The sequence below is a fragment of the Glutamicibacter sp. MNS18 genome (assembly GCF_026107515.2).
Taxonomy (GTDB): Bacteria; Actinomycetota; Actinomycetes; order Actinomycetales; family Micrococcaceae; genus Glutamicibacter.
This window is the reverse complement of record NZ_JAPCHW010000004.1, coordinates 1-445,828: the sequence shown is the minus strand read 5'-3', so window position 1 is coordinate 445,828 and position 445,828 is coordinate 1. Positions and strand designations below refer to the sequence as shown.

391 protein-coding genes, 5 tRNA genes, 4 pseudogenes and 3 riboswitches are annotated in these 445,828 nt (G+C 63.8%); of the genes and pseudogenes, 158 read left to right on the top strand and 242 right to left on the bottom strand.

The annotated features are described in order from the left end of the window. Window positions 1–258: hypothetical protein (locus OK351_RS07755; protein ID WP_265157530.1), on the top strand; the 258-nt coding region annotated here is incomplete at its 5' end. 288 nt (window positions 259–546) lie between these two features. Here OK351_RS07755 and tyrS read toward each other — a convergent pair. The 5 genes from tyrS to argH form a co-directional block, all read right to left on the bottom strand. Further along, window positions 547–1,866 (bottom strand): tyrosine--tRNA ligase, encoded by a 1,320-nt coding sequence (tyrS, locus tag OK351_RS07750; RefSeq protein WP_265157528.1) that lies wholly within the window; start codon window positions 1,864–1,866, stop codon window positions 547–549. A 272-nt stretch (window positions 1,867–2,138) separates the two neighbouring features. Further along, the gene (locus OK351_RS07745; protein WP_265157526.1) at window positions 2,139–4,424 is read right to left on the bottom strand and encodes a HelD family protein; all 2,286 of its coding nucleotides are present in this window, start codon (window positions 4,422–4,424) and stop codon (window positions 2,139–2,141) included. 95 nt (window positions 4,425–4,519) lie between these two features. Then, complete coding sequence (locus OK351_RS07740; RefSeq protein ID WP_265157523.1) at window positions 4,520–5,053, bottom strand: adenine phosphoribosyltransferase; 534 nt, start codon at window positions 5,051–5,053, stop codon at window positions 4,520–4,522. A gap of 80 nt (window positions 5,054–5,133) precedes the next feature. Further along, entirely contained in the window at window positions 5,134–5,874 is a 741-nt protein-coding gene (locus tag OK351_RS07735) for a maleylpyruvate isomerase family mycothiol-dependent enzyme (RefSeq protein ID WP_265157520.1), read from the bottom strand. 206 nt (window positions 5,875–6,080) lie between these two features. After that, window positions 6,081–7,499, bottom strand: a complete 1,419-nt coding sequence (gene argH / locus OK351_RS07730) for an argininosuccinate lyase (protein WP_265157518.1) — start codon at window positions 7,497–7,499, stop codon at window positions 6,081–6,083. A 224-nt stretch (window positions 7,500–7,723) separates the two neighbouring features. Between argH and OK351_RS07725 the strand changes: the two genes are divergently transcribed. From OK351_RS07725 to OK351_RS07715, 3 genes are all read left to right on the top strand, one after another. Continuing rightward, entirely contained in the window at window positions 7,724–8,134 is a 411-nt protein-coding gene (locus OK351_RS07725; RefSeq protein WP_265157516.1) for an ankyrin repeat domain-containing protein, read from the top strand. A 170-nt stretch (window positions 8,135–8,304) separates the two neighbouring features. Then, window positions 8,305–8,856, top strand: a complete 552-nt coding sequence (locus tag OK351_RS07720) for an O-acetyl-ADP-ribose deacetylase (RefSeq protein ID WP_265157515.1) — start codon at window positions 8,305–8,307, stop codon at window positions 8,854–8,856. A 48-nt stretch (window positions 8,857–8,904) separates the two neighbouring features. Further along, window positions 8,905–9,801 carry a diacylglycerol/lipid kinase family protein gene (locus OK351_RS07715; RefSeq protein WP_265157514.1) on the top strand — a complete coding sequence of 299 codons (897 nt, stop codon included), beginning with the start codon at window positions 8,905–8,907 and terminating at the stop codon, window positions 9,799–9,801. A 100-nt stretch (window positions 9,802–9,901) separates the two neighbouring features. Here OK351_RS07715 and OK351_RS07710 read toward each other — a convergent pair whose 3' ends face one another. The 6 genes from OK351_RS07710 to argC are packed head-to-tail and all read right to left on the bottom strand — an operon-like array spanning window position 9,902 to window position 15,788. Beyond that, window positions 9,902–10,426 carry an arginine repressor gene (locus tag OK351_RS07710; protein WP_371931397.1) on the bottom strand — a complete coding sequence of 175 codons (525 nt, stop codon included), beginning with the start codon at window positions 10,424–10,426 and terminating at the stop codon, window positions 9,902–9,904. After that, a complete protein-coding gene (argF, locus tag OK351_RS07705; protein WP_265157512.1) occupies window positions 10,407–11,366 on the bottom strand; it encodes an ornithine carbamoyltransferase in 960 nt (319 codons plus the stop codon). The genes OK351_RS07710 and argF overlap by 20 nt, the downstream gene beginning before the upstream one ends. A 3-nt stretch (window positions 11,367–11,369) precedes the next feature. Beyond that, window positions 11,370–12,650 carry an acetylornithine transaminase gene (locus OK351_RS07700; RefSeq protein ID WP_265157510.1) on the bottom strand — a complete coding sequence of 427 codons (1,281 nt, stop codon included), beginning with the start codon at window positions 12,648–12,650 and terminating at the stop codon, window positions 11,370–11,372. Beyond that, window positions 12,650–13,570: an acetylglutamate kinase gene (argB, locus tag OK351_RS07695; protein ID WP_265157508.1), complete on the bottom strand. Its 921-nt coding sequence runs from the start codon at window positions 13,568–13,570 to the stop codon at window positions 12,650–12,652. Before argB ends, OK351_RS07700 begins: the two co-directional genes overlap by 1 nt. A gap of 11 nt (window positions 13,571–13,581) precedes the next feature. Continuing rightward, complete coding sequence (gene argJ / locus OK351_RS07690; protein ID WP_265157506.1) at window positions 13,582–14,760, bottom strand: bifunctional glutamate N-acetyltransferase/amino-acid acetyltransferase ArgJ; 1,179 nt, start codon at window positions 14,758–14,760, stop codon at window positions 13,582–13,584. Next, window positions 14,757–15,788 (bottom strand): N-acetyl-gamma-glutamyl-phosphate reductase, encoded by a 1,032-nt coding sequence (argC, locus tag OK351_RS07685; protein WP_265157504.1) that lies wholly within the window; start codon window positions 15,786–15,788, stop codon window positions 14,757–14,759. The genes argJ and argC overlap by 4 nt, the downstream gene beginning before the upstream one ends. Window positions 15,789–15,972: 184 nt before the next feature. Between argC and OK351_RS07680 the strand changes: the two genes are divergently transcribed. The 4 genes from OK351_RS07680 (at window position 15,973) to ppk2 (ending at window position 23,431) form a co-directional block, all read left to right on the top strand. Further along, the gene (locus OK351_RS07680; RefSeq protein ID WP_265157501.1) at window positions 15,973–16,941 is read left to right on the top strand and encodes a quinone oxidoreductase family protein; all 969 of its coding nucleotides are present in this window, start codon (window positions 15,973–15,975) and stop codon (window positions 16,939–16,941) included. A 218-nt stretch (window positions 16,942–17,159) separates the two neighbouring features. Next, window positions 17,160–21,062: a Pls/PosA family non-ribosomal peptide synthetase gene (locus OK351_RS07675; RefSeq protein ID WP_265157499.1), complete on the top strand. Its 3,903-nt coding sequence runs from the start codon at window positions 17,160–17,162 to the stop codon at window positions 21,060–21,062. Between the two features lie 10 nt (window positions 21,063–21,072). Beyond that, window positions 21,073–22,380: a M1 family metallopeptidase gene (locus OK351_RS07670; protein ID WP_265157496.1), complete on the top strand. Its 1,308-nt coding sequence runs from the start codon at window positions 21,073–21,075 to the stop codon at window positions 22,378–22,380. 154 nt (window positions 22,381–22,534) lie between these two features. Beyond that, on the top strand, window positions 22,535–23,431 hold the full coding sequence (ppk2, locus tag OK351_RS07665; RefSeq protein WP_265157494.1) for a polyphosphate kinase 2: 897 nt from the start codon (window positions 22,535–22,537) through the stop codon (window positions 23,429–23,431). On the opposite strand, the gene OK351_RS07660 is transcribed toward ppk2, so the two are convergent. Both OK351_RS07660 and OK351_RS07655 read right to left on the bottom strand, forming a co-directional pair. Beyond that, window positions 23,428–24,951, bottom strand: a complete 1,524-nt coding sequence (locus OK351_RS07660; RefSeq protein ID WP_265157492.1) for a DUF5129 domain-containing protein — start codon at window positions 24,949–24,951, stop codon at window positions 23,428–23,430. The two genes, ppk2 and OK351_RS07660, sit on opposite strands and share 4 nt — an antisense overlap. 135 nt (window positions 24,952–25,086) lie before the next feature. Further along, entirely contained in the window at window positions 25,087–25,383 is a 297-nt protein-coding gene (locus OK351_RS07655; protein WP_371931396.1) for a hypothetical protein, read from the bottom strand. On the opposite strand from OK351_RS07655, the gene OK351_RS07650 reads away from it, so the two are divergent. Together OK351_RS07650 and OK351_RS07645 are read left to right on the top strand one after the other, a co-directional pair. Continuing rightward, window positions 25,361–25,777 (top strand): MFS transporter, encoded by a 417-nt coding sequence (locus tag OK351_RS07650; protein WP_265157488.1) that lies wholly within the window; start codon window positions 25,361–25,363, stop codon window positions 25,775–25,777. The two genes, OK351_RS07655 and OK351_RS07650, sit on opposite strands and share 23 nt — an antisense overlap. Window positions 25,778–25,794: 17 nt before the next feature. Beyond that, complete coding sequence (locus OK351_RS07645) at window positions 25,795–26,283, top strand: GNAT family N-acetyltransferase (protein ID WP_265157486.1); 489 nt, start codon at window positions 25,795–25,797, stop codon at window positions 26,281–26,283. Window positions 26,284–26,470: 187 nt separating this feature from the next. Here OK351_RS07645 and OK351_RS07640 read toward each other — a convergent pair whose 3' ends face one another. From OK351_RS07640 to infC, 10 genes are all read right to left on the bottom strand, one after another. Further along, window positions 26,471–26,743, bottom strand: a complete 273-nt coding sequence (locus tag OK351_RS07640; RefSeq protein ID WP_265157484.1) for a helix-turn-helix domain-containing protein — start codon at window positions 26,741–26,743, stop codon at window positions 26,471–26,473. Then, window positions 26,743–27,204 carry a DUF2975 domain-containing protein gene (locus OK351_RS07635; protein WP_265157482.1) on the bottom strand — a complete coding sequence of 154 codons (462 nt, stop codon included), beginning with the start codon at window positions 27,202–27,204 and terminating at the stop codon, window positions 26,743–26,745. The genes OK351_RS07640 and OK351_RS07635 overlap by 1 nt, the downstream gene beginning before the upstream one ends. Before the next feature lie 267 nt (window positions 27,205–27,471). Then, entirely contained in the window at window positions 27,472–30,012 is a 2,541-nt protein-coding gene (gene pheT / locus OK351_RS07630; protein WP_265157480.1) for a phenylalanine--tRNA ligase subunit beta, read from the bottom strand. A gap of 4 nt (window positions 30,013–30,016) precedes the next feature. Continuing rightward, window positions 30,017–31,096, bottom strand: a complete 1,080-nt coding sequence (gene pheS / locus OK351_RS07625; protein ID WP_371931395.1) for a phenylalanine--tRNA ligase subunit alpha — start codon at window positions 31,094–31,096, stop codon at window positions 30,017–30,019. A gap of 114 nt (window positions 31,097–31,210) precedes the next feature. After that, entirely contained in the window at window positions 31,211–31,864 is a 654-nt protein-coding gene (locus tag OK351_RS07620) for an LppM family (lipo)protein (RefSeq protein ID WP_265157478.1), read from the bottom strand. Window positions 31,865–31,980: 116 nt separating this feature from the next. Continuing rightward, entirely contained in the window at window positions 31,981–32,424 is a 444-nt protein-coding gene (locus OK351_RS07615) for a (deoxy)nucleoside triphosphate pyrophosphohydrolase (RefSeq protein ID WP_265157476.1), read from the bottom strand. Between the two features lie 26 nt (window positions 32,425–32,450). After that, a complete protein-coding gene (locus OK351_RS07610) occupies window positions 32,451–33,341 on the bottom strand; it encodes a TrmH family RNA methyltransferase (protein WP_265157474.1) in 891 nt (296 codons plus the stop codon). A 252-nt stretch (window positions 33,342–33,593) separates the two neighbouring features. Further along, entirely contained in the window at window positions 33,594–34,289 is a 696-nt protein-coding gene (gene rplT, locus OK351_RS07605) for a 50S ribosomal protein L20, sunset domain variant (protein ID WP_265157472.1), read from the bottom strand. 106 nt (window positions 34,290–34,395) lie between these two features. Beyond that, window positions 34,396–34,590, bottom strand: a complete 195-nt coding sequence (rpmI, locus tag OK351_RS07600) for a 50S ribosomal protein L35 (RefSeq protein WP_265157470.1) — start codon at window positions 34,588–34,590, stop codon at window positions 34,396–34,398. Between the two features lie 180 nt (window positions 34,591–34,770). After that, window positions 34,771–35,499, bottom strand: a complete 729-nt coding sequence (infC, locus tag OK351_RS07595; RefSeq protein WP_265157468.1) for a translation initiation factor IF-3 — start codon at window positions 35,497–35,499, stop codon at window positions 34,771–34,773. Window positions 35,500–35,739: 240 nt separating this feature from the next. Between infC and OK351_RS07590 the strand changes: the two genes are divergently transcribed. Further along, on the top strand, window positions 35,740–36,105 hold the full coding sequence (locus tag OK351_RS07590; RefSeq protein ID WP_265157466.1) for a DUF1844 domain-containing protein: 366 nt from the start codon (window positions 35,740–35,742) through the stop codon (window positions 36,103–36,105). A gap of 82 nt (window positions 36,106–36,187) precedes the next feature. Here the strand turns inward: OK351_RS07590 and OK351_RS07585 are convergent, their stop codons facing one another. The 3 genes from OK351_RS07585 to OK351_RS07575 form a co-directional block, all read right to left on the bottom strand. Beyond that, complete coding sequence (locus OK351_RS07585) at window positions 36,188–37,525, bottom strand: MFS transporter (protein WP_265157464.1); 1,338 nt, start codon at window positions 37,523–37,525, stop codon at window positions 36,188–36,190. 25 nt (window positions 37,526–37,550) lie between these two features. Next, window positions 37,551–38,432 carry an SseB family protein gene (locus OK351_RS07580; protein ID WP_265157462.1) on the bottom strand — a complete coding sequence of 294 codons (882 nt, stop codon included), beginning with the start codon at window positions 38,430–38,432 and terminating at the stop codon, window positions 37,551–37,553. Between the two features lie 109 nt (window positions 38,433–38,541). Further along, window positions 38,542–39,531, bottom strand: a complete 990-nt coding sequence (locus OK351_RS07575) for a LysR family transcriptional regulator (protein ID WP_306349475.1) — start codon at window positions 39,529–39,531, stop codon at window positions 38,542–38,544. Between the two features lie 190 nt (window positions 39,532–39,721). On the opposite strand from OK351_RS07575, the gene OK351_RS07570 reads away from it, so the two are divergent. Genes OK351_RS07570 through OK351_RS07560 form a run of 3 tightly spaced genes read left to right on the top strand, consistent with a single transcriptional unit; the run spans window position 39,722 to window position 44,624 of the window. After that, window positions 39,722–42,043 (top strand): PrpF domain-containing protein, encoded by a 2,322-nt coding sequence (locus OK351_RS07570; RefSeq protein ID WP_265157460.1) that lies wholly within the window; start codon window positions 39,722–39,724, stop codon window positions 42,041–42,043. A 9-nt stretch (window positions 42,044–42,052) separates the two neighbouring features. Next, entirely contained in the window at window positions 42,053–44,215 is a 2,163-nt protein-coding gene (locus tag OK351_RS07565) for a tripartite tricarboxylate transporter permease (RefSeq protein WP_265157458.1), read from the top strand. Window positions 44,216–44,243: 28 nt separating this feature from the next. Beyond that, window positions 44,244–44,624: a universal stress protein gene (locus OK351_RS07560; protein WP_265157456.1), complete on the top strand. Its 381-nt coding sequence runs from the start codon at window positions 44,244–44,246 to the stop codon at window positions 44,622–44,624. 266 nt (window positions 44,625–44,890) lie between these two features. Here the strand turns inward: OK351_RS07560 and priA are convergent, their stop codons facing one another. The 6 genes from priA to OK351_RS07530 form a co-directional block, all read right to left on the bottom strand. Next, window positions 44,891–45,631, bottom strand: coding sequence for a bifunctional 1-(5-phosphoribosyl)-5-((5-phosphoribosylamino)methylideneamino)imidazole-4-carboxamide isomerase/phosphoribosylanthranilate isomerase PriA (gene priA, locus OK351_RS07555; protein ID WP_265157454.1), 741 nt, complete (start codon window positions 45,629–45,631; stop codon window positions 44,891–44,893). Between the two features lie 37 nt (window positions 45,632–45,668). Next, entirely contained in the window at window positions 45,669–45,821 is a 153-nt protein-coding gene (locus tag OK351_RS07550) for a hypothetical protein (protein WP_265157452.1), read from the bottom strand. Further along, complete coding sequence (gene hisH / locus OK351_RS07545) at window positions 45,821–46,456, bottom strand: imidazole glycerol phosphate synthase subunit HisH (RefSeq protein ID WP_265157450.1); 636 nt, start codon at window positions 46,454–46,456, stop codon at window positions 45,821–45,823. Before hisH ends, OK351_RS07550 begins: the two co-directional genes overlap by 1 nt. Then, complete coding sequence (gene hisB / locus OK351_RS07540) at window positions 46,457–47,077, bottom strand: imidazoleglycerol-phosphate dehydratase HisB (protein ID WP_265157448.1); 621 nt, start codon at window positions 47,075–47,077, stop codon at window positions 46,457–46,459. A gap of 30 nt (window positions 47,078–47,107) precedes the next feature. Next, entirely contained in the window at window positions 47,108–48,214 is a 1,107-nt protein-coding gene (locus OK351_RS07535; RefSeq protein WP_265157446.1) for a histidinol-phosphate transaminase, read from the bottom strand. A 72-nt stretch (window positions 48,215–48,286) separates the two neighbouring features. Then, window positions 48,287–48,601, bottom strand: a complete 315-nt coding sequence (locus tag OK351_RS07530) for a LysM peptidoglycan-binding domain-containing protein (protein ID WP_265157445.1) — start codon at window positions 48,599–48,601, stop codon at window positions 48,287–48,289. Window positions 48,602–48,902: 301 nt separating this feature from the next. Here OK351_RS07530 and lexA point away from each other — a divergent pair, with 301 nt between their 5' ends. Then, window positions 48,903–49,622 carry a transcriptional repressor LexA gene (gene lexA, locus OK351_RS07525; protein ID WP_265157443.1) on the top strand — a complete coding sequence of 240 codons (720 nt, stop codon included), beginning with the start codon at window positions 48,903–48,905 and terminating at the stop codon, window positions 49,620–49,622. A gap of 77 nt (window positions 49,623–49,699) precedes the next feature. Here the strand turns inward: lexA and OK351_RS07520 are convergent, their stop codons facing one another. The 3 genes from OK351_RS07520 to hflX are packed head-to-tail and all read right to left on the bottom strand — an operon-like array spanning window position 49,700 to window position 54,347. After that, entirely contained in the window at window positions 49,700–50,752 is a 1,053-nt protein-coding gene (locus OK351_RS07520) for a glycoside hydrolase family 76 protein (RefSeq protein ID WP_265157441.1), read from the bottom strand. A gap of 42 nt (window positions 50,753–50,794) precedes the next feature. Next, a complete protein-coding gene (locus OK351_RS07515) occupies window positions 50,795–52,786 on the bottom strand; it encodes an ATP-dependent DNA helicase (RefSeq protein ID WP_265157439.1) in 1,992 nt (663 codons plus the stop codon). After that, the gene (gene hflX, locus OK351_RS07510) at window positions 52,779–54,347 is read right to left on the bottom strand and encodes a GTPase HflX (protein ID WP_265157435.1); all 1,569 of its coding nucleotides are present in this window, start codon (window positions 54,345–54,347) and stop codon (window positions 52,779–52,781) included. Before hflX ends, OK351_RS07515 begins: the two co-directional genes overlap by 8 nt. Window positions 54,348–54,756: 409 nt before the next feature. Here hflX and OK351_RS07505 point away from each other — a divergent pair, with 409 nt between their 5' ends. Continuing rightward, on the top strand, window positions 54,757–55,365 hold the full coding sequence (locus OK351_RS07505) for a class I SAM-dependent methyltransferase (RefSeq protein WP_265157433.1): 609 nt from the start codon (window positions 54,757–54,759) through the stop codon (window positions 55,363–55,365). A 51-nt stretch (window positions 55,366–55,416) separates the two neighbouring features. Here OK351_RS07505 and dapF read toward each other — a convergent pair whose 3' ends face one another. The 21 genes from dapF to dapA all read right to left on the bottom strand — a co-directional run bounded on the left by dapF (window position 55,417) and on the right by dapA (window position 75,525). Continuing rightward, complete coding sequence (gene dapF / locus OK351_RS07500) at window positions 55,417–56,349, bottom strand: diaminopimelate epimerase (protein ID WP_265157431.1); 933 nt, start codon at window positions 56,347–56,349, stop codon at window positions 55,417–55,419. A gap of 12 nt (window positions 56,350–56,361) precedes the next feature. Continuing rightward, entirely contained in the window at window positions 56,362–57,282 is a 921-nt protein-coding gene (gene miaA / locus OK351_RS07495) for a tRNA (adenosine(37)-N6)-dimethylallyltransferase MiaA (RefSeq protein WP_265157429.1), read from the bottom strand. Between the two features lie 4 nt (window positions 57,283–57,286). Then, window positions 57,287–58,816, bottom strand: coding sequence for a tRNA (N6-isopentenyl adenosine(37)-C2)-methylthiotransferase MiaB (gene miaB, locus OK351_RS07490; RefSeq protein WP_265157427.1), 1,530 nt, complete (start codon window positions 58,814–58,816; stop codon window positions 57,287–57,289). Window positions 58,817–59,030: 214 nt separating this feature from the next. Beyond that, entirely contained in the window at window positions 59,031–59,708 is a 678-nt protein-coding gene (locus OK351_RS07485; RefSeq protein WP_265157425.1) for a regulatory protein RecX, read from the bottom strand. Between the two features lie 182 nt (window positions 59,709–59,890). Next, window positions 59,891–60,943 carry a recombinase RecA gene (recA, locus tag OK351_RS07480; protein ID WP_265157423.1) on the bottom strand — a complete coding sequence of 351 codons (1,053 nt, stop codon included), beginning with the start codon at window positions 60,941–60,943 and terminating at the stop codon, window positions 59,891–59,893. Between the two features lie 205 nt (window positions 60,944–61,148). Then, complete coding sequence (locus OK351_RS07475; RefSeq protein ID WP_265157421.1) at window positions 61,149–61,370, bottom strand: DUF3046 domain-containing protein; 222 nt, start codon at window positions 61,368–61,370, stop codon at window positions 61,149–61,151. Between the two features lie 79 nt (window positions 61,371–61,449). After that, window positions 61,450–61,878 carry a helix-turn-helix domain-containing protein gene (locus OK351_RS07470; RefSeq protein WP_306349474.1) on the bottom strand — a complete coding sequence of 143 codons (429 nt, stop codon included), beginning with the start codon at window positions 61,876–61,878 and terminating at the stop codon, window positions 61,450–61,452. A gap of 209 nt (window positions 61,879–62,087) precedes the next feature. Further along, window positions 62,088–62,573 carry a CinA family protein gene (locus tag OK351_RS07465; RefSeq protein WP_265157419.1) on the bottom strand — a complete coding sequence of 162 codons (486 nt, stop codon included), beginning with the start codon at window positions 62,571–62,573 and terminating at the stop codon, window positions 62,088–62,090. Between the two features lie 4 nt (window positions 62,574–62,577). Beyond that, window positions 62,578–63,180, bottom strand: coding sequence for a CDP-diacylglycerol--glycerol-3-phosphate 3-phosphatidyltransferase (pgsA, locus tag OK351_RS07460; protein WP_265157417.1), 603 nt, complete (start codon window positions 63,178–63,180; stop codon window positions 62,578–62,580). 3 nt (window positions 63,181–63,183) lie between these two features. Next, window positions 63,184–66,084: an FtsK/SpoIIIE family DNA translocase gene (locus OK351_RS07455; RefSeq protein ID WP_265157415.1), complete on the bottom strand. Its 2,901-nt coding sequence runs from the start codon at window positions 66,082–66,084 to the stop codon at window positions 63,184–63,186. Between the two features lie 39 nt (window positions 66,085–66,123). Further along, window positions 66,124–66,843 carry an ABC transporter ATP-binding protein gene (locus tag OK351_RS07450; RefSeq protein ID WP_265157413.1) on the bottom strand — a complete coding sequence of 240 codons (720 nt, stop codon included), beginning with the start codon at window positions 66,841–66,843 and terminating at the stop codon, window positions 66,124–66,126. Continuing rightward, window positions 66,840–67,496 (bottom strand): hypothetical protein, encoded by a 657-nt coding sequence (locus OK351_RS07445; protein WP_265157411.1) that lies wholly within the window; start codon window positions 67,494–67,496, stop codon window positions 66,840–66,842. The genes OK351_RS07450 and OK351_RS07445 overlap by 4 nt, the downstream gene beginning before the upstream one ends. Continuing rightward, entirely contained in the window at window positions 67,493–68,551 is a 1,059-nt protein-coding gene (locus tag OK351_RS07440; RefSeq protein WP_265157409.1) for a hypothetical protein, read from the bottom strand. The genes OK351_RS07445 and OK351_RS07440 overlap by 4 nt, the downstream gene beginning before the upstream one ends. Window positions 68,552–68,563: 12 nt before the next feature. Beyond that, a complete protein-coding gene (locus OK351_RS07435; RefSeq protein ID WP_265157407.1) occupies window positions 68,564–68,701 on the bottom strand; it encodes a hypothetical protein in 138 nt (45 codons plus the stop codon). Between the two features lie 33 nt (window positions 68,702–68,734). Further along, window positions 68,735–68,968, bottom strand: coding sequence for a hypothetical protein (locus tag OK351_RS07430; protein ID WP_265157405.1), 234 nt, complete (start codon window positions 68,966–68,968; stop codon window positions 68,735–68,737). A 240-nt stretch (window positions 68,969–69,208) separates the two neighbouring features. Continuing rightward, window positions 69,209–70,123, bottom strand: coding sequence for an ABC transporter substrate-binding protein (locus OK351_RS07425; RefSeq protein WP_265157403.1), 915 nt, complete (start codon window positions 70,121–70,123; stop codon window positions 69,209–69,211). Continuing rightward, the gene (locus OK351_RS07420; RefSeq protein ID WP_265157401.1) at window positions 70,120–70,884 is read right to left on the bottom strand and encodes an ABC transporter permease; all 765 of its coding nucleotides are present in this window, start codon (window positions 70,882–70,884) and stop codon (window positions 70,120–70,122) included. Before OK351_RS07420 ends, OK351_RS07425 begins: the two co-directional genes overlap by 4 nt. After that, entirely contained in the window at window positions 70,881–71,567 is a 687-nt protein-coding gene (locus tag OK351_RS07415; protein WP_265157399.1) for an ABC transporter permease, read from the bottom strand. Before OK351_RS07415 ends, OK351_RS07420 begins: the two co-directional genes overlap by 4 nt. Continuing rightward, window positions 71,564–72,391, bottom strand: coding sequence for an ABC transporter ATP-binding protein (locus OK351_RS07410; protein WP_265157397.1), 828 nt, complete (start codon window positions 72,389–72,391; stop codon window positions 71,564–71,566). Before OK351_RS07410 ends, OK351_RS07415 begins: the two co-directional genes overlap by 4 nt. Window positions 72,392–72,885: 494 nt before the next feature. Continuing rightward, complete coding sequence (locus OK351_RS07405; RefSeq protein WP_265157395.1) at window positions 72,886–74,592, bottom strand: ribonuclease J; 1,707 nt, start codon at window positions 74,590–74,592, stop codon at window positions 72,886–72,888. Between the two features lie 21 nt (window positions 74,593–74,613). Next, a complete protein-coding gene (dapA, locus tag OK351_RS07400; protein ID WP_265157393.1) occupies window positions 74,614–75,525 on the bottom strand; it encodes a 4-hydroxy-tetrahydrodipicolinate synthase in 912 nt (303 codons plus the stop codon). Window positions 75,526–75,598: 73 nt separating this feature from the next. On the opposite strand from dapA, the gene OK351_RS07395 reads away from it, so the two are divergent. Continuing rightward, complete coding sequence (locus OK351_RS07395) at window positions 75,599–76,747, top strand: DUF1624 domain-containing protein (protein ID WP_265157391.1); 1,149 nt, start codon at window positions 75,599–75,601, stop codon at window positions 76,745–76,747. A gap of 141 nt (window positions 76,748–76,888) precedes the next feature. Beyond that, complete coding sequence (locus tag OK351_RS07390) at window positions 76,889–77,164, top strand: hypothetical protein (RefSeq protein ID WP_265157388.1); 276 nt, start codon at window positions 76,889–76,891, stop codon at window positions 77,162–77,164. Between the two features lie 88 nt (window positions 77,165–77,252). On the opposite strand, the gene OK351_RS07385 is transcribed toward OK351_RS07390, so the two are convergent. Continuing rightward, entirely contained in the window at window positions 77,253–77,705 is a 453-nt protein-coding gene (locus tag OK351_RS07385) for a hypothetical protein (protein ID WP_265157386.1), read from the bottom strand. Then, window positions 77,702–78,460, bottom strand: a complete 759-nt coding sequence (gene dapB, locus OK351_RS07380; protein WP_265157383.1) for a 4-hydroxy-tetrahydrodipicolinate reductase — start codon at window positions 78,458–78,460, stop codon at window positions 77,702–77,704. The genes OK351_RS07385 and dapB overlap by 4 nt, the downstream gene beginning before the upstream one ends. A 209-nt stretch (window positions 78,461–78,669) precedes the next feature. Between dapB and OK351_RS07375 the strand changes: the two genes are divergently transcribed. Further along, entirely contained in the window at window positions 78,670–79,089 is a 420-nt protein-coding gene (locus tag OK351_RS07375; RefSeq protein ID WP_265157381.1) for a hypothetical protein, read from the top strand. A 10-nt stretch (window positions 79,090–79,099) separates the two neighbouring features. Here OK351_RS07375 and OK351_RS07370 read toward each other — a convergent pair whose 3' ends face one another. After that, window positions 79,100–80,470 carry a M16 family metallopeptidase gene (locus OK351_RS07370; protein ID WP_265157379.1) on the bottom strand — a complete coding sequence of 457 codons (1,371 nt, stop codon included), beginning with the start codon at window positions 80,468–80,470 and terminating at the stop codon, window positions 79,100–79,102. Between the two features lie 244 nt (window positions 80,471–80,714). Between OK351_RS07370 and OK351_RS07365 the strand changes: the two genes are divergently transcribed. Then, a complete protein-coding gene (locus tag OK351_RS07365; RefSeq protein WP_265157377.1) occupies window positions 80,715–81,590 on the top strand; it encodes a PaaX family transcriptional regulator in 876 nt (291 codons plus the stop codon). 74 nt (window positions 81,591–81,664) lie between these two features. On the opposite strand, the gene OK351_RS07360 is transcribed toward OK351_RS07365, so the two are convergent. Continuing rightward, window positions 81,665–82,084, bottom strand: a complete 420-nt coding sequence (locus OK351_RS07360; protein WP_265157375.1) for a RidA family protein — start codon at window positions 82,082–82,084, stop codon at window positions 81,665–81,667. Between the two features lie 143 nt (window positions 82,085–82,227). Here OK351_RS07360 and OK351_RS07355 point away from each other — a divergent pair, with 143 nt between their 5' ends. The 5 genes from OK351_RS07355 (at window position 82,228) to OK351_RS07335 (ending at window position 88,661) form a co-directional block, all read left to right on the top strand. After that, window positions 82,228–83,088 carry a fumarylacetoacetate hydrolase family protein gene (locus tag OK351_RS07355; RefSeq protein ID WP_265157373.1) on the top strand — a complete coding sequence of 287 codons (861 nt, stop codon included), beginning with the start codon at window positions 82,228–82,230 and terminating at the stop codon, window positions 83,086–83,088. Window positions 83,089–83,134: 46 nt separating this feature from the next. Then, window positions 83,135–83,617, top strand: a complete 483-nt coding sequence (locus OK351_RS07350; RefSeq protein ID WP_265157370.1) for a cupin domain-containing protein — start codon at window positions 83,135–83,137, stop codon at window positions 83,615–83,617. Further along, complete coding sequence (locus OK351_RS07345; RefSeq protein ID WP_265157368.1) at window positions 83,614–84,498, top strand: acyl-CoA thioesterase; 885 nt, start codon at window positions 83,614–83,616, stop codon at window positions 84,496–84,498. Before OK351_RS07350 ends, OK351_RS07345 begins: the two co-directional genes overlap by 4 nt. Before the next feature lie 63 nt (window positions 84,499–84,561). Further along, the gene (locus tag OK351_RS07340) at window positions 84,562–86,190 is read left to right on the top strand and encodes an AMP-binding protein (RefSeq protein WP_265157366.1); all 1,629 of its coding nucleotides are present in this window, start codon (window positions 84,562–84,564) and stop codon (window positions 86,188–86,190) included. 77 nt (window positions 86,191–86,267) lie between these two features. Then, window positions 86,268–88,661, top strand: coding sequence for a bifunctional salicylyl-CoA 5-hydroxylase/oxidoreductase (locus OK351_RS07335; RefSeq protein ID WP_265157363.1), 2,394 nt, complete (start codon window positions 86,268–86,270; stop codon window positions 88,659–88,661). A gap of 696 nt (window positions 88,662–89,357) precedes the next feature. Here the strand turns inward: OK351_RS07335 and OK351_RS07330 are convergent. From OK351_RS07330 to OK351_RS07290, 9 genes are all read right to left on the bottom strand, one after another. Continuing rightward, on the bottom strand, window positions 89,358–91,010 hold the full coding sequence (locus OK351_RS07330) for a thiamine pyrophosphate-binding protein (RefSeq protein ID WP_265157361.1): 1,653 nt from the start codon (window positions 91,008–91,010) through the stop codon (window positions 89,358–89,360). Further along, a complete protein-coding gene (locus OK351_RS07325) occupies window positions 91,007–92,065 on the bottom strand; it encodes a helix-turn-helix transcriptional regulator (RefSeq protein ID WP_265157359.1) in 1,059 nt (352 codons plus the stop codon). Before OK351_RS07325 ends, OK351_RS07330 begins: the two co-directional genes overlap by 4 nt. Before the next feature lie 73 nt (window positions 92,066–92,138). Next, window positions 92,139–93,242: an LLM class flavin-dependent oxidoreductase gene (locus OK351_RS07320; protein WP_265157356.1), complete on the bottom strand. Its 1,104-nt coding sequence runs from the start codon at window positions 93,240–93,242 to the stop codon at window positions 92,139–92,141. A 32-nt stretch (window positions 93,243–93,274) separates the two neighbouring features. Beyond that, the gene (locus OK351_RS07315) at window positions 93,275–93,733 is read right to left on the bottom strand and encodes a flavin reductase family protein (RefSeq protein ID WP_265157353.1); all 459 of its coding nucleotides are present in this window, start codon (window positions 93,731–93,733) and stop codon (window positions 93,275–93,277) included. A gap of 136 nt (window positions 93,734–93,869) precedes the next feature. Then, window positions 93,870–94,643: a cyclase family protein gene (locus tag OK351_RS07310; protein WP_265157351.1), complete on the bottom strand. Its 774-nt coding sequence runs from the start codon at window positions 94,641–94,643 to the stop codon at window positions 93,870–93,872. Between the two features lie 136 nt (window positions 94,644–94,779). Continuing rightward, entirely contained in the window at window positions 94,780–96,396 is a 1,617-nt protein-coding gene (locus OK351_RS07305; RefSeq protein ID WP_265157349.1) for a phytoene desaturase family protein, read from the bottom strand. 19 nt (window positions 96,397–96,415) lie between these two features. Beyond that, on the bottom strand, window positions 96,416–98,149 hold the full coding sequence (locus OK351_RS07300; protein WP_265157347.1) for a flavin reductase: 1,734 nt from the start codon (window positions 98,147–98,149) through the stop codon (window positions 96,416–96,418). 43 nt (window positions 98,150–98,192) lie between these two features. Beyond that, window positions 98,193–99,428, bottom strand: a complete 1,236-nt coding sequence (locus OK351_RS07295; protein ID WP_265157345.1) for a styrene monooxygenase/indole monooxygenase family protein — start codon at window positions 99,426–99,428, stop codon at window positions 98,193–98,195. A gap of 44 nt (window positions 99,429–99,472) precedes the next feature. Continuing rightward, the gene (locus tag OK351_RS07290) at window positions 99,473–100,261 is read right to left on the bottom strand and encodes an SDR family oxidoreductase (protein WP_265157343.1); all 789 of its coding nucleotides are present in this window, start codon (window positions 100,259–100,261) and stop codon (window positions 99,473–99,475) included. A gap of 142 nt (window positions 100,262–100,403) precedes the next feature. Here OK351_RS07290 and OK351_RS07285 point away from each other — a divergent pair, with 142 nt between their 5' ends. Next, window positions 100,404–101,411: an AraC family transcriptional regulator gene (locus OK351_RS07285; protein ID WP_265157341.1), complete on the top strand. Its 1,008-nt coding sequence runs from the start codon at window positions 100,404–100,406 to the stop codon at window positions 101,409–101,411. Between the two features lie 113 nt (window positions 101,412–101,524). On the opposite strand, the gene OK351_RS07280 is transcribed toward OK351_RS07285, so the two are convergent. After that, window positions 101,525–102,019, bottom strand: a complete 495-nt coding sequence (locus tag OK351_RS07280; RefSeq protein ID WP_265157339.1) for an acyl-CoA thioesterase — start codon at window positions 102,017–102,019, stop codon at window positions 101,525–101,527. A gap of 101 nt (window positions 102,020–102,120) precedes the next feature. On the opposite strand from OK351_RS07280, the gene OK351_RS07275 reads away from it, so the two are divergent. The 3 genes and pseudogenes from OK351_RS07275 to OK351_RS07260 all read left to right on the top strand — a co-directional run bounded on the left by OK351_RS07275 (window position 102,121) and on the right by OK351_RS07260 (window position 106,442). After that, on the top strand, window positions 102,121–103,464 hold the full coding sequence (locus tag OK351_RS07275; protein WP_265157337.1) for an MFS transporter: 1,344 nt from the start codon (window positions 102,121–102,123) through the stop codon (window positions 103,462–103,464). Between the two features lie 250 nt (window positions 103,465–103,714). Continuing rightward, window positions 103,715–105,175: pseudogene (locus OK351_RS17935) on the top strand (basic amino acid/polyamine antiporter). A 28-nt stretch (window positions 105,176–105,203) separates the two neighbouring features. Next, a pseudogene (locus tag OK351_RS07260) lies at window positions 105,204–106,442 on the top strand (arginine deiminase). A 66-nt stretch (window positions 106,443–106,508) separates the two neighbouring features. On the opposite strand, the gene OK351_RS07255 reads toward OK351_RS07260, so the two are convergent. Both OK351_RS07255 and OK351_RS07250 read right to left on the bottom strand, forming a co-directional pair. Beyond that, a complete protein-coding gene (locus OK351_RS07255) occupies window positions 106,509–109,031 on the bottom strand; it encodes a polynucleotide kinase-phosphatase (protein WP_265157335.1) in 2,523 nt (840 codons plus the stop codon). Beyond that, entirely contained in the window at window positions 109,028–110,446 is a 1,419-nt protein-coding gene (locus OK351_RS07250; protein WP_265157331.1) for a 3' terminal RNA ribose 2'-O-methyltransferase Hen1, read from the bottom strand. Before OK351_RS07250 ends, OK351_RS07255 begins: the two co-directional genes overlap by 4 nt. A gap of 285 nt (window positions 110,447–110,731) precedes the next feature. On the opposite strand from OK351_RS07250, the gene OK351_RS07245 reads away from it, so the two are divergent. Next, entirely contained in the window at window positions 110,732–111,289 is a 558-nt protein-coding gene (locus OK351_RS07245; protein WP_265157329.1) for a phosphorylase family protein, read from the top strand. 175 nt (window positions 111,290–111,464) lie between these two features. Here OK351_RS07245 and OK351_RS07240 read toward each other — a convergent pair whose 3' ends face one another. The 3 genes from OK351_RS07240 to OK351_RS07230 all read right to left on the bottom strand — a co-directional run bounded on the left by OK351_RS07240 (window position 111,465) and on the right by OK351_RS07230 (window position 115,603). Beyond that, a complete protein-coding gene (locus OK351_RS07240) occupies window positions 111,465–111,839 on the bottom strand; it encodes a hypothetical protein (protein ID WP_265157327.1) in 375 nt (124 codons plus the stop codon). Further along, complete coding sequence (locus OK351_RS07235) at window positions 111,836–113,236, bottom strand: hypothetical protein (RefSeq protein WP_265157326.1); 1,401 nt, start codon at window positions 113,234–113,236, stop codon at window positions 111,836–111,838. The genes OK351_RS07240 and OK351_RS07235 overlap by 4 nt, the downstream gene beginning before the upstream one ends. 138 nt (window positions 113,237–113,374) lie before the next feature. After that, the gene (locus tag OK351_RS07230; protein WP_265157323.1) at window positions 113,375–115,603 is read right to left on the bottom strand and encodes a polyribonucleotide nucleotidyltransferase; all 2,229 of its coding nucleotides are present in this window, start codon (window positions 115,601–115,603) and stop codon (window positions 113,375–113,377) included. Between the two features lie 717 nt (window positions 115,604–116,320). Here OK351_RS07230 and OK351_RS07225 point away from each other — a divergent pair. Genes OK351_RS07225 through OK351_RS07215 form a run of 3 tightly spaced genes read left to right on the top strand, consistent with a single transcriptional unit; the run spans window position 116,321 to window position 120,965 of the window. Further along, entirely contained in the window at window positions 116,321–117,346 is a 1,026-nt protein-coding gene (locus OK351_RS07225) for a 3-oxoacyl-ACP synthase III (protein ID WP_265157321.1), read from the top strand. Then, entirely contained in the window at window positions 117,343–119,940 is a 2,598-nt protein-coding gene (locus tag OK351_RS07220; protein ID WP_265157319.1) for an alpha/beta fold hydrolase, read from the top strand. The genes OK351_RS07225 and OK351_RS07220 overlap by 4 nt, the downstream gene beginning before the upstream one ends. Next, on the top strand, window positions 119,937–120,965 hold the full coding sequence (locus tag OK351_RS07215; protein WP_265157317.1) for an NAD-dependent epimerase/dehydratase family protein: 1,029 nt from the start codon (window positions 119,937–119,939) through the stop codon (window positions 120,963–120,965). Before OK351_RS07220 ends, OK351_RS07215 begins: the two co-directional genes overlap by 4 nt. 345 nt (window positions 120,966–121,310) lie before the next feature. Here OK351_RS07215 and OK351_RS07210 read toward each other — a convergent pair whose 3' ends face one another. After that, a complete protein-coding gene (locus OK351_RS07210) occupies window positions 121,311–122,288 on the bottom strand; it encodes an Ltp family lipoprotein (RefSeq protein ID WP_265157315.1) in 978 nt (325 codons plus the stop codon). Window positions 122,289–122,683: 395 nt separating this feature from the next. Between OK351_RS07210 and OK351_RS07205 the strand changes: the two genes are divergently transcribed. Then, window positions 122,684–123,412 (top strand): type 1 glutamine amidotransferase domain-containing protein, encoded by a 729-nt coding sequence (locus OK351_RS07205; protein WP_265157313.1) that lies wholly within the window; start codon window positions 122,684–122,686, stop codon window positions 123,410–123,412. 122 nt (window positions 123,413–123,534) lie between these two features. Here OK351_RS07205 and OK351_RS07200 read toward each other — a convergent pair whose 3' ends face one another. The 11 genes from OK351_RS07200 to truB all read right to left on the bottom strand — a co-directional run bounded on the left by OK351_RS07200 (window position 123,535) and on the right by truB (window position 131,494). Beyond that, window positions 123,535–124,632, bottom strand: a complete 1,098-nt coding sequence (locus OK351_RS07200; protein ID WP_265157311.1) for a pyridoxal-phosphate-dependent aminotransferase family protein — start codon at window positions 124,630–124,632, stop codon at window positions 123,535–123,537. 247 nt (window positions 124,633–124,879) lie between these two features. Beyond that, window positions 124,880–125,272, bottom strand: a complete 393-nt coding sequence (locus OK351_RS07195; protein ID WP_265157309.1) for a DUF4282 domain-containing protein — start codon at window positions 125,270–125,272, stop codon at window positions 124,880–124,882. 689 nt (window positions 125,273–125,961) lie between these two features. Then, window positions 125,962–126,255 (bottom strand): VOC family protein, encoded by a 294-nt coding sequence (locus tag OK351_RS07190; RefSeq protein WP_265157307.1) that lies wholly within the window; start codon window positions 126,253–126,255, stop codon window positions 125,962–125,964. A gap of 173 nt (window positions 126,256–126,428) precedes the next feature. Then, the gene (locus tag OK351_RS07185) at window positions 126,429–126,839 is read right to left on the bottom strand and encodes a VOC family protein (protein WP_371931392.1); all 411 of its coding nucleotides are present in this window, start codon (window positions 126,837–126,839) and stop codon (window positions 126,429–126,431) included. A 22-nt stretch (window positions 126,840–126,861) separates the two neighbouring features. Beyond that, on the bottom strand, window positions 126,862–127,293 hold the full coding sequence (locus tag OK351_RS07180; protein ID WP_265157303.1) for a helix-turn-helix transcriptional regulator: 432 nt from the start codon (window positions 127,291–127,293) through the stop codon (window positions 126,862–126,864). Window positions 127,294–127,505: 212 nt separating this feature from the next. After that, window positions 127,506–127,775: a 30S ribosomal protein S15 gene (gene rpsO, locus OK351_RS07175; protein WP_265157301.1), complete on the bottom strand. Its 270-nt coding sequence runs from the start codon at window positions 127,773–127,775 to the stop codon at window positions 127,506–127,508. 107 nt (window positions 127,776–127,882) lie between these two features. Then, complete coding sequence (locus tag OK351_RS07170) at window positions 127,883–128,668, bottom strand: class I SAM-dependent methyltransferase (RefSeq protein ID WP_265157299.1); 786 nt, start codon at window positions 128,666–128,668, stop codon at window positions 127,883–127,885. 5 nt (window positions 128,669–128,673) lie between these two features. Then, the gene (locus OK351_RS07165) at window positions 128,674–129,624 is read right to left on the bottom strand and encodes a bifunctional riboflavin kinase/FAD synthetase (RefSeq protein WP_265157297.1); all 951 of its coding nucleotides are present in this window, start codon (window positions 129,622–129,624) and stop codon (window positions 128,674–128,676) included. Window positions 129,625–129,681: 57 nt separating this feature from the next. After that, entirely contained in the window at window positions 129,682–130,158 is a 477-nt protein-coding gene (locus tag OK351_RS07160; RefSeq protein WP_265157295.1) for a hypothetical protein, read from the bottom strand. Next, entirely contained in the window at window positions 130,155–130,532 is a 378-nt protein-coding gene (locus OK351_RS07155; RefSeq protein WP_265157293.1) for a hypothetical protein, read from the bottom strand. The genes OK351_RS07160 and OK351_RS07155 overlap by 4 nt, the downstream gene beginning before the upstream one ends. A 38-nt stretch (window positions 130,533–130,570) precedes the next feature. Beyond that, entirely contained in the window at window positions 130,571–131,494 is a 924-nt protein-coding gene (gene truB, locus OK351_RS07150; protein ID WP_265157291.1) for a tRNA pseudouridine(55) synthase TruB, read from the bottom strand. A 312-nt stretch (window positions 131,495–131,806) separates the two neighbouring features. Here truB and OK351_RS07145 point away from each other — a divergent pair, with 312 nt between their 5' ends. The 6 genes from OK351_RS07145 (at window position 131,807) to OK351_RS07120 (ending at window position 136,509) form a co-directional block, all read left to right on the top strand. Next, the gene (locus OK351_RS07145; RefSeq protein WP_265157289.1) at window positions 131,807–132,475 is read left to right on the top strand and encodes a fasciclin domain-containing protein; all 669 of its coding nucleotides are present in this window, start codon (window positions 131,807–131,809) and stop codon (window positions 132,473–132,475) included. Between the two features lie 185 nt (window positions 132,476–132,660). After that, window positions 132,661–133,242, top strand: a complete 582-nt coding sequence (gene sigK, locus OK351_RS07140; protein ID WP_265157286.1) for an ECF RNA polymerase sigma factor SigK — start codon at window positions 132,661–132,663, stop codon at window positions 133,240–133,242. Further along, window positions 133,242–133,997: an anti-sigma factor gene (locus OK351_RS07135; protein WP_265157284.1), complete on the top strand. Its 756-nt coding sequence runs from the start codon at window positions 133,242–133,244 to the stop codon at window positions 133,995–133,997. Before sigK ends, OK351_RS07135 begins: the two co-directional genes overlap by 1 nt. A gap of 128 nt (window positions 133,998–134,125) precedes the next feature. Beyond that, the gene (locus OK351_RS07130; protein WP_265157281.1) at window positions 134,126–135,682 is read left to right on the top strand and encodes a molybdopterin-dependent oxidoreductase; all 1,557 of its coding nucleotides are present in this window, start codon (window positions 134,126–134,128) and stop codon (window positions 135,680–135,682) included. A gap of 256 nt (window positions 135,683–135,938) precedes the next feature. After that, entirely contained in the window at window positions 135,939–136,238 is a 300-nt protein-coding gene (locus OK351_RS07125) for a hypothetical protein (RefSeq protein ID WP_265157279.1), read from the top strand. Next, window positions 136,204–136,509, top strand: coding sequence for a hypothetical protein (locus tag OK351_RS07120; RefSeq protein WP_265157277.1), 306 nt, complete (start codon window positions 136,204–136,206; stop codon window positions 136,507–136,509). Before OK351_RS07125 ends, OK351_RS07120 begins: the two co-directional genes overlap by 35 nt. A gap of 507 nt (window positions 136,510–137,016) precedes the next feature. Here OK351_RS07120 and rbfA read toward each other — a convergent pair. From rbfA to rimP, 5 genes are all read right to left on the bottom strand, one after another. Then, on the bottom strand, window positions 137,017–137,448 hold the full coding sequence (gene rbfA / locus OK351_RS07115) for a 30S ribosome-binding factor RbfA (RefSeq protein WP_265157275.1): 432 nt from the start codon (window positions 137,446–137,448) through the stop codon (window positions 137,017–137,019). A 103-nt stretch (window positions 137,449–137,551) separates the two neighbouring features. Next, complete coding sequence (infB, locus tag OK351_RS07110) at window positions 137,552–140,419, bottom strand: translation initiation factor IF-2 (RefSeq protein ID WP_265157273.1); 2,868 nt, start codon at window positions 140,417–140,419, stop codon at window positions 137,552–137,554. Between the two features lie 166 nt (window positions 140,420–140,585). Then, window positions 140,586–140,906: a YlxR family protein gene (locus OK351_RS07105; RefSeq protein WP_265157271.1), complete on the bottom strand. Its 321-nt coding sequence runs from the start codon at window positions 140,904–140,906 to the stop codon at window positions 140,586–140,588. 119 nt (window positions 140,907–141,025) lie between these two features. After that, complete coding sequence (gene nusA, locus OK351_RS07100; RefSeq protein ID WP_265157269.1) at window positions 141,026–142,009, bottom strand: transcription termination factor NusA; 984 nt, start codon at window positions 142,007–142,009, stop codon at window positions 141,026–141,028. A 2-nt stretch (window positions 142,010–142,011) separates the two neighbouring features. Next, the gene (rimP, locus tag OK351_RS07095) at window positions 142,012–142,578 is read right to left on the bottom strand and encodes a ribosome maturation factor RimP (RefSeq protein WP_265157267.1); all 567 of its coding nucleotides are present in this window, start codon (window positions 142,576–142,578) and stop codon (window positions 142,012–142,014) included. Between the two features lie 165 nt (window positions 142,579–142,743). Here rimP and OK351_RS07090 point away from each other — a divergent pair, with 165 nt between their 5' ends. From OK351_RS07090 to OK351_RS07070, 5 genes and pseudogenes are all read left to right on the top strand, one after another. Then, window positions 142,744–143,787 (top strand): hypothetical protein, encoded by a 1,044-nt coding sequence (locus OK351_RS07090; protein ID WP_265157265.1) that lies wholly within the window; start codon window positions 142,744–142,746, stop codon window positions 143,785–143,787. 179 nt (window positions 143,788–143,966) lie between these two features. Further along, a pseudogene (locus OK351_RS07085) lies at window positions 143,967–145,173 on the top strand (IS1249 family transposase). Between the two features lie 228 nt (window positions 145,174–145,401). Next, complete coding sequence (locus OK351_RS07080) at window positions 145,402–145,680, top strand: site-specific integrase (RefSeq protein ID WP_265157263.1); 279 nt, start codon at window positions 145,402–145,404, stop codon at window positions 145,678–145,680. Window positions 145,681–145,964: 284 nt separating this feature from the next. Continuing rightward, a pseudogene (locus tag OK351_RS07075) lies at window positions 145,965–147,243 on the top strand (ISL3 family transposase). 579 nt (window positions 147,244–147,822) lie between these two features. After that, window positions 147,823–148,269, top strand: coding sequence for a hypothetical protein (locus tag OK351_RS07070; protein ID WP_265157261.1), 447 nt, complete (start codon window positions 147,823–147,825; stop codon window positions 148,267–148,269). 320 nt (window positions 148,270–148,589) lie between these two features. Here OK351_RS07070 and OK351_RS07065 read toward each other — a convergent pair whose 3' ends face one another. From OK351_RS07065 to OK351_RS07050, 4 genes are all read right to left on the bottom strand, one after another. Then, a complete protein-coding gene (locus tag OK351_RS07065) occupies window positions 148,590–148,976 on the bottom strand; it encodes a hypothetical protein (RefSeq protein ID WP_265157259.1) in 387 nt (128 codons plus the stop codon). Window positions 148,977–149,189: 213 nt separating this feature from the next. After that, window positions 149,190–150,983 carry an NAD(P)/FAD-dependent oxidoreductase gene (locus tag OK351_RS07060; RefSeq protein WP_265157546.1) on the bottom strand — a complete coding sequence of 598 codons (1,794 nt, stop codon included), beginning with the start codon at window positions 150,981–150,983 and terminating at the stop codon, window positions 149,190–149,192. Between the two features lie 135 nt (window positions 150,984–151,118). After that, window positions 151,119–152,291, bottom strand: a complete 1,173-nt coding sequence (locus OK351_RS07055; RefSeq protein ID WP_265157257.1) for a helix-turn-helix domain-containing protein — start codon at window positions 152,289–152,291, stop codon at window positions 151,119–151,121. 98 nt (window positions 152,292–152,389) lie between these two features. After that, window positions 152,390–153,529 (bottom strand): YihY/virulence factor BrkB family protein, encoded by a 1,140-nt coding sequence (locus tag OK351_RS07050; protein WP_265157255.1) that lies wholly within the window; start codon window positions 153,527–153,529, stop codon window positions 152,390–152,392. A gap of 275 nt (window positions 153,530–153,804) precedes the next feature. Here OK351_RS07050 and OK351_RS07045 point away from each other — a divergent pair, with 275 nt between their 5' ends. The 8 genes from OK351_RS07045 (at window position 153,805) to OK351_RS07010 (ending at window position 160,727) form a co-directional block, all read left to right on the top strand. Next, window positions 153,805–153,972: a hypothetical protein gene (locus OK351_RS07045; RefSeq protein ID WP_265157253.1), complete on the top strand. Its 168-nt coding sequence runs from the start codon at window positions 153,805–153,807 to the stop codon at window positions 153,970–153,972. 291 nt (window positions 153,973–154,263) lie between these two features. Continuing rightward, window positions 154,264–154,440 (top strand): hypothetical protein, encoded by a 177-nt coding sequence (locus OK351_RS07040; RefSeq protein WP_265157251.1) that lies wholly within the window; start codon window positions 154,264–154,266, stop codon window positions 154,438–154,440. Window positions 154,441–154,532: 92 nt separating this feature from the next. Next, window positions 154,533–156,701, top strand: a complete 2,169-nt coding sequence (locus tag OK351_RS07035) for a peptidase domain-containing ABC transporter (protein WP_265157249.1) — start codon at window positions 154,533–154,535, stop codon at window positions 156,699–156,701. Window positions 156,702–156,786: 85 nt separating this feature from the next. Then, on the top strand, window positions 156,787–157,197 hold the full coding sequence (locus OK351_RS07030; protein ID WP_265157247.1) for a hypothetical protein: 411 nt from the start codon (window positions 156,787–156,789) through the stop codon (window positions 157,195–157,197). Between the two features lie 26 nt (window positions 157,198–157,223). Next, complete coding sequence (locus tag OK351_RS07025; RefSeq protein ID WP_265157244.1) at window positions 157,224–158,363, top strand: sensor histidine kinase; 1,140 nt, start codon at window positions 157,224–157,226, stop codon at window positions 158,361–158,363. Between the two features lie 7 nt (window positions 158,364–158,370). After that, window positions 158,371–159,063, top strand: a complete 693-nt coding sequence (locus OK351_RS07020; protein ID WP_265157242.1) for a response regulator — start codon at window positions 158,371–158,373, stop codon at window positions 159,061–159,063. A 477-nt stretch (window positions 159,064–159,540) separates the two neighbouring features. Further along, window positions 159,541–159,924, top strand: a complete 384-nt coding sequence (locus OK351_RS07015; protein ID WP_265157240.1) for a hypothetical protein — start codon at window positions 159,541–159,543, stop codon at window positions 159,922–159,924. Between the two features lie 266 nt (window positions 159,925–160,190). After that, a complete protein-coding gene (locus OK351_RS07010; protein ID WP_265157238.1) occupies window positions 160,191–160,727 on the top strand; it encodes a hypothetical protein in 537 nt (178 codons plus the stop codon). A gap of 97 nt (window positions 160,728–160,824) precedes the next feature. On the opposite strand, the gene OK351_RS07005 is transcribed toward OK351_RS07010, so the two are convergent. From OK351_RS07005 to dxr, 10 genes are all read right to left on the bottom strand, one after another. Beyond that, window positions 160,825–161,613 (bottom strand): TSUP family transporter, encoded by a 789-nt coding sequence (locus OK351_RS07005; RefSeq protein WP_265157544.1) that lies wholly within the window; start codon window positions 161,611–161,613, stop codon window positions 160,825–160,827. 60 nt (window positions 161,614–161,673) lie between these two features. Continuing rightward, entirely contained in the window at window positions 161,674–163,461 is a 1,788-nt protein-coding gene (locus OK351_RS07000; protein ID WP_265157236.1) for a proline--tRNA ligase, read from the bottom strand. A gap of 224 nt (window positions 163,462–163,685) precedes the next feature. After that, complete coding sequence (locus OK351_RS06995; protein WP_265157235.1) at window positions 163,686–164,450, bottom strand: hypothetical protein; 765 nt, start codon at window positions 164,448–164,450, stop codon at window positions 163,686–163,688. 121 nt (window positions 164,451–164,571) lie between these two features. Then, window positions 164,572–165,258, bottom strand: a complete 687-nt coding sequence (locus OK351_RS06990; protein WP_265157233.1) for a hypothetical protein — start codon at window positions 165,256–165,258, stop codon at window positions 164,572–164,574. 55 nt (window positions 165,259–165,313) lie between these two features. Next, window positions 165,314–166,201 carry a GNAT family N-acetyltransferase gene (locus OK351_RS06985; protein ID WP_265157231.1) on the bottom strand — a complete coding sequence of 296 codons (888 nt, stop codon included), beginning with the start codon at window positions 166,199–166,201 and terminating at the stop codon, window positions 165,314–165,316. Continuing rightward, window positions 166,155–167,321 (bottom strand): flavodoxin-dependent (E)-4-hydroxy-3-methylbut-2-enyl-diphosphate synthase, encoded by a 1,167-nt coding sequence (gene ispG / locus OK351_RS06980; RefSeq protein WP_265157229.1) that lies wholly within the window; start codon window positions 167,319–167,321, stop codon window positions 166,155–166,157. The genes OK351_RS06985 and ispG overlap by 47 nt, the downstream gene beginning before the upstream one ends. A gap of 539 nt (window positions 167,322–167,860) precedes the next feature. Beyond that, a complete protein-coding gene (locus OK351_RS06975; protein ID WP_265157227.1) occupies window positions 167,861–168,415 on the bottom strand; it encodes an NAD(P)H-dependent oxidoreductase in 555 nt (184 codons plus the stop codon). 226 nt (window positions 168,416–168,641) lie between these two features. Continuing rightward, a complete protein-coding gene (locus OK351_RS06970; RefSeq protein ID WP_265157224.1) occupies window positions 168,642–168,944 on the bottom strand; it encodes a YciI family protein in 303 nt (100 codons plus the stop codon). Between the two features lie 25 nt (window positions 168,945–168,969). Then, entirely contained in the window at window positions 168,970–170,313 is a 1,344-nt protein-coding gene (locus tag OK351_RS06965; protein WP_265157222.1) for a M50 family metallopeptidase, read from the bottom strand. After that, on the bottom strand, window positions 170,310–171,527 hold the full coding sequence (dxr, locus tag OK351_RS06960; protein WP_265157220.1) for a 1-deoxy-D-xylulose-5-phosphate reductoisomerase: 1,218 nt from the start codon (window positions 171,525–171,527) through the stop codon (window positions 170,310–170,312). Before dxr ends, OK351_RS06965 begins: the two co-directional genes overlap by 4 nt. A 196-nt stretch (window positions 171,528–171,723) precedes the next feature. Between dxr and OK351_RS06955 the strand changes: the two genes are divergently transcribed. Together OK351_RS06955 and OK351_RS06950 are read left to right on the top strand one after the other, a co-directional pair. Then, entirely contained in the window at window positions 171,724–172,026 is a 303-nt protein-coding gene (locus OK351_RS06955; protein ID WP_265157218.1) for a class I SAM-dependent methyltransferase, read from the top strand. A 19-nt stretch (window positions 172,027–172,045) separates the two neighbouring features. Further along, the gene (locus OK351_RS06950; protein WP_265157216.1) at window positions 172,046–172,390 is read left to right on the top strand and encodes a class I SAM-dependent methyltransferase; all 345 of its coding nucleotides are present in this window, start codon (window positions 172,046–172,048) and stop codon (window positions 172,388–172,390) included. An 87-nt stretch (window positions 172,391–172,477) separates the two neighbouring features. Here the strand turns inward: OK351_RS06950 and OK351_RS06945 are convergent, their stop codons facing one another. The 4 genes from OK351_RS06945 to OK351_RS06930 are packed head-to-tail and all read right to left on the bottom strand — an operon-like array spanning window position 172,478 to window position 175,887. After that, window positions 172,478–172,867 (bottom strand): universal stress protein, encoded by a 390-nt coding sequence (locus OK351_RS06945; protein WP_265157214.1) that lies wholly within the window; start codon window positions 172,865–172,867, stop codon window positions 172,478–172,480. Continuing rightward, a complete protein-coding gene (locus OK351_RS06940; RefSeq protein WP_265157212.1) occupies window positions 172,864–174,381 on the bottom strand; it encodes a tripartite tricarboxylate transporter permease in 1,518 nt (505 codons plus the stop codon). Before OK351_RS06940 ends, OK351_RS06945 begins: the two co-directional genes overlap by 4 nt. Continuing rightward, on the bottom strand, window positions 174,374–174,880 hold the full coding sequence (locus tag OK351_RS06935; protein ID WP_265157210.1) for a tripartite tricarboxylate transporter TctB family protein: 507 nt from the start codon (window positions 174,878–174,880) through the stop codon (window positions 174,374–174,376). The genes OK351_RS06940 and OK351_RS06935 overlap by 8 nt, the downstream gene beginning before the upstream one ends. Window positions 174,881–174,882: 2 nt before the next feature. Beyond that, window positions 174,883–175,887, bottom strand: coding sequence for a Bug family tripartite tricarboxylate transporter substrate binding protein (locus tag OK351_RS06930; protein WP_265157208.1), 1,005 nt, complete (start codon window positions 175,885–175,887; stop codon window positions 174,883–174,885). A gap of 161 nt (window positions 175,888–176,048) precedes the next feature. Here OK351_RS06930 and OK351_RS06925 point away from each other — a divergent pair, with 161 nt between their 5' ends. Together OK351_RS06925 and OK351_RS06920 are read left to right on the top strand one after the other, a co-directional pair. Then, the gene (locus OK351_RS06925; protein ID WP_265157206.1) at window positions 176,049–177,638 is read left to right on the top strand and encodes an ATP-binding protein; all 1,590 of its coding nucleotides are present in this window, start codon (window positions 176,049–176,051) and stop codon (window positions 177,636–177,638) included. Continuing rightward, window positions 177,635–178,351 (top strand): response regulator, encoded by a 717-nt coding sequence (locus OK351_RS06920; RefSeq protein WP_265157204.1) that lies wholly within the window; start codon window positions 177,635–177,637, stop codon window positions 178,349–178,351. The genes OK351_RS06925 and OK351_RS06920 overlap by 4 nt, the downstream gene beginning before the upstream one ends. Here the strand turns inward: OK351_RS06920 and OK351_RS06915 are convergent. Then, the gene (locus OK351_RS06915; RefSeq protein ID WP_265157202.1) at window positions 178,348–178,980 is read right to left on the bottom strand and encodes a YajG family lipoprotein; all 633 of its coding nucleotides are present in this window, start codon (window positions 178,978–178,980) and stop codon (window positions 178,348–178,350) included. The two genes, OK351_RS06920 and OK351_RS06915, sit on opposite strands and share 4 nt — an antisense overlap. A gap of 152 nt (window positions 178,981–179,132) precedes the next feature. Continuing rightward, window positions 179,133–180,287 (bottom strand): acyl-CoA dehydrogenase family protein, encoded by a 1,155-nt coding sequence (locus OK351_RS06910; RefSeq protein ID WP_265157542.1) that lies wholly within the window; start codon window positions 180,285–180,287, stop codon window positions 179,133–179,135. 212 nt (window positions 180,288–180,499) lie between these two features. On the opposite strand from OK351_RS06910, the gene OK351_RS06905 reads away from it, so the two are divergent. Beyond that, window positions 180,500–181,117: a TetR/AcrR family transcriptional regulator gene (locus OK351_RS06905; protein ID WP_265157200.1), complete on the top strand. Its 618-nt coding sequence runs from the start codon at window positions 180,500–180,502 to the stop codon at window positions 181,115–181,117. Between the two features lie 66 nt (window positions 181,118–181,183). Then, on the top strand, window positions 181,184–181,648 hold the full coding sequence (locus OK351_RS06900) for a GNAT family N-acetyltransferase (RefSeq protein ID WP_265157199.1): 465 nt from the start codon (window positions 181,184–181,186) through the stop codon (window positions 181,646–181,648). Between the two features lie 150 nt (window positions 181,649–181,798). On the opposite strand, the gene OK351_RS06895 is transcribed toward OK351_RS06900, so the two are convergent. From OK351_RS06895 to pdhA, 7 genes are all read right to left on the bottom strand, one after another. Continuing rightward, window positions 181,799–183,478, bottom strand: coding sequence for an ABC transporter ATP-binding protein (locus OK351_RS06895; protein ID WP_265157197.1), 1,680 nt, complete (start codon window positions 183,476–183,478; stop codon window positions 181,799–181,801). 3 nt (window positions 183,479–183,481) lie between these two features. Then, window positions 183,482–184,525: an ABC transporter permease gene (locus OK351_RS06890; protein ID WP_265157195.1), complete on the bottom strand. Its 1,044-nt coding sequence runs from the start codon at window positions 184,523–184,525 to the stop codon at window positions 183,482–183,484. 53 nt (window positions 184,526–184,578) lie between these two features. After that, the gene (locus tag OK351_RS06885; protein ID WP_265157193.1) at window positions 184,579–186,096 is read right to left on the bottom strand and encodes an ABC transporter permease; all 1,518 of its coding nucleotides are present in this window, start codon (window positions 186,094–186,096) and stop codon (window positions 184,579–184,581) included. 142 nt (window positions 186,097–186,238) lie between these two features. After that, window positions 186,239–188,035 (bottom strand): ABC transporter substrate-binding protein, encoded by a 1,797-nt coding sequence (locus OK351_RS06880; RefSeq protein ID WP_265157191.1) that lies wholly within the window; start codon window positions 188,033–188,035, stop codon window positions 186,239–186,241. 523 nt (window positions 188,036–188,558) lie between these two features. After that, window positions 188,559–189,911 (bottom strand): dihydrolipoamide acetyltransferase family protein, encoded by a 1,353-nt coding sequence (locus OK351_RS06875; protein WP_265157187.1) that lies wholly within the window; start codon window positions 189,909–189,911, stop codon window positions 188,559–188,561. After that, window positions 189,908–190,912, bottom strand: a complete 1,005-nt coding sequence (locus OK351_RS06870; RefSeq protein ID WP_265157184.1) for an alpha-ketoacid dehydrogenase subunit beta — start codon at window positions 190,910–190,912, stop codon at window positions 189,908–189,910. Before OK351_RS06870 ends, OK351_RS06875 begins: the two co-directional genes overlap by 4 nt. Further along, entirely contained in the window at window positions 190,909–192,030 is a 1,122-nt protein-coding gene (pdhA, locus tag OK351_RS06865) for a pyruvate dehydrogenase (acetyl-transferring) E1 component subunit alpha (protein WP_265157182.1), read from the bottom strand. The genes OK351_RS06870 and pdhA overlap by 4 nt, the downstream gene beginning before the upstream one ends. Before the next feature lie 148 nt (window positions 192,031–192,178). Between pdhA and OK351_RS06860 the strand changes: the two genes are divergently transcribed. After that, window positions 192,179–192,661, top strand: a complete 483-nt coding sequence (locus OK351_RS06860; protein ID WP_265157180.1) for an Lrp/AsnC family transcriptional regulator — start codon at window positions 192,179–192,181, stop codon at window positions 192,659–192,661. A 129-nt stretch (window positions 192,662–192,790) separates the two neighbouring features. Here OK351_RS06860 and OK351_RS06855 read toward each other — a convergent pair whose 3' ends face one another. Together OK351_RS06855 and OK351_RS06850 are read right to left on the bottom strand one after the other, a co-directional pair. Then, window positions 192,791–194,413, bottom strand: coding sequence for a solute symporter family protein (locus OK351_RS06855; RefSeq protein ID WP_265157178.1), 1,623 nt, complete (start codon window positions 194,411–194,413; stop codon window positions 192,791–192,793). Window positions 194,414–194,416: 3 nt separating this feature from the next. After that, window positions 194,417–194,758 (bottom strand): DUF485 domain-containing protein, encoded by a 342-nt coding sequence (locus OK351_RS06850; protein ID WP_265157176.1) that lies wholly within the window; start codon window positions 194,756–194,758, stop codon window positions 194,417–194,419. Between the two features lie 196 nt (window positions 194,759–194,954). Here OK351_RS06850 and OK351_RS06845 point away from each other — a divergent pair, with 196 nt between their 5' ends. From OK351_RS06845 to OK351_RS06830, 4 genes are read left to right on the top strand one after another with little or no spacing between them, the layout of a single operon-like run. After that, a complete protein-coding gene (locus OK351_RS06845; protein WP_265157174.1) occupies window positions 194,955–196,136 on the top strand; it encodes a sensor histidine kinase in 1,182 nt (393 codons plus the stop codon). Window positions 196,137–196,162: 26 nt separating this feature from the next. Beyond that, window positions 196,163–196,879 (top strand): LytR/AlgR family response regulator transcription factor, encoded by a 717-nt coding sequence (locus OK351_RS06840; RefSeq protein WP_265157172.1) that lies wholly within the window; start codon window positions 196,163–196,165, stop codon window positions 196,877–196,879. Then, entirely contained in the window at window positions 196,876–197,250 is a 375-nt protein-coding gene (locus tag OK351_RS06835; protein WP_265157170.1) for a hypothetical protein, read from the top strand. The genes OK351_RS06840 and OK351_RS06835 overlap by 4 nt, the downstream gene beginning before the upstream one ends. Further along, a complete protein-coding gene (locus OK351_RS06830) occupies window positions 197,247–198,722 on the top strand; it encodes a sodium/solute symporter (protein ID WP_265157168.1) in 1,476 nt (491 codons plus the stop codon). Before OK351_RS06835 ends, OK351_RS06830 begins: the two co-directional genes overlap by 4 nt. A gap of 138 nt (window positions 198,723–198,860) precedes the next feature. Here the strand turns inward: OK351_RS06830 and OK351_RS06825 are convergent, their stop codons facing one another. From OK351_RS06825 to rpsB, 6 genes are all read right to left on the bottom strand, one after another. Continuing rightward, the gene (locus OK351_RS06825) at window positions 198,861–199,433 is read right to left on the bottom strand and encodes a DivIVA domain-containing protein (RefSeq protein ID WP_265157166.1); all 573 of its coding nucleotides are present in this window, start codon (window positions 199,431–199,433) and stop codon (window positions 198,861–198,863) included. A 116-nt stretch (window positions 199,434–199,549) separates the two neighbouring features. Then, window positions 199,550–200,497, bottom strand: coding sequence for a phosphatidate cytidylyltransferase (locus OK351_RS06820; protein WP_265157164.1), 948 nt, complete (start codon window positions 200,495–200,497; stop codon window positions 199,550–199,552). Further along, window positions 200,497–201,054 (bottom strand): ribosome recycling factor, encoded by a 558-nt coding sequence (frr, locus tag OK351_RS06815; RefSeq protein WP_265157162.1) that lies wholly within the window; start codon window positions 201,052–201,054, stop codon window positions 200,497–200,499. The genes OK351_RS06820 and frr overlap by 1 nt, the downstream gene beginning before the upstream one ends. A gap of 103 nt (window positions 201,055–201,157) precedes the next feature. Continuing rightward, window positions 201,158–201,880 carry a UMP kinase gene (gene pyrH, locus OK351_RS06810; RefSeq protein ID WP_265157160.1) on the bottom strand — a complete coding sequence of 241 codons (723 nt, stop codon included), beginning with the start codon at window positions 201,878–201,880 and terminating at the stop codon, window positions 201,158–201,160. Window positions 201,881–202,046: 166 nt separating this feature from the next. Then, window positions 202,047–202,883: a translation elongation factor Ts gene (tsf, locus tag OK351_RS06805; protein ID WP_265157158.1), complete on the bottom strand. Its 837-nt coding sequence runs from the start codon at window positions 202,881–202,883 to the stop codon at window positions 202,047–202,049. A 145-nt stretch (window positions 202,884–203,028) separates the two neighbouring features. After that, window positions 203,029–203,862, bottom strand: coding sequence for a 30S ribosomal protein S2 (gene rpsB / locus OK351_RS06800; RefSeq protein WP_265157156.1), 834 nt, complete (start codon window positions 203,860–203,862; stop codon window positions 203,029–203,031). Window positions 203,863–204,250: 388 nt separating this feature from the next. Here rpsB and OK351_RS06795 point away from each other — a divergent pair, with 388 nt between their 5' ends. After that, window positions 204,251–204,775, top strand: a complete 525-nt coding sequence (locus OK351_RS06795; RefSeq protein ID WP_265157154.1) for a M23 family metallopeptidase — start codon at window positions 204,251–204,253, stop codon at window positions 204,773–204,775. A 19-nt stretch (window positions 204,776–204,794) separates the two neighbouring features. Here OK351_RS06795 and OK351_RS06790 read toward each other — a convergent pair whose 3' ends face one another. From OK351_RS06790 to OK351_RS06755, 8 genes are all read right to left on the bottom strand, one after another. Then, on the bottom strand, window positions 204,795–205,628 hold the full coding sequence (locus tag OK351_RS06790; protein WP_265157152.1) for an SGNH/GDSL hydrolase family protein: 834 nt from the start codon (window positions 205,626–205,628) through the stop codon (window positions 204,795–204,797). Window positions 205,629–205,757: 129 nt separating this feature from the next. Then, a tRNA-Ile gene (locus OK351_RS06785) sits at window positions 205,758–205,834 on the bottom strand. A gap of 105 nt (window positions 205,835–205,939) precedes the next feature. Continuing rightward, window positions 205,940–207,127, bottom strand: coding sequence for a glycosyltransferase (locus OK351_RS06780; RefSeq protein WP_265157150.1), 1,188 nt, complete (start codon window positions 207,125–207,127; stop codon window positions 205,940–205,942). A 41-nt stretch (window positions 207,128–207,168) separates the two neighbouring features. Then, window positions 207,169–208,083: a DMT family transporter gene (locus tag OK351_RS06775; RefSeq protein WP_265157148.1), complete on the bottom strand. Its 915-nt coding sequence runs from the start codon at window positions 208,081–208,083 to the stop codon at window positions 207,169–207,171. Window positions 208,084–208,227: 144 nt separating this feature from the next. Further along, window positions 208,228–209,070 carry a phage holin family protein gene (locus OK351_RS06770; protein WP_265157146.1) on the bottom strand — a complete coding sequence of 281 codons (843 nt, stop codon included), beginning with the start codon at window positions 209,068–209,070 and terminating at the stop codon, window positions 208,228–208,230. 607 nt (window positions 209,071–209,677) lie between these two features. Then, window positions 209,678–210,562, bottom strand: coding sequence for a DUF4190 domain-containing protein (locus OK351_RS06765; RefSeq protein ID WP_265157144.1), 885 nt, complete (start codon window positions 210,560–210,562; stop codon window positions 209,678–209,680). Between the two features lie 192 nt (window positions 210,563–210,754). Then, a tRNA-Asn gene (locus tag OK351_RS06760) sits at window positions 210,755–210,827 on the bottom strand. Window positions 210,828–210,962: 135 nt separating this feature from the next. Next, on the bottom strand, window positions 210,963–212,039 hold the full coding sequence (locus tag OK351_RS06755; protein ID WP_265157142.1) for a glycosyltransferase family 4 protein: 1,077 nt from the start codon (window positions 212,037–212,039) through the stop codon (window positions 210,963–210,965). Window positions 212,040–212,232: 193 nt separating this feature from the next. Between OK351_RS06755 and OK351_RS06750 the strand changes: the two genes are divergently transcribed. After that, on the top strand, window positions 212,233–213,489 hold the full coding sequence (locus OK351_RS06750) for an MFS transporter (RefSeq protein ID WP_265157140.1): 1,257 nt from the start codon (window positions 212,233–212,235) through the stop codon (window positions 213,487–213,489). A gap of 260 nt (window positions 213,490–213,749) precedes the next feature. Here OK351_RS06750 and OK351_RS06745 read toward each other — a convergent pair. From OK351_RS06745 to dusB, 4 genes are all read right to left on the bottom strand, one after another. Beyond that, window positions 213,750–213,822: transfer RNA gene (locus OK351_RS06745), tRNA-Asn, on the bottom strand. A 54-nt stretch (window positions 213,823–213,876) separates the two neighbouring features. After that, window positions 213,877–215,757 carry a DNA primase gene (gene dnaG, locus OK351_RS06740; RefSeq protein ID WP_265157138.1) on the bottom strand — a complete coding sequence of 627 codons (1,881 nt, stop codon included), beginning with the start codon at window positions 215,755–215,757 and terminating at the stop codon, window positions 213,877–213,879. Window positions 215,758–215,856: 99 nt separating this feature from the next. Then, a complete protein-coding gene (locus OK351_RS06735; protein WP_265157136.1) occupies window positions 215,857–217,140 on the bottom strand; it encodes a deoxyguanosinetriphosphate triphosphohydrolase in 1,284 nt (427 codons plus the stop codon). Between the two features lie 40 nt (window positions 217,141–217,180). Next, on the bottom strand, window positions 217,181–218,374 hold the full coding sequence (dusB, locus tag OK351_RS06730) for a tRNA dihydrouridine synthase DusB (RefSeq protein ID WP_265157134.1): 1,194 nt from the start codon (window positions 218,372–218,374) through the stop codon (window positions 217,181–217,183). Between the two features lie 102 nt (window positions 218,375–218,476). Between dusB and OK351_RS06725 the strand changes: the two genes are divergently transcribed. From OK351_RS06725 to OK351_RS06710, 4 genes are all read left to right on the top strand, one after another. Continuing rightward, entirely contained in the window at window positions 218,477–218,935 is a 459-nt protein-coding gene (locus OK351_RS06725; RefSeq protein WP_265157132.1) for a hypothetical protein, read from the top strand. 2 nt (window positions 218,936–218,937) lie between these two features. Beyond that, on the top strand, window positions 218,938–220,662 hold the full coding sequence (locus OK351_RS06720; protein ID WP_265157129.1) for a DUF5671 domain-containing protein: 1,725 nt from the start codon (window positions 218,938–218,940) through the stop codon (window positions 220,660–220,662). Between the two features lie 96 nt (window positions 220,663–220,758). After that, window positions 220,759–221,757 carry an LLM class flavin-dependent oxidoreductase gene (locus tag OK351_RS06715; RefSeq protein WP_265157127.1) on the top strand — a complete coding sequence of 333 codons (999 nt, stop codon included), beginning with the start codon at window positions 220,759–220,761 and terminating at the stop codon, window positions 221,755–221,757. 90 nt (window positions 221,758–221,847) lie between these two features. Next, window positions 221,848–222,291, top strand: a complete 444-nt coding sequence (locus OK351_RS06710; protein ID WP_265157125.1) for a MepB family protein — start codon at window positions 221,848–221,850, stop codon at window positions 222,289–222,291. Between the two features lie 9 nt (window positions 222,292–222,300). On the opposite strand, the gene OK351_RS06705 is transcribed toward OK351_RS06710, so the two are convergent. From OK351_RS06705 to OK351_RS06695, 3 genes are all read right to left on the bottom strand, one after another. Further along, on the bottom strand, window positions 222,301–223,293 hold the full coding sequence (locus tag OK351_RS06705; RefSeq protein WP_265157123.1) for a DMT family transporter: 993 nt from the start codon (window positions 223,291–223,293) through the stop codon (window positions 222,301–222,303). A gap of 275 nt (window positions 223,294–223,568) precedes the next feature. Further along, window positions 223,569–224,489: a GNAT family N-acetyltransferase gene (locus OK351_RS06700; RefSeq protein ID WP_265157121.1), complete on the bottom strand. Its 921-nt coding sequence runs from the start codon at window positions 224,487–224,489 to the stop codon at window positions 223,569–223,571. Window positions 224,490–224,493: 4 nt separating this feature from the next. Then, the gene (locus OK351_RS06695; RefSeq protein ID WP_265157119.1) at window positions 224,494–225,879 is read right to left on the bottom strand and encodes a glycine--tRNA ligase; all 1,386 of its coding nucleotides are present in this window, start codon (window positions 225,877–225,879) and stop codon (window positions 224,494–224,496) included. 174 nt (window positions 225,880–226,053) lie between these two features. Between OK351_RS06695 and OK351_RS06690 the strand changes: the two genes are divergently transcribed. Beyond that, window positions 226,054–226,284, top strand: a complete 231-nt coding sequence (locus tag OK351_RS06690; protein WP_265157117.1) for an RNA-binding S4 domain-containing protein — start codon at window positions 226,054–226,056, stop codon at window positions 226,282–226,284. A gap of 1 nt (window position 226,285) precedes the next feature. Here OK351_RS06690 and OK351_RS06685 read toward each other — a convergent pair whose 3' ends face one another. Continuing rightward, window positions 226,286–226,939: an alpha/beta hydrolase gene (locus tag OK351_RS06685; RefSeq protein ID WP_265157115.1), complete on the bottom strand. Its 654-nt coding sequence runs from the start codon at window positions 226,937–226,939 to the stop codon at window positions 226,286–226,288. Between the two features lie 79 nt (window positions 226,940–227,018). Between OK351_RS06685 and OK351_RS06680 the strand changes: the two genes are divergently transcribed. Then, window positions 227,019–227,876 carry an SGNH/GDSL hydrolase family protein gene (locus OK351_RS06680; protein ID WP_371931398.1) on the top strand — a complete coding sequence of 286 codons (858 nt, stop codon included), beginning with the start codon at window positions 227,019–227,021 and terminating at the stop codon, window positions 227,874–227,876. A gap of 134 nt (window positions 227,877–228,010) precedes the next feature. On the opposite strand, the gene OK351_RS06675 is transcribed toward OK351_RS06680, so the two are convergent. Together OK351_RS06675 and OK351_RS06670 are read right to left on the bottom strand one after the other, a co-directional pair. Further along, window positions 228,011–229,150 (bottom strand): homoserine O-acetyltransferase MetX, encoded by a 1,140-nt coding sequence (locus OK351_RS06675; RefSeq protein ID WP_371931390.1) that lies wholly within the window; start codon window positions 229,148–229,150, stop codon window positions 228,011–228,013. A gap of 3 nt (window positions 229,151–229,153) precedes the next feature. Continuing rightward, window positions 229,154–230,497 (bottom strand): bifunctional o-acetylhomoserine/o-acetylserine sulfhydrylase, encoded by a 1,344-nt coding sequence (locus tag OK351_RS06670; protein ID WP_265157108.1) that lies wholly within the window; start codon window positions 230,495–230,497, stop codon window positions 229,154–229,156. A gap of 95 nt (window positions 230,498–230,592) precedes the next feature. Beyond that, window positions 230,593–230,713, bottom strand: a riboswitch (SAM riboswitch). A 178-nt stretch (window positions 230,714–230,891) separates the two neighbouring features. On the opposite strand from OK351_RS06670, the gene OK351_RS06665 reads away from it, so the two are divergent. After that, window positions 230,892–231,536 carry a VOC family protein gene (locus OK351_RS06665; RefSeq protein WP_265157106.1) on the top strand — a complete coding sequence of 215 codons (645 nt, stop codon included), beginning with the start codon at window positions 230,892–230,894 and terminating at the stop codon, window positions 231,534–231,536. Between the two features lie 155 nt (window positions 231,537–231,691). On the opposite strand, the gene OK351_RS06660 is transcribed toward OK351_RS06665, so the two are convergent. Continuing rightward, window positions 231,692–232,477, bottom strand: a complete 786-nt coding sequence (locus OK351_RS06660; RefSeq protein ID WP_265157104.1) for a CPBP family intramembrane glutamic endopeptidase — start codon at window positions 232,475–232,477, stop codon at window positions 231,692–231,694. Between the two features lie 103 nt (window positions 232,478–232,580). Between OK351_RS06660 and OK351_RS06655 the strand changes: the two genes are divergently transcribed. Further along, a complete protein-coding gene (locus tag OK351_RS06655) occupies window positions 232,581–233,450 on the top strand; it encodes a phosphotransferase family protein (protein WP_265157102.1) in 870 nt (289 codons plus the stop codon). Between the two features lie 4 nt (window positions 233,451–233,454). Next, window positions 233,455–234,705, top strand: a complete 1,251-nt coding sequence (locus OK351_RS06650) for an N-acetylglucosamine-6-phosphate deacetylase (protein ID WP_265157100.1) — start codon at window positions 233,455–233,457, stop codon at window positions 234,703–234,705. 108 nt (window positions 234,706–234,813) lie between these two features. Here the strand turns inward: OK351_RS06650 and tpx are convergent, their stop codons facing one another. Further along, entirely contained in the window at window positions 234,814–235,311 is a 498-nt protein-coding gene (gene tpx, locus OK351_RS06645; RefSeq protein ID WP_265157098.1) for a thiol peroxidase, read from the bottom strand. Between the two features lie 195 nt (window positions 235,312–235,506). Here tpx and OK351_RS06640 point away from each other — a divergent pair, with 195 nt between their 5' ends. Then, complete coding sequence (locus OK351_RS06640) at window positions 235,507–237,249, top strand: HNH endonuclease signature motif containing protein (RefSeq protein ID WP_265157096.1); 1,743 nt, start codon at window positions 235,507–235,509, stop codon at window positions 237,247–237,249. Window positions 237,250–237,692: 443 nt separating this feature from the next. Here OK351_RS06640 and OK351_RS06635 read toward each other — a convergent pair whose 3' ends face one another. Both OK351_RS06635 and tdh read right to left on the bottom strand, forming a co-directional pair. Continuing rightward, a complete protein-coding gene (locus OK351_RS06635) occupies window positions 237,693–238,913 on the bottom strand; it encodes a glycine C-acetyltransferase (protein WP_265157094.1) in 1,221 nt (406 codons plus the stop codon). Window positions 238,914–238,923: 10 nt separating this feature from the next. Continuing rightward, the gene (tdh, locus tag OK351_RS06630; protein WP_265157092.1) at window positions 238,924–239,970 is read right to left on the bottom strand and encodes an L-threonine 3-dehydrogenase; all 1,047 of its coding nucleotides are present in this window, start codon (window positions 239,968–239,970) and stop codon (window positions 238,924–238,926) included. A gap of 135 nt (window positions 239,971–240,105) precedes the next feature. On the opposite strand from tdh, the gene OK351_RS06625 reads away from it, so the two are divergent. Then, entirely contained in the window at window positions 240,106–241,011 is a 906-nt protein-coding gene (locus OK351_RS06625; protein WP_265157089.1) for a LysR family transcriptional regulator, read from the top strand. Window positions 241,012–241,336: 325 nt separating this feature from the next. Here the strand turns inward: OK351_RS06625 and OK351_RS06620 are convergent, their stop codons facing one another. The 7 genes from OK351_RS06620 to OK351_RS06590 all read right to left on the bottom strand — a co-directional run bounded on the left by OK351_RS06620 (window position 241,337) and on the right by OK351_RS06590 (window position 247,080). Beyond that, window positions 241,337–241,558, bottom strand: coding sequence for a protein kinase family protein (locus tag OK351_RS06620; RefSeq protein WP_265157087.1), 222 nt, complete (start codon window positions 241,556–241,558; stop codon window positions 241,337–241,339). A gap of 212 nt (window positions 241,559–241,770) precedes the next feature. Next, a complete protein-coding gene (locus OK351_RS06615; RefSeq protein ID WP_265157085.1) occupies window positions 241,771–242,289 on the bottom strand; it encodes a GNAT family N-acetyltransferase in 519 nt (172 codons plus the stop codon). A gap of 190 nt (window positions 242,290–242,479) precedes the next feature. Further along, window positions 242,480–243,982 carry an Asp-tRNA(Asn)/Glu-tRNA(Gln) amidotransferase subunit GatB gene (gene gatB, locus OK351_RS06610; protein ID WP_265157083.1) on the bottom strand — a complete coding sequence of 501 codons (1,503 nt, stop codon included), beginning with the start codon at window positions 243,980–243,982 and terminating at the stop codon, window positions 242,480–242,482. A gap of 11 nt (window positions 243,983–243,993) precedes the next feature. Further along, window positions 243,994–245,532, bottom strand: a complete 1,539-nt coding sequence (gatA, locus tag OK351_RS06605; protein WP_265157081.1) for an Asp-tRNA(Asn)/Glu-tRNA(Gln) amidotransferase subunit GatA — start codon at window positions 245,530–245,532, stop codon at window positions 243,994–243,996. Between the two features lie 4 nt (window positions 245,533–245,536). Further along, window positions 245,537–245,833 (bottom strand): Asp-tRNA(Asn)/Glu-tRNA(Gln) amidotransferase subunit GatC, encoded by a 297-nt coding sequence (gatC, locus tag OK351_RS06600; protein ID WP_265157078.1) that lies wholly within the window; start codon window positions 245,831–245,833, stop codon window positions 245,537–245,539. Window positions 245,834–245,919: 86 nt separating this feature from the next. After that, window positions 245,920–246,474 (bottom strand): maltokinase N-terminal cap-like domain-containing protein, encoded by a 555-nt coding sequence (locus tag OK351_RS06595; protein ID WP_265157076.1) that lies wholly within the window; start codon window positions 246,472–246,474, stop codon window positions 245,920–245,922. A gap of 75 nt (window positions 246,475–246,549) precedes the next feature. Further along, complete coding sequence (locus OK351_RS06590; RefSeq protein WP_265157074.1) at window positions 246,550–247,080, bottom strand: GNAT family N-acetyltransferase; 531 nt, start codon at window positions 247,078–247,080, stop codon at window positions 246,550–246,552. Window positions 247,081–247,517: 437 nt separating this feature from the next. Here OK351_RS06590 and nagB point away from each other — a divergent pair, with 437 nt between their 5' ends. Beyond that, on the top strand, window positions 247,518–248,306 hold the full coding sequence (gene nagB, locus OK351_RS06585; protein WP_265157072.1) for a glucosamine-6-phosphate deaminase: 789 nt from the start codon (window positions 247,518–247,520) through the stop codon (window positions 248,304–248,306). 140 nt (window positions 248,307–248,446) lie between these two features. Here nagB and OK351_RS06580 read toward each other — a convergent pair whose 3' ends face one another. The 7 genes from OK351_RS06580 to OK351_RS06550 form a co-directional block, all read right to left on the bottom strand. Then, window positions 248,447–249,340, bottom strand: coding sequence for an inositol monophosphatase family protein (locus OK351_RS06580; protein WP_265157070.1), 894 nt, complete (start codon window positions 249,338–249,340; stop codon window positions 248,447–248,449). Beyond that, a complete protein-coding gene (gene ligA, locus OK351_RS06575; protein ID WP_265157068.1) occupies window positions 249,340–251,619 on the bottom strand; it encodes an NAD-dependent DNA ligase LigA in 2,280 nt (759 codons plus the stop codon). The genes OK351_RS06580 and ligA overlap by 1 nt, the downstream gene beginning before the upstream one ends. Before the next feature lie 102 nt (window positions 251,620–251,721). Continuing rightward, complete coding sequence (locus tag OK351_RS06570; RefSeq protein WP_265157066.1) at window positions 251,722–252,717, bottom strand: PP2C family protein-serine/threonine phosphatase; 996 nt, start codon at window positions 252,715–252,717, stop codon at window positions 251,722–251,724. Next, window positions 252,717–253,931, bottom strand: a complete 1,215-nt coding sequence (locus OK351_RS06565) for an adenylate/guanylate cyclase domain-containing protein (RefSeq protein WP_265157064.1) — start codon at window positions 253,929–253,931, stop codon at window positions 252,717–252,719. Before OK351_RS06565 ends, OK351_RS06570 begins: the two co-directional genes overlap by 1 nt. Further along, window positions 253,928–254,479, bottom strand: a complete 552-nt coding sequence (locus OK351_RS06560) for a hypothetical protein (protein WP_265157062.1) — start codon at window positions 254,477–254,479, stop codon at window positions 253,928–253,930. Before OK351_RS06560 ends, OK351_RS06565 begins: the two co-directional genes overlap by 4 nt. Window positions 254,480–254,619: 140 nt before the next feature. Further along, entirely contained in the window at window positions 254,620–255,486 is an 867-nt protein-coding gene (locus tag OK351_RS06555; protein ID WP_265157060.1) for a biotin--[acetyl-CoA-carboxylase] ligase, read from the bottom strand. 102 nt (window positions 255,487–255,588) lie between these two features. Further along, entirely contained in the window at window positions 255,589–256,446 is an 858-nt protein-coding gene (locus OK351_RS06550) for an SDR family oxidoreductase (RefSeq protein ID WP_265157058.1), read from the bottom strand. 224 nt (window positions 256,447–256,670) lie between these two features. On the opposite strand from OK351_RS06550, the gene OK351_RS06545 reads away from it, so the two are divergent. From OK351_RS06545 to OK351_RS06510, 8 genes are all read left to right on the top strand, one after another. Then, window positions 256,671–258,281: an acyl-CoA carboxylase subunit beta gene (locus tag OK351_RS06545; protein WP_265157056.1), complete on the top strand. Its 1,611-nt coding sequence runs from the start codon at window positions 256,671–256,673 to the stop codon at window positions 258,279–258,281. A gap of 76 nt (window positions 258,282–258,357) precedes the next feature. Then, window positions 258,358–258,576: an acyl-CoA carboxylase subunit epsilon gene (locus OK351_RS06540; RefSeq protein ID WP_265157054.1), complete on the top strand. Its 219-nt coding sequence runs from the start codon at window positions 258,358–258,360 to the stop codon at window positions 258,574–258,576. Window positions 258,577–258,723: 147 nt separating this feature from the next. Next, a complete protein-coding gene (locus OK351_RS06535; RefSeq protein ID WP_265157052.1) occupies window positions 258,724–259,854 on the top strand; it encodes a hypothetical protein in 1,131 nt (376 codons plus the stop codon). Window positions 259,855–259,918: 64 nt separating this feature from the next. Next, complete coding sequence (locus tag OK351_RS06530) at window positions 259,919–260,686, top strand: class I SAM-dependent methyltransferase (protein WP_265157050.1); 768 nt, start codon at window positions 259,919–259,921, stop codon at window positions 260,684–260,686. Between the two features lie 67 nt (window positions 260,687–260,753). Continuing rightward, window positions 260,754–261,209 carry a hypothetical protein gene (locus tag OK351_RS06525; protein ID WP_265157048.1) on the top strand — a complete coding sequence of 152 codons (456 nt, stop codon included), beginning with the start codon at window positions 260,754–260,756 and terminating at the stop codon, window positions 261,207–261,209. 145 nt (window positions 261,210–261,354) lie between these two features. After that, the gene (locus OK351_RS06520) at window positions 261,355–261,822 is read left to right on the top strand and encodes a hypothetical protein (protein WP_265157046.1); all 468 of its coding nucleotides are present in this window, start codon (window positions 261,355–261,357) and stop codon (window positions 261,820–261,822) included. A 105-nt stretch (window positions 261,823–261,927) separates the two neighbouring features. Further along, complete coding sequence (locus tag OK351_RS06515; protein ID WP_265157044.1) at window positions 261,928–262,374, top strand: hypothetical protein; 447 nt, start codon at window positions 261,928–261,930, stop codon at window positions 262,372–262,374. A 125-nt stretch (window positions 262,375–262,499) separates the two neighbouring features. Beyond that, a complete protein-coding gene (locus tag OK351_RS06510; protein ID WP_265157042.1) occupies window positions 262,500–264,167 on the top strand; it encodes a DUF885 domain-containing protein in 1,668 nt (555 codons plus the stop codon). A 226-nt stretch (window positions 264,168–264,393) separates the two neighbouring features. On the opposite strand, the gene OK351_RS06505 is transcribed toward OK351_RS06510, so the two are convergent. Beyond that, entirely contained in the window at window positions 264,394–265,458 is a 1,065-nt protein-coding gene (locus OK351_RS06505) for a glycosyltransferase (RefSeq protein ID WP_265157040.1), read from the bottom strand. Window positions 265,459–265,858: 400 nt separating this feature from the next. On the opposite strand from OK351_RS06505, the gene OK351_RS06500 reads away from it, so the two are divergent. From OK351_RS06500 to OK351_RS06480, 5 genes are all read left to right on the top strand, one after another. After that, entirely contained in the window at window positions 265,859–266,530 is a 672-nt protein-coding gene (locus OK351_RS06500; protein ID WP_265157038.1) for a cyclase family protein, read from the top strand. A gap of 100 nt (window positions 266,531–266,630) precedes the next feature. After that, a complete protein-coding gene (locus OK351_RS06495) occupies window positions 266,631–267,995 on the top strand; it encodes a dicarboxylate/amino acid:cation symporter (RefSeq protein WP_265157036.1) in 1,365 nt (454 codons plus the stop codon). Between the two features lie 144 nt (window positions 267,996–268,139). Beyond that, a complete protein-coding gene (locus OK351_RS06490) occupies window positions 268,140–268,820 on the top strand; it encodes a TetR/AcrR family transcriptional regulator (protein WP_265157034.1) in 681 nt (226 codons plus the stop codon). Window positions 268,821–268,825: 5 nt separating this feature from the next. Further along, window positions 268,826–272,263, top strand: coding sequence for an MMPL family transporter (locus OK351_RS06485; protein WP_265157032.1), 3,438 nt, complete (start codon window positions 268,826–268,828; stop codon window positions 272,261–272,263). Beyond that, window positions 272,260–272,889, top strand: coding sequence for a Maf family protein (locus OK351_RS06480; RefSeq protein WP_265157030.1), 630 nt, complete (start codon window positions 272,260–272,262; stop codon window positions 272,887–272,889). The genes OK351_RS06485 and OK351_RS06480 overlap by 4 nt, the downstream gene beginning before the upstream one ends. A gap of 113 nt (window positions 272,890–273,002) precedes the next feature. Here OK351_RS06480 and OK351_RS06475 read toward each other — a convergent pair whose 3' ends face one another. Together OK351_RS06475 and OK351_RS06470 are read right to left on the bottom strand one after the other, a co-directional pair. Further along, window positions 273,003–274,754 carry a CocE/NonD family hydrolase gene (locus tag OK351_RS06475; protein WP_265157028.1) on the bottom strand — a complete coding sequence of 584 codons (1,752 nt, stop codon included), beginning with the start codon at window positions 274,752–274,754 and terminating at the stop codon, window positions 273,003–273,005. A 50-nt stretch (window positions 274,755–274,804) separates the two neighbouring features. After that, window positions 274,805–276,175 carry an MFS transporter gene (locus tag OK351_RS06470; protein WP_265157025.1) on the bottom strand — a complete coding sequence of 457 codons (1,371 nt, stop codon included), beginning with the start codon at window positions 276,173–276,175 and terminating at the stop codon, window positions 274,805–274,807. Window positions 276,176–276,353: 178 nt separating this feature from the next. On the opposite strand from OK351_RS06470, the gene OK351_RS06465 reads away from it, so the two are divergent. Beyond that, window positions 276,354–277,256 carry a PaaX family transcriptional regulator gene (locus OK351_RS06465; protein ID WP_265157022.1) on the top strand — a complete coding sequence of 301 codons (903 nt, stop codon included), beginning with the start codon at window positions 276,354–276,356 and terminating at the stop codon, window positions 277,254–277,256. Window positions 277,257–277,323: 67 nt separating this feature from the next. Here the strand turns inward: OK351_RS06465 and OK351_RS06460 are convergent, their stop codons facing one another. Next, entirely contained in the window at window positions 277,324–277,548 is a 225-nt protein-coding gene (locus tag OK351_RS06460) for a hypothetical protein (protein WP_265157020.1), read from the bottom strand. 25 nt (window positions 277,549–277,573) lie between these two features. On the opposite strand from OK351_RS06460, the gene OK351_RS06455 reads away from it, so the two are divergent. Further along, on the top strand, window positions 277,574–278,092 hold the full coding sequence (locus OK351_RS06455; protein ID WP_265157018.1) for a CGNR zinc finger domain-containing protein: 519 nt from the start codon (window positions 277,574–277,576) through the stop codon (window positions 278,090–278,092). Here OK351_RS06455 and OK351_RS06450 read toward each other — a convergent pair. Continuing rightward, complete coding sequence (locus OK351_RS06450; RefSeq protein WP_265157016.1) at window positions 278,084–278,569, bottom strand: hypothetical protein; 486 nt, start codon at window positions 278,567–278,569, stop codon at window positions 278,084–278,086. The two genes, OK351_RS06455 and OK351_RS06450, sit on opposite strands and share 9 nt — an antisense overlap. A 227-nt stretch (window positions 278,570–278,796) precedes the next feature. On the opposite strand from OK351_RS06450, the gene OK351_RS06445 reads away from it, so the two are divergent. Continuing rightward, window positions 278,797–280,584: an acetyl/propionyl/methylcrotonyl-CoA carboxylase subunit alpha gene (locus OK351_RS06445; protein WP_265157014.1), complete on the top strand. Its 1,788-nt coding sequence runs from the start codon at window positions 278,797–278,799 to the stop codon at window positions 280,582–280,584. 119 nt (window positions 280,585–280,703) lie between these two features. On the opposite strand, the gene OK351_RS06440 is transcribed toward OK351_RS06445, so the two are convergent. Next, window positions 280,704–281,450 carry an SDR family oxidoreductase gene (locus tag OK351_RS06440; protein WP_265157012.1) on the bottom strand — a complete coding sequence of 249 codons (747 nt, stop codon included), beginning with the start codon at window positions 281,448–281,450 and terminating at the stop codon, window positions 280,704–280,706. Window positions 281,451–281,904: 454 nt separating this feature from the next. On the opposite strand from OK351_RS06440, the gene OK351_RS06435 reads away from it, so the two are divergent. Then, window positions 281,905–282,288, top strand: coding sequence for a hypothetical protein (locus tag OK351_RS06435; RefSeq protein ID WP_265157010.1), 384 nt, complete (start codon window positions 281,905–281,907; stop codon window positions 282,286–282,288). 913 nt (window positions 282,289–283,201) lie between these two features. Here the strand turns inward: OK351_RS06435 and OK351_RS06430 are convergent. Continuing rightward, window positions 283,202–284,590, bottom strand: a complete 1,389-nt coding sequence (locus OK351_RS06430; RefSeq protein ID WP_265157008.1) for an MFS transporter — start codon at window positions 284,588–284,590, stop codon at window positions 283,202–283,204. Window positions 284,591–284,812: 222 nt separating this feature from the next. On the opposite strand from OK351_RS06430, the gene OK351_RS06425 reads away from it, so the two are divergent. Beyond that, the gene (locus OK351_RS06425) at window positions 284,813–285,250 is read left to right on the top strand and encodes an SRPBCC domain-containing protein (RefSeq protein WP_265157006.1); all 438 of its coding nucleotides are present in this window, start codon (window positions 284,813–284,815) and stop codon (window positions 285,248–285,250) included. Between the two features lie 64 nt (window positions 285,251–285,314). Here the strand turns inward: OK351_RS06425 and OK351_RS06420 are convergent, their stop codons facing one another. Then, window positions 285,315–286,727, bottom strand: a complete 1,413-nt coding sequence (locus tag OK351_RS06420) for an NAD(P)H-quinone dehydrogenase (RefSeq protein ID WP_265157003.1) — start codon at window positions 286,725–286,727, stop codon at window positions 285,315–285,317. A 100-nt stretch (window positions 286,728–286,827) separates the two neighbouring features. Here OK351_RS06420 and OK351_RS06415 point away from each other — a divergent pair, with 100 nt between their 5' ends. The 4 genes from OK351_RS06415 to OK351_RS06400 are packed head-to-tail and all read left to right on the top strand — an operon-like array spanning window position 286,828 to window position 290,436. Then, window positions 286,828–287,637, top strand: a complete 810-nt coding sequence (locus OK351_RS06415) for a purine-nucleoside phosphorylase (RefSeq protein ID WP_265157001.1) — start codon at window positions 286,828–286,830, stop codon at window positions 287,635–287,637. Between the two features lie 57 nt (window positions 287,638–287,694). Then, window positions 287,695–289,458: a phospho-sugar mutase gene (locus tag OK351_RS06410; RefSeq protein WP_265156999.1), complete on the top strand. Its 1,764-nt coding sequence runs from the start codon at window positions 287,695–287,697 to the stop codon at window positions 289,456–289,458. Between the two features lie 11 nt (window positions 289,459–289,469). After that, a complete protein-coding gene (gene deoC, locus OK351_RS06405; RefSeq protein WP_265156997.1) occupies window positions 289,470–290,156 on the top strand; it encodes a deoxyribose-phosphate aldolase in 687 nt (228 codons plus the stop codon). 34 nt (window positions 290,157–290,190) lie between these two features. Next, a complete protein-coding gene (locus OK351_RS06400; RefSeq protein WP_265156995.1) occupies window positions 290,191–290,436 on the top strand; it encodes a hypothetical protein in 246 nt (81 codons plus the stop codon). Window positions 290,437–290,630: 194 nt separating this feature from the next. On the opposite strand, the gene mfd is transcribed toward OK351_RS06400, so the two are convergent. Continuing rightward, window positions 290,631–294,239, bottom strand: coding sequence for a transcription-repair coupling factor (gene mfd / locus OK351_RS06395; RefSeq protein ID WP_265156993.1), 3,609 nt, complete (start codon window positions 294,237–294,239; stop codon window positions 290,631–290,633). Between the two features lie 224 nt (window positions 294,240–294,463). On the opposite strand from mfd, the gene OK351_RS06390 reads away from it, so the two are divergent. Then, window positions 294,464–294,958, top strand: a complete 495-nt coding sequence (locus OK351_RS06390; RefSeq protein WP_265156991.1) for a DUF2505 domain-containing protein — start codon at window positions 294,464–294,466, stop codon at window positions 294,956–294,958. Window positions 294,959–295,119: 161 nt separating this feature from the next. After that, window positions 295,120–296,451 carry a Na+/H+ antiporter NhaA gene (nhaA, locus tag OK351_RS06385; RefSeq protein ID WP_265156989.1) on the top strand — a complete coding sequence of 444 codons (1,332 nt, stop codon included), beginning with the start codon at window positions 295,120–295,122 and terminating at the stop codon, window positions 296,449–296,451. Between the two features lie 336 nt (window positions 296,452–296,787). On the opposite strand, the gene sufU is transcribed toward nhaA, so the two are convergent. From sufU to OK351_RS06350, 7 genes are all read right to left on the bottom strand, one after another. Next, a complete protein-coding gene (sufU, locus tag OK351_RS06380) occupies window positions 296,788–297,237 on the bottom strand; it encodes a Fe-S cluster assembly sulfur transfer protein SufU (RefSeq protein WP_265156987.1) in 450 nt (149 codons plus the stop codon). After that, on the bottom strand, window positions 297,238–298,536 hold the full coding sequence (locus tag OK351_RS06375) for an aminotransferase class V-fold PLP-dependent enzyme (RefSeq protein WP_265157540.1): 1,299 nt from the start codon (window positions 298,534–298,536) through the stop codon (window positions 297,238–297,240). A 333-nt stretch (window positions 298,537–298,869) separates the two neighbouring features. Continuing rightward, the gene (gene pth / locus OK351_RS06370; protein ID WP_265156985.1) at window positions 298,870–299,454 is read right to left on the bottom strand and encodes an aminoacyl-tRNA hydrolase; all 585 of its coding nucleotides are present in this window, start codon (window positions 299,452–299,454) and stop codon (window positions 298,870–298,872) included. A 29-nt stretch (window positions 299,455–299,483) separates the two neighbouring features. Next, window positions 299,484–299,768, bottom strand: a complete 285-nt coding sequence (locus OK351_RS06365) for a 50S ribosomal protein L25 (protein WP_265156983.1) — start codon at window positions 299,766–299,768, stop codon at window positions 299,484–299,486. A 268-nt stretch (window positions 299,769–300,036) separates the two neighbouring features. Further along, window positions 300,037–301,017, bottom strand: coding sequence for a ribose-phosphate diphosphokinase (locus OK351_RS06360; protein WP_265156981.1), 981 nt, complete (start codon window positions 301,015–301,017; stop codon window positions 300,037–300,039). A gap of 72 nt (window positions 301,018–301,089) precedes the next feature. Beyond that, complete coding sequence (gene glmU / locus OK351_RS06355) at window positions 301,090–302,541, bottom strand: bifunctional UDP-N-acetylglucosamine diphosphorylase/glucosamine-1-phosphate N-acetyltransferase GlmU (RefSeq protein WP_265156979.1); 1,452 nt, start codon at window positions 302,539–302,541, stop codon at window positions 301,090–301,092. A gap of 124 nt (window positions 302,542–302,665) precedes the next feature. Then, window positions 302,666–302,737 (bottom strand) — tRNA-Gln (locus tag OK351_RS06350). Window positions 302,738–303,031: 294 nt separating this feature from the next. Here OK351_RS06350 and OK351_RS06345 point away from each other — a divergent pair. From OK351_RS06345 to OK351_RS06330, 4 genes are all read left to right on the top strand, one after another. Beyond that, on the top strand, window positions 303,032–304,819 hold the full coding sequence (locus OK351_RS06345; RefSeq protein WP_265156977.1) for an ABC-F family ATP-binding cassette domain-containing protein: 1,788 nt from the start codon (window positions 303,032–303,034) through the stop codon (window positions 304,817–304,819). Window positions 304,820–304,984: 165 nt separating this feature from the next. Then, entirely contained in the window at window positions 304,985–305,245 is a 261-nt protein-coding gene (locus tag OK351_RS06340) for a hypothetical protein (protein ID WP_265156975.1), read from the top strand. Window positions 305,246–305,474: 229 nt separating this feature from the next. Continuing rightward, complete coding sequence (locus OK351_RS06335) at window positions 305,475–306,185, top strand: PIG-L deacetylase family protein (protein WP_265156973.1); 711 nt, start codon at window positions 305,475–305,477, stop codon at window positions 306,183–306,185. A 13-nt stretch (window positions 306,186–306,198) separates the two neighbouring features. After that, window positions 306,199–307,383, top strand: a complete 1,185-nt coding sequence (locus OK351_RS06330) for a MalY/PatB family protein (RefSeq protein ID WP_265156971.1) — start codon at window positions 306,199–306,201, stop codon at window positions 307,381–307,383. On the opposite strand, the gene OK351_RS06325 is transcribed toward OK351_RS06330, so the two are convergent. The 6 genes from OK351_RS06325 to OK351_RS06300 form a co-directional block, all read right to left on the bottom strand. Beyond that, window positions 307,370–307,648, bottom strand: coding sequence for a hypothetical protein (locus tag OK351_RS06325; RefSeq protein ID WP_265156969.1), 279 nt, complete (start codon window positions 307,646–307,648; stop codon window positions 307,370–307,372). The two genes, OK351_RS06330 and OK351_RS06325, sit on opposite strands and share 14 nt — an antisense overlap. A gap of 185 nt (window positions 307,649–307,833) precedes the next feature. Further along, complete coding sequence (locus tag OK351_RS06320) at window positions 307,834–309,204, bottom strand: NAD(P)/FAD-dependent oxidoreductase (protein ID WP_265156967.1); 1,371 nt, start codon at window positions 309,202–309,204, stop codon at window positions 307,834–307,836. 471 nt (window positions 309,205–309,675) lie between these two features. Then, entirely contained in the window at window positions 309,676–310,608 is a 933-nt protein-coding gene (locus tag OK351_RS06315; RefSeq protein WP_265156964.1) for a 4-(cytidine 5'-diphospho)-2-C-methyl-D-erythritol kinase, read from the bottom strand. Then, complete coding sequence (gene rsmA / locus OK351_RS06310; RefSeq protein WP_265157538.1) at window positions 310,605–311,492, bottom strand: 16S rRNA (adenine(1518)-N(6)/adenine(1519)-N(6))-dimethyltransferase RsmA; 888 nt, start codon at window positions 311,490–311,492, stop codon at window positions 310,605–310,607. The genes OK351_RS06315 and rsmA overlap by 4 nt, the downstream gene beginning before the upstream one ends. 98 nt (window positions 311,493–311,590) lie before the next feature. Next, window positions 311,591–312,787, bottom strand: coding sequence for a resuscitation-promoting factor (locus OK351_RS06305; RefSeq protein WP_306349471.1), 1,197 nt, complete (start codon window positions 312,785–312,787; stop codon window positions 311,591–311,593). A gap of 265 nt (window positions 312,788–313,052) precedes the next feature. Further along, window positions 313,053–314,006, bottom strand: a complete 954-nt coding sequence (locus OK351_RS06300) for a TatD family hydrolase (RefSeq protein WP_371931387.1) — start codon at window positions 314,004–314,006, stop codon at window positions 313,053–313,055. Between the two features lie 230 nt (window positions 314,007–314,236). Between OK351_RS06300 and OK351_RS06295 the strand changes: the two genes are divergently transcribed. From OK351_RS06295 to OK351_RS06285, 3 genes are read left to right on the top strand one after another with little or no spacing between them, the layout of a single operon-like run. Beyond that, window positions 314,237–315,208, top strand: coding sequence for an AAA family ATPase (locus tag OK351_RS06295; RefSeq protein WP_265156962.1), 972 nt, complete (start codon window positions 314,237–314,239; stop codon window positions 315,206–315,208). Window positions 315,209–315,210: 2 nt separating this feature from the next. Then, window positions 315,211–316,530, top strand: a complete 1,320-nt coding sequence (locus OK351_RS06290) for a DUF58 domain-containing protein (protein ID WP_265156960.1) — start codon at window positions 315,211–315,213, stop codon at window positions 316,528–316,530. Continuing rightward, complete coding sequence (locus OK351_RS06285) at window positions 316,527–318,926, top strand: transglutaminase TgpA family protein (RefSeq protein WP_265156958.1); 2,400 nt, start codon at window positions 316,527–316,529, stop codon at window positions 318,924–318,926. Before OK351_RS06290 ends, OK351_RS06285 begins: the two co-directional genes overlap by 4 nt. Before the next feature lie 256 nt (window positions 318,927–319,182). Here OK351_RS06285 and OK351_RS06280 read toward each other — a convergent pair whose 3' ends face one another. Then, window positions 319,183–320,667 (bottom strand): NAD-dependent succinate-semialdehyde dehydrogenase, encoded by a 1,485-nt coding sequence (locus tag OK351_RS06280; RefSeq protein ID WP_265156956.1) that lies wholly within the window; start codon window positions 320,665–320,667, stop codon window positions 319,183–319,185. Window positions 320,668–320,786: 119 nt separating this feature from the next. Next, window positions 320,787–321,662 carry a 16S rRNA (cytidine(1402)-2'-O)-methyltransferase gene (gene rsmI / locus OK351_RS06275; RefSeq protein ID WP_265156954.1) on the bottom strand — a complete coding sequence of 292 codons (876 nt, stop codon included), beginning with the start codon at window positions 321,660–321,662 and terminating at the stop codon, window positions 320,787–320,789. A gap of 67 nt (window positions 321,663–321,729) precedes the next feature. Between rsmI and OK351_RS06270 the strand changes: the two genes are divergently transcribed. Both OK351_RS06270 and OK351_RS06265 read left to right on the top strand, forming a co-directional pair. Then, complete coding sequence (locus OK351_RS06270) at window positions 321,730–323,340, top strand: dolichyl-phosphate-mannose--protein mannosyltransferase (protein ID WP_265156952.1); 1,611 nt, start codon at window positions 321,730–321,732, stop codon at window positions 323,338–323,340. A 67-nt stretch (window positions 323,341–323,407) separates the two neighbouring features. Beyond that, complete coding sequence (locus tag OK351_RS06265; protein WP_265156950.1) at window positions 323,408–325,249, top strand: AMP-dependent synthetase/ligase; 1,842 nt, start codon at window positions 323,408–323,410, stop codon at window positions 325,247–325,249. A gap of 734 nt (window positions 325,250–325,983) precedes the next feature. On the opposite strand, the gene OK351_RS06260 is transcribed toward OK351_RS06265, so the two are convergent. The 3 genes from OK351_RS06260 to OK351_RS06250 all read right to left on the bottom strand — a co-directional run bounded on the left by OK351_RS06260 (window position 325,984) and on the right by OK351_RS06250 (window position 329,528). Further along, a complete protein-coding gene (locus OK351_RS06260; protein WP_265156948.1) occupies window positions 325,984–327,351 on the bottom strand; it encodes a TIGR01906 family membrane protein in 1,368 nt (455 codons plus the stop codon). Between the two features lie 197 nt (window positions 327,352–327,548). After that, window positions 327,549–329,015, bottom strand: coding sequence for an adenosylhomocysteinase (gene ahcY / locus OK351_RS06255; protein WP_265156946.1), 1,467 nt, complete (start codon window positions 329,013–329,015; stop codon window positions 327,549–327,551). A 129-nt stretch (window positions 329,016–329,144) separates the two neighbouring features. Further along, window positions 329,145–329,528: a DUF3499 domain-containing protein gene (locus OK351_RS06250; RefSeq protein ID WP_265156944.1), complete on the bottom strand. Its 384-nt coding sequence runs from the start codon at window positions 329,526–329,528 to the stop codon at window positions 329,145–329,147. A gap of 88 nt (window positions 329,529–329,616) precedes the next feature. Here OK351_RS06250 and OK351_RS06245 point away from each other — a divergent pair, with 88 nt between their 5' ends. Then, the gene (locus OK351_RS06245) at window positions 329,617–330,081 is read left to right on the top strand and encodes a metallopeptidase family protein (RefSeq protein WP_265156942.1); all 465 of its coding nucleotides are present in this window, start codon (window positions 329,617–329,619) and stop codon (window positions 330,079–330,081) included. Here OK351_RS06245 and OK351_RS06240 read toward each other — a convergent pair. The 3 genes from OK351_RS06240 to OK351_RS06230 are packed head-to-tail and all read right to left on the bottom strand — an operon-like array spanning window position 330,078 to window position 336,147. Next, complete coding sequence (locus OK351_RS06240; protein ID WP_265156939.1) at window positions 330,078–332,138, bottom strand: DUF5719 family protein; 2,061 nt, start codon at window positions 332,136–332,138, stop codon at window positions 330,078–330,080. The two genes, OK351_RS06245 and OK351_RS06240, sit on opposite strands and share 4 nt — an antisense overlap. Further along, entirely contained in the window at window positions 332,138–335,680 is a 3,543-nt protein-coding gene (locus OK351_RS06235; protein ID WP_265156933.1) for a glycosyltransferase family 2 protein, read from the bottom strand. Before OK351_RS06235 ends, OK351_RS06240 begins: the two co-directional genes overlap by 1 nt. Further along, a complete protein-coding gene (locus OK351_RS06230; RefSeq protein ID WP_306349470.1) occupies window positions 335,626–336,147 on the bottom strand; it encodes a WhiB family transcriptional regulator in 522 nt (173 codons plus the stop codon). The genes OK351_RS06235 and OK351_RS06230 overlap by 55 nt, the downstream gene beginning before the upstream one ends. A gap of 283 nt (window positions 336,148–336,430) precedes the next feature. On the opposite strand from OK351_RS06230, the gene OK351_RS06225 reads away from it, so the two are divergent. Next, complete coding sequence (locus OK351_RS06225; protein WP_265156931.1) at window positions 336,431–337,153, top strand: TIGR03089 family protein; 723 nt, start codon at window positions 336,431–336,433, stop codon at window positions 337,151–337,153. Between the two features lie 88 nt (window positions 337,154–337,241). On the opposite strand, the gene OK351_RS06220 is transcribed toward OK351_RS06225, so the two are convergent. Further along, the gene (locus OK351_RS06220; RefSeq protein WP_265156929.1) at window positions 337,242–337,820 is read right to left on the bottom strand and encodes a GtrA family protein; all 579 of its coding nucleotides are present in this window, start codon (window positions 337,818–337,820) and stop codon (window positions 337,242–337,244) included. A gap of 240 nt (window positions 337,821–338,060) precedes the next feature. Between OK351_RS06220 and OK351_RS06215 the strand changes: the two genes are divergently transcribed. From OK351_RS06215 to manA, 4 genes are all read left to right on the top strand, one after another. Then, entirely contained in the window at window positions 338,061–339,221 is a 1,161-nt protein-coding gene (locus OK351_RS06215) for a 5-(carboxyamino)imidazole ribonucleotide synthase (protein WP_265156927.1), read from the top strand. 58 nt (window positions 339,222–339,279) lie between these two features. Continuing rightward, window positions 339,280–339,813, top strand: coding sequence for a 5-(carboxyamino)imidazole ribonucleotide mutase (purE, locus tag OK351_RS06210; RefSeq protein ID WP_265156924.1), 534 nt, complete (start codon window positions 339,280–339,282; stop codon window positions 339,811–339,813). Between the two features lie 29 nt (window positions 339,814–339,842). Beyond that, on the top strand, window positions 339,843–341,462 hold the full coding sequence (locus tag OK351_RS06205) for an LCP family glycopolymer transferase (protein WP_265156922.1): 1,620 nt from the start codon (window positions 339,843–339,845) through the stop codon (window positions 341,460–341,462). Window positions 341,463–341,532: 70 nt separating this feature from the next. After that, window positions 341,533–342,771 carry a mannose-6-phosphate isomerase, class I gene (gene manA, locus OK351_RS06200; protein WP_265156920.1) on the top strand — a complete coding sequence of 413 codons (1,239 nt, stop codon included), beginning with the start codon at window positions 341,533–341,535 and terminating at the stop codon, window positions 342,769–342,771. A gap of 85 nt (window positions 342,772–342,856) precedes the next feature. Here manA and glpX read toward each other — a convergent pair whose 3' ends face one another. Further along, on the bottom strand, window positions 342,857–343,891 hold the full coding sequence (glpX, locus tag OK351_RS06195; RefSeq protein WP_265156918.1) for a class II fructose-bisphosphatase: 1,035 nt from the start codon (window positions 343,889–343,891) through the stop codon (window positions 342,857–342,859). A gap of 160 nt (window positions 343,892–344,051) precedes the next feature. On the opposite strand from glpX, the gene OK351_RS06190 reads away from it, so the two are divergent. The 5 genes from OK351_RS06190 to OK351_RS06170 all read left to right on the top strand — a co-directional run bounded on the left by OK351_RS06190 (window position 344,052) and on the right by OK351_RS06170 (window position 349,511). Next, the gene (locus tag OK351_RS06190) at window positions 344,052–344,708 is read left to right on the top strand and encodes a DUF4245 domain-containing protein (RefSeq protein WP_265156915.1); all 657 of its coding nucleotides are present in this window, start codon (window positions 344,052–344,054) and stop codon (window positions 344,706–344,708) included. Window positions 344,709–344,776: 68 nt separating this feature from the next. Next, a complete protein-coding gene (locus tag OK351_RS06185; protein ID WP_265156913.1) occupies window positions 344,777–345,406 on the top strand; it encodes a carbonic anhydrase in 630 nt (209 codons plus the stop codon). Between the two features lie 104 nt (window positions 345,407–345,510). Continuing rightward, the gene (locus OK351_RS06180) at window positions 345,511–346,923 is read left to right on the top strand and encodes a class II fumarate hydratase (RefSeq protein ID WP_265156911.1); all 1,413 of its coding nucleotides are present in this window, start codon (window positions 345,511–345,513) and stop codon (window positions 346,921–346,923) included. 205 nt (window positions 346,924–347,128) lie between these two features. Beyond that, window positions 347,129–347,725: a TetR/AcrR family transcriptional regulator gene (locus OK351_RS06175; protein WP_265156909.1), complete on the top strand. Its 597-nt coding sequence runs from the start codon at window positions 347,129–347,131 to the stop codon at window positions 347,723–347,725. Window positions 347,726–347,819: 94 nt separating this feature from the next. Further along, window positions 347,820–349,511, top strand: a complete 1,692-nt coding sequence (locus OK351_RS06170; protein WP_265156907.1) for an MDR family MFS transporter — start codon at window positions 347,820–347,822, stop codon at window positions 349,509–349,511. Window positions 349,512–349,660: 149 nt separating this feature from the next. On the opposite strand, the gene OK351_RS06165 is transcribed toward OK351_RS06170, so the two are convergent. Further along, complete coding sequence (locus OK351_RS06165; RefSeq protein ID WP_265156905.1) at window positions 349,661–350,131, bottom strand: NUDIX hydrolase; 471 nt, start codon at window positions 350,129–350,131, stop codon at window positions 349,661–349,663. Between the two features lie 4 nt (window positions 350,132–350,135). Then, window positions 350,136–350,630 (bottom strand): prepilin peptidase, encoded by a 495-nt coding sequence (locus tag OK351_RS06160; protein ID WP_265156903.1) that lies wholly within the window; start codon window positions 350,628–350,630, stop codon window positions 350,136–350,138. Window positions 350,631–350,714: 84 nt separating this feature from the next. On the opposite strand from OK351_RS06160, the gene OK351_RS06155 reads away from it, so the two are divergent. Beyond that, on the top strand, window positions 350,715–351,542 hold the full coding sequence (locus tag OK351_RS06155; protein WP_265156901.1) for a hypothetical protein: 828 nt from the start codon (window positions 350,715–350,717) through the stop codon (window positions 351,540–351,542). On the opposite strand, the gene OK351_RS06150 is transcribed toward OK351_RS06155, so the two are convergent. From OK351_RS06150 to mca, 5 genes are all read right to left on the bottom strand, one after another. Continuing rightward, on the bottom strand, window positions 351,539–352,852 hold the full coding sequence (locus OK351_RS06150; protein ID WP_265156899.1) for a PhoH family protein: 1,314 nt from the start codon (window positions 352,850–352,852) through the stop codon (window positions 351,539–351,541). The two genes, OK351_RS06155 and OK351_RS06150, sit on opposite strands and share 4 nt — an antisense overlap. A gap of 342 nt (window positions 352,853–353,194) precedes the next feature. Then, window positions 353,195–353,956: an isoprenyl transferase gene (locus OK351_RS06145; RefSeq protein ID WP_265156897.1), complete on the bottom strand. Its 762-nt coding sequence runs from the start codon at window positions 353,954–353,956 to the stop codon at window positions 353,195–353,197. A gap of 113 nt (window positions 353,957–354,069) precedes the next feature. Next, complete coding sequence (locus OK351_RS06140) at window positions 354,070–356,193, bottom strand: thioredoxin domain-containing protein (RefSeq protein ID WP_265156894.1); 2,124 nt, start codon at window positions 356,191–356,193, stop codon at window positions 354,070–354,072. Window positions 356,194–356,330: 137 nt separating this feature from the next. Next, a complete protein-coding gene (locus tag OK351_RS06135; protein ID WP_265156892.1) occupies window positions 356,331–356,618 on the bottom strand; it encodes a hypothetical protein in 288 nt (95 codons plus the stop codon). Window positions 356,619–356,659: 41 nt separating this feature from the next. Then, a complete protein-coding gene (gene mca, locus OK351_RS06130) occupies window positions 356,660–357,553 on the bottom strand; it encodes a mycothiol conjugate amidase Mca (RefSeq protein ID WP_265157532.1) in 894 nt (297 codons plus the stop codon). A gap of 207 nt (window positions 357,554–357,760) precedes the next feature. Here mca and OK351_RS06125 point away from each other — a divergent pair, with 207 nt between their 5' ends. Both OK351_RS06125 and greA read left to right on the top strand, forming a co-directional pair. Beyond that, window positions 357,761–358,153: a DUF4307 domain-containing protein gene (locus tag OK351_RS06125; RefSeq protein ID WP_265156890.1), complete on the top strand. Its 393-nt coding sequence runs from the start codon at window positions 357,761–357,763 to the stop codon at window positions 358,151–358,153. A gap of 312 nt (window positions 358,154–358,465) precedes the next feature. Continuing rightward, a complete protein-coding gene (gene greA / locus OK351_RS06120; RefSeq protein ID WP_265156888.1) occupies window positions 358,466–358,960 on the top strand; it encodes a transcription elongation factor GreA in 495 nt (164 codons plus the stop codon). A gap of 75 nt (window positions 358,961–359,035) precedes the next feature. Here greA and ilvA read toward each other — a convergent pair whose 3' ends face one another. The 5 genes from ilvA to OK351_RS06095 all read right to left on the bottom strand — a co-directional run bounded on the left by ilvA (window position 359,036) and on the right by OK351_RS06095 (window position 364,610). Further along, window positions 359,036–360,307: a threonine ammonia-lyase gene (gene ilvA / locus OK351_RS06115; protein ID WP_265156886.1), complete on the bottom strand. Its 1,272-nt coding sequence runs from the start codon at window positions 360,305–360,307 to the stop codon at window positions 359,036–359,038. After that, window positions 360,304–361,611 (bottom strand): AI-2E family transporter, encoded by a 1,308-nt coding sequence (locus OK351_RS06110; RefSeq protein ID WP_265156884.1) that lies wholly within the window; start codon window positions 361,609–361,611, stop codon window positions 360,304–360,306. The genes ilvA and OK351_RS06110 overlap by 4 nt, the downstream gene beginning before the upstream one ends. 142 nt (window positions 361,612–361,753) lie before the next feature. Beyond that, on the bottom strand, window positions 361,754–362,566 hold the full coding sequence (locus tag OK351_RS06105; protein ID WP_265156882.1) for a Bax inhibitor-1/YccA family protein: 813 nt from the start codon (window positions 362,564–362,566) through the stop codon (window positions 361,754–361,756). 471 nt (window positions 362,567–363,037) lie between these two features. Further along, window positions 363,038–363,119, bottom strand: a tRNA-Leu gene (locus OK351_RS06100). 123 nt (window positions 363,120–363,242) lie between these two features. After that, on the bottom strand, window positions 363,243–364,610 hold the full coding sequence (locus OK351_RS06095; RefSeq protein ID WP_265156880.1) for an NAD(P)/FAD-dependent oxidoreductase: 1,368 nt from the start codon (window positions 364,608–364,610) through the stop codon (window positions 363,243–363,245). A gap of 279 nt (window positions 364,611–364,889) precedes the next feature. Here OK351_RS06095 and OK351_RS06090 point away from each other — a divergent pair, with 279 nt between their 5' ends. The 4 genes from OK351_RS06090 (at window position 364,890) to OK351_RS06075 (ending at window position 369,689) form a co-directional block, all read left to right on the top strand. Beyond that, window positions 364,890–365,786 carry a LysR family transcriptional regulator gene (locus OK351_RS06090; protein WP_265156878.1) on the top strand — a complete coding sequence of 299 codons (897 nt, stop codon included), beginning with the start codon at window positions 364,890–364,892 and terminating at the stop codon, window positions 365,784–365,786. Between the two features lie 114 nt (window positions 365,787–365,900). After that, on the top strand, window positions 365,901–366,998 hold the full coding sequence (locus OK351_RS06085) for a tartrate dehydrogenase (RefSeq protein ID WP_265156876.1): 1,098 nt from the start codon (window positions 365,901–365,903) through the stop codon (window positions 366,996–366,998). A gap of 82 nt (window positions 366,999–367,080) precedes the next feature. Then, window positions 367,081–368,520: a C4-dicarboxylate transporter DctA gene (gene dctA / locus OK351_RS06080; protein WP_265156874.1), complete on the top strand. Its 1,440-nt coding sequence runs from the start codon at window positions 367,081–367,083 to the stop codon at window positions 368,518–368,520. Next, window positions 368,517–369,689 carry a glycerate kinase gene (locus OK351_RS06075; RefSeq protein WP_265156872.1) on the top strand — a complete coding sequence of 391 codons (1,173 nt, stop codon included), beginning with the start codon at window positions 368,517–368,519 and terminating at the stop codon, window positions 369,687–369,689. The genes dctA and OK351_RS06075 overlap by 4 nt, the downstream gene beginning before the upstream one ends. Window positions 369,690–369,777: 88 nt before the next feature. Here OK351_RS06075 and OK351_RS06070 read toward each other — a convergent pair whose 3' ends face one another. The 6 genes from OK351_RS06070 to OK351_RS06045 form a co-directional block, all read right to left on the bottom strand. Beyond that, the gene (locus tag OK351_RS06070; RefSeq protein WP_265156870.1) at window positions 369,778–371,280 is read right to left on the bottom strand and encodes a S8 family serine peptidase; all 1,503 of its coding nucleotides are present in this window, start codon (window positions 371,278–371,280) and stop codon (window positions 369,778–369,780) included. A gap of 40 nt (window positions 371,281–371,320) precedes the next feature. After that, a complete protein-coding gene (locus tag OK351_RS06065) occupies window positions 371,321–372,277 on the bottom strand; it encodes a Ppx/GppA phosphatase family protein (RefSeq protein ID WP_265156867.1) in 957 nt (318 codons plus the stop codon). Further along, a complete protein-coding gene (locus tag OK351_RS06060) occupies window positions 372,274–372,966 on the bottom strand; it encodes a DUF501 domain-containing protein (RefSeq protein WP_265156865.1) in 693 nt (230 codons plus the stop codon). The genes OK351_RS06065 and OK351_RS06060 overlap by 4 nt, the downstream gene beginning before the upstream one ends. A gap of 41 nt (window positions 372,967–373,007) precedes the next feature. Beyond that, a complete protein-coding gene (locus OK351_RS06055; protein ID WP_265156863.1) occupies window positions 373,008–373,796 on the bottom strand; it encodes an FtsB family cell division protein in 789 nt (262 codons plus the stop codon). Between the two features lie 117 nt (window positions 373,797–373,913). Beyond that, window positions 373,914–375,194 (bottom strand): phosphopyruvate hydratase, encoded by a 1,281-nt coding sequence (gene eno, locus OK351_RS06050; protein ID WP_265156861.1) that lies wholly within the window; start codon window positions 375,192–375,194, stop codon window positions 373,914–373,916. A 105-nt stretch (window positions 375,195–375,299) separates the two neighbouring features. Then, the gene (locus tag OK351_RS06045; RefSeq protein WP_265156859.1) at window positions 375,300–375,974 is read right to left on the bottom strand and encodes a MazG nucleotide pyrophosphohydrolase domain-containing protein; all 675 of its coding nucleotides are present in this window, start codon (window positions 375,972–375,974) and stop codon (window positions 375,300–375,302) included. A 215-nt stretch (window positions 375,975–376,189) separates the two neighbouring features. Here OK351_RS06045 and OK351_RS06040 point away from each other — a divergent pair, with 215 nt between their 5' ends. Continuing rightward, on the top strand, window positions 376,190–377,683 hold the full coding sequence (locus OK351_RS06040) for an aldehyde dehydrogenase family protein (protein WP_265156857.1): 1,494 nt from the start codon (window positions 376,190–376,192) through the stop codon (window positions 377,681–377,683). A gap of 239 nt (window positions 377,684–377,922) precedes the next feature. On the opposite strand, the gene OK351_RS06035 is transcribed toward OK351_RS06040, so the two are convergent. The 12 genes from OK351_RS06035 to betT all read right to left on the bottom strand — a co-directional run bounded on the left by OK351_RS06035 (window position 377,923) and on the right by betT (window position 393,983). Beyond that, entirely contained in the window at window positions 377,923–379,116 is a 1,194-nt protein-coding gene (locus OK351_RS06035; protein WP_265156855.1) for an adenosine deaminase, read from the bottom strand. A gap of 100 nt (window positions 379,117–379,216) precedes the next feature. Next, entirely contained in the window at window positions 379,217–379,897 is a 681-nt protein-coding gene (locus OK351_RS06030; protein WP_265156853.1) for a DedA family protein, read from the bottom strand. Between the two features lie 289 nt (window positions 379,898–380,186). Continuing rightward, window positions 380,187–381,500: a thymidine phosphorylase gene (locus OK351_RS06025; RefSeq protein ID WP_265156851.1), complete on the bottom strand. Its 1,314-nt coding sequence runs from the start codon at window positions 381,498–381,500 to the stop codon at window positions 380,187–380,189. Window positions 381,501–381,511: 11 nt separating this feature from the next. Beyond that, window positions 381,512–381,925, bottom strand: coding sequence for a cytidine deaminase (locus OK351_RS06020; RefSeq protein WP_265156849.1), 414 nt, complete (start codon window positions 381,923–381,925; stop codon window positions 381,512–381,514). Between the two features lie 2 nt (window positions 381,926–381,927). Then, the gene (locus tag OK351_RS06015) at window positions 381,928–383,208 is read right to left on the bottom strand and encodes an ABC transporter permease (RefSeq protein ID WP_265156847.1); all 1,281 of its coding nucleotides are present in this window, start codon (window positions 383,206–383,208) and stop codon (window positions 381,928–381,930) included. Further along, a complete protein-coding gene (locus OK351_RS06010; RefSeq protein ID WP_265156845.1) occupies window positions 383,208–384,401 on the bottom strand; it encodes an ABC transporter permease in 1,194 nt (397 codons plus the stop codon). Before OK351_RS06010 ends, OK351_RS06015 begins: the two co-directional genes overlap by 1 nt. Next, window positions 384,398–385,939, bottom strand: coding sequence for an ABC transporter ATP-binding protein (locus OK351_RS06005; protein WP_265156843.1), 1,542 nt, complete (start codon window positions 385,937–385,939; stop codon window positions 384,398–384,400). Before OK351_RS06005 ends, OK351_RS06010 begins: the two co-directional genes overlap by 4 nt. A 120-nt stretch (window positions 385,940–386,059) precedes the next feature. Further along, the gene (locus tag OK351_RS06000; protein ID WP_265156841.1) at window positions 386,060–387,148 is read right to left on the bottom strand and encodes a BMP family lipoprotein; all 1,089 of its coding nucleotides are present in this window, start codon (window positions 387,146–387,148) and stop codon (window positions 386,060–386,062) included. Between the two features lie 276 nt (window positions 387,149–387,424). Continuing rightward, the gene (locus tag OK351_RS05995; protein ID WP_371931385.1) at window positions 387,425–388,627 is read right to left on the bottom strand and encodes an amidohydrolase; all 1,203 of its coding nucleotides are present in this window, start codon (window positions 388,625–388,627) and stop codon (window positions 387,425–387,427) included. Between the two features lie 120 nt (window positions 388,628–388,747). Then, on the bottom strand, window positions 388,748–390,325 hold the full coding sequence (locus OK351_RS05990) for a GMC family oxidoreductase (protein WP_265156837.1): 1,578 nt from the start codon (window positions 390,323–390,325) through the stop codon (window positions 388,748–388,750). Between the two features lie 17 nt (window positions 390,326–390,342). Beyond that, window positions 390,343–391,863 carry an aldehyde dehydrogenase family protein gene (locus tag OK351_RS05985; protein WP_265156835.1) on the bottom strand — a complete coding sequence of 507 codons (1,521 nt, stop codon included), beginning with the start codon at window positions 391,861–391,863 and terminating at the stop codon, window positions 390,343–390,345. Then, on the bottom strand, window positions 391,860–393,983 hold the full coding sequence (betT, locus tag OK351_RS05980) for a choline BCCT transporter BetT (RefSeq protein ID WP_265156833.1): 2,124 nt from the start codon (window positions 393,981–393,983) through the stop codon (window positions 391,860–391,862). Before betT ends, OK351_RS05985 begins: the two co-directional genes overlap by 4 nt. A 334-nt stretch (window positions 393,984–394,317) precedes the next feature. Between betT and OK351_RS05975 the strand changes: the two genes are divergently transcribed. Continuing rightward, window positions 394,318–396,261 carry a penicillin-binding transpeptidase domain-containing protein gene (locus OK351_RS05975; RefSeq protein WP_265156831.1) on the top strand — a complete coding sequence of 648 codons (1,944 nt, stop codon included), beginning with the start codon at window positions 394,318–394,320 and terminating at the stop codon, window positions 396,259–396,261. A 104-nt stretch (window positions 396,262–396,365) separates the two neighbouring features. Here OK351_RS05975 and OK351_RS05970 read toward each other — a convergent pair whose 3' ends face one another. Then, complete coding sequence (locus OK351_RS05970; protein WP_265156829.1) at window positions 396,366–397,475, bottom strand: mannose-1-phosphate guanylyltransferase; 1,110 nt, start codon at window positions 397,473–397,475, stop codon at window positions 396,366–396,368. Between the two features lie 301 nt (window positions 397,476–397,776). Here OK351_RS05970 and sdhC point away from each other — a divergent pair, with 301 nt between their 5' ends. From sdhC to OK351_RS05940, 6 genes are all read left to right on the top strand, one after another. After that, window positions 397,777–398,157: a succinate dehydrogenase, cytochrome b556 subunit gene (sdhC, locus tag OK351_RS05965; protein ID WP_265156827.1), complete on the top strand. Its 381-nt coding sequence runs from the start codon at window positions 397,777–397,779 to the stop codon at window positions 398,155–398,157. A 3-nt stretch (window positions 398,158–398,160) separates the two neighbouring features. Then, window positions 398,161–398,607 carry a succinate dehydrogenase hydrophobic membrane anchor subunit gene (locus OK351_RS05960; protein ID WP_265156825.1) on the top strand — a complete coding sequence of 149 codons (447 nt, stop codon included), beginning with the start codon at window positions 398,161–398,163 and terminating at the stop codon, window positions 398,605–398,607. A 44-nt stretch (window positions 398,608–398,651) separates the two neighbouring features. Further along, the gene (gene sdhA / locus OK351_RS05955) at window positions 398,652–400,439 is read left to right on the top strand and encodes a succinate dehydrogenase flavoprotein subunit (protein ID WP_265156823.1); all 1,788 of its coding nucleotides are present in this window, start codon (window positions 398,652–398,654) and stop codon (window positions 400,437–400,439) included. Then, window positions 400,439–401,221 carry a succinate dehydrogenase iron-sulfur subunit gene (locus OK351_RS05950; protein ID WP_265156821.1) on the top strand — a complete coding sequence of 261 codons (783 nt, stop codon included), beginning with the start codon at window positions 400,439–400,441 and terminating at the stop codon, window positions 401,219–401,221. Before sdhA ends, OK351_RS05950 begins: the two co-directional genes overlap by 1 nt. A gap of 156 nt (window positions 401,222–401,377) precedes the next feature. Further along, window positions 401,378–401,818: a Fur family transcriptional regulator gene (locus OK351_RS05945; protein ID WP_265156819.1), complete on the top strand. Its 441-nt coding sequence runs from the start codon at window positions 401,378–401,380 to the stop codon at window positions 401,816–401,818. 42 nt (window positions 401,819–401,860) lie between these two features. Continuing rightward, window positions 401,861–403,324, top strand: a complete 1,464-nt coding sequence (locus tag OK351_RS05940) for a catalase (protein ID WP_265156817.1) — start codon at window positions 401,861–401,863, stop codon at window positions 403,322–403,324. Window positions 403,325–403,488: 164 nt separating this feature from the next. Here the strand turns inward: OK351_RS05940 and OK351_RS05935 are convergent, their stop codons facing one another. The 5 genes from OK351_RS05935 to OK351_RS05915 form a co-directional block, all read right to left on the bottom strand. Further along, a complete protein-coding gene (locus OK351_RS05935) occupies window positions 403,489–404,022 on the bottom strand; it encodes a 2'-5' RNA ligase family protein (protein ID WP_265156815.1) in 534 nt (177 codons plus the stop codon). Window positions 404,023–404,024: 2 nt separating this feature from the next. Continuing rightward, window positions 404,025–405,041 carry a tryptophan--tRNA ligase gene (trpS, locus tag OK351_RS05930; RefSeq protein WP_265156813.1) on the bottom strand — a complete coding sequence of 339 codons (1,017 nt, stop codon included), beginning with the start codon at window positions 405,039–405,041 and terminating at the stop codon, window positions 404,025–404,027. A 16-nt stretch (window positions 405,042–405,057) separates the two neighbouring features. After that, complete coding sequence (locus tag OK351_RS05925) at window positions 405,058–405,897, bottom strand: exodeoxyribonuclease III (RefSeq protein ID WP_265156811.1); 840 nt, start codon at window positions 405,895–405,897, stop codon at window positions 405,058–405,060. A gap of 65 nt (window positions 405,898–405,962) precedes the next feature. After that, a complete protein-coding gene (locus OK351_RS05920; RefSeq protein WP_265156809.1) occupies window positions 405,963–406,466 on the bottom strand; it encodes a hypothetical protein in 504 nt (167 codons plus the stop codon). 126 nt (window positions 406,467–406,592) lie between these two features. Further along, complete coding sequence (locus OK351_RS05915; protein WP_265156807.1) at window positions 406,593–407,420, bottom strand: GAP family protein; 828 nt, start codon at window positions 407,418–407,420, stop codon at window positions 406,593–406,595. A 109-nt stretch (window positions 407,421–407,529) separates the two neighbouring features. On the opposite strand from OK351_RS05915, the gene OK351_RS05910 reads away from it, so the two are divergent. Further along, window positions 407,530–408,834: a sensor histidine kinase gene (locus OK351_RS05910; RefSeq protein WP_265156805.1), complete on the top strand. Its 1,305-nt coding sequence runs from the start codon at window positions 407,530–407,532 to the stop codon at window positions 408,832–408,834. Beyond that, on the top strand, window positions 408,831–409,475 hold the full coding sequence (locus OK351_RS05905) for a response regulator (RefSeq protein ID WP_265156803.1): 645 nt from the start codon (window positions 408,831–408,833) through the stop codon (window positions 409,473–409,475). The genes OK351_RS05910 and OK351_RS05905 overlap by 4 nt, the downstream gene beginning before the upstream one ends. Here the strand turns inward: OK351_RS05905 and OK351_RS05900 are convergent, their stop codons facing one another. Next, the gene (locus tag OK351_RS05900) at window positions 409,476–409,811 is read right to left on the bottom strand and encodes a VOC family protein (protein WP_306349469.1); all 336 of its coding nucleotides are present in this window, start codon (window positions 409,809–409,811) and stop codon (window positions 409,476–409,478) included. Window positions 409,812–409,969: 158 nt separating this feature from the next. Beyond that, on the bottom strand, window positions 409,970–410,920 hold the full coding sequence (locus OK351_RS05895) for a LysR family transcriptional regulator (RefSeq protein ID WP_265156799.1): 951 nt from the start codon (window positions 410,918–410,920) through the stop codon (window positions 409,970–409,972). 129 nt (window positions 410,921–411,049) lie between these two features. On the opposite strand from OK351_RS05895, the gene OK351_RS05890 reads away from it, so the two are divergent. Continuing rightward, window positions 411,050–412,450: an MFS transporter gene (locus OK351_RS05890; protein WP_265156797.1), complete on the top strand. Its 1,401-nt coding sequence runs from the start codon at window positions 411,050–411,052 to the stop codon at window positions 412,448–412,450. A 79-nt stretch (window positions 412,451–412,529) separates the two neighbouring features. Here the strand turns inward: OK351_RS05890 and OK351_RS05885 are convergent, their stop codons facing one another. Further along, window positions 412,530–413,453, bottom strand: a complete 924-nt coding sequence (locus tag OK351_RS05885; RefSeq protein ID WP_265156795.1) for a LysR substrate-binding domain-containing protein — start codon at window positions 413,451–413,453, stop codon at window positions 412,530–412,532. 111 nt (window positions 413,454–413,564) lie between these two features. On the opposite strand from OK351_RS05885, the gene OK351_RS05880 reads away from it, so the two are divergent. The 4 genes from OK351_RS05880 (at window position 413,565) to OK351_RS05865 (ending at window position 418,011) form a co-directional block, all read left to right on the top strand. After that, a complete protein-coding gene (locus OK351_RS05880) occupies window positions 413,565–414,839 on the top strand; it encodes a cytochrome P450 (RefSeq protein WP_265156793.1) in 1,275 nt (424 codons plus the stop codon). Window positions 414,840–414,912: 73 nt separating this feature from the next. Further along, the gene (locus OK351_RS05875) at window positions 414,913–415,236 is read left to right on the top strand and encodes a 2Fe-2S iron-sulfur cluster-binding protein (protein ID WP_265156791.1); all 324 of its coding nucleotides are present in this window, start codon (window positions 414,913–414,915) and stop codon (window positions 415,234–415,236) included. Between the two features lie 2 nt (window positions 415,237–415,238). Further along, window positions 415,239–416,471: an NAD(P)/FAD-dependent oxidoreductase gene (locus tag OK351_RS05870; protein ID WP_265156789.1), complete on the top strand. Its 1,233-nt coding sequence runs from the start codon at window positions 415,239–415,241 to the stop codon at window positions 416,469–416,471. A gap of 145 nt (window positions 416,472–416,616) precedes the next feature. After that, the gene (locus OK351_RS05865) at window positions 416,617–418,011 is read left to right on the top strand and encodes an MFS transporter (protein WP_265156787.1); all 1,395 of its coding nucleotides are present in this window, start codon (window positions 416,617–416,619) and stop codon (window positions 418,009–418,011) included. A gap of 90 nt (window positions 418,012–418,101) precedes the next feature. Here OK351_RS05865 and OK351_RS05860 read toward each other — a convergent pair whose 3' ends face one another. Next, window positions 418,102–418,971: a bifunctional methylenetetrahydrofolate dehydrogenase/methenyltetrahydrofolate cyclohydrolase gene (locus OK351_RS05860; protein WP_265156785.1), complete on the bottom strand. Its 870-nt coding sequence runs from the start codon at window positions 418,969–418,971 to the stop codon at window positions 418,102–418,104. 55 nt (window positions 418,972–419,026) lie between these two features. Then, a riboswitch (ZMP/ZTP riboswitch) is annotated at window positions 419,027–419,114 on the bottom strand. A 95-nt stretch (window positions 419,115–419,209) separates the two neighbouring features. Between OK351_RS05860 and OK351_RS05855 the strand changes: the two genes are divergently transcribed. The 3 genes from OK351_RS05855 to OK351_RS05845 are packed head-to-tail and all read left to right on the top strand — an operon-like array spanning window position 419,210 to window position 421,804. Next, window positions 419,210–420,328, top strand: a complete 1,119-nt coding sequence (locus tag OK351_RS05855; protein ID WP_265156783.1) for an NAD(P)/FAD-dependent oxidoreductase — start codon at window positions 419,210–419,212, stop codon at window positions 420,326–420,328. A 52-nt stretch (window positions 420,329–420,380) separates the two neighbouring features. Continuing rightward, on the top strand, window positions 420,381–421,226 hold the full coding sequence (gene purU / locus OK351_RS05850; RefSeq protein WP_265156781.1) for a formyltetrahydrofolate deformylase: 846 nt from the start codon (window positions 420,381–420,383) through the stop codon (window positions 421,224–421,226). Between the two features lie 59 nt (window positions 421,227–421,285). Next, the gene (locus tag OK351_RS05845; protein WP_265156779.1) at window positions 421,286–421,804 is read left to right on the top strand and encodes a gamma carbonic anhydrase family protein; all 519 of its coding nucleotides are present in this window, start codon (window positions 421,286–421,288) and stop codon (window positions 421,802–421,804) included. Between the two features lie 42 nt (window positions 421,805–421,846). Here OK351_RS05845 and OK351_RS05840 read toward each other — a convergent pair whose 3' ends face one another. Beyond that, window positions 421,847–423,766 (bottom strand): HNH endonuclease signature motif containing protein, encoded by a 1,920-nt coding sequence (locus OK351_RS05840; protein ID WP_265156777.1) that lies wholly within the window; start codon window positions 423,764–423,766, stop codon window positions 421,847–421,849. A 176-nt stretch (window positions 423,767–423,942) separates the two neighbouring features. On the opposite strand from OK351_RS05840, the gene OK351_RS05835 reads away from it, so the two are divergent. Then, window positions 423,943–424,350: a hypothetical protein gene (locus OK351_RS05835; protein ID WP_265156775.1), complete on the top strand. Its 408-nt coding sequence runs from the start codon at window positions 423,943–423,945 to the stop codon at window positions 424,348–424,350. Between the two features lie 71 nt (window positions 424,351–424,421). On the opposite strand, the gene OK351_RS05830 is transcribed toward OK351_RS05835, so the two are convergent. After that, window positions 424,422–425,606 carry a TerC family protein gene (locus OK351_RS05830; RefSeq protein ID WP_265156772.1) on the bottom strand — a complete coding sequence of 395 codons (1,185 nt, stop codon included), beginning with the start codon at window positions 425,604–425,606 and terminating at the stop codon, window positions 424,422–424,424. Window positions 425,607–425,867: 261 nt separating this feature from the next. Between OK351_RS05830 and OK351_RS05825 the strand changes: the two genes are divergently transcribed. After that, a complete protein-coding gene (locus OK351_RS05825; protein WP_265156770.1) occupies window positions 425,868–427,397 on the top strand; it encodes a deoxyguanosinetriphosphate triphosphohydrolase family protein in 1,530 nt (509 codons plus the stop codon). 154 nt (window positions 427,398–427,551) lie between these two features. After that, window positions 427,552–428,481 carry an NAD(P)-dependent oxidoreductase gene (locus OK351_RS05820; protein WP_265156768.1) on the top strand — a complete coding sequence of 310 codons (930 nt, stop codon included), beginning with the start codon at window positions 427,552–427,554 and terminating at the stop codon, window positions 428,479–428,481. Window positions 428,482–428,509: 28 nt separating this feature from the next. Here OK351_RS05820 and OK351_RS05815 read toward each other — a convergent pair whose 3' ends face one another. The 3 genes from OK351_RS05815 to OK351_RS05805 form a co-directional block, all read right to left on the bottom strand. Then, window positions 428,510–429,730, bottom strand: a complete 1,221-nt coding sequence (locus OK351_RS05815; protein ID WP_265156766.1) for a cystathionine gamma-synthase — start codon at window positions 429,728–429,730, stop codon at window positions 428,510–428,512. After that, complete coding sequence (locus tag OK351_RS05810; protein ID WP_265156764.1) at window positions 429,727–431,046, bottom strand: O-acetylhomoserine aminocarboxypropyltransferase/cysteine synthase family protein; 1,320 nt, start codon at window positions 431,044–431,046, stop codon at window positions 429,727–429,729. Before OK351_RS05810 ends, OK351_RS05815 begins: the two co-directional genes overlap by 4 nt. An 81-nt stretch (window positions 431,047–431,127) precedes the next feature. After that, window positions 431,128–431,218: riboswitch (SAM riboswitch) on the bottom strand. 242 nt (window positions 431,219–431,460) lie between these two features. After that, a complete protein-coding gene (locus OK351_RS05805; protein WP_265156762.1) occupies window positions 431,461–432,402 on the bottom strand; it encodes a LysR family transcriptional regulator in 942 nt (313 codons plus the stop codon). 122 nt (window positions 432,403–432,524) lie between these two features. Between OK351_RS05805 and OK351_RS05800 the strand changes: the two genes are divergently transcribed. From OK351_RS05800 to OK351_RS05790, 3 genes are all read left to right on the top strand, one after another. Continuing rightward, window positions 432,525–433,517: a DUF1852 domain-containing protein gene (locus tag OK351_RS05800; RefSeq protein WP_265156759.1), complete on the top strand. Its 993-nt coding sequence runs from the start codon at window positions 432,525–432,527 to the stop codon at window positions 433,515–433,517. Between the two features lie 31 nt (window positions 433,518–433,548). Beyond that, entirely contained in the window at window positions 433,549–434,589 is a 1,041-nt protein-coding gene (locus OK351_RS05795) for a methionine synthase (protein WP_265156757.1), read from the top strand. Window positions 434,590–434,878: 289 nt separating this feature from the next. Next, complete coding sequence (locus OK351_RS05790) at window positions 434,879–435,454, top strand: YdeI/OmpD-associated family protein (RefSeq protein ID WP_265156755.1); 576 nt, start codon at window positions 434,879–434,881, stop codon at window positions 435,452–435,454. A gap of 170 nt (window positions 435,455–435,624) precedes the next feature. Here OK351_RS05790 and OK351_RS05785 read toward each other — a convergent pair whose 3' ends face one another. After that, window positions 435,625–437,847 carry an NADP-dependent isocitrate dehydrogenase gene (locus tag OK351_RS05785; protein ID WP_265156753.1) on the bottom strand — a complete coding sequence of 741 codons (2,223 nt, stop codon included), beginning with the start codon at window positions 437,845–437,847 and terminating at the stop codon, window positions 435,625–435,627. 342 nt (window positions 437,848–438,189) lie between these two features. Beyond that, the gene (locus tag OK351_RS05780; protein WP_265156751.1) at window positions 438,190–438,762 is read right to left on the bottom strand and encodes a TetR/AcrR family transcriptional regulator; all 573 of its coding nucleotides are present in this window, start codon (window positions 438,760–438,762) and stop codon (window positions 438,190–438,192) included. 145 nt (window positions 438,763–438,907) lie between these two features. On the opposite strand from OK351_RS05780, the gene OK351_RS05775 reads away from it, so the two are divergent. The 5 genes from OK351_RS05775 to OK351_RS05755 all read left to right on the top strand — a co-directional run bounded on the left by OK351_RS05775 (window position 438,908) and on the right by OK351_RS05755 (window position 445,390). Next, a complete protein-coding gene (locus OK351_RS05775) occupies window positions 438,908–440,374 on the top strand; it encodes an MDR family MFS transporter (RefSeq protein WP_265156749.1) in 1,467 nt (488 codons plus the stop codon). Between the two features lie 188 nt (window positions 440,375–440,562). Continuing rightward, window positions 440,563–441,321 carry a LamB/YcsF family protein gene (locus OK351_RS05770; RefSeq protein WP_265156747.1) on the top strand — a complete coding sequence of 253 codons (759 nt, stop codon included), beginning with the start codon at window positions 440,563–440,565 and terminating at the stop codon, window positions 441,319–441,321. Further along, entirely contained in the window at window positions 441,318–442,931 is a 1,614-nt protein-coding gene (locus OK351_RS05765) for a 5-oxoprolinase subunit B/C family protein (protein ID WP_265156744.1), read from the top strand. The genes OK351_RS05770 and OK351_RS05765 overlap by 4 nt, the downstream gene beginning before the upstream one ends. Then, complete coding sequence (locus OK351_RS05760; protein ID WP_265156742.1) at window positions 442,928–444,661, top strand: acetyl/propionyl/methylcrotonyl-CoA carboxylase subunit alpha; 1,734 nt, start codon at window positions 442,928–442,930, stop codon at window positions 444,659–444,661. Before OK351_RS05765 ends, OK351_RS05760 begins: the two co-directional genes overlap by 4 nt. Window positions 444,662–444,703: 42 nt before the next feature. Next, on the top strand, window positions 444,704–445,390 hold the full coding sequence (locus OK351_RS05755; protein WP_371931384.1) for a GntR family transcriptional regulator: 687 nt from the start codon (window positions 444,704–444,706) through the stop codon (window positions 445,388–445,390). Window positions 445,391–445,828 lie beyond the last annotated feature (438 nt).

Sequence of the window (445,828 nt, the reverse complement as noted above, 5' to 3'; positions counted from 1 at the left end):
AAAGCCATCGGCAACCCCTCGGAAAATAAGGGCGAAACCAATGAAGTCCCGGCAAATAATAATCAAACACTCGGAACAACACACGGGGGTGCATCATCCCAAGCAAAATGTTATGTATTCACCAAATATAAAACATTCGGTATCAACAAACTTGGCACACTATTGAGTTCTCAAACAACAAACACTTCCGACACCACGCACCACCACCAGGGCGGCCGCTTCGCTTCGGAGCAACTTTCCAACCCTACCACACCGTGAACCCGAATCAAATTCGATCCGAACCCTTGGTGACCTGCAAGGAAAGAGGTCTTGGCTACCAGGTGAACATCCCGCTTCCGCGGCGTGTTCCTCGCTGGCAACAAAGAAAAACTATACGCAGGTTCCGGCCCGCACGCAAATCGGTGCCTTGCTCCCAAGAATCCCGTAATTCCGGGAAAAATCAGCCCATCCGGCCGTTGAAAGACGAAAAACCGCCGAAAAAGTGCTGTGCTTCACAGACTTTTCGACGGTTTTCCGTTTCGGCCCGCTTCACGGGCCCTTCTATACCTACCGGGCCAGTTCCAGGACGGCCATGTTCTTTTTGCCGCGGCGGATGATCGCATAGCGCTGGTGCAGGAAGTCCGCCACTGTCAGTTCGCTATCGACACCAGCCACCTTGGCGTTGTTCACGTACGCGCCTCCTTCGGAGACGGTGCGCCGTGCCTCGGACTGGGACTTGCTCAGGCCACTGGCCTGCAAGACGTTCAGGATTCCCAATTCGTCCGCGGCGATCGTTGCCGTTGGCAGTTCGGCGATGACAGCCTGCAGTGTTGGCAGATCGATGTCGCCCAGTTCCCCATTGCCGAAGACGGCAGCCGAGGCGGCAATGACCTTCTGCGTGGCTTCCACTCCATGGACCAGGGAGGTCACTTCCCAGGCGAGGGCTCGCTGGGCCTCGCGCTTGAATGGGCGCTCGGCCACTTCAATTGCCAGTTCCTCGATCCGTTCGCGACTGAGGAAGGTGAAAACCTTCAGCCGGTTGATGACATCGGCATCGGCGGTGTTCAGCCAGAACTGGTAGAAGGTGTACGGGCTGCACATCTCGGCATCCAGCCAAATGGCGTTACCTTCTGACTTGCCGAACTTGGTGCCGTCGGAGTTCGTGATCAGCGGGGTGCCGTAGGCGTGCACGTGCTTGCCCTCGACCTTGCGGATCAAATCCGTGCCACTGGTGAGATTGCCCCACTGGTCCGAACCACCTGTCTGCAAGGTGCAGTCGTACTGGCGGTTCAGCTCCAGGTAGTCGTAACCCTGCAACACCTGGTAGGAGAACTCGGTGTAGCTGATTCCCTCCTCGGAGTTCAGACGAGCTGCGACGATGTCCTTCTTGATCATGGTGCCTACACGGAAGTACTTGCCCACATCACGCAGGAAGTCCAGTGCGGAGAGCGGTGCGGTCCAGTCAAGGTTGTTGACCAGGCGTACGGCGTTTTCACCGTCAAAAGAGAGGAAGCGCGAGACCTGGGCCTGGAGTTTAGCGACCCAATCGGTCACGGTTTCCTTGGTGTTCAGGGTGCGTTCGGCGGTTTGACGTGGGTCGCCGATCAATCCAGTGGATCCGCCGACCAGGGCCAATGGCTTGTGTCCTGCCAGCTGGAGGCGCCGCATGTTCAGAAGCTGGACCAGATTGCCCAGGTGAAGCGACGGGGCCGTCGGGTCAAAGCCGCAATAGTAGGTGATGCTTTCCTCGGAAAGTACTCGTTCCAGCTCGGTTTCGTCCGTGGACACGTGCACCAGGCCGCGCCACTTCAGTTCCTGCCAGATGTTCTCGAAGGAAGAATCATTGCTCTGTCCCGCAATCACGGGATTCTGCTGTAGTTCAGACATGCTAACTTTGGCCATTTTTCTGTCTTGGTTCTGCCCCAGGTCCCGTAGAAGCTGCCATGCCGGGCAGCTGTTCGTCCCGGCCTTGCAGGTGGCCTTCCGCGGAGAGTCAATCAGTGCCTGCCCGGGAGGGGGTTGCCCGGATGCGGCACGCGTTAAGCGTAGCCCCAGCTACCGGGAATTCGCCAATTCACGCGTCCTGCCCCGATATGGGTGCAGGACGCTTGAATCGGCGGGATGTTCACCGTCTGGAGTGCCTCGGGGCGGTGTGGCTGCTAGCCGGCGTCCGGTTCTTTCCTGAATCCGGCGGGCAGTTCCTTGGCGTGGACCACATGCAACCGCTGGGTGGTACGGGTCATTGCCACGTACAGGTCGCCCACACCGCCATCGATCTCGCTGACCAGGTCCGCCGGTTCCACGATGATGACCCCGTCGAACTCCAGGCCCTTGGATTCCCGGGCCGAGATCACCACGATGTTCTGCACCATGCCCCCGGAACCGGTCCCCACCCGTTCGCCGTAGATTCCGGTCAGCGCGGCGCGATAGGACTCCAGTTTTTGTTGGGGCACGATCACGGCCTGCAACCCGCCCTCGGCGAATTCCAGTTCCCCGGGGAGAATACGCAACAGTTCGTCGAGCAGGCCCTGCTCGCTGGATTCGGTGAACAGCGGCGGCCAATCACCCTCACGCACCGCTTGCGGTGTGGTGATGCGCAATCCGGCGGCCTGGGCGACCGCGGTGGCCGCTTCGGCGATCTGCGCCGGGGTGCGGTAGTTGACGGTCAGCTCGTCCAGCCGGAAACGCTCGCCCAGGAAGGGTTCGAGCGCTTCACCCCAGCTCAAGGCGCCGGAGGCGGCCGAGGTCTGGGCGATATCCCCCACGATGGTGAAGGACTTCATCGGGCAGCGACGCATCAGCAGCCGCCACTGCATGGGCGAGAGCTCCTGGGCCTCGTCGACCACGATGTGGCCGTAGGCCCAGGTGCGGTCCGCGGACGCCCGTTCGGCTGCGGTTCGGCGAACGGCGGTTTCCTGGTTCACCGCTGCCACCTGCTCGGCGGAAACCACCCCGTCAATCCCGGCGTTCTTCAGCATGGTGTCCATGTTCACCAGTGCCGCCTGGGCGTTTTCGACATCCCGGTCGTATTGCGCGGTGTTGCGCGCATCGCGCGGGTCGATGAACTCGCCAAGCAGTTCCGCGGCCTCGTCCAGCAACGGGACATCTGCCTCGGTGAACGGTGAACCGGCCGGACGGTAGAGGGCGGCGCGTTGGCTGGCGTTCAGCTGCGGCGCCGCGGCCTCCAGCAGATACGGCTTGGCGTACAGTTCCTCAAGCAACCGTTGCGGGGTCATCGGCATCCAGCACAGGTTCAACGCGATCCGCACGTCCTCGGAATCGCGGACCTCCTGCGGAAGGTAGCTGCGATCCGCGGCGCTGATCTGTCCGGCCGATTCCTCCAGCTGCTGTTTCATCTGCTCGGCCAGTTCGCCCACCAGGGTTTTCACGAAGGTCTCGCGGGCCTGGTTGTACGGCTTGCGGGTATGCCTCGCCCGTTCTCGGGCATGACGCACCATCTGCCGGGTCAGCGTCAGGCGGGTACCCTCGACCACCACGGTACGGTCGGCGGCCAGCAGCCGTTGGCGGTTGCGCACAGCCTGGGAGATCACCCGGGCCATCGACAGCTGCCCCTTGATGGCGGCGGTGGTTCGGTGCATCTCCGGGATGGCATGCAGACCGGGATACAGCTCGCCGACCGAGCTCATGACCACGCCGGTTTCGCCCAGCGAGGGCAGGACACGTTCGATGTAGCGCATGAAGGAGGTCGATGGCCCCACGATCAGCACGCCGGCGTTCTTCAGCCGTTCGCGGTATTCATAGAGCAGGTAGGCCGCCCGGTGGAGTGCGACCGCGGTCTTGCCGGTTCCCGGTCCGCCCTGCACCACGATGGTTCCGGCCAGTTCCGAACGAATGATCGCATCCTGCTCGGACTGGATGGTACCCACGATGTCGCCCATCCGCCCGGTGCGCTTTTCCCGCAGGGCAGCCATCAGGGCTCCTTCACCGTGATGGGTGTGCCCCTCGTCCAACCAAGACGGGTCAAGGACATCATCCTCGACGCCGGCGACCTTTCGTCCCTTCAGGATCAGGTGGCGCCGGCGACGCACGCCCAAGGGTTGTAGTGCCGTGGCCTGGTAGAACGGTGCGGCTTCGGAGGCGCGCCAGTCCACCATCAGCCGGTTCAGGTCCTCGTCGCTGATCCCGATCCGTCCGATATAACGCGGGGTTCCGGCCGATTCCGGGTCGCTGTGCGTTTCCCCGTTCATATCCAGCCGACCGAAAACCAGTCGGTCCTCCACGGCCTCAAGCTGCGCGATCCGGTCCTCATACAAGGTGGCAAAGGAATCACGTTCGGATTGGTTCTGGAAGGAACCCACCGCACCGGTGGCCCGGGTGCGGTTCAGCTGCTCGATTTTTTCGGCCCGGAGTTCATCCAGACGCTGGTACAGCTTGCCGACATACGCCGACTCATCCAACAGATCCTGCTCGATCGTGCCCGACACCTAGTTCCCCTCACCCTGCCGAATACAAGACAGACCATTCTACTCAGTTTCACCGGTTATAGTGGCAAAGATGTGACGTAACCGGCTTGCGTGAATCAGACGATCTGCAGGCTTTCGATCTTCCGGCCGGACAATTGCGCCCTGCCGTCGAATTCCCCGAGTTCGAGCACCACGCCCACCCCGATCACCACGCCGCCGGCGCGTTCGATCAAGCGCGCGGCCGAACCGACGGTGCCGCCGGTGGCCAGCACGTCATCGAGGATCAGCACCCGGGTACCGGGCGCGATTTCATCCTTGTGGATCTCCAGCGATGCCGACCCATATTCCAGGGTGTAGTCATCGCGGTAGACGTCGCGCGGCAGTTTCCCGGCCTTGCGGATGGTCAGCATTCCCGTGCCCGAGGCGTAGGCGGCCGCTGCGGCCAGTACGAAACCGCGGGCTTCCAGGCCGGCGACTATGTCGAACTGTCCGGCGAAGCATTCAACCAGTTCATCGACAATGCGGCGCAGCCCGACGGGATCAGCGAAGACCGGTGTCAGGTCCTTGAAGGACACCCCGGGTTGCGGGTAGTCCGGCACGATGGCGCACAGCCTGTCCAGCAGGTCGCAGATGCTTTCATTTTGAGTCACCCGATAATTTTAGTGCCTGTCCGGGAAGGTTCCGGACAGGTGTGCGCTGCACCTCAGCCCTGCCTGGCGACCTCTACCGCCTAGCGAGGCAGCAATTGTGCCGAGGGCCAGGGTTTCAGGGTCGGGAAATCGGAGAGTTCGGCATCGGAGGATGCCTGGACCACTCCCCCGGTGGGTCGTCCGGCCAGCCATGCCGCCAGGTCGAAATCGGTACCGGTGAGCACATAGGAATGCTGTCCCCGGCCGAGGATAATCGGTTCCTTGCCGTGCGGTTGCAGGACGATCCGGTCGGTGTCGGCCACGCGTGGTTCCAGCGCCCGGATCAGGTGCTCGCTAAACGGCTGGGGCCAACTGGCGGCCGGGCGACGGATTTCATCCAGGTCGGTGGCGTGGATGAGCATCTCCCGCCAGGTGGCGTAGACCATGTCCGCGACGGCGGCACCGGGACGGTACCCGACCTTCGACTCCCATTGGCCCTCGGTGGCCGGCAACGCGGCACGTAGTTCATCCAGTGAAGCCAACGCCAGCTCACGCAGGGATTCCGGACGCATCAGCGCGGTCATGTTGATCGATTCGATCCGCCCGGCCATGCCACCGTCATACATTTCCGGAGGGTTCTCGCTCCCGGCGTGCTTGAACTGGCGGATTACCGCACGGGCCAGGGAATGCACATGCGCAACCAGTTGCGAAATCGACCAATCCGGCAACGAACTGGGTTTGCCGAAATCCTCATCCGGTAAGGACCGCAGCTGCTCTTTCAGCTCATCCAAGGCCTTGATGACTTCGGTAATCAGTGCGGTGCGGGGCAGTTCCTGTGTCATGATTCACACTGTAGCCGAGTCCGGTTGGATTTTTCATCTGCCCGAAGCCTGTGGGTTTCGGACATCCAGGAATTCCACTGGAAATCATGGTTCCCCACCAGGCAACAACGCCCGAACCATCGAGGCCACACGGCTTCAAACGGTTCGGGCATCGGGTACACCGGGTCGGGCAATCCGGGAGCCACTACTACTGAGTGACTACTCTCCTAGCTCTTGATCCAGCTGCGCACCTCGTCCAGCTGGCGTTCGAATTCGGCCAGTTGCGCTTCCACGGCACTGGGCGCGGTTCCACCCTGGCCATTGCGGGCATTGAGCGACCCCTCGGTGGACAGCACTTCGCGCACTGCTGGGGTGAGATGTTCGGAGATCTGCGCGTAGTCCTCATCACCCAGGTCCCACAGCTCCACTCCCCGGGATTCGGCGAGTTTCACCGCGGCCCCGGACAGTTCGTGGGCATCGCGGAACGGGACACCCTGCCGGACCAGCCACTCGGCGATGTCGGTGGCCAGCGCAAACCCCTGGGGTGCCAGCTCGGCCATGCGATCGGTATTGAAGGTGAGGGTGGCGATCATCCCGGATACGGCGGGCAACAGGATTTCCAAGGTATCGGCGGCGTCGAACACCGGCTCCTTGTCTTCCTGCAGGTCGCGGTTGTAGGCCAGCGGGAGTGCCTTGAGGGTGGCCAGCAAGCCGGTCAAATCGCCGATCAGCCGCCCGGACTTGCCACGGGCCAGTTCAGCGATATCGGGATTCTTCTTTTGCGGCATGATCGACGATCCGGTGGAGAACGCATCATGCAGGGTCACAAACGAGAATTCCTTGGTGGCCCAGAGGATGACCTCCTCGCTGATTCGTGACAGGTCCACACCGATCATGGCGGTAATCCAGGAGAACTCGGCGAAGACGTCGCGGGCCGCGGTGCCGTCGATGGAGTTGTGCACGGCAGAATCGAATCCCAGTTCGGCGGCCACGAAATTCGGATCCAGCCCCAGGGTCTGGCCTGCCAGGGCACCCGAGCCATAAGGTGAGACGGCCGCACGCTTATCCCAGTCCACGAAACGCTGCACGTCACGCAGCATCGGCCAGGCATAGGCGAGCAACAGGTGCGAGAGCAGGATCGGCTGGGCGTGCTGCAGGTGGGTACGTCCGGGCATCGGCGCATAGGGGTGGGCCTTGGCCTGGGCAACCAGCGCTTCCATGGTCTCGACCAGGCCCTGGGAGATGATGCGCGCATGATCCCGCAGGAACATGCGGCCCAGGGTGGCGATCTGGTCATTGCGCGAGCGTCCGGCGCGCAACTTGCCCCCGAGCTGCACCCCGGCACGCTCGAGCAGGCCGCGTTCCAACGAACCGTGGACATCCTCGTCGGATTCCGCGGCAACGTAACGCCCGGCCTTCACGTCCTGCTCCAGCTGGTCCAGGGCCGCCAGCATGCCGGAGAGCTCATCATCACTGAGCAGCTTCGAGCGGTGCAGCACCTTGGCGTGGGCCCGTGATCCGGCGATATCGTAGCTGGCCAGGCGCCAATCGAAATGAGTGGACTTGCTTAATGCCGCCATGGCATCTGCCGGACCGCCGGAAAAGCGGCCACCCCATAGCGAACCTTCATTGGTTGAAGAGGTCATGACCTGTTCCTTTCAGCTGATACCGCACAGTCGACTTAGACGATTCCTTCACTGCAGACCACTCTAACAAAGTTTATGCATAGACGCTTATAAATATTCAAACATGTTCGACCGAATATCTGTGATGTCCAATGGTTACCTCACCCACGGGAAGCGGAGCGCCGTTCGAGGCGGAAGTCCGGGCCGGCTTCGAACCTCGGGGGTCGCGTCGTTACACTGTTGGCATGACTGAAACCCCACACCAGCCGGAGTTGTCCGACGAGCAGATCGAATTCCTGAACCAGGTCCTGGACATGGCCCGCCAGGGCAAGGTCCAGATGCTCAGCTCGGTTATCGACCAGGGCATCCCGGTGGACCTGACCGATGGCAAGGGCGATTCCCTGCTGATCCTGGCCTCCTACAATTCGCAGCCAGAGGTCGTCAAGGCGCTGATCGAGCGCGGCGCGAACCTGAACCAGCTCAACGCCCGCGGGCAGAGCGCATTGACCTGTGCCGTTTTCAAGCAGGACGAGGAAACCACCAAGATGTTGCTGGAAGCCGGAGCCGATCCACGGCTCGGCCCGCAGAATGCCTTGGCGGTCACCGAAATGTTCGAGCTGCCGCACTTCCGTGAACTGATTGAGCAGTACCTCTAACTCCGCCTGCCGGGCCTACCTGGCCGTCCCGACCAGCCCCCGCCATGGTTCCCTGTGGTGGGGGCATCGTTTTCCTGTTGGTTCGCAGAAAACCCCTTCCACTGTCACGCACCGCCGCGTAAGGTGAGCTTACACAGAGGAACACGGATGCTTCTTTGGAGGTATGACCAATGGAAATCCAACTCGTCCGAGGCGACATCACCCAGGTTGGCGCCGAGGCCATCGTGAATGCCGCGAACCCTTCCCTGTTGGGTGGAGGCGGGGTGGACGGTGCCATCCACGAAGCGGCCGGTCCCGAACTGCTTGCGGCCTGCCGCGCGGTACGCAACAACCAGTACCCGAACGGGATTCCCTCGGGGATCGCGGTGGCTACCAAGGCCGGAAAATTGGCTGCACGCTGGGTGATCCACACGGCGGCTCCCAATCTGCGGCTGGGCAAGGCCAATCCCAAGATCCTGGCTGACTGCTTCACCAATTCGCTCTACGTGGCCTCGCGCCATGATGCACATTCCATCGCCTTCCCGGCCATCGGCGCCGGGGCCTTCGGCTGGCCGGCCGACCAGGTGGCAGAGATCGCGGTGGGCGCGATCAACGACTGGGTGGCTACCAACAAGCACATCACCTCGATCCACAAGATCATCCTGGTCTCACACACCGATGAGGTGCAACGTGCCTTCGAGACCGCGTTCGGCATGGAAAGCATCGAGGAGCTCGCTGCCTAGGAACAACAACCGTGCGGTTCAGCGACCGGCGGTGAAGAGGCTGGGGAGATGACCGGATCGGAGACCGAACGGTTCGACAGGGTTGTACTGATCTTCAATCCGGATCCGGACAAGGCACCCCGGCGACTGGCTCGTGCGCTGCATGCGGCCGTGCGGCAACGGATGCCCGGGACGCCCGTGCATGAACGGCCCACCCACTGGGCCGGTCACGGCCGGGAACTGGCACGCGCTGAGGCCGGTCACGGCCGTCCCCTGCTGGTCTCGGTCAGCGGCGACGGAGGCTTCAACGACGTGGTCAATGGGATCATGGACGTACCGGGCAACACGGCCGTCGCCGCCGTGATGGCCGGGGGAAACGCCAACGACCACCACCGCAGTACGCACCGGCAGCCCCTGCTCGAAGCCATTGTCGACAGCGAGGTCCGGCACATCGACCTGTTGCGCCTGTCCGTGGGCGAGGGCAGCGAATGCTGGACACGCCTGGCCCACTCCTATATCGGTTTCGGCCTCACCCCGTTGATGGCCGTTGGGATGAATGCCGGGCGCAAGGGCGTGCTGCGCGAACTGGCGGCGGTGATGCGCACCCTGGGCGGGTTGGAGCCCTTCGAACTGGTCCGTTCCGACGGGGCCCGGGCGGTACTGGACAGCCTAGTCCTGGCGAATATCGCGCATATGGCGAAGTACGGGCGGATCAGCGACTCCGGATACCCGGCAGACGGAAAATTCGAGGTGGTGATGCTGCCGCATGCCGGGCGCTGGTGGCTGGCGCTGATGACCTTGCGGGCGGTCACCATCGGTCTGGGCAGGCAGCCCCGGGTTGGCCGCTACGCCTTCCGAACCACCCGGGGCATCCCGGTGCAGACCGATGGGGAATTGCTCACCGTGCCGGCGGATACCGCCGTGGTCATCGAATCGGTCCCCGGGGCGCTGCCGGTTATCGGCTGATCCCCCGGCCGCGATCGGCGTGGCGCCGGTCCGCTGCCGTTGCCGGCGGTGGGGCCGCGGCAGGGAACCGGCCTGGGGGCACGGTACCGGTCCCGGCCTGCTAGTTGGTATCGGCCAGCTGCAGGAAGCGGCTGGCGACATCCGCCCCGCCCTCGGCATTGCGGGTGATCACCATGATGGTGTCGTCCCCGGCGATACAGCCCAGGATCGCGGGGATCTGCGAGTGGTCGATCGCCAGTGCGAGCAGGTTCGCCGCTCCCGGCGGGGTGCGCAGCACCACGATATTTCCCGACGCCTCGGCGGTGACCAGTTGCTCCTGGCAGATCTTGGCCAATCGCGCGTCCAGCACCTCCTGGGTGAGCGCGGACTGCGGGGAACGGTCCCCGCCTTCCTGGCGTACCGCGTAGATCAGCTGCCCGGAGGCATCGCGGATGCGTACCGCCCCGATTTCCACCAGATCCCGGGACAAGGTGGCCTGGGTGACCTCCAGCCCGTCGTCCTTGAGCAGCGCCAGCAACTCGGCCTGGGACTTGACCGAGTGGTTGCCCAGGAAGGTGCGGATCCGCGCCTGCCGGGCCGTCTTGGTGCTGGGTTGGGCAGCCACGCTACTTCGCTTCCCGGACACTGGCGGCCAACCCGGAGGCGGCCATCAGCCAGGCCATGATGGCCTTCTGCGCGTGCACCCGGTTTTCGGCCTCGTCGAAAACCACCGACTGGGGTCCGTCGATGACCGCCGCCTCGATCTCGTAGCCGCGGTAGGCCGGCAGGCAGTGCAGCACGATCGCATCGTCCTTGGCCCGGGCCAGTGCCGCGCTGGTGACCGCGTAGTCGGTGAACAGCTTCAGCCGGGCCTCCTTCTCCTCCTCCTGGCCCATGGAGACCCAGGTGTCGGTGGCGATGACGTCGGCATCGGCCAACGCGGCGGCCGCATCGGTGGTGATGGTCACCGACCCGCCGGTCAGTGCGGCGCGTTCCTGCGCGGCGACGACGATCGATTCGGCGGGCAGGTAGCCTTCGGGCCCGGCGATGCGCACGTGCATTCCGGCATTGACACCGGCCAGCAGGTAGGAGTTGGCCATATTGTTCGCCGCATCCCCCAGGTAGCTCATGGTCAGTCCCGCCAGCTCGCCCTTGTGCTCGCGCACGGTGAGCAGGTCGGCCAGCAGCTGGCAGGGATGGTAGTCGTCCGACAGGGCGTTGATCACCGGCACCGAGGAGTTCGCGGCCATCTCCTCCAGCCCCGACTGGGCATAGGTGCGCCACACGATGGTGGAGACCATGCGTTCGAGCACCTTGGCCGAATCGGGGATCGATTCCTTGTGCCCCAGCTGGGATTCGCCGGAGTTGATAATCAGCGGCGAGCCGCCCAGTTCGGCGATCCCGGCGTGGAAGGACACCCGGGTGCGGGTGCTGGTCTTGTCGAAGAACACTGCCACGGTCTGCGGGCCGGCATACGGGGTGAAGCCGTACTTCTCTGCCTTCATCTCCAGGGCCAGGTCCAGCACCTCACGCTGTTCGGCCGGGGACAGGTCCAGGTCGGTCAAAAAGTGGCGGGTGGTAGCCATGGGCTAGTTCTCCTTGTGGGTCAGCAGCCCCTGGCCGATCAGGGCAGGCAGCTTGTCGATGAAGGTGGTCAGCTGGTCACGCGTGATGACCAGTGGCGGGGCCAGCCGGATGGTGGCCGGCCCGGTGGTGTTGATGATGAATCCGGCATCCAGTCCCGCGCTGACCACCTGGGCGGCGATCGGCTTGTCGAGGTCGAAGGCGATGAGCAGGCCCCGTCCACGCACCTGGCTGATCCCGGTGATCGCGGACAGCTCCTCACGCAGCCACTGGCCGGTCTCGGCCACGTGGGAGAGCAGCTGCTCCTTGTCGATCACGTGGATGGTGGCCAGTGCCGCGGCGGTGGCCACCGGGTTGCCGCCGAAGGTGGTGCCGTGGTCCCCGGGATTCAACAGGTCGCTGGTGCGGTGCCCGAAGGTGAGCATCGCGCCGATCGGGAACCCGCCGCCCAGACCCTTGGCCAGGGTCATCACATCCGGCAGTACCGGGGCGGAGGCGAAGTACTGTCCGGTGCGTCCCATACCGGTCTGCACCTCGTCGAAGATGAGCAGGGCACCGGCCTGGTGGGTGATGGCCCGGGCGGCACGCAGGTAGTCGACATCCAGTTCCCGCACCCCGGCCTCACCCTGGATGGGCTCGATGAACACCGCCTGGACACTCTCGTCCACGGCCGCGCGCAGCGCCTCGATATCCCCGGCCGGCACCCATTCCACGTTGCCGGGCAACGGCTCGAACGGCTCGCGGTAGGCCTTCTTCCAGGTCAGCGACAGCGCCCCGAGGCTGCGCCCGTGGAACGCGTTCTCCAGGGCGATGACCTTGGTGCGCGGCTTGTCCGCGGTCCCGGCATTGCGCCGGGCCAGTTTCAACGCGGCCTCGTTGGCCTCGGTGCCGGAGTTGGTGAAGAACACCTTCGAGCCCCCGGGGGCCGCGGAGATCTCCAGCAGGCGCTCGGCCAGCGAGATCTGGGCCGGCGAGGTGAAGAAGTTGGACACATGGCCCAAGGTGGCCAGCTGGGAGGAGATCACGCTGGTCAGCAACGGGTGGGCGTGGCCCAGGGTGTTGACCGCGATCCCGCCGAGCAGATCCAGGTACTGGCGGCCATCGGCATCCCAGACATGGCAGCCCGAGCCGCGCACCAGCACCCGCTGCGGGGTGCCGAAGACACCCAGCAGCGCCGAGGCGTAGCGTTCGGTCAGCGCGGTGGAAGTCACCGCCGCCGAGGGCAGCGCACCCAATGCCGCCAAGGCATCGGTGGAGGACTGGGGGTGGTTGCTGGTCGTGGGCATTATCCGTCCTTTCCGGGCACCACCTGGGTACCAACCCCGGCAGTGGTGAAAACTTCAAGCAACATGGAATGTGGTTGACGTCCGTCGACGATATGTGCGCGGGCCACCCCGGCGTCCACCGCGGCCAGGCAGGCGGCCATCTTCGGGATCATCCCGGATTGCAGGTCCGGCAGCATCCGGCGCAGCTCCTCGGCGGTGAGCGAGGTGATCAGCGAGGACTTGTCCGGCCAGGCGGCATAGAGCCCCTCCACGTCGGTGAGGATCACCAGCTTGGAGGCACCCAACGCCGCGGCCAGGGCGGCAGCGGCGGTATCGGCGTTGACGTTGAGCACCGCACCGGTCGGTTCCCCGGCCGCGTCGAATTCCGGGGCCACGGTGGAAATCACCGGGATCATCGTGGCGGCCAGCAGGTTGTCCACCTGGTCGGTACGGACCCCGGTGACCTCCCCGACCAGTCCCAGATCCACTTCCACCCCGTCCACGGTGGTTCCGGTACGCACCGCCTGCAAGGTGGCGCCGTCCTCTCCGGAGAGCCCCACGGCGTACGGTCCGTGCGAGTTGATCAGCCCGATCAAATCGCGCTGCACCTGTCCGGTAAGCACCATCCGCACCACGTCCATCGCCTCGGGGGTGGTGACCCGCAGCCCGCCACGGAACTCTGATTCGATGCCCAGTTTCCGCAGCATCTTGTTGATTTGCGGTCCGCCACCGTGCACCACCACCGGGTTGATGCCCACGTGTCGCAGGAACACGATGTCCTCGGCGAAGGCGCGGCGCAGCTCCTCGTTGACCATGGCGTTGCCACCGTACTTGATGACCATGGTGGATCCGGCGAAACGCTGGATCCACGGCAGCGCCTCGATCAGGGCCTCGGACTTGCGTTGGGCCTCGTCCATGGCGGTGGGTTGGGTTTCACTCATCTGGCTGGTTCCTAGCTGGAGTAGGCGGAGTTCTCGTGCACGTAGTCGTGGGTCAGGTCGTTGGTCAGGATGGTGGCTTCCTCGGTTCCGGCGTTCAGGTCGATCTCGATCGACACCTCGCGCTCCTGCAGGTCAACCAGGTCGCGGTCCTCACCCACTGCCCCGGCACGGCAGACCATGATGCCGTTGATCGACACGTTCAGCTCGTCGGGTTCGAATGCCGCCTGGGTGGTGCCGACCTCGGAGAGCACCCGGCCCCAGTTCGGGTCCTTGCCGAAGATCGCGGTCTTGACCAGGTTGGAGCGGGACACCGCCCGGGAGACCTCCAGGGCGTCGGCCTCGGTGGCGGCGTTGAAGGTTCGCACCGCGATGGTGTGATCCGCGCCCTCGGCGTCATCGATCAGCGCCTTGGCCAGTTCCCGGCACAGCTCGGTCAGCAGCACGGTGAATTCCCCCGGTTCCGGGCTGGTCCCGGAGGCACCGGAGGCCAGCAGGGCCACGGTGTCGTTGGTGGACATGCAGCCATCGGAGTCGGCACGGTCGAAGCTCAGCGCGGTCGCACTGCGCAGCGCCGCATCCAGGCCGGCCGCCTGGAGCTTGGCATCGGTGGTGAGCACCACCAGCATGGTGGCCAGCCCCGGGGCCAGCATGCCCGCGCCCTTGGCGATGCCCCCGATGGTGTACCCGGTGCCGCGGCGGACCGCCTGCTTGGGCACGGTGTCGGTGGTCATGATGCCCTGCGCCGCCTGCAGCCCGGCCTGCTCGGAAGACTCCAGCGCCCCGATCGCCTGGCTGACCCCGGGCAGCAGCTTGTCCATGGGTAGCTGCATGCCGATCAGCCCGGTGGAGGCCACCAGCACGTCAGACGCCGAAATGCCGAGCAGCTCGGCCGCGTATTCGGCGGTGCGGTGGGTGTTGGCGAATCCCTCGGGTCCGGTACAGGCATTGGCCCCGCCGGAATTCAGCACAATCGCCTCGGCTCGGCCGTCGGACACGGCCTGCCGGGACCAGTGCACCGGGGCCGCGGCCACCCTGTTGGAGGTGAACACCGCGGCGGCGGAGAACTCGGGTCCCAGGTTGCGCACCACCACGACGTCGTTGGCGCCGGTGGATTTCAAGCCGGCCGCAACCCCTGCGGCGGTGAAGCCGGCCGGTGCGGTAATTCCGGTGCTGGCGGTTGGTTGGCTCACGGTGCGACTCCCTGCATTCTCAATCCGGTGGTTTCCTCAAGGCCCAGGGCGATATTCATCGACTGCACGGCGCCGCCGGCAGTGCCCTTGGTGAGGTTGTCGATCACCGCGGTGACGATCACCCTCGAGGCGTGCTCGTCCAGGGCCAGCTGCAGCTGCACCTGGTTGGTTCCCAGCACATTGCCGGTGCCCGGCCACTGCCCCTCGGGCAGCAGGGTCACGAAGGGCTCCTCGGCATAGGCACGCTGCCAGGCCGAGCGCAGCTGGTCCGCGGTGGTGCCGGGTTTGACCCGTGCGGTGGCGGTGGTCAGGATACCGCGGGGCATCGGGGCCAGGGTCGGGGTGAAGGAGACCTGGACCGGCTCGCCGGCCACCAAGGACAGGCCCTGCTCGATCTCCGGGGTGTGGCGGTGCGAGCCACCCACGCCATAGGGGCTCATCGATCCCATGGTCTCGCTGCCCAGCAGGTGCGGTTTGGCGCTCTTCCCGGCGCCCGAGGTGCCGGAGGCCGAGACGATGACCACGTCGGAGGGCTCAAGCAGACCGGCCCCGTACCCGGGGGCCAGGGCCAGCTGCGCTCCGGTCGGGTAGCAGCCGGGCACGGCGATGCGTTTGGCCCCGCGCAGCGCCTCGCGGTGCCCGGGCAGTTCGGGCAGGCCGTAGGGCCAGTGCCCGGCATAGCCTTCGCCGTAGAACTTGGCCCAGGCCTTGGCCGAGGTCAGCCGGTGGTCGGCCCCCGCATCGATGACCAGGGTGTCGGCGGGCAGTTGGGCGGCAATCTCGGCACTGGCGCCGTGGGGCAGGGCCAGGAATACGACATCGTGTCCGGCCAGGTTTTCCACGGTGGTTTCAACCAACACCTTCTCGGCGAGCGCGTGCAGGTGCGGGGCGATGGCCCCCAATCGGGTTCCGGCTTGGGAGTGCGCGGTAATGGCACCGATTTCCACCTGCGGGTGGTTGGCCAGGATTCGCAGGACTTCGCCACCGGCATAGCCGCTGGCGCCAGAGACAGCTACTGAAATCGTCATGGATTAACCCTACCGCTGAATATGCATGAAACCTAATAAATATTCATACTTTGCGTCCGGGTTCGCCATCCGCGCCGACCCTTCCGGGTTCTGTCCGGCCTACGGCCCTAGACTGGCAGGGGGAATAATTCGCACCGTGCGCGACTTACAGCCGATGACGCTGATTGAAGGGATGGAACCGAGGATGACACAGTACACGATTGTGGCCAACCAGGCCGGCGGGCCCGAAGTCTTGGAGTACGTCGAGACACAAATCCCCACGCCAGGTGAGGGTCAGGTGCAGGTGGAGGTGGCTGCCGCAGGACTGAACTTCATCGAGACCTACCAGCGCTCGGGCACCTACCCGGTGGACTACCCCTTCACGCCGGGTTCGGAGTTCGCCGGCACGGTCACCGAGGTGGGGCCGGGGGTGCGAAACCTGAAAGTCGGTGACCGGGTAGCGACGTCCGAGGGGGTTAACGGATATGCACAGTTCGTGGTGGTTGATGCCGCGGTGCTGGGCAAGGTGCCGGATGCGGTGGACCTGCGCCTTGCCGCGGCCTTGCCACTGCAGGGCTGCACCGCCCATTACCTGATCCATTCCAGTTACATGGTGCGTTCCGGGGACGTGGTGCTGACCTATGCCGGGGCCGGCGGGGTGGGGTTGCTGCTGACCCAGATGCTCAAGCTCAAGGGGGCGACCGTGATCACCACCGCCTCCACCCAGCAGAAGAAGGACCTGGCCAAGGCCGCCGGTGCGGACTATGTGGTGGATTACGACCAGGTGCCGCAGACCGTGGCCAAGGTGACTGGCGGGAGCGGTGTGCATGCGGTCTATGACGGGATCGGCAAGGATACCTTCGAGATGTCGCTGGAGGCGCTCAGGCGCCGCGGCACACTGGTGCTCTTCGGCGGGGCCAGCGGGCAGGTTCCGCCGCTGGACCTGCAGCGCCTGAACGCCGGCGGGTCGCTGACCGTCACCCGTCCGAAGCTCGCGGATTTCCTGACCACCCCCGAGGAACGGGCCTGGCGGTTCGGTGACGTGCTGGGCTGGGTAGCCGAGGGCAAGATCGATGTGCGCATCGGTGCCGAGTTCCCGATGGCCAGGGCCGCCGATGCCCACCGTGCACTGGAGGGGCGCCAGACCACCGGGAAGGTGCTGCTGCTGCCGTAGGCCAACGGACGGCAGCACCTCCGGCCGTCCACCAGCTGTCCCGGGGTGCGGAATTTCACTGGTCACACTGTGCAGGTAGCGGTGCATCGGTGGTTTACTTGAACCGGAAATCACCACGCTTTCCGCCCCTCCCAGGATCCATTCCACAGGCACCGTCCCCCTCCGGTGCACCGCGTGCCTGCCTTGCAGGCCAGTGAAGGAACGGATCGATTCTGATCATGGATCAGCCCACCACCGTGCGCCATGCCGCGCAATTCCCGGGCAGCTCGCTGGCGCCCGCCGCGCGTACCCTGGTCGAACTCCTGCAAGCCACCGCCGAGGCGTATCCGGATGCCGCGGCCATCGATGACGGCGGGAGGATCCTGGGGTACGCCGAGCTGGTTGCGGAGGTCAAGGCGTACGCGCTGCAACTGCACCAGGCCGGGCTGGGTGCCGGGGACAAGGTCGGAGTGCGGATCCCCTCGGGCACCGCCGAGCTGTACCTGTGGATCCTGGCCATTCTCTGGGTCGGGGCCGCCTACGTCCCGGTGGATGCCGATGACCCCGATGAGCGTGCCCGGGTGGTCTTCGAGGAAGCGGCGGTCGCCGGGCACGTCACGGGCACCGGTCGGATCACCGTCATCGGCCAGCGTCCGGCCCCGTTCCGCTCCCCCCGCGCCCCGCAGGCGGAGGACGATGCCTGGGTGATCTTCACTTCCGGTTCCACCGGCAAACCCAAGGGCGTGGCCGTCACCCACCGTTCGGCCGCAGCTTTCGTGGATGCCGAGGCGCGCATCTTCCTACCCGACGAACCGCTGGGTCCCGAGGACCGTGTCCTGGCCGGGCTGTCGGTGGCCTTCGACGCCTCCTGCGAGGAAATGTGGCTGGCCTGGCGCCATGGGGCCTGCCTGGTGCCGGCTCCGCGTGCCCTGGTCCGTAGCGGCATGGACCTGGGGCCGTGGCTGATTTCCCGGTCGATCACCGCGGTTTCCACGGTCCCCACGCTGGCTGCCCTGTGGCCGGCCCAGGCCCTGGCCCAGGTCCGCCTGCTGATTTTCGGCGGCGAGGCCTGCCCGCCGGAGCTGGCCGCGCGGCTGGCCACCGGCGGCCGCGAGGTGTGGAACACCTACGGACCCACCGAGGCCACAGTGGTCGCCTGCGCGGCCCTCATGGACGGTTCCGCCCCGGTACGTATCGGGCTTCCCCTGGATGGTTGGGACCTGGCCGTGGTGGATCCCGATGGTCGACCGGTAGCCGAGGGCGAATCCGGGGAATTGATCATCGGCGGGGTCGGCCTGGCCCGTTACCTGGATCCGCAGAAGGATGCCGAGAAGTACGCGCCGATGCCCACCCTGGGCTGGGAGCGTGCCTACCGTTCGGGTGATATGGTCCTCAACGACCCCGCCGGGCTGGTCTTCATCGGGCGGGTGGATGACCAGGTGAAGGTCGGCGGCCGGCGGATCGAGCTGGGTGAAATCGACGCAGCGCTCAATGCGCTGGAGGGTGTCTCCAGTGCGGCCGTCGCGGTACGCGAAACCGGAGGGGGCAACAAGATCCTGGTCGGCTACCTGAATGCCGCGGCCGATTACGATCTGGACACCGCCCGCACCGAGCTGCTCGGGGAACTGCCCGCGCCCATGGTCCCGCTACTCGCCGTGGTGGAGACCATGCCGATGAAAACCAGCGGCAAGGTCGATCGCAACGCCCTGCCCTGGCCGCTGCCCGGGACCGGGGACCGGGACACACCGGCCATGGACGGCCTGGATGCCCTCGGCCAACTGATCTCCGATGCCTGGCAGGCCAGCCTCGGGTTGGCCCCGCAGGATCCCGATGCGGACTTCTTCGCCGCCGGCGGCGGATCGCTCAGCGCCGCCCAACTGGTTTCCGCGCTGCGCGTGCGCTACCCGGATGTGACGGTGGCCGACCTCTACGACTACCCCCGTTTCGGGGCCCTGCATGAATTCCTGGCCGCCCAGGATCCGCAGACCGAAGCAAACGAACCGCGCGAGGTGGTGCGCACCGCCCGCGGCACGCAGTGGCTGCAGACCCTGGCCTCGGTCCCGCTGTTCATCCTGGCCGGGCTGCGCTGGTTCACCTACCTGCAGATCGGGCACTGGGTGCTGGCAGTGGCCGGCATCATCGGCACCGGGCCGGCACTGCATGGGGGTGTCCTGGCCGCACTGTGGCTGGTTTTCGTCTCCTCCCCGGGCCGCATGGCCCTGTCAGTGGCGGCATCCCGGCTGCTGCTGCGCGGCCTGGTACCGGGCACCTACCGGCGGTCGGGATCGATGCACCACCGGCTCTGGCTGGCCCAGCACATTGCGGACCTGGTGGACCCGGTCTCGCTCTCCAGCGCCTGGTTGCTGCCGGTCTACGCCCGCGCGCTGGGGGCGCGGATCGATCCCGGCGCCACCATGCACACCCTGCCGCCGGTCACCGGGATGCTCAGCGTGGGGCCCGGCGCCACGCTGGAACCGGAGGTGGACGTCTCGGGCTACTGGATCGACGGTGACCAGCTGCACGTCGGGGCGATCGAGGTGGGGGCCCGCGCCTCCGTCGGGGCCCGCTCCACGCTGGCCCCGGGCTGCGTGCTCGCAGCGGACACCGTGGTGGAGGCCGGGTCCTGCGTCTACGGCCACACCCGCGCGGCCTCGCGCTATGCCGGGTCACCGGCCGTGCGCGAGGCCAGGGCCAAGCCGAAGTGGCCCAGCGACGTGGCCCCGGTGCGCTCGTTGAACAAGCTGGCCGGCGGGCTGGGGTCCATCCTGCTGAACCTGTGGCAGTGGCTGCCGGTGGCCCTGGCCGTCATCGCTACCAGCCCGCTGCTGCGTGGCCTGGAGTCCTTCGCCGAGGTGGGGTGGCGGCTGGTTCCGGCGGTGCTGTTGGCTGCCGGGATCTGGTTCCTGGGCAATATGCTGGCCACCATCATCGTCGTCCGTCTGCTGTCCATCGGCCTGACCGAGGGCTGGCATCCGGTCACCAGCCGGATCGGCTGGCAGGCCTGGGCCACCGAACGGGTGCTGGATACCGCCCGTGACACCCTCTTCCCGCTTTACGCCTCCCAATTCACCCCGGTCTGGTTGCGCCTGCTGGGCGCCAAGGTGGGCCGCGACGTGGAAATCTCCACGGTGCTGCTGATCCCGAAGATGACCACCATCGGCTCCGGGGCCTTCCTGGCCGATGACACCATGGTCGCCTCCTACGAGCTTGGCGGCGGGTGGATGCACATCGCCCCGGTACGCATCGGCAAACGTGCCTTCCTGGGCAATTCCGGCATCCTGAACGCCGGGCGCCGGGTGCCCAAACGCTCGCTGATCGCGGTGCTGTCGGCCACCCCGCGCAAGGCGAAGGCCGGCACCTCGTGGATCGGTTCCCCTCCCACCAAGCTGCGTCGCACCACCGTGGATGCCGAGTCGGAGCTGACCTACCGGCCGCCGTTGAAACTGAAGATCGCCCGCGGCCTGTGGGAGGCCATGCGTGCCGTGCCGGTGCTGTGCACGGTGGCGATCGCCGTCGGCGTGCTGTGGGTGCTGGACTGGCTGACCGTGCAGTACGGGCCCTGGCTGGCAATGCTCGCCTCCGGCGCGGTACTGGTGGCCGCCGGTGCGGTGGCCGGGTTGCTGGCCGTGGCCGCCAAATGGCTGGTGGTCGGGGTCATCCGCCCGGGCGAGCATGCCCTGTGGAGCTCGTTCATCTGGCGCAATGAGGTGGTTGACAGCTTCATCGAGCTGGTGGCCGCTCCCTGGTTCGCCCGTCTGGCTTCCGGGACTCCGGCCCTGGTCTGGTTCCTGCGTGCGTTGGGGGCCAGGATCGGCCACGGGGTCTGGTGCGAAAGCTACTGGCTTCCCGAGGCCGATCTGGTGACACTGGGCGATCATTCCACGGTCAACCGCGGGTGCGTGGTGCAGACCCACCTGTTCCACGACAGGGTGATGTCCATTGACAAAGTCCATCTGGATGCCGGTTCCACCCTGGGACCGCACAGCGTGATCCTGCCGGCGGCCCGGATCGGGGCGGGCACCACCGCCGGACCGGCCAGCCTGGTCCTGCGTGGCGAACAGCTGCCGCCCAACACCTACTGGCGCGGAAATCCTGCGGCACGCTGGGCCGATGCGCAGGACGAGTTGTCTCACAGTGTGTAAGGTGCTTGTCATGCCCCATCACCATGTTGATTCCTACACCCGGAATTACGGTTCGGACGCCTATACCGTGGAGCGGTACGAGCTCGAGCTGAAGATCAAGTTGTCCAGTAACCTGCTCGAGGGCACCGCGGTGCTCAGCATCCGGGCGCTGGAACCCTTGGCGACCGTGGCGCTGAACCTGACCGGGCTGCGCATCGCCAAGGCGCTGTGCCAGGGGCGTCGGTTGGCTACCCGCCGGCGCGGGCCGCAACAGCTCATTCGGCTGGCCACCAAGCTGGCTCCCGGCGAGCGCACCGAGCTGGTGATCCGCTACACCGGTAACCCGCGGACCCACGACGGGATCTGGGGCGAGATCGGGTGGGAGGAACTGACCGACGGGGTGCTGGTGGCCGGACAGCCCACCGGGGCGAGCACCTGGTTCCCGTGTAACGACCATCCCCGCCACAAGTCCACCTACCGGTTCGAGATCACCACCGATGCCGGGTACACGGCCGTGTGCAACGGCCGGTTCATCGAACAGCGCCGTGCGGCCAGCCGGCACACCTGGATCTACGAGCAAAGCGAGCCGATGGCCAGCTACCTGGCCACGGTGCAGATCGGGCTCTACCAGCAGCTGCCGTTGGATTCGACCGGGAGGCTGCTGGCCTATGCCCCGCCGGCCGCGGCCCAGCGGGTGCGCGGTGCCTTCAGCCGGCAGCCGGAGATGGCCGAGCTCTTCGAGCGCTGTTTCGGCCCCTACCCGTTTGAGCAGTACAAGGTCGTGGTGGCAGACGATGAGCTGGAGATCCCGCTCGAGGCCCAGGGGTTGAGCATCTTCGGGGTGAACCACCTGTCGATGGACTGGGAAGCCCAGCGGCTGATCGCCCACGAGTTCTCCCACCAGTGGTTCGGCAACTCGCTGACCCTGGACAGCTGGAAGCATATCTGGTTGCACGAGGGCTTCGCCTGCTTTGCCGAATGGCTGTATTCGGAGGCCAGTGGCGACCTGGATCTGGCCACCCGGGCCGCCCAGGCGTGGGAGCTGCTGGATGCGCAGGCCAAGGACATTATCGTGGCCGATCCCGGGGCGCCGGACATGTTCGACGACCGGGTGTACAAGCGCGGGGCATTGGCACTATATGTGCTGTGTCGGACGTTGGGGCGGGATCCTTTCTTTGCCATGCTGCGCAGCTGGACCGAGACCAACCGGCACGCGCATGTCGATACCGACCGGTTCCTCGCCCACGCCCAGGATCATGCGCCCGATGGCGTGAACGTGCACGCACTGCTGGACCCCTGGCTGTTCGCCAAGCCCCTGCCGTTGCTTCCCGCCGGCTGAGTCCCGGGGTGGGGCCAACACGTGGAGCTGCACGTGCCACCGATGAGGAACACGCGGTGAACCTCACCACAATACCGCCGGAGAGTACCGTTTTTCCGGCACGGGTTTGCCCGCTATTCACTGGCCGTTAACCCCGGAAATCTACCTTTGCCTCATGACCATCGAACTTCCCCTGCTTGAAGAGGCCTTCCGCGGCTACACCGTGTTGGACAACGACGATGACGACCCGGTGCTGGTGCGCGCCGACGGAAGCATTGTCGATACCTGGCGTGAGGACTACCCCTATGGCCTGCGGCTGGACCGCGAGACCTATGAGCGGGAGAAACGTGCCCTGCAGATCGAGCTGCTGAAGCTGCAGAAATGGTTCAAGGCCACCGATCGTCGGCTGATGATCGTGTTCGAGGGCCGGGACGCCGCAGGCAAGGGTGGGACCATTAAACGCTTCACCGAACACCTGAATCCCCGTGGCGCCCGCGTGGTTGCCCTGGAGAAGCCCAGCGAACGCGAATCCACCCAGTGGTACTACCAGCGTTATATCCAGCACTTCCCGGCCGCCGGGGAAATGGTGCTCTTCGACCGTTCCTGGTACAACCGGGCCGGGGTGGAGCGGGTTATGGGCTTCTGCACCGACGAGCAGCACACACATTTCCTCCGGCAGACGCCCCAGTTCGAGAAGTTGTTGGTGGATGAGGGGATCGATTTGGTGAAGTTCTGGTTCTCGGTCTCCTCCGGGGAACAGCTCACCCGTTTCACCATTAGGCGGATCGATCCGGTACGCCAATGGAAGCTGTCCCCCATGGACTTGGCGTCACTGGATAAATGGGATGACTACACCATGGCCAAGAAGGAGATGTTCCTGGCCACGGATACCGACTTCGCCCCCTGGATCGTGGTGAAGTCCAATGACAAGAAGCGTGCTCGGCTACAGGCCATGCGCCACGTGCTGAACCTCTTCGAGTACACCGGCAAGGACCATGAGCTGGTCGGCATCCCGGATCCCCGCATCGTGGGCCGGGCCGCCAACGTGATCGACCACGGCGAGGAGTTCTAGAACCGGGAGGACCCTCCGGCACCGGAGAAACTGCCGCCACCGGAATAGCCCTGGGACACGCCACCGGAGGATGAGCTGGCGGCCTCACGCGAGGACGTCACCGCGCTCACCCCGGAGCTGTAGCCCACGTTGTAGGCCTGGACCCGCCAGAACCACTCCCCGGGGCTGGTTACATCCAGGATGGAACCGCCACCGCGGGGATTGTTCTTGGAGTATGAGTAGCGCGAACGAGACATGGCCTTGCGCATTTCCTCCTTCTCCTCCTCGGTCTGGGCATAGGCCTCGATCTGGGCGGTAGAAAACTCCTCCAGCTTCGCGGTCAGTTCCTTGCGCACCTCGGCCAGCCGGTCCAGGGCGGTGTCCACATCGATCCGCTCCGCTTTCAGGTCGGATCCTGCCTTGTCCACTTCGGACTGGGCGGTGTGGCTGAAGGATTCCAAGGCGGCGGCAACTGCTTTCAGCTCCTTGCTTGGGCCCTTGACCAGTTCGGCAAGCTGATCGAGGTCCTCCAACACCGGCGCGGTTTGGGCCCGCCATGCGTCCTGCCAGGTGGCTGAGCGGGTGTAGAGCGCCGACGCGGCGATGATTGCGTCATCGGTCATATCCAGGTCCTCTGCGGCGATGCGGAACTTCCTTACCCGCACCACCCCTTCGGCCGAGGACCGTTCCTTTTTGCCTGCCGCCTCCAGCTCCTTCTGTTCGGTGAAGTTGGTGCGGTAGCTGGCCACGAAATCGGCGAAACGCCGCTCGAGGTCCGCCGCATGGTAGGAACCGGTGGGTAGTGTCCGGGCAGCCAGCTCGGTGGTATCCAGGTCCATGGTCACGTTGGACAGGTGGGATTTGCCCGCCTGCAGCTCCGTCGCGAACTTCTTGCGTCGCGATGAGCGCACGCCCAGGACAGCACCCCAACCTGCGACACCGATACCCCCGCCCAGACCCACGGTCCACCACAGGGCGGGCTGCTTGTACCAGGGCCGGTTCATGATGGTTGCCCCCTTGGTGGCGACGGCGACTACCCCGTCGGACCAGCGGCCTTGCTTGAAGTCGCCGTAGCCGGCTTCATGGATGGTTTCCATCTGCGAACTGCTGACCTTGCGATCCTCACCGTAGTAGGTGCCGATCTGCCCGGAATCGGCTCCCTCGACGGACAGGGTGATGATGAAGTATCCATCGGCCCAGTAATCCCCGTAGTCTTCGGGATCCTGTGAAATCCATTCCGGATGCGATTGCTGGGCGTAATGCAAGGTCCTGGTGTTGATGTCATCCGAATACTCACCCTCGCGGGTGTAGATGGCAAGATTGGTCGGCTCGTTGAAGTCGATGTCCTCAAGCGCTGCACGCAGCCGTTGCTCGTTGAGCACTCCGGCGGTGTCCTCAACGGTGATGGAGTCCAGGTTCTGCCCGGTGGTGATGTGCACCCCGGTTCCCACCGCACTCGCCGCAGGCAGGACGCCCACTAGTCCCAGCACGGCAGCTGCCGACGCTGCCGCACTTCGAATCGGAAGACTGAGATGACGCATGGGTAATATCCCTCCAAGGATGTCTATCGATTTCATCCGGTCGATGGCTTATCTCCATACTACCCATTGTGCGACCGGCTGCCACGGTGCCACGTGCCCCAGGATGGTGAGCAACAGCGGGAATGACCCTCGGTCTCAGGCCAGATGCCGAAAACGTTCCCAAGCGGACTGGCGTGTCATTCCCAACGCCCGCCCGATTCTCTCCCAGCTGATTTTCCGCTCCCGGGCGATCCCCACCCACGCCGCCAGCGACTTTTCCACCTGCAGTTGCACCGAGGCGACCTGCGGCAGGTGTTCGAGTAGCTGGTCGTTATCCATGGCATCCCACGGACCAGCCTCGGGTACCGGCAGGGCCCCGGGATCCCGGGTCGCCAGAAGCCTGGCCGCGGAACCCACGCAGTGGGAACAGATGGCCACGCCGGGCCCTCCCACGAACCGCCGTTCCGCGGTTTTCGGGATCCCGCAGAAGCTGCAGAATTCCGAAGTCCGATTGGCCGGCGCGCTGCCACTCTCCCCGCTGGTATGGCCCGGTATCTCAGGGTTCGGCTGGTCGCTGCTGGTCGTGATCCATACCGTTGCCGGGGCGGATGTCATTCCGAAGTTGACCGAAGCGCGAATGCTCGGCCGGGTCATTGCCAGCAACCGGTTTTTCATTCTCGGAACGATGCCCCTGGCCAGCCTGGCTGGTGGACTGGTGGCAGCCGGATCCGGTCCCGCGACGGCGCTGTGGATCTGGGCGGTGCTGGCTGCACTGTCGGCCCTGCCGATCGTGTTCTCGCCGATACGCCACTGGCGGCAGGTCCCTGTTTCCCCTGTTGCCAGCTGAACCGGTACGGTGAATTCATGACTGATCCGCCGCCGATAGAACTCAGGGGTTTCACCTCACAGGACATCGGCTTCGTCACGCAGTTGGCTACCGACGAGCGGGTTGTCCGGTTCGTCGGGTCGGGGCAACCCTGGTCGGCCGGGTATATCAGCGAACGCGCCGACGCCGCCCTGGCTGAGGATCCGCTGGATCGTGTCGGTTCCTGCCGCTGGTTCATTGCCACCCGGCGAGGGGAACCGGTGGGGCTTCTGGTGGCAGCTCGACGTACCGGATCCGTGGAGATCGGATACTGGGTGGCTCCCGCATCATGGGGACAAGGCGTTGCCGGTTCCATCCTCGCCCAGGCCGTGGGCTTGGCTTCCGGGATCTTCGGTTGCAGCGTGTTGAGCGCCCGGGTTATGCCCGGTAACGAGGCATCTATCCGGCTCTTGCAGCGCAATGGTTTCCAGCCCCAGCCAGCCGATACGGATATCGTCCGGTTCCTGCTTGATACGACTCGTCACTAGCTCCCGGTTCAAACCTGGAAGTCCGGGTTTACCTGTATACCGGGTCCCGCCGAGCGCAGTGGATCGGGGACGTCATCCTCGATCGTCCATGTCGGACCCGGTCGGGTTCCAGATGGGTTCGGGCACAGCGTTGGATCAAGCAGACCAGCCCCAGGCATGCGGCGAATAGCGCCAATGTTCCGGGACTTCACCGCGACTCACCCCGCCCCGATGATGAGGGTCCACCATCGATGGTATTGTCCTCGGCATCTGCTGCGGCAGGTTCCCAGCGCAGGATATCTCCCGGCTGGCATTCCAGTACGCGGCACATCGAGTCCAGGGTCGTGAACCGGATCGCCTTGGCCCTGCCGTTCTTGAGTACCGCGACATCGGCCGGTGAAATCCCCACGGCTGCCGCGAAATTGCCCACCGACATCTTGCGGCGGGCCAGCATGATATCGATGTCCACAACGACCGGCATCACACCACCATATCCAGTTCATTCCTGTCTCTGGTCGCGGCGATCAGCAGCCCGCGCATGACCAGCATCAAGAGCAGCATTCCCCACCCGATCGCACGGACTGCCGCCAGCGACAAGACAATTCCGGGACCACCCACCTTGACAACAAACAACAAGTGGATGGGTGCCAGCGCGGCCAGGAAAGCGGCCAGCGGCAGTCTGGTCGTCAATGCGCTGACCCGGCGCACGGCGCGATTCGAAAAAACGGAATCCTGCTCAACCATCGACAGCAGCCGCCAGATGATCACCAAGGCCGCCTGAAGGCGGGCGATGGAAAGGATGGCAATCACGGAGTATGGGATGGCCAGGTGGGCGGTTTCCCGGTAGCGCCCTCCCTGCTCTTCTGCCGGTGTGGGAACCAGGACCTGTCCAAGCACGCAGCCCAGGAACATCGTCACCAGGACCACTCGTAAGGCAACCACCACAAGAATCTTCACACATTGCTTATCAGTGTAAATCTATCGAAATTCAAGGGATGAGGGAATGCACCTGTCCGTGGGCCCGGTCCGTGGCCTAACAGTGGGCGGCTCCACATCGGTTTCGGAAGGCTCCCGTGGCAGCGGCCTGTCCACCAGGGCACGTTCACCGGTCGGTGACGTGAGCTCCTGGGCCCGGGCGTGGCGGGATAGCGCAAAGGCCCTGTCGCTTCCGTAGCGGAAACGACAGGGCCTTTGCCCTTGTTTCTGGTTCTAGCGCTGGACGGCACCGAAACGCTCGGCGGCCACAGCCACGGCCGCGGCGCGTGCCTCGGAGGCCTCATCCGCGGTCAGCGTACGGTCCATGGCCCGGAAACGCAGTCCGAAGGCCAGCGACTTCTTGCCGTCCTCGATGCCCTTGCCCGAGTAGACATCGAATAGCGTGATGTCCTCCAGCAGCTCACCGGCCCCTTCACGCAGGGCTGCCAGCACCTGCCCGGCCACCACTTCCTGGTCAACAACCAGGGCCACATCCTGGGTGGCCAGCGGCTGGGTGGTCAGCGGTTCGGCAACGACCACGGCAGGGGCCGCGGCCATCAGGGCCTCGGCATCGATTTCCATGGCCACGGTACGGGCCGGCAAGTCCAGCTCCTTGAGCAGCTGCGGGTGCAGTTCACCGGCGTAGCCGATGATCTCGCCGTCCACACCCAGTGCCGCGGTGCGGCCCGGGTGGAAGGCCTGGTGGCTGCCCTGGCTGACCTCGAGCTGGACGCCCAGGATGCCGGACACGGTCCTGGCGGTATCCAGTGCATCCGCCCAGTCCCAGGCGCGCGGGGTGTAGTTGACCCCGGCCCGGGCCTCGTGACCGCTCAGGACCGCGGCCACATGCCATGGCTGCCGGGGGATCCCGGCGTCCAGGTCGGCAAGCACCTCGTCGCTGGGCTTGATGCCCAGCGGCGGCAGGTAGGAGGATCCGACCTGTTCGCGGGGCAGGAACACCAGACCGCCCTCGTACAGGGCCAGGTCACGGAAGCCGCGACCGTGGTTGCGCCGGGCGATCTCCAGCAGGCCGGGCAGCAGGCTGGTGCGCAGCAACCCGTATTCGGAGGAAATCGGATTGGCCAGCTTCACCGAGTCGACCCCGGTTCCCGCCACGGGAGAGCCGAAGGTCTCGTTCTGCGCTGCCGAGACGAACGGGTAGGCCAGCACCTCGGTCAATCCGGCATCGGCCAGACCCTGCAGTACCCGGCGGCGCTGCGCCTGGGTGCGGGTCAGGCCACGGCCCGGAGGAGCTACCGGCAGGGTGGCCGGGATCTTGTCGTACCCGACAATGCGGGCCACTTCCTCAACCAGGTCCTCCTTGGACCCCAGGTCCGGACGCCAGGTCGGGGCGATGACCTCGAAGCCCCCGGTAACGGCGGTGACGGTGCCGCCGATACCTTCCAGGGCCGAGATGATCTGCTCGTCGGTGTAGTCCACGCCGATCAGGGCGCTGGCGTATCCGGCAGGCAGGGTGATGAGCGCGGGGTCCGCCGGGGTGCCGGCGTCGGTGATCTTGCCGGTGTCGGTGCCCCCGGCCAGTTCCACCAGCAGGTCCACCGCACGCTGGGCGGCGATATCGGCCACCAGCGGATCCACGCCGCGTTCAAAGCGCTTGGAGGCTTCGGAGGGCAGCTTGTGGCGGCGGCGGGAACGGGCAATGGAGACCGGCTCGAAGTTCGCGGCCTCGACCAGCACCCGGGTAGTGGAACCGGAGACCTCGGTGGACGCTCCCCCCATGACACCGGCGATGCCGATGGCCCCGGTGTCGTCGGTGATCAGCAGGTCCTCAACGTGCAGGGCACGTTCCTTCTCATCCAGGGTCGTCAGCTTCTCCCCCGGGGTGGCGCGGCGCACCACGATCGGGCCGGAGACCTTGTCCGCGTCGTAGAAGTGCAGCGGCTGGCCGAGTTCGAGCATCACGTAGTTGGAGATGTCCACCACCAGCGAGATCGAACGCATGCCCGCCAACTGCAGTCGGGAGGCCATCCAGCGTGGGGTCGGACGGTCCTGGTCGATCCCGGTGACCTCGCGGGCCACAAAGCGCGAGCAGCCGGTAACCCCGTAGATCGGTGCGCTGTCTTCCACCCGCACCGGGTGCCCCTCGGCGGCGGCCGATGCCAGCTCGATGGTCCCGGCCGGGTCGGTGAAGGAGGTGCCGGTGGTCAGCGCGTATTCGCGGGCCACTCCGCGGATCGAGAAGCAGTAGCCGCGGTCCGGTGTCACGTTGATCTCGGCGGCCTGGTCGTACAGGCCGAACAGCTCCATGACGTCGCTGCCCAGCTCCGGGTCCAGGCCCAGGGTCGAAAGCACGATGATGCCGTCGTGGTCTTCGCCGATGCCCAGTTCGCGGCTGGAGGCGATCATGCCGGCCGAAATGTGGCCGTAGGTCTTGCGTGGAGTGATGCGGAAGTCCCCGGGCAGCACGGCACCGGGCAGGGTGACAACCACCTTGTCGCCTTCCACGAAGTTGTGGGCGCCGCAGATGATGCCCTGCACCCCGGACGGGTCGATCCCCTCACCGGTCAGGGTTTGCTCGGTCCCTTCGGGAACCACGCGCACCTGGCACCAGTTGATGGTCTTGCCGTTGCTCTGTTCTTCCTTCTCGATGGACAGCACCTGGCCGACCACGATCGGGCCCGAGAGCTCATCGCCGGGGCGGTGCACGTCTTCCTCTTCGAGGCCGACCTTGACCAGGTCGGCCATGACGTCCTCGGCCGTGGCGTTGGCTGGTACCTGCGCGTACTCGCGCAGCCAAGACAGTGGTACTCGCATTGGGTTAGATCTCCATCCCGAAGTGCTGGCTGAAACGGATGTCGCCTTCGATCATGTCGTGCATATCCGGCACGTCATTACGGAACATCAGTGTGCGTTCGATACCCATGCCGAAGGCGAAACCGGAATACTCTTCCGGATCCAGTCCTGCGGCACGCAGCAGGTTCGGGTGGACCATGCCGCAGCCGCCCCACTCGATCCAGCGGGGACCGCCCTTGGCGCCGGGGTGCCAGATATCCAGCTCGGCCGAGGGTTCGGTGAACGGGAAGTAGGCCGGGCGCAGGCGGATCTGGGCTTCGGCGCCGAACATCTGCCGGGCGAAGTGCTCCAGGGTACCGCGTAGGTCGGCCATGGTCAGGCCCTTGTCCACGGCCAGGCCCTCGAACTGGTGGAATACCGGGGTGTGTGTGGCATCCAGTTCATCGGTGCGGAAGGTCCGCCCCGGACAGAGCACGTAGACCGGGACGTCGCGTTCGAGCATCGAGCGCATCTGCACCGGTGAGGTGTGGGTGCGCAGCACCAGGTGCGCGTCGGCAGGCTCAACGAAGAACGTGTCCTGCATTTCACGGGCCGGGTGGTCCGGCTTGAAGTTCAGCGCGTCGAAGTTGAACCATTCGGATTCCACCTCGGGGCCTTCGGCGATTTCCCAGCCCATGCCCACGAAGATGTCCGAGACCCGGTCCTGCAGCACCGAGAGCGGGTGGCGGGCTCCGAGCGGGCGGCGTACCGGGGCGGCGGTGACATCCACAGTCTCCTCCACCAGGATGCGCGCGGCCTCCTCTTCCTCAAGAACTGAGGTCCGCGACGCCAGGGCCTTGTTGACCCGGCCGCGGGCCGAGCCAACGAGCTTGCCGGCCACGGCCTTTTCGCTCTTGTCCAGTTTGCCGATCTGGCGGTTGGCCAGCGACAGCGGGGACTTGTCCCCGGTATGCGCCAGCCGTGCGTCCTTGAGCTCCTCCAGGTTACCGGAGGCCTCGAAGGCGGCCAGGGCCGCCTGGATGGCGGCGTTGATGGCCGCTTCATCCGTGGGATGTGGTGGGGCAGCCGCGTCCGGCTGGGTTTCTTGAATTGTCTGATCAGACATGGGGATCTGGTGATCCTTCTCTTCGCTGGTAATTCTCTTGGTACCCATTCTATTGGCAAGGCCCGCCAACGATTGATTCGATGACGGGCCGGGAGCCAAGACCTGGGTCGGGTTCTAGTGTTGCGCGTCGTCCTTCACGCGCTTGGGTGCCATGGCAATGGCGATCACCAGGGTCAGCACCAGCAGGGCGCCACCGAAGACGATCGAGTAGAACAGGGCGTTGTTGGTGGTGCCGGTAGCCTCGTAGACCTCGGCCCCCTGGATCATGTCGAAGGTCACGGTGGATCCCTCGATCACCCCGGTTTCCGAGGCGCCGGTGACATGGCCCGGGAAGGTCACCGACATCGAGGCGGTGCCCGCACCCGGTTCGGTGGAGCCTGGCGCGTTACCCGGCATGGAGAAGGCGAACCCCTCGGCCGTATTGGCCAGGCTGATCGGCAGCTCGAAGCTCTGGAAGGCATCCTGCAGCTGGATGAAGTTCATCGCCTGGACGGTCTCGAAACGCAGGCCGGCTTTCACTCCGTCGTTGATCTGGGTGTAGGTCCAGTTCTCACCGGTGATCTGCTCCAGCTGCGCGGTATCGACCTGCGAGCCCAGGGCTTCGTCCAGGGTCGCCCCCTGCAACAGTGAGGCGTCCATGGTGACTTCCACGGCTCCGCGTGCCTTGTCTTCACCCTCGATGGTGACATGGGCGCTCAAGTCCACGCAGCCGGCCAACGCCAACATGGCGGTGAACATCATCGCCAGTACACCTACAAGTTTCTTCACGCGGTAACTCCTCAAATAAGGTTCAGTGTGCTCGTCCGGGGATTGCGTTGGCACACAAACCCCCTGATCCAGCTTACGCGGGTTGGATGGCGCGCGCCCACTTGCAGGCCCGTGATTCAGTTCGCGTCCAGACCCACCGGTGCCTTCGCGTCGGCCACGCAGGCGGCCACGATCGGCGCATCGGCGGGAATCCACGGTACCTGTTCGCCTGGTTCATCGTCCAGGGCCAGCCAGCGCAATTCATCATGGCCGTCGAGGGGTTCAGGCGTTCCGTTGCTGATCACCGCGAACCAGACCCGCATCGCCGCCTTGTCGTTCAGCTGCCAGCCCTGGTCCAGCGGACCGTAGATCTCCTCGCCGACGGTAATCCCGATTCCCAGTTCCTCACGGATTTCGCGGTGCAGGGCGTCGAGCACCTCTTCTCCGGCCTCCACCTTGCCACCGGGGAATTCCCATTGCCCGGCCAACTCGGCCGGACGGTTGCGGCGGGCGGCGAGCAGCATGGTGGGGTTTAGCAGGGAATCCACCAGCGCAACGGCGACGATCTGTTTCAGGCTCATGGCAGTATCCCTCCCGGAAGCGGACATCAATGGGCGTGGTTGCGCTGGGCGCGGGCCGAGGCATACAGGCACAGGGTGGCGGCGGTACTGACGTTCAGGGATTCGGCCACCCCGTAGAGCGGTACGGCCACCTTGTAGTGGGCGGCGGCCTTCTCGGCCTCGTCCAGTCCCTGGCCTTCATTGCCGAAGAGCCATGCGGTGGGTCGGGTCAGTTCCGGGGCCTGCGCGGACTGCGCGGGGCCGGTGCCGTTGTGGTGGAGCACCGCCGCGTCCTGGAGCGCATCCAGGTCGTGTTCGGCATACCCGTCGGCGGCCAGCAGCTGGATCCCCTGCCCGGCTGCGAGACGGAGCAGCTGGTCGAAGTCGACATTTCCCAGCACCGGCAGGTGGAATAGCGATCCCACCGTGGAACGCACGGTTTTGGGGTTGTAGATGTCCACGCTGCCCTTGGTGAAGATCACCGCGTCGGCGCCTGCGGCATCCGCCGCGCGCAGGATCGTTCCGGCGTTCCCTGGATCCTGCACCCGGCAGAGCACGGCGATCAGTTGCGGTTTTCCTTCAAGGATTTCTTCCAGACCTGATTCGATCACCCGGGCCACGGCGATAATCCCCTGCGGGGTGATGGTGTCCGCCATGGCGGCCAGCACCTCGTCGGTGACCGCACGGGCCTGTACCCGCGCATCCTGCAACAATTCACTGAATTCCGCGGAGGATCCAAGGAAAGTCTCCGTGGCGTAAACGGAGACGATCACTCCCCCGGTGGCGGCTTCGGCTTTCAATGCCTCGCGCACGGCCTGGGGCCCTTCGACCAGGTAGTGACCGGTGGCTTTGCGTCCGGAGCGGGTGGCCAGGCGGGCGACCGCTTTGACCTTGTCGGCCCGAGGGTTGGACATCACCGTTTCGTTATAGCTGGTCATGCTTCGAGAATACCGGTCTTGGATGCGGCTGATCGAATCGGTGCTGCCCCTTATGCACCGTAGCCGCCCGCCGTACCCCGGCGATCAGCACCCGGCTTCTCGATCCGGCATGGCAATAAGCGATGCCATGAGCCAAGAGACGGGTTTAAAGCACCATCGGGTGGTATCCACTTCCGTGGATACCACCCGATGGTGTCTTGCCGCCTGGTCACGATGCCCGAGGGCACAACGCGAAGGCCAGCAATAAGTTTTCTACTTCATCTTCTGACGGGCTTCGCCGCCGGCAGGCTCGAAGCCTGCGGCCTTGGCCGACTCGATGGAGTTGAACCAGTACTCGGCAACAGTCTGGTCGTACCAGGTCGAGCCCGGCACGTGGTACTTGTTCGAACCGGCGTTGCCCTTGATGACGAAACCTTCCGGAGCGTCTTCGCCTTCAACGGCCTTGACTGCACCGGCTGCTTCGGCCTTCGCGGCCGGGGTGGCGTCGGAAGCGGCGGCAGGAGCCTTCTCGGCCTTGGGGGCGGCTGCCTTCTTGGCTGCGGCCTTCGGGGCCTTGGCTACTGCCTCAGTTGCTTTTGGGGCGTTGACGTCAGCCGGCAGGGCACCCTTTGCTACCTGAACCAGTGCGGCGAATGCGTTGGCGTCCGAAACGGCCAGCTCGGCCAGCATACGACGGTCAACCTCGACCTCAGCGGCCTTCAGGCCCTGGATCAGGCGGTTGTAGGTCATGCCGTTGGCGCGCGATGCGGCGTTGATACGCTGGATCCACAGGCGACGGAAGTCACCCTTGCGCTTGCGGCGGTCGTTGTAGCTGTAGACGAACGAATGGAGCAGCTGCTCCTTGGCCTTGCGGTAGAGACGCGAACGCTGTCCGCGGTAACCCTTGGCGCGTTCCATTACGACGCGACGCTTCTTATGGGCGTTGACTGCCCGCTTCACACGTGCCACGTGTGTACTCCTTCAAGTCTGTCCCCGTCACGAAGCAACTTCGGCGACGGTGAAATCTAGTGGTTGTTTGGGGTAAAGCTCCCCGGTGTTCCTGCGAAGGGGAGGCTTAGAGGCCCAGCATCCGCTTGATGGTCTTCACATCGGCCTTGGCAACGAGCTGGTCGGAAGCCAGGCGACGGGTGATGCGGGAAGACTTGTGCTCCAGGTAGTGGCGGCGGTTTGCCTGCTGGCGCTGCAGCTTTCCGCTGCCGGTCACCTTGAAGCGCTTCTTGGCGCCACTATGAGTCTTGAACTTCGGCATAGCTGCCGTTCTCCTTACGTGCTCCCGGCCAGATCCGTGTGGATCTGCCAGGGAATCATCCGAGCGGGCCCCTCAGGGGTGAGGTGACCGCTATGTTCTTTACAGGTCCGATCCTTCCAAAGGAAGGATCTTCCGCCCTACTAGAGCGGTGCGGGTTCGGTTGAACCCGCGCGGCGTCGCTTACGCTTCGCCTTCGGCCTGAGCCCGTGCCTGCTCAAGCTTTGCGCGAGCCTCGTCGTCCATGGAAGAGGCAACGTTCTGTCCCGAAGTCTCCTCAGGAGCATCGGTCGGTACGCGGCGCTTCGAGCCACGGCCGCCGGACTTCTGCTGCTGTTGCTGTTCGCGACGGGCCTCGGCCTTGTTCTTCAGCGGACCAACAACCATGACCATGTTTCGGCCATCGATGCGCGGTGTGGACTCAACAACTCCGACTTCCGCAACGTCCTCTGCAAACTTCTCCAACAGGCGGATACCCATCTCTGGGCGCTGCTGTTCACGTCCACGGAACTGGATCATGGCCTTGACCTTGTCACCTGCGCCCAGGAAACGCAGCGCATGGCCAACCTTGGTTTCATAGTCGTGCGTGTCGATCTTCAGGCGGAAGCGAACTTCCTTCAGAACCGTATTGGTCTGGTTCTTACGCGCTTCGCGGGCCTTGACGGCCGCTTCGTACTTGTACTTGCCGAAGTCCATCAGCTTGCACACTGGAGGCTTGGCGTTCGGGGCCACCTCGACCAAGTCCAGATCGGACTCGTGAGCCAGGCGCAGGGCATCCTCGATACGGACGATTCCCACCTGTTCACCGTTCGGGCCAACGAGACGTACCTCTGGTACGCGAATGCGCTCGTTAATGCGTGGATCGCTGATGTGTAACTCCTGTAAGTAGAAAACAAAAACTTGTCCCAGCAAACGAAAAAGCCTCCGTCTGCTGATGCAGGCGAAGGCCAAAAAGTCGACGTGGCAACCCCAAGGGATTGTCTCGGGTACGCGGAACGTACCCGGCCGATTAACCCGGACGCCTAGGCGGCGACTGCGGGTGGGAGATGGCCTCCACTTGCATGTCTCGATCCACATCACATTGGTCACAAAACCCTCATCGGGCCATCACCAAGTAACCGGTTCGAGTCGGTCTATGACAAGCTTAGCAGTATGAGTACCGAAGATTCCAATTCACAGCAGCAGGCCGTCGATCAGCAGGTGCGCGATATCGCCGAGGTTCCCGCCGTTGAAATCATCACCACCGCCGCCGTCCACCTGATGAGCGCCGCCGCCGTGAAATGCGGTTTGGCTGAGGGCGATGACGCCAATGAACTCAAGGATCTGGATGAGGCCCGCAAGCTGATTACCGCTCTGGCAGGGCTGGTTACCGCAGGCGCACCGGAGATTGGTTCGCAGCACGCAGCCCCCTTGCGTGATGGGCTGCGCAGCCTGCAGTTGGCATTCCGCGAGGAGTCCATCATCCCTGACGCCCCAGGCAAGGGGCCCGGCGAGAAGTTCACCGGACCGGTCAACTAGGGCCTGGGCCTGCGATTAAAATTACAAACTTTCTTGAAGGTGCCATCGGTTTCCGGTGGCACCTTCGCCGTTAAACCGGGGTTCATTCCACGATGGTCAATCGCTGGAGGGTCCTGCGCCGCCGGCGCCGGCGAATCTGCTGCGCGATGAGCGCGGCGAACACCACCAGCATGGCGATCATTCCGACCCCGGCGAAGGCGACGGCCGGGCCGGCCAGATCAACCATGGCTCCGGTCACCGGGGATCCCAGGGAGGTGCCCGCGGTCATTGCCGAACCATACCAACCCATGGCCTCCCCGCGCCGATGCTCGGCCACCAGATCGGTGAGCCATTCAGAGGCCGCAGACAGGGTGGGAGCCACCAGCAGTCCCGGCAGCGCGGAGAGGATGGCCAGGGACCAGGTGTCATGGGCAAAGTACATCGGAATCGTCAACACGGCCATTGCCAGTAACAGCAGCAGTGGCGAAATACGCCGATCCAGCATGCCGTAGGCCAACCCGCCGATCAGGGAGAAGCCGCACCAGAACAGGAAGACGATACCCAGGTCCCCGGGGTTGCCCTGCTGTTCCAGTTCGGCCACGATCCCCACTTCGGTACCTGTCAGTAGTGCCCCTGCCCCACCGGCCACAATGAACACGGCAAGCACCGATGCGCTCATCCAGGTGAAATTGCTCTTCACCCGGCGGCTGCGTTCTGCCAGTCGGGCCCGGGTCGATTTGGCGCCGGCCAGGATCAGCTCGCCCTCCACTTCATGAACCCCTGCTGGCGCGGCCGCCAACAGGCTTGCCTCGGCTCCCAGCCGTTCCTCATGCACATTGGCCTTGGATGCCACCGCTTTGGGCTGGTCCGAGCGGGTCGGCGGGTTGAGGATGAACAGTCCCACCCCGCCCAGGGATCCGAGGATTCCCACTGCCGTCAGCCCGATCGTGGTGTCGAGCTGGGTGGCGATGATCCCTGCGGAGGCCGGGCCGACAATGAAGACCAGTTCGGTGGCCATGGCGTCCAGCGCGAAGGCAGAGCGGCGTTGCTCACCGGTGGTCATCACTCCCAGCGCGGTACGCACCACCGAGAACACCGGCAAGGCGAAGAGCCCGCCAATGAACGCCAGCGGGTAGATCCACACCAACGGTACATGCGGGACGGTGGCCCAGATGGCGACTTCCAAAAGGATCGAGGGGATCAGGGCCCGGCGCAGACCCCAGGAATCGACCCTGTTGCCCCGCCAGGGTGCGCCGATGGCAATGCCTACGGTCATCAGGGCCACAACCAGCCCGGCCGAGGTCCAGGACTGGTCCAAGTTCAGCACCAGGTGAAGCAGCAACAGCATGCTCAATGCGGAGTGCGGAAGACGGGCAACCATTCCCAGTAACAGCAGTCCGCTGATCGCCGGTTGACGCAGGATCTGCCCGTACCTTTTCATGCCGCGTTGTTGTCCTTCTGTTGTATTAGCTTGGTGCGCTGAGTAGGCCGATTTCCAATGAGTCTACTGCTTCAGCGAATTCTGGCGTATTCGCCAATGTCTGGTGGATCTGGTTGGTGATTTCACGGGCCCGATCCCCACTGGTCCCGTGGGAGAAAGTGAACTGCAATTTGAGTTCCGGCCCCACACCGCCACCGGGCACGGGATTGTTCTGCGCATCACGTGAACCCACCCCCCGGCCCGGACCGAGACGGACCTGCAGCAACTCGCTGTGCCCTTCTGTTGCCCGGGATACCAGACTGGCCAGTGATTCGTCTTGGTAGCTGGGAATCCAGGGGATCTGCTTCGCCAGATTCCAGACCCCCGGTCGGCGCAGGACGAAAGTGAACTCGCTGCCCGGGTCCAGTACCAGCAGTTCCGCCTCTTCACTGACCGCGGATAGGGCGGCCCGGGGTGCGTACACCGCCACCGGCCGCGCTTCGGAATGCCAGGCCTGGAGTCGTTCAACGGTGCTGAACACCGGCAAGGCCATGCGGCCATCTGGCGCCTTGATCTTTATCAAGGCCATATCCGCCTCCTTGTCGGAGGCGAATCCGTGCTCGGTCAGGGCCTCTTCTCCCAGCTGGGCAACCACCGCCACGAACACACGGGCGTTGGCCAAGGCCCGGTGGACCGCGGATTCATCGGCAGACCCGGCGCGCAGCGACGTCAGTGCTTCGAGCACTGCGGCATCGGCCTTGCCGTCATCCTTGTCGAAGTTGTGTAGCGGGTTGCCTTCGCCGCTCAGATCCCGGCCCTCCCACGACTGTCCTGCCGAGTCTGCTAGGGCTCCTGATTGAGCCAGCGCGGCAACAATATGGCCGGGCAGATGGCGTTTGGGTTCGGGTTGGGAAGACTCGGTGCTCATACACCCATGCTATAAGCTCGATCGTCCGTTACCCGCCGGATTTCCAGTGGTTCGGAACACTTACAGGGCAGGAAGCGATGCACCTTGCAGCGCATTCGAATGCCGCACCTCAATCCATCCACGTGCCACCCATCTCAACTAGCAACGATTGGAAGGCGGTTTCAGCGGGTGCACGTACCCGGTCTCGACGTTGGGCCAGGACTACGCTTCGTGCGGCCGCGGCTTTACCCAGGGAGAGGATCTTGACTCCCGGATGGTGATTGACCACCGCGGACTTGGGAGCCAAGGCAATACCTAATCCAACGGAGACCATGGCCTGCGCTTCCTGGTAGTCGTTAGCTTGAAATGAGATATTCGGCGAGAACCCCGCAGCGTTACAGGTGCGCTGCAAAAGTTCCGCCACCGGATGCTCATTGGCCCTGACAATCCATGGCTCCTTCGCCGCCTCAGCGATATCGATTTCCGTCTGCTGGGCAAAGTGATGCTCAGCACCGACAACAAGCACCGTGGGCTCGGTAAACAAGGTCGTCAATTCGAAATCGGCGCGATCCAGCCTGAGCCATTCGTATTCCCACAGCAATCCCAAGGAGATCTCCCCGCGGGAGAGCAAGCCGACAAGCTCTTGCAATCTCGTACTGCGCACGTCGAGTTTGATCGACGGATACATCTTCCTGAAACGACTGATCACCAAGGGCATGAAGGAACTACCCAGGGTGGGAAAGGTACCGAGACTCAAACTTCCACTTTTCAGTCCAGCTAGTTGATCCAGGTCTGAAACCGCCGCATCCATTTGACGAAGGATCGTGCGGGCATGTGTAGCCAGGACATGTCCGGCATCCGTGGGCATCATTCCACGTGCATGCCGCTGCAATAGGGGCTGTCCGACTTCCTCCTCAAGTTTTCGAAGCTGTTGCGAGACACCAGAGGGCGTGTAGAACAGCTCATCGGCCGCAGCAGTGACGGAGCCCCCTTCAACTACAGCCAGCAATATTTGCAATCTCTTGATATCGAGCACGAGAGCACCTTTCAGCAGAACTTCAATATACTTCAGAATCGCAATAGATACTGGATTTACAATGAATTTTTCATGCGAGAACACGGATCATCCGCCCTTGTCTCAGAAGAGCACGACGATACTCAACAGTAAACACATGATATTGAAGCAAAACTATAGGTAGCTGAATTACTTGTAACTACCAATAAAGTCCCGTATGCCGGATCATCGAACTATTAGCAGGAGTGCTCGGCGTCACAATTGACACGTTGCACCAAGAACCCGGCAAAATTAGGTGAGTTCCATCAAACGACAAGTTAAGGCCACGTGGATGCGTGGAGGTACCAGCAAATGCTGGGTATTTGAGCGACGTGAGCTGCAGATACCCGGTTTCACCTTGGACGAAGTGCTCCTTCGTCTTTTTGGATCACCCGACCCGCGACAAATCGATGGAGTTGGCGGTGGCAGTTCAACCACCAGCAAGGCCGTGATCCTCAGCCCGAGCAGCGAACCCGGCATCGACGTCGACTACACGTTCGCTCAAGTCGGGATCGAGCAAGCAGTTGTCGATTGGGGTAGCAACTGCGGAAACTGTTCGGCAGTGATAGCACCCTATGCCCTGGAACAGGGGTGGGTCACCCCCGTGGACGGGGTGACGACTGTTCGCATCCGCAATACGAACACCTCACAGATCCTGGTCGAGCGGATGTCCTCCCCTGCGGATGCAGAGCCTTTGGCCGACACCTACATCCCCGGGGTGCCGTTTCCCGGGACAGCGGTGGAAATCGGGTTCGAAAACCCGGCAGGCGGCACCACCGGGGCATTGCTGCCCAGTGGTGAGCCGCTCACCACACTGGCTATTCCCGGGGAAGAGCATGCCGCACCCGAGGAAATCCAGGCATCGCTGATCGACGCAGGCGCCCCGGTAGTCGTGGTCTCCGCGGCCACCGCACGCTTGGACCGCTTCTCCTTCGAGAACTGGTCCGTTCAATGCCACGCCGAACTCGATCGCCTCGACGCCATCCGCCGTGCAGGCGCGGTGGCGATGGGATTGGCTGACAGAGCCGAATCGGCCCAGCGGGCGATTCCGAAGCTCGCCATCGTCACCTCACCGGAGCCTGGAAGCACAGCAGACATCAACGTCATGATGCTTTCCATGGGTTCCCCTCATCCTGCATTGGCCATTACCGGTAGCATCGCCCTGACCCTGGCGGCAGCTGTTCCGGGATCCGTGGTGGCCGAGGCCGCCGCAGGCGAAACCGGTGCCACGCTGAAGCTGCGAACCCCCGCTGGTGACATCCAGACTTGGTCGCGTGACATCAACGATGCCCAGGTGGTCGGGACCACCCGTACGGCCAGGCTACTGGCCGCGGCAACCCTGAGCTTCGATCCGGTCACTGTCTCCTCCGATTCCACGGCAACGCAATTGCGGGTCCTGCAAGCCGTCCACGACGAGCCGGCGATCCAAGAAGAGATCGCGGACCTGCTGCCCGATCCGGCACCCCACAAGCGCCGTACCGTCGCAGCCTCGGTATCGATTTTCGCGGTCTTGGGTCTGGGCGCCACGCTGATTGGCGGCGGGCTGCTCAACCCACCGGCAACCACCACAGACGGCGACTACGCCGGCGAGACCCTGCAAGTTGTCATCCCGTTGGCCGAAGGCGGCGGCACCGATACCTGGGCACGATTCATCGGCCAGGAATTGATACATCAAATTCCTGGTGTTCCGGGCTTTGCGCCGATCAACGAAGCTGGCGGCGAGGGGATTACCGGTAGCAACCGCTTCGCCGCGACCGCCAACGACGATGGCACGGAGCTGCTTGTCAGCACGGCAACAACGGTAGTACCTTGGGTGCTGGATCGTGACGTCGTGCGCTACTCCTTCGACCAGCTCGAGCCGATCATGGTCAACGGGACCGGGGCAGTCATCTACGGCCGGACCGCCGCTGGTATCGAGGAACCCGCAGACCTGGTGGATCGGGACAAGCCCTTGGTCTTTGGCGGCATCAGTGCTACTGGGCTCGATCTAACCACGCTGGTAGCCTTCGACTTGTTGGAAGCCGACATCTCCTCGACCTTCGGATTCGAGGGGCGCGGACCGGTCAACCTCGCTCTCCAGCGCGGCGAGGTCGACATCGACTACACCACGACTGCCTCCTACGATTCGGCCGTTCGACCGATAGTCGAGGAAGGTTCGGCCACCGTGCTGATGTCCTTCGGACAGCTGGACGAGAACGGCGAAATTGTCAGGGATCCGAACTTCCCCGACGTTCCCACCGTCGTGGAAGCCTATGAACAAATCCACGGACAACCTGCCGAAGGCCCCAAACTGGAGGCCTACCGCACCCTGCTCGGCTTGACCTACACATACCAGAAGGGGTTGTGGGCGCCAAAGGATGCACCGCCGGAGGCGATCGAGTTGCTGCGGCACTCCTCGCATGACCTTTCAGAAAACCAGGACTTCAACGATAAGGCAAAGGACATCCTCGGCGGATATCCCATAGTTGCCGACCAGCAACTAGCCGAGCGCGTCAGAGAAGCCTACACCGTCACTGAGGAAACCAAGAGCTACGTCGTGGACTTGCTCAAGGATTCCTACGGAATCGAAGTCCGCTAGGGGAATACCATGATGGATTCAGCAATGGCCGCATTGGCCTCATTGACAGACCCCGGGCTGCTGCTCATGCTACTCGTCGGCGTTGTTGCCGGCTTGGTGATGGGACTCATCCCGGGATTGGGGGGAACCGCTGCGGTGGCAATCCTGTTGCCGGTAACTTTCGGCATGGAACCCGCCTCCGCACTTGCCATGCTCATTGGGGCACTGGCGGTAGTTCACACCTCCGACACGGTATCGGCAGTGCTTCTCGGGGCACCCGGATCAGCCTCAGCATCTGTCACCATGCTGGACGGCTACTCGATGGCCAGAAAGGGGCAAGCCAAACGCGCGCTTAGTCTGGCGTTCTTGTCTTCCATGGCAGGCGGCATCATCGGCGCTATCGGCCTGACACTCGCCATTCCGCTAGCCCGCCCATTGGTTCTTTCGTTCGCAAGTCCCGAATTGTTCATGCTGACCGTACTCGGCGTGGCATTGGCCGCGGTACTTTCCCGTGGAAATGTGATCAAGGGGCTGTCCGCTGGCCTCATGGGCCTGCTGGTCGGGATGATTGGTACGGCCCCGACTACTGCCGAAGAACGCTTTACCTTTGGTTCGTTGTTCCTGGGCGATGGTCTTTCCTTGGTTGCCGTCGCCTTGGGCGTCTTCGGTCTGGCGGAAATCGCCTCACGAGCCAGCCAGCGTCGTGGTGATAGCCAGACAGTGGAAGTCACTGGCGGCTGGGGTTCGGGAATCCGCGAATGGCTCTCGCATTGGAGCCAGGTCATCCGCGGTGGGTTAATCGGCATTTGGGCCGGAATCCTGCCCGGGGTCGGCGCTACGGCTGGAACCTGGCTGGCTTACGGGCAGGCAGTGGCCACGGCCAAGGACAAGACCCAGTTCGGCAAAGGTGATCCCCGGGGTATCGTCGGGCCGGAAAGCGCGAACAACTCGGTTGAGGCCGGGGACCTGATTCCAACCTTCCTATTCGGCATTCCCGGCGGTGTGCCTTCGGCCATGTTGCTTGGCATGTTACTGACCTACGGCATCCAGCCCGGTCCAAGCATCATCAACGAACACCTGGACCTGATGTACCTAATCATCTGGTCCTTCGCAATCGCGTCCGTCCTCGGTGCGCTGTTCTGCTTTATGACTGTGCGACCACTGTCCTCGTTGACCAAGGTGCCTTTCGCCGTTCTCGCAGCCGGCCTGGTCGTCGTGATGCTGCTCGGCTCGTTCCAGGACGGTGGCCAGCTCGGAGACCTGTGGGTCATGTTGCTGCTCGGTGTCGGTGGCTGGCTGTTGAAGTCGACAGGATTCCCGCGGGCACCGTTCCTGATCGGTTTCGTCTTGGCGATCCCCATGGAACGCTACTACTTCCTGACCGACAGCCTCTACGAAGGTTTCGACTGGATGTTGCGCCCAGGGACCATGGTCTTCATCGCGATCCTGGTCCTGCCGATCCTCTGGAACGTCTTCAAGTGGGTTCGGACTCGCCGAAAGGCAAACTCGGACGATGAACCCCAGTCTGCTGCAGCCCCAGATGCCGAAGCTCCCCTGAAAAACTCGATTTGGTCCCTGACCACGGCGGGTGTGCTATTGGTGATGTTCATCGGTTCGCTGGTGCTCTCCTCGGCTTACTCACCTGAGGCAAAACTCGTTCCGCAACTGGTCGGATGGGTGGGTGTCATCATGGCAACCGTGCTCCTGTTCCAGGAACTTCGTGCCAGGAAGATGTCGTTGAAGAGCTTGCAAAGAGTCACGGTTAATACGTCGGTCTACTCCACTGCTCCGGCCGAACCGTTACTGCTGGCCACCGGTGGGACTGGCGCAGCTGGTGGAACACCAACTGCAGCGGAAAATTTCGTCACCGTCGGGTCAACTGCTGGGGGGTCAACCGAAACGACACCTCCTGCCGACGAACCGAGCAAGTTCGGGTGGGGTGCCAAGTGGACCTTGGATGCAGCCTTTGCGTTCCGCACCTTCGTGTGGATGGCCGGATTCCTACTGCTCACCGCCCTCGTCGGATATCTGGCAGCGATCTCGATTTTCATCCCGGCTTTCTTGCTGATCGTGGCTCGGGCCCGGCTGCGGACCACCATTATCTACACAGTGGTGTTCTTCATCCTGATGCTCGTTCTACCGTCACTCTTGCCGATCGACCTGCCTCAAGGATTATTGACCTCGTGGCTGTAGTAACCCCCACCAAGACAGGAGAGTAGAAATGTCGATCATGGTTTGCTATAGCAACACCGATGCAGGCCGGGCTGCTGTACGAAGGGCGTTTGCCGAAGCCACGAAAACCCGGGAATCTCTGCTGGTGGTCAACCTTGACAAGGCCCCGATCCAGGAGGGCCAGCTTGGAATCGACCTTAATTCCTTGGTGGATTCGGACACAGCGGTTCAGCTTCTTCCACGGCCGGAAACCGTCCACGACGCTGCCGATATCGTCCTCCAGGCAGAACAGGAACATCATGTTTCACTGATCGTCCTCGGACTTCGTCGACGATCACGGGTCGGGAAACTGATCATGGGGAGTATCGCACAACGGATTCTCATTGAAGCCGACTGTCCAGTGCTTGCCGTCAAGGCAGAGACCACCTAAGTGGTTTGTTCCACGCGATTGCTGTCCTATACGGAATCAGGGTGTCGCTTGATACGGACGGCCCCGGGGGAAGCATGACTCCCCCTTGGCCGTTGTTCCCCTCTGGTGGCACTTGCATTCGGATCATGCCGACGAACTGAGGCCCGGGTGGATCCCGGATGAGAGGTGACAGTGTATTGAGTTAGCCATTGATGACAGGGAACAACACCGCTTGGCTAGCAAAAAATCCCCGAGGAACCATGGTTCCTCGGGGATTGACTTTATTTCTAGGCTTCACCTGCGGCGACAGCCAGCGCTTCGGCCAGGGTGAAACGGCCCGCGTACAGGGCCTTGCCCATAATTGCGCCCTCCACACCGACCGGTACCAGCTCGCGCAATACGCGCAGGTCCTCCAAGGATGAGATACCACCGGAGGCGACAATTGGCTTCTCCGTCTTGGAGCACATTTCCCGTAGCAACTCGACGTTCGGTCCGCGCAGGGTGCCATCCTTGGTCACGTCGGTGACCACGTAGCGGGCGCATCCGGCATCTTCCAGGCGCGCAAGCACATCCCAGAGGTCGCCGCCTTCCTTGGTCCAGCCGCGACCCGAAAGGGTGGTGCCACGCACGTCCAGGCCCACGGCGATCTTGTCCCCGAAGCGGTCAATCGCCCGCGCGGTCCACTCAGGATTCTCCAATGCGGCCGTCCCCAGGTTAACCCGGGTGGCACCGAACTCCAGGGCACGTTCCAGTGACATGTCATCGCGGATGCCACCGGAGAGCTCGACCTTGATCTTCAGTTCCTCGGCAATACGCTGGACGATATCCGTATTGTGGCCGCGGTCAAAGGCAGCATCCAAGTCAACCAGATGCAGCCACTCGGCCCCCTGGGACTGCCAGGACAGTGCCGCGTCCAACGGATCGCCGTAGCCGGTCTCCGAACCGGCTTCGCCCTGCACCAGGCGGACTGCCTGGCCCCCGGCAATGTCGACGGCCGGCAATAATTCAAGTTTCGCTTGCTCGCTCATGTTTTCCTTTGACGTGTAGTGAAATGGCTGTGCGTGGCTACAAGGTCAGAACCCAACCAGCCACGATACACATGGCGGCCAAAGCCCAGCAGGTGATGATCCAGGAAATATGGGCTTCCTGGCGGCGCAGCGAAATTGCTCCCCCGGCCAAGAAGGCCCCGACTCCCAGCAGGACAATAGTCCAAATCATTAAAGCGTCTCCAGCCAATTGCGCAGCAACCGGTTTCCTGCCGCACCGGACTTTTCCGGGTGGAACTGCACGGCGGAGAGCGGACCGTTTTCAACGGCCGCGATGAACGGTTTTCCGTGGGTGGACCAGGTCACCTTCGGTGCGGTCATGGCCGGCTGGGTGATATCGAACTCCCACTGTTGCACTGCGTAGGAATGCACAAAGTAGAACCGTTCGTTCTCGATCCCGGCAAACAGTTTGCTGCCTTCCGGTGAGGCGATCGTATTCCAGCCCATATGCGGAATGACATCGGCTTCCAAACGTTCCACGACGCCGGGCCATTCGGCCAACCCTGCGGTCCGCACCCCGTGTTCCACGCCTTCGTCGAAAAAGACCTGGTGCCCAACGCAGATACCCAGGACCGGACGGCCTCCGGCAACCCGACGGCCGATCCAGCGAGGAGCGTCGATGGCCTGGAGCTGTTCCATGACCGAAGCATAGGCCCCAACACCTGGAACAACTAGTCCATCCGCTTCCAGTATGGACGTGGAGTTGGCGGTCAGTTCAACGTTGGCACCGGCTGCTTCAAGTGCGCGCACTGCGGACCGGACATTGCCCGAACCGTAGTCAAGGACGACTACGTTCTTCCTTTCCACCTACAGCGCACCTTTCGTGGACGGGATCTGGTCACCCATGCGTGGATCGATTTCCACCGCTTCGCGCAGGGCACGCGCCAGGGCCTTGAACTGGGCCTCGACGATGTGGTGCGGATCGCGACCGGAGAGCACCTCGATATGGGCGCAAATCTGCGCGTGGAAGGTCAGCGATTCAAAAACGTGGCGGGTCATCGAACCGGTGAAGTGCCCACCGATCAGGTGGTATTCCTGTCCGTCCGGCTCCCCACCGTGCACCAGGTACGGGCGACCGGAGATGTCCACCACGGCCCGGGCCAGGGCCTCGTCCAGGGGCGCGTAGGCGGTGCCGAAGCGCCGGATGCCGGCCTTGTTTCCCAGGGCAGTGCGTAGGACCTCGCCGAGGGTGATGGCGGTGTCTTCCACGGTGTGGTGCACGTCAATATGGACGTCGCCCGTGGCGCGCACGGTCAGGTCAATCAGCGAGTGCTTGGACAGTGCGGTGAGCATGTGGTCGAAGAACGGCACCTGGGTACTGATCTCCGACTGGCCGGTGCCGTCCAGATCCAATTCAACGAACACCGACGATTCGCTCGTCACGCGTTCCATGCGGGCACGGCGGGCACCCAATGATTCGGCAGACATGTCATTCCTTCGCTAGCTTCTGGCAGTTGGCTATTTCGCGGACTCAAGCAGCTCGGTGAGCCGATCAAGGAAGGCGGTGGTTTCCGACTCGGTTCCGGCGGTCACGCGCAGGGTGCCAGGAATCCCGTTGTTACGCACAATGATCCCCGCCTCAAGCAGTCCCTGCCAAATCGCCTCGGGATCCTCCAGTCCCCCGAAGAAGACGAAGTTGGAATCACTGACCGATGGGTTGAGACCCAGATCCTTCAGCCGGGTCACAATCCGGTCGCGTTGGGTCTTGATCTGTTCCACCTCGGCCAATAACGCATCAACGTTCTTCAACGCCGCAATCGCGGTGGCCTGGGTGACAGCCGAGAGGTGATAGGGCAGGCGGACGAGTCGAATCGCGTCACTGACTTCCGGTGCGGCGGCCAGGTATCCCAGACGTGCGCCGGCCAGAGCGAAGGCCTTGGACATGGTCCGGGTGACGATCAGGCGCTGGCGTCCGGGCAACAGCCCCAACGCCGATTTGGTTCCAGCCAGGGAGAACTCGGCGTAGGCTTCGTCCACGATCACCATGGCCCCGTGTTCACTGGCGGCTTCATAGACCGCCTCGATGACGTCCAGGCCCAAAGCGGTACCCGTGGGGTTGTTCGGCGAACAGAGGATCACGAGATTCGGTCGGTGGTCCCGCACCTGCGCGGCAGCTGATTCAGCGCTGAGGGAGAAGTCCTCGGCTCGGGTGCCGGCGATGAATGCGGTATCGGTGCCACTGGCCAGCAGCGGATACATGGAGTAGGTCGGCACGAAGCTCATCACGCTACGGCCAGGTCCCCCGAAGGCCTGCAGAATTTGTTGCAGGATTTCATTCGAGCCATTGGCGGCCCAGATGTGTTCTGCGCTCAATCCATGTCCGAGGTACTCTGCAAGCAGTTCGCGCAATTGCGTGAACTCACGGTCTGGATAGCGATTCAGTGTTGCCGCTGCCTTCGCCACTTCCTGGGCGATCGCATCTACCACGCTTGGTGGCAGCGGATGGGTGTTCTCATTGACATTCAGCTGGATCGGTACGTCAATTTGGGGAGCACCATAAGGGGAGAGCCCGCGGAGATTCTCACGCAAGGGCAGCTGACTTAACAGTTCACTGCGGTCTTTCACGTAGCAATTCTATGCTGGAGCCGTCGCTGGCAGTGAATCAGTGACGCTCCTACCGGTAATAAAGTACCGGGACTACGGCTGGTCGAGCACGGGAATCTGCAGGGTCTGGCCCGCTTGCAGGGTAGCCCCTTCCAGGGAATTCATTTCGCCGATGTAGCGCACCGCCGAGTCCACGTCGTACCCTTCGGCGAATTCACTGGCCAACCCCCAGAGCGTATCGCCAGGCAACACGGTGACTTCAACAGTCTGCACACCCACCGGCTCATAGGCCGAGGCCATTACCGAATTGCTGAACATGGTGACGAGCAAGGTTCCGGCCAAGGCCAGCAGGAATACCGGCACCCCCACCAGGACCACCCAACCCCGGCGATTGAGCCGGATTCGCATAGGCGCACTGTTCTGATCTTTATCCAAGGACGTTGTGGCCATGGTCGATCTCCTCTCAAGTCGGACATGCTGTGAGTTTCTAACATTCGAACAGTTCATTCGAACAGATGTTCGGATCTAGTACATCTTTTCTAACAGAGCCCGGCGACACTTGTCCAGACAATTCGAACAAATCTTTGAAAGATCACTCGAAATCTACTAAGATTTCGAAGTAAACCGAGCATGGGAACATCACAACACCCGGCACCGACAGTTTGAGCGCTCAGTTGGAAAGACGAACGCTAGGGAAGGCAGAAATCACATGTCAGCATCACAACGCACACCGCGTGCCAATGCTCGGTCGCTGACCATCCGGCAGAAGAAGATCCTGGAGACCATCCAGCGGGCGATCGGCAAGAACGGCTATCCGCCCTCGATGCGTGAGATTGGCGACTCCGTCGGCTTGGCCAGCCTTTCCTCGGTCACCCACCAGTTGGGCCAGCTGGAGAAGCTGGGGTACATCCGAAAGGATCCCCGCCGGCCACGCGCCATGGAGATCCTGCTGCCTCTTCAGCTGAATGACGATGGTGAAGCAACCGAGAAGGTGATCGAGGATAGCGCCAAGCCGGTTGATGACAGCAAGGTCATTGAGCTGAGCTCCTCAGCAGACACCACCATGGTGCCACTTGTCGGACGCATCGCGGCCGGTGGACCGATCCTCGCGGAACAAAGCGTCGAAGACGTCTTCTCCTTGCCACGCCAGCTGGTGGGCCATGGGGAATTGTTCATGTTGCGGGTTTCTGGAGACTCAATGGTTGATGCAGCGATCTGCGATGGCGACTGGGTAGTGGTGCGCCGGCAGCAGACCGCGGAGAACGGCGATATCGTCGCCGCGCTGCTGGATGAGGAAGCCACGGTCAAGACCTTCCGCCAACGTGATGGCCACACCTGGCTCCTACCGCAGAACTCGCGCTACGAACCCATCCTGGGCGATAGCGCCACCATCATGGGCAAAGTGGTTTCGGTCATGCGTTCGCTCTAGACCCGATCGGGCGCCGGGCGGCCGGCAAAGGACGCTCTGGGCGCGTCCCGTTGTCTGCCACCCTGCCCGGGGCGGGCTTACACGCGGGGCAACGATGCGGCGGCGTTGAACAGACTCCACCGCTGGATTGCGGCGGATAGCAGCGAAGGGACCTGCCCCGCTATTCGTTCCGCGGTTTCCCTGACCATGGTTCCGGACAGTGTGCGCGCCGGCGGAGGCAGCCGCCGGTCATTGGCCGCCAGGACAAGGTAACGGCACAGGATTCCGGTGAAGAGGTTTCCATCTCCGCCGTATTCCAATCTGAGCCCCTGTCCACCGGTGTACATGTGCTGCGCCACCGCCTCGATCAGATCGGCGACCTGTTCCAGGTCCTCTGGTGAGCCCAGCTCCAGCAGCGCACCGATGATCGGCCCCTGGTTGTAGGTGAAAAGCCTGTGATCCAGTCGAGGACCATTGGTCTCCAGGTGGATTCCGTCCAGATACAGGCCCAGATCACTGTCGAAAAGCCGTCCCCGTAGCCAGTCGACCAGTTCCCTGGCCCGGTCGTGTTCGCCGATCCTGGCAAAATGCAGGGCCGCTGGGGCGTTGACCGGGGTGTTCTTGAAGGCACGCTGGCGTGACCAGTACAGCCCTCCCCCAAGCACCTGGTCACCAGCGCGATGAAGTTGCCGTGTCAGTGTTTTTTGTGCGGTGCCGGCCAAACGAGACGGTCGCCCGCGCACCTGGGCGGACAACCGGTTAAGGCGGAAGCTGGACAGCGCGAGCCAGGCCATGTCGTCATAGAAGTAGTTGGGGAACCGTCCCAGGTTCCGCAGCCGGATTCCCCGCAGCAGCTGTTCCCCAAGCATCGCCTCGTGACGCGCTGCTGCAGGCTCGCCACGGTGGAGCTTTCGGAATCCGGTATCGCAGATCGCATCAAGATAGTGGGCCTGCCACCAGTAATGCCATTCCGCGATGGGAGCCTTCAGCTTTGCCCGAAGCCGTGCGGGTGGGGTCTGTTCCGCGCTCTCACTGTCCCGCGGGTGCAGCGCACCGATCCAGGTTCCTGGCAGGCCCGGCAACCGGTGGCCGAATTGGCTATGGACCTCATCCGCGGCGGCTGCGGCCCGCGTTTCCCAGGAACCTGTCATCGGCTGTTCCTTCCGCTACCGGCGGGTCTTACCGTGGACCGGCTACTTATTGGGGTTCATCCGTTTCAGTACCCCGGTGATGACCTTCTTGTCCGGGGTCGGCCACATCGGCGGCAACGAGGCCTTCAGGTAGCTGCCGTACCGGGCGGTGGCCATCCTCGAGTCGAGGACCGCCACCACGCCCTTGTCGTTGACCGAACGGATCAGGCGACCGGCGCCCTGGGCCAAGCGTACCGCCGCATGAGATGCCGAAACCTGCATGAAGCCGTTGCCGCCGTGACGGGCGATATCCTGGGTACGCGCCTTGGCGATCGGGTCGTCGGGTCGAGGGAACGGGATCTTGTCGATGATGACCAGGCGGCAGGAGTCCCCCGGCACATCCACCCCCTGCCAGAGGGTCATGGTGCCGAAGAGGCAGGAATCCCTGTCGGCACTGAAGTCGGCAACCAGCGACTTCATGCTGGCTTCTCCCTGGCACAGGATCGGTACGTCGAGCTTGGGTCTCAGGATTGCCGCGGCTTCCTCGGCCGAACGCCGGGAAGTGAACAACACCAGCGCACCACCCCCGGATGCCTCGATCAGGTCCTCGATCTCGTCCAGTGTTTCGGCGCTCAGTTGGCGGCCGGGCTTGGGCAGGTGCTTGGCCACGTAGAGGATCCCCTGCTTTGGGTAATCGAACGGGCTGCCCACGTCGATACCCTGCCAGGAAGGTGCCCCCTGCCCGATCAGTCCCAGCGAACCGGCCACGGAATCGAATTGGGCACCGATAGCCAACGTGGCACTGGTCAGGATCACCGTGCGCCCGTCGAAGAGCCCTTCACGAAGTTTCCCCGCCACGGACAGCGGGGCGACATTCAAGGTGGCGGGCTGGGACTCATCGGCTTCCACATATCCGCGGCCCTCGACGAATTCGCGAGGCCGTGAGGTCCAGATGACCTCTCGGCGTTCTTCGTGTTCCAGCATCCGCAAAGAATCGTCCAGGACCGCCTGCATCTGGGAACGTGCGGTCTGCCGTCCGCCGTCGACTGGGTCCCCGGATTCCGGTTTGGACAGGGACAGGGCCAGCCGCGCCTGCTCGGCGATATCGTTCAACGCGATTCCCGTTGCCTCATCCAGGCCGCGCTCCAACAGCCCCGTGGCCTGGCCAGACAGCGATTTGTCCAGCCGGTTGGCGGCGTTGACCAGTTCATCCACGTTCATCGCGCAGTGCCGTTTCATGGATCCGGCCGCGGTCAGCACGGTGCGTGGGGACAGTGCGCTGGCGACCGAGGAGGTCACCCGATCCTGCAATTCGTGTGCCTCATCGATGATAGCCACGTCGAAATCGGGGAGTACCGACAATCCCTCGAAGGCGGAGACCGCCAACAGCGCATGGTTGGTGATCACCACATCGGCCTCGGCGGCATGGGCACGCGCCATCTCGGAGAAGCACTCGTCAGCCATCGGGCATTTCTGGGATCCCAGGCATTCCATGGCGGAGACCGAAACCTGGCGCCAGGCCTTGTCCGAGACCCCGGGGACCAGCTCATCACGATCCCCGGATTCGGTTTCCTCGGCCCATTCGCGCAGCTTCATGACTTCGGTGGCCAGTGGCGAAAACATCTGGCCGGGGGCCGGGGCGTCGTCCATGGAGAACAAGGTGCCTTCATCGTCCGGGTACCCGCCGCCAAGCTTGTATTGGCAGAGGTAATTGGAACGCCCTTTCAGCAGGGACACGTCCATGGGGCGTGCCAACTTGCCTTTCAGGGCCGCGAGCAGGCGCGGGACATCCCGGCCCACAATCTGCGATTGCAGGGCGAGGGTCGCGGTGGAGACTATCACCGGTTTGGCCGACGTCTGTGCGTGGGCCAGCGCCGGAATGAGGTAGCCCATGGACTTGCCGGTACCGGTGCCAGCCTGCACCAGCAAGTGCTCCTCTTCCTCCAGCGAGCGGACCACCTGACGAACCATTTCCTGTTGACCAGTTCGGCTTTGGCCACCCATTGCGGTGACCGCCGCTTCCAGGAGGTCCAGCGCCTGCTGCTGCTTATCCATGAATGTTGTATTGCTCCAACTCCGCAGCCAACGACTTGCGGACCTTGACGATCATGCGGGTTCCGTTTTCCAGGTGTTCACTATCCAGGATCTCGGCTTCGGCCTGGTGCAGTTTGGCCACCAGGTCTCCGCGCCCATACGGGATGAGGACTTCGAGCTGGATGTCCGGGCGCGGGATCGAGGCACTGATCCTCCCGAGCAGCTCCTCGATGCCCTGACCCGTATAGGCCGAAACCACCACGCAATTCGACTCCCGGTTGCGGATCCGCTCAATCACGAACTGATCGGCCACATCGGCCTTGTTCAATACGATGATTTCCGGGATGTGCATGGCATCCACCTCGGTCAGGACCTTGCGCACAGCAGCGATCTGTCCTTCCGGATCCGGGTGCGAGGCATCCACGACGTGCAGGATCAGGTCAGAGTCGGCGATTTCCTCCAGCGTGGAGCGGAAGGCCTCCACCAGCTGGGTAGGCAGGTTCGACACGAACCCGACGGTGTCGGCCAGCGTATAGGTCAACCCGTCGGTGGTCTCGGACTGGCGAACCGTGGGATCCAGGGTGGCGAAGAGCGCGTTCTCAACCAGCACCCCGGCGTTGGTCAGGCGGTTGAGCAACGAGGACTTGCCCGCGTTGGTATATCCGGCGATCGCCACCGACGGGACCTCGTTGCGCTTGCGGTTGGCACGCTTGGCTTCACGGGCCGGCTTCATGCCCTTGATCTGGCGACGTAGCTTGGCCATCCGGTCGCGAATGCGCCGCCGGTCCATTTCGATCTTGGTTTCACCCGGGCCGCGCGATCCGATACCTCCACCGGCGGCGCCTACACGGCCACCTGCCTGCCGGGACATCGAGTCACCCCAACCACGCAGGCGGGGCAGGAGGTATTCCAGCTGGGCCAGTTCCACCTGCGCCTTGCCCTCACGCGACTGGGCATGCTGGGCGAAGATGTCAAGGATCAGTGCGGTCCGGTCGATGACCTTGACCTTGACGATGTCTTCCAGGGCACGACGTTGCGACGGGGAGATCTCATCGTCAACGATGACGGTGTCGGCCCCGGTTTCGGCAACAATACCGCGTAGTTCCTCGGCCTTCCCCGACCCCAGGTATGTGCTGGGGTCAGCCTTCAGGCGGCGCTGGACCAATCCATCAAGCACCTCCGAGCCAGCGGTTTCGGCCAAAGCAGCCAACTCGCGAAGGGAGTTTTCCGCATCGATGGCGGACCCGTCGGTCCAGATCCCGGCCAGTACCACACGCTCCAGGCGCAGTTGGCGGTTTTCGACCTCGGTGACGTCCTCGAGCTCGGTCGATAGACCAGCTACACGACGCAGCGCCCGACGATCGGCCAGATCTTCCTGGAAGCCATCGAATTCGGTGTGCTCCTGTACGAAGTTGTCCAGTGCGGTCGCACGGTTGGTGAAGATGTGGTCATCCTCCTCGCCAACGAATCGATGCGTGGCCGGTGCCTGCTGGCTGTCTGCGGCCAGGATGCGTTCGATGGCGGACTGGATCTGCTGCTCATCCAGTGGCAGGTCGTTCTCGTTCGGCTCGGTGTTGGTCATGTTCCCCTTTGAAGTGCTGTATATTCCAGAATAGTGCTCGGCACCCCCGGTTGGCGATGTGCCACGGGAATGATGTGTGTGTTTTGGCATGGAAGTCCTCTCATGCTGTTGGCCTGCTGGAGATGGATACGGCAACACACTGGGAACGAGCGGGTAGCGGGGCCCTGTCAGCGAGAGCCCTGGCCGGGTTCTCAAGGATAAAGACCTGTTTTCGCCCGAGGATCATCCAGGCCGTTGGCGCGTGAAACAGCGCCCGAAGATGCGGCGGGATCCGTGGGTTACCGTGCTGGACGGGATTAGGCGAAAATCAGAGTCATAGGGAAAACTCTATCAGTCATCGGGGACCCTGCATATATCGCGTACACCACAACGTTTGTTGCCGGTCGGGCGCACGGGATAACCTTCCCTTATGAGTTCGGATCACTATTTCAGCGCCACCCCAGCCTCCGCCGATGAACGGCGCACCATTTCGGTGGAGCTCAATGGCCGATCCCTCGATGTCCAGACCGCCTCGGGGATTTTCTCCCCTACCGGTTTGGATAAAGGTACGGCGGTCCTTCTGGAACATGTTCCAGCGCCGCGTGGCACTGTTCTGGATATCGGGTGCGGTTGGGGGCCCATTGCCATGACCGCTGCCCTGCAGAATCCAGAAGGTACCGTGTACGGTGTTGAGGTCAATGAGCGTTCGATCGAATTGGCGCGCCTGAATGCCCAGTCCCTTGGATTGGGCAACCTGCGGGTGGCTCGTCCGCAGGAGATCGACCCGGACGTGCAGTTCGATACCATTTGGTCCAATCCGCCCATCAGGGTGGGCAAGGATGCACTGCATGAGCTGCTGTTGCTGTGGTTGCCACGACTGGCACCGGGCGGCGAAGCCTGGATGGTCGTGCAGAAGAACCTGGGTAGTGACTCCTTGCAGAAGTGGCTCGTTGGCCAATTGCCTGCGAGCTGGAGCGTCACCCGTGAGACCAGCTCCAAGGGGTTCCGCATCCTCAAGGTCTCCCGGCCCGGGCATTAGGCCCGCGCGCAATCCGGATATCCTACATTGATATCTTGAACGTACACGCGCCTACTCCGGGGACAGGGTCCCTCGTGCCACTAGTTGCGCCGGCCCGGACAGCACCACGTCCTCGGTCCCATCCGCGTTTTTTCGGAAGGCAACCCCGACCTGCCCGCCGGGGATATTGACCACCCAGTCATCGATCACAGCGGTGGTCCGCGCCCAGTAGCGCACAGCGGCCGCAGCGGCGCAGGCTCCGGTACCGCAGGAGAGGGTCTCCCCCACGCCGCGCTCATGCACCCGCATTCTCACGTGTCCGGTCCCCTCGCTGACCAGAGGTTCGGCGGGAACAACGAATTCGACATTTGTCCCGTTCTCCGGCACCGGACTGACCTCTGGTAGGTGCACCAGATCCAGGTCATCCAACTCGGCCAGCTCGGCCAAGGCAACGACGGTGTGCGGGTTGCCCATGGTGATCGACAGTGCAGGGCGGGCCTGCTCCCAGCCCGCAACCTTCACCGTACTGTCCAACGAGGTGGCTGCGGCCTGCTCGGCGTGGACCAATCCCCACGGCCCGAGGTTGACGGCGTAGCCGTTCTCCAGACGGGTCACTTCCTTGATTCCGGCACGGCTTCCCATCCGCAGGGAGCCACCCACCGGGAGCTCCACCAGCTGCTCCTTGACCAGGAAGTGCACAAAGAGGCGCACCCCGTTACCGCACATCTCCGCAATGGAACCGTCGGCGTTGCGGTAGTCCATGAACCAGTAGGCTTCCGGATCATGGTCGAGCTGGTAGGCATAATCCGGGACCCTGCCGGTGGGTACGGCACGGATCACCCCATCGGCGCCCAAGCCGAAATGCCGATCCGCCAGGGCGGCAACGTGCACGGATTGCAGGTCCAAGTTCCCTTCCGGGTCCGCGAGCATCACGAAGTCGTTGCCTGTGGCGTGGCCTTTGGCATAGGACAATCCGGTGAGCTGATCAAGCGGTTCAAGGGCCATGCGGTTCTGTCCTTAGCTGTGGATGGTTCCCTGCTGGATATGTTCCAGCGCGCGGTCAATGATTCCATCTTCGGTGGGGTCCAGCCAAGTGACTCTGTCATCTGCGGTGAACCACGTAATCTGGCGTCGGGCGAACTTGCGGGTGGCGATGACCGTGGCTTCAATAGCCGATTCCCGGGTCAGTTTCCCGTCGATGAAATCCAGGTATTGCTGGTAGCCGATGGCCCTTGATGAGGTCCTGCCGGTACGCAGTCCTGCGGGGATCAGTCCCCGCACCTCGGTTTCCAGGCCCTGTTCATCCATCCGGTGCACCCGGGCCGCCAAGCGCCCGTGCAATAACGTGCGGTCCAGGTTCAATCCGATTTGGATGGCCGGCTGGAAGTACCGGCGTTCGGGCATGAAGGAGCTGAAGGCCCTGCCGGAGATCTCGTACACTTCCACTGCACGAATGGTCCGGCGCAAATCCAGTTTCCGGCCCGCGGAGATGGGGTCGACTGCGGCCAGCCGCGACCGTAGCGGCGCTTCGCCATGCCGTTCAACCTCGGCTTCGAGCCGTTGCCGTACGGCCGGGTCGGTGGGCGGGAAGTCGATGATGTCCAGGGCGGCACGCACATACAGTCCGGACCCTCCCACCAGCACCGGTACCCTGCCGCGGGACCTGATCTGTTCGAAGCAGGTCCGCGCCTGGGTCTGGAACTGCGCGACCGAGGCCTCCTCGGTCACCTCCATGATGTCCAGCAAGTGGTGGTCGATGCCGCCGCGTTCTTCCGGCGCAAGTTTGGCGGTGCCGATGTCCATGCCCCGATAGAACTGCAACGCGTCGGAGTTAACGATTTCCCCGTCCAGCGTCCGGGCCAGGGCGATCGCCAGGTCGGATTTTCCGGTGCCGGTGGGCCCAACCACTGCGATCAGCGGCAGTTTCGAGGGCTCCATGGACTTAGCTGCGCACCTTCAGCGTCGGCATACCCAGGTTGGTCTTGCCCACGGCGCTGCTGTTACCGGTGCTCGGCACCCCACAGCTTTCGGCCTGGGACCGGTCCCAGGCGTCCCCGGCCCGTGAGCGGCGCAGCGCATACTGCTGCGCACTGGGATCGGAAACCAGATGGAAGGCTGCCACTTCGGTGATCGGCAGGGTGACCAAGTCACCGGGTCGAGGGGTTTCGGCGCCCTCGGGAACCGAGAAATGCACCAGCCGCTGGTCCCGGGCCCGACCGGCCAGACGGTGGGTCTCTTCCGCCTTGCGGCCGGACTGCTCGGTGACCATGACCTCTACGGTGCGCCCCAGCTGCTTGGCGTTCTCCTCCTTGGCGATCCGGTCCTGCAAGGCGGTCAGGCGCTCATAGCGTTCCTGCACCACGGCCTTGGGCAACTGGTTCTCCATGGTGGCCGCCGGGGTCCCCGGGCGTTTGGAGTACTGGAAGGTGTAGGCCGAGGAGAAACGGGAAACTTCCACGACATCAAGGGTCGCCTGGAAGTCCTCTTCGGTTTCCCCGGGGAAGCCTACGATGATGTCGGTGGTGATGGCTGCATGGGGGATGCGCTCACGTACCTTGTCCAGGATGCCCAGGAACTTCTTGGACCGGTAGGAACGCCGCATGTCCTTGAGCATCTTGTCCGAGCCGGACTGCAGCGGCATATGCAGCTGCGGCATGACGTTCGGTGTTTCGGCCATGGCGTCGATGACATCATCGGTAAAGGCGGCCGGGTGGGGGCTGGTGAACCGAACGCGTTCCAGTCCCTCGATGTCCCCGCAGGCCCGCAACAACTTGCCGAAGGCCAGCCGATCACCGAACTCCACCCCGTAGGAGTTCACGTTTTGTCCCAGTAAGGTGACCTCGATTGCCCCATCATCAACCAGCGCCTGGATCTCGGCCAGGATCTCCCCGGGACGACGGTCCCGTTCCTTGCCCCGCAACGACGGAACAATGCAGAACGTACAGGTGTTGTTGCAACCCACCGAAATCGACACCCACCCGGCGTATACGGATTCGCGACGGGTAGGCAAGGTTGATGGAAAGACATCCAGTGATTCAAGGATCTCCAGCTCGGCTTGCTGGTTGTGGGCCGAGCGGGCCAGCAAGGTCGGCAGCGAACCGATATTGTGGGTTCCGAACACCACATCCACCCAGGGCGCCTTCTTGATGATGGTGTCTCGGTCCTTCTGGGCCAGGCACCCGCCCACGGCGATCTGCATCCCGGGACGTTCGGCTTTCACCGCCTTGAGGATGCCAAGATTCCCGTAAAGCTTGTTATCCGCGTTTTCGCGCACTGCGCAGGTATTGAAGACCACCACATCGGCCACTTCACTGCCAGCCTGCTCCGCTTTGCGGCTCAGTCCGGCATCCTCCAGCAAACCGGATAGACGTTCGGAATCATGCACGTTCATCTGGCACCCGAAGGTGCGTACCTCGTAGGTACGCTGCACGTTTTCGGGATCGGTTGGGGTCTTCGACGCTAGCTCAGTCACCCCTCCAGATTACCGAAAATTCGGGGTTGCCGAAACGAAGGCATGCCTAGGACGGGAAGGACTAGCCGCTTCCTGCGTTCGCTTTTGCATATGGTGAGGAAAAAGCTCCAGGCGCCCGTTTATGGTCATCGCCCATGGTGGCAATGGCACTGAGCTCCTACCCGCCAGGACACCTGCGCTGGCCGCTCTCTCCGGGTATTTGCTGCTGGGGACGTCATTCCCGGAACCGGGCGTCCCATTCCTCGCGGGCAACCTTAAAGGCCAGTGATCCGTTATAGCCCTTGCGTCCGAGCATGCCGACCAGCCGGCGTAGCGCCTTGTCACGATCCAGCCCCATGGATTCCGGGCGTAGCTTAGCCCGGACCAGTTCACGGGCGCGTTCTTCCTCGTCCTGGTCATCGACCTGATCCAGGGCCATTTGGGCGATCTCATCGTCGATGCCCTTGGATCGCAGTTCGTGCTTCAGCGCTCCCCGGGCTAAACCGCGGGTGCGGGTACGGGCACGCACCCAGGCATTGGCGAACTTCTCATCATCGACCAGATCCACGTCGATGAATCGTTGAATGACTTCCTCGGCAATGTCTTCCGGGCATTCCTTCTCAAGCAACTTGTCCTTGAGCTGCTTGGCGGATTTGTCGCTCGCGGTCAACTGGCGAAGCAGGATTCCACGGGCCTTTTCACGCCACTGGTCTTCATCCAGCTCTTCAGTCTCGGCCGCAACCCGTTCGGCCTTGCTCGGCCGTTTCGCCGCACGTTTCCTCTCGGGTTTGCGTTTCGTCGCGGGGGTTTCAAGGATCTGCTGCATGGAGGCGCGCAGGTCCTCGACCGTTGGCGGTGCAGTATCCTGCGCGGTCGCCGGCTCGGGGGCGGATAGCGTACCTCGATGTTGCACTGACGGGCTTCTCCGCGCTCGGTGCGGTTCGGCGGTCGCTGTCCCTTCGCGGTCCTCCGACTCCGGTTTCGCCCAGTCCGGCATTTCATCCGGATCACCGTAGAACTCTGCGGATACGCGCTCGGCGCCGGGTCCGGAATTCCTTCCGGACCTGGCGCCGTGTGGACTGCGTGGGGGCACTGTTACTCGCCTTCGACGACGCGCAGACCCTCGGTGTCGTCCGCCTCAACCTCGGGCATTTCAACGATGCCCAGCTTCTGCTTGATCTGCAGCTCCAGCTCATTGGCCAGATCCGGGTTGTCCTTCAGGAAACGACGGGCATTCTCCTTGCCCTGGCCCAACTGGTCGCCGTCATAGGTGAACCAGGCCCCGGACTTCTTGACCAGTCCGTGCTCGACACCCATGTCGATCAGGCTGCCCTCGCGGGAAATACCCACCCCATAGAGGATGTCGAATTCCGCCTGCTTGAAAGGCGGAGCCATCTTGTTCTTGACAACCTTCACGCGGGTGCGGTTACCCACCGGGTTGGCGCCCTCCTTCAGAGTTTCGATACGCCGGATATCCAAGCGCACCGAGGCATAGAACTTCAGCGCCTTACCACCGGTGGTGGTTTCCGGGCTGCCGAAGAACACGCCGATCTTTTCACGCAACTGGTTGATGAAGATGGCGGTGGTCTTCGACGCCGAGAGCCGGCCGGTGATCTTACGCAGTGCCTGGGACATGAGTCGGGCCTGCAGGCCCACGTGGCTATCGCCCATTTCGCCTTCGATTTCGGCGCGTGGGACCAACGCCGCCACCGAGTCGATGACAATGATGTCCAGGGCGCCGGAACCAACCAGCATGTCCATGATTTCCAGCGCCTGCTCACCGGTGTCCGGCTGGGAAACCAGCAGTGCATCGGTATCCACGCCGAGCTTCTTGGCGTATTCCGGATCCAGTGCGTGCTCCGCGTCGATGAAGGCCGCAATGCCACCGGCGCGCTGCGCGCTGGCAACAGCGTGCAGGGCCACGGTGGTCTTACCCGAGGATTCCGGACCATAGATCTCCACCACGCGGCCACGCGGCAGTCCACCAATGCCCAGCGCCACGTCCAAGGCGACCGAACCGGTGGGGATGGCTTCAATAGGCGCACGGGTGTCATCACCCAAACGCATAACCGAACCCTTGCCGAATTGCTTGTCAATCTGGCCTAGGACGGATTCGAGCGCCTTTTCGCGATCATTCTTTGCTGCCATGGTTCACCTTTAGTCGTCGTGGCTACGTGGTGTATGCCTATCGATATTCGTCTTACTGCCCTCGACAGTACGACGGCACTCCGACATTTTGGATTCGATGGATCCAAAAGTGGAAAACTTCGCGTGCCTCGCTATGTGCACGAGAACTACGCTATCCGAACAGGTATTCGAATGCAATGTCATTGGCTTCGAACACGCCGGGAACTTATTCCTTGATTTCGATATCCGGTCCCAGCCACCGCTCCGGCGGCACATCCTGCGCCCTGCAGACTGCCTGCCAGACATCACGGGGCGGCACTCCTCGATCCAGTGCTTCGGTGGCATTCAGGGAGTTGAATTCGGACAGCGCCAGCGTATCGGCCAGCACCCGTGAATACCGTGGGCCGAATTCATGATCCATGTTCCGCCAAAAATCGCTCAATCGCACCTTGCCATTCTCCCATTAAACACCGCAGAACCCCCGCCTTGTGGCGGGAGTCCTGGGATGATTCGAAGTAGTTGGGGTCCTAGCTGGATGCCGAAGCCAAAGGCTTGTTGAAGCGCTCGGGCAACTCGGTACCGAACTCGCTGGACAGCTCGGATGGAATGGTGTCCGGGATGGCGATTCCCTCAGCCAGGGCGATGCGATCGGAAACCTCACGCAACATCAATGACAGCGGGACCTCCAAAGCCACGCAGATCGAAGAGAGCAACTCGCTGGATGCTTCCTTCTGGCCGCGTTCGACTTCCGAGAGATAGCCAAGGGAGACACGGGCGCTGTGCGAAACCTCGCGTAGGGTGCGGCCCTGGCGCTGGCGGATATCACGGAGGACATCGCCGATTTCGTGACGGAGTACTACCATTTTGTGCTCCTCCTTCTCGCGCTGGACTTCGGCTGGTTGGCCCATGTCGCGCCAACGGACAACTCCATTGACCGTTACGGGTTGCTTAACCATGTGTGTAGCCTCTGCTCCTGGGGTCCTCATAATTGGTCTTTTCCAGACCCGGGTCAAGTTGTTGACCCGACATCTTGTTCAACGGTGCCGGTCGGGATTTTGTTCCCGGTACCTTTACCCTAATCAATCGAATGCGACGAAAGCCACATCATCAGGCAATTAATCGGAACTGTTGCGTTATGTGTTCCGATAACCAAGTATGACGGGCCTTACTGTGAATTTTCTTGGTCCAGAATGACAAGCAGCTGTTGAAGAGCCGCCTGAGTGGACCGTGCCCGGATCTTGTCCCGGTCCCCCACGAAGTGGTGTTCCACCGCCCCGGACCCGGCCGCGCTGGCCCAGCCGATGAAAACGGTGCCCACCGATTTGCCATCATGGGCCGCAGGTCCGGCCACCCCGGTAGCCGAGACCGCGATATCCGCCCCGCAGGCCCGGCGCGCACCGGTGGCCATGAGTCGGGCGACTTCGGGGTCCACGGAGCCTTTGGATTCCAGCAGCCCGCGGGGAACCCCGAGCAGGGAGACCTTGACCTCCGAGGAGTAGCTCACCACTGCCCCGCGCAGGACCGCAGAAGCCCCGGGAACGGTGGCCAGCGTCGCACTGATCTGTCCGGCGGTCAACGATTCGGCGGTTGCCAGTTGCCGACCTGCGGCCACTGCGCGCTGGACTACCTCGGCGGCGAGATCTCGGGGCATCGGGTTACTCCTTTGCGGTGCGGCCTGCGGCAAGTACCAGCTTGGCGGCCTTGAAGATGTAGTCCAGTCCGGTCAGCACCGTCACCGCGACCGTCAGCAGCATCAGGTACCAGGCCACGGTATGCAGCCAGTCGATGGTGTGCGTGAACGGAAGCAGGTAGAGGATGATGACCGCGGCCTGCAACACGGTCTTGATCTTTCCGCCCATATCCGCGGCAATCACACCGTAGCGGATTACCGCGAAGCGCAACAGGGTGATGCCCCATTCGCGGACAAGGATGGTGATGGTCACCCACCAGGGCAGTTCGGCGATAATCGAGAAGACCACCAGGGCCGAGCCGGTGAGTAACTTGTCGGCGATCGGGTCGGCGATCTTGCCGAAGTTGGTGATCAACCCGCGGTTGCGGGCCAGGTCGCCGTCGAGCTTGTCGGTATACATGGCCACGGCGAAGATCGCCACGGCCACCCAACGCCACAGGCCTTGCTCGGAGTTGTCCGCCAGCAGTGCCCAGACGAAGAAGGGCACCATGATGATGCGCAGCGTGGTCAGCACATTGGCGATATTCAGGGTCGGGACCGGTTGCTCGCCGCTGGCGGGATGTGTCATCAACTATCTTCCTGTCAGGTTCCAGGCGTCTTCGCCCGCGTCATCATCGTCGCCGTCGAAGTAGTCGACGGCCTGGGCGCGTGATTCAAGGTCCTCGGCCACCAGGTCAACCGGTGCCGCATGGGTGTGGTTGGCTTCATCAACCAATGCCTGTTCAGCGGCGCTGGCCTGGTGCCTGGTCGCGTCGTCCCCGCGCATGGCGGCCAGCACGGCCGGCAGGTCATCGGGTTTGACCAGCACATCGCGGGCCTTGGAGCCCTCGGAAGGACCCACGACACCGCGCGATTCCATCAGGTCCATCAGGCGCCCGGCCTTGGCGAAACCCACCCGGAGCTTGCGCTGCAGCATCGAGGTGGAGCCGAACTGGCTGGTGACAACCAGTTCGGTGGCCTGTAGCAGCAGGTCCAGATCGTCGCCGATGTCCTCGTCGATCTTCTTCTTTTCCGCCACCGGCACCACGTCATCGCGGTACTCGGGCTGCAGTTGCTCCTTGACGTGCTTGACCACCCGTTGGATCTCGGATTCGGTGACCCAGGCTCCCTGGACACGCATTGGCTTGGAGGAACCCATCGGCAGGAAGAGCGCGTCGCCCTGGCCCAGCAGCTTCTCTGCGCCGGGCTGGTCCAGCACCACGCGGGAGTCGGTCACCGAGGAGGTGGCGAAGGCCATCCGCGAGGGCACGTTGGCCTTGATCAGGCCGGTGACCACGTCCACCGATGGGCGCTGGGTGGCCAGCACCAGGTGGATACCGGCCGCACGGGCCAGCTGGGTGATGCGTACGATCGCATCTTCCACATCGCGAGGGGCCACCATCATCAGGTCGGCCAGCTCATCCACGATCACCAGCAGGTACGGGTAGGGGCGCAAGACGCGTTCGGAGCCGGCCGGCACCTGCACCTTGCCTGCCTTGACCGCCTTGTTGAAGTCGTCCACGTGCTTGAACCCGAAGTTCGCCAGGTCGTCGTAACGCGTGTCCATTTCGCGCACCACCCAAGCCAGGGCCTCGGCGGCCTTCTTCGGGTTGGTGATGATCGGGGTGATCAGGTGCGGCACGCCCTCGTAGGCGGTCAGTTCCACACGCTTGGGGTCGACCATCACCATACGCACCTCGTCCGGGGTGGAGCGCATCAGGATCGAGGTGATCATCGAGTTCACGAACGAGGACTTACCGGCACCGGTGGCACCGGCCACCAGCAGGTGCGGCATCTTGGCCAGGTTCGCCACGACGAACCCGCCTTCCACGTCCTTGCCGACCCCCATGACCATCGGGTGCTGGGTCTTCTTGGCATTATGGCTACGCAGCACGTCACCGAGCGCCACGATTTCCTTGTCCGTATTGGGGATCTCGATGCCGATGGCGCTCTTGCCCGGAATCGGCGAGAGGATCCGCACATCCGAGGAGGCCACGGCGTAGGAGATGTTCTTGGATAGCGCGGTGACCTTTTCCACCTTGGTCCCCGGGGACAGCTCGATCTCGTAGCGGGTCACGGTCGGTCCGCGGGAGAACCCGGTGACCTGGGCGTCGACCTTGAACTGGGTGAGCGTGTTGGTCAGCGCGGCGACCACCGCGTCATTGGCTTCGGAATGTTCCTTGGCCGGCGGTCCGGAGGGCAGGAAGTCATCGGTGGGCAGGGTGTAGGTGATGTCCCCGGATAACTGCAGCTGTTCGGTGCGGGCTGGGATCGGGGTCAGCGGTGCCGCCGGCTTGGTGCGGTCCATGGCGACCGTGCTCATCGCATCGGTGGCGGCCTCGGGTTCGTTCTTTCCCAGGCCGATTTCGTCCATGATCGCGGCCATCTCGGTTTCGGCCTTGGTCGGGCGTTTCACCCCCGGCGGCGGGACGTTCGGGTCGGCGGCCGGCCGGGCCATGGCCTGGGTGGCCGGCTCCGCCTCCATGGCCAGGGCCGTATCCGCATCGATCTGGTCCAGGGAAACGGTGGCATCATTATCGGCAATCACCGGGGTGTCATAGGCGACATCCCCCACATGACCGGTCTCCGCGTCCCCGTCCACGTCGTACACCTCGGTGGCCTTCTTGTTCCGCGGCTTGAAGAATGAGGAACGCTTCTTCTTGGCTGCCGGTGCCGGGGCGGGTTCTTCCTCACCGTACAGGTAGGACTGGTCGTGCTCCTCGGAGTTCGGGTCCAGTTCCCGGGTTTCGGGCACCCGGTGCGGGCGCGGGGCGGCGGGGTCCTGCCCCAGCAGTTTGTTGTAGCCGGCCCGCACGCGCGCCGGGATCTGCAGGATCGGGGTGGCGGTGATGATCAGCAGGGACATGAACAGCAGGAAAATGAACACGGCCATGGCTCCGGGGACCGAGATCAATGCCGCCATCGGGGTACCCAGGATGGCTCCGGCCATCCCCCCGGCGCTCCACAGGGTGTCGAAGTCCGCCGCGACGCTCGGGGCACCGGCCACCAGGTTCGCGGTGGAGGCCCCGGCCAGGGTCATGACCAGCAGGCCGATGCCGATACGGTTGTTCGCCGCATCGTTCTCCGGGTAGCGGAAGAGCCGGGCGGCGCCGATCAGCAGGATCGGCGGCAACAGGACGGCCATGAACCCGAGCGATCCACCGGCCACCGCATGCACCCCGCGGCCGAACCAGCCCACATCACGCAGGCCCCACCATTCGACAACCGCCACGATCACGGCGATCAGGGTCAGGAACAGCCCGGTGCCGTCGCGACGAACCTCGTAGTCCGGGCGCACATTGCGGCCGATCTTGCGGAAGGCGCCACCGATCACCCGGGCAATGCCCATCCAGAATCCGAGGATGAGGCGCAGCGGCAGCGCCAGCTCGTGCTCTGGATTCTGGGAAGTCTTTTTCTTGGTCGCGGAACCAGAACCGCGCGGTTTACGCGCAGCCGAAGTCTTCGCGCCCTTGGATTGGGTACGTGGAGCCATGTATCTAGGGTATCTCCCCGGTTAGTCTGGCCATTGAATTTACACGGTCTGGTCCGGGGTTGCCCGGCGACCGGTACCTGAGCATCGTGATGCCCCGTGCGTGGCCCTGGTGCCGGCGTCCGGGAGCTGTACCAGCTGATCCGGTTGCAGAGCGCCGGGCAATTCGTGGGCCACGACCACCACCTGGCTTCCCTGCTCGGTCCATTGCAGGATTTCACGGCTCAGCAGTTCCACGCTGCCGGTATCCAGCCCGTTAAACGGCTCGTCCAGGATCATGAGAGGCCGTCGTTCCGCCGTGCCGAGTACGAACCAGAGCTTCTTGAGGTTGCCAGTGGACAGTTCTCCTGCCGGGGTATCCAGCCACGGTTCCAACCCGTAAGAGTCCAGCCGTTCCCGTAGCCAATCCGCTGGGATGCCCAGTCCCCGGCTGATCAGCTCGACTTGCAGGTATACGGGCAACACCGGCACCAAGGCCGGTTCGGCGCGACAGATGCACCGCAGACTACGCGCCCGTTGCGTTGTGGGGTGCTCACCCAGCAGCTCAACGCTTCCGATCCACGGTTCCAAGATGCCGGCAATGACCTCGATGAGCGTGGACTTACCGCTGCCGTTGCGGCCCTGCAAGTGCGCCAGAGGCCCGGAAATACACAGATTCAGGTCCTTGAACACCGGTGCACCGCGGTGGTATCCGGCAGTGAGATTCCGCACGTTGAGAACCGGGCGCGCCACGGCCTGCAGGGAAGTCGAGTTCTGATTCATGTCCGCTTCTTGGTAGACGGGGTGGAAAATTCGAAAGCTGTCCGTGACCGGTCTTGCGGCATCGAAGGCCGTGGACCGGTGCGCCGTTGGATCAGCCGCCAACTGGTGGCCAGCAGGCCCAGCATCAGCATCAGCGCAAGGACCGGTGACAGCGGCCACGGCAGGATCCACACCGTCGTGGCCAACACCATGGCCAAGAGCATCAGCAAGGCACCGCCTAATCCCCCATCGGCCGAGCCGTCCGGGTTTTGTTGACGGTACCCATCCAAGAGGTCGCTGGCCACAGCAGCAGCGGCCACCGTGGGGACCAGAACCAGCGCTTCGAGCAGCGGCATCCAGCTTCCACGGATCAGGGCGAAGCCGAGCACCGGAAAGACCAGGGGCAGCGAGCACAACGCCAGCACTTGCCCAAGGTAGCCGGAGGCCAGTGCCGGCAGGCTGTACCCGTTGTCTACCAGCAAGTGGAATCGGGGAATCCACCAGATCGGTCCCGCAGCGCTGGTCAGTGTCATGGCCAGCAGGGCGGCCAAGGTGGCCAGCGTGCCGACACCGGCTATCTGCAACCAGTCGATCCCTGCGGTGGTCCGGGCCAGCCACGCGCCGAGGCCGAAGCCGCACAGCCCCGCGCCGAGCACCGGAAAAACCAGGCTCATCTGGCGGAAGACCGTCGCCGCTTGACGTGTGTCGTGGCGCACTTGCAGGAGAAGCAGCCGACGTTCCGGGTGCAGGCCGATGCCGCCACGGACCAGTGCAGCCGCGGCGTCCGGGCGCCGAGCGATCCTCCCGCTGCCGGGAATCCGGTAACCGGGCCCCCGCCTCCTGCCCTGCGTCGGGCGAGCACCGTGGCGACCACCCCGGTGAGCACACTGAGCACGGCGAACGACAGGATCACTCCGCTGGCAGCGCTGCCCAGATCCGCGGTCCAGCCGATCCAGCCCAGCACCGCCGCTTCCCCGGGCATGGCCAGTTGGCCCTCCGATGCCAGGGAATACGTCGCTGCGGCCACCAGACTGATGAGGCATGCGGAGAACAGTGCCGCGAACCAGGCCGGGTGCAGCTGCCACCGTCGCTCGCGGTAGGCCAGTAGCAGCTGCAGGACGGTGCCCCATGCGGCCGGGACCAGTACTCCCAGGGCAGCGGCCCACCCATGGCTTGCCAACGCTGTCGGTTCGGCGGTCGCAGGCCGGATCAGCCCGATCCCCGCGATCGCGAACACACCGAATAACATCCAGGTCAGCGTGCGCAGGGCCCGCGGTAGCAGCTGGTGGGCCGCTGCTGCCGCCCAGGGATGCAGATCCAATCCCAGATAGTGCGGCAGCTGCACCGGTTGGCGTAGCTCAATGACCGATTGCCTAGTCAGGTTGCCCAGCGCGGAGGCAAGGGCCACGACCGTGCAGACAACGACCAACAGCCCCGCGACCCGCGTTCCCGATAGACCCAGTTCCCGGCCCAGCAGATGTGCCAGGGCTCCGGTGGCAAGAAATGCCCCGGGAACCAACACCAGGTAGAGGACCGCTGCAATGGCGGCCAGCGGGACGAGGTACGCCGGCCGTGCCGGCAGTGAATTACGCAGCGCACGGCTCACCAGTTCGAGCATCAGCACATAGCGCACCGAAACGAGCAGCGATGAACTGCCCGAATGACGAACCGGCCGGTCGGCCACGACCGACTCCGTCACGTCGTTGCCCGGTTCCCTGGGGATCTGCACTGGGTCCTCCGGCTAGTTACGGGGCAGGCGGAACGCCAGCTGTGCCAGGGCACACACCGCCAGGATGATGGACGCGGCAATGAGCACCCCGGTCAGCTGGGTCGCACGGAAGAACGGGATGGCGAAGACCGCCAGAAGCGCCCCGGCCACGCAAATCCCGGTGGCGACGGCGGGCAGGCTTCGTCAGCTGAGCGCGAAGGGCAGCCAGAGCACCAGCAACACGCAGGCGGCACCGCCCAGGATCCGCCACATCAATTGCATGCCGTCCACTGCGGCGGCAGGTTGGATGAACTCCGCTGCCTCCAGGCGCAGTCCGTTCAGGCCGATCACCCCCAGCGCTGCCGCAACCAGCAGCCAGCTGGCCAGAGACGCGATGCGCAGCGTAGCACCGTTCGAGCGGGTGCTGATGGTGTCCATGGGTCACCTTCCGGTTTGGTCTGGGACATTGATTCGTCGGGAGTCGACGCGGCACCGAGCACCGCGCCCATTGCCGCAATCGAGGCAGTGAGTGCGGTGCGCATGTTCTTCAGCGGTGTTTGCGTAGGTGCCCTGTTCGCCGGGTCCGCGCCGTTCCCTGGGCAGCCCACCGGCCGACGGGTAGCTCAGCCCGGTTCCCCCTGCTGTGGTTATCGTCCGGGGCTCGATGGCGTGCTTCGGCTATCCGGTGATGCCCACCGAATCGAGCCATTGCCCGGCGATGGTGGCCGCCGATTGCTGGTCCACGGTGCTCTGCACGTTCAGTTCCACCAGGGTGTCTGCCGAAAGCCGCGCGCTGACCCGGTTGATGGCGTCGGCCACCTGGCCGGCGACCGCCTCGCCCACCACCGGCACCACATTCGAGGCCAGGAACAGCGACTCGGGATCTTCAAGCACCACCAGGTTCTCGGTGTGGATGCGCGGGTCGGCCGTGAACACGTTGGCCACGTTCACGGTACCGGCCACCAGATCCTCCACGGTGGTATCCCCCGTGGCCGAGAAGTCGACCTCGACGCCGTAGGTCCCGGCCAGCCCGGAGGGGCCGTAGGGACGCTCGGCGAGCTCCGGTGGCCCACCCAGGGTGAGCGGTTCATCGACGTCGGCCAGGTCGGCGATCGAAACCAGGCCATGTTCCTGGGCGAAGTCCGCGGTCACGGTGTAGGAATCCTGGTCGGAGGCCTCGGCCATCTCCAGCACCGTCAGCCCCTCGGGCAGGGCGTCATCCAACGCCGCGTACACCTCATCGGCGGCCCGCACGGTGGTCTCCGGTTCGAAGAACTGCAGCAGGTTGCCCGTGTACTCCGGCATTACATCGATGCTGCCGTTTTCCAGCTGCGGCATGTAGGCATCACGTTGGCCGATGTTGAATTGGCGTTCCACCTGCAGCCCGGCCCGTTCCAGGGCCTGGGCATAGATCTCGGCGATGATCTCATTGGAGTAGTAGGCCTGCGATCCGACGACGATGGCCTGTGATGCGCCCGTGGTGTCACCGGTGTCCTCCGCCAGCGGATCGCCGGTGGAACAACCGGCCAGGGCCAGGCTGCCGACGGCCAATGTTGCCAGCCCCAGCAGTACTCGGCGGGATGGGGTTTTCATGATCGTGCCCTCTCTGTGGGTGGTGCGGTCATTTCGGTGTCCGGGGTGGGGCCGTCATTGGTGGGCACCACCGGTCGAGCGGTCCGTTGCCGGCTCGGCGCGAGTCCGCGCGGGACCGCGAGCTTCTGCGCCCCGGCCAGCAGCATGTCCAGCAGCAATGCCAGCACGGCGACCATGATGGCCCCGCCCAGCACCATGTCGTATCGGCGCAGGTTCAGCCCGGTGATGATCGGCAGCCCCAGTCCCCCGAGGTTGACGTACGCGGCAATGGTGACGGTGGCGACCACCTGCAGGATCGCCGAACGCAGTCCTCCGACCAGCAATGGCAGCCCCAGCGGGATCTCGACCTTGGCCAGGATCTGCCATTCGGTCATCCCCGCCGCCCGGGCCGCGTCCACCGTCTTGCGGTCAATGGCCTCGAAGCCGGTGTAGGCCCCGGCCAGGATGGAGGGAATGGCCAACAGCACGAAGGTGAGCACCGCGGCTTCCGGCTTGTGCAACACCCCGAAGAGCAGGACCAGAAGGATCAGCAGGCCGAAAGACGGAACCGCCCGGGCGATCCCGGACACGGCCACGGCCAGTTCCCGGCCCCGCCCGGTATGCCCGATGCCCCACCCCACGGGGATGGCGACCAGGGCGGCCACAAGCACCGCCATGGCGGTGTACGCCAGGTGCTGGGCCAGCAGGAGCAGCAGCGAGTTGTTCCCCTGCCATTGGGCAGGGTCGGTCATCCAGTCGAGGGCTTCGGCCATCAGGTTCATGGGCCCACCGCCGCGCCCGCGGACTGTGTGGCGGGTTTATCCTGCCCGGCTCCCCGGGTACCCCATGGCATCAGCAGTCTTCCGGCCAGCACCAGCAGCAGGTCGATAACCAGCGCGATCAGCGCCACCGCCACGATCCCTGCCAGCACCTCGGCGATGATCCGGCGTTGCAGGCCGTTGGTGAACAGGTAGCCGAGGTTGGTGACGCCCACCAGGATGCCCACTGTGGCCAGCGAGATCGTGCTGACCGCGGTCACCCGCAGCGAGGCCAGGATGACCGGGCCGGCCAGGGGCATATCCACCGCGATGAAGCGGCGCCCGGCCCCGTATCCCAGCGCGGTGGCGGCCGAACGGGTGGCGGGGTCCACCGAATCCAGGCCGTCCACCACCCCACGGACCATGATCGCAATGGCGTAGATCGCCAGGGACAGCACCAGGTTCGCCTCGCTGATCGCGCTCATCCCGGTGACCACCGGCAGGATCATCAGCAATGCCAGGGAGGGAATCGTGTACAGCAACCCGGTACCGGTCACCAGCGCCCCGCGCAGCAGCCGGTAGCGCCAGGCGACCCATCCCAGCGGAATGGAGAGCAGGAATCCGGCCACGATCGCGATCGAGCTTTGCCTCAGGTGTTCAAGGGATAACGAGGCGATCAGTCCCAAGTTCTCCAGGATCCAGTTCATCGACCGCTGCCGTCCTGGATCAGCCGGCCCTGGGTGCGCCCCTGCCCGTCGATGAGCACCGGACCATTCTCGGTGTGTTTCACCGACAGGGCCCGTGCCCCGCGTTCGGCGCCGATGAAGCTGGACACGAAGTCGTTGGCCGGTGCCTCGATGATCTGGCTGGGGCTGCCGACCTGCAGCTTCTGGGCCCCGGCGGCCAGGATCACCACCTGGTCCCCCAGCAGGAAGGCCTCGTCGATGTCATGGGTGACGAAGATGATGGTCTTGTCCAGTTCGCGCTGCAGGCGGATCAGTTCCTGCTGCAATTCGGCCCGCACGATCGGGTCCACCGCCCCGAAGGGCTCGTCCATGAGCAGGATATTCGGGTCGGAGGCCAACCCGCGGGCCACCCCGACCCGCTGCTGCTGTCCTCCGGAGAGCTGGTGCGGGTAGCGGTCGGCCATCGCGGTATCCAGCCCCACGGTCTGCATCAGTTCCAGTGAACGTGTCCGGGCCTCGCGGCGGGTGCGGCCCTGGAGCCGGGGAACCGTGGAGATGTTCTGTTCCACGGTGAAGTGCGGCAGCAGGCCGGCATTCTGCATGACATAGCCGATGCTGCGGCGAAGCTGCACCACGTCCTGCCCGGAGATGTCCGTCCCGTCGATGCTGATGCGGCCCCGGCTCGGGTCCACCATGCGGTTGACCATCCGCAGCAAGGTGGTTTTCCCGCAGCCGGATGACCCCACAAAAACGGTGGTGCGATGCGCGGGAATCTGCAGGCTGAAATCCGACACCGCCGTGGTGCCGTCGGGATAGTGCTTGGAGACCGAGTGGAACTCGATCATATGCGTTCTCCGGGGAAGGGCTCGGTTCGCTCCATGGTGTCGAGTCTATACATGCGATCCCTCCAACTGGCAACGTTGGGCACCATTCTTCCCTCGTCGGGGGCGCAATCGATACATCCCGAGGAAACTGCCAGCAAGCGCGGCCGTGCTCGGGGCCCGGAGGAGCTTGACCGGGTGTCAGTTGCCCGTGGAAAGACGCCGGCAACACAAAAAAGAAGAGCCTCAGGGGCATCGTTGAGAGGCGATCCTGAGGCGTACACAGGGAATTCTACACTTCGGTTCACGAACCCGCGCACCGGGTTCCCACGTCGTCGGCCACGCCGAAAGCCCAGAGCAGCTTTATCCGGTCCGTAATTCCTGGTTCCGGCCCGGGGTAGCCCTCCCGAGGCCGGGGTTGAAGCCGCCCGCCAGTTGTCCGCTCCGCTGCCCGGAGACGGGCAAGGACCCCGGGATGTGTCCCGGGGTCCTTGCCCGTTGATTGCGGAAGCCGGAGCCTAGGCTTCGAGCACCACCGGCACGATCATCGGGCGACGGCGCAGCTTGCGCGAGACCCACGAGCCGATCACGCGGCGCACGATCTGCTGCAACTGGTGGGTGGTGTGCGACGGGTTGTTGGCCACCGCTTCCAGGATCGCGGCCTCGATCTTCGGCTTGATCTCGTCGAAGACCGAGTCGTCCTCGGCCACACCGCGGGCGTTGATCTCCGGTCCGGTGATCACGGTGCCGTTCTGGCGGTTGATCACGGTGATCACCGAGATGAACCCTTCCTCGCCCAGGGTGACCCGGTCCTTGAGGTCCTCGTCGGTGATGGTCCCGACCTTGGAGCCGTCGACGTAGACGTAGCCGCAGTCGACCTGGCCCACCAGCTGGGCCACCCCGTCCTTCAGGTCGATGACCGAACCGTCCTCGGCCAGGATCACGTTTTCCGCGGGCACCCCGGACTGGGCGGCCAACCGGCCATTGGCGATCAGGTGGCGGGTTTCCCCGTGCACCGGCAGCACGTTCTTCGGGCGCAGGATGTTGTAGCAGTACAGCAGCTCACCGGCCGAGGCGTGCCCCGAGACATGAACCTTGGCCATGCCCTTGTGGATCACCTCGGCGCCCAGGCGCATCAGGCCGTTGATCACGCGGAAGACCGCATTCTCGTTGCCCGGGATCAGGCTGGAGGCCAGGATGACGGTATCCCCGGCACCGACCTCCACCTTGTGGCTGCCATTGGCCATGCGGGACAGTGCAGCCATCGGCTCACCCTGCGAGCCAGTGGACATCAGCACGATCTTGTTTTCCGGAAGCTGCTCGACCTGCTTGAGGTCGACCACCACCCCGGCGGGCACGTGCAGGTAGCCCAGGCGCTCGGCGATGCCCATATTGCGCACCATCGAACGGCCGATGAAGGCGACCTTGCGGCCGTGGACCGCGGCGGCATCCAGCACCTGCTGCACGCGGTGCACGTGCGAGGAGAAGGAGGCCACGATGATCCGGCGGCGTGCCTTGGCGAACTGCGCCTCCAGCACCGGGCCGATGTCCTTCTCGGCCACGGTGAACCCGGGCACCTCGGCGTTGGTGGAGTCCGGCAGGAACAAGTCCACGCCTTCCTCGCCCAGCCGGGCGAAGTGACGCAGGTCGGTGATGCGGCCATCGAGCGGCAACTGGTCCATCTTGAAGTCGCCGGTGTGCAGCACGGTGCCGGCCGCGGTACGGATGAAGACCGCCAACGCGTCCGGGATGGAGTGGTTCACGGCCACGTATTCGCATTCGAACGGGCCGATCTGGCTGAGCTCGCCCTCCATCACGATGGTGGAGTTGGCCTTGATCCGGTGCTCGGCCAGTTTCGCTTCCACAAATGCCAGGGTCAGTTTCGATCCGTAGATCGGGATGTCCTCGCGCAGTCGCAGCAGGTAGGGAACCGCGCCGATATGGTCCTCGTGACCGTGGGTCAGCACCAGGCCCACCACGTCGTCAAGGCGGTCCTTGATGTAGGAGAAGTCCGGCAGGATCAGGTCCACGCCGGGCTGGTGCTCCTCCGGGAAGAGCACACCGCAATCGACGATCAGCAGCTTCGAATCGATCTCGAAGACCGCCATATTACGGCCTACCTCGCCCAGACCACCGAGCGGGACAACACGCAGGGTTCCCGGCTTGAGCTTGGCGGGCAACTGCAGCCGCGCAGTGTCGGCCTTGTCTACGGATGTTTCGGTCATGAACGATAACGCCCTTTCTGGTTACAGATCCCAGCCTGCCTCACGAAGGTCGGCACGGATGGCATCGAGTTCCTCGTCCGACGGCGCGCACAGCGGCAACCGGACGATGTTGTTCGGCAGGACACCCTGCCAATGAAGTATGTGTTTTGCCGCGACGGCGCCCTGGATGTGGCCCATCACGGCCCGCTGGACCGGGTCCAGCTCGAAGTGGGTGGCCCGTGCGGTGGCCAGGTCCCCGGCCAGCATCGCGTCCACCAGTTTGCGGTACTGTGCGGTGGCCACGTGGGCCGAGACCGAGACCACGCCGACGGCGCCGGCGGCCATCAGCGGCAGGGTCAACCCGTCATCACCGGAGTACACGTGCAGGTCGGTATTGGCCAGCACGGTGGTGGTGGACTGGTAGTCGGCCTTGGCGTCCTTCAAGGCGATCACCTGCGGGATATCGGCCAGCCGGATCAGGGTCTCGGCGGAGATGGCGATCCCGGCACGCCCCGGGATGTCGTACATCATGATCGGCAGGTCCACCGCATCGGCGATGGCCTGGGTGTGGGCGATAACCCCCGCCTGGCTCGGCTTGTTGTAGTACGGGGCGGTAACCAGGATGCCATCCACGCCCGCATCCTTGGCTGCCAGGCTCAACTTGATCGAATGCCGTGTGTCATTGGTGGTGGACCCGGCCAGTACCGCTGCGCGGTCCCCGACGGTTTCCACCACGGTACGGAACATTCCGATGTTTTCCTCATCGGTCAGCGTGGAGGTCTCACCGGTGGTCCCGGTGACAACCAGCCCGTCGCAGCCGTCGTCAACCAGCTTCGTGGCGAGTTTCGCCGCCGCTTCGTAGTCGACTTCGCCTTCTGCGGTGAAGGGGGTGACCATCGCGGTCAGCACGGTGCCAAACGGGTACGCGGTATTTTCAGAAGCATTCGAAGCCATGACTCAAATCTACACGTCAACGACTGCCGATAGCATCTTCTTGGCGATCTGTGATGCCATTGTGGCTATGCGAATGAGCACAACCCGACGCCTGCCGGGACTGGACGCGGCGCGGACCGTGGCCATCCTCGGGATGTTTGCCGCCCACATTTTCCCGCTGTACCGGATTGGCCCAGAGGGAGAACTGCAGGCCACGGCCACCGGGCTGCTGGCCTCGGGGCGGGCCTCGGTGCTCTTCATGGTGCTGGCCGGGGTGTCGCTGGGGTTGTTCACCCGAAGCCTGGCACGGCGGGGTATGGGGCCCGGGCGCCGGGTGCTGGTCATCCTGCGCCGGGCAGCGGTGATCACCGTGCTGGGCATGGTGATCGGGCCGATTAATGAGGGCATCGCCAACATCCTGGTGCACTATGGCCTGCTGTTCGCGGTGCTCAGTGTGGCGCATTTCCTCCCGGGGCGGGTGCTGGCGCCCTTGGCGGGCCTCTGGCTGTTGCTGGCCCCGGTACTCTGGCGGCCGCTGGCCTACCGCTGGCAGCAGGACCCCCTGGGCCACAACCCCGGTTTCCTGGATCTGTCCTCCCCGAGGCTGCTCCTGACGGATCTGGCCGTCACCGGCTACTACCCCTTGCTGGTCTGGTGCGGGTTCGGCCTTCTGGGTCTGGCGCTGAGCCGATTGGACCTGGGCAGGACCTCGGTCGCCGGGTGGTTGTTCGGGGCCGGCACCCTGCTGGCCGCCGGCTCGCAACTGCTCGGGTGGGCGTTGACCGGACCGCTGGCCAACCAGATCTCCCGGGCCACCGGATGGCCCAGCGAGTCGGTCACCGTGGCCATGCAAGTGGGCCGCGCTCCCGGGGGCCGGATCGATTCCTTCCTCTCCAGCGGCCACTACCTGTGGCTTCCGTCCCCGCATTCGACCTCCCTGGTGAACACCGTGCACGCCGCCGCCTGCGCCGTGGCCCTGCTCGGGTTGTTGCTGCTGTTGACCGATCGACTCGGCTACCTGGGCAAGCTCATCTCCGCGGCGGGCCGCGCCCCGTTGACCCTGTATGCCGGGCACCTGCTACTGCTACCGATCCTGCAAGAGGTGGCCGAACCGGTCACCATCTGGTGGATCCTATGCGCCATCGTGCTGGTCACGGCCCTCATCCTGGAACGCACCGGGCGCTCGGCCCCGCTGGAGGCCGGGGTCGCCTATCTCAGTGGTGCCCGACCCACACCGGGCTAGCTAACGGGATTCCGGTTCTTCCGGCAGGCTGCCAATTCCACGCGAATCGACTTGGTGGATGGCTCGGCGGAGATCGACCTGGCCAGCTGCGCCCGGGATATTGGATGCCTCCGGTGAGTTGACTCGGCTGGAGGGCACGCAGTGGAGGGGAAGTCCTACCTGTGGATCACCGCGGCCGACGAGCCGATCAGGGTGCCCCTGCCGATCACCGCAATGGCCGTTGAAACAGGGAATACAGCTGAGTGCTGGCCGGAACAGATTCTTCCGGGCAAGGATGCGGCACCGGATTCCCGAACTGCCGAAACCACCGGCGGCCGGCAGGTCCGTGTCTTCGACATGGACGGGTTTCCGGTATTCGGGGAGGACTTCCCCGAATGTGTTCTCTTTGGCGTGGCCAACGAGAAGGGGCTGCGCTGATCCTGGGCGCAAACGTCGTGATCCGGATATGGCAAGGCCCGTGGTCCCCCGGATATTCTCGCGGAGCCACGGGCCTGGTAGCTATCGGTCAGCTGACGGCTTTGTGCGCCTGGACCCAGTAGTTGATCGAGGTGCGCATGGATGAACGCGCACGCTTCCGATCCCCGCACGCGTCATAGGCCAGGGCCAACCGGTACCAGGATTTCCACGATTCGGGGTTCTCTTCCACATCCCGCTTATGGTTGGGGAAGTCCGCGTCCGCGGCCTCACGTACAAAACGCCCCGACGGCATCCGTGGCAGGTCTTCTGGCAGTTCACCGCTCTCGGCCAGTTCCTTGCCCATTTTCTGGGTGCGTAGCCCAAAGAGGATTTCGCGGATCAGGATCCAGACACCCAACGCCGGGATGACCATGACGGCCACGCCCATCACCTGGGCGATCGGTTCACCACTATTGATGAAGCGGTAGGACTGGTTGAAGGTCATCGCCAGGTACAGCACAAAGAGTGCGAGGATGCCTCCAACCCACAGCTTCGTTTTCATGCACCAAGCTCCAGGTATCCGTCCAACCCGTAGGTCAGCCCCTCGCGGGAGGCCACGGTACGCAGACCCAGCAGGACGCCGGGCATGAAGGAAGCGCGGTCATAGGAATCATGGCGCAACGTCAGCTGCTCCCCTTCCCCACCCAGCAGGACCTCCTGGTGGGCCACCAGTCCACGCAGCCGAACCGAGTGCACATGCACACCATCAACCACCGAGCCGCGGGCCCCCTCCAGCTGAGATTCGGTCGCATCGGGGCTCGGTCCCACACCGGCCTTGTCACGGGAGGCGGCGATCAGTTCGGCGGTGCGTACGGCCGTTCCGCTCGGTGCATCGACCTTGTCCGGGTGGTGCAGTTCGATGATCTCCACGGATTCGAAGTACTTGGCCGCAGTGGCCGCAAAGGCACTGGCCAGCACCGATCCAACGGCGAAATTCGGTGCAATGAGCACACCTACTCCGCGATGGGCTGCCAAGAGGTCTCCCAGCCGCGCACGCTTCTCGTCATCCCACCCGGTAGTTCCAACCACCGCATGCAATCCGTTTTCCACGGCAAAGCGGACATTGGCTTCGGTCGCGGTCGGAACCGAAAGGTCCACCACGTGGGTTGCTCCCGCGGCCAGGATGCTCGGGAGTTCATCGCCACGCCCCAGCGCGGCAACCAATTCCATATCCGCCGCAGCCTCCACCGCCTTGACCGCTTCGGCTCCCATACGACCATTGGCGCCGATGACAGCGACCCTAATCTGTGCACTCATGGTGTCTAGAATATCCTCTCCACAGGCTTGCCCCCGTTTTGGGTTAAGTGACCTCTGCCCGGGATTACGCCCCACGTCCACCGCGGCCCGGATTTCGGAGCTCCCCGGCCCGGGAATACCAATCTGCGGCAGATCACCGCGGCTGCTTGCAGTGTCCGCCTCCGGGATGAAATGCTGTGGGAAGAAACGGATCTAGGAACGGAATTCCCGTGAGAAGCACGAACTCAGGGTTGGTTGTCGGCGCGGCGACGCTGATTTTGGCGGCGGCACTGGCCGGTTGCAGTGAGGTCGCCGAACCACCTGCCATCAGCGACCAGAAACGTGAACGACTCACCGAAGTCGTGGAGAATGCCAGCTGGATCGAGGACGCCGTGTGCAGCGTGGAAGTCTTCCGGCAGGACGGTCCTGTCACCTACGGCTGGTCAGAATGCACCAATGCGTTGAGCGCGGGAGAAGACCAGATCGAGCAATCGGACAGCTCACCGTTCCGGGCGGAAGGCGGCACCGTGCAGGTGCCCGCCGGCGGTTCGCAATATGCCGAGGACATCCGCAGCCTTTTCCCCGAGGATCTGGTCTCCACCATCGAGCAGTACTCGGGGATCAATTCCGCTCCGGTGACCGGCGAATAGGGCCCGCGGCTCAGAGCCCCAGCTCGGCCTCGGTCTCGAAAGGACCCACCACGGTGATGGTGCGCGGCCTTCCAACCAGCTCACGGGCCAGGTCCTGCACGTCTTCACGGGTCACCGCGGCCACCCGGGCCAGTGCCTCGTCAAGATCCTGGAATTCACCGGTGATCATTTCGGCACGTCCCAGCCGGGACATCCGGCTGCCCGGATCCTCCAGGGCCAGCACGGTGCCTCCGGACAGCTGCCCCTTGGCCTTGCGCAACTCTTCCTCGGTGATACCGTCCCCGGCCAGCTTCTCCAGCTCGGCGACCAGCAGCTTGACCACTTCGCCCGTCTTGGAGGGGGTGCAACCGGCGTACATGCCGAAGTATCCGGCATCCGAATAGGCGGCGGAGAACGAATAGGTCGAATAGACCAACCCGCGCTTTTCACGGATCTCCTGGAACAGCCGCGAGCTCATGCCCCCGCCCAGGACCGAGTTCAGCACGGCCAGGGTGTGGCGGCGTGGGTCGTGCCCGGTGATGCCGGTGCATCCGACGATGATATTGGCCTGCTCCACCGGGCGTTTGATCAGTTCAAGACCCGGCCGGCTGGTAATCTGGGCCGGCTCGGCATTGCGTCGGGGTTCCGGGCTGGCCAGTGGATCCAGCTCCCAGCCGGCCTCGGTGAGCGCTTCGAGTACCATCCGGCAAACCTCGTCATGTTGCAGGGATCCGGCTGCGGTGATGATCAGTTCGCTGGGACGGTAGTGCTCGTGGTAGTGCTCCAGCACCGCTTCACGGGAGGTACTCATGATTTCCTCTGGGGTGCCGCCGATGGGACGCCCGAGCGGATGCTCGCCGAGTACGGCCTGGACGAACTTCTCATGGGCCACATCCGTGGCGTCGTCCGCGTCCATGGCGATCTCTTCGATAATGACCCCGCGTTCCTGCTCCAGCTCCTGCGGGTCCAGGACCGCGGAGGTGACCATATCGGCGATCACCTCCATGGCCAACGGCAGATCCGCATCCAGCACCCGGGCGTAGTAGCAGGTGGATTCCTTGGCGGTTGCGGCATTGGCTTCACCACCCACCTCGTCGAAGGCCTGGGCGATGTCCAACGCCGAGCGCTTCTTGGTGCCCTTGAACAGCAGGTGCTCCAGGAAGTGGGTTGACCCGTGGTGCCCCTCGGTCTCGTCCCGGGACCCGACCGGAACCCAGAACCCAACGGTGGTTGAGCGCTGTCCGGGCATCGCCTCGGTCAATACACGCACACCACCGGGAAGGATGCTGCGCCGGACCTCCGAGCCCCCATCCCCACGGTGGACCAGGGTTGGGTCCGCCGGATCAACCGATGAGAACTCACTGGTTGACAGCGAATGCAACGGCAGGGGAATCATGACCACGGATTGACGTCCTTTTCTGGGAGGAAACCTTCTTGGCGCAGCGGATCACCGCAGCGGATTAACTTGAACCATTCTCCCATAGCGGTCTGGGAACTCACTTGGCATGGGAGCAAGCTCTCACGGCTATGGTCGGGCCGACAGGCTGTGGTTCCGGCGCACACCAGCAGCATGCAGGCTCACCTGCCGGTTTCCGGTAGACCGGGAGTCTAGACTTGAGACAAACCGATCGATCGGAGGTTGGCCCATGACGACCCAGACCGGCGCGCGCCTTGGTGCGGGCGAGTCTTCGATGCCGCGTCATCACCAGTTGATTGTTTCCCTGTTCGGTCTTTATGCCCGCAATCACGGCGGTGCGCTCCCTGTGGCAACAATTATTTCGCTAATGCAGGATGTTGGTGTCGAACCGGCGGGAACGCGTTCCTCGATCTCCCGGCTGAAGAAGCGGGGAATCATCGACAGCGTCCAGGTCCATGGACGCAACGGCTACACGCTGGCCGAGTCAGTACTGACCACCTTTGCCGAGGGTGACGAACGGATTTTCCACCCGCGACGGGCCACTCCACAGGACCGCTGGCTCCTGGCCACCTTCACCGTGCCGGAAACGAAGCGCAATATCCGGCACAAGATCCGTTCCGCGCTGATCCGCATGGGATTCGGTTCGGTGGTTCCCGGATTGTGGATCGCCCCGGAGCATGCACGGGATGCGGCCCTGGCCTATTTCACCCGCCACGGACTGAACGAGTACTTCGAGTTCTTCCTGGCCGAGCATATCGGCGGGGCCGAGATACAGCGGAACATCGGCTCCTGGTGGGATCTGGCATCCTTGGATGAACTGTACTCCGAGTTCCTCGCGGAGAACCTCGGAAGGCTGGAAACCTGGACCTCGCGGCTTACCGACGAACCGGATGCGCGACTGGACGCCCAGGCCTTTGCCGAATACCTGATCCTGATAACCCAGTGGCGCCGACTGCCGTACTCCGACCCGGGGTTGCCGGCCGAATACCTGCCCGAAAACTGGAACGCGCTCAAGGCGGAGCAGCTTTTCAAGGACCTACATTCGCTGCTGGCCCCCCTGGCCTCGCGGCATGCGGACAGTGTCATCCAGGCGCAAGCGGGGTAGACCACCTGGCAAAATGAAACCGGCCGGTCAGGACAGCGAGAGATGCTGTTCCGACCGGCCGGTTTTTTATCGATCTAGTCGCGATCCTGAATCACGGCAACACCTTGGATCTCGATCAGGGCTTCCTTCTGCCACAACCGGCTCACCCCGATGCCCGCCATGGCCGGATACTCGGTCCCGGCCATCTCGCGCCAGAGCCGACCGATTTCCCTGCCATTGGCCATGTAATCGTCCACATCAGTCAGGTAGATAGTCACCGACACCAGGTCCTCGGGTTGTCCGCCGGCTTCGACCAGGGTCGTAAGCACATTGGAGAACGCCTGTTTGAACTGCTCCACGATCCCACCGGGAACAATATTCATCTCCTTGTCCAGGGCAGTCTGCCCGCCGAGGTAGACGGTATCCCCGGCCTTCACCCCATGGGCATACCCGGATGGTTTGGCCATCGACGTGGGGTTAATCGTCTGGTTGCGGTGCAGCTTGGTCTGGGTCATTTCGTACTCCTCTGCCGGGCCCTAAAAATTCGCCCTGATTGACTCTGGCGCTGTCATTGTGACACGTGCTACATTGAGCTTACGTGACGGCGGTAAAAAAGTCGACACATCAAGAATTTCGTCGAACCAGCAAGGACAGCCCCATGAAACTCGCCACGATCCAGCAGGGAGCCAGGACCACGGCCGCCATCCAGGTCGCAACCGGCTATCTCCCGCTGGCAGCTCGCGACCTGAACGAATTGCTGGCTGCCCCCGACTGGAAGGCCCAGGCCGAGAATGCGCTGCGCGAGCACCAGGACAGCATGGTCCTGCCCGCGCACGAGGTCACCGTCCTGAACCCGGTACCCCGCCCGGCCAAGGTCATCTGCTGTGGCCTGAACTATTCGGATCACATCCTGGAGATGGGCCGTGACCTGCCGCAGTACCCCACGCTGTTCGCCAAGTATGCCGACACGCTGGCCAATCCGGACGACGAGATCACCAGTACCGCATCGCAGGCCGTGGACTGGGAAGCGGAGCTGGCCGTGGTCATCGGACAACAGGTATCCCAGGCCACCGAAACCGACGCCCTGCACGCCATCGCCGGATACACGGTGGCCAACGACGTTTCCATGCGCGACTGGCAGCGCCGGACGCTGCAGTGGTTCCAGGGCAAGGCCTTCGACCGGACCACTCCCCTGGGCCCCGTACTGGTCACCGCCGACGAGATCGATCCGGCTGCTGGTGTCCAGGTGACCTGCCGGGTCAATGGCGAAGTGGTGCAGTCCGGCAATACCAGCACCCTGGTCTTCTCGGCCGCCCGCCTGGTTTCCTACATCTCGGAATTCACCACCCTGCGGCCCGGGGACATCGTGCTGACCGGCACCCCGGGAGGAGTGGGCATGGGGATGGAGCCGCCACGTTTCCTATCCGACGGCGACCAGATGGAAACCGAGATCCCTGGGATAGGGACCTTGCGGAACACCTTCCGGCTTCGAGTCGGCTCCACTGCCCACACCCGTTGAACCCACCGAAACCCCAAAACGACCAAGGAATCGAAGGAGAACCATCATGACTGATGCACCAGTGATCTACCGCACCGAGGGTGACAACTCGATGTATGCCAGTGACAACGGACAGGTTGTCCCCGTGGTCACCCGCGCCGGCGAGGAGGACACCAACACCGCACAGTCCGGGGACTGTGTCCGCGTGTCAGGCGTGAGCATCCAACACACCCCGGCCACCAAGATCTGGTTCGGCCAGGTCTCCAATGTCCCCGGATACCGCTCCCTGCCGCATCACCACGGAGAAGCCGAAACCGGCGGTTACGTGTTGCGTGGTCATGGGCGGATCTATTACGGGGAAAACTACGAACAGTATGCGGATATGAAGGCCGGCGACTGGGTGTTTGTCCCACCGTTCATGCCGCATGTGGAAGCGAACATGTCGGTGACCGAGGAACTGGTCTGGCTCACCGCCCGGACCCCGGAGAACATCGTGGTGAATCTGCCTGATGTGGCAGACGAGTCGTTGGAAGGATACCGCCGGGCATGAACTCCACCGTTCTCTCCTCACAGGTTTTCCTCGACGCCATCGAGCTGACCGAATGCGAACCCGAGGTCTTCGACCAGGCATTCACGGCGGTCCCCCAGTATGTGCCGTGGCCCAAGGCCTACGGCGGGGACATGGTCGCCCAGGGCGCCTTGTCAATGATGAAATCGGTGGGCACCGACCGCCAGCTGCACTCGATGCACTCCTACTTCCTGCGCCCGGTCGACATGCACCAGGCCGTACGTTACGAAATCGAGCACCTGCGTGATGGCCGTGGTTATTCGACACGGCAGGTGCGGGCCTTCCAGAACGGCAAGCCGGTGTACTCGTCGCTCGGTTCCTTCCATGTCCCCGAGGACGGTGCCGAGGTTGCGCTTCCGGCCCCGGAGGCGTCCTTGGACCTGGACCCGGAAACCCTGGCCAGCGCGGCCGAGGCGCTGACCGGTGTGGACGGTCCGGCGGCCGAGTATTGGTCCCATGGTCGCAGTTTCGATATGCGCCATGTTCCCGGCGACCTCTACCTCCCGGGAGAGCGTGAAGCGAGCAGCTGTCAGGCGGTCTGGCTCAAGGCCTTCTCCCCGCTGCCGGATGACGAGCTGGTCCAGAAGGCTGCGCTGGCCTATGTCTGCGACTACACCATCCTGGAACCGATCCTGCGCAGCCAGTCCCTGGCCTGGGGCGATCGCGGCTTGGTGACAGCGAGCCTGGACCATTCCATGTGGTTCCACCGCCCCGGGCGGATGGATGACTGGGTGCTGTATACCCAGGAAGCGGTATCGAGCCAGAACAGCCGAGGTCTGGCTGTTGGCCGGTTCTACACCCGCGCTGGCGAGTTGTTGGCCACCGTCGCCCAAGAAGGAATGATCCGCGCACCGCGCAGCTAGAGACCGAAAACATCCACCGATATAGGACACCCATCGTAGAGATCCACCTAACGGAGAAACGTTATGGAACTATCACCCTCGGCGCACCACGACACGTTCGCCCGCGACCACCTTCCACCGCAGGAATTGTGGCCGACCTTCGAATTCACCCTTCCCGAACTGCACTACCCCGAACGGCTCAATGCCGCCGAGGTGCTGCTCGACCAGACCATCACCCTGCACGGCGCGGACCGGACGGCGCTCAAGGCCCCGGACGGCGAGCAATTGAGCTACGGCCAGTTGCAGACCCGCGCCAACCAGATCGCCCAGGTCCTGGTTGAGGACCTGGGACTGGTCCCGGGCAACCGGGTCATGCTCCGCGGACCGAACAACGCATGGTTGGTCGCCTGCTGGCTGGGTGTCCTCAAGGCCGGTGGCATCGTGGTCACCACCATGGCCGCACTGCGCGCCCAGGAAATCTCCAAGCTGGCCACGCTGACCCGTCCCTCGGTCCTGCTCAGTGATCACCGGTTCCTTGAAGATGCGCTCACGGCGGGCGCCGGCGATTATCCCGTGGTGGGTTTCGGCGGCGAGGGTGCACAGGATCTTGCGGCCCTGGTGAAGACCAAGTCCGGGGAATTCACCGCAGTGGACACGGCCGCCGACGATGTGGCCTTGCTGGGTCCCACCTCGGGAACCACCGGCGTCCCGAAGATCACCATGCACTTCCACCGGGATATCCTGGCCAACGCGGACACCTTTGCGCGCCATATCCTCCAGCCCACCAAGGACGACGTGTTCGCGGGTTCTCCGCCGCTGGCTTTCACCTTCGGGCTGGGTGGACTGGTCGTTTTCCCGTTCCGCTTCGGTGCCAGCTCGCTGCTGACCGAACGGGCCACCCCGGTCGAGCTGGCCGAACAGTCCCATGCGGCCGGGGCCACGATATTGTTCACCGCACCCACCGCGTACCGGGCGATCCTGAAAAACGGGAAGGGCGATCTGCTCAAGTCCTTGCGGGTCGCCGTCTCCGCAGGCGAACACCTGCCCGCCGAGACCTGGCACCAGGTCAAGGACGCCACCGGGCTGGAACTGGTCAACGGTATCGGTTCCACGGAACTGCTGCATGTGTTCATCTCCGCGGCCGGGAAGGACATCAAGCCGGGAACGACCGGCAAGGCCATTCCTGGATTCCGGGCTACGGTGCTCGACGACCAGGGCCAGGAGACCGCCGTCAACGAACCCGGACGGCTTGCGGTCATCGGGCCCACCGGCTGCCGCTACCTGGATGATGAACGCCAGCACAACTACATCTGCAACGGCTGGAACATCACCGGGGATGTCTTCTACAAGGACGAGGACGGGTACTTCGTTTACCAAGCCCGCAGCGACAACATGATCGTCTCCTCCGGTTACAACATCGGTGGCCCGGAGGTCGAGGCCGCGCTGGACCAGCACCCTGAGGTCCTGGAGAACGCCGTGGTCGCACGCCCCGATGCCAACCGGGGCTCGATTGTCTGCGCCTTCGTGGTTCTGGTTGACGGCGTGGAGGGCAACGACACAAAGGCCAAGGAGCTGCAGGACTTCGTCAAGTCCACCATTGCCCCGTACAAGTACCCGCGTGAGATCCGTTTCGTCACCGAACTGCCACGCAATCCCAGCGGAAAACTGCAGCATTTCAAGCTGCGGGAACAATTCGCCAGATCCACGGTCTGAGACAGGCCACAACAATTCCCCGCAGGGCCCTCGTGGCTCGCGCACCCCTGGTACAGGGGTTGATGAAAGGACCAACCATGAAAATCGCAGTCATCGGCGGAGGCCCCGGCGGCCTGTATTTCGCGGCACTGATGAAGCAGCTGGACACCAACCATGATGTCACCGTGTGGGAACGCAACGCCGCCTCGGACACCTTCGGGTTCGGAGTGGTGTTCTCGGACGAGACCCTGGGCGGAATCGGGAATGCCGATCCGGTGGTCGCCGAGTACATGTCCCGCCGTTTCGCGCGCTGGAGTGATATCGACATCCACTTCCGCGGCCAGATGCATACTGTCGGCGGTCAGGGTTTCGCTGCCATGAGCCGCAAGGAACTGCTGGAACTGTTGCAGCGACGCTGTCTTGAACTCGGTGTTGATGTCCGGTTCTCCACCGTCGCCCCGGATGTCGAGCAGCTGGCCGCCGAGTACGACCTGGTGTTGGCCGCCGACGGGCTGAACTCGGCGGTGCGCACCAAGTTCGCCGGTTCCTTCAAGCCGTCGTTGGACCCGCGGGTCTCCAAGTACATGTGGCTGGGAACCAACCAGGTCTTCGAGGCCTTCAAGTTCTTCGTCAAGGAGACCGATGCGGGTACCATGCAGATCCACGGCTACCCGTACTCGGATGAGGGCTCGACCTTCATCGTGGAGATGCACGAGGACGTCTGGCGGGCCGCCGGATTCGACGAAACCGAAAACGAGGTCCTCCCTCCGGGGGTCAGCGATGAGACGTCTGTGGCCAAGGTCGCCGAGATCTTCGCGGAGGAACTTGCCGGTTACGAGGTGCTGACCAACAACTCGAAGTGGATCAACTTCACCACCGTGCGCAACGAGTCCTGGCGCCACGAGAACATCGTGCTGCTCGGCGATGCCGCGCACACCGCACACTTCTCCATCGGTTCGGGCACCAAACTGGCCATGGAAGACTCCCTGGCCCTAGCAGCCTGCCTGCATGAGCACCCGGACGTCAATACGGCGCTTGAAGCCTACGAGACTGAACGTCGTCCGGTGGTCGAGTCCACCCAGCGTGCCGCTCAGGCCTCACTGGAGTGGTTTGAGAACATCGGCCAGTATAAGGATCAGGATCCGGTCCAGTTCTGTTTCAACCTGCTCACCCGTTCGCGCCGTATCACCTACGAAAACCTGAAGCTGCGGGACACCGGGTTCGCTGCGCAGGTTGACGAGAATTTCGCCCGTCTTTCCGGGCAGCAGCACAGCGCGCCGGCCATGTTCCAGCCCTACACCCTGGGCAATACCGAGCTGGTGAACCGGATCGTGGTTTCCTCCATGGACATGTACTCGGCCAGCGACGGGGTTCCCGGGGACTTCCATCTGGTGCATCTGGGGTCCAAGGCCATGGGAGGTGCCGGCCTGGTGATGACCGAGATGGTCTGTGTCTCGGATACCGGTCGGATCACCCCGGGCTGCACCGGTTTGTACACCGATGAGCAGGCCACGGCATGGAAACGAGTCACCGACTATGTCCACGTGAACTCGAAGGCGAAGATCGGTGCGCAGATCGGCCATTCGGGGCGCAAGGGGTCCACCAAACTGATGTGGGAAGGTATCGATCAGCCACTGGACGAGGGGAACTGGGATGTCCTGGCTCCCAGCGCCATCCCCTATGGCGAAGGATGCCACACCCCGATCGAGATGAACCGGGAGCAGATGGACCAGGTACGCGAGCAGTTCGTGGCCGCCGCCCACCGTGCCGATGCCGCCGGGTTCGATGTACTTGAAGTACACAACGCCCACGGTTACCTGCTCTCCTCCTTCCTCTCCCCTCTGTCCAACCAGCGCACCGACGAGTACGGCGGTTCACTGGAGAACCGCTTGCGCTACCCGCTGGAGGTATTTGACGCGGTTCGCCAGGTCTGGCCTGCAGGCAAGGCCATCGGCGTGCGCATTTCGGCGACCGACTGGTCCGAAGGCGGCAACACCGATGAGGATGCGGTAGCCATTGCCGAGGCCTTCATCAAGCACGGCGCCCAGTTCATCGACGTCTCCTCCGGGCAGATCGTCAAGGATGAGAAGCCGGCCTTCGGCCGCAGCTACCAGACCCCGTTCGCGGACAAGATCCGCAACAAGATCGCAGCCCAGGCCGGGGTGGGAGTCATCGCGGTGGGAGCGATCTCCTCCTACGACGATGTGAACTCGATCCTGCTGGCCGGCCGCGCCGATCTGGTCGCCCTGGGTCGTACCCACCTGTACAACCCGCAGTGGACCCTGCAGGCAGCCGCCGAGCAGGACTATGTGGGAGACGGGGCCACCTGGCCCACGCAGTTCAAGGCCGGGCGGCGCAAGCCACCAAGTGCCCGCACCGATGCGGTCCGTCCGCGGCTGTCGTTGCTGGCCGAGGAGGCGGAGAAGGATTCCACGCACCTTCGCTGGACACCTGCCAAGGACGCGCAACAACTGGCCACCAGCCACAACTAGCCACCCGGTTGTCGAAGTACCACGGACCATGTCCGGTCCGCAGGACGTACCCACGTTCCGCGGATCGGACATGGTCCGTGGTCTTGCCCTTCGCTGGTCGCTTCTTCACTTGTGCTCACGCTGCGTCGGGCACCATAGGGTGAGGTCACCCGTTGCGCAACCTTCCACGGTGGATGCCCCAGCACCCCACCGGGTTGCGGGTCTGCGAACTGCTCATCCTGCCGTCGTAACGCGGACCCCGCACGAGGACGTTCGACCAGCTCGGCATGGCATGGCAATGCTGTTGTACAGGTTATGTCGGCGCGCGCCACTCACTTGGCGATGCGGCGTTGGCCTTGGCTCGCTTCGAAGTCGGCACCAGGACACGAGCGAATCCGGAGCAGCCCGGGAAAACTATCGTCCACCTCCGTACTGATATCGAGGTCTGGCATGGCACAGAAGCCGAATTTAGCCGGACGTGACGAGGCAGTCCAGCAATCCCGCAACTTCCGGCTCACCGCAGACGTTATGAAGGGTCCTCGGCAATTCGGGATGATGGATGCCGAACAAGTACACGATTATCCCAAACCCCATCAAGTCGGTCCCATAACGGAACGCCGCGTGGGCAGTTATCCCGATTCCCGCCGACAAAAACGAGACGATGGCTACCCCGACAACCACCTCGGGATATCCACCGTCTGGCAGGTGCAGTCCGCGCTAATGCCCCTTGAAGGCCTCCGCCAGCCACCAGGCTCCCCCATCGGATGCGATCTTGGCATCGATAACCAGCGGCTTCGTGGGGTTGGATTCCAGCCAGGCCCTGACCGCTTCCAAATCCTGCACCGTGCGTACGGTGATCCCGTCGGCTCCGAACCCACGGCCAATGGCCGCGAAGTCGGTGTCGGGGAAAACCACCGAACCCAAATCCGGTTGCGCACCGCCTTCAGCGAAGTGGTGGACCTCAGCCCCGTAGGCGGCGTCGTTGTACACGATGCACACCAGCGGCAGGTTAAGCCGTACGGCGGTGTCCAATTCGGCCATGGCCATGTGGAATCCGCCATCACCGGTTCCCAGCACCGGCAGGCGTCCCGGTTGCGCCAAAGCCGCACCAATCGCCGTATACAGCCCCAGCCCGATGGCCTGGAAGGCCTGGGTGAAGCAAAAACCGTTCTCATCGGGAACCGAGAGGAACTGGCTTGGATAGCCCATGAAGTTTCCTGAATCGACGCTCACGATCCGTTCGGCCGGGAGCAACTCATCCAGCCGCGTGGTCAGGGTACGGGCATCGATCAAGTTCTCGTCGGACAGGTCCGCGTAGCCGACCTGCTGCCAGTTGATCTCCGAGCTGATCCGCTGGCGAACCGCTTCACTGCGGTACCCTTCGCGTTCCTTGAACTCTTGCAGTCGTAGGAGTTCCAGTACGTCCCTGGCGCATTGCGCTGAGTCACCCACCACACCGAGATCAATGGGGCGGTTGGCACCCAAGGCTGGTTCGTCCAAATCCACCTGGACCACCTTGGTTCCGCTGCCGATCAGATGGCCGTGACGCATGGTCCACATGTTCAATGCGCAACCGAAACCGACGATCAGGTCGGCATCGGTAATCAGCTCGGCGGCCAACGGCGAGGAGAAGCCCCCCGAGATCCCGAGGTTGAAGTCATCTTCATTAAAAAGTCCCTTGGCCACGGCCGAGGTGGCAACCAACGCACCGGTGTGCCGGGCCAGGGCCAGGATCTCGTTCTTGGCCTCGCGTCCACCACGGCCGGCAACAAAGACCGGCCGTTTGGCACTGGCGATCAGGACCGCCAAGGCTTCCACCGAGGCCCGTGAGGGACGGATCGGCTCAGTGGGGACGATCTGCGGAATCGCGTTCGTTTCGACGGCCGGAAGGGACTGGATATTCAATGGCAAATTCAGCACCACCGTCCTGCGGTCGTTGACCGCCGTACGGTAGGCGCGCACGGTATCGGCCACTGCGCTTTGCGCACTGTGCACCCGCTCCGAGACCGCGTAGACCGAGGTGGTGAAGGAGTCCTGGTCCATGGCGAAGTTCGAGTACACCGCGCTGGGAGCTGCTTCCGCGGCCAGGACAAGTAGTGGGGTGCGCGATTTGGCAGCCTCGCCGATACCGGTGGCGGCATTGGTCAATCCGCACCCTTGATGCACTGAAACCACGGCCAGTTGGCCGCTGGTACGTGAAAAGGCATCCGCCATCGTGGCGGCCCCGCCCTCATGGCGTGCTGCGGTATACGGCACCCCATGTTCGACCAGGGCGTTGGTCACGGTGAAGTTTCCGCTACCCACCACCCCAAAGGCGTGTCCTACCCCGAGCTGTGCGAGGGTCTTTCCGACCAATTCGGCGACGTTCATGCTGTTAGTGTCCTTTCCACGTTGTTCAGGTCTGTCTCCGGATTGCGGTGCGCTCCGGCAAGTGTCTCTGAAGGGGGCTGCCCGAAGCGTTGGCAATAGTAGGAGGAGAATCTCCCCAAGTGGTCGATTCCCACACTCGCGGCAATCGAGCTCACACTCGGGTGGCCTCCCGGATTTCCGGTTCGCAGCAGGGTATGGGCAGCATCCAACCGGACGTTGCGAAGGTACTGGTTTGGGGTGCAGCCCAAATACTTGGTGAAGGAGCTTTGCAGTTGGCGTGGGCTGATCCCCACTGCCTGGGCAACCATGGACACCCCGGTGACCAGCGGGTAGTTGCGTTCGATAAAGGCCTTGGCTGCCTGCAGGTATCCCGGATATGAGCTGGCAGGCAAGATCCCGGGTTCAAAACAGGAAAGGTGGGGGCTCAGTCCCAGCAAGAGCGTGGAAAAAAGGGTGTTGAGCAGCAACAGCGCGGTAAGCGGGTCCTGTTGGCCGGCAATCTCGTCAAGGGCCGCGCAGCCTTCCATCCAGGTCCGGGCGACGAGTTCGGAAGTAGCCAGTTGCAGCGGCCGTTCGGAATCCAGGGTCAACGGCTGGTGCAGGGTGCGTCCGGAAATCCTGGCGAACTGCGAGGCGGCGACGTTCGTGTCGACTCCGGCGATCAGTGCGCCGTTGAGCGGATCAGGGACCATGAGCGTGTGCCGGGTGGTGCTGAGGGCGAAGGGAGTGCTCGCCAGCCATTGATGCGAAGCGGACTCCACGTGCATGGGACCGCGCGGGAACACCACAAGGATCCGGTCCCGGGTTGGTGGTGAACTAATGGTCACCGCGGCTCCATAGCTGACGTGGACGAAGGCCAGCGGGCCGAGGTGGGTGCCGTTGACGTTGCCATTGATCCGTGAGCCCTCGTGCAGTTTCAGCGCGTGCTCGTCCCGGGTCAAGTCATTGACTGCATCGCGAATCACCACCGGGTTGCTACTGGCTGCCACGGGGTGTCGGCGCAGGGCCCCGGAACGATGTTCAGCTGCCCGGTGCGTGGACTGGCTCGCAATCACGTGGTGTCTCCATTCGGTCGTCAAGGGCTGCGGCGCCCGGGCTACGCGGTGCCCGCGAAGTCCGGGCACCGGGTCATCGTGGCAGGCGTACCCCGCGGGCTTCAAGACGAGGTAGCACCTCGTCACCGAAGTACTCCAACTCGCTGACATAGTCCACGAAGGCCAAGGTCATCCCGGCAAAGCCAGCCTCGTGCAATGCTGCGATCTGGTCTGCTACGTCGTCCGGGGAACCTACCAGCGGCAGTGAGCCGTGCCCGGAGGCGAAACGGTCACGCATGGTCTGCAGCATTTGAGGAGTGAAAGACTGCGCGTGCATCCCCTGCAGACCCATCAGGTAGTCCACCGCTCCCCAGTCCGCATTCTCCTTGGCGTAGTACTCCAGATACTGCTCGGCCTCCTTGCGGGTAGGCCGGCACACAACGTGTCCGAGCGTGAGGACCCCCACCTCGCGATTGTATTCGCTTCGGGCCTGTTCCTTGACCGCAGAGACGATCCCGGCACCGGTCTGGATATCGGGGATGATGGTGAACACGAAGTCCGAGTTCCTGGCGGCATAGGCGCGTCCTTGTCCGGAGGAGCCGGCATTGAGGATCGGGACCTTGTTGCCTCGCGGCTTTGGTTCGGATTCGGCACCACGCAGGGTGAAGTGCTCGGTTTCCATGTTGAAGATCGCCGGTTCCTGCCACGCGGCCAGCACGATATCGTGCCACTCCTGGGCGAAGGCGTAACGGTCATCGTGATCGTGGGGAAGCAGTGAGCCCATGGCCTCATATTCCGGTTGGTTCCATCCAGCCACGATATTCAGCCCCGCCCGCCCGCCGCCGCCGAGCTGGTCCAGGGTAGCCATTTGCTTGGCGGTCACCATGGGATGGTTGAACGCGGTGTGGATGGTGGAGAATACGTTGATCCTCTCGGTACTGCTCAATAACGCAGCAGCCCAGACAACGGGGTCCAGGACGCTGCCATGGAAGTTGGTCTCCCCCTTGTAACCGATCCACCGGGCAATTGGCAGCAGGAAATCGAAGCCGATCCTGTCCGCAAGCCGGGCCATGGCCAGGTTCTCTTCCCAGGTCGCTGCCCAGCGTTCATCGATCTTGGTCACCGCCAGGCCGCCGGAACAATTGGCGGAGAAGAGGCCGAGCTTGAAGTCCTTGTTGTCAAGAATCTGTCGGGTCATTTGGCTGTCCGTTCCATGTGGGGTTTTCATGGTCATCTCATCTCGATCCGGTGCACTTGGCCCACGAGGATCAGGTGGTCCCCGGCCTCGTGGCGTTGAGCGAGGGTGCAATCCATACGTGTCCCCCGGATATCCAGCACCGGAGTGCCCACCAGGCTTCGCTCCACATCCAATCTGTGGAACTTCCGGGTACCACGTGCCGCAAACCGGCTAATCCACTCCTCCTGACCGTCAGCCAGGATATGCACGGAGTATGCACCGGTGGTGCTCCAGGTATCGATGGACGAGGAATTCAGATCCACGCACCAGGACACCAGTGGCGGGTTCAGGGAAACGGAGGTGAAGGAATTGCTCACCAGTCCCACCGGCATCCCCTGGGTTCCCGAGGTGGTGATGATGGTGATTCCGGACTTCCAGGCCCGCATGGCCTCTTTGAGGTCCTGCCCTGTTACCGCTGCGGTGTCTGGCCGATCCATGGTCGAATGCGTCATGATCCGTTCCTCGCTTTGACGATGACCCAACGCTGATGCGTTGTTGAATCAATGGTGGCAAGGACAGTGATCTTGATCTATCCGTTCGGCGCGGTGCGTTATCCGCTTTGCGCCGAGTCGGATTCGTGATGGCCTGCTACTCCTGGACCAGCGCCAACACGCGGGTTGGGGCACCGGTACCGCCGACGATCGGCAGCGGGCAGACAACGATCATGGCACCATTCGACGGCAGCTTGTCCAGGTTCTTCAACGACGTTATACCGTATTTGTCGGCCCCCAGCAGGTAGTAGTGCATCGGGAAGGGAGGTTCCAATGCCCCGGCATTTCCCGCATCAATCCCCACGGTTTCCACACCGATCCCGGAGATCTCCAGTTCATCGGCGATATAACGAGCGCATTCGACCGTGAACCCCGGGGTGTGCGAACCGGTGTCATCAAGGTTCAGGAACGCCTGCTTGTCGTGTCCGTACTGATCCCATCCGGTCCGGAAGAGTAGCCAGGCGTTCGCGGGGAACGGTCCCTTGGCTTCCGCCCTTTCACGCAGATGGTGCACATCAATCAGGAAATCCGGATCCGCTGCCGCTTCCGCGCTGAAGTCCAGCACCACGGCGGGCCCCACCAGGCGTGCCGGGTCCAATTGCGAGACATCCTTTCCATCCCTCCCCGAGATCCAGTGGATCGGGGCATCGATATGGGTACCGATATGCTCACCCGTATGGATGTTGTGGTGCTTCCAGAATGGGCCCGGTTCGTTGTAGGCCGAAACCTCATCGAGACTGAAATCCACGAGGTTCGCGAATGGCTCGGGCAGGACCAACGTCGGGGTATCGGCGGATAACGGCGCGGTGAGATCCACGACTTTCACCGACCCGGATGCCAGTGAGGACAGCACGTTGTTCAAGGGGCTCATGGGTACTCCAATGCCTAGTTGGTTGACGCCGGATGGCGCCGGCCAGGAAATATTGATAGTTTGTGACGATCGTCATACTTTTTCTATTGAATGACAGCTTAGCAGCGCTTGCAGTTCATGGACAGAGGTCTCACGGTTACGGTTCCCACCCTTTCCGGTGCAGCCCACGCCGGATCAATTGTTGGGCCACCAGGTGCCCCGACCCGCCGCCCAGTCCCGGGCCAGGATGCGTGGCCGCACCGATATGCCACAGTCCCTTGACCGGGGAACGACCGGTAGCCAGTCGCGGCGCGGGCCTCCAGAACAGGTTCTGGTACAGGTCCGTGGCACCCCCATAGGGATCTCCGGCCACGGCATTGCGGTTCTGCCGCTCAAGCTCGCGCGGGTTGATCGATGCGCTTGCCAGGACCACCCCACGCAGTCCCGGTGCATGAGTTTCGATCACCGACAGGACACGTTCCAGGTATCCGCGGCTGAGCTCTTCCGTCCATTCGCCGTGGCATTCCAACTCGCCGGCGGCGTCGGCCAGGGGCCGGAATGGAACCTCCTGGAGCTGGATCCACAATGTGGCCTTCCCCTGCGGGGCGCGCGTTGGATCCAACAACGACTGCTGTCCGACCACAATGGTCGGCTCGGCCGGCAACAGTCCGGCCTCGGCTTGGGCGCAGGCGATGGCCGTGGAGTCCGACCCCGTGCTGATGTGGATCAGCGGGGTTCGCCGCAAACGCTGATCCGTCCACGGGACCGGTCCGTTCAATGCCAGATGTACTTGCATGGCCGCCCGCCCCGGCAGGTAACCCTCGGCTTCTGCACGCCGCTTGGCACTGAGCTCCGGCTGCTTGAGCAGGCCGGAGTACAGCTGCGGAACCGAGACCGAAGCAAGTACGCCATACCCGGTTTCAAGGGTGCCCGCAGTGGTGCGCACCGCGGAGGCACGGCCATTGAGGACCTCGATGCCTTCGGCGCGGGTTCCGGTCAGGATCTGTACCCCGTTGTCCAGCAGAAGCGATTCGAACGCCCGGACGAAGTTCGCGGCGCCTCCCTCGACGACCGGCAATCCGAATTGATGCATACTCGCGGCCATCACCGGCAACATGATGCCACCACTGGCTTGGTCCGGGCCCAGCCCTGCATGCAGTAACCACGGTGCCCACAGCTGGTCGGTCTCATTTCCCTTGAACCGACTGCGCGTCAGGTTCCGCCCGCTCATCAGCGCCTGGCGGACCAGTGACTGGGCGCCGTTGTATCCAAGCCGGGCAATGCCCCGGATTGTCTTGGCCAGGCCCGGCCAGTTCGCTTCGTTTCCCAGCGCCGCGAAGACGACCGGCGCCTGCTTGCCGAACTCCTCCATCAGCCGCCGGTAGGCGTCACGATCCTCGGCGAACTCGAAAAGCTCTGCCGTCCGCGCCGGATCCCGGTGCGCGAGTACCGTAGTCGTTCTCCCCCGGGAGTCTGTCCCGGTACTTGCGCAGACCCACGGGGTGTCGGCGTCCTGGAGGTTCCGGTATCGAAGTCCCCGCCGATGGAGCTCTTCACCCAGTTCGGCATAGGCGGCACCGGCCACGAACAGCGGGTGCCATGAGGAGTAGGTGTCGTGGATGAAACCGGGTTTCGTCAGCTCACCCGAATCGATGAAGCCACCGATGCGCTGACGCTCCTCGACCATCGTGACACTGGCCCCGGCACGCGAGAGTTCCGCAGCGGCAACCAATGCATTGATTCCCGAACCGATGATCACATAATCAGCAGTCATGCCCTTCCCTTTCCGCTGCCTAGCTGAAGTCCGGGTGCAGCGCGGTCCGGTGGTAGGCACCGGCATGGAACACCAGGGGATCACCTTCGGCCCGTAGATACTGTTCCACCTCTCCCACATAGATGAAATGGTCCCCCGCATCATGTCTCGCGACCGTTCGGCATTGGAAGGTGGCAACGGCACCATCAAGTACCGGCACCCCGGCAACGCCTTCGGTGTAGTCGACACCCGCGAACTTGTCATCCGAAGGTGTGGCGAATTGCCTGGAAATCATGTGCTGCGAGGATTCCAGGACGTTGATGGCGAAGTGCGTGGAGGATTCGAAATCCGCGAGGCTTGGAGCGAACTTGCTCGGGCACCATAGGACAAGCGGCGGATCCATGGATACCGACGTAAACGAGTTGGCGGTCATGCCGGCCTTGGCCCCTTGCGGGGTACGGGTGGTGACCACGGTGACTCCGGTGGCGAATTGCCCCAGGGTCGAACGGAAGTCTCGCAAGTCCAGCCGGGCACCTTCCTCAGCGACAATCCGGTCCGTGAACTCCTTGGCTTCTTCCTCGTCGAACCACCAGGGAAAGAGGGTTCGCGGGTCGTCGAAGGCGTTGACCAGTGCCGTTGCCAGCGAGTCGTGCTGCTGCGCATTGGCAAGGACCTCGTGTTGCCACGGCTTGCGCTGACGCAGCATCGCATTGGTCCAGGTCGTGGAAAACTGCCCCCAACCTCTCCAGAACTCGTCGAAGGTCCGGGCCATCCAATCTTCATGGAATTCGGCATCCCCATGGACGTTGATCGCCCGGGCATAGTGGTCGGCTGCGATCGTGGCGTTGTTCGACCCCTGGCCGGTCAAAGGATCGTTGAGCATGACCGCATCACCCAGCCCCAGGACATTCCTACCGCTGGGGAGTTTTCCGACCGCCGAACGCACCACCGGGGTAATTCTTCCGCGGAGGCAAGCACCGGGATCATTCAGGACAGCCGCGCGGAACCGCGGATACTCGTGCGGGAAGTACTCCCGCAGCAGTTCCAGGGAGGTTTCCAGATGCTCGGCTGCAGATTGCACGCGATCCCATCGATCCATTGGCCCGCCGGGCACCGCCTCGAAAACCATCATCTGGCACGGCCCGTTGACGCTCAGACCGGGGAAGGTAAAGAACTCACCGACGCCGGGAACCATGTTCATGCGGATCATGGAAGCATCCGTCTCCTCGCGCCTCCCGTGTTCGGGTTTGACGTAGGTTACCGCCACGGCACGCTGCGGGCGGTCGAAAGGCGTCTTGGCGCGATCGGTGGTGAAGACCTGTCCCAGCTCGCCCTTGCCGCTGCAGACGACAACCAGGTCCTGTGTCGCGGTCAGCTCCTCCAATCGCTGCACCCCGACCTTCTCGACACGGAAATCGCCTCCCCGTTCAATGAAGGCCTCAATCCAATGGGCGCACTTGACGCGTTGGTCAACCGACAAAGCGGGCCGGTCCAGGGTGCCTTGCCAATCGACGGCTGGATGTGTTTCGGTTCCCTCGACGTGCAGGTGCATTCCGGTAATTCCCAGATCACCGGTGCTGGCCTGAGCCAGCGACATCGGTTGCTGGACTTGCAACGCTGAGGAAAAAACGCATTGGCTGGAGGTGATGGCTCCGCTTCGGATCTGTTCAGGGTCCCGGTCCGAGTAAAGGGCGACCCGGTGCCCGGCATGCTGCAGGGCAAGGGCAAGTTGGGCACCGGATTCCCCGGCTCCGACGATGGCGATGGTACGCATTGGTTTCTCCTATGGATTATGGATGTTCGGATCCAGGCGACGGCTAGCGAACGGCCGTAAACGATTCCAGATAGGACTTGGCGGCTTCAGGGCTCATGAACCACGAAGCGAAATCAGGCGGGTAATCGAATCCGTTGGCGAAGCGCCGAGCCACCTGCGGGTTTTCCTGTGCGGTACCCAGCAGCTGCAGGGCGTGCGGTGCCGGTGGGGCCAACATGGCATTGGTCCAGGCCGCCACGTGTTTGGCGTAGGCCCAGTAGTCCTCGAAAAGTCCCTGTTTGAAGTCATCGGTGTACGGTGCGTCTTCGTGGGCGAGGATTCCACGCAGGTATGCCGCAGCACATTTGGCGGCATTGTTCGAGCCCTGCCCGGTGATCGGGTCGTTGAGTACCACAACGTCGGCCATGCCCAGCACGGTCCGCCCGGAAGGCAGTGTAGCCAACGGGTGACGTACGGTGGGTGGGAACCGGCCCTGGAGCACACCGCTGGCATCGGTCAGTTCCACCTCGGTGCATCGTTCAGCCTCCCAAGGCAGGTAACGCTTCAGGATGCGTAACGAGTTCTCCAGATGCTCCGCGGGGGCCAGCCCCTTCCAGGAATCCATCTCGGATCCGGGAATTCCCTCGAAGACCATGATTTCGCAGGGGCCCGTGACGGTGAGGGCCGGGAAGACGAAGTACTCCCCCACCCCGGGGATGAGATTGAAGTTCACGGCCGAGTACTCCTCGCGTGGCCTCATTCCATTGACATAGGTCAAGGCCAGTGCCCGCTGTGGAGATGAATAGTGGCTACGCTGGTCATCACGCTGGAACAGCTGGGCGATCTCTCCCTTGCCAGCCGCCACGATGACCAGGTCGCTGTCGCGGGAGTAACGCTCAAGTTCAGCAATCCCTGCATCCTCGAAAACCAGATTCCCGCCCCGCGCCGAAAACACCTCCATGAACGCCGGGAATTTCACTCGCTGGTCAATGGACTGGGCCGGCGCATCCAGCCGGTGCGCCCAGCTGACGGCTTTCACGCCTGGGGCGTCCGGGGGAGCCACGGTGAACGAGATGCCTTCAACCGGTGGCGCGTCCGGCCACAGATCCAGGCCCAACGCACGTTCATGCCCCAGGGCCTGATCGAACATGCATTGGCTTGAGGCGATTGCCCCGTTGCGGATTTGATCCGGGGTGCGGTTCGAAATGAGGTTGACCTCGTAGCCTGCCCCCAGCAGGCCGATGCCCAGCTGTAGTCCGGACTGTCCCGCACCGACGATGGTGATGGTACGTGTTGCCATGCTCGTGTCCTCGTTCCTTTGAGTTATGGGATTTTCCAGTGGTTCTAGGGGGCCGCCAACAGTGGAATGGCCGGCACATTTTGTTCCGGGCCTAGCGCCGAATACCCACCGTCTACCGCCCAGTCGGCCCCGGTGACGAATGAAGCTTCATCGGATAACAGGAAGGCCACCACGTTCCCGATTTCCTCGGGCCTGCCCACCCGGCCGAGCATGTGGAACGGCGCAGCCACGGCATCGGTCTTTTCCAGGTTCCCGCCCGATAACTGATCCATGATCTTCGACCATGTCCACCCCGGACTCACCGAATTGACCCTGATCCCCTCCGCCGCAAGATCCGCGGCCAAGGACCTGGTCACCTGGACGATGGCCGCTTTACTGGCCGGGTAGAGCCAGCGCCCGGTCTGCGCCACAGTGCTTGAAATCGAGGAAAAGTTCACTATGGCCCCGTTCCCCGAGGCTGCCAGCAGGGGCCTGGCGAGCTTACAGAGCATAACGCCGGAAACGACGTTGACATCCAATGCGGTCAACCAGTCACTTCGGGTTGATTCAATGCCCTCGTCAAGATAGCTGCAAGCCAGATTCACCAGGCCGTCCAAGCGGCCGTAGTCTGCCTCGATCCGAGCGACCAGGTCCCTCAAGGCGCTGTCATCGGTGATATCGGTTTCCCGGAAATCCACAGCAGGTTGCAGTTTCACCAGTTCGGCACCGCCCGAGGCATTGATGTCGGCGACCACCACGCGGGCTCCGGCTTCAATCAGGGTTGCCGCTACTCCAACGCCGATTTTGGTCGCACCTCCGGTGACGAGCACGACACGCTCTGCCAGCTTTTTCATCGACATCCCCTCCAGGACATAGTGTGATTCGTGTCATAATTGATGACCTGAATCAAAAGTAGTTCCGCCCGCGAAATGGCACTAGCCAGAATGCGCACCCGACATCCGATTCGCGCACTGCAGTGCACACAGGAGTCCACCGATGCTGAGCCCGCAATATGTTGCACCGTCTCCGCGCCGTGTCTTGAACAGCCTGCCCACACTGGCAACCCCCGATCCGCAAGAGGCCCGTGAGAGAGTCAGCGCCCTGTTCTGTCCGCACGATCTGAAAGCGCTTGGCCCCCGCGGTAGCGTCAAGATGAGCCTGCGCACCACAGGAGCGGGATTCGGCATTCACATCCTGGACTACGGGGCAGCGGTACGCATCAGCCCGCAGGCATTGGAGACCTTCTTCATGGTCCAGGTCCCCTTGGCCGGCAGGGCGGAACTCACCGTGGGGTCCACGGTCTTCGATTCGGATCCGCAGACTGCATCGGTTCCCCCGATTGATCGGGACTTCTCCATGACATGGCAGTCCGGTACGCCGCAGCTGATCATTACGGCACCCCGCCAATCCTTGACCCACGCGGCGGAGTCGCTCTACGGGGCAGGCCTTCAGGCCCTTCTTCACTTGGCACCAACCATGGATACCTCCACCGCCGCCGGACAGTCTTTCATCCGGGCGGTCTACGACTATCACGACCTGCTCAACGAGTCCCCTGCCCCTGCGAACTCCTACACACGGCGCCTTCACGAGGAAATGGTGCTGGCACGGTGGCTACTGGCCACGCAATCGAACTATTCCTCGAGCTTGGCCCAGTGGGAGCAGGCGCGCCCCTCAGCCGGCACATCGGATCTGGTCGCAGATTTTCTCGCAGTGCTGGAGGCACACAGCAACGAGGACCTGACGATGGGCGACCTCGCCGAAGCGCTGGGGGTATCGGTCCGGACCCTGCAAATCGCGGTATCCCGGGAAACGGGCTCGACCCCGTCGCAAATGTTGCGCGACGCCCGGCTACGCCATGCCCATCAGCTACTGCTGGAGGCCACCCCGGGAAGCGTGAGCGTCACCGATATCGCCGAGCGGTGCGGTTTTGGCCACCTGGGACGTTTCGCCCGGGAATACCGGCGCTATTTCGGCTTCCTGCCGTCACAGACCTTGCGCCGGTGAAATCGAGGTTGCGCTGGATGGCGGGCCATCCAGCGCGCCACCGGCGGAGACCCCGAAAGGGCGAAGGGGCTGGGTCAGTGTCCCTTTGCTGGCCCCGGGGAACCTGGTGTCCGCTAGGTGGCAGCCGTCGATGCGAGGTGGGAGCGTATCTCCTCGGGCCACGGGGCCGACGACTCCGCGCCATGCGGCACGCAAACCGTCACGAATTTTCCTTCGGCCGCGAGCACTACACCACGTTCCTTGAATGGATGCCCCCAGACCCTGAAGGAGAAGGACATGGAGCTGCTGCCGACAGCATCCACCCTCACCGCAGTGGTGACATCCTGGCCGAAGTAGAGTTTGGCACGGAAGTCCGCCTCATGGCGCACCCGCGGCGCGATCGCGAAATACGAGTTGAGTCCCGCCTTTCGAAAGAGCCTGGCCTCGGCCGCTTCGACGAACCGCATGATCACCGAATTGTGCTGGTGCCCGGCGGCATCTGTATCCACCCATTCGATGGTTCGCTCGACCTGCGTCCCGGCCGTCCCGCCAGCCAGGAATTCTGCCACCAGTTCGGCAATTTCAGCAGGTTCGGCGGTTGTCTCATTGGATCCCGGTTCGGCCATCATCAAATAATCTCCATGGTGCTATTGTAACGAGCGTCACTTTAACGACATAATACAAGCTATCGTCCATCGACGTTCAAACTACCCCACCCAAGGAGAACGGTATGGCTTCTTCCACAGCGGTTACGGAATGGAACATCCCCAAACGCACCACTGGCATGGTCTTGTTTGCCTGTTGGCTGGCAATTCTGGCCGAAGGCTACGATGTCGGCGTGCTCGGCGCTGTCCTGCCGGCATTGGCCGAATACAAGGAATGGTCGCTATCGCCCATGGAACTGGGCGGACTGGGCGCCTACGCCTTGGTCGGTATGCTGCTCGGTGCCTTGTTTATCGGCACCCTCAGCGACATCATAGGTCGCAAGCGCATGATCCTGCTGTCCATGGCGATCTTTACCGTCACCCAGGCAGGTGCCGCAATGGCCCCGACCCCCGAGCTTTTCGGGCTCTTCCGCTTCCTGGGTGGACTTGGCATGGGCGGCATCATCCCGGTTGCCGCGGCCATGACCATCGAATACTCGGCACCAAAGAAACGATCCCTGAACTACGGGATCATGTATTCGGGCTATTCGCTGGGCATTGTCGCCGCGGCCTTGGTCGCCATGGCCCTGTTGCCCGTGCTCGGCTGGCGCTGGGTGGTTGCGGTCGGCTCCTTGCCGGTGTTGATCCTGCCGGTGATCGCCTGGATGCTTCCCGAATCATTGGAATACCTGGTCTCCAAGGGCAGGATCAAGGAGGCCAAGGCCTTGGCAGCCAAACTGAATGTCCGCAACTACCAGCCGGTCGCACCGGCGAAACCGGCTTCCACCATCCCCTGGCGCGAGGTAGTGTCCTCGATGTTCTCCGGAAAGTACCTGCGCTCGACGATCTTCTTCTGGATCTCGCTGTTCTGCGGCATGGTGCTGGTCTACGGTTTGAACACCTGGCTACCGCAAATCATGCGTGGTGCAGGATACGATCTGGGCTCGTCGCTGACGTTCCTGTTGGTGTTCTCGCTGGCTTCGGCGGCTGGTGGGCTGGCCTTGGGCTTCCTGGCGGACAAGTACGGACAGAAGCCGATCCTGGTTCTCTTCTACCTGCTCGGTGCCGGTGGCATCCTGCTATTGATGTTCCCGAATACCATGTTCATCAACCTGTGCTTTGTCGCCTTTGCCGGTATCGGCTCGATTTCCACTTCGCTGGTCCTCACCGGCTACATTGCCGACTACTATCCGGCCACGCAGCGCGGTACGGCCACCGGCTGGGCCCTGTCCTTCGCCCGCATTGGCGCGATCTCGGGCCCCATCATCGGCGGGTGGATCGCCGCAACGGGTGTGAGTTTCGAGTTCAACTTCATCTTCTTCGCCATCGTCGGCGTGGTGGCCGCCATCGCGGTGGCGCTGATCCCGCCGCGGATCAAGCACACCCCCGTCGTTGATCCGGTCACCGAACGGGAACTGGTGACCGACTGACCACACCCGTGCCGCGGGAGCCATCGTCCGCACTTTCCGATTGCCGTTGTCCCACCGGAACTCGCCGGTAGGACAACGGCTTTCCCGATTGGTCTCGGATTACCCGAAACCTTCCGCGGCCGAACCGGGTGCACCGCTGGCAAGAGATTTATCGCAAATGGCCTGTTGACAGCGGCCTTCAAAGGAGTAGCCTAATCCTTCTGGCCCCGCTGTGAGGGGCGCGACCCTTACTGCTGTAGCGAGGCACCCCATGGCTAGTGGTTCCACCAAGGCAAGCACCATCAAGAAACTCAGCCTACCGGCACTGACCGCAATGGTGGTCGGATCCATGGTCGGTGCCGGCGTCTTCCAGTTACCCGCACGGTTCGCAACCCAAACCGGCGTCTACGGTGCACTGATCGCCTGGAGTGTTGCCGGAGCCGGCATGCTGATGCTGGCCTTTGTCTTCCAGAACCTTGCCAACCGCAAGCCCAAGCTGGACAACGGGGTCTATGTCTATGCGCGGGAAGGATTCGGGGTCTACCCCGGTTTCCTCTCGGCCATCGGTTTCTGGGCCAGTGCCTGCGCGGGCAATGCCTTCTACTGGGTGCTGATCATGACCACCCTGTCCCAGCTGTTCCCGGGTCTGGACCCCGTGGTCGGGCAGGGAGACACCTGGCCGGCCTTCTTCCTCTCCGCGCTGGCGGTGTGGGGGTTCTTCTTCCTCATCCGCCGGGGAACCAAGGAGGCCGCCGGCATCAACCTGATCGTGACCATCGCCAAGCTGGTCCCGTTGGCCCTGTTCCTGCTGCTGGTGATCCTCTACTTCGACCTGGACGTCTTTATCGGAAACCTCACCGGCGGATATGATCTGCCCGGTGGCGACTCCCTCTTCCTGCAGGTCCAGGGCACCATGCTCGTCACGGTCTTCGTCTTCCTCGGAATCGAGGGCGCGAGCGTCTATTCACGCTACGCCAAGAAACGCGCCGATGTCGGCAAGGCCACGGTCCTGGGTTTCCTCTCCGTCCTGGCCCTCTTCGCTTCGATCTCCATCCTGGCCTACGGCATCCTTCCCAAGACCGAAATCGCCCAGCTTCCGCAACCCTCGGTGGGTGGCGTGCTGGAGTACGCGGTGGGTGACTGGGGCGGCGTGGTGATCCGTGTCGGCCTGATCATCTCGGTTCTCGGTGCCTACCTGGCCTGGTAGCTGTTGGCCGCCGACGTGGTGTTCGCCGCAGCCAAGGACGATGACTTGCCCAAGTATTTCAGCCGGCTCAACGATCGCGGGGTTCCGCAGAACGCCGTGTTGTGGACCTCGATCTTCGTCACCGCCATCCTGTTCGCCGTGCAGTTCGTCTCCGATGCCCTGGATTTCACGCTGGACCTGACCGCAGCGCTGGCCCTGTTGCCGTTCGCGTTGGCCTCCGGCTATGCAGTCAAGATCGCCTTGCGCCATGACGGGTACCGGCCCGGTGACCCCAAACGCACCACCGAGCTGGTCATTGCGGTGCTTTCGCTGGTCTACACGGTATTCCTGCTTTGGGCTGCAGGCTACGTTTTCCTCTTCCTTTCTGGGATCCTGCTGGCCCCGGCCAGCATCCTCTATTGGAGGGCGCGACGCGAACAGGGCGTGAAGATCTTCACCGGTTCCGGACTTGTGGTTTTCGCTCTGGTGGTCATCTGCGCGGTCATCGGAGTCATACTGCTCAGCACCGGATTTGTCCAAATCTAACTCGCCTTCACCTACCGAAAGGCCTGGCATGCCAACGCATCAGCATGGAGTGTAGTCAGAAGTCGGCAAGCTCAACAAAGTCCTGGTCTGCCGCCCCGGTCTCGGCCATGAAAGGCTGACCCCAAGCAACAATGACGACCTGCTTTTCGACGACCTGCTCTGGGTCCACAATGCCAAACGCGACCACCACGATTTCGTGTTGAAGCTGCAAAGCCGCGGCGTGGAAGTCGTCGAACTGCACGATCGTCTGGCCGAGACACTGGCCCAGCCGGGGGCCAAAGCCTGGCTACTGGACCGGAAGATCATCGCCAACGAGGTCGGTCTGGGACTCATGAACGAAACCCGGGCCTTCCTGGAAACCCTGGAAAACTCACTGCTGGCCGAATACCTGATCGGTGGCCTGTCCACCCGCGAGCTGCCGGCAGAATTCCGCAACGGCTACATCGCGTTAGCCAGGGAATCTCTGGGTATCAACGAATACCTGATGCCACCGTTGCCCAATACCCTCTATACCCGGGATACCACCAGCTGGATCTACGGCGGGGTGACCCTGAACCCGCTGTACTGGCCGGCCCGCCACGACGAGACCCTGATCATGAAGGCGATCTACCGGTTCCATCCCGACTACAGTGACAGCACCATCTGGTGGGGTGATCCCGAGCAGGACTGGGGTCAGGCCACCCTGGAAGGCGGTGACATCATGCCCGTGGGCAACGGTGCGGTACTGGTCGGAATGAGTGAACGCACCAGCCGGCAGGCCATCACCCAGCTGGCCACGAGCCTCTTCGATGCAGGCGCCGCGCAGCGCGTGGTCATCGCCGGGATGCCGAAGCTGCGCGCGGCCATGCACCTGGATACCGTATTCACCTTTGCCGACCGTGACCTGGTGACCTACTACCCCGACATAGTTGACGGGATCCACACCTTTTCGCTACGTCCTTCCGACAACGGTCCAGTCGAGGTGACCGAGGAGAAGTCCTCCTTCATCGATGTCGTGGCCGATGCCCTGGGCCTGAAGCAATTGCGTGCCATCGAACCCGGCGGCGGCTGGTATGCCGGCGAGCGCCAGCAGTGGGACAGCGGCAACAACGTGGTCGCCGCCGAGCCGGGGGTGGTCTTCGCCTACGACCGTAATACGAATACCAATACCCTGTTGCGCAAGGCCGGGGTGGAAGTCATCACGATCGTCGGGGCCGAGCTGGGCCGGGGGCGCGGTGGCGGGCACTGCATGACCGGGCCGATTTCCCGCGACGCGGTCCAGTACTAGCAGCCGGTCTGCCCGGTCGGTTGCCTCGAACCGGCCGGAGAAGGGACCGGCGCCGAAGTCACGCCGTCACAGGCGTGGATCGATCGGTTCGGATTCAAGGGCCAGGACACCGAACACCATCTGATGCACCTTCCACAGCGGTTCGCCTGCTACGGTCAAGCGCAGGGCTTCCAACCCGAGACGGTATTCCTGCAGTGCCCGGGAACGCTTGCGGTCGGTTGCCCGATGCCGCAGGCGTTCGAGGTTTCCCTCATCCAGGTAATCCGCCCCGTAGATCAGCCGCAGGTACTCGCGGCCGCGCACCTTGATGCCCGGCTGGACCACACCTTTGCCACCACGGGTGAGGTTCTGCCACGGCTTGACAACCATGCCTTCACCGCCGGCTGCCGTCAGCTCTTCCCACCACTGCACGGCCGCAGCGATCGATCCGGCATCATCCAGCTGGACACGTAGCCAGTTGGTCGGCGCAAAGAGGTCTGCCCCGGCTGCGACCAGCCGTTGCCCGATCCCCAAATGCCACCCATGCTCCCGGGTTTCGAAACTCCCACTTTCCGCGGCCAGCACCTGGAAGGAGGCGAACCGCAGGTCCCCGGGATCACCGACATAGCGCCGGTAGGACTCCCGGAAGGCCAACGCATTCCCATGGCGGGTCCCTGTTCGTTCCAGCAATCCACCAACGTCCAGCCCCTGCGCCGCGGCACGTTCAAGTACCCGGACTGCGGCGCCGGTTGCTTTGATCCCGGCAGCACCAACCGAGGCATAGGTGTCCTTAATCAGGGACTCGGCCTTCAACGACCAGGGCAGCAGTTCTCCGTCGAGGATCACCCAATCGCTGTCCAGCTCGTCCCACAACCCGATCGAGTCGCAGATTTCATGGGCTCGCTGCAGCAGCAGACGTTCAGTCATCTCGTCCACGAACTGCCGGCCGGTGCGGGTGTGCACGGTGCCCAGCCAACCAACCGGTGCGTCAAAACGTGCCGGGTCACGGCTGAGCAGCATGACCGCTCGGGATCCCATATGCTTTTCCTCGCAGACCAGCTCGTTAATGCCCTGTTTGCGGTAGTAGGCAAATGCCTCGTCCGGGTGCTCCAGGTATCCGGTTCGGGTCGAGGAATCGGCCGGTGACATGGTAGGCGGCAGGTAGCGTAGCCATCGCGGGTCGATAGCGTAGCGGCTCATGGTTTCCAACGCCCCGGCGGCCTGCTGAGCGCTGATCCGTACCGTCCCCAGATCGCCCGTCTCCAGGTGCAGCGGCCCGGTGACATCACCCATGGTCAGCAATCCGGGCTCCCGCTGTGGCCCGTGCGGGGACTGCAGCGGCCTGATGGGATCGCTCCAGGTTCGCAGGGCGTCAACCGCCACCACTTCGCGTTCGGGATATCGCATGGCAGTCAGCTGCCCGCCGAAAACACAGCCGGTGTCCAAGCAGGCGGTGTTGTTGATCCAGGCGACCTCGGTGACCGGGGTATGGCCGTAGAGCACGGCTGCCGCACCCCGGTAGTCCTTGGCCCACGGGTAGCGCACCGGCAGCCCGTATTCGTCCTTCTCCCCATCGACCTGACCGTAGAGGGCAAAGGCCCGCACCCGCCGGGACGCGCGCCCCTGGTACTTTTCGATCAGCCCGGCATGGGCGATGACCAGGTTGCCGTCATCCAGCACCAGATGCGAGGTCAGCGCTGCGCAGAAGTCCTTGGCTGCCCGGGTGAATTCCGGCCCCTCGGCCTCGAGCTCTTGAAGGGTTCGTTCCAGCCCATGGCCAAGGGATACCTTGGTACCGCGCAGGGCACGTACCAGCTTGTCCTCGTGGTTTCCCGGGACGGCCATGGCGTTACCGGAATTGACCATGCCCATGGCCAGACGCAACACGCCGACCGATTCCGGGCCCCGGTCCACCAGATCACCAACGAAGATTGCCCGACGGCCTGCGGGATGGCTGGCATCCACGGCCCGGTCCGCCTTGTCCCGGGACACGGAATAGCCCAGACGTTCCAACAACATCAGCAACTCGTCAAGGCAACCATGCACATCGCCGATCACATCGAATGGGCCGTGCTCGTCCTTGAAGTCGTTCAGCAACCTGTGACGGCGAATCGATGCCGCATCCATGCCCGCGATTCCGGAAAGGACATGGACCCGCGCGAAACCTTCCTTGCGGATGCCGCGCAGGGACTTGCGCAGCTGTTGCTGTTGGCGTTCGATCGCACCGCGTGGCACGGTCTTCTCGCCACGTCCCTCGTTGCGTTCCAGGCATACGGAGATGGGAAGGTCCAGCACTATGGCCGAGACCAGCACGTCGTGTTCCCGGGCCAGCTCGATCAGGCCCCGCCGGGCCGATCGTTGGACGTTGGTGGCATCGATGACCGTGAGCAGGCCGGCTTCCAAGCGTTTGCCGGCCACGAAATGCAGGGCCTCGAACGCAGGAGTCGTGACGGCCTGGTTCGTCTCGTCATTGCCAACCAGCCCTCGGAAATAGTCGCTGGAGAGCACCTCGAACTTGTCGAAATGCCTGGCGGCGAAACTGGACTTCCCGGATCCGGATACACCGATGAGCAGCACCAGCCCGCTTTCCGGGATCAATAGTTCGCTCATGCCGTTTCCTTTCGGAAGATTGCCATCTGGGTGGAGGTCCCGTGGTGTTTCGATTCGCCACCGATCCCCCGGTATTCGACCTGGTAGTTGAAGTCCGCGGCCACGGATTCGGCCCACTGCCTGAATTCGGACCTGGTCCATTCAAAGCGGTGGTCATCATGGCGCATGGTACCGGCAGCCAGATCCGGGTAGAGGGCGTTGAACTCTGCGTTGGGCGTGGTGACAATGACCGAGTGCGGGGCCACGGAACCGAAAATGGATCGTACAAGAGCACCGAGCCGTGAAGGCTCAATGTGCTCGATCACCTCCATCAGGACCACCGCGTCGAACCCGACCAACCGGTCGTCGCTGTAGAGGGCCGAACTGTGCAACAGTTCGATTCGCGCGCGTTCAGCATCGGAGGACTCCTCCAGGTGCAAGGATCTTGCGGCCTGCTCCAGTGAGCGGGCTGACACGTCCGTCCCCATGATTTTGGTGAAGAACCGGTCCGCTTGCAGCCTGCGCAGCAGTGCACCGGGCCCACAACCTACATCCACCACGCGTTGTGCTCCGCAGTCCTTGAGTGCCGTCAGTACCGCCTCGGCGCGCTGGACACGCAACGGTGCCCGAGCGCTGCTGTGTTCGCCCTCCCAGGCGCTTCCGGTGGAGTCGTCGGACTGCGGTGTTGCCTTCATTCCGCTGGTGGCCAGGGCCACCAGGTCTTTTTGATGTGCCAGGTAACGGTAACTAATCACGTCCCGTTCCGGATGGTTTTCAAGCCACCCTTCTCCCTGTCGCGCCAATTTCGCCGCTTCGTCGTCATTGACCCAATAGTGTTTGGAATCGTCGAGCACCGGGAGCAGCACGTAGAGCTGACGCAGGGCATGGTCCAGTCGAACCTGACCGCTCAGCACAAGACTGCTGTACCGCGATGGGCCCCACTGCGGGTATTGCCCGTCCAGGGCAATGGGCTCCTGTTCGACGGACCACCCCAGGGGAGCGAAAAGCCTGCTCGCCAGGTCTTGTCCATCTCGGCCCCGTGTGGAGATCACCTGAAGCCCGATGCGCAGCGGCAATTCGGCCGCCGCCAGTTCGGGGTAGCTTTCGCTGGTGCCGGTCATGGCGCTGCGCAACACCTTGCCGATGGCCACGGACATCAGGCTGGAGGCCACAAAGGGACGGTCGTTGATGTAGTAGTCAAGCATGCCGCTGTCGCCGCGGAACCGCTTGTTGCGCACCAACCCGATTGGGTCCACTTCCACCATAAGTGCCGCAGTGGTGCGTTCTGCGGAAACCTCGGGATAGAACACGTGTGCTTGGCCGATGGGTAGTGAAAAGGCCTGCACTTTCCCGGGATGTTTGCGCAACAGGTGTGAGAGCGCGGTGGCATCGATGTCCATTCCACCCGCTGCTTCCAAAGTGATTGTCAGTAGCACGAGCCTTCTTCCTGCCGGGCCCAGCAGTCCCCTGTTGGACGGTTGTTGACAATATTACGCATGAACTCGAATAAAAACCCCTAATCGGAAGCATGTTGTTGCTGTGGTTACGTTGGGAGGGGGCGCATGTGCGCGGCTGACACCGTGGTTTTGACAAGCCGGTTTGGTCCGGCCACTGGCGGGCGTGCAGTCCCGTCTAGCGCACACCGAGGGCCAGCCGTGAAGCTAAAATTGAGGGGGACTTCAAACCGTTCCGTTTGGAGCCAACTGCGCGAAGGGAAATCAATGCCGGGTCCGAACACCCTCTACGTTTTCGCCCACGAGGGCGAAGCCACCGCTTTTTCCGATGTGGAACATCTGGTGACCGGCATCGGGAAAATCAACGGTGCCGTAGCCTTGGCAGGAGCACTGGCCCAGGGCGGGATCGACAACGTCGTGGTCATGGGTACCGCCGGAGTCGTTGCCGACGGAGAGATGCGCCCGGATATGGATACCGTCTACCAAGTCACGAAGGTCATCCAGCATGACTTCCCGCTGGAATCAGAACAGCTGGTTCCTGCCGGAGACGTGATACTTCCACAACAACAGCTGGTCATGGCCACCGGGGACGTGTTCGTCAGCGATGATGAGCAACGTGCCAGAATCGCCAGTCTGCAAGCCTCCCTGGTGGATATGGAAGGCTACGCCTACGCCAGCGTCTGTGCCCGGTTCGCGGTGCCCCTGCAGATTTTCAAGGTCCCCTCGGACTTTGCCGATAGCAGTACCACCATTGATGATTGGTTCGCGGTGGTCGCCCGCAAGAGTGCCCAGCTGCGCTCATTCTGGGAACAACATCTCAACTAATCCGAGAAGGTGGATCACCTCTCGAATATGGCGAAAGCTGGCACTCAACGACAGGGAACGGAATTCATTGGTCCCCCACGCGATAGCCGCCGTTTCGACCCTCCACATGAATTGCCGCACCCACCACCGGTGTTCCCAGTCCGGGTGCCTTCAAGCACTTCATGGATGATACCGGCTAGCCGAATGGACTCGCACCGCTCTCCGGCGTAGCCGGGGGCTCGATCCGCTGATCCGGAGTGGTTGCATTCCCGTACCTGGGTTTGGAAACGTCAACGACCTGAACTTTCACCGGGGAAGAAAAAGCCCGGATCTTTTCCGGTGATTGCCCCTTCAACACCCAGGCGTTGGCCTTGGGAACCAACATTTCACGGGCGATGATTTTCTGGGCACTGGCCTCCGAGTACAGACTTGGCGATATGCCGAAGCGGGTGGCAACCTCTACCGGCGGCCCACCTTGGATCTGTACGTTATCCGCCAGACCGTAACGTGGTGAAGGCCTGAACGTAATCTTGCCTGCCTTTTTCCCGGATGGTCCGATTACCGGATTCATTGCGACAGCCTCCAATCTCGTTCAAAACTTGCAGCTGGCGGATTGTTCCCAAAGAACAGCGTGTATCCCAGTCTATGCCAAAATCCTGCATAGAGTCTGAGCAGCATGATCACCCAAACGAGCACGACAAGCACGGTACCGGCGATCCACACGTCGCGAACCACGAGGTTGTCATCCACCAAGATCGGTGCGGCAGCCATGCCCAGCAGCGCCACGGCATAGGCGAGCAAGGCGATCCGATGAACCAATGTCATGGGCTGTCCGAGGCTGTGGTCGGCCTTGGTCGATACGTAGCCCAGAACGACGGCGGGAATCGATAGCAGCAGCGTGATCGCTCCGCTATCGGCACCCAGAACGATGTTGCCCCTGACGGCGGAGCTCAGTATGGCCACACACAGCAGGGAAACGAGTAATCCGCCGACCATGGAAGCCCAAAAGGCATCATTGCGTGCCCCTTCTAGCTCGACCCAGGCGTCTGGTCGATAGGGAGGCATCAGGTACGACCCATTCAGGTGAAGTGTGGTATCCGTCGGCGTTGCCACCTCATGATCCGGCTCGATCGCGAATGCCTGCCTCCCCTGCTCATCTATACCCAGGCCGATCGACCCGGGAATACTCATCCCCAGGCATCGCACATTCGATGGCAGTCGAAGCTCGATGTGGTACGACTGGGTATCACTGGCAGCGGTCATCGGAAGCCGCAGGGAACGGCGCCCCTTGATGAATGATCCAAACCGGTTACCCACGATCCTGAATTCCCACAGATACGAAACCTTGATGATGATCCGGCGTCCGAGGTCGCGGAACGGGATCAATACGCATAGGAGGAATCCCGTGGAAAGATTGCGGATCAATTCCGGAAGCTGTCCCTGCATGATGAGCAACTCGGGGTCAAGGACGCGTACTCCGTCATATGTTCCCTGTTCGATCAATTGACCGGCGATGAGACCTGCGTCATCCGAACTGCCGACGATCTCAGTGATCGCTGCCATCATGCCACGGGCATCCTGGACCAAGTTCTCAACACTGAGCAGGCAATACGCCAGGATCCCTGCGGAAAGCTCGGTACTCTGGCGATGCGTCAGGATGGTTAACGCGGTAGCACTGGCCGAACGGGCATCAAACTCCTGGAGACTGGACTTCTGGACGATGGCAACTGGCAGCAGTGCCTGGTCCTCCTGATCGATGTACCCGGAGCCACGCAATCCGGGATCCACTGCAAACCGTGTATCCAGCACTGGCGTGCAGTCCATCGAGTGGTGGACCCGTCCGCGATCTTCATCGATCGGGATATAGCTGTCCTTCCTTCGGTGACACCACGAATTCCAGGACAGGATCGCATCGGCCATGGCCGCAACCAAGGCCTGTTCCGGATCAATGTCGTTTTCGCCCGTCATCGAGTCCCCTATTCGCGAAGAACGCCTTGCACCTTATGCTAGATGATTGCGCGAATCCTGGCCGCGGATTTCCTTAAAGACGACATCCCGCCCGGCCGAATACGGCCAGGCGGGATGTCTTTGCGCAATTGCCGAAGACTACTCGGCCGCTACGGCCACAGCCTCTTCCTCAACCACCGGAGCAAGCGACAGCTTGCCACGGTCATCGATCTTGGTGATCTCGACCTGGATCTTCTGACCCACCGAGACGACATCCTCGACATCATCCACGCGCTTGCCGTCGTTGATCTTACGCAGCTCGGAGATGTGCAGCAGGCCGTCCTTGCCCGGGGTCAACGAAACGAACGCACCAAAGGTGGTCAGCTTCACGACGGTACCCAGGTAACGTTCGCCGATCTCAGGAACCTGGGGGTTGGCGATGGCGTTGATGGCCGAACGGGCGGCTTCGGCGGCAGTGCCGTCGGTGGCGCCAATCAGCACGGTGCCGTCGTCCTCGATCGAGATATCGGCGCCGGTGTCTTCCTGGATCTGGTTGATCATCTTGCCCTTCGGACCGATGACCTCGCCGATCTTGTCAACCGGGATCTTCACCGAGATGATGCGAGGAGCGTTGACGCTCAGCTCATCAGGGGTGTCGATGGCCTGGTTGATGACGTTCAGGATATGCAGACGGGCTTCGCGGGCCTGGGTCAACGCGGCACCGAGCACCGAGGCCGGCAGGCCATCGAGCTTGGTGTCCAGCTGGATCGCGGTGATGAACTCGGAAGTTCCTGCCACCTTGAAGTCCATGTCGCCCATGGCGTCTTCGGCGCCCAGGATGTCGGTCAGGGCGGCGTAACGGGTTTCCCCGTCCACGGTGTCCGAAACCAGGCCCATGGCGATACCGGCGACGGCTGCCTTCAAAGGCACACCGGCGTTCAGCAGCGACAGGGTCGAGGCGCAGACCGAACCCATTGAGGTCGAGCCGTTGGAGCCCAGCGCCTCGGAAACCTGGCGGATGGCGTACGGGAAGTCTTCACGCGAGGGCAGAACGGGCACGATCGCACGCTCGGCCAGGGCGCCGTGACCGATTTCGCGGCGCTTCGGCGAACCAACGCGGCCGGTTTCGCCGGTCGAGTAAGGCGGGAAGTTGTAGTTGTGCATGTAGCGCTTGGAGGTGACCGGGCTCAGCGAGTCGATCTGCTGCTCCATCTTGAGCATGTTCAAGGTGGTCACGCCCATGATCTGGGTCTCGCCGCGCTCGAAGATCGCCGAACCGTGCACGCGAGGCAGGACCTCGACCTCGGCGGAGAGCTGGCGGATGTCCGCCAGGCCACGGCCGTCGATGCGGACCTGCTCGGTCAGGATGCGCTGGCGCACTACCTGCTTGGTCACGGCGCCGAAGGCCTTGGAGATCTCACCGGCGCGCTCGGCGAAGTCCTTGCCCTCGCCAGCCAGCTGCTCAACGATTTCTTCCTTGTACGCGCTGGCGGTGTTGTCGCGGTCCTGCTTGTCGGCGATCTGGTAGATCTCGGTCAGGCGGGCGGCTGCGGCAGCCTCCACGGCGGCGTAGGCGTCTTCCTCGTAGTCGCGGAAGACAGGGAATTCAACGGTTTCCTTGGCGGCGCGGGAAGCCAGGTCGGCCTGGGCCTCGCACAGGACCTTGATGAATGGCTTGGCGGCGTCCAGGCCTTCGGCCACAACCTCTTCGGTCGGTGCCTGGATCCCGCGTTCCTTGATCAGTTCCCAGGCGTTGTCGGTGGCCTCGGCCTCAACCATCATGATGGCCACGTCGTCACCGGCAACACGTCCGGCTACCACCATGTTGAACACGGCGTTCTTCAGTTCGGAGTGGCGCGGGAAGGCTACCCACTGGGCACCGTTGCCATCGTCGACCAGGGCGACACGCACGCCGCCGATCGGGCCGGAGAACGGCAGGCCCGAGAGCTGGGTCGACATCGAGGAGGCGTTGATGGCCACCACGTCGTACAGTTCATCCGGGTCGATAGCCAGAACGGTGACGACCACCTGGACCTCGTTACGCAGGCCCTTGACGAAAGCCGGGCGCAGCGGGCGGTCCATCAGGCGGCAGGCCAGGATGGCTTCGGTCGACGGGCGACCTTCGCGGCGGAAGAAGCTGCCCGGGATACGGCCGGCAGCGTACATGCGCTCCTCGACGTCCACGGTCAGCGGGAAGAAGTCGAAGCCCTCGCGTGGGTGCTTGCCGGCGGTGGTGGCCGAGAGCAGCGCGGTCTCTTCGTCGATGTAGACCATGGCCGCACCTGCGGCCTGCTTGGCCAGGCGGCCGGTCTCGAAGCGGATGGTGCGCTGGCCGAATCGGCCGTTGTCGATGACTGCTTCAGCGAATTGGATTTCTGGACCCTCCATTAAGGGGGTGCTCCTTTCGATCGCTCCCGGAAAGATCACGGCGAACCGTTGCGGTCCCACCCAGATCTGGTCTTCGATCGAGACTCGCGCTTAGACACCAATGCGCGTAAGCGAAAGCCACTACCGAGGACCGCGATGCTGGCGGTACAGGACCAACGGTCACGTGGTCATGGGAGATATTTGTCTTGGGGCTATCCGCAAGATACGGTAGCCCACCTACAAGCCTACCGGGAATTGGCAAAAGGTGCAGTTCCGGTGTTCCGCGACAAGTGGCGCGCCGGGTGTTTTCGGTTCCTGCTGACATCGGAATTGGTGGGCCGGCTCCACGACCGGGTTCGAACAATTCCCTGCAACGCACGGCCGCATGACTCGTGCAACTTCCCGTTGTGCCGCATTGGTCCGGCCAGGGATCAGTCCAGCATCGATGCTTCCCAACGGGCGGAACCACACCCGGCCCAACCACAGGGCAATACCGGATGCCACGATTTGGAAGGTCCCGGGAGACCGATATTCCGGCCCGATGGCCGGTGCGCACATACCTGAGAATCCCCTGAATTTCGCGCTAATGGCTGAAACGGGTGTGGCAGTTTAGCGCCCGAAGTGCTGCAGGGAATACGGTAGAGGCAAGAAGATACCCTTGTTGGTTATTTCACACACCAACGACCTCTTTTCGTCGCGACTCATCCGGCACGACTGCTACGACACGAAGGCTCCATTTTGAACGGTAACGCTACCTTTAGGCACAACAACGTGGCACTTCTGGCCGTCGACAGCGTACTGGCGCCCGAAGTCATGAGTTCTGCCGAGTTCGACGAACGCCTCGCACCGAGCCTCAAGCGCCTGCGGTTGTCCAAGAAGCTGCTTGAGCGGGTATCGGGGGTCAGGGAACGACGTTGGTGGTCCCGCGATGTCGGCTTCGATGACGCCGCCATCCAGGCCGGGAAAAAGGCCCTGGCCCAGTCACGGGTGGAACCCGGGCAGATCGGCCTGTTGATCAATACCTCGGTGACCCGTCGCAACCTGGAACCATCAGTGGCCTCAAAGGTCCACAATGGCTTGGGGCTGCCGTCCTCGGCACTGAATTTCGATGTGGCCAATGCGTGCCTTGGATTTGTCAACGGCATGACCCTTGCCGCGAACATGATCGATTCTGGCCAGATCAAGTACGCCCTGATCGTGGCCGGTGAAGACGCCCGACCGACCCAGGAAATCACCTTCGAGCGGCTGAACAATCCGAGTTCAACCCGTGAGGACTACATGCGTGAATTCGCGACGTTGACACTCGGATCCGGTGCCGCGGCAGCGGTGATCGGCCCCGCCGATGCCCACCCCGGTAGCCACCAGATCCTGGGCGGGGTCTCCCGTGCCGGTACCGAGCACCATGAATTGTGTGTCGGTGGGCCGGCAGGCATGTACACCGATACGAAGGGGTTGTTGGACAACGGCCTGGACTTGGTCGTCAACGCCTGGGACGAAGCCCATCGGGAAGGCTGGGATTGGAGGTCCATGGACCGCTATGTGACCCACCAGGTCTCCAAGTCCTATACCAACGCCATCATCAAGGCCGTCGGATTGGTGCGCGATCGGGTTCCGGTAACCTTCTCCAAATGGGGCAACGTAGGCCCGGCATCCCTCCCCATGACCCTCTCCCAGGAAGCCGGCACCTTGAAGTCCGGCGATCGCGTGCTGTGCATGGGCGTTGGTTCCGGCCTGAACACCACCATGATGGAGATCGCTTGGTGAACGAGATCTTCCCCGGAGTCAAGGAAGAATACTCGCGATACGTCGACGTTCCTTCCACTTCCCCAATCGATTCGCCCGGGACCCGCCATCGATGGCACATCCTGGATAACCTCACCGAACTCAATGAACGCGGGATCGTGCCCCGGGGAACTTTGCTATGCATCCACGGCAATCCGACGTGGTCCTTCCTCTGGCGCAGCCTGTTGACACATGTAGCCGATCACGGCCTTCCCTGGCGGGTGGTTGCCGTTGACCAGTTGGACATGGGCTACTCGGCCCGGACAGCCACCTTCCGACGGCTCGCGGACCGTGTCATCGACCTCGGCGATTTGACCACGGCCCTGGAGATCAGCGGGCCGGTCACCACGGTAGGACATGACTGGGGTGGCATCATCTCCCTGGGGTGGGCTTTGGCGCACCAGGAGCAGCTAGCCAACCTGGTCTTGACCAACACCGCGGTCCACCCCGCAGGTTTCGACCTGCCTGCCGCCCTGCGCCTTGCCTCGAACCCGGCCGTACACGGCTGGGGCACCAAGACCACGGACGCGTTCCTTCGTGTCACCCACTCATTGGCCCGGCCCGCATTGAAACCCGAGATCCGCCAGGCGTTCATGGCTCCATACACCGCTGCCGACCGGCGTACGGGTGTCGCCAATTTCGTGGCGGATATCCCCTTCGCACCAGATCATCCAAGCCGGCCTGCCCTGGATGGGATCTCCGAAGGGATCCGTTCCCTGGATGCCCCCGCGCTGCTGCTGTGGGGTCCCAAGGACCCGGTTTTTTCCGACCGTTACCTCCGTGATCTTCTCTCCAGGCTGCCTCAGGCAGAAGTCCACCGCTTCGAAGGTGCCGGTCACCTGGTCCAGGAAGACCGCGATATAGCCACCCCGGTTTTTGAATGGCTTACCGCTGGGAACTCAACATCCCGCAAGGCGAAAAACGCGGCACGGGCCACCGGCGGCGAGTACCGGCCCATGCTGGCCCAACTTGATGCGCGCACCGAGGACCCCTCAGTGGCCGTGGTGGATATCCACCCCCCACGATCGCTCTCATGGGCCGAGCTTGGACGGCAGGTCAACGCCCTGGCAACCGGCCTGCAACAGATCGGTGTCACCGCAGGGACCCGGGTAAACCTGCTGGTTCCCCCGGGCATTGAGCTGACATCATTGATCTATGCCTGCCTGAGGCTGGGGGCAGTCATTGTCGTCGCCGATGCCGGGCTCGGCACCAAGGGCATGGGACGGGCCATTCGCGGCGCGGGACCCGATTACCTGATCGGTATCGACCGAGCCCTGGCCGGGGCTAAACTGTTCGGCTGGCCGGGCATCCGGATCGCTGTCACCGACCTTTCCATGGCCAAGCGCAAGATGCTGGGTGTCCGGTACACGGTGAACGAACTGTTGGACCTGGGCGTAAACGCCAAGGCAGGGTCCGACGGCTTCACCTCGGTCGATCCCGATACGGATGCTGCCGTCCTTTTCACCTCCGGTTCGACCGGACCGGCCAAGGGGGTGGTGTACACGCACCGTCAATTGGCCGCCATGAGGGACACACTGCACCAGACCTATGGCTTGCAGGCAGGTTCCGCGCTGGTGGCAGGCTTTGCACCTTTCGCCCTGCTCGGACCGGCACTCGGTGCCACTTCGGTCACCCCCAACATGGATGTGACCGCACCGCGGACCTTGACGGCCAGCGCACTGGCCGAGGCCGCCGAAGCGGTCAAGGCCACCGCCATATTCGCTTCGCCGGCTGCCTTGGCCAATGTCCTGGCAACCCAATCCGAACTCAGCCCTGGTCAGCGGGATTCGTTGGAAGCCGTGTCACTGATGCTCTCGGCCGGTGCTCCCATCCCGGAGCCCTTGCTGGCCAAGGTCCAAGCGCTGGTTCCCAATGCGCGGGTTCACACCCCCTATGGGATGACCGAGGCCCTTCCCGTTACCGATATCACGCTGGACGGAATCCAGCGGGCCGGCTCCGGCAACGGAGTCTGTGTCGGGACAGCCGTCTGCGGCGCACAGGTCGCCATTGCGCCATTGGACCCCCAGGGATGTCCCGCGAACGAGCCGTGCACTTCCGTGCATGCGACCGGGGAGATCCTGGTACGTGCACCGCATGTCAAGGACCGCTACGACAGGCTGTGGTTCACCGAGGAGCAGAGCACCTCGGTTCCCGGCTGGCACCGTACCGGCGATGTCGGCCATTTCGACGACGCGGGCTGCCTTTGGGTCGAAGGCCGGTTGGGGCATGTGCTGCACACCGCGAAAGGCCCTGTCACGCCGGTAGCCGCTGAACATGCTGCCGAGTCTGTGGCAGGTGCCGGCCGGGCCGCACTGGTGGGCGTTGGCCCCAAAGGAACCCAAGCCGCGGTGATCGTCATGGAGTCCGTTCCCGCGGTGAAGAAGGCCGGACCGGCATCGGCCGCCGTGTCCCAGGCCGTCCGTTCCGCGGTATCCGCCATCGGGGTTGATGTTGCTGCAGTGCTGCTGGTTCCCGCCTTGCCGACCGATATCCGGCACAATTCAAAAATTGACCGCACGGCGCTGGCGGCCTGGGCCACCAAAGCCGTATCGGGTGGAAGGATCGGCAACCCATGAGCACCGGGCAGGTACGGACGGTTCGGAAACGGATTCTGGTAACCGGCGCCAGTGGAATGCTCGGTGGCGCCGTCGCACAGGTACTGCGTGTTCAGGGCCATCACGTGCGCACCTTCCAGCGCCGCCCCTCAGCCGGGGCCACCGACGAAATCCTGGGTTCCCTTACGGACACCGCGGCAGTGGAACGTGCCGTTGATTCCATGGATGCGGTCGTCCATCTGGCGGCCAAGGTCTCCTTCACCGGGCGTTGGAAGGAATTCGTTGATACCAATATCGTCGGCACGCGTACTCTACTCGAGGCCTCCAAGACAGCAGGGGTCACGGATTTCGTTAATGTATCCTCGCCTTCAGTCGCCCATTTCGGCAGTTCCCTGGCTGGGGCAGCGGCGGGTGAAGCTGATCCCGAACGAGCCCGCGGAAACTACGCTCGTTCCAAGGCAGTTGCCGAGCTGGAGGCCCTCGCAGAGGACTCAGGGAACTTCCGGGTGGCTTCCATGAGACCACATGTGGTTTGGGGGCCCGGGGATACCCAGTTGGTGGAACGGGTGATTCAACGAGCAAAGTCCGGACGATTGCCCTTACTGGACCATGGCGCCGCGTTGATCGATACCATCTATATCGACAACGCCGCGGCGGCAATAGCCCGGAGCCTGGAACGGATGGCGGACGCCCGTGGAAAGGCCGTGGTCATCACCAACGCGGAACCTCGTCCCGTGGGAGAATTGATCGCGGGAATCTGTCGTGCGGGCGGTGCCCCCATTCCGCGCCTGCATGTCCCCGGCTGGATGGCCCGCGGTGCTGGTTCGGTCATTGAACGCGCATGGCTTGCTGCTGGATCACGAAACCTGGTACAAGACGAACCGCCAATGACCCGATTCCTGGCCGAGCAACTTTCCACAGCCCACTGGTTCGACCAACGCGATACCCAGAAGATCCTTGACTGGAAGCCAACAGTCAGCATCGACGAGGGACTTCGTAAATTGGCGGCGCATTACGGGGGTATCGGACCGCGGATAGCTATGTGAACTTCGTGTGACCAGGTCTCGACTACGCTTTCGAATTCCCGGCCCACCGGAAACAGAACACGATTTCTAAGGATGTATGCTACTGCGCCAGTGATCGGCAAGACAGGCTCTGGGCGTTGCCCATTGCCGCGTTGAACGCTCCGAACCGATCTGACGGGCCAAGAAGCACTACTGGTTGAAATCAGCGCAGTCACCGCTGGCGAGCCTGCTCAGGATTCACCGGTGGCCAGGTAGGCCAGTTCTTTGACAAGCCTCCATTGCAGGTGGCTTGCGGAAAACACCGTTATTCGCCTCGCGTTATCGGACGAGGTGAACAACGGTGTTTGGCACTGGTCGTGATCTGATCTACAGCCCGGTTTGGGCGACCCCGTATTCGGCTTGCTTGCGTGTAAACCCTTCAAAAATCAACTGGTCCACCAGCCCTGCCTTGGAAAAGGAAGTGAAGCTCAGGTAGTTTTCAGCAGATTTGGCTGCCTGCTCGTTCCAATCGACCTCAACGCGATCAACAGCCCACGTAGCGTCATCCTTGGCAAACTGCTCAAATTCCAGTTGCTCAATCAGGCTTTTGCGTGAGAAAGCCATAAACGACAGGTAGTTCTCCGCCGATCGTAGGGCGTTCTGTTGGCTACGTGTGCCTGTTTCAGCCTCAGCCTTTGCGCTGGCTTCGGCCTCTCGTTGGGCTTCTTCCTCGGCCTTCGCACTCGCTTCGGCTTCATCCTTGGCTTGTTGTTCAGCCTTGGCACGGGCTTCTTCTTCGGCCTGCCGGCTGGCTTCCGCTTCTTCCTCGGCCTTGCTACTTGCCGCAGCTTCGGATTCAGCCGCGGCCAGGGCCCGCGCACTATTATCCGGTTGTGGGGACTCAACGGTAGCCGGACTGGCACTCAGCTCAGCTTGCGCCGTACTGCTAGCTGATGAAGCAGCCCCGGTTGGAGCACTACCGCCGCCGGAGCTCAACGCCCCGATGATGCCGACAACCACAACGAAGCCGGCCACACCCAGACCGATTTTTGCCCCCTTGCCCAGCTTCTTTTTGCTCCCAGGGCTCGCGTTCAGGGCTTGGGAGTCAGACCCTGCTGTCTGCGGCAGCACTGTCGTAGGCACTGTTGGTTGACCCGCTGAGGGCATCACGTACATGTACAGGTAGGGGTTCTCCGCATACTCCGGAGGTGGCATGACTGGACTTCCATCCTGCGTATTGACCCACATATACCACCCTGCGGGAGGTGCGCCCCATTCGGGCTCAGGTGTCCATGTCGTCTCCGGCTGGAAGGCATCGGGAAGATACTGCCGCCAGTTCGGCGGTACATTGAAACGAACAGTCATTTTTCCCCCTTGAAACAAGACTGCGGTAGGTGGCGAGTGGCACAAGCCAGCTCATAGTCAGAGTATATGGATCGTGACCGACAAATTGTGCAGTTACTTCACGTTTTGCTTGAAGTGCGGTCCCACTTGGCGACCTCCGTGATGCCACGCCCGTCGTACGACCGAGAGCCAAGACAGCATTCACGGTGCGGCTGGCCGCCAAAAGCACTTCAGGATCAAGGGTCACTCAGACCCCTGCGCAGTCGGCACAGTTGGCAGGCGACACAATAACCGCCGGGGATTCTTGTCCACGTTTTCCGGCAATCCTCAGGGAACTTCCTGAAAGGAGGGCCCCTGTTCTTGCGGAGAGCGCCCGGGTTTGTAGGGTGGGGACCAGTAAACGAAAGGAGTAACCCATGAAGAAAATCCTCATGGTACTGACCAGCGTTTCCGAGCTTGGCGATAGTGGAGAGCCTACCGGCTACAACGTCGCCGAAGCCGCCCACCCCTGGAAGGTTTTCCGGGACTCGGGCCATTTTGTTGACTTCGCTTCAATCAAGGGCGGCCAGCCCCCTCGTGACGAGGTGGACAGGGATGACCCCATCCAGGTGCTCTTCACCGAGGATGAGACCGCACGTGCGGGGCTGTACAACACAGCACGGGTAGCAGTGGTTGACCCCGAACAATATGACGCCGTGTATCTTGTGGGAGGTCACGGCACGATGTGGGACTTTCCCGGCAACGAGGGCCTCCAGAACCTGCTGGCCAAGATCTACAACACCGGAGGGATTGTGGGTGCCGTCTGCCACGGGCCGGCCGGACTACTGGATGTCGAGTTGGGGCACGGTCTGAAGATCCTCACGAACAAGAAAGTCGCCGCCTTCACCAATGACGAGGAAGCCGCCGTGGGCAAGGAGAAGGTTGTCCCGTTCCTGCTGGCCGACCGGCTGGAGGAGAACGGCGCCACCCACGTGCCGGCCGAGAACTTCACCGAGAACGTCATCGTGGATGGCCGACTGGTCACCGGGCAGAATCCGGCTTCAGCCGCCGGCGTCGCCAAGGAAATGGAAAAGCTGCTGGCCGAGATCATCCACCAGGAGAAAGCCAAGGCAGCAGCCCTCTTGGAGGAAACCGAGACCAAGTAGTCCTCCGAACTGCCGCCATTCGCGTGGTAGTGGCCGTTGGCCAGAAACTGCGCAACCGGATCGGCCCAGCACATTTCACTCCCCGGGGAAACGTGCTGGGCTGATGGTTCATCAATGATTGCTTACGCCTTGTCGATGGCTTCCTTCAGGGAGGAGAGGATCAACGCCACGGAACCCGGGTTCGCGTTCGGTCCCATCAAACCGATCCGCCAGACAGTATTGGCATATTGGCCCACACCGCCACCGATTTCGATATTGAAGCGCTCAAGCAGGTAACCGCGGACCTTGGCCGAGTCCACGTTCTCCGGGACCTTGACCGTGGTCAGCTGCGGCAGGCGCGAGCCTTCCTGGGCAAATAGCTCCAGACCCATGGTCTGGATGCCGTCCTGCAGCGCCTTGCCGGCCGCTTGGTGGCGTTCGGTGACAGCATCCAACCCCTCGGCCAGAATACGGTTGATTCCCGCTTCAAGTGAGGCCACCATGGCCACCGGAGCGGTGTGGTGGTAGGTGCGGCCGCCACCCGTTGCACCAGTTGTATATCCGCCGAGCAATCCAAGGTCAAGGTACCAGGACGAGGGCTTCTCGATCCTTCGTTCAAAGGCTCGATCGGAGATCGTGAACGGGGCCAGGCCCGGGGCTACACCGATGCACTTTTGGGTTCCCGCATATCCGATGTCGATTCCCCAATCATCGGCGTGTACCGGCATGCCACCGATGGAGGTCACGGCGTCGGTAATCAGCAGGGCCTCCCCCTTGATCGCGCCCAAGGCGGCAATATCGGAGACCACACCCGTGCTGGTTTCCGCATGGACACCGGCAATCACTGTGGGGTTCGGGTGCGCAGCGGCCACACGCTCCGCGTCGATCGGTGTTCCGTACTCATGGTCAACACGGACCACCTCTGCACCGACCCGCGAAGCAACTTCGCACATGCGCTCACCAAATAGTCCGTTGACGGCAATGACGGCGACATCACCATCCGTGACAGTGTTGACGAAGGCTGCCTCCATTCCGGCCGAACCCGTGGCACTCAGGGGCAGTGTGCGTGCATTCCGTGTCCCCCACAGCACGCGCAGACCGTCAGCGACACGATCCATGCGGGCAATGAATTCGGGATCCAGATGGCCCAGCAGCGGCAGTCCCAAAGCTGAGGTTGCCTCCGGATAAGGATTGCACGGACCCGGGCCGAACAGGTGACGTGTGGGAACTATCGAGGTCATGATTGCTCACTCTCATGAAACGGTGTGATGAGTACTCTTTCCACCCTAACCCCATAACCAAACGAAAACGAGAGCATATTTCCGCATTACAGAAACCGTGATGCTCAAATGAGCCGCGCCCTTCGCCGCTCCGTCGCTGGGCTCGGTACCCGACGAGCCGCCGTGGCCCAATTCATGCGCGTAAACCACCCGCTTCATGAGCAAAGCACCGGCCTTCCCGAGGGAAGTCCGGTGCTTTGCGGCGATCTTACTGCTGGTATGGATTAGCCGGCGGGGTTGGACCGTTGGGAGCCTGTGGTGCGGCTCCTGGAGCGTTACCGCCTGCCAGGCGAACCAGCTCGGCAGTGTTCTCAGCGGTGCGGATTTGAGCGATCAGCGATTCAAGGCCTGCGCGGGCCAAGGCCAGGTAGATCAGCACGAACAATGGACCAAGGATCAGCAGGGTGAAGATACCAAAGCCTGCGCTAGCCTGGAATGCGGCAACAACCGCAATGATGTAACCGACACCCAGCATGGCCATGATCAGGATGTAGAGGATCTTGATGATGGTCGGGGTGACGAACTTGCGGAATTCGAGATCGAAGAGCGCCTTCATTTTTGCTCTCACTTTCTGGATAGATGCTAGTGATGTTGAAAACATTACCCGAATCTATGGATAAAATCAGTTAAATGTGGCTCTATGTCTGATTCTAGCTTCCCGATTCATCAGGCTATCTGTACCAGGCAGCTTTCCTGTACCCTTCGGCTAATTGCGCTCCCCTATGGGCGCTTGAGAATTCCCTTGCGGGTGATCCGCGCGTGGCCAGCAAGCAGAGAGCCTCCATCACGCCGTATCCGGACGACGATTTCCTGGCCTGCGGCCGAACCTCTGGTCCGGGCAAGAAAAGTCCCGGTCTCTTACTGGCGTACTGTGGGTACGCCCTGCCGATCGACCTCGGCTGGGCGATAGCGGTGGCACCGTACTAGTTCGCTTGTCCAGGTGTGGCCGTCGGGATCGAAGAACCTTCCCCACGAGCTTTCGCCATCGCTGCCACCGTCGCAGACTGCGACCCTTGCTCCCGCTTCGCCCACCGTTCAAAACAGGACATCGGCCTCTTCACGACCGGCAATGAGGTGCACCAAAGCCAACTCACCGTTTCCCTGTCCGCTGTCCTGGATTCCCAGGTCCTTCGCCAATCCATGACATGGAAGTAGGCCAAGCCGGAAAGTGCCCGCAGCCATTTCGAAGTCCACGAACTTGTCTGCGTCATCGTGACGAAGGGTCATTCCCCGCGCCCCGCAGAAGGCCTTGGAGTTCGTCGGCTTCTCAACACTCAGAAATTTCCCCACTTAACGGATACCGGCCGCTGTTGCGGGTGATCCGGAGTTCTTCTCTTTCTGGGCGGAGATCTTCCATGGTGTGCCTCCCGGAGCAATGCAGGAACCGCAAAAACCGCCGAAGAACTGCTTTCCTGCCGGTTCCGCAGTACGACCGCCACCCTCACCGACCAACGCAGCCAGGCGCTCAACATCACTGGGTTGTTCGACGATAATCGCGAGCGCGGCCCCGGGGAAGTCCTGCCTCGCGTCATCCGAGACGAGCACAGGGGTGGTCAACCGCAGCGTTCCAGCATCCTCGAGCATTACGATGTCTGCAACGGCCAGAGCGGATTAAGCAAGAATCCGCGAATAGCTGTTGACAACGAGCCGGGGATTCGGTGACCCCAGGTCGTCAGCGTCGGGGCCGGCCCCATTTTGCCGGTTATTTGTCCGGGCCAGTGGCCGACGGGACCAGGCTGAGGATCGTCATGGCATTCTCATCCGACCTGGTTCATGCGGATCAGATTACCGGCAGGATCCCTGAAGGCGCAATCCCGAACGCCGTAGTCCTGATCCATCGGTTCCTGGACAACATCCGCGCCGATTGCTTCAAGCCGTTCGAAGAGCCCATCCAAGTCATCACACGACAAGGTAATGGCCGTATAGGAGCCCTTGGCGATCAATTCAAGGATGGTCTTGCGCTCATCATCGGTGATCCCGGGGTCAACGGCAGGCGGATGCAACAGGATCGATGTCTCAGGTTGCCCTACCGGCCCAACCGTGATCCAACGCATGTCCTGATAGCCGACATCTTTGCGCACTTCGAACCCCAGGGCATCGCGGTAGAATCCGAGCGCGGCTTCGGCATCGGTGTGGGGCAGGAAGGCGCAGTGAATCTTGATTTCCATGGAATTCAAACTACCAGCGCGATTAGCCTCGTGCTTCTTGATTCCTGATCGGTCTGGTGACCTGTTGCGTATGGCACGACGGCATCCCTATGGTGTAAACGGTTTCCGCCCTGCGGTACACGCTCGGTGGTACGCCAACCAGCTCCGTGAAGCGGGTGCTGAAGGTTCCCAGCGACGAGAAACCGACCTTAAAACAGGCATCGGTGACACTCACGTCTCCTTGGCGCAACAAGGCCATCGCGCGTTCGATCCTGCGCGTCATCAAGTACGAGTACGGCGACTCACCGTATATCCGGCGAAATTCCCGGCTCAGGTGCCCGCTGGAAATATGTATGCCACGGGCCAATTCCTCGATATTCAGCGGTTGCGCATACTCGCGGTCGATCCGGTCACGCACACGCCGAATCTGCACGATATCCCGTAGTTTCTGCAGTTCCGCATTGTCGCTGGCCATACCCAGATTATTTCACGACACCAGCTTGCCGAAGTGTCGTTGGCTCAACTGGCACCTCCTTGACCCTGGGGAAGTTTCGGGACAACCTGCGGACACGGTTACCGGGAGGAAGTTGGTATGGGCAGCAGAAAACCCCGACACCGCAATAGGCTCGTGCAACTTTCGTTGACTCGCCCACGGCAGCGCCGGGGTTTTCCAAATACGAGAGGGAACTACTTGCGCAGGCCCAGACGTTCGATCAGCGAACGGTAACGCTCGATGTCGGTGTTCTTGAGGTAGCCGAGCATACGACGACGACGACCAACCAGGGCCATCAGGCCACGGCGGGTGTGGTGGTCATGCTTGTGCTGCTTCAGGTGCTCAGTCAGGTCCGAGATACGGCGGGACATGACGGCAATCTGAACCTCAGGCGAACCGGTGTCACCCTCATGGGTGGCGTAAGCCTTGATGATTTCATTCTTGATAGTGGCATCCAGTGCCATAACAAACTCCTAGAGTTGGACCGCGCTTACAATTCATGTTCCGGGAATCACCCTGCAACGTGGCCCCACGCAACCGCGGACTGCAGCGTAGGCCAGCGTTAATGTTATCACCTGCGAGTGCGTTTGCGCGCCCTCCAGGCATGGGTGAGATACGGCACTGCCACACTCTCCGTGGTCGAATACCCAAGGTGTTCACACCAGTACCATTCCAGGTTGCCTTCCACCTTGGCGCGGGTATTTTCACTGGATTTGCGGTAGTAACTGCGGCTTTTGGTCAGTTCGACCAGCTCTGCGAAGTCCAAGCCCATGGACCAATGCCACAGACCGTGCTCCGGTGCGGCGAACTGCCTGCCCACGGGAGGTTGAAGATCCGGGCGATGAACATCACCTGCATGCATGATCCGCGCCAGCCTGTGAACCCACGGAATCGAGACGTCCAGCTGGTTCCAGAGCAATACCAGCCATCCACCCTCGGTCAGCAACCGGGCGGCTTCCGCGCTGGCCGCCTGGTGTTCCACCCAGTGCCACGCCTGGGCGTAGGTGACCAGTTGTGCGCTCCCTGCAGCAAGCCCGGTGTCCTCTCCCCCGGCGCAGACCGTCCGGACATCCGGCAACCTGCGGGACAACACATCGAGCATGTCCCTGGATGGGTCGACCGCGGTGACCTCCAGCCCCCGCGCCACCAGTTGTTCGGTGAAGATCCCCGAGCCGCAACCAATGTCCACTGCCCTGGCAGGGTCCCCATGCAGTGTGAAGTCCAAGGCGGCTTCCGGGTAGGATGGCCGGATCTTGTCATAGCTGTCGGCACCTGTTTGAAAGGCCGAGGCGAGCTCGGCACGCCGTTGCGCATCTACCGTGAAGGCACGTTGCGGAAGGGAAGGGATCTCGGACACGGTTTTCAGACCTGCGTGGAGAGCACGCTGCGGGTCTGTTCCACGTCCTCGTTCATCTGCTCGATCAACGCCTCGATCCCCCGATATGCCACCATGGGACGCAGATGCTTGACGAATTCGACTACCACCTGCTGGCCGTAGAGATCGAAGTCCCCGAAATCCTCGGTAGGGCGGTCGATGACGTGGGCTTCAACCACACGTGAGACTCCCTCGAAAGTGGGGTTGGAGCCAACCGAGATAGCGGCCGGCCAACGCATGTCCGCTTCGTCAACCAGCCAGCCGGCATAGACGCCGTCGGCCGGGATGATACCGGTGGCATCGGCCGCCAGATTGGCGGTGGGAAACCCCAATTCACGGCCACGGGCTGCCCCGTGGACCACTTCGCCGCGCATCCGGTGCGGGCGGCCCAGGATCTCGGCTGCTCCTTCGACGTTGCCGGCGGACAGCTCTTCACGCACCCAGGTGGATGACAAACGGCGCTTGTCCCCCACATCCTCAACACCGATAACGTCGAATCCGTACTTGATTCCCAGCTGCTGCATGAACTCGAAGTCGCCGGCATTGTCCTTGCCGAAACGCACGTCATGGCCGACCACCACCGCCACGGCGCCAAGTTTCTCCACAAAGACCTCACGGACGAAGTCATCAGCCGAGTTCTCCGCGAAGTCAAGGGTGTAGTGGATCATCAAGACCGCATCGAGTCCGACGGCATCCAGCAAATCGATCCGATCGGCCAGTCCCATGATCAGTTCGGGGGCCTGATCCGGACGGTGCACCAGGGCGGGGTGGGGGTCGAAGGTGATGGCCACGGACTTGGCCGCCAGCTCCCTGGCCCGGTAGACGGCCTGTTCAAGGACTTCGCAGTGTCCCCGGTGGACTCCGTCGAAGTTACCAATGGTCACCACGGTGGGCCCAGCAGCTGCCGGGACCGCCTCAAGGCCCTTCCAATAGTGCACGATGCTCCTTTTGTGTGATCTGAGGCAACTATAGCTGCCCCAGCAATTCTTACACGACTAGACCGACAGACGTTCATCACGGTTACGGTACAGCCACCACAGGCCCACCACCGGGAGAACCAATGGGATGTACCCGTACCCCTTGCCGAAGAAACTCCACACCGAGTCATGGGCGAAAAGTTCCGGATGGGTAAAGGACAGGGTTCCCACGACCAGCACACCGACGAGTTCGAATGATACGGCGCACAGGGAAAGGAACCAGGCCCTGGGCTTGGCCGAGGCCAGGGTGAACGTGGCCAGGATGTAGACCAGTCCGGCAAGTAGCGACAGGGTGTAGGCTACCGGGGCCTCTGAAAAATCACGGAAGATCATCTGGTACAGCGCCCGGATGGTTGCCGATAAAGCGAGCACGCCGTAGACGGCGATGATGATCCGTCCCAGTCCCGTGGAGCGTCCCGGTTTGCTTTCCGGTCGGGCACCCTTGCGAGCGGCCGCGGCGTCGACGATGCGCGAAGTGCGCTGCTTTTCACTCATACCAATGCTCCTGCATCCCAAATCTGTTCCATGCGGAACACCATCACGAAAACTATTAGCGCGCTGGCCGTCAACACGGCGTTGGCCCATCGGCTCTTGTCGCTGATCGCCCAGAAGAAGGCAATCGGCGGGATGATCAGCGCGGTGATCAAGTAGCCCCAGAATTCCCAGAGCTCCCCGGTCACCGTTTCCCCACCGGCCTGGCGGATACCCGCAGCGATTCCGTACACGACCAGGTACACCTCGGTCAGTGCCGTGGCGATCAGCGCATAGTCATCCGGGTGCCTGCGGATCACCGTGGCTACCAGACCGAGCAACGCCGCAACACCACAGATGATGGCCCCGGCGATGAAGAAGCCGTCAACAATGATCACAGGCTAGTGCCCTTTCGGTACGAATGTGCGTGTCATGGCTACTTGGCAGTGAAGACCAGCTGGGTACGGGCCTTCTCGCCCTGGTCCTTGAGCAGGGCCACCAAGGTGCCGTTCGGGGAGAAAGCCGCAACCAGATCACCCTGGCTGACCTCCATGACCGTGCTGGAGGCGGCGATGGCACGTCCGAACGACAGTTCGACGGCTTCGTCCACGCTCACCGTGCGGTTGGGGAACAACGCAGCCGCGGCCTGGTCCAAGGGCAGCATGCCGAATTCGTCAGCCAACTCGGCCAGACGTTTCGCCTGTGAAATCTGGTAGGGGCCGACCTCCGTGCGGCGCAGGGCCGTAAGGTGTCCCCCGACGTTCAGGGCCTCACCCAGGTCACGGGCCAATGCCCGGATATAGGTTCCGGAGGAGCAGGCGACCGTCACGTCCACGTCCAGGACCTTGCCAGCGGCCTCACGGCGCACCTGGTGGATCTCGAAGCGGCTAATGGTCACCGGGCGGGCCTTGAGCTCCACCTGTTCACCGGCACGAACGCGTGCATAGGACCGTTTGCCATCCACCTTGATGGCAGAAACCTGGCTGGGAACCTGCTCGATCTCGCCGCGCAGCTTGGCCACTTCACGCTCGATGTCCTCATCGGTGATGGCGGCCGCGATCCGCTCGGAAATAATCTCACCCTCGGCATCATCGGTGACAGTGTTCTGTCCCAGGCGGATGGTGGCGGTGTAGGTCTTGTCGTGGCCCACGATGTAGGTCAGCAACCGGGTGGCCTTGTTGACGCCGATCACCAGCACGCCCGTGGCCATGGGATCCAGGGTGCCCGCGTGGCCCACCTTTCGGGTGCCCGCAAGACGGCGGATGCGGCCCACCACGTCATGGGAGGTCATTCCCTGATCCTTGTCGACCAATACGAGGCCCGAGGCCTGCTCTTCAGTGTTCTGCCCGGCTTTACTCACGCCTTCCAGTATATGGGTTGGCGCATAATTTATGCCTGCCCTAAGACCGAAGCGTGGCAGATGACACCCGTACCCGTCTCCCGTCCCGTGGGCAAGGCCCCATGGAGCACGGTTGTTCCCGGCCGGTCTTCCGGTACGGACCAGCCAGCACTTCGGGGCGCGGCAACCAGGACCTGCGCAGCGGTCCGTTGCGGAAAACTTGGAAGGATTCCAATCCATTCTCCAACCGGCACCGAATGACTTAGGACAACCCGCACCAAGAAGGTCGGGAGCACATGACGATGTTCATCGTCACCAGGCAAGGAGTACGACATGAAGCGCACGTCAAGCAAGTTCGCTGGAGCACTCGGCCTGATCGCGGTGGCAGCGTTGGGGCTCAGCGCCTGTTCCACCGACACCGGTATGGAGGTTTCCGAGACGCCGACCAGCTCCGAAGCGGCCTCCACCAGTCCGGGCATGGAAAGCGAAGCCGCCATGGATCCGGCCGCACACCTCGTTGGGCCGGGTTGCGCCGCCTACGCCGAGACGGTGCCAAGCGGTGAGGGTTCGGTCGAGGGCATGGCCCAGGATCCGGTGGCGGTGGCCGCTTCGAACAACCCGCTGCTCACGACCCTGGCCAAGGCCGTCTCCGGGGAGCTGAATCCGGAAGTCGATCTGGTCGACACACTCAACGGCGATGAGTTCACCGTCTTCGCACCGGTGGATGACGCATTCGGCGCCATTCCCGAGGATGACCTGAACGCCGTGGTCGAGGATTCGGCGATGCTCTCCAGCGTGCTGACCTACCACGTGGTTCCCGGCCAGATCTTGCCCGCCGACCTGCCCGGCATGCATACCACCGTCGAAGGGCAGGATGTCGAGGTCACCGGCAGCGGCGATGCGCTGATGGTCAACGGTGCACAGGTCATCTGTGGCGGGGTGCAGACCGCCAATGCGGTGGTCTACCTGGTTGACACCGTCCTGATGCCACCGGCAAAGTAGCCGGCCCCAAGACAAGTCAACGGATGTAAACCGGCCAGGGGGTCGGTGCTCAGGGAGACCCGGACCCGAGCACCGCACCCTGGTTTCATGTTCCCTAGAAGCCCTCCCGAGCATTGGACTCCCGCCAGCGCATCCAACCAGAAAACAGTACGAAAGTTCAGAGAATGCATGAGACGCTTAGCTCTATGAGTTCGAACCGACCAGGTGAAACACCCGAGGGGTCCGGCTGCTCACCGGAAGACCTGATGCTTCAGATCGCTGCGGGAAACGAGGCTTCCTTCGAGCAGCTCTACGACATGCTCTCGGCCCGGGTCTTCGGGCTGGTCCGCCGCATCCTGCGCGACGGGGCGCAAAGCGAGGAAGTTCTCCAGGAGGTTTTCGTCGAGGCCTGGCAGTATGCGACCCGCTTCGACCCGGCCCGTGGCACCGTGACCACGTGGCTGCTGACCTTGGCGCACCGCCGGGCCGTGGACCGGGTCCGTTCCAGCCAATCCAGCCGGGAGCGGGACCTGCGCGTCGGGATCAAGGACTACCAGGCCAGCTACGACAATGTCGAGGAAAACGCGATCCTGCACGACGAGAGCCTGCGGGTGGCGCAGGCGCTGCAGCGGCTGAGCGAGGGCCAACGCGAGGCCATCGAGCTGGCCTACTTTGGCGGGTACACCCACCACGAGGTAGCCGACAGGTTGAAGATCCCGGTGGGAACGGCCAAGACACGGATACGCGATGGAATGATCAGACTTCGAGACCTGATGGGGGTGGCGTAATGGAGAACAAGCACAACGACAACGAGCTGGCCGGCAGCTTCTCCCTGAACGCGCTGGGTGATACCGAGCGCGAGGACCTCCTGCGCCAGGCCGGGGAATCGGCCACGGTGAGGGACGAAATCGACGAACTGCAACAGACCGCGGCACTGCTGGGATTGAGCACCGATCCGGTCGATCCACCACCCCGGGTCAAGGCCCGGCTCATGGACACCATCCGCACCACCGAACAGCTGCCCCCGGTACCGCCGCCGGAAACGCCGGCAGCACCGGGGACGGGTAGGACCGTGCAACGGTTCTTCGCCCTGGCTGCCGGCGTGCTGTTGCTCGCCGCCGGAGGGTTGGGCGCGGTGGTACTGAACCAGAACACGCAGCAGCGCGAACTGGAGCAGCGACTGGATGCCCTGTCTTCGCGCCAGGACGAACTCATCCAGATCCTTGCGTCGGCAGATGTGCAGTCCAAGTCGCAGACCATGGACAACGGGGCCACGGTCACCCTGTCCTACTCGGCGACCGCGGGAATGATGGCGGTGGCAACCGCCGGAATGCCCGAGCTGCCCAGCAACATGGGCTATGAGCTGTGGCTGATCTCCGCCGACGGCGCAGCGTCGGCAGGGATGCTCGGTGGCACCGAGGCGGACGGCGTGAAAATGATCTCCGGCTCCATGGAGGGTGTCACGCACTTCGGGATCACCGTGGAGCCTTCCACCGGATCGGATTCGCCCACCACCGAGCCCATCATGGTGCAGGAGCTCTGAAGCCAGGGAACCGGATGCCTCCGGTTCCAATCCGTTCGTGCCGGTGCTCCGAAGAAGCAGTGAGAGGTTATCCCCCGCCCCGGCTGGACGGGGGACAATGATGGCAACAACCTACGGGGTGAACGGCAATGGAACGAACAGCACCAAGCGGGCGGTGGAATTCAATCACTGCCGCGCTATCCGGGATCTGTGCCGGCGCAATGCTGTTCGGTACCGCCCAGCTGGTGTCGGTATTCTTTTCCGTCTCCTCCTCGCCAATGGTTGCCCTGGGCTCCACCACCATCGACTTCACCCCGCCCTGGTTGAAGGATCTCGCCATTTCCCTGTTCGGTATGAACGACAAACTGGTGCTGTTCATCTGTATTGGCGTGGTGGGCGCCGTGGTATCCGCCCTGCTGGGCCTGCTGGCCCGGCGCAGCTACCGGTTGTCCGCCGCCGCGATCATCCTGCTGGCTGCCGTGGTAGCCGTGGCCATGATCTCCCGGGCGTCCACCGGGGCAGGTGACCTGGTGCCCATCCTCCTGGGGACCGCATGCGGCCTGGCAGTCCTGAAGTGGCTGACGGTCCTGGCGTCCCGCATCCCCGGTGGGATCCACGCTCCGGGCAGGGCAGGTTCCAGCCGACGGGACTTCCTGCTCGCTTCGTCGGTGTCACTGGCGGCAGCGGTGCTGGCGGCGGGGGTTGCGAAGTCCCTGACAGCGGCCAGGAATGCGGCGGAAGCGGCGCGGGCCGCGCTGGGCTTGCCGGAGGCCAGCCGCAAGGCCGCTCCCCTGCCCGCAGCCGTACAGTTCCCGATGGCGCAGATGCCCCCGTTCATAACCCCCAACCAGGATTTCTACCGGATCGATACCGCCTTGTCGGTACCGGTGATCGACCCGGCCCAATGGTCCCTGCGGGTTCACGGCATGGTGGAGAACGAATTCACGCTCAGCTTCGAGCAACTGCTGGCCGAAGACCTGGTCGAGACGTACCTGACCCTGACCTGTGTCTCAAATCCAGTAGGCGGGGATTTGGTGGGCAACGCCAAGTGGCTGGGCTATCCGCTGCGCAAACTGCTGGAACGGGCCGTGCCCACCACCGGCGCCGATATGGTCTTGTCGACCTCGGTTGACGGTTTCAGCGCCTCGACACCGCTGACAGTACTCACCGACGACCGGATGGCGTTGCTGGCCATCGGGATGAACGACGAGCCGTTGCCGCTGGAACACGGGTTTCCGGTTCGCATGGTGGTTCCGGGTCTCTACGGCTATGTCTCAGCCACCAAGTGGCTGGTGGACCTGGAGGTGACCCGGTTCCAGGACAAGACGGCGTATTGGACCACTCGCGGCTGGTCCGCGAAGGGGCCGATCAAGATGTCCTCCCGTGTCGATACCCCTCGACCATTCGCCCGGCTTCCGGTTGGTGAAGTGGTGATGGGTGGTAGCGCCTGGGCACAGACCAGCGGCATCTCCCGTATCGAGGTACAGGTGGATGACGGCGACTGGCAGGAGGCCGAACTGGCGTCCGAGGCTAGCGTGGATACCTGGCGGCAATGGCGGTTTGTGTGGCCCGGTGGCCAGCCGGGTACGCACACCGTAACGGTGCGCGCCTACGACGGGGACGGGCAGTTGCAGAGCGGGCAGAAGGCGGATCCCGCTCCCGATGGTTCATCCGGATGGCATCGGCTGCAGTTCTCCGTCGAGTAACGCCGCTATCCCCGGACGAACCACCAGCCAGGTGCCCGGGCACCTGGCTGGGACCCATGGCGGACAGCACGCGGAAAACCGTTGACGACCACCCGCAAACCCCGATTTTGCTAGCGGATACCCCCGAATGTCGTTGACTGCACGACCGTCGCTCCTACAGTCGCTGCGAGTGAAGCCACTACGCTTGACCGCTGTTGGGTAGGCTCCGGCGGGGAACCGCCCACGTTTCGTTTACACGGGTTCACCAGTCGAGATCGTGATCGACCGGGATCCCGGTCCGGATCGACGTTCCGGGAGTAGGGGATGTGCAGCGGCGGCCGCCACCTCGGTCCTGGCCGCCGTGCCCAGCAACTCTCCGGCACAGGCCCAACCGAAGAACCAGCAGGCCGGATCGGGCATTTTCAATGCCAAGGTGCTCACCCGGGATCTGGCCGGTTCGTTGCCGGTGGTTTTCGCGTTTAAGGACAACGTCCAGGTCGCCAAGTCCATCTCCAGGCAGATCACCTTCGGCACCCCCAAAGATGCGAAGCGCACTGGTCAGTGCCCCAGGCAATGAACTGGCCGGGGTTTCCTGCCGCAGTGGAACCACCGCGTACTATTCCCAGAATCCCGCAGCTGCGGACGCGCCGCCCAGCGCCGGTGCGCCGGCCTTGCTTGAATGGCTGGACAAGCGCGGCAAGTCCCGCGCCATCGCGGATCTGGCCGCATTCGAACGGAAGTGTGCCCTCATTGGCGCCACGGTCTACGGCGTGTGGGATGTCTCGATGGATTACCTGGCCCAGACGCCCGACAAGCAATCCAAGGGAAAGCCCTACTCCCATCCGTAGCCGTCCGTTCCAACCAGGAGCGGGGTCTACGGGATGCTGCGGCCAATGCGATACTGCGTGTGCCCCAGGAGGGCACGGTCTACACGATGAAATCTCCAGACCAGGACGAACTAACTACCAGCTGGCTAACGGGTTGAACGCTCCGACCGGTGTCACAGTGGATCGGAAAGGACAGGCAGCAGGTCGACGAGTGCGTGGGCGGTGGCGTGACGAAGCTCGTTACGGGAAAGACAGTGATCGTGCTTCCGGCTGGCATGGCTACGATTATGGAACCCAGGGCCAAGAGATTGGCGGCCACGATGGGCGCAGTCGAGGCAGGAAAGCCATTGTCAGCCAAGGACAGGGAAGGTGGTCACGGAACCTGCTTGTCCACGGCGCGTCGCTGCCCGGTGAGCCAAGGCCGGGGGTTGCGTTTCCCGGGGTGGTCCAGCGTGGTAGGGAACACCGCCGTGGCAGCCTTTCGGGGCTGCCACGGCGGTGTTGTCAATCCGGTGAGACGTTCGAGGATCAGTCCTCGTCGGGCTCGTCCTTCTTGTACGGGTCCTGGTCGCCGGCGTGCACCTTGCCCTCACGCAGTGCGGCGACCTCGGCATCCTTTTCGCGGGCCTTGGCCAGCAGCTCGTCGAGGTGCGAGGCGTTCTCCGGGATCTCGTCCGCAACGAATTCCAGGGTCGGGGTCAACCGGATGGTCAGGTTCCGCCCCAATTCCTTGCGCAGCGCACCGGTGCGCTTGGCCAGGATCTGCGCGATCTCGGCCTTCAGCTCGGCCTCGCCGAATACCGTGTAGTAGACGGTGGCGTGCTGCAGGTCATTGGTGACCCGGGCATCGGTGACGGTCACGTTGTCGATGCGCTCGTCCTTGATCACGGTGCGCAGCGACTGGGCCATCAGGACCTTGACGCGCTGGGCCAGTCGGGCGGCGCGGGCTGAGTCAGCCATGTTCCTACTCCTTGAATGTCTTGTGTTTTCAAAGGCGCGTGGGCGCACACCGGGATGGTTATCTCCCGGGGCGCGCCCACGCGGTTGCTACCTGTTCGGTACCTTAGTCGCGCGGCTTTTCGCGCATCTCGAAGGTCTCGATGAGGTCGCCTTCCTTGATGTCGTTGAACGAGCCCAGTCCGACACCACATTCGAAGCCTTCGCGGACCTCGGTGACGTCGTCCTTCTCGCGGCGCAGCGAGTCGATCGCCAGGTTGTCGGCCACCACGTTGCCGTCGCGGACCAGGCGTGCCTTGGCATTGCGCTTGACCGAGCCGTTGCGGATGATCGAACCGGCGATGTTGCCGAACTTCGAGGAGCGGAAGACCTGGCGGACTTCTGCGGTGCCCAGGGCAACCTCTTCGTAGATCGGCTTGAGCATGCCCTTCAGGGCCGACTCGATGTCATCGATCGCACCGTAGATGACCGAGTAGAAGCGCATGTCCACGCCTTCCTTGTCGGCCATTTCGGCAACGCGCTCCGCAGGTCGGACGTTGAAGCCGATGATGATCGCGTTGTCCACGGTCGCCAGGTTCACGTCGTTCTGCGTAATGGCACCCACACCGCGGTGGATCACGCGCAGCTGGACCTCGTCGCCCACGTCGATCTTCATCAGCGAGTCTTCCAGGGCCTCCACGGCACCGGAGACGTCACCCTTGAGGATCAGGTTCAGGGTATCGATCTTGCCCTCGGCCACAGCCTGGTCGAAGTCTTCCAGGGTGATGCGCTTGCGACGCTTGGCCAGCTGGGCGTTGCGCTCGGCGGTCTCGCGCTTGTCGGCGATCTGACGGGCGGTACGCTCGTCGGCGGTCGCCAGGAAGCTGTCACCGGCGCGGGGCACCGAGGACAGGCCCAGGACCTGTACCGGACGTGACGGCAGGGCCACGTCCAGGTTCTCGCCGTTCTCGTTGAACATGGCACGCACACGACCGTGGGCGGTACCGGCCACGATGGTGTCGCCGACGCACAGGGTACCGGACTGCACCAGCACGGTGGCCACGGCGCCGCGACCCTTGTCCAGGTTCGCTTCGATGGCCACGCCACGGGCGGACTTGTCCGGGTTGGCGGTCAGTTCCATGCCGGCGTCCGCGGTCAGCAGCAGCGCGTCCAGCAGGTCGTCGATACCCTCCTTCTGCAGGGCCGAGACATGCACGAACATGGTGTCGCCACCGTATTCCTCGGGGACCAGACCGTATTCGGCCAGCTGGCCCTTGACCTTGTCCGGGTTGGCGGCAGGCTTGTCGACCTTGTTCACTGCCACGATGATCGGCACACCGGCCGACTGGGCGTGGTTCAGGGCTTCCACGGTCTGCGGCATGACACCGTCATCCGCGGCAACCACCAGCACGGCCAGGTCGGTGACCTTGGCACCACGGGCACGCATGGCGGTGAACGCCTCGTGGCCCGGGGTATCGATGAAGGTCATCGCGCGTTCGCGGCCCTCATGCTCGTGGACGATCTGGTAGGCACCGATGTGCTGGGTGATGCCGCCGTGCTCGCCCTCGATGACGTTGGACTTGCGGATGGCATCCAGCAACCGGGTCTTACCGTGGTCAACGTGGCCCATGATGGTGATGACCGGGGCGCGCTCTTCGAGCTCGTCCTCGGTTTCGGCCTCAAGCTCGGCGTCCAGGTCGAGGCCGAAGCCTTCGAGCAGTTCGCGGTCCTCGTCCTCCGGGGACACGACGGCTACCTTGTAGCCCAGCTCCTCGCCGAGTACCTCGAAGGTGGCCTCGTCCAGCGACTGGGTGGCGGTGGCCATTTCACCGAGGTGGAACAGCACCGTCACCAGCGCAGCCGGGTTTGCGCCGATCTTATCGGCGAAATCGGTGATGGTTGCGCCGCGGCGCAGACGGATCTCGGTGTCACCGTTGCCGCGTGGTACGTTCACGCCGCCCAATGACGGAGCACTCATCTGCTCCAATTCCTGGCGCTTCGCGCGCTTGGACTTGCGCTGCTTGCCGCGTCCGCCGCCACCGCGACCGAAGGCACCGCCGACGCCACCGCGACCGCGCGGTGCACCCGGGCGGAAACCGCCGCCGGTGCCGCCACCGGCACCCGGGCCGCTGCCGCCACCTGGACGACCACGGCCTGCGCCACCGCCGCCGGGACGACCTGCACCGGCCGGAGCCGGACGGTCAGTGCGGTTGGGCATCATGCCCGGAGTTGCCTTGGCACCGGAGGGGGTGCGTGGTGTGGCTGGGCGTGGACCGCCCTGACCGGCTGCCGGGCGTGGACCGCCCTGGCCTGCTGGACGTGGGGTGCGTGGAGCGCCACCGGCCTGGCCGTCACGGCCCGGACGCGGAGCGCCGCCTGGGCGCGGACCACGGCCGCCACCCTCTGGGCGGGGACCACGGCCTTCGCCGGTGCGCATACCCTGCTGCGAGGAGAAGGGGTTATTACCTGGACGTGGACCGCCCGGGCGTGGGCCACGCTGGCCGCCACCGGGGCGTGGAGCCGGGGAATCACCCGAGCGCATGCCCTGCTGGGAAGCGAACGGGTTGTTTCCCGGACGCGGGCCGGCGGCCGGCTTCGGCGCAGGCTTTGGACCTGGCTTCGGGCCACCGGGAGTTGGCGCGGCAGGAGCCTCGGCTGCCGGCTGGGCCGGTGCCTGCGGGGCTGCGGGTGCAGCTGGCGAAGGCTTCTGTGCGGCCTTGGGAGCCACATTCGGCTTGGGAGCCGCGGTTCCCGGCTTCGGCGCAGTGCCGGTTTTCGGGGTTGCCGGGGCGGCCTTGGGCGCAGCCGGACGGGATGCCGCCGGCTTGGACTGGGCGGAACCGCCAAAGGCATCGCGCAGCTTGCGCACTACCGGAGGTTCCACGGTGGAGGAAGCGGAACGAACGAATTCGCCCATTTCCTGCAATTTGTTCAATGCATCTTTAGAGGTGATTCCGAGCTCTTTTGCGAGCTCGTGAACGCGGAGTTTAGCCACATCTCTCCTGTGTCAGTGTGATCGACCGACACCTCACATCACAGGGGAAATGGGGTTTCGGCAGATCAGGATAATTGTTCGTCTTTGTTTTCCGCCGCAAGGTGGAATACGCAAAACTGATTGCTCATCGTTTGGCGCTCATCGTTGCGGACTCATCGGGTAGCCATCAGATTTCTGACCCGCTTTCCTTATCTCTGCCAGTTCGCCGGTCTGGTGCCGTGCGATCTTCGTATGCCTCAAAGTCCTGCAGCACCGCGCTGGCATCCACCTGCGCGCGGAAGGCGCGGGCGAATCCCTTGCGGTGCACGGCTTGTTGCACACACTTTGGTACCGGGTGGGTCCAGGCGCCACGACCGTGTGCCTGTCCGGTTGCATCCAGACGAACCTGCAATTGCGGCTGTCCGGGCTGCACAACCCAGCGAATGAGCTCGTTCTTGGACGTGGTGATGCGGCATCCCATACATGTGCGTTGCTGGTGCAGCTTCATGCGCCGGGACGTCCCACTTTCACTTGATCCTCAAAAGAGCCAACTACCAGTCTAGCGCGTTTATGCCCCGACGTTGCTGTGAGCTAACTATCACGTACGCCGGGGCACCAGAAACGCAACTAGAAACGTGGTTCCTTGCCGCCTGATTCGGCGATGATGTCAATGCGCCAGCCGGTGAGCTTCGCGGCAAGGCGGGCGTTCTGTCCTTCCTTGCCGATGGCCAGCGAGAGCTGGGAGTCCGGAACCACGACGCGGGCCCGGCGGTCATCCACGTCAAGGATGTCCACCGAAACCACCTTGGACGGTGACAGGGCCGAGGCGATGAACTTCGCCGGATCCTCGTCGTAGTCCACGATGTCGATCTTTTCGTCGTTGAGTTCGTTCATCACGGCCCGCACACGCGTGCCCATTTCACCGATGCAGGCGCCCTTGGCGTTCACCCCGGCCTCGGTGGCGTGCACCGCGATCTTGGTGCGGTGCCCTGCTTCACGGGCCAGGGCCTCGATGACCACTACCCCGTCGGCGATTTCCGGAACTTCCATTTCGAACAGCTTGCGGACCAAGGAGGGGTGCGAGCGCGAGATCGTGATGGCAGGGCCCTTCGGGCCGCGTTCGGCCGAAACCACGAAGGCGCGCAGCCGTTCACCGTGCTTGTACTTCTCGCCGGGAACCTGTTCCGGCGGCGGAAGCAGGGCTTCGACATCACCGATGTTCACCTGGATCATGTGGGCGCTGTTGCCCTGCTGGATGGTACCGGAGATCAGTCCGCCTACACGGTCGCGGTATTCGCCGACCACCTGGTCGTCCTCGGCCTCACGCAGTCGCTGCATGATGACCTGGCGGGCGGTGGAGGCGGCAATGCGGCCGAAGCCCAGCGGGGTGTCGTCGAACTCGCCCAACAGCACGCCGTGCTCGTCAAAGTCCTTGACCATGATGCTCACGTGCCCGTTGCGCTGCTCGATATGCGCCCTGGCGTTGGGCATGGCACCCTCGGTCTTGTTGTAGGCCAGCAGCAGGGCCGACTCGATGGTGGTGATCAGGACATCCATGGGGATGTCACGGGTCTTTTCCAAGGTGCGCAGTGCATCCATATCGATGTCCATGCTCAGGCCTCCGGGTCTTCTAGGTCGATGATGTCCAGGTCTTCGTCGTTGCGGTTGAATTCGATGTCAACGACGGCTTTACGAATATCGGCCAAGGCGAAGTTGCGTGCCGTGTCGATCTTTTCCTTCATGCCCTTCTTGGCCGGTTCGTGGTGCACTTCGATCGACACCTCGTCGTCGCCCACCTCGGTGATCCGGCCACGAAGTTTGGTTCCGTCGGTCAGCTGGAACTTCACCAGCCGCGAAAGCGCGCGAACCCAGTGGCGGGTTTCGGTCAGTGGACGGGACAGTCCCGGAGAGCTGACTTCCAGGTCATAGGGAGCCGCGTTGGCGTATACGGAGTCGGAGTCCAGCACCTTCGAGATGGTTTCGGTCACTTCGCCCAGCTGGTCCAGGTTGACGCTGGCCGTGCCCGTTGGCAGGTCGACGGTGATCTGCAGGATGAGCTGTTTACCCGCTGGCCGAAGAGTAATGTCTTCGAGAACCAGCCCGTGGGATTCAACGTCCTTTTGCAGTACGGCCATGAGCCGTGATGCCTCTTGTTCGGTATCGGCCGGCTTCCCGGTCATGGATATCCTCCCACGTTATTCGTTGTTGTACTTCTAAGCGTAGCGCCATCGGGCTGGGGCTGGATACGAGTTTAGCCCTCGAGGTGAAGGAACTCACGAAGATCTGTGCCACAGCCACCGGGCTGGCCCACCCTGATGCCGAATCATGGAATGATCGATGGTGTCATGAACAATTCTTCGTCCGCACCGCGTCCCAAATGGCCCGGCTGGTTGACCCCAGTGATGGCCGCTGCCCTGATCCTGGCCGTCGTCTGGGGCCTGGGTGTCACAGTGTTCCGAGGCGTCCTGGAAAACCGCGGATTGCCCGAAGAGGTGCGCGGGTCCACCCAGGAGCAATTCGCTTTCTGGCACTACGGAACCAAACTGGACAACTGGGCGACCCGGGCCGGGGCGTTGGCGCAGTTGGCCGAGGACGAAGCGTCGACGCAGGCCCTGACCGCATTGCGCGAGTCCCTGGAACGTGGTGCTGCCCTGCACGGTGCGATCCGCTATGCCGATGACGAAGAGCCGGTCATACCCACCGACTACTCCGTGGAGATGGCCATCGCCTTGGCCCAGGAGATCCTGGAGCCCGGCGACCGGCCCACCGGGGATCCGACTTCGGACCCGGAAGCCGCGTCCCTGCTTGTTCGCACCGTTTTTGAGGCCAGTCTCGATGCGCGTAGTCTCCTGGCAGCGGTGGACCCCGAATCTGCACCGGATCGGGTCGCAGTACCGCTGGGAGAAATAGCCGGGAACAAGGATGACGCAGGCATCGTGACCTGTGTGCTCGACCCGGGCCTGCTGAATCCCGACTCCGAGATCTCCGAAGGTGAGGATTCTGCCTCCATCCGTGTCGCGCGCACGCTGGATCGTGGCTACGCACTGGATTATGTCTTGCAACTCCAGGCTGCCCGCTCCTCCGCCGAAACAGCGGCCACCATCGAGGCGGTACGCAATGGATTAAACGACCAGTTAGGTGAAATCCGGACCGTCGTGGACAGCGAATGCGCCGACCTTCGACTGCCGGCCTACGATCTTCCAGAGAAGTCACTGGATGCTTTGGCAGAGCTGGCAGCCCATCTGGAAACTGACTTCGAGAACGAGCTGTTGTTGGCCACCACCCTTTCCTCGGGTGAAGCACAGCGGGTTCTGGCGGATGCCCTCTGGCAGAACCTGACCATCAGGCAGGATGCAGGAAGACCCCCACAGTTGTTGTCGGCTAATTAGGCTGTGGCAAGCCGACGTGCGCATTGCCGTCCCGAGAAAATCCTTGATTGGCTTATCAGGGCCGTTACGTTCTAGCCTGGGGGTTTCATCGTTTGAGGTGTCATAACGGCTTCTAGGCCAAAAAGTGTGTCCCGAAACTTGATCCTGCCCCAGATTTCAGGGCCAGGATCAAGTGTCACATGGGTATTCAATCCATAAGTGTGAACCTTATTGGACAAACCCACCTATGTATTATCTGCCATTCACCGATGAAAATAGAATGGCACCACCTCGAAAGGAACTCAACGCTGGCGCTGCACCCACTGCAATGCCAGCGCCACCTTCAAACGCCCCGACACCACTGCACGCATCGAACTAACCGCTTTCGTCAACTGGCTGACCAGCAAGCAAAACCAAACCGAACACGCCACCACCAGCGCCCGCAGCTTCCGCCACCACACCGCCTGGCGCTGGAACGTGCGCCCCTACCTGAACACCACCGGTGAAGTCTTCTACCAGATCCAAGTCCACGGGATCTACCTACGCCCTTCGCTGGTGCTGCCTGATCGCGATCGCCCACGGCCAGATCCTGGCATGGCATGGCAATGGTGCGATACGGAAAAAGCCGTCGCTTGGAGAGCGCTACTAGGACACCTGCCTGAACCCAAGGCCGTGGTCACGGACGGCGGGTCCTGGCTGCTCAAAGCCCTCCAAGAGTTGTGGCCCACCGTGAAGATCCAATGATGCCTGGTCCACATCCAACGCAACGTGCGCACCTACCTGACCCTGAACCCCATAACTCTTGCTGGTAAGGCGCTACGCGCCTTGAGCCTGAAACTCACCGGGATCCACACCCAGGAACACGCCACCGACTGGATCCAACTGTTCACCGACTGGCACACCCAGTACCGGCAGTTCCTCAACGAACGTACCTACGCGAACCAGTGGTCAGGGTAGCTACCGGCCGGGATCCGGCCCGGCCGCTCCTGGTGGTACACCCATGAACGACTGCGCAGCGCCTACTCTACGATCAACACCGTCGTCCGCCGTGGCCACCTGTTCACTTTTCTGGCCACCGACCTAATCGGTCTGGGGATCTACGCCGACACGAACATAATCGAAGGAGCGATCAATTCCGGGATCCGCGCCATGATTTTCCACCACCGCGCAATGCCCGCCGAGCACCGAAGAAGAGCGGTGGATTGGTTCTGCTGGATCCACGCCGACATGGCCTCACGTCCAGCCCCGGATATCCTGGCAGCATCCGGATACTACACCACTGCCCCGAAGAACAAGACCCAACCTGAATTGGAAGAAGCACCCCTGGGTCCCGAACTCTTCGGCACCGTCGCAGTGGCCGAGAAAGGGTTCTACAACCGCCAAGGATGGGCCGGCCTCAACCAGTAAACCCGACTAAATCCAGTGTCTGGTCCGGATAACATGCCCGGGCCAGTCACACATTTTGGCCTGTAGCCTTTTCCGGCAGTTGGAGAAGCTTTTTGTCTTGAAATGAGACATAAAAGGATCTCTAACCCTGTGTCCACCATGGGCACAACGAGCCCGATGTTGCGTGTTTCTGTGTCGAGGATGCGATTACCTTGAGTTGCCCACCACGTCAACGGAAGGCTGCACCCCATGAAGGTTCAACACGTGATCATGCCCAGTTCCCGGGCCGAATCCTGGACGGTGCTCGGCGACGGCCTGATGCCGATCGAACCCGTCGAACGGTTCTTAGCCTATCTTGCCGCGATCGAACGATCGCCCAACACAGTCAAGGCCTACGCCCATGATCTGAAGGACTGGTTCGCTTTCCTGGCCGGTCGGCAGCTGGACTGGCAGAGGGTCACGGTGGAGGACGTGGCAGCGTTAGTTGCCTGGCTTCGCCTGCCGCCCGGACGGTCCAGATGCTGGTAGTGCCGAGCACCATTGCAGCGAGTCAAGCGTGAACCGGAAACTTGCGGCGCTGAGCACTTTTTGCGAGTTCCATGCCCGGCACGGCGCCCCGCTCTCAGGGCTGCTGACCACGATGATGCCCGGCGGCAGGGGCGGGGCACAGCAGCCGTCGTTCAAGCCTTTCCTGCATCACATGACCAAGAGCATCGACCAGCGCCGCCGGGTGATCAAGCTGCGCTCCACCGCGCCACAGGCCCGGGTCCTGACCGCGGGCGAGGCCCAATCCTACCTTCACCGCACCCGATCTGACGAGCTTCACCCGTCTGGATCAGCTGCAACTGACCGCAACAGGCCAGCACCTCACAGCAGTGAAAGCAGAGATCCTCTGCGAGGTCACGACCCCTGATCCGTGGTGCCGTACCTGCGGTGCGGTCGGGGTTCCTCACGATACCGTGACCCGCAGAATCGCTCATGAGCCCTTCGGTTGGCGGCCGACCGTTCTGGTGATCAGGCACCGCCGCTACCGGTGCCAGCACTGCCACCGGGTGTGGCGTGATGACCTGGGCAAGGCGGTGGCGCCACGACAGAAAATCTCCCGCACCGGGTTGCGGTGGGCACTGAACGGGCTGGTTTGCCAGCACCTCTCGGTCGCCAGGATCGCAGAAGGGCTCGGCGTCACCTGGAACACCGCGAACGAGGCCGTATTGGCCGAAAGCCAACGCGTACTGATCAACGATGCAACCCGGTTTGACGAGGTGAAGGTACTGGGAGTGGATGAGCAACCTCTGGCGGCACACCAAGAGCGGGGACAAGTACGTGACGGTCATCGTGGACCTCACCGGTGTGCGCGACTGCACCGGGCCCTCACGCTTACTGGACATGGTCCCCGGACGTTCCACAGCGGTATTCAAAACCTGGCTGGCTGCACGGGAGGAAGAGTGGAAGAGCGGGACCGAAGTCGTCGCCATGGATGGGTTCACCGGCTTCAAGACCGCTGCCGCCGAGGAACTGGAGCACGCGGTGGAAGTACTGGACCCTTTTCATGTCGTGAAGCTGGCCTCCGAAGCGTTGGATACGACCAGGCAGCGGGTTCAGCGTGAACAGCACGGGCGGCGGGGCCGGAAACATGACCCGCTCTACAAGTGCCGGCGGACCTTGACCGTGGGCTTATCGCTGGCCAGCGAGAAGCAAAAGGAACGGATCACCCAGTTATTCGTGAACAAGGCCTATGAACAGGTGGAGCTGGTTTGGAGCGTCTACCAGCGGATGGTGGACGCCTACCGGCAACCGAAAGCGGAGATCGGCCGGTGGGCCATGGAACAGCTGATCAGCAAGATCGGGGCCAAGACCCCCAAGGGGCTGCCAGAGTTGAAGAAACTCGGGCAAACCATGAAACGCAGGAAGACCGATATCCTCGCGTACTTCGACCACCGGGGAAGTTCGAATGGGCCCACTGAAGCGATCAACGGCAGGCTGGAACACCTACGCGGTATCGCGTTGGGGTTCAAGAATCTGACGCACTATATCGCACGCTCGTTGTTGGAAGCCGGTGGCTTCAGACCTCGTTTACACCCTAGATCCTGAAGAGCCGGTTTAGTCACTTTCATGATCAACAGGAATTTCCTTGATTAACAACCCGGCGTAATATGCGGGTTTACCCTAGTGGGAGCTTTATTTGCCTTAAAACGCAACAGCCTCGAATGGCTTATAAATATCTGCCACCGGATTTCCTTATAACGGTGCAATCACAATGCGAATCAATCCGGGATATTGGCGGCAAGTATTAGTGGCGCACCACCCTGGGCCACACCAATTCACAGCATCTTTCCGGACTTGCCATCAGCAAGCAACATTTCCACCCGTGAACGTGCCATATGAAGACGTATTTCCGGTTCATCGTCCGCGACCCAACCATACAGGCCACACCGAGATCAAACGGGAAAACCGGCATGTAGTCAGGTTTTATTTTCCGCCTCAAGATTTCCCCAGCAAATATTCGGCTATCGATTTATCTTCAATTTATAGCTAAGGTAATTAGACGCGTTACTTCTGGAACCGGTGTCAGGAGAACCATGGTTTTCTGATTTTTTCTTCTCCGGTCCCAGGGTCAGCTCATGGGGATCACTCGCTCGCAACCCACGATCGAATATGGAGGTACAGAAAATGCCAGGTCGCTTCGTTCGCTCCAAGATTGCCGAGCAAGTCGCCGAGGCCGTCGGCTCCCGCCAGGGTCGACAGGTGCTGCAAGAACACGGTTGGAGGCAGGGGATGCCGATAGTGATGGCCCAACCGACCGAACCGCTCAGCGATGCCATGGCGTTGGTGTGCGTACACGAACCTCCGGTGCTGCTGGCCACGCTGGATCCAAAGTCGGAGCGTTTGTGCTTTACCTACATCGCCGCGGGATGCGAGGTGCTTGAGGTGGTTGAGTCTCGCGACCCGGACAGCACCGTCCTTGATCTGTATACCGATGCACTCCAGCGCGTCACGTTCATGACATTCCGCATGATCGGACATGCCCACAGTTCATTGGCACACGCGTTGCCGCAACTGACAACACCTGAGAAGCACTTCCGTTCGTACGGGATGCCGGTGTCCGGAGCCGTGTAACCCTCCCATTCCGTGTTCCTGGTGGGCGAGGCCGGCTCTTCTATGGGCTGGCCTGGCCCACACAAGGAATCCGGGTTCGCGGGCTAGGCGAGCGATGTTGTGATTCTTGGGAGCCACGGCGTGCTTGCGCCCGGTGCGGCCCGCAAGGCACCTGCACAGCGGCATGCTACCGCCCAGATACGGCAGGCAGTCTTCCGATGCAATATTGGACTTTCCCCGAAGATCCCTGGGGTTCACGTCCGTGACTCCCCACCGGGGTCCAGTCAAAACTGTCGGGTGGTGGTTCGATCCACAGCGGCATCTGTCCCGGCGGGAGAGGGCTATTGGGCGGGTTGGGCGGTGACGTGTGCCCGGCACTCCATCTCGGGAGAGGTGTTGGTGGCGATATCGGCGAAGGCCACATCGGTGGACTCCCCGGCCTGCAAGGTGAAATCCTCCTCGTGCATGCCGGCGGCCGAGGTATTCGTGCTGGTACCCACCGAGAAGCGCACGGTATAGGTGTTCGCCGCGGTTCCGACATTGGTCAAGGTCGCCTTGCCACGCCAGACCCCGTCGTCATCTGCCGAACACAGGAAATCGCTGAGCACCTCCGCTTCGATTCCGGGTTCCGGGGTTCCGGCCTCGGGCGTTTGCTCCGGATCGGCCGAGCAGCCCGCCATGGAACCAACAAGCAAAACGAGTGCACTAACACCAAGTAGCCGTTTCACGGCTCAAGAATAGTCGAAGTGCGTGGTTCTGCCTATGCCTTGGGAAGACATTCGACCCGTCGTTGGGGGCTGTGCACCGGGTATGCTGCACCCCACCGGATCTCCTGGCCGGGCGCCGTCGCGCAGGTTGCCGAAAGGCGGTACCGTCAGCAAGTCCGTGGCCTCCGCCATGGTCGGGTGGCGGAGGCCACGGACTTGTCATTACCGGCTTGGCTATGCCCGGTGGTGGGTTTCGGCGAGCGCGTAGACCGGGGTGTCGATCCCTTCGTAGCGGGCCTTGAGCTGCAGGCCCAGGTATTTCGAATAGTGCCGGGACTGGTGCAGGTTGCCGCCGTGGAACCAGAGGTTCTTCACCCGGGTCGGCTTCCACATGTTGCGCAGCTCCCCCTGCCAGGGTCCGGGGTCCTTGGTGGTGTCCGATCCCAGTCCCCAGCACTTGCCCACTTCGTCGGCGACCTCCTGGGAGATCAGCCGGGCGGCCCAACCGTTCATGGATCCGTACCCGGTGGCGTAGACCACGGCGTCCGCTGGTAATTCGGTACCGTCGGCGAGGACCACCGAGTCCCTGGTCAGGTGCGACACCTCCCCCTTGGCCAGGGCGATGGAGCCGTCGGCGACCAGCTCCGATGCGCCGATGTTGATGTAGTACCCCGAGCCGCGTCGCAGGTACTTGAGAAACAGTCCGGAGTCGTCATCACCGAAATCCAGGTCGAAGCCGGCGTCGGTGAGCGACTGGTAGAACTCCTTGTCCTGCTCACGGATCAGGTCGAACCCCGGACGCTGGAAGTCGGGCAGGACCTTGTAGGGGATGGAGGCGAAGATCAGGTCCGCCTTGTGGTGGTCGATTCCCGCGGCGAGGGCCTCTTCGGAATACAGCGGTCCCAGGATGGTCTTCATCAGGGATTCGGATCTGACGATGTGCGTGCTGGAGCGTTGCACCATGGTCGGTTTGGCACCGTTTTGCACCAGATCGGCACAGATGTCGTGGGCGGAGTTGTTCGATCCGATCACCACGACATTCCGTCCCCGGTACCGTTGCCCACCCGGGTGGGTGGAGGAGTGGTTCTGTTCCCCGGCGAAGGTGTCATGGCCCGGATACCGGGGCATGTTGGGGATCCCGGACATGCCGGTAGCCAGGACCAGGTGGGTGGGGCGCAGGGTCAGCGGTTTGCCTTCACGTTCCACCTGGACGATCCACCCTTCACCCTCCGGGTCCTTGGTGGCGCTGGTTGCCTCGGTCAGGGACCAGTAGTCCAGTTCCATGATCTTGGTGTAGCACTCCAGCCAGTCCCCCATCTTGTCCTTGGGGGTGAACACCGGCCAATGGTCCGGGAAATCGATATAGGGCATGTGGTCGTACCAGACGGGATCATGCAAGGCCAGCGAATGGTAACGCGAACGCCATTGGTCACCCGGCTTGGGCAACTTGTCGACGATCAGCGCCGGGACCCCCATCCGCTTGAGCCGGGCACCGAGTCCGATGCCGCCTTGTCCCCCACCGATGATCAGCACATAGGGCTGTTCGCTGTCGCCGAACGCCTCCTGCTGGGCTGTGCGCCGGTCCAGCCAGTTCTCGGAACTCATGGCCGAGCCGTGCTCGGCGCCCGGTTCACGGCGGGTTCCGGCCGGTTCTGGATACTGCCGCAGCGATTGCGCGGTGCTCAGCAGTGTCCAGCATTGACCATCCCGCAGCCTGAACAGGCCGACACCGTCGAAGTCCTGGTTCTCGAAGGTGTACCAGGCCTCGATCACGCCGTCGGCGGTTTCGCTGGCCCCGGTGACCACCAGGTTCCGCGGCCAGGCTTCGCGTTGGATACCCAGCAGCATCCTCTCGATCCCGTCCCGGCCTTCGCTGGTGTGGATATTCCAGGACAGCGCGCACAGGTCCCGCCAGTAGGATTCCTCACCAAACAGTTCGGAGGCGGCGTGCGCGTCCCCGTCAGCCAACGCCTGCTGCAGGGCCTGCATCCAGGATGCTGCTTCGAGTTCGGGGTTGCTGGCATTCATGATGATCACTTCGCTTCCTCTGGGCTATCGCGTGTTGCTGGTCGGTACTGGGTGGCTGACCACCTGACGCCAGACTATGACGCGAATCACAAAAGGGAAGGGTTGCACAAGGTTGCACGGTCCGCCAGCGCGTAGCTAACCGGTGTGTTGGGCCGGCACCAGCAACCTGTAGGGTCGAGCCGCAATCAGACCGCCGAGCTTGCCGCGCAACCGGGAAATCTCAGCCCGGATGGTGACCGCGGACCCGCCCTGGGGCCACAGCTGGCGCAGGGTCGCCGCATCCACCCCGGCGGGATGGGCGGCGAACAGTTGCATGATCTGCCAATGCCGTGGCCCCAGCGGAACCTCGGTACAGGTCTGCCCGTGGCGGATCACTGCCCGCGGGTAGGGAGCGCTACTGAGTTCGAGCTGGATCTCGTTCTCGCTGCGTTGCAGGATCCAGCCGCCGTCCACCGGCTCGGCCCGCATGGGGCCAAGTCCCGGAATCCAGACGTTCCCCGGATCCATGTGGGCCGGCAGGGCGATACGCGGCCCAGGAGTATAGCCACGACTGGAAGCCACCATGCCATGGCTGTCCACCAGCAGGAAATCCTCCTCGGGTAGTACTGTCGCCGCTTCCAGCCTGTACATGTCCCTGGTGTGTTCCTGATACAGGGCGGCACCTGCCATAGCGGCCACCGAGGAGACCAGTGACAGGGTATGGGGGTGGGCGGTGCGGTAGGAACCGGCCAGGGTAATCGCCCCGAGCAACTTGCCGCTGGCCGGATGGATCACCGGAGCGCTGGTGCAGACCCACGAGTGCTGTTCCTCCCGCGCATGCTCGGGGCCGAAGATCTGCACCGGGGCACGCTCGGCCATGGCCGCCCCGATCCCGTTGGTACCCACGTCCGTTTCGCGCCATCGCGCACCATGGACGAAGCCGATCCCGTCGCTTTGCCGGCGGATCTGCGACGGGCCCATCACCCAGAGCACATAGCCTTGGGCATCGGAAACCACCAGCTGGTTGCCGGCCTGGGCCGCCAGGGACAGCAGGCTCTGCTTGAACAGCGGCAGCAGCCGATCCAGCTGCCCGTTCTCCCGGCGGCGTTCACGCACGGTGGAGGCATCCACTGGGGCGATCTCCCCCGCAACGGTGCCGGCCCGCGCCCAGGAACGGGCAACCACGGGGCGCACGCCCTGCGGGATCCGGGTATCCTGCGCCCAGTTGCGGTGCAGCGGCAGCAGCCCGCGGGCCTTGTGCAACGGATCGTCCCCGGCGTGCAGGGCTGCTTCGGTTGGCGCGGCGGTGCGCGGAAGATCCAGCGTCATCTACCGAATGATGCCATGGGCCGGGCTTTCAGGGAAGGGGTAAGGCCAGGAGCTACCCGCAGGAAGGGGGCGGCTTCTTCGCCCGCCGGCGATCGCCGTTACGTCCCGTCACGCTCCTGGGCGGCTTTGGCCTCGGCTTCGGCGGCTTCCTCGGCAGCCAACTCGCTGGCGTAGCGTAGCGCCTCACCCTGGCGGATATCGGCAGCTTCCTTTTCCGCCAGTTTCTCGCTGGCGCTGATGTCCCGCGGCGGCAACTGGATGGACTCTTCGGCCTCGATACCGGCCTGCAACTCACGCCCGCGTTCCAGCTCGGCGTCGAAGACCGCCCCGAACAGCAGCGACAGGTTCGCGATCCAGATCCACAGCAGCAGCACGATCACGCCACCAATGGCCCCGTAGGTGGCGTTGTAGTTCCCGAAGTTCGAAACGTAGAAGAAGAACCCCCAGGTGGCCACGGCCAGCACCACCAAAGCCAGGAAGGATCCGACACTGATCCAGCGGAATTTGGGTTGCTGCACGTTCGGGGTGCCGTAGTACAACACCGCCACCAACATCACCGCGAAGATCACCAATACCGGCCACTTGGCGATGTTCCAGACCAGTAGGGCCTGGTCCCCTAGACCCACAACCTGGCCGATGCCCCGCGCCACGGGGCCGGAGACCACCAGCAAGATGGCCATGACCACCGCGATCACCAGCATCGCCAGGGTGATCAGCAATAGTACGGGTTTCAACTTGATGAACGGCCGGCCTTCTTGCACCTCGTAGATCTGGTTCATGGCCCGGCCGAAGGCACCGACGTAACCCGAGGCGCTCCACAACGCACCGAGAATACCGGCGGCCAGGGCGAATCCGGCCGACGGGGCGGAAGTCAGTTGCTGGATCGGTTGTTCCAGGGTGTCCACGACCTGCTCGCTGGCCACGTCCTTGAGCATGTCCAGCAACGTGCGCGTGGTGTTCTCGGCCTGTCCGACCACTCCCAACAACGAGACCAGGGCCAACAGCGCCGGGAAAATCGAGAGCATCGTGAAGTAGGTCAGCCCCGCTGCGAGGTCGGTGCACTTCTTCCGGGAAAATTCGTTGACCGAACGCTTGAAAACGTAGCGCCAGGAGCGCATCTTCAAATCCGTGGGCATTTTCGGTTTGGATTGATGGTCCGGGCCCGGCGCCCGGACATCCTTGAGGGCCGTATCCGCAGCGCTGCCCGGATCCTGCCTGTCTTCCCGATCGCTTGCCATGTCCCACCTCTGCTGGGTATCGCTAAGGAGCATCCGTCCACTTGCCCTTATTCAAGCAGGTCACCTAACTCCCTTCAACAGCGCACCCGGTTTGCCAGCAAGCTATCGGTCTTCCGGAATACGGTAATCGGCCTGGGAGGTGATCGACACTACAACACGTTCGGTCTGCCAGGGCCCGTGCCGGACTGACGCTTCAACCGGCGGTGACCGGAAGCATGGAAAGTAGCCGGCCGGCCATCGGGGCGGGCCAACAGGCACGAGGTAAGGAGAAGATCATGACCACCACCCTGGCACCCATCGGACGCGAGCTGGATGACTCCGAACTGGAGGTTTTCAATGGTTCCGAAGGCTGTACCGTCTACATCATCCTCGACGGAAATACCGGTCAGATCCTGGGAGTCGTGGCCGTCGGCGACTGCAATGTGGTGCACAAGACCACCTAGCTGAACCGCGTTTCCGGCACACCGCCGCCGACCCACTGCCGAGCGGGGACCGGCGGCGGCGCTGGGCCCCGGGGACCAGAACCACTGCTGAGTCCGAGCCGCGGCTACACCATCCGGTCGTTGCCTCATCCTCACGGCCCATGGCGCATACCCGCAGCCGCTGATCCCGCATACCAAGATCTACCCCCGGTTGGCGATGCCACGGCATGACGCATGGTTCCGGTGGTGGCGAAAGCATTGAAGCAGTCAGGCGGCAACCGGCCGCCGCATCCATGAAAAGGAGAAATAGCCATGTCACCCACTTCCCACCTCGGACGCGAACTGGACGCCACCGAACTGGCCGAATTCATCGGCGGCCAGGAATGCCAGGTAACGATCACCTACAACCCGCACGGTCAGGTCAACGGGGTCAAGACCTCGGGCGACTGCCAGAACGTGACAATCAACGTCTCCGTGGCCCAGCAGTAGTCCCTGCCCCGGGTGGCCCGGCACCTGCACCGGCGCCGGGCACCGGGGTCTTCCCCACACCACGATCCGCCTCCCAAGGAAAGAGCATGGCCATGGCCCGAACACCTGTGATCCTGCAAACCGCTGAAACCGATTGTGCCCCGGCATGCCTGGCCTCGCTGCTTCGTTTCCATGGCCGGCAGGTCTCGCTGTCTGGAGTCCGCCAGGAGATGGATCCGGGCCGGGATGGTTCATCCGGGCTGGTCATCCGCGACACCGCAGCCACCTGGGGGATCAAGCTCAAGGCCTTCTTGGCCGACCCACGCGAATTGGTGGAAAACCTCGGGCAGCTGCCGCTTCCCGCCATGGTGCATTTTTCACGTCAGCATTACGTTCTGGTCGAGAAGGTCCAGTCCCGGCACCTGGTGATCATGGACCCGGCGATCGGGCGACGCAAGATCGGGCCCGAACAACTCATCGCCGAATGCAGCGGCATGGTCATGGTGGTGTCCGAGACCGATACCATACCGCCGGAACAGTACCCGCCTTCGTCGGCTCAGCACCCCTATCGTTTGCTGGCCGGTATCATCACCAGCGTGCGCGGGAACTTGGGCCACGCGGCACTGTTATCCGGGTTGCTGGCGGTCTTCGGACTCGCGCTGCCGTTGGCCACGGCCCTGATCGTTGATGCCATGGTGGCCAGCGAGTTGGAACAACAACGTTGGCTGCTCTTCGGTATCGGGTTGGCCCTGGCCATGGGCTTGTTGACCCTGGCCCGAAACTGGGTCCTGTCCACCTTGCAGTTCCGGCTGGCTGGTTCGCTGAGCCACCGGGTGGCCGGCACACTGTACAGCCGCAGCCTGCGCTTCTTTGACCGGCGGTCGGTCGGCGACCTGGTAGGACGGGTGGAGTCGGCCCACGCCATCCATGCGCTGTTATCCATCACCCTGCTCGGGGCGGCCCTGGACGGAATCCTGACCCTGGGGTATGTCATGGCATTGCTGGTCATCGCCCCCAGTCTGGCCCTGACCACCACCCTGGTCATCGGTACCGCGCTGGGCACGTCCTGGTGGGTGGCCACCCGCTGCGCGGCCTTGCGGCGCGAGGAAATCCTGGTCCATGCCGATTCCTCCACCTTGCTGGTCGACGGCATCACCGGCATGGGCACATTGCGTGCCTACGGCTCCGAACAGCCAAGCCTGCATGGCTGGCAGCAATTGCTGACCCGGAGACTGACGCTGACCCGGTCACGGACCCGGCTCAACGCCGTGTCCCTGGCGCTGCTGGCGGCCCTGGCGATCGCCACGCCGCTGGCCATCCTGTTGCAGGCCAGCACCATCACCGGAAACGGTTTCTTCTCCGCCATCACCCCGGGTACCGCGCTGGGTCTCATGGGGCTGGCGGCCGCAACACTGACCCCAGTGGTTTCGTTGGCCACCCAGCTGATCACCGCCGCCGATCTGCGTCCGCTGCTGGATCGAGTCGAAGACCTGGAAACCGCCCCAGCCGAACGCACCGGTGGACAGAACCCGGGAGAACTGTCCGGGGCAATCCGGTTGGAATCGGTGGGATTCCGCCACGACCGGCATGGCCGGAACGTCCTTACCGGGATCAGCGGCTCCGTGCCTGCCGGATCCAAGCTCTGCATCCTGGGCCCCACCGGATGCGGCAAGACCACGCTGGCGCAACTGTTGGCGGGTTTGCACGACCCGACAGCCGGCAGGATCCTCATCGACGGCCAGGACCTGCAACAACTGGATCCGCAACTGGTGCGTCCGCATATCGGCGTGGTATTCCAGGAGAACTGGTTGGCGCGCGGCACGATCCGCGACGCGGTAGTGGCCGGACGGGAAGGATACGAGGACCAACAGGTCTGGCAGGCACTGGCAAAGGCCCAACTGGCCCCCGAGATCGCGGCCCTTCCGTTGGGTATCGACACCAGGCTGGGTTCGACCGGAAGCGGGCTGTCCGGCGGCCAACGCCAACGATTGGCTTTGGCCCGGGCGCTGCTGGCCAACCCCAGGATCCTGATCCTGGATGAGCCCACCAGTGCCTTGGACGGCGGGACCGAACGCCGGATCGAACAGGTGCTCAGGGAGCTGTCCATCACCAGGATCATCATCACCCACCGGTTGGATGTGGCCGCCGATGCAGACCAGATCTGGGTCATGGACGAAGGGCGGATTACCGAGCAGGGCTCCCCCGCGGACCTCTCGGAGGGCACCGGCTGGTACGCCGGGCTGGTGCGGCAACGGATGGGTGCCGGTAGCACCACGGATTGAGTCAACGTACTGTCAACGGATGATGCCCTGAACAGCGCCGATGTGTCAGGATACTGTCACTTGCACTTTCATCCCAGGAGTAACCATGTGTCCGACACCCGAACACCCGCCGGAGCAGAATAACGAGTCCTCCCCGGATTCACCGGCCGGGTCCACATACCCGGCCCCGAATGCCGCAACCATCCCGGTCCACCACGGGGATCTGCTGCTGACCGGCTGGGTGATCAAAACCGACACCGTTCTGGTCAGGGCGGGTGGCCTGAACGGCCAGACCGAGGTGAGCGTGGGCGACCGGCGTGTCAAGGTGGAAGACATCTTCGAAATGACAAGGGGGATTGACGGATGGGAGCCGCTGAGCGCCTTGCAGCTGCCACAAGGCACCCTCCAGATCAAGGGCGAAGCCTTCCCGCCGGGGATCGAGCCGCCCGGAGCGCCTGGCATGCCCGCCACTTACGCTTTCTGGTGCCGTTTGTTCCCACGGGTCCGCGGGTGCTGAAACGCCAACGAACCGTTCGCACGGTCATGACGGTGGCCGTATTCGGGATCGATTTGCTCATCTGGGGCGGCGATACCCACACACTGGGCGGTACCGAGCTGCCGTTCTGGCTGATCCTGGCCATCGGCATGGCCGGCTACAGTTGGCTGGCCATCGTGCGTTCTCCGCTGCCCGGGTATATCGCCTTGATGGTCCTAGCCGTCGGTTCCCTGTTGCTGCCCTCGGTCGAGTGCATGGCCGGGTTCATGATGGCACTATTCCTCGTAGCCCGGCACGGGACGCAACGCGCCGCATGGTGGGCGTTGGCCGGTGCCGTGATACCGGTTGCCGTCACCACCTACAACGGGGTCTCCTACTACGATTCGGTGACCGCATTATTCGTGATCATCAACGCCGGGCTGTGGACCGCGATGGTAGGCGCCGCCTGGATCGCCGGTCGTGCCCTGGCTCGCAACGCCCACCGTTTGACCACCGAGCGACGCTGGGCAGAGGAAGCCCGTGACGAGGCCACTGCCGTCGAGCGCCTGCGCATCAGCCGGGATCTGCACGACTCGGTGGCCCATTCGATGACCGCGATCGTCCTGCAGGTCGCCGGGGTGCGCACCGTCATCAAACGCGGTTCCACCGGCGTTGACGTGGACCGGGTACTGGCCGATGTGCAATCCACCGCCGAACAGAGCATACGTGAACTGCACCGGCTGCTGGGGATGCTGCGCAGCGAATCCGAATCGGGGACCATTCGTGTCCACACCCTGGAGGATGTCAACACACTGGTGTCCTCGGCCCGCGACTCCGGGCTGGATGTGGTCTCCACGGTGCACGGTGCTGAGCAGCCGCTGGACCCGAGTATCAGCCATGCCGCCTTCCGGGTGGTCCAGGAGGGCCTGGCCAACGCGATGAAACATGCGGGAGAAGGCGCGCGGGTGGAGCTGATCCACGAATGGACCCCGGGGCAGCTGGTCATTACGGTGCGCTCCATCTCCGGCGTGGAGGTCCGCCAGGCGGTCTCCGGAGGATACGGCTTGTTGGGCCTGCGCGAACGCATCAGTGTCTCGGGAGGGACCCTGCACAGCGGTCCCACCCGGGACGGCTACCTGCTCAAGGCCACCCTTCCGGTCACCGGGCAATCCGCTCCGCGTGCCAGCGGGTCATTTAACGAGGAATAGAGGGATCATGACTGCCGTATTGATCGTTGACGACCAGCCGCTGGTCCGGGCCGGGATCACCATGCTGCTCTCGGCCGAACCGGACCTGGAGGTGGTCGGCGAGGCCAGTTCCGGGCAGGAAGCCCTGCAGTTGGCTCGCAGCACCCGTCCGGAAGTGGTGCTCATGGATGTGCGTATGCCCGGCATGGATGGGGTGAGCGCCACCCGCGAATTGGTGCGTGAATCACGCAGTCACCCCGACCGCCTGGTCCGGGTGCTGATCATGACCACCTTTGACGACGAGGACATCGTGGTGGAGGCCTTGCAGGCCGGGGCCAGCGGCTACCTGCTGAAGCATGCCTCACCCACCGAGATCGCCGATGCCATCCGCCGGGTGGCCGCTGGCGACACCTGGCTGGATGCCACCGCGGCCACCCGGCTGGTGCAGCGGCTGCGCTCCAAAAGCACCGACCATCCCGATGTGACCGAATTACTCACCCCGCGCGAACAGGAAGTGCTGCGGTTCGTGGCCGCCGGCCTATCGAACCAGGACATCAGGGACACCCTGGTCCTCAGCGAGGCCACGGTGAAAACCCATGTGGCCAGGATCCTGTTCAAGACCGGTTCCCGGGACCGTGCCGCCGCCGTGGCGTTGGCCTACCGTTCCGGATTCGTGCACCCGGACGATCCGGTACCCACCGGGGAAATCTCAACCAGATGAAGCCAAACATACCGTCCTGGTATGACGCGTATTCATTTTCCATGCAGCAGACTAAAGGGGAAATGTTAAAAAGTCCGTCTCGGCTTCGGCCGGAGTGGATGCACCATTTCCTGGTTTGGGCCGTGACCCTGGTCCGAATCCGTGATGACAGGGATCAGGTTCCGCCCGTTTGGTCTTCACCGTTGCCCGCCGCCACTTGTGAGGGTGGGCGGTAAGCGAACGGAACCCGATATGGCGTCCTTGGGGGAGGAAGCCAAAGCCCATTGCCTGACCGCCGCTTCATCGGTTGGGCAATGGGCTACCTTTATGCCCTCACGGCACCTGCCCTGCACCGTTGGCGGTTCAGCCTCATCCGGTTCCGGTATACGCGCTACCACCCCTCGCCGATGCCCGGCATCCGGGTCGAGTCCAGACTGGAGGGGCACATGTGGCCCGCCTTTCGGCTGGCCATGCCCTTCCAAGCCTTCTGGAGTCATCATGAACATCCCGCGCAGTGCCCTGAAGAACATTGGTACCGCTATTGTGGCTGGTGCCCTGCTGCTACCCGGATTGCCTGCCGGCGCCGTCGATCCCGGGGCCACCACCCGTCCGGGGATCACCGTGCCGGTACCGGACACCGACAGGGTTCCGCGCCCCGATCCGCGCCCGCTACCCTGTGCCATCATCAAGAAGTCGCCAGTGATCTGCGATATTGCCCCGGTTGATCCACCGGTGCCGGTGCCGGTGCCGTCCCCCGTCCCGGCTCAGGCACGGGCGATGGTCTCCAGCACCGATGCGCTGCCGCCAATGGTTCCCGGTCCCTACAATCCGATACCGGGCCCGGGAGACACACCGCTGCCCCACGACTGGCTGGCGGCCTGACCTCACACAGCCGACGTTGCCAACGACACCCGGTATCCACTGGAAATCCAGGTGGAGGCCGGGTGCCACACTGTCCTGGGGTGGCCGCGTGTAACAGCTCATCGCGGTATCCTGCGGCCGGGTCTGGTAGCCCCCGGGATCATTCCGGGCCGGTAGTGCGGTTACCGCCGCTTGCTGATTACCGGATCACCCGGGTGCGGAAAGCTGGAGTCATCTCCCACCACGGCGTCACCGGCGCCGGGTCACTGCAACCCTCAGGAGTCATCATGTTCACCACTTCGAAGGTCCTGGGCCGGACCACCGCCATCCTCGCCTCTGCGGTCCTGCTCCTCGGCAGCGCGCCGGCATTGGCCGATACCACCATGACCGGCAGCCCGGCGCCGCATGAACGGATTGTGCCCATCAAGCCACCGCGGGACCTGTGCCCCGGTCCGGTCCCTCCTCCGGGATGGGCCGTCCCGCTGCACTGCCAGATCATCAACCCCCCGCGGGTTCCGTTGCTCCCCCATCCCATCCAGCCCCCTCTGCAGGAGGCTGCGGGGCACACCGCCAGCTCCGTCTCCTACCAGGTTCGCACGGTGCCCGATCCGTGGCCGTCTCCGACCCCCTGGCCAATCCCTGAGCCCTGGCCTGTCCCGGGCCCGTGGCCGCACCCGTGGCCTCACCCGCTGCCGGGTCCGACCTTCCCGGTGGATATCGTCCAGGCCGGTTACGATCTGGACAACCCGGAACCGGGCATGCCCGTCCCCGAGGGGATCGGCGGTTATCCGCGCAGCGGGCTCTCCGGCATCCTGGGCGTGTAGCTCCGGGGCCCGTGGGCAGCGAGCCAGGGGCCCGGTATCCTTCCAACGCGGGAATGGATACCGGGCCCCCTTGGCCCTGCACGGGATGTACCGGTAGTCAGGATCCGAAGACCATGTCGGAACCGAGTTTGAGAATCAGCGCGGAGACCACGATAACGAAGATGATCCGGATAAACCTGCTGCCCTTGGAGATCGCCATGCGCGCGCCCAGATACCCACCGAGCATGTTCATCACGCCCATGGCCAGCCCCAACCCGATCAGCACGTGCCCGCCGGGCAGGAAGAGCAGCAACGCGCCCAAGTTGGTGGCCAGGTTCACGATCTTGGCCTTGGCGGAGGCCTGCAGGAAACTGTAGCCCAGCACGGTTACCATGGCGATGATCAAGAATGAGCCGGTCCCGGGCCCGATCATCCCGTCGTAGCCGCCGATAACCACCCCGATCAGGATCGCCCGCAGGTAGTGGCTTTGGCCGGTGTACTTCAATCTGGACAGTTCCCCGGCCTTGGGTTTGGCGATCGTGAAGAGCAGCACTGCCACCAACGCGGCCACGATGATCGGCTCGATCAGCTCGGTCGGCAGGATCACCGCGATCCCGGCCCCGCCGAAGGCACCGGCCAGGGCACACAGCGCCATCGGGATCGCGGTTCGCAGATCAGGGCTGGTCCGCCGGTAGTAGGTGATCGCGCTGGTGGTGGTCCCGAAAATGGACCCCAGCTTGTTGGTCGCCAAGGCCTGGACCGGGGTCATCCCCGGGAAAAGCAGTAGCGCGGGCAATTGGATCAGTCCCCCACCGCCGACCACCGCATCGATCCACCCGGCCGCGAACCCTGCCAACAGCAGCAGGGCCAATGGCCAGGCGGCGACCGGTTCGCCATTTACCGACAGGAAATCCAGAACCTCTTGCACCGCGCTACACCCTTATCCAGTTTTCGCCGCTGACGGCGGTTAGGCGCTGAGTTCAGCCACCACGTTCTCGAGATTCACATCCCGGCGCTCGCCGGTCACGCGGTCCTTGACTTCAACCACGCCGTCGGCCAGGCCGCGGCCGACCACCACAATGGTGGGAACGCCGATCAACTCGGCATCGGAGAACTTCACTCCTGCCGATAGTTTCGGACGGTCATCCAGGATGACCTCCAGCCCGGCTGCCTCCAGGTCCTTGGCCAGCTTCTCCCCGGCTTCCAGCAGTTCGGCGCCCTTGCCGGTGACCACCACGTGGATGTCGGCCGGGGCGATCTGCTGGGGCCAAGTCAGACCGTTCTCGTCATGGTACGCCTCGGCCAGGGCGGCCACGGCACGGGTGACACCTACGCCGTAGGAGCCCATGGTGACCACTTGCAGCTTGCCGTTTGAATCCAGGACCTTCAGGTCCAGGGCTTCGGCGTACTTGCGTCCCAGCTGGAAGATGTGGCCCATCTCGATGCCGCGTTCGGTGCTCAGCGGGCCGGAACCGTCCGGGGCCGGGTCACCATCCAGTACGTTGACCGCTTCAATGGTGCCGTCCCAGGTGAAATCGCGTTCGGCCACCAGGTTGAACACATGCTTGCCGTGCTCGTTGGCACCGGTAATCCAGGAGGTTCCGGCCACTACCCGAGGATCGACCAGGTAGGTGATCGTATGCTCGGTGTCCTTGCCCAGCAGCTGGTTCTCGCGGCCCAGGCCCGGGCCGAGGTATCCGGTGACAATTTCCGGGTGGTTCTTCAGGTCTTCGGCGGTGGCCTGCTCCACCTGGACTTCGCCGCTGATGCCCAGGGCAGTGCCCACCGTGGCTTCCAGCCGCTTTTCATCAACCTGCCGATCACCCGGCACGCCGAGCACCACCAGGTGGCGTTCCCCTTCGGGGTCGACAATCGCCAGCACGACGTTCTTCAAGGTGTCCTTGGCTTCCCAGGAGCGATCCGCGCGCGGACGTAGTTCGTTGGCGGCAGCCACCAGGGTCTCGATCGTCGGGGTGTCCGGGGTATCCAGGACCTCGAATGGCGCGGCAGCGGAATAGTCGATGGCTTCCGGGACCACGGTGGTCACCGCCTCCACATTGGCGGCGTAGCCGCCCGGGGAGCGAACGAAGGTATCCTCGCCGATCGCCGTGGGGTGCAGGAATTCCTCCGACTTCGAGCCGCCCATGGCACCGGCCTGGGCGAATACCGGAACCACTTCCAAACCAAGGCGTTCAAAGATCTTGATGTATGCCGCGCGGTGCGCCGCATAGGCCTCGTCCAGGCCCGCATCGTCGATATTGAAGGAGTACGAGTCCTTCATGATGAACTCGCGGCCGCGTAGCAGCCCGGCCCGGGGGCGGGCCTCGTCGCGGTACTTGTTCTGGATCTGGTAGAGGTAGACCGGCAGGTCCTTGTACGAGGAGTACAGGTCCTTGACCAGCAAGGTGAACATTTCCTCGTGGGTCGGTGCCAGCAGGTAGTCGGCTTCCTTGCGGTCCTGCAACCGGAACAGGCCCTCACCGTATTCGGTCCAGCGGCCGGTCTGCTCGTAGGGTTCGCGTGGTAGCAGGGCCGGGAACTGGACCTCCTGGGCGCCGATGGCGTTCATTTCCTCGCGCACGATGTTTTCCACCTTGCCCAGCACCTTCAGGCCCAACGGCAGCCAGGTGTAGATGCCCGGAGCGGCGCGGCGGATGTAGCCGGCGCGCACCAGTAGCTTGTGGCTGGCGACCTCGGCATCGACCGGGTCTTCACGCAGGGTGCGCAGGAACATGGTGGAGAGTTTCAAGACCACGCGTCGTATCCTTTTCCGTAAGTTGCACGCCGCCACCGGGTGATGGACGGACCATGAACTTAGCAATGCAAAATCTTGTGGGTTGAGCCGATTTGACGGCCACGAACAATCTTAGCCGCTTCGATCACTGCCGTGCGCCGGACTGTGTGCACGGCGTTAATAAAACACCGTCCTGCTCGCCGGCCAAGGGCCCACGAGCAGGACGGTTTCAAGCCGTTTACGGGTTACTGGACCTTGGCGACCTCGGCCAGGGCCTTGTTGACCTCGGCGATCAGCGAATCGATCAGTTCCTGCTCGGCGGAGACATCACCGGAGGCGCTGACCGACACCGCGGTACGTCCGTCAATGGCCTGGATGCTGATCGAGTTCATCGGAACATCAACACCGTCCATGGAGATATTCGTCTTGGTCAGCAAGGTGATCTCGGCATCGGAGGAGGCATCCAGCAGCTCGGCGGAAGCTTCCAGCTTCTGGCCTTGGGCCTCCATGGAGAAGCTGTCACAGCCCTGCATGTCCTTGCTTTCAGCGGCCGTACGGGCTTCGGCCAGCTTGGCGTCGTCCTCGTAGGAGGCGACCGAATAGCTGGTGGCGTCGGTGCCATCGACCACGGTGGCCACGGCCATGTTGATGCCTTCGACATCCCACGAACCCTGCTGCGAGATCAGTTCGGCGCATTGCGCCGGTTCGATGTTCATCGCCTCGATGGCGGCTTGGGCCTGCGGCAGCGAGGCGGCGATGGTGTCGCCATCGAGCACCTGGGCCCCGTCCTTGCCCTCGACCAGGGCTTCGACAACGGCCTTGACCTGTGCGCCGTCAAGGGTTTCCCCCGAGCCGCTTCCACCCTGGGTGGTTTCCTCGGTCTGCGTGTCCTGTTCTGCCTGCGTGCCTTCCGGCGCACTATCGGTTGACCCGCCGTCCCCGGCGTTGGAACATCCTGCCAGGGCGAATGCTGCTGCCAGGGGCAGGATCATCAAGGAGCGCTTCTTCATTCTCAGGTCCTCACGTTGGGAGCGTTATGGCTTCCTCCATTTGACCACATGTTGGAGAAAACAAGGTCATCCCTAAGGCTGAACCGGTGCGTCACATTCGCTCCCAGCCTGCTCCAGCACCCTACCCAAGTACCTCGAGAAGGTCGTTGACCTGCTCCGATAGACTCGCGAACTGCTCGGACCGGGATTCTTTGTCCAGTGGCTGGTTAATCGTGATCATCACGTTTCCATTGGCCGCCTTCACCATGACCTGCTGGCTGGCGGCCGAACCATCGCTGCTGGTTAGCACATGGGCGGCGGATTTCCGGGCCTCGGTTTGCAGTCCCTGCGCCGCCAAATGGAAGGCGACATGTTGCCCATCCCGGAGCACCGTGTAGCGCGCGCAGCGTTCACTCCGTTGCTCTTCGGCCTCAAAACTGGCCGCCAATTGGCCGGCATCCGGGTAGGAAGCCAGGGTGATGAAGCTGTCACCCAGCTGCAATGCCGCCATGGAAGCGTGTTCCAGTTGTTGGCCCAGGGACGAGGTCAGGCTCAGTCCGCATTCCTCGGGGTTGACTTCCAGTTCACTGAGCCAGGCTTCCGCGGCGGGAATCGAATCCCGCAGCTGGTGGTCACTCAGGATCCTGGCCCCTGATCGGCCTTCGGCGAACTCCTCCAGTGCCTGCTGCAGTTCCTCGGGACTGTGGGCCTGGCCCGGTTCCGTGCCTTGCACCTCGGGGATGTCGGTGGCGGGGCTGCAGCCCACCAGTAGTAAGCCGATCGACACGAAGAAGGCAACCAGCGTGGTGCACCGGGTTGTATTCATCATGCACCCTTCCCCTGCTTGCCGGTCCGCGCCGCCATGTGACGACCCTGAGATCAGGTTAGAACAGAATCGTCGCGAACGTGCCTATTTGCCTGAAACCCACGCGCTCGTAGGTGCGGATGGCCGGTTCGTTGTAGTCGTTGACGTAGAGGCTGACCAGCGGCGCAAAGGTCAGGGCATGGTTGACCACCGCGGCCATGTAGCCGGCGGCCAGTCCCCGTCCCCGGTATCGGGGATTGATCCAGACGCCCTGGATCTGGGTGGCCTTTGCGGTGACTGTGCCCAGATCGGCCTTGAAGATGATCTCCCCGTAGTGGTCCACATCGATGAAGGTATGACCGTGACGGAGCATGGCGCGCACCCGGCTGCGGTAGTGCCCTCCCCCGTTATCCAGCGGTGAGTAACCCAGCTCCTCCTCGAACATCGCGGCACTGGCCGGCAGGACCAGGTCGAAGTCCTTCGAGGTGGCCGGACGCAGGCTTGGTGCCGGTTCGATATCCGAGAGGTCCTCGATGCTCATCAACGGCTGGTTCGGCCTGACATCGAAGATCTGTTGCGGTCCGCATCCGAGGATCGGTTCCATGGCCATGACCGCGTCCCGTGGCCCGAACACCGAAGCGAATCGCTGGCGTGTGGCCAGCGCGCGCCGGGCATAGGCTTGGGCGTACTGGCAATCCATGGCCGTGGGCACGATATTCGCACCCACCCAACAGGCATTATCCAGGCCTTCCCGGTCAACGGGGGCGAGGATCTGCGCAAAGCTGTCGGGCGCGGCGGTCCGGTGCTGGTCCAGTTGCGCCCGCAGGAAAATATTCGTTACCGGGTCCCGATCCAGCATGGTGAGCAGGGCCAGGGTGTCTTCCCGGCCCAGCACACGGGTCAGCTGGTCGGTTTCATCCTTAGCTGACGGTAACCACGGGAGTACCCGCGGCAGGATTTTCGCCATCGTTTAGTTCCATCTGGCTGGCAATGCGGTTGGCTTCCTCGATCAGCGTTTCGACAATCTGGTCTTCGGGCACGGTCTTGATGACCTCACCCTTGACGAAAATCTGTCCCTTACCGTTGCCCGAGGCAACCCCCAAGTCGGCATCGCGGGCTTCGCCCGGTCCGTTGACCACGCAGCCCATGACCGCCACGCGCAGCGGGGCTTCCATACCTTCCAGGCCTTCGGTCACCTTCTCGGCCAGGGTGTAGACATCCACCTGGGCGCGGCCGCAGGAGGGGCAGGAGACGATATCGAGCTTGCGCGGGCGCAGGTTCAGCGATTCCAGGATCTGGTTGCCCACCTTGACCTCTTCCACCGGCGGGGCGGAGAGCGAGACACGAATAGTGTCGCCGATGCCCTGCGAGAGCAGGGCGCCGAAGGCGGTCGCCGACTTGATGGTCCCCTGGAAAGTCGGACCGGCTTCGGTCACACCCAGGTGCAGCGGCCAGTCACCGGATTCGGCCAACAGCTGGTAGGCACGCACCATGATCACCGGGTCGCTGTGCTTCACCGAGATCTTGAAGTCATTGAATCCGTGTTCCTCGAACAGGGAAGCTTCCCAGATCGCCGACTCGACCAGTGCCTCGGGGGTGGCCTTGCCGTATTTCTTCAACAACTTGGGATGCAGCGAGCCGCCGTTGACGCCGATACGGATCGAGGTGCCGTGGTCCTTGGCGGCCTGTGCGATCTCCTTGACCTGGTCGTCGAACTTGCGGATATTACCGGGGTTCACGCGCACCGCGCCACACCCGGCTTCGATGGCCGCGAAGACGTACTTGGGCTGGAAGTGGATATCGGCAATCACCGGGATCTGCGATTTCATCGCAATGATCGGCAGCGCCTCGGCGTCCTTGTCGGTGGGACAGGCCACACGGACGATGTCGCATCCTGCCGCCGTGAGCTCCGCGATCTGTTGCAGGGTGGCGTTGATGTCATGGGTTTTGGTGGTGGTCATCGTCTGCACGCTGATGGGCGAGTTCGACCCGATACCCACCCGGCCAACGTTGAACTGGCGGGTCTTACGACGTGGCGCGATGACCGGCGGTGGTGCTGCCGGCATGCCGAGTTTGACCGAAGTCAATGGATGCCTCCAAAAGTATTTGGGTATTTCTCAAAAACAAGTATGTCACCCTCTGCGCGCTTAGGGGTAAGGATGCGAGGTAAGCCACCCGCGGGGACGGCTGATCGCCAGCGGATCCCGGCGCGGCTGTCTCTCGTACTTGCGGACGATGGACCCTGCCGAGGTGTTTTAGTAGTGAATTTTGAGTAAATACCATCAGCATTTGGCGGGCCAGGGAACCTTGTTACGGAATTACGTGGGACTGCACGCCCCCGCGGGAGGCGTACGCAAGCACCGCGGCACGCCGACCGTGCGGCTCGGCGCCCTGGCGGTGGGCCTGCTGATGGCCGCTGCCGCATTCGCCCTCTTTCACCGATTTGCTGGCCGACACGACCGGTTTCGTCCTTCATGTTCCCCAGCTGGCGTCTTCCAGCACCCTGCTGACCACCCAACTGCTGATCCAGCGCGTCCGTGCGGAAGCCAAGGCTCCCTGCGAAGGGCACAAAGCCGATGGGCCACTATCCTGGGATGGCGGCTCATCGGCCCGAGATCAGGAGAAACTAGTTGGCTTCGGCGACCTTGCGGATGTCCTTGAGCATGGTTGCCACCTGCTCGGCGACTTCGGCGTCATCCTTCGGGTGGGTTTCGGCAAAGCGGACCACCGAGTTCGGGATGGCGATCTTGATTTCCTCGATCACCTTGGCTCCGGCGATGCCCAGGGCCTTGCGGGCTTCATCCTGGGCCCAGACGCCACCATACTGGCCAAATGCGGTACCGATCACGGCTGCCGGCAGGTCCTTGGTCACCGAGGCGCCGAACGGGCGGGAGAGCCAGTCGATGGCGTTCTTCAGTACGGCCGGCATGGTGCCGTTGTATTCCGGCGAGACCAGCAGCAGTGCATCCGCATCGGCAACCGCCGCACGCAGCTGGGCTGCGGCCTCGGGGACCTGCCCCTCGACATCGTTGTCTTCGTTGTAGAACGGGATGTTCTCCAGACCCGCGTAGACGCTGATCTCCACACCCTCGGGGGCATTTTCCACGGTGGCTTCGGCCAACTGGCGGTTGGTTGAACCGTTACGCAGCGAACCGACCAGGGTCAGGACTTTGGTAGCCATATAGGGCATCTCCTCGATAGTTCATGTACGTGCAGCACAATCGCTGACGTGTCAACCGGTTCAACGATTTGTTCCCGACCACCATTCCTGAACCCGCCGTGAACATGCTCACATCAACCCCTCGGGGCCGGTCCGTGAATCATCCGAAGATGCGGTTTAACCACGACAGCTCCCGTGCCCACGGACGATAGGTCCGTGGGCACGGGAGCTGTGGCGGGTTGCGGTGCTAGGAAGCGAAGGCGCTCAGCAGGCCGGTGACCGGGTTCCATTCGGTGACCACGGTCTTGTCCAAGGCGCCGACCTTGTTGAACGGGTCGCCATCCAGCACCTCGCGCAAGGCCTGCTCGGTTTCGGCGCTGAAGATCAGCAATGCACCGTCGGTGATCGGGCATGGTCCCGAGGCCAGGACCTGGACCGAACCGCCGTCCTGCAGGAATCCACCCAGGTAGGCGCGGTGCGCGGGACGGTGTTCGTTGCGCAGTTCATCGGAGTTTTCGGCGTACACGTATTCAACAGCAAAAACAGTCATGAGATCAGCGTATAACCCCGCGGTCCTAGAAGATCTGGATGGGCTTGAATATGTCGGCATATATCAACAGCCCACCCATCACCATCATGGCAACCACCACCACATAGGTCAGCGGCAGCAGCTTGAGCGTGTCCACCGGGGCCACATCCTTCCTGCCGGTCAGGCGGGCGAAGAACCGCTTGATGCCTTCGAAGAGGGCCCCGGCCACGTGGCCGCCATCCAACGGCAGCAACGGGATCAGGTTAAAGGCGAACAAGGCCAGATTCAGTCCGCCGATCAGCGAGATCAGCGAGGCGACCTTGTCGGTCATGCCCAATTGGTCGGAGGCGTTGATTTCACCTGCGATGCGCCCCACACCGACCACGGATACCGGGCCGTTGGGGTCCCTTTCCTCGGTGCCGAATGCCGCCCTGGCCACGTCGGCCATGCGCTGGGGAAGGTGCAGGATCACATTGCCGATGCGCACCAGCTGGTCCCCCACCACCCCGGGCACCGCGCTGACCGGTTGCTGCAGGTTCTGCAGTTCGGAGGCCATCCCCACGAAGCCGACGTTTTCCATCAGGGCCTGGCCGTTTTCCCCGGTCACCACATACCCCTGGTCATCCAGTACGGGACGTTCGGTGAGGTAGGGGGTGAGTGTGGTGGAGTGGCTGGTGCCGTCGCGGTTGTATTCCAGGGCCACGCTCTGCCCCGGGTTCTCCCGGATGACGCCGGTCAATTCGTACCAGGCGTCGTTGGCCACGGCCTGGCCGTTGACCGCGGTGATGGTATCCCCCGGGCGCAATCCGGCCGCGTAGGCCGGGGCCGGCTGATCCCCGGGCGTGCATTCGGTGACATCGGAACGTTCGGCGGTGGCCATGCACCGATAGACCTCGCTGACCGTGGTGGTTGCGGTGGACACCCCGAAACCAGTTACGACGATGCCGATCATCACGAAGGCGATCAGCAGGTTCATCAACGGCCCGCCAAGCATGATGATGATCCGCTTGTAGATCGGCAGCTGGTAGAACATCCGCCCTTCGTCCTGGACCTTCACCTGCTCATTGGCCTGCGAACGGGCATCATCGATCAGCTGGCCGAAGGTCCGGTTCAGGAAGCTCGGTTTGCCCTCCTTCTGTCGCCGGGCGGCCTGTGGCGGGTACATGCCCACCATCGAGACATAGCCGCCCAACGGGATGGCCTTGACCCCGTACTCGGTCTCCCCACGACGGAAGGAAAACAGGGTCTTGCCGAAACCGATCATGTACTGGGGAACACGCAGTCCGAATTTCTTGGCCGGTAACAGGTGCCCGATTTCATGCAGGGCGATCGAGGCGGCGACTGCCACGATCATGACCAGCACGCCGCCGATGAAGAGCAGGGTACTCATGATGCCAGCTCCTTGATGAACTCTCCGGCGTAGCTGCGGGCCCATTGATCGGTTTCCAGCACCAGCCCGGCGCTCAGCTCCCCGGTGGGGGCCTGGTAGGCGTCCAGGGCCCGGTGGATGGAATCGACAATGTCGGTGAAACGGATTTTGCCGTCATGGAAGGCGTCCACCGCCACCTCGTTGACCGCGTTGTACACGGCCATGTGGGTGCCGGAGGCCGCGGCGGCCTGCTTGGCCAGTTCCACCGCGCCGAACACCTGCTGATCCAGCGGCTCGAAGGTCCAGCTGGCGGCGCTGGAGAAGTCGCAGGGGGTTGCCGCGCCCGGGACCCGGTGCGGCCAGTTCATGCCCAGGGCGATCGGCAGGCGCATATCCGGCGGTGAGGCCTGGGCGATGACCGAACCGTCGATGAACTCGACCATGGAATGCACGATCGACTGGCGGTGCACCACCGGTTCGATCTTCTCCAGCGGGATATCGAAAAGCAGGTGGGCCTCGATGACCTCCAGGGCCTTGTTGACCATCGTCGCCGAATTAGTGGTGACCACCCGGCCCATGTCCCAGGTCGGGTGGGCCAAGGCCTGCGCCGGGGTGACCCCGCGCAGCTGTTCACGGGTGAACCCGAAGAACGGGCCGCCGGAGGCGGTGACGATCAGCTTGGCGACTTCTTCCGGGGTGCCCGAGCGCAACGCCTGGGCCAAGGCCGAGTGTTCGGAGTCCACCGGGGCGATCTGCCCGGGGGCCGCTGCGGCCATGACCACCTGTCCCCCGATAATCAACGATTCCTTGTTGGCCAGGGCCAGCAGGTGCCCCGCCGTAAGTGCGGCCAGTGTGGGTTCCAGGCCGATGGCCCCGGTGATCCCGTTGAGCACCACCTCGGCGTGCCCATAGGCGGCGACCTCGGTGGCCGCGTGCTGCCCGGCCACCAGTTCGGGCCGGTATCCCCGCACCCCTGCGGCCTCGGCGGCCCGGCTGATCGCCTGGGCCAATGCCGAGGCATCCGGGGTCGCGCAACCCACCAGTTCGGCCCGGAAGGCCACGGCCTGCTCGGCCAGCAGCCTGAGGTTGTGTCCACCGGCGAGCGCCGCGACGCTGAACAGCCCGGAGGCCTGGGCGATGACGTCCAGCCCCTGGGTGCCAATAGATCCGGTGGATCCCAGCACTGTGACACGGCGCGGATGGGCCGGGGAACAAAAGGATGATTGGGTGCTCACCTTGTCAATTATGGACGCTTTAACTGTGAGCTCCCAAAGAGCCGGACCAAGGTCACATCCGGTCGGCCGGCCCCCTGCCCGAACTGCCGGGGATCTGCCAGCTACGAGTCTCCGCCGTGTCCCCGATAGCCGCGGGCCCGGCTGGTAGTCTCCATGACGCTAACGACCAATGGACGGCCGACAAAGGATTCTAACCATGCCACGGGATACCAACTACGACACCCTTGCCGCCGCCTATTCGCGGGAGAACGAGGCCAGTTACCTGAACGCCTACTACGAAAGGCTTGCCATGCTGGAGCCCGCCGGCGAGGTGGCTGGCCGCAGGATCCTTGATATCGGATGCGGATCCGGGCCGCTGAAGAAGGGGCTGCTCGGCCGCGGCGCAGCCGTGACCGGTTTCGATGCGAGCCGGGACATGCTTTCGCTGGCACGCGACCGGCTGGGGCTGGATGCCGATTTGCACCTCGCCGATCTCGCACAGCCGTTGCCCTTTCGCTGACAGGTTATTCGATGACGGGGTGGCTTCGCTGATTCTGCATTACCTGGAGGACTGGGTGGAGCCGTTGTTGGAGATCCGTCGGGTCCTGCGTTCCGGCGGCCTCCTGGTGCTATCGGTGAACCACCCGATCCTCTATCCGTGGAACCACCCGGGACCGGACTATTTCCGGGTCACCAGGTATACCGATGAGATGGATTCCGGTGGGGTGCCGGCGTCCCTGACCTACTGGCGTCGGCCCCTGCATGACATGTCCGCGGCATTCGGGATGGCGGAATTCCGGATCGAGTCGATCGTCAAACCCCCGTACTCCAAGGGAGCGCCCGAGCGGATCATTCCCGAGAACCTGAAGGACAGCGACGCCTGAGCCGTGGTTTCCTTCCGCATTGGAGGGCCGCGGAGGCCAGAGGAAGGCGGGTGCAAGGCACCCGCCTTCCCTTGGGGCGTGGCCGTATTATGCCCGTACAGCCAATACCGGGCAGGGGGACTGCAACAGGATCCGTTGGGTGTCGGATCCCATCAGCGCTTTGCCCATCGGGGTGCGTTTGCGCATACCGATCACGATCAGTTCGGCCTCCAGTTCTTCGGCGGCCAGTACGATGTCGTCACTGGCCAGGTTCTGCGACGTGAAGGACCGCACCTCGTACCGCACCCCGGATTCCTCCAGGGTCGCTTCCAGTGTCGCCAGCGCCGGTTCGTGGGCGTAGTTCACGTCCACCGTGCGATCGGCGCGGGTGGAGTTGATGACCAGCAGCGGTCCTCCGCGGAATCTGGTTTCGACAATGGCCTGTTCCAGCGCGCGCTGCCCCACCTCGGTGGGTACGTAACCGCACACGATGCTCATACCGGGACCTCCTCCATCTTCTTCTGCGCCTTCTTGATGACAAACGACAGGGCGAACAACACGATGATCGCCCCGTAGACCACCCAGGTGAACGGGGTGGAAAACAGCGTGGACAATTCGTTCTGCGAGATCTGCAGGGACCGGCGCAACTGAACTTCGAACATGGGCCCGAGGATCATGGCCACCACCAGGGGTGCCACCGGATAACCGTACTGCCGCATGAAGAACCCGAGCAGGCCGATGATCAGCAGGATCACCACATCCATGATGTTGAAGTTCAACGAATAGGCGCCCATGACCCCGAAGACCAGGATGCCCGCGTACAGGTAGTGCCGCGGGATCTGCAAGATCTTGACCCACAGACCCACCAGCGGCAGGTTCAGTACCAGCAGCATCACGTTGCCGATGTAGAGGCTGGCGATCAACGCCCACACCAAGGTGGCATTGGTTTCCATCAGCAGCGGCCCGGGTTGGATCTGGTAGCGCTGGAAGGCGGTGAGCATCATCGCCGCGGTCGCGGTGGTCGGAATGCCCAAGGTCAGCAGCGGGACCAGCACCCCGGCGGCCGCCGCGTTGTTCGCCGACTCCGGTCCGGCCACCCCTTCGATGGCACCATGGCCGAATTCCTTCTTGTTCTCCCCCTTGGCCAGCTTCTTCTCCGCCGCATAGGACAGGAAGGTGGACACGTCGGCCCCGCCAGCGGGAATAGTGCCGATCGGGAACCCGATGAAGGTGCCGCGCAGCCATGGTTTCCAGGAGCGTTTCCAGTCGCTGCGGCTCATCCAGCGCTGCCCTCGGGATCGGCCCATGCCCATGACCTGGATCGGCCCCCTGCGCAACCGGGCGGCCACGTGCAAGGCCTCCCCCAGGGCGAACAGGCCCACGGCCACCAGCACCACATCGATGCCGTCGGCCAGCCAGGGCAGGCCGAAGGTATAGCGCTGGGCCGCGGAGGTGTCATCCACGCCGATAAAGGCGATGACCAGCCCCAGCAGTAGCGAGGCCATGCCGCGCAGCGGACTGCCGCCGAGTAGTGCCCCGATGGTCAGGAAAGCCAGGACCATCAGCGCCACGTAGTCCACCGGTCCCAGCGAGATCGCGAAATCCACGATGATCGGGGCGAGGAAGGAGAGCAGCACGGTGGCCACGGTGCCGGCGATAAACGAGCCGATCGCCGCGGTGGCCAGCGCAGCGGCCCCGCGCCCGGCCTTGGCCATCTTGTTGCCCTCAAGCGCCGTGACAATGGAGGCGGATTCACCCGGGGTGTTCAGCAGGATCGAGGTGGTCGAACCGCCGTACATGCCGCCGTAGTAGATCCCGGCGAACACTATCATCGCCGCGGTGGGCTCCAGAGTATAGGTGATCGGCATCAGCAGGGCCACGGTCATGGCCGGGCCGATCCCGGGCAATACCCCGACCGCGGTACCGATGAAGACACCGAACAACGCGTAGAGCAGGTAGATGGGCTGTGCCGCAGTGGCAAAGCCTTCCAACAACAGCATCAGGTTATCCATTGAGCCACCTCACATTCTCCAGCACCGGTCCGGCCGGCAGTGACACGCCCAGCAGTCCGCCGAAGAGGAACTGGATAACCAGGCCCACAATGAATCCGATCAGCACCCCGCGCCACCAGGGTTTGGCGCCCAACGCCCACGCGCACCCGCCGAAGAGCAGGGTGGAAGCCAAAGGCCAGCCGATGGTTTCAAGCAGCAGGACGAACAGGACCACGAAGCCCACGATCTTGCCGATGGTGACCCAATCGGGTTTGGCGCCGGCATCCACATCTTCGCCTTCTTCAACCTCGCCGCCCTGGCCACGCAGGGCCTGGATCACCAGCCCGATCCCCACCAGCAGCAACGCGGCGGAGATCAAGTAGGGGAAGGCCCGCGGGCCGATCCCGGTTTCCAGTTCGGAAACCCGGATGGACCTGGCCCCGACGATTCCGCCGAGGCCGATGAGGATGAAGAGGAACGCGAAGGCCGTTTCACCGGGTTTTTTCCGCGTTCCGAGCATGGCTACTTCACCAGGCCGATATCGCTCAGGACCTGCTTGGTCGCGGCAATGTCCTCGGTGAGGAAGTTCCCGAACTCGTCACCGGAGAGGTAGGCGTCCTCCCAGTTGTTGTCGGCGAGCACCTGCTTCCATGAGTCGCTGGCCGCCATCGTATCGATCAGCTCGATAAGCTGTTCGGCCTTCTCCTCCTCGATGGAGCCCGGGGCCACCACACCGCGCCAATTGGTCAACACCACGTCCACGTCCTGCTCGCTCAGGGTCTGGACCCCGGGCAGTGCCGGGGACTCGACTTCACCGGAGACGGCCAGCGCCCGTAGCTTGCCGGCCTTGACCTGCTCGGCGTATTCACCCACTCCGGACACCCCTGCCTGGACCTTGTTGCCCAACAAGGCGGCCAGGGACTCGCCGCCTCCGGAGTAGCCCACATAGTTCAGATTCTCCGCCCCGATGCCGGCCGCGGAGAGTACCTCACCCATCAGGATGTGGTCCGCTCCGCCGGCTGAACCGCCGGTGATCGCCACACCCTTGCCCTCGGTGCGGATCGCCTCGACGAGGTCCCCGATATTCTGGTAGGGGGATTCGGCCGGGACCACGATGACCAGCGGCTCATCGGTCAGCCGGGCGATCGGTGTGGTGTCCTCGATCCGCGACTGCGACTCGTTCATCTCCACCGAACCGACCATGACATAGCCCATGACCATCAGGGTGTTCGGGTCCTTTTCCGTGGCCAGTTTGGCCAACCCGTTGGTACCACCGGCACCGCCGACGTTGACCACCTGGGCGGAGGAGACCAGGTCATTGGCCTGCAACTCCGATTGGATGGCGCGTCCGGTCTGGTCCCAGCCACCGCCGGGGTTTGCCGGGACGATGATGTTCAGCTTGCTGATGGCCTCGGGGCCCTCCGCCGGGCCGCTGGAAGTCGAACCGCAGGCGCTCAGCGCCAATACGGCGGAGGCGAAGACCGCGGAGGCCAGCAGTGTACGGCGCTTGAAGGGGTGGGTATTCATGATTCTCGTCCTTGCTTGGGTGTGGTGCCGGTGACATCCGGCCGAGTGACATCCCTGAGCCTAGGAGTGGCGCAGGTCACCGTGAAAGTATTTGGTGGTACTGGTGATATTGGTCTTTTTGGTCACGCCCACCGGGGGCCGCACCGTGAGAAGATCATCGGATGAGATTCCCCGTGACCCTGCGCGCCCAGCTGCTGATCCTGCAGGCGCTGATCATCACCGTGGTGGTGTTGATTACCGGGGTCACAGCCACGGTCATCCAGTCGCAGGCGATCCGCGAGGCGCATAAGGTGCGTATGGTCGGGGTGGCCTCTTCGATCGCCAACCTGCCCGCCGTCACCGATGCCTTCGGCACCGCACACCCGGAACAGGCCATCCAGCCGATCGCCGAACTGATCCGTTCAGCCAGCGATGTCACCTATGTGGTGGTCACCGACGCCGAAGGAATCCGCTACTCGCACCCCAACCCGGAACGCATCGGCGAACGGGTCTCCACCGACCCGTCCATCCCGCTCTCCGGGGAACGCTTCGTCGGCACCGAGGAAGGCACCCTCGGGGTCTCCTGGCGGGTCAAGGTGCCGATCTACGACGGGGACCGGATCATCGGCACCACCAGCGTCGGGGTACTGGAAACCGAATTACGTGAGGACCTCTACGATTCGATGCCCGCCTTGCTGGCCTGGCTCATCGGTGCCGGACTGGTCGGAACCGTCGGTGCCTACATCACCTCGCAACTGATCTGGCGGCGGATCCACCACCAGGAACCCGAGCAGATCGCCGCGCTGCTCACCCAACGCGATGCCCTGCTGCACAATATCGGGGAGGGCCTGATCGCCGTGGACACCCATGGCACCGTCACCCTGGTCAACGACGAGGCCATCCGGCTGCTGGAGCTCGACGAACAGGTTCTGGGCCAGCCTGCCCGGCAGGTCCTGGCCGAACAGGTATGCCGGTTGCTGGATGCGGGGAACACCGCCGAGGGACTGATCCTGGTCGGCGAGCGCGTGCTGCTGGCCAAGGCCAGCGATGGCATCGTCGATGGGCGGCGTATCGGCTCGATCCTGGTGCTACGCGACCGCACCGAACTACGCAGGATCCTGCGCGACCTGTCCGGGGCCAAGGACCTCACCGAGGCGCTGCGCGCCCAGGCCCATGAATTCTCCAACCGCCTGCACGTGCTCTCCGGGATGCTGCACCTGGGCCAGGTGGACGCCGCCAAGCAGCAACTGCAGCGCTTCACGGCCAGCACCTCGCACGGCACCGAAACTCTGCCCAGCCTGGTAGCCCATCCCGGGGTGCAGGCCCTGTTGCTGGCCAAGGGTGCGATCTGTCGCGAACAGGACATCACCCTGGTGATGGATATCCAACTCATCTCGCCCCTGGGTGGAGCGCTGGCCGATGACGTGGTCACCGTGCTGGGCAACCTTTTGGACAACGCCATGGAATCCACCGGGTTCCATGGACGGATCGAGGTGCTCATCTCGCAGGACCACACGCAGTTGCATCTTGAGGTCCACGACGACGGCCCGGGGTTCGCCGGTCAGATTGCCGCGCGAGCCACCCAACTCGGGGTCAGCACCAAGACCGCCGACGGAAAACAGGCCCGTGGGATCGGACTGGCCCTGGTGACACGGATCGTGCAGCGCCATGGCGGGGCGCTGGATATTTCCACGTCCGAGCTGGGCGGGGCCGCCGTCAGCGTCGACCTACCACACCCCCAGGCAACACAAGGCAAGGACGAAGCACAATGAGCGACAAATCGGTCTCCACCCTGATCATCGACGACGATCCCCAGGTCGCCGGAATCCACCAGGGCTTCCTGCTGGCCCACAGCGGCTTTTCCGTTCTCGGTGTGGCCCATACCGGCACCGAGGGACTGGAAAAGATCGAGGAGCTGGACCCGCAACTTGTCCTGCTGGACATCCACCTGCCGGATATAAACGGGTTACAGGTACTCCAGGCCCTGCGCCAACGCCCGGGCGGGGAACTACGGGACGTTTTCGCCATCACCGCCGACGCGGAGCTATCCACGGTCCGCTCCGCGTTAGCTGGCGGCGTCACCCAGTACCTGGTCAAGCCCTTTTCCCCGGTGGAATTCAAACGCCGGCTGGACGAGTACCTGGCGACCCGGCAGGAGATGGCACGGCACGAATCCACCGGTACTCCCTTGCCCCAGCAGATCATTGACAAGTTCGTGGCCAACGTCCCCGAAGTACGTGATCGGCGTCCGGTCGAGACGAACCTGCCCAAGGGACTGTCCCACCCCACCTTGGACCTGGTCTGTGGCTACCTGCGCGAACACCCGGATGACCATGCGACCATCGACGTGGCCGAGGCGCTGGGACTGGCGCGGGTGTCGGTGCGCCGCTACCTTGAATTCCTGGTCACCGAGGGCCTGGCATCCAGGATCGCCAGGTACGGTTCGGCCGGAAGGCCGCAGCACCGATACCGCTGGAACAGCTAGCCTTCGAAAGGCAGGCTGTCCCGATCGATGATCTCGTAGAACTCCTCCTCAGTCAGTTCGAGCTGTTCAAGCAGCTCGATGAAACCCTGCTCGCGTTGCTCATCGGCGGCCTGTTCCTCGGCCACCGGGGGAACACCGGCTTCCTCCGGGGTCCGCTCGAAGACCGAGGCAGCCCAGCGGATCCCCTGCTCCGCCTCCACCTCAACGGTGTTCTCACCCCACGCGGCCGCTTGGAAACCCGTGTCGTAGTAGTCCCGCTCCCTGTGATCAGCGCATTCCCACTCGCTGCTGGTCATGATTCCGTTGCTCGCGGTATTGCTCACACGCACCGTACCGTGCCCCTCGCAGCGCACCCGGACAGTCACCACTTCGCGGGACGGAGTGAACACCGCAACTTCTTCGCGCCCGGATTGACCGTCACGGTAGGCCACCAACGTCCCGCGCTCGCCGTCGGCAAGCACCGGATGCCTGGGCTGGGCCAGCTCCTGGTTCCCGCCAGAGGCGGCCGGCGGCTCCTGTGTGGGGGCCGCTGTCACCGGCGCGGGGTTGCTCGACGTTGAGCAGCCGGTCAACATGGTCAATGCCGCCAGGACCGTGGCCAGGCGGGAGAAGCCGGGAGGGTTTCGCATGGAATCCATACTGGCAGGCGCACCCTGGATAGACAATATGTTTGATAAACAATTTTCTAGTCGCTGCCCTTTAAATACACCCAGGAGCTATTCTGGAATAGATGCGACAAGCGTGGCCCGGTTCAGCGGTCACCGCCCACTCCCCCTGGACCCTACAGACCCAGGCTGCGGGCAATCAGCATCAATTGCACTTCGGTAGTGCCTTCCCCGATTTCCAGGATCTTCGAATCCCGGTAGTGTCGCGCCACCAATGACTCGTTGATGAATCCGTATCCGCCAAAGATCTGCGTGGCGTCCCGGGCATTGTCCATGGCCGCTTCCGAGGCGATGAGCTTGGCCTGGGCGGCCTCCACCTTGAAGTCCTTGCCGGCCAGCATCCTGGCTGCGGCGGCATAGTAGGCCAGTCGGGCCGAATGCACCCGGGAGGCCATCCGGGCAATCGTGAAGGACACGGCCTGGTTCTTGCCGATGGGCGTACCAAAGGTGGTTCGGTTCTTCGCATACTCCACCGCCTCGTCCAGGCAGCCCTGGGCCGCACCGGTGGCCAGTGCTGCGATCGCGATACGCCCCTCGTCCAGGATCTCCAGGAAGTAGGCATACCCCCGGCCGCGCTGTCCCAGCAGGTTTTCCTCGGGAATCACCGCGTCATTAAACGACAAGGGGTGGGTGTCACTGGCCCGCCAGCCGACCTTGTCGTAGGCGGGCTCGACCGTGAATCCCCCGGTCCCCCGGGGAAGGATGAGCGCGGAGATCTCCTTGGCCCCGGTAGCTTCATCGCGGCCGGTCACCGCGGTGATTGTGACATGTGAGGTGATGTCGGTGCCCGAATTGGTGATGAATTCCTTGGAGCCGTTGATCGTCCACTGGCCATCGGCCAACTCGGCCCGGGTCTTGGTCGCCGAGGCGTCGGAGCCCGCACCGGGTTCGGTCAGCCCGAATCCACCCAGCTTGAGCCCAGCGGCCAGGTCCGGAAGCCAGCGTTGCTTCTGCTCCTCGGAGCCGAACCGGTAGATCGGCATGGCCCCGAGCGATACCCCCGCTTCCAGGGTGATCGCTACCGACTGGTCCACCCGCCCCAGTTCCTCCAGTGCCAGGGACAGCGCAAAGTAGTCGCCGCCCATCCCGCCGTACTCTTCGCTGATCGGCAGGCCAAACAACCCCAACTCCGCCATTTGGGCCACCACCTCGTAGGGGAAGGTGTGGGTTGCGTCGTGATGGGCGCTGACCGGCGCCACTACTTCCTGCGCGAATTCCCGTACTACCGCGATCAGGTCCTGGTAGTGCTCGTCCAGTTCATGGTCCAGCATCTTGCCCTCCTCATCTGCCTGCCACTGCCACCGGCGGCTCATGGGTGGGACCACCGGCGCGGACAGACCTCGAAATACCGGCGCGTAACGCGTTGAGACACCCCGGCACAGCCAGTATGGTTAATAATGATTAACTAGTTCGAGACTAGTGGCGCAATTCACACTTGTCTAGGTTTCGGTTTCGGTACTACTACAGCAAAGGGGGCGTTCACGTGGCCAGGAACTACCAGTCACTTAATGAGCCCACCGACCGCGAGCGCGCCAAGGCCGAACGCCGTGATTCGCTGCTGCGCGAGGCAACCCGACTCTTTGCACTTCACGGGTATGCCGGAGTCTCGCTGGAGGACCTCGGCGCCGCCTGCGGGATTTCCGGGCCCGCCGTCTACCGCCACTTCTCCGGCAAGCAGGCCGTGCTCATCGCCCTGATGGTGGACATGTCCAAGGACATCCTCGAAGGCGGCCAGCAGGCCGTGGGTGCCGGCGGTGAACCACTGGAGGTCCTGCAGCGCCTGGTGGATTACCACACGGACTTCTCCTTCTCCCGACCCGACATCATCCAGGTCCAGGATCGTGACTTGAAGTCGCTGCCCAAGGCGGAGTTGCAACTAGTCCGCAAATTGCAGAACTCCTATATCGCGTTGTGGACCGACCAGTTGGGCAAGTTGCATCCCGGCTCCACCGCGCAAACCAATCGCTTCCGGGCCCACGCGGTCTTCGGGTTGCTGAATTCGACATCGCATTCGGTGCACAATCCGCGAACCAAAAAGTCCGGTTTAAAAGTTGTACTGGCACGGATGGCCCTCGCGGCCCTCACATCCCCGGTAGGCTAGTGCCAAACGCCCCTTTTCAACTGCATCGACCGATGCAGCCACACTCCAAGACGAAAGGCCTTTCCCGTGCAGCTACGTGAAGTTCGCCCTTCTGACCTCGACGTTTTCTTCGCCCAGCAGCAGGAACCAGAGGCTAATCTGATGGCCGCCTACCAGGCGCGCAATCCTTCTGACCGGTCGGTATTCGATCACCATTGGTCCTCGATCCTCGGCGACCCGAAGGTCATTGTGCGCACCATTGAGCATGAAGGCGAAGTCGCCGGCTCGATCCTGGTTTTCGAGCACGAGAAGACTCCGGAAATCACCTTCTGGACCTCGTCGAAGTACTGGGGCAAGGGCATTACCACCAGCGCCGTGGACGCATTCCTGGCTGAATACACCAAACGCCCTCTGGTTGCGCACGTCGTCCATGACAACGTCGGTTCGCTGAAGGTCCTGGAACGCCGTGGTTTCAAGCTGTTGGGTACCGAAGACGTCTTCTCCAACTCGCGCGCCCAGGTTGTCACCGAAAACATCATGCAGTTGGACTAGCCTTCCGCCACACCGAAATGGGGTGCCTCCTTGATCCATGGATCAAGGAGGCACCCCATTCGTGGCTCAGGTACCGATTCGTACCTCGGCCGCTACCTGCGGTGTCCCGTCCCCCCAGGGCCAGGACACCGCAGGAGTCTATCCGCCTGGCTACTTCTGGCTGTTCAGGATTCGCCAGGCATCACGGCGCACGGCCTGCTGATGCGGGTCGGGAACCGGCGCTGCGGCAAGCAGACGACGCGTGTAGTCGTGCTGCGGGGCATGCAATACGTCCTTGACCCGCCCCTGTTCCACGGACTTGCCGTTTTGCATCACAACCACCGAATCAGCCAGCATGTCCACCACAGCCAGATCGTGGCTGACAAACAGGCACGCGAAGTTGAAATCACGCTGCAGGTCCTGGAGCATCTCCAGCACCACGGCCTGCACCGACACGTCCAGGGCACTGGTCGGCTCATCGGCGATCAGCAACTCGGGGCTGAGGGTCAGCGCCCGGGCAATACAGATACGCTGGCGCTGGCCACCCGACAGTTCGTGCGGGTAGCGGTTGATCACATTCCGTGGAAGCTTGACCGCATCGAGCAGCTCCTGGGCACGCTTGGTCCGTGAGGCCTTGTTGCCTACCTTATGCACCACCATGGGCTCGGTAATGCAGTCACCGATGGGGAACCGCGGGTTCAGCGAGGCGGCCGGGTCCTGGAAGATCACCCCGATGGTTTTGCGTACCTCGCGTGCCTCACGCGGAGAGAGCTTGGGCAAGTTGTTGCCCTTGACCAGCAGGCTGCCTTCGGCCACCGGCAGCAGGCCGAGGACGGCCTTGGCCACGGTGGATTTGCCGGAACCGGATTCACCCACGATACCCAGCACCTCGCCCTTGGCGATATCGAAGGACACGCCTTCCACCGCCCGGTATTTGGTGCCGCGCATGTCGTACTCCAGGACCAGGTCCTTGGCAGTGAGTACCAGCTCGCGATCCTTGGCAGCGGTCATCGAGTCATGGGCCAGACCGGTCGTGGTCAACGCGACTTGTTCAAGTTTCGGCACCGCGGCCAGCAGGCGTTGGGTGTATTCGTGTTCCGGTTTCAGCAGCACCTGTTCCACGGTGCCTGTCTCCACCAGATTGCCCTGGAACATCACGGCCACCCTGTCGGCCATATCGGCCACAACACCCATATTGTGGGTGATCAGCAGGATACCGGTGTTCAGCCGGTCCTTCAGCTCGCGCATCAGGTCCAGGATCTCGGCCTGCACCGTGACATCCAGTGCCGTAGTCGGTTCGTCGGCGATGATCACCTTCGGGTCGCAGGAGATCGCCATGGCGATCACGATACGCTGGCGCTGGCCACCGGAGAACTGGTGCGGATACTGCTTGATCCGCTTCTCCGGTTGCGGGATACCCACCATGGTCAACAGTTCCACCGCGCGGGCGGTGGCTTCCTTGCCATAGGCGATACCGTGCAGCTCCAGGGCCTCGGTGAGCTGGCGTTCCACCGTGAGCACAGGGTTCAGTGCGGTCATCGGTTCCTGGAACACCATGGCGATATCGGTGGCACGCATCTTGCGCATCTTGCCCTTGTCCAGGCCCACCACATTGACATTGCCCACGCGGGCCTCGCCGGTGATATTCGCGTTGCCTGGCAGCAGGCCCATGGCCGCGGTGGAGGTCACCGATTTGCCGGACCCGGACTCGCCGACCAGCGCCACCACTTCACCGGGGCGTACCTGCAGGCTCAGTCCCTTCACCGCTTGCACATCTCGTGCCTCGGTTTCGAATGTGACCTTCAGGTCCTGGAAGCTCAGTGCAAAATTCTCGGTTGCTTCGGTGCTCATGACCTAGCCCTTTCGATTCAACAGCGACAGCTTGCGGCGGCGTGGCCGGGAGGACTGGCGCGGATCAAACGCATCACGCAAACCGTCGCCCAGGAAGTTCACGCTCAAGGCGATCGCCACGATGATCATGCCCGGCCACCAGAAGAGCCATGGTCGCGAGGTAAACGCGTTCTGGTACTGGCTGATCAGCAGGCCCAGCGAGGATTCCGGTGGTTGCACGCCGAAGCCCAGGAAGGACAGCGAGGATTCCAGCAGGATCGCGCCGGCGATCGCGAAGGTGGCGTTGACCACGATCACGCCGATGGTGTTCGGCAGCAGGTGCTTGAAGATCACCCGTCCGGTGCGCGAGCCCATGGCCTGGGCTGCCGCCACGTACTCCCGTTCGCGCAGGGACAGCACCTCGCCTCGTACCAGGCGGGCCAGCCCGGTCCAGGTCACCAGCCCCAGGACCAAGGCCAAGGTGATGATCGATCCCGAGGAGGCACCGGCCATCTGGCCAAGTACGGCAGCCAGCACCAGCAGCGGGATCACGATGAACAGGTCCGTCATGCGCATCAGGATCTCGTCGACCCACCCGCGGAAGTAGCCGGCCACCGCGCCGATGACCGCACCGATGAAGGTGGCCACCAGACCGACGACCACACCGATGATGATGGACTTCTGGGTTCCGTTCATGACCAGGGCGAAGTAGTCCTTGCCGATGGAATCCTGGCCGAAGGGGTGCTCACCGATCGCGAATCCGCTGCCGCCAAGCCACGTGGGCCACAGGCTCATGGTCGGCCTGCCGCCATCAACCACTTGGCCGGCGGCCAGGTAGGACTTATCCCACCATCCCGGTAGCGGGCCGTATCCGATGGAGGTGAAAGCCACCACGGTAATGATCACCAGCACGGCCGAGGAGATCATCGCCGGCTTGTGCTTGATGAAGCGTTCAAAGACGATTCGTCCCTGGCTCTTGGACTTTTCTTCCTGCCGCGCAAGCCTGGCATCCTCGACCTCCGCGATCGAGGTGAGCTGCTCGGGCATCTTATCGTTGGTATTACTCATCGTGTGTCCTTAGTGTCCCACGCGGAATTCTTGTGTTTCGCCATGATTCATCACTAGACCCTGATCCGCGGGTCGAGCAGCGCGTACACAATGTCGGCCAACAGGTTGAACAGGATCGCGGCACTACCGGTCACCAGGAAGAAGGCCATCACCGGGTTCGGGTCAACATTGTTCAGACCAGTGGTGAACATTTCACCCATGCCCTTCCAACCGAAGACCGTCTCGGTAATCACCGCTCCACCGATCAGGCCGGCGAAGTCGAAGGCGGCAATGGTGGCGATCGGGATCAGCGCATTGCGGAAGGCGTGGCGGAAGATCACGGTGCGCTCGGCCAGGCCCTTGGAGCGAGCGGTGCGGATGTAGTCCTGCTGCTGCACTTCCAGCATCGAGGAGCGGGTGTACCGCGAGTAGCTGGCCAGCGAGATGATCGCCAGCAGGATGGTGGGCAACAGCAACTGGGTGGCGTTATCCAGGAAATGGTCCCAGAATCCGCCCTGCAGGTTGGGTGTGGAGGAGCCGATGGTGGAGATCGGTCGCGACTTGATCTGCAGGAAACCCGGCCAGGCGCGGAACAGGTGATCGATCAGGGTCAGGCTGGCACCGGTGAATCCGACTACGGCAGCCAAGCCCATGGCCATCTTGCTTAGTCGGCCACCCATCAGCTTGCCGATGACAGCGGGAATCCCCACCGCCAGGATCAGGCCGACAACCAGGATCCAGGCATTCGGATCAAGCATCAGGTTGAAGGTCGCGTAGTACATGCCAAGCACCAGGACCACGGTGATCAATGCCGGGACAAGCACCCGGCGTTCCTTGAGCCCCACACTCATGGCAGTGACGCTCAACGCCAGCAGCGCGGTGAGCACAACGATCACGGCCGGCCCCATTTGCGGGTACCGGTAGAAATTCAGCCAGAGGGAGTACTGCAGCATCAAGGGCACGAAGGCGGCGGTGACCACGAACGTCAAAGCGCGTCGCTTAAGGGATCCGGCCAGCAGCATCTGCATAACCAGGCCGGCCACTACACCGATAACTATCGATGTGGTCAGGGATATGTCGGGTGCGACGAGCCAGTCGTTGAACTCGATCGCCATGTAGTTCTTCAGCAACACCGCGGCCCAGAAGACCGGCAGCGAGAAGAACAGGAAGGTCAGGAAGGTGACGATGTAATCCAAGCCGGAGTACTGGCGCACCGCGGTGAGCACGCCGATGGCGATACCCAGGATCGCGGCGATGATGGTGGCCAGGAGCACCAGCCTCAAGGTGGAGGCGGCCGCATTGGCCAACAGGCCGGAGACCTCGATGCCGTTGATGTTCCGGCCCAGATCGCACTGTCCGATCAGGCATTTGGACGCTCCGCTGAGCCATCCCCAGTACCTGGCGTACCAGGGCTGGTCCAGTTCCATGTACCCGATGCGTTGCTCCATCAGGTATTCGCGGTTATCGGCATTCGATTCTCGCAGATCCGCCAGCGGATCCCCCGAGTTGATGACCAGGACATACAGCAGCAGCGAGGCCGCCAACAGGACGCCCAAGGCGGAGCCCAGTCGTTTGAGGATGAATTTCAGCACGGTGTGTTTACCTACTCTCTACGTCACCGTCAACGCGCCACAACCCGGATGTGCGCGGGCTCTGGACATGCTGTGGGGCCCGACCGATGGATCGGGCCCCACAGGCGTTCACCGGTTGGAGTCAGTTAGTTTCTTGCGGAAACTACTCTGCTCGCAGCCACTGCTCGGCATTCCATACGATGCCGTTCTGGGTCGCGGTGAAGCGGACATTTTCGATGTCGGAGCTCGAGGCGTCCAGACCTGGGTGGGCGAAGACCGGGATGCCGTACAGCTCATCCCACAGCAACTTCTCGATCTTCTTGATCTGCTCCAGGTGCACCGCTGGATCCAGCGAGGCAGCCAGGGTGGCCCATTCGGCATCTACGGCTTCGTTGGAGAACTGACCGTAGTTCTGCGGCTTGCCGGTCGAGTAGATGTTCTGACCCGAGGCGATCTGGCCCGAACCTGCCCAAGCGAACAGTGCTACTTCGTAGTCACCGCGTTCCTGGGTGCCACCTGGTGCGAAGAACTGCGGGTCACCAGCATCGACAATGTTGAAGCCGGCTTCGTCACAGGACGACTTGATCTGTGCCACCTGGTTGGTGCGGCGTTCGTTCGGTGCCGAGTAGCCGATGCGAACCTCGGTGCCCACTGCATCCTGTTCCTCCAGGATGGTCTTGGCGCCCTCGATGTCCACCTCGTCGAAGCGGCCGTCATAGGCTGCCGCGACAACTTCCTCGTAGTTCTCCTGGAAGGGGAAGACTTCGCGGGCATTCATGACCTGTGCATCCGGGTTCAGCGGCTTGATCAGGTTGTCCACAATGTCCTGGCGTGGAACGCACTTGGCGAAAGCCGTACGCAGTTCCAGGCTGTTCATCACGTTGCCGTCAACGAAGTTGAAGTCCAGGTGCTCCCAGGTCAGGGTGTCACCCTGGTGGATCACTACCGCGTCACCCAGGGCCTCAAGCTGCGTCAGCGTGTCCACAGTTGGCTGCGGGGCAATGACGTTCAGGTCCTGGTTCTGCAGCGACTGCACCATGGTGTTGTCGGCCGAGAAGCGGAAGGTGATGTTCTTGGTGGCTGCCGGTGTACCGTAGTACGCCTCATTGGCCTCAATGGTCACCGATTCGCCAGCCTGCCAGCTGGAGAGCTTATACGGACCGGAAACCGGCATCAGCTCTTCATCCGGCAAGGTTCCCGGGTCGGTAACCCAGCCGGTGTTCCAGAACTCCGCGGCGTCCTTCAGCGCGTCCGAGTCGCCACTGCGAGCGGCTTCAACGAACTCGTCCAGCGACAGGCCGCCCTGTTCGGCGACCACATGGGCCGGGTGCAGCATCCAGGTCTGGATCTGCCAGTCCGGATCCGGATCGGTGAAGACCACGGAGAAGGTCTTGCCCGAGGCATCTCCTTCAGGACCGTTGGGAACAGTGTCACCCAGATCCTGCGAGACCGAGTTGAACAGCGGTGAATCGCCATCGGAGAGATTGGTGTTCTGCACCGCCCAGGCCAATACGGCGTCAGCCACGGTGATCGGGGTGCCATCCGACCAGACAGCGTCCTCGTTGATGGTGTATTCCACCGTCAGCGGATCATCGCTGACCTTCTCGAAGGTTCCCAACTCCTCGTTCGGGTAGACCTGGCCGTCGGTGCCGAAGTAGGAGAACCCAACGAACATCCGGTCGGTGATTGCCGAGTTGTAGGTCGAATAGGTCTGCGGAGTGAAGCCGTTGTAGCTGATGAACTCCGGCGCACCCACCGAGACACTGATGGTGTCGTCCTTGGTGGTGATGTCGCCGAGGTCTGCCAGGCCGGTGGTGGTGGCCTCGGTACCGCCGCCATTCTGGGTTTCGGTGGCTTCGCCGGGCTCCGGGGCGTCAGTGCCGCCCGGGGAGCAAGCAGTGATGGACAGGGCCAAAACAGCGCCAAGCGCTACGGCCTTCGAAACGCGCTGAAACCGCATTTCGCCTCCTTGAGTGTTCGGTCATATGGGTTGAGAACCGGGGTTCCTTGTGGAATACATCACATGAAGTATCCCGTTGGGCACTAGACTAGCGGTTTTTTGGAGCCTTGGATATAAAGAATGCGTTTCAGATTCGCTGAGTCGGGGCACTGATAACGAAGTGTCACATCGATAAGTTACTCCCCGGTTTCGTGGCGCAGGTCTCGCATCCCCGGAAACTCAAGGATCTCTTTCACATTGGGAAAAATCAATGGGAAACCGTCGATCGCATCTAGACGTCAAACATTCGCTTTATAACATTTCTGCAACACTTATTTCACGGGGTCAAAATGCGAAGCATTTCTTGAATTTTGCCGTGGTTAACGACCAAGACACCGGTCCCAGTGGGATTTCCGGTGTCTTGGTGGCAATTCATCACTGGCCTGTCAGTGGATTTCCGGGTGGTTACACTCCGGTTGCGGACATGTTTGTGTCCACTCACCCACCCAAACGGCAGGATCACGTGATATACGGTCACGATTCGCTACAGGAAGAGATTGACCATCCCCGGGTTCTCCAGGACATGTCCCAGATCAGCCAGGAACTCGCTGCCTTCCTTCCCGTCGATCAGCCGGTGGTCAAAGGACAAGGCCAGGGTCGCGGTATGGCGCAGGGCCAGTTCCCCCTGGTATTCCCAGGGACGGCGCTTGATCTGGCCCACTGCCAGGATCGCAGACTGTCCCGGGGGCAGGATCGGGGTTCCCGCGTCGATGCCGAAGACCCCCACATTAGTGATCGAGAATGTGCCACCACCGAGCTGTTGCGGGCTCAGTGTTCCGGCGCGTCCGTGTTCGATGATGTTGGACAGTTCCTGGGCCAATTGCCCCAAACCCATTCTGTGGGCTCCTGCTACCACGGGGACCAGCAGGCCACGCTCGGTGGAGACCGCCATGCCCAGGTTTACCGAACCGTGTTCGATGATCTGGTCGTTGGCGCCGTCCCAGCTGGAGTTCAGGGCCCGATGCGTTCCCAGGAGCCTGGTCACCACCAGCGCCAGCAGTGTCGTGAAGTTCACGTGCTGTCCGCGCAGGCTGCGGTGGTCGCGAAGGCGTTCCAGCAGGTCCAGGGACGCGGTGACATCCACCGTCAGGAACTCGGTGGCGTGCGGTGCGGTGAAGGCCGATTCGACCATGGCCTTGGCGGTGGCGCGGCGCACCGCGCTGAGCTTGACCACCCGGTCCCCGTCCCCCGACACCGGCGACGGCGGTGTGGACTCCTGAGACCGGCCGGTGGTTCCGCTTGTCGCGGCATCCAGGGCCGCCTGGACATCTGCACGGACGATGAGCCCGTCACGTCCGGTGCCGCGAATGGTGGCCAGGTCAACGCCGTGGTCCCGGGCGAACTTCCGCACCGGCGGCGTGCTACGCGGCACGGTACTTCGTCTCGGCGAATCCGGAGCCTGCGCTCGGCCCCGGTCCGCGGGTCCGGGTAGCACCGGCTCGGCGCCTGACCGCGAGCTCGTGGGCGCCGCGGCACCGCGACGGGCCCTGCGTACCGGTCGCTGGCCGGTGGACGGTTCGGCCCCGTAACCCACCAGGGTTGGTGTGCGTTTGGCCGGGGCCGGCCCGGAGCCAGCGGGTTGGCCAGGATCTTGCCTGTCGGCAAAGGTCACCAAGGGACTTCCCACCGGAACCACCTCACCGGCCTCGGCATGAAGCTGTTCCACCACGCCGGCATAGGGTGATGGCAGTTCCACCACCGCCTTGGCGGTTTCCACTTCGGCGATCACCTGGTTCAGCTCGACCCGTTGGCCGACCCTGATTTTCCAGTTCAGGACCTCGGATTCGGTCAACCCCTCCCCCAGATCGGGGAGCTTGAATATCTGGGCCGCGTTCATCGGGCACCTACCTGATGGGCTGATTCGCTGCGCCGCAGCACGACATCCACACCGGTCAGGATCCGGTCCAGATCCGGCAGATGGAATTTTTCCAGCCGGGATGGCGGATAGGGGATGTCGAATCCGGTGACGCGCACCGGGGCATGTTCCAGGTAGTCGAAGCAGTGCTCGGTGATCTGGGTGGCGATCTCGGCCCCCAACCCGGCGGTGGGTCCGGCCTCGTGGACGATGACCACCTTGCCTGTGTGCTTCACCGAGTCCGCCAGGGTCTCGATATCCAGCGGGTCCAGGCTCCTCAGGTCGATGATTTCCAAACTGATTCCTTCATCCTCGGCCGCCAGGGCCGCTTCATTCAAGGTGTAGACCGTCGGCCCGTACCCGATCACCGTGACATCGTCCCCGCTGCGGATGACCTGCGCTTTGACGACTCCCTCGGGCACCTGCCCCGTGGTGATCTCGGCGGACTCGTGGTAACGGCGCTTGGGTTCGAAGAAGATCACCGGGTCGTCGCAGGCAATGGCCTGACGCAGCATGGTGTACGAGTCCTGGACGCTGCTGGGGGCGAAAACCCGTAATCCGGCCGTATGGGCGAAGTACGCTTCGGGGGACTCCGAATGGTGCTCCGGCGAGCCGATGCCGCCACCGTATGGAATCCGGACAGTGATCGGCATCTTGACCCTGCCCCTCGATCGGTAGTGCAACTTGGCGACCTGGGACACCAGCTGGTCGAAGGCAGGGTAGGTGAATCCGTCGAATTGGATCTCCACCACGGGCCGGAAGCCCCGGTAGGCCAGGCCAACAGCTGTGCCCACGATCCCGGATTCGGCCAGCGGGGTGTCAACGACCCGTTGGGCGCCGAATTCCTTCTTCAACTCGGAGGTCACCCGGAACACCCCGCCAAGGGTTCCGATATCCTCGCCGAGCAGTACGACCTTCTCATCGTGCACCATGGCATCACGCAGGGCCGTGTTCAGTGCCTTGATCATCGTGGTGCGGCTCATTTTGACTCCCCGGTATCGAAGCCTTCAAGGTATTGCAGGTAATCGTGTTCGGCCTGGGCCAAGGCCTCATGTGGTTCGGCGTACACGTGGGCGAACAGTGCAGTCGGTTGCGGGTCGGGCATGGTGGTGATGGCCTGGCGCAACGCCGCGGCCAATTCATCCGCTGCCGTTTCGCCGCGGCTGAGGTATTTCTGCACATCGGCGCCCAGGGATTCAAGGTGCTTTGTCAGGCGGTCGATGGGATCCTTGGCCCGCCAGCTTTCCAGTTCCTGTTCACTGCGGTACCGGGTGGGGTCATCGGCGGTGGTATGGGGTCCCATCCGGTAGGTCACCGCCTCAACGAAGGCCGGCCCCTGGCCCGCTCTGACATGTTCCAAGGCGGCGCGGGTGACAGCATGGACTGCCAGGACATCATTGCCATCCACCCGCCAGGCCTTGAGTCCGAATCCCGCGGCGCGGTCCGCCAATTGCGTACGCGCCTGCAGGGAAACCGGTTCCGAAATAGCCCATTGGTTGTTCTGGCAGAAGAACAGTACCGGGGCCTGGTAACTGGCAGCGAAGACCATGGCCTCATTCACATCGCCTTGGCTCGTTGCCCCATCACCGAAGTAGCCCAGCGAGATCTGGGTACCTCCGTCGAATTTGATGCCCATGGCGTAACCGGCTGCATGTAGCGCCTGGGAGCCGATCACGATCTGCTGGCAGGCGATATTCACCTCGTTCGGGTCCCACCCGCTGGGTGTGACCCCGCGCCAGACACTGAGCAGGTCCTCGGCCTTGACACCTCGGGCCCAGGCCACCCCGTGCTCACGGTACGAGGGAAAGATGAAGTCATCCTCGCGGGTTGCCCGCACGGAGCCGATCTGGGCCGCCTCCTGTCCCAGCAATGGTGCCCAGAGCCCCAATTCGCCCTGGCGTTGCAGCGCGGTCGCCTCGGTATCCATTCGGCGAAGAACCATCATGTCGCGCAGGAAATCTGCGAGCTTGGCCTCGTCAACATCGGTGATATAGGGGTCGAGTTCTTCGCTGGGTTCACGTTCTCCGTTGACCGTGAGAAGCCGGTGCGTGGGTAGGCTCCCGGCTTCCAGGTCCATGCGTTGTGTGGACACGATCGGCATCCTTAATCTCGCGTGGTCTGTATTCGGGGTTGAGTGACAACCCCCTTACTGTGATGCTACTCACAAGACGCAGGTTGCACAATGGCTTACGCCCGGATGGGGCACTATGCCCTATTCCCAATCAAAATTCGGTGCTAGTCTGCACTTTATGCAGCCCCTCGACAGTACCGATCGCCGGATCCTCCTGGCCCTGTCCTCGGCTGTGCGCAGGAGTGCTTCATCGATTGCCGGTCTGCTGGGCCTGGGGCGGAATACCGTGCAAACCCGCCTGAGCCGCCTGGAAAGCGAGGTGCTGGATGGGATGGACCGACGCATTCCGCCCGCGGCGTTGGGTTTCGGGTTGTTATCGTTTGTGGAACTGCACGTGGATCAACGCCATCTGGAGACCATCACCCAATCCCTGGCGGAGATCCCCGAAGTTCTGGAAGCGCATGGGCTGACCGGTTCGGCAGACATCCTTGTTCGAGTGGCGGCCGCCAATGCCGAGGAACTTTTCCGGGTACATGGCCGGCTCCTGCATATCCACGGGGTACAGAGGGCCGATTCGGCGTTGTCCATGGCCGAACTCATCCCGTACCGGACGACCAGGTTGATCGAGATGAGCTTGGGTAGCAAAAGTCCTGGAGACTAACCCCGAAATCCGCAAGTGCCATGAGCCCTGCAACGGTCCTCCACACCGTCGCGCAGCGCGCGAAAGCCGCCGACCCAGTGGGTTCCACTGGGTCGGCGGCTTGATCGCGTTGGTTCACCTGTATTCGTTCTAGTGGTCGACCGCCTTCTCGGCACCGACACCGGTCAGCGAACGGACCTCCATTTCGGCACTCTTGGACACGTCTTCGGTGCGCTTATCCAGCACCGAGCCGAGCCAGCCGAGGAAGAAGGCCAGCGGAATCGAGACGATACCGGGGTTGGCCAACGGGAAGAGGGCGAAATCCGCGGTTGGGATCATCGAGGTTTCCCGCCCGGAGAAGACCGGGGAGAAGACGATCAGCAGGATCGCGGATCCCAGGCCACCGATCATGGACCAGACCGCGCCCTGGGTGGTGAACTTCTTCCAGAACAGCGAGTACAGGATGGTCGGCAGGTTGGCGCTGGCTGCCACGGCGAATGCCAGGGCCACCAGGAATGCCACGTTCTGCCCCTGGGCACCGATTCCGCCGGCGATCGAGAGGATGCCGATCACGATCACGGTACGACGGGCAACCTTCATTTCCTGGGCCGGGGTGGTCTTGCCCTTGGCCAGGACCGAGGCGTACACATCGTGGGCGAAGGAGGCTGCCGCGGTGATGGTCAGGCCGGCCACCACAGCCAGGATGGTGGCAAAGGCCACCGCCGAGATCAGACCCAGCAGCAAGGTACCGCCCAGCTCGTAGGCCAACAGCGGCGCAGCCGAGTTCACCCCACCCGGGGCCGCCTTGATCCGCTCCGGGCCGATCAGCGCACCGGCACCGTAACCCAGCACCAAGGTGAACAGGTAGAAGGCACCGATCAGCCAGATGGCCCAGACCACGGACTTGCGGGCTTCCTTCGCGGTGGGCACCGTGTAGAAGCGCATCAGCACATGTGGCAGACCCGCCGTACCCAGCACCAGGGCCAGGGCCAGGGAAATGAAGTCGAACTTCGAGGCGCTGGAGGCACCGTATTGCAAGCCCGGGTTGAGTACCGCATCGGTGCCGGCGACATTCGCGGCGGCTCCCAGCAGCTCGGAGAAGTTGAAACCGAACAGCGCCAGGGTCCACACGGTCATCACCGCGGTACCGGCAATCAGCAGGCAGGCCTTGATGATCTGCACCCAGGTGGTGCCCTTCATGCCGCCGACCAGTACGTAGAGGATCATCAGCGCGCCGACAACCACGATCACCAGAGACTGGCCCAGCTTCTCGTCAATGCCCAGCAGCAAGGAGACCAGCGCACCTGCACCGGCCATCTGTGCCAGCAGGTAGAAGAGGCAGACCGCCAGGGTGGAGATCGCCGCGGCGATCCGCACCGGCTTCTGGCGCAACCGGAAGGAGAGCACATCGGCCATGGTGAACTTGCCGGTGTTGCGCAGCAGTTCGGCGACCAGCAGCAGGGCCACCAGCCAGGCAACCAGGAAGCCGATGGAGTACAGGAAACCGTCATAGCCGTTGATGGCGATGGCCCCGACGATGCCGAGGAAGGAAGCCGCCGAGAGGTAGTCACCGGCGATGGCGGTACCGTTCTGGGTTCCCGTGAAGGAACGACCACCGGCATAGTAATCCGCCGCGGTCTTGTTATTCTTGCTGGCTCGCAACACGATGACCAGGGTCACCCCTACGAAACCGGCAAAGATGGCAATGTTCACCCAGGGATTTCCTACCGAGGTGGCACCTGCGGCCTGGGCCAGGATCAGCGAAGTCGTCATTGGCTATGCCCCCTTCTTTTCCAGGCGTTCACGGATCTTCTTCGCCTTCGGGTCGAGCTTGTTATTGGAGAACCGCACATATGCGGCGGTGATCGCGAAGGTGGAGACGAACTGCAACAGGCCCAGAAGGATGCCCATGTTGATGTTGCCCCAGACCTTGATGGACATGAAATCGTGGAAGTAGTCGGCCATGATCACGTAAGCGAAGTACCAGAGCAGAAAGAAGATCGCCATTGGGAACACGAAACTGCGGTGGGTCTTGCGCAGTTCCTTGAACTCTTCCGAGTTCTGTTCCGCAATGAAGTCGACCTCTGCTTCGACTTCGTGCTGCGGGTTGGAGCTCATTGCTCTCCTCCTTGAATACCGATGATGGTGTGATTAGGCGCACACCCTAAAGTGACTGATTTCACTATGGAGGATCGGTTCGGCGATCGATAGGGGTTATCGGGGCGCTCATGGTCAACGGGTCGATTCTTGCGCCCAACGGCATTCCGTCGCACGACGAACGGTTGGACACCGGGCTGTTGCTTAGGATGGGATCATGTCAATTGCCCTGGAGATCACCCTCATCGTCACCGTGGTGACCGTCGGCATCGCCATCGTCGGGTTCCTGGGGTTCAAGATCTCACGCTCCACCCGGGAGATGGGTACCGATGCCGAGCAAGCCACCTTTCAGGCCCTGCATCACATGTCGGCTGCGGTCCCCCATGTGGCCGAAGGCCTCAACGAGTCCAGCGCCGGCAAGGCGGCCAAGGCCCTACGCCGGTTGTTGAGCTGCCAGGTACTGGTGATCTCGGATCTGTCCGCAATACTGGGCAGCGACTCCAACCAGAGCCTGGGTCCCGGGCTGCTCGCCGAATTGCAGGCCAGCGCCATGGATGCGATTGCCGCGACCAAGACCCAGGTGAACAAGCTGCCCGGCACCACCTTGGTCAGTTCGCCCCTGATCGTCGGAGGGCAGCCGGTCGGCGCGGTCAGCGCCGTGCATGCACGGGCCGGTGCAGGATTCGTGCGTGCGGTCAGCGAGGTGGCGACCTTTGTCTCGGCGCAACTGTCCCTGGCCGAACTCGATGTCTCTCGCGCCCAGTTGCTCGAAGCACAGGTAAGGGCATTACGTGCCCAGATTTCACCGCACTTCATCTACAACTCGCTGAACGCGATCGCCTCCTTCATCAACACGGACCCGGCCCGTGCCCGGGAACTGGTAATCGAGTTCGCGGACTTCACCCGGTATTCCTTCCGACGCCGGGGGGACTTCACCACGTTGGCCGAGGAGCTGGAAGCCATCGACCGCTACCTGCTCTTGGAAAAGGCCCGGTTCGGGGACCGGATTCGCGTCTCCTTGCAGATCGCTCCGGAGGTACTGAATATCCAGATCCCCTTCCTCGCCCTCCAACCCCTGGTGGAGAACGCCGTCCGCCATGGCCTGGAAGCCAAACCCGGTGGTGGGCTGATCAGCATCACCGCCACCGACGAGGGCCAGCATGCCTCCATCCAGGTCGAGGATGACGGGGCCGGAATGGATCCGGAAAAGCTCGCCCGGGTGTTGGCGGGAACCACCACCAACCTGCATGTGGGATTGCGCAATGTGGACGTGCGACTGCGTCAGATCTACGGGCCCGGCCACGGATTGCTCATTGACACGGCCGAGGGCGCAGGAACACTGATCACCTTGCGCATTCCCAAGTTCGTCCCTTCCCCAGAGATGTCCCCCACCCCCTAGATTGCACGAAAAGGTAGACTCTGAGAATGATTAATGTCGTAGTTGCCGACGACGAATTACCGGCTGTCGAGGAATTGGCCTACCTGCTCAGCCAGGACGCTCGGGTGGGACAGATCCACCGTGCCACCTCCGGCGCCGCAGCCCTGAAGGTCTTGGAAGAACACGAGGTGGACGCCCTGTTCCTGGATATCCACATGCCCGCGCTTTCGGGACTGGACATCGCCCGGGTCATCTCACGTTTCACCAATCCCCCGCATATCGTCTTTGTCACCGCCGATGAGGACCAGGCGCTGGAGGCCTTTGACCTGGCCGCCGTGGACTACGTGCTCAAGCCCATCCGGCCGCAGCGACTGGCCGAATCGGTTCGCCGGGTCTGCGACCTTGTGGAAGACACCCAGAGCAAGCCGGAAATGGTCACCGTCGACCAAGGTGGCATCACCAAGCTGATCGAACGCGACTCGATCGCCTATGTCCAGGCCGCCGGCGACTATGCCAGGTTGCATACCCGCGAGTCCAGCTACCTGATCCGTGTCCCGCTCAACGATTTGGAAGCCCAGTGGGGACCGGCCGGCTACGTGCGTATCCACCGTTCCTACCTGGTGAACATGGAAATGATCGACACCGTGAAGCTGGCGACCGGCAAGGCCGCGGTGGTGCTCAACGGAATCCAGCTGCCGGTATCCCGCCGAGCGCTGCCCTACCTGCGGGAGAAGCTGGCGGCCAACCGGGTGCGGCCCCTGTGAGCCGGCAACCCACCGATCCCTTCGCCATCCAGCGTCCGCGCCGGGTGCGGGTCCAGGCTCCGGATGATGCCACGTTCCCGATCCCCTCGGGCTCACCGGAACACAGCGCGGATGCCTTTTACGTACGCCAGCTGATCCGGTCGCAGCTTCGTCTGGCGGTGTCGGTGGCCTCCGGCATCATTGTGCTGCTGGTGGGCATCACGGTGCTGCTCTCCTTCTGGCCGGCGATCACCGAGATGGCTTTGTTTTCCATCCCGCTACCGTGGTGGATCCTGGGAGTCGGGGTGTATCCGCTGATCATCATGGCCGGGGTGTTGTACAACCTGTCCGCGGTGCGCAACGAACGGCGCTACCGGAGTATCGCCCGATGACCCAGCCGTTCTCGGTCATTGCACTGCTGGTGGTATGCCTGGCCACGGTGCTGGTTGCCGTACACGGGCTGCGGCTTTCCCGCACCACCAGCGACTTCTATGTGGCCAGCCGTACGGTTCGTCCATGGTGGAATGCCTCGGCGATCGGCGGTGAATACCTGTCGGCTGCCTCGTTCCTGGGAGTGGCCGGGCTGATCGTGGTCTCGGGCCAGTCCGGTCTCTGGTTCCCCATCGGCTACACGGCCGGATACCTGATGTTGTTGTTGTTCGTTGCAGCGCCCCTGCGCCGGTCTCAGGCGTACACCTTGCCGGACTTCGCGCAGATCCGTTTCGCCTCGGTGCCGCTGCGCAAGATCACCACCTACCTGGTTGTGCTGATCTGCCTGCTGTATATCGTCCCGCAGATGCACGGGGCGTCATTGACCCTGACCGTGGCCACTGGGTTGCCCGACTGGGCCGGCCCACTGCTGGTGGCCACGGTGGTCTGCCTGACGGTGGTTTCCGGTGGCATGCGTTCGGTGACCTTTGTCCAGGCGTTCCAGTACTGGCTGAAACTGGCCGCGCTAGTGGTTCCCACGATTTTCCTGCTCACCCGCCTGATTCCCGGCAATGATCCGGCGCTGCGGGTCCAGCAGCTGGGCGAGCGGCTCGGTGGTGGCGGGAGCATGGGACTGTACGAGACGATCTCGATCATCATCGCACTGCTTTTCGGCACCTTGGGGCTTCCGCACGTCCTGGTGCGTTTCTACACCAACCCCACCGGCCAGGCGGCCCGGTCCACCACGGTGATCGTGCTGGGGCTGCTGTCCTTCTTCTACATCTGGCCCGTGGCCCTGGGCATCCTGGGCCGGCTTTTCACCCCGGATCTGGGACAGACGGGCAATGCCGATGCAACGGTACTGTTGTTGCCCGGGACAATCCTCGAGGGGCTGGCCGCCGATCTACTCACCTCGGTCGTGGTCGGTGGGGCGTTCGCCGCGTTCCTGTCCACCACCTCCGGGTTGGTTGTTTCGCTGGCGGGGGCGGTGTCCCAGGAGTTCTTCGCCGGTACGGTACGCGGTTTCAAGATCTCCACGGTGCTGGCCACCACCGCACCGCTGCTGGTGGCGGGGCTGACCAGTTCGCTGGCTCTGGCCGGGGCCATCGGCAACGTGTTCGCCTTCACCGCCTCGACCATCTGCCCGCTGCTGCTGCTGGGTATCTGGTGGCGCCAGTTGACCAGTATCGGGGCCATCGCCGGAATGCTCACCGGCGCCATCAGCTGCGCCCTGTCCTTGCTGGTCAGCGGGTTGCTGACAGGTAGCGACTCATTCTGGGTGGCGCTGATCCGGCAGCCGGCCGCGTGGAGTGTTCCGCTGGCATTCCTGGTCACCATCCTGGTGTCGCTGGCGACTGCCAAACGGGTTCCGCGCAATGTCGAGCGCATCCTTGCTCGTCTGCATGTCCCGGAACGCAGCGACCTGCACGATTGAGCCGCTGCCGGGAGTACGGGTAGCGGCAGGCATGGACGCGGTCCGGCAGCTGGCCGTCCCCTATTCGGTTCGTGGAACACCAATGGCCGTGAAGGGCCTCCCCTGCGGGGGCTCCTCACGGCCATTGGCCTACGGATATCAGTCGATGGAGGCCATCAATTCGACCACCCGGTCCAGGAAGGCATCCACCTGGGATTCCTCGTAGCCGTCGGTGCCCACGGCGGTGCGGAACTCGACACGGCGCACCGAATCCACGCTCATCGGCACATCCTTCTCGAAGTAGTCGATCAGTTGGTCGCAGAGCCGGTCCACGTCCTCGACGTTGTAGCTGGCCGCATTGCTGCGCGAAGGCCGGCGGAAACGCTCCCCATGGGCACGGTGCAGGCGGCCACGCAGGATGGCGGCCAACCGGCCCACCTGTTGCAGCCAGACTTCTTCCCCCTGGTGGGCGATCAAGTCGTCACGCTCTCGCTTCGCGAAGACGTCCTCCAACCGGTCCAGGGCGCCGTCGACCTCGCGGGCGGCATAGCCGCCCTTCTGCGGTGCGAAGGTGGTGCGCCGCACCAGGTGGCTGGTGACCAGCGCCTCGTCCGAACCCGCGCCGTTGAAGGTCTCCCGCGCACGGTTCAAGAAGGCGTCAACCTGCTTCATGTTGTACCCGAACTCCTGATCGGAGACCCGGGAAAACGGGGCATCTGGTTGCTGCGACACGTCTCATCCTTCGTTGTACTGCAATGGGGGGGGTGGCCTGCGCGGCACACTGGCCACCGGCAATATTCTACGTTCTCTGGCGCTATTCTCCGGGATGCGCCCCACCCGTGGGCCGATCAGCCCAGTGTGGTGCTCCAACTGATCAGGTGGCTGATCAGGTACACCAGCGGCATCGCGAACAGCACCGAATCCAGCCGGTCCATCACCCCGCCGTGGCCGGGCAAGAGGTTGCTCATGTCCTTGATGCCCAGCTCGCGTTTGACCATTGATTCTGACAGGTCCCCGGTGGTGGCTGCGATGACGGTGAAGAAAGCCAGGATCGCCCCGGCCCACCATGGCATATCCAGCAGGTAGTGGGCGGCGAGCACGCCGATGATGATCGCCCCGATGACCGAACCGGCGAACCCTTCCCAGGACTTCTTCGGTGAGATCTTCGGCGCCATCGGATGCTTGCCGAACAAAACCCCGACGATATACCCGAAGGTATCGTTGGCGACCACCAGCAACAGTGCGGTGGCGATCAGCCATTTACCGTTGTCATCGGCCAGCAGCAGCACCGCGAAGCTCAGCAGCAGCGGGACCCAGCTGATGATGAACACCGAGGCCATCACGGAGGCCGCGGCGTTCTTCAGGCCGTCCAGGATCCGGCTGAGCACGATGATCAGCAAAGCCCCCATATAGGCGAAACCCAGGGCTTCGAGACCGCCGAAGTAGGCTGCCGCCGGCAACAGGGCGGAGGCGAAAAACAACGGGATCACCGGGACATCCACCCGGGCCTGGCTGGTGGCCCTGGCCACTTCCCAGCAGCCCGCTGCCGCCAGGATCGCCACCATGATCAGCAGCGCAAGCGGGAACCAGAACAGTCCCACCAGTACCGTGCCGAGCATGAGCACCCCGACGGTGATTGCCGCGGGCAGGTTGCGTCCGGCCTTGGAGGGCTTGGCCGCTGCCGCGGCCTGCGCGGCTTGGCGCAGCTGTCGTCGGGTCAGCGGTGGCGTGCTGGCCGGTGCGGCGGCTGCCGTGGGTTGCCCCGCGTCAGCCGCCGGCTCGGGCAAGTCAGACATTAGACTTCCAGCAGCTCGGCTTCTTTGCGCTTGACCAGCTCATCGACCGAATCGGTGAACTTCTTGGTCAGGGCGTCCAGGTCCTTCTCGCCGCGGTTGCCCTCGTCCTCGCCCACTTCGCCGTCCTTGACCAGCTTGTCGATGCTCTCCTTGGCCTTGCGGCGGTGGTTGCGGATGGCCACCTTGGAATCCTCGCCCTTGGTGCGGGTCAGTTTCACGTATTCCTTGCGGCGTTCCTCGGTCAGTACCGGAAGGGTCACCCGGATGGTCTTGCCGTCGTTGGACGGGTTGGCGCCGACTTCCGAATCGCCCAGGGCCTTTTCGATTTCGCGCAGGGCGCTGACATCGTAGGGGCTGATCAGGATGGTGCGTGCCTCGGGCACCGCGAAGGATGCCAGCTGCTGCAGCGGGGTCAACGAACCGTAGTAGTCAACCATGACCTTGGAATACATTCCAGGGTGGGCACGGCCGGTGCGGATGTTCGCGAAATCTTCCTTGGCGGCCTCGATGGTGCGTTCCATTTTATCGGCGGCTTCCGCCAGAATTTCGTCAATCACCGGTACTCCTTTGGGTATTTTTCTGTGCCACAGCCCGGGTGGGATGACCGCGAACCGGGCTGTGGGCAGTTCAAACTAGTTCAATCCTATGCCACGATGCGCCCTATGGTGTGACAGTGGTGCCGATCCGCTCGCCGCGAATTGCGCGGGCCACGTTGCCATCGCCTTCCATCCCGAAGACCAGCATGTTCAGGTTGTTGTCCTGGCACATGGTCATCGCGGTCTGGTCCATGACCCGGATATTGCGTACCAGTGCGTCGTTGTAGGTCAGGGTCTGGAGTTTTTGCGCGGTCGGGTCCTTCTTCGGATCCGCGGTGTATACCCCGTCCACGCCGCTCTTGGCCATCAGCACCTCGTCCGCATCGACTTCCAGCGCACGCTGGGCGGCGACGGTGTCGGTGGAGAAATACGGCAGGCCGGCGCCGGCACCGAAGATCACCACCCGGTCCTTTTCCATATGGCGGATGGCGCGGCGCGGAATGTAGTTCTCGGCCACCTGGGCCATGGAGATCGCGGACTGCACGCGGGTCTCCACCCCGCACTGCTCCAGGAAATCCTGCAGGGCCAGGCAGTTCATCACGGTGCCCAGCATCCCCATGTAGTCGGCGCGTGAGCGATCCATACCGGCTGCGGAGAGCTCGGCGCCACGGAAGAAGTTGCCGCCGCCGACGACGATGGCGGTTTCCACTTCACCGACGGTCGCGGCGATCTGCTCTGCCACACCACGCACGGTGGTGGGGTCCACGCCGACATTGCCGCCGCCGAAAACCTCCCCGGAGAGTTTGAGAAGTACGCGACGACGCTTGGGGGTTTCGCTGTTGACCATCGGTGTCTGGCTCCTGAACTAAAAAATTTCTTGCGACTGGTCTAAAAAATACCCTGCACACAGGGCGTAGGAAAAGGGAGGCGAGACACCGAGTATGCTCGGTGCTCACCTCCCTCCTGTTCTGCAACCGCCATCAGGCGGCATGTTCTAGCTGCGGGTCGATGCCTTAGGCGCCAACGCGGAAGCGTGCGAAGGCAACCGGCTTGGTGGCAGCCTCTTCGAAGACCTTGCCCACGGACTTCTTGGCATCCTTGGCGAATGCCTGGTCGACCAGCACGATCTCCTTGAAGAAGCCGGTCAGGCGGCCTTCAACGATCTTGGTCAGGGCGGCTTCCGGCTTGCCTTCGGCGCGTGCGGTCTCATCGGCGATGCGACGCTCGTCCTCGACCTTTTCCGCCGGGACATCCTCGCGGGTCAGGTAGGTCGGGGCCATGGCGGCGGTGTGCACTGCCACGTCATGGGCGGCGGTGGCCGCGGCTTCGGTCTCGGCGTCAACAGCCAACAGGACACCAACCTGTGCCGGCAGGTCCTTGCTGGTCTTGTGCAGGTACGAGGCGACCTTGGCACCCTCGACTCGGGCTACCCGGCGGACAACAACCTTCTCGCCCAGGATCGCGCCTTCTTCGACAACCAGGTCGGCGACGGTCTTGCCGTCAACGACGTAGGCCAGCAGGGCCTCGGCGTCGGCTGCACCGGAAGCCACAGCGGCATCCAGGACCTTGTTGGCCAGCTCGATGAACTTCTCGTTCTTGGCCACGAAGTCGGTCTCGCAGTTGATCTCGATCATGACGCCGACGGTGCCCTCGACCTTGGCCGCGATCAGGCCTTCGGCGGTCGAACGGCCTTCGCGCTTGGTAGCGCCCTTCAGGCCCTTGATTCGGATGATCTCGATGGCCTTCTCGGCGTCGCCGTTGGCTTCGTCGAGGGCCTTCTTCACGTCCATCATGCCGGCGCCGGTGCGCTCGCGCAGTGCCTTGATGTCAGCAGCGGTGTAGTTTGCCACGTGCGTTCCCCATTCACTAGGAGGTTTCAAGTTTATTTCGCTCGTGGGACGGGTCGGAAATCCGGCCCGTCCCACGAGAGGGTCTGGAGTTACGCCCTACGGCACCGTAGCACCGTGAGGCGAACTCCATAAGTCATTTTGGTGACTACTCGGCAGCTGGCTTCTCAGCAGCTTCCTCGGTTGCGGCTTCAGCCTTGGCGGCTTCTTCCTGCGCACCCTTTTCCAGCAGTTCGCGCTCCCACTCGGCCATTGGCTCTGTGGCACCCTCAGCCTTGCCGGCAGCCTTGTTGTTCTTGGCGATGAGGCCTTCGGCCACAGCGTCGGCAACAACACGGGTCAGCAGGTTGACGGAGCGGATGGCGTCGTCGTTGCCCGGGATCGGGTAGGTGACTTCGTCCGGATCGCAGTTGGTATCCAGGATGGCGACAACCGGGATGCCCAGCTTCTGGGCTTCGTCGATTGCCAGGTGTTCCTTCTTGGTATCAACGATCCAGATGGCCGACGGGGTGCGGGTCAGGTTGCGGATGCCACCGAGGTTGTTCTGCAGCTTGGTCAGCTCGCGCTTGAGCAGCAGCAGTTCCTTCTTGGTGTGGCCCGAACCGGCAACATCGTCGAAGTTGATCTCTTCCAGTTCCTTCATGCGCGAAACGCGCTTGGAGACGGTCTGGAAGTTGGTCAGCATACCGCCGAGCCAGCGGTGGTTCACGTATGGCTGGCCAACGCGGGTAGCCTGCTCGGCAATGGATTCCTGAGCCTGCTTCTTGGTGCCGACAAACAGGATCGAGCCACCATGGGCCACGGTCTGCTTGACGAAGTCGTAGGCACGGTCAATGAACGACAGCGACTGCTGCAGGTCAATGATGTAGATGCCGTTGCGCTCGGTCAGGATGAAACGCTTCATCTTCGGGTTCCAACGACGGGTCTGGTGGCCGAAGTGGACGCCGCTGTTCAGCAGCTCTCGCATGGTTACGACTGGCATGTCGCAACTCCTTTCAGCAGTGGCGGACCGGACGCCTACGCGCCCGCGGTAACTGCCCTGGTTGTTTTGGTTGAACGCAGAAAACCCTGGTGGTTATCTGCCCTGGTGTGAAGCGCCTTTCCTGCACGCAGGAACGGCTGGACCCCACCGATGACTCGGACCATTGGGGCCGGAACACAAAATGAATCGTGATACTCCACACGCGAAGTCAATTCCGCGCCTTAACAGGTATTTTGGGCACACCTGTCACGCGAAACCGCAATCCCCAGTGTACTACACCGCTTCGAAGCTGATCGACGTGGGGAAGCAGGCCATGACGTGTTTCCGGTTACCCACAGTTCGCTCCCTTGGCACCTGGCCAGCCGGACGGTCGCGGCAACGTGGACCCATGAACAGACGACAAATTCCACGTTTGCTGGCATTGCTGCCCCTGCTCGGGGTCCTGCTGGCGTTGTCCCCGCAGCCGCCGGAGCCCGCCCCGGCCAGGTTGGTTCCGGGATTCAGCAAACCCTGGCATTGGCCGTTGGCCGGTGATGTACAGGTACTGCGTCCCTTTGAAGGGCCTGCGCAGAACTGGCTGCCCGGACACCGCGGAGTGGATTTGGCCGCCCGGCCCGGTCTGAGTGTGCTGGCCCCGCAGGACGGGGTGGTCAGCTTTCGTGGACATGTGGTGGATCGTCCGGTGCTGGTGATCGACCACGGGCAGGGCTTCAAGTCCAGTTTCGAACCGGTGAGCAGCGACTTGTCAGTGGGTGACAGGGTCCTGTCACGGCAGCTTGTCGCGGAGCTTGCCAACGGCGCGCACTGTTCGGACCGCTGCCTGCATTGGGGTGTCCGGTTGCATGGCGACTACATCGACCCGGCACTGCTGATTGAGGACTTGCGCCCATCGGTCCTGCTGCCGCTGGACTAAAGGGGCCGGATGACCCCGCTCAGTTTGCGGCTCCGGAACCCAGGGCACCTTGATCACGTCGCACGCGCTTGGTGAGCTTCTTCATCCCATCCGCCGGATAGATCGGCTCCGGCCAGCGCGGCGCCAACGTGTCCCCGAGGGTAACCCCGCGGATCCTCCGGCCGAACATCGGCAAAACCCATTGACGCATCCATTCCGCGTCACGGCGCAGCGCCTGGACCGTTCCCACACGCAGCGGATCGCCAAAGGGTTCAAAGGAGAGCTGGTGACGCGCACCGAGAATCTCCAGGATCTGGATGGCCATGTAGCGGTGTCCGGCACGGTTCATGTGCAGCTTGTCGATATCCCACATCCGCCGGTCGGCGTAGACATCCCAGGCCCAGTAATCGACCAGTGTAACCGTGTCGCGATATCGCTGCGCCAGTTGCCGCGCGCACGCATTGAATCGCCAGTTCCGTCGCTTGAGCGGGGTGAGCAGCGGATGCACGGGAATATCGAATCCGGTAAACAGCAGGATCTGCGCCCCGGATCCGGCAAGCCGCTCCACGGCCGCCGTGTAGTTGGCCAAGACCTGGTCCATGTCCTTGCGGAATTCCATGATGTCGTTGCCACCGGCATAGAAGGAGATCACATCCGGTTTCATGGCAAGCGCAGGCTCGATCTGTTCGGAGATGATCCTCTCCAACCGGCGGCTGCGAACGGCCAGGTTGGCGTATCGCCACCCCGGGTCTTCCTTGGACAGTTGTTTGGCGACCCTGTCGGCCCAGCCTCGCACCCCATTGGGCAGTCGCGGTTCCCAGTCCCCCACACCTTCGGTAAAGGAATCACCGATTGCAACAAATAGCCGATCCATGCGCCCACGCTATGGCCTGCCGGTAACGCTCTGCCTACACGGCGGCCAAATTTATGTGAACCTCAGGTGTCCGCAATACTGGACAAGGCCGGTCGACTTGTCCTGACAAGTCAACCGGCCTTGTTGTGCTGGTAGGGCGAGCGGGACTTGAACCCGCGACCAAGGGATTATGAGTCCCCTGCTCTAACCAACTGAGCTATCGCCCCACATGGGCAACGGAACCGCTTGGCGGATCCGAGCACACTCGAAATATTCTAGAGCATCAGCACCGCGAACCAAGAAACGGAGCGATGCATGTCGCGGCGCAGCCCCTAGTAGGCCGGGGGTATTTGGCCCCGGTAGATGTCCTCGAAGGCCTTCATCGTCTTTTCCTGGGCGTGGTTGAGCACCTTGTGGTGTCCCGCCTTCCCCATGCGTTCCCGCTCGGCCTGCGACAGCGATAGCACCCGGTCCAGCTTATCGGCCAGATCCTGGCGGTTGCCGGGCTGGAACATGTATCCGTTGACGCCCTCGTCCACCAGGTGCGGCAGGGCCAGGGCATTGGCCAGCACCACCGGTTTCGACGCCGAGAGCGCCTCCAAGGTCACCAGCGATTGCAGCTCGGCCGTTCCCGGTTGGCAGAACAGGTCGCATCGCAAGTAGGCTTCACGCAGCTCCTCGTCACTAATGTGTCCGAAGAACTTCACCCTATCGGCTAGCCCGCGCTCGCGGGCCAATTGCTCCAGCTTGGATCGTTGCTCGCCCCCGCCGACGATTTCCAGGACCGCGTTGGGCACCTTCTTCATGATCCCCACGGCCTCGATCAGCTCGTTGACGTTCTTTTCCACGGCCAGACGGCCAACAAAGAGAATCGTCGGTTCCGGATTGCGGGTGATGCTCTCGTCTTCGGCCAGCTCGTAATTCCCCACTTCGATTCCGTTGGACAGCGGCCGCACATTGGTCAACCCGGCCCGTTCCCGCATCGCTTTGGCAGCCAAGGGGGTGGGTGTGGTGATCAGTTCGGCCCGGTTGAATACCCGGCCCATATCCCGCCATGAGAACCGGAAGTACAGGTTGTTGAACCACTGCGGGAACGGCAGGAATGGGTTCAGGTTCTCAGGCATCAGGTGGTTGGTGGCCACGGTGCGGATCTTGTGGCGTTTGCCGTAGGTCAGTGCGGCCCGACCGATCATGTAATGGCTCTGGGCGTGGATCGCATCGGGTTGGATTTCCTTGAGCAGACGGTAGATCTGCTGGTTAATCTGCAGCGGCAGGGTCAGCCGGAAATATTCATGGGTCGGTACCGCAAAGGACTGCAACCGATGCACGATGGCCTCGGGGCGTACCTCGGTATACGTCTTACCCTTGTTCCCGCGGGTCGCCAGCACATGGACTCGATGCCCCCGGGCGTGCATGGCGGTAGCCAAACGGTAGCAGAAGGTCGCTGCCCCGTTCACGTCCGGCGGATAGGTATCAGCCGCAATGACGATGGTCAGTGCTTGCTCCTTGGCCACGCTCATATCCTTGTTCTCTAAATGAAAATTGTCCAACGGGTCTGGCGCTATGGTTGCCATGAGCCGCTCCCGTTCGCTTTCCTCTTGGCCTGACGATCGAGCACATCAGGATGGTGCTTCGACAAGGCCACCACACCCACGATCGCCAGCAGTCCGGCGATGCCCATCAACAAGCCCATCGATGCCGGTACCTGCGGTCGAAGTTCGTTCAGTATGCCGATGCCGATCGCGATGCCGATGATCGGATCAATGACCGTCAAACCGGCAATCACCAAGTCCGGCGGCCCCTTGGCATAGGCATTCTGGACAAAGTAGGAACCCAGCAAACCGGCAATGATCACGAAGACCACTGCCAGCCACGGCAAATCACGCAGTCCCGCCGTATTCTCCAGGTTCATCAATGCTATGGCAATGGTCCGCACCAGTACGGCCACGAACCCGAAGAGCACCCCGGCCCCCACGATGTAGAAGAACGCACCCAGCCGATGCCGCCCCAGTAAACCGACCAGCGCGAACAGTACGACAACGACCGTGAGGATCAGTTCGATCACCATGGTCTGATGCGGTGTGGCCTCGTTATTGGGGTTGGTCACGTTAATGGCCATCAGAACGAAAGCGACCGATCCGACCATGCAGCTGATGATCGCCAGCACCGTAGGCATGTTCATCTTCAGATGGTTTGTGCGTGCGGTGACCACGGTGGTGATGACCAGTGCAATCGCACCGATAGGCTGCACCACAGTCAGTGGTGCACTCGCCAAGGCGAACACATTGAGCACCGTACCGGTTGCGAGCATCAACAGTCCGATGACCCAGCGCCGGCTGCGCAGCAGCTTCTTTAGACTGCCGATGGTGAGGTTGGTGTCGTGCCCCTGTTGGCGTACCGCAGCAGACTGCCAATGTGCGCCGAAGGCCAACCCCACGGCACCACATAAGGCGGCGGCAACGGCAATCCAGACCAAAACTAGTATTTCTCCTCAGTTTGCGACCGGTTCTGCGGATGACGCGCTGATTCCCACCGGTCGGGCAATCAAGAACTACGAACTACTAATACGCCCTGGGCTACCCTGTGCCTGATGGACACACCGGTGTGCCACCACGGTCTGTTAGGACTTGCGGAAGAGTTTCCGCAGGACGCCGATCAGAACCAGTGCACCGGCAGACATCAGGGCGATGGGCCTGATCTTCTCGATGCGTTCCTGGGTCGCACGTTCGGCATCGCTCTGGTCTTCCGATGCCACGGAGGATGGGACCACGAAGCTGCGGGCCTTGGCCGCCACATCGGTCACGGTTGATCCCGCCTGGTCCATGAAATGTCGGGCACGATCAACCTTGTCTTTTGGGCCGCGTACGCTCGCCTCTAGGTTGTCGCGCAATGCCTGGATCTGGCGACGGCGACGCTTGGTGCGCAGGATCAGCTCGTCGGCACTAGGAGCTGGCGGCTTGGGCTCCTTCTCCTTGCTTTCGGACTCTTCTCCATCCTTGTCCTTGGACTTGCGAGGCTCATCCAGACTCGACTCGTCGAAGCGGCTTCCCTCTTTCAGGACACCGATATCGTGGCGGATTCCACGGATCGCCGCGTCCGGAGTCAACGGCAACGCCTTCTTGACCTTGCGGTAGCCGATCAGTCCCAGCAGTAGTGCAATGAACAGGAAGAATCCGGCCACCACCAGTCCTGCAGCCCAACCGGGCATCCACAGGGCGAGAACGTTAACCAGGGTCACGACAACCGCGATTACGAAGAGCAGGATCAGCAGCACCGCGGCCACCGCCAGGCCGGCAGCCACTCCGAGGCGGATACCCTTGGCCTTGAGCAGTGTGGTCGCCAGCTTGACCTCATCGGAAAGCTGTTGCGGAACTAGTTCCTTGAGCCCTTCCACCTGTGCCTTGGCGTTTTTGAGACTCGATTTCAGGCTCTCGTCCGTCTGCCTCGACTCGTCTTCAGACATGGTTTCTCCAGTTTTCTCGATCGCTCAGCGTCCGGTGATTCAAAACTAACACCTCGGATGCCATTACCAACTCAGCCTCAAGAGGTAAACCCACGGTATGAGACCCCTTTGAAGTACCTGTATATATCATCGATTCGCCAGTCTATCCTCTTATGAACGCGCCTTTTGAGTCTTGTGGCGCACGGCCCGCACCATAGTTACCCCACAGTAGGTAATTCCGGGGCGCCGCGCAGCCATTTCAGGGTCTGCTCAGGGCACTCCCTTATTTGCCGGAGAAACCGACTGCAACCCGGAGTTGCTGGGGCGTGAAGGTCGCCTCGCATGCTTCACTATCCACCACGAAAGCCCTCCCTTTCGGTTTCCTACCTGATTTCCCCTGGACCGGAGAACGGATCCCGCCTTCGCGGGAACCATCTGGCAGCCAGGCGAGAGGACTCATAGGGCTACCGGGGTAGGCGTCCGCGCCCATGAAGGGTGGGCACGCCGTGGTTGGCAGCATGCAGTCTCCTGCCCACGAAAGGAAATGAGCTGCGGTTCCGGGTCGCAACCCGGAACCGCAGCTCATTTCCTTATCCCCGGGACATCACCATCCGGAGCTGGCTACCACCTACTTGGCAGTCCAGATTCCTGCATCATCGCCGAACGAGAAGGTCTCCGTTACCCTGACCTTGGCGTTCTCGACTGCCTCGGCCGGCACATCGAAGACCACTTGGTAGCTTCCCGAACCACCGCTGGTCAACGTCGGAAGATCGAAGCCCGAGCGCTCAACCACCGCATCACTACTGGAGGTGCTATAGATACGCGCATCCGCGCCCATCAATTCCACGTTCAGGTCGATCCATGGGTCCGCTTCTTCACTCCCGGTGTAGGTGACCTCGACATCAACTAGCACATATTGTCCGGCGGCGGAGTCATTGAACGGGTTGGCCGCCGCGATTTGCTCTGCGGCGTTCAGGTTCACTGCGGCAACAGTAACCGAATAGTCCCCGAGATCGCGTTCCTGGCCCAAGCCCAGTACCTGCGAGTCATCGTTGGCCTGTTCCAGCTCCTTGTCAGAAGCCGCACTTTCCCCATCATCGGAGTCCTCAATGGCGGCAACCACTTCGTCAATCGCAGCGACATAGGCCGCCTGGGTGACGAACACCAGGCTGACGGCCACTACGGCAATGATTCCGGAGGCGATACCCAACCCCTTACTGCCATTACGCTTGGTGGCAACAACGAGGGAAACAATACCCAGTATCAATGCCACAATCGCCAATACCGCGGCGAGATTGTTGATGATCGGAACCCAACACAGGGTTAGAGCCACGATGGCGATCACCAGGGCGGCAATGCCAATCCCCTTGCCTGCACCGGTTTTCGCCGGTGGCGCTGCTGGTGGTGTTATCGGATCGACAGGACTTTGGACGGTCATTGGAAGTTCCTCGAGTGAAGGTGATGCCGTGCGGGCATCGGAGCGATTTCCAATATTCGACAGGTTGTCGGACATTGAAAGGTCAAGTTCTGACCTGTCTCCGATGATGCCAGCCGCCCCCGACAGTTTCGGTGCGCAAGCCCGTTTACCCGCGCCGCTATGGCACGGACCCTTCCCGGGATTGAAGCAAAAGCTTTTCTACGACACCTCAGGTGAGGAAAAGGAAAGGGCCCCGACCCGCACACTGCGGATCAGGACCCTTGAAAGCTCCTCCAACTGGACTTGAACCAGTAACCCTTCGATTAACAGTCGAATGCTCTGCCAATTGAGCTATGGAGGATTGCAACGAGTAATACCTTAGCACTGGCCAACAGCGGTTTACAAATCGGCGAAACACCCGGCGAGGACCCCGTCTCCCCGCTGCCGAACCAGGGGATTTTCCTGGTGGACCGACACTTCCAGTGAGCTGTTCCGGCTATGTGTTCGCGTGATCTATCGCATACTGCGCCAACTCGATGAGCTGTCCTGCGGACTTTTCCCAGGAATACTCGGCCGACCGGCTTAAGACCCTACTTGAATAGTCACGCCAGCAGTCGGGATCAGACAGCTTGTCCACTTGGCTGGCAAAACCACGCGCGTCATCCGGGTCCGCATAGAGCGCTGCATCCTGGGCGACTTCACGGAATATCGGCATGTCGGTGACGATCACCGGGGTGCCAACACTCATGGACTCCACCAACGGCAATCCGTAGCCTTCCTCACGCGACAGGGTGACCAAAGCTGTGCAACGATTGAGCAACTGCTGGTACTCCCGGTCACCGACACCCCCATGGAATACCACGTGGGCATGTCCCGGAATCAACGATTCAAGTTGCTTGCGACGCTGATCGCTGATCGAGCTGAGCAGGTGCAGCTCGTAATCCGGCAGGTAGTCCATGGCTCGGATCAACGTTTCCACGTTCTTGTATTCCATGAATGAACCCATGTAAAGCAGGGTTTTTTTCGGAAGCACCCTAACATCGCGTGGTTGCGTAGCACCCGAGGGGGCATTGGAGACCACACCGATATGTTTGCGGGTCAGCTTGTGCCGATGCATGAGTTCCGCGGTGGTCTGCGAAACAGTGGCCACTGCATCAGCCCGATTCAGCAACATCCGTTGCGGCCAATACACCTGGTGGAAGAGATACCATCCCCAACGAATCGGGGCGGGAAGGAACTTCGGCGCACGCGGGTGGGCGTAGTAGATCAGGTCATGGAGGGTCAGGATCACCGGGAACTTACGCCCCCAGGTGCCCATGGTCTGCATCGGCGAAAACACCACATCTGGGTTCAGCTTATTGATTTGCAGGGCCACCAGCGGTTCGAGGACCGACGTGGGTGAACTGACTTTCAGCCATGGCAGGTCCGGAAGCATTGCCAGTTGTCGTTCATCACTAATCAGCATGGTGACATCCGCTTTTCGTGCCACGGCTTCGATGATGCCTGCGGTGAACCGGCTGATCCCGTCATGGTGGGCCACACGGGTATACCGGGCATCAACCACTAGCTTCACTCTGATTTTCGCCTTACGCTCGTTTGACCCAACGCATTCAACCTTACTGGTTCCGGACCCCGAACGTCGGTCATTCGTTTCCCAAAGGACACGTGCCACGGAGTTGGCGCCGGTCGCCCGTAGCCCACCACACACATTGGATTTGCTACGCTCACCTGAAGAAACCACGAGATGCCCCAAGAAGGTGACCCGGATGGGCGATACTCCACTTCAGGCCCAACGCCGTCTTCTCATGTCGAACTCCAGTGACGCGGCAGGTCGCGCGTTGGCCGACTTCGTACTCGACGTGGTGCTGGTGGTCGTGCTCGGTGCCAGTGCCGCGCAGATGGGATTGCTCAACGCCTTGGGCTCTGCGGCGTTTATGATTGCGGCTATCCCCGTGGGGTATCTGGTGGACCGCCATGGCCCGCTACGCCTGCTGGGTGTCGGACTGGCCGGCAAGCTGCTTTGTCTGATCACGCTGTTGGCTCTGGTGACAGAAGATTCCCTGACAATTCCCCTGGCCCTGGTGTTGGTCACGACCCTCGGCATGTTTAATCTTATCGGTGAAACCTCCCAGGTCTCTGCCGTTCCGGCTCTGAGCGATCGGGACGACCAGGCCAGTAGTGCTACCCGGCTCATTGCCCGCTTGACCGCCGCGGACCAGGCCCTGGGGATCGTCATCCCGGCCGCTGCGGGATTGGTGTTCGCCTTGGCTGGCGCACCAGTGCTGTTATCGGTTGCCGCCGCGCTGGCGGCCTGTGCACTGGTCATGGCCCAGCGCATCGGCCATCGATCGGCTCGCAAACCAGTGCCTGCCACGAAGAAATCCCCAGCTCAGGGAACGAGTGGGAACTTGTTGAGCGGCTTTTCGATGCTCTTTTCCGATCGCAGGTTGGTCGCGTTGACCTGGTTCAGCTCACTGTGCAATTCGGGATTGGCCATCGGCGCTGCAGTAGAAGGCATCCTGATCCTGCGGCACCTGGATCTGGGTAGCGGGTGGTTTGGGATCATCAGTGCCGCCGGAGCCGCAGGTGGCTTGCTGGGCGCAGCATTGGGACCGCGGATTGCAGAGCGTGTTCCGTTGTCGAGAATCACGCTTCTCACTGGAAGTCTGCAGATCCTGCTGGCTGCGATGGTGTTGGCCGCCTACTTCTCCGACACCATGCTGGCTTTGGTTCTGCTACTGACCCAAGCCGTAGCCTGGGGTGTGGTCCTGGTGCTCTTCAACATCGCCAACATGTCATGGGTAACGAGTCTGGTTCCCGCTCAATATCTGGGACGAGTCACCAGCGTGCGGCGAATGCTGACATTCGGAGTGGTTCCGCTCGGTTCGCTGTGTGGTGGGTTCCTGGGTTCCGGGGTCGGCCTTTGGGCCGCGTTATTAGCATGGTGTCTGCTGTGTCTGCTCGGCACCACCGGCTATCTCTTCTTCCTTGCCCGGGCTCACACCCAACCCTTACCCCGGTAGATACCACTCCACCACGTCCCGGGTAGCACAAAAACCCCTGCGCGGCCCCGGTCTGTTCTGGTCTGGTCTGGTCTGGTCTGGTCTGGTCGTTCATGTTGACACGGAGTTCCGGACATCGCTAACGTCTTGCCGGACTTCGATGGCCGCCCCGGCGTTTGTCGTTGCCGCCGACGTGTACCTCCGGGGCGCAGCGGCACATTGATCGGCAGGGAAAATGGAAAGGTCCTGATCCGCTGAGTGCGGATCAGGACCTCGGTAAGCTCCTCCAACTGGACTTGAACCAGTAACCCTTCGATTAACAGTCGAATGCTCTGCCAATTGAGCTATGGAGGATTGCAACGAGATATAACTTTACCCGAGTCGCGGGCAAAATCCAAAACCCCGCCACTAGTTGCCGCGCAGGATCCGCCGGCGCATCTCCAGCTCCATCAATTCCCTGTTGATCTGGGAATATTCCTCGCCTTCGGGTTCCATTTCGGCGCGCTGCAACCGTCCAATCAACTCCGCCTTACGGTGTGTGATTTGAAGCTCAATCAGCCCGTTGATGATGTCCGTGCAATAGCGGGCCAGGCTGTTTTCATCCGATGCCGGAATCGCGGTGACGGCGATTTCCGAGACCAGCGAGCGCAGCTGTTCGGGAACCTCATCACGAATCACCTCGACCCACGCGGTGGCCGAGGCGCCTGCGGCACTGGCCGCCACGATCCCCGAGTGCACCGCGGCATGGGCCGGGGCCATGAACCGTGCCTCGTAGAAGGCCTGCCATTGTTCGCTGCCCAGACGCTGCGGCTGCTGGATTACCACTTCCAGGGCCTGGCGTTCCAACCTGACCACCGGATCGCGGTGGTCGGGGCGTTCGAAGGCCGGGGCCGGGGCCGGTACGCCGTCCACCGGTTGGGTGACCGGCACCGTGTCGGTATGGGACGAACGCGGTAGCCGGGCCCGCCGGATGGCACCGCCCACCGCCCGGTTCACGTCGTCATTGTCCATGCCCAGCCATCCGGCCAGTTCCCGGGCATAGCCCGGGCGGATCGCCGAGTCACGGATCTGCCCGACGATCGGCGCGGTCTTGCGCAGCGCCTGGACCCGGCCTTCCACGGTATTCAGGTTGAACTTCTTCAGCTCGGCGCGGATCGCGAATTCGAACAGCGGGCGCTTGAGCTCGATCAGTTCACGGACCGCCTCGTCCCCACGGGACAAACGCAGGTCACAGGGGTCCGCACCGGTCGGCTCGACACAGACATAGGTCTGGGCGATGAACCGCTGGTCTTCCTCGAAGGCCCGCAGGGCGGCCTTTTGTCCTGCCTCGTCACCATCAAAGGTGAAGATGACCTCGCCACCGCTTCCGTCGTCCTGCAGCAGGCGGCGGGCGATCTTGATGTGGTCGGTGCCAAAAGCCGTACCGCAGGTGGCCACCGCGGTGGTGATCCCGGCCAGATGGCAGGCCATCACATCGGTGTAGCCTTCCACCACGACGATCTGCCGGTTCTTCGAGATCTGCTTCTTGGCCAGGTCGATACCGTAGAGCACCTGGGATTTCTTGTACAACTGGGTTTCGGGGGTATTCAGGTACTTCGGCCCCTGGTCGTCCTCATGGAGCTTGCGGGCGCCGAAACCGATGGTCGCCCCGGCCAGATCGCGGATCGGCCAGACCAGCCGGCCACGGAAGCGGTCATAGATCCCCCGGTTGCCCTCGGAGAACATGCCGGTGAGCTTCAGTTCCTCGTCGACAAACCCCTTGGAACGCAGGTGCTTGAGCAGCCCGTCCCATCCCTTGGGAGCATACCCTACGGAAAACCGGGTCGCCGCCTCCGGGTCGAACCCGCGATCGTTCAGGAATCCGCGGGCGATCTCCGCTTCCTGGCTGCCCAGTTGGGTGCGGAAATACTCCTCGGCGACCTTGTGGGCATCGACCAGACGTTGCCGTTTACCGTATTCCTCCTTGCGCGGACCGGTCCCGCCGTCCTCGTAGCGCAGTTCGTAGCCGATGCGTGCGGCCAGGGTTTCCACGGTCTCGCTGAAGGAGGAGTGGTCCATCTTCTGAATGAAGGCGATCACGTCGCCTGATTCACCACAGCCAAAGCAGTGGAAGGTGCCCAGCTGGGGTCGGATGTGGAAGGAAGGGCTGCGCTCATCGTGGAACGGGCACAACCCCTTGTAGGACCCCACGCCCGCGGATTTCAGCGTCACGTAGGAATCGACGATCTCCTTCAGGTCGATGCGGTTGCGCACCTCGTCGATGTCTTCGCGTCTAATCAGCCCTGCCATGACCCTCACTCTAGAAGCGGTTGCCCGCTTCCGTTCCCCGCCGCCCACCGGCTGTGGACGGACAAACCCACCGGTGCGTCGCCCCGGCGACGCCCCCGCCTAGAACAGGCGTTCGTTGAAGCTCTCGCCCCTGACCAGGGTGGCATGCCATTCCTTGGCCGAGGCATCGGTCAGCGAAGCCACCTGGTCCACCACCACCCGCAACCGGGCCGCATCATCGGCGGTATCGCGCCAATCCGCGGCGAAGATCGGCTCCAGGTACTTGTCCTCGGTTTCCATCAACAGGCTGACCAGGTCGGTGAGCAACGCCCGCTGCTCCACATACAGCGGCTGGCGGTCCTCGTCGGTCATCACATAGGTTGCGGCGATGCCCTTCATCACCGCAATCTCGTGATCGGTCTGCTCGGGGACGATCAGCTGCGCGTTGTACCGGGTCAACGCCCCGTTGCCGTACTCGGCCCGGGTGGCATCCATGGCCGCCTGGCAGAACCGACCGATGAACTGGCTGGTCATATCCTTCAGCGCGGCCATCGAACGGCGCGAACCATCGGCGTGCGGCACCCATTCGGCGGTGTTCTCCAGCCGGGCCAGGGCCGCTTCGATATCGCTTTCCTCGGTGCCCGGCAGGTACCACTGGCGGGTGACCTCCAGGGCCCGGTCGCGTTGCATGCTATCGCGCAGCCAGCGCAGCTGCAGGTTCCCGGCCACGATCGCGTCCTCCACATCGTGCACCGAGTAGGAGATATCGTCGGCCAGGTCCATGACCTGGCCTTCCATGCACACCTGTTCAGGCACGGTGCCCGGGCCTTCGCGTAACCAGTTGAACACCGGCAGGTCATCCACGTAGGCGCCGAACTTCGCTGTCTTCTTCCCATGCCGGATCGGGGCCCCTTCACGGGTCCACGGGTACTTGCAGGAGGCATCCAGGGAGGCCCTGGACAGGTTCAGTCCGGCGGAGGCACCGTTGTGCCGGAAGGTCTTGGTCTCCAGCCGGGTCAGCAGCCGCAGGGTCTGCGCGTTGCCCTCGAAACCGCCGATCTGACCGCACAGTTCGTCCAGCGCCTTCTCCCCGTTGTGGCCGAAGGGCGGGTGGCCCAGGTCATGGGCCAGGCAGGCGGTGTCCACCACATTGGGATCGCACCCCAAGGCGGCACCCAGCTCGCGTCCCACCTGCGCCACTTCCAGCGAGTGGGTCAGCCGGGTCCGCACGAAGTCATCGGAGTACGGGGCCACCACCTGGGTTTTGGCCCCGAGCCGGCGCAATGCCGAGGAATGCAGCACGCGGGCACGATCACGTTCGAACGCGGTCCGGTAGGCCTTCTTGGCCGGTTCGGTAACCCAGCGTTCCTGATCAGCTTCGGTATACCCGTGTAGTTCGGTCATACATCCCAGTCTAGTGACTATTTATCCGGTGGCTTGCCGGTTATCCACCGGAGATGTCCAGCTCGGCGGCCGCGATCATCGCCTTGTGCTTCTCGTCCATGTCCCGGCTGTCCAACCAGCCGTCGGGCAGGTGGGTCTTCTTCGGGTGCCCGGCCCGCCCGCGTGTGCCCTCGGCGTCCGCCCCCGGGTAGGGCATGTCCAGATCCAGCGAGTCCAGCAATCCGCGCAGTGCCTCAAGGGTAGGCACCTTGGCCAGTTCCGAACGGATTTCCCCGCCCACCGGGTAGCCCTTGAAATACCAGGCCATGTGTTTGCGGATATCGCGCATGCCCTTGGACTCGTCTTCGAAGAACTCGGTGAGCAGTTCGCCGTGGCGGTACACGGTATCGGCCACCTTGCGCAGCCCCGGACGGAACCGCTCGGCACGCCCTTCGAAGGCGGCCTGCAAATCACCGAAAAGCCAGGGCCGTCCCTGGCAACCGCGGCCCACGACGATCCCGTCGATGCCGGTCTGCTGGACCATGCGCACCGCATCCTCTGCGGAGAAGATATCCCCGTTGCCCAGCACCGGCACATCGGGCAGGGCTTCGCGCAGGGTGGCGATGGCATCCCAGTCCGCCTGGCCGGCGTAGTGCTGGCGCGCGGTGCGTCCGTGCAGGGCAACTGCGGCGACCCCGTGGTCGCGGGCGATCTTGGCCGAGTCCAGGTAGGTCAGGTGGTCCTCGTCGATGCCCTTGCGCATCTTGATGGTCAGCGGGATATCCCCCTTGGCCGCCTCGCTGGTGGCGGCCTCGATGATCGAGGTGAACAGGCCGGTTTTCCACGGCAGGGCGGCACCGCCGCCCTTGCGGGTCACCTTGGGTACCGGGCAGCCGAAGTTCAGATCCACGTGGTCGGCCAGTCCCTCGTCCACCACCATCCGCACCGCGGCGCGCACCGTCTTGGGATCCACCCCGTAGATCTGGATGGAGCGAAGTTCCTCGTCGGCGTCGTGCGAGATGATCCGCATGGATTCCTGGTTGCGTTCCACCAGGGCGCGGGCGGTGACCATTTCGGTCACGTAAACGCCGCCGCCGTACTCGCGGCAGAGCCGACGGAAGGCCCGGTTGGTGATCCCGGCCATGGGTGCGAGCACCACCGGGGTCTCGATGCGGTGCTTGCCCAATTGCAGGGGCGGCAGCTCGAGTTTCGTTGGTGTCCGGGTGGTGGCGGGGGTATCAGTCAGCAGGGTCACCGACCCATTATCTCAAAGACTGGCGGATTGCAGGTGAGATCTTGATCAAACCGATACCGCCGGAAGCTGGCGTGGGTCCCGGAAGCAGTCGACAATTGAGCCATGACTAGTATCGCTTCCCCGGCGCGCCGGGCCCTGTGGGTTTTGGCCACAGTGTGCGCGGTGGTGATCGTCACGGCGTTCGTGATGGTCCTCTCCCGTCCCTCCCCGGCCTCGTTGCCGGCCGGCTCGCCGCAGGCCGCCGTCCAGGCCTACACCGTGGCCTATCTCAATGGCGACTGGGACGAGGTCCGGGCCCATTCGTCGCAACCGGGCGACCGGGCCTGCAACGATTTCGGCGTGGATGGCCAGCCGGGGGTGGATCTGCTCTCGGTCACCGAAAACGGGGACCGGGCCACCGTGCATATCCGGTTGACCGACACCTACCTGGGCGGCCCCTTCTCCATCGCCCAGGGCGCGTACGACGACCTGTTCGAACTGGAACGGGTCGACGGACACTGGAAGGTGACCACGGCCCCGTGGTCGTTCTCGTTGTGCACCGCCGAGGAACTGGGGTACTAGCCATGACCACCACCGGTACTTCGCCGTCCTCCCTGGCCACCACGGTGCGCCAACTGGTGCTGCACGGGTTGCTGTTCATCCTGCTCATGGTCTTCACCACCGGGTTATCCAGCCTCATCACCTCCGCCCTCCAGGGGTTCGCGGTGGACGACTTCGGGTCCAGTCCACTGCCGATGGCGCTGGCCTCGCTCATCATCGCCGGCCCACTGGCCTGGCTGCTCTGGCGGCGGATCAAGGTGTTCCTCACCGGGCAGGGTGAGAACGCCTCGGTCATCTGGTCCCTGCAGGCCGCGGCAGTCTACGCGATCGCCACCATGGTCTGCGCCCACTACTCCAGCGCGGTCCTGGGCCAATGGGCCGGGTTGCGCCCCACGATCTGGGAGGACCAGCTCGGGTCGGCGTTGGCCTGGGGGCTGCTGGCCCTTTGGCAGTACCGGATCCTGGCTGATGGCCGGCTCGCTCCGCGGCTGCTGCGCAACCTTGGCTGGCTGGTGGCCGGCTACTACTGCCTGCTGGTGGCCGCGCTGAGTTTCGCGGCCCTGCTGGCCATCGCGGTCCGCGTGCTGCTACCCGAAGGAAGCCAGATCCAGCTCTCGGGGGCGGCCAGCCTGCCCGCGATGGCCAATATCGGTGTCTGGGTAGTGGTCAATTTCCTGGTCTGGGCCTGGCATTGGTTCCGCATCCCGTTGTCTGCCGCACGCGATTTCTTGGCCCAGCTCATGCTGGTACTGGCCGTCGCCGCCTCCGCGGTGGCCGCCCTGCTCGGAACCGTCTTTTCGCTGGCAAGCGTGTTGCCGGTCCCCGTCGACCCGGCGGCGCTGTCGACGCGGATGGCCGAAGGACTGCCGGTGGCCGCGGGCTTCGCCCTGGCCGGCGCGCTGTCCTGGGTCTATTTCGCCGCCGTGCTGGCCGGCGGCGACCGTTGGCTGCGTGAGGCCGGACGGCAGGTGGTCAGTGGGATCTCGCTGGCCATTGCCGCCACCGGTTTCGGGATGATCATCAACGCCCTGTTGGCCACCTTCTCCCCCTCCCTCGTCGGCAACACCCCCGGCGACCTGCTGCGCATCGGGATCTGCCTGTTTGCCATCGGCATGGTGGCCTGGATGGTCTTCTGGCGTCCGGCGGTCCATGCCCCTGCCGAGTTCCGTCGGATCTACCTGGTGCTGGTCTTCGGTGTGAGCGCCGTTGTGGCATTGGTGGCCCTGCTGGTGGTCGGCTACCGCATCTTCTCCCACTTCCTCACACCGGATGTGGCCGGCCCGACCCTGATCGGGGAAGTCCGCGCGGCCCTGGGCCTGCTGGTGGCCACCGCCGCGGTCTTCGCCTACCACTTCGCCATCTGGCGTGCCGACCGGGAGCAGCTGGCCGGCGGCCCGGCCGGGGACCGGGCCCAGGAGGACGATGTGCCCGCAGCGGCAACCCCGGTGACCCGGGTCCCCGCCACCCGGGCGGCCCACCGTGCCGCACCGGCCTCGATCCTGTTGGTCACCGACACCGCCAACGCCTACCTGGCCGCCGAGCTGCAGAGGGCCACCGGCATTCCGGTGCAGCACCTGATCCGTACCGACATGAGTTCCAAGCCGATCCCCGACGTGGGCACGCTCGCCTCCGGGATCGCGACGCTGCCTGCGGGCACCGAGCAGGCGATGGTGATCCTCAACGGGGAATACACCATGTTCCTGCCGCTGCAACCGGGCACCGCAGGGGACGGGAGCGGGTCCGGGTAGGCCCGCCCGTCGCGCGGCACGGGAATGATTCCGGCATCGGCATCGCTGTAGCTGGATGAGGTCAACGCCTTGTCCCCTGCCTGAACGGATGCACAGATGCCCAAGAAGATCGGTTTCCTCACCTTCGGCCACTGGGGTGGCTCACCAACCTCTCCGGTACCCGATGGCCCTGCGGCGATCCGCCAGGTGATCGCCCTGGCCGAGGCGGCCGAACGAGCCGGGTTCGACGGAGCCTGGGTGCGCGTGCACCACTTCGCCGATTCGCTGTCCGCTCCCTTCCCGTTGCTGGCCGCCATGGCCGCTCGGACCACCACCCTTGAGGTCGGTACCGGAGTCGTTGACCTGCGCTATGAAAACCCCTTGTACATGGCCGAGGAGGCCGCCATCACGGACGCGGTCGCCGGCGGACGCCTGCAACTGGGCATCAGCCGCGGTGCCCCGTCCCCGGTGTCCGACGGTCCGGGACAATTCGGCTATCCGCTGCCCGAGGGATCGAACTGGTCTGCCGAGACACGCCAACGCGCCGCCCGCTTCCGTTCGGCCATTGCCGGGGAGGGCATCGCACAGGCCGCCGACGGTTCCGGGCCCATCCCCATCTCCCCTGTCTCCGCCGGGTTATCCGAGCGCATCTGGTGGGGCGCCGGATCCATCGCCTCGGGCATCTGGGCTGGTGAGGTCGGGATGAACCTGCTCTCCTCCACGCTGTTGCTGGAGGACGACGGGCGCAGCTTCCACCTGGCCCAGGCCGACCAGATCAGGCGCTACCGCGAGGCCCATGCCGCCAGCGCCCACCCCACCGGTGGGCTCAGCGCCGTCACCCGCAGCGCCTTCCCGGTGCTCACCGACCTCGATGAGCTGTACTTCGGCCGGCGAGAGGCCGGCGACGCCGTTGGAATACTCGATGGGCGCCAGGCCCGTTCCGGTCCCACCTATGCCGGCTCGCTGGACGAACTGGCGGAGAAGTTCAACCGCGACGCGGCCATGAACGAAGCCGACTACCTGCTCTTCGCCCTGCCCAACCAGCTGGGCGTCGAGTACAACGAAGAGGTCATGGTCAACCTCGGCGAGGTGGTGAACCGGCTGGGTTGGCGGTAGCCGCGCTGTCCTTCGGCTGCTACCAGTGGGGACACATGGCCGTCGAGGAGCTGAACCGCATCCCGCGGCTCCCATTGGTAGGCTTGGCGCATGATGTTCCCCGCCTACGACCGGTACTGCCGCGAGTCGCGATTGGCGCCATTGCCGGTCATCGCCGAGGAACAAGGCAGCGACTACGAATCCGGGCTGGTGCGATCCGGGGCCGGCCTGTGGCGCATCCGCACGGCGCGCATCACTCCCGGCAAACCCGGCGCGTTCGTCGCGGTGTGGCGACGCGGTCCGGACGGGGCCACCAAGCCTTTCGGGGAAGCCGACAAGTGCGACATCCTCATGGTGTTCGTGCAGGAGGATTCCCGCTTCGGCGTGTTCACCTTCACCCGTGACCAGCTCGTCTCACTTGGTGTGCTGCAATCGGCCCGGACACCGGGCAAGAGGGGATTTCGGGTGTACCCTTCCTGGTGCACCGATCTGAACGAACGGGCCGCCCGAACCCAGCGCGCCCAGGCACCGGCATTCACCGACCTGTCCGGGTAGGCGCGGCAGCTAACGCCTGCGCCCTCGGCTCGGGCCTGAACCCGACACCGAGGCCAGCGCGATGGCCAACAGGGTCAGCACGGTACCTGCCACCGTGAAGGGGTGCAGCAAGGCGCCGGGGGAAGGGAAGAAGATGTCCAGCAGCAGCGATCCGGCCAGCTGCCCGCCGATCATCCCCAGGCCGGTCAGCAGCACCCCCAGGTAGCGCACCAGCAGCGAGGATATCACCACGAACAACACCCCGAAGATCCCGCCGATGTAGTACCACCACTGGCCCGGCAGGTCCGCCCAGCCCAGCTCCGCGGGGCGCAGGAGCGCGAAACCGATGGACAACAGCACCGTGCCCACGGTGAAGTTCACCAAGGTGGCGGCCACCGGGGAGCCGAATTCACGGGCCTGCACCCCGTTGGCCGCGGCCTGGAATCCCATGGCCACACCAATCGCGACGGCAAAGGCCAGCGGAAGCAGCAGCCCCAGCATCCCGCTGCCCGGCTCCAGCCGGGGGCTGGCCGCCCAGAGCACACCGGCGACCGTCAGCACGGCCCCGATCAGGCGCATCGGGCTGACCCGGCGTCGTACCCCGAGCGCGAAACCCACCCGGTCCACCAGCAGGGAGCCGAAGGTCTGCCCGGTGACCAGGCACACCGTGAACAGGGCGACACCGGCCAGCGGTACGACAATGGCCTGGGAAATGATGGTGCTCGCCCCCACCGCGCCAGCCGCCAGGTACCACAAGGGAAAGCGTCCTTCGCGCAGTACCGGGACAATGCCCAGCACGGAGCGGCGGTACTGCGGTACCACCGCGCACAACAGCAGCAGGGCCAGCAATCCGCCAACAAAGCTGATCAGTGCCGCCCCGACCGGGGAGGCGATCTCCAGCCCCAGGGCGCCGTTGATCCGGCTCTGCACCGGCATGCTCGCTCCCCCACCGAGAGCCAGCAGGATCCCCAGCAGCAGGCGCCGCCTGGTGGGACCAGCGGCCGGAGTGCTGCTCGTGCTCACGGATTCGTCTCCTGGAAAACTTGGGGTGTGGTGTTTCGTTCTTACCACCATCCCAACGGCGGCAGCGAATTGGTGTCATCCTTGGGCAGGGTGCGGCACCCGGCATGCCCAGTGATGGCAGACCACCAGGGTATGGCGGCGGGGTGCGTTTCCACCTTTGAATGCCCGAGCCGGAAATACCGCGTCGGTGAAGCCGCGGCACAGCTCGCCACATGGACAAAGCGGGGCCCGCGGGCCCCGCTTCGGTCCTGCTTCGGTCCTGCTTCAGCTTGCTGCTAGGCGTCGGACGCCAGGATCTGCGTGGTGGAGATCACCGTGGCCTGCTCCAGGCCGACCAGTGCATCAACCAGCGATGAGAGCACGAACATCGAGGAATCGACCTCGAGCTTGATCGGGTACTGGTGGATCAGCATCGCGACCATATCGCGCACCGCCTCGGCCACCTCGTCGTCGCTGAACGCCGGATTGTGCCCCACCAGCACGTCGGTCGGGGCCTCGGCCCGGGCCGGGACGTAGCTGACCGCGAAGGCCAGGATCCTCCCGCCCTCGGCCTTGGGCCGCTCACGCAACACCAGCGCCCCCTGGGCTCCGGTGTTCTCGTCCAACAGCATCCGCTGGGCGGAGCCGACGGTCATCCGTGCCGGGTCCCAATCATGGGTGGCATTGTAGAAGTCCATGACCAGTGTGGTCAGCTCCACGCTGCCGGTGGACAGGTCCTCGATCACCCGCGGGTTGGACTCGAAGTCGGGTTCGGCCAGGGCGCCGGGCTCGAGCACCACGTCGCGGGAGACCTGGATGCCCCTCAAGCCCAGGGCTGCGCAGAACCCCGCGGCGGCCTCGGCCGGATCGCCGACGGTCACCGTGTAGCGAGCCTTCAGGGCGGTGGGTTGCCCGGCCGGGATCAGCGCGCGCAGTTGCCCAACCAGTGCACGTCCGATGCCCTGCCGCCGGTTGTCCGGGGCCACCTCGACGTAGAGCCACAGCCGCTGCGGGTGCAGCGAGGAAGCGAACACCACCCCGGCACCCACCGCGACGTCCTCGACGGTCGCCACCAGGGCGCGGGAGAACGGTGCGTCGGAATCGGCGCGCAGCATCGTCCGGTCCTGGTGGGCCTGCGGGGACCGCGGGTCGCCGAAGACCTGGAGCAGCTCCAGGTCGTCACCCGAACGCCAGGGGCGGAAATCCACGTCTGCCATGCGCCTAGGCTCCGTTCAACCGCTCGGAGAGGTAGGCGGTGACCTGGTCCAGGGAAATGCGCTCCTGGCCCATGGTGTCGCGCTCGCGGATGGTCACCGCGTTGTCCTCCAGGGTATCGAAGTCCACGGTGATGCAGAACGGTGTTCCGATCTCGTCCTGGCGGCGGTAGCGGCGGCCGATGGCCCCGGCGTCGTCGAAGTCGATATTCCAGCGCTTGCGCAACTCGTTGGCCAGGTCCTTGGCCTTCGGCGACAGGTCGGTATTGCGGCTCAGCGGCAGCACCGCGGCCTTGACCGGGGCCAGGCGCGGATCCAGCTTCAGCACGGTGCGCTTATCCACCCCGCCCTTGGTGTTCGGGGCCTCGTCCTCGGTGTAGGCGTCTACCAGGAAGGCCATCATCGAACGGGTCAGCCCGAAGGACGGCTCGATCACGTAGGGGGTGTAGCGTTCCCCGGTGGCCTGGTTGAAGTAGCTCAGTTCGGTGCCCGAGGCCTTGGTGTGGCTGGACAGGTCGTAGTCGGTGCGGTTGGCCACACCCATCAGTTCGCCCCATTCCGAGCCCTGGAAACCGAAACGGTACTCGAAGTCGATGGTCCCGGCCGAGTAGTGGGCGCGTTCCTCATCCGGCACGTCGAAGCGGCGCAGGTTCTCCTCCTTGATGCCCAGGTCCAGGAACCAGGCCCAGCAGTCCTCGACCCACTGGGTGAAGAAGCCGTCGGCATCCTCGGGAGCGGTGAAGAACTCGATTTCCATCTGCTCGAACTCGCGGGTGCGGAAGATGAAGTTGCCCGGGGTGATCTCGTTGCGGAAGGCCTTGCCGATCTGGCCGATGCCGAACGGCGGCTTCTTGCGGCTGGCGGTGAGCACGTTCGCGAAGTTCACGAAGATGCCCTGGGCGGTCTCCGGACGCATGTAGTGCAGCCCGGCCTCGTTGTCCACCGGGCCCAGGTAGGTCTTGACCAGGCCGGAGAACAGCTGCGGTTCGGTGAACTGGCCCTTGGTACCGCAATCGGGGCAGGCGATCTCGCTCATGCCGTCCTGCGGGGCACGGCCCTTCTTGGCTTCGAAGGCCTCGAGCAGATGGTCCTGGCGGTGGCGCTTGTGGCACTGGGTGCACTCGACCAACGGGTCGGTGAAGGTGGCCACGTGTCCCGAGGCCTCCCAGACGGCCTTGGGCAGGATGATGGAGGAATCCAGGCCCACCATGTCCTCGCGCCCGCGCACGAAGTTCTGCCACCATTCACGCTTGATGTTTTCCTTCAGCTCGGTCCCCAGCGGACCATAGTCCCATGCGGAGCGGGAACCGCCGTAGATCTCACCGGCCTGGAAGACGAACCCGCGACGCTTCGCGAGGGAAATGACCTGATCAAGCTTGGACTGTGGCGCCATATCAACTCCATGGGTATCACGAGGCCGCTGGTTGCGGTCCGTAGGGGGAAACATACCGTTCAAGCCTAGCGCGCCGGACCCCGCCGCGCGGCATCCTGCCTGGAAGGTGAGACGTGCAACTCATTCCCCGCCCGTTACCCGGCGAGCGCCGGGCCCATGGTGAACAATGGTTCCATGAGCTCCAAGGACATCTTCCCCATTGAAATCCGCGACGAATCCATCCGCCTGGGCCAGCTGCTGAAACTGGCCAACCTGGCCGAGGACGGCCTGCACGCCAAGGAACTGATTGCCCAGGGCCTGGTCACGGTCAACGGCGAGGTCGAGACCCGCCGCGGTGCACAGTTGCGCGGTGGCGAGAGCGTGTGCGTGCACGGCGAATGCGTCGTGGTGCAGCGCGCGAACTAGCCTACGTGGCCGAATCCAGTACGTACCTGCGCAGGAAGGCGCTGACGTCCTCAAGTTCCTCGGCCGATACCGAGTGCCCGATCTGCGGGTAGGTTTCATGGGTCAGCTCGGTATGCCCGGGCACCCATCCCATGGTGTATTCGATCTTGTCGCGGGTGATCACCGGATCGGCCAGGTCACGGCCCCAGAACAGCGGCAGCGGATTGGCTTCAAGCGCGGCATCGTCAAGGACCGCTGAGTCCGGGGCCTCGACGGTGAACCCGGAGAGCCCCACCACCGCGGTGATCGCCTCGCGTCGGTAACGGGCCAGCGAGGTGGCCATGGCCATTCCCTGGGAGAATCCGAGCAGCGTCACCGAGGAGAACTCGCCGATGACCTGGGAGAGGAATTCCCACAGGGCCAGCACACTGGTTTCCACCGACTCGATGGAGAAGTCGATATCCTGGCTCAGCGGGAACCAGGAGTAACCGGGGCCGGCCTGCAACGGTGCCCGCACGGACAGGTAGGTGAACTCCTCGGGCAGCATCCGCATCAGGCCCATCAGGTCCTGCTCGTTGGAGCCGTAGCCGTGCAGCAGCACCAGCAACGGGGTGCCGGCACGTTCGGTTTCGGAGCGGGAAATCAGGGCAACCGGGGTAGCAGAAGTTTGGTCCATAGTGCCTCCCAGCCTACTGGCTACGCCGGAAGGATGATATTTCACGACCGCTCTTGAACTCGGCGTACTTACGAGTAACATTCTGGGTGTGGAACAGAAACCCAGTGAAGAAGCAGTGTCCCCCGACAACGCCGGCACCCACCCATGGCGACGCTACATCGCCCTGGGTGATTCCTTCACCGAAGGGATCGGGGATCCGGATGAGAACAATCCCGGCCGCCACCGCGGCTGGGCCGACCGGGTGGCCGAGCAGCTCAGTTCCACGGTCGATGGATTCTCCTACGCGAACCTGGCCATCCGCGGCCGGCTGATCAAGCAGATCATCGACGAACAGCTTGAACCGGCGATTGCCCTGAACCCGGACCTGATCAGCATCTGCGCCGGCGGCAACGACGTCCTGCGGCCGGGCGGCGATCCGGACAAGATCGCCGACCAGTTAGAGGCCGCGGTGGCCCGGCTGGCCAGCACCGGGGCCACCTTGTTGATCTTCAACGGCCCGGACATCCGTGATACCCCGGTGCTGGGCGGTATCCGCGGCAAGGTCGCCATCTACAACGAGAACATCCGCACCGTGGCGGCACGTCATGACGCGGTGGTGGCCGATCTGTGGGCCCTGCGCGAATTGCATCATCCTTCCATGTGGTCCGAGGACCGCCTGCACTTCTCCCCGCTGGGCCACCAGACCATTGCCGCGATGGTACTCGATGCCCTGAACGTCCCGCATCCGCTGGTGCCGGAAATGGATTTCGAGCCGGATACCCGCACCTGGCGTACCGCCCGGCTGGAGGACCTGCAGTGGGCGAGGGAACACCTGGCTCCATGGGTCCTTCGCCGTCTGCGCCACCAGTCCTCCGGGGACGGGATTACCCCCAAGCGCCCGGAACCCACCCCGTTCGTCACCCCGGCACCCAACGATTCGCTGGGCGCCGGACAGTAGCGCCACCCGGCGGGTTCCACCCGTTGCCGGCTGCACGGCGTTCCATGCGGCTGGCCGGTTCTGCACAAGGCAGCGGCCCCTGTCACCGCTAACTGGTGACAGGGGCCGCTGGTAGTTGTTCTGCGATTGCGACGCTAGTCGGTGAAGACGCGCTGGGACAGTACGCCAGCGAGCTGGTTCGCGTCGGTCAGGAATCCGTCGTGCCCGATCGGCGAGTCGATGTAGCACACCGGCCCGGCTCCCGGGATGAGGGCCGCGAGCTGTTCGGACTGCTCCGGGAAGTACAGCCGGTCGCTGCTCACCGCGGCGATCACGGTGTTCACGTTGGCCAGCCGGCCCAGCGCGTGCTCCAGCGACTCGAAGCCGCGGGCCACATCGTGGCTCATCAGCGCCTCGGTGAGCACCAGGTAGCTGTTCGCGTCGAACCGCCGGGTGAGCTTGGCCGCCTGGTGGTCCAGGTAGCTTTCAACCATGTAGCGTCCACGCGGCCAGCTGGCCGCACCCAACGGGTCCTCGGTCCGCTGTCCCGCACGGCCGAAGCGGGCCTGCAGTTCGGCCTCGGACCGGTAGGTGAGGTGCGCCAACCGACGGGCAACGCCCAGCCCCGCGTCCGGGGCGTGGCCGGTGCCGTAGTAGTCACCGCCGGCGAAATGCGGATCCAGTCGGATGGACTGGCTCTGCACCTGCGCGAAGCCGATCTGTTCGGCGGTGGCCTGCGCGCACGCGGCCATCACCACCAGGTTGCGCACCCGCTGCGGGTAGAGCACGGCCCATTCCAGGGCGCGTGCCCCACCCATGGAGCCGCCGATCACGGTATGCCAGGCCTCGATACCCAGGGCGTCGGCCAATCGGGTTTCCAGGTGGACCGAGTCCTTGATGGTGGTGAACGGGAAGCGCGAACCCCAGGCCACCCCGTTGGCATCGGCCGAGCCGGGACCGGTACTGCCATTGCAGCCACCGATGATATTCACCGCGACCACGAAGTACTTCTCGGTGTCGATCGCCTTGCCCGGACCGACAAAGTCCTCCCACCAGCCGTCGTAATCCGAATCCCCCCGGCTCACATGGGCATCGCCGGTGAGCGCATGGGTGACCAGCACGGCATTGGATGCGCCGGAGTCCAACCGTCCCCAGGTCTCGTAGGCCAATTCCACCTCGGGCAGGAAGCCACCGGTTTCGAAGGCGTACTCCCCGACCACCAGTTGGCGCCTCGTGCCAGAGCCGGTGTCCAGGGTGCTTTCCAGGGATTCTTCAGTAGTCACAATCGCAGTCATTTACTAGTGGGTTTCCGCCAGGTTCTTGTTCGTGTCCGCGGCCACGGCCGCAAAGCCCAGTTCCAGGTCGGCCAGGATGTCCTTGATGTTCTCCAGTCCGACGCTCAGCCGGACCAGCCCGGGACGGACCCCCGCCGCGGCGCGTTCCTCCTCGGTCAGCTGCGCATGGGTGGTGGATGCCGGGTGCACCACCAGCGACCGCACATCACCCAGATTCGCCACATTGGAGTGCAGTTGCAGGGCGTCCACGAACCCCTGGCCGGCCTCGGCCCCGCCGGCCAGGTCGAAGGAGACGATCGCCCCGGTGCCGTTCGGCCCGTACTTGCGTCCACGTTCGAACCACGGCGAGGATTCCAGTCCGGCGTAGGCCACCTGTTCCACCTGCGGGTGTTCCTCCAGCCAGCGGGCCACCGCCACCGCATTGGACACGTGGCGTTCGATGCGCAGCGAGAGGGTTTCCAGTCCCTGGGCAATCAGGAACGCGTTGAACGGGGAGAGCGCGGAGCCCAGGTCGCGCAGCAACTGCACACGCGCCTTGAGGATATAGGCCAGGTTCGCGCCCAGGATCCCGTTGACCCCCAGGTCGCGGGCGAACACCAGGTTGTTGTAGGACTCGTCCGGGGTGTTGAAGCCCGGGAACTTCTCCGGGTCGGCCGCGAAATCGAAGTTCCCCGAGTCCACGATCACCCCGGCGATGGCGGTGCCATGGCCGCCGAGGTACTTGGTGGCCGAGTGGATCACGATGTCCGCCCCGAACTCGATCGGGCGGATCAGGTACGGGGTGGACAGGGTGTTGTCCACCAGCAGCGGCACCCCGGCCGCGTGGGCTACCCCGGCGACGCCTTCGATATCCAGCACATCCTGGCGGGGGTTGGAGACCACCTCGGCGAACAACGCCTTGGTGTTCGGCCGGATCGCCGAACGCCAGGCTTCCAGGTCGTCGGGGTCGGTCACGAAGCTGACCTGGATCCCCAGTTTCTTCAGGGTGTGCTTGAACAGGTTCTGCGTGCCGCCGTACAGGCTCGGGCTGGCCACGATGTGGTCCCCGCTTTCGGCCAGGTTCAGGATGGCGAAGGTGGTCGCCGCCTGCCCCGAGGACAGCAGCAGGGCCCCGACGCCGCCTTCCAGGCTGGCGATGCGGTTCTCCACCGCCTCCTGGGTGGGGTTGCCGATGCGGGTGTAGATCGGCCCGAGGTCCTGCAACGCGAACCGGTCGGCCGCGGTCTGGGCATCGGGGAACACGAAGGACGTGCTCTGGTAGATCGGCAGGGCCCGGGCGCCGGTGTGCGCATCCGGGGTCTGTCCGGCATGGATCTGGCGTGTCTCGAACGACCAGTTTTCGCTCATTGGTATTCCTCCCATAGTTCATCAACTACTTCCGGGGGTACACCACTGAAGAACACCCCTGAGGGGTGTACAGAATCTGCCAACTCCCAGGGTGTAACCCGCGCTTGTCCTTAGCACGCATGTTGCGCACAGGGCCAGGTCTTCACCCGGGGCACCCCACCGCGGTTGGAGGGTTGCCGCCCAGCAAGCCGGGGCTTGTTGCTGGGACTCATGACCTAGCATCCAGTGTGACGCACGGCCGCCGGACAACGCAATCCCACCCCCGGGCAAACTGTCGCATTCGGTCATAAAACCACCGGGACCACGGCGCTTCCCGCCGAAGCGTCAACACCCGGAGACGCGCTTAGGTGAACCTAAGTCGAGACGGGGATCACATTGGTGGCATGATGGGCGCATGATGAGGCTAGATCACGTTTCGTACGCATGTGGCCCGGAGGGCCTACTGGAAACCGCCGAACGGATCTCCGGGGCCCTGGGCCTGGAATTCGTCAAGGGCGGCGTCCACCCGCGATTCGGAACGCGCAATGTAATTTTCCCGCTGAAGCATAACCAGTACCTCGAAGTGGTGGAGGTGCTGAACCACCCCGCCAGCCTCAAGGCCCCCTTCGGCCAGGCCGTCCGCGCCCGGTCCGAGCTGGGTGGAGGTTGGATGGGCTGGTGCGTGTCACTCGACGACCTCACGGACGCCGAGCAGCGCCTGGGCCGCCAGTCGGTCCCGGGCAACCGCAAGTTCCCCGATGGCCGGGAACTGACCTGGCAGCAGATCGGCATCAAGGGCCTGATCGCCGACCCGCAGGTGCCCTACCTGCTGCGTTGGGACGACGGCACCGAGGACCTGCACCCGTCCCGGGCGCTGGAGCCCACCGGCTACATCGACGAGATCACCATCGCCGGTTCACGCGACCGGGTCCTGGACTGGCTCGGACACCCCGACCAGGTCCAGCTGGGCGAAGTGACCATGAACTACCTGGCGCCCAACGGGACCCCGGGTATCCTCTCGGTCACCTTCCAGACAGCCAAGGGCGAGGTCGTGCTCTAGGCAAACGCAGCGTGCTTCGGCCACGGTGCCCCGAAGGCAGGGGGCGGAACCCGGTTCCGCCCCCTGCCTTCGTCCTCTGCCGGCCCTGGTTCGGGCGAATAGCCTACGGGCTTCACCGGCCGGTGTTCGCAGCCGCACCGGCTGCCCTTGCTGTCCTAGCTGCCGATGCCGATGGCCGGGCCGATCAGCGCAAAGCCCACGAATCCCACCGCGTCAAGCAGGAAGTGCGCGATCACCAACGGCATCACCCTGCCGTATTTGAGGTAGAACCACCCGAAGACCACACCCATCAGCGCATTGCCGATGAACGGGCCGAAACCCTGGTAGAGGTGGTAGCTGCCGCGCAACAGCGCCGAGGCGATGATCATGAGCCACGGCGACAGCCGCAGCGCCTTGCCGTAGGCGAAAAGGAAGGCCAGCATGATCACCTCCTCCAGCACCGCATGGCGCGCCGCGGACAGCAGCAGCACCGGCACCGTCCACCAGTAATCGGCCAGGTTCGCCACCGACAACGCCGTGGTCACCCCCAGCATCCGGCCGGCGGCATAGACCCCGAGCGTCCCCAGTCCCATGGCCACGAACAGTCCGGCACCCCAGGCCGCATCCCGTCCGGGCCGGGCGAAGTCGAATCCCAGATGCCGGGCACCGAGCCCCAGCGACCTGGACAGCAGGTACAGGGCCAGCACCACCGGAACCAGCGCGAAGAAGATATCCAGCAGCTGGTAGGCCAGGTCGAACCACGGCCGCACGCTCAATGGGTTGTTCATGGAGGTGGTCTGCTCGCGCAACGGCGCACGGGTGACCTTGTCCAGGAAGCTGATGACCGAATAGACCGCGCTCTGGCCCAGGCACAGGGCCAATACCAGCACGACCTCGAATTTGAGCACGCCGGGCCCCGGGACCCTGCCGGTCGGGTTGTTATCCACCAGATTGCTTTGCACGTTTCCGATCCTAGGCCCGAGGGCTGTGCCGCAGCTGATTTTCCGCCCACGTTTCGTGCATTAGCGTAGTAGCCAGACCCGTTCCCGATCCCGAAGGGCCCCGATGAGCCGCGCCGCCACCCCCGATGAACTCCAGCTGGCCTCCCGGCTATTGCCCGGCCTGGATACGGCAGGTGCCCGGGTGGAGGAGGGCGGGCAGTTCCACCGGGTGCTGGTCCTGGCCCCGCACGCGGCCATCCGGATGGCGCGCACCGCGCAGGTGAGCGCCGACATGCCGCGCAACGTGGCGCTGCACCAGGCGGTGGCGGACCTGTTGCCCATCGATACCCCGCGGCCGCTGGGCCCGATCACCGAGGCCGGGGGCCTGGGCAATGTTGCAATGAGCTTCATTCCGGGCAGCGCCCACCCGCCGCACAGCGGAGATCCTCTCATCCTGCGCCGCATCGTGCGCGAGCTGGCCGCGGTGGACATCGGAACGCTGGAACCGTTGCTTGCCGCGCCCTTCGCCTTCCGCGGCGAATGGACCGAAGAACGCATCGCCGCCACCCATGACGCGCTGCCCGGGCAGCTGCGCGGCCCGGCGCGCACCCTCTGGGACCAGTTGCCGATGCTGGCCGGTGCCCCGCGCTCGCTGGTGCACGGGGACCTGGCCGGGCACAACATGCACTGGGTCGACGGGCAGCTGGCCGGGATCCTGGACTGGGACCTGGCCGCCGCCTGGGATCCGGCGCTGAACACCGCCTATCTGGCCCTCTGGCACGGGCAGGAGATGATCGAGCAGATCGCCCCCGATACCGACCAGGCGCACCGGGCCCGGATCTGGCTGGGGTTGATGAGCCTGGAACGGTTTTCGGACACCATTTCGCGCACCGACTCCCCCAACCTGGGCAAGTTATTGCGCAAGATCGGTCCGCGGATCCTGCGTGCTGCGGCGGACTGCAGTGCCAGCGCCAGCTCCCGAAAGCTACACTAAACCCATGTCCAGCCCCAGTTTCGTGATTTTCGCCCCATTGCATACTGATGGTGCCACCGTGCCCGACGGCGCGCTGGCGGTCACCGGCGAGCGCATCGTCTTCGCCGGAACGCGTATCGCTTTCCTCACCCGGCCCGATGCCGCACAATTCAGTGAGCATCCGGTGCCGCCCGGCGCCCTGCTGGCCCCTGGACTGGTCGACCTGCACTGCCACGGGGCGGTCGGCGCCGATTTCCCCAACCCGATGCCCGGCCCGGTGACCGAGGCCATCGGTTTCCTGCACCGCGCCGGAACCACGACGCTGCTGGCCTCGTTGGTCACCGCCGGGCGTCCTGCGATGCTGCAGGCAGCCGCCGTCCTAGCCGGATTCGTCGAGGCGGGGTTGTTGGCCGGTATCCATGCCGAGGGTCCGTTCCTCTCCGCGGTCCGCTGCGGGGCGCAGGATCCACGCCACCTCTCGGCGCCGCAGCCGGAGTTCGTCCGCGAGCTGGCCGCGGCCAGCCGGGGGTCGTTGCGCACGATGACTTACGCCCCGGAATTGGCCGGAAGCACGGAACTGGTCAGCTTGCTGGTACATCTGGGGGTGGTGCCCTCGCTGGGGCACACCGATGCCGACACCGGCCAGGCGTCCGCTTCGCTGGAGCACGCCCACGCTCGGCTGGCGCAGCATCCGTTGCTGCCGTCCACCCCGACGGTCACTCACCTGTTCAACGGGATGCCGCCATTGCATCATCGTGTCCCCGGACCGCTGGCCGCCTGTCTGGAACAGGCTCGTCGCGGCCGGGCGGTGGTGGAGCTGATTGCTGACGGAGTTCACCTGGTCCCGGACACCGTGCGGATGGTGTTCGCCCTCGTCGGTGCCGGGAACATCGCCTTGGTCACCGATTCCATGGCCGCCACCGGACTGCCCGATGGGCGGTACACCCTGGGCCCGCAGGAGGTCACCGTCGACGGCGGGGAAGCCCGGCTGGCCAGCGATGGCTCGCTGGCGGGGGGCACCGCAACATTGCTTCAGGTGTTGCGCCGCACCGTGGCGGCCGGGGTGGGGCTGGATCAGGCGCTGGCTTCGGCCACCGGTGTCCCGGCGCGGGTGCTGGGTCTGTCCGACTCGATCGGCAGCCTGCGTGCGGGATTGTACGCCGATGTGCTGGTCCTTGATGCCCGGCTGTCCTTGCTCCGGGTGTTCCGCCGCGGCCGGTTGCTGGAGCCGCAGCCCGCCGCCACAACACCGGCCCGTACAGACCTCGGAACCTGAGACGGGACTTGGAGCCTGCCGCTCCCACAGCAGGCGGGGCATGAAGAACCGGCCGTGCGCCACCCCGGGAGGTGGGCACCCGGCCGGTTCAGGTCGGTGTCGCGGAGCCTAGCCCAGCGCGGCGATCGCGGCGTCGTAGTCGGGTTCGGTCTTGATCTCCGGAACCAGCTGCGAGTAGATGACCTTGCCGTCCTCGTCGAGCACGATGACGGTGCGGGCCAGCAGCCCACGCAGCGGACCGTCGGCCTGGGTCAGTCCGTAATCCGCGCCGAAGCTGGAACGGAAGGCCGAGGCGGCCACCACGTTCTCCAGGCCTTCGGCACCGCAGAAGCGGCCCAGGGCGAAGGGCAGGTCCTGCGAGGCACACACCACGGTGGTGTTCTCCAGTTTCGAGGCCAGCTCGTTGAACTGGCGCACGCTCGCGGCGCAAACACCGGTGTCCACCGATGGGAAGATGTTGAGCACGACGCGGCGGCCGGCCAGCGAGGCGCTGGTGACATCGCCCAGGTCGGTGCCGGTCAGGGTGAATTCGGGAGCCTTGGTGCCAACGGCTGGCAGCTCGCCTACGGTCTGGATCGGGTTTCCATCAATTGCAGTAGTAGCCATAGTCCTTGTCTATCACGACCCCACCTGCCCAAACCATGATTGGGACGAACAAGTCGTGAATTTAGCTCTGAGCGTGTGCGGCACGGCCACACCATACCAAGATTGAAGTTGGTGCCGCGGTCCGGTGGCACCGTGGTTATCCACAATCTGGCGATGCCTCCACCATCTTGTTGCGCTCCGGACCATGATGGGGCCATGAACCAGATTTCATTGTCCTCCGCCATGGAGGCACTGCACCGGGCGGTCGACGCCGAGGGCGAGCGGCTCTCACCGCAGGTACTGACCCACACTGTCGGGTTGGCCCTGCGAATGCTGCAGCATGCCATTGACGCCGGCACCGGGCGTGATGACCCCCGCCTGGCCGCGGCGCTGGCCAGCCATGTGGAACAGCTCTACCATCTGGCCGGACGCGCCCGGATCGTGCTGGCTATGCACAGCGCGGCCACCGGGGCACACACCCTGGCTGTGGAGGAGTACGACGCGCTACGCGAGAACCGCACCGACTACTCGCGCCCCGCCAGATATGCCACCGGCCGCCCCTGCCACAAGACCCCGGCCGATTTCCTGGCCGCCTGGCTGCATATCGACTACCACGAGGCCGCCGGCATGCTCCAGGACGCGCAACTGGTCATCGGCCGGATCACCGTCGCCGGTACCCTCACCTCCCCACGCTATGAGCGGCTTGCCGAAAGCTATCGGAACCCCTCCGTGGACCCACGCGCCGTGATCCGCACCGCGCGGGCACTGAACCGACTGGAACCGAAGGACACCATCGCCGCCGGCGTCCCGCTGCCACCGTCGGCACGGCACTCCGACGGGCAACCGCTGGAACAGCACGCGGCCCGGGTGTTGGAAACCCGCGACCCGGTCACCGCCCGCAAACACATTGATTCGATGGTCTCCGGCTACACGCAGGAACATACCGAGACCAAGACCCCCGCGGAAGGCTTGTTCAAGGTCCGCACCGTCAACGGGGTGGACGAATACCGGTTACGGGTGCGCGGTGCCAACGCCGGACTGCTGCGTTCACTGATCGCCCAGGCGGACAACCCCAAGACCCAGGCCGGGACCGCCGCCAGGCTATCCACCTCAGACGCCCCCGCCCATGATGGGGTCCCCGAACCGGAAGCCGGAGACTGGCTGCGGTCCACCGACCCGGTCCCGGAATGGGCCAGGGACCCACAAGCGCAGGACCTTCCCGATCAGAAGGCCGATCCGGAGTCGGCTACGGCTGCGGCTGCAACCGAGCCGTCTCCGCGGCCCGGGACTGATCCGGGCACGATGGCGGAGGAAGTCAGCATCGCCGACCGGCTCATCGAACAACTACCGCCACCCATCCGCCGGATGAACGCGTTGATGGCGCTGGTTGAGCAACGCCAGTCCAGCCGCAGCAGGTCCGCCAAGAAGGGCAAGGGCAAATGCCGATGTGGAGACAAGCAAACGGTCAAGACCGTTGAACCTGAACTCCTGGTTTTCCTCAAACTCGATGACCTGCAGGATCTGGCCACCGCCCACGGGTTGACGTCCCACGGGGTGAGGCTCTCACCTGCCGAACTTCGCAAGCTGCTCTGCAAGGCCAAGATCATCCCCGTCGTTTTCGGCGGTGACGGGCAGATCCTGGATCTGGGGCGGTTCAGCCGCCTCTACCCGGACTACATGAAAAAAGGCATCATTGCCCGGGACCGGGGCTGCATTGTTCCCGGATGCAGCCACCCGCCCGAATCCTGCGATGTCCACCATGCCGGGGACGGTGGTTGGCAGGGCGGATGCCCCACGGACATCGGCCAGGGCACCCTGTTATGCAGGTTGCACCACACCGCTGAGCAGGCCGGGATCATTAGGGTGATCATGTACCGTGGACTTCCCCACGTGTTATTGCCCCGGTATATGGATCCCACCCAGACCCCGCAGCGCAACACCTACTGGGAAACCGTGTAGCTGGCTGGCGGCTTCCCTCCGACGTGCCCGGTTGAAAGGCCGGGAGCACGGCGAACAGGACCTCCGGCAACCGGGCGTCGGCCCGATTGCCACCCTGCGGGGACCCCGTCCGCTCCTGCACACCCGCGACCAGCACTGCCGAACCTCACGGGGTCATCCGGACAACGAACCCAGCGCCCGGTTCCCCAATATTGACCTGGGTCAGGCTTGTACATCGCGCTTATTCGTCCTGCTCCAGACGGGTACCGGGTCACCGCGTCCGGCGCGGTTCCTTCGAAACCAGCCGAGACCTGCCGTGCGGCCACCCGTTGCCGCCTGCACGTCCGGGATTCAGGATAGTCCGCGGAATCGACCCTAAGGAGCCAGGATTCGGAAAGAAAACAGGTCAGGGCCCGTGCCCGGGAATCCATTCCCGGGCACGGGCCCTGACGTGCGGTCTGTTACTACCGGGCGTCGGCTACCGCTGCGCGGCTGTCGATGAACGCCTGGACACAGCGTTCGATGTCCTCGGAGCTGTGCGCGGCCGAAAGCTGCACGCGGATGCGCGCCTGGCCCTGGGGCACCACCGGGTAGCTGAACGCGGTGACGAAGACCCCGCGCTCAAGCATCTGCTCGGCGACCTTGCCGGCCAACACCGCGTCGCCGAACATCACGGGGATGATCGCGTGTTCGCCGTCCAGCAACTCGAAACCGGCTTCGCTCATGCGGGTGCGGAACAGTGCCGCGTTGACCTCCAGCTGGTTGCGCAGTTCCGCGCTACCGGCAACCAGTTCCAGGGCGGTGAGCGTCGCGGCCACGATCGAGGGGGCCAGCGAGTTGGAGAACAGGTAGGGCCTGGCCTTCTGGCGCAGCATGTCCACGATCTCGGCGCGGCCTGAGACGTAGCCTCCCGAGGCCCCGCCCAATGCCTTGCCGAAGGTGCCGGTGTAGATGTCCACCCGGTCCGAAACCCCGGCGTGTTCCGGTGTTCCGGCCCCGGTCGGCCCCATGAATCCCACCGCGTGGGAGTCATCCACCATCACCAGCGCACCGTACCTGTCGGCCAGGTCGCAGATCTCGGCCAACGGGGCCAGGTAACCGTCCATCGAGAACACCCCGTCGGTGACGATGATGGTGCGTCGTGCCCCTGCCCCGTCGTTCAGGGCCGCCGCGGCCTGCAGCTGGGTTTCCAGATCCGCCATGTCGCGGTTGGCGTAGCGGAACCGGGCGGCCTTGGACAGCCGGATCCCGTCGATGATCGAGGCATGGTTCAGCGCATCGGAGATGATCGCGTCCTGCGCACCGAACAGCGACTCGAACACCCCGCCGTTAGCATCGAAGCAGCTGGAGAACAGGATGGTGTCCGCGGTACCCAAGAAGCGGGAGATCTGCCGTTCCAGTTCCAGGTGGATGTCCTGGGTGCCGCAGATGAAACGCACCGAGGCCATGCCGAAGCCGCGCTCGTCCAATGCGGCCTTCGCGGCCGCGATGATCCGCGGGTCGTCGGCCAGCCCCAGGTAGTTGTTCGCGCAGAAGTTCAGCACCTCGCGGGCTTCGGCGCCCAAGGCCCCGGCCTGGATGCGGGCCGACTGTGGCGAATCGATGTGGCGTTCGGCCTTGTAGAGCCCCGCCTCGCGCAGCGCCGCCAGTTCCTCGGCCAGCTGGTTTTTCATATCCGTGTACATTCCACTACTCCTAGAAAACTGTCCAGTCGAGAACGACCTTGCCGCCCTGCCCGCCGCGGGCCGCGGCGAATCCCTGCTCCCATTCGGTGGCCGGCAGGTAGTCGGTCACCACCGAGGAAATCCGTTCACGCATCACATCCGAGCTGGTGAGCATGGCGCTCATCGCATACCAGGTCTCGTACATTTCCCGGCCGTAGATGCCCTTCAGGGTGAGCATGTGGGTAACCACCTTGCCCCAGTCGATATCGATCGAACTGGTGGGCAGCCCCAGCATGCAGATCTTGCCGCCGTGGTTCATGTTGTTGATCATTTCGGGCAGGGCCGCGGCATGACCGGACATTTCCATACCGAAATCGAAGCCCTCCACCAGGCCCAGCTGTTCCTGGGCCTGGGCGATCCGGGATTCACCGACATTAACCGCCAGATCCGCGCCCATGTCCAGGGCCAGGGCCAGGCGCCGTTCGGAGACGTCGGTGATGGCGATGCGCCGTGCCCCGGCATGGCGGGCCACGGCCACGGCCATCAGGCCGATGGGCCCGGCCCCGGTGACCAGCACGTCATCGCCGATGATCGGGAACTGCAGGGCGGTGTGCACCGCATTGCCGAAGGGGTCGAAAATCGCCCCCAACAACGGGGTGATCTTCTCATCGGTATGCACCCACACGTTGGATTCCGGGATCACGACGTATTCGGCAAAGGCCCCGTCGCGCTGCACCCCCACGGAATTCACGTTGATGCACATCTGGCGGCGTCCGGCACGGCAGTTGCGGCACAGTCCGCAGACGATGTGTCCTTCGCCGGAGACCCGGTCCCCCACCTTGACTCCGGTGACGAAGGACCCGACCTCGACGACCTCGCCATAGAATTCGTGCCCCGGGACCAGCGGGGTGTTGATCATCGATTGCGCGGCTTCGTCATAGGCCTCGATATGCAGGTCGGTGCCGCAGATGCCGGTAGTCATGACCCGGATCTTCACATCGTGGACGCCGGGTTCCGGTTCCGGTCGATCCACCAGTTCCAGTCCGGCGTGTGGACCGGACTTGTATAGAGCTTTCATCAGTGTTTCCTTCATGTCGAGCACCTGTGGCGTGCGCACAGAAAGCGGGATTTATTCAAGTGTCGCACCGACCGGCCACGGAAGACACCTTAGTTGATCTGCGAAATCCTGATCTGACGATTTAGTATTTACTTCATGGAATTGCATCAGCTGAAGATCCTGCGGGAGTTGGCGGACCTGGGTAGTGTCAACGCGGTCTCCAAATCCCTGTATGTCTCACCGTCGGCTATATCCCAGCATCTGGCCCAGCTGCAAAGGGGGTTTTCCGTTCCGTTGACGGAGAAGAACGGCCGCAGACTGGTACTGACCAGCGAGGGCAAACTCCTCGCCGCGGCCGCCGCTTCGGTTGTTTCGACACTGGCCGAGGCCAGCGCAAAAATCCAGGCACAAGACCAGGACCGGCAGACTCCAATCCGGGTATCGGGGTTCCACTCGATAGGTCAGAAGATCTTCGCTCCGCTCCTGGCCTGGCCATCCGGTAACCTTCCGCCGCTGCGGTTCTACGACGAGGACGTGTCGCAACAGGATTTTCCCGGGTTGACCTCAAGGTACGACCTGGTACTCGCCCACCGGATGCCGCACACCGCACCGTGGCCCGAAAACCACGTCACGGTCATTCCCTTGGCATTTGAACCATTGGACATCGCGGTGCATATCAACCATCCGCTAGCCCCTTTCGAGGAGCTCTCCCCCGAACAGGTGATCGGGGAGCCTTGGGTGGTTTCCCGGACGGGCTATTCGCCGGCCGATGTACTGGAAACAATTGCCGCACTGGCCGGTCGCGCCCCAACGGTCGAACACCGGGTCAATGACTATGCCACGGCCAGCGCACTGGTTAGAACTAGTGGTTGCTTGGGTATCCTACCCAGATATACGGCCCGCGAGTCTCTGGGCAAAGAGGTGATTTTACGTCCGATTAAGGGGCTCAACTCAGGACGACAAATCGACTTGTTAGTTCGAGCCGAGCACCTGCACCGGGCACCAGTTAATGATGTCATCGAGGCAATCCGCAGTACGGTGCAGCACTTGGTAGTCACCTGATCGCAGGACTCCGAGCCCCACACCCGCCCACCGGATCGGGCTCCCGGCAGGAAGCTTATGGAAAAGGCAGGCACCGCCTGCCAACACCCAGGAACAGCGTCATGAAGGAAGGGTGCGCCAGCTTCGATACGTCATCACCACACCCCCGGCGGCAAAGGGGGACGTGGTTCACCGCTGGAGAGCAGAGCCCACCGCTGGACCCCGCTGAGTCTTCGGGAACACCGGGTCAAGGCATTCCACCCGTTACTGTTTTAGCATCCCTGGGTCCGAGGCCGAGTCCCCGGCGCACAGGTCCCCGCAATCCACCAGGGTGCCCAGTCGGCTCTCATCGGCCTTGGTACCACTGCCCACGGTATTGTGTGGGTGCAGGGGAATCCAGCCGTCGCCGGGTGCCCGCATCGATCGCCGCCAGCGGCCTGCCCTGGAAGGCATTGCCCGGTGTCCCGGCGAGTTCCGGGACATGTAACGCGGCGAGGTACCCGGTGTCCTGCCCCGCAGAGGCCTCGCGCCGCTCACGCACCAGCCCCGGAGTGCTGCCACCGGGCAAGTAGCGGCCGGCGCTCAGCTTGGGACGGGTAGGAGCCCGGTATCCTCAGCCTGCACCGGGTGCCACCGTTGCTCATTGGCTGCCAGTTGCTCGCCCAGGCGGAAGACGGTATTGCCCCAGTTCGTGGCGAGGTAGCGTATCGGTACGGCGGCCTGCTCAGAAGCCCCGCGACGTCCGTAGCGAAACCCGGAGCGGGTTCAGCGGTGCCCACGTCAGTCGGTCCCGGCGATCCGGGGCAGGCAGGGCCCGCTGGGTCGGCGCATCCACACGGTGATGGTCCCGTCTCCGGGATCCTCGTCGCAATCGTGCCTGAACCCGTGACGCTCGTAGAAGCCCCGGGCATGCTCGTTGCCTTGGACGTATTCCAGTCGCAGCGCACGGTCGTTGCCCGCCACCTCGATGGCATGGCGCATTAATGCGGATCCGATCCCCCGGCCCTGGGCTGCGGGTACCACGTAGATCTTCCAGATCACCGAGTCCCCCTCACATTCCCCCAGGCTCAGCGTGCCGATGACCTCGTTGTCGTCGACCGCGATCACGGTCCTGTCGATACGTACCGAGTGCTCCACCGCCTCGCGGGTCCACCAGGTGTTCAGGTTCGCCAGGACGTACTCCGGTGAGGTGAAGGGCAGGTAGGTGGCCGGCCAGGTGAGCAGGCCGACGGATTGGATGGCGGGAACGTGTTCCAGGGTGGCGGGCTTGATCACTACCCGGTGTCGGTCGGTGCTCATGTGCGCCATTGTGATGCGGCCGCGCCGGGGACGGCGCCGCCCTTCCCCCCTCGGATCCGTGTGGAGTCTTCGGATGCCAGGCTAGCGGCCCTGTCCGACCCCCGCTCGCGGGTCCGCGGGGAACCAAAAGGCCCATGCCTTCCCCGGTGGGGAGGAAGGCATGGGCCTTGTCAGGTATGGGATCCCGGGATCAGAGCCCCAGTTTCTCCATGACCAGTTCGCGAACGCGGCCGGCGTCGGCCTGCCCGCGGGTGGCCTTCATGACCGGTCCCATCAGCGCGCCGATGGCCTGCATCTTCCCGCCCTTGATCTTCTCGACCACATCCGGCATGGCGGCCATGGCCTCGTCCACGGCCTTGCCCAGCGCGGCGTCGTCGTTGACCACGGCCAGCGAACGCTTTTCGACGATCTGCGCCGGGGTGCCCTCGCCGGCCACCACGTATTCCAGGACCTGGCGGGCGATCTTGTCGTTGATCTTCTTGCCCTGGATCAGCGCATCGAGTTCGACGATGGTTTCCGGGCTGACGCCCAGATCGGCGATCTCCTTGTCGGCAGCCTTGGCCAGGCGCGCGATCTCGCCCATCCACCACTTACGGGCCACCGCTGCGGTGGTCCCGGCGGCGATGGTCGCCTCGATCTCGTCCAGCACCCCGGCGTTGACCACGTCACGGAATTCCTTGTCCGCATAGCCCCAGTCGGCCTTCAGCCGCTTGCGGCGTTCGGCCGGCGGTTCGGGTAGCCGGGAGCGAAGTTCCTCGATCCAGTCCGCGGTGGTCACAATCGGAACCAGGTCCGGTTCCGGGAAGTAGCGGTAGTCATCGGCATCCGACTTCGGTCGGCCCGAGGTGGTGGAACGGGTGTCCTCATGCCAGTGGCGGGTTTCCTGAACGATCTTTTCCCCGGAGTCCAGCACCGCCGCGTGGCGCTCGATCTCGAAACGCACCGCATGCTCCACGGCACGCAAGCTGTTCACGTTCTTGGTCTCGGTGCGGGTGCCGAACTTCTCCGCCCCCTTGGGCATCAGCGAGACGTTGGCATCGCAACGCACATTACCGCGTTCCATCTTCGCATCCGAGACGCCCAGGTTCTTCACGATCTCGCGGATCGCACCCACATAGGCGCGGGCCAGCTCGGGTGCGCGCTTGCCGGCACCGGTGATCGGCTTGGTGACGATCTCCACCAGCGGCACCCCGGCACGGTTGTAGTCCACCAGCGAGTAATCCGCGCCCTGGATACGGCCCGCGGCACCACCCAGATGGGTCAGCTTGCCGGCGTCCTCCTCCATGTGGGCGCGTTCGATTTCAACCCGGAAGACCTCCCCGTCCTCCAGTTCGATGTCGATCCATCCGTCATGGGCGATCGGGTCGTCGTACTGCGAGGTCTGGAAGTTCTTCGGGGTGTCCGGGTAGAAGTAGTTCTTCCGGGCGAAACCGCATTTCTCGGCGATCTGGCAGTTCAATGCCAGACCAATCAGGATGGAGTACTCCACAGCGGTCTTGTTCACCACCGGCAGCACCCCGGGCAATCCCAGGTCAACCGGGGTGACGTTGGTGTTCGGCTCATCGCCAAAGGCGTTGGGCGCGTCGGAGAACATCTTGGTCTTGGTGTTCAGCTCGACGTGGACCTCGAAGCCCAGCACCGGATCGTACTTTTCCAGTGCAACGTCAAAATCTACAAGTTCTTCGGTGCTCATCTGCTCCCCCTCTAGGCCTTCTGCGCGATCGAGTCAGCGGTGATGGCCGGTGCCTGCGAAATCAGGCTGTGCCCCCACTGCTTTTCCAGCAGGGTTTCCAGTGCGGCTCCGGCGCGGTAGACGCGGGCGTCCTCGAAGGCCGGAGCCAGGAACTGGATGCCCACCGGCAGGCCATCGCTCAGGCCACCGGGCACGGTGATGCCCGGAATGCCGGCAAGGTTCGCCGGGATGGTGGCCACGTCGTTGAGGTACATGGCCAGCGGGTCATCGTCATTTGAACCCAATTCGAAGGCGACGGTCGGCGCGGTCGGCGAGACCAGCACATCGGCCTGCTCGAAGGCGGCGTCGAAGTCGCGCTGGATCAGCGTGCGCACCTTCTGCGCCGAACCGTAGTAGGCGTCGTAGTAGCCGGCGGACAGCGCATAGGTGCCCAGCACGATACGGCGTTTGACCTCGTCGCCGAAACCGGCGGCACGGGTCGCCCCCATGACGCGTTCGATGGTCAACGGGCCATCCTCGGGCAGCACCCGGTGGCCGTAGCGCACGCCGTCGAACTTGGCCAGGTTGGAGGAGACCTCCGAGGGCATGATCAGGTAGTAGGCGCCCAGCGCGTACTTCAGGTTCGGGCAGGAGACCTCGACGATCTGCGCCCCGGCGGTTTTGAGCAGTTCCAGGGATTCCTCGAAGCGTGCCTGCACGCCGTCCTGGTAGCCCTCGCCCTGCAGCTCGGTGATGACCCCGACACGCAGCCCGGACAGGTCCCCGGCGGCGCCGGATTCGGCGGCGGCCACCAGGCCCTCAAGCGGGTTGGCCAGCGAGGTGGAGTCCTTCGGGTCGTGTCCGCCAATCAGTTCCTGCAGGTGGGCCGAGTCCAGCACGGTGCGGGAGACCGGGCCGATCTGGTCCAACGAGGAGGCCATGGCGATCGCACCGTAGCGCGAGACCGCACCGTAGGTGGGCTTCACGCCCACGGTGCCGGTGACCGCACCGGGCTGGCGGATCGAACCGCCGGTATCGGTCCCCAGGGCCAGCGGGGCCTCGAAGGCGGCGACGGCCGCGGCCGAACCGCCGCCGGATCCACCGGGAATACGGTTCAGGTCCCATGGGTTGCGGGTGACCCCGTAGGCCGAGTGCTCGGTGGAGGAACCCATCGCGAACTCGTCCAGGTTGGTCTTGCCCAGCATCGGCAGCTTGGCGTCACGGATCTTCTCGATCACGGTCGCATCGTACGGGCTCATCCAGCCTTCGAGCATCTTCGATGCGGCGGTGGTGGGCTGGCCCTTGGTCACGATCAGGTCCTTGATCGCGATCGGCACCCCGGCCAGCGGATGCAGGGCCTGGGCCTGGGCACCGCCGGCGGCACGGATCGCGTCGACCTCGGCCGCCACGGCCAGGGCTTCCTCGGCGTTCACGTGCAGGAAGGCGTTCAGCGCCGTGTCGACCTCGGTGATCCGGTCCAGGTGCGCCTGCACGGCCTGCACGCTGGTGACCTCCCCGGCACGCAGCTTGGCGGCCAGTTCGGTGGCCGATAGCTTGATCAGTTCATTCATGGAGCTATTCACCATCCAGGATTGCCGGGACCTTGAATCGGCCCGAGTCGGAGTCCGGTGCATTGGCCAGCACCTCGTCATTGGACAGGGTCTGTCCCACGATGTCCTCACGCAACACATTGGTCAGCGGGATCGGGTGGCTGGTGGCCGGGATGTCGGAGGATGCGACTTCGCTGACTGATGCGATGGCATCGACGATTACGCCGAGTTCACCGGTCATCTTGTCCAGCTCTGCGTCGCTCATCTCGATGTGGGCCAGGCGTGCCAAATGCACGACGTCCTCACGGCTGATGGCAGACATATATCTCCCTAGGATGGGCGGTTGGATTTCTCATCCAATTCTAGCCCCTGCGCCGCCGCGGCACGGCATGGACGTCGTGGGGTGCGTTACGCCATGCGCAATACCGGACCACTCTGTCCGATGCCGTCGGTGTCCTGCCAGACTCCGATGACCACACGCCCCTGCCCGGTGCCGGCCACCGGGCGGCGGATGATCTCGATACGCCCCTGCGAGGAGCCCGGCTCGTTCACCACCACCCGGGGCTCGCTGGTGTCCGAGTCGTTCTGGTGTTGCGGCACACTGCGTCCGGCGAAGAGTTCGCGTACGCACTGCTGCCAGACCGGGTCCCCGGCAGCGTCGTAGATGTACCGCAGTCCCAGCACCCCGTGTTCGCTGGTGCCCAACAGGTGCTCTTCCGCTGCCTCGATAGGCGCACCGCGGTAGCTCAAGGGCAGGTGGTAGAGCACGTTCTCGGCGTCCTGGCGGTCGACGGCGAGGATGAACTCCATGCCCACCTCACCGGCAGGATCCTCCAGCCGGAAGCCTCCCAGGGTCTCCAGCTGCGGGATGCCGGTGCCGACGAAAAAATCCTGCCCGGGCAGCCATGCGGTGAGCAGTTCGGTCTTGGTCGGGTCCATAGTGGTGGCGTAGATGATTCCCATGGCCACAGTGTTCCAAGAAAACCCTCGCCCGGCAAGGGAGGATCCGTGGCCGGCGGGGTGCGCCGCGGCCCGGGACTACAACGCGTGGGTGTAGACCACCAGGCGGATGTCGGTGTCCGGGACGAACCAGTCGCGGTCGGACTGGTGGGTGAACCCGAGTTTCTCGTACAGGGCACGTGCGCCTTCCCAGTGCCCGCCGGTGGTCAGCGAGACGGTGTGCACCCCGTCCAGCGACCGGGCCCGGTCCATGGCCGCGGCCACCATGGCCCGTCCGGCACCGGAACGCTGCGTGGCCGGATCCACGCTGAGCATCCGGATCTCCAATTCCCCGGGCCGGGCGATATCCGCGTACTTGGTGCCGTGCCGCATCAACGACATGCTGGCAATAACCCGCCCCTCGCGTTTGGCGACCAGGATCGTGCAATGCTCATGACGCGCCGCGACCTGGCGCACGAAGTGCATGTATTCGTGGTTGGGATCCTCGAAGTGCCCGGCGGCCACATAGGCGTCGACGGTGATATCGCCGATCCGCTCGTAGTCGGCCGCGGTGGCCTCCTCGATGGTCAGCTGGCCGGGGGATGCGGTGGTTGGTGCTGTAACAGTCATGATCCATCCAGTGTTTCATTTTTCCGGCCGACGCACAGGCACAGGGTGAGACTCCCTACAAAACCGGATTGTCATTTTCCTTCATCTCCGGGCTGGCCGCGGCCCCGGCATCTACCCGCAGCGCCACCTAAAACCCCTAGTCCCCAAATGGTTGGTGGTTTTCCAGGGATTCCCTGCGCTGCCCACCACCGGACCACGGCACCACCGGCCAGTGCCGGAAATCACGCGGCGGGCTTCCTGCACGGGCCCGGCCCGTGAAGTGTCCAACGGTGAAATCGCACCCCACCACGGGGCGAAAACGCGTAATATCGAAAATAATGGGTTCAGCGCGTGCTTCGGCAGGCAAGGTGTGGGAGACGAGGACGTCACCGGACTGTGGACACAGACCCCGCCGGTTCCGGCGGCCACGTCATCATGATTCTCTAAGGAAGATCGTATTGAAGGTACTCATCGGTTCCACCCCCGAGGATGTCGCAGCACTGGCGGCCGACAGCGTCCTTGAGGGTTTCGAACGCTATGTCGACAACCGTCCTCCGGTCATCGGCCTGGCCACCGGCTCTTCCCCGCTGGGCCTCTACGGCCAGCTGGCCGAGCTGGTCAAGGCCGGGAAACTCGACTTCTCCCAGGCCACCGGCTTCGCGCTGGACGAATACGTGGGGCTGCCGGCAACGCATGAGCAGTCCTACCGCCAGACGCTGATCCGCGAGGTCTGCCAGGTGCTGGGCCTGCCGGAGGAGAACCTGCACGTACCGTTGGGCGCCGCCGATAAGCTGCGCACCCTGGAAACCGCCGCCGGGCACTACGACGAGGCCATCGCCGCCGCCGGGGGTGTCGACGTCCAGATCCTGGGTATCGGGTCCAACGGGCACATCGGTTTCAACGAACCGGGAACCTCGCTGCGCAGCCGCACCCACCTGACCCGGTTGACGGCCCGGACCCGCAACGACAACGCCCGCTTCTTCGGCTCCCCGGACCAGGTGCCCACCCATTCGGTCACCCAGGGGCTGGGCACCATGCTCGAGGCCAGGCGCCTGGTGCTGGTGGCCACCGGGCGGGTGAAGGCCGAGGCGATCGCCGCGGCGATCGAAGGTCCGCTGGCTGCATCCTGCCCGGCCTCGGTCCTGCAGCTGCACCAGGACGCGGTCCTGGTGGTGGATGAGGCCGCCGCAACCAACCTGCAGCACCGCGAGTACTACGACGCCTCGGCCCAGGCGCTGACCTTCTAACCCGGCCCGGTTCCCGGACGGGATCCGTGTGCCTGCACCGCCTGGTGTGCCGGACCCCCGGTTCGGGGCCCGCCCACCAGGCGGATTTGTCTACCGGGCGGGCACAGCTGCCCGGACCGGTGACCGGGATGGGGCCCTGACTATGTCCCGGAGGTGCTCCCGCCGGCGGGCGCCGGGCTGGTTGCGCTGTTGTCCTCTTGGGCATCCGTTTCCGGTTGTGTGTCCGGGGCGCTGTCCGGGAAACGCAGCTTGGCCGGGTCGATAAGTCCGGCATACTGCCAGCCGGGATAGCCCACCGGTCGACCCACCGGGGCCCCGGCTTCCTCGGCGATCAGGGCTCCTGCGGCCCAGTCCCATTCCTGGGTACCGAATTCCGCGTAGGCCTCCAGCGCCCCCTCGGCGACCAGGCACAGGTCCAGGGCCGCCGAACCGATACGCCGGATGTTGACGTAGTCCACCAGCAGCTCGGAGAGCATCCGCGCCTGGAACTGGCGGCGGGCCACGTCGTAGCCGAATCCGGTGGAGAGCACCTTCGCGTCGGAGTCCATCGGGCCCTGCAGCCTCGTGACCGTGTGGCTTTTCAGGTCGTGTTTCCAGGCGCCCAGGCCGCGGCCGGCGTAGTACTCCACGCCCAGGGCCGGTGCGGAGATCGCCCCGGCCAGCCATTGCTCGCCACCATCGGCGGTTGTCCGGCAGACCGCCACCGAGGAGGCGTAGTAGTGGATGCCACGTACGAAATTCGCGGTGCCATCCAGCGGGTCGATGCTCCAGCGGTAGCCGCTGGGCTTACCCGGGGTGTGGTGCCCGAATTCCTCGCCGGTCAGCTCGTCATTGGGGCGGGTGGTGATGATCGTGTTGCGGATCGCTTCCTCGGCGTTCCGGTCGTAATCGGTCACCCAGTCCCCGGCCTCGGTCTTGTTCGCCAATCCCAGCGGGCCGGTGGTGCGCCCGGCCAGCACCCGGGCCCCGGCGGCTGCGGCCTGCCGGGACAACAGCACCAGTGGATCGTGGTCGATGGGTTGCTTCGGTACCATTATTCTCCTTCGGTTTGCCCCAGGGCGGCGGCCCGGGCGGCATCTGGTCCTTGGTCGAGCAGGATGCTGAATCCGTGTTCATCCAGCACCGGGACTCCCAGCGAGTGGGCCTTGTCCAGCTTGGAACCTGCAGCCTCGCCGGCCACCAGGAAATCGGTTTTCTTCGAGACGCTGCCGGTGGCCTTGCCACCGCGCACGATGATCGCCTCCTTGGCGGTGTCCCTGCTGAATCCCTGCAGGGTGCCGGTGACCACGATCGCCAGTCCCTGCAGGTGCTTGACCACACTGTCATCGACCTCGTCGCGCATCTTCACCCCCGCCGCGGCCCAGGATTCGACGATCTGCCGGTGCCAGTGAACCGCGAACCAGTCCACGACCGCGTCGGCGATAATCGAGCCGACCGAGTCGATCTGTGCCAGTTCCTGGCTGGCGCCGGGAGCGTCGACCACTTCCAGCAGCGCCTGCATTGACCCGTAGCGGGTGGCCAGGGCGCGGGAGGCGTTGGGGCCGACGTGCCGGATGGACAGGGCCACCAACACCCGCCAGAGCGGCTGTTCCTTGGCCTTTTCCAGCTCGTCGAACAGCTTCAGGGTCATCTTGGTGGGCGCCGGGGGCTTGGCCGCGGTGCCGCGGGTGAAGAAGTACGGGACCAGCTCGAACTTCCCGGTGCCTTCGCCCTTGGAACGCTTCTCCCGCCAGACCCGCACCTTGGCCAGGTCCTCCAGCCGGTCCTTGAGTCCGAAGAGCTCGGCCTCGTTGCGTAGCGGGCCGGGACCGGCCGGCAGGACCAGCCCGCCCTGGCCGGCCGGGTCCTCGCCCGGTCCGCTGGTCAGCGCGGCTGCCGCCTCGTAGCCCAGCGCCTCGATATCCAGGGCGTTGCGGCTGCCCAGGTAGGCGATCCGTTCGGTCAGCTGCACCGGGCAGTTCTGCGCGTTCAGGCAGCGGATGTCAACGTCGCCCTCCTTGGCCGGGGCCAACGGCTGGCCGCAGCTGGGGCAGTGGGTGGGCATGGTGAATTCGCGCAGGTTCTCCTCGTTGCCCTCGCGCAGCGCCAGCACCGGGCCGACGATCTCCGGGATCACGTCCCCGGCCTTGCGCAGGATCACGGTGTCCCCGATCATGACGTTCTTCGCCTTGACCACTTCCTGGTTGTGCAAGGTGGCCCGGGCCACGGTGGAACCGGCCACCAGCACCGGTTCCATGATCCCGAAGGGGGTGACCCGCCCGGTGCGCCCGACCTGGACGGCGATGTCCAGCAGCCTGGTCTGCACTTCCTCCGGCGGGTACTTGTAGGCCACCGCCCAGCGCGGCACCCGGGAGGTGTACCCCAGCTGCTCCTGGGTGGCCAGGTCATCGACCTTGATCACGATGCCGTCGATATCGTGCACCAGTTCGTGGCGTTTGGCGCCGTGCTCGGTGATGAAGTCGTTGACCTCGTCGATGGAGGTGACCACCCGGCTGTATGGGGAGACCGGAAGCCCCCAGCTGGCCATCAGCTCATAGCCCTGGGACTGGTTGGCGATACCCAGCCCGGCATTGCGTCCCAAACCGTGCACGAACATGCGCAACGGGCGCTTGGCGGTTTGTTCCGGGTCCTTCTGGCGCAGCGAACCGGCCGCGGCGTTGCGCGGATTGGCCAGCGGGGCCTTGCCCTGGGCGATGAGCGCCGCGTTGTAGGCGTTGAAGTCCTCGGTGCCGATGAACACCTCGCCGCGCACCTCGAATTCCTCGGGCCAGCCGGTGCCCGACAGTTCGTGCGGGATCTCGGCGATGGTCAGGGCGTTGTGGGTCACGTCCTCGCCGGTGGTACCGTCCCCGCGGGTGGCCGCGCGCACCAGTTTGCCGCCGCGGTAGGTCAGGTTCAGTGCCAGGCCGTCGATCTTCACCTCGCATAGCCAGCCGACCGGGGTGTCCGGATGCAGGCGCAGCGCATTGGCCTGCGCGCGGGTGAGCCAGGCGCCCAGTTCCTCCAGCGAGAACACGTCTTCCAGCGAGTACATCCGGCTGGCGTGGACCACCGGGGAGAAGGCCGCGGAGACCTCGCCGCCGACCTCCGCGGTCGGCGAGTCCTGGCCGGCCAGGATCGGGTACTGTCCCTCGATACGTTGCAGTTCGCGGAACAGCGCGTCGTAGTCGGCATCGGAGATCAGCGGGGCGTCCTGCTGGTAGTAGGCGTCGCGGTGGGTGCGGATCTGCTCGACGAGCGCATCGTATTTTTCGCGCACCTCACTCGGCGGGGTGGCGGGGGAATTCACGGGGGCAACAGGGTTTTGACTCACACCCCTTATTCTGCCTCAGCACGGCGCCCAGTTCACCTATGACGGCGCCGGTATCGGGGTTACCCGTGTGCGGCGGCCCGCGACGGGACCGGGGCCCGGTGCCTAGCCGGTTCGCGGATCCAGGGCCAGGTCCGCGGTGGCGCCCTGCGCCAGGCCGGTGTCCAGGGGTTGCACATCGATCACGATCACCGCGATATTATCCCGGCCCCCGGCTTCCAGCGCCGCCTGGGTCAGCGCGGCCGCCGCGGCCTGCGGGTCCTTGTAGGCGGCCAGCAGCGCCTGCAGGTGTTCGCCGGTCAGCTCACCGCTGAGCCCGTCGCTGCACAGCAGGTAGCGGTCCCCCGGCCGGGCCTTGAGCATCATGGTGTCCGGCTGGCTGTCCGCCCCGGCGCCCAGCGCCCGGGTGATCAGGTTGCGGTGCGGATGGTTGCGGGCTTCGAGTTCGGTGATCTGCCCGGCGTCGACCATTTCCTGGACCGCCGAGTGGTCGCGGGTCAGTTGCTGCAGCACCCCGTCGCGCATCCGGTAGCCGCGGGAGTCCCCGACGTTGACCAGCAGCAGGCTCGGCTGCGGGCGGGAGCCGGTCGCGGTTCCGGCCTGCGCCCGGTGGTTGCCGATCATCTGCGCGGTGACCTGCGGCAGCACATCGGTGCGGGTCTGCTCGCGGCGGAATCCCGCGGTCCAGGGTGGAACCGAGATCGGTGCGGTGACGGTATCCCTGGCGGCCTCGGTCCCGCGCACCTGCAACAGGGCGCAGAGCGTGGTGCCGCCGCGGGCGTCCAGCGCCTCGCGGATCCGGTCATCGGCCAGCTGGATCTGCTTGCGCACCTGCTCCTGGGTGGGTAGCGGTTTGGCCGGGGTGCGGTCGGTACGGAAGGTCAGTTCCTCCATGGTCTCCACGGCCAGGGCGCTGGCCAGTTCGCCCGCCTCGTGCCCGCCCATCCCGTCGGCCACCGCGAACACGGTGGGGGTGATCAGGATGGCGTCCTGGTTTTCGGTGCGCCGCAACCCCACATCGGTGGTACCCGCGGCCGCCAGCTGGAAGCCGGCCTGCGCGGTGTCCTGGCCATTGGGGGTTTGATTGGTCTCGTCCGGCATCAGTCAAGCACCAGCCTTCCGCCTTCTCCGTCGGATAGTTCGTAGGGCTGGATGTCGCCGAACCCGCGCACCGAGGTGATTTCCTGGGCGGTGAGGATGAACCGCTGGTCATTGCGCAGGGTGTTGGCGGTGTTCGCGTCGGTGAGCACCGTACCCGGCTCGGCCAGCGAGGTCAGCCGGGCGGCCAGGTTCACCGTCGGACCGTAGATATCCCCCAGCCGCGAGAGCAGCCGGCCCCAGACCACCGCACCGCGGGTCTCGGGCAGCAGTTCATCGGCACCCAGTTCCCGGCAGAGCGAGAGCGCGATCTGCGCCCCGGCCTGCGGGGTTTCGGCCACGTAGAGCACCTCGTCGCCGATGGTCTTGACCAGCCGGCCCCCGCCGATGGAGATGATCTCGGCGCTTTTCGCCTCGAAACGCTGCACCAGCTGGGCCAGGGTACGTTCGTTCATGCGCCGTGAGAGCGAGGTGTAGGAGACCAGATCGGCGAACCCGACGGCTCGGGCCAGCGGCAGCGGGGTATCGTCATCCACTTCCCCGGTGTGTTGGTTGTAGGCCGCGATCCCGGTTTCGGCGCGCAGCGACAGCCGGTGGATGGCCGAGTTCATCTGGCGGCGCCACGAGTAGAGCAGCAGCTCCTCGATGGGTTCGATGATCTGCGGCAGGATGTTGATCAGTTCGCGCCGGGCCTGGCGGTCGCTCATCGACTGGTTGGTGACCATGTCCTCGATCAGGGCCTCCACCTGCCAGACCACCATCCGGTCGGTCATCTGGCCTACCGATCGCATCAAGGAGATGGCGGTCTCCTCGGTGAGCTTGCCCTCGCGGACCAGCCCCACCATGGTGCGCAACGCCTCCTCGTCGCGGCCGGTGAAGAAGACCTCGTCATCCCCCAGTTCCGGGAACCCCATGGCACGCCAGAGCTTGCGTGCCGACAGCAGGGAGATGCCGGCCTCGGCGGCGACCTCGCGGCGCCGGTACTCGCGTTTGCCGCCGATCAGCCGGCGTTCGAGCTTGGCGACGGATTCCTTCACGTTGTCCGGGGTCTCCGAGGGGACCTGCAACGGGTTCTCCATGGCCTGGGCCAGCTCCTGGATCGGGTCCAGGGCGGCACGGATCTTGGGCAGCGCATGGGTCCGCGCCTCCAGCGCGGCCTCGCTGGCGGCCTGCGGGGCCTTGTCCGGGCGGGTCGGGGATGTGTGATCGAAGCTCATCGGTTGTTCCCCTCACCGCTCGGGTGTCCATCGCGATTGACCAGTGGACGGTTGGCCCCGGCATCGCGCATCACGTCTATGGCCAGTTCACGGAAGTAGGCCACTGCCGGAACGTGCGAGATCCGCACGAAGCCGTTGTGCAGCAGCACATCCAAGGTGCCGGGCAGTTGCGGTGCCCCTTTCTTTCGGGTGTGGGCCACCAGGTCGCGCACCGAATACAAGCCGATGGCCTGCAGGTCCCCGTGGGCGACGGCGGAACGGAAAAGGATGCGCTCGGTGGTCAGCACGATCCAACCGCGGGCCCAGCGCCACAGCGGGGCGGCGCACCAGATCATCAGCAGCAGGAACCAGAGCAGCAGGCACATCCAGGACAGCACCCCGGTGTTCGATTCAAGCCAGTCGGGCAGGGTTTCGCGGGAGAGGAATCCCAGCGCGAAGGCGCAGCCACCGGTCAGGAGCAACAGCATGATCAACGGTTGGCGCAGCACCCGGGCGTGTGCGCGGGTCTTGATCACCACACGCTCGTTCTCATGTAACGGTAGCTTCATGGTTGCCGTGCCGGCCCCTTCCTTTCCCTGTTCGCGGACCTGGTCCGTATCCCATACTAGTCCCGACACTGGCCACACCCCGTAGCGGCTACGCCCGGAAGTACCCGGCGCCCCGTCTCCGGCGCCACGCCGGGCGGCTCCTAGGCGTAGTGCCCGTCACTGCGCCGCACATGGTGCACATCCCCGGCCAGCACCCGGTGGATGGTGCCGGTGTCGTCGCGTACTTCCAGTGCCCCGTCGGCCGCCAGGTCCAGTGCCCGGGCCTCGAGGCTGCTTCCGTCCGGGTAGTCGATGCGGACCAGCTGGCCCAGGGTAGCCAGTTTCCCGGACACCAGGTCGCGCAGGCTGCTCCCCCCGGCCCCGGCCAGCGGGGCCGAGGCATCGCCGGATACGGCCCGGAAGGAGGCATCAAGCCGGTGGAAGGCCGCCACATAGCCGGCGAGCAGTTCGCTGCGGTCCACCGGCATTCCGCCGGCCAGGCGCAGCGAGGTGGCGGTGGCCACCGGCAGTTCCGTCCGATCCTGGTCCACATTCAGCCCCGTGCCCACCACCACGGCTGCTCCCCTGGGACCGGTGGCCAACTGGGCCAGGATCCCGCAGACCTTGTGCGAGCCGATCAGCACGTCATTGGGCCACTTGATACGCCCGCTCAGCGCCGTGTGGTTCCCTATGGCCCGGCACCAGGCCAGTGCGGCGAGCATGGTGTACCAGGACAGCGCCGGAACCGGCAGGGCCGGGTCAGGATTCACCGCGATGCTCACGGTCAGCGCCGCGCCTTCGGGGACCTGCCAGCCACGCCCCAGCCGGCCCTTGCCCCCGGTCTGGTGTTCACAGGTCAGCACGCTCAGATGGGCGGCGCTGCCGCTGGCCACCTGGTGCACGAGGTCCTCGTTTGTCGAAGCGGTGGAATGCAGCACACGCACCGGGTCGATGCCCAGCGCATCGGTGGTGGCGGCCAGCACTCTCGGATCCAGGGCGGCACGCGGGGCGGCAGGTGTTGCGTTCATGGCTTCCAGCCTAGGCCACCTCGGGCTCGCGACGCGGTAGCACGACATGTTTTCTACGTGATGTAGCAAGAACCTGCCGGCGGGTGCCACCGGCGCGTCGCCCTACAGGAAGATGTCCGGTACCAGTTCGTGGGCCGGATCCAGGGCGTACTTGTCCAGGTCCTTCTCCCCGGCCCGGGTGAGCACCTGCTCGTCGGTGAAGAAGTTGCCGCTGCAGCCGGCAGGATCACTGGCCAGGATCGCCGCGGCCGCATCGGCCACGATGGCCGCGTCCCGCGCCCCGGCGATCATCCGCGATCCGCCGGGCAGGTTGCGGATCGCGGCGGTGTCGATCAGCGTGGCCGGCCATAGCGAATTGACCCCGATTCCCGTGTCCTTCAGTTCCTCGGCCAGCCCCAGGGTGGTCATGCTCATCCCGTACTTGCTCATGGTGTAGGCCAGGTGCGCCCCGGCCCAGCGCGGTTCCAGGTTCAACGGCGGGGAGAGGGTCAGGATGTGGCCGTGCCCGGAGTGGCGCAGGTGCGGCAGGGCGGCCCGGCAGAGTGCGAAGGTGCCGCGCACGTTGATATCCATCATCAGGTCGTAGCGTTTCATGTCCACGGCCTCGGTCTTGGCCAGGTTGATGGCACTGGCGTTGTTGATGACGATGTCGATGCCGCCGAAGCGCTCGATGGCCGCGGAAACCAGCCGGTCCACATCCTCGTCGTTACGCACATCGCCCACAACCGCCAGGCCCCGGCCGCCGGCCTGGTTGATCTGTTCCACCGCGGTGTGGATGGTGCCTTCCAGGCTGGGGTGCGGGGTGTCGGTCTTGGATAGCAGCACGATATTGGCGCCGGCCGCGGCGGCCTTGAGGGCGATGGCCAGCCCGATGCCGCGGCTGCCCCCGCTCATCACGATGGTCTTGCCGGCCAGGACCTCGGGGCGGGGATCGATGGTGGAGCGCAGTATGTCAGTCATGTGATCCAGATTACGGCAATTCGCCACAGCTTGCTACTGAACGGTAACTTATTCTGGTGCAGTCCGCGTCCGCAATGGACACCTTTTGTAGGCTTCCTACAAAGGAACCCGGGAAATTCCCGGATACACTGACCTAGGTGGCATTTTTCTTGTGCCATTCCTACACAATGACCCGGATCAACGGATCCGGCCACGAGTTTTCACAAACTAAGGGAGTTCAAGGCATGACGCAGGGGCGCACCGAGGCGGAAGCAGCGATTGATCTGTCCACCACTGCCGGCAAACTTGCCGAGTTCCGTCGCCGCGAGGCCCTGGCACAGCTGCCCTCCGGCCCGGAGGCCGTCGAAAAGCAGCATGCCCGCGGCAAGCATACGGCCCGTGAACGCATCGACATGCTGCTGGACGAGGACTCCTTCATCGAGTTCGATGCGCTGGCCGTGCACCGCTCGACCGCCTTCGGCATGGAGAAGAAGAAGCCCCTGGGTGACGGGGTGGTCAGCGGCTACGGCACCGTGGACGGTCGCCTGGTGGCCGTCTACTCCCAGGACTTCTCCGTCTACGGCGGCTCGCTGAGCCAGGTCAACGGCGAGAAGATCGTCAAGGTCCAGGAATTCGCCGTGCGCAACGGTTGCCCGGTCATCGGCATCAACGACGGCGGTGGGGCGCGCATCCAGGAGGGTGTGGCCTCGTTGGCGATGTTCGCCGATATCTTCCGCAACAACGTGCACGCCTCGGGTGTGGTCCCGCAGATTTCGCTGATCATGGGGCCCTGTGCCGGCGGAGCGGCGTACTCCCCGGCACTGACCGACTACGTGATCATGGTGGACAAGACCAGCCACATGTTCATCACCGGCCCCGACGTGATCAAGACCGTCACCGGCGAGGACGTGGATATGGAAACCCTGGGTGGTGCGCGCCAGCACAACGCCACCACCGGCACCGCCACCTACCTGGCCGACGATGAGGAGGATGCCATCGAGTTCTGCAGGGAACTGCTGGATTTCCTGCCCTCCTCGAACCTCACCGACGCCCCGGTGGCCGACTTCCTTGAGGACCTGGAACCCACCGAGCTGGATGCGGAACTGGACACGCTGATCCCGGATTCGGCCAACCAGCCCTATGACATGCGCACCGTGATCGAGTCCGTGGTCGATGACGGGCACTTCTTCGAGATGCAGGCGCTCTACGCCCCGAACGTGCTCATCGGCTACGCCCGGGTGGAGGGGCATACCGTGGGGATCGTGGCGAACCAGCCGATGCAATTCGCCGGCACCCTGGATATCGCCGCCAGCGAGAAGGCCGCGCGCTTCGTGCGCAACTGCGATGCCTTCAACATCCCGATCCTGACCCTGGTGGATGTGCCCGGCTTCCTGCCCGGCAAGGACCAGGAGTTCCAGGGCATCATCCGCCGCGGTGCCAAGCTGCTCTACGCCTACGCCGAGGCCACCGTGCCGAAGCTGACCGTGATCACCCGCAAGGCCTACGGCGGCGCATACATCGTGATGGGCTCCAAGAAGCTGGGCGCGGACCTGAATCTGGCCTGGCCCACCGCACAGATCGGCGTCATGGGTGCCCAGGGCGCGGTCAACATCCTCTACCGCCGCGATCTGGCCGCGGTGGAAGCCAACGGCGGGGATGTGGAGGAGCGCCGCAAGGAAATCATCGACGGCTACGAGGCCGAACTGCTCAACCCGTACCAGGCGGCGGAACTGGGCTATATCGACGCGGTGATCGCCCCGAGCGACACCCGGTTGCAGGTGGTGCGCGGGCTGCGCGCACTGCGCCAGAAGCACGCCACCCTGCCTCCGAAGAAGCACGGCAACATCCCGCTGTAGGACACCATCACCCGGGGCCACCATGTGCGGCGCCCGGGTGTACAGAATCGCCGGCCATCTTCACGAGGAGCAGAGTTTGGATAACGAACAGCAGAACCCCGCGGTGACGCTGACCGTCACCCGTGGCAACCCCACGCCCGAGGAGCTGGCGGCGGTCACCGCCCTGCTCACTTCCATGGCCGGCACCCGGTCCGCCGACACCGGTTCGGCGGTCCCGGTACAGCGGGTCGAACGCATCCGCAAGCGCCGGGCGCTCAGTGCCCCGCGCCTGCCGTGGATCATCGGACGACGCTAGTCCCCACGCATCAGGAAAACACCGCACCCCGTTCCCGGGGTGCGGTGTTTTCCTGAGGGGAGGACCGCCCGGAATCTGAATTGTGCCGACGTCGGCTTAATCCGTCTGGCGAAGGCGGAACCCGGGCCCGGTTGCTAGGCTCGGCACATGAGCGACCTGATGAAACCGCTGCCACGTGTGGCCATCGGCCTGACAACGTTCTTCGTCGATGCCGAACGCCCGGTGGCCATGGTGCGCCGTCCCGGGGTTTCGGACCGGTTCATCACCTGGCCCGATCTGCCCACCGGGATCCACAGCCCCGAGGTACGCATCCACCCTGCGGCAGACGCCTTATGGGTGTGCTACACCTCCCACGACGAGGGCGGGGATGAACGATACCCGGCGCTGGGCAGCCCGCCGCAACTGGCCGCCGTGCGCATCGGCATCGACGGCAGCACCGGTTACATCCACGCCGAACACGTCACGTTCCTCGGGGTCGATGCCCAGGGCCTGTGGACCGGCACTTCCCTGCACCAGCCCACCGACGACAACTACACCGGTGGCCCGCTGCCCGAATCCCATGCACACCCAGAGACCCTGCAACGGCACCAACCGGGGCACCCGCCGCTGCGCATCGAGTTCGACCGGCATGTGGATCTGGTGCGGCAGACCGGCCAGGGCACCGAACTGTGGCTGAACCCCTCTCCCCCGATCACCCACCCCGATGGTGCGGGCGGCGCCGGCTACGAGTACCGGTGCACGAAGGTGCTGCTGCCACCGGTGCACACGCCGGGCGGCCGGCTGCGTTTCCGCGATCTGGTCCCCGAAGGATGGGGGCAGGCCGTGGGCGCCGATGAGTTCGAGGCCCTCGAGGAGCAGTACCCGGACGCATCGGAGCGGGACCCCGAACGGATCGACCTGACCGGGGTGCCGGGCACCGGGTGGGACCTGGTCGCCCTGACCAATGAGCAGCGCGAGCAGGCGATCGCCGCCATGGCCGGCCAGTTCGCCCATCTCGAGGCCTACTGGCACGGCGGAACCGACGGCCCGCAGCCCCTGGCCCGGGGCCTGGGGCACGCCGCCGTGCAGGTGACCGGAGACTGGCCGCTGAGCCGGATCGAGATCACCTTCACGCATCCCCATTACCTGCGTGGCCGGATGCGCCGGACCATCCAGGTGTTCGACACCGCCGGCAGGATCCGTTTCAATCCCTACGCCGATATCCATCTGATGGAGGACCTGGACACCTGTTCGCTTCCCGATCCCGACCAGGCACGGGACGGGATCCTGCAGATCTAGCCATTGGCCTTCGGACCCGCCGGTGGCACACCGGCGGTCGCCACCACACATGGAACGAGGAGATATGAGTGACCCCACCCCCAATTGGTTCCGCTCCGGTGGCGACGACTATGCCAGGTACCGCCCGCGGTACCCCGAACGCCTGGTTGGCCAGCTGGTCTCATTGGCCCCGGGTCGCTCCGTTGCGGTGGACGTGGGGTGCGGCAACGGGCAGCTGACCACCATGTTGGCCGAACATTTCGACGAGGTCATCGGCGTCGATCCGAGCCGGGACCAGATCGCCCATGCGGTGGCCCATGAGCGGGCGCGATACCTTGTCGCACCGGCCGAGGACTTGCCGGTTTCCGATGCCTGTGCCGACCTGGTGACGGTGGCCCAGGCGGCGCATTGGTTCGACCTGCCACGGTTCTACACCGAGGCCCGGCGGATAGCGGTCCCGGGGGCAATCATCGCGTTGCTCACCTATGGCGAGCCGATCCTGCCGTCCGGACTGAATCCGCGGTTCCTGCGTTTTGCCCGTGATGAGGTCGGCGGCTACTGGCCTGCGGAAATCCGCCACGTCCAGCAGGCCTACCGGAGCCTGCATTTCCCCTTTGACGAGGTGGAGATGGAACCGGTGGATATCGAACTCCAGCTGGACCTGCCACAGTTCCTCGGGTATCTCTCGACCTGGTCGGCGGTGCGCGCCGCGGCCGCCGCGGGGCAGGGCCACCTGCTGGAGGGTTTCGCGAGCGAGCTCGGCCAGCTATGGGAGGACCCGCAGCGGGTCCGCTCGGTGCTGATGCCCCTGCACCTGCGTGTCGGGCATCTCGACGGGATCCCGAACCCCTAGCTGACAGGTGCTTTCCCAGATCCTGCCGGTCCCGTTCGGTGGTAGGGTCAAGCAGGAGGTCATCACCATGCGTTTCAGATTCCCGCTTGTCCCGGCCGTGGGCCTGGCCTCGTTGCTGGCCCTGTCCGGTTGCAGCAGCGGCACCGACATTGGCTTGTTCGAGCGCGAGCAGGTGGCCGCAGACCGGCTTCCGGAGAGCATCGACGACCTCGGTGACCTCGATCCGGGCAGCGTGCGGCTGGCGGTCGCCCACGAGCGGGTCCAGTACTTCATTGCCAGATCCACCGATCCGCTGCTGGGGTGTGTTTACGCCGTGCCCCAGGATGGGCCCGATCGGTTCCTGGGCACCTGCGGCCGGTTCGGCTCCGACGTCACGGTGGCCAAGGCCTCGTTCACTCCCGGCTACGGTAACGTGCGATCCTTCGCGCTGGTGCCAGACGGTACCGACCCCACGGACCTGGAGGAACCGGGATGGGTCCAGATCCACCCGAATATCCTGATCAGCGACCGGATGATGGGCTAGCCCGCGACCTGCGCCGCTACCGGGGCCGGGGCACCCGCAGCTGCGAATCGGGCGCCTAGGAGATGCAGGAATATCTTGGCTGACAAGTGATTTTCCGCTCGCGTGCGGGTACGCTCGGGGCAAGAGTGAACCGGAGGTTGTCATCGTGCGTCGCAAATTCATGGTGGTCCCCGCGCTGGGTGCGGCCACGCTGCTGGCCCTTGGTGCCTGCGGCAGTTATACCGCGATCGACCTGTTCGAACGCGAACAGGTCGCCGAGGACAGGCTGCCGGATTCCATCCCCGTTCCGGAAGATCAGGAGACGGAGCTGGATCCTGCCAGCGCGCGCCTGGCGATCACCCACGACGGGATCGAGTACTACCTCGCCAAGGACCGCAATTCACAACTGGGCTGCATCTATGCGGTGGCCGAGCGGGATCCCGATCAGTTCGTCGGCGGATGCGGCGGGCTTGGGCAACGAGGGGAAATAGTGACCATCACCGGTACGCCTCCGGTCGGCTCCACGGGAGCATTCACGATGGTGACCGATGATTCGGACAACCAGCAGCTGATCAACGACGGATGGGAGCAGATCCATCCGAATATCCTGGTCAGGGACCGGAGGAAGCACTAAACCCCGGAGCCAGGGATTTGCCGGCTGAGAGGTGATTTACCGGATATCTCGGGGTACGCTCGGCACAAGAGTGAACCGGAGGTTCCCCTCATACATCGCATAGCCTTGGCAGTTCTCGCACTGGTTGCAACCGCGATATTGACCCTGTCCTCCTGCAGCACCAGCGCCGGTACCAGCTCCAGGATCGACTTGCTCGAGCGCGAGCAGACTTCCGAAGACCGGTTGCCCCAGTCCGTCCCGACTCCCGAGTATATGGAATTGGATCCGGGAAGCACCCGTTTGGCGGTGACCCATGACGGAATCGCGTACTATCTTGCATCGGCGCAGGAATCCCAGTCGGCCTGTCTCTATGCGGTAGCCCAGACCGATCCCGAGCAGTTCATCGGTGCCTGTGGCGGGCTGGGATTCAGCGACGAGATCATGCACGGCACCGGTATACCGCTGGTAGGTGCCGCGGACTCCTACACATTGGTGGCCGATAATGCCGATGTCCGCTATCTGGTCGCGGACGGTTGGGAGCAGATCCATCCGAACATCCTGATCAAGGGTTAACCGGACTTTATGCGGCAGGCCCGCGCCTCCCCAGCGTCCAGACTCGGAGCGTTGCGGCACCGGTTGGTTGGATAAATTGACCGAAAACTATTCAATATTTATTTCACATCAACTAGGCTTGGGGCATGACTAGCAACACATCCCCTCGTACCGCATCCGCCATCGATGCCGCCGCCAACGAGTACTTCGAGAAGGTGCTGGAGCTCTTCCCGGAAATCGGCACCGAAATGGGGCTAGCCGGGTACGAAAGCCGCTACGGGGACTACTCCCCGGCCGGTACCGCGGCCTACGCCGCAGCCACCCGCGAGACACTGGATAAGTTGGCGAAGCTGGACCCGGCGGATGAGGTGGATGCGGTCACCCTGGATGCCATGCGCGAACGCCTGGGATTGGATCTGGAAGTCATCGCCACCGGCCGCACCGAGCTGAACAACATCGCCAGTCCCGCCCAGGAGATCCGGGCGATCTTCGACCTGATGCCGCAGGACACCCCCGAGGACTTCGGGCATATCGCCGCACGTCTGGCCAATGTGCCGGCGGCCCTGGACGGGTATATCGCCTCACTGCGCGACTCGGCCAGCAAGGGGCTCGTCGCCGCACGCCGCCAGGTGGAAACCGTGATCGAACAGGTCACCGGCTATGCCAAGGACGGCGGATTCTTCAACGAGCTGGCCGCGGCGGGTGAGAAAATTGCCCCCGATTTGGCAACCACGCTCTTCGACGGGGCCGCCGCCGCCAAGGGTGCCTACCGCAAGCTGGCCGGCGTGCTGCGTGAGGAGCTGCTGCCGCAGGCACCGGCCAAGGATGCGGTCGGACGCGAATTCTACGCCCTGGCCTCACGCAACTTCCTGGGTGCCGAGGTGGACCTGGATGAGACCTACGCCTGGGGCGTGGCCGAGCTGGACCGCATCATCGCCGAACAGCAACGGGTGGCCGAGTTGATCAGCCCCGGGGCCAGCATCGAACAGGCCAAGCAGATCCTGAACTCCGACCCGGCACGCAAGTTGCACGGCACCGACGCGTTGCGCGAATGGATGCAGGACAAGGCCGACGCGGCGATGAACGAACTGGCCGGAGTCCACTTCGAGATCCCCGCGCCGATGAACCGGATCGAATGCATGATCGCCCCGACCCAGGACGGAGGCATCTACTACACCGGCCCTTCCGAGGACTTCGCACGCCCCGGTCGCATGTGGTGGTCGATCCCGCCAGGCGAGGAGGAATTCTCCACCTGGTCGGAGCTGACCACCGTCTACCATGAGGGCGTGCCGGGGCACCACCTGCAGATCGGCACCGCGCAGCTGCAGGCCGACACCCTGAACCAATGGCGTCGCAACCTGTGCTGGGTCTCCGGACACGGCGAAGGCTGGGCGCTGTACGCCGAGCGGCTGATGCAGCAGCTGGGCTATCTCGACGATCCGGGTGACTACATGGGTATGCTCGGGGCGCAGCGGATGCGCGCGGCCCGGGTGGTCTTCGACATCGGAGTGCACCTGGAACTGGAGGTTCCCGAGGCCTGGGGTGAGGGGACCTGGACCAGCGAGAAGGGTTTCGAGTTCCTCAAGGCCAACTTCGACGACTCGCCAGGCCAGTTGGAATTCGAATTCACGCGGTACCTTGGCTGGCCGGGACAGGCGCCGAGCTACAAGGTCGGCCAGCGGCTCTGGGAACAGATCCGCGACGAGCTGGCCGCGCGCGAGGGTTCGGAATTCGACGTGAAGGCCTTCCACACCCGGGCGTTGAAGATCGGCTCGGTGGGGCTCGATACGCTCAAGCGTGCGCTGCTGGGCTGATCCCCACCACCCGTGCACCTGGGATGGAGCTTCGCGCACAGCCCCATCCCAGGTTCATTTTCACCTCGTACCCGCTTCCGGAGCCCAGGGCCCCTCCGAGTGCAGGCCTGCGAAACACAGGATTGGCGGTTCCGGGAGCAGTCGCCGGTGTGCCGCTACAAATTCAATCATCCGTGTACCGCGGAGCCGCGGCCCTGGTCCTCCAGCCCACCTCGCGTGGAGCATGTCAGTTGTGCTCGGCGGCCCGGATCAGCAGCTCGGCACCGGTCCGGCGACCTCCGTAGCTGCGGATACGCTCACCGAGTTCGCGCGCCCGTTGCCGTAGCCCTTCATCGTGCAGCAGGCGTTCGACAGCAGCCTGCAGCCGTTCGGCGGACGCGCCGGGCGGCAGCGCGATGCCGACACCCGCTTGCGCGACGATGCGGCCGATCCCCGGCTGGTCGGAACCGGTATCAAGCGGGAGAACCAGCACCGGAACCCCATGGGCGAGGGCGGCGATCGTCGTTCCGTGCCCACCATGGGTGACCACCGCCGTGGCTTGAACCATCAGCTCGGCATGATCCGCCCAGCCATGTAGTTCCACATTCGGCGGCGCATCAAGCTCGGCAGGATCAAGGGAGGGGCCAGTCGTGGCTATTACCCTGGCGGAGACACCATCCACGGCGTTCAGGAGGCGCTGCCAGGAATCCTTGAGGCGCGGGAATGGAAAGGTGCTCAGACTCATAAGCAGCGTCGGCCGAACCGACCGGGCTTCAACCGCCGCCACCATCGGCCCGACGTGTTCGGCGTCGGCTTCGGCTTTCGGGTCGAGTTCCGCCACTGACGCGACAACCACGGTGTCGGCGCCGTCGAGGATCTTCCGTACGGGCAGGCCAAGGAACCAAAGCACCCTTCCGAACCGTCGGAGCCTGACGCGCATGAGGGTGTCTGTCGTCGATTCAAGCAAGGCGTACCGCTGACCGCGGCGGTAGAGCGTTTTCAGCGTCGAGAGCAGCAGCACATCACCGACAACGAGGTCGACCGGGCGCTCACTGAGCTCGTCATCGACATCCCGCGCCGCCCGGCGATCCAGGGTAAGGGTCAGCAGGTTCAGGGGCGTGGCTTTCACCTCGAACCCACCGGCCCGCGGGTAGGCGGCAAAGGGAATACCGGCCTCGGCGAATTGTGGTTCCTGGACGCTGTGCCCCAGAACCCGGACGTGGTGGCCACGACGCAGCAGCTCCCCGGCGATTGCAGTAACCGGCACGGTCGCACCGCCGCCATTCCACGTGAGGAAGAGGAAGCTGGCCATATCGGCGAGCCTACCGACCCGGCGACGCCCGGACAACCGTGCCCGGCCTCGGCACCGTGATGACCGGCGGTTGGGTGAAGTGAACCCCGTTGTCGCGCAGGCGCTTCCCCGCTGCACGCACATTATGCACCCCGAACGAGGTGCAGTGGATCACTGCGCACACCGGGGCCCGCCTGGTCCGGGCACCACACCGGGATTCGAGGATCCCGGAGTTGGCCGGGTCGCACGAAAAATCCAGGTGATGCAAATCCTCAGATCTGCCTCCTCTCATGCGGGCGTAGGTCCATGGAACACACTGAGAGGCCCCTGCCAAACAACAACCGGGCCCAACGGTCTATCACTATTCCCGGAGCAGGTCCTAGGCTTGGAGCTCTAGTCGGATTTCCGGGAAGGATCAGCAATGCAGATGATCGACCTCAGCCATCCGCTTCACAGTGGCATGCAGGTCTACCCCGGGGATCCCGGGGTGCACCTGAGCACCGTACTGAGCCGCGACGCCGACGGGGCGGACGTCACCGCGGTGGAACTGGGATCGCATTCGGGAACCCATGTGGATGCCCCGAGCCACACGGTTCCGGGTGGGCGGACCGTCAGCCAGCTGGCCTTATCCGAACTGACCGGCCAGGCGCTGGTGATCGGGCTGCACGGTGTCCGCGCCGGGGAGTTGATCGACTGGCCGCGGATCTCCGACCAGGCCGGTCACGCAGTTCCGCGGCTCGTGGTGCTGGCCACCGGCTGGGACCGGCACTTCGGAACGCAGACCTACCTGGACCACCCGGTCATCTCACTGGATGCGGTTACCGGACTTTGGAACCGCGGGATGCGGCTGCTGGCGCTGGACACCCCCAGCCCCGATGCCACGATGCGCACCGACAGCCCGGCCGCTTTCGCGGTACACGAGTTCCTGCTGGGACACGACGGGCTGATCGTGGAGAACCTGCGCGGGGCCAGCACGCTGCCGGCCAGCTGCACCATCGGGTTCTTCCCGCTGCCGCTGGCCGGGGCCGATGGGGCACCGGTACGGGCCGTTGCATGGCTGGGACAACCCCCAGTATTCCCGCCTGCCCAATGAGACCGCACACCCTACAGCGTGAGCATCCCGACAAAAAGCTGCATGACGTAACCTGAGGTCATCCCCGTTCTGCGTTGTGAGGCCCCGGCGCCTACCGTTGGTGACCGTGTCTACCTCAACTGCACCCTCGAAACTTCCCGGCTGGGTGACCGGCTTCGGCCCGCAAATCATCGCGGCCCTCGTTCTCGGCCTGGCCCTGGGCCTGGTCGCCAAGTACACCGGCAGTACCGCCCAGGAGCCCACCGCCTTGGGCCAGGGGCTGCAGATCGTCGGCTCCAGCTACGTCTCGCTGTTGCGCACCGCGGTCATCCCGCTGATCTTCTTCGCCGTGGTGGCCTCGATCGCCAACCTGGCCCAGGTCACCAACGCCGCCCGGCTGGCCTGGCAGACCCTGCTCTGGTTCGCGATCACCTCGCTGATCTCGGTGGTCATCGGCATCGCGCTGGGACTGGCCTTCAAGCCCGGCGCAAACACCGGACAGGGCATGCCCGAGGACTACGACGGCCGCACCGGCAGCTGGCTGGGTTTCCTGACCGGCCTGGTCCCGAACAACTTCCTGGGGCTGGGAGCCAGCACCAGCCTCGCCGAGGACGGCGCCAGTACCTCGCTGAGCTTCAATGTGCTGCAGATCCTGGTCATCGCCATCGCCGTGGGCGTGGCGGCCCTGAAGGTCGGCGAGCCCGCGAAGCCGTTCCTGGACTTCTCCGCCTCCATCCTGGCCGTGATCCAGAAGGTGTTGTGGTGGATCATCCGCATCGCCCCGATCGGCACCGTCGGGCTGATCGGCAACGCGGTGGCCGTCTACGGCTGGGACACCATCGGGGCGCTGGGCAAGTTCACCGCCGCCATCTACGTGGGCCTGGCCCTGGTGCTCTTCGTCCTCTACCCGGTATTGGTGCGCGTGCACGGGCTGGGTGTCAGACAGTACTTCTCCGGGGTCTGGCCGGCGGTGCAGCTGGGCTTCGTCTCCCGCTCCTCGATCGGCACGCTGCCGTTGACCCAGCGGGTGACCGAACGCAACCTGGGAGTGCCCTCCGGCTACGCCTCCTTCGCCGTACCGCTGGGCGCCACCACCAAGATGGATGGCTGCGCGGCCATCTACCCGGCCATTTCCGCGATCTTCGTCGCCCAGTTCTTCGGCATCGAGCTGGGCCTGACCGACTACCTGCTGATCGCCCTGGTCTCGGTATTGGGTTCGGCGGCCACCGCGGGCACCACCGGCGCCATCGTCATGCTGACGCTGACCCTGTCCACCCTGGGCCTACCGCTGGCTGGCGTGGGCCTGCTGCTGGCCGTGGACCCGATCGTGGACATGGGCCGCACCGCGGTCAACGTGGCAGGCCAGGCACTGGTTCCGGCGATCGTTGCGAAGCGCGAGGGCATCCTGGACGAGGGCCTGTACAACGCGCCACGCAACGGCAATCCGTTCGCCGATGACTCGGCGCAGCCGCTCACGGTGCGCTAACACCGGCGCATATCCGGCCCCACGGCCCTCCGGCAAGGTTTCCCTGCCGGAGGGCCGTGGTGGCTTAACCGGTCGGGACACTGAGACCCGAATCACCAAAAAACGGTTTGCACGGAGTGCAAAATTGCACGTAGTGTAAAACGTGTGAATGCTGAACCCACCGGTACACGCCGTGAGATGAACAAGCAGGCCACCAGGCAGGCCATTGTTGATGCCACCCTGGATTTGCTGCGCACCGGAGGCCGCGAGGCCATGACCGCCACCGCGATCGCGGACGTCGCCGGGATCTCGCGGCGTACCCTGTTCAACTACTTCCCCACAGTGGATGCCATCCTGGCCGAGCCGGTACGCCGCCTGCTGGATCGGGTGGTGGAGTTGCTCGGCGAATCCGATGCGGACCTTCCCTTGCTGACCGCCGCCATCCAGGCGCTGCGCGGCGCCGGAGTGCCGGAGTTGCTGGCTCCTGTCGCACAATTGAGCCTCAACGCGCAGGCCTGCGGGTTGCTTTCGGCCGATGGGCAACCCAATGAATGGCAGAGCGCCTCCTCCGACGTGGTGAACGCCATCGAACGCCATTCCCCCACGGCTGATCCCTTTGAGGTGCGTATTTTCGCCCACTCGGTACTGGGCGCCGGCCAGGCGGCATTCGAGGAATGGACCTCGCGCCTCTCCGACCTGGCCAGTGGCCGGGCAGGTATGCAACTGGAACTGACCACTGCGCACATCCAGTTGCTGCATTCGCTGTTGACCCATGCACTTGAACAACTCAGTAACGGCTTTCCCGCCTTGCTGACCTCCACCGAATCCACGGACAAGGACCTGTAGTACCCATGGCCACTTTCCTCTACCGCCTCGCTTCGTGGGCGCACCGCCACCGCATGCGCATGATCTCCATCTGGCTGGCGGTATTCATCGCCATCGGCACCAGCGCCACGCTGTTCATGGGCCAGCTGTCGAACACCTTTACCCTGCCCGGGACCGAAACCCAGCGCACCATGGACCGGATGAAGGACGAGTTGCCGGATCTGGCCGGTGGATCCGGCGCGATCGTCTTCCGCGAATCGAGCAACCGCGAACTGAGCAAGGACCAGGGTGCTGCCATCGAGTCCGCGCTGGACCAGCTGGAGCACCACCCCGAAGTGGTATCCGTGGCACGACCCTTCGAACTGCAGGAGCAGTTGGACGCGGCCGAACCCGAACTGGCCAAGGCACAGCGGGAATTGGAGGACGGCCAGCGCCAGCTGGAGGAGGGCCGCGAGCAAATCGCCGACGGCAAGCTCCAGCTGGAGGACGCGCGCAAGGAACTCACCGAAGGCTGGGCCCAGCTCTTCGACGGCCAGAAGGAGATCGCCGAGGCCGAACCGCAGATATCCGCGGCCGAGGTCAAATTGGCCACCGGCTGGCGAGAGCTGCGCGCAGGTGAAGCCGAGCTGCGCGACGGGCAATCCCAGCTGGATGCCGGAACCCGCCAATGGGAGGCGGGACTGGCCGAATACAACACCGGATACGCCCAATACCGTGAAGGGCGCACGGCATTCGAAGCCGGGGAAAAGAAGGTCGCGGCGGCGGCCAGGGAAATCGCTGCGGGAGAAAAACAGTACCAAGACGGGATGAAGCGGATCCTGGGCGATTCAACCCGTGCCGAATTCGACGAGGAGCTGGCCACCGGCAAGACCCAGGCCCAGCAGGGCCTGGAACAGGCCGAGGAAGGCATCACCCAGCTGGATGCCGGGATCAGCGAAGCCGAAGCCGGCTTGACCGAACTGCAGCAGGCATTGGCCGCAGCGCAGGAGGCCGGGGACACCGAGCAGGTAGCCGAACTGGAGCAGCAGATCAATGCCGTGCAGGAACAACTTGAGCAGCTGGCCGCCCAGCGCGCGCAGGCGGTCGCCGGCAAGCAGCAGGCCACCGAGGCCTTGGAGAAGATCGCCCAGGCCGAATCCGGTCTGGGGCAGCTGGACGCGGCCCGAAAGGAACTGGATGCCGGCCAGTCCCAACTGGATTACGCACGCCAGGAACTGGAAGCGAACCGGGGCCAGCTGGACGCTGCCAGCAGCCAATTGGCGACGGCCAAGTCGCAGTTGGATGCCGGTAAGCGCGAGTTGACGTCCAACCAGGCCAAACTGGATGCCGGACAGCGCGAACTGGCGGCCGGACGGGCCGAGCTGAACGCAGGGCAGGCCGAATTCAACGAGCAGAAGGCCCAGTTTGAGGCCGGCAAGGCCGAGCTGGCTGCCGCAGAACAGGAACTGAAGGCCGGCGAAGCCACCATCACGGAGAAGACCCGCGAGCTGGAGGAAGCCGAAGCCAAGCTGCCCGAAGCCGAACGCGAACTGGAACGCGGCCGCGCCGAACTGGATTTCGCAGCCCGCCAGGTCGGTGCCTCTTCCGGTATGCGGTTCATCTCCGAGGACGGTTCCACCGCGGTGGCCCAGGTCAGCTTCCGCGGCCAGACAGATGCGCTGACCGCTGCCGACCGCGAGGCCATTACCGCGATCGCCATCGGCCCGCAGGCGGTCGGGGTGGAAGTACTGTTCTCCCAGGAAATCCTGCAGGACATCTCCGAGGTGTTCGGTGCCGCCGAGGTCATCGGCATCATCGTGGCGGCGATCGTGCTGCTGGTGATGCTGGGCACCCTGGTGGCAGCCGGCCTGCCGCTGCTGTTGGCCCTTCTCGGGGTGGGCGCCGGCGTGGGAACCACGCTGGCCTTCTCCTCTCTGGTGGACATGGCCTCGATTACCCCGGCCCTGGCACTGATGCTGGGTCTGGCCGTGGGAATCGACTACGCGCTGTTCATCATCCACCGCCACCGCACCCAGCTGCTTGGCGGGATGGACGTCGGCGAGTCGATCGCCCGCGCGGTGGGCACCAGCGGCAACGCGGTGGTCTTCGCCGGGTTGACCGTGATCATCGCACTGGCCGCCCTGGTGGTCCCTGGCCTGCCGTTCCTGAGCATCCTGGGCCTGTCTGCGGCATTCACCGTATTGATGGCCGTATTGCTGGCCATCACCCTGCTGCCGGCACTGTTGTCCCTGGTGGGCGGGAAGATCGTCTCGAAGAAGGCGCGGGCCAAGGCCGCAGCCGGGCAAGCGCGCGAGGCCAAGGCGGGCCGTTGGGTCGCAATGCTGACCAAGGCCGCGGTCCCGGTCACCCTGATCGTGGTGGCGCTGCTGGGCACCATCGCGTTGCCGGCCACGCAGATGCGCACCGCCCTGCCCGACGGCAGCGCCGAGGCCGAGGACTCCATGGCCTTCCAGGCCTATGAACAGACAGCCGACAAATTCGGTGCCGGCTACAACGGCCCGTTGCTGGTACTGGCGGATCTGCCGCAGGGTCTGACCGAGCGCCAAGCGGACACCCTGGCCCTGGACGTGGCCGACGAGCTGCGCACCCATGAGCAGGTGGTGGCCGCGATCCCGGTAACGATGACCGAGGACCGCACGCTGGCCGCCATCCAGGTGGTCCCGGGCGACGGACCCGCCTCCGAGGCCACCGAGAACCTGGTGCACGACCTGCGCGACGATGCCCAGCGCATCCAGGACGCCACCGGAATCACCGACTTCGCCGTGACCGGCCAGGTGGCCGCACAGATCGACGTGTCCGAAGTGGTGACCGCCGCCTTGGCCCCGTACCTGGCGATCGTGGTCGGCCTGTCGCTGATCCTGTTGCTGCTGGTCTTCCGTTCCCTGGTGGTCCCCATCCTGGCCACCGGCGGGTTCCTGCTGTCGCTGGCGGCCGCCTTCGGCGCAAGCACCGCGGTCTACCAGTTCGGCTGGTTATCCGAGGTCTTCGGCGTCAATGTTCCCGGCCCGTTGCTCAGCTTCCTGCCGATCCTGCTCACCGGTATCCTCTTCGGCTTGGCGATGGACTACCAGGTCTTCCTGGTCTCGGCGATGCGTGAACGTTTCGTCCATGGTGAATCCGCCCGGGACGCGGTTCGCAGCGGTTTCTCCATGACCGCTCCGGTAGTGACCGCCGCGGCGCTGATCATGATCTCGGTATTTGCCGGGTTCATCTTCTCGCACCTGTCCATGATCCGCCCACTGGGCTTCGCCCTGGCCTTCGGTGTCCTGTTCGATGCTTTCGTGGTGCGCATGACCCTGATCCCGGCGGTGATGCACTTGCTTGGTGACAAGGCCTGGTACCTGCCCAAGTGGCTGGACCGGATCCTGCCCAATGTGGACGTCGAGGGTGAGGCACTGACCGCGATGCTCGACCGGCGCCAAGTCGAAGCGACCGCCGATAACCGTGAAAGGGTCAACGCATGAGCCCGGAACCGAAATATGCACTGCTTCTGGCCTCGGCCTCTCCGGGCCGGCGCAGGGTGCTGACCGATGCCGGGCTGCACTTCGACACCCGGGTATCCCAGGTGGACGAGGATGCGGTGCTGGCCGCCGCCGTAGCCGCTGACGGGCCGCAGGATGCCGATGCCACCGCGTTGCTTCTGGCTCGGGCCAAGGCCGAGAACGTGGCGGCCACTGCCGGAACCCACACGCTGGTTCTTGGGTGCGATTCGGTCTTCGAGATCGATGGGGTCGCCTACGGCAAACCGCACACCGCACCGGTGGCCACCGAACGGTGGCAGCAGATGCGCGGGCGGTCCGGGGTGCTGCATTCGGGGCATTGGCTGATCGATGCCGGAACCGGAACCGGGCACGGCACGGTGACTTCCACCGTGGTGCATTTCGCTCACGTGAGCGACGCCGAGATTCATGCCTACGTGGCCAGCGGTGAACCGTTGCCCTGCGCCGGGGGATTCACCATCGACGGTTTGGGAGCCGCCTTCATCGAATCCATCGAAGGCAACTACCAGAATGTCATCGGCCTGAATGTCAGCATGTTGCGCGAGTTGCTGGCCCGGCACCAGGTGCCGATCACCAGTCTGTGGAGGTAAAGCCAGCTCAGGGTCGAAAAACACCCGCGGATGACCGGCTGGTTCAGCTCTACTAGTTCCGGCCCATGGCGAAACCCGCCCCGAAGCATTCGGGGCGGGTTTCCTCGTCTTGCCTACAGGATTCCCAGGGTGACCCGGCTGGGGAACCGTTCACCCGTGAAGATCTGTTGGTGGGCCACCACCGACTCGGCCGAATCGTAGGCCAACCTTCCGGTGTTCAGGTTGCGGTCCCAACGTGGATGGCAGCTGGAGGTGACCTGCACCCGGATCCGCTCCCCGGCCGCGAAGGTGTAGGCGGTCGCCCACAGCGAGATGCTGAACCGGTAGACGGATCCCGGTTCCAGCGGGCTCGGATCGATGTCAGGGCGGAACTTCCCATCACCTTCGCAGGCCTCACGCCAGCTCCCGCGGACGATGCCGTCGGCGATGCCGGTGGAAGTGCCATCGGCGGCGACCTTGCACAGGCGCACCACGAAGTCGGTGTCCACCGCCGAGGATGAGGCAAACAGCTGTGCGCTGATCTCGCCGAATACGGTCAGCTCCTGCTCCAGCGGTGCGCTGGTGAACACCAGCACGTCGCCGCGTTCCTCGATGTGGTTCTGCCGGGCCGGACCGGCAGGAATAGCGCCCGGGATCATCGTCGCACCGCCAGCGGTCGGCACCGGGTCCTGCGGATCATAGTCGAAGCACAGGCTGCCGCCCCTGCCCGGACTGCTCCGAAGGGATCCGTCGGCCCCAAGGAACAACTCCTGAACCTTTGCCGGTTGTGGCAGCTGTTCGAATCCGCGCCATCGGTTCTCACCCATGAAGAAGATCAACACCTCCGGGATTTTCTCCAAGGCCTCCGGTTCCTGTTTGAGGGTCGCATCGAACCACGCCCGGTGGATGGCCGACAGGTCCCCGTGGCCGGCGACCGCATTGGCCGAGGCGCCCAGGCCGAAGCTGGTTTCCGGGAAGGTACCGGACAGGTTCGTGTGGCTCCACGGCCCGAGGATCAGCCGCGGCCGAAGCCATGGCCGCCCGTTGCTGGCCGCGAGCTGGCGGTAGTACTGGTCCAGGGTGTTCGGTGCGAAGATATCGAACCACCCGCCGATGTGCAGCGTGGGCAGCTCCACCGGCTGCGCGGCCGCGCTGTCCCACAACCGGCAGAATTCATTGTCCGGCCCCTGCCCGGCGCTGGGCAGGATATGGGTGTTCATGAAACTGTTCATTCGTGGGGCAAGGCTGTCCAATGGCAACGTGTCGAAGACACTGCCATCGGTGAACGCCGCATCCAGCTCCCGCCAGGTGGCCAGTTCCCGCTGCAGCCCGTGCCGGTTCCCGGCATGCTCGCGCACCATGGAATTCATGGAGGCCGAGGCATGGCCCCAACCGAAACGCGACCCCAGTTCGAACGCGCCCCCGCGGTACAGCGCCCCGTTGTTCGCGTTGGAACCGGCCGATACACCCAGGGCCAGGGACGTAAGCGCGCGCGGCCCGGCCTGGGCAGCCCGCCACTGGGTTTCGGAGAAGTAGGAACGCCCGAACATTCCTACCCGTCCATCGCTGCAGGCCAGCTGCGCGGCCCACGCGACGCTTTGGGCTCCGTCCTGTTCCTCGTGGACGGAGGGCACAAACTGCCCGTCCGAGCCGAAACGACCCCGGCAGTCCTGGAGGATCACCACATAGCCGCCGGCGGCGATGGTGGCCGGGTTCAGGTAGGCGCTGTTCGCCCCGAGGTCCCGGCCGTAGGGGGTGCGGGAGAGCAGCACCGGATATTTCGCCCCGTCGATGGCTGGGCGATACACCGTGGAGCGCAGGATCGCGCCATCGGCCATGGTGGCTTCCACATCGGTTTCGATCAATACGGGCAGGGGATTATCCACGGTCAGTCCTCTTCCAGGGGGTGGTGTTTCGGGTTGTGCGCATCCTCGGGTTAAACCAACTCGGGTTTCTTGCCCAGGTCCTCGGTGCGGGTCATGTACGTTTCCTTCACCCAGACCAGGGTCACCAGGGCCGAGACCAGGCAGCAGGCCGCGGTGAAGATCGCCACGGGAACCCAACCGGTCGGGCCGGGGCGTACGATGATCGCGGCGATGGTCGGCGCGAAGCCGGTGACCACCAGGCCCAGCTGGGATGCAGTCGCCGCACCGGAGTAGCGGATGCTGGTCGGGAACATTTCGGCGGTCATGGCCGGACCCAGCGGGTTGACCATGCCGTAGCCCACCGACATCACGATAATGCCGCTGATGAAGATCAGCGGGGTGTTCGCCGCGCTGATGGCGCCGAAGTAGACGAAGATCATGACCGCGCAGATGATGTTTCCGGTGATGAAGACCGGTTTGCGGCCGATCCTGTCGGCCAGCATGCCGAACAGTGGCTGCGTGATGATGCCGCACACGGCCGTCACGATGACCACCGAGAGCATCATGCTGCCCGAGATCCCCGGTTCGCCGGTGGCGTAGGCCAAGGCGAACGCCGAGACGATGGAGGAGACGACCGCCCACAATCCGAAGGCAACGACCTTGACCACGGTGCGCCAGTGATCGCGGAAGACGACCTTCAGCGGCAGTTCGTTCCGCGTGTCCTGCTCCTTAGTCTGTTCGAAGACCTCGGAGTCCGGCAGGGTTGCCCGGATGTAGAGTCCCACGGCCGCGACGACGATGCTGGCCAGGAACGGGATGCGCCAACCCCAGGACAGCAGGTGCTCGTCGGGCAGCAGGGCCACCAGCATGAAGGCCAGCGAAGCGAGCAGGATCCCGGCGACCGCCCCGGTATTGACCCAACTGGCATAGAAGGCACGCTTGTTGCTTGGGGCATGCTCCAGGGACATGGTGACTGCCCCAATGGACTCGCCGGCAGCCGAGATGCCCTGGACGATGCGCAATGTCACCAGCAGCACCGGAGCCAGGGTACCAATCATGGCGGTTGGCGGCAGGCACCCGATCAGGAAGGTCGACACACCCATCATGACCAGGGTGAGCACCAGCATCTGCTTACGCCCCACTCGATCACCGAAGTGGCCGATGACCGCTGCGGCAACGGGCCGCACCACGTAGCCGATGCCGATGGTGGCCATGGACAGGATGGTGCCGATGAACGGATCGATATCGGGGAAAAAGATCCGGTTGAAGACCAGCGCCGAGGCCGAACCGTAGATGAAGAAGTCGTAGTATTCCAGCGTGCTTCCGATGAAAGAGGCGGTAGCGGTCTTGCGGGCATGGGTACCTTCGGTTGCTCCGGGTGTGTCGCTGCCGGTGGGCTGCGGGGCAGGATCCGCACCGGGTGCGGTTGAGTGCAAGGACATCGATGTTCTCCTGGGCGTGTAGAGGGGCTGAGGCGATTGTGTGATGCGAACCATAAAGTGGTGTGCTGTCGATCACTTACAAGCAATGATCCTACGAAGACTTTTCGACGTACGTCAAGATAACTGCAAAGATATTTCTGGGTTTGCCCGGACTCTCCGCTTCCGGGGATAATGCAGCATGCCTTCGAGTACACGTTCGGCCGATGAACACGTCGTCGATTTCCCCCGTCCCCAGAAGGGCGGAAACACGCAACACCTGCTGGTCACCATGCTTGGCGAGTTCTGGCGGCATACGGAGATGTGGCTCCCGGCACGAGCCGTCAAGCAACTGGCAGCGGATCTGGACATCAGTCAATCGGCGGTCGCCGCAGCACTAAGCAGACTGACCGGCCGCGGCGTACTGGAGCAATCAGGGGGCGGGCGCAGTTCGAAGTACCGTTTCACCCCCGACGCGCTGGCTCGACTGGAAGCGGGGTTCGAGCAGTTCTCCAGCTTCGGCGACCCGACGCGACACTGGGACAGGAAATGGACCGCCACGGCTTTCACAATTCCCGAAACCTCCCGGGATCTGCGCGAGTCCTTTCGCTCACGCCTACGTTGGCTGGGATTCGCCCCGCTCTACGGCGCCCTCTGGGTCAGTCCGCATGATCGCACCGCCGATGTCGTGGCAGCCTGCCGCGGCTTTGGGTTGGACGATTACTTGGTTTTCCGAATGAATGAGGACGAACTGCACGGAAGGTACCCCGGTGAAGCATGGAACCTGGATCAAGCCCCCGAGCGCTACCTTGATTTCATCGAAACGTATAAGCCGCTGCTCCCACAGGCGGACCAACCAGGATTCACCGACGTCGAGGCCTTCAGGATTAGGGTTCAGGTCATGGACCTTTGGCGCGCCTTTCCCTGGGATGACCCGGACCTGCCCATTGAAATACTCCCAGCACAGTGGCCGCTCGCTCCGGCCCGTGAGATCTTCGTGGGCCTGCACACACAGCTAGCCAAGTCAGCACAAGCCCACCTGGAAACAGTTCTTGGGCTACTTTGCCCCGAAGCCGTACCCGGAATCACACTTGATTCACTCTGACCCAACATGAGCCAGTCGATGCCGCCGCTACACCCCTGCTCCATCCAGCACGGCACGAGCCCGGGAATCACCCACCCAATCCCTCGTCCCGGCCACCGAAGGCCCGGCTCTGGGGTACGGCTTGCTCCCCCTGCGGGTGCAGGTCGATGCGCCGCGAATCGCACTTCGGGCACCACAGGTAGAGCACCTGCCCCTCCGAGCTGTAATGCCGCGATTCAAGCATCCACGGATGCTCCACATGAGGCCGGGATACGGTGGATGTCTTCTGGACTGTGCGGGTATTGATCATCATGGATCCAGCATGATGTAATGCCCTTATGCAACTCAACCCTTACGGAGAATATGCGGTGCTGCTCGCCGCGTCGCTGGCCAACGACTGGCCGGCCGACCGTGACGGCATCGAAGCCAGGACCCGTGAGTCCGGGATGACCATGCCCTTTCCCTCGCACCCTGCGGACCACCGGGAAACCCGTCTGGTGATCGATGACTGGCTCCGGATCGTTGATGCCGACAACGATCCGGCACGCGCCGGGCTACTCAACACCCAGATGGCACAGGCTGCCGCCTACCCGCGCCTGGTGGACCATGACGACGAAGGCTGGCATCTGCATTACCGGGACGATGGCCAGCGCATGCCACAGGTTTTGCGCTCGGTGATCTGCGTGGGAACCGCACTGCACCTGACCACCCGGGGCATGCACCGGCTTCGACGCTGCGGGGCCGAACCCTGCACCCGGGTAGTGGTGGACGTGACCCGAAACGGGAGGCAGCGCTACTGCTCGGTGCGTTGCGCCAACCGGGCCGCCGTGCGGCGGCACCGTGGCCGCTCACTCTAGGCCCGTCCGCCCCCTCTCCCTTTCACGTTCCCCGGCCACCTCCAGCGCCTGTTCCGCGGAAGCCAGCAGGGCAGGATCCCCGTCATGCCGGAGCCGTACACTGCGTTGGAAGTCAGTCCTGGCAGCGGGGATATCCCCCAACTCCAGGTGGACTTTCCCGCGATGCTGTAGCATAACCGCCTCGTAGCCCGTACCGCCGGTCTCGGTAATCAGCGCATCATAGATTTCCAGGGCACTTTGCCCGTGCCCCAGGTCCCGGAGGCAGTCGGCTGTCAGCGCGCGCACGCGGACGGACTGGTCCTGCGCCGGCAGCAACACCAGCGCCCGGGCGGCACGGCCGATCCACAACAACTCCAGCACCTGGGCCAGGGGGTCATCCGCGACCCCGGCGCGGAACAACTCCAGGTCGGTGATACGCGGTCGCAGATCCGTCCCGCTAATGATCCATCCCGGTCCCGCTTCCACATCCTCGGCCATATGTCAGGATCCTACCCAAGCCCTTCCGAGGGAATCGATCTGAGGGGAGGCACTACACCGGCCCCGGGGCTGTGACACCGGTCTCCCCCGGACCGCGCCTCTTGTAGGGTTCCTACAAAAATCTACGCGGCTCACCCGCCCTAGGGCGGGTTTGTACATATAGTTCCCACAAAACAGATAGGCTCCCATACGGAAGTGAACTGTAACTTTGAAGACAAGGCTCACCAATGAACCCATTGACGAAGGTGTTGATCGCCAATCGTGGCGAGATTGCGGTGCGCATCATCCGTGCCGCCCGAGATGAGGGCATCGAATCGGTTGCCGTCTACGCCGATTCGGATCGCGATGCACTGCATGTCCGGCTGGCCGACGAGGCCTACTCGCTGGGCGGCACGACCGCAGCCGACTCGTACCTTCGCATTGAGAAGATCCTGGATGTCGCCGAACGTTCCGGCGCCGATGCCGTCCACCCGGGCTACGGATTCCTCGCCGAAAACGCCGAGTTCGCCCAGGCGGTCATCAACGCGGGGTTGACCTGGATCGGCCCCCCTCCCTCAGCCATCGAGCAACTCGGTGACAAGGTGCAGGCCCGACACATCGCCGAGAAGGTCGGCGCACCGTTGGTGCCTGGCACCAAGAACCCGGTGGCTTCAGCCGATGAGGTCTACGCCTTCGCCGACGAACACGGCCTGCCGCTGGCCATCAAGGCCGCCTACGGTGGCGGCGGCCGCGGCATCAAGGTGGTACGTGAACGCGAAAGCATCGGCGAGCTCTACGAATCTGCCGTACGTGAGGCGACCGCGGCCTTCGGGCGTGGTGAGTGCTTTATCGAACGGTTCCTCGATGCCCCACGTCACGTGGAAACCCAGTGCCTGGCCGATTCCAGCGGCCACGTTGTGGTCATTTCCACTCGTGACTGCTCGCTGCAACGCCGTAACCAGAAGCTGGTGGAAGAGGCCCCGGCCCCCTTCCTGAGCGAGGAACAGGTCACACGCCTGTACGAGGCCTCGAAGGATATCTTGAAGGAGGCCGGTTACGTTGGGGCCGGAACCTGCGAATTCCTGGTTGGCCAGGACGGGGTGATCTCTTTCCTGGAGGTCAACACCCGGTTGCAGGTTGAGCACCCGGTTTCCGAGGAGGTCACCGGGATCGATCTGGTGCGCGAGCAGTTCCGATTGGCCCGTGGCGAGGAGCTTGGCTACGACGACCCTGAAATCCGCGGGCACTCCTTCGAATTCCGCATCAATGGCGAGGATGCCGGTCGGGGTTTCCTGCCCACCCCGGGGACCATCACCGCCATGAGTGTGCCCTCCGGTCCGGGTGTACGCATCGACTCCGGTATCGAATCCGGGGAGAGCGTCTCGGGGAACTTCGACTCGATGATTTCCAAGCTGATCGTCACCGGCTCCACCCGCGAGGTGGCCGCGGCCCGTGCCCGTCGTGCCCTTGAGGAATTCCGTATCGAGGGTATGGCGACCGTCCTGCCGTTCCACCGCGCAGTGATGAGCGATCCGGCCTTTGTCCCGGAAACCGGGTCCTTCACCGTCCATACCCGCTGGATCGAGACCGAGTTCGAGGCACATATCGAACCGTTCACTGCCGGCGTGGTTGATACCGAGGAAGCCGCTGAGCGCACCACGCTGACCGTCGAGGTCAGCGGAAAGCGTCTGGAAGTGACCCTGCCCGCGTCAATTGGGGCCATCGCCGACGGCACGGCAGCGAAGAACGGTGCGGCAAAGAAGAAGGCCCGCAGCAAGGGAGCCCGCAAGGGCGCTGCCGGGGCCGCCGCGAACAGTGCCGAGTTGCTCTCCCCCATGCAGGGCACCATCGTGAAGGTCGCCGTTGAGGACGGGGACCCGGTGACCCAGGGTGACTTGATTGTGGTGCTGGAAGCCATGAAGATGGAACAGCCGATCACCGCCCACCGTGACGGAATCGTCTCCGGGTTGAAGGTGACGCCGGGCGAGACCCTGTCAGCCGGGGCCATGATCGCCACGATTAACGACGACAAGTAATCGCCTTAGTCAAGGGCCGGGTTCGTGCAGATTGCGCGGACCCGGCCCTTGCAACTTCCGGAACGTGATCGGCGGTGCGGGAACCTGGCGCAGCCGACCGAGGCCACCCGTTGCGACGGCTAGTGTTGTTGACCCGCCAGCCAGTCGTCGAATGTCAGGGTCCTCAGCCGGGCACCCTGCCCGGCCAGGAGGCTGCCATCGCGCATGGCCTTGCCCATTGCGCCGGGCACGGGAACAGCCAACACCCGGGCCGGGGATCCCGAGGCTTCCCGGTAGGCCTTGACCATCCGGGGCATCTTCTCCTCCCGAGGTCCTGCCAGGTCGGCGACTTCCCCCTCTGGTCCGGATTCCGCCAGGCGGATCAGCTCATCGGCAACCTCGGTCCCGGCAATGGGTTGGGAAAGCATGATTGGTGCCAGTTGCACCGGCCCACGCCCCATGCGTTGGACCATCTGGGCCGCGAACTCGTGGAATTGGGTAGTGCGCAGCAGCGAGTAGCCTCCGGGTTGGCTGAGCAGCATCCGCTCCTGGGCGGCCTTTCCTGCATAGTAGCTCGCGTTCACTTCCAGGGCACCGACGATCGACAAGGCCACATGGTGGCCTACTCCCGCTGCACGCCCTGCCCTGAGCAGGTTGGAGGTGACGGTGCCGAAAAATTCCACCGCCCGGGCGGTGGACATGGTTCCCGTACTAGTCACATCGATGACCGTGTCCACACCGCGTAGCTTTGGCTCCAGCTCCCTGGCATCGCGCAGATCCGTCCCGGTACTTCGTGCCAGGACGACAGTTTCATGCCCGGCCTCGTCTGCGGCTGCAACAACCAGCTGCCCAATGGTTCCGGTTCCCCCGGCAACGGCAATCTTCATCGGCCTACCTCCCTCTTATCCTGCCCATACCAGAACACAGCACCCGGCGTCGTATCACGTGGTGCGACCATTCTAGGGCCCAATAGGCCTGAGCTTGCCGGTACACCGACGTCTCCAGTCGGCAAATGGCACCCCATAGCGCCGGAGCACGCTGGGCGGCCATTATCCTGTGCCTTATGGTTCCCTTGCCGCGCGCGAGACGAGGGAACAGGATCCGTGAGACCTTTGGTTCCGTGGGTGCCTACAGGCCTACGGGCTGCCACCGCGCAAAACCGCGGGGTGAACGAACCGGACAGGGCAGCTGGTACTTCGTGGTCCCGCGGACCGTGTAAATCGGCGGGAGCCGGTTTCTCGGCGATATCGTGTTCAATGTTTCGGGGGCCGAGTCGCCAGGACCTGGTGACTTCGTGATGTACTGTTTTCGGTTGCCCAATGGAAAGGCCACGGTGCCCAAGTGTACGTTCGATTCCAATCGCCTGTTCCGAATAAACGAGGCCTGCACATTGGCGTCTTCGGGCTGGCCAACGGCCTGGCGCATAGCGGGAGCCTGAGCAAGGAAGAGTGGACCCTATGGCGTCGTCACAATGACTGGTTCAATGACGCCTATCCGGATCCGGCCCAAACCAGTCCCCAGGTGTACGATACCGGCCTGAACCCGGTAACCAGCGCCTGGTTCAAGGAATCGGCCACGCATTTAATCGAGCGGGTTGTTCCCTATCTGGGCCTCTTGCGGGCCCACGGCGTCGGCTGTGTCCGGGTAGAGAGCGCTGATCCCGGGCAGGTCATCTACGAGGATGGGGTCCAAGTCGTGGTCATTCCCTACAGCGAATCCATGTAGATCCCCGGTGTAGAACTGCCGGGTAGCTGGCGATACCCGGGCACGGGACGGCAAAGCTCAGCGAAGTGCTTCCGGCTCAGCCAGACTGGCGGGGAAAATCGGGCGACGCCGTGCCCACGCTGGGGTGGGGTTCATTCCTGCACGGGGACATTCGGGAACTGTGACTCACTGGTCTGCTTCTCGGGGCGTGAGCTCCGCTTGCCACGCCATGCCCCGTGCGGACGCCGAAGGGGCTTGGATCGCTTGTAGACTGCCTTGGCCGATCCTTTGGCCACCGTCAACAGATTTTTTGGGTCCAGTCCAGGTATTCGGTACCACATGGATGCCGGAACGACATGTTCAATGGCCGCATTGGTTCGCAACGTCAACACCGGATCGATATCGAGCCAATGATCTTCGGAATCACGACCGGAAGACCGTGCCGGAGCCGCTCCGGCGTTATTCCCATCCACCTGTGCACGGGTCACCGGTTCCCCTTGAAGATCGTCTCCCTGCGCGAAAGAAGAGCATCTCCATTCGGGCGGGACCCGGCCCATTCAGTCCCTGCTTCCCACCACATGAATTCAACGCACATCATCCTTTGGTTGGTGAACCGCCGAATCCCTCCTCAACCGACGAACTGTGTGCATGACATGGAAATGAGAGATCGGACAGACCTGGCGGATTCCCCGAGGCCAAAGACTGGTGTTGCATCTAGACGTGTCGTACTCCCGGCGGGCATTCCTCTCAGGGCAACCATCGCCGGTGGTACGGGCCGGCTCCGACAGAACCGGCTTGGCTCGGGCAGTGCGCCGTGCGTACGCGCCCAGCACCACGTCCCGGAATGCTGGTGCCGGTTCAGGAAAATGGGTGCGGCCGGTAGTTCGCAGGGGAACCACCGGCCGCACTTTCAGCACGAGAAACCTCGTCAGGGTTAGTCGACGTAATTCTCGATATCGATGTCCTTGGTATCGCGGGTCATGAACAGCGCGATCAGTGTCGCGACGGCCCCGGCAGCCAGGTAGATTCCGACCCCGAGGGTGCTTCCACTGCCGGCACTCCAGAGGGCGATCGCCACGAAGGAAGCCGGTGCGGCGCCAAGGACCGAAGACAGGTTGTAGGCCACGGCCGAACCGGTGTAGCGGACGTTGGAGGGGAACAGCTCAGGCAGGTAGGCGGCCATTGGACCGAAAGTCAGGCCCATCAGCGTGAAGCCCACAATCAAACCGGCCATGGCGGCGCCCTTGCCCGGTCCGAAGAACAGGGTCCAGGCCAAACCAAACACCAGGATGGCCAGAGAGACGTAGATCAGGAACTTGCGGCGGCCGTATTTTTCGGCCAAGGGGCCGGAGACCATCGTGAAGATACCGAAGAAAACCACACCGATGATCAGCATTGTCAGGAACTCCGGCCGGTCGATGCCAAGGCCGGGGACGAAGCCGGCCGGATCGAAGGTCTTTCCCGAAGCCTCGGCCGCGGCGCGCGCCTGCTCCTCGGTTGCCGGAGCCGTGCCGTAGGTCAAGGTGAAGGAGGTCATCAGGTAGAAGAGCACATAGGTGGCAAACATGATGAAGGTGCCGGCAATCACCGGGCGCCAATGTTTCCTCATGGTCACGCTGATCGGTGACTTGACGACCTTCTTCTGCTCGACGACCTTCTGGAAGGAGTTGGATTCAACCAGCTTCAGGCGGACCCACAAACCGATGATCACCATGACCAGGGAGAACCAGAACGGCACGCGCCAGCCCCAGGCCAGGAATGCTTCGGGCGACAGCTGGGTCTGCAGGACCACGAACATCAGGTTCGCGATGATGAACCCAACCGGAGCGCCGAGTTGCGGGAAGGTACCGTAGACGGCCCGACGGTTCTTCGGGGCGTTCTCGGTGGCCAGCAATGCGGCACCGGACCATTCGCCACCCAGTGCCAGGCCCTGGGCGAAGCGCAACAGCACCAGCAGGGTCGGTGCCAGGATAACCCAGTTGCCCTGTGCCGGTGGCAGGAAGCCGATCAGGAAGGTGGCGATGCCCATGGTCAGCAGGGAAGCAACCAGGGTGCCCTTGCGCCCCAGCTTGTCACCGTAGTGCCCGAAGACGATCGAGCCCAGTGGACGTGCCAGGAAGGCAACACCAAAGATCGCGAAGGAGGAAAGGATCGCATTGATGGTCGTGGCGTTCGGGAAGAACAAGGCTGGAAAGACCAGAACCGATGCGGTGGCGTAGGCATAGAAGTCGAAGAACTCGACAGTCGTGCCGATCATTGAAGCGAAAAGCACGCGGCCACGCGTGTTCTCCTTCGGTGGTGCCTGGTTACTGACCTGAGACATGGGTGCGTCTCCTCTGAGGTGCGTGAAGAATCATAAATCGTACTTATTCAGGCTACTCGCACTTGTCCAGATATTGGATTCGGGTGTCCAAAATGTGGACCTGTGGATCGTGGTGCTGCCCAAACAGGCGGAAATCCCGGGATTCGTTAAATTCGATAAACACGTTGGCCGGTTCATTGCCCGTTATCCCGCTAGGCTGTGCCCACGACACGCATCGACAGAGTGTCGCGGGCATTTCCCGACCCGCCACACACGGTCTTCAATGCATTGACCGAAGGGTCGGCGGTGGCCACCTGGCTGCCACCGAAGGGGATGACAGGCAAGGTTGCCGCCTTCGAACCCTGGATCGGAGGCCGCGTGGAGATCATCCTGACCTATCTGGATGCAGGCTCCGCCGTGGGTAGGACCGGCGCCGATCACGATCGCATCCCGGGCAAGGTCACCGAGATGCTTCCTGAACGCTGCTTCGGATTCGCGGTTCGATTCGTATCCGGGGACCCGGCCTACTCCGGGAGGATGACCATTGCCTGGCGGATCGAGCCGACGGTGGAGGGCCGCCTGCTGGGCATGACAGCCGAGAATGTCCCCAGGGGAATCCCGCCGGCAGATCACCAGCAGGGCATGTCCTCACTCCCTGGCCAACCTTCAGCGTTATCTTGAAGACCATGTCGGCGGATCGGTACGGTAGCTGGTATCCAGTCCACCGGACCGTCCGCGAACGGGTCTACATGTGGCGGTGCAGGCGTCGCGCAGCCTCGGCCAGCGAACCCGCCAGCGACGGGTAGACGGTGAAGGTTTCGGCCACGTCATCCACATGCAGGTTGTTCTGCACGGCCAGCGCCAGGGAATAGATCAACTCGCTGGCGCGCGGGGCGACCACCACGCCGCCGATCACGGTCCCCGAGCCTTTGCGGGAGACGATCTTGACGAATCCCTCTTCCATATTCATCATCTTGGCCCGGGCATTGGTGGCCAGGTCGACCTTGACGATATTCGCCTGGTACTTGCCCTCGGCCACGGCCCGTTGGGAGACTCCCACTGTGGCGATCTCCGGGGAGGTGAAGATGTTCGAGGACACCAGGTTGAGGTTGATCGGCTTGACCGAGTCCCCCAGCAGGTGGGCCACGGCGATGCGCCCCTGCATGGCCGCAACCGAAGCCAGCGCGAAGATGCCGGTGCAGTCCCCGGCCGCGTAGACGTTGTTCGCGGTAGTGCGTGAAACGCCATCGACCTTGATATGGCCGGACTCGGTCAGCTGCACGCCGGCTTCCTCCAGCCCCAGCCCCTTGGTATTCGGGATGGAACCCACCGCAACCAGGCAATGGCTGCCTTCCAATATGCGCCCGTCGGCCAGGGTGACCAGCACCTTGTCCCCGTCACGGGTGACCGCCTCGGCGCGGGCCTGGGAGACCACGTTCAGGCCATTGCGCTTGAAGACATCCTCCAGCACCCCGGCCGCATCGGCGTCCTCGCCGGGTAGCACCCGGTCACGGGAGGAAACCAGGGTGACCTTGGCACCGAGCAGGTTGTAAGCCGAGGCGAATTCGGCTCCGGTGACACCGGAACCGATGACGATCAGGTGCTCGGGCACCTCGTTCATGTTGTAGATCTGGGTCCAGTTGAAGATCCGCTCGCCATCCGGCTTGGCGGTGGGAAGCTCGCGGGGGTGGGCGCCGGTGGCCAGCAGGACCGCGTCGGCGTCCAGGGTTTCGGTACTCCCGTCGGGGCGATTGACCTCTACCGTGTGGGCATCGAGCAGGCGACCCTCACCGATAATGATGCGCACCCCGGCGCGTTCCAACCCGTTACGGATATCCGCGGACTGCTCCTTGGCCAGGTCCAACAGGCGGTGGTTGACCACGGCAAAGTCGGTTTCCGCGTTGTCCAGGCCCTCGATCATCACCCCGAAACTCGATGAATGCTTGGCCCGGCGCACCACATCGGCCGTGGCGATCAGGGTCTTCGAGGGGACCACGTCGGTCAAGACCGCCGAACCGCCCATCCCGGCCCGTTCGACAATGGTGACGTTGGCACCCAGCTGGGCGGCCCCGATGGCGGCTTCATAGCCGCCGGGTCCGCCGCCGATAATGACAAGTCTGGTTGCTTCAATCCTGCGTTGTGTGCTCACGTACTCCATTGTCTCTCATTTGGCCGCTTCGGCGCACCTTCGTCCAGTTCCGCCGATATCAGCCGATGGACAACTGACAAAATCGCATACCGGACGGTAGCGTAATACAGTGACTACTTTCGACATTGATCCCATTGCCCTGGCCAGCGAAGCCGCGGCCGCCATCGCCCAGGCCACCGGGGTGGCGCAGCACGACACCGCGGTGGTGCTCGGCTCCGGTTGGGGCCAGGCCGCCGAGCTGATTGGTGAAACCACCCACACCCTGGATGCCGCCCAGATTCCCGGCTTCCATGCCCCGGCCGTGCCGGGACACAAGGGCCATATCGCCTCCATCCTGACCCCCACCGGAAAGCGGGTACTGGTACTGGGGGCGCGTACGCACTTCTACGAGGGACGCGGGGTACGCTCGGTGGTTCACCCGATCCGCACCGCCGCGGCGGCCGGCTGCTCGCAACTGGTGCTCACCAACGGGTGCGGCGGGCTGAATCCTGCATGGACCCCGGGCACCCCGGTACTGATCTCCGACCACATCAACCTGACCGCCACTTCCCCGCTGGAAGGTGCCACTTTCGTGGACCTGACAGATTTGTATTCCTCACGGTTGCGTGCCATTGCCCGTGAAGTGGATCCGAGTCTGAATGAGGGTGTGTACGCCCAGTTCACCGGACCTCACTATGAAACCCCAGCCGAGGTGCGGTACGCGAAGGTGATCGGTGCCGACCTGGTGGGCATGTCCACCGCCTTGGAAGCCATTGCCGCCCGCCACGCCGGGATGGAGGTCTTCGGGATCTCACTGGTGACCAACCTGGCCGCCGGAATCAGCGAGGTGCCGCTGAGCCATGAGGAGGTCATCGAGGCCGGACAGGCTGCCGGCCCACACATCTCCAGGCTGCTGGCGGAGATCATCGCCCGTTTCTAGCCCCGACGTGTTTGCACGTCACCAACTCCCGCACCCCATAAAGGCAGGCATTTTCCGATGCAAACCCCCGAGACCAACCGGCTACTGACCGTGGCCAGCGCCTGGGCGTCCGACGACCCGGATCCGCAGACCCGCCGTGAGCTGAACGCGCTTCTCACGCGGGCTCGATCCGCCGACGCGGCGGCCCTGGCCGAGCTCGCCGATCGTTTCTGCGGAAACCTGGCCTTCGGAACCGCTGGGTTGCGTGCGGCCCTGGGTGCCGGGCCGATGCGGATGAACCGCATGGTGGTCCGGCGCACCGCCTCCGGAATCGTTCGGTTCCTGGCCAACCGGGCTGCCGGGAGCTACCGCCCCAAGGTGGTGGTGGGATTCGATGCCCGGTACAACTCCCGCGAGTTCGCCGAGGACTCTGCCGCGATCTTCACCGCTGCCGGATTCGAGGTGTACCTGATGCCTTCGGCCCTGCCGACCCCGGTACTGGCCTGGGCCGTACGCACTCTGGATGCCGAGGCCGGGGTGATGGTCACCGCCAGCCACAACCCTCCCGAGGATAACGGGTACAAGGTCTACGTGGGCGGCAGGGTCACCGATGAGGAAGGACGTGGGGCCCAGATCGTTGCTCCGATCGATTCGGAGATCGCCTCGCTGATCCTCCACGATGAGCCGATCCACGAGATTCCCCTGGCCACGACGGGGTGGACCGTACTTCCGGGTGCCGGGGAACCGGGTGATATCGAGGCTGCCTACCTGGCCGCCATCGCCTCGGTGATACCTTCCCCCGGCGAGGATAACGCCCGGACCCGGTCCCAGCTGCGCATCGTGCTCAGTGCCATGCACGGGGTCGGCGGGCATGCCATGGCCCAGGCACTGGCCAACGCCGGGTTCAGTGATACCCACCAGGTGGCCGAACAGGCCGCACCTGACCCGGACTTCCCCACCGTGCAGTTTCCCAACCCCGAGGAACCCGGTGCCATCGACCTGTCCCTGGCCCTGGCTGCGAAGCTCGACGCCGATCTGGTGATCGCCAATGACCCGGACGCCGATCGCTGCGCCGCGGCCGTGGCCACCGCCCACGGGTGGCGGATGTTGCGCGGGGATGAAGTGGGGTGGCTGCTTGGCGACTACCTGTCGATCCGGTTGGAACCCGAGAAGGTGCTGGCCAACTCCATCGTCTCTTCCCGGATGCTGGCTTCCATCGCCGCGGCCGCGAACCGCGCACATAGCGAGACGTTGACCGGCTTCAAGTGGATCTCCCGGGTTCGCCAGCTGGGATTCGGTTACGAGGAGGCGCTGGGCTACTGCGTAGCCCCGGAACTGGTCCGCGACAAGGACGGGATCTCCGCGGGCCTGGTGCTGGCCGAACTAGCCAGCCTGCTCAAGGAAGCCGGTTCCTCGTTGTTGCAACGGCTGGACGAGCTGGCAGTAGCCCATGGGGTACACATCACCGACCAGCTGTCCCTGCGCTTTACCGACCTGTCGCGCATAGGCGTATTGATGCAACGGGTACGCACCAGTGCCCCGTTGGAACTGGCAGGGTCCAGGATTACCGAGGTCGTGGACCTGACCCGGGCCAGTGCCGACCTTCCGGCTACCGATGCCGTGGTGCTGCACACCGCCAACCGTGCCCGGGTGATCGTGCGCCCCTCGGGCACCGAACCGAAGCTCAAATGCTATATCGAAACGGTGGCACCGGTGGGCCCCGGGGATTCGTTGGCTACACTACGCGAGCACGCCCAGAATGAATGTGCGCTGATCAAAACCGAGTTGGCAACCTTCTTCGCTGATCTGCCAGAGATGAATACCGAAACTCCAACAATTTAACGAGGATGAACATGTCTGAACTGACGCTCCAGGAAATCGCCGGTTACATCGATCACACCCTGCTGGCCCAAAACGCCTCACGGGAGCAGATCGTGCAGATCTGCTCCGAAGCCAAGCAGTACAACTTCAAATCCGTGTGCGTGAACCCGCTCTGGGTTTCCACGGTGGCCCATGAACTGGAGGACAGCACCGTACTGACCTGTTCGGTGATCGGTTTCCCATTGGGCGCTACCACCACTGCGGCCAAGGTTTTCGAAACGAAACAGGCCGTAGCCGATGGAGCCAACGAGATCGACATGGTCATCGATGTCGCCGCAGCCCTTCGCGGTGACAGGGACGCCCTGGTCAACGACATTTTCGCTGTTGCCCAGGCGGCGCACGAAGGCGGCGCGATCTTGAAGGTCATCATCGAAACCTGCTTGCTTGACGAGACCGCCAAGGTCCTGGCCTGCGAGTCAGCCAAGGCCGCCGGTGCGGATTTCGTGAAGACCTCCACCGGCTTTTCCAGCGGTGGTGCCACCGTGGAGGATGTGGATCTGATGCGCCGCACCGTCGGCCCGGATCTGGGTGTCAAGGCCTCCGGAGGAGTCCGCAGCGCCGAAACCGCTCGGGCCATGATTGCCGCCGGCGCAACACGTCTGGGTTCCAGCTCAGGAGTTGCTATCCTAGAGGGAGGACAAAGCGGTTCCGGCTACTAACCGGACGCGACCACTCGTTCCACAAGGAGAAAAAGTGTACTCGAACGGCAAGAACGTCGCCCATTCCGGCGAGGGGCGCCTGGCTGGCAACATCGTCAACTTCGTGATTTTCCTCGTCTTGTTCGGGGCCGGCATCTACTCACTGTCGTTCTGGACGCTGGAACAGGCTTGGATTCCATCGATCGCTTGTTTCCTGCTGGTGTCTTTGGCATTCGCCATCCCGATGCACTTCATGGGCCGTGCCGATTCCTCGGAGCCTGCCTTCAAGGAAAGCAAGTAGCACCTGGCCGGCACGCGAATCGTGGGGTAGCAAGCCCCACCTAGCACCGACATGCCGATGGCGGGTAGTTCCTCAGGGAACTACCCGCCATCGGCATGCTACGGGAGGAGCATCCGTGATCCTTCCATCACCTGCGGTGAAGGGTGCCGCGCCGGTAGACGCGGTACCCGGATCCCCCAACCGTGGACGCGGTTCTATGCCGTGGGGGCCGCGACGGGCTCAAACAGGTTGTAGAGCAGTTTCTCCGCCCAGTCCAGGATCTCCTCGTCGGCCAGCGGCCTGCCTCCGATAGGTGAGGTCCGCGGCTTGTCGAAGAAGATCGCCTGCAACGCGGGCTTGTTCGTTGCCCCGGGGTACAACCGTTCCAGGCGGACCTGGCGGGAGGCCGGCAGGTCCTCGATCTTGGCCGGGGCCACCTTGATGTTGTTGCCGATCTGCTGGATATCTGTCAGCCCCACGGCGCGGGCCCTGATCCGCAAGGCCGCGACACGCAACAGGTTCTGTACCGGCACCGGCAGTTTCCCGTACCGGTCCACGAGTTCCTCGCTGACCCCGGCCAAGGCCTCGGGGGTTTCGGCCGAGGCGATATTCCGGTATGCCTCCAGGCGCAGCCTTTCGCCCGGTACGTAGTCGTGCGGCAGGTGCGCATTGACCGGCAGCTCGATCTTCATTTCGGTGCTCTCGGTTTCCCCTTCGCCCTTGAAATCGGCGACGGCTTCGCCGACCAGGCGCAGGTACAGGTCGAAACCGACCCCGGCGATATGACCGGATTGTTCCCCACCCAACAGGTTGCCGGCACCACGCAGTTCCAGGTCCTTCATAGCCAGCTGGTAGCCCGACCCCAATTCGTTGTGGGCGGCCACTGCCTTGAGCCGTTCCAGTGCAACCTCCCCGAGCGGCTTTTCGGCATCCCAGAGGAAATAGGCGTAGGCGCGCTCGCGGGCACGTCCCACACGACCGCGCAACTGGTGCAACTGGGACAGGCCGTAGTTGTTCGCACGATCCACGATCAAGGTATTCGCGTTGGCGATATCCAGCCCGGTCTCGATAATGGTGGTGGAAACCAGCACATCGAACTTGCGCTCCCAGAAATCCTGGATGATCTTCTCCAGCCTGGCCTCGCTCATCTTGCCGTGGGCAACCTCCACCCGGGCCTCGGGAACCACTTCGCGTAGCTCCGCGGCGACCCGCTCGATCGAGGAGACCCGGTTATGGACGAAGAACACCTGGCCGTCACGCATCAGCTCGCGGCGGATTGCCGCGGAAATCTGCTTGTCGGACCGTGGACCCACATAGGTGAGCACCGGATGGCGTTCCTCCGGCGGGGTCGCCAGGGTTGAGGTCTCACGGATACCGGTCAAGCTCATTTCCAGGGTGCGCGGAATCGGTGTGGCGCTCATTGCCAGGACATCGACATTGGTGCGCATCTTCTTCAGTTCTTCCTTGTGCTCGACGCCAAAGCGCTGCTCCTCGTCGATGACCACCAGCCCGAGGTTCTTGAACTCCACGGTCTTCGACAGCAACCGGTGGGTGCCGATGACGATGTCGATACTGCCGTCCTTGAGCCCGGCCAACACTTCCTTGGCTTCCTTTGGAGTCTGGAACCGCGAGAGAGCCTTGACCCGGATCGGGAACCCGGAATAGCGCTCGGTGAAGGTCTGGTAGTGCTGTGATGCCAGCAGGGTGGTGGGGACCAGCATGGCCACCTGCTTGGAGTCCTGCACCGCCTTGAAGGCCGCGCGCACCGCGATCTCGGTCTTGCCGAATCCCACATCACCGGAAATCAACCGGTCCATCGGGATTTCCTTTTCCATATCCGCCTTGACCTCGTTGATGGCCGTGAGCTGGTCCGGGGTTTCCACGTAGGCGAAGGCCTCTTCCAATTCCCCCTGCCACGGGGTATCGGGCCCGAAGGCGTGACCACGGCTGGCCATCCGGGCCGAATACAGCTTGATCAGGTCCCCGGCAATCTCCTTGACCGCCTTGCGTGCCTTGGACTTTGTGCTGGCCCAGTCCGAACCGCCCATCTTCGACAGGCTCGGGGCTTCACCGCCCACATAGCGGGTAATGGTATCCAGCTGGTCCATGGGGACAAACAGCCGATCCCCCGGCGCGCCACGCTTGGACGGGGCGTACTCCACCACCAGGTATTCGCGTTTGGCGTCCTGGGAGGAGCCGGCGACCTTCCGGGCCACCAGTTCGACGAACTTCCCGATCCCGTGCTGCTCGTGAACGATGAAGTCCCCGGCTACCAGCGACAGCGGATCGACCGCATTGCGTTTGCGTTTGGCACCCATCTTCGCGCCGCCGCGCGGGGCATACGCGCTGGATCGGCCCAACAGGTCGGCTTCGGTCAGCAATCCGAATTTCAGTTCATCGAAGACGAACCCGCGCCCGGCCTGTGCCTGGGTGATTTCGATCAGGCCCTCGGTAGGGGCGTGGCTGATGGCCGGTACCCGGTGCGCCGGGATGCCGTATTCGGCGAAAAGCTCCGAGAGCCGGGCCGCCGGACCGGCGCCTTCGGTCGCCACCGCGATCCGCCACTTCTCACGGATTCGACCGGAAATGAACTGCATCATTTCCTCGACATCGCCCTGGTAACCGCGTGGTTCACGGGCGTGCATCCTGATGGTCTCGGCACCCAGGCCCAGTTCCTCGTCCCCTCCCAGGGAGGTCACCGCCCACCAGGACACCTCGGCCTTCTCCGCATTGGCCACGGTGTCGGTCAACGACGAAAAATCGCCTTCACTGAGTTGCCGGCCCACAGCGGCCGTGGATAAATCCAGCGGGGCGCTCGCCCCGTCAGATGCAGAGGCCCAGGCCGCGGCCAGGAATTCGGCATTCGTTTCGTTCAGGTCATGGGCGCGTGTTCGAACCCGTTCCGGTTCCATAACCAGCGCAATGGAGGATGCGGGCAGCAATGATGTCAGCGGTACCATGTTGTCCACCAGCAACGGGGCCAGCGACTCCATGCCCTCGACCGCAATGCCACCGGCGATCTTGGTCAGCATGTCCGTTGCGGCGGGGAACGTGGGCGCCAGCTTGGCTGCCCGGCTCATCACGCCGGGGGTGATCAGCAGTTCACGGCACGGAGTGGCGGTCACGGAGGTGGGCGCTTCGTCGCTGGTGGAACGCTGGTCGGCGATGGAGAAGTACCTGATGGAATCGATTTCCTCACCGAAGAAGTCGATACGTACTGGATGGTCCAGGGTCGGCGGGAAAACATCGATGATTCCGCCACGGACCGCGAACTCGCCACGGTGGGTGACCATATCGACCCGTGCGTAGGCGGCCGCCGCCAGATCCCTGATGACATTTTCGAACCCGGGCTCACTGCCAAGGTCCAGGTTCACCGGACGCAATGCGCCAAGCCCGGCAACCAGTGGCTGCAGCACCGCCCGAATCGGCGCGATCACCACCTTCAGCGTCGGGTCGCGGTCCTCCAACCGCCGCAGCACTTCCAATCGACGACCGACGGTATCGCTGCGTGGGGACAACCGCTCATGGGGTAGCGTTTCCCAGGACGGGAATTCCGCTACGGAACGTGGATCCATATAGGCGCCAAGCGACGTGGCGACGTCTTCGGCTTCGCGTCCGGTCGCCGTGACCACCAATACCAGTCCGTCGTGCTTTCCTGCCAGCAGCGCGTCGCTGACCTGCGCGGCGATGATCGCGCGCATCCCCGCCGGCGCGGCGATTTCAATCTGGTTGCTGCGTGTGGAATACGGGCGGGCCGCGTTCTCATGAATTCTCTTAAAAGACGTTTCACTGCGCAGGAAGTCATGTAGTCCGTGCAGGTTCATTTAAGTTGGCGGTCCTCTCGCAACAGGTCTCTCATACCCGGCCATCCAACTCCAGTAGCGACCGCAATAGGAATGGCGGTCGCTCTTCGGGACAAATGGCGTTTCATCATGCCCTCCTAGCCTACCTAACCATTCATGGCCGGTAGGCTGGAGTCTGTTCGATTCACCGGCTTCGCAGGCCGGTGGTTACCCGCTGCGACTTATGAAGGATTGGCAACACATCCATGGCACTGAACGCAAGCACGCAAATGCCCCATTCGACCCAGGACGTCATCACCACGCTCACCGACCGCGGGTTCGCCGAGCACCTGACTTCGCTGGCCAAGGGCACCTTGACCGATTTCTCGGTCTCCGGGGACACCGCCGGGTCCTTCACCCTGGTGTCAGTGCGCGCCCTGCCCACTGACCGGGTGCCAGATATGGCGAAGAAGTTTGTGGGTTCCTCGGTCGAGGTGACCCAGACGGAAAAATGGAGCGCCCCGGATAGCGCCGGAAACCGCACCGCCGCGGTCAGCATCGCGGTCGCAGGGGTTCCGGTCAGCGTCAGCGGGTCGGAGAGCTTGAGCGCAACAGCCGATGGCAGCACCTTCTCCATCGACGCGAAGGTTTCCTCCTCCATCCCGTTCATCGGTGGAAAGATCGCCTCGGCCGCCGAACCGTATTTGGGCAAGGCCTTGAACATGCAGGCCGCGCAGGTAAACGCCTGGCTGGCCAAATAGGTCTCGCCTCGCAGAAGTATTCCCGGTCCGGAGCCCTTCACTGGAAGGCCTCCGGACTCTTTCTTGTGGCCTGCGCCGCATGTCGCTACTGTAGACCTTGGTGTGCCGGGAAGTCTGGTCGGCGGCAATAGTTCATTTAACGTAGTAAGTGAGACCCTTTAATGGCAAAACCACAGACACCGGGGCAACAGCCCCTGTTTTCCCGGCCGAGTTACTCCGAGTTCATCCGCATCGGCAAAATCCTGCGCAAGGAAACCGTGGGCGGTATGCTGCTCATCGCCGGAGCGATCCTCGCCCTGCTGTGGGCGAACTCACCCTGGCACGAATCCTACTTTGCCTTGCGTGACTTCAAGTTCGGGCCCGAACTGTTCGGGGTGAACCTTGAATTGTCCATCGGGCACTGGGCTGCCGACGCCTTGCTGGCGATCTTCTTCTTCCTGGTTGGGCTGGAGCTGAAGAAGGAGTTCGCCATTGGCGATCTGAAGAACTTCAAAACGGCCGTGGTACCCGTCGCCGCCGCCTTCGGTGGCGTGCTGGTACCAGCGCTAATCTACGTCGCGATCAACTTCAGCGCCGGGGAGGAAACCCTACGCGGTTGGGCCATTCCCACGGCTACCGATATCGCCTTTGCGGTGGCGGTGCTGGCCGTGATCGGCTCCTCGCTGCCCACACCCCTGCGGATCTTCCTGTTGACCCTGGCCGTCGTAGACGATCTGATTGCCATCGTGATCATCGCCTTCGTCTTCACCGACGACCTGCAAATTAACTACCTGGGTCTGGCTTTGGTCCCGATCGCCGTCTTCACAATCCTGGCTTATTCCTTCGGCAAGCTGTTCGCCAACCATGCCTGGGCGGCCTGGTTGCTACTGCTGCCCCTGGGAATGATCACCTGGATCTTCATTTTCGGGTCCGGGATCCACGCCACTATTGCCGGTGTGGTGCTCGGCTTCTGTGTTCCGGTCAAACGCCGGCACCCGGGCCGTGGGCGCGGTTTGGCCGAGGAGTTCGAACACCGGTTCCGGCCGCTGTCCTCGGGTTTCGCTATCCCATTGTTCGCTTTCTTCGCCGCCGGCGTCTCCGTGATCTCCATGGATTCGGCCGCGGAACTGTTTACCGACCCGGTCTTCTGGGGCATCGTCTTGGGCCTGATTCTAGGCAAACCGATCGGAATCATGGGCGCAACGTGGATCGTCACCAAATTCACCAAAGCTTCCTTGGACAAGGACACCAAGTGGGGCGACCTGCTGGGCGTGACGCTGCTGGCCGCTATCGGATTCACCGTTTCGCTGTTGGTCTCCGAATTGTCCTTCGGGCTGCAGTCCGAGCACTACGAACACGCCAAGGTGGCGATCCTTGCCGGTTCGCTGGTGGCCGCGATTCTCGGTGCCTTGTGGCTGGTACCGCGCAATCGCCGGTACCGCGAGATCGCTGAACGTGAGCGCGTGGACGCGAACAAGGACGGCATCCCGGACGTCTACCAGCAGGATGACTGATCCCCTCCCCTACTGAGCCGACTGTGCTCCGGTGAATCCCCGGATTCGCCGGAGCACAGCCATATCCCGGGTGGTTTGCCCTGGCGTGGGTGGGGGCCACCGCGGCCCTGGTTCAGGGCTGGTGTCCACTACGGATGGACCTGGCGACCCGCACACCGGTAGCCGGGTCAACGGTCACTGGACTGCTATCCGCGGGAACAACGATGCCCCGCCCATGTGGGCGGGGCATCAGAATGTTCATGTGCTGATCGTGTAGAAACCCATCATTGCCGCTTGCCGGGATTCGGGCCCGTTCCTGTGCAACATACCACTCGCTCGGTAGACCAGATACTGTTCCTACTGTGCCGCCAGCAGGGCGGCTTCGGCGGCAACCCAGGACAACATGGCGCATTTGACGCGTGCCGGGAACTTTGAGACGCCAACAAAGGCCGCTGCATCCTCCAGGATGTCCTCATCCGGGACCATTGTCCCCCGTGAACGCATCATTTCGCGGAAGACGTTGAGCTTGTCCAGAAAGTCCTCACGGCTGAGCCCGGTGGCCAGATCGGCGAGTACCGAGGCAGAAGCCATGGAGATCGAGCAGCCTTCACCTTCCCAACTGATCGTATCCAGGTTGCCGTTCTCGCCCAATTCAACACGGACTTTGATCTGGTCCCCGCAGATCGGATTGTGCTGGTGGGATTCACCATGGCGGTGTCCGGGTGCGGCTTCCTGCAGCGGGCTTCCGTTCCGTGCCTTGGCATGGTCCAGGATCACCTGCTGGTACAGCTGGTCGAGATCGTTCACTTAGACTCCAAAATACTCGCGGACAGACCCGACGGCTTCAAGCAGCCGCGAGATGTCCTCCTCGGTGTTGTACAAGTAGGTGCTCGCGCGTGTGGTGGCGGTGACTCCCAGGGCCCGGTGCAGTGGCTGGGCGCAGTGATGGCCCACTCGCACGGCAATTCCCCTGGAGTCCAGGTATTGGCCCACATCATGCGGGTGGACACCGATGACTTCGAAGGGGACCGTGCCGATTCGCGTAGCGTCCTTCGGCCCGAAGACCCGTACCCCTTCCAAGGTCGACAGGCCCTGGTACAGCAGGTGGCCCAGGTGCTCTTCCCACTGGGCAATACGCTGCATCCCGGTTTCCTCCAGATAACTCGCAGCGGTGGCCAGGCCATGGACCTGCGCGATGCGCTGGGTCCCGGCTTCAAAACGCTGCGGGGCCGGCAGGTATTCGGCTCGTTCCATATCCACATGGGTAATCATGGACCCTCCGGTCAAGAAGGGAGGCATGGCGTCAAGCAATTCGGCCTTGCCATACAAACCACCGATACCGGTTGGACCGAGCATCTTGTGCCCGGAAAAGGCCATGAAGTCCACGTCCAGTTGCTTCACATCCACGGGAAGGTGCGGCACCGACTGGCAACCGTCCAAAACGGTCAATGCGCCCACGCGGCGGGCGGCCTGCACGAATCGCTGGACCTCGGTGATCGTCCCCAGGACGTTGGAGACGTGCGTGAAGGCGACGAGCTTGGTGCGCTCGTTCACCAGGTCGTCAAGCAACTCATAACGAAGCGCGCCATCCTGGTCCACCGGAACATAACGCAACGTGGCGCCGGTTCTAAATGCCAGTTCCTGCCATGGGATCAAGTTGGCGTGGTGCTCCAATTCGGTCACCAGGATTTCATCCCCCGGACCGAAAGCGAACCGCTGGGCCGCTTCGCCCCCACGACCCATGCTCGCATTGGAGAAGGAATAGGTCAGCAGGTTCAGGGCCTCAGTGGCATTAGAGGTCCACACCAGTTCATTGGGTGCGGCGCCGATGAATGCGGAAACAGTGGCACGGGCATTTTCGAAGATATCCGTGGCTTCCACCGCCAAGGTGTGTGCACCACGGTGGACCGCGGCATTGGCGGTCTCATAGTAGTGTTGCTCCGCCTCATACACGCAGCGTGGCTTCTGGCTGGTGGCACCCGAATCCAGGTACACCAACTCGTTGCCGGCGACCGGATGTTCCAGGATTTCGAAGTCCGCCTTGATTCGTGCGACTTCCACGCTGGTCAACGGCTTCTGCAGGGTTGGATCGGTGATGCTTGCCAATTGCACGGGCCCTCCGGTAGATCGAGGATGATGGCACGTCCCAAAAAGAAGTGAATAGGAGATGCCCAAGTATTCTAATTATTCCATCACGGACGCGAACTGACATCTAAGTGACACCTTAGTTAGGACTCCCAGCCTTAAAGGTGGAACGCCGGCAACAGACTACTTGGGGGTTGGCCAAATTTGGGGGATGGCCTGTCTGTTCCCGGCGTTCATGAGGCTTCGCGAGCGTCGCCACCCAGCCACCCTATAGGCCGTTATTTAGGCGCACAACTGGACATTTACCGTTCAGTAAATATTTGATGTAAAACCTAGTCAGTATCGATTCTGAGGTTACGGAGCGGTATGGAATTTCATCTGCCCCTGCTCCAACCCATGGCTGATCAGCAGCTCCACCGCATCCGCTGCACGGTCGATATGCAACGGCAAGGTGGCCCGTTCGGCCTTGGAGAAATCACGCAGAACCCAATCAGCGGTCTCCATACGTCCTGGTGGCCGCCCGACACCAACACGCACGCGCAGGTAGTCCTTGGTGCCCAGCGCCTTGGAAATATCGCGTAACCCGTTATGGCCCCCCTCTCCCCCGCCAAGCTTGAGCTTGATCTGGTCGAAGGGAATGTCAACCTCGTCGTGCACAACGATCACGTGGGACGGCTCGATACCGAAGAACTTGGCCAGCTTCCCTACCGGTCCCCCCGATAGGTTCATGTAGGTCCCAGGCTTGGCCAAAACCAACCGTGGTCCGCCGATTCCCATGCGCCCCTGGATGACCTGGGCACGTGAGGGGTGGGACTTGTATTTTCCACCCACCCTGGCGGCCAACTCATCAAGCACCATCTGCCCAACATTATGCCTATTACCGGCGTAGCCGGGCCCGGGATTCCCGAGCCCGGCTACCAGCCAGGTTTCATCGCTCATGACGACCAGCTATTTTGCCTGGATGATACTTAGGCGGCAACCATCAGGTCGATGTGGTCGATGTTGCGGCTCAAGGCGTTGACCTGCAGTTCCTTGATGGTGGTCTTGATTTCCTTGCCGTCGACGTTCAGCACCAGCACGACCGAGCGGTCACGTGCGGCCAGAGTGGTCTCGTGGAATGGCAGCAGCACATGCAGTGGCTCGGAGCCCGCGCCGTAGACAACGGCAGGGATCTGGGCGTTGCGACGGGCCTGGCGGGAAGCGCCCTTGCCGAAATCGCTGCGGACTACTGCATCAAGATTGATCGAGCTCATTGTGTTCTCCTTAGATTCAGGTTGCTTCTTTGTCGCCCTCGCGTGGACCAAGGAAGCACCTGGCGGAGTCCGAAAGAAGAGGAACCACCGAGCGTTTCCGGCCTTGTCGATAACGGTCCAGGCTCCGAAGAGCCTTTTCCCTCGCCTGGGCACAGTCATATATCCTACCAGCCACGACGCGCTGCACCGAACCCGGGGCACGTGTTAAAGCACACCGCAGGTGCACCCCGCGGTCCTGCGGGTTGCACCTGCGCTGTGGCGGGTACTTCTAGGCTCGTCCGTCGAACAGATTGGTCACCGAACCGTCGGTGAACACCTCGCTGATGGCGCGGGCCAGTAGCGGGGCGATGGACAGAACGGTCAGGTTCTCGAAATGCTTCTCGGCAGGGATCGGCAGGGTGTTGGTCACGACAACCTCGCGGGCGCCGCACTCGGCCAGGCGTTGCGCAGCAGGATCCGAGAACACGGCGTGGGTCGCGGCAATAATCACGTCCTTGGCGCCGGCCTCCTTCAATACGCGCACCGCACCGGCGATGGTTCCTCCGGTATCGATCATGTCATCGATCAGGATCGCGGTACGTCCAGCAACCTGACCCACCACGGTCTTGGACTCGGCCTGGTTCGGCACGGTCAGATCCCGGGACTTGTGCACGAAGGCCAACGGGGCACCACCGAGGCGTTCGGCCCACTGTTCGGCGACACGTACGCGTCCGGTATCCGGGGACACCACGGTAATCTCATCGGCGCCGACCTTGTCGCGGATGTAGTCAGCCAGCAGCGGGAAAGCGAAGAGGTGATCCACCGGGCCATCGAAGAAGCCCTGGATCTGGGCGGTGTGCAGGTCGCAGGAGATCACGCGGTCGGCACCGGCGGCCTTGAACAGGTCCGCCACCAGACGGGCCGAGATCGGCTCGCGGCCGCGGCCCTTCTTGTCTTGGCGGGCGTACGGGTAGAACGGTGCCACGACGGTGATGCGCTGGGCGCTGGCGCGCTTCATCGAATCGATCATGATCAGCTGTTCCATCAGCCAATTGTTCAGTGGTGCCGGGTAGGACTGGATCAGGAAGACGTCCTTGCCACGCACCGACTCGTCCGAGCGAACGTAGATCTCGCCATTGGCGAAGTCATAGGTGTTGATCGGCAGCAGCTCGGTGTCCAGCGCCTTCGCCACTTCCTTGGCCAGTTCAGGGTGTGCACGACCGGTCGCCAACACCAGTTTCTTGTCGACGTTATGGCTAATTTCACTCATGGGTTTGCTTTCTCGCTCGCTTCGCTATCACGTAAAGAGGTGGGTTCCGAGGAAACTTGTGGTGGTATCCGGCTACTCGGCGTCCGAGTGGTCCAGTGCCGCCTTGAAAGCAGCGTCGGCCGAAGGGCTTCCCGGGCGCTTGGCCAGGGTCCATCCCTCGGAGTTCCGCTGCGGAGCCACGGACAGTGCCAAGGCACCGGCCGGAACATTTTTGCGTACGACGGCACCGGCGCCGGTGTAGGCGCCATCCCCGATTTCCACCGGGGCCACGAAAACGGTATTCGAACTGGTGCGCACATGGGACCCGATCTTGGTCCTGTGCTTCTTTTCGCCGTCGTAGTTGGCGGTGATATTGCCACACCCAATATTGGTGAAATCACCGATTTCAGCGTCCCCGGCGTAGCCGAGATGCGAGAGCTTCGAGCCACGGCCAATCGTGACATTCTTGGTTTCGTAGAAGGCGCCGATCTTGCCATCGGCCCCCAGGTCGGTGCCCGGGCGCAAGTATGAGAACGGTCCGACGGTGGCACCTTCGGCTATCCGGGAATCGGTGGCGTCACTGCGCTTGACGGTGGCGTTCTGCCCTACCACCACGTTGGTCAACGTGGTATCGGGGCCGATCACCGCGCCGGTGCCGATCATGGTGTCGCCATGCAGCTGGGTCCCCGGCTTAATGGTGACGTCCTGGCTGAGGATCGCCGTCACATCGATCCAGGTGCTGGCCGGGTCGATGATGGTCACACCCTGTCGCATCCAGTGTTCGCACAGCCGTCCGTTGAGGACCTGGGCCAGTCGCTGCACCTGAACCCGGTCATTCGCGCCTTCGATCTGCCAGCGATCCGAGATCTGCGAGGTGGCCACGCGTCCACCGCGTTGGCGGGCGATGGCCAGCACGTCGGTCAGGTACATTTCGCCCTGGGCGTTGTCGGTGGTGACTTCGTCCAGCGCACTGCTGAGCATTTCCGCATCAAATGCGTAGATGCCCGAGTTGATCTCCTTGACGGCCAGTTCCTCGGCCGAAGCATCCTTCTGCTCGCGGATCGCGGTCACATCACCGTTCGCGTCCCGCAGGATCCGCCCGTATCCGGTCGGATCCTCGAGTTCGGTGGTCAACACGGTCACCGCATTGCCGTTGGTTTCATGGGTGGCGACCAAATCGCTGAGGACCACGCTGGTCAACAGCGGCACGTCACCGTAGGTCACCACGATGGTGCCTTCCAGACCACTGGGCAGCGCCTGCAAACCTTGCTGCACGGCGCGGCCGGTACCGGGAATTTCGTCCTGGTCGGCGATCGTGAGACCCGGGAAATGGTCCAGGATGTGCGCAGCCACCAGATCACGCTGGTGACGTACTACGGCCACCAGATTCCTGGGTTCCAGTGCGGCAACGGCATGCAACGCGTGAACCACCATGGAACGCCCAGCGATTTCGTGCAAGATCTTCGGTTTGGCGGATTTCATCCGGGTACCGGCGCCTGCGGCAAGGACGATGACAGCTACTGGTGCGTTGACCTGATCGCTCAAGTTGTGTTCTCCTGCGATGTCGATTCAAGGATCTCGTGACTGTTTTGAGAAACCCTTGGGATAGTCTAGCGCGCGAAATGAACATGGCATGAACGAAGTGGGGCAGGCCGGGAAAGGCAAAGAGTTCCGCCCCTAGGATTCGAACCTAGAATGCACAGCTCCAAAGGCTGGCGTGTTGCCATTACACCAGGGCGGATCGTGCTGGCTGGACAGGATTGCCGCCAAGCACAGTACATTATTCTGCCACGATTAGCGCGTTGTGCGAAATCGCAAATCGCCGGGACAGCCACGGTTTCCCGAAGATCTTCACCCCCGAAGTGGCCAAGCTCGGGGCACTGTACGTAGGCCGGGATCCCGTACCCACGCCGCTAACCCGTGCCTTGAATCCTTGGGTCACTGAACCCTGTGGGGTTGTGAGTAGATCCACACGAATCACCCGGTGGTTTCGTCCTTGGCCGCCGGATTCGGGTGGGGCCGTAAACTGGTAGGCGTGGCACATCTACTCGGGGGCGAAGCCCTGCATCTGGAATATCCGACTCACACCGTTTTCGACTCGGTCACCCTTGGGATCTCCGACGGGGACCGCATAGGGGTGGTCGGACGCAATGGCGATGGCAAGTCCTCGCTGCTGGGCTTGCTCAGCGGAAAGCTTGAGCCGAACTCCGGGCGCGTCACGCAACGCAATGGCCTGCGCGTCGGTGTACTCGACCAGGCCGACACCTTGGAGGATCGCATGACTGTGCGCCAAGCCGTAGTGGGAGACATGGCCGATCACGAATGGGCCTCCGATCCCAAGGTCCGTGACATCATTTCCGGGCTGGTCACCGACTTGGATTGGGACGCAACGATCTCCACGCTCTCCGGTGGGCAGCGCCGCCGCGTCGCGCTGGCGGCCTTGCTGGTCGGCGACTGGGACGTAATCATCCTTGATGAGCCAACCAACCACCTCGATGTGGAGGGGATCTCATGGCTGGCCGACCACATCAACAACCGTTGGGCGAGAAATACCGGCGGGTTAATGGTCGTAACCCACGATCGTTGGTTCCTGGATGCGGTCTGCACCAACACCTGGGAAGTGCACGACCGGATCGTTGAACCCTTCGAGGGAGGCTATGCCGCCTACGTGCTGCAACGGGTGGAACGTGACCGGATCGCGGCGGTCACCGAAAACAAACGGCAGAACATGATGAAAAAGGAGCTGGCCTGGCTGCGCCGCGGTGCCCCGGCCCGAACCGCCAAGCCGAAATTCCGCATCGAGGCGGCGAACCAGCTGATTGCGGACGTACCCGAGGTACGTAACCCGATCGAACTGAAGAAAATGGCCACGGCCCGGCTGGGTAAGGATGTGGTGGACCTGCTTGACACCGAGGTGAGCTTCGGAGACAAGCGCATCCTCAAGCCGTTCACCTGGCGGATCGGGCCCGGCGAGCGCACCGGCATCCTCGGTGCCAACGGCGCGGGCAAATCCACGTTGCTGGGTTTGGTGGCAGGAACCGTCGAACCGACCGGAGGGAAGATCAAGCGGGGCCAGACGGTGAAACTCGCCGTACTCGACCAGCAGTTCCGTGAGCTGGAGAAAATCGGCCAGGACCGGGTGCGCGAGGTACTCGCACGCTTCAGCACCACCTTTAATGTGGATGGCAAGGATCTGACTCCGTCCCAGTTGCTTGAGCGTCTGGGCTTTTCGCGGGCACACCTGTCCACCAAGGTGATCGAGCTGTCCGGTGGACAGCGCCGCCGCCTGCAGCTGCTGATGATCCTCATGAACGAACCGAACGTGATGATCCTGGACGAGCCGACCAATGACGTGGACACCGACATGTTGGCAGCGTTGGAGGACCTGCTTGATTCCTGGCCGGGAACCCTCATCGTCGTATCCCACGACCGTTATCTTCTTGAGCGTGTCACCGACCAGCAGTACGCCATCCTGGACGGCCACTTCCGCCATGTGCCCGGTGGAGTGGACGATTATCTGAAGCTGCGAGCGGCCCAGGAATCGGCACCGCTGACCAAGCCGAACGCGTCGACCGGCTCGGATACCAAGGCCGATGGCCCCTCGGGCGCCGAAATCCGTGCGGCTCAAAAGAAAATGAACACCAATGAGCGCAAGGTGCAGGCGCTGACCAAGCAAATCGATCAACTGCACAAGAAGATGGCCGATCACGACCAGTCCGACTACGAGGGGCTGGGAAAGTTCACCGCGCAACTACAGGATCTCGAGAGCCAGGTCGGCGAACTTGAGGAGCGGTGGCTGGAACTCAGCGAGATCACCGGCTGAACCAGCCGGTGGTACCCGGCCCGGGCGGGTCCCGCTCCCAAGACCGGGCTCCGTTTGCCCTGACGTGTCGTCACAGGAGACGGGCTGGAGGTCGCAGTCCCGTTCCCGAGGCATTGTGCAATTCCCAGAGGTGACGGCTTGGACTGCGAACTATAGAATCGGTGTATGCAGATACGGGTTCGAGCAATCGATCTGGTCGATATCTTCGCTTTCCTGGTGGTGCTCGGCGCCTTTGTCCAACTCTTGCCCGGGGTGATCTCCGAATCGTTTCTGCTGTCCTTCTTGACTGCGCTCCTGCTCAAGGTTGTCCTCGAATTGGTGATGCTGGTGAAGAAACCGGTGCTTGCACGGCTCAAGGTGGCACGTAGCCCCGCCGGACGGATCATCGCTTCACTCTGTCTGATGGTCGTGAGGGCCGGCAGCTAGTTCCTGGTTCTTGAGCTGACCGCTTTCGTCTTTGGAGACGCCGTGCAACTTGGCGGGTTCTTTCCCGTAACAGGACTGATCGTCACGCTGATGCTCGCCCGGGCAGGGATCCGGTATGTGCTGGAACGCCCCACCCCGACTCGGTGAAGCGGACGATCATGTTCCGCCGGCGCACGCATATGGCCCAGCACCTCTTGGAAAGTGATGGCAAATCGGGCAGACTCTCTGCATGGGCCTTGAACTCTTGGATGAAGACTGGGATCGAGCACTTGTACTGATGGCTCATCCCGATGACCCCGAATACGGTACCGCCCTGGCGGTCAACCGCTGGACATCCCAGGGCAAGGAAGTCAGTTATGTCCTGGCGACCTCCGGGGAAGCCGGCATCGAGGGGTTGGCACCGGATGAATCCGGTCCATTGCGCGAAGTCGAGCAACAGCGGGCCGTGGGGCATGTGGGCGTGAAGAACCTGGAATTCCTGGGGCTGCCCGATGGCCGCATCGAGTACGGGCTGCCGTTGCGTCGCGAATTCGCCCGCGTGATCCGCACGTACCGTCCACAAGTGGTCATCACCCTGAATTTCGATCGGGCGTTCGGCGGTGTCTACCGTAATTCCGCCGACCACCAGGCGGTGGGGCGAGCAGTACTCGATGCCGTCTCGGATGCCGCGAATTCATGGATCTTCGACGACTTGAGCGAATCGGTGTGGTCCGGGGTGGAGCTGATCGCCGTCTTTGCCGACGAAAATCCCACGCATTATGTGCCGGTGGATACCGATGATATTGCCGCAGCCACCTCCGCACTCAGCGAGCACCGCGAATACCTGACCCGACTCAGCCCGGTTCCCATTGCGGAACAAGCACGCAACCAGGTCGAATCCGTCATCAACCACGATGACCAATCCACCGGCCCGCGAGTGGCATTCCGGGTATACCGGTAGAACGGGTCCGGTGATGGAGGACTTTACGGAGCGTATCAACCGGAGAACCATCCCGGAGCTCAAGGCCGCCGGATCACTCAAATGGACCGGTTACCGGGACGCCCTGGGAGCATGGGTTGCGGAGATGGACTTCGGAGTGGCTGAGCCCATCCGTGAGGCTCTGCACGAGTACACCGATTCCGAACTCTTCGGCTACGCTCCGTACGCGCTGGAGCTGGAACTGTGTCGAGCGACGGACCAATACTATTCCCGGAATTTCGGATGGTCCCCTGGACAGGACAATGTCGTGCCCACCGGGGATGTCCTCTCCGGCCTTGGGGCGGTGATCGATTTCTACACACCTTCGGGTTCACCGGTCGTGCTGCCGACACCGGCGTACATGCCGTTCCGCGATTTTCCCCGCACCAAAGGTCGTGAAGTCATCGAGGTGCCAATGATCCAGGACGCCGACGGCTGGCATATGGACCTTGCCGCAATAGCCTGCGCGTTGGCCGACAACGGCGGGTTGGTGATCCTGTGCAATCCGCACAACCCGGTTGGCAAGATGTATACCCGCAGCGAGTTGCGGGCCCTGGAGGGCATCGTTGCTCGGAAGCAGGCCACGGTTTTTGCCGACGAAATCCATGCGTCGATCACTCTTGCCGGCCGGAAACACATTCCCTATGCATCAATCGGTCCCGTGGCCGCGGCCCACACCGTCACGGCGACCTCAGCGTCCAAGACCTTTAACATCCCGGGTCTCAAATGTGCCCAGCTGCTCTTCTCCAACCCGCAACACCGGCAGATCTGGCGGGAGCGTGGATTCCATATTTCCCACGGAGCGTCGAATCCCGGACGGATAGCCACCATCGCCGCCTACGATCGGGGACAGCAATGGTGTGACCAGGTGGTCTCCTACCTCGAGCAGAGCCGCCAGCTGCTCGGAGAGCTCTTGGCTGACCGTGTGCCCGCCGTTTCCTGGAATCGCCCCGATGGAAGTTACCTGGCGTGGCTGGATGTCTCAGCCCTGGACTTGGGGCGGAATCCGCAGAAGTTCATGTTGGAGAACGCCGGTGTGGCATTGGTCGACGGCGCGCAGTGCGGCGCGGGATTCGAGAATTTTCTGCGGCTGAATTTCGCGGTTCCCCAACCAGTATTGGTGCAGATGATCGAACGGATCGCCCGCGCTGTGGCCACGAATTCACTCAGGGACCGCTGATGAGCGTGGTCAGGATAATCAGGACCGGCAAGAGACTCAGACCCAGGACGGCGGAAGCCGTCGCCCACCCATAGGCTCCCTTGGCCAGCGCGAGCAGGGAACCGGCCGCCCCGCAAAGAATAGGCACGGCGAACATCCAGATCGGCTTGGCAACACCGTTGCCGGTCCAATCCACCAAACCCAAAGCGAATACCAGAGCCAGTCCCATCATGACGGTTGTCGGGATGGGATACAGTCGCTGGCGTTGCTCAACGCGGGGTTCCATATTTGCTCCTGGGGATCTCTGGCCAATGGGCGTTCTGTGAATGCTGCGACGACGCTCGGGGTACCTCCACGGCCCTGATGGTTTCTATATTTCAGTTCAATAAATTTCCTGTGGTCACGTTACCGGTGAATTAGCGAGAATTCCATAGTCCTTTTGGATGAGGTCGGATTTCCGGGGTTTCCCACCTAGGATTTTCCGGTAAGCAGATCCGCTACCCGGGCCAATGGGGAGGTGGTCGAGCGCCCGGAAGACTCGGCACGATCGGCTGCGCGGTAGGCCGCATACAATCCGGTCGTGGCGATCCAGCGCAGGGGTTCAGGTTCCCACCGTCGGGCCCGACGATTAACCCACGGTAACCCCACTATTTCGCTATCCTGGCCAAGGACCAAATCCGCCAGCGTGCGTCCGGCCAGATTTGTGGCGGTGACCCCTGTGCCCACATATCCGCCGGCCCACCCGATTCCCGTGTTCCTCTCGTAGCCGACCGTCGCGGCCCAATCGCGCGGTACTCCAAGCACTCCGGACCAGGTGTGTTCGATCGATGCCCCGGTTGTGACGGGGAAGAGCCTATGCAACACAGCGGTCAGTTCGCGGACGGTTTTCAGGGGTGTCTGGCCGTCATGATCGGTACGCGAGCCGAACTTGTACGGAACGCCACGCCCTCCTAGGGCGATGCGGTCATCGGCGGTGCGCTGGGCGTACATGTACACGTGGGCATAATCGCCCAGGACTTCGCCCTGGGCCCAGTTCAATTCCTCCCAAACCTCCCCGCCCAACGGTTCGGTGACGATCATCGAGGAGTTCATCGGGAGCCATAATCGCCTCGAACCGGACAGTGAAGCGGTGAAACCTTCGGTAGCCCGGATGATGTGCTCGGCGGCGATGGTCCCGTGTGTCGTTTCCATGATGTGGGGTCGGATTTCCGTGACTCGGGTGTTCTCATAGATCTCCACGCCAAGACGCTCCGCGGCTTCCGCTAGCCCGGTAACCAGCTTGGCCGGGTGGATACGTGCCGCGTGGGGATGCCACAATGCCGCCCGGGTTCCCGCCACGTTGATTCGCGCTGTGGCTTCAGGTGCTTGCAGCAACTGGATGTCGGTATATGGCCAACGGCTCTCGGATTCATATTGGGCTCGAAGCCGGCTTTCCTGGGCCTCGGTATAGGCCACCTCGAATTCGCCGCCACGCTGGATATCGGCGTCGATCCCCTCTGTACGGCACACCGAAATCACTTCATCAACACTCTGGTTCATCAGGCGTTGGAAATTTTCGGCCGGTAACCGTCCGTGGCTGGCCACGTACCGGTCCCGCCCTCCGGTGATGGAATTGGTCAGCCACCCGCCATTGCGTCCCGAAGCGCCGTAGCCGGCATGGCGTTGCTCAACAAGAACCACCCGAAGCCGAGGTCGTTGTTTTTTCAGATAGTAGGCCGTCCATAATCCCGTATACCCCGCGCCGACAATAGCCACATCGCTGGAGAGGTAACCGGGCACAACGGGCCGCGGTTCGGGAACTCCGAGATCTTCAAACCAATGGGAGATCCGTCCGTTGCGCATCCGCTGACCCGTCCATTCCTCTGCCCTCCACGACGGCAGGCACCGCCGATGTGCAGATAACTGTAGGGTCAGGATGGTGTTCTGGCAATGGCTACGGCCGATACCTCCGCGAACTCTAATGGTGCCGCGGTGGGCGGGCATCGGCCTGGTACGTAGGCTTGTGCGCCGTTTGGTTCCAGATCAGCAAGGCACCGGTGCCAGGAAGCAACCATAGGGCCGGTAACCACTGGAAAAAGATCAGAAGTGCCATGGCAAGGAGCAACATCGCCAGGGCGGTTATCCGTGGCCAATTTCTCATGTCGCGCTCCCCCTTAACGAACTGAACGTTCCCTGAAGCAATCGGATTTCATTCAGTCTATCGATGAATTCCTCGATGGCAAGGGTTGGGCCATCGTGAGCCGTTTCGCCTCCACAGGGGAAATGCAGCGCGCTGAGGATGGTGCGAGACGGGGATCAGGGTAGGGATAAACCCTATTCGCTGTGCACCACCCGCGCGCCGGGCGCCGGAGCGGTGACAGCGAGGGTGGCGACCCCCACTTCGTCACCCAGTTGCGCCATAACCTCGGTTCCGTGATCGGCATCGCGAACAAGCAGGGCCAGGGTCGGGCCCGAACCCGAAACCATGGCACGCAATGCACCGGCGCCCTCGGCCAAGTCGCGCACGGTCCCCAGCTCCGGGGCCAGCGCCAATGAAGCCTGGGTCAGGTCATTGACCAGCACACTGGCCAACATCTCCGCATCCGAGGACATCAGCGCCTTGATGACCTGCGGGTCCACTTCCTGCGGCACATCGACCGGCTGTCCGGCACGCAGCCGGTCAAGCATGGCGTAGACCCGTGGGGTGGACAAGCCGTAGCTGGCAGGGATCAGCACCCAGTCGGTTTGGGCGCGGGTCAGCAACGGGGCCAACTTGTCCCCCACCCCCAGACCAATGGCTGCCCCGCCCATCAAGGCGAACGGGACATCGGCACCCAATCTGGAGCCCAGCCGTCCTAGTTCCTCACGGTCCAGTCCCGTTTGCCACAGTTCATTGCAGGCCACGAGCGTGGCGGCCGCATCGGCGGACCCCCCGCCCATGCCCCCGGCAATCGGCACCCGTTTGATGATGTTCAGATCGGCACCTAGGGTGGTTCCGGTGTGTTCACGCAGCAGATCGGCGGCCTGGTAGACGAGGTTGCTCGGTCCCAGGGGAAAGGTCTCGGGCTCGCCCACGACAGTGGATGACTCGTCCAGGCGCAACTGCAGTTCCCCGTCGCCACGCAAGGTCGCTTCCACCTCTTCGAAGAGCGAGACGGCTACGTAGAGGCTGGCCACATCGTGGTAGCCGTCCGCGCGTGGTGGGCCGACCCGGAAGTAGCAGTTGATTTTGCCCGGCGCCTGGGCGGTGACGTGCTGCCTGGTCACGCCGGCGCCCCTTCCGGCGCGTCGGCCGGGATCTGCTCCGCTGCCCGGGCAATGGCGATGAACCCGTCGATATCCAGCTTCTCCCCACGTTCCTTGGGGTCGATTCCGGCGGCAACAAGGATCTGCTCGGCACGTGCCCCTGATCCAGCCCAACCGGACAAGGCTGCCCGTAGGGTCTTGCGGCGTTGGGCGAAGGCCGCGTCGATGATCTGGAAAACCAGTTTGCGATCCGGCGCATCGGTGCGGTCCGCGTCGCGAGTGAAGGAGACCAGCCCGGATTGGATCTTGGGGGCAGGCCAGAAGACGTTCATGCCAATGACCCCGGCCTTGCGCATGGTGCCGTACCAGGCCCCCTTCACCGAGGGAACGCCGTAGATCTTGCTTCCGGGCCGGGCGCTCATCCTGTCGGCTACCTCGTCCTGGACCATCACCAGGCCGTGGCGGATCGAGGGAAAGTGCTCCAGCAGATGAAGGACCACGGGTACGGCCACGTTGTAGGGCAGGTTGGCCACCAGTGCGGTCGGGTTGCCCGGCAGCTCGCTCACCTTCATGGCGTCGTTGAGGATGACGGTCAGGTCCTGTTCCCGCCCAGGCCGGAATTCGGACATGGTCTGCGGCAGCCGATCGGCCAACGGAGGATCGATTTCCACCGCCACCACCTTGGCTGCTGCATCCATGATGCCCAGGGTCAGGGATCCCAGGCCCGGACCGACTTCCAGCACGGTTTCGCCCGGGTCCACGTTGGCCGCGGCCACGATCCGGCGGATGGTGTTTCCGTCGATCACGAAGTTCTGTCCCAGGGTCTTGGTGGGACGGATGGAAAGTTCCGCGGCAAGGCGTCGGATCTCGGTGGCTCCGAGCAGCGGCAAGGGTTCCTGTGACATCACGATTCCAATTCTAGTTCAGTGCCCGCCCACCGGTATGACGCAGCGACGCGACCACCAGGAATTGGTGATCGCGTCGCTGTCATTGAGTCTTGGGTTTAGCGCAGGCCCAGCTTCCGGGAGCAGGAGGGCCAGTGTCCCCAGCCACCGTTGGCACGCAGCTTCTCGGCCGCGGCGATCTGCTGCTGCGGGGTGGCCTGGTGTGGCAGTGGAGCATACTGGGTTCCCCCAACGGCCCGCCAGGACGAGGCCGAGAACTGCAGGCCACCATAGTACCCGTTACCGGTGTTGATCGACCAGTTTCCACCGGACTCGCACTTGGCCAGCGCGGCCCAGGTCGAGGAGATGTTCTTCGGGGTGGACGTCGACTTGGTCTTATTGCTGTTGTTATTGCCGCTGTTGTTGTTGGTGGTGGTGGATTCCACCTTCTTGGTTCCGACCTTGACGACCTGGGCCACCGGCTCAGTGGTGACCTTGGATTTCAGGACCTCTTCCTCGCCCTTTTCACCATTGCGGGTTTCCTGACGCAAGGTCAACTCGCGTTCGCCTTTCTTGCCCTTGGTTTCAACCTTGGTCTTGCCCTTGTCGAGCTTGGCGTCCTTGACTTCCTTCGTTTCGAAGGAAATGGCGCGGTTTTCGTCCCAGGTCTTGATTTCCACGCGGATCACGTCGAGGTTCATCTTGTTCGAGACCTCGAAGTTGTCCTTGACGTCTTTGGTCAGTTCTCCATCGACCTTGACGTTGAGCTCGTCATCGCTACCCAGGGTGATGTCTTCGGCGGCCAGGACATCGGCCACGGTCAGCGCAGTCGTCTTGACCTGCTTCTTGTCCTCGGTGCCGACCTTCAGGTTCACGGTCTTCGGGGTGACGATTTCGATGCTCTCGCTCAGCGCGGCCAGCTCGATGTCATCTGCGACCGAGATCTCGGCGCCGTTCTCCAGGTCCAGTTGCTGGACCACGTCGGCCACCGTCATCCCGGTGGTATGCACCACACGGTCGGTGCCATCCACCGAAACCTCGATGGACTTGTTGCGCTTGATGTCGATGACCTGATCGTCGCTCAGCTCGACATCCAGGGCCAGGGAAATCTCATCGCGTTCATCCAGCGTGATCTCCTGCTGGGCCAACAAGTCCCCAACGGTGGCTGCCCGGGTGGTCACCACTTCACCATTGCCGTCAACCGCGATCGTGACAGATTTTTGACCGGCAATGTAGAACACGGCGCCGGCGATAATTACGGCGACCGCGACGGCCTGGGCCAAAAACTTGACCGAGCGTTTCTTGAGCAAATGCATCACAGTGTGTGGTTCCCCATCGATTGGTGACCGGTGGTGCCTGCCCGCCTGGTGGCGGGATCCGATCTGGCGGCCCCTGACCACCAATTAGTACTAACGGTTTGCAATCGATCTGCCATCTTCGGATTTTACCCGAGGCAGCTCGATTTGGACATCACCCCGGACGCGGGGAGAAACCCGCGTCCAGCGCTAGACACCTTTAGTACCGTAACCGAATTGTAATAATGGCGCAACCAAGAATGGCGCAAAACACACCGGGCAGGGGCTAGAATGCGCCGTACACTTCCAGCGAATTCGCCATGATCTGCTCACAAGTTTCCAGCAGCCCATTTCGGCGGTGATCTGCAATGAAACGCACCGTGTAGGGAATCATGTAACTGGCGTTGGGTCGGCCACGGAAGGGATGCGGGGTCAGGAACGGGGCATCGGTTTCCACCAGAATCAGCTCGGGCTTGGCCAAGGCCAACGCCTGCTGGATCCCGGTGGAGTTCTTGAAGGTCGCGGTCCCGGCAAAGGACATGTACCAGCCGTTCTCGTTGCAGATCCGCGCCAGTTCCCCATCACCGGAAAAACAGTGGAACACCACCTTGTCCGGCAGTTCGCTGTCGAGCAGTACCCGCACCACATCCTCGTGGGCATCGCGGTCATGGATCTGCAGGGCCTTGCCATGCCGTGTGGCGATCTCGATATGACGGCGGAAGGATTCTTCCTGGGCCGGGCGCCCTTCATCACCGGTGCGGTAATAGTCCAGCCCGGTCTCCCCGATGGCCCGCACCCGGGGTTCGGAAGCGAGCTCTTCGATGACCTCGATGGCTTGTTCCAGTTCCCCGACCTCCGCCAACCGGGCGGCGTCATTGGGGTGGATGGCCACGGCGGCAAGGACCTGCGGGTGTTCATTCGCGGCCTTGAGCGCAAACCTGGACGATGGCACGTCGCACCCCACCTGGATCAGCCCACTGACCCCTACCGCCGCAGCGGCATCCACGGCCTGTTGCACGCTGACATTGACTTTCCCGTCCCGGAAATCCAGGTGGGTGTGGTTGTCGATCACCGGGGACGGTAGGGCCTCCGGTGCATCGGGATACAGCAGGTTGCGCTTGTTGCCGCCTTTTTCAACAGTGGTGGTGCGGTGGCGTCCCCCGGCTGCGGCCACCGGTTCAACCGGCGGCCGGTAGGCTTCTGGAATTCCCTGATACTGCATCTGTTCAAGCTGTGACACCTGGCTTCCTTCCCAACCGTGGCTCATTCCCCTTAGATTCTGCCACTTTCCGGACACATGCCGGGGGCACGCTGCGGCGCCCGGTCCAGAGGCAGGCAGGTGGCGCCTCACCCGGATACCCCAAGGGTGATACATGACACTGCATGTTGGTAGGGTTAAGGCTGATGGCACACCACGCCATGATGCTGGACTGAGCTGGACCTTTCACCGACCTCACCGGGAGGGTTTGAATGAGCGTTCACCGGACGCTGCCTTCAGTGGATGCTGACTTCGGCGCGCATTGCCAACGCATCATGGATTCAATGGCCCAAGTGGTCGACGGTAAACCCGAGGCGATCCAGACCGCCCTAGTGGTATTGCTGGCCGGTGGGCACCTGCTGGTCGAGGATGTTCCCGGTGTGGGCAAGACCATGCTGGCCAAGGCTCTCGGCCGCAGTGTGGATTGCACGGTCACCCGCATCCAGTTCACTCCGGACCTGCTACCCAGCGATGTCACCGGTGTGTCCGTATTCTCCCCGCAGGCCCAGGACTTCTCCTTCCATCCCGGGCCCGTCTTCGCCAATATCGTGATCGCCGACGAAATCAACCGGGCCAACGCCAAGACCCAAGCCGCATTGCTCGAATGCATGGAAGAGCAGCAGGTGACCGTGGATTCGGTCACCCACCGCCTGCAGCAACCCTTCATGGTGATGGCCACCCAGAATCCGATCGATGCCGAGGGCACATTCGCGCTGCCCGAAGCCCAACGTGACCGCTTCATGGCCCGGATATCCATGGGCTATCCCGCAAGAGATGCCGAAGTGCAGATGTTGCGCAGCCACCACGGGCACAGCCCATTGGAGGACCTGTCGGCCTGTCTGACCCTGGACCAGCTGCAACAGATGATTACCCAGGTACAGCAGGTGGAAGTCAGCGCACGCCTGGCAGGCTACGTGGTGGACCTGGGCCGGGCAACCCGCGAACACCAGCAGGTGACAGTCGGCGCCTCGCCGCGTGCACTCCTGCAATGGGTGCGGGCCGCCAAATCCCACGCGGCCGTATCGGGCCGCGACCACGTGCTACCCGAGGATGTCAGGCAGGTGGCCCCGATGCTGCTGGGACACCGCCTGATCCTGTCTCGTCGGGCCCTAGCCGAGGGAACAGACGCCGCTGCGGTCATCAACGAGGTGTTGAACCGGACCATGGTGGGCGGCGTGCGCTGAACATGTCCCGGCCACCACGCTTCGATCCCCACCAGGTGCTTCCCGGCGCTTCGGATCCCGAGCGCTCGGCCGTGTTGCGGCGTTGGTCACTGGATCTGCTTTCCACCCGTGGATGGCTGGTCACCGGTTTCTCAACCTTGTGCGTGCTGTTGGCCTATCTGCTCGGACGCCATGAACTGATGGCGCTTGGATGCGCCTTGTTGGCTCTGGTGCTGGCTGCCTGGCTCATTGTGCGCTTCGGGTCGACAACCTCCCATGTGCACCGTACGCTGCCACAGGAACCGATCAGTGTGGGTCAGCTGGTGGATGTGGGACTGCACTGCCCGGAAGCGGCCACTATCCGTGAAGTCCTGCCCGAGGAGTATCCCGCCGCCCCGGTTTTCCAGGCACCGGGACGATTCGACTACGAGATCATCTTCCGGCGTCGCGGCATCCACCGGCTGGGTCCTGCCCAACAGCTGGTCGGCGATCCGTGCGGCCTGGTCGATGGAATGGTGGACACCGCCGCGTCCGACAACGTCGCGGTACGTGCCCAATGCCAGGCGTTGGGCAGTTCCTCCGCCCTGGGCGAGCGAATGCTGACCGGGGAGGCGCGCCACACCCAAAGCGCCGAGGTGGATTACTACGATGTGGGGATCCGAGATCACCAGCAAGGCGACTCGATGCGGCAAGTGCACTGGAAGGCAACCGCCCGCCACGGCAAGCTCATGGTCCGTCAGGAAAACTATGTGGCCACCGCGCACAGCCTGATCGTCCTTGACCGGCGGCAGAGCGCCTGGCATACCCCGGCCGAGCAGGTCTTCGAGATCCCGCACGCCGATGCTCCCGCGGTCCGCAGCACGCAACGATTCGAAAAAGCGCTGTCACTCTCCTGCAGTATCGCCTCGCTCTATGCCGCTCGCGGATACCAGCTGATGGTCCAGGACACGGCCGGCCAGGGGTTGAGTTCCGAGCATCTGCCGGGCTTTTCGGCGAGCGCCGCACTGGATCGCTTCGAGGACTTCCACGCTGCCACAGCCACTGTGGGGCTGGTCCAGGACCAGGCCCAGCCGGTCCGGACCGAAATGTTCAGCGGTTCATTGAACAAGACCCTCTTGGGATTCGCCGATGAACCCGTGTTCCTCGTGCTCGGAGAGCTCAACGATGTTCAGGCCCGATGGCTGGCCAGCCTCGCTTCCACGGTACGGAACGTCGACCTGTTCCTGCTGTCCGCGCATCCCGGGCGCCAGCGCGAGTTGGCCAGCCATTTCGCCTCCACCTCGTGGCGTTTCCACCTTCCTGCGGCATCGTGGGGCGTCCGGGACATCTGGGGCAACTCATGAGCACCCTGCTTACTTCCCCTCCCCCGGCCCCAACGGCTGACCAGGACACCGACCCACCACAGGAAGCCCGCGCCCACCCTTTGGCGCTGCTGGCCACCGGGGCCAGTTTGTTGACAGCGATGCTGGCCGGGATGGCGAGCCTGAACGGTGTTGTTGAAGGGTTCGGCTGGCTGTTCTCAGTGTGGTTTCCATTGTTGTTGATCCACGCCTCTGCCGCGCTGGTTCGCGGCAGCCGGTTGCCTTCCTGGTTGGCACCGGTTGCCAGCACCCTGGTGGCCCTGGCCGTCCTGTGGTTTCATCCCGCCGTGCAGGATCCCACCCTGGGCGCCGGACGGCTTCAACGCTTCGGACAAGTGCTCGAGGATGCATCCCTGGAGTTCGCTACCCAGGTCCCGGAGGTGGCTTTCACCCGGGCAGTGGATTTCGCGTTCCTGCTTATGGCATTGGTGCTGGCGCTGCTCGTGGAGACCCTGGCCAGCTTCCGCCGGCTGGCCGGGCTGGTGGTCTTGCCGTTGTCCTTCACCCCGGTGCTGGCCTCCCTGTTCAAGCTCAGCGGGGCCGGTACCGGGTATCTGGTGGTATTGCTGGTCGCGCTGGTCTGCTACTTCACGTTCCTACCCTATGCCTGGCCGAGTCGGCGCCTCGCCCCACTGCCGAGCACCCGGCAGCTGCAGGTGGCTTCGGTGCTGGCGTTGCTGACCAGCGTGGTTCTGGTGGCCGCCAGCACCTGGATGCCGGGTTTCCGGCAGGGCATGCTGCCCGAAGGAAGCCGCCCGTCCGGGCAACTCTTCGCCAGCAACCTGGATCCACTGTTGAACCTGGGCCGCGACCTGCGCAGCAACAACTCGGCCACGGCTTTTACCTATTTCACCTCTGCGGAGCGGGCGCCCTACCTGCGCACCCACGTGATCACCAACCTCGACTCCGAACGCTGGGAACCCGACACTGATCTCCAACAACGCAGTTTCTCCGGGACCACGGCCCTGCGTGATGAATTCATGTCCTTTGGAGCGACCTCCCAATATACCGAACTGCTGTGGGAGGATCCCCCGCGTGACCGGCAGTTGCCGTTGCCGGCGCACAGCTACCTGATCGAGGGGATCGCCGGCTCCTGGCAGTGGCAGCCGCAGACCTCGATTGCCCAATTCACCACCGCATCCCGCGAAGCCACCCGCCAGGTGCGCATCTCACATAGCGAGCCGCAACTGGATGCCAACCTGGCACGGAATTTCGCCTACTTCCAACAGCTCAGTCCCCCCGTGGACCGCAGCCTGAGCCGGCTACCCCAGGATAACGATGGCGTCTTGGGGCAGGTCCTTACGGAGAATCTTCAGCTGGCCTACGGACAGGACGGTGCGCCCGAAGGCGACTTTGACCGTGCGGTGGCGATCCAGGACTACCTTCGATCGAGCCGCTTCAGCTATTCCGAGCAAACCCCGCTGCGTGAAGGATACGACGGTGCGAACTTGAAGGTGATCACCGCGTTCCTGGATCGCCGTGCTGGATATTGCGTGCACTTTGCCACCACCATGGCAGTCATGGCCCGCGCCGAGGGCATCCCCAGCCGTGTGGTGATCGGCTATGCACCGGGTGAAGCCATCGAAGAAACCCGCACCCGTCAAGGCGGTGCCGGTACACCAAATCGGTCCTCGGCCGATCCCATGGACACCGAACTGGCCGGATACCGCGTCAGCGGACAACAGGCCCATGCGTGGCCCGAACTGTACCTGCCCGGGCTGGGATGGACCCCCTTCGAGCCCACTCCCGGTCGGGGCGTGGCACCGGACTACGCGCCGGCACAGGATTCGGAAACAGTGACCGACCCGGATCCCGGCGACGTGCCGTTGCCACCCGAGGAGCTGGTCCCCAGTGCCCCGGCCCCCTCCGCCGACCCCGACCCGGCGCCGCCGGGCGCAACGGAGGATACAGGCCCGGCCATTCCCTGGCTGGCGGTGTGGATTCTCCTGCCGTTGACGGTGCTGCTCGGTGTCTTGCCCGCCTGGCGCCGAGGCCGCGAGCGCCGCCGCAGGTTGCTGGCCCTCAAGCCCGGCGGTGAGCAGGCCGCCCAGGCGCTATGGGAGGAACTGCAACATCTTGGTACCGCTTACGGCTATCCGCTCCACCCCGGCCAGTCGGAATCCGACTACTGCGCCATGCTGGCCACGGGAATACCCCAATGTCGGGACCAGCTGGCCCGCCTTGAACGGATCGTTGAGGAGTCCTTTTATGCCCTGAGGCATCCCGATCGCAACCAGGGCGTGTCCATTGGACAGGATCTGGCGCTGGTCCATGACGCCCTTCGGCGGCAGGCCACGCTCCCCCAGCGCATCCGTGCCGTGCTATGGCCGGCATCCGTGGAACCATTCCGGCGTCATGCACAGCGCAGGGGACATTGATCCCGCGGACACGGGCTCTTTCCGTGAGCTCCGAACAGGGCCTGCGATCCGGCGATCCAGGTAGCCAGCACCGGTAGCGTGGCCTGAAGAGCAGGATCGATAATGCAGATTCCCGGGGCCGGTTCGGGTCGTGGCTGGGCCTACGTCGCACAGCTCGCGCTACACCGATCCGGTCATCGGACACTGCGGGTTAACGTCCGACACCTCCTGGCCGGTTCATGGTGAATCAGCCGGGAGGTGTCAGCCAGGACGAGGACTACTTCGTTGCGTACGGATCGGCGATGCCGATGTACTGCACGGTGGTGTATTCCGCCAGGCCTTCGGCGCCGCCTTCACGGCCCAGGCCCGACTGCTTCACGCCACCGAATGGTGCCGCCGCATTGGAGATGACACCGGCGTTGAAACCAACCAGGCCGAATTCGATCTGCTCCGAGACACGGAACATCCGGTTGAAGTCGGTGGTATAGATGTAGGAAGCCAACCCGTATTCGGTCGAGTTCGCCAATTCAATGGCGTGCGCCTCGTCCCGGAACGTGGTGACCGGGGCCACCGGACCGAAGATCTCCTGGTTCAGGATCGTCGCGTCATTGGCCACATTGGCCAGCACGGTCGGCTGGTAGAAATAACCCGGCCCGTCAACCGGTGCACCACCCACCACCGCTGTTGCGCCTTCGCCAACGGCGGCCTCAACCAGGGCGTGGACTTCGTCGCGGGCCTTCTCCTCCACCAACGGCCCAACGGTCGAATCGGCCTCGGTACCGCGTCCGGGCTTCAGTGCCTTCATCGCCGCGGCGAACTTCTCGGTAAATTCCTTGGCGACCGATTCGTGGACCAGAAAACGGTTCGCGGCAGTACAGGCCTCGCCCATATTGCGCATCTTCGCTGCCATGGCGCCTTCCACGGCGGCGTCCAGGTCGGCATCCTCGAAAACGATGAACGGCGCGTTGCCACCCAGCTCCATCGACGTGCGCAGGACCTTGTCCGCGGCATCCTTCATCAGCTGCTTGCCCACCGGGGTGGAACCGGTAAAGGAAACCTTGCGCAGGCGGTCGTCCTGCATCAGCGGTCCGGAGATCTTCGAGGCCGAGGAGCCCGAGACGACGTTGAGCACGCCGGCCGGTACACCGGCTTCGATCATGGTGGCGGCAAAAAGCTGGCTAGTCAGCGGGGTGAGTTTGGCCGGCTTGAGCACCATGGTGCAGCCAGCGGCAATCGCCGGGGCGATCTTCCGCGTGGCCATCGCCAGCGGGAAGTTCCAGGGAGTGATCAGCAGGCAGGGACCGACCGGCTTGTGCTGGACCAGGACCTTGTTCTTGCCTTCCGGAGTAGTCACGTAGCGACCGTAGTGACGCACGGTTTCCTCGGAGAACCAGCGCAGGAACTCGGCACCGTAGGTGACCTCGCCACGGGCCTCGGCCAGCGGCTTGCCCATTTCCAAGCTCATCAGCAGGGCGAAATCCTCGGCGCGCTCGGTGACCAGGTCGAAGCCGCGGCGCAGGATCTCGGCACGCTCGCGCGGTGCGGTGCGTGCCCAGGAAGCCTGGACGGCGTCCGCCGCATCCAGGGCCGCCATGGCGTCCTCGGAGGTAGCGCTGGCCAGGGTGGCAAGTTTTTCGCCCGTGGCAGGATCAAGTACGTCAAAGGTGCCACCATCGGAGGCATCGCGCCATTCACCGTTGATTAACAGGCCGGTAGGAACCTTCGCTAGCAGCTGCGCTTCGCGTTCGGCGGTAATGCTCATAGAGGCTTCTCCTGTACTGATGTTGGAACACTGTGTCTGACTCCAACGATAATGGGGCGTGATTCCTGGTGTAAACCACGAAATGCACGAATGATATACGATCCTGTTGTGCAAATAGCCTAAGGGGTTCGCCCCTGACTTTCACTATTTTGACGGAGTGCTAAGACCGCTTCATAGAGTTCCCGTTTTTTCAGTCCGAAGCGTTGGGCGACCTCGGCGACGGCCTCCTTCATTCGGGTTCCCGCTGCCACCAGCTCTTCGACCTGGTCAACGTGGTCCCCGGCCTCCGCGGGTTCCGGGGCCGAGGTGCCGGCAATGACCACCGCGATTTCCCCGCGCACCCCGGCCTCGGCCCATTCCAGCAGCTCGCCCACCGGGCCCCTCCTGACTTCCTCGAATTTCTTGGTCAGTTCGCGGGCCACGGCCACCTGCCGGTCCCCGCCGAAGGCCTCGGCGACCGAAGCGAGGAATGCGGCCAGTCGATGCGGTGATTCGAAAAAGACCATGGTGCGTTCTTCCCCGGCCAAGGCGTTCAGGCGTTTGCGCCGCTCCCCCGCCTTGCGTGGCAGGAAGCCTTCGAAGGTGAATCGTCCGGTCGGCAGGCCCGATAGCGCCAGCGCGGTCAGCACGGCGGAAGGCCCGGGAACCGCGGTGACCAACAGCCCCTCGTCCAGGGCCGCGGCAACCAGGGGGAAGCCCGGATCCGATACCGCGGGCATACCCGCATCGGACACCACCAGCACCGTGGAACCGGAACGCACCGCGTCGAGCACCTCGGCGATCTTGTGCTGTTCGTTGTGCTCGTGCAGGCTCATCACCCGACCTGTCGGGCGAATGCCCAACGCCTGGGCCAGGTGGTGGAAGTTGCGGGTGTCCTCCGCCGCAACCAGATCGGCGCTGGCCATGATTTCGCGCAACCGCGGGGAGGCATCCGAAAGATTGCCGATGGGTGTTGCCCCGAGGACGATTTGTCCATAGTTTTCAGTGTTCTGCACAGTCTTTAGCCTACGCCAGGTGTGTGGCTTCCGGGATTCCTTTTGTCCACCGGTAGCATTTAGAGCGATGAGCCAAAGTGTTACCACGCCCCCGTCCACTGCTCCGGTCACCTCCCCGTACCAGGCGTTCAGTGCAGCAGCCCTGCATGCCCGCCTGCTGCCGGGTCTTGCGGTGAGCGGAAAGTTGTTGTGGATCGTTCCGCTGGTGGTCACGGTCCTGGGTGGTTTGCTGCGTTTCATCAATCTCAGTCACCCGCACATGCTGATCTTCGACGAGACCTACTACGTCAAGGATGCCTACGCCCTGCTGCACTACGGGCATGAGATGGAATGGGTGGAAGACAGCAATGCGCAGTTCATCGCCGGCAGCCCGCAACTGGAGGGCGGCCCCTCCTATGTGGTGCACCCGCCGTTGGGCAAATGGCTGATCGCCGGGGGCATGTTCCTCTTCGGTGAGTTCGATGGCTTCGGCTGGCGATTCGCCACCGCATTGTTCGGCACGCTGTCGGTTTTGCTGGTGACACTCTGTGCCCAACGGCTGTTCAATTCCCACGCATTGGCGGCCATCGCGGGCCTGCTGCTGGCCATCGACGGGCACTCCATCGTCATGTCCCGTACCGCCCTGCTGGACATCTTCCTGATGTTCTTCGTCCTGGCCGCGTTTTATGCGCTGCTTCTGGACCGGACTGACGGGCGCCGGCGCTTGATAAGGAAACTGGCGGTCCCCGCCGGGAACCGGGTGGACTACTGGACGCTGCGTTACGGACCGATGATCTGGTTCCGCCCCTGGCGATTGGTCGCCGCGCTGATGCTCGGTTCCGCGGTGGGCGTGAAGTGGTCCGCACTGTCCTTCGTGGCCGTTTTCGGCATCCTGACTGTCCTGTGGGATATGTCGGCCCGTCGAACCGCGGGTATCCGGAATTGGGTGGTGTCCGGGCTCTGGCGGGACGGGGCCCTCGCCTTCTTCACCATCATCCCGCTGGCGGCGGCAACGTATCTGGCCACCTGGAGCGGGTGGCTGGCCGGGACCGACGGCCGCTACCGCAACTGGGCCGGTGAAAACCCTGGCGAAGGGGTGATGTGGCTGCCTGAGACCCTGCGCTCGCTGTGGCAGTACCATGTGTCTGCCTACGGTTTCCACACCGGGCTCGACTCGCCCCATAGCTGGCAATCCCCGCCCTGGACCTGGGTTTTTGCCGGCCGTCCGGTACTGTTCTACTTCGAGGGCTACGACGAGGGCGTCAACGAATGCACGGTCTCTCGTTGCACCGAGGTCATCACCGACCTGCCCAACCCGCTGATGTGGTGGGCCGCGGCCATTTCGATGTTCCTGCTGGTCTTCTGGTGGATTGGTGCGCGCGATTGGCGGGCCGGAGCGATCCTGTCCAGTGTGGCGGCGGGATTCATCCCCTGGTTGTTCTACCCGGAACGCACCATGTTCTTCTTCTATACGCTGCCCCTGACCCCCTTCATGATGCTGGCCTTGACCTTCATGATCGGCAAGTTCCTGCCCAGCTCCGTCGGCAAACCCCGGATGTACCAGCGCCGGCTGGTGTTCGTGGCCGTATTCCTGGCCCTGCTCCTGCTGGTTTCGGCCTATTTCTGGCCGCTGTGGAGCGGTGAGCAGATCCCGGACACCGCCTGGCGTTCCCGGGTGTGGATTCCAAGTTGGAGTTAACCGGCTATATTACTGTGAAGTATTCATTGGACAAGGCCGGTGGCACGCTGGCGAGGAGACGTGGCTGATGCGTGAACAAACCGTCGAGTTGCTGCACGACCTGGATGCGGGCTACAACACCACCGACCTGCTGCTCGAACGGGTCCGGGCCGCAGCGGACAAACCGCTGTTCTCCGTACAGCGCGCCGGCACCTGGCAGGATGTGACCGCCGGGCAGTTCCTGGACCAAGTCAAGAGGCTGGCCACTACCTTGCTGGCCAACGGGCTCGCGCCCGGGGACACGGTCGCCATCCTCTCCAGGACGAGATACGAATGGGCACTGGTCGAAGAGGCGATCTGGTTCGCCGGAGGGATCTCGGTGCCCGTCTACGAAACCAGCAGTGCCTTCCAGATCGAATGGATTCTCCGCGATTCCGGGGCACGCATGGTCTTTGCCGAAAACGCCGACCAGCAGGCCACCATCCGGCAGGCCGCTGCCCATCTGGGCGAGACGGTCGAGGTGTACTTGTTCGACGGAGCGAACCCCCAGACGGAGCGGGCGATCCCCGCGGCCAAGCTCGGGGAACTATTGGCCCACCCCGACGATGTGAATGAGCGGATGGTCAATGAGGCCCGGCGCAGTGCCGGCAGTCAGGATGTCGCCACCCTGGTCTATACCTCGGGTACCACTGGACGGCCCAAGGGCTGCATGATGACCCACGCGAACTTCTGCTTGGTGGCCTACAACCTCTCCGAGCACATGCAAACCCTGCTCGGCGAGGCGCAGCGCACACTGATGTTCCTGCCGCTGGCCCACGTCCTGGCCCGTGCGGTGCAGCAGGTCTGCATCTACGGCGGGGCCGTTCTGGCCCACGCTCCCAGCACCGCAAACCTGGTCGGGGATCTGGAAGCAGTCAAGCCGGGATTCCTGCTGGCAGTGCCCCGGGTCTTCGAGAAAATCCGCAACACGGCGCTGGCGAAAGCCGAACAGTCGGGCAAAGCCGGATTGTTCCTCAAGGCCGAGCAGGTGGCCATCGCCTATTCCAAGGCATTGCAAGCCAAGCAGCACGGCACCGGGCGTGGCCCATCACCCATCCTGCGCGCCCGGCACAAGTTGTTCGACCTGCTGCTCTATCCGAAACTGCGTGCGGTCTTCGGCGGCGGGTGCGGCTATGCGATTTCCGGGGCCAGTGCCCTGAATGAGGACCTGGCACACTTCTTCCGCGGGGCCGGGGTGCAGCTGGTTGAGGGCTACGGACTGACCGAAACCACCGCACCGGCCACAGTGAACCAGCCGGAACACACCAAGGTCGGTACCGTGGGCCGTCCGATGCCCGGAACCAGCATACGCATCGCCGATGACGGGGAAATCCTGATCAAGGGCATCGGGGTGTTCGCCGGGTACCACAACCACCCCTCGGCTACCGCCGAAATGTTCAACCCGGACGGCTACTTCCTCTCCGGGGACACCGGCCATCTGGATGACACGGGCTACCTGAAGGTCACCGGACGCAAGAAGGAACTGATCGTCACCGCGGGCGGCAAGAACGTGGCCCCGGGGCCACTGGAGGAAACCGTCCGTTCCTCACGTATCGTCGCCCACACGGTACTGGTCGGGGACAACCGTCCGTTCATCTCCGCACTGGTCGCCCTGGACCCCGAGGAACTGCTCCTGTGGGCCCGGGCGCAGGACCTGGGAGAGCTCAGCCTGTCCGCAGCAGCGGCCCACCCACAGGTGATCGCCGAGGTGCAGGCCGCAGTGGATATCGCCAACCGGACCGTGTCGCAAGCCGAGTCCATCCGCAAATTCGTGATCCTGCCCGACGAGCTCACCGAGGACTCCGGGCACCTGACCAGTTCGCTTAAGCTCAAACGCCAGGCCGTGCTGGACAGCTACGCGCCCCTCGTCCAAGACCTCTACCGGCGTTAACCACGTGCCAAGCCCGGCCACGATGCCGGTTTCCATCCCTGCCGTCAGGTGCTACCGGCCGAGCTGCCGGGCCCACCCGGACAGCGGGTGCTGGCTGGACAGCACCCGGGCGTTCGGTCAGCGCCGATCCAGCAACCAGGTGGAGCTGGTCGCCGCAACTCCCCTTCGATCAGCTCGGTGGCCACCTCCATCACGTGCTGCACGAACGCCAGTTGGGCCAGGCTGACCAGCAGGTTCGATTCCACCGGCGCCGAGGGCCACAACTAGCCTTACGTTTCACGTTCCAATTTGGAGGACAGTGGCCGGCCACGCGGCTAGGCACTCGAAATGACGGGTGGACAAGGTGTTCGCCCTTGCGGAGGGCAGCGCAGGGGCCACGACCCTGTACGCTGTTCAACGCAACCGTCGACGGGGTATCGTCAGCAGCTGTCCCCTCGCGGCCGAATCCAGCTGCCTCCACCGGGGAGCGGTCCACCTGGCGTCATGGCCCGCCGTACTGGTGTCGGGGACGTAGGGACAGGATGGCGGCTTCCTTGAGGTCAATATTTCGGTGGCGACAACCGGTCTTGACCTGTGTATTCAACAAGAGTGACGCATGCAGTGGTGCACTGGAGGAGGCGGATCCCACCCTTCCACAGGGCGGCATGGGATCAGAATCGCTTTTGCCGGAACATCCGGGCATGGAAAAGCCGTGCAACGTTAAACGCGTTGCACGGCTTGCAGGGAGGCGGGACCTAGTTGTTGCCCAGTCCGAAGACCCGGGCGTCCTGGCGCAGCCGCGAGGCCTCACGGCGTCGCCCGGTGGGCCAGCAGGCAATCAGCACCACGGTGACCGTGAGCAGTACCAGTGCCGCGACGGCGATGGCCGAGTCGATCCAGAACTGCTCCGGGTAGAGGCGGATCAGCGTGTCAGACACCGCGAAGGTCCACGTCCCATCGCTGAAGAACAACCGGTGGAATGCGGTGAAGAAGTTCTGCCACCCCAGGATCGCGCTGACCGCCAGGGCCGCAATCAGCCCCAGGGTCACGATGGCGCCGGCGAACAGGCCACGGCGCACGCCGCCGGCGTAACGCCGGGACAGGTAGGTGATCAGGACGATCGCCACCACTGCCAGGATCGCCCCGGCCACATAGGTGATGCCCACCAGGTTCTTCACGTCAACCATGTGCTGTACTTCGCTGGCGTTGAACAGGGCTGCCCCGTTCTCCAGGCGTAACCCCGAGAGGTACTCGGGGCCTGCGAAGTTATTCAGGTAATCCACCCCGTAGCTGGCGAAGGTCAAGCGCTCGGGCCAGTCGAAACCGAATCCGTCGGCCGGGAAGCCCGGGCGCCCGTAGGCCAGTGCCAGGAAGCCGGGAGTGGCCACCAGCCGAACCGCGGCAATCAGGGTGAGGAACGGAAACAAGACCGCCAGGATCACCTGCGCGCTGCGACCCAGCGGGGGCTTGGAATTCAGTGCCCGTTCACGGGCAACCCTGCGTTTCACCGCAGCCGCCGAACGCTCGGGTTCAGGGGTGTAGTTCCCGAAGACCCGGTTGCGGGCTTCGGCAACCGCCGCGGCCGAGGCGGTGCTCTTCTCCTGCGGGGATGGTGCGGCCACATTCACCGGCGGCACCACCGCCGTGGCCGGCATCTGCGCGCTTCCGGTCGGTGCCTTCTCGCCAGCCGGAGCCGACTTGTCCTTGTCGATTTCGTGCGGCAACTTGATCGCCCGGATCACATCCTCCACCTGTTCGGTGACCGGTTCGATCCGGCTGACCGGTTTGGTGGCCGCTGCCGCAGGCTTCTTGGCCACTGCCGGTTTGGTATTGGCAGGCTTCGTCGCCGGCTCACCCGTGCCGGGGACGGCCGCGCCTGGTGCGGTCCCAGCGGTTTTGGCCACCGGGGTCCTGCCTGCGACGGGCTTGTCCGCTACCGGCGTGTCGGAGGCGGGCGGGGTCTCGGTGGGCTTCGGCTGCTGCTTCTTGTGTTCTTCCAAGCGGGCAGCGAGTTTCTCGGCCTTTTCGCTCAGCGACGCCTTTTGGGCAGCGGTGGGAGTCGACGGGTTCGGCTTGGCGGCCGCACCGTCGTCCTGTTTGTTGTTCTCCGGCGTTTCAGCCATGAGATGTCCTCCCCGGGTGTGCGCAATAGGTGATGATCTTTTGCCATGTACAGCGCAGGCTGCTGGCCAAATCAGCATATCCAGTGACCAGCGCACTTTCGCGGATTACCACACCCGTTGCCGATCCCGAACTGGTTAAAGCGGCGAGCCGCCGCAATCCCGGTATCGGGTGCGGCGGCTTACCGGAAACCGGTGGCCTAGTAGCGGTAGGTGTCCGGCTTGTACGGACCCTGGATGTCAACACCCAGGTAGTCGGCTTGGGACTGGGTCAGCGTGGTCAGCTCCACCCCCAGCGCATCCAGGTGCAGTCGGGCCACCTTTTCATCCAGGGCCTTGGGCAGGACGTAGACCAGTTTCGCGTATTCACCGGTGTTCGCCTTGGTGAACAGTTCAATCTGGGCCATCACCTGGTTGGTGAACGAGTTGGACATCACGAAGGACGGGTGGCCGGTGGCATTGCCCAGGTTCAGCAGGCGTCCCTCGGACAGCACGATGATCGAACGTTCGGTATCGCTGCCGGCGTCCAGGACCCACTCGTGGACCTGTGGCTTGATCTCGATCTTCTGTACGCTGGCAACCGCGGCCAGCTCGGCCATCTGGATTTCGTTGTCGAAGTGGCCCACATTGCCCACGATGGCCTTGTCCTTCATCGCCAGCATGTGCTCCAGGCGGATGATGTCCTTACCGCCCGTGGTGGTGATGAAGATGTCTCCCTGCCCGACCACGGATTCCAGGCGTGCCACCTGGTAGCCGTCCATGGCCGCCTGCAGCGCGCAAATCGGGTCGATTTCGGTGATGATGACCCGTGCCCCCTGGCCGCGCAGCGCCTCCGCGGCGCCCTTGCCCACGTCCCCGTAACCGCACACCACGACGACCTTGCCGCCGATCAACACATCCGTGGCACGCATGATGCCGTCGGGCAGCGAGTGGCGGATGCCGTACTTGTTGTCGAACTTGGACTTGGTGACCGCGTCATTGACGTTGATCGCCGGGAAGAGCAGCTGTCCGCGCTCGGCCAACTGGTTCAGGCGCAGCACACCGGTGGTCGTTTCCTCGGAGACGCCCTGGATCTGGCTGGCGATCCGGGTGAACTTGCCCGGGTCCTTGGCCAGGGCTTCGCGCAGCACCGAGAGGATGATGCCGTGTTCGTGGTTCTCGGCCGCTTCCTGCGCCGGGACCGCGCCGGCGGCCTCGTATTCCACGCCCAGGTGCAGCAGCAAGGTGGCATCCCCACCGTCATCCAGGATCAGGTTCGGCCCCAGGGCGGGGTCCTGCTCGGCGCCGGGCCAGGTAAGGATCTGCTCGGCGGTCCACCAGTACTCTTCCAGGGACTCGTTCTTCCAGGCGAAGACCGGGACACCGGCCGGTGCCTGGGCGGTGCCGTTCCCCACGACCACGGCCGCCGCGGCCTCGTCCTGGGTGGAGAAGATGTTGCAGCTGGCCCAGCGGACCTCGGCCCCCAGTGCAACCAGGGTTTCGATCAGCACCGCGGTCTGCACCGTCATGTGCAGCGAACCGGCGATACGGGCACCGGCCAGCGGCTTGGACTCGCCGAATTCCGCACGCAGCGACATCAGCCCGGGCATTTCCTGCTCGGCCAGACGGATCTGGTGGCGCCCTTCCTCATGGCGGGTGATATCGGCGATCTTGTAGTCAATACTCATGTGTTTCCAGACTTTCGCGACGGATGGGCGACTATAGGTGATGATGCCTGGGCAAGCGGGCTGTCCGGGCATCGGCTGCTGGTTGAATGCTAGCCAACCCGGTGCCCCGGGTGGCAATCAGGTGACGATTTATCGCCCGGGCAGTTCGTCTTCGCTCGGCAGAACCGACAGCCTCGGACGGGTGTCCAGCCGTGGGCCCCTGGAGGAGCGCTGGGTGGAACCGGGCTCCGGGACGGGGTCGCGTTGTTCCTTCACCGCGTGGGCCAGTGCGTACAGTTCATCGGTGGCTTCACCGGCCTGTTCCAGGGATTTGGGCAGTTGCTGCCGGATCAGGCTCCATCCGCTGGGGACGGTCAGCCCGTCGGCGTGCCGGGCGCACAGGTCGTAGCAGTGCGGTTCCGGATAGGTGGCCAGCGGACCGAGTACCGCGGTGGAGTCCGCATAGACATAGGTCAAGGTGGCACGGGCCTGTTCGCGGCACGCGGGGCGAGAGCATAAACGAAGGGCTTCCACGTTTTCCAGTCTACTCGTCGGCACCGGGCAAACAGGTCAGCGACGGGCGGCGCTGGTACACGGATGCTTTCCTTGTATGCTGTCGAACATGGAGCAGCATTCACTTGGTTCGCCCCGCCCCGGGACCCCGGCCCGGCGGCGTCGGCATGGCCGTTCCCGGCGCGGCCCGGTACTGCCCATGCACCTCCCCGGGTTCCGCAGCCGTCCCGAACGCTTTGACGATGCGGTGATTGCCAGTGCCCAGCGGCTCAGCGAGCGGTGGGGCACGACCCTGGAGAGCATCGATTTCAGGATCCGGCCAGTGCCGGGCAGCAAGCTGCTTGACCAGGCCGAGGCGGCCGGGGACCGGGTACCGCTGGCCTCCTCGCGTTCGGCCACACGCAACTCCGCGGCCCGTATCACCGTGTACCGGTTGCCCATCGAACAGATCGCCGAGTCCTACCCGGAGGTGGTGGACATCGTGCACCAGTGTGTGGTGCATGAATTGTCGCAGTTGTGGATGAAGTCCATGCAGGAGATCGACCCGGAGTATTTCCCCGACGAGCCGGACTAACCGGCCACGTTCACCACGATACCCTCACGGCTGCCGGTGGCCGGGGGCATCGGTACCCAGCTGACCGAACGGTTCGAACCCAACAGCGTCTGGCCGATATAGGCATTCGAATCGCCTTGGAACAACACCGCGGCCGCGTCCTCGGACACATCCGAGGGCTTGAAGGTACGCGAAGTCCCGGCGGGAACCTCAATGGTCTGGGACTGGGCCATACTGCCGTCCCGGGAGATCACGATGGCATCCACGCTCGCTGCGTCCTGCGGCGCGGCCAGGGTGAAGGTGGCGTTGCCGTGGGCCGACAGCGGCACCACCTGGTTGCCGTTGAGCACCCGGGAACTGGCGGCCCAGGCGGTATCCGAGGAATCCTCCGGGTTCTGCCCGCGCACCATCCGCACGGCGGCGGTCACCGGGTTATCGGCCTCAACCACCACGGTGTAGTACCCGCTGGCCAGCTGGCGCAGGTCCACCACGGAGGTGGCGTCCGAGGACACCGCCTGGTGCTCCGCGAGGTCCAGGGCCACCTCGCCGTTGGAATCCAGCACCTTCACTTCGATGCCGGCACCCTGGCTCCCGGTGGCCGAGATGTGCAGTTGCGGCACCAGGGATTCGGCGCCCTCTCCGGCGGTCAGTTCGTCGATATTCGACTTCTCGTCGATCCACACCCCGGGAATCACCTGCATGGTGGCGGCCGGGGCGTTCGCGGCCACGAAATCCACGCCCGACGGGGTCAGTCCGCGCAGCGCCGACTGCTGGACGGTGGCGGTGATCTTTCCACCCAGCGAACGGACGTTGGCCGAGACCGATTCCTGGCCCTGGGCGTAACCGCCGAGCACGATGGCCCGGGTGGTTCCCGGGGCGACCACGATCTCCTGCAGGGTGGAGGTGTCGATCAGCCCGTCCGCGCCCCGCAGTTCGATTGATACCTGGGCGGTGGTTGAGGTGGGGTTGGCCAGATGCAGCACCGAAGAGGCCCCGGTGGTGGTCTGCAGCCCGGTGAATCGCCAGTTGCTTTCGGCCGCCAGGCAGGTGCTGGCCGCCAGTCCGGCCAGATCACCGTCCTGGGCTTGGTAGCTGCGCAGCCCGGATCCCATGGAGGGAAGACCGCCCAATGGCTGGATTCGCAGCACCTGCAACGGATCCAGGTTCGCGGTGTCCTGCACCGCCGCGGTGCGTCCGGTCAGCCCCTCGGCGTCCGACCCCCGCCCCTGGCTGGCCTCGGCCTCCTCCACCCGTTCGGTCAGACGGCGTGATTCCTCCTGGCCGATCTCTCCCAACCCGGAGCCGGGGATCCGCTTGGCCAGGTCGGAGACCACCGCGGTGCGTATGGTCGTGGACACGTCTTCGGCCCCCGGCGCGAACTGGGGATCGGTTCCCTCCACTCCCTTGAGCAGCTGCGGGACGGTGGCGCAGGTGTAGACACTGTCCCCGGCCGGCAGGCTGGTCACGGCACTGGGCAGGGGCGTGTTCTGCGGTTGCGGCGCATAGAGCGAGCCGGCGGTGACCGCGGCGGCACTGGCCAGGACGATCAGGCTGCTGCCGGTGATCGCTGCGAACTTTCGTCGCGGACCATGCTGGCTCCCACGCTCGGCGGCTGCCTGCGCCTTACCCCGTTTGGCACGGCGTTTGGCGGCTTTCGTCTCGGATGCGGTGGCGGATTCCGGCGCCGGCTCGAGTGCCGTGGCCCCGTCTGCCGGTTCGCGCCCGGTGTCCGGCACCTGGGTGGAGCCTGCCGCAGTGCCCCGTTCTGCACGCAGACGGGCTTTCTCACGTTTGGCCCGCCGCTTGGCGGCCTTGGGGTCCTGCGATTGTTCGGGTTCCGACCCATGGGCTGGCGTGGCCGCGGATTCCGGTTGGTTACCGGACGGGCCCGGGTCCCGGGCTTCCTGGTTGCCGGTTACCGGTGCAGTCGACTTGACGGGCGGGGTCGCCGCTTCCGGGGTTCGCTCCGGTTCCGTTCCGGCGCCCGGGGCCTTCGAATCGTCATCGTGGGCGGGTTTGGGTGCCGGCACTGCTGCGTCCTCGAAGCCGTCCGCAGGCTTGCTTGAATCGTCGGCCACTAGTTCTTCTCCTGCTCGCCACTGGAATCCGATAACCGCTCGCTGGCCCGCGGGGCCAGGTGTTCACGCAGTTCACGCTGCCGTTCACGGGCCTCGCGACGACTCAGCGGCACCTGCACCGCTGTGCCTGCCGGTTCGACCGATCCGTGGTGGGTCTCATCTGTCGGTTCGGTGGGTTCATCCATGGCCGGTTCACCCACGGCCAGCGGAGGCTGACCGTCACGGAAGCGGTACTCCGTTTGCCGGTATCCGGCCAGGTTGCGGGTGCTCGGTACCGGTACCGCCAACAAGGCGGTAAGCAGCAGCATCAAGGACCCGAGAACCAGCAGCGGAACGGCCAACAATTGCTGGTGGCGCACCGTGAGCTCACCGCCGGATACCGGTATCTCGAAGCCTTGCGCCCAGCGGCTGTCCCCTTCCAGCGGGAAGGCCACCGGACGCAGCGGCTCGCCGTCGAGGGTGGCCTTGATCCGGTTGTCGTAGCCGGTGGCCAGGACCAGGGTGCGCGATTGTTGTGCGGCAGGGATGTCGATCGGGCGTAGCGCGGCATGCCTGGACTCCAGCACTTGGACGCTGCCGTCCTCCGCAACCAGTCGGGCGAACCCCGTACCGGCACTGGAGCCGTCCTCGTAGCTGACCCGCCACAGCCAACCGCTGTCGGTCTGACCGATCGCTGCCAGGCCGGTGGCCGAATCCAGGGTGCGCACCGTCGCGGAGGCATCCCCGCTCTGATCCAGCACCACATAGCCCACACCCAGTTCACGCAGGTTTTCCCGGGCGTCAACGGCGGAATCAGCGAGCAGCATCGCCACCGACTCGCGTTGCAGCTGCTGGGCCACGGAATCCATCTGGCGCTCTGGCGCCAGCAACGGTCCGGTGAGCTGGGCAACCTGTGAACTGCGGCTCAGTGAATCCAATGTGGTGCCGGCCCCGGAGACCAGTTCGCTGTCAAAGCTCCCACCGGGCAGCTGGCGCAGAAGCAGTGTGCGTTCTTGCAATGGTCCGCGCCCCGCGTCGGCGGCAGTAGCCGGAATCGTGCGTTCGTTACTTGCACGCACCTGCGTGTTGGCGTTCAACGTGGTCAGCTCGCCGTCGGGATTGTCCGCATCCAGCTGCGGGGCCAGCGCAATGGCCGAGCTGGCCAGCAGGCTCACTCCTGCGAGCACGCTGAGTGTTCCGAGCACACCGCGCGATGCCCCGGTACGCTGTGCCACCGGAAGGTGCTCACGTCGCAAGGCCGAAACCGACTGGGTGGCGGCGGCTAATAGAGCGAAGGCGACGAAGGAGACGAACGGCCCGGTGTAGGCGCTGACCGGGGTCTCCGAATCCAGGCTGACCGGGACGAACCCCACGGCCCAGCCGGCGGCCAGGGAGAGCAGGGCGCCAAAAACCATTAGGCGCACATTCGAGCGCAGGTTCAGGTTCCCGGCCGAAGCGGTACCGATGCATCCGATGAGGGCAAGCACCACCAACGGCGCGCCGACCGCCAGGGCCAGCACCAGGGCCCAGGGACCGTCGGGTAGGAACCCGAAGCCCACCGGGGTGGCCATCGGGCTGAACGCCTCGGGGAATCCCAGCAGTTGCTGCCATGGGACAGCGGGGGTGAAAGCGGCCGATGCACCTGGTTCGGTGAACAGCAGGCGCGGGTTGCCCAACGCCTCCAGCAGCAACGGCAGGTTCCAGACCAGGGCCGGGATCGGGATCCACCACAGGGTCTTCACCCGGCGGATGCGGGTCAGCGCCAACAGGTACAGCAGCACGGTCAGCAACAGGAAAAAGGGGAAAGAGCCGGCGGACACCACGAACAGCAACAGCGCGGCACAGGCCGAGGCCGTCCAGGCCGAGGCGCCGGAGACCGCTCCGGGCTGGCCCACCGGGGCATCATTGCCCAGCCCGCTCCGCATCGCCCGTAGCACCGCCATGAACAGCAATGGCAACAGCACGTGGATCAGCACACTGCCCAGGCGGCCGCTGGCCAGGGCAGAGACCAGTGCCGGCTGCACACCCCAGAACACTGCCAGCACAAAGCGCAGGGCCCGGGATCGGGTCAACGCGCTGGAGCCGATCCAGGCGAACAGCGCGGCCAACGGCATGGCCAGCAGCATCAGGACCGCACTGGCCTGGTTGGCATGGTCGAAGGTCACGGCCGAGAGCAGCCAATACAGCACATCGGTGTTATCCGGTGCGGCACTCAGACCGGTACCTGCCGGTTGCCACCAGGAACCGGCGTTGCGGGCGATCTCCGCCAAGGTGAGAGAGAACGGTTTCAACGCCCCACCGGTCAGGGCCTGGGCGCCGATGACCGAACGCCAGGCAATCAGTGAAAGGCCCGCTGTGGCCAGCAACGCCAGGATCAGCGAGAAGACCGCCGTGGTCTTGGGTGGCCCGGCGATACGGACGAAGTCCGAGAAGTTGTCGCCGCTGGGTTCCACCGCCGATTCGGCTCCGCTGCCGTCCCCGAAGACCTGTTGCTCTTCGGTCTTGGCAGCCAGGTTACGGCGGTACTCGCGGACTTCGGCCCTGCCCAGCATCATCCGGGCAACCTGGCGGCGGGACACCTTGCGGGTCCGATTGGCCTGGCGGCGTGATGTGGCGAGTTTCACCGGGCTGAACAGTCCTCGCAAGGTGGCCCCCAGGTGGCTGAAGGCGTGACCCGGGTCCTTGGCCAGCAGGGAGGCCAGGAAGTGGCCGATTCCGGCCATCAGGATTCCCAGCCAGAGCAACGGCAGTGCCGGGCCCGAGGCGTGCTTCAGCCGCAGGTATACCTCCGAACGCCTGGCCTCGCGTGGCCCGGCGAGCGATTCGCGCACATCGGTGTGGTGGTACATCCTCGCCGCGGGAACCACCACGACCCGGTGTCCGGCCAGGCGGTTGCGCCAGCACAGATCCAGGTCGTCACCGCGCCCGGGAAGGGCACGGTCGAAACCGTCAAGTTCCTCGAACACGTCGCGCCGGATGAACATGCCGGCAGAGGAGACCGCGAAATAGTCGTTGCGCGCATCATATTGTCCCTGGTCGACTTCATCAATGTCGATCATGGTCAGGCGTTGGGCCTTGCGGTCGGTGCTCAGGCCCACATCGATCAACCGACGCGGCGAATCGATGTCCAACAGCTTGCAACCGGCAATGGTCACCGATTCGCTGGCCTCGACCACGGCGGTCAGGGCTTCCAACGCGTCGGGCGCCGGCATCGAATCGTCATGGATGATCCACAGCCACTCGTCACGGTCGGTGCGCGCGTCTGGCAGGCTGGCGACGGCTTCGGCCACCGAGAGGCCCAACGAGTGCTTGTCGGCCTTGACCAGCAGGGCGTTGGAGGGCAGATTCGCGCTCAGCACCTGTGACGAGGCATCGGTGGAACTGGCATCCACCCCGATGAACCGTTCCACCGGCCGACTCTGGTTGCGCAGCGCGGCTAAAGTTCGTGGTAAAAAGTCAGCGCCATCGTGCGTAGCAACGATGGCGGTGACATGTACTTGCGGGCGAATTAGATTGCTCGTTTCCGTAGACGGCGGCGTTCGCGCTCTGACAGGCCTCCCCAAATTCCGAAGCGCTCGTCATTGCTCAACGCATATTCAAGGCATTCGGAGCGTACAACACACGCGCCGCAAACGCGCTTGGCATCGCGGGTTGAGCCCCCCTTTTCCGGAAAAAAGGCCTCCGGGTCGGTTTGCGCGCAAAGGGCACGTGACTGCCAACCGAGTTCGCCTTCGTCGACTTCGCCGCCCACACCGAGCCAAACGGCCTTGATGCTCTCGCGTACCTCGTCGTCTTCATCCAGCTGTGGTGCCCACGAGCCGGCGGTATCCTCTTCGACTTCCAACGGAGCCGCATGTTCACGCAGGAAGGCATCGGCGGCGTTCTCCAGGTCAGCCGCGACCGAAGTCTGCGACACGCCATCGGCTTGCGGATCGATAAACCAATCGGACGGAGCGCCCTGCACCCCATATTGGGCGGACGCAACAGCCGATGTCGAATACTCGGAGTACCCCTGCTCCATCTTCGCCATGGTGATGATGTCCCTTTCGCTACACGTCTAGATGCAAGCGCCGTGTCGGCGCCACATGCCCCGGTCAATTAGTCCATCGAAATATCGAAAAAGCTGAACCGACCTCGGTGCACCATCTAATTACAGCCGTGTAACTCGGCGCGAGTCAAGCGGGGAGGTTATTCTATGGACAGCTCTTGGCAATAACTGATCACAACACGCCGGGAAAATTCCCCGTCAAACCGGGCGAGTCGCCACTTCCGCGCATTCCCGGTGAATTCACAGCAAATAAATGAGGCCCCATATGACGCTCGATACCAATTCGTTACCATTCGCCGAAAAGCTGTTGGCAAGCCGTCGGAACGAGGCAACCCCGTGGCTGGTATGGCACTCGGCGCAGGGCGAACGCATCGAGCTCAGCGGACGGGTATTCGACAACTGGGTGGCGAAATCGGCGCACCTGCTGGTCGACCTGTTCGACATCGACGCCGGCAGCGAGGTGGTAATCGACCTGCCGGCGCATTGGAAGTCCCTGGTGATCGCGTTGGCCGCCTTCCATGCCGGTGCCACGGTGCTGACGGTCGACCATCCGCAGGCCGCGACAGCTGAACTGTGGGTAAGTAATGAGCCCAACAGCGATCGCATTCCGGGCCGCGCCCAGGTGCTCGGCGTGGATCTGGCCGCCCTGGCCCTGCAGTTCTCCGGGGACCTGGGCCCGGCCGAGGACTACAATGCCACCGTGCGCACCTTTGCCGACGATTTTTTCCCGGGCCCCGTCCCCGGTTCGGCCACGGCCCTGGCCACCGCGCAGACAGCGCTGAGCTACGCAGAGCTCTTCGGCCGCGTTGGCACCGCACAGGGCACGGTTCTGGTTCCTGCGGAGCTGGGCTGGGAGCGGATCCTTCCCTATGCCATCACCCAATGGTTTGCCGGTGACGCGTTGGTGCTGATCGGCCCCGGAGTCGAGACCAGTGAACAATTGCTGAATGGGGAACGTATCACGGCCCGGTACCCGGTACAGCAGTAGCGGGAAACCACAACGTCCCTGGGCACCGGGGTTATCCGGCGTCCAGGGACGTTTCACTTCGTGCTCGGGCCCGCCAGGACCTCGGCCCCTATACGCGGGGCATGCTGTCGGTATCCGGACGGCGCGAGCCCGCATCGAATATGTCGCCCGCGTCACCGGAAACCTGGGTCAATGAGCCGGTTGCCAGTACCAGCTCGGGCTCCGGGCGCAGCTGGGGTGCAATGTTCCTGTCGCCAAAGACCCAGAAACGGTAGGCGAAGAAACGGAAGATGGTGCCGAGCACCAGTCCGACCACGGAGCCGGCGATGAACACGCTGGTGGTATCGGTCAGCAGCAGGATGTACTTGGTCACCCAGACACAGGCCGCGGCGATCCCCAAGCCGATGGCGTTCATGACCAGGAACATCACCAGTTCGCGGGCCACATTGGCCTGGCGACGGTGGCGGAAGGTCCAATAACGGTTGGCGACCCAGGAGAAGAGTGTCGCCACCACACCAGCAACGATCTTGGCCTTGACCGGCGAATCACTCATCGGCCCGGAAAGCATCCAGAGGTAGATCGCCGAGTCGACCACAAAGGCCGCACCACCAACCACCCCGAATTTCGCGACTTCCCGCCAGACCAGGGACACCAGTCCCTGGATCTTGGTGCTGATGCGTTCAAACATAATCCTCCAGACGTGCCTAGACCCCGCGCGGCAGCCACCGGCCATCGGGTGCCACCGGCGCTGCTCAGTGCCGCGGGTCAGAACGTGGTTACACTGCTGCCAAGTATGGCGATGAATCCTGTTATACCCCTAGGTATAAGCAGTTCATGATATCTGTTTTTCCTGTTAATCCTCCGTGTGTTCCACACCACCGGACACGGCCGAAACGGCACCTGGCAATAGTTTCGCTACCCTAGAGAGGTGAGCTTTCCAAAAATTGGTGTAATTGGTGGCGGGCAATTGGCCCGCATGATGGCCCCCGAGGCCCTGAATCTCGGATTCGAACTGCACGTGCTGGCAGAAGCCGCCGATGTCTCGGCGGCCCGATGCGTACCGGATGCCCCGGTGGGAGACTACAAGGACCTGGCCACGCTGCGTGAATTCGCCAAGGGCAAGGACGTGGTGACCTTCGACCACGAGCATGTGCCCAATGCGCACCTGACCGCCCTGATCGAGGAGGGCGTGAACATCCAACCACGCCCGGCAGCGCTGATCCACGCCCAGGACAAGCTCGTGATGCGCGAGGCCATCGACAGGCTCGGGTTGCCCAATCCCGACTGGGCCAAGGTCGAATCGGTGCAGGAACTGGTCGACTTCGGCGATCGCATCGGTTGGCCCATCGTGCTCAAGACTCCGCGCGGCGGGTACGACGGCAAGGGTGTGCGCGTCCTGGACGATGCCGAGCAGGCCCGCCAGTCCGCCGACTGGTTCGAGCACGGTGCACTGCTGGCCGAGGACAAGATCGATTTTTCGCGTGAACTCTCCGCGTTGGTTGCCCGCACCCCTTCCGGGGAGGTCAAGGCCTGGCCTGTGGTGCACACCATCCAGGTCGACGGTGTCTGCGACGAGGTGATTGCCCCGGCCCAGGACATCAGTCCTGCCGTGGCCCAGGCCGCAGCGGCTGCCGCGGTGAAAATCGCCACCGAGTTCTCGGTCACCGGGGTGATGGCCGCGGAACTATTCGAAACGCCCGGGGTCGGAACCGGCTTCGTCATCAACGAGTTGGCCATGCGCCCGCACAATACCGGGCACTGGACCATGAACGGTTCGGTCACCAGCCAGTTCGAGCAGCACCTGCGCGCCGTACTGGACCTGCCCCTGGGTGAAACCAGTCCCCTGGGCGTGACCGTGATGAAGAACTACCTGGGCGGCGCCAACCAGGATCTGTACTCCGCGTTCCAGGCCGCATTGGCCGCCGCGCCGGAGGTCAAGGTCCATGCTTACGGCAAATCGGTCCGTCCGGGACGCAAGATCGGCCACGTGAACGTGGTGGCCAACAACGGGCAAACTGTGGATGAACTTCGCCAACAGGCCGACCTGGTGGCAAGGTTGATCCGTGACGGCGTAGGCCAAACAGCATAATCTAGGGCTAGCGCCGGTCGCCCGGGCTACCCGTTGGACAACTTCAAGGAAATACCCAATGACTTCTTCAGCACCAGTGGTCGGGCTCGTCATGGGCTCGGACTCGGACTGGCCGGTTATGCGTCTGGCCGCGCAGGCCTTGACCGAATTCGGCATCCCGTTCGAAGCCGATGTCGTTTCGGCCCACCGCATGCCCACTGAAATGATCGAGTACGGCAAGAAGGCCCACGAGCGCGGTCTGCGGGTGATCATCGCTGGTGCCGGCGGTGCCGCCCACCTGCCCGGCATGCTCGCCTCGGTCACTCCATTACCGGTGATCGGTGTTCCCGTGCCCCTGGCCAAGCTCGATGGAATGGATTCCCTGTTGTCCATCGTGCAGATGCCCGCCGGGGTCCCGGTGGCCACCGTGTCGATCGGCGGCGCCCGTAACGCCGGCCTGCTGGCGGTGCGCATGCTCGCTGCGGGAACCGACGAGCAGGCCCGTTCGTTACAAGGGAAGCTGCTTGAATTCGCGGATTCGTTGCGCGAGTCGGCCTACGCCAAGGGTGCTTCCCTGCGTGCCGAGGTCGCCAGCGATAATTTCGCGTCCTAAAGTCCCCGTCTAGGAAAGTCTCTAACTTTATGGGTTCTCCCAGCCACCGCGCACCGAGCCCGCTGCGCCATCCGGAAACACTGACCAGTCCGGCACGGTCCAAGCGTGCCCTGATCCTGGTCTTCCTCACGATCGTGTTCCCCGGAAGCGCGCAGCTGATCGCAGGCAACCGCAGGCTCGGCCGATTCGTGGTGAGCATCACGATGCTGTGCTGGCTGGCGATCCTGGCGCTGGTCGCCATCTACTTCGTGAACTACTCGATCCTGCTCTCCTGGGCGGGTCACCCGAATTTCCAGCTGTTCCTGATCATCGCGCTCTCGGTGTTCGCGGTGGGCTGGCTGCTCATGTTCCTGAATACCCTGGTGATCATCAAGCCCAGCCTGCTGGCCCCGGGAATGATCGGCATCGTGACGGTATTCACGCTCCTGGCTGTCCTGGGAACCAGCGGCATCTTCGTCTACGGGGCCAAGACGCTGAACACCGGACGTGAGACCATCGTGAAGGTCTTCGATGAGGGCCCGGCCTTCGACCCGGTTGAGGGACGTTACAACATTGCCATCTTCGGGGCTGACTCCGGTTCGAACCGCGATGGGATCCGCACCGACTCGATCGCGCTGCTCTCGGTGGATGCCAAGACGGGCAAGTCGATCATGATCTCGGTTCCGCGTAATTTCCAGAACGCCCGCTTCAGCGATGGTTCACCGATGAAGGAAGTCTTCCCCGCAGGCTATAACTGCGGCAACGAGTGCCTGTTCAACGCGATCTACCGTGAAGCCGAGGACAACTATGCCGACCGTTTCCCGGCTTCGGTGAAGAACGTCGGCGCGCAGGCCACCATGGACGCCTTGGAAGGCAGTACCGGCCTGGACGTCCAGGGTTACGTGATGGTCGACATGGCCGGCTTCGAGTCGTTCGTGAACGCCGTGGGCGGAGTGGATATCATCTCCGGCGGATGGGTACCCTACAACGCCAAGAAGTGGGAAGGGACCAATATCAACACCCACTGGTTCGCCCCCGGCCTGCAGCACTTCGATGGCAAACAGGCACTGTGGTTCGCCCGCTCCCGCGACTTCACCAGCGACTACCACCGCATCAAGCGCCAGCAGTGCCTGCAGCAGGCGCTGATCGCCCAGATCACCCCGCAGAACGTGCTGAACAACTTCACCAGCATCATGGATGCCGGCGAGCAGCTGGTGGAAACCGATATCCCGGCCAACCAGCTCGGTTCCTTCGTCTCCTTGGCCGAGAAGGCCCGCAAGTACCCGTTCGAGCGCCTGACCCTGGGCGCGCCGGACTTCGGTACCGCCGCGGACCGTTTCTCCACCTACCCGCAGTTCGACCAGATCGAGGAACGCATCAATGGCCTGATCGCCAAGCAGAACGAGCCGGAGAAGCCCAAGGAAACCAAGAGCGAAGCCCCGGCCGAACCCACCGAATCCGAAGAGCAGACCGAGACCGCCGAGGAACCCCAGGCCCCGGAAAGCACCCCCAGCGATGACCGCGCCCTGTCGAACACCGGCGATGAGGAATTCCTCCAGCCAGACGGCAGCGCGATCACCGAGAAGTACCTGGTAGAGCTCGAGCGCTACGGTGCCACCAACCGCATCAGCCAGATCGCCGCCAACAACGACGAATGCTCGGTGCCCTAAATCCCTCCCCTCCTATCCCAGTTCCGGACCCCGAACATGTTCCCTCATGATGAAAGGTCAGCAGACGTACATGTTTCACCTGCATAACGGCATCCGTGCCTACCACTGGGGTTCCACGGACGCTATTTCCCGGTTGCTCGGATACGGCACCGACATCAGTCCCCAGGCCGAACTCTGGTTGGGAGCCCATCCCGGCAACCCCAGCCGGGTCGAATCCACCGGGCAGGCACTGGACGAGCTGATCAGTTCGGACCCCGAGCGGTTCCTGGGATCCCCGGTCAGCGACCGGTTCGGGCAGCTTCCCTTCCTGATGAAGGTCCTGGCTGCCGCTCGGCCGCTATCCATCCAGGTCCACCCGTCCCTCACCGAAGCCCGGGAAGGCTTCGAACGCGAGGACGATGCGGGCATCGCCCATGATGCCGCCCACCGCAACTACAAGGACGCCAACCACAAGCCGGAGATGCTCTACGCCCTGGGTGACTTCGTGGCGCTCAGCGGCTTCCGCGAGCCCCTTCGAATCCTGGAGGACCTGCAGGCCGTGCGCCCGCAGCTGACCGGGCAGGCCGCCGCTACCTGCGATGAGCTGGTCTCGGTGCTGGAGAGCGGGCAGGATCCGCTGGGTCAGGCGCTGCGCCTGGTTCTCACCGGGGGTGAACCGGTCAGGCTGCTGGCCCAACAGCTCGCCGACCGGATCCACGCCGATCCCGAGCTGTCACGGCAGCCGCAACTGGCCGAGGTTCGCTGGGCCGCCGGGTACTATCCTGCGGATCCCGGGGTCCTGGTGGCGTTGTTGATGAATGTGGTGACCCTGGAAGCCGGTGAGGCCATTGCCCTGGGTTCCGGGAACATCCACGCCTACCTGCGCGGGCTGGGTATCGAGGTCATGGCGAATTCGGACAATGTGTTGCGCGGCGGGTTGACCAGCAAGCACATCGACGTTCCGGAGCTGCTGGCCATCACCCGAACCGAACCGGGTCAACCGTGCCGGTTGCCGGCGCAACCGTTGGGTGCGGACAACAACCTGTTCACCCCGGACTTCGAGGAGTTCCGCTTACAGGTGATCGACACACCGGATGGTTCCAGTGGCGACACGCATTCCCTGGTCGCCGATGGCGGGGCTATCGCGCTGTGCACCGCCGGAAGCTTCACGCTCAAGGGCGATGGCCAGCAGCTGCTGGTGCAGCGCGGCGAATCGGTGTTCCTTCCTGCCGGAGTCGATTACCAGGTCACTTCCGGGGGCACCGGGCCTGCCACCTTGTTCGTGGCCAGCACCCGACCGGTCACCAACCGGTTGCCGGCCACCGGGTAACCTGGCGACAGCAGATCCAAAAAACCGCAGGCCGTGGCCCTCCCCCAGGGAAGGCCACGGCCTGCGGATCATGCCGCTTCTCTGTCTAGCGGGTATAGGCTTCCCACTTGTCCTGCTGGTGCTCACCTTCCACAAAGCGGATGGTGCCGGACTTCGAACGCATCACGATCGACTGGGTGTGGATCCGGTTGTTCTTGTAGCGCACCCCGCGTAGCAGGTCGCCGTCGGTGATGCCGGTGGCGGCGAAGTAGCAGTTGTCGGAGGTGACCAGGTCGCTGGTGGTCAGGACGCGGTCAAGGTCGTGGCCGGCGGCCAGGGCCTGATCGCGCTCGGCCTCGTCGGTCGGCCACAGGCGTCCCTGGATCACGCCGCCCAGCGCCTTGATGGCGCAGGCGGTGACGATACCTTCGGGGGTGCCGCCGATACCCATCAGCGCATCCACACCCGTACCCTCGCGGGTCGCCGCGATGGCCGCGGCAACATCGCCGTCCATGATCAGCTTTACCCGGGCGCCGGCGTCACGGATTTCGGAAATCAGCTTCTCGTGGCGTGGACGGTCCAGGACCGTGACGGTGATCTGGCTGGTCTTCTTCCCCTTGGCCTTGGCCATCAGGTGCAGGTTCTGTTTCACCGGCAACCGCAGGTCCACGAGCTCGGCGGCTTCCGGGCCGGTGACCAGCTTCTCCATGTAGAACACGGCCGAAGGGTCAAACATCGAACCGCGGTCGGCCACGGCCAGCACCGACAGTGCGTTATTCAGACCCAGCGCCGTCAACCGGGTGCCGTCGATCGGGTCGACGGCCACATCGCACTCGGCGCCGTTGCCGGTACCCAGCTTCTCGCCATTGAACAGCATCGGGGCTTCGTCTTTTTCGCCTTCGCCGATGACCACGACGCCGTTGAAGTTCACGGTGGACAGCAATCCGCGCATGGCATCCACTGCGGCACCGTCTGCTGCGTTCTTGTCGCCGAAACCTACCCACGGGGAAGAGGCGATGGCTGCCGCTTCGGTCGCACGCACCAACTCCAGTGCCAGGTTACGATCCGGTTCCGCTTCGGAAACCGACAGTCGCGGAGAAAGGTGGGCAAAGTTGTTGTTTTCGGTCACGAAAGATCCCATCGCTACAGTCGTCTGTTCTTGCGTCTCTGCAAACAGCTTCATCATATCGCTTGTACCTGCTGCGGTTGAATCCCCGCCCATTATCAACGTCACGTCGCCCAAGGTGTGCCTCGAAGCACCTTGGTTCGATTTGTTCCGGTGTATCGGGGAGAATGTAGGGGTGCAGCCACGAGAGAACCAGCAGTCCGAGCCCGAATCGATCGCCACCGCGTCCGGGCGTCGTGACCTGAATGACCCCGACGCGACCTTCGAAGACCTGCCCTACAAGCCGCAGCTGACCAAGAGCCAGGCCAAGCGCGCCAATCAGACATTCAAGGGCATGGTGCTTTCGCTGTTGTTCACCCTGGCTGCGGTGATTCCGATCCTGCTGTTGAACCCGATCAACAGCGGTGGGAATGCCGACCGGTCCGTCGACTTGCAGGAAGTGGCCGAGCAGGCCGCACCTGCCGCCGATTTCGTTCCCTGGGCCCCGTACCTGGGCGAAGGCGAGTACGCGAATTTCGCCCGCTGGCAGACTTCCCGGGTACAGGAGGTCTCCTACTGGGAATTCGGGCTGGTCATGCACGAGCGTGATTTCGTGTGGGTCCGGCAGATCTCCAATGACGAATTCAACCCCAGCTGGCTGGCCGCACTGACCGATAACGCTGTTCCCACCGACACCCTGGTCCTAGATGGTTCAGAATGGGAACAACGTGAAAAGGACGGCCAGGTGTACCTGATCTCCGAACGCGAGGACTCGACCCTGGTGCTATCCAGCGATACCTCCGAGGAACAATTGCTCGCGATCGCCCAAGTCGCACAGCAACAGGTCAGATAACGTCACGTTGCCGGACGGCCCCGCAACAAGACCGGTCCACCGGGTGCCGGCGGCATAGAATTCAGATCATGCTCGAGAACAACACCACACGCCCGGCCACTCCCCGGGAAGCCTGGCAGCGGTTGCGCGAAGGAAACTTCCGTTTCATCAACGGCCAGACCCAGCACCCCAACCAGGACGGCGCGCGCCGCCAATCGCTGGTTGAAACCCAGGAACCGTTCGCCGTGATCTTCGGTTGTTCGGACTCGCGACTGGCTGCGGAGATCATCTTCGACGTCGGGCTGGGCGACGTGTTCGTGGTCCGTACCGCCGGGCATGTCATCGATACGGCCAGCCTCGGCTCGCTGGAGTACGCGATCGATCTCCTGAACATCCCGTTGATCATCATCCTGGGACACGACAATTGTGGTGCCGTGACCAGCGCCATCAAGGCCAAGGAATCCGGGCGGATGCCCAAGGGCTTCATTCGCGACCTGGTTGAGCACATCACCCCTTCGGTGTTCGCCGCTGAAAGCCACGGGCTTTTCGACGTGAATTCCACGGTGGTCGAGCATGTCGCGCAAACCACCGAAAGACTGCTGGAACGCTCGCGGATCATTTCCGACGCCGTGGACGAGGGGCGTACCGCCGTCGTGGGAATCACCTACCGCCTGGCCGAGGGCAAGGCCCAGTTGGTCTCCGGGTTCGGCGTGTCCTGAACCTGCCTGCCATAGGAGCCGCACTATGTTCCGGCTCACGGTGCAGGGTGATTTTTAGGTCATAGTATTGTTCTCTAATCCCGACTGCGCGTAGCGTTGGCTTCATGACTACCAGTGATGATTTCCGCATTGAACATGACACCATGGGTGAGGTCCGCGTTCCCAAGGACGCACTGTACCGGGCACAAACCCAACGCGCCGTGGAGAACTTCCCGATCTCCGGCAAGCGCCTGGAATCCGAGCACATCAAGGCCCTGGCGCAGGTCAAGAAGGCCGCCGCGCGCGCCAACCTGGCACTGGGTGTCCTGGATGAGGAACGCTCCCGAGCCATTGTTGCCGCCGCGGACCAGGTCGCGACCGGGCAGTTCGACGGCCACTTCCCCATCGACGTGTTCCAGACCGGTTCGGGTACCAGCTCGAACATGAACACCAACGAGGTCATCGCCGAGCTGGCGACCCGCCAGCTGGCCGCATCCGGTTCACATACCGAAGTCCACCCCAACGACCATGTCAACGCCTCGCAGTCATCCAATGACGTCTTCCCGACCTCGGTGCACGTGGCCGCCACCGCGGCACTGCTGGGCAACCTGGTTCCCGCATTGGACACGCTGGCCGTTTCACTGGAAGCCAAGGCGACCGAGTTCAAGGACATCGTGAAGTCCGGCCGGACCCACCTGATGGATGCCACCCCGGTGACCCTGGGCCAGGAATTCGGCGGGTACGCCGCACAGGTCCGCTACGGCATCGAGCGGGTGGAGGCCGCCCTGCCCCGCGTCGCGGAAGTCCCGCTGGGCGGCACCGCGGTGGGCACCGGGATCAACACCCCACCGGGGTTTCCGCAGCAGGTGCTCGAATTCCTGCGCGAGGACACAGGACTACCCATCACCGAGGCCCGCAATCACTTCGAGGCCCAGGCCAACCGCGACGGCCTGGTCGAGGCCTCGGCGGCCTTGCGGACCATCGCCATCTCCTTCATGAAGATCAACAACGACCTGCGCTGGATGGGTTCGGGACCGAATACCGGCCTGGGTGAAATCGCCATCCCCGACCTGCAGCCCGGCTCATCGATCATGCCAGGCAAGGTCAACCCGGTGATCTCCGAAGCCGCCATCCAGGCCGCGGCACAGGTGATCGGCAACGACACCACCATCGCCTGGTCCGGCACCAACGGGGCCTTCGAACTGAATGTGGGCATCCCGGTAATCGCGGCAAACCTGCTCGAGTCCATCCGCCTGCTAGCCAATATCAGCAGGGTCATGGCCAGCAAGATGGTGGACGGGATTACCGCCAACGAGGAGCGCGCACGGTTCCTGGCCGAGGCCTCCCCCTCGATCGTCACCCCGCTGAATAAGCTGATCGGCTATGAGAACGCGGCGAAGATCGCCAAGAAGGCCGTGGCCGACAAGCTCACCGTTCGCGAAGCCACCCTTGCCCTGGGGTTCGTGGAACGCGGCGAGATCTCCGAGGAGCAGCTTGATGCGCTGTTGGACGTCTCCACGATGACGGGCAACCACTAGTTCCGAGATCACGTCCCAGACATGATCGGCATTGACCGCAGCGGGCCACCGGATTCTTCCGGTGGCCCGCTGCTGTCTATGGCCGCGGTGTCAGGTATCACATAAGTTGCACTCTGTATCCATAAGTGCAAAACTGCACTTTATGGAAAACAGTGCATCCAATTCTCCGGTGGCGTCAACCTCACCGACCGGACGTGGTGCTCGCATGCAGAAAACCCGGCTGTCGCTCACCCGCACCGCCCGGCAGCTCACCGCCGAACACGGGTTCTCCGGATTCACCATCGAGGAGTTGTGTGCCCGGGTGGGAATTTCCCGCCGGACCTTCTTCAATTACTTCCCCACCAAGATGGACGCGGTTTTCGGCCATGATTCCGATGCCCTTCCCGACGGAGCGATCGAGCGTTTCATGGCCGCGCGCCCCGCGGGGATCACCGGGCTATCGCCCACCCTCCTGGCCGATCTGGTGACCCTGGTTCTGGAACAACTGGATATGGACGAACAGGCCATCCTGAGCACCCATGGTTTTTTCCAGGCCGTCCACCGGGATCCGGAACTGCTCAAACGCATGATGGAACTGGTGCCGCAACGTGAAGCCGAATTCCGCAAGCTCGTGGCCACCCGCGAGCAGGTGGCAGAGGATCATCCGGGACTGGCCATGATGGGCCACACCATCCATTTCGCCACCATAACGGCCGTTGACCGCTATCTGGCCAACCCCGACAAGTGCTCACTGGGCGAGGAATTCCTCAACGTCATGGAGCAGGCCCAACAACTACTCGCGCAGCCCCTGCGACGGCACTAGCTCCTGCCGCATGTTGCGGAACACCAGCAGCCACCGGCCGGATTGTCCCGGCCAACCACACCACGCCACACCCAGATTTCGTGAAGGAACCCTCATGTCCACCACCACCAGCCGGAATTCACCGGCACCGGCCCCGCTGCTGCTGACACAACGGCGGATCTGGATCATCTTCTCCGCGCTGATCGCCGGGATGATGCTCTCCTCGCTTGACCAAACCATCGTGTCCACCGCCATGCCCACCATTGTGGGGCAACTCGGTGGCGTGGAACACCAGGCCTGGATCACCACCGCCTACCTGTTGGCCACCACCATCGTGATGCCGATCTACGGCAAGTTCGGCGATGTGCTGGGTCGGCGCAACCTGTTCCTGGTGGCCATCGCCCTGTTCACCCTGGCCTCAGTTGGTGCGGCCTTCGCCGGTTCCTTCTGGGTGTTCGTGTTCTTCCGCGCCATGCAGGGGCTGGGCGGTGGCGGCCTGATGATCCTGTCGCAGGCCATCATCGCCGACATCGTTCCGGCATCCGAGCGCGGCAAGTACATGGGTCCGCTGGGTGCCATTTTCGGTATCTCCGCGGTGGCCGGACCGCTCCTGGGCGGCTTTTTCGTTGACCACCTCACCTGGCAGTGGGCGTTCTACATCAACATCCCGATCGGTATCGCCGCGTTCCTGATCGCCTGGTTCGCCCTGACCCTGCCGAGCAAGAGGGCCACCAAGAAAATCGATGTACCCGGTGTGGTGCTGCTGTCGATCGCCACCGCCTGCCTGATCTTCTTCACCGACTTCGGCGGCTCAAAAGACCATGGCTGGGCCGCATTGGAAACATGGGCCTGGGGTGCTGGCATGATCGCAGCCGTCGTGCTGTTCATCCTGGTCGAGTCCCGTGCCCAGGACCCGATCATTCCGCTGTCGTTGTTCCGCAACAGGATTTTCATCAATGCCACCGCCATCGGCTTCACACTCGGGCTGGGCATGTTCGCGGCGATCGCGTTCGTTCCCACCTTCCTGCAGATGTCCTCGGGCACCTCTGCAGCAGTTTCCGGGCTGTTAATGGTTCCGATGATGATCGGCTTGATGGGCACCAGCATCTACTCGGGGATCGCGATCACCAAGTCCGGCAGGTACAAGGGCTACCCGATCGCCGGCACCCTGGTCACCGCCGCGGCCATGCTGGCATTCACCACCTTGTCTTCCGCCACCCCCCTGTGGTTGATCTGCGTGTACCTGTTCGTGTTCGGTGCCGGGCTCGGCCTGATCATGCAGGTCGTGGTGCTGGTGGTGCAGAATGCGGTGGCTCCGGACATGGTCGGCACCGCCACCTCGACCAACAACTACTTCCGCGAGGTCGGGGCATCACTGGGTGTGGCCATCTTCGGTGCCATGTTCACCAACCGGCTTTCCGAAAACCTCATGGACGTCTTCAGCGCAGCCGGTGCCAGTCCGGAGGACGCCGGCACCGCAACCGCGACCCTGGATCCACAGACCATGGAAGCGTTGCCCGAACCGGTCAGGGAGGGGATCGTCACCGCCTACGCCGATTCCCTGGCTCCGGTGTTCTGGTACCTGATTCCGTTCATTCTCATCGCGTTCCTGCTCGCCTTGCTGCTCAAGCAGGTGCCGCTATCGGATACCGCAGGCATGGTGGCCCGGGGTGAAGCCGTGGGCGGGGCCGAGGCCCAGGCCCTGGAAGATGCGCAGCGCCTAGGGCTGCAGTCCGAGCTGTCCCCCCACGCTGGTGAACCGGGGAATTCCGGGAACGCTGCATCGGGGGCCCGCAACGACCAGTAGGTCAATGCCTACCAGGTCAGCCTGCCCCGTCCCATCCCAGTCCCGTTCCGGGCTGGCTCGGGGCGGGGTTTCGCAGGTCGGGTGATCCGGCAGCCAACAACCACACCGGTTGGTGGCGTGTCTCCCCAAAGGTAACCCGGAGGCACATCCTATTTTCCGAAGTACCCACCGATCCGCGGCGCCAGGGCCCAACGCAGCGCCCGTTCGTGCAGTGGCGGAAGGTCCGGGTAGTCATCCAGCCGGAAGTAGCCGACCTCCAGGTTCTCCTCGTCGCCGACCTCGGGACGCCGGGGATCCACCGCTTGGGCGCGGAAGACCACATCCAGGTACTGCGCTTCATCCCCGTTCGGGTACCGCGTCGGGGCGGTCACGCCCACACCAACAAGGTGGGTGACCTCGCATTCAATGCCGGTCTCCTCACGGACCTCGCGTACGGCTGTGTGCGCCGGCTCCTCCCCGGGGTCGATGATCCCCGCCGGCAAGGTCCACAACCCGTTGTCCGCACGACGCACCAGCAATACCTGATTATCGTGCAATACCACGACCTTCACGCCCGATAGCCACAGCGGTTCGGTACCAATGTGGTGACGTAGTTTCGTGATGAATTCCGGTGTAGCCATGGGATCATGGTGTCACACCCAGCGCCAGCACCGCGCCCAGGATCATGAACGGCCCGAAGGGCACCCGGGATCTGAGGGTCAGGCGGCCCAGTAGCACCCCGGCCAGAACCACCAGGCTGGCGGAGACGAAAGCCAGCACGGTGGCCAACGCCAGTGCGGCCAGGGAGAAGTACCCCAGGTTCAGGCCCAGAACGGTGGCCAGTTTAACATCCCCCATCCCCATCGCACCGCGTCCCAGCAGCGACAGCAGCAGGTAGGCCCCGCCCAACAGCAGTGCGCCCAGCAACGCGAAAAGCCATGCCTGGTAGTTCCCGGTCAGGAAACCGAAGGCGAGCAGGAACGGGACGCTGCTCAGCACCCACGCCAGGACCTGGCGGTTGGGCAACCGGTGCTGGCGGATGTCTGACAGCGACAAGCGCACCGAAAAGTACACGAAGCATCCCAGGTAGGCCACCGTCACGATCTGCAGCAGGGTACCGCCCTGCATCAATGCCATCATGTACCGAGCATAGGCACCGGCGGGCAATTACGGCAGGTGCGGGCTGCCCCTTGTGCATAGCGTGCTGCCTTCTACACTGGAGGTATGCACCAGCCAGCCGCCGCACCACAGTTCCCCGGGACCACGCCCCCGGTTTCCGAGGACCGTCGGCGTTTTCGCGCCCTGGCCCGTTCGGCTCCGTGGCTCAGTACCAGCCTGCGGGTCACCGTACAGGTCCCCACCGAGTTCGCCCGAGCGGAGCTCGGGCTCGAAGGGGAAGTGACCGTACTGCTGCGGGGCCGGGAGGCCATCGCGATTTCCGGAGCCGAGGAGCAGCTGCTCTACCAGCGTGAGCGGTTCACCACCGATCGGGGCCTGGACTACGTGGCGGCGAGCGCTTCCTCCTGGGCCCTGCCCGCTTCCCTGGTGGCTCCGGTTTTCAGCGATGACCACCTGGTCCAACGACGTCCGGCGATCCAGGGCTTCGGGGACCTGTTGCCGCTTCCCTTCCTGGAGTCCTTGCTGGATCCCTTCGAACTAGCCGGGGAGGAACCAGCGTCGCTGGAGTTGGCTTTCGATCATCCGACATTCATACATGAATTACGCGATTCCAGGGATGACCAGGGCCGGGAAGTGGTCCAGGCGGTGCTCAGCGCCGGGCACAGCTACCGTCCTACGGTGCCCGAGTCACCGTTGGTTCCGCCCGGCACCCGCGTATTGGTGGTACTGGACCGGCGCACCGGTGTGCTTATCCAGCGCACCGTGCTCAGTGGCGGCGCGCATCCGGATTTCCGTGCACGCATCCTGGCCCGGAACGAGTACTACATCGATTCGCTGTTTACCGCGCCGGTCCCGACCCTGGTCGACGTGCGCAAACCCCGCCCGTGGACGCTGCGTGCCGAGCGTGGCACGCAGCGCAAGGCGCAGAGCTAGCCCATCCGCGAGTCGAGCATCTCGGTGACCAGGGCGGCGATTGCCGACCGTTCGGAGCGGGTCAGTGTCACGTGCGCGAACAGCTCATGGCCCTTGAGCTGTTCGACCACCGCGGCGATCCCGTCATGCCGGCCCACATGCAGGTTATCCCGCTGCGCGACATCGTGGGTGAGCACCACCTTGGAGTGCTGCCCGATACGCGAGAGCACGGTCAGCAGCACATTGCGTTCCAGCGACTGGGCCTCGTCGACGATCACGAAGGAATCGTGCAGCGACCGGCCGCGGATGTGTGTCAGCGGCAGCACCTCAAGCATCCCGCGTTCGACCACCTCGTCGATGGCGTTCTTGGAGACCACCGATCCCAGGGTGTCGAAGACGGCCTGGGCCCACGGGTTCATTTTCTCCCCCTCGGAGCCGGGCAGGTAGCCCAGCTCCTGGCCCCCGACCGCGTACAGCGGACGGAATACGGTGATCTTTCGGTGCTCGCGACGTTCAAGCACCGCCTCCATTCCGGCGCATAGGGCCAGCGCCGACTTGCCGGTGCCCGCCCGTCCCCCGAGCGACACGATCCCGACCGACGGGTCCAGCAGCAAGTCCAGGGCGATACGTTGTTCGGCACTGCGCCCATGCAGTCCGAAGGCCTCCTTGTCCCCGCGCACCAACCGGATCGACCCGTCCTGGACCTTGCGGCCCAGGGCCGATCCACGCGGCGAGGTGATGACGAATCCGGTGTTGACCGGACTGTCGGCAACCTGTTCGGGTCCCGTGATCCTCTCGGATTCATAGAGCTCGGCCATGGTCTGGGCATCCAGGTCCAGTTCCTCGATCCCGCTCCACCCGGAACCGGCGATCAGCTCGTTGCGGTACACCTCGGCGTGCACCCCCATCGCCGCGGCCTTGATGCGCATCGGCAGGTCCTTGGTCACCAGCGCCACTTCCAGCCCTTCGTCGAGCATCGACTTGGCGACGGCCAGGATCCGGCTGTCGTTCTCGGAACTGCGCATGCCCACCGGGAGCACTTCCTGGGCGATGTTGTTCAGTTCGATACGCAATGTTCCACCGGTGCTCCCGACGGGGACCGCGGTACCCAGGCCACCGTGTTCCTGGATCAGGTCATCGAGATTCCGCAGGGCCTGGCGGGCGAAGAACCCCAATTCCAGGTCCTTGCGCTTGTGTTCCAGTTCGGTGACCACGGTCAGCGGGATGACGACCGGGTGTTCGGCAAAGTGGAACATCGCATGCGGGTCGGAGAGCAAAACCGAGGTGTCCAGTACGTAGGTCCGAGGAGTCATTTCGGTCTGTTGGGCCATGACGATCCACCCGTTCTCGATTTCCGCGTGGGGGCTTTCCCCACGCGCATGTGGGAAAAGCACTCACCAGAAATCCGCTGCAGTCGCCGGTTCGGCGACCCCGTACTGCGTGCGGGCAACCATCCAGTGTCGAACCTTTCGGTGAGGTGGAACCAGGCCGGTTCCTCCTGTGTGCCCACCATAACCCCACCATGGGGGTCCGAAGCTGAATCAAAGGTTTCTATTTGGTAAACAAGATCCGCCGGCCGTATCCCACCGTGGCCTCGGGGTGCTTCCGGGGCGTCCGGAACCGTGCGATTCCGGAGTATTGCGCCAGGTTGCCGGCGCGCCGGCATACTCCTGCTAGGTACCGAAGCGGCGTTGCCGGTCCGCGAAGTCGCGCAGTGCTCGCAGGAAGTCAACACGCCGGAAATCCGGCCACAGGGCCTCGCAGAAGTAGAACTCGGAATACGCGCTTTGCCAGGTCAGGAATCCGGAGAGGCGTTGCTCGCCGCTGGTACGGATCACCAGGTCGGGGTCCGGCTGCCCCTTGGTGTACAGGTACGATCCCAGGGCATCGATATCCAGGTCCCCGGCCACCTCTTCAAGGCTGCGACCCTGCGCGGCCGCGTCGCACAACAGGGACTTGACCGCATCGACGATCTCGCGGCGACCTCCATAGCCGATGGCCACATTCACATGCACGCCCTGGCGCTCGGCGGTGCTGGCCTCCAACTCGGTGAGTTTCTGGCTCAGGTCCGCCGGCAGCAGGTCGCGGGCACCAACCTGCTGGACCTTTACCCGGTTGGTATGGCCCAGTTCATCAAGCAGGTTGCCGATGATGGTCAGCAGGTCGCGTAGTTCGGAAGCCTCGCGGTTCAGGTTGTCGGTGGAGAGCATGTACAAGGTGACCACCTTGACCCCCAGCTCCTCACACCAGTCGAGGAATTCCAGGATCTTCTGGGCGCCGGCCCGGTGTCCGTCCGCCGTGGGGCTGCCGGCCAGTTTGGCCCATCGCCGGTTGCCGTCGACCATGACGCCGATGTGATGCGGCAACTTGTCCGCGGGCAGGGACCGGGCCAGTCGACGTTCGTAGAGTCGGTAGGCAAGGGAAGGTAAACCCACCTGCTCCTCCTCTGTTTGGTCATGGCCGAATCGCACTATCTCCCAATTTACCGCCTGCAACCTGACCTGCCGCGCACATCCGGAGCATGGCCCGCTATGTCGTGGTCACCGGGCTATGCCAAGCGCAGGACGCCCAGCAGCTGGCCGGGCTCCGCGACCGGGGCCTGGCAGCTGGTGAACCGGCAGGGATAGACACGCAGGCTGCCGTCGGGACCGGCCGGCAGCTCCCCTGCGGCAGGTGCCAGCCCCATCCCCAGCACTGCGGCCACCGTTCGCCAACGCGCCAGCTCCCGCGCCGTTCCCCCGCTGCTACGCAGGTATTGGACCGGTCGGTCCAGGACGGCCTGCACTTCCAGGGCTCCGGCCACGGCGCTGGGAAACTTGCCGGCCACCAGTCCGGTGTGGGTTACCAATGCGGAGGCCCGCTCGAGCTGTCGGTGCAGTTCTTCCCCCTGGATGCCGGCGGCCATTTGCGCGACGGCGTGCGCGCACAGCGCCCTGGCCAGTAGCGAGGCCGCGGACGGGATCGCGTCATCCAATACCGTGGCCGCCGGCTGTTGGCCGCGTTGCGCGCTGAGCACCTGGTCCAGCTCCACCGTGTCGCGGGCCAAACCCCGCTCGTCGACAAAGTCCAGTGCACGATCCAGCAGCAGCCGGGAGCGTTGGCCCCAGATGCCGTGCGGTTCACCGGCGGCCACCGCCCCGAAGCCCAGGGCCAGCGCCGCGTAGTCTTCCAGGGTTCCTTCATTGTGGTGATCGGCCACCGCACCGAAACCGGTGCGGGCCAGCCGGCCGGTAATCCGGTCGACCTGCTGCTCCCAGAGGGTTTCGGCCACCTGGACCGCCAGGTCACGGTACCCCGGTTCTTCCAGGATGTCGGCGGCAACACACAGGGCTTCGATGGCCAGCCCGTTCCACCCGGCGATCACCTTGTCATCGCGTTGCGGTACGCTGCGCTCGGACCGCAGTTCGCGGGCCAGGCCCAGTAGCTGGTCCCACACCTCCCATTCCTCCGGTTGCGGCATCCGGGCCAGGGACAGGCAGAAGTATCCCGGGTCCTCGGACACCTCGCCCCACCGGATGAGTCCCTCGGGCAACGGCTGCGGCAGCTGCGAGAGCAATTGCCGTACCTGCTGCCTGTCGAAGGTGTAGTAGGCACCCTCCACCCCCTGCCCATTGCGTAGCGAATCGGCATCGAGTGAGGCGGCCAACGCTCCCCCGACCCCATCGGCACCCTGGGTCAGCATCGTGTGGCCCATCCAGCGCATGATGCCGCGCACGGCCCGTTCGCTGGCACGGGCCAGGTTCGCGGCACGCTGTTGCCGCTGCAGGTCGGAGAATTCGCCGCTGAGCACAGTGCAGACGGCCCGGCAGATAGCCAGCATACGCAGCAGTTGGGCGTTGTCGTACAGCATCTTCTCGAAGTGGGGAACCTGCCACTGTTCGTCCACGCAATAGCGTGCGAATCCGCCGGAGACGTGGTCCTGCAAGCCCCCGAGCAGCAGGGCCTCGGTGGTCGTACTGGCGGCGTCGAACAGCTCCTGCGGGGCAGGGCTGGTCAGCAGCTGTTGCCAGATGACGATCAGTGATTGGGTCGGCGGGAATTTCGGGGCCGGGCCGAAGCCACCGGCTGGCCGGGTGGACTCGATCCAGCTGGCTATCGCATCGTGCAGACCCGTCGTGGCCTTTCCTCCGGCACCGTCGCCGACGACGCCCAGCATCCGGTGGTGCCCGCTGCCCATTTCGGCTAAATGCCCGGCAAGTGCGGCGGCTTGCTGCTCCACCGAGTCGCGCCGTTCATTGTAGGCCTCATGTACCGCCGAAAGCACCTGGGTGAAGGAGGGAACCCTGCCACGCGGGGCAGGCGGGTAGTAGGTTCCGGCATGGAAGGCCCTGCCGTCGGGCAGGGTGAACACGGTCATTGGCCAGCCTCCGGCCCCGGTCAGCGCCTGCGTGGCCATCATGTAGGTGTCGTCGACCAGCGGGTGCTGCTCCCGGTCCACCTTGATGGCGATGAAGTGCTCGTTGATGAAGTCTGCGACACCCTTGTCGTCGAAGGACTCGCGGCTCATGACATGGCACCAGTGGCAGGCGGCATAGCCGATGGAAAGCATCACCGGCCTATCCAGGCGCTGCGCCTGGGCAAACGGCAGCAGTGAGTATGGCCACCAGTCGATATCCTGGTGTGCGTGCTGCCGCAGGTACAGGCTGGATGCGTTTGCTAGTCGTTGGGCCACAAGGCCATGCTAGCGCCTCGGCTCCCACCCGCGTCGGGATTTTGCCGACCCAGGTGGGCCGGATAGCGCAAAGCCTCCCGTTCCCGCGTGACGGCGGGATGCGGAAGGCTTCGGAACGGTTGCGGGGTGAGCCCGCCCTACGGCCGGTCTTCCCTGGTCTTGGGGTCGATCTCGTCCTCGGATTCCTGCAACGGGCGCGACTGTCCACGGGTGACCAGGCGTTCCTGCCGGGATTCGGCCTCCGAGGTGTAGCGGACCCGGCGGACCCGGCGCACCATGTCGCGAATCAGGAAGATCGCGGTAGCGGCCAGCAGCGCGGTGAACACGAAACCCAGGAAACCGGGGCCCGACTGGCTGACCGGGTTGTAGCTGGAGGTTGACTCGTTGGCCGGAACCGAAGCCACGAGCAGGTAAAGGTAGTTCACGGTGTAGTACAACTCATTTCTGGAACGTGTATGCCTAGGCTCTATCTTAGTCCGGCGAACAGGTCCGATTCGGGCAGCTCGGTGGAAACCTTGGAGGTGATCAAGGTGTAGTCCTCCCACGGCCAGTGCTCGGCATAGATGTGCTCGGGCACCGCGAAGAAGAAGCCTTCCGGGTCGATCTGCGTTCGGTGCGCCAAAAGCGCCTGATCACGCTTGGAAAAGTAGTCGGCGCAATGCACCTGTGTTGTGGTGGTGTGCGGTGAAACCCAGCTGAACATCTGGTCTTGCTGGTCCTCTTCCCAACGTTTGACCCGCTCGGTGTAAGGAGACTCATACCCGGCATCGATCATGGCGTAATGCAGGGCGCGGAAACGGTCCGGGGCAAAGGCCCGGTCGTAGTAGAGCTTGCGCACCTCCCATGCATCACCCAGATGCGGGTACATTCTCGGGTTCGCGGCATGTTCGAAGGAAAAAAGGGCCAACTTGTGAGCATGGATGTGGTCCGGGTGCGGATAACCGCCGTTCTCGTCATAGGTCGTGATGACGTGGGGACGGAATTCGCGGATCAATTTGATCAATCCGGCCGAGGCGATCTCCACCGGTTGCGAGGCGAACGCACCGAAGGGAAGGTCCGGCAGCGGATCACCCTGCGGAAGGCCCGAGTCCACGTAGCCCAGCCAACGGTGTTCGATCCCCAGCACCCTGGCTGCTTCGGCCATCTCGCCGCGGCGGACGCCGGGAAGGTCGCGGTGGGCGTGGGCCAGTTCCCCGGCCGCCGCATTGAGGATGTCACCACGTTCGCCACCGGTGCAAGTCACCACCATGACCTCGGCTCCGGCATCCACATAGGCGGCCATGGTCGCCGCCCCCTTGGAGGATTCGTCATCCGGGTGCGCATGGATCGCCATCAGGCGTAGCCCCTGGGACGGCGGCATCTTCTTCACGTCGTGAATCTCCACTAAGCTCTTCCTTCTTGCATTCGCTGAGGCCGGTTCGGGCTCTGCTGCGCACGGCACCGTCAATGACAACTCTCACCCGGGATCAAATATTCCTTTGGCTCCTCGGGCACTAGACTGGGAGAGGCTCCCATCCGGATTCGTTCAGAGAGTATCAAGAGGCACCGCATGTCTGATCCCAGCTTAATGGGTCGTTACCATACACCCAAGAAACGCCTGAACCGCAAGTCACGCAACTGGTTGATTGCCGGTGCGCTGGCGGTGGGGGTTGCCGGGGCAGGCTACATCGGTTTGAACAGCTTTTCCCAGATTTCCGCGAACGACCTGGGCTTCAGGATCACCTCGGAGACCGAGGCCGTCGCCAGCATCGAGGTTTCCTACAACACCAGGGACCGCATCCAGTGCGATATCCGGGCGATGAACGACAGCTACGCCATCGTCGGCTTCAAGTCCCTGGTCCTCGAGTCCGAACCGACACCGCGCCATGTCCGGGTGAACCTGGACGTTCCGCTACGAACGGAGAATCTGGCCACCACGGCCGGAATCGAGGAATGCTACACGGTGCCGCAGGATTTCTAGACGGTAACATTTCCGGGGCATTTCGCCCAGAGCGATCAGGTTATTGGGTAAATCCCCGGATCCCGACTATTATCGATGAAAGTACGTTTCGCCCCGCAACGGCTCAGTGATTGAATCAGCGCGATTCATCCATTGCACCTGCGGGGTCTTTTGCTTGTTAGATGCCGATGGTGTCCAACCCGGCAGAATCGTAACAAAACTGACTTCGTCGCTCGGGCACCATCTTGATGTCCGTTTCCGCCGATGCCCCCGACCAGGGGGCAAGGGCCGGTGGTGCGGCGAAGTCTTTCAATTACCGTAAGGGAGTACAACGTGAGCACCAACAGCAACGAACCTGCAGTGTGGCTGACTCAGGAAGCCTATGATCGGCTGAAAGAGGAACTGACTTTCCTCTCCGGCCCGGGACGTGCTGAAATCGTCGCCCGCATCGAGCAGGCACGGTCCGAAGGCGACCTGAAGGAAAACGGCGGCTACCATGCGGCGCGTGAAGAGCAGGGCAAGGCCGAGGGGCGCATTGTCTACCTGACCGATCTGCTGCGCCGTGCGCATGTCGGCGAGGCCCCGGCCGACGATGGCGTGGTGGAGCCCGGCATGCTGGTCGTGGCAAAGATCGCCGGCGACGAGACCACTTTCCTGTTCGGCAGCCGCGAGGTGGCCGGGGATTCGGACCTTGAGGTCTACTCCGAGCAGTCCCCCATCGGCAACGCCGTGCACGGTGCCAAGGTGGGCGACAAGCTCAGCTACCTGGCCCCCAACGGCCGAGACATCACCGTGGAGATCCTCTCCGCCAAGCCGTACAAGATCTAGTTACGGCCCACCGGCACGGCCCCGGAACCCGCATCCATCGGCGGGCTCCGGGGCCGTGTGGCTTAAGCCGGGGATTCAGGCGACCGAACCGCCGGCGGCATTGGTGACAACCGGTTCGAACCCCTCGGCCCGCAGGTTGTTCAGCACGGTTTCCGAATGCTGGTGGCCCCGGGTTTCCATATCCACGGTGATCGCCACATCCCCCATCGACAGCGAGCCGCCGATCCGGGTATGGTCCAGCCGGGTGACGTTCGCATCGGATTCGGCGATGATCCGCGAGATGCTGGCCAGCGCTCCGGGGCGGTCCGGCAGCATCATCCGGAAGGTCAGGTAGCGGCCGGCCGCGGCCAAGCCGCGTTGGATCACCTTGAGCATCAGCAGCGGGTCGATGTTGCCGCCCGAGAGGATCACTGCACAGGTACGGGATTCGATGCCGTGCTTTTCCAGCAGGTTCTCCATCAACGCCGCCACCCCGACCGCGCCGGCGGGTTCGACCACCAGCTTATTGCGTTCCAGCAGGACCACCAGCGCCTGGGCCAGTGCATCCTCGGAGACGGTGACCACGTCGTCCACCAGTGCCTTGACGATCTGGAAGGGCAATTGGCCCGGCCGGCCCACGGCAATACCGTCGGCAATGGTGTTCACGGTATCCAACGGAACCAGCGCGTCGGCGGCCAATGACGGCGGGTAGGCAGCCGCGTTTTCCGCCTGCACACCGATCACCTTGATTTCGCGTCCCAGTTCCCGGGCCTTTTCCTTCAACGCCACGGCCACCCCGGCCAGCAGGCCACCACCGCCCACGCCCATCAGCACGGTATCCACCTCAGGCAGTTGTTCCAGCAGTTCCAGCCCGATGGTCCCCTGCCCGGCGATGATATCCGGGTGGTCGAAGGGGTGCACGAAAACGGCGCCGGATTCATCGGCGTAGCGTTGTGCCTCGGCCAGGGCTTCATCCACCGTCGCCCCGTGCAGCACCACTTCGGCCCCGTGGTCGCGGGTGGCGGTCAATTTGGGTAGCGCCACACCAACCGGCATGTAGATCCGCGCCCTGATGCCCAGGTGGGCTGCGGCCTGGGCAACACCCTGGGCATGATTACCTGCCGAGGCGGCGACCACGCCGCGGGCCTTTTCCTCGGCGCTGAGCTTGCTCATGCGCACGTAGGCGCCGCGCACCTTGAAGGACCCGGCGCGTTGCATATTCTCGCACTTGAGGAACACCTCGGAACCGACCTGGCGGGATAGCACCCGTGAATGTTCCACCGGGGTCAGCGAAATGACCGGCGCCAACACTTTACGGGCCGCTTCGATGTCCGCCAGGGTCACGGGTAGGTGTTCTGCAGTACTCACGGTTTTTCCTCGTTCGATTCGGATTCGTCCCTGCCCGCTGGCTGCACGGTCGCCAGGCTGGCAGGTTCTGCGGTGGGTGAAGGGCGCGGGGTTGCCGCCTGCGGATTTCGGGCCGCTTCGGTGAACCGCGGACCACGGTCCTGGGACCCGTAGTGTTCCAGGACGAACGGGTCGTGCTCCCAGGCCCGGTGCGCAATATACTTGACCACCGAGTTCAGCACCGCCAGGATCGGCACGGCGAATAGTGCCCCAGCGATCCCGGCCACCATGGTGCCCCCGGCCACGGCCATCACCACGGCCAGCGGGTGCAGGCTCACGGCCTTGCCCATGATCAGTGGTTGCAGCAGATTCGATTCGGCCTGCTGCACCACCAGCACCACGGCCAGCATGATCAGCGCATTGACCCAGCCATTGGCCACCAGTGCCAACAGCACCGCCAAGGCCCCGGTCACCAGGGCACCAAGGATCGGGATAAACGAGCCCAGGAACACCAGCACCCCCAGGGGCAGGACCAACGGCACGCCCAGGAAGTAGGCGCCCAGGCCGATGCCGACCGCGTCGATGAAGGCCACCAACACCTGGACCCGCACATAACGGACCATGGAGTTCCAGCCGCGGGTTGCCGCCCCGTCCATGGCCGGACGGGCCCGGCGTGGCAACAGGTTCACCAGGAAGGTGCCGATCCTGCGTCCATCCAGCAGCAGGAAAACCAGGGCGAAGATCGCCAGCAGTATTCCGGTGAGGAACTGTCCCAGGTAGGACCCCCAGCTCAGCGCCTCACCCAGGATGTTCGAGGCGTTGGACCGCACCTGCAGCAGGGTGTCGTTGATGACTCCGGCCACATCGTCATTGCTCAGTTGCAGCGGGCCGTTGAACAGCCAGTCCTGCACCTGGTAGATGCCGATGACCACTTGGTTCCACAAGGCGCTGAACCCCGCCCCGAGGCGTTGGCCGACCATGGTCAGCCCGCTGACCACCATGGCCAGGAAGCCGATCACGGTGATCCCCACGGCCAGGCCGCGCGGAACGTTCAGTTTCCTGTTCAGCAGCTCGACCAGGGGGCCGAGCAAACCGGTCAACAGTGCGGCGATCATCAACGGGATCAGCAACAGCGAGATCTTGGACAACAGCCAGATCGCCACGCCCGCGGCGATCACCACGACCAGGAACCGCCACGCCCACGAGGCGGCGATACGCATCGCGTACGGCAGGTCCTCGCTTTGGTCAAAGGGCACGGGATTCAGTTCGATGTCCTCGACCTGCGGGTCGGGTTTCACCGGTGGGACCACCTTGAGGCGGCGCACCCACGAAAACCTCCTGCTCTTCATGGCTCTAAGCTACCCTTTCGTTTCACGGGACCCTCGTTCTATGAACTGATTGTGACAAAAAACCGGAAGCGGTATCCATATTAGATACCGCTTCCGGTTTGAACGTTCAATATGATTATCAGTCGCCGCGCAGGATGGACAGAATGCGCAGGATCTCGACGTACATCCAGACCAGGGTCATCGTCAGGCCGAAGGCTCCGCGCCAGGCCATGATGGCCGGGGCACCACGATTGGACAGGTCCTCGATCATGGTGAAATCGGAAACCAGCGCGTAGGTCGCCAGCAGCACGGCCAGCACACCGATGACCAGGCCCAGCATACCGCCACCGGCGCTGCGAAGACCGAACATGCCCTCGATGGCACCGGTCATCATCAGCACGAAGTTCAGCAGCGAGAAGACGATCATGCCGATCATGGCAATGAAGAACATCTTGTTCAGCTTCGGGCTCATCCGGTACTTGCCCGAGCGGTAGAGTGCCAAGGTGGTTCCGGCGACGGCCAGCGAAGCCACCAACGCCTGGATGGCCACACCCGGGTACAACGAGTTCAGGAACATCGACAGGCCGCCGAGGAAAGCCCCCTGGGCCAACGCGTAGGCGAGGATCAGTGGCGGGGAAGGCTGCTTCTTGAAGGCGTTGACCAAGCCGAGCACCAGGCCGACGATAGCGCCCGGAAGCATCAGCATCGGCATGATCCACCCCAGACCGGCACCAACGGCCACCAGGGCCAGGGTGATGATGGTCTTGTTGATGGTGTCACCGATGGTCATCCGACCGGTATCCGCACCAGTTGCCGCCGGCTGCTGGTACATGTCCTCCAGCTGGCTGGCGCTCATCTGCGGTGCGTTATGGAAGCCCACAGGATTCTGGGACTTCTTTGTGCCCCAGGTCTGGGCCTGGTTCTTGGAGTCGAAGATCGGGTTTCCGTTCAAGGTCTTTTCCCCTCATATGGTCAAGGTATGAACCACGTACGCGGTGTGGCCTCAGATACTTAACTTAAATCCTACGGTAATTCTTCCTCAGGGAACTCATCAGATGTGATGAGTTCCCTCCCCCAGCAGCTTAAACAGAGAATCCGGGTCGAAAACTCAGGTATTTCACAGCATTGGGCGCGATCCGGCTTGGCGCCGGCTGCCCCGGTGCCGCTTCACGACCGGCCCGTCCATCGATGCCAGACCCACGCCAAAACGCCCCACAGGAAGGTTGAAACCGCAACGCGGCCGAGGCCATGGACACCCACCCGGAACTGTTCGATGACGATCTGGACAATGTGGCGGCGCGAAGCATCTGATGCCGTTTCAGACAGGATTGTGCCCAAAAAGTGCTCAAAAACGGCGTGACGGCAAAGTGAAAGGCCGCTACTGCCCCGTGTTTGCAGGGAAGTAGCGGCCTCACATTGTTAGTACCCCCAGTGGGACTCGAACCCACAAGCCTTGCGGCAGCTGATTTTAAGTCAGCCGTGTATGCCAATTCCACCATGGGGGCCAGCATCAAAAATCCTACGCGATAATTTGCCGATTTCAGAAATTCGGGAACCCGAAACGAAGAAGTGCGGGCCGGCACCGGGAGGCGCCGGCCCGCAGCCGGTCAATCATCGCGAGGATGCGGCTACTTCTTCGGCGCGGCCGATTCCTCGAAGGCCTTGCGGGGGTTGTCCAGGTTGTTCAGCTGCAACGAGTCGCGGGTGAAGAACCAGGCCACCATCCAGTCGCCCAGGACACGGAACTTGCGTTCAAAGGTCGGCATGGCCATACCGTGGTAGCCACGGTGCGCCATCCAGGCCCACCAGCCCTTGAGCTTGATGGCCTTGATGCGGGCCACGCCCTTGTTGCGTCCGAATCCGGCCACGGCACCGATGTTCTTGTGCTTGTATTCCTTGACGCGGCCCACACCGTAACGGTTGGCGTAGAGGTTCTTGGCCAGCAACTTGGCCTGGCGCACGGCGTGCTGGGCGTTGGGCACGCAGGTGCCGTCCGGCAGGCCACCGGTGACGTCCGGAACGGCCGAGATATCGCCAGCGGCCCAGGCGCCGTCCAGGGCCTCGCCATTCGCGTCCTTGATGCGCAGGTCGGTGCGGGTTTCAATACGACCGCGCTGTTCGATCTGGAAATCGGTGGAGCGGACCATCGGGTTGGCCATGACACCGGCACACCAGATCAGGGTGTCGGATTCGAAGGTACCCGCCGGGGACTTGTCGGCCATGTTGATTAGCTGCAGGGTCCCGTCGGTGGCGTCGGCCAACGAGGTGTTCAGCAGCACCTCGATACCGCGGCTGCGCAGGTGGTCGACAACCCACAGGGCCTGATCCTCGGTGACTTCCGGCATGATGCGACCCATGGCCTCCACCAGAACGAAACGTGCCTCGTCATCAGCGATCCGGTCGTTCAATGCGATGGCGTGGCGGGCCATGTCCTCGATCTCGGTGATGGTTTCGATACCGGCGAAGCCGCCACCGACCACTACGAAGGTCAGCGCGCGCTTGCGTGCCGCGGCATCGGTCATATTCGAAGCCGACTCGATGCGCTCGGCCACCTGGTTACGCAGCGCAGTGGCTTCCTCAATGGTCTTCAATCCGATACCGGCCTCGGCCAGCCCCGGGATGGGGAAGGTGCGGGTCACCGATCCGGCACTCATCACCACGTCGGTGTACTCCAGCTCGAAGCTTTCGCCGTTCACCGGAGCGATCACGGCTTTCTTGTTCGCATGGTCGATGTTGGTGACGTGCCCGTTGATCAGCTCGGAGTGCTTCAGGTGCTGACGGTGCGAAACCACGATATGCCGTGGTTCGATCTGGCCGCCTGCCACCTCGGGCAGGAACGGCAGGTAGGTCATGTAGGGGTTCGGATCCACCACGGTGACGATACCGCCGTGGGCCTTGACCTTCTTCTGGAGATTCATTGCGACGTAGAGGCCGACGTAGCCACCGCCGACAACGAGGATGCGGGGGCGCTTTTGCGCGCTTTCGATGATTGACATACGCCCGATTCTACGCGGAAAACCCGAGTTAGTGAAAACATTCACTAAGTTTGCGGCAAGCCCGTACACACACCCCCAGTCGTGGACACCAGAAGAGCGGGAAGTTCGCAATTCCGCACCCGGAACTGGTGGTAAATTTCGTCCTGGCCGGTGCACTGCTTCATGCAATGCATACAGGCCTTCAGTCGCTCCAGGCTAGACAACATCCCTGTCTACTTCATTGCCGCGTCGGGCTATCGTGGAACAAAACCAGACCGCACCCCCGCGAAAGGCACGGAGATGGACACCAGAAAGCTAAAGTACTTCTTGGCCGTCGTGGATTACGGGGGCTTCAGCCGGGCGGCCGAGCAATTGTTTATTGCCCAACCTTCACTAAGCCAAAGCGTCTCTTCGCTGGAACGTGACCTGGGTGTCTCGCTCTTCCACCGCATCGGCCGCACCGCTGTGCTCAGCAATGCCGGACGTGAGCTACTCGGTCCTGCTCGTCAGGTCATGCGCGACTTGGAATCCGCTGTCGCTGCAGTACAGTCCGTGAAATCCCTGACTTCGGGCCGGCTTGAATTGATCACCATGCCATCACCGGGAATCGAACCAATGGCAACCCTGAGCTCCGCTTACAGCGCTAGTTTTCCGGGAGTGCAGCTTGATATCCGGGCAGCATTCACCCCCGAAGAAGTCATCGACTCGGTGCGCAGCGGGCAAACCGAAATAGGTTTGGCCGGAACACCTTCCACGATTCAGGTTGCCGGAATGAACGTGCTGCAACTGAAGCCCCAGCCATTCATCCTGATCGTCAATCCGCATGCCGATGTTTTCGAACCGGATCAGACGGACATTGAATTGCACACCCTGGCCGGTCACCGCATGATTGCCAGCCAACGGGGCTCGCAAATGCGCCGCCTGATCGACGAGGCGGTATCCGCCGGGGCCGCGATCCATATTGCGGCCCAGGTTGCCCACCGCACCTCCATCCTGCCCCTGGTTTCCGCGGGCATCGGCCATGCGGTGATGCCCGCAGCTTGGAAATCCACAGCCCGCCGGTCGGGGCTGCGCACCTTGATGATCACCCCACGCGAGTACCTCCATGTCGCATTACTCAGCCGCACCGAACATTTGACTCCCGCAGCCCAGGGCTTCCTACAAGTCGCCGAAACCATTGGCGACCTGTATGCATAGGAGATATCTATACACTTCATCGGAATCAGGTCTTGGACGAATAGTGTGATGCCAGTCTCCAATGGATAGTGACAGACGGCGTGATGCCGCTAACACTGATCCAAGGAGATTCCATTGAGCACCAACCAGACTTTCAAGATCGCCGCCATTCCCGGTGATGGGGTCGGCCAGGAAGTTGTCACCGCCGGGCGTACCGTGCTTGACGCGCTGGCCGCCAACTCCGGAGGCCGCTTCGCGTTTGAGTGGTCCGAATTCGATTGGGGTTCGGAATACTACGAGCGCACCGGGAAGATGATGGCCGAGGACGGGCTGGAAACCTTGAAGGACTACGACGCCATCTATTTCGGTGCCGTCGGATGGCGCAATGTGGCCGACCACGTCAGCCTGTGGGGCCTACGGCTGAACATCACCCAGAACTTCGACCAGTGGGCGAACATCCGTCCGGTAAAGTTCCTGCCGGGCGTCACCTCGCCGTTGCGCAAGGCCGATGACACCGAGCTGGACTGGATTGTGGTGCGCGAGAACAGCGAAGGCGAATATGCCGGGGTTGGTGGACGAAATCTCTCGGGCCGCGGCCAGGGAAACGAGGTAGCCGTCCAGTCTTCCCTGTTCACCGAAAAGGGTTGTGAACGCATCATCCGTTTCGCTTTCGACCTGGCCCGCACCCGCAGTGTGAAGAAGGTTTCCTCGGTCACCAAGTCCAATGCCCAGCAATACGGCATGGTGCTGTGGGACGAGGTCTTCGCCCGAGTGGCCAAGGACTACCCGGATGTGGCCACCGAGAGCGTGCTGGTCGACGCCATGAGTGCCAAATTCATCCTCAACCCGGAACAGCTTTCGGTTGTCGTCGCGTCGAACTTGAACGCCGACATCCTCTCGGACTTGGGTTCGGCCCTGGCCGGCAGCCTCGGACTGGCCGCAAGCGCCAATCTGAACCCGGAGCGCCGCTTCCCCTCGATGTTTGAACCGGTCCACGGCTCGGCACCGGATATTGCCGGACAGGGAATCAGCAATCCCATTGGCGCCATCGCCAGCGCCGCCCTGATGCTTGAGCACTTCGGGTTGCACGCCGAGGCCCGTGCCGTGGAAGCCGCCATTGAGCAGGCCACGGCTTCCGGAGCACTGACCCGCGACGTGGGTGGTACCGCAAGCACCGGCGACGTCACCGACGCGGTAGTCACCGCGCTGACCCGTACCCTAGCCGCCATCTAATTCGGCCGAACGGGCTATGGCGGCGGCCTCGAACCGCCGCCTTAGTCCCCCCCGTACCTCAGGATCTCACCAGGCAGGAATCATGGACCACTCTCAAAGCTCATCATCGACACGTCGCCGCCCCAAGACCCGCTGGTACCGGCAGTTGTACGCCTGGGTGCTGATGGCGATTATCGCCGGCATCCTGCTTGGCTGGCTCGCCCCGGAGGTGGGGGCGGCCATGGAACCGATCGGGAGCACCTTCATCAACGCAATGAAAATGCTCATCGGGCCCATCGTGTTCCTCACCATCGTCGGAGGTATCGCCAGCGTTGCCGATCTGAAGAAAGTGGGCATGACTGGCTTGAAGGCGCTGACCTACTTCCAGGTCGGCACGATCGTGGCCATGCTTTTCGGGTTGGTTGCCATCAATGTTTTCCGTCTCGGCGAAGGTGTCAACGCCGATCCCGCCATGCTGCAGGCCACCGGTTCCGCTGCCGACCTAATCAAGGCCGGTGAGGAACAACAGTGGTGGGAAATCCTGATGAACGTCATTCCCACGAGTACCGTCGGGCCTTTTGTCCACGGCGACATCCTGCAGGTCATCTTCATTGCGGTGATCTTCGGCATCGCGGTCAATGCCTTGGGAAAGGTGGGGGCACCGGTGCTCGAGGCTGTACGCCGATTGACCGACGTCATGTTCAAGATCCTGGGATTCATCATGAAGGCGGCTCCTTTGGGCGCCTTCGGGGCCATGGCCTACGCCGTGGGGGCCTTCGGCGTATCCTCATTGACCAGTATGGGAGGTCTGATCATCCTGTTCTACACGACCTCGATCCTGTTCGTTGTCATCGCCCTGGGCTCGGTCATGGCCTTCCTGAGACTAAACCTGTTCAAGATGATGCGGATGTTCAAGGAAGAGTACATCCTGATCATCGGTACCTCCACCGCCGAACCAGCGCTACCTGGATTGATGCGAAAACTGGAACATGCCGGGGTCAAGCGTGAGACCGTGGGCCTGGTGGTCCCCACAGGATACAGCTTCAACCTCGACGGGGCCGCGATCTACCTTTCGCTTGCGGGTCTCTACATCGCCCAAGCAACCAGCAGCAACTTGAGCATCACCCAGCAGCTGGGTCTGCTGGCTCTGATGTTGTTGACCTCCAAGGGTGCCGCCGGGGTGGCAGGCGGTGGATTCATTGCCCTGACGGCAACTCTGAGCACCTTGGGAACGGTTCCTGCTGCGGGCATCATGCTGGTCTTCGGCATCGACAAGTTCATGAGCGAATGCAGGGCCCTAGTTAACTTTACCGGTAATGCGGTCGCCGCCCTTTTTGTCGCCCGCTGGGATCGGACCCTTGATGTGGAGCGTGCCCGCGCGGTTTTCAACGGTGAGATCCCTGAACCGGAGACCCTGGCCGATTCTTTGACCGAGGAGCCGCCGGCGCTCCAGGCTGGTTCCAGGCTACACGATTCGGCCCCTGCCGCCGAGCACCAGCACTGCCCGCAGCATCCCCAGCTGCAACAGGTGACAGGCAAATGACCGAACATAAGCCCCGGATCCTCATCGCACCGAACAAGTTCAGTGGGTCACTGACCGCCGGTGAAGTGTGCGCGGCACTTGCCAACGGACTGCGGCGCGGTGGCGTGCCGGCCGGTTCCATCACCGAACTTCCCTTGGCCGATGGCGGGGCAGGCAGCGTCCAGGCGGCCATTGCGGCAGGCTTCTTCGCCCAGCCGGTGACTGTCACCAAAGCCTCCGGCCAGATGGTCCGCAGCGAATTCGCGTTCGACGGGTATACGGCCGTGGTGGAGATGGACAACAGCTGCGGCGCCACCCTACGGCAAGGTGCTCGTCAGCAACCACTGCGATCCGGCAGCCACGGAATCGGCCAGTTGATCCGGGCCGCCCTTCAGGTCGGGGCGCGGCGCATCGTGGTGGCTCTGGGCGACAGCGCGGGCACCGATGGCGCAATGGGGATGCTCAGCGCCCTGGGCCTGCACTTCTCCGATGCCCACGGCCAGCGGCTGCATGGCAGCGGCGGCGAGCTGCACAGGATCGCCCGGATTACCGGCCGGCCTGATCCGCGGCTGGCGAACGTCGAGTTGGTGGCGGCAACCGATGTCCGCAACCCGCTGACCGGCCCCGCCGGTGCCGCGCACCAGTTCGGTCCACACACGGGCGCGGATCCCGCCATGATCCGCCAGCTGGAAAGCGGCCTGGTGAACCTGGTCCGGGTCATGGACAGGCAGAGCCACTGGCAGTTGCCCGGCTGGATGGCTCCGGCACAAGCCGCTGGGCAACCGCGCGCAGGCAGTGCAGGCGGACTGGGCTTCGGCTGCCTGGTCCTGGGCGCCAGAGCCACCAGCGGCGCACAGTACTTCATGGACCTGCTGGACTTCAAGGGGCATGCGACACACTGCGATCTGGTGATCACCGGCGAAGAATGTCTCGATGCGCAGACGCTGGCAGGCAGTTTGCCGGGACTGATTGCCGCGAACGCGGCGCACACCGAGGTGGTGGCGGTGGGCGCGCGAAGCGCACTCGATGAGTTCACCGCCACCCAAGCGGGTTTCTCCAAGGTTTTCACACTCGCCGAGCTGACCGGGGAGAACCCACGCAGCGAGGCACGTCCCACCGCCCAACTGCTGGAGCAACTCGGTCGGCAGCTGGCCCAGCAAGTGCTGGCAAGGGTTCCGGCCGGTGGATGAGACGCCCACCGGGCAGGGTCGGAAAACACGGTAGGGCCGATATCCGTGAATTTCACGGATACCGGCCCTACTGCCGCGTGCCTCCGGCCTACTCCGGGACGTCGTCGAACAGGTCCCGGTCCCCCGGGCGTTTGGAGACCTTCAAGTCGCTCAGGGCCGCGACATTATTCTGCCGGGAGAGCTGGTATTTGCGGTTGGCCCGGCTCACCTGCCAGCTACCCAGCCCAAACAACAGCAATAGCAACACTCCGCCACCGATAACCAGGGCCGGTTGCATCGGAGGGGTGCTGCCATCCGGGGCGATGGCCTGCGGTGCGGCAACCTGCTCGAGGTCCGACTTTTCCATCGATATCCCCGGATCCTTGACCGCATCGTCCGTCTCATCGGTGCTGCGCCGATGGATACGGATCCATTCGGTAATGGTGTCCAGGGGGTTGGTTTCGGCCAGTGGGACCTCGGCGTTGAGCGCGGCCTCGGCATCCAGGATCCCGTAGCCGTACAGGTTGTCCACTCCGGGGCTGCCGGCGTCGCGGGCCGTTTGCAGGATCCGGTTGATCACCTGCGGGGCCTTCATTTGCGGGTACTTGGAGCGGATCATCGCCACCACACCGGAAACGAGGGGTGCCGCTCCCGAGGTACCGGACCAGCGGGCGTAGTCGCCACCGGGCATGCCGCCGACCAGGGGTTCGGCCGGAGCCGCGACACCGATGGAGATTCCCTCGGTGGACGAGTCCTTCGAGGCCTGCCCCGATTCGTCGACTCCGGCCACGGTCAGCACCCCGGGAATCGTGGCCGGCGCGCCGACCTGGCTCATGCCGCCCGATCGGTTTCCGGCGGCGGCGACGATCACCACATCATTGTCCTCGGCGTACTTGAAGGCCTTATCCCAGCTTTCGGGCCACGCCGGACTGGTGGATCCCAGTGACATGTTGATGACCTTGGCCCCGTTATCCACGGCCCAGCGCACCGCTTGCGGTATCTGTTCCTCGACCGGGATCCCGGCCGGGTTTTGTCCGCCCATCCACAGGGAGACCGACAGGATCTCAGCTTCCGGGGCCACCCCCAGTACGCCATTGGGTCCCGCGGCTGGCCGCGGCACGGTTTCGTACTCGGGTTCCTCGGGGATGTCCTCGTCGTCTTCTTCCGCCTGCTTCTTGGCCTTCTCCCAGGCGTTTTTCAGCTTCTCGTTTTCCGCCTTGATGCGGTCGATCTCCTGGCCGTTGTTGCCTCGTCCGGCGAGCAGGGTGGCCACCAGGGTACCGTGTTCGCTAGCCGCCCCGATCGGCTTGTCGCCCAGCGCCTGGCCGGCACCGGAGACATCGGTGCCACCGGTCACGACCCCTTTCAGGTCCGGGTGGGAGGTATCGATCCCGGTATCGATCACCGCGACCTTCACTCCCTTGCCCTTGCTGCTCCGCTGGGCTTCGGTGATGCCCAGAGAGTCCAGCCAGTACTGTGCATCACGGATCGTGTCGGCGCGGGCGGTGGGGGCGAACACCAGGTTGCCGCCCACCGCGAGCACCAGACTCAGGCCCATGGCCAGTGCCAGCAGCAGGGTGCGCGGTCGTCCCGCGGTGCTGCGTGGAGTCATCTGCTCCTCCTCAAACCCGAATCCGTTGGCAATGGGGTCGCTAGGCGCGCTGCCCGGCGGCCACCGAGAGCGCGATTCCATCGAGAATATCCTGCTCAGACGCAATGAGCCTATTCACCCGGTGTTCTGTGACCCGCTGCAGGTAGTGTGTGATGCGTTCGACGATCAGCGCACCGGCGGCGATCACATCCACCCGGCCAGGGTGCATGAATCCCAGGGCTGCACGTTGGGCGCGGTCCATGTCGATGATCTGCGTACAAGCCCGGCGCAGCTTGGAGAAGTCCAGTTCGGCGGCGTGGATCGCAGCCGATTCGTAGGAGGACAATTCCAGGGCCTGGGCGGTCAACGTGGTGATGGTCCCGGCCACCCCCACCACATCGTGCAATGCGGAAAAATCTAGCTCGTCAAGCTGCTGCAGCTGCCCGTCAATGAAGTCCGCCGCGCGCTGGAGCATGGCGGCATCCGGCGCCCCGGAGGTGAAGAAGCGTTCGGTGACACGTACGCACCCCATGTCGATGCTGATGGCTGCGCGCGGGGTGTTGCCGGCGCCGATGACGAATTCGGTGGATCCACCGCCCAGGTCGATGACCAGCCGTTCGGTGCCCGGATGGGCCTGGAGCACACCGGTGGCCCCGGCAAAGGAGAGCTGGGCTTCCTCCTGCCCGCTGATCACCTCGGGGCGGACCCCCAGCAGACCGGTGACGGTGTCCAGGAATTCTTCGCGATTCTCGGCATCGCGGGTGGCCGAGGTGGCCACGAAGCGGGTGGCGGCCACCTGGTTCCCGGCAAGCAGCTGCGCGTAGTCCCGTACCGCGGCATAGGTGCGCTCCAGCGCCTCCTGGGCGAAGCGGCCTGTGGCGTCAACCCCCTGGCCGAGCCGGACGATCCGCATCTGCCGCTGGACATCACGTAGCTGCACCCCCTGCCCATTGGGTTCCACCTCGGCAATCAGCAGGCGGATGGAGTTCGTCCCGCAGTCGATGGCGCCGACCCTCACTGGTTGCCCTCCGTGGCCTGCTGCTGCGCCTCGGCCCGCTTGCGGGCCCGCTCGGCGCGTTTGGCCTCCGGATCCACGCCCTGGGTCTTCACATGCCGGGAACGGTCCCGTTTCGGTGCCTCACCCTCGGTATCCCAGGCGCCGCTGCAGTAGCATTTGTCCTTGCTCCACCATTGGGCGATGCCGGTCAGGGCCTCGTCGCCCAGCGGGTTGACCCCGGGTCCGGCGGCCAGCGAATGGCCCACCAGCACATGCAGGCACTTGACACGGGTAGGCATCCCGCCGGCCGATACCCCGTCGATCTCCGGCACTGCCCCGGTTCCGGAGCGTTCCCCGATCGCCTGGCGATTGGCCAGGTAGGATTCGTGGGCCTCGCGGTAGGCCGCGGCCAGCCCGGTGTCCGTGGCCAGCCGTTCGTTCATCTGGTTCATCTCGCCGGCGGCTTCCATCCGGGAGACCGCTGCAGTGATCACCGGGTGGGTCAGGTAGTAGGTGGTGGGGAACGGGATCCCGGAGGACAACCGTGGCGCGGTGGTGGCCACCAGCGGGTTGCCGCACACGCAGCGGGCACCGATCTCCACCACATCGCGGACCGGTCGGTTCAGCTGCCGGGAGAGGGTGTCCAGGTCCTGGTCGCTGGGGGTACGCCCGGTTGCGTCCAGGGCCTCATGAATTCGCTGGTTAGTCACGTTGCTTCTTGTTCTCCGCTGGGTTCAGTGGGTGGAATTTGTCAGTCGGTGCCGGCGCGGCGCATGGAGTCCAGCAGTGCGTCGACCCAGGGCAATTCCTGCCGCACCTCGTAGGTGCTGGCATTGGGCGGCACGTCCTCATCCGCGGCCGGCTGCTCTCCGACCACCATGTACACCCGTTCGCCGGGCATCACCAAGTTTATCCGGTCGCGGGCCTGCTGCTTGATGTACAGCGGATCGTCCCAGCGGGCGATCTCTTCCTTCAGCTCATGCTGTTCGGTTTCCAGTTGCGCGATCGACGCCCTTAGCTCGTTGATCTCATGCATCTGGTTGCGGTAGTGGTTCACCGTGGGCACCAGCATCACCGCGAAAAATGCCAGGACCACCAGCAAGGCGGCCACCCGTCCGGAGAAACGGTGGGCGGCGACCGGCTGCTGGTCCGGTTCGCTCGGCTTGGGTGGGGACGGTTCCCCGGGCTTGCGGCGGACCGCGGCGGAGAACTTCACCCGGTCGACCCTGCGCCGTTGGGATTGCTTCTGCTTGGCCTTCTCCAGCCGGGGTGCACGCTCACGCCCCGGCTTGCCCGTGGTCGTCGTTTCATCCAGGGGATCGGCTGCGGGTTTCCGTGCCCGGCGTCCGGCCGTAGGTTTCGGGGCCGGGGCCGGGAGGACCTTGATGGTGTCGGTGGGTAGTTCGGTAGCTGGTTCAGTGGCCCGCTCATCGGGTAGCCGGATGACCTTGGGTGCCGGCTGTTCGGGTTGCTCCTGCTGCGGGGTGTGCGGGTGTGGCCCGGTAGGGCGACGTGGCATGCGTGGTGGTCGTTGTGCCATGCTCCCCCAATTCCTTCTCGGCGCACCGGCGTTGTCCGTGACGGGTCGATAACCCCATTAAAAGATCAAGCCCGGCGGTAGTCTCCTACCGTCGAGCTTAATCGTCTTTTCTGAAAATTAGCTGTTGAAACGCGGGAACGCGTTGGCACCAGCATAGAGGGCTGCCTCACCCAGGTCCTCTTCGATGCGCAGCAGCTGGTTGTACTTCGCGACGCGTTCGCTTCGGGCCGGGGCACCGGTCTTGATCTGCCCGGCGTTGGTGGCCACGCAGATTTCGGCGATGGTGACATCCTCGGTTTCACCCGAACGGTGCGAGGTGATGGTGGTGTAGCCGGCACGCTGGGCCATGGTGATGGCGTCCAGGGTTTCGGTGAGCGTACCGATCTGGTTGACCTTGACCAGCAGCGAGTTGGCGATGTCCTTCTCGATGCCTTCGGCCAGGCGCTCCGGGTTGGTGACGAACAGGTCATCGCCCACCAGCTGCACCTTGTCGCCGATGGCGTCGGTCAGGGTCTTCCAGCCGTCCCAGTCGTTTTCATCCAGCGGGTCCTCGATGGACACCAGCGGGAAGTCGGCAACCAGTTCGGCGTAGTAGTCGCTCATGTCCTTGGCCGAACGTGCCTGGCCCTCGAACTGGTAGCTGCCGTTCTCGAAGAACTCGGAGGAGGCCACGTCCAGGGCCAGGGCGATGTCCTCGCCCGGGGTGTAGCCGGCACGCTTGATGGCCTCGGTGATCAGTTCCAGTGCGGCACGGTTGCTGGGCAGGTTCGGTGCGAAGCCACCCTCGTCGCCCAGGCCGGTGGACAGGCCCTTTTCCTGCAGGACGGCCTTGAGGTTGTGGTACACCTCAACACCCCAGCGCAGTGCCTCGGAGAAGGTCTCGGCACCGACCGGTGCGATCATGAATTCCTGGATGTCCACGTCCGAATCGGCGTGCGAGCCGCCGTTGAGGATGTTCATCAGTGGCACCGGCAGCACATGGGCGTTTGGTCCGCCCAGGTACTTGAACAGCGGCAGGTTGGCGCTGGTCGCTGCGGCGACCGCCACCGCCAGGGAGACACCCAGGATCGCGTTGGCACCCAGCTTCGACTTGTTGCTGGTGCCGTCCAGGTCCAGCATGGCCTGGTCGATGGCGCGCTGATCGGTGGCATCCATGCCCTCGAGCTCGTCGGCGATTTCCTCGATGACGGATTCAACGGCGCCGAGCACCCCCTTGCCCAGGTAGCGCTTCTTGTCGCCGTCGCGGCGCTCGGCCGCTTCGAAGGCGCCGGTGGAAGCGCCGGAGGGGACCGCGGCGCGGCCGTGCGAACCGTCGGTGAGCAGGACCTCGACCTCAACGGTCGGGTTGCCGCGGGAATCAAGGATTTCGCGCGCGTGAATGGCGTCAATCAATGCCATGAGTAAGGACTCCTTGTATAAAGGGGTGGTCTAGGGGCAAGTCAATCCAGCGGTCGGATTGACCGTTGGCACCATTGCCTGTCTCCTAGCCTAGCGCTTTGTGACCTATTCGGGCGACGATGTTTCGTCGTGCCCCGCCAGTGCGGACCGTAGCAGCGCATCGCGCAGCACCGATTCGGCATCCAGTCCGAGCTCATCGGCCCTGGCCGAGAGTCCCATCAGGGCCCGGGCCAGCGAGGCCTCGTCGTTGACTTCTGCGCGCCAGGGCACGGCGCTGCCCTGTTCGGAGACCATCGGCACCCCGGCACGACGCTGCCGGGAGAGCATCTTCTGGGACAGGCTCAGCGCCGGCATTCCGGCCGGCAATCCGGCCCGTGGCCGTTGACCGCGTTTCTCCTCGGCCTTGGCCGCATCCCAGATACCGATGATTTCCGCTACGTCCTGGGTGATATCCTCCCGCAGCCGGCCGTCGGCCTCGAAGATGTGCCGGTTGCGGCGCAACATCTTCTCGCTGAGCCCCCGCGCCACCTCGTCGAAGCTGAAATGCCCGGACTCCCGGGCGATCTGCGAATGCAGCACGATCTGCAGCAGCAGATCACCCAGTTCCTCACGCAGCGCGGCCTTGTCCCCCGTCCCGATGGCATCGATGACCTCGTAGCTTTCCTCCACCAGGTAACTGCGCAAGGATTCGTGGCTCAGCGCCCTGGTCCAGGCGCAATGGGTGCGCAGGATCTCGATGATCCGTAGCAGACGGTCGGTTTCTGACTGGGTGTGCCTCATGGGTTCATGCTATCGCCGCCGGGTAGCCCACGGTGCCCGGTGGCGGTTGCGTCGTTGCGTCGCGGTGCATTGGCGCCCCGGGGTCACCATATCCATCGGCCCCACACAGCGTCTTCGCCTAGGCTGGAGCCGGCGGGCCCTGTCGCAGGTTCCGCGGTTGACCTCCGACCGGCCACGGCCGCTGCCCGGCAACCGCTTTGTGGAAAGGATCAACGATGACCGAACAGAAGACCATGACCAGCCCCGCATTCCTGGAGCAGCTGCCCGCGAGGCAGTTCATCGCCGGGCAATGGCGCGAAGGCCGCTCATCCAGCAAGCTGGCGACCCGCAACCCGTTCAACGACGAGTTGCTGGCCGAGATCCGTCAGGCTTCCACGGATGACGTGGATGCCGCGTACCAGTCAGCCGCCGAGGCCCAGTCCGGCTGGGCCGCCCTGGCCCCGGCCGCCCGGTCCAAGGTGCTGTCCCGGGCCGCGGACTACCTGCAGGCCAACTACGATGCGCTCATCTCCCTGCTCGTCGCCGAATCCGGGTCCAGCCACCTGAAGTCCACCATCGAGCTATCGGGGACCATCGCCGCGATCCGGGAAGCATCCACCTTCCCCACCCGGGTGCATGGCCAGATCCTGCCCTCCAACTTCCCCGGCAAGGAAAACCGGGTCTACCGTGAGCCCATCGGCGTCGTTTCGGTCATCAGCCCCTGGAACTTCCCGCTGCTGCTCTCGGCGCGCTCCGTCGCCCCGGCCCTGGCCCTGGGCAATACGGTGGTGCTCAAACCCGCCTCCGATACCCCGTTGACCGGAGCACTGGTGTTGGCCAAGGCGTTCGAAACCGCCGGCTTGCCTGCGGGCGCGCTGAATGCCGTGATCGGTTCGGGATCGGAGATCGGGGACCACTTGATCGCCCACCGGACCCCGTCGCTGGTTTCCTTCACCGGTTCCACCCCGGTAGGCCAGAACGTCGGCAGGATCGCCGTGTCCGGGCGACATATGAAACGCGTATCCCTGGAGCTGGGCGGCAACGCCCCGTTCGTGGTGTTGGCCGATGCCGACATCGACGAGGCGGTCAAGGCCGCCGCGCTGGGCAAGTTCCTGCACCAGGGGCAGATCTGCATGGCCATCAACCGGATCATTGTCGAGGCCCCGGTCTACGACGAGTTCGTGGACAAGTTCGCCGCGCAGGCCAAGGCACTGGCCTACGGGGATGCGGCGAATCCCAAGACCCTGGTTGGCCCGATCATCAACGATGCGCAGCTGGCCTCGGTGACAGCCAAGATCGAACGTGCCCGCGCCGAGGGCGCCCGAGAGGTCCTCTCCGGGCAGATCGTCGGCCGGGTGGTGCCCCCTCATGTGTTCGCCGAGGTCACCGACCGGATGGAGCTGTTCCGTGAGGAGATCTTCGGCCCGGTGGTCGGGATCAGCAGGGCCGCCGACGAGGAGCACGCCCTGGCACTGGCCAATGACACCGAGTTCGGACTGTCCTCGGCGGTCTTCACCTCCGACCTGGACAAGGGGGTACGTTTCGCACGCGGAATCAAGGCCGGCATGACGCATGTCAACGACATCACCGTGAACGACGAACCGCACGTGATGTTCGGCGGGGAGAAGAACTCCGGGCTCGGGCGTTTCAACGGCGAATGGGCCATCGAGGAGTTCACCACCGACCATTGGGTGGGGATCCAGACGACCAGGAAGCAGTACCCGTTCTAGACCCGTTCTAGACATCAGTGGGCCCCGGACCGGCTGCGTCCGGTGCCCGGATGCCCCTACCGGCACCGTCCCGGCAAGGCCGTGCGTCTCCAGGACCGGTGCGGTGACGTCCCTTGGCACAATACGTGAAAGCCGTCCCCGGAGCCTTCAAAACCCAAGCCGGTGCCCGGTAACGAAAGTCGTTACCGGGCACCGGCTTGGGTTTTCTAAAGGTGGTCGCGGGGAACCGGACGGGAAGCCTAGTCCTCGTCTTCCTCGTCGTACTCCTCGTAGTCCTCGTCATCGTCCATCAGGTCGGCATACGAGTCGTTGATGTACTCGACCATCATTTCGCGCACTTCCAGCGGCACGAAGGCGGCCTCGGCGGCGTTCAAGGTCAGATCCAGCAGGTCTTCCAGGTCGTAGTCGAAGGCTTCGACCAGCAACTCGTACTCATCGGACAGGGTGGTGCCGCTCATCAGGCGGTTGTCCGGGGAGATCGTGACGTTGAACCCGGTCTGCACCAGCAGGTCGATCGGGTGGGACTCGATGCCCTCGCCGAACCCGGCGGTGGCGCCGGTCTGCAGGTTTGACGACGGGCAGATCTCCAGCGGGATTCCGCGTTCGCGGACCCAGTTGGCGACCGTGCCCAGGGAAACCAGGCCGGTATCCTCGTCCACTTCCTCGCCATCGTCATCCACGCCACCGAAGTCGATGGTGATGTCCTCGGCGATACGCACGCCGTGCCCCAGCCGTTGGGCCCGTCCGATCAGGATCGCTTCCTTGATGGATTCGATTCCTGCGGCCTCCCCCGCGTGCACGGTGGTCGGGAAGAAGTTCTCGGCCAGCAGGTCGAAGGCGTCGGCCATCCGCGAGGGAGGGAACCCGTCCTCGGCACCGGCAATGTCGAAACCGACCACGCCCTTGCCGCGATGGCGCAAGGCCAGTTCGGCGATCTCCTTACCACGGTCGGCATGGCGCATGGCGGTCACCAGCTGGCCAACCTGGATCAGGTGACCGTCCTCGGTCAACCGTTCGGTGGCCTCGTCCAGCCCCTCCTGGACCGCTTCCACGGCCTCGTCCAGGCTCAGGCCCTTGGCCAGGTGCTGTTCCGGCGCCCAACGCACCTCGCCGTAGATGACCCCGTCGGCCACCAGGTCCTCGACGAATTCGCTGGCCACGCGCTTGAGCCCCTCGCGGGTCTGCATGACGGCGATGGTGTGGTCAAAGGTTTCCAGATAGCGTGGCAGCGAGCCGGAGTCCGCGGACTCGCGGAACCATTGGCCCAACGATTCCGCATCGGCGGCCGGCAGTTCATGCCCGACCTCGGCAGCTAGCTCGATGATGGTCTGCGGGCGCAGTCCGCCATCCAGGTGGTCGTGGAGGGAAATTTTGGGCAGATCGCGGAAGTCGAATTCGGGATCATAGGCAAGATGAATCAGTTCTTCAGTCACACTGTTGAGCCTAGTCGCAAAACAGGCTGACAGATAGCCACCACGGCTGAAGTTCTGGACACATCTTCTCGACGTCTACCGATGCCGGAGGTTAATTCTCTCAGAGATCACCCGGCGGCACGGTTTCCGGTACTTTTCCCGGCCCCTCACCGCGCTCGGCGGCCAATTGGCGCAGTTTTCGGCGGTGGACGGCGTCGAGCACCTTGCTCACGATCCGGTCGATGATGAAACCGAGCACCACCGCGATCACCACGGAGACCAACACGCCGATCAACTTGTTGTCCGAGAGCCAGTTCCCGGCCAAGGCCCCGATGCCCACCGAGTAGGCGCCCCAGGTGATGCAGCCGATGACGTCGAAGAAGGTGAAGCGCTGGTAGGAGTACCGGGTTGCCCCTGCCGTCAGGTTCACCGCGACACGGCCCAGCGGGATATAGCGGGCGGTGAAGATCAACAGCGCACCGGAGGTCTCCAGCTTGCGGGCGGCGAAATCCAGGATCCGTTTGGCCCGCCCCTTCTGCATCCAGGCGTATTGCCGGTAGCCGACGCCACGGCCGATGCGGAAGGTGATCTGGTCCCCGATGATGGCCCCGGAGACCCCGATCAGGAAAATCAGGAACAGGTTCGGGCTTCCGGTACTGACCCCGACCGCTGCCAGCGATACCAGGAACGTTTCGGAGGGAACCACCGGGAAAATCCCGTCAATCAGGCAGAAGGCGAACAGCAACGGCAGGATCCACCATGCGGTGGCTGCCTGCACAATCGCTTCGTTGACCAACTCCATGGGTGCGCACGTCGCTTCCTTGCTGCGCGCGGGGCTCGGATCCGCGCTCTTGTTCCATTCTCTCCCAGAGCCCGGTGCCAGCGCACCCTCCGAGGGTAGTGTTTCGTGCCCACGAAGCTGCGACCCGGGGATGAGTTAACCGGTTCAACGGCTCGTGGCGGTTCGAGGTTCCCGGTAACGCTGTCCTCCGCGGTGCGCCCCTGTGCCGGCCGCCGAACTCCGGTCGGGCCTGCCAAAAAGGTGGCAAGCCGCCCCGGCAGCATCCGCAGCGGCTTGTCACCTCGGAGAACTAGTTCACGGCGATACGGTCCAGGATCAACCGGGTATCGGCCCGGTCGCCGTCGGCACCGATAACTAGCGACTTCTCCACCAGCGTCGCAGCCCGCTCGATCTTTTCCGGGGTGTCGGTCAGCAGGGTCGCGACCGGTTGCCCACGTCGCACCAGGGCACCGGGCTTGACATGTAGTTTCACTCCGGCGGCGGCCTGCACGGCATCCTCCTTGCGCGCCCGGCCGGCACCGAGGGTCCAGGCGGCCATCCCGATATCCATGGCGTCCAGTTTCAGCACGCTGCCTTCGGCGGGCGCGTAGACGGTATGCGATTCGGTGGCTTGTGGCAGGGCCGCATCCGGGTCCCCGCCCTGGGCGGAGATCATCGCACGCCATTTGTCCATGGCCCGCCCGTCTTCCAGGGCGGCGCGCACGTCGACATCCCTCACCCCGGCTCCGGCGAGCATTTCCTCGGCCAATGCCACGGTCAACTCCACCACGTCCTCGGGCCCACCACCGGCAAGCACCTCCACCGATTCGGCGACCTCGATGGCGTTGCCCGCGGTCAGCCCCAGCGGGGTGTCCATATTCGTCAGCAGGGCCACGGTATTCACCCCGGCGTCGGTACCCAGGTTCACCATGGTCTCGGCCAGCTCGCGGGCATCGGCCTCGTCCTTCATGAACGCCCCGGAACCGACCTTCACATCCAGCACCAGGGTTCCGGTCCCCTCGGCGATCTTCTTGCTCATGATCGAGGAGGCGATCAACGGGATCGCCTCCACGGTGCCGGTCACATCTCGCAAGGCGTAGAGCTTCTTGTCCGCCGGGGCCAGTCCGGTACCCGCGGCGCAGATCACCGCCCCGACCTCGGAGAGCTGGGCGAACATCTCCTCGTTGGACAATGCGGCACGCCACCCGGGAATGGACTCGAGCTTGTCCAGGGTGCCACCGGTGTGCCCCAGCCCGCGTCCGGAGAGTTGCGGGACCGCCACACCGAACACGGCCACCAACGGGGCCAACGGCAGGGTGATCTTGTCCCCCACCCCGCCGGTGGAGTGCTTGTCACTGGTCGCCAACCTGCGGCCGGAAGGGTCGGTTAGGGATGAGAAATCCATGCGTTCACCGGAGTTGATCATCGCGGTGGTCCAGCGGGAGATTTCCGCCCGGTTCATCCCGTTCAGGAAGATCGCCATGTTCAGGGCCGCCATCTGTTCCTCGGCGATGACCCCGCGGGTGTAGGCATCGATGGTCCAGTCGATCATCTCGGGTCCCAGCACCCCGCCATCGCGTTTGGTGCGGATGACCTGGACTGCGTCGAATGCTTCGATTGCCATTGGCTGGCCTTTCATGGTTGGCGACTGAGGTTGTGTGGACCGAAGGCGTCGGGGAGCAACTGGTCGATACCCACGACCCCGTTGGCGGTCTTGATCCGCAGGTCCGGCCCGCGGTGTTCGTAGAGCAACTGGCGGCAGCGTCCGCAGGGAGTGATCAGTTGCGCCGTTTCGCCCTGCAGCCCGCCGTAGCAGACGAAGTGGCTCAGCGTCCCGCCGCCGGTGGCGAACAGTTCACCGACCATCGAGCATTCGGCACACAGGGTGACCCCGTAGGCGGCGTTCTCGATATTGCATCCGGAGACCACCCGGCCCTCCCCGGTCAGCGCTGCGGCCCCGACCCGGAAGTTCGAGTAGGGCACATATGCGTTCTCCAGGGCGGCCAGCGCCGCGGCGCCGAGCCGTGGCCACAGTTCTGACTCGTCCATGCTCACTCCTTGGTATACGGTTCACCGACCGCGGCCGGTCCCCGCGAGCGTCCCACCAGACCGGCCACCGCGAAGATCGTGACCAGGTAGGGCATCATCGCCATGAACTGGCTGGGCACCGGGGTGCCGATGATGGTGAGGGTCACCTGCAGGTTGTCGGCGAAGCCGAAGAGCAGCGCGGCCATGAACGCGCCAATCGGGTTCCAGCGCCCGAAGATCACCGCGGCCAGGGCGATGAAGCCGCGCCCGCCGGAGATCTCCTTGGTGAAGGAGTCGATGGCCACCAGGGTGAAGAACGAGCCGCCGATGCCGGCGACGATGCCGCCCAGGGTCACGTTCCAGAAACGCATCACATTGACCTTGATACCCAGGGTGTCCGCGGCCTTCGGGTGTTCACCCACGGCACGCACCCGCAGGCCCCAACGGGTCTTGTACAGTCCGAACCAGACCAGGAACACCGCAAGGTACATCAGGTAGCCGACCACGGACTGCTTGAACAGGATCGGGCCGATGACCGGGATGGAGCTCAGGCCCGGGATCTCGATGATCGGCAGGCGCCCCGGGGAATTGAACAGGTCCGGGTCGCGCTGCATCACCGTGGTGAACAGGAACCCGGTGATACCGGAGACCAGGACGTTGAGCACCACACCGACGATGATCTGGTTGACCAGGTACTTGATCGAGAACACCGCCAGTACCAGGGAGACCAGCGCACCGGCCAGGCCGGCGGCAACCAGCCCGACAAACGGGTTCCCGGTCATCGAGGCGACAATCGCGGCGGTAAACGCGCCGGCCAGCAACTGGCCCTCGATGGCGATATTCACCACGCCGGAACGTTCGCACAACACCCCTGAGAGGGAACCGAAGACCAGTGGCACAGCCAGCACCACGGCACCGGCCAGCAACGCCGCCAGCGAAATGGTGGTGACATTCGCCCCGGAAACCACCCAGATCAGGAAGGAGAGCACGAACAGCGCCGCAAAGACGATCACGATCCAGCGCTGGGTAACCAGCCCCTGCTTGCGCCGGTACCAGCTGTAGCCCGCGGCGAGCACCAGCAGCACCCCGATAACCAGGTTGCTGGCCTTGCCGGGGAAGACCAGGGTCGGCAGCACAAAGGCATCCCCGGCGGTGGACAGGCGGAAGTTCGCAGCCGCGCTGCTGCCCAGCAAACCGAAGCACACCAGGACAATCACCGCGATGACAGTGAGGAACACCGGCGTCTTCAGCGGTACGGCCGGACGGGTGGGCAATACCGAAGTCGGCAAAGTCTGCGCAGTCATTAGGCACCTGCCATCGTCGTTGCGGAGCGCGTCTTGCGCTTCTTCTTGTTCAACCCGAAAATCGCCTTCACCAGCGGCGGGGCCGCGATGAACAGGACGATCAGCGACTGGACGACCAGCACAATATCGATGGGTGTACCGGTGGAAATCTGCATGTTCACCGCTCCGGCGCGGAAGGCGCCGAAGAGCAGCCCGGCGAAGAAGGTGCCCCAGGGGGTGGAGCGGCCCAGCAACGCCACGGTAATCGCGTCAAAGCCCAGCGAGCCGGCGATGCCGGCGGTGAGCACCTTTTCGGTGCCGGCCACCTGGGCCACACCCGCGGCGCCGGCCAAGGCTCCGGCGATGGCCATCGCCAGGATGGTTGCGCGGGCCACGTTCACCCCGGCGGTCTGCGCGGCGGCCGGGTTATGCCCCACCGCACGCAGTTCGAAGCCGAGGGTCGAACGCTTGAGCAGCCAGGCCACGAAGATGGTCAGCGCGATGGCCATCACGAATCCCAGGTGCAGGCGCGAGCCGGGCAGCGAGGGGAAAACCGCGGAGGAACCAAGGACCGGGGAAATCGGGTTGGTGCTGCCGGGGCGGCGGAACATCTCGGTGTTCATCAGGAAGTCCAGCAGGTACAACGCCACGTAGTTGAACATGATCGTCAGGATGACCTCGTGGGCTCCGGTACGCGCCTTGAGCAGGCCAACCAGTCCGCCCCACAGGGCGCCGCCGATCAAGCCGAAGACAATCACCAGCAGCAGGTGCAACACGATCGGAAGGTTCCAGGCGAATCCGACATAACCGGCCATGGTGGCGCCGATGATGATCTGCCCCTGGGCGCCGATGTTGAACAACCCGGCCCGGAAGGCCAGCGCCACGCCGAGCCCGGCGCAGATCAGCGGGGTGGATACGGTCAACGTCTCCAGGAACGGGGAAAAGCCCTGGGCCGAGTTGTAGATGGATCCGTTGAACAACGCCACATAGGACTGGGTGCCGGCCTTCCACACCGCGGAGAGGAAATCCCCCGGGCGGGCGAAGAAGTATCCGGCGGTCTCGATAACCCGCCGATCGGTGACCGCGATCAGCAGCCCGCCGATCACCAACGCAACGATCACCCCGAGTACCGAGACCAGACCCGGGCCCTGGGTGATCTTGCGGAACAGGTCGTTCTGGGCCTTCGGCGCGGCGACACGTTTGTTCTCGCTCACTGGTCCTCTCCTTCCGTGTGGTGTTGTTCCATGGCTTCCTCGGCCGAAACTCCGGCCATCATCAGACCGAGCACCTCGCGTGGGGTGCCGGCCGGGACGATTCCGTTGATCTTGCCCTTGTAGAGCACCGCGATCCGGTCGGCCAGTTCCATGACCTCATCCAGTTCGGTGGAAACGATCATCACCGGGGTGCCGGCATCGCGTTCGGCCACGATCCGCCGGTGCAGGAACTCGATGGACCCCACATCCACGCCGCGGGTGGGCTGCGAGGCGATGAACAGCTTCAACGGGCGGGACAGCTCCCGGGCCATCACCACCTTCTGCTGGTTGCCACCGGACAGGCTGGAGGCCGGATTCAGCGGGTTGTCGGTACGCACGTCGAAGTCCTGGATCTGCTTGGCGGCATTGCGCTTGACCTCGCCCAGTTTCATCGACAGCCCCTTGGCGAAGGGTGGCCGGTCGTACAGGTCCAGGATCATGTTCTCCTCGATGGAGAATTCCGGGATCAGCCCGTGCACGGACCGGTCCTCCGGAACGAAACCGACCCCGGAACGCAGCACGCTCTTCACGCTGCGCCCGGTCAGTTCCTTGCCCTGCAGCTTCACCGAGCCGCCGGTGACCATCTGGGTGCCCAGGATCGCCTCGGTCAATTCGGTCTGCCCGTTGCCCTGCACCCCGGCCACGGCCAGGATCTCGCCCTGGTGGATGTCGAAGGACACCGAATCCAGGGTGGTGGTTCCCGATTCGTCGATCACCGACAGGTCACGGACCTGGAACGTCGCCTCGCCGGGGACCGCTGCCGCCTTCTGCAGGGATAGCTGCACGGCACGGCCGACCATCAGGTTGGCCAGTTCGGTGGTGTCGGTGGACGGTTCGACACTGCCCACCACCTCGCCGCGGCGGATCACGGTGATCACGTCGGAGACCGCCTTCACCTCGCGCAGCTTGTGCGATATGAAGACGATGGAGGTGCCGTTGGCCTTGAGCTGGCGCATGATTTCCAGCAGCTCATCGGTTTCCTGCGGGGTCAGTACCGCGGTGGGCTCGTCGAGGATCAGCACCTTGGCCTCGCGCACCAGCGCCTTGATGATTTCCACACGCTGCTGTACCCCCACGGGCAGGTCCTCCACCAGCGCGTCGGGGTCAACGTGGAACCCGTACCGGTCGGAGATTTCCCGGATCCGGCGTCGGGTGACCTCCAGGTCCAACACCCCGGCCCCCTTGGTTGCCTCGGCACCCAGGGCCACGTTCTCTGCCACCGTGAATACCGGGATCAGCATGAAGTGCTGGTGCACCATGCCGATGCCCGCGGCCATCGCATCGCCCGGGCCGGAGAACTCCACCGGCTTGTCGTCGACCAGGATTTCACCCTCGGTGGGCTGGTACAGCCCGTAGAGCACATTCATCAAGGTCGACTTGCCGGCGCCATTTTCGCCAAGCAGGCAGTGGATCTGCCTGTCCTCGACAACGAGGTCGATGCCCTTGTTGGCGTAGAAGGAACCGAAGGCCTTGGAAATTCCCCGCAGTTCGAGTTTCACGATCCCACCATCTTTGGTTGTTCGGGTTCAGGGTTGGACACAGTCATGGAGCGCACCCTCCGCACACCGCTCGGGCGGTGAGCGGTGGCACGCTCCATGACGGTTAGGGGTTTGTGGCCCTTAGTTCGGGCTGGCGTCCGATTCGACAACCAGGTCGCCGGAGATGATCGCCTGCTTCAGCGCCTCGACCTCGGCCTTGGTCTCATCGCTGACCTCGGAGTCGAAGTTGTGGAACGGGGCGATATCCACGCCGGTGTTCTTCAGGGTGCCCACGTACGGGGTGGCGTCGAAGTTGCCTGCGACGTCCTGGGTGATCACTTCCTCCACCGCGGTATCCATCGTCTTGATGACCGAGGTGAGCATGATGTCCTTGTAATCCGGTGCGGTTTCGAAGCCGTCGGAGTCGACCCAGATCAGCTTGACGTCCTGGCCTGCGGCTGCGGCCTCGTTCAGGGCCGCGCCCGCGCCACGGCCGACCGGACCGGCGACAGGCATCACGATGTCGGCGCCCTGGCTCAGGAAGGTCTCGGTCACCTGCTTGCCGCGGTCCTGCTTCTCGAAGTCGCCGGTGAAGGTGCCATCCTGCTGCTCCTTGTTCCAACCCAGCAGCTGGACATCCTCGCCCTTGTCCTCGTTGTACTTGGCCACGCCGTCGGCGAAACCGTCCATGAAGATGGTCACGGTCGGGATCTTGATGCCACCGAAGGTGGCGACGGTGCCGGTCTTGCTGGTGGCCGCGGCCACGTATCCGGCCAGGTAGGCCGCCTGCGCCGTGTCGTAGATGATCGGCTTGACGTTCTCGATCGGTTCCTCGTACTGGAAGTCGACGATCGCGAAGTGGTTATCCGGGTTGGCCGCTGCGGCCTCTTCGGTGGCATCGCCCAGCAGGAACCCGATGGTCACGGTCATATCGCACCCTGCATTCATCATGCCCTGCAGGTTGGTGGCGAAGTCGGCGTTGGACTTGGATTCGGCTTCGCGGGTCTGGATGCCCAGGTCCGCCTCGGCGTTCTTCAGCCCACGGTGGGAAGACTCGTTGAATGACTGGTCGTCGAAGCCGCCGGAGTCCGAAACGATGCAGCCGATGTAATCGGAGTTGTCGGCATCGGCGATGCTTTCCTCCGGAGCCTGTCCGCAGGCGGACAGTGCGAGAGCTGAAATGCCGATCATGGCCGCAGCCACACCGGTCTTGCGCGATGCGAAGCGCATGTAAACCTCCATAGAGCGTTACGAGTTAGCCGGGAAGCCAGGCCACTGCAACCCAGCGAAAAACTACTTTGCCGTAACGCTGCGCCAGTGCTAACGATCCCATCGTGTCCATAGCCTATATGAGATCAGGCACAGGCACATCGGCCGAAGGTTACAAACTGGTAACTTCACACCGATTTACGGCAAGCGCTTAACGTCAAAGGCCATGTCAGCTCGTGTTAAGTAAAAAGTCCAAGAAATCCGAAAAAATTTTGCCCCGGTCAGGACGTGAACCCACTAGTCAAGTTCGGCAATGGCGCGCAGGCAGGCGCCGGCCATGACGGCCACACCCACCGTGATCGACCCCTCGTCGGGAATGTAGTCCCCACGGTGCAGATCATAGGTCTCCCCACCCGGTTCACGGGTCCCCAGACGCAACATCGCGCCGGGCACCTTCTCGGTCATCCAGGCGAAGTCCTCGCCGCCCATCGACTGCGGGGTCAGCTCGATGTTCTCCGGGCCGATCTCGAACCGTGCGGCGCTTTCGATCAGCCCGGTCTCGGTGGCGGAGTTCACCACCGGAGGCACACCCCGGGTGTGCTGCAGCTTGATGTCCACGCCATAGGGTGCGGCGACCTGGCGCACGGTGTCGTCGAGCATCTGTCCGGCGGCATGCCAGGCCTCGCCATCCAGGCAGCGCATGGTGCCGGCCAGGTATCCGGTGGCGGGAATGGCGTTCGGGGCGCTGCCCGCGTGGATCTGGCCCCACACCACGGACACGGCCGAGCGCACGTCGATGCGCCGTCCCAGCACGGCAGGGACCTGGGTGGCGATCTGGCTCATCGCGAACACCACGTCCTCGGTCAGGTGCGGACGGGAGGTATGCCCGCCGCGGCCGTCGACCTCGATCCGGATGGTGTCGCTGGCCGAGGTGATCGCCCCGATACGGGTACCAATGGTTCCCACGTCGATCCGCGGATCACAGTGCAACGCCAGGATGCGCGGCACCTCGTCCAGGATGCCCTGGGAGATGACCGACAGCGCGCCGCCGGGCATCTTCTCCTCGGCGGGCTGGAAGATCACCCTGACCCGGCCGTGCAGCAGGCCCTCGTCGTCCAGTTTCTTCAGGGTCAGCGCCACCCCGAGCATCACCGTGGTATGGATATCATGGCCGCAGGCGTGGGCCACGCCGTCGATGGTCGAGGCGTAGTCCAGCCCGGTTTCCTCCAGCACCGGCAGCGCATCGATATCCGCACGCAACCCGATGGCCAGCGGCCCGCTGCCCACCTCGACCCAGGCACCGGTCCCGACCATGGGCACCGGGTCCAGACCCGCTTCGCGCAGCCGGGCCATGATCACCTCGGTGGTGCGGTATTCGGCGAAGGACAGTTCGGGGTTGCGGTGCAGATCGCGCCGGAACTCGACCAGCTGGGGTTCCAACTGCTCAACCCAGGGCTGAACCGAGGGGAGGGTGGCCTTCCGATACTTCACTGTCCGCATCCTACGAAGATACGCGCCGGCCGGCCCGGTTCGATAGTTTGCGCGTAACTTTTCAGCCATTGCCGCAACACAGCACGAAAATGCCCCCGCCGCCAACGGCAGGGGCATCCCGATCGCGGGTTATTCCCCGCGCACCAGTTCGGCGCAGCGTTCACCGATCATCATCACCGTGATGTTCGGGTTCACGGTGACCAGTTCCGGCATCACCGAGGCATCGGCCACACGCAGGCCGCTGACGCCCTTGACACGCAGCTGCGGGTCCAGTGGGCTCATCGCGTCGTCTTCGGCACCCATCCGCACGGTACCGGCCGGGTGGTACACGGTGTTGTGGGTGCGGCGCAGGTAGTCGAAGATCTCCTCGTCGCTTTGCACCTCCCGCCCCGGGAACTGCTCCTCACCGGCCCATTCGGCCATCGGCGACTGGGCGACGATCTCACGCGCCTTGCGGATCCCGAAGGTCATCACCTTTCGATCGTGCCCCTCGGCATCGGTGAAGTAACGCGGATCGACCTTGGGCTTGTCGCGGAAGTCGCAGCTGCGCAGACGCACGGTACCGCGCGATTTGGCGTGGGTGACATTCGGGGTCAGGCAGAAGGTGTTCTCCCCGGTCGGGTACCCCTGGCGCAGGGTGTGCATATCGAAAGGCACCGAACCGTAGTGCATCATCAGATCCGGGCGGTCCAGGCCCTGCCGGGTCGGGGTGAAGATGCCGATCTCCCACCACTGGGTGGAGCCCTGGACCATCGGTTTCTTCGCCTCCCACTGGATGACGCCTTCCGGGTGGTCCTGCAGGTGTTCACCCACACCGGGCGAGTCCACCAGCACCTCGATGCCGACCTCGTTCAGGTGCCCGGCCGGGCCGATGCCCGAGAGCATCAGCAGCTTCGGTGAATCGATGGCCCCGGCCGAAACGATGACCTCGCGGGCCGCCTTCAGGGTGTGGGTTCGGCCGAAGGCGCCGTCCACCACGTCCACCCCGGTGCAGCGCTTGTCCGCGTCGAAATTCAGCTTGCGCGCCTGCAAACCGGTCAGCAGGGTGAAGTTCTCCCGTTCCATGATCGGGTGGATGTAGGACACCGAGGAGGAGGACCGGGTACCGTCCGGGAGGCGGTTGATCTGGAAGAAGTTCGCCCCGTTGACCACGGTCTCGTTGTTGTTGAACCTGGCCCGCGGGATCCCGGCCTGCTCGCAGGCATCCAGGATCGCCACCCCGCAGGGGTCATCGGCCGGAATGTTCATCAACGTCACCGGTCCGCTGTCCCCGTGGTGCGGGGCCTCGGGGCCGGCATCCTGGTTGTTCTCCAGTTTCTTGTACAACCGGTAGGCCATCTGCGAGTTCCATCCGGTGGCGCCGAAGGTGGTTTCCCACTCGTCCAGGTCCTCCCTCGGTGCCCAGAAGGCGATGCAGGAGTTGTGGCTTGAGCACCCTCCCATGACCTTGGCCCGGGAATGGCGCATGAAGGAGTTGCCATTCTCCTGCGGCTCGATCGGGTAGTCCCAGTCGTAGCCGGATTCCAGCAGCTCCATCCAGCGGTCCAGCTGCAAGACCTCATCGATCCCGCGGTCATCGGGACCGGCCTCCACCAGCGCGACGCTCAGTGCCGGGTCCTCGCTGAGCCTGGCCGCCACCGCGGCACCGGCCGACCCGCCACCGATGACGATGTAATCGAATTCGGTGTTTTCAACCTTGTTGACCATTAAGAACTCCCTGTTCCTTACTTCTCGGAGAACCAGCCGGTGACCTGTGGGTCGAGGTTCTGGTAGATGTGTTTGGCTTCCTGGTATTCGCCCAGGCCGGTCGGACCGAGCTCACGGCCCACCCCGGACTGGCCGAAGCCGCCCCATTCGGCCTGGGGCAGGTAGGGGTGGAAGTCGTTGATCCAGACGGTGCCGTGGCGCAGCCGGTTCGCCACCCGCTGGGCGCGTGAGGCATCCTGGCTCCACACGGCACCGGCCAGCCCGTAGATGGTGTCGTTGGCGATCGCCACCGCCTCGTCCTCGGTTTCGAAGGTCTCCACGGTGACCACCGGCCCGAAGGCCTCTTCGGTGACGACGCTCATCCCCTGGCTGACCTGGTCGATCACGGTCGGCAGGTAGAAGTGTCCGGCATCGAGCCCGGCCCCATCGGCATCGGTGGCCGCCCGCCCGCCGCAGCGCACGCGGGCCCCTTCGGCGATTCCGGCCTGCACGTAGGCGTCCACCTTGGCCAGGTGGTCGGCGGAAATCAGCGCACCGGTCTCCGCCTGCTCATCGAACGGACCGCCCAGCCGGATGGCCCGGGCACGGCGCACCAGTTCGTCGACGAACCTCGGCGCAATCGATTCCTCGACCACAATCCGCGCCCCGGCCGAACACACCTGCCCGGAGTGCACAAAGGCACCGTTGAGCGCATTGTCCACGGCGGCGTCGAAGTCCGCGTCGGCGAAGATCACGTTCGGGTTCTTCCCGCCCAGTTCCAGGGCGACCTTCTTCACCGTGCCGGCGGCCGCGGCGGCCACCTTGCGCCCGGTCAGCAGCCCACCGGTGAACGAGACCAGGTCCACCTGCGGATGTTCGGCCAGGATCGCACCGGCTTCGGCCCCGGTACCGGTGACCAGGTTCGCCACCCCGGCCGGCAGCCCGAGCTCATCAAGCACCTCCATCATCAGGATCGAGGTCGATGGGGTCAACTCGGCGGGCTTGAGCACGAACGAGCAACCGGCGGCCAGCGCCGGGGCGATCTTCCAGGCGGCCTGCAACAGCGGGTAGTTCCATGGGGTGATCATCGCCGCCACCCCGACCGGTTCGTAGGCGATCCGGCTGAGAACGTTCGGGTCCCCGGCATCCACCAGGCGTCCGGCGTCGTTTCCGGCCAGCTTGCCGAAGTAGCGGAAGCAGGCGATGATGTCGTCCATATCCAGGCGGGACTCGATGATGCGCTTGCCGGTATCCAGGGTTTCGGCCAGCGCAAATTCCTCCTTGCGTTCGGCCAGCCGGTCCGCGACCTTCAGCAGGAACTCCCCACGCTGTCCTGCAGTGCTACCGGACCAGATTCCGGAGTCGAACGCGCTCCGGGCCGCGGCGATGGCTGCCTCGGAATCGGCCTGTGCCGCCTCGGAAACCAGCGCCACCACTTCCCCGGTGGCCGGACAGCTGATCTGCCGGGTCTTGCCGGAGATCGCCGGAACGAAGGCCCCGTCAATGAACACGGTGGCCCCGCCGCTGAGTCGTTCGTTCATGTTCTTCGGAAGGCTCATGCTTCCTCCTTCGTGGTTGAAATCGGTAGTGAGGTGGTGTCGAAATCCGCTTCCCAGTCGGTTTTGGACACGCCGTTGCCGTTGATCTGGCTGGGCCCGTCGGCATCGGTCTGGGTCTTGAGGAAGGTCATGTGCGCCTCGTACTGGTCCAGCACGTCACTGATCAGCTGGTCCTTGCTCAACCCCATCAGGTCATAGCCGTGGCTGCCTTCCTGGGAGAACACCTCGATGCGGTAGTAGGTGTCGTTGCCCGCCGAGACCCTGGCGTAGCTCGGGACCGGCAGCTGGACCGGGTACACCTGGTACTTGAAGGGACGTTCGGCCCCGTTGGTCACCACCAGGTCCAGCGAGTCCAGGTCCAGGTTGGCCACGGATTCGATGTCCAGTGCGACCTCGGCACCACGGGCGGAGAATTCCTCACCCACCTCGGCCAGCGCCGGACCCACCACATCGCCCAGGTAGCGTTTGGCGGCCCGGTGGCCCGGATAGTTCATCGCCCGGGCCAGACGCTGCTTCCAACTGCGTCGGTCGTTGGGCGATCCGGTCCGGCTGGTCAGGAACTTGTGCATGGTGTGCTTGTAGCTGCTGGCCAGCGCGGATTCCACGCGCAGCGATTTGAACAGCCCCAGCATGATGAACAGCAGCACGAAGGAGAACGGCAGCCCCATGATCACCGTGGCACCCTGCAGGGTCGGCACCCCGCCGACCAGCAGCATACCCAGGGTCAGCAGCCCGGTGGCCACCGACCAGAACAGGCGCACCGGTTTGGAGCCGTCGGATTGCGGATCTGGCAGGTGCGAGGTGAAGTTCGCCATCACCAGTGCCCCGGAGTCGGCGCTGGTGACATAGAACAGCAGCCCGGTAAAGGTGGCCACCGCGGCGGTGATCGGCACCCCGGGATACTGTTCGAGCAGCGTGTAGAACGCCTGCTCCGGGGTGTTCATCGCGACCTCCCCGAAGGCCGCGTTGCCGCCGCGCACGATCGACAGGGCGCTGTTGCCGAAGATCGAGATCCACAGCAGGATGAATGCGAAGGGCACCACCAGGACACCGGTGACGAACTGCCGGATGGTGCGCCCACGGGAGATGCGGGCCAGGAACAGGCCCACGAACGGCGCCCAGGCGATCCACCAGGCCCAGAAGAACAGCGTCCAGCCGTTGAGCCAGTCATCCGGACGGTCAAAGGCGAAGGTGTCCAGGGCCATGGACGGGAAGCGTGCGAGGGTATCTCCGATGTTGGTGATGATCCCATCGAAGAGGAACGCGGTACTGCCGGCGATCAGGACAAAGAGCATCAACGCGATGCACAGCAGCACATTGAGTTCCGAGAGCCGGCGGATGCCCTTTTCCACCCCGGTGAGCACCGAGATGGTGGCCATCAGCACCGCTGCGATGATCAGGATGATCTGCCACAGCGTATTTTCCGGGATGTCGAACATGAAGTTCAGCCCGTAGTTCAGCTGGGCGACGCCGATGCCCAGCGAGGTGGCGATGCCGAAAATCGTACCCAGCATCGCGGCGATGTCCACGGTATGCCCGATCCACCCGTGGATGCGGTCCCCCAGCAGCGGGTAGAGCGCCGACCGGATGGACAGCGGCAGGTTGTGCCGGTAGGCGAAATATCCCAGGGCCAACCCGATCAGGGCATAGAGGCCCCAGCCGAGCAAACCGTAGTGGAACAGGGTCCACACCACGGCCTGGCGGGCGGCCTCCACGGTGGACCCGTCCCCTCGTGGCGGGGCCAGGTACTGGGTAATCGGCTCGGCAACCGAGAAGAACATCAGGTCGATGCCGATGCCGGCGGCGAAGAGCATGGAAGCCCAGGTGAAGAGGTTGAAGGTCGGCCGGGAGTGGTCCGGCCCCAGCCGGGTCTTGCCGACCTTGGAGATCGCCGTGCCGACAACAAAGACCAGTACCGCCACGACAATCAGCGTGTAATACCAGCCAAAGTTCTTTCCGATCCAGGTCACCGCCGCGTTGATGACGAGATCGGCCGAATCCCGGTCGACCATGGCCCACAGCGCGATCGCGATCACCAGCAGTGCCGAGCCGATGAAGACGACCTTGTTGATCCGCGGCCTGGGCGGACCGGCTTCGGGGACCGGTCCCGTGTTCGACATGGGTGGTTCTGGATTACTCATAGCCGTACTCATGCTCTCCGACCCTACCAACGACTATCCGGAATACACCAGACCCGGCCTCGATTCCCTCCGTTCATTCACCTTTCAACCTTATATTTTCCCTAGTCAGAAAGATTCTTATGTACTTTTTGAGAGTTCATGCACGTTCTGTCCGGAGCGGGGCGTCGACCGCCGGTTCCACCGGCATGCACGCGAGGCCCTCCGGCAGCGCTCAACGCCCATCGGCGAAGCCACCCGGTGGAGCCCGACGTACGGTGTGACCAGCGGCTACATGGAATTGCCCATTGCCGGGCACGGTGCATACGATGGCGCCATGCGACCTGTATACCGCGCCTTGGGCGCCCTGACCACGGTCGGCCTGCTGGCTTCGACGCTCACCGCCTGCAGCGCCAGGTCCCCGGATCCGCAACCGGCCGCCGAGGCGCTGGCCGTGGCCCTGGGCTCTGCGGACTTCAGCGGCGTACCGCTGGCCGATGCGCAGTCCCCCGAGGTTGCGGAGGTGGTGCAGGAGGCATTCCGCCGCATGGGGCAGATCCCGCGTACCCACACCCTCGCCTCGATCGCCGCCGATGAAACCGATCAGGACGTGCCAACCGCCACCGCGGTGATCCACACCGTCTGGGACATCGACGACACCGATGAGGACCTGGCCTACGAGACCAGCGCGGTCTTCGAATTCGACGGGGAAACCGAGCAGTGGCAGCTGCGTTTCGATCCGCAGCTGCTGGCCCCGCAACTGTCCGAGGGCGGCTACCTGGCCGCACGGCACACCACCGCCGAGCGCGGCGAGATCCACGGGGCCGATGGCCAGGTGCTGGTTACCAACCGGCCGGTGGTCCGCGTCGGACTGGACAAGTCGCACCTGGAACCCGACCTCTGGGAGGGATCGGCCCGCGCCCTGGCCGAACTGGTGGGGATCGATGCCGACGCCTATGCCGAGCGCGTCGCCGCGGCCGGGCAGAAGGCCTGGGTCGAGGCAATCGTGCTGCGTGATGATGCCGACCGTGAGATCGGCAATGACCGGATCGCCACCATCGCCGGCGCCACGGTGCAGCAGGACGAACTCCCGCTGGCCCCCACTAGGGGTTTCGCCCGGCCACTGCTGGGCACCGTCGGGCAGGCCACCGCCGAAATCATCGAGAAATCCGAGGGGAGCATCCAGGCCGGGGAGCAGGTCGGGCTCTCCGGATTGCAGGCCACCTACAACTCCACCCTGGCCGGAACCCCGGGCACCACAATCACCCGCAACTCCGCAACCCACGAAGTCCAGGACGAGCTGTTCAGCTCCTCCCCCGTACCGGGCACGGACCTCGAATTGACATTGGACCGTGAACTGCAGGAACTGGCCGATACCCTGGTGGCAGATGCCCAGGCCCCGGCCGCCTTGGTCGCCATCCGCCCGTCCGACGGCTCGGTGCTGGCTGTGGCTTCCGGCCCGGAATCCAGCGGATACAACACCGCCCTGCTGGGACAATACGCCCCGGGTTCCACCTTCAAGGTGGTTTCGGCCCTGGCCATGCTGCGCGCCGGGGCCACTGCCGAGACGGCAGTGGACTGCCCCGCCACCACGACCGTGGACGGCAAGTCCTTCAAGAACTACGACGGCTACCCCGCCGGGTCGTTGGGGCGGATCGAATTACGCGAGGCGGTGGCCCAATCGTGCAACACCGTCTTCGTCAACGCCGGGGCCGAACTCGGAGCACCAGCGCTGGCAGAAGCCGCCGCGGCATTGGGTCTGACCGCCGCGGACAGCAGTGGCGCCGGGGCCTTTACCGGCTCGGTCCCCTCCGATTCCAGCGGTACCGAGCTGGCCGCCAACATGATTGGCCAGGGCGTGGTGCAGTCCTCCACCCTGGGCATGGCCACCGTGGCCGCGTCGGTGGCTGCCGGGCATACCGTCAACCCGCAGCTGGTTCTGGAAACCAACGACGAGCCGGAGCCAGCCGACACCGCGCCGGCCGACTCCGCCGCGGCCCCCAAGGGGAACAGCCTGGCTGCCGATGAGGCCGAGGCGCTGGCGCTCATGATGCGCGAGGTCGTTCGCAGCGGCACGCTGACGCTGCTTGATGACCTGCCCGGGGACGAGGTCATCGGCAAGAGCGGCACGGCCGAATACGATGCGGACCGCAATGCCCACGCCTGGACCATTGCCGCCCAGGGGGACCTGGCCATCGCGGCCTTCGTGGAAGACGGCAGCGGCGGGGCCCAAACCGCCGGACCCCTGGTGCGCGACTTCCTGAGCGGACTGCCGCGCTAGCCTGCCTCCGGCCGCCAACACGGCCCGGTGGAACACTGCCAGAAAACGCAAGGCCCCCGAAGCCGGACTTCGGGGGCCTTGCACATGCTGCGGGGAACGGCAGCTCAGAGCACGTCGGTTTCGCCGTCGCGTTTGAGCATCTCCACGGTGGTTTTCACCTGCTGGGCATGTTCCTTGGTGGTCACCAGCAAGGCATCGGCGGTATCCACCACGATCACGTCGTCGATGCCGATCAGCGCCACCACCCGCGGGATGTCCCCGTAGACCACGCCGCTGGCGTTGTCCGAGTAGACCCGGGCCTTGTCACCCAGGACGATCACCCCGGTCTCCTCACTGGCCTTGTTCAACCGGCCGATGGCCGCGAAATCGCCCACATCATCCCAGTTGAACACCCCGGGAATCACTGCCACGTCCCCGGCGGCGGCCGCCGGTTCGGCCACCGCGTAGTCGATCGCGGTCTTGGGCAGATCCGGCCACACCTGGGCCATGACCTCTTCGCGCCGATCCGTGTCCCAGGCCTCGGCTATACGCATCAGCCCGGCGTGCAACGCCGGTTCGTTGGCTTCGAGGTGCTTGAGCATCAGGGAGACCGGTGCCACGAACATCCCCGCATTCCACAGGAACCCGCTGGCCAGGTACTGGCGGGCGGTATCCGCATCCGGTTTCTCGACGAACTGCCCGACCGCCCGGGCGCTCGGTGCCCCGGGCACATCCAACGGCAACCCGGTCTGGATGTACCCGAACCCGGTGGACGGATGCGTCGGATGGATTCCGATGGTCACGATCTTGCCGGTGGCCGCGGTATGGATGGCCTCGCGCACCGCTTCCTGGAACACCTCTACCGGTCCGATAACCTGGTCGGCGGCGAAGGAACCCATGATGATCTCGGGATTCCGGCGGTAGAGGATCGCCGCAGCCAGGCCGATGGCCGCGGCCGAATCACGGGGCTCGGGTTCCAGCACCAGATTCTCGTCCTGGATCTCGTTGAGCTGGTTCAGTACCGCCCGGCGATGGGCTCGGCCGGTCACCACCATGATCCGCTGCCCGGCCAGCGGAACCAGCCGGTCATAGGTGGCCCGGATCAAGGTGGAACCGGAACCGGTCAGATCGTGCAGGAACTTGGGGGCCGAGGCCCGGGAAAGGGGCCACAATCTTGTCCCGACGCCGCCGGCCGGAATCACGCCATGGAAACGCGCTAGAAGGTCTTCATTCACATCAGACACACTAGTTCATCGGATGGGCAAAACCCGGACTTCAGAGTTGGATTTTGGACACAAATTAGGCAAGATTAAGAGAAATTAGAACATCTGCAAATGCCCTAATTGCCGCGTAATGACGGTGATTCAGCGCAATATTGCACCCGTACGGTGAACATGCTCACACAAAATAAACAGAAGATAGAAGACAGTGCCTGAAGTGGTCTAGACTCGCACAAGGAACGCTCGCACAAGTGCGTCACATCTCATTGTGTGCAAGATACACATGCGCCGTTGCGAGTCTTGGAGGTTTAGTTCAGTGTCGAAGACTTCGTCAGGCACCCTCTACCGCGGCCGTGAGGGCATGTGGTCATGGGTGGGACACCGAGTCACCGGTGTCGTTATTTTCCTTTTTCTTTTAGTGCATGTACTTGATACTGCATTGGTCCGCGTCGATGCCAGCGCATATGACGCCGTCATCGCCACTTATAAAAACCCGCTGATGGCCCTCGGTGAAACCGGTCTGGTTGCCGCCATCCTCTTCCACGCCTTCAACGGCCTTCGGTTGATCCTGGTGGATTTCTGGAAGCAGGGCACCAAGTACCAGCGCCAGCTGCTCTGGGGCGTTTTGGGCGTCTGGGCCGTGGTGTTCGCCGCTTTCACCATCCGTCACCTGTCGCTTGCTTTCGGAGGTCACTAAGCCATGAGTGTTGATATTCAAGCTCCCCGTAGCCAGCGCATGGACCCCAAGTACGTTCGTGGTCCGAAGTCGCGTGGCAACTTCGAAATGCTCGCTTGGCTGTTCATGCGCCTGTCCGGCGTCGTGCTGGTCGTGCTGATTTTCGGTCACCTCTTCGCCAACCTGCTGGTCGGCGAAGGTGTCAACGGGCTGTCCTTCGGCTTCGTGGCCGGCAAGTGGGCCTCACCGGTCTGGCAGTTCTGGGACCTGGCGCTGCTTTGGCTGGCGATGCTGCACGGCACCAACGGCGTGCGCACCATCATCAACGACTACGCCGAGAAGCACGCGACCCGCACCTGGCTCAAGGGAATCCTGTACGTCGCGACGATTTTCATCATCGTCCTGGGTTCGCTGGTGATCTTCACCTTCGACCCATGCGTGACCAACAGCCCGCTGCCACAGTGCGCCTAAGCGCTCAACAGCTATAGATTTTTCTAGAGAAGAGAGCATTAAGAATGCAGGTACATAAGTACGACGTCGTCATCGTCGGTGCTGGCGGCGCCGGGATGCGTGCCGCGATCGAATCCGGGCAGCGCGCCCGTACCGCCGTGCTGACCAAGCTGTACCCGACCCGCTCGCACACCGGTGCGGCGCAGGGTGGCATGTGCGCGGCCCTGGCCAACGTCGAGGAAGACAACTGGGAATGGCACACCTTTGACACCATCAAGGGTGGCGACTACCTGGTTGACCAGGACGCGGCCGAGGTCATGGCCAAGGAGGCCATTGACGCGGTACTGGACCTGGAAAAGATGGGGTTGCCGTTCAACCGCACCCCGGATGGCAAGATCGACCAGCGCCGCTTCGGCGGCCACACCCGTGACCACGGCAAGGCCGCCGTGCGTCGCGCCTGCTACGCAGCGGACCGAACCGGTCACATGATCCTGCAGACCCTGTACCAAAACTGCGTGAAGCACAACGTCGAGTTCTACAACGAGTACTACGTACTGGACCTGCTGCTGGTCGAGGAGGATGCCTTCCGCGAGGACGGCACCGCCTACAAGCAGAAGCGTGTGGCCGGCGTGGTCTCCTATGACCTGGCCACCGGCGAACTGCACGTATTCCAGGCCAAGTCGGTGGTCTTCGCCTCGGGCGGCGCCGGCAAGGTCTTCAAGACCACCTCGAACGCCCACACCCTCACCGGTGACGGCATGGGTATCGCCTTCCGCCGCGGCCTGCCGCTGGAGGATATGGAATTCTTCCAGTTCCACCCCACCGGCCTGGCCGGGCTGGGCATCTTGCTCACCGAAGGCGCCCGCGGTGAAGGCGCCATCCTGCGTAATTCCGATGGCGAGCGTTTCATGGAGCGCTACGCACCGACCATCAAGGACCTGGCACCACGTGACATCGTGGCCCGTGCCATGGCCAATGAGGTACGTGAAGGCCGCGGCTGCGGTCCGAACAAGGACTACGTGCTGCTGGACCTGACCCACCTGGAACCGGAGCACATCGAATCCAAGCTACCGGATATCACCGAGTTCGCCCGCACCTACCTGGGTGTGGAACCGTTCACCGATCCGGTGCCCGTGTACCCCACCGCCCACTACGCCATGGGCGGCATCCCGACCAATATCTCGACCGAGGTCCTGCAGGACAACGACACCGTCATCCCGGGCTTGTTTGCCGCCGGCGAGGTCGCCTGCGTGTCGGTCCACGGCTCGAACCGCTTGGGCACCAACTCGCTGCTGGACATCAACGTGTTCGGCAAGCGTGCCGGTGTGGCCGCAGCGGAATACTCCAAGACCGCGGATTACGTGGCGTTGCCGGAGGAAGGCGATAACTTCGTCACCGAGCAGATCGATGCCCTGCTGAACTCCAACGGCACCGAACGCGTTGCCGAGCTGCGTGCGACCCTGCAGGAGACCATGGACGCCAATGTCCAGGTGTTCCGTGACGAGCGCTCGCTGAAGGAAGCACGCGACGTCATCGAGCAGCTGCGAGTGCGCTACAAGAACATCGGCATCCAGGACAAGGGCAAGCGCTTCAACCTGGACCTGCTGGAAGCCATCGAGCTGGGCTTCCTGCTGGATCTGGCCGAGGTCATGACCGTGGCGGCCCTGCACCGCAAGGAATCGCGCGGTGGCCACTACCGCGAGGACTTCCCGGACCGCGACGACGAGAATTTCATGAAGCACTCGATGTCGTACCGCGATGCCGAGGCCGTCACCGAGGACATCAAGGGCATCCGCATGGAAACCAAGCCCGTGGTCTTCACCCGTTACCAGCCGATGGAGCGTAAGTACTAATGAGCAGCGAACTGCCAGAACCAGCATCTAAGATCGAGCTGAAGCCCGGTGTCGGCGGCGGCGGCGAGATCCCAACCTTTAACATCACCTTGCGGGTACGTCGCTACCTGCCGGAAAGCAACGCCGAAGCCTACTGGGAAGACTTCAAGCTGACCATGTACGGGACCGACCGCGTGCTCGATGCCCTGCACAAGGTCAAGTGGGATCATGACGGCTCGCTGTCCTTCCGTCGCTCCTGCGCCCACGGCATTTGCGGCTCCGATGCCATGCGCATCAACGGCCGCAACCGTCTGGCCTGCAAGACCCTGCTCAAGGACCTGGACACCTCCAAGCCGATCACCGTTGAGGCGATCAAGGGTCTGCCGCTGGAGAAGGACCTGATTGTGGACATGGAACCGTTCTTCCAGTCCTACCGCGAGATCATGCCGTTCCTGATCAACAAGGGCCATGAGCCGAGCAAGGAACGCTACCAGTCCGTCGAGGACCGCGAGCGTTTCGACGACACCACCAAGTGCATCCTGTGCGCCGCGTGCACCAGCTCCTGCCCGGTGTTCTGGACCGATGGACAGTACTTCGGTCCAGCCGCGATCGTCAACGCCCACCGCTTCATTTTCGATTCCCGTGATGATGCCGGCGACATGCGTTTGGAGATCCTCAACGACAAGGAAGGCGTGTGGCGCTGCCGCACCACCTTCAACTGCACCGAAGCGTGCCCTCGTGGCATCCAGGTGACCAAGGCCATCGCCGAGGTCAAGCAGGCTATCCTCTCCCGCACCGTCTAGTCACGCGGGGATCGCGGGGCCCGAATCCATCACGGATTCGGGCCCCGCGGGCGTTTAATGATCCGCTCCCCCGGCTGCGCTCCTTGCGCTGCCCCGTCCACCCGGAATTAGCCTTGCCTTATTTTGAATAACTCAAGTTTGTGGCATGATGGAGGTATGGAACACACGGAATACGACGCACGCGCCCGCTGGTCACAGCCCCTGCGCGTTGCGGGCCGTCGTGTCACCAAACAACGCCTGGCCATCCTGGAATGCGCGACCAGCCACCCGCATTCCACGGCGGATGAACTGCATCGCCACGCCCGGCTCGCGCTACCCGGCATCGCCCTGGGCACCGTTCACACCGTAGTCAATGACCTGGCCGAATCCGGATTACTGCGTCGGCTGGATGTCCCGCACACCGGGGCGCGCTATGAAACCCGGATCACGGACCACCACCATGCGGTCTGCACGCAGTGCGGACTTGTCGAGGATGTCGCGTTACCGCATACACAACCGGCGTGCCTCGACCCCACCATCGTCCGCGGGATGAAAATCACCGTGGCAGAAGTCCTCTATCACGGACTCTGCGCCTCGTGCGCAGGCTCCCTGGACTAACCCTTCCCTGACCAAGCCCGATCCACACATAAAGGAGAGCACATGGCTGCCAACAATGGTCCCCAGACAGGTTCGACCACCCAGGCTGGTATTCCAGCCGTCAGCGACCGCAACTCGCTGACCGTAGGCCAGGACGGCCCCATCGTCCTGCACGACCACCACCTGGTCGAAACCCTGCAGCACTTCAACCGCATGAACGTTCCGGAGCGTCGCCCGCACGCCAAGGGTTCGGGTGCCTTCGGCGAGTTCGAGACCACCGAGGATGTCTCGCAGTACACCAAGGCCGCACTGTTCCAGAAGGGTGTCAAGACCGAGACCCTGTTGCGCTTCTCCACGGTTGCCGGTGAGCTCGGCTCCCCCGATACCTGGCGTGACGTGCGTGGTTTCGCGCTGAAGTTCTACACTTCCGAGGGCAACTTCGACCTGGTCGGCAACAACACCCCGGTGTTCTTCCTGCGTGATCCGATGAAGTTCCCGCACTTCATCCGCTCGCAGAAGCGCCTGCCGGATTCCGGCCTGCGCGATGCCACCATGCAGTGGGACTTCTGGACCCAGAACCCCGAGTCCGCCCACCAGGTCACCTACATCATGGGCAACCGCGGTCTGCCGAAGACCTGGCGCGAGATGAACGGCTACGGTTCGCACACCTACATGTGGGTCAACGAAGCCGGCGAGAAGTTCTGGGTGAAGTACCACTTCCTGAACAAGCAGTCCGACAAGTTCGAGACCATCTCGGGCGCCGAGGCCGAGGCCCTGGCCGGTGCGGATGCCGAGCACCACCGTCGAGACCTGTTCAACGCCATCAAGGAAGGCAACTTCCCGCAGTGGGACCTGTACATCCAGGTCATGCCGTATGAAGAGGCCAAGACCTACCGCTGGAACCCGTTCGATCTGACCAAGACCTGGTCGAAGAAGGACTACCCGCGCATCAAGGTCGGTACGCTGACCCTGAACCGCAACCCGGAGAACTTCTTCGCCGAGATCGAACAGGCCGCATTCTCGCCGATGAACATGGTGCCCGGCATGGGCATGAGCCCGGACAAAATGCTGCTGGGCCGCAACTTCGCCTACGCCGACGCCCAGCGCTACCGCATCGGCACCAACTTCCAGCAGTTGCCGGTCAACAAGCCGAAGGTGCCGGTACACACCTACAGCTTCGAGGGCAACATGTGGTACGAGTCCACCGGTGCCCGTAGCTACTACGCACCGAACTCCTTCGGCGACTCCTGGAGCGATGAGACCGGACCGGTCGACAACTCCTTCGAATCCGATGGGGAGCTGGTCCGTTCGGCCGCCACGCTGCATGCCGAGGACAACGACTTCATCCAGCCAGGCATCCTGGTCCGCGAGGTCTTCGACGACGCCCAGCGCGCCCAGTTCGTCGAGACCGTGACCGGCGCCCTGGACGGGGTCATTGAGCCGGTGCTGTCCAACGCCATCGAGTACTGGAAGAACGTGGATGCCGACACCGGTGCCCAGATCGAGGCCAACGTCCGCGGGAAGTAGTCCCGCGACGCGCCCCTGGCCGGTAGCCTCGCGGCCGCCGGTTGGCTCCAGGCGATAAGAGTGTGGTCCCGTGCATTGCGCACGGGACCACACTTTTTTGTTGCGCGGGGTTCAACGGGGGTCAGCGGTGGGCCGCCCCCAGCCGCGAAGGGCCGGATCGTGGCCTAGGCCAGATCGAATTGCTCGGTCAGGTTCCACTGCCCGCGACGCATATCGAATAATTGCACCGTCGTCACCGGAAAGCCCATCTGCACCTGCCCCAGCTCCGCCAGTGCCTCATCCAGCTGCCTGTCCGGGACATTCTGCGTGATTGTCAGGTGCGGATGGTAGGCGAACTGCGAGTCGTGGTGCAGCGGACCGTCCAGCAGGCTGGCGTGTATGCGATGGCATTGCCGGGCCCCGGACTCCAGCGGCAGGTACACCACCTGGCTGGCGGGGCGGAAACTGCAGGCGCCACCGAGGTGCACATCGAACGCCGGAACCTGGCGGAGAACCTGCGCCACATGAGCTGCCGCCTGCTGCCAGGTGCCCCGATGCGATCCGGTTACCAGGGTGATGTGCGGTGCCACCTGGTGGCTGTCCGGGCTTCCATGACGCACCCGCCACTGGTGCAGTTGGGCCCGTTGCGGTTCGGGCACCGGAATCACGACCCCCAGCGTATACCGGGGGTCGATGATGCGGTGCGGGAAAGCGGTCACGGTTAGCCGAGTCTGCCCAACGGCGGCAGCAGTCCGACCTTCTCGTAGACGTCGGAGACGGTCCGCGAGGCCACCTCACGGGCCTTGGCGGCGCCGACCTGCAGCAGCCGATCCAGTTCGGCCGGATCGTCCAGCAGTTCCAGGGTGCGTTCGCGGATCGGACCCAGCCGCTCCACCACGGCCTCGGCCACGGCCACCTTCAGGTGCCCGTACATCCTGCCCTCGAACTCGGCGACCAGTTCCGGTACATGCCGGTCGGTCACCGCGGCCAGGATGTCCAGCAGGTTAGAGACCCCCGGCTTGTTTTCCTTGTCGTAGGCGATCACGGTGCCGTCATCGGTGACCGCGGACTTGATGCGCTTGGCGATCAGCTTCGGTTCGTCGAGCACGTTGATCAGCCCGGCGGGCGATTCGGCGGACTTGGACATTTTCGAGGTCGGCTTCTGCAGGTCGTAGATCCGCGCCCCCTCGGTGGGGATCTGCGCCTCGGGAACCACGAAGGTCTGGCCGAAACGGTGGTTGAAACGCTGGGCCAGGGTACGGGTCAGTTCCACATGCTGGCGCTGGTCATCGCCCACCGGAACGCCATGGGGCTGGTACAGCAGGATGTCAGCGGCCATCAGCACGGGGTAGGTGAACAGCCCGACACTGGAGTTCTCGGCACCGCCCTTGGCGGACTTGTCCTTGAACTGGGTCATCCGGCTGGCCTCGCCGAAACCGGTGATGCAGTTGAACACCCAGGCCAGCTGGGAGTGCTCCGGGACCTGGGATTGGACAAAGAGCGTGGACTTGTCCAGGTCGATGCCGCTGGCGATGAACTGGGCAGCGGTCTTTCGGGTGCGGGCCTGCAGCTCCGCGGGGTCCTGGGGCACGGTGATGGCATGCATGTCCGGAATGAAGAAGAACGAGTCGAACTCGTCCTGGGTCTTCACCCAGTTCACCAGGGCACCGAGGTAGTTGCCCAGGTGCAGGGAGTCGCCCGAAGGCTGCATTCCGGAAAGGACGCGGGGTTTGGTCATGGAGATTCCTTGGGAGCTAGAACTGGTAGTCGACAACCAGCGGGGCATGGTCGGAGAAGCGCAACGCGTACTCGCTGGCACGGTCCACATGGGACTTGATGGCCTTGGCCGAGAGTGCGGGGGTGGCCATGTGGTAGTCGATACGCCAACCGGCGTTGTTGACGAACGCCTGGCCGCGCCAGGACCACCAGGTGTAGGGGCCCTGTTCGTCCCCGGCGAGCTCGCGGGCCACGTCCTTGTAGCCCAGTTCACCGAAGAAACCGTCGAAGTAGGCGATTTCCTCGTCCATCACGCCGGCCCGCTTGTTGTGGTTCGGCTTCCAGTTCTTGATGTCCTTCTCGGTATGCACGACGTTCAAATCGCCCACCACCAGCACGTGGTCCTTCTGCTCCTTGAGCACCGGCAGGTGGTCGGTCATCCGCTGCAGGAAACGGTACTTGTCCTCCTGCTTCGCAGTGCCCAGTTCACCGGAGTGCACGTAGCAGGAGACCACGCACAGGGTGGACCCGTCGGCCATGGTGAAGTCGGCTTCCACCCATCGTCCGGAGTCTGCGAAGTACTCGTCGCCGATGTGCGGGCGCACCGCGATCGGTTCAGCCTTCGAGAGGATCGCCACCCCGGCACGGCCCTTGTCCTTGGCCTCGGCATGCAGGATGTGCCACCCCTCGCCCACCAGTTCACGGACGATCTTGTCCGGTGCCCGCACCTCCTGCAGGCACAGGATGTCCACATCGCGGGCCTCGATCCAGTCGGGCATATTGCGCCGGTACGCGGCACGGATGCCGTTGACGTTTACCGAGGCCACACGCACTGCGCCGGCATTTTTGTTCAGGACTTCCAGGCTGCTAGGTATCACGGTTCCACCTTACAAAAAATACAGCGCAACCTCCGGATGGGACGTTGCGCTGTGGGGTAACAAAACTAGTCGATGATCTCGCCGTCGAGGGGCTGGCCGGAGGGCTTCATCATGTCGCGGGCGTTGCCGGCGGTCATGGTGATGGTTTCCAGGGCACGGTCGATCATGGCACGCGAGTCGGCGTCGTCCTTCTCCAGCTCCTGCCTGATCACCCCGGCCTGCACCTGGACGATCTTGAAGGAGTGGTCCAGTTTCAGGTCGCGCTGGCTGGTGCCCTCGTCGACCACGATGGAGGAACCGCCCTGGGCGCGACCGGCCGCCGCTGCGGTGGCCTCGCGTAGCGAGGTGTTGATCTTGTCGGCCCCGCGCTTGAGGCCGAAGACCAGGAAGGCCGAGAGCAGCAACCAGCCACCGGAGATGACCACGACGAACCAGCCAACGATCTCGTTCGAGTTGGCTGCGAAGATCACGGCGACCAGTAGCACGATGACCATCACGCCCATGGCCAGGGTTGAAGCGTTCAGGCTCAGCTTCTTGGCACCCGTTACGTTACTGCCTAAAGAATCCATGGTCCTATTCTTTCATTGTTCGCCGGTTGCAGACCAATTCATGGCCGCCGGATTCGCCCACAGCGTGTAGGCCGCCGACCTGCGGGTCCCGGATCCCGGCGCCGGGTGTTCGCGGCCGGGAGCGGATCAGCCCAGGAAAGTGAGGATCCCCAACTCATTGGATGCCGAGCGGATCAGCAGGAATCCGGCAAAACCGGCCACCCAGGCCAGGGATTCGGCGGCGAAGGCACCGGCCTTGGCGCCGACCCTCTGCAGCCACCGGTCCACCCGGGCACCGGCGGTTAACCGCAGCAGCACCAATAGCAGCGCGGGCAGGGTCATCAGCGCGCAGTAGCCGACCAGCACCGCCATCTGCACCATATGGTGCCACCCCAGGGACTCCATCAATCCCAGCGCCCCGAGGTAGGGCAGCATGGTCGGCAGTTCCATCAGGCCCGCCAGCAATGCCAGCACCACCACTCCGAGTGTGGAGTCCAGGGCAGCGTGCAACCGCCTGCCCAACCGGGCCGGAAGCACCAGCGTGGTTCCCTGAGTCGTGGCGGCCGGGTGCGCACCGTACCGTGTCGAATCCGGCGATCGGTCGGCATCAGGCGAATGCCTGGGGGCACCGTCCCGGGCCGCTCCGGCGTCCGCTTGTCCCTTGCCCGGTCTGGTCAGCGCCCAGGTCAACAGGCCGGCCCCCAGCAGAAGTTGTGCCCAACGCACCGGTGGGGCGTCCAGGAGCGCGCCCGCTCCGTTCAGCTCCCCCAGCTGCCAGCCGGTACGCAGCAGCACCCCGATCACCCAGTAGAATCCGGCGAGTACCGCCAGGTAGAGCAGTACCTTGGGCACCACCGACCGGTAGTCACGCCGCAGCAGCAACCAGATGGGAATGATCAGGGTGCCGATACTGGTCGCATCGATCAACGCCAGTACGGCCAGGGCGATGGCCGGAGCCTGTTGCATGAAGTCCATACCCCCAACTGTTCCGGGGCCGCGGTGTCGGCGCATCGGACCAAAGACCACCTCATGTCCTCCTTTCGGAGGAGGTGCCCATCCTACCGGCGGGGTGATGATGGATGGTATGAGTAGTTGGCCCGCGCAATTCAAACGACGTTTCGTTTCCGGGGAGCAGGAACAGGAAGTGGCCGTGACCTACCTGCTGCTCGCCGTGGCCCTGCATGCCTCGGGTCTGCTCAACCAGGCTGTGCCGGCGCTGGAGTCCTACCGGGGATGGTGGCCGGTGCCGATGCTGGCCGGGGCCGGCGCCATCCTGCTGCGTCGGCGCAGACTGGGGGCCAGTGTGGCAGGCCAACTGGTGTGCGCCGTCGTGGCCCTGGCCGTGGGGAGCATCGGCGGGTATCTGCTGCTGTTCGAGTCGGTGTTCAGCATTTTCCTGCTGGCCTCCACGCGTATCCGCCAACTCACTACCCTGGTGATCGCGGCGCTGCTGCTGGGCTCGGGTGTGCTGGCAGGGGTAGCCATGGACAGTTTCCAGCAGGGCTTGCTGGCCGTGTTCGTGGCCGGCTTCGTGTTGCTGACCCCGGCGCTATGGGCGATGAATGTGCGCAACGCGCTGGAACTGGCCCGCATCCAGCGGCAACGGGCCGAGGCCCTGCATAGCGCGGCGCAGGACCGGGAGCGGCTGCTGGAGGCCCGGCATCGTGAATCGATGGCGGAAGAACGTACGGCCCTGGCCCGGGAAATGCACGATGTGCTCTCCGCCAGGTTCTCCTCCATCGCGCTTCTCAGCGGGGCTCTGGCGGATCGGACCGCACCGGGTTCCGCCACGGGCGACGGGTCTGGGCACGCGGACCTGCACCGCCCGTTGCAGACCATCCGCACCGAAAGCCTGAGCGGGCTGGAGGAAATGACCCAGATGGTGCGGATGTTGCACTCGCGAAACTCCACGGCGCTGGTGACCAGCCTGGACGGGCTGCCGGCGCTGGTGGCGTCCTTCCGCGACGGCGGCAGCAGGATCGACTTCTCCTGCGATCTGGGTCCGCGCCGGTTAACCGACCCGCGCCTTGGCACCGCGATCTACCGCACCCTGAATGAACTGCTGGTCAACCACGCCAAGCACGCGCCGGAGCAGCCGCTGCGGTTACGGGTCGGACTCCACGGGCAGGATGTGGCGATCCGCGCCGGCAACCCCGTGGCCCCGGATCACGGCAGCAGGTTGCACGGGGCCGGTACCGGGCTGGGTAATATCAGGGCGCGGGCCGAGGCCCTGGGTGGAAGCATGCACAGTACGGCCACGGCGGACGGGTTCGTGGTGGCCGTGCGTTTTCCGCTGGCACCTCCCGATCATCCCGCGGTGCCCCGGCAGATCGCACCGGCGCAGCAGGGCGCACCGCAGATGGTACCGAGAAACACAGGAGAAGCATGAGCGTACGGGTACTGATCGTCGACGACCACGACACCGTGCGGCTGGGCATCCGCATGGTGTTGGAGGCCGACGCGGGCATCGAGATCGTCGGGGAGGCCGGCAACGGACGGGCCGCCGTCGAACTGGCCCGGGCGCACCGCAGTGACGTGGTGCTGATGGATCTGCGCATGCCGGTACTGGACGGGGTGGCGGCCACCGGGCAGATCACCTCCGCGCAGTTGGGCCGGGTACTGGTGCTGACCACTTTCGACGACGACGATTACCTCTTCGGTGCCCTGCAGGCCGGGGCGTACGGGTTCCTGCTCAAAAGCGCCACCCCGGCCCAAATCATCACCGCGGTGCACGATGCCGCCGCCGGACGCTCCACCCTGGCCCCGGAGGTCACCGCACGCGTGATGCACCGGGCGATGACCACCACCGTCGTGCCCCCATCCATCGGTGCCGATCTGGACCGGCTGCTGACCGAACGTGAGCTGGAGGTACTCCGGCTTCTCGGTCGGGGGCTGAGCAACCCGCAAATCGCCGGACAGCTGCTGATCGGTGAAACCACCGTGAAAACCCATGTCTCCCGGCTCATGATGAAGCTCCAGGTCACCTCGCGTGTCCAGGCGGCCCGGGTGGCTTTCGAACGCTGGGGGTGACTACCAGCAGACCAGACAGAACGGGTGATCTTGCGGATCCAGGTACACCCTGAAGGTCTTGGTCCCTTCACCGGTGGCCCGAGCCCCGAGGGCGAGCACCTGGTTTTCGGCCAGGTCCAGGTCCTTGACCCGCACGTCGATATGGGCTTGTTGCGGATGCAGGTGGCCCGGCCACTCGGGTGCGACGTACGGGCTCACCGCCTGGAACGCAAGGGCCGGCCGGTCGGCGGCATCACCGATGCTCACCCAGTCGGGATCGTTGTCGATCCGCACCATCCCCAGCAGCTGTTCGTAGAACCGGGCCAGCTGATCGGGGTCCTCGCAGTCAATGACCATTGCTTGCCATGTGCCAATCATTTTCTCGCCCCTCCGGCATGAAAATTCGAGGTTGTGCTTCGGGTGCTTCCCATTATGCCGACCGGTCGCCTCCGGCGATAGGGTAGCGGCGAACTCCTTCGGAACACGGCCACGCCGGACCGCACCGGCCACCGGGCTCAGCCCGCTGGCAGCGCCCCTTCAGCGCCGGTGTCCTGCCGCCAGCCCTCCTGCGCAATCTTCCTGCAGTGGTCAATCAGCGCCTGGACACGGGCCGGGATCTTGCTCTCGCGCGGGCTGATCGCCACCACCGCATTCGGGTAATTCGGCGCCTGCAGGTCACGGAACACCAGGGGACGGCCTTCGAGTGAAAACTCGGCATTATTCGGGCGACGCATCAACAAGCCGTAGCCCAGGCCACGGCCCACCATGGCGCTGACCAGGATCATCTGGGGCACCGAGGCCGCGATCCTCGGGGTCATCCCCTGGGAGGCGAACAGTTGCATCTGGTGGTGGGTACTGGGATCCGATTCGTAGCGGATCAGGGGCTCGTCCACCAGGTCCGTCAGCCTCAGCGGCCGATCCAACCGTGCCAAGGGGTGCTCCGGATGCAGCACCACCTGCATCTGCGTCTGGTAGATCTCCTGTTTGGCAATGTCGTCGGGCAACGACAGGTCGTAGACGAAGGCGGCGTCCAGGTCCCCGGTGCGCAGAGCGGGCAGCAACTCGTCGTGTGTTCCCACCGTGACCGAGACATCAAGTTCGGGGTGCAACGGAGGGAAACTTTCCATCAGTGCCGGCACCAGGTGCGGGGACAACGAGGCGAAACAACCGAAGCGCACCGGTCCGCGCAAGGTGCCCAATCGGTATGGGAAAGTGGCCTGGAGGTCGTCCACGTCGGCCATGATCTTGCGGGCCAGGGAGGAAAAATGCAGTCCAGACGCGGTCATCGACAGGCCGTGTGCCTTGCGCCTGAGGCACAGCGGTTCACCGGCAATGCGTTCGATGGCCGTCAGGGCCTGGGAAAGCGCGGATTCGGAAATGCGAAGCTGGCTGGCAGCTGATCCCAGGGTGTCATGTTGCGGTAGCACCGCCATGATTTCCAAGTGCCGCAAGGAGAAACCGGCCATCACATAAGCTCCGCTTCAAATGTTGTGCAGATATTTGAAGTTTACCTTACCTATGCGTGGTGTCACACTTGGGTGAGGAACAACTCACGCGACGTACAGCACCATGGGCGTCGCCCATCGAGGAGCATCATGAGCCTTTCAGCCTCCCACCAAGAAAATCGCACCAACCAGCGACGGGTCGCCTTTGCCACCATCATCGGCACCACGGTCGAGTGGTACGACTTCTTCATCTATGCCACGGCCGCGGGCCTGGTCTTCAGCCAGCTCTTTTTCGAACCGGCCGGTAGCCAGCTGGGGCTGCTGATCTCCTTCGCCTCGGTCGGCATCTCCTTCCTGTTCCGACCGCTGGGAGCATTCCTGGCCGGTCACTACGGGGACAAGATCGGCCGAAGGGCCATGCTGGTGCTCACCCTGTCACTCATGGGTGCGGCGACGGTACTGATCGGCGTGCTGCCCACCTACGAGACCGCTGGCATGATCGCACCCGTTCTGTTGCTGTTGCTGCGCATCCTGCAAGGCATCTCGGCCGGCGGCGAATGGGGCGGCGCGGTCCTGATGGCCGTGGAGCACGCACCGGAAGGCCATCGTGGACGTGCCGGGGCGAACCCGCAGATCGGTGTCCCGCTGGGCATGCTATTGGCCTCGGGCATGATGGCGTTGATGACCGGGGTGATTTCCCCGGGCGAGGCGTTCCTGGAATGGGGATGGCGCATACCGTTCCTGGTCAGCTTCGTACTGATCATCATCGGTTACTACGTGCGCAAGGCGGTGGACGAATCCCCGGTCTTCGAGGAGATCGCCGAACACAATGCGCAGACCAAGGTTCCCATCGTCGAGCTGTTCAAGAAGCACTGGCCGCTGGTGGTCATTGCCGCATTGGTCTTTGCCGGCAACAATGCCGCCGGTTACATGACCACCGGAGGCTTCTTCCAGGCCTACACCACCGACCCGGAGGGCCCGATCGGTCTGGAACGCACCGACGTACTGCTGGCCGTGGCCGCCGGCGCCGCCATGTGGCTTGCCATGACCCTGGTCTCGGGAGCGCTGGCAGACAAGATCGGCCGCGTACGCACCTACCAGCTGGGTTTCGTGATCCTGATCCTTTCCTTCTTCCCGGTTTTCGCCCTGGTGAACAGCGGCTCGCTGGTCATGCTGTATCTGGCATTCATCATCTTCGCCGTCGGCCTCGGGCTGACCTATGGCCCGCAGGCGGCCCTGTATTCGGAACTCTTTCCGGCCTCGGTGCGGTTCTCGGGTGTGTCGATCTCCTACGCCATCGGCGCGATCGTCGGAGGCGCCTTCGCACCGATGATCGCCACCGCCCTAGTGCAGGCCACCGGAGGAACCAATGCCGTGGCGATCTACCTGCTGGTTGTCGCGTTGATCTCGCTGACCGCAGTGAGCCTGATCCGCGACCGCAAGGACATCGACCTGTCCTTCACCAACCAGGCCGAGCAGGAAGTCGGGGCGCTCATCTTCGACAAGCGACGTGCCGTGGACGCCACGACCGGGGCGAGTTCCGAGAAGTAGCCTTTTGCGATGCAATGGGGGGCCGGTGCATGGCACCGGCCCCCCCATTGCATGCCTGCCGGGGTTTTCCCCGGCTCGCCTATTGCCATCCGCCCGGATGCTCGGCTTCCGGGTGCAGTTCCACGGCCAGGTCATGCATGACCTGCGCTGCCCGTGAGAGCTTGACCGCCGCACCACGCACCAGCATGATGCGCACCTTGCGTGCCACCGGATGGATAGGCCTGGTGACCAGTTCCCGCCCCTCATACGACAGGTTTGCGGCGGGGCGCTGGACCAGAATGGCATAACCCATCCCCCGGGCGATCATCGAACGGGTTACCTCGAAGTCCGTCGTGCGGAAGCGGATCCACGGCACCAGCCCGGCTGCGGTAAACAGCGATTCGGTGTGCTCGCGACTGGGCGGCACATCCAGCAGAATCATGGGCTCGGCTACCAGTTCGGCCAGCGCCACGCTCCGGTTGCTAGCCAGCCGGTGGTCGGCCGGTAACGCCACGGTGGGTTCGGTGGCAGCGAGCAACGTACGTTCGGTCCCGTCAGGCAGCCCGAAGTCGTAGACAATGGCCAGGTCCAGCTCACCGGCCTGCAGCAACTGATGGATATTCTGCTGTGTATCGGCCCTGAAGTCGATGTCCACCTGGGGAAACCGCGTTCCGAACTCATCAAGCAGTTCGGTGAGAACCGTCGGGGCCAGCGGGGAATAGCAGCCGATGGTGACTTGCCCGCGAACTACCTTCCCACCTTCGCCGGCCATGATTTCCAGGTCGGCCGCTGACTGCAACAGGTTCCTGGCCTCGGAGACCACATAGCGCCCCGACGGGGTCAGGCTCACACCGTGGGCCTTACGCCGGATGGTCAGCTGGACCCCCAGGATCCTTTCCAGTTCATTCAGCGCCCCGGTAACGGCCGAGGGTGAGAGCCGTAACGCGGTGGCTGCGGCCGCTATGGAGCCGTGCTGGCCGACCATGGCCAGGCATTCAAGCTGACGCAGGGTAAACCGGGCCACTATTCCTCGCTAAAACCGTTGATACTCATCGAATATAACCACTTTACCCGAGGTTATGGTGTGACTCACACTTGAAGCAAGACCGATCCGCTTCACCATTGGAGAGCATCCATGAGCACCATCCCACCGGCTACCTGCCCATTCACCGGAACCACCGCGGCACCGCTGGATGCCAAGGCCTCGACTCCTGCCGCTTCCACTGATACCGACGGTCGCGAAGCCCCCGTAGCCGACTGGGTACGCATCGAGGACCTGCGCCGCAATCCCTTCCCGATCTACCAGCGACTGCGCGCCGAAGCACCCGTGCACTGGGTGCCAGCGGTCAACCGCTACATGGTGACCTCCTACGCCGCGGCCCACGAAATCGAACAGGACGAAGCCCGCTTCTCCGCAAATGAACGCGAATCACTCATGAAACGGGCCATGGGCCACTCGATGCTGCGCAAGGATAACCCGGAACACCAGATCGACCGCGATTCCTACGGGGCTACCCTGCGCCCGGGCACCATCAAGAAGCACTGGAACGCGATCTTCGAGGCGAACAACACCAAGTACCTGGAAGAGTTGAAAGCCAAGGGGCCGGGCGCCGACTTCGTCTGGGACTACGCGGCCCCGTACACCGGGGAAAACCTGCGTCTGATCTGCGGATTCCACAATGCGACGCACCAGGACATGCAACGCTGGAGCCAGACGCTGATTGACGGGACCGGGAACTATGCCGACGATCCCCAGGTGTGGGCCAAGGCCGCGGCTTCCTCGGACGAAGTGGATACCGCCATCGACGAAATGCTGGTCTACCTGGCCAAGAACCCGGACCACTCGCTACTGTCCAACCTGGCCTCGTTCCCCATCCCGTTGGAGGCCATTCGCGCGAACCTGAAGATGACCATCGGCGGCGGGCTCAATGAACCGCGCGATGTCCTATCGACCACCGTCTGGGCGCTACTGACCCACCCGGAGCAGCTGGCTGCGGTGAAAACCGATCCGGCCCTGTACGCCAAGGCATTCGAGGAATCGGTGCGCTGGGTCGCCCCGATCGGCATGTACCCCCGGGAAACCACCCGGGACCTGGTCCTTGAAGGAATCCGTCTGCCGGCCGGTGCGCGCCTGGGCGTGGTAGTTGGTGCGGCCAACCGCGACCCACAGGTCTTCGAGGATCCCGAATCGTTCAACATCTTCCGGCCGAAGAAACCCCATCTGGCCTTTGGCGGCGGCGTGCATTTCTGCGCTGGAACCTGGATCGCCCGCGCGCAGGTCGCCCAGATCGCCCTGCCGCAGGTTTTCGGGCAACTGCCCGGGCTGCGGCTGGACCCGGAAACACCGAGCGTCGACGAGGGCTGGGTGTTCCGCGGCATGACCCGCATGCCGGTGCTTTGGAACCACTAGCCCCCGTATCGTCCCCACCATTCCGGCCCGGCAGGCCGGAAGCATCTGACCAACCTCAGCGTAAGGAAGCGAAATGCCTACCATTATCTACTCCCAGCCCGATGGAACCAGCACCGAAGTCGAGGTTGCCGACGGCGGCAACGTGATGCGTGCGGCGGTTAACGAAGGTATCGCCGGAATCGTGGGTGAATGCGGCGGCCAGGCGATGTGCGCCACCTGCCACGTCTACGTCGACCCGCAGGATGCCGCCTCCCTTTCGCCGGTAGAGGACGACGAGGACGAGATGCTGGACTGCACCACCGCCGAACGCACCGAATTCAGCCGCCTGGGTTGCCAGGTGAAACTGGGAGGACCGGTCCAGCGGTTGCGCGTGAGCATCCCCAGCGACCAGGTGTAGCCATGGGTGAGCATATTCTGATCATCGGCGGCGGTCAGAGCGCCGTCCAGTTGGCCGATTCCCTGCGCAGCGAGGGCTTCGCAGGGAAGCTGACCCTGATCAGCCAGGACACCGAACTGCCCTACCAGCGTCCGCCGTTGTCCAAGGACTTCATGGCCGAAGGCGCGGCACCGGAGCTGCTGCCGCTGCGTGCGGAATCGTTCTACGAACAGCAGGATATCGACCTGATCCGCGCCACCCGCGTCGAAATGGTGGATCCGCGGGCACGCATCGTGCACTTGCATGACGGTCGCCAACTGGGCTATGACAAGCTGGTCTTCGCCACTGGTGCCCGCAACCGCCCGCTCCCCTGCCCGGGTGGCGATCTGGAGGGGGTGCATGGTCTGCGTGATGCCGCCGATGCGCATGCACTGCATGCCGCATTGCCTGGAGCCCGCCGGGTGGTGGTCATCGGCGCCGGGTTCATTGGCCTGGAATTCGCCGCCGCTGCCCGGGCACGCGGAATAGAGGTCACCGTGCTGGAATTCGCTCCGCGGCCGATGGGCCGGGCGGTATCCGCTCCGTTGTCCGGTTGGTTCACCAAGGCCCACCTGGCTGCCGGGATCCAGCTGAGGCTGGAGGAAGGCGTCGCAGAAATCGCCGAACATTCCGGGGGTCTGCAGGTGCTTTCCAGCACCGGAAACAGCTACCTGGCCGATCTGGTGGTCTACGGAGTCGGTGTGCTCCCGAATGCGGAGCTCGCCGAAGCCGCAGGCGTGCCGGTGGACAACGGGATTACCGTCGACGAACAGCTGCGCACCGGACTGGAAGGGATCTACGCCCTGGGCGATTGCGCGAACTTCCCGAGCGTCCACTGCGGTTCAAGCATCCGTCTGGAGTCGGTGCAGAACGCCACCGACCAGGCCCGCACGTTGGCCCGCATCCTGACCGGGCAGCCCCAACCGTACCGGATGTTGCCATGGTTCTGGAGCACCCAGGGAAGCATCCGCCTGCAGATCGCCGGGTTGGCCGCCCCGGGTGATGAGCCGGTGGTCCTGGGTGACCTATCCAGTGGCAGGTTCTCGATCGCCCTGCTGCGCGAGGGGGTTCTGGTCGCGGTCGAGTCCGTCAACCGGCCCGCGGACCATATCGCCGCCCGCAAGCTTTTGTCCGGCGGGCAGCGGATTACCGCCGATCGACTTGAGGGAATCACCTCGCTGAAGGAACTCTCCGCACCGATGGCGCCGGTGGCCTAGCCGCTCCCGGCAGCATCGCCTCACCACAGGGCCATTTCCCTACATCGCCGGCTGGCACCGGATGACCCCTTGGGGGCGCCCGAGGCCAACCGGCGCGCACATCTGGAAACCGCAACCATCCGCACATCCCACCCGAGGACAGCCCATGGGCACTTCCCCAACGCCGGTTAAACCGGCCGCCAGCCAACGCCGTGTCGCTTATGCGACAGTTATCGGCACCACCATCGAATGGTATGACTTCTTCATCTACGCCACTGCCGCGGGGCTGGTCTTCGCGCACCTGTTCTTCGAACCGGCCGGTGCGCAGATCGGCCTCTTGCTGGCCTTTGCCTCGGTGGGGATTTCCTTCCTGTTCCGTCCGCTGGGCGCATTCCTGGCCGGGCACTTCGGCGACAGGATCGGACGAAGGGCCATCCTGGTGCTGACCCTGACCTTGATAGGAGTCTCCACCACCCTGATCGGCGTGTTGCCGACCTACGAAAGCGCCGGAGTGCTGGCGCCGATCATGTTACTGCTGCTGCGCATACTGCAGGGCATTTCGGCCGGAGGGGAATGGGGCGGGGCGGTGCTCATGGCCGTCGAACACGCGCCGGCGCACCGGCGGGCCCGGGCCGGTGCCTATCCGCAGCTGGGCGTACCTTTGGGCATGTTGCTGGCCTCGGGCATGATGGCGCTGATGACCGGGGTGATCTCCCCCGGCGAGGCGTTCCTGGCCTGGGGCTGGCGGGTACCGTTCCTGGTCAGCGTCGTGCTGATCGTGGTCGGCTACTTCATCCGCCGTGCCGTCGACGAGTCCCCGGTTTTCGAGGAGATCGCCCGCAAGAAGGCCCAGACCAAGGTCCCGGTAGTGGTGCTGTTCAAGAAGCACTGGCTATTGGTGCTTCTCGCCGCCCTGGTCTTTGCCGGGAACAATGCCGCAGGCTACATGACCACCGGCGGCTTCCTGCAGGCCTACATGACCGACCCGGAGGGACCGGTGGGCTTCACCCGCACCCAGGTACTGCTGGCGGTGTCCTTCGGCGCGATCATGTGGTTCGCCTTCACCATGCTTTCGGGGCGGGTTGCCGATGCCATCGGACGCAAACGCACCTACCAGATCGGCTTCGTGTCGCAGTTGCTGTGCATCTTCCCGCTGTTCTGGATGGTCAACGCGGCCAACCTGCCCTTGCTCTACCTGGCCTTCGCGCTGTTCGCGGTCGGCTTGGGGTTCTCCTACGGACCGCAGGCCGCGCTCTACTCGGAGATGTTCCCGGCCTCCGTGCGCTTCTCCGGGGTCTCCATTTCCTACGCGTTGGGTGCGATCCTGGGTGGGGCGTTCGCCCCGATGATTGCCACCGCCCTGGTCCAGGCAACCGGCGGGACAACTGCGGTGGCACTGTACCTGATGGGACTGACGGCGATCTCGCTGGCAGCGGTCTGCGTCCTGCGCGACCGCAGCGGTATCGATCTCTCGGTCGAGAACCAGGCCGAACAGGAGGTCGGTGCGACCATCTTCGATCACCGCACCCCGGTCTCCGCCAGGGCGGAGGCGGGCCTGTAGCCCGCGGTGCGCAACGGCCGGTGACGCATCCCTTAGCTGCGGAGGCGACACCGGCCGTTCTCGTCGCGCCTGTGGCGGCACGGACCCTGGCTAGTTCGAATCGGCCTGGCGTTCGGCGGATTCGACGACATTGGCCAGCAGCATCGCACGGGTCATCGGGCCCACGCCGCCGGGGTTGGGCGAGATCCAGGAGGCGATGTCCGCAGCCGCAGGATCGATGTCGCCGGTGACCTTGCCGTCCACGCGGGACACCCCGACGTCCAGGAGGATGGCACCGGGCTTGATGGCATCGGCCTTGACCATGTGCGCCACACCCGCGGCGGCGATGACCACATCGGCCTGGCCCAGCAGCTCATCCAGGTTGGTGGTGCCCGTATGCGCCAGGGTGACCGTGGCATTGATCGAACGGCGGGTCAGCAGCAGTCCGACCGGGCGGCCGATGGTCACTCCGCGTCCGATGACCAGCACGTGCTTGCCCTGCAGGTCAATGTCGTGGCGGGCCAGCAGTTCGACGCATCCCACGGGAGTGCACGGCAGCGGACTGGTCATCGGCTTGTTGACGTTGGCGACCAGTCGACCCAGGTTCATCGGGTGCAGCCCGTCGGCATCCTTGGCCGGGTCCATGGCCTCGAGGACGGCATCCTGGTCGATGTGCTTGGGCAGCGGCAACTGGACGATGTACCCGGTGCAGGAGGCGGACTCGTTCAGTTCCTTGACCTTGGCCAGCAGCTGCTCCTGCGTGGTCTGCTCCGGCAGGTCCACGCGGATGGATTCGATTCCCACCTCGGCGCAGTCCTTGTGCTTTCCACCGACGTACCAGGCCGAACCCGGGTCGTTGCCCACCAGGATGGTTCCCAGTCCCGGGGTGATACCACGGGACTTGAGTGCTGCGACTCGTTCGGTGAGTTCCTGCTTGATACGGGCTGCCGTCGCCTTGCCGTCGAGAATCTGGGCCGTCATGGGTTCCTTTCGTACGCGGTCGCTGCCACCGGCGGTGGACGATCACGATGTGGTGTGTACAAACCCAGGCGCGCGGTCTGCAGTCAAAAGGTTGTTTTCGCTCCCCGGTGGTAATCCACCCAACGCCAGTCACGATATTTACAGGTCTGCAATGAGTTTATCGAATCTGCAGGGAATGATACACGGACTGTGAGCGTTACAACTGCAGAAATGTTGACACGTCAACCAAGGGGATTCCGTGGAACACCTCCGCAGTCGATACCAAACAATAGTCATTGGCGCCGGGCAGGCCGGCCTCGCCGCCGGTTATCACCTTGCCCGCAAGGGCCTGGCCCCCTGGGATGACCATGTCATCCTCGATGCCAACGATGGCCCCGGAGGCGCATGGCGGCACCGCTGGGATTCACTGACCTTTGGGACAACTCACCACCTGCACCCGCTGCCGGGCCTTGAGCTGGGGGAACCGGATCCAACCGAGCCCGCTTCCGCGGTCGTGAGCAGGTACTACGGAACCTACGAGACGCTGATGGGCTTGCCGGTTCACCGGCCCGGGGCCGTCGTGGACGTCCGGCACGACGACGGGCTTTTCCACCTCACACTGGGTTCCGGCGAGCGCTTGAGCTCGTCCACGGTCATCAACGCCACCGGCACCTGGAACAATCCGTTCCGGCCACATTACCGAGGTATGACCGACTTTTCCGGGCTGCAGGTACATACCCGCGACTACACCGGTGTGGAGCAGTTCACTGGCCGACGGGTACTGGTTGTCGGCGGCGGCGCCAGCGCGACCCAGTTCATCATGCAGTTGCGCGAGCATGGGATCGACACCCTCTGGTCCACGCGTGGCGAGCCGCGGTGGCGTGATTTCGGATCCGCGAAGGACTGGGGCATGGAAGTCGAACGGCGGGTCACCGAGGATACCCTGGCCGGCAGGCCGCCGCGCCCGGTGGTGGCCAATACCGGGCTGGCCCTGACCCCGCGGATGCAGGCGGGCATCAACTCGGGCGCCCTGGTCTCGCGCGGCCCCATCGCGTATTTGACCAAGGACGGCGTGGTTTTCGCCGACGGCAGCAACGAAGAGCTTGGAGCCATTGTGTGGGCAACCGGGTTCCGCCATGCCCTGAGGCATCTGGCCCCGCTGAAATTGCGCACCCGCGCCGGAGGCATCCGCATCGACCCCGACGCGGTTAGCGCCCACGACCTGCCGGGCTTGTACCTGGTCGGTTACGGGGCCTCGGCATCGACCATCGGCGCAACCCGGGCCGGTCGTCGCGCGGCGGTTGCCGCAACCAACTACTTGAAATCTCTCCCAGTGGATTTTGCCAACATTAAGTCTGCCGTGGCCGTCGGGGTGTGATCTTCTTGGGCAAATTCGGCACAATCGCTCCGGTAGCAGTAATTTGGAGAGCATGAGCAACCATTTCATCATCTCGCTGTCCTGCGTCGACCGTCCGGGTATTGTCCATGCGATTTCCGGGGGATTGCTGGGCGCTGGTTGCAACATCACCGAGTCGCAGCAGTATGAAAGCCCCGATTCTCACACCTTTTTCATGCGCATCGAGGTCGCCACGGAGCAGTCCCTGGAGCAGGTCCGCGCCCAGCTGGCGCCGATCCGCGATGATTTCACCATGGACCTTGCGGTCTACGAGGCCAGCCGCCGCACCCGCACCATGATCATGTGTTCCAAGGCCGGCCATGCGCTGAACGACCTGCTCTTTGCGCAACGTGCAGGAACACTGGCCATCGATGTCCCGGTCATCGTCTCCAACCACCTGGATTTGAAGCCGATGGCCGAGTTCTACGGTGTGGACTTCGTCCATTTGCCAGTCACTGCCCGGAACAAAAGCCAAGCCGAAGCGGAACTGCTGGGTCTGGTGGAGCACTACGACATCGAGCTGGTGGTCCTGGCCCGCTACATGCAGATCCTTTCCGATTCGTTGTGTGAGCGGATGGCCGGGCGGATCATCAACATCCACCATTCCTTCCTTCCTTCGTTCAAGGGCGCGAAGCCGTACCACCAGGCGCATTCACGTGGTGTGAAACTGATTGGCGCCACCGCGCACTACGTGACCGCGGACCTGGACGAAGGCCCGATCATCGACCAGGAGGTGACCCAGGTGTCACATGCGCGTACCGCGGACCAGCTGGTCGCCCTGGGCCGCAGCGTCGAGGGACGCACCCTGACCCGCGCGGTGCAGTGGCATGCCGAGCACCGGGTCATGCTCGATGGGCAACGCACCATCGTCTTTTCCTGACATGTCATGTAGCCGCCGGCGAATCGCCAGGCCACAACCACTGAACTAGGCTAGGTGCCATGGCTCACATAATTACCATTGACGGTGTCACCCCAACGGTGGCCCAGGACGTATTCGTCGCCCCGACCGCAACCCTGAGCGGCGATGTTGAACTCGGTGAACGCGCCAGCGCGTTCTACGGGGTGTCGGTGCGAGGGGATTCGGCGCCCATCCGCGTCGGGTCGGGGACCAATCTGCAGGATAATGTGGTGCTCCATGCCGATGCCGGTTTCCCGTGCACGCTGGGTGACCACGTCTCAGTGGGGCACTCGGCCGTGGTCCACGGAGCCACCGTGGGCGATGGCTGCCTGGTTGGCATGAGCGCCACCATCATGAATGGTGCGGTCATCGGCGAGCAGTCCCTGGTCGCGGCCGGCGCACTGGTCCTGGAAGGCACGCAGGTGCCACCGCGTTCGCTGGTGGCTGGCGTTCCGGCGAAGGTACGCCGTGAATTGAGCGAAGAGGAAGTGGCCGGGCTGTCGGAGAACGCCGCCACGTACCTGAAACTGGCAGCCAAGCACCTCGCAGCCAACGCCTAGGTCGGCCCGGGCAGGGTGCCTTGGCCTGCCCTGCCCGGTTCTTCAGGCCGCGGTGGCCTCACGGGCGATCCTGATCGCCTCGCTCGGACTGTACCAGTAGGTGTTCAGCCGCGGACGTTGATGCGGGTCCAGGTTCTTGGGCAACAGCACCATCGGCGGTCCGCCTTCATTGGCGATCACCGTGAACAGTCCACAGTGCCGGGCATGGTGGTGCATCGGGCAAAACAGGCATCCGTTGTCAACGCTGGTGGCTCCGCCCTCTTCCCAGGGCTTGATGTGGTCCACTTCGCACCGTGAAGCGGGCATGGTGCACCCCGGATAGGCGCATCCCCGGTATTTCGCTTGTAGCGCCTTGCGCATGTACTTCGGGAAGAACCGGCTTTCCTGGGCGATGTCAAGGATCTTGCTGTTCCCGCCGAAAATCACCGGCATGATTCCCGCATTGCACATCATGGTGCGCGCGGCCCCGGCAGCCAAGGGCAAGCCGCTTTCGGTCACTGCGAAGTTCTTTCCCAGTGTCATCATCTTGAAGTAGTCCAGGACCACGGTGATTTGGGGCTGGACCAAACCGGCCTGCTTACCGTCGGACTTCCCGCCGGCTCGCATGATACCGATCAGTGCGATCAGGTGACGGAATTCGGGCCTCAATTCCTCGAAGGGCAATGAGAGTTCGACGGGCATTCCGTCGTTGATCAGGTCTTCGGCGATCGTGGTCGGGCAGTTCGAAACGGGTTCGCTCGCTGGCGCATCACTTGCCGGGTCCTGCTCCGGGTCCGGAATCGTTTTCCCGGTACCGTCCAGGGTGGCTCCGGCAACCGGCGTGGCGGTGCTGCGGGGGTGCGGCGAACCGGTGGCTTGTTGTTCGGTGGCTTGTTCGGTGGAGGCGTGGTCTTCGGTGCCCTTCGTGGCGTCCCGGTCCTGCCCTGGCCCAGCTGCCGGAGCCGGCGGATCCAGCGGCGTGGGCGTGGCGGTGGGGCGCTGGCCTTCGGTGTCCGGGGTGGGGTCCTCCGGCTGGGCCCACTGCGGCATGGCCTCCGCCTCGCCCCATTCGGGTTGTGGTCGCGGTTGCGCCGGATCATCGGCACCGGCGCCCTGCCCATGGGCCATATACTGCTCGAAGACCAAACGCATGAGCTCCTCGCGGTTCCCGGCAATGGTTGCCGGATTGTCGATCTGGGCGCACATCGACTCAATGAGTTCGGCATCCTGCGGGAGCATGCTCAGCCGGTAGTGCACCAGGCCACGGCGCATGCCGCTGCGGAACAGGCCTACCTCGGAAAGCATGGCTTCCAGCGGGCGGTCCTCCCCTAGCGCCTGTTCGATCACGCCGGCCAGGTGTTTGCGCGCCGTGGAGGGCTCGTGGCGGATCAGCGCGATGGCGTCGGCTTCCAGTTCGGAGCGGGCCTGCTGCGAGTCGGGCGCCTGGAGCAGCACGGGTTCGGCCTTGCGCAACTGGGTCGCCGCCCCGAGGACCAGCCGCGGCTCGGTTTCGGCACGCTGGAATTCCTGTCCGAGTTGCGGATAGCGGGGAGCCAGCCGTTCACCGGCCTCACCGACCTCGGCGATCAGGGCCTCTGCCTGGAGCACTCGCGCCTTGGCCGCACCGATGCCGAGGTTCAGCCACTCCTTGAGCATGCCGGCGGTGTCCTTGTAGTAGCTGCGGCCAGCGGTGCGTTGCCCGCGGGTGAGTTCCAGATCCGCGTCGGTGGGACGGAGCCCGGCGTCGGCGATCGCCTGGTACGAGGGTTCGTCGAGTTGGTGGGCGCCGGTGCGGCGCAAGGCGTCGGCAGCGTGGATTTGCGCGCGGGTGAGCTGTTGGCCGACCTGTTCAACCAGCCAGGCGAAGTAGGCGGCATGTCCGGGATCCGGTTCGGCCTGCCCGAGGGCGGCCGTGGCGTTTTCGACCAGCACGGCCGCCTGGGCCAGCTGAGCCAGCGCCTGCGTAGTGCTGTCAGTTGTCATGGACCCATCTTCGCCCTGCAGGTCAAGAAACCGGGCAGAACACCGCAGATTTGTGGATAACCTGCCCGGGTGTCCGGAGATCCCGTCGTCCGAAGGGGTGGGAATCCGCGCCTGGATCAAATACCCCGAGGTCAACAGGACTGTAGAGCCAGGACCCTTAACAACGGAGTTGAGCCATGGGAACCGCCACACGTATGCTGCTGACCGCGATCCTCACTGCCATGTGCTGTCTGGTCCTGCCCTGGGTTGTCGCGCTGACCAGCTCGGCGGCGCGCCAGGCCATCCTCGACGACGGGAATCGCGTGTGGCCGCTGGCCGCGCTATGCGCCGCGATTCTGGGGTATGGGGTGCTGCTGGGGTTCCAGGGGCGCCAGCTGGACCGCTGGCACCGCACGGGGCCGGCCGCGGCGACCAACGTGCTGGTTGCGGGACTGTCCCTAGTTCTCGGCTGGGCGGTTCCTGGCCCGTGGGTCCTTGCCGGTCCGCAGGTCCTGGTGGGGACCCTGGCCTACCTGGGGTTCAGCGCGGTGATGCTCAGCGGGTCCCGTCGCCGGACAGCTGCCGAGTTGGAGCCCCAGCGCTAGTTGTTGCACTGACCCGGTCACGGGACCGCTGCCGGGCGGGAGCCGGAGGAGCGACCCCGCCCGCTGGCAGGCTAGATCGAGTAGTGGTCGCGGTGCCTGGTGTGCGCGCGGGCGACCAGTTCGCGGATCTGCTCGATGTCCTTGGCCCTGTCCCGGTACTTCTTGTCCATCGTCGCCAATTGGCTTTCCTCCGCCACCAGCGCCGAGTAGATCCGGTCGCGTTCGGCGCTGTCGGCGGTGTAATCCAGATCCAGGTAGTTCGCCGCATAGCGTCGTGCATTGTTGATGGAGGTCAGCGCCTTGCCGGCCTTGCTCAGCAGCGAGGCGACGATGGTCAGTACCAGCACCCCGATGATCACCCCGAGTGACAGCTCGATCGATACCTCGATGACCGGAACCGGTTCGCCCTCGTTGATGAAGGGCAGGTTGTTCTCGTGCAAAGCGTGCAGGATCAGCTTCACGCCAATAAAGGCCAGGATCATCGCCAGCCCGTAGGCCAGGTAGATGAGCCGGTCCAGCAACCCGTCGATCAGGAAATACAGTTGGCGCAGGCCCATCAGCGAGAAGGCGGTGGCGGTGAACACGATGTAGACGTTCTGGGTCAGCCCGAAGATCGCCGGGATGGAGTCCAGCGCGAAGAGGATATCGGTCCCGCCGATGGCCACCATGACCAGCAGCATCGGGGTGAGCATCTTCTTGCCGTCCACCATGGTGGTCAGCTTGTCCCCGTCGTAGTGCTCGGAGGTGCGCAGGAATCGGCGGGAAAGCCGGATCACCAGGTTGTCCGCTTCCTCGCTGGGGTCTTCGGGCTTCAGCAGGTTGCCGGCGGTAAGCAGCAGGATCAGTCCGAAGGCGTAGAACACCCAGGAGAAGGTGTTGATCAGCGCTGCACCCAGGAAAATGAAGCCGGTGCGGGCGATGAGCGCGAAGACAATACCGAACAGCAGCACCTTCTGCTGGTCTTCCCGGGGAACCCGGAAGCTGGCGATGATGATCAGGAAGACGAACAGGTTGTCGACCGACAAGGCCTTTTCGGTGATGTAGCCGGCGAAGTACTCCTTGCCCATCTGCGCACCGCCGAAGGAAAAGACCAGCAGGCCGAAGACCAGGGCGATACCCACGTAGATGGAGGACCAGATGGCCGCTTCCTTCAGCTGCGGCACGTGGGCCTTGCGGATGTGGAAGAAGTAGTCGAAGGCGAGCAGGGCCGCGATCACCACGATGGTGACGGCCCAGATCGTAGGGGAAACAGTCACGGTTTTACTGCTTTCGTCGAGGAATAGGCGGCGAGCAGTAAGTCTCTCCACCCGCCACACAGCGGACCGTTGAACCCGGCGAGGCGCCCTTGCCTTGCGTATTGACGGGGACAGCGCGTTGGAATACTCCCTTACGTACCACCCACTGTAACCGCTCATGGCCGCGAGGCAAAGTGGCCTGCGACACGAAAACGTATCGGATGCGGGTGCGGCGGCCGGTTTCGCCCCGCGGCCCGCCTGATCATTTAGGCTGGTCGTACCATGTATCCCAGTCAAAAAAGTCACCAGCACGGCGGGCGGGAACGCGATATCGCCGAACCGATTCGCGCCGGCGAGGACGAATTCCGCGTGGATATCGAGCGGATCCGTTTCTCCCCGTATTTTTCCCGGCTTTCGGCGGTCACCCAGGTGATCCCGCAGGCCGGCGCCGGAACCGTCATCCACAACCGGCTCACGCACTCGCTGAAGGTCTCCGCGGTGGCGCGTTCCATCGCCATCGGGCTACGCAATGCCGATGCCGACACGGTGGCGTTGGTCGCGGAACTGGGCGGGTGCGATCCGGTGGTGGTGCAGGCCGCCGCGGCCGCCCACGACCTGGGGCACCCGCCGTTCGGGCACCTGGGCGAGCAGGAGCTGGACCGGGTGGCCCGCCGGAGCCTGGGACTACCCGACGGGTTCGAGGGCAACGCGCAGACCTTCAGGATCCTGACCGCGCTGGACAGCTGCGATGCCACGGCGCGCGGGCTGAACCTGACCCGGGCCGTGCGGGCCGGGGTGCTGAAGTACCCGTGGGCGCGTGACGAGTGGGCCGACCGGCAGCTGCCGGCTCGCGAGCTGCCGCGCGGAGCCGGGGATGTGGCCGGGACCGGGGCGGCGAAGTTCTCCTGCTACGACATCGAGGCCGCCGAGATGCGCGATGTGCTCTCGGTGTTCCCGCATATCGCCGCGCACCAGCAGACCCTGGAGTGCTCGGTAATGGATGTGGCCGATGACATCGCCTACGCGGTGCACGACCTGGACGACTTCTACCGGGCCGGGGTATTGCAGTACACCTCGGTCTCCGCCGAACTGCGGGCGTGGCTGAACCACTCGCGCACGCTGACCGATATCCCCGACAAGCACCTGGATCTGCGCCGTCCCGGACATGCGCTGGAGCGCACCTGGCGCAGGCTGCTGGCCAAGGATCCGTGGATCGCCGATGCGCAGGCCTTCCGCGATTCGGTGCAACGCGTGGAACACGACCTGGTCGAGGGGCTGCTGGCGGTGCCCTACGATGGCGGGTTGGAAGCGGACCGGGCGGTCACCGGGTTCACCCGGCGCTGGATCGACCGGTTGCAGTCATCGGTGGTGGTCCAGCGCCGGCCCCATGTGCGCAGCGGACACCTGCGCCTGGGTGATGCGGCCTGGCATGACGTGGTGGTGCTCAAGTTCGTGCATTCGCGCTTCGTGCTGGACCGTTCCGACCTGGCGGTGTACCAGCGCGGGCAGACCAGGATCATTTCCTCGCTGGCCCTGGGGTTCCGGGATTGGCTCAACGACCCGGTGGATGCCGCCCGCGCCCCGCGCCGGCTACTAGACTCGGTGCAGGCTGCCACCGAGGAGTACCGGGCGCTGCGCAATGTCGACCCGGCGCGGTTCGGTCCGGCTGGGCACGGCGAGGTGGAACGGTTGGGACAGGCACGGGCCATCGTCGACTACATCGCCTCCTTCACCGACGCCCAGGCCGTCTCGGTCAACTCGTTGCTGACCGGTACCGCCGAGGGGATCTGGGAACTGGGCCGCGGGCTGTAGCCTCCGGATCACCTGGCGGCCCCGCCATCCAGATGACCCCGATGTGACACGGCATTATCCCCACCGTGCCATGCTGGGCAGAATGGGATCCATGGGCTGTTCCCGTGACCGGCCCATCCCACCGTCCACCGTCCACCGAAGACAAGGAAGCCCAGTGTCCCTTCGTGTGCTGGTCCCGACCCAGGAACTCGCCTCGGCGTTGCAGTTGCCGGGGATCGAGCCCCTCTTGTGGCATCTGAACGATGCTCCATGCGAGCCGCCGGAGGCCGAGGTGCTCATCACCGAACGTCCCCGGCAGCCGGAGCGCCACCCGCTGGTGGCCCGGATCCCGGGGTTGCGGCATGTGCACCTGCTGTCCCTGGGTTTCGAATGGGTGCTGGAGCACCTGCCGGAGGGGGTCGGGCTGAGCAATTCGCGTGGGGCCATCGAGGACGCCACCGCCGAACACGCCCTGGCCCTGCTGCTGGCCGCCCTGCGCGCTGTTCCCGCCGCGGTGCGTGACCAGGATAGGCAGCGGTGGAATCCGGCCTGGTCTCCGACCCTGCATGGGGCCACGGTGCTGTTGCTGGGCTACGGCGGGGTGGGTGCCGGGATCGCGGCCCGGCTGGCGCCCTTCGGGCCGGCCCGGGTGCTGCCGGTGGCCCGCACCGCCCGCATCGCACCGGACGGTGCCGCGGTGCATGCCCTTCACGAGCTGCCCGGACTGCTGCCCGAGGCGGACATCGTCATCATCGCGCTGCCGCACGATGCCTCCACCGAACGGCTGGTGGATGCCGCATTCCTGTCGAGCATGCGTGATGGCGCCCTGCTGGTGAACATCGGCCGCGGCCCGGTGGTGGATACCGGTGCGTTGCTGGCCGAACTGGAGACCGGGCGGCTGGGCGCGGCCCTGGATGTCACCGACCCCGAACCGCTACCGCCCGGGCATCGCTTGTGGAGCGCCCCGAATTGCCTGATCACCCCGCATACCGGCGGGAACACCACGCAGGTGTCCAGGCTCTGCGGGCAGCTGGCGGTCCAGCAGATGCAACGGCTGGCCGCGGGCCGGGAACTGCTCAACGTGGTGCGGGCTACCGGGGAATGATCCGGTAGCCGCAGTGACCGTCCGTCGCCTACCGTGCCGCGGCTACCTGTTGCCGGCCGGCCGGCGCGGCCAGTTTGGCCAGTCCGCCGGCGGTACGTGCCGCCGCCAACCCGCGTTCCAGGTCGGCCAGCAGGTCCTCGGGCTCCTCGATGCCCACCGACAGGCGCACCAGGTTGGCCGGGATCTCCAGCGCGGTGCCGATCAGCGAGGCGTGGGTCATTTCCCGCGGGTAGCAGACCAGCGATTCCACCCCGCCCAGGGAGACCGAGAGCTGGAAGTACTCCATGGACTGGGCAAAGGCCCGGGCGGCGGCCTCGTCGGCCAGCTGCAGGGACAGGATCCCTCCGAACCCGCGCTGCTGGGCAGCTGCCAGCGCGTGCCCCGGGTGATCGGGCAGCCCCGGGTAGAGCACCCGGCCCACCTCGGGGCGTTCGGTGAGCCACTGGGCGATCACCCCGGCGTTGCAGCCATGTCGTTCCATGCGCAGCCCCAGCGTCTTCAGCCCGCGGGCGGCCAGGTAGGAATCCTGCGGCCCGGAGACCGCACCCCCGGCGAACTGCTGGAAGCCGATCGCCTCGGCCAGCGATTCACCGCGGTGCAGGTGGTCGGTGACGATCACCGCCCCGCCCAGCACATCCGAGTGCCCGCCGATGTACTTGGTGGTCGAGTGCACCACCGCGTGCGCCCCGAAGTCCAGGGGGCGTTGCAGGTACGGGGTGGCGAAGGTGTTATCCACCACCAGCAGGGCCCCGTATTCGTGGGCCAGGGCCGCCCAGCCGGCCAGGTCGGCGATCCCCAGGAGCGGGTTGGAGGGGGTTTCCACCCAGAGCAGCGCGGTGTTCGGGCGGATCGCGGCGCGCACCGCATCCAGGTTGGTGATATCCACTGCGCTGGAGGTGATCCCCCACTTGCGGTGCAGCCGGGAGATCAGCCGGTGGGTGCCGCCGTAGCCGTCGGCCCCCAGGATGATGTGGTCGCCCGGGGCCAGCACGGCACGCAGCAGGGCGTCCTCCGCGGCGATCCCGGAGGCGAAGGAGAAGCCGGCGGCTCCGCCCTCCAGCGCGGCCAGCTGGGTCTGGAACCCGTCGCGGGTCGGATTCGAGCCGCGCGAGTACTCGTGGCCGGCGCGCAGCACGTTGATGCCGTCCTGGATGAACGTGCTGGTCTGGTAGATCGGCGGGATCACGGCTCCGGTGTACGGGTCCTTGTGCTGTCCGGCGTGGACGGCCAGGGTGTTGAATCCGCTCATGCGAAGCTCACTTCCTTTTCGATCGATGCTGCGGCCTGCGCGGCCGCCAGTGCGCGGTCCAGGTCCCGGATCAGATCCGCCGGGTCTTCCAGCCCCACCGACAGGCGAAGCACCGCCGCGTTCAGCCCGGCCTGCTCCAGCTGCTGGGTCGAGAGGCGGCAGTGGGTCATCGTCGCCGGGTGGGCGATCATGGTGCGGGTATCGCCGATGTTCGCAGCCAGGGTGATGATTTCCAGGTTGTCGATGAACGCCGGCACCAGGTCGGCGTCGTGCAATTCCACGGCCAGCACGCTGCCGGTACCGCGCGGGAAGAACTTTGCCAGGCGATCATGGTGCCGATGGGCGCTTCGCGAGGGGTGGTGCACCGCTTTGAGCAGCGGGTGGGCCTGAAGGAAGTTCGCCAGCAGCAGCAGGTTCCGGGTGGCGGCGGTGGCGCGCACGGGCAGGGTTTCCATCCCGGTCAGGATGGTGTGGGCGTTGCCGGCCGACAGCGCGGGGCCCAGATCGTGCAGGAACTTTGAGCGCACCAGCATGGAGTAGGCCCCGTCCCCGTAGCGGGCCAGTAGCGAGGTGCCGGCATAGCGTTCGCGGGCGCGGGCGATCTGCGGCCAGCGCTCCTGGTCGGAAAAGTCGAATGTTCCGGCGTCGACGACCACGCCGCCGAGCACCTGCCCGTGTCCGGCCAGCGCCTTGGTGGCCGAGTGCACCACGATGTCGGCGCCGAAGGCCAGCGGCTTGAAGTTCGCCGGAGTGGCCAGGGTGTTATCCACCACCACCGGAATGTTATGGCGGTGCGCCACCTCGGCCAGCTCCGGTAGATCCGGGAGGGTGGAAAGCGGGTTGGTGACCGATTCCAGGAAGAAGGCCCGGGTATCCGCCTCGATGGCCGCCTCCCAGGCGGAAGGTTCATCCGGGTCGACAAAGCTGACGCGGATGCCGAAATCGTTGAAGGAGTCGGTCAGCAGGTCGACGGTGCCGCCGTAGAGCTGGTTGGAGGCGATGATGTGCTTCGGGCCCTGGGTCAGGGCCAGCAGGGATAGCGCGACGGCAGCCTGGCCGGTGGCCGTGGCCACCGCGTAGGCTCCGCCTTCCAGTGCGGCGGCGCGTTGTTCGAACACCGACACGGTGGGGTTGCCGGTGCGGGAGTAGGTGAAGCCGGCCTGGCGCAACGCGAACTTTTCCACGGCTTCGGCATGCGAGCCGAACTCGTAGGCCGCTGAGGAATACAGCGGCACCGTCAGCGGGCGGTGGTCACCGCTGGGCGTATATCCGGCGTGGATGGCCGTCGTCGACGGTTGGGTGTTGGGCTGCGCCATGGTTCCTCCTCGTTTTTGCCGCACGAGGGAGTGCACCGAACACCGCGCAGAGCACGGAGCCCCAGGACGCGTTCGGCAGCTGCTCCATCGTTCCTGGCATTAGCACCTTTCGGTTTCCCGATGGTTGCTGCGACGTCGACGAGCCAGATCTCTCGGTCGCTCTTGATGGGTTGTTGTGCTTCCATGATTGGGCAACGGCTTCGGACGGCGCAAGCGGTGTCCGGTCCCGGGCTTCACACAAGGTTTCCCGGCTTCACATGTCGCGATCTTGTCATGATGACGCACGGCCCGGATCCGTTGTGTGACGCGCGGTTGCTGCCGGATTCCGCGGGATTACAGGCTTTGGCCCATCTAATATGTCTCGCACGGTCCAGCGGATGACAGCGTGTTACGCCCCCTCGGTGCGCGAGGGCTTCAACCGATGAGCTGGACCCCGAAGCCTGCGACAACGGAACGCACTTCTTCCAGATAGCGCCGTGCTTGTTCGGTCAGCGGAATCGCGGCATGGTCGATCCAGCCGATCTCGATGCGCTCATCGACATCCAGCGGGATGGCGACGATGGACGGGTCGAGCTCGTCGCTGATGATACCCGTGGAGATCGTGTACCCGCCCAGGCCGATCATGAGGTTGAAGATGGTCGCGCGGTCCGAGACCTGGATCTCGCGTTTGCTGGAGCTTGTGGAGAGGATCTCCTCGGCGAAGTAGAACGAGTTGTTGGCGCCCTGGTCGAAGGTCAGGCGCGGCAGGTCTTCGAGGTCTGCCAGCTCCACCCGCGGGCGGGAGGCCAACGGGTTGCTACGCGAAATGAAGATGTGCGGATCGGCCAGGAACAAGGGGTGGAAGACGAGCCGGGACTCACGCAGCAGCTTGTCGATGACCTTCCGGTTGAAGTCGTTGCGGTAGAGGATGCCGATCTCGCTGCGCAGGGTACGCACGTCCTCGATGATCTGTTCGGTGCGGGTCTCGCGCAGCGAGAACTCGTACTCGTCGGCCCCGCTGGCCTGGACCGTCCTGACGAACGCGTCCACGGCGAAGGAATAATGCTGCGTCGATATTCCGAGCAGGCGGCGGGAGGGCGGGCGGCCGAGGTAGCGCTGCTCGAGCAGTTCCACTTGTTCGAGCACCTGCCGGGCGTAGCCGAGGAACTCGGCCCCTTCGGTGGTGAGGGTAATGCCCCTGGCCGAGCGGATGAGCAGGGTGCGTCCCACCCGGGCTTCGAGTTCCTTCATTGCCGAGGACATGCTCGGCTGCGCAACGTAGAGCAAGTCTGCAGCCGCTGAGATCGATCCCTCGGCCGCGACCGTGGTGAAATAGCGCATCTGCTGCAGTGTCAGACCACTTGCTCCTTGAACCATAGGTTGAGTCTATATCAAGCCATAGTTTGCCGGAGTTACCTGATATCAACGATGGCGCTGCATGATGGACACATCGACTTGATTCCGGCCTGCCCAGGCCCCTCAGCAACAGATTGGCCGCCATGGCAGACGCATTCACTTTCAGCATCACCACCACCGACTTCGACGAGGACTACACCCCCAGCACGGATTCGCGCATCACGACGAACTTCGCCAACCTGGCCCGCGGCGAAAACCGCCAGGAGAACCTGCGCAACGCGCTGACGATGATCGACCGGCGCCTGAATTCCCTGATGCACTGGGACAATCCGGACGGCGAGCGCTTCACGCTCCAGCTGGAAATCATCTCCGCCAACGTGCACTTCGACTCGGCACAGGGGGCGCAGGACTTCCCTCTGCTGGAGGTGCTGAACACCAGCATCCTGGACCGGTACACCGGGACGCGCACCCACGGCATCGTGGGCAACAACTTCTCCTCCTACGTGCGGGACTACGACTTCAGCGTGCTGCTGCCGGCAACGGCCGACGCCTCCGGCAAGCCGGTGGTCCCGGAAGATTTCGGGGAGCTGCACGGCCGGCTTTTCCAGCATTTCCTGGATTCGGAGGCCTACCGCCAGCGCTTCGAGCAGCTGCCGGTGATCTGCATCAGCGTCTCCACCTCGAAGACCTACCGCCGCACCGGCAACAGCCACCCGGTGCTGGGCCTGGAATACCAGCAGGACGACTACTCGCTGACCGACGAGTACTTCGCGAAGATGGGCCTGCGCGTGCGCTACTTCATGCCCGCCGGCTCCGTTGCCCCGCTGGCTTTCTACTTCCGCGGCGACCTGCTGAACGACTACACCAACCTGCAGCTGGCCAGCACGATGGCCACCATGGAGACCTTCCAGAAGATCTACCGCCCCGAGATCTACAACGCGAACTCCCCCGCCCCCGCGGTCTACCGGCCCTCGTTGGGCGCGCAGGACTTCTCGCGCACCCAGGTTTCCTATGACCGCGAGGAACGCACCCGCCTGGGCGCAAGCCAGGGCAGGTACACCGAAGAACACTTCATCACCCCGAACCGCGAACTGCTCGACGCCTGGGCCGCCGGCTACGTCGTCCCCGCCGCCTAATCACTTACCTTCAGAATCCAAAGGACCAGATATGACCAACACCCTGCTTCCCACCTCCATCGTCGGTTCCCTGCCCAAGCCTTCATGGCTCTCGGAAACCGAGACCCTGTGGTCGCCGTGGAAGCTTGAGGGGGCGGCGCTGGCCGAGGGCAAGCAGGACGCGATGCGCGCCGCGGTGCTGGAGCAGACCCGCCGCGGCATCGACATCATTTCCGACGGCGAGCAGACCCGCCAGCACTTCGTCACCACCTTCATCGAGCACCTGTCGGGCGTGGACTTCGAGAACAAGCAGACGGTGCTGATCCGCGACCGCTATGAGGCCAGCGTGCCCAGCGTCGTCGGCGCGGTGGAGCGCAAGGCCCCGGTGTTCGTGCAGGATGCGAAGTTCCTGCGCACACTGACCGACCACCAGATCAAGTGGACCCTGCCCGGCCCGATGACCATGGTGGACACCCTGCACGACGGCTACTACGGCAGCCGCGAGAAGCTGGCCTGGGAGTTCGCCGCCATCCTGAACCACGAGGCCAAGGAGCTGGAAGCCGCAGGCGTGGATGTCATCCAGTTCGACGAGCCGGCATTCAACGTCTTCTTCGACGAGGTGGCCGACTGGGGCGTAGCAGCACTGGAACGCGCCTGCGAGGGTCTGACAGCGGAGACCGTGGCGCACATCTGTTTCGGCTACGGCATCAAGGCGAACAATGACTGGAAGGCAACCCTGGGCACCCAGTGGCGCCACTACGAGAAGTCGTTCCCGCTGCTGCAGCGCTCCTCCATCGACACCATTTCGCTGGAATCCCATCACTCGAATGTCCCGCTGGAGGTCGTGGAGCTGGTGCGCGGCAAGCGTGTCATGCTCGGTGCCATCGACGTGGCGAACCAGCAGGTCGAGACCCCTGACGAGGTGGCGGAAACCCTGCGCAAGGCGCTTGCGTACGTGGATGCCGACAAGCTGATCCCGAGCACCAACTGCGGCATGGCACCGTTCCCCCGCGATGTCGCACTGGCCAAGCTCAGTGCACTCAGTGCGGGAGCCGGGATCCTGCGCGAGGAGCTGGTCGGCGCCCGCGTCTGAAATTGCAACCGCCGGTTCGTGGATCGGCCCGCTCCGGTACGCCGCAACGGACTCCTCGCCTGCGGACGGTCCCGGCCCAGTTCCTTCCCGAAGGCCCGAAAACCCGCCAGCGCCCGGTATCGGATGCGGACTGGTGGGTTTAGCCCTTCCACCGCACGGGATATGACGCCAATGGCCGACGCGCCGGCCGGCCGCCACCGACCGGAGAACAATCGTTGCTGAAGGAAACAAGCCACAGACGCACACCGAAAGTGCCCTGTTTCCTGCAACTGCGCGCGAGAATGGAATCATGGAACCGCACGACGAAATGATTCTTCCCGATGTGGCCGCTTGGCGCGCATGGCTCGACGAAAACGAAGAAACCAGCGATGGCGTATGGCTGGTAGTGGCGAAGAAGGGAACTACATCTCCGACTTCGCTCACTGCCGCACAGGCCCTACCGGAAGCACTCTGCAGCGGGTGGATCGATGCTATTCGCCGCAAGCGCGATGAGAGCACATTCCTCCAGCGCTACACCCCGCGACGCAAGGGCTCGCTCTGGTCCGAGAAAAACACCGGGTTCGTCGAGGAGCTGGTGGCCCAGGGACGAATGCGCCCCCGGGGACAGGACGAGATCGACAAGGCGCAGGCCGACGGCCGGTGGGAACGCGCCTACCAGGGCCAAGCCACCGCCCGGGTGCCGGATGACCTGCAAATGGCCCTGGATGCCTCCCCGGCAGCGGCTGAAGCCTTCGCTGCTTTGAAGTCGCAACCGCGATACCACATCCTGCACCAGCTCATGATCGCCCGCACCGCCAAAACACGGACCGCCCGGCTGGAACGGTTCGTGGCCGAACTGGCGCAGCCCGATGGAAACGGCGGATAGTCCTGGGCGAGGTCCCGGCAATCGAGGACACAGCACGTCATCGGGACTCGGACTTCCAGCTCCCCACGCGGCCGGGCGGTAATCACCGTTTCACGAAATACCGACAAAAGAAACAGGCCAGGCATCCTCCCGGTGAGGAGGGTGCCTGACCTGTCGGATTCGCTGGAGGGCTACTTGGTCAGCAGTTCCAGGGTCTTGTTAAGGGTTTCGCTTGGACGCATCACGGCTGCGGTCTTGGCGTTGTCCGGACGGTAGTAGCCTGCAATGTCCACGGGCTGGCCCTGGACTGCGGCCAGCTCGGAAACAATGGCATCCTCGTTCTCGCCCAGCGCCTTGGCCACAGCGGAGAAGGCCTCGGCCAGCTGTGCATCCTTGTCCTGCTTGGCCAATTCCTCGGCCCAGAACTTGGCCAGGTAGAAGTGGCTGCCACGGTTGTCCAGCTCACCGACCTTGCGCTTGGGCGACTTGTCCTCGAGCAGGAAGGTGCCGGTGGCGGCATCCAGGGTGTCTGCCAGAACCTGTGCGCGGGCGTTGTCGGTGGTGACTGCCAGATGCTCAAAGGAAGCGCCCAGGGCCATGAACTCGCCCAGCGAATCCCAGCGCAGGTGGTTTTCATTCACCAGCTGCTGCACGTGCTTCGGGGCCGAGCCGCCGGCGCCGGTCTCGAACAGTCCGCCACCGGCCAGCAACGGTACGATCGAGAGCATCTTGGCGCTGGTGCCCAGTTCCAGGATCGGGAACAGGTCGGTCAGGTAGTCACGCAGCACGTTGCCGGTCACCGAGATGGTGTCCTCGCCCTTGCGGATGCGCTCGATGGTGTACTTGGTGGCCTCGACCGGGGACAGGATCTCGATGACCAGACCCTCGGTGTCGTGCTCCTTGAGGTACTCGGTGACCTTGTTGATCAACACGGCATCGTGGGCGCGGTTCTCATCCAGCCAGAACACGATCGGGGTCTGGGAGGCGCGGGCGCGGTTCACGGCCAGCTTGACCCAGTCGCGGATGGCGACGTCCTTGGTCTGGCAGGCGCGCCAGATGTCCCCGGTGAAGACCTGGTGTTCGATCAGCACGGTGCCGAACTCGTCCAGCACCTGGACATGTCCGTTGCCGGTCATTTCGAAGGTCTTGTCGTGCGAACCGTATTCCTCGGCCTTCTGGGCCATCAGGCCGACGTTCGGCACGGTACCCATGGTGGTCGGATCGTACGCGCCGTTGGCGCGGCAGTCCTCGATCACGGCCTGGTACACACCGGAGTAGGAGGAATCGGGCAGCACGGCCAGGGTGTCCGCGGTCCCGCCCTTGGCATCCCACATCTTGCCACCCAGGCGGATCATGGCCGGCATGGAGGCGTCCACGATGACATCCGAGGGCACGTGCAGGTTGGTGATGCCCTTGTCCGAGTCGACCATGGCCACGGCCGGTCCCTCTTCCAGACCCTTGGCGATCAGCTGCTCGACTCCGGCGCGCACGTCGTCGGACAGTTCGTCCAGTCCGTTCAGGATGGCGGCCAGGCCGTTGTTCGGGTTCAGTCCGGCGGTCGCCAGCTGCTCTCCGTAGGTGTCGAACAGTTCGGAGAAGTAGGCCTTGACCACGTGGCCGAAGATGATCGGGTCCGAGACCTTCATCATGGTGGCCTTCAGGTGTGCCGAGAACAGGACGTTGTCCCGCTTGGCCTGGGCCACTGCGTCCTTGAGGAACTCACTCAGAGCCGCCACGTGCATCACGGTGCCGTCGATGACCTCGCCGGCGAGCACCTTGAAGGCCTTCTTCAGGACCTTGACTTCGCCGTCTTCGGCGACAAAGCGGATCGAGATGCTCTTGTCCTTGTCGATGACGACGGACTTCTCGTTGGAGGCGAAGTCGTCGGCGGCCATGGTGGCCACATTGGTCTTCGAGTCAGCGGCCCAGGCGCCCATCGAATGCGGGTACTTGCGGGCGTAGTTCTTCACGCTCAGCGGGGCACGACGATCCGAGTTGCCTTCACGCAGGACCGGGTTCACGGCCGAACCCTTGATCTTGTCGTAGCGCGCACGAATGTCGGTTTCCTCGTCCGAGGACGGGTTGTCCGGGTAGTCCGGCAGCGCGTAACCGGCGGCCTGCAGTTCGGCAATGGCGGCCTTCAGCTGCGGGATCGAGGCCGAAATATTCGGCAGCTTGATGATGTTGGCCTCGGGGGTCTTGGCCAGGTCACCCAGTTCGGCCAGGGCATCGGCGATGCGCTGTTCCTCGGTGACGTAGTCCGGGAAGGTGGCGATGATGCGACCGGCCAGCGAGATATCGCGGGTCTCGAGCTCCACTCCGGCGGTCGAAGCGAAGGCCTCGACGATCGGCAGGAACGAGTGGGTCGCCAGCATCGGCGCTTCGTCGGTATGGGTGTAGATAATCTTGGCCATAGGTGTGGCGTCTCCCTGATCGTCGTGCGGAAGCGGAGTTAACCGCCCTAAACTCAACGTTCCTAACTTACCTGATTTCATGCGCCGCGACACCTTTATGTGCTGCAGCTATCGCCGGGGAATACCCTGATTTCGCACCGGAATGTCGCTTCCGAACGGCAGCTCGGGACGAGTCGACTTTGGGTTAATGCCTAGTAACTCAGTGCCGTTTCCCCAAAGTGCGCCCTCAACCGCCATATCCGGAACCGGGTTGGGGTCGCCGACGGTTCCCGCCCCGCATTCACCGCCCGCATGTGTCCCGGGCGACAATTGTTACCCGGACACGCCACATCCCGCCCACGACTAGATGGCGCGCAGCTCGGCAACGACCTGCTCGAAAACCGCCATGGGATCACCGGCGGATCCATCGGCTTCCAGTTTGGCGAAACTCTGCCAGGAAACGCGCCAGGAACAGGTGGCAATCTCGGCGGCCAGCAGGGCCTGCATGCGCTGCATCCCGAGCTGCGACTCGAGTTTGTTGCGCAACACCTCCACCAGTTCCCGCTCCTGCTGGGCCACGGAGCTGAGCAACTCCGGCTCGCTGATCAGCAATCGGGAGATACGACGGAATTCGTTATGCTCCACCTCCAAGGCGAAGCACCGGCGGCAAACTTCCAGCAGCTGGGCAATGACCTCACGCAAGGTCCCGGACTCAAAGTTGGCGGCCAGCATCGCGTCGCGCACCCCCTGCTCCCCGGGGAGCACAGCCGCTTCCTTGGATGAGCAGTAGCGGAAGAAGGTCCGCTCGGAGATCCCGGCGCGCTCGGCAATTTGCCCCACCGTGGTCGCCTCCAGTCCGCGCTGCTCAATCAGGTCCAGGGTGGCACGCTGGATCGTCTGCATGGTCCGTGCCCGGTGCTCCTGTCGAATACCCATGGCTCCATCTTCCCCGAGGCCCGATGCCGGTTGCCACCAGCGGTGGTCCCGAGCATATTTTATGTCACACTCTGACAGATTCAGCTTACGAAACCTGTCAGAGTGTGACAGTATTTTTTAGTTCGCACCTTCAGAAAGAGGAGCCGTGACCCAAACACGCACCGAGATCACCCAGGAACAACCGCCCCGGCAGCCAGTGGCCCCGCACATCTCGTCCCGGCAGTTGACCGGAATCATCGGAGCCCTGGCTTTGGCCGCATTCCTGATGATTCTGAACGAGACGGTCCTGACCGTGGCCCTGCCCTCGATCATGGCCGACATGCAGGTTTCGGCGGCCGCAGGACAGTGGTTGACCACCGGATTCCTGCTGACCATGTCGGTAGTGATCCCCACCACCGGGTTCTTGCTGCAGCGTTTCTCCACCCGGAGCCTGTTCATCTTTGCACTGGTGAGCTTCCTGGTTGGTACGGTCATCGCGATCTTCGCCCCGAACTTCATCTTCCTGCTGCTGGCCCGGATCATCCAGGCCGCCGGTACCGCCATCGTGTTGCCCCTGCTGATGACCACCACCTTGTCGCTGGTGCCGATCCACAAGCGCGGGGCGGTCATGGGCCTGAACTCCATCGTGATCTCCGTGGGCCCGGCTATCGGCCCGACCGTCTCCGGGGCCATTGTCAGCAGCTTCTCGTGGCAAATGATCTTCGTGCTGATGACACCGCTTGCGCTGGTCATCCTGGTGCTGGGCATCCTGTTCATCAAGATGCCCGCATCGACCCGCAGGATCCCGGTAGACGTGTTCTCAGTCATCCTGTCGGCCGTGGCGTTCGGCTTCCTGGTCTACGGTATTTCCAGCCTGGAGAGCGTCGCGGAGAATACCGCGTTGACCGTGGCCAGCTTCGCGATCGGCCTGGTCGGCTTGGCCCTGTTCGTCACCCGCCAGATCAAGCTCACCCGCACCGGACGCGAGCTGTTGAACCTCACCCCCTTCTCCAACCGCACCTTCACCCTCAGCGTGCTGCTGATCATGATCGCCATGGGTACCCTACTGGGCACCGTGGTGATGGTTCCGATCATCCTGGAATCCGGTGCCGGCATCGGAACCCTGGCCATCGGCATGATGTTGCTGCCCGGCGGGCTGGCCCAGGCTCTGGTGGCACCGGTCTTCGGCCGCGTCTACGATCGCTTTGGCCCCCGTCCGGTGCTGATCCCCGGTGCCGCCATGCTCGCCCTGGGACAGTGGCTGTATGTCACGGTCGATGCCCAGACCGAGCTGTGGGTGTTCATGATCAACCACATCATCTTCTCGATCGGGTTGGCCCTGCTGATGACCGGTCTGCTGTCCTCGGCGCTGGCCACCGTCAAGCCGCAGCTGTACGGCCACGGGTCGGCGATCTTCAACACCGGACAGCAGCTCGGTGGCGCGATCGGCACCACGATTTACGTGACCGTGATGTCGATGCTGGCCGAGGGTCGGTTGGCACAGGGCTCCGCGCTGGGTGATGCCCTGTTCGCCGGGGCACATACTTCCTTCATGATCGGCGCGATCCTGGCCACCCTCGGCCTGCTGCTGGCGCCATTCATCACGGTGCCGCGCGAGGTCCGCAGCCGGTAGCACGTGTACACATGCGCCACAGTCGCGGGTTCCCGGAATCATCCCGGGGCCCGCGGTTTTCGTGTACCACCTCCCCCTGCCCAACGACTGGCCTCCGGTTACCCAGGGAAATTTCACCAAGATTGTTGAACAATCTGTGTTTTTCGTGCATTCTTGAGTTGTACGACAACGCGAGACGGAGATCACAGATGCCATACATCGACCTGAATTCAGACGTGGGAGAGTCCTTCGGGAACTGGACCATGGGTGATGACGCCGCAATTTTCACCTCGGTGTCCTCCGCCAATGTCGCCTGCGGCTTTCATGCCGGAGACCCGCAGACCATCGCCCGTACCTGCCGCGAAGCGGTTGCCGCCGGCGTGAATATCGGGGCCCATGTCGGCTATCACGATCTAGCCGGATTCGGGCGCCGCTTCGTGGAAATGTCGGGTTCCGAGTTGGCTGATGACATCCTCTACCAGCTGGGAGCCCTGGACGCGATCGCCCGGGCTTCCGGAGGCGAGGTCAAGTACGTCAAGCCACACGGGGCCCTCTATAACGCGATCGTTCATCACGAGGAACACGCCCAGGCGGTCATCGATGCCATCCGCGCCTTCGGCCGCGACCTGCCGGTGTTGCTGCTTCCCGGGTCGCTGGCCCTGAGCAAAGCCGGGAAAGCGGGGTTACGCCCGGTCGCCGAGGCCTTCGCGGACCGCAACTACAATCCCGATGGCACCCTGGTTTCCCGTACCCAACCCCATGCGGTGCTGCATGACCCGGGACAAATCACCCAGAACATGATCCGGCTGGCCTCCGACGGACAGATCAAGGCGGTGGACGGTAGCATCATCCGCACCGAGGCCGAGAGCATCTGCGTCCATGGGGACACAGCGGGTGCGATTGCTGTAGCCGCGGCCGTACGCGCCGGTCTGGAATCCTCGGGCATCGATATCAAGAGCTTCGTATGAGTGTGCAACACATACGCTTAGCTGGAACCCGGTCGGTCCTGGTGGAGTTGGAGGACCTGGACTCGGTGCTGGCCCTCAACGCCGCACTGGAGGCCAGCCCGCTGCCCGGACAACTCGACGTGCTGACCGCGGCGAGAACGGTACTGATTAAGACCGACAGCCGTTGTGCCGCGAAACGTGCCGCAGCGTTGGTTCCCCTACTTGACCTGGGTGTGGCCGGGGCACAAGTCGGCAAGCTGATCACCGTGGAAGTCACGTACAACGGTACGGACCTGGCCAAAGTCGCCGAACTGACCGGGCAGAGCGTCGAAGCGGTGATCGCAGCACATACCTCCCAGACATGGACCGCTGCCTTCGGCGGATTCGTCCCGGGTTTCGCCTACCTCCTCGGTGAGAACTCGGTGCTGAACGTGCCACGGCGCAGCTCCCCACGCACTGCGGTACCTCCCGGGTCGGTTGCCCTGGCCGGTGGCTACTCGGCGGTGTATCCCCGCCAGTCCCCCGGTGGCTGGCAACTGCTCGGGCACACCGAGACAGCGATGTGGGATCTGGACCGCGAGCACCCGGCGCTGATCCACCCTCAGGACCGCGTACGGTTTGTCCCCGTCACCGAACGGACCAGCATCCGCCCCGGCGCATCCGCCCCGGCGCGCACTTCGTCCACCCGTACCGGTGCCCGGCTACAGGTACTGGATCCCGGATTGCAATCGCTGTTCCAGGACCTTGGACGCCCCGGCCAAGGCAATCTGGGAGTCACCGTCTCAGGTGCCGCGGACACCGCCTCCAGCAGGCAGGCCAACCGGCTGGTGGGCAATCGATCACAGGCTGCAGTCATCGAGAACCTCACCGGTTCGATGCAACTTCGTGCACTACAGGACGTGGTCCTGGCCGTGACCGGCGCCGAGGCCGACCTAAGGGTCACCCCGGCCGAGAATGACGACCTCCGCACCGAGCGCAGCCCTGCGATGAACACCCCGTTCGCGCTCCTGTCAGGAGAGACCCTGGCACTGACACCCTCCGGCCGGGGCCTGCGCAGCTATCTGGCGGTACGCGGCGGATTCACCGTGGACAAAGTGCTGGATTCTGCGTCCAGCGATACCCTCTCCGGCCTCGGTCCCCCACCGTTGGCTGCCGGGCAGCAGCTGACTGTGGGCCCGGACCTGAACCTGCCGGCAGTGGGTCTTCCCGAGCCTTCAACCCTGCCGCACACCGATGACGCCGGTGACTACCTGTTGCGGGTGGTACCCGGGCCCCGTGACGACTGGTTCGGCAGCCCGGGTCTTCAGCAGCTGGTTTCCCAGCGCTGGAGTATCTCCGCCGAGTCCAACCGGGTGGGTGTACGTTTGCTGTCCGACACCGGTGGAGCATTGTCCCGTATACGCAGCGGGGAGCTGGCCAGCGAGGGCGTAGTGCCCGGCGCCTTGCAGGTGCCGCCGTCCGGCCTGCCGGTCCTGTTCCTGGCCGATCATCCGGTTACCGGCGGATACCCGGTCATCGCCACCGTGGTCGCCGAGGATCTTTCCACCGCCGCGCAGCTGCCACCGGGCACCACCATCCGTTTTGTACTCGTCGATACACCGCCATCAGAAACGAAGGATTGTCCAGCATGAAGAAAGTGCTTATTGCCAACCGCGGTGAGATCGCCGTTCGCATTGCCCGCGCCGCGGCCGATAACCAATTAACGTCCGTGGCGATCTACTCGGACCCGGATGCCGATGCCCTGCACGTCAAGCGGGCCGATGAGGCCTACCCGCTCGGTGGTAGTACCGGGGCCGAAACCTACCTGGACATCGCGAAGATCATCGACATTGCCCGTCGCTCGGGGGCAGACGCGATCCACCCGGGTTACGGGTTCCTGTCGGAGAACGCCGATTTCGCCCAGGCCGTAAATGATGCTGGCCTGATCTGGATCGGCCCGTCCCCGCAGTCGATCCGGGATCTGGGCAACAAGGTCACCGCCCGCGGCATCGCTGTCCGGGCCGGGGCACCGCTGGTACCCGGGACTCCCGGTCCAGTGGAGAACGCCGATCAGGTCCGCGACTTTGCCGAGAAACACGGCCTGCCGGTCGCCATCAAGGCGGCCTTTGGCGGCGGGGGCCGCGGATTGAAGATCGCCCGCTCCATGGACGAGATCGCCGATTCCTACGAATCGGCGGTGCGGGAGGCTACCGTGGCCTTTGGTCGCGGAGAATGCTTCGTGGAACGCTTCCTGGATAAGCCCCGGCACGTAGAGGCGCAGGTACTGGCTGACACCCACGACAACGTGGTGGTCGTCGGCACCCGCGACTGTTCATTACAGCGCCGCCACCAGAAACTTGTGGAAGAGGCCCCGGCCCCGTTCCTGAGCGAGGAACAACGCCGAGAGATCCACGAATCAGCCAAGGCGATCTGCAGGGAGGCCGGTTATGTGGGGGCCGGAACCGTGGAATACCTGGTGGCCCCCGACGGGCTGGTCTCATTCCTGGAAGTCAACACCCGCTTGCAGGTCGAGCACCCGGTCACCGAGGAAACCACCGGGATCGACCTGGTAGCCGAACAATTCCGCATTGCCCGCGGAGAAAGGCTCTCCATCACCCAGGATCCGGAGCCGATCGCCCATGCCTTTGAGTTCCGGATCAACGCAGAGGATCCGGCCCGTGGTTTTCTGCCCACCCCGGGAATGGTCACGGCCTTCGAGGCGCCGACCGGTTCCGGAATCCGGGTAGATTCCGGGGTGCGCACCAATTCAGTGGTCCCTGCCCAGTACGACTCGCTGATGGCCAAGCTTATCGTCACCGGTGCCACCCGTTCGCAGGCCCTGGCGCGAGCACGCGTGGCACTGGGTGAAATGGTGGTGACCGGTGTGGCCACAGTCCTGCCTTTCCATCAGGCGGTTGCCGAACACGAGGACTTCACCGCCGAGAACCGGTTCGGGGTGTACACCACCTGGATCGAATCCGAATTCATGGAGCAGCTGGCGGGCAGCGAGGACATCGAGCTTCCCTCCCCGAGCGGGGAACGTGAGACGCTGACCATCGAGTTGAACGGCCAGTCCATGCAGATCGGACTGCCGGCAGATCTGCTCAATGCGGTACGCCACGGCGGGCACGCGATCCCGTCACCGGATGTCTCCAAGGCCACTGCGGAAGGCAACTGTCTGCCGTCCCCGATGGACGGAAACCTGGTGGCTTGGCAGGTCGAGGACGGAGCGGAGGTCACCGCGGGACAAACCCTGGTTGTCCTGGAGGCAATGAAAATGGAGAATCCTGTTGCGGCGCACCGTGACGGGGTTTTCACCCGGGCCGCACTGGAAGCAGGTTCCACGGTCAAACGCGGCGAATCGCTGGGCTCGATCTCCTAGCGTTTACGGTGAAGGGGTCGTTGGTGCACTAAGTTAAAAGGCATGAACGTGAAAGCGGCATTTCCCTCCATACCCCATCAGGATGGCTCGACCCATGCGCATACCAGCTCGTGGGTCGCCTCCACATTGCGCCGACAGATCGCCGAGGGACGCCTTCACCCCGGAGCCAAGCTTTCCGAGCAGGCACTGTCCGAAGCCCTGGGGGTATCACGCAATACGCTGCGTGAAGGTTTCACCCTGCTGGACAGCGAACTGATCATCAACCGCATCCCCAATCGTGGGGTTTTTGTCGCTTCCCCGGATGCCGAGGATATCAAGGAGATCTACGCGGTACGGCGCACCATCGAACCAGCCGCTCTGGCCTGGGGGCCGAACCTGGATGTACCTGCCATGGAGCAAGTCATCGCTGAGGCCTTCACGGCCCTGGCCGCCGGAGACATCCAGAAAATGGCCGATGCCAACCAGAACTTCCATGAACTGGTTATCGCCAGCTCCGGCAGCGAATTGCTGCAGGAGCTCATGGGCAGGGTGCTGGCACGCATGCGCCTGGTCTTCCACGCGATGAGCGATGCCCCTGATTTCCACTCGCACTACGTAGAGCGCAACGCCGCGCTGGTGCGCAAACTCTCGGACGGGCAACGATTCGAGGCTGCCGAAGAACTGCGCAAGTACCTTGATACCGCCGAAATCGAATTGCTCGGTCACCTCGCCACGCTCGACGTCCGGTAACCCGGCCCGGTCTCCCTTCCCCCTGGCCAAAACCGACTCTCCTACTGGTTGGCAGTTTCCGAACAAGTACGTCTACGCAAACCGCCGGCCTGTGACCGGGGTATCCGCGTGACGTCACCAGACAGCAATCCCTGTGTCGCCACCAGTAAGATCTTGGAGCCCAAACGGCCATGGCGCTGGCGGCGAAGTTACCTTGAATCCCCGTTCTGTGAGCGGCCGAACCTCGCCTGGAACACTGCACGACCTCGTGCAGCCAGACTGGCACCGGGTCTCCGGGCGGGTGACACTTTGGTATCCCACAAGACCAGCACACAATTAAGGCGCTTGTGACTGATCCGTGGGTCGCCGGGCCCCTTAAATAGCAGCGCACGCCGCTTCTCGTATAGGTTTTAGAGCGTCTAAACCATCAAACCAAACACAAGAAAACGGCGTGCAACA

Excerpts from the sequence above, each read along its gene's own strand:
- tyrS (WP_265157528.1), bottom strand. The coding sequence starts at position 1,866 with ATGTCTGAACTACAGCAGAATCCCGTGATTGCGGGACAGAGCAATGAT.
- OK351_RS07735 (WP_265157520.1), bottom strand. The coding sequence starts at position 5,874 with ATGACACAGGAACTGCCCCGCACCGCACTGATTACCGAAGTCATCAAG.
- argH (WP_265157518.1), bottom strand. The coding sequence starts at position 7,499 with ATGACCTCTTCAACCAATGAAGGTTCGCTATGGGGTGGCCGCTTTTCC.
- OK351_RS07725 (WP_265157516.1), top strand. The coding sequence starts at position 7,724 with ATGACTGAAACCCCACACCAGCCGGAGTTGTCCGACGAGCAGATCGAA.
- OK351_RS07720 (WP_265157515.1), top strand. The coding sequence starts at position 8,305 with ATGGAAATCCAACTCGTCCGAGGCGACATCACCCAGGTTGGCGCCGAG.
- OK351_RS07715 (WP_265157514.1), top strand. The coding sequence starts at position 8,905 with ATGACCGGATCGGAGACCGAACGGTTCGACAGGGTTGTACTGATCTTC.
- argF (WP_265157512.1), bottom strand. The coding sequence starts at position 11,366 with ATGGCTACCACCCGCCACTTTTTGACCGACCTGGACCTGTCCCCGGCC.
- OK351_RS07700 (WP_265157510.1), bottom strand. The coding sequence starts at position 12,650 with ATGCCCACGACCAGCAACCACCCCCAGTCCTCCACCGATGCCTTGGCG.
- argB (WP_265157508.1), bottom strand. The coding sequence starts at position 13,570 with ATGAGTGAAACCCAACCCACCGCCATGGACGAGGCCCAACGCAAGTCC.
- argC (WP_265157504.1), bottom strand. The coding sequence starts at position 15,788 with ATGACGATTTCAGTAGCTGTCTCTGGCGCCAGCGGCTATGCCGGTGGC.
- OK351_RS07680 (WP_265157501.1), top strand. The coding sequence starts at position 15,973 with ATGACACAGTACACGATTGTGGCCAACCAGGCCGGCGGGCCCGAAGTC.
- OK351_RS07675 (WP_265157499.1), top strand. The coding sequence starts at position 17,160 with ATGGATCAGCCCACCACCGTGCGCCATGCCGCGCAATTCCCGGGCAGC.
- OK351_RS07670 (WP_265157496.1), top strand. The coding sequence starts at position 21,073 with ATGCCCCATCACCATGTTGATTCCTACACCCGGAATTACGGTTCGGAC.
- ppk2 (WP_265157494.1), top strand. The coding sequence starts at position 22,535 with ATGACCATCGAACTTCCCCTGCTTGAAGAGGCCTTCCGCGGCTACACC.
- OK351_RS07660 (WP_265157492.1), bottom strand. The coding sequence starts at position 24,951 with ATGCGTCATCTCAGTCTTCCGATTCGAAGTGCGGCAGCGTCGGCAGCT.
- OK351_RS07650 (WP_265157488.1), top strand. The coding sequence starts at position 25,361 with ATGGCCACGCCGGGCCCTCCCACGAACCGCCGTTCCGCGGTTTTCGGG.
- OK351_RS07645 (WP_265157486.1), top strand. The coding sequence starts at position 25,795 with ATGACTGATCCGCCGCCGATAGAACTCAGGGGTTTCACCTCACAGGAC.
- OK351_RS07640 (WP_265157484.1), bottom strand. The coding sequence starts at position 26,743 with ATGCCGGTCGTTGTGGACATCGATATCATGCTGGCCCGCCGCAAGATG.
- pheT (WP_265157480.1), bottom strand. The coding sequence starts at position 30,012 with ATGCGAGTACCACTGTCTTGGCTGCGCGAGTACGCGCAGGTACCAGCC.
- pheS (WP_371931395.1), bottom strand. The coding sequence starts at position 31,096 with ATGTCTGATCAGACAATTCAAGAAACCCAGCCGGACGCGGCTGCCCCA.
- OK351_RS07615 (WP_265157476.1), bottom strand. The coding sequence starts at position 32,424 with ATGAGCCTGAAACAGATCGTCGCCGTTGCGCTGGTGGATTCCCTGCTA.
- OK351_RS07610 (WP_265157474.1), bottom strand. The coding sequence starts at position 33,341 with ATGACCAGCTATAACGAAACGGTGATGTCCAACCCTCGGGCCGACAAG.
- rpmI (WP_265157470.1), bottom strand. The coding sequence starts at position 34,590 with ATGCCGAAGTTCAAGACTCATAGTGGCGCCAAGAAGCGCTTCAAGGTG.
- OK351_RS07590 (WP_265157466.1), top strand. The coding sequence starts at position 35,740 with ATGAGTACCGAAGATTCCAATTCACAGCAGCAGGCCGTCGATCAGCAG.
- OK351_RS07585 (WP_265157464.1), bottom strand. The coding sequence starts at position 37,525 with ATGAAAAGGTACGGGCAGATCCTGCGTCAACCGGCGATCAGCGGACTG.
- OK351_RS07580 (WP_265157462.1), bottom strand. The coding sequence starts at position 38,432 with ATGAGCACCGAGTCTTCCCAACCCGAACCCAAACGCCATCTGCCCGGC.
- OK351_RS07565 (WP_265157458.1), top strand. The coding sequence starts at position 42,053 with ATGATGGATTCAGCAATGGCCGCATTGGCCTCATTGACAGACCCCGGG.
- OK351_RS07560 (WP_265157456.1), top strand. The coding sequence starts at position 44,244 with ATGTCGATCATGGTTTGCTATAGCAACACCGATGCAGGCCGGGCTGCT.
- priA (WP_265157454.1), bottom strand. The coding sequence starts at position 45,631 with ATGAGCGAGCAAGCGAAACTTGAATTATTGCCGGCCGTCGACATTGCC.
- OK351_RS07550 (WP_265157452.1), bottom strand. The coding sequence starts at position 45,821 with ATGATTTGGACTATTGTCCTGCTGGGAGTCGGGGCCTTCTTGGCCGGG.
- hisB (WP_265157448.1), bottom strand. The coding sequence starts at position 47,077 with ATGTCTGCCGAATCATTGGGTGCCCGCCGTGCCCGCATGGAACGCGTG.
- OK351_RS07530 (WP_265157445.1), bottom strand. The coding sequence starts at position 48,601 with ATGCGAATCCGGCTCAATCGCCGGGGTTGGGTGGTCCTGGTGGGGGTG.
- lexA (WP_265157443.1), top strand. The coding sequence starts at position 48,903 with ATGTCAGCATCACAACGCACACCGCGTGCCAATGCTCGGTCGCTGACC.
- OK351_RS07520 (WP_265157441.1), bottom strand. The coding sequence starts at position 50,752 with ATGACAGGTTCCTGGGAAACGCGGGCCGCAGCCGCCGCGGATGAGGTC.
- OK351_RS07515 (WP_265157439.1), bottom strand. The coding sequence starts at position 52,786 with ATGGATAAGCAGCAGCAGGCGCTGGACCTCCTGGAAGCGGCGGTCACC.
- hflX (WP_265157435.1), bottom strand. The coding sequence starts at position 54,347 with ATGACCAACACCGAGCCGAACGAGAACGACCTGCCACTGGATGAGCAG.
- OK351_RS07505 (WP_265157433.1), top strand. The coding sequence starts at position 54,757 with ATGAGTTCGGATCACTATTTCAGCGCCACCCCAGCCTCCGCCGATGAA.
- dapF (WP_265157431.1), bottom strand. The coding sequence starts at position 56,349 with ATGGCCCTTGAACCGCTTGATCAGCTCACCGGATTGTCCTATGCCAAA.
- miaA (WP_265157429.1), bottom strand. The coding sequence starts at position 57,282 with ATGGAGCCCTCGAAACTGCCGCTGATCGCAGTGGTTGGGCCCACCGGC.
- recA (WP_265157423.1), bottom strand. The coding sequence starts at position 60,943 with ATGGCAGCAAAGAATGATCGCGAAAAGGCGCTCGAATCCGTCCTAGGC.
- OK351_RS07470 (WP_306349474.1), bottom strand. The coding sequence starts at position 61,878 with ATGGTTAAGCAACCCGTAACGGTCAATGGAGTTGTCCGTTGGCGCGAC.
- OK351_RS07465 (WP_265157419.1), bottom strand. The coding sequence starts at position 62,573 with ATGCCCCGAGATCTCGCCGCCGAGGTAGTCCAGCGCGCAGTGGCCGCA.
- pgsA (WP_265157417.1), bottom strand. The coding sequence starts at position 63,180 with ATGACACATCCCGCCAGCGGCGAGCAACCGGTCCCGACCCTGAATATC.
- OK351_RS07455 (WP_265157415.1), bottom strand. The coding sequence starts at position 66,084 with ATGGCTCCACGTACCCAATCCAAGGGCGCGAAGACTTCGGCTGCGCGT.
- OK351_RS07450 (WP_265157413.1), bottom strand. The coding sequence starts at position 66,843 with ATGAATCAGAACTCGACTTCCCTGCAGGCCGTGGCGCGCCCGGTTCTC.
- OK351_RS07445 (WP_265157411.1), bottom strand. The coding sequence starts at position 67,496 with ATGAGCCTGGTTTTTCCGGTGCTCGGCGCGGGGCTGTGCGGCTTCGGC.
- OK351_RS07430 (WP_265157405.1), bottom strand. The coding sequence starts at position 68,968 with ATGGACACCATCAGCACCCGCTCGAACGGTGCTACGCTGCGCATCGCG.
- OK351_RS07425 (WP_265157403.1), bottom strand. The coding sequence starts at position 70,123 with ATGAAAACCCCATCCCGCCGAGTACTGCTGGGGCTGGCAACATTGGCC.
- OK351_RS07420 (WP_265157401.1), bottom strand. The coding sequence starts at position 70,884 with ATGAACCTGATGGCCGAAGCCCTCGACTGGATGACCGACCCTGCCCAA.
- OK351_RS07415 (WP_265157399.1), bottom strand. The coding sequence starts at position 71,567 with ATGAACTGGATCCTGGAGAACTTGGGACTGATCGCCTCGTTATCCCTT.
- OK351_RS07410 (WP_265157397.1), bottom strand. The coding sequence starts at position 72,391 with ATGATCGAGTTCCACTCGGTCTCCAAGCACTATCCCGACGGCACCACG.
- OK351_RS07405 (WP_265157395.1), bottom strand. The coding sequence starts at position 74,592 with ATGACCGAAACATCCGTAGACAAGGCCGACACTGCGCGGCTGCAGTTG.
- dapA (WP_265157393.1), bottom strand. The coding sequence starts at position 75,525 with ATGGCTTCGAATGCTTCTGAAAATACCGCGTACCCGTTTGGCACCGTG.
- OK351_RS07395 (WP_265157391.1), top strand. The coding sequence starts at position 75,599 with ATGAGCACAACCCGACGCCTGCCGGGACTGGACGCGGCGCGGACCGTG.
- OK351_RS07385 (WP_265157386.1), bottom strand. The coding sequence starts at position 77,705 with ATGAAAACGAAGCTGTGGGTTGGAGGCATCCTCGCACTCTTTGTGCTG.
- dapB (WP_265157383.1), bottom strand. The coding sequence starts at position 78,460 with ATGAGTGCACAGATTAGGGTCGCTGTCATCGGCGCCAATGGTCGTATG.
- OK351_RS07365 (WP_265157377.1), top strand. The coding sequence starts at position 80,715 with ATGACGACCCAGACCGGCGCGCGCCTTGGTGCGGGCGAGTCTTCGATG.
- OK351_RS07360 (WP_265157375.1), bottom strand. The coding sequence starts at position 82,084 with ATGACCCAGACCAAGCTGCACCGCAACCAGACGATTAACCCCACGTCG.
- OK351_RS07355 (WP_265157373.1), top strand. The coding sequence starts at position 82,228 with ATGAAACTCGCCACGATCCAGCAGGGAGCCAGGACCACGGCCGCCATC.
- OK351_RS07350 (WP_265157370.1), top strand. The coding sequence starts at position 83,135 with ATGACTGATGCACCAGTGATCTACCGCACCGAGGGTGACAACTCGATG.
- OK351_RS07345 (WP_265157368.1), top strand. The coding sequence starts at position 83,614 with ATGAACTCCACCGTTCTCTCCTCACAGGTTTTCCTCGACGCCATCGAG.
- OK351_RS07340 (WP_265157366.1), top strand. The coding sequence starts at position 84,562 with ATGGAACTATCACCCTCGGCGCACCACGACACGTTCGCCCGCGACCAC.
- OK351_RS07335 (WP_265157363.1), top strand. The coding sequence starts at position 86,268 with ATGAAAATCGCAGTCATCGGCGGAGGCCCCGGCGGCCTGTATTTCGCG.
- OK351_RS07330 (WP_265157361.1), bottom strand. The coding sequence starts at position 91,010 with ATGAACGTCGCCGAATTGGTCGGAAAGACCCTCGCACAGCTCGGGGTA.
- OK351_RS07320 (WP_265157356.1), bottom strand. The coding sequence starts at position 93,242 with ATGACCCGACAGATTCTTGACAACAAGGACTTCAAGCTCGGCCTCTTC.
- OK351_RS07315 (WP_265157353.1), bottom strand. The coding sequence starts at position 93,733 with ATGACGCATTCGACCATGGATCGGCCAGACACCGCAGCGGTAACAGGG.
- OK351_RS07310 (WP_265157351.1), bottom strand. The coding sequence starts at position 94,643 with ATGAGCCCCTTGAACAACGTGCTGTCCTCACTGGCATCCGGGTCGGTG.
- OK351_RS07305 (WP_265157349.1), bottom strand. The coding sequence starts at position 96,396 with ATGACTGCTGATTATGTGATCATCGGTTCGGGAATCAATGCATTGGTT.
- OK351_RS07300 (WP_265157347.1), bottom strand. The coding sequence starts at position 98,149 with ATGCGTACCATCGCCATCGTCGGAGCCGGGGAATCCGGTGCCCAACTT.
- OK351_RS07295 (WP_265157345.1), bottom strand. The coding sequence starts at position 99,428 with ATGGCAACACGTACCATCACCATCGTCGGTGCGGGACAGTCCGGACTA.
- OK351_RS07290 (WP_265157343.1), bottom strand. The coding sequence starts at position 100,261 with ATGAAAAAGCTGGCAGAGCGTGTCGTGCTCGTCACCGGAGGTGCGACC.
- OK351_RS07285 (WP_265157341.1), top strand. The coding sequence starts at position 100,404 with ATGCTGAGCCCGCAATATGTTGCACCGTCTCCGCGCCGTGTCTTGAAC.
- OK351_RS07280 (WP_265157339.1), bottom strand. The coding sequence starts at position 102,019 with ATGATGGCCGAACCGGGATCCAATGAGACAACCGCCGAACCTGCTGAA.
- OK351_RS07275 (WP_265157337.1), top strand. The coding sequence starts at position 102,121 with ATGGCTTCTTCCACAGCGGTTACGGAATGGAACATCCCCAAACGCACC.
- OK351_RS07255 (WP_265157335.1), bottom strand. The coding sequence starts at position 109,031 with ATGAGCGAACTATTGATCCCGGAAAGCGGGCTGGTGCTGCTCATCGGT.
- OK351_RS07245 (WP_265157329.1), top strand. The coding sequence starts at position 110,732 with ATGCCGGGTCCGAACACCCTCTACGTTTTCGCCCACGAGGGCGAAGCC.
- OK351_RS07240 (WP_265157327.1), bottom strand. The coding sequence starts at position 111,839 with ATGAATCCGGTAATCGGACCATCCGGGAAAAAGGCAGGCAAGATTACG.
- OK351_RS07235 (WP_265157326.1), bottom strand. The coding sequence starts at position 113,236 with ATGACGGGCGAAAACGACATTGATCCGGAACAGGCCTTGGTTGCGGCC.
- OK351_RS07230 (WP_265157323.1), bottom strand. The coding sequence starts at position 115,603 with ATGGAGGGTCCAGAAATCCAATTCGCTGAAGCAGTCATCGACAACGGC.
- OK351_RS07215 (WP_265157317.1), top strand. The coding sequence starts at position 119,937 with ATGAGCACCGGGCAGGTACGGACGGTTCGGAAACGGATTCTGGTAACC.
- OK351_RS07210 (WP_265157315.1), bottom strand. The coding sequence starts at position 122,288 with ATGACTGTTCGTTTCAATGTACCGCCGAACTGGCGGCAGTATCTTCCC.
- OK351_RS07205 (WP_265157313.1), top strand. The coding sequence starts at position 122,684 with ATGAAGAAAATCCTCATGGTACTGACCAGCGTTTCCGAGCTTGGCGAT.
- OK351_RS07200 (WP_265157311.1), bottom strand. The coding sequence starts at position 124,632 with ATGACCTCGATAGTTCCCACACGTCACCTGTTCGGCCCGGGTCCGTGC.
- OK351_RS07195 (WP_265157309.1), bottom strand. The coding sequence starts at position 125,272 with ATGTTTTCAACATCACTAGCATCTATCCAGAAAGTGAGAGCAAAAATG.
- OK351_RS07190 (WP_265157307.1), bottom strand. The coding sequence starts at position 126,255 with ATGCTCGAGGATGCTGGAACGCTGCGGTTGACCACCCCTGTGCTCGTC.
- OK351_RS07185 (WP_371931392.1), bottom strand. The coding sequence starts at position 126,839 with ATGGAAATCAAGATTCACTGCGCCTTCCTGCCCCACACCGATGCCGAA.
- OK351_RS07180 (WP_265157303.1), bottom strand. The coding sequence starts at position 127,293 with ATGGCCAGCGACAATGCGGAACTGCAGAAACTACGGGATATCGTGCAG.
- rpsO (WP_265157301.1), bottom strand. The coding sequence starts at position 127,775 with ATGGCACTGGATGCCACTATCAAGAATGAAATCATCAAGGCTTACGCC.
- OK351_RS07160 (WP_265157295.1), bottom strand. The coding sequence starts at position 130,158 with ATGAGTGAAAAGCAGCGCACTTCGCGCATCGTCGACGCCGCGGCCGCT.
- OK351_RS07145 (WP_265157289.1), top strand. The coding sequence starts at position 131,807 with ATGAAGCGCACGTCAAGCAAGTTCGCTGGAGCACTCGGCCTGATCGCG.
- sigK (WP_265157286.1), top strand. The coding sequence starts at position 132,661 with ATGAGTTCGAACCGACCAGGTGAAACACCCGAGGGGTCCGGCTGCTCA.
- OK351_RS07135 (WP_265157284.1), top strand. The coding sequence starts at position 133,242 with ATGGAGAACAAGCACAACGACAACGAGCTGGCCGGCAGCTTCTCCCTG.
- OK351_RS07130 (WP_265157281.1), top strand. The coding sequence starts at position 134,126 with ATGGAACGAACAGCACCAAGCGGGCGGTGGAATTCAATCACTGCCGCG.
- OK351_RS07120 (WP_265157277.1), top strand. The coding sequence starts at position 136,204 with ATGCGAAGCGCACTGGTCAGTGCCCCAGGCAATGAACTGGCCGGGGTT.
- rbfA (WP_265157275.1), bottom strand. The coding sequence starts at position 137,448 with ATGGCTGACTCAGCCCGCGCCGCCCGACTGGCCCAGCGCGTCAAGGTC.
- OK351_RS07105 (WP_265157271.1), bottom strand. The coding sequence starts at position 140,906 with ATGAAGCTGCACCAGCAACGCACATGTATGGGATGCCGCATCACCACG.
- nusA (WP_265157269.1), bottom strand. The coding sequence starts at position 142,009 with ATGGACATCGATATGGATGCACTGCGCACCTTGGAAAAGACCCGTGAC.
- rimP (WP_265157267.1), bottom strand. The coding sequence starts at position 142,578 with ATGACCGGGAAGCCGGCCGATACCGAACAAGAGGCATCACGGCTCATG.
- OK351_RS07090 (WP_265157265.1), top strand. The coding sequence starts at position 142,744 with ATGAACAATTCTTCGTCCGCACCGCGTCCCAAATGGCCCGGCTGGTTG.
- OK351_RS07080 (WP_265157263.1), top strand. The coding sequence starts at position 145,402 with ATGAAGGTTCAACACGTGATCATGCCCAGTTCCCGGGCCGAATCCTGG.
- OK351_RS07070 (WP_265157261.1), top strand. The coding sequence starts at position 147,823 with ATGCCAGGTCGCTTCGTTCGCTCCAAGATTGCCGAGCAAGTCGCCGAG.
- OK351_RS07060 (WP_265157546.1), bottom strand. The coding sequence starts at position 150,983 with ATGAATGCCAGCAACCCCGAACTCGAAGCAGCATCCTGGATGCAGGCC.
- OK351_RS07055 (WP_265157257.1), bottom strand. The coding sequence starts at position 152,291 with ATGACGCTGGATCTTCCGCGCACCGCCGCGCCAACCGAAGCAGCCCTG.
- OK351_RS07050 (WP_265157255.1), bottom strand. The coding sequence starts at position 153,529 with ATGGCAAGCGATCGGGAAGACAGGCAGGATCCGGGCAGCGCTGCGGAT.
- OK351_RS07045 (WP_265157253.1), top strand. The coding sequence starts at position 153,805 with ATGACCACCACCCTGGCACCCATCGGACGCGAGCTGGATGACTCCGAA.
- OK351_RS07040 (WP_265157251.1), top strand. The coding sequence starts at position 154,264 with ATGTCACCCACTTCCCACCTCGGACGCGAACTGGACGCCACCGAACTG.
- OK351_RS07035 (WP_265157249.1), top strand. The coding sequence starts at position 154,533 with ATGGCCCGAACACCTGTGATCCTGCAAACCGCTGAAACCGATTGTGCC.
- OK351_RS07030 (WP_265157247.1), top strand. The coding sequence starts at position 156,787 with ATGTGTCCGACACCCGAACACCCGCCGGAGCAGAATAACGAGTCCTCC.
- OK351_RS07025 (WP_265157244.1), top strand. The coding sequence starts at position 157,224 with ATGACGGTGGCCGTATTCGGGATCGATTTGCTCATCTGGGGCGGCGAT.
- OK351_RS07020 (WP_265157242.1), top strand. The coding sequence starts at position 158,371 with ATGACTGCCGTATTGATCGTTGACGACCAGCCGCTGGTCCGGGCCGGG.
- OK351_RS07015 (WP_265157240.1), top strand. The coding sequence starts at position 159,541 with ATGAACATCCCGCGCAGTGCCCTGAAGAACATTGGTACCGCTATTGTG.
- OK351_RS07010 (WP_265157238.1), top strand. The coding sequence starts at position 160,191 with ATGTTCACCACTTCGAAGGTCCTGGGCCGGACCACCGCCATCCTCGCC.
- OK351_RS06995 (WP_265157235.1), bottom strand. The coding sequence starts at position 164,450 with ATGAAGAAGCGCTCCTTGATGATCCTGCCCCTGGCAGCAGCATTCGCC.
- OK351_RS06990 (WP_265157233.1), bottom strand. The coding sequence starts at position 165,258 with ATGATGAATACAACCCGGTGCACCACGCTGGTTGCCTTCTTCGTGTCG.
- OK351_RS06985 (WP_265157231.1), bottom strand. The coding sequence starts at position 166,201 with ATGGCGAAAATCCTGCCGCGGGTACTCCCGTGGTTACCGTCAGCTAAG.
- OK351_RS06975 (WP_265157227.1), bottom strand. The coding sequence starts at position 168,415 with ATGGCTACCAAAGTCCTGACCCTGGTCGGTTCGCTGCGTAACGGTTCA.
- OK351_RS06970 (WP_265157224.1), bottom strand. The coding sequence starts at position 168,944 with ATGACTGTTTTTGCTGTTGAATACGTGTACGCCGAAAACTCCGATGAA.
- OK351_RS06965 (WP_265157222.1), bottom strand. The coding sequence starts at position 170,313 with ATGAGTACCCTGCTCTTCATCGGCGGCGTGCTGGTCATGATCGTGGCA.
- OK351_RS06955 (WP_265157218.1), top strand. The coding sequence starts at position 171,724 with ATGCCACGGGATACCAACTACGACACCCTTGCCGCCGCCTATTCGCGG.
- OK351_RS06945 (WP_265157214.1), bottom strand. The coding sequence starts at position 172,867 with ATGAGCATCGTGTGCGGTTACGTACCCACCGAGGTGGGGCAGCGCGCG.
- OK351_RS06940 (WP_265157212.1), bottom strand. The coding sequence starts at position 174,381 with ATGGATAACCTGATGCTGTTGTTGGAAGGCTTTGCCACTGCGGCACAG.
- OK351_RS06935 (WP_265157210.1), bottom strand. The coding sequence starts at position 174,880 with ATGCTCGGAACGCGGAAAAAACCCGGTGAAACGGCCTTCGCGTTCCTC.
- OK351_RS06930 (WP_265157208.1), bottom strand. The coding sequence starts at position 175,887 with ATGAATACCCACCCCTTCAAGCGCCGTACACTGCTGGCCTCCGCGGTC.
- OK351_RS06925 (WP_265157206.1), top strand. The coding sequence starts at position 176,049 with ATGAGATTCCCCGTGACCCTGCGCGCCCAGCTGCTGATCCTGCAGGCG.
- OK351_RS06920 (WP_265157204.1), top strand. The coding sequence starts at position 177,635 with ATGAGCGACAAATCGGTCTCCACCCTGATCATCGACGACGATCCCCAG.
- OK351_RS06915 (WP_265157202.1), bottom strand. The coding sequence starts at position 178,980 with ATGCGAAACCCTCCCGGCTTCTCCCGCCTGGCCACGGTCCTGGCGGCA.
- OK351_RS06910 (WP_265157542.1), bottom strand. The coding sequence starts at position 180,287 with ATGCTGGACCATGAACTGGACGAGCACTACCAGGACCTGATCGCGGTA.
- OK351_RS06895 (WP_265157197.1), bottom strand. The coding sequence starts at position 183,478 with ATGAGCACCGAAGCAACCGAGAATTTTGCACTGAGCTTCCAGGACCTG.
- OK351_RS06890 (WP_265157195.1), bottom strand. The coding sequence starts at position 184,525 with ATGAGTAATACCAACGATAAGATGCCCGAGCAGCTCACCTCGATCGCG.
- OK351_RS06880 (WP_265157191.1), bottom strand. The coding sequence starts at position 188,035 with ATGCGGTTTCAGCGCGTTTCGAAGGCCGTAGCGCTTGGCGCTGTTTTG.
- OK351_RS06875 (WP_265157187.1), bottom strand. The coding sequence starts at position 189,911 with ATGAACGCGGCCCAGATATTCAAGCTCCCCGATCTGGGGGAGGGGTTG.
- OK351_RS06870 (WP_265157184.1), bottom strand. The coding sequence starts at position 190,912 with ATGAGCCGCACCACGATGATCAAGGCACTGAACACGGCCCTGCGTGAT.
- pdhA (WP_265157182.1), bottom strand. The coding sequence starts at position 192,030 with ATGCCGATCGTGTCCACACAACGCATGGACCTGGAAGCCGGGAGCCTA.
- OK351_RS06860 (WP_265157180.1), top strand. The coding sequence starts at position 192,179 with ATGCAGCCCCTCGACAGTACCGATCGCCGGATCCTCCTGGCCCTGTCC.
- OK351_RS06855 (WP_265157178.1), bottom strand. The coding sequence starts at position 194,413 with ATGACGACTTCGCTGATCCTGGCCCAGGCCGCAGGTGCCACCTCGGTA.
- OK351_RS06850 (WP_265157176.1), bottom strand. The coding sequence starts at position 194,758 with ATGAGCTCCAACCCGCAGCACGAAGTCGAAGCAGAGGTCGACTTCATT.
- OK351_RS06845 (WP_265157174.1), top strand. The coding sequence starts at position 194,955 with ATGTCAATTGCCCTGGAGATCACCCTCATCGTCACCGTGGTGACCGTC.
- OK351_RS06840 (WP_265157172.1), top strand. The coding sequence starts at position 196,163 with ATGATTAATGTCGTAGTTGCCGACGACGAATTACCGGCTGTCGAGGAA.
- OK351_RS06830 (WP_265157168.1), top strand. The coding sequence starts at position 197,247 with ATGACCCAGCCGTTCTCGGTCATTGCACTGCTGGTGGTATGCCTGGCC.
- OK351_RS06820 (WP_265157164.1), bottom strand. The coding sequence starts at position 200,497 with ATGTCTGACTTGCCCGAGCCGGCGGCTGACGCGGGGCAACCCACGGCA.
- pyrH (WP_265157160.1), bottom strand. The coding sequence starts at position 201,880 with ATGGTCAACAGCGAAACCCCCAAGCGTCGTCGCGTACTTCTCAAACTC.
- rpsB (WP_265157156.1), bottom strand. The coding sequence starts at position 203,862 with ATGCCAGTCGTAACCATGCGAGAGCTGCTGAACAGCGGCGTCCACTTC.
- OK351_RS06795 (WP_265157154.1), top strand. The coding sequence starts at position 204,251 with ATGAACAGACGACAAATTCCACGTTTGCTGGCATTGCTGCCCCTGCTC.
- OK351_RS06790 (WP_265157152.1), bottom strand. The coding sequence starts at position 205,628 with ATGGATCGGCTATTTGTTGCAATCGGTGATTCCTTTACCGAAGGTGTG.
- OK351_RS06780 (WP_265157150.1), bottom strand. The coding sequence starts at position 207,127 with ATGAGCGTGGCCAAGGAGCAAGCACTGACCATCGTCATTGCGGCTGAT.
- OK351_RS06770 (WP_265157146.1), bottom strand. The coding sequence starts at position 209,070 with ATGTCTGAAGACGAGTCGAGGCAGACGGACGAGAGCCTGAAATCGAGT.
- OK351_RS06765 (WP_265157144.1), bottom strand. The coding sequence starts at position 210,562 with ATGTCCGACAACCTGTCGAATATTGGAAATCGCTCCGATGCCCGCACG.
- OK351_RS06750 (WP_265157140.1), top strand. The coding sequence starts at position 212,233 with ATGGGCGATACTCCACTTCAGGCCCAACGCCGTCTTCTCATGTCGAAC.
- dnaG (WP_265157138.1), bottom strand. The coding sequence starts at position 215,757 with ATGGCAGGGCTGATTAGACGCGAAGACATCGACGAGGTGCGCAACCGC.
- OK351_RS06735 (WP_265157136.1), bottom strand. The coding sequence starts at position 217,140 with ATGACCGAACTACACGGGTATACCGAAGCTGATCAGGAACGCTGGGTT.
- OK351_RS06725 (WP_265157132.1), top strand. The coding sequence starts at position 218,477 with ATGACTAGTATCGCTTCCCCGGCGCGCCGGGCCCTGTGGGTTTTGGCC.
- OK351_RS06720 (WP_265157129.1), top strand. The coding sequence starts at position 218,938 with ATGACCACCACCGGTACTTCGCCGTCCTCCCTGGCCACCACGGTGCGC.
- OK351_RS06715 (WP_265157127.1), top strand. The coding sequence starts at position 220,759 with ATGCCCAAGAAGATCGGTTTCCTCACCTTCGGCCACTGGGGTGGCTCA.
- OK351_RS06710 (WP_265157125.1), top strand. The coding sequence starts at position 221,848 with ATGATGTTCCCCGCCTACGACCGGTACTGCCGCGAGTCGCGATTGGCG.
- OK351_RS06700 (WP_265157121.1), bottom strand. The coding sequence starts at position 224,489 with ATGGCAGACGTGGATTTCCGCCCCTGGCGTTCGGGTGACGACCTGGAG.
- OK351_RS06695 (WP_265157119.1), bottom strand. The coding sequence starts at position 225,879 with ATGGCGCCACAGTCCAAGCTTGATCAGGTCATTTCCCTCGCGAAGCGT.
- OK351_RS06690 (WP_265157117.1), top strand. The coding sequence starts at position 226,054 with ATGAGCTCCAAGGACATCTTCCCCATTGAAATCCGCGACGAATCCATC.
- OK351_RS06685 (WP_265157115.1), bottom strand. The coding sequence starts at position 226,939 with ATGGACCAAACTTCTGCTACCCCGGTTGCCCTGATTTCCCGCTCCGAA.
- OK351_RS06675 (WP_371931390.1), bottom strand. The coding sequence starts at position 229,150 with ATGACTGCGATTGTGACTACTGAAGAATCCCTGGAAAGCACCCTGGAC.
- OK351_RS06670 (WP_265157108.1), bottom strand. The coding sequence starts at position 230,497 with ATGAGCGAAAACTGGTCGTTCGAGACACGCCAGATCCATGCCGGACAG.
- OK351_RS06665 (WP_265157106.1), top strand. The coding sequence starts at position 230,892 with ATGATGAGGCTAGATCACGTTTCGTACGCATGTGGCCCGGAGGGCCTA.
- OK351_RS06655 (WP_265157102.1), top strand. The coding sequence starts at position 232,581 with ATGAGCCGCGCCGCCACCCCCGATGAACTCCAGCTGGCCTCCCGGCTA.
- OK351_RS06650 (WP_265157100.1), top strand. The coding sequence starts at position 233,455 with ATGTCCAGCCCCAGTTTCGTGATTTTCGCCCCATTGCATACTGATGGT.
- tpx (WP_265157098.1), bottom strand. The coding sequence starts at position 235,311 with ATGGCTACTACTGCAATTGATGGAAACCCGATCCAGACCGTAGGCGAG.
- OK351_RS06640 (WP_265157096.1), top strand. The coding sequence starts at position 235,507 with ATGAACCAGATTTCATTGTCCTCCGCCATGGAGGCACTGCACCGGGCG.
- OK351_RS06635 (WP_265157094.1), bottom strand. The coding sequence starts at position 238,913 with ATGTACACGGATATGAAAAACCAGCTGGCCGAGGAACTGGCGGCGCTG.
- tdh (WP_265157092.1), bottom strand. The coding sequence starts at position 239,970 with ATGAAAGCTCTATACAAGTCCGGTCCACACGCCGGACTGGAACTGGTG.
- OK351_RS06625 (WP_265157089.1), top strand. The coding sequence starts at position 240,106 with ATGGAATTGCATCAGCTGAAGATCCTGCGGGAGTTGGCGGACCTGGGT.
- OK351_RS06615 (WP_265157085.1), bottom strand. The coding sequence starts at position 242,289 with ATGAGCACCGACCGACACCGGGTAGTGATCAAGCCCGCCACCCTGGAA.
- gatB (WP_265157083.1), bottom strand. The coding sequence starts at position 243,982 with ATGAGCACCGAAGAACTTGTAGATTTTGACGTTGCACTGGAAAAGTAC.
- gatA (WP_265157081.1), bottom strand. The coding sequence starts at position 245,532 with ATGAATGAACTGATCAAGCTATCGGCCACCGAACTGGCCGCCAAGCTG.
- gatC (WP_265157078.1), bottom strand. The coding sequence starts at position 245,833 with ATGTCTGCCATCAGCCGTGAGGACGTCGTGCATTTGGCACGCCTGGCC.
- OK351_RS06595 (WP_265157076.1), bottom strand. The coding sequence starts at position 246,474 with ATGGGAATCATCTACGCCACCACTATGGACCCGACCAAGACCGAACTG.
- OK351_RS06590 (WP_265157074.1), bottom strand. The coding sequence starts at position 247,080 with ATGACTGTTACAGCACCAACCACCGCATCCCCCGGCCAGCTGACCATC.
- OK351_RS06580 (WP_265157070.1), bottom strand. The coding sequence starts at position 249,340 with ATGGTACCGAAGCAACCCATCGACCACGATCCACTGGTGCTGTTGTCC.
- OK351_RS06570 (WP_265157066.1), bottom strand. The coding sequence starts at position 252,717 with ATGCCGGACGAGACCAATCAAACCCCCAATGGCCAGGACACCGCGCAG.
- OK351_RS06565 (WP_265157064.1), bottom strand. The coding sequence starts at position 253,931 with ATGAGCTTCGATCACACATCCCCGACCCGCCCGGACAAGGCCCCGCAG.
- OK351_RS06560 (WP_265157062.1), bottom strand. The coding sequence starts at position 254,479 with ATGAAGCTACCGTTACATGAGAACGAGCGTGTGGTGATCAAGACCCGC.
- OK351_RS06555 (WP_265157060.1), bottom strand. The coding sequence starts at position 255,486 with ATGAACGCAACACCTGCCGCCCCGCGTGCCGCCCTGGATCCGAGAGTG.
- OK351_RS06550 (WP_265157058.1), bottom strand. The coding sequence starts at position 256,446 with ATGACTGACATACTGCGCTCCACCATCGATCCCCGCCCCGAGGTCCTG.
- OK351_RS06545 (WP_265157056.1), top strand. The coding sequence starts at position 256,671 with ATGACGCAGGGGCGCACCGAGGCGGAAGCAGCGATTGATCTGTCCACC.
- OK351_RS06535 (WP_265157052.1), top strand. The coding sequence starts at position 258,724 with ATGAGCGACCTGATGAAACCGCTGCCACGTGTGGCCATCGGCCTGACA.
- OK351_RS06530 (WP_265157050.1), top strand. The coding sequence starts at position 259,919 with ATGAGTGACCCCACCCCCAATTGGTTCCGCTCCGGTGGCGACGACTAT.
- OK351_RS06525 (WP_265157048.1), top strand. The coding sequence starts at position 260,754 with ATGCGTTTCAGATTCCCGCTTGTCCCGGCCGTGGGCCTGGCCTCGTTG.
- OK351_RS06510 (WP_265157042.1), top strand. The coding sequence starts at position 262,500 with ATGACTAGCAACACATCCCCTCGTACCGCATCCGCCATCGATGCCGCC.
- OK351_RS06505 (WP_265157040.1), bottom strand. The coding sequence starts at position 265,458 with ATGGCCAGCTTCCTCTTCCTCACGTGGAATGGCGGCGGTGCGACCGTG.
- OK351_RS06500 (WP_265157038.1), top strand. The coding sequence starts at position 265,859 with ATGCAGATGATCGACCTCAGCCATCCGCTTCACAGTGGCATGCAGGTC.
- OK351_RS06485 (WP_265157032.1), top strand. The coding sequence starts at position 268,826 with ATGGCCACTTTCCTCTACCGCCTCGCTTCGTGGGCGCACCGCCACCGC.
- OK351_RS06480 (WP_265157030.1), top strand. The coding sequence starts at position 272,260 with ATGAGCCCGGAACCGAAATATGCACTGCTTCTGGCCTCGGCCTCTCCG.
- OK351_RS06470 (WP_265157025.1), bottom strand. The coding sequence starts at position 276,175 with ATGTCCTTGCACTCAACCGCACCCGGTGCGGATCCTGCCCCGCAGCCC.
- OK351_RS06465 (WP_265157022.1), top strand. The coding sequence starts at position 276,354 with ATGCCTTCGAGTACACGTTCGGCCGATGAACACGTCGTCGATTTCCCC.
- OK351_RS06460 (WP_265157020.1), bottom strand. The coding sequence starts at position 277,548 with ATGATGATCAATACCCGCACAGTCCAGAAGACATCCACCGTATCCCGG.
- OK351_RS06455 (WP_265157018.1), top strand. The coding sequence starts at position 277,574 with ATGCAACTCAACCCTTACGGAGAATATGCGGTGCTGCTCGCCGCGTCG.
- OK351_RS06450 (WP_265157016.1), bottom strand. The coding sequence starts at position 278,569 with ATGGCCGAGGATGTGGAAGCGGGACCGGGATGGATCATTAGCGGGACG.
- OK351_RS06445 (WP_265157014.1), top strand. The coding sequence starts at position 278,797 with ATGAACCCATTGACGAAGGTGTTGATCGCCAATCGTGGCGAGATTGCG.
- OK351_RS06440 (WP_265157012.1), bottom strand. The coding sequence starts at position 281,450 with ATGAAGATTGCCGTTGCCGGGGGAACCGGAACCATTGGGCAGCTGGTT.
- OK351_RS06430 (WP_265157008.1), bottom strand. The coding sequence starts at position 284,590 with ATGTCTCAGGTCAGTAACCAGGCACCACCGAAGGAGAACACGCGTGGC.
- OK351_RS06420 (WP_265157003.1), bottom strand. The coding sequence starts at position 286,727 with ATGGAGTACGTGAGCACACAACGCAGGATTGAAGCAACCAGACTTGTC.
- OK351_RS06410 (WP_265156999.1), top strand. The coding sequence starts at position 287,695 with ATGCAAACCCCCGAGACCAACCGGCTACTGACCGTGGCCAGCGCCTGG.
- deoC (WP_265156997.1), top strand. The coding sequence starts at position 289,470 with ATGTCTGAACTGACGCTCCAGGAAATCGCCGGTTACATCGATCACACC.
- mfd (WP_265156993.1), bottom strand. The coding sequence starts at position 294,239 with ATGAACCTGCACGGACTACATGACTTCCTGCGCAGTGAAACGTCTTTT.
- OK351_RS06390 (WP_265156991.1), top strand. The coding sequence starts at position 294,464 with ATGGCACTGAACGCAAGCACGCAAATGCCCCATTCGACCCAGGACGTC.
- nhaA (WP_265156989.1), top strand. The coding sequence starts at position 295,120 with ATGGCAAAACCACAGACACCGGGGCAACAGCCCCTGTTTTCCCGGCCG.
- pth (WP_265156985.1), bottom strand. The coding sequence starts at position 299,454 with ATGAGCGATGAAACCTGGCTGGTAGCCGGGCTCGGGAATCCCGGGCCC.
- OK351_RS06365 (WP_265156983.1), bottom strand. The coding sequence starts at position 299,768 with ATGAGCTCGATCAATCTTGATGCAGTAGTCCGCAGCGATTTCGGCAAG.
- OK351_RS06360 (WP_265156981.1), bottom strand. The coding sequence starts at position 301,017 with ATGAGTGAAATTAGCCATAACGTCGACAAGAAACTGGTGTTGGCGACC.
- OK351_RS06340 (WP_265156975.1), top strand. The coding sequence starts at position 304,985 with ATGCAGATACGGGTTCGAGCAATCGATCTGGTCGATATCTTCGCTTTC.
- OK351_RS06335 (WP_265156973.1), top strand. The coding sequence starts at position 305,475 with ATGGGCCTTGAACTCTTGGATGAAGACTGGGATCGAGCACTTGTACTG.
- OK351_RS06330 (WP_265156971.1), top strand. The coding sequence starts at position 306,199 with ATGGAGGACTTTACGGAGCGTATCAACCGGAGAACCATCCCGGAGCTC.
- OK351_RS06325 (WP_265156969.1), bottom strand. The coding sequence starts at position 307,648 with ATGGAACCCCGCGTTGAGCAACGCCAGCGACTGTATCCCATCCCGACA.
- OK351_RS06320 (WP_265156967.1), bottom strand. The coding sequence starts at position 309,204 with ATGCGCAACGGACGGATCTCCCATTGGTTTGAAGATCTCGGAGTTCCC.
- rsmA (WP_265157538.1), bottom strand. The coding sequence starts at position 311,492 with ATGTCACAGGAACCCTTGCCGCTGCTCGGAGCCACCGAGATCCGACGC.
- OK351_RS06305 (WP_306349471.1), bottom strand. The coding sequence starts at position 312,787 with ATGCATTTGCTCAAGAAACGCTCGGTCAAGTTTTTGGCCCAGGCCGTC.
- OK351_RS06295 (WP_265156962.1), top strand. The coding sequence starts at position 314,237 with ATGAGCGTTCACCGGACGCTGCCTTCAGTGGATGCTGACTTCGGCGCG.
- OK351_RS06290 (WP_265156960.1), top strand. The coding sequence starts at position 315,211 with ATGTCCCGGCCACCACGCTTCGATCCCCACCAGGTGCTTCCCGGCGCT.
- OK351_RS06285 (WP_265156958.1), top strand. The coding sequence starts at position 316,527 with ATGAGCACCCTGCTTACTTCCCCTCCCCCGGCCCCAACGGCTGACCAG.
- OK351_RS06280 (WP_265156956.1), bottom strand. The coding sequence starts at position 320,667 with ATGAGCATTACCGCCGAACGCGAAGCGCAGCTGCTAGCGAAGGTTCCT.
- OK351_RS06270 (WP_265156952.1), top strand. The coding sequence starts at position 321,730 with ATGAGCCAAAGTGTTACCACGCCCCCGTCCACTGCTCCGGTCACCTCC.
- OK351_RS06265 (WP_265156950.1), top strand. The coding sequence starts at position 323,408 with ATGCGTGAACAAACCGTCGAGTTGCTGCACGACCTGGATGCGGGCTAC.
- OK351_RS06260 (WP_265156948.1), bottom strand. The coding sequence starts at position 327,351 with ATGGCTGAAACGCCGGAGAACAACAAACAGGACGACGGTGCGGCCGCC.
- ahcY (WP_265156946.1), bottom strand. The coding sequence starts at position 329,015 with ATGAGTATTGACTACAAGATCGCCGATATCACCCGCCATGAGGAAGGG.
- OK351_RS06245 (WP_265156942.1), top strand. The coding sequence starts at position 329,617 with ATGGAGCAGCATTCACTTGGTTCGCCCCGCCCCGGGACCCCGGCCCGG.
- OK351_RS06230 (WP_306349470.1), bottom strand. The coding sequence starts at position 336,147 with ATGGCGAAGATGGAGCAGGGGTACTCCGAGTATTCGACATCGGCTGTT.
- OK351_RS06225 (WP_265156931.1), top strand. The coding sequence starts at position 336,431 with ATGACGCTCGATACCAATTCGTTACCATTCGCCGAAAAGCTGTTGGCA.
- OK351_RS06220 (WP_265156929.1), bottom strand. The coding sequence starts at position 337,820 with ATGTTTGAACGCATCAGCACCAAGATCCAGGGACTGGTGTCCCTGGTC.
- purE (WP_265156924.1), top strand. The coding sequence starts at position 339,280 with ATGACTTCTTCAGCACCAGTGGTCGGGCTCGTCATGGGCTCGGACTCG.
- OK351_RS06205 (WP_265156922.1), top strand. The coding sequence starts at position 339,843 with ATGGGTTCTCCCAGCCACCGCGCACCGAGCCCGCTGCGCCATCCGGAA.
- manA (WP_265156920.1), top strand. The coding sequence starts at position 341,533 with ATGTTTCACCTGCATAACGGCATCCGTGCCTACCACTGGGGTTCCACG.
- glpX (WP_265156918.1), bottom strand. The coding sequence starts at position 343,891 with ATGGGATCTTTCGTGACCGAAAACAACAACTTTGCCCACCTTTCTCCG.
- OK351_RS06185 (WP_265156913.1), top strand. The coding sequence starts at position 344,777 with ATGCTCGAGAACAACACCACACGCCCGGCCACTCCCCGGGAAGCCTGG.
- OK351_RS06180 (WP_265156911.1), top strand. The coding sequence starts at position 345,511 with ATGACTACCAGTGATGATTTCCGCATTGAACATGACACCATGGGTGAG.
- OK351_RS06175 (WP_265156909.1), top strand. The coding sequence starts at position 347,129 with ATGCAGAAAACCCGGCTGTCGCTCACCCGCACCGCCCGGCAGCTCACC.
- OK351_RS06170 (WP_265156907.1), top strand. The coding sequence starts at position 347,820 with ATGTCCACCACCACCAGCCGGAATTCACCGGCACCGGCCCCGCTGCTG.
- OK351_RS06165 (WP_265156905.1), bottom strand. The coding sequence starts at position 350,131 with ATGGCTACACCGGAATTCATCACGAAACTACGTCACCACATTGGTACC.
- OK351_RS06160 (WP_265156903.1), bottom strand. The coding sequence starts at position 350,630 with ATGATGGCATTGATGCAGGGCGGTACCCTGCTGCAGATCGTGACGGTG.
- OK351_RS06155 (WP_265156901.1), top strand. The coding sequence starts at position 350,715 with ATGCACCAGCCAGCCGCCGCACCACAGTTCCCCGGGACCACGCCCCCG.
- OK351_RS06150 (WP_265156899.1), bottom strand. The coding sequence starts at position 352,852 with ATGGCCCAACAGACCGAAATGACTCCTCGGACCTACGTACTGGACACC.
- mca (WP_265157532.1), bottom strand. The coding sequence starts at position 357,553 with ATGCCGCCGTCCCAGGGGCTACGCCTGATGGCGATCCATGCGCACCCG.
- OK351_RS06125 (WP_265156890.1), top strand. The coding sequence starts at position 357,761 with ATGGGTCGTTACCATACACCCAAGAAACGCCTGAACCGCAAGTCACGC.
- OK351_RS06095 (WP_265156880.1), bottom strand. The coding sequence starts at position 364,610 with ATGTCAATCATCGAAAGCGCGCAAAAGCGCCCCCGCATCCTCGTTGTC.
- OK351_RS06090 (WP_265156878.1), top strand. The coding sequence starts at position 364,890 with ATGGACACCAGAAAGCTAAAGTACTTCTTGGCCGTCGTGGATTACGGG.
- dctA (WP_265156874.1), top strand. The coding sequence starts at position 367,081 with ATGGACCACTCTCAAAGCTCATCATCGACACGTCGCCGCCCCAAGACC.
- OK351_RS06075 (WP_265156872.1), top strand. The coding sequence starts at position 368,517 with ATGACCGAACATAAGCCCCGGATCCTCATCGCACCGAACAAGTTCAGT.
- OK351_RS06070 (WP_265156870.1), bottom strand. The coding sequence starts at position 371,280 with ATGACTCCACGCAGCACCGCGGGACGACCGCGCACCCTGCTGCTGGCA.
- OK351_RS06055 (WP_265156863.1), bottom strand. The coding sequence starts at position 373,796 with ATGGCACAACGACCACCACGCATGCCACGTCGCCCTACCGGGCCACAC.
- eno (WP_265156861.1), bottom strand. The coding sequence starts at position 375,194 with ATGGCATTGATTGACGCCATTCACGCGCGCGAAATCCTTGATTCCCGC.
- OK351_RS06045 (WP_265156859.1), bottom strand. The coding sequence starts at position 375,974 with ATGAGGCACACCCAGTCAGAAACCGACCGTCTGCTACGGATCATCGAG.
- OK351_RS06040 (WP_265156857.1), top strand. The coding sequence starts at position 376,190 with ATGACCGAACAGAAGACCATGACCAGCCCCGCATTCCTGGAGCAGCTG.
- OK351_RS06030 (WP_265156853.1), bottom strand. The coding sequence starts at position 379,897 with ATGGAGTTGGTCAACGAAGCGATTGTGCAGGCAGCCACCGCATGGTGG.
- OK351_RS06025 (WP_265156851.1), bottom strand. The coding sequence starts at position 381,500 with ATGGCAATCGAAGCATTCGACGCAGTCCAGGTCATCCGCACCAAACGC.
- OK351_RS06020 (WP_265156849.1), bottom strand. The coding sequence starts at position 381,925 with ATGGACGAGTCAGAACTGTGGCCACGGCTCGGCGCCGCGGCGCTGGCC.
- OK351_RS06015 (WP_265156847.1), bottom strand. The coding sequence starts at position 383,208 with ATGACTGCGCAGACTTTGCCGACTTCGGTATTGCCCACCCGTCCGGCC.
- OK351_RS06000 (WP_265156841.1), bottom strand. The coding sequence starts at position 387,148 with ATGCGCTTCGCATCGCGCAAGACCGGTGTGGCTGCGGCCATGATCGGC.
- OK351_RS05995 (WP_371931385.1), bottom strand. The coding sequence starts at position 388,627 with ATGCGGACAGTGAAGTATCGGAAGGCCACCCTCCCCTCGGTTCAGCCC.
- OK351_RS05990 (WP_265156837.1), bottom strand. The coding sequence starts at position 390,325 with ATGGTCAACAAGGTTGAAAACACCGAATTCGATTACATCGTCATCGGT.
- OK351_RS05985 (WP_265156835.1), bottom strand. The coding sequence starts at position 391,863 with ATGAGCCTTCCGAAGAACATGAACGAACGACTCAGCGGCGGGGCCACC.
- betT (WP_265156833.1), bottom strand. The coding sequence starts at position 393,983 with ATGTCGAACACGGGACCGGTCCCCGAAGCCGGTCCGCCCAGGCCGCGG.
- OK351_RS05975 (WP_265156831.1), top strand. The coding sequence starts at position 394,318 with ATGCGACCTGTATACCGCGCCTTGGGCGCCCTGACCACGGTCGGCCTG.
- OK351_RS05960 (WP_265156825.1), top strand. The coding sequence starts at position 398,161 with ATGAGTGTTGATATTCAAGCTCCCCGTAGCCAGCGCATGGACCCCAAG.
- sdhA (WP_265156823.1), top strand. The coding sequence starts at position 398,652 with ATGCAGGTACATAAGTACGACGTCGTCATCGTCGGTGCTGGCGGCGCC.
- OK351_RS05950 (WP_265156821.1), top strand. The coding sequence starts at position 400,439 with ATGAGCAGCGAACTGCCAGAACCAGCATCTAAGATCGAGCTGAAGCCC.
- OK351_RS05945 (WP_265156819.1), top strand. The coding sequence starts at position 401,378 with ATGGAACACACGGAATACGACGCACGCGCCCGCTGGTCACAGCCCCTG.
- OK351_RS05940 (WP_265156817.1), top strand. The coding sequence starts at position 401,861 with ATGGCTGCCAACAATGGTCCCCAGACAGGTTCGACCACCCAGGCTGGT.
- trpS (WP_265156813.1), bottom strand. The coding sequence starts at position 405,041 with ATGACCAAACCCCGCGTCCTTTCCGGAATGCAGCCTTCGGGCGACTCC.
- OK351_RS05920 (WP_265156809.1), bottom strand. The coding sequence starts at position 406,466 with ATGGATTCTTTAGGCAGTAACGTAACGGGTGCCAAGAAGCTGAGCCTG.
- OK351_RS05915 (WP_265156807.1), bottom strand. The coding sequence starts at position 407,420 with ATGGACTTCATGCAACAGGCTCCGGCCATCGCCCTGGCCGTACTGGCG.
- OK351_RS05910 (WP_265156805.1), top strand. The coding sequence starts at position 407,530 with ATGAGTAGTTGGCCCGCGCAATTCAAACGACGTTTCGTTTCCGGGGAG.
- OK351_RS05905 (WP_265156803.1), top strand. The coding sequence starts at position 408,831 with ATGAGCGTACGGGTACTGATCGTCGACGACCACGACACCGTGCGGCTG.
- OK351_RS05900 (WP_306349469.1), bottom strand. The coding sequence starts at position 409,811 with ATGGTCATTGACTGCGAGGACCCCGATCAGCTGGCCCGGTTCTACGAA.
- OK351_RS05895 (WP_265156799.1), bottom strand. The coding sequence starts at position 410,920 with ATGGCCGGTTTCTCCTTGCGGCACTTGGAAATCATGGCGGTGCTACCG.
- OK351_RS05890 (WP_265156797.1), top strand. The coding sequence starts at position 411,050 with ATGAGCCTTTCAGCCTCCCACCAAGAAAATCGCACCAACCAGCGACGG.
- OK351_RS05880 (WP_265156793.1), top strand. The coding sequence starts at position 413,565 with ATGAGCACCATCCCACCGGCTACCTGCCCATTCACCGGAACCACCGCG.
- OK351_RS05875 (WP_265156791.1), top strand. The coding sequence starts at position 414,913 with ATGCCTACCATTATCTACTCCCAGCCCGATGGAACCAGCACCGAAGTC.
- OK351_RS05870 (WP_265156789.1), top strand. The coding sequence starts at position 415,239 with ATGGGTGAGCATATTCTGATCATCGGCGGCGGTCAGAGCGCCGTCCAG.
- OK351_RS05865 (WP_265156787.1), top strand. The coding sequence starts at position 416,617 with ATGGGCACTTCCCCAACGCCGGTTAAACCGGCCGCCAGCCAACGCCGT.
- OK351_RS05860 (WP_265156785.1), bottom strand. The coding sequence starts at position 418,971 with ATGACGGCCCAGATTCTCGACGGCAAGGCGACGGCAGCCCGTATCAAG.
- purU (WP_265156781.1), top strand. The coding sequence starts at position 420,381 with ATGAGCAACCATTTCATCATCTCGCTGTCCTGCGTCGACCGTCCGGGT.
- OK351_RS05845 (WP_265156779.1), top strand. The coding sequence starts at position 421,286 with ATGGCTCACATAATTACCATTGACGGTGTCACCCCAACGGTGGCCCAG.
- OK351_RS05840 (WP_265156777.1), bottom strand. The coding sequence starts at position 423,766 with ATGACAACTGACAGCACTACGCAGGCGCTGGCTCAGCTGGCCCAGGCG.
- OK351_RS05835 (WP_265156775.1), top strand. The coding sequence starts at position 423,943 with ATGGGAACCGCCACACGTATGCTGCTGACCGCGATCCTCACTGCCATG.
- OK351_RS05825 (WP_265156770.1), top strand. The coding sequence starts at position 425,868 with ATGTATCCCAGTCAAAAAAGTCACCAGCACGGCGGGCGGGAACGCGAT.
- OK351_RS05815 (WP_265156766.1), bottom strand. The coding sequence starts at position 429,730 with ATGAGCGGATTCAACACCCTGGCCGTCCACGCCGGACAGCACAAGGAC.
- OK351_RS05810 (WP_265156764.1), bottom strand. The coding sequence starts at position 431,046 with ATGGCGCAGCCCAACACCCAACCGTCGACGACGGCCATCCACGCCGGA.
- OK351_RS05805 (WP_265156762.1), bottom strand. The coding sequence starts at position 432,402 with ATGGTTCAAGGAGCAAGTGGTCTGACACTGCAGCAGATGCGCTATTTC.
- OK351_RS05800 (WP_265156759.1), top strand. The coding sequence starts at position 432,525 with ATGGCAGACGCATTCACTTTCAGCATCACCACCACCGACTTCGACGAG.
- OK351_RS05795 (WP_265156757.1), top strand. The coding sequence starts at position 433,549 with ATGACCAACACCCTGCTTCCCACCTCCATCGTCGGTTCCCTGCCCAAG.
- OK351_RS05790 (WP_265156755.1), top strand. The coding sequence starts at position 434,879 with ATGGAACCGCACGACGAAATGATTCTTCCCGATGTGGCCGCTTGGCGC.
- OK351_RS05785 (WP_265156753.1), bottom strand. The coding sequence starts at position 437,847 with ATGGCCAAGATTATCTACACCCATACCGACGAAGCGCCGATGCTGGCG.
- OK351_RS05780 (WP_265156751.1), bottom strand. The coding sequence starts at position 438,762 with ATGGGTATTCGACAGGAGCACCGGGCACGGACCATGCAGACGATCCAG.
- OK351_RS05770 (WP_265156747.1), top strand. The coding sequence starts at position 440,563 with ATGCCATACATCGACCTGAATTCAGACGTGGGAGAGTCCTTCGGGAAC.
- OK351_RS05765 (WP_265156744.1), top strand. The coding sequence starts at position 441,318 with ATGAGTGTGCAACACATACGCTTAGCTGGAACCCGGTCGGTCCTGGTG.
- OK351_RS05760 (WP_265156742.1), top strand. The coding sequence starts at position 442,928 with ATGAAGAAAGTGCTTATTGCCAACCGCGGTGAGATCGCCGTTCGCATT.
- OK351_RS05755 (WP_371931384.1), top strand. The coding sequence starts at position 444,704 with ATGAACGTGAAAGCGGCATTTCCCTCCATACCCCATCAGGATGGCTCG.